Source organism: Pseudomonas sp. H3_D04 (genome assembly GCF_054669175.1).
In genome coordinates this window covers 4008800-4456175 of sequence record NZ_CP162801.1, presented here as the reverse complement: position 1 = coordinate 4456175, position 447376 = coordinate 4008800, and the positions used below count along the sequence as shown (strand labels likewise).

At 59.6% G+C, this 447376-nt stretch carries 435 protein-coding genes, 4 tRNA genes, 6 pseudogenes and 1 riboswitch (2 of these 446 cut by a window edge); of the genes and pseudogenes, 260 read left to right on the top strand and 185 right to left on the bottom strand.

What is annotated here, in order from left to right:
- The 4 genes in view from AB4N91_RS20645 to AB4N91_RS20630 are tightly spaced (at most 11 nt apart) and all read left to right on the top strand, a layout consistent with a single transcriptional unit that may run on beyond the window.
- Nucleotides 1-108, top strand: the 3' portion of a protein-coding gene (locus tag AB4N91_RS20645; protein WP_458725643.1) for a baseplate J/gp47 family protein. 930 nt of this gene lie to the left of the window's left edge; 108 of the gene's 1038 nt are visible here — the last part of the coding sequence; the start codon falls outside the window, past its left edge; its stop codon occupies nt 106-108.
- Nucleotides 99-698 carry a YmfQ family protein gene (locus AB4N91_RS20640; protein ID WP_460111728.1) on the top strand — a complete coding sequence of 200 codons (600 nt, stop codon included), beginning with the start codon at nt 99-101 and terminating at the stop codon, nt 696-698. Before AB4N91_RS20645 ends, AB4N91_RS20640 begins: the two co-directional genes overlap by 10 nt.
- Nucleotides 699-709: 11 nt before the next feature.
- The gene (locus AB4N91_RS20635; protein ID WP_154912975.1) at nt 710-1858 is read left to right on the top strand and encodes a glycine-rich domain-containing protein; all 1149 of its coding nucleotides are present in this window, start codon (nt 710-712) and stop codon (nt 1856-1858) included.
- Nucleotides 1855-2250, top strand: coding sequence for a tail fiber assembly protein (locus AB4N91_RS20630; protein WP_458725641.1), 396 nt, complete (start codon nt 1855-1857; stop codon nt 2248-2250). Before AB4N91_RS20635 ends, AB4N91_RS20630 begins: the two co-directional genes overlap by 4 nt.
- Before the next feature lie 84 nt (nt 2251-2334).
- Here the strand turns inward: AB4N91_RS20630 and AB4N91_RS20625 are convergent, their stop codons facing one another.
- The gene (locus AB4N91_RS20625) at nt 2335-3546 is read right to left on the bottom strand and encodes a hypothetical protein (RefSeq protein ID WP_460111727.1); all 1212 of its coding nucleotides are present in this window, start codon (nt 3544-3546) and stop codon (nt 2335-2337) included.
- Between the two features lie 285 nt (nt 3547-3831).
- Between AB4N91_RS20625 and AB4N91_RS20620 the strand changes: the two genes are divergently transcribed.
- Both AB4N91_RS20620 and AB4N91_RS20615 read left to right on the top strand, forming a co-directional pair.
- Nucleotides 3832-4257, top strand: a complete 426-nt coding sequence (locus tag AB4N91_RS20620; protein ID WP_458725639.1) for a cell wall hydrolase — start codon at nt 3832-3834, stop codon at nt 4255-4257.
- Complete coding sequence (locus tag AB4N91_RS20615) at nt 4257-4775, top strand: lysis protein (protein WP_460111726.1); 519 nt, start codon at nt 4257-4259, stop codon at nt 4773-4775. The genes AB4N91_RS20620 and AB4N91_RS20615 overlap by 1 nt, the downstream gene beginning before the upstream one ends.
- A gap of 474 nt (nt 4776-5249) precedes the next feature.
- Here the strand turns inward: AB4N91_RS20615 and AB4N91_RS20610 are convergent, their stop codons facing one another.
- Nucleotides 5250-5594, bottom strand: a complete 345-nt coding sequence (locus tag AB4N91_RS20610; RefSeq protein ID WP_458725637.1) for a hypothetical protein — start codon at nt 5592-5594, stop codon at nt 5250-5252.
- 754 nt (nt 5595-6348) lie between these two features.
- Here AB4N91_RS20610 and AB4N91_RS20605 point away from each other — a divergent pair.
- The 25 genes from AB4N91_RS20605 to recX all read left to right on the top strand — a co-directional run bounded on the left by AB4N91_RS20605 (nt 6349) and on the right by recX (nt 24494).
- A complete protein-coding gene (locus AB4N91_RS20605) occupies nt 6349-7083 on the top strand; it encodes a LexA family transcriptional regulator (protein WP_077748338.1) in 735 nt (244 codons plus the stop codon).
- A gap of 597 nt (nt 7084-7680) precedes the next feature.
- Nucleotides 7681-7989 (top strand): tail fiber assembly protein, encoded by a 309-nt coding sequence (locus AB4N91_RS20600; RefSeq protein ID WP_224795545.1) that lies wholly within the window; start codon nt 7681-7683, stop codon nt 7987-7989.
- A gap of 132 nt (nt 7990-8121) precedes the next feature.
- Complete coding sequence (locus AB4N91_RS20595) at nt 8122-8532, top strand: tail fiber assembly protein (RefSeq protein WP_083374908.1); 411 nt, start codon at nt 8122-8124, stop codon at nt 8530-8532.
- Nucleotides 8533-8665: 133 nt separating this feature from the next.
- Entirely contained in the window at nt 8666-9016 is a 351-nt protein-coding gene (locus AB4N91_RS20590) for a phage holin family protein (protein ID WP_102594277.1), read from the top strand.
- A 46-nt stretch (nt 9017-9062) separates the two neighbouring features.
- Complete coding sequence (locus tag AB4N91_RS20585; RefSeq protein WP_102594278.1) at nt 9063-9575, top strand: hypothetical protein; 513 nt, start codon at nt 9063-9065, stop codon at nt 9573-9575.
- Nucleotides 9576-9578: 3 nt separating this feature from the next.
- A complete protein-coding gene (locus tag AB4N91_RS20580; protein ID WP_102594279.1) occupies nt 9579-10190 on the top strand; it encodes a phage baseplate assembly protein V in 612 nt (203 codons plus the stop codon).
- A gap of 10 nt (nt 10191-10200) precedes the next feature.
- The gene (locus AB4N91_RS20575) at nt 10201-10533 is read left to right on the top strand and encodes a phage baseplate protein (protein WP_102594280.1); all 333 of its coding nucleotides are present in this window, start codon (nt 10201-10203) and stop codon (nt 10531-10533) included.
- Nucleotides 10530-11525: a baseplate J/gp47 family protein gene (locus AB4N91_RS20570; RefSeq protein WP_102594281.1), complete on the top strand. Its 996-nt coding sequence runs from the start codon at nt 10530-10532 to the stop codon at nt 11523-11525. Before AB4N91_RS20575 ends, AB4N91_RS20570 begins: the two co-directional genes overlap by 4 nt.
- Nucleotides 11522-12157: a phage tail protein I gene (locus AB4N91_RS20565; RefSeq protein ID WP_102594282.1), complete on the top strand. Its 636-nt coding sequence runs from the start codon at nt 11522-11524 to the stop codon at nt 12155-12157. The genes AB4N91_RS20570 and AB4N91_RS20565 overlap by 4 nt, the downstream gene beginning before the upstream one ends.
- A complete protein-coding gene (locus AB4N91_RS20560; protein WP_102594283.1) occupies nt 12158-14110 on the top strand; it encodes a phage tail protein in 1953 nt (650 codons plus the stop codon).
- A gap of 12 nt (nt 14111-14122) precedes the next feature.
- Complete coding sequence (locus tag AB4N91_RS20555) at nt 14123-14548, top strand: phage tail assembly chaperone (protein ID WP_102594284.1); 426 nt, start codon at nt 14123-14125, stop codon at nt 14546-14548.
- 92 nt (nt 14549-14640) lie between these two features.
- A complete protein-coding gene (locus AB4N91_RS20550; protein ID WP_102594285.1) occupies nt 14641-14826 on the top strand; it encodes a hypothetical protein in 186 nt (61 codons plus the stop codon).
- Nucleotides 14827-14828: 2 nt separating this feature from the next.
- The gene (locus AB4N91_RS20545) at nt 14829-15995 is read left to right on the top strand and encodes a phage tail sheath protein (protein ID WP_102594286.1); all 1167 of its coding nucleotides are present in this window, start codon (nt 14829-14831) and stop codon (nt 15993-15995) included.
- Entirely contained in the window at nt 15995-16501 is a 507-nt protein-coding gene (locus tag AB4N91_RS20540) for a phage major tail tube protein (protein ID WP_102594287.1), read from the top strand. Before AB4N91_RS20545 ends, AB4N91_RS20540 begins: the two co-directional genes overlap by 1 nt.
- A gap of 171 nt (nt 16502-16672) precedes the next feature.
- Nucleotides 16673-17251, top strand: coding sequence for a phage tail assembly protein (locus tag AB4N91_RS20535; protein ID WP_102594288.1), 579 nt, complete (start codon nt 16673-16675; stop codon nt 17249-17251).
- A 128-nt stretch (nt 17252-17379) separates the two neighbouring features.
- Nucleotides 17380-18825 carry a phage tail tape measure protein gene (locus tag AB4N91_RS20530; protein ID WP_460111725.1) on the top strand — a complete coding sequence of 482 codons (1446 nt, stop codon included), beginning with the start codon at nt 17380-17382 and terminating at the stop codon, nt 18823-18825.
- Entirely contained in the window at nt 18794-19531 is a 738-nt protein-coding gene (locus AB4N91_RS20525; RefSeq protein ID WP_460111724.1) for a hypothetical protein, read from the top strand. The genes AB4N91_RS20530 and AB4N91_RS20525 overlap by 32 nt, the downstream gene beginning before the upstream one ends.
- Complete coding sequence (locus tag AB4N91_RS20520; RefSeq protein ID WP_102594290.1) at nt 19531-19914, top strand: phage tail protein; 384 nt, start codon at nt 19531-19533, stop codon at nt 19912-19914. Before AB4N91_RS20525 ends, AB4N91_RS20520 begins: the two co-directional genes overlap by 1 nt.
- On the top strand, nt 19907-20119 hold the full coding sequence (locus tag AB4N91_RS20515) for a tail protein X (RefSeq protein ID WP_154912965.1): 213 nt from the start codon (nt 19907-19909) through the stop codon (nt 20117-20119). The genes AB4N91_RS20520 and AB4N91_RS20515 overlap by 8 nt, the downstream gene beginning before the upstream one ends.
- A gap of 9 nt (nt 20120-20128) precedes the next feature.
- Complete coding sequence (locus AB4N91_RS20510) at nt 20129-21145, top strand: phage late control D family protein (protein ID WP_154912964.1); 1017 nt, start codon at nt 20129-20131, stop codon at nt 21143-21145.
- Nucleotides 21146-21219: 74 nt separating this feature from the next.
- Complete coding sequence (locus AB4N91_RS20505; protein ID WP_154503327.1) at nt 21220-21783, top strand: glycoside hydrolase family 19 protein; 564 nt, start codon at nt 21220-21222, stop codon at nt 21781-21783.
- Nucleotides 21765-22301: a lysis protein gene (locus tag AB4N91_RS20500; protein ID WP_460111723.1), complete on the top strand. Its 537-nt coding sequence runs from the start codon at nt 21765-21767 to the stop codon at nt 22299-22301. Before AB4N91_RS20505 ends, AB4N91_RS20500 begins: the two co-directional genes overlap by 19 nt.
- 80 nt (nt 22302-22381) lie before the next feature.
- Complete coding sequence (locus tag AB4N91_RS20495) at nt 22382-22882, top strand: CinA family protein (RefSeq protein ID WP_010462721.1); 501 nt, start codon at nt 22382-22384, stop codon at nt 22880-22882.
- An 83-nt stretch (nt 22883-22965) separates the two neighbouring features.
- Complete coding sequence (gene recA / locus AB4N91_RS20490) at nt 22966-24018, top strand: recombinase RecA (protein WP_007907270.1); 1053 nt, start codon at nt 22966-22968, stop codon at nt 24016-24018.
- An 8-nt stretch (nt 24019-24026) separates the two neighbouring features.
- Nucleotides 24027-24494, top strand: coding sequence for a recombination regulator RecX (recX, locus tag AB4N91_RS20485; RefSeq protein ID WP_010462714.1), 468 nt, complete (start codon nt 24027-24029; stop codon nt 24492-24494).
- A 56-nt stretch (nt 24495-24550) separates the two neighbouring features.
- On the opposite strand, the gene AB4N91_RS20480 is transcribed toward recX, so the two are convergent.
- On the bottom strand, nt 24551-25669 hold the full coding sequence (locus tag AB4N91_RS20480; RefSeq protein ID WP_458725631.1) for an LOG family protein: 1119 nt from the start codon (nt 25667-25669) through the stop codon (nt 24551-24553).
- Between the two features lie 478 nt (nt 25670-26147).
- Here AB4N91_RS20480 and AB4N91_RS20475 point away from each other — a divergent pair, with 478 nt between their 5' ends.
- Nucleotides 26148-26342 (top strand): hypothetical protein, encoded by a 195-nt coding sequence (locus tag AB4N91_RS20475; RefSeq protein WP_010462709.1) that lies wholly within the window; start codon nt 26148-26150, stop codon nt 26340-26342.
- Here the strand turns inward: AB4N91_RS20475 and AB4N91_RS20470 are convergent, their stop codons facing one another.
- Nucleotides 26343-26768, bottom strand: coding sequence for a PA3611 family quorum-sensing-regulated virulence factor (locus AB4N91_RS20470; protein WP_008153984.1), 426 nt, complete (start codon nt 26766-26768; stop codon nt 26343-26345). It lies immediately after the preceding gene.
- 184 nt (nt 26769-26952) lie between these two features.
- On the opposite strand from AB4N91_RS20470, the gene AB4N91_RS20465 reads away from it, so the two are divergent.
- The 3 genes from AB4N91_RS20465 (at nt 26953) to AB4N91_RS20455 (ending at nt 29008) form a co-directional block, all read left to right on the top strand.
- On the top strand, nt 26953-27711 hold the full coding sequence (locus AB4N91_RS20465; RefSeq protein ID WP_145307539.1) for a tRNA-uridine aminocarboxypropyltransferase: 759 nt from the start codon (nt 26953-26955) through the stop codon (nt 27709-27711).
- Between the two features lie 208 nt (nt 27712-27919).
- Nucleotides 27920-28570 carry a response regulator transcription factor ErdR gene (gene erdR, locus AB4N91_RS20460; RefSeq protein ID WP_010462704.1) on the top strand — a complete coding sequence of 217 codons (651 nt, stop codon included), beginning with the start codon at nt 27920-27922 and terminating at the stop codon, nt 28568-28570.
- Between the two features lie 75 nt (nt 28571-28645).
- Nucleotides 28646-29008, top strand: a complete 363-nt coding sequence (locus tag AB4N91_RS20455) for a diacylglycerol kinase (RefSeq protein WP_010462702.1) — start codon at nt 28646-28648, stop codon at nt 29006-29008.
- Here the strand turns inward: AB4N91_RS20455 and AB4N91_RS20450 are convergent.
- Nucleotides 29005-29931, bottom strand: a complete 927-nt coding sequence (locus AB4N91_RS20450; RefSeq protein WP_010462700.1) for a LysR family transcriptional regulator — start codon at nt 29929-29931, stop codon at nt 29005-29007. The genes AB4N91_RS20455 and AB4N91_RS20450 overlap by 4 nt on opposite strands.
- A 122-nt stretch (nt 29932-30053) precedes the next feature.
- On the opposite strand from AB4N91_RS20450, the gene fpr reads away from it, so the two are divergent.
- Nucleotides 30054-30833: a ferredoxin-NADP reductase gene (fpr, locus tag AB4N91_RS20445; RefSeq protein WP_003443014.1), complete on the top strand. Its 780-nt coding sequence runs from the start codon at nt 30054-30056 to the stop codon at nt 30831-30833.
- Between the two features lie 132 nt (nt 30834-30965).
- On the opposite strand, the gene tsaA is transcribed toward fpr, so the two are convergent.
- The 6 genes from tsaA to rimO all read right to left on the bottom strand — a co-directional run bounded on the left by tsaA (nt 30966) and on the right by rimO (nt 36175).
- Nucleotides 30966-31664, bottom strand: coding sequence for a tRNA (N6-threonylcarbamoyladenosine(37)-N6)-methyltransferase TrmO (gene tsaA / locus AB4N91_RS20440; protein WP_010462693.1), 699 nt, complete (start codon nt 31662-31664; stop codon nt 30966-30968).
- Nucleotides 31665-31848: 184 nt separating this feature from the next.
- On the bottom strand, nt 31849-32619 hold the full coding sequence (locus AB4N91_RS20435) for an SDR family oxidoreductase (RefSeq protein WP_077748351.1): 771 nt from the start codon (nt 32617-32619) through the stop codon (nt 31849-31851).
- 186 nt (nt 32620-32805) lie between these two features.
- Nucleotides 32806-33273, bottom strand: a complete 468-nt coding sequence (locus AB4N91_RS20430) for a YehS family protein (protein ID WP_010462689.1) — start codon at nt 33271-33273, stop codon at nt 32806-32808.
- 75 nt (nt 33274-33348) lie between these two features.
- Nucleotides 33349-34059 carry an rRNA pseudouridine synthase gene (locus AB4N91_RS20425; RefSeq protein ID WP_010462687.1) on the bottom strand — a complete coding sequence of 237 codons (711 nt, stop codon included), beginning with the start codon at nt 34057-34059 and terminating at the stop codon, nt 33349-33351.
- A 191-nt stretch (nt 34060-34250) separates the two neighbouring features.
- A complete protein-coding gene (locus AB4N91_RS20420) occupies nt 34251-34724 on the bottom strand; it encodes an acetyltransferase (RefSeq protein WP_010462685.1) in 474 nt (157 codons plus the stop codon).
- 113 nt (nt 34725-34837) lie between these two features.
- On the bottom strand, nt 34838-36175 hold the full coding sequence (rimO, locus tag AB4N91_RS20415; RefSeq protein ID WP_010462684.1) for a 30S ribosomal protein S12 methylthiotransferase RimO: 1338 nt from the start codon (nt 36173-36175) through the stop codon (nt 34838-34840).
- 289 nt (nt 36176-36464) lie between these two features.
- Here rimO and AB4N91_RS20410 point away from each other — a divergent pair, with 289 nt between their 5' ends.
- Nucleotides 36465-38366: a potassium transporter Kup gene (locus AB4N91_RS20410; RefSeq protein WP_077748352.1), complete on the top strand. Its 1902-nt coding sequence runs from the start codon at nt 36465-36467 to the stop codon at nt 38364-38366.
- Between the two features lie 206 nt (nt 38367-38572).
- Here the strand turns inward: AB4N91_RS20410 and AB4N91_RS20405 are convergent, their stop codons facing one another.
- Nucleotides 38573-38899 carry a DUF3077 domain-containing protein gene (locus AB4N91_RS20405; RefSeq protein WP_010462680.1) on the bottom strand — a complete coding sequence of 109 codons (327 nt, stop codon included), beginning with the start codon at nt 38897-38899 and terminating at the stop codon, nt 38573-38575.
- Between the two features lie 401 nt (nt 38900-39300).
- Between AB4N91_RS20405 and AB4N91_RS20400 the strand changes: the two genes are divergently transcribed.
- On the top strand, nt 39301-39591 hold the full coding sequence (locus AB4N91_RS20400; RefSeq protein ID WP_077748353.1) for a Phd-YefM: 291 nt from the start codon (nt 39301-39303) through the stop codon (nt 39589-39591).
- A 148-nt stretch (nt 39592-39739) separates the two neighbouring features.
- Here the strand turns inward: AB4N91_RS20400 and AB4N91_RS20395 are convergent, their stop codons facing one another.
- The 4 genes from AB4N91_RS20395 to AB4N91_RS20380 all read right to left on the bottom strand — a co-directional run bounded on the left by AB4N91_RS20395 (nt 39740) and on the right by AB4N91_RS20380 (nt 44316).
- Nucleotides 39740-41035: a virulence factor family protein gene (locus AB4N91_RS20395; protein ID WP_460111722.1), complete on the bottom strand. Its 1296-nt coding sequence runs from the start codon at nt 41033-41035 to the stop codon at nt 39740-39742.
- On the bottom strand, nt 41035-43677 hold the full coding sequence (gene mprF / locus AB4N91_RS20390) for a bifunctional lysylphosphatidylglycerol flippase/synthetase MprF (RefSeq protein WP_460111721.1): 2643 nt from the start codon (nt 43675-43677) through the stop codon (nt 41035-41037). The genes AB4N91_RS20395 and mprF overlap by 1 nt, the downstream gene beginning before the upstream one ends.
- A 279-nt stretch (nt 43678-43956) precedes the next feature.
- A tRNA-Met gene (locus AB4N91_RS20385) sits at nt 43957-44033 on the bottom strand.
- 206 nt (nt 44034-44239) lie between these two features.
- Nucleotides 44240-44316 (bottom strand) — tRNA-Met (locus tag AB4N91_RS20380).
- Nucleotides 44317-44617: 301 nt separating this feature from the next.
- Here AB4N91_RS20380 and dinB point away from each other — a divergent pair.
- Nucleotides 44618-45679: a DNA polymerase IV gene (dinB, locus tag AB4N91_RS20375; RefSeq protein ID WP_154503357.1), complete on the top strand. Its 1062-nt coding sequence runs from the start codon at nt 44618-44620 to the stop codon at nt 45677-45679.
- An 83-nt stretch (nt 45680-45762) separates the two neighbouring features.
- Here dinB and AB4N91_RS20370 read toward each other — a convergent pair whose 3' ends face one another.
- The 4 genes from AB4N91_RS20370 to AB4N91_RS20355 form a co-directional block, all read right to left on the bottom strand.
- Nucleotides 45763-46716 (bottom strand): hypothetical protein, encoded by a 954-nt coding sequence (locus AB4N91_RS20370; RefSeq protein ID WP_010462671.1) that lies wholly within the window; start codon nt 46714-46716, stop codon nt 45763-45765.
- A 17-nt stretch (nt 46717-46733) separates the two neighbouring features.
- Nucleotides 46734-48449 (bottom strand): proline--tRNA ligase, encoded by a 1716-nt coding sequence (locus AB4N91_RS20365; protein WP_010462669.1) that lies wholly within the window; start codon nt 48447-48449, stop codon nt 46734-46736.
- Between the two features lie 130 nt (nt 48450-48579).
- Nucleotides 48580-50139: an AmpG family muropeptide MFS transporter gene (locus AB4N91_RS20360; RefSeq protein ID WP_010462667.1), complete on the bottom strand. Its 1560-nt coding sequence runs from the start codon at nt 50137-50139 to the stop codon at nt 48580-48582.
- A 44-nt stretch (nt 50140-50183) separates the two neighbouring features.
- On the bottom strand, nt 50184-50537 hold the full coding sequence (locus AB4N91_RS20355; RefSeq protein WP_077750279.1) for an MGMT family protein: 354 nt from the start codon (nt 50535-50537) through the stop codon (nt 50184-50186).
- Nucleotides 50538-50700: 163 nt separating this feature from the next.
- Between AB4N91_RS20355 and AB4N91_RS20350 the strand changes: the two genes are divergently transcribed.
- A complete protein-coding gene (locus tag AB4N91_RS20350) occupies nt 50701-51708 on the top strand; it encodes a DUF481 domain-containing protein (RefSeq protein ID WP_042932327.1) in 1008 nt (335 codons plus the stop codon).
- 109 nt (nt 51709-51817) lie between these two features.
- Here the strand turns inward: AB4N91_RS20350 and AB4N91_RS20345 are convergent, their stop codons facing one another.
- Nucleotides 51818-52027: a cold-shock protein gene (locus tag AB4N91_RS20345; RefSeq protein WP_002554837.1), complete on the bottom strand. Its 210-nt coding sequence runs from the start codon at nt 52025-52027 to the stop codon at nt 51818-51820.
- Between the two features lie 354 nt (nt 52028-52381).
- Here AB4N91_RS20345 and dcd point away from each other — a divergent pair, with 354 nt between their 5' ends.
- Nucleotides 52382-52948, top strand: a complete 567-nt coding sequence (dcd, locus tag AB4N91_RS20340) for a dCTP deaminase (RefSeq protein WP_010462661.1) — start codon at nt 52382-52384, stop codon at nt 52946-52948.
- Between the two features lie 106 nt (nt 52949-53054).
- On the top strand, nt 53055-53264 hold the full coding sequence (locus tag AB4N91_RS20335; RefSeq protein WP_010462659.1) for a hypothetical protein: 210 nt from the start codon (nt 53055-53057) through the stop codon (nt 53262-53264).
- 112 nt (nt 53265-53376) lie between these two features.
- On the opposite strand, the gene pdeM is transcribed toward AB4N91_RS20335, so the two are convergent.
- From pdeM to AB4N91_RS20285, 10 genes are all read right to left on the bottom strand, one after another.
- On the bottom strand, nt 53377-54036 hold the full coding sequence (gene pdeM / locus AB4N91_RS20330) for a ligase-associated DNA damage response endonuclease PdeM (RefSeq protein ID WP_172792345.1): 660 nt from the start codon (nt 54034-54036) through the stop codon (nt 53377-53379).
- Entirely contained in the window at nt 54036-56522 is a 2487-nt protein-coding gene (locus AB4N91_RS20325) for a ligase-associated DNA damage response DEXH box helicase (protein ID WP_460111720.1), read from the bottom strand. Before AB4N91_RS20325 ends, pdeM begins: the two co-directional genes overlap by 1 nt.
- Before the next feature lie 196 nt (nt 56523-56718).
- Nucleotides 56719-57483 carry an ABC transporter ATP-binding protein gene (locus AB4N91_RS20320; protein ID WP_010462652.1) on the bottom strand — a complete coding sequence of 255 codons (765 nt, stop codon included), beginning with the start codon at nt 57481-57483 and terminating at the stop codon, nt 56719-56721.
- A 13-nt stretch (nt 57484-57496) separates the two neighbouring features.
- Nucleotides 57497-58615, bottom strand: coding sequence for a succinylglutamate desuccinylase/aspartoacylase family protein (locus AB4N91_RS20315; RefSeq protein WP_460111719.1), 1119 nt, complete (start codon nt 58613-58615; stop codon nt 57497-57499).
- A gap of 29 nt (nt 58616-58644) precedes the next feature.
- Nucleotides 58645-59355 carry an ABC transporter permease gene (locus AB4N91_RS20310; protein ID WP_077750283.1) on the bottom strand — a complete coding sequence of 237 codons (711 nt, stop codon included), beginning with the start codon at nt 59353-59355 and terminating at the stop codon, nt 58645-58647.
- The gene (locus AB4N91_RS20305; protein ID WP_077750284.1) at nt 59352-60080 is read right to left on the bottom strand and encodes an ABC transporter permease; all 729 of its coding nucleotides are present in this window, start codon (nt 60078-60080) and stop codon (nt 59352-59354) included. The genes AB4N91_RS20310 and AB4N91_RS20305 overlap by 4 nt, the downstream gene beginning before the upstream one ends.
- A 56-nt stretch (nt 60081-60136) precedes the next feature.
- Complete coding sequence (locus AB4N91_RS20300; protein WP_010462646.1) at nt 60137-60919, bottom strand: transporter substrate-binding domain-containing protein; 783 nt, start codon at nt 60917-60919, stop codon at nt 60137-60139.
- Nucleotides 60920-61238: 319 nt separating this feature from the next.
- Complete coding sequence (locus AB4N91_RS20295; RefSeq protein WP_460111718.1) at nt 61239-62927, bottom strand: ATP-dependent DNA ligase; 1689 nt, start codon at nt 62925-62927, stop codon at nt 61239-61241.
- Nucleotides 62924-63958, bottom strand: coding sequence for a ligase-associated DNA damage response exonuclease (locus AB4N91_RS20290; RefSeq protein ID WP_460111717.1), 1035 nt, complete (start codon nt 63956-63958; stop codon nt 62924-62926). The genes AB4N91_RS20295 and AB4N91_RS20290 overlap by 4 nt, the downstream gene beginning before the upstream one ends.
- A gap of 192 nt (nt 63959-64150) precedes the next feature.
- Nucleotides 64151-66601 (bottom strand): penicillin acylase family protein, encoded by a 2451-nt coding sequence (locus AB4N91_RS20285; RefSeq protein ID WP_460111716.1) that lies wholly within the window; start codon nt 66599-66601, stop codon nt 64151-64153.
- A 178-nt stretch (nt 66602-66779) separates the two neighbouring features.
- Between AB4N91_RS20285 and AB4N91_RS20280 the strand changes: the two genes are divergently transcribed.
- Nucleotides 66780-67337: a cysteine hydrolase family protein gene (locus AB4N91_RS20280; RefSeq protein ID WP_154503375.1), complete on the top strand. Its 558-nt coding sequence runs from the start codon at nt 66780-66782 to the stop codon at nt 67335-67337.
- Nucleotides 67338-67457: 120 nt separating this feature from the next.
- On the opposite strand, the gene AB4N91_RS20275 is transcribed toward AB4N91_RS20280, so the two are convergent.
- From AB4N91_RS20275 to AB4N91_RS20260, 4 genes are read right to left on the bottom strand one after another with little or no spacing between them, the layout of a single operon-like run.
- On the bottom strand, nt 67458-67667 hold the full coding sequence (locus AB4N91_RS20275; protein WP_007906737.1) for an SEC-C metal-binding domain-containing protein: 210 nt from the start codon (nt 67665-67667) through the stop codon (nt 67458-67460).
- Nucleotides 67664-68158, bottom strand: coding sequence for an LEA/WHy family protein (locus AB4N91_RS20270; RefSeq protein WP_083374890.1), 495 nt, complete (start codon nt 68156-68158; stop codon nt 67664-67666). Before AB4N91_RS20270 ends, AB4N91_RS20275 begins: the two co-directional genes overlap by 4 nt.
- A 46-nt stretch (nt 68159-68204) precedes the next feature.
- Entirely contained in the window at nt 68205-68681 is a 477-nt protein-coding gene (locus tag AB4N91_RS20265) for a YchJ family protein (RefSeq protein ID WP_083374889.1), read from the bottom strand.
- A gap of 4 nt (nt 68682-68685) precedes the next feature.
- Nucleotides 68686-69183, bottom strand: a complete 498-nt coding sequence (locus tag AB4N91_RS20260) for a DUF6231 family protein (protein ID WP_010462634.1) — start codon at nt 69181-69183, stop codon at nt 68686-68688.
- A gap of 189 nt (nt 69184-69372) precedes the next feature.
- On the opposite strand from AB4N91_RS20260, the gene AB4N91_RS20255 reads away from it, so the two are divergent.
- The 4 genes from AB4N91_RS20255 to AB4N91_RS20240 all read left to right on the top strand — a co-directional run bounded on the left by AB4N91_RS20255 (nt 69373) and on the right by AB4N91_RS20240 (nt 72049).
- On the top strand, nt 69373-70068 hold the full coding sequence (locus tag AB4N91_RS20255) for an OmpA family protein (protein ID WP_083374888.1): 696 nt from the start codon (nt 69373-69375) through the stop codon (nt 70066-70068).
- 90 nt (nt 70069-70158) lie between these two features.
- Nucleotides 70159-70872 carry an OmpA family protein gene (locus AB4N91_RS20250; RefSeq protein WP_010462630.1) on the top strand — a complete coding sequence of 238 codons (714 nt, stop codon included), beginning with the start codon at nt 70159-70161 and terminating at the stop codon, nt 70870-70872.
- 147 nt (nt 70873-71019) lie between these two features.
- Nucleotides 71020-71298, top strand: coding sequence for a DUF1145 domain-containing protein (locus AB4N91_RS20245; protein ID WP_010462628.1), 279 nt, complete (start codon nt 71020-71022; stop codon nt 71296-71298).
- Entirely contained in the window at nt 71291-72049 is a 759-nt protein-coding gene (locus tag AB4N91_RS20240; protein ID WP_010462626.1) for a collagen-like triple helix repeat-containing protein, read from the top strand. Before AB4N91_RS20245 ends, AB4N91_RS20240 begins: the two co-directional genes overlap by 8 nt.
- 121 nt (nt 72050-72170) lie before the next feature.
- Here AB4N91_RS20240 and AB4N91_RS20235 read toward each other — a convergent pair whose 3' ends face one another.
- Nucleotides 72171-72635, bottom strand: coding sequence for a CopD family protein (locus AB4N91_RS20235; protein ID WP_010462624.1), 465 nt, complete (start codon nt 72633-72635; stop codon nt 72171-72173).
- Between the two features lie 99 nt (nt 72636-72734).
- Between AB4N91_RS20235 and dinG the strand changes: the two genes are divergently transcribed.
- The 5 genes from dinG to pdxH all read left to right on the top strand — a co-directional run bounded on the left by dinG (nt 72735) and on the right by pdxH (nt 80735).
- The gene (gene dinG, locus AB4N91_RS20230; protein WP_077749573.1) at nt 72735-74879 is read left to right on the top strand and encodes an ATP-dependent DNA helicase DinG; all 2145 of its coding nucleotides are present in this window, start codon (nt 72735-72737) and stop codon (nt 74877-74879) included.
- A gap of 96 nt (nt 74880-74975) precedes the next feature.
- Complete coding sequence (locus AB4N91_RS20225; RefSeq protein ID WP_460111714.1) at nt 74976-77495, top strand: beta-galactosidase; 2520 nt, start codon at nt 74976-74978, stop codon at nt 77493-77495.
- A gap of 202 nt (nt 77496-77697) precedes the next feature.
- On the top strand, nt 77698-78843 hold the full coding sequence (locus AB4N91_RS20220; protein ID WP_077749571.1) for a serine hydrolase domain-containing protein: 1146 nt from the start codon (nt 77698-77700) through the stop codon (nt 78841-78843).
- A 113-nt stretch (nt 78844-78956) separates the two neighbouring features.
- A complete protein-coding gene (locus tag AB4N91_RS20215) occupies nt 78957-80063 on the top strand; it encodes an OmpA family protein (protein ID WP_427701157.1) in 1107 nt (368 codons plus the stop codon).
- Between the two features lie 24 nt (nt 80064-80087).
- Nucleotides 80088-80735, top strand: a complete 648-nt coding sequence (pdxH, locus tag AB4N91_RS20210) for a pyridoxamine 5'-phosphate oxidase (RefSeq protein ID WP_010462613.1) — start codon at nt 80088-80090, stop codon at nt 80733-80735.
- A 5-nt stretch (nt 80736-80740) separates the two neighbouring features.
- Here pdxH and AB4N91_RS20205 read toward each other — a convergent pair whose 3' ends face one another.
- Nucleotides 80741-80977, bottom strand: coding sequence for a hypothetical protein (locus AB4N91_RS20205; protein ID WP_221108569.1), 237 nt, complete (start codon nt 80975-80977; stop codon nt 80741-80743).
- Nucleotides 80978-81143: 166 nt separating this feature from the next.
- On the opposite strand from AB4N91_RS20205, the gene AB4N91_RS20200 reads away from it, so the two are divergent.
- On the top strand, nt 81144-81608 hold the full coding sequence (locus AB4N91_RS20200) for an outer membrane lipoprotein (RefSeq protein ID WP_010462609.1): 465 nt from the start codon (nt 81144-81146) through the stop codon (nt 81606-81608).
- Between the two features lie 67 nt (nt 81609-81675).
- Here the strand turns inward: AB4N91_RS20200 and AB4N91_RS20195 are convergent, their stop codons facing one another.
- The 3 genes from AB4N91_RS20195 to nhaA form a co-directional block, all read right to left on the bottom strand.
- Complete coding sequence (locus AB4N91_RS20195) at nt 81676-81927, bottom strand: pyocin S6 family toxin immunity protein (protein WP_077749568.1); 252 nt, start codon at nt 81925-81927, stop codon at nt 81676-81678.
- 11 nt (nt 81928-81938) lie between these two features.
- Nucleotides 81939-83129 carry an S-type pyocin domain-containing protein gene (locus AB4N91_RS20190; protein ID WP_460111711.1) on the bottom strand — a complete coding sequence of 397 codons (1191 nt, stop codon included), beginning with the start codon at nt 83127-83129 and terminating at the stop codon, nt 81939-81941.
- A gap of 120 nt (nt 83130-83249) precedes the next feature.
- Nucleotides 83250-84437 (bottom strand): Na+/H+ antiporter NhaA, encoded by a 1188-nt coding sequence (nhaA, locus tag AB4N91_RS20185; RefSeq protein WP_010462602.1) that lies wholly within the window; start codon nt 84435-84437, stop codon nt 83250-83252.
- Between the two features lie 237 nt (nt 84438-84674).
- On the opposite strand from nhaA, the gene AB4N91_RS20180 reads away from it, so the two are divergent.
- The gene (locus AB4N91_RS20180) at nt 84675-85772 is read left to right on the top strand and encodes a PLP-dependent cysteine synthase family protein (protein WP_191650638.1); all 1098 of its coding nucleotides are present in this window, start codon (nt 84675-84677) and stop codon (nt 85770-85772) included.
- Between the two features lie 113 nt (nt 85773-85885).
- Here AB4N91_RS20180 and AB4N91_RS20175 read toward each other — a convergent pair whose 3' ends face one another.
- The 3 genes from AB4N91_RS20175 to AB4N91_RS20165 all read right to left on the bottom strand — a co-directional run bounded on the left by AB4N91_RS20175 (nt 85886) and on the right by AB4N91_RS20165 (nt 89028).
- Nucleotides 85886-87499, bottom strand: a complete 1614-nt coding sequence (locus AB4N91_RS20175; RefSeq protein ID WP_077749565.1) for an NAD(P)/FAD-dependent oxidoreductase — start codon at nt 87497-87499, stop codon at nt 85886-85888.
- A 94-nt stretch (nt 87500-87593) separates the two neighbouring features.
- Nucleotides 87594-88247, bottom strand: coding sequence for a COG3650 family protein (locus AB4N91_RS20170; RefSeq protein ID WP_010462597.1), 654 nt, complete (start codon nt 88245-88247; stop codon nt 87594-87596).
- Nucleotides 88248-88428: 181 nt separating this feature from the next.
- The gene (locus tag AB4N91_RS20165) at nt 88429-89028 is read right to left on the bottom strand and encodes a short chain dehydrogenase (RefSeq protein ID WP_200667834.1); all 600 of its coding nucleotides are present in this window, start codon (nt 89026-89028) and stop codon (nt 88429-88431) included.
- Between the two features lie 105 nt (nt 89029-89133).
- On the opposite strand from AB4N91_RS20165, the gene AB4N91_RS20160 reads away from it, so the two are divergent.
- Entirely contained in the window at nt 89134-90048 is a 915-nt protein-coding gene (locus tag AB4N91_RS20160) for a LysR family transcriptional regulator (RefSeq protein WP_010462593.1), read from the top strand.
- A 119-nt stretch (nt 90049-90167) separates the two neighbouring features.
- Here AB4N91_RS20160 and AB4N91_RS20155 read toward each other — a convergent pair whose 3' ends face one another.
- From AB4N91_RS20155 to AB4N91_RS20115, 9 genes are all read right to left on the bottom strand, one after another.
- Nucleotides 90168-90662, bottom strand: a complete 495-nt coding sequence (locus tag AB4N91_RS20155; RefSeq protein ID WP_010462590.1) for a DoxX family protein — start codon at nt 90660-90662, stop codon at nt 90168-90170.
- A complete protein-coding gene (locus AB4N91_RS20150; protein WP_200667836.1) occupies nt 90659-91420 on the bottom strand; it encodes an HvfC/BufC N-terminal domain-containing protein in 762 nt (253 codons plus the stop codon). The genes AB4N91_RS20155 and AB4N91_RS20150 overlap by 4 nt, the downstream gene beginning before the upstream one ends.
- Nucleotides 91417-92271 carry an MNIO family bufferin maturase gene (bufB, locus tag AB4N91_RS20145; RefSeq protein WP_200667838.1) on the bottom strand — a complete coding sequence of 285 codons (855 nt, stop codon included), beginning with the start codon at nt 92269-92271 and terminating at the stop codon, nt 91417-91419. The genes AB4N91_RS20150 and bufB overlap by 4 nt, the downstream gene beginning before the upstream one ends.
- 26 nt (nt 92272-92297) lie before the next feature.
- Nucleotides 92298-92606: a BufA1 family periplasmic bufferin-type metallophore gene (locus tag AB4N91_RS20140; RefSeq protein ID WP_010462585.1), complete on the bottom strand. Its 309-nt coding sequence runs from the start codon at nt 92604-92606 to the stop codon at nt 92298-92300.
- A 299-nt stretch (nt 92607-92905) separates the two neighbouring features.
- Nucleotides 92906-93607, bottom strand: a complete 702-nt coding sequence (locus AB4N91_RS20135) for an ABC transporter ATP-binding protein (protein ID WP_010462583.1) — start codon at nt 93605-93607, stop codon at nt 92906-92908.
- A complete protein-coding gene (gene livG, locus AB4N91_RS20130; protein WP_010462581.1) occupies nt 93608-94375 on the bottom strand; it encodes a high-affinity branched-chain amino acid ABC transporter ATP-binding protein LivG in 768 nt (255 codons plus the stop codon).
- Nucleotides 94372-95628, bottom strand: coding sequence for a high-affinity branched-chain amino acid ABC transporter permease LivM (locus AB4N91_RS20125; protein ID WP_010462580.1), 1257 nt, complete (start codon nt 95626-95628; stop codon nt 94372-94374). Before AB4N91_RS20125 ends, livG begins: the two co-directional genes overlap by 4 nt.
- Entirely contained in the window at nt 95625-96548 is a 924-nt protein-coding gene (gene livH, locus AB4N91_RS20120; RefSeq protein ID WP_010462578.1) for a high-affinity branched-chain amino acid ABC transporter permease LivH, read from the bottom strand. Before livH ends, AB4N91_RS20125 begins: the two co-directional genes overlap by 4 nt.
- 232 nt (nt 96549-96780) lie before the next feature.
- Nucleotides 96781-97908 (bottom strand): branched-chain amino acid ABC transporter substrate-binding protein, encoded by a 1128-nt coding sequence (locus AB4N91_RS20115; RefSeq protein ID WP_010462576.1) that lies wholly within the window; start codon nt 97906-97908, stop codon nt 96781-96783.
- A gap of 350 nt (nt 97909-98258) precedes the next feature.
- Between AB4N91_RS20115 and AB4N91_RS20110 the strand changes: the two genes are divergently transcribed.
- A complete protein-coding gene (locus tag AB4N91_RS20110) occupies nt 98259-98564 on the top strand; it encodes a DUF2288 domain-containing protein (RefSeq protein ID WP_010462574.1) in 306 nt (101 codons plus the stop codon).
- Between the two features lie 298 nt (nt 98565-98862).
- On the opposite strand, the gene AB4N91_RS20105 is transcribed toward AB4N91_RS20110, so the two are convergent.
- Nucleotides 98863-101058, bottom strand: a complete 2196-nt coding sequence (locus tag AB4N91_RS20105) for a hypothetical protein (RefSeq protein WP_145307486.1) — start codon at nt 101056-101058, stop codon at nt 98863-98865.
- Between the two features lie 198 nt (nt 101059-101256).
- Between AB4N91_RS20105 and AB4N91_RS20100 the strand changes: the two genes are divergently transcribed.
- Nucleotides 101257-102162 carry an NAD(P)-dependent oxidoreductase gene (locus tag AB4N91_RS20100; protein WP_191650637.1) on the top strand — a complete coding sequence of 302 codons (906 nt, stop codon included), beginning with the start codon at nt 101257-101259 and terminating at the stop codon, nt 102160-102162.
- Here AB4N91_RS20100 and AB4N91_RS20095 read toward each other — a convergent pair.
- Nucleotides 102115-104325, bottom strand: coding sequence for a putative bifunctional diguanylate cyclase/phosphodiesterase (locus AB4N91_RS20095; protein WP_154912948.1), 2211 nt, complete (start codon nt 104323-104325; stop codon nt 102115-102117). The two genes, AB4N91_RS20100 and AB4N91_RS20095, sit on opposite strands and share 48 nt — an antisense overlap.
- Before the next feature lie 131 nt (nt 104326-104456).
- A complete protein-coding gene (locus tag AB4N91_RS20090; protein WP_042932325.1) occupies nt 104457-104822 on the bottom strand; it encodes a YkgJ family cysteine cluster protein in 366 nt (121 codons plus the stop codon).
- A gap of 358 nt (nt 104823-105180) precedes the next feature.
- On the opposite strand from AB4N91_RS20090, the gene AB4N91_RS20085 reads away from it, so the two are divergent.
- Entirely contained in the window at nt 105181-106530 is a 1350-nt protein-coding gene (locus AB4N91_RS20085) for a spinster family MFS transporter (RefSeq protein WP_077749560.1), read from the top strand.
- Nucleotides 106531-106709: 179 nt separating this feature from the next.
- Here the strand turns inward: AB4N91_RS20085 and rapA are convergent, their stop codons facing one another.
- Nucleotides 106710-109556 carry an RNA polymerase-associated protein RapA gene (gene rapA, locus AB4N91_RS20080; protein ID WP_010462562.1) on the bottom strand — a complete coding sequence of 949 codons (2847 nt, stop codon included), beginning with the start codon at nt 109554-109556 and terminating at the stop codon, nt 106710-106712.
- Between the two features lie 218 nt (nt 109557-109774).
- Here rapA and AB4N91_RS20075 point away from each other — a divergent pair, with 218 nt between their 5' ends.
- From AB4N91_RS20075 to ccoM, 3 genes are all read left to right on the top strand, one after another.
- Entirely contained in the window at nt 109775-110116 is a 342-nt protein-coding gene (locus AB4N91_RS20075) for a hypothetical protein (protein WP_010462560.1), read from the top strand.
- Nucleotides 110117-110188: 72 nt separating this feature from the next.
- On the top strand, nt 110189-110350 hold the full coding sequence (locus AB4N91_RS20070) for a hypothetical protein (RefSeq protein ID WP_007935839.1): 162 nt from the start codon (nt 110189-110191) through the stop codon (nt 110348-110350).
- Nucleotides 110351-110494: 144 nt separating this feature from the next.
- A complete protein-coding gene (gene ccoM / locus AB4N91_RS20065) occupies nt 110495-110608 on the top strand; it encodes a cytochrome c oxidase subunit CcoM (RefSeq protein ID WP_010462558.1) in 114 nt (37 codons plus the stop codon).
- Nucleotides 110609-111226: 618 nt separating this feature from the next.
- Here ccoM and AB4N91_RS20060 read toward each other — a convergent pair.
- Both AB4N91_RS20060 and AB4N91_RS20055 read right to left on the bottom strand, forming a co-directional pair.
- Nucleotides 111227-112702 (bottom strand): inorganic phosphate transporter, encoded by a 1476-nt coding sequence (locus tag AB4N91_RS20060; RefSeq protein ID WP_010462556.1) that lies wholly within the window; start codon nt 112700-112702, stop codon nt 111227-111229.
- A 376-nt stretch (nt 112703-113078) separates the two neighbouring features.
- Nucleotides 113079-113279, bottom strand: coding sequence for a hypothetical protein (locus AB4N91_RS20055; protein WP_007935837.1), 201 nt, complete (start codon nt 113277-113279; stop codon nt 113079-113081).
- Between the two features lie 679 nt (nt 113280-113958).
- On the opposite strand from AB4N91_RS20055, the gene pcaR reads away from it, so the two are divergent.
- The 11 genes from pcaR (at nt 113959) to pcaC (ending at nt 124811) form a co-directional block, all read left to right on the top strand.
- Nucleotides 113959-114801 carry a pca regulon transcriptional regulator PcaR gene (pcaR, locus tag AB4N91_RS20050; protein WP_010462552.1) on the top strand — a complete coding sequence of 281 codons (843 nt, stop codon included), beginning with the start codon at nt 113959-113961 and terminating at the stop codon, nt 114799-114801.
- 128 nt (nt 114802-114929) lie between these two features.
- Entirely contained in the window at nt 114930-116276 is a 1347-nt protein-coding gene (locus AB4N91_RS20045; RefSeq protein WP_460111705.1) for an aromatic acid/H+ symport family MFS transporter, read from the top strand.
- A 282-nt stretch (nt 116277-116558) separates the two neighbouring features.
- On the top strand, nt 116559-117416 hold the full coding sequence (locus tag AB4N91_RS20040; protein WP_010462548.1) for a CoA transferase subunit A: 858 nt from the start codon (nt 116559-116561) through the stop codon (nt 117414-117416).
- The gene (locus tag AB4N91_RS20035) at nt 117416-118195 is read left to right on the top strand and encodes a CoA-transferase subunit beta (protein WP_010462546.1); all 780 of its coding nucleotides are present in this window, start codon (nt 117416-117418) and stop codon (nt 118193-118195) included. Before AB4N91_RS20040 ends, AB4N91_RS20035 begins: the two co-directional genes overlap by 1 nt.
- Nucleotides 118192-119397 (top strand): 3-oxoadipyl-CoA thiolase, encoded by a 1206-nt coding sequence (gene pcaF / locus AB4N91_RS20030; protein ID WP_460111704.1) that lies wholly within the window; start codon nt 118192-118194, stop codon nt 119395-119397. The genes AB4N91_RS20035 and pcaF overlap by 4 nt, the downstream gene beginning before the upstream one ends.
- Nucleotides 119398-119432: 35 nt before the next feature.
- Nucleotides 119433-120137 carry a protocatechuate 3,4-dioxygenase subunit beta gene (pcaH, locus tag AB4N91_RS20025; RefSeq protein WP_010462543.1) on the top strand — a complete coding sequence of 235 codons (705 nt, stop codon included), beginning with the start codon at nt 119433-119435 and terminating at the stop codon, nt 120135-120137.
- Between the two features lies 1 nt (nt 120138).
- Nucleotides 120139-120705 (top strand): protocatechuate 3,4-dioxygenase subunit alpha, encoded by a 567-nt coding sequence (gene pcaG, locus AB4N91_RS20020; RefSeq protein ID WP_077749557.1) that lies wholly within the window; start codon nt 120139-120141, stop codon nt 120703-120705.
- A 185-nt stretch (nt 120706-120890) separates the two neighbouring features.
- Nucleotides 120891-122195: an MFS family transporter gene (locus AB4N91_RS20015; protein ID WP_460111702.1), complete on the top strand. Its 1305-nt coding sequence runs from the start codon at nt 120891-120893 to the stop codon at nt 122193-122195.
- 45 nt (nt 122196-122240) lie between these two features.
- Nucleotides 122241-123605 (top strand): 3-carboxy-cis,cis-muconate cycloisomerase, encoded by a 1365-nt coding sequence (locus AB4N91_RS20010; RefSeq protein WP_154503414.1) that lies wholly within the window; start codon nt 122241-122243, stop codon nt 123603-123605.
- Nucleotides 123606-123616: 11 nt separating this feature from the next.
- Nucleotides 123617-124408, top strand: a complete 792-nt coding sequence (pcaD, locus tag AB4N91_RS20005; protein ID WP_326838964.1) for a 3-oxoadipate enol-lactonase — start codon at nt 123617-123619, stop codon at nt 124406-124408.
- A 10-nt stretch (nt 124409-124418) separates the two neighbouring features.
- Entirely contained in the window at nt 124419-124811 is a 393-nt protein-coding gene (gene pcaC / locus AB4N91_RS20000) for a 4-carboxymuconolactone decarboxylase (protein ID WP_010462533.1), read from the top strand.
- 194 nt (nt 124812-125005) lie between these two features.
- Here the strand turns inward: pcaC and AB4N91_RS19995 are convergent, their stop codons facing one another.
- The 7 genes from AB4N91_RS19995 to AB4N91_RS19965 form a co-directional block, all read right to left on the bottom strand.
- Nucleotides 125006-125821: a methyltransferase domain-containing protein gene (locus AB4N91_RS19995; protein ID WP_460111700.1), complete on the bottom strand. Its 816-nt coding sequence runs from the start codon at nt 125819-125821 to the stop codon at nt 125006-125008.
- Between the two features lie 38 nt (nt 125822-125859).
- Nucleotides 125860-126621 carry a DUF3050 domain-containing protein gene (locus AB4N91_RS19990; RefSeq protein WP_200667851.1) on the bottom strand — a complete coding sequence of 254 codons (762 nt, stop codon included), beginning with the start codon at nt 126619-126621 and terminating at the stop codon, nt 125860-125862.
- Between the two features lie 46 nt (nt 126622-126667).
- Nucleotides 126668-127315 carry a hypothetical protein gene (locus tag AB4N91_RS19985; RefSeq protein ID WP_200667853.1) on the bottom strand — a complete coding sequence of 216 codons (648 nt, stop codon included), beginning with the start codon at nt 127313-127315 and terminating at the stop codon, nt 126668-126670.
- A 227-nt stretch (nt 127316-127542) separates the two neighbouring features.
- A complete protein-coding gene (locus AB4N91_RS19980) occupies nt 127543-128802 on the bottom strand; it encodes an OprD family porin (protein ID WP_460111698.1) in 1260 nt (419 codons plus the stop codon).
- Nucleotides 128803-129240: 438 nt separating this feature from the next.
- Complete coding sequence (gene emhC, locus AB4N91_RS19975; RefSeq protein WP_010462522.1) at nt 129241-130701, bottom strand: efflux RND transporter outer membrane subunit EmhC; 1461 nt, start codon at nt 130699-130701, stop codon at nt 129241-129243.
- Nucleotides 130698-133847: an efflux RND transporter permease subunit EmhB gene (gene emhB / locus AB4N91_RS19970; RefSeq protein WP_010462519.1), complete on the bottom strand. Its 3150-nt coding sequence runs from the start codon at nt 133845-133847 to the stop codon at nt 130698-130700. Before emhB ends, emhC begins: the two co-directional genes overlap by 4 nt.
- Nucleotides 133848-133850: 3 nt before the next feature.
- Nucleotides 133851-135008: an efflux RND transporter periplasmic adaptor subunit gene (locus tag AB4N91_RS19965; RefSeq protein WP_010462517.1), complete on the bottom strand. Its 1158-nt coding sequence runs from the start codon at nt 135006-135008 to the stop codon at nt 133851-133853.
- Nucleotides 135009-135273: 265 nt separating this feature from the next.
- Between AB4N91_RS19965 and emhR the strand changes: the two genes are divergently transcribed.
- A complete protein-coding gene (gene emhR / locus AB4N91_RS19960) occupies nt 135274-135906 on the top strand; it encodes an efflux system transcriptional repressor EmhR (protein WP_083374862.1) in 633 nt (210 codons plus the stop codon).
- Between the two features lie 249 nt (nt 135907-136155).
- Here the strand turns inward: emhR and AB4N91_RS19955 are convergent, their stop codons facing one another.
- From AB4N91_RS19955 to AB4N91_RS19945, 3 genes are read right to left on the bottom strand one after another with little or no spacing between them, the layout of a single operon-like run.
- The gene (locus tag AB4N91_RS19955) at nt 136156-137205 is read right to left on the bottom strand and encodes an alkene reductase (protein ID WP_010462513.1); all 1050 of its coding nucleotides are present in this window, start codon (nt 137203-137205) and stop codon (nt 136156-136158) included.
- Between the two features lie 23 nt (nt 137206-137228).
- A complete protein-coding gene (locus tag AB4N91_RS19950) occupies nt 137229-138395 on the bottom strand; it encodes an MFS transporter (protein WP_077749549.1) in 1167 nt (388 codons plus the stop codon).
- A 3-nt stretch (nt 138396-138398) separates the two neighbouring features.
- Nucleotides 138399-138719 carry an ArsR/SmtB family transcription factor gene (locus tag AB4N91_RS19945; RefSeq protein ID WP_460111695.1) on the bottom strand — a complete coding sequence of 107 codons (321 nt, stop codon included), beginning with the start codon at nt 138717-138719 and terminating at the stop codon, nt 138399-138401.
- A gap of 171 nt (nt 138720-138890) precedes the next feature.
- On the opposite strand from AB4N91_RS19945, the gene AB4N91_RS19940 reads away from it, so the two are divergent.
- Nucleotides 138891-139469: an acyl carrier protein phosphodiesterase gene (locus AB4N91_RS19940; protein WP_010462507.1), complete on the top strand. Its 579-nt coding sequence runs from the start codon at nt 138891-138893 to the stop codon at nt 139467-139469.
- 127 nt (nt 139470-139596) lie between these two features.
- On the opposite strand, the gene AB4N91_RS19935 is transcribed toward AB4N91_RS19940, so the two are convergent.
- Both AB4N91_RS19935 and olsB read right to left on the bottom strand, forming a co-directional pair.
- Nucleotides 139597-140388 (bottom strand): lysophospholipid acyltransferase family protein, encoded by a 792-nt coding sequence (locus AB4N91_RS19935; RefSeq protein WP_077749548.1) that lies wholly within the window; start codon nt 140386-140388, stop codon nt 139597-139599.
- Nucleotides 140388-141143 (bottom strand): L-ornithine N(alpha)-acyltransferase, encoded by a 756-nt coding sequence (gene olsB, locus AB4N91_RS19930; RefSeq protein WP_010462503.1) that lies wholly within the window; start codon nt 141141-141143, stop codon nt 140388-140390. The genes AB4N91_RS19935 and olsB overlap by 1 nt, the downstream gene beginning before the upstream one ends.
- Nucleotides 141144-141297: 154 nt before the next feature.
- Here olsB and AB4N91_RS19925 point away from each other — a divergent pair, with 154 nt between their 5' ends.
- The 5 genes from AB4N91_RS19925 (at nt 141298) to AB4N91_RS19905 (ending at nt 145624) form a co-directional block, all read left to right on the top strand.
- Nucleotides 141298-142176, top strand: coding sequence for an acyl-CoA dehydrogenase middle domain-containing protein (locus tag AB4N91_RS19925; RefSeq protein WP_083374860.1), 879 nt, complete (start codon nt 141298-141300; stop codon nt 142174-142176).
- A gap of 172 nt (nt 142177-142348) precedes the next feature.
- On the top strand, nt 142349-143443 hold the full coding sequence (locus AB4N91_RS19920; protein WP_154913771.1) for a serine hydrolase domain-containing protein: 1095 nt from the start codon (nt 142349-142351) through the stop codon (nt 143441-143443).
- A complete protein-coding gene (locus AB4N91_RS19915) occupies nt 143440-143769 on the top strand; it encodes an amidase (RefSeq protein WP_458369291.1) in 330 nt (109 codons plus the stop codon). The genes AB4N91_RS19920 and AB4N91_RS19915 overlap by 4 nt, the downstream gene beginning before the upstream one ends.
- A gap of 105 nt (nt 143770-143874) precedes the next feature.
- The gene (locus AB4N91_RS19910) at nt 143875-144465 is read left to right on the top strand and encodes a YceI family protein (protein WP_458725612.1); all 591 of its coding nucleotides are present in this window, start codon (nt 143875-143877) and stop codon (nt 144463-144465) included.
- A 1-nt stretch (nt 144466) separates the two neighbouring features.
- Nucleotides 144467-145624: a phospholipase D-like domain-containing protein gene (locus AB4N91_RS19905; protein WP_010462495.1), complete on the top strand. Its 1158-nt coding sequence runs from the start codon at nt 144467-144469 to the stop codon at nt 145622-145624.
- Nucleotides 145625-145756: 132 nt separating this feature from the next.
- On the opposite strand, the gene bglX is transcribed toward AB4N91_RS19905, so the two are convergent.
- Nucleotides 145757-148048, bottom strand: a complete 2292-nt coding sequence (gene bglX / locus AB4N91_RS19900; RefSeq protein WP_077749543.1) for a beta-glucosidase BglX — start codon at nt 148046-148048, stop codon at nt 145757-145759.
- A 236-nt stretch (nt 148049-148284) separates the two neighbouring features.
- Between bglX and AB4N91_RS19895 the strand changes: the two genes are divergently transcribed.
- The 4 genes from AB4N91_RS19895 to AB4N91_RS19880 all read left to right on the top strand — a co-directional run bounded on the left by AB4N91_RS19895 (nt 148285) and on the right by AB4N91_RS19880 (nt 151847).
- Complete coding sequence (locus AB4N91_RS19895) at nt 148285-148893, top strand: LemA family protein (RefSeq protein ID WP_010462493.1); 609 nt, start codon at nt 148285-148287, stop codon at nt 148891-148893.
- Between the two features lie 34 nt (nt 148894-148927).
- On the top strand, nt 148928-149677 hold the full coding sequence (locus AB4N91_RS19890) for a TPM domain-containing protein (RefSeq protein ID WP_424480745.1): 750 nt from the start codon (nt 148928-148930) through the stop codon (nt 149675-149677).
- Nucleotides 149678-149705: 28 nt separating this feature from the next.
- Nucleotides 149706-150323 carry a TPM domain-containing protein gene (locus AB4N91_RS19885; protein ID WP_010462489.1) on the top strand — a complete coding sequence of 206 codons (618 nt, stop codon included), beginning with the start codon at nt 149706-149708 and terminating at the stop codon, nt 150321-150323.
- A 309-nt stretch (nt 150324-150632) separates the two neighbouring features.
- On the top strand, nt 150633-151847 hold the full coding sequence (locus tag AB4N91_RS19880; RefSeq protein WP_102595906.1) for a class I SAM-dependent methyltransferase: 1215 nt from the start codon (nt 150633-150635) through the stop codon (nt 151845-151847).
- Between the two features lie 85 nt (nt 151848-151932).
- On the opposite strand, the gene AB4N91_RS19875 is transcribed toward AB4N91_RS19880, so the two are convergent.
- Nucleotides 151933-152823 (bottom strand): DMT family transporter, encoded by an 891-nt coding sequence (locus AB4N91_RS19875; RefSeq protein ID WP_077749584.1) that lies wholly within the window; start codon nt 152821-152823, stop codon nt 151933-151935.
- A 278-nt stretch (nt 152824-153101) separates the two neighbouring features.
- Here AB4N91_RS19875 and AB4N91_RS19870 point away from each other — a divergent pair, with 278 nt between their 5' ends.
- The 3 genes from AB4N91_RS19870 to AB4N91_RS19860 all read left to right on the top strand — a co-directional run bounded on the left by AB4N91_RS19870 (nt 153102) and on the right by AB4N91_RS19860 (nt 154523).
- Nucleotides 153102-153683: a DJ-1/PfpI family protein gene (locus tag AB4N91_RS19870; protein WP_102595575.1), complete on the top strand. Its 582-nt coding sequence runs from the start codon at nt 153102-153104 to the stop codon at nt 153681-153683.
- A gap of 14 nt (nt 153684-153697) precedes the next feature.
- Nucleotides 153698-154003, top strand: a complete 306-nt coding sequence (locus tag AB4N91_RS19865; protein WP_008025707.1) for a ribbon-helix-helix domain-containing protein — start codon at nt 153698-153700, stop codon at nt 154001-154003.
- A 175-nt stretch (nt 154004-154178) separates the two neighbouring features.
- Complete coding sequence (locus AB4N91_RS19860; RefSeq protein WP_010462476.1) at nt 154179-154523, top strand: YegP family protein; 345 nt, start codon at nt 154179-154181, stop codon at nt 154521-154523.
- A gap of 144 nt (nt 154524-154667) precedes the next feature.
- Here the strand turns inward: AB4N91_RS19860 and AB4N91_RS19855 are convergent, their stop codons facing one another.
- Nucleotides 154668-155555, bottom strand: coding sequence for a dihydrodipicolinate synthase family protein (locus AB4N91_RS19855; RefSeq protein WP_154913779.1), 888 nt, complete (start codon nt 155553-155555; stop codon nt 154668-154670).
- Between the two features lie 29 nt (nt 155556-155584).
- Nucleotides 155585-156367, bottom strand: coding sequence for an aldolase (locus AB4N91_RS19850; protein WP_010462472.1), 783 nt, complete (start codon nt 156365-156367; stop codon nt 155585-155587).
- 108 nt (nt 156368-156475) lie between these two features.
- Between AB4N91_RS19850 and AB4N91_RS19845 the strand changes: the two genes are divergently transcribed.
- Complete coding sequence (locus tag AB4N91_RS19845) at nt 156476-157018, top strand: helix-turn-helix domain-containing protein (protein WP_077749587.1); 543 nt, start codon at nt 156476-156478, stop codon at nt 157016-157018.
- Nucleotides 157019-157168: 150 nt separating this feature from the next.
- On the opposite strand, the gene AB4N91_RS19840 is transcribed toward AB4N91_RS19845, so the two are convergent.
- Complete coding sequence (locus AB4N91_RS19840; RefSeq protein WP_077749588.1) at nt 157169-158188, bottom strand: DUF4917 family protein; 1020 nt, start codon at nt 158186-158188, stop codon at nt 157169-157171.
- 154 nt (nt 158189-158342) lie between these two features.
- Here AB4N91_RS19840 and yiaY point away from each other — a divergent pair, with 154 nt between their 5' ends.
- On the top strand, nt 158343-159491 hold the full coding sequence (gene yiaY, locus AB4N91_RS19835; protein ID WP_010462467.1) for an L-threonine dehydrogenase: 1149 nt from the start codon (nt 158343-158345) through the stop codon (nt 159489-159491).
- Here yiaY and AB4N91_RS19830 read toward each other — a convergent pair.
- Together AB4N91_RS19830 and AB4N91_RS19825 are read right to left on the bottom strand one after the other, a co-directional pair.
- The gene (locus AB4N91_RS19830; RefSeq protein WP_460111688.1) at nt 159488-160654 is read right to left on the bottom strand and encodes a multidrug effflux MFS transporter; all 1167 of its coding nucleotides are present in this window, start codon (nt 160652-160654) and stop codon (nt 159488-159490) included. The genes yiaY and AB4N91_RS19830 overlap by 4 nt on opposite strands.
- A gap of 18 nt (nt 160655-160672) precedes the next feature.
- Nucleotides 160673-161905: an aminotransferase class I/II-fold pyridoxal phosphate-dependent enzyme gene (locus tag AB4N91_RS19825; RefSeq protein WP_083374850.1), complete on the bottom strand. Its 1233-nt coding sequence runs from the start codon at nt 161903-161905 to the stop codon at nt 160673-160675.
- Between the two features lie 136 nt (nt 161906-162041).
- Here AB4N91_RS19825 and AB4N91_RS19820 point away from each other — a divergent pair, with 136 nt between their 5' ends.
- A complete protein-coding gene (locus tag AB4N91_RS19820; RefSeq protein ID WP_083374849.1) occupies nt 162042-162302 on the top strand; it encodes a hypothetical protein in 261 nt (86 codons plus the stop codon).
- On the opposite strand, the gene AB4N91_RS19815 is transcribed toward AB4N91_RS19820, so the two are convergent.
- Nucleotides 162257-162745, bottom strand: a complete 489-nt coding sequence (locus AB4N91_RS19815; RefSeq protein WP_145307430.1) for a DMT family transporter — start codon at nt 162743-162745, stop codon at nt 162257-162259. The two genes, AB4N91_RS19820 and AB4N91_RS19815, sit on opposite strands and share 46 nt — an antisense overlap.
- A 77-nt stretch (nt 162746-162822) precedes the next feature.
- On the opposite strand from AB4N91_RS19815, the gene AB4N91_RS19810 reads away from it, so the two are divergent.
- From AB4N91_RS19810 to AB4N91_RS19785, 6 genes are all read left to right on the top strand, one after another.
- Nucleotides 162823-163764 carry a LysR substrate-binding domain-containing protein gene (locus tag AB4N91_RS19810; protein ID WP_049870737.1) on the top strand — a complete coding sequence of 314 codons (942 nt, stop codon included), beginning with the start codon at nt 162823-162825 and terminating at the stop codon, nt 163762-163764.
- Between the two features lie 10 nt (nt 163765-163774).
- On the top strand, nt 163775-164212 hold the full coding sequence (fos, locus tag AB4N91_RS19805; RefSeq protein ID WP_460111686.1) for a fosfomycin resistance glutathione transferase: 438 nt from the start codon (nt 163775-163777) through the stop codon (nt 164210-164212).
- Nucleotides 164213-164255: 43 nt separating this feature from the next.
- On the top strand, nt 164256-164894 hold the full coding sequence (locus tag AB4N91_RS19800; RefSeq protein WP_010462451.1) for a LysE family translocator: 639 nt from the start codon (nt 164256-164258) through the stop codon (nt 164892-164894).
- Nucleotides 164895-164978: 84 nt separating this feature from the next.
- Nucleotides 164979-166328: a sensor domain-containing protein gene (locus tag AB4N91_RS19795; RefSeq protein ID WP_145307424.1), complete on the top strand. Its 1350-nt coding sequence runs from the start codon at nt 164979-164981 to the stop codon at nt 166326-166328.
- A 116-nt stretch (nt 166329-166444) separates the two neighbouring features.
- Complete coding sequence (locus tag AB4N91_RS19790) at nt 166445-166603, top strand: KGG domain-containing protein (protein WP_010462447.1); 159 nt, start codon at nt 166445-166447, stop codon at nt 166601-166603.
- 73 nt (nt 166604-166676) lie between these two features.
- Nucleotides 166677-167180 carry a DUF4142 domain-containing protein gene (locus AB4N91_RS19785; protein WP_010462446.1) on the top strand — a complete coding sequence of 168 codons (504 nt, stop codon included), beginning with the start codon at nt 166677-166679 and terminating at the stop codon, nt 167178-167180.
- Between the two features lie 67 nt (nt 167181-167247).
- Here AB4N91_RS19785 and AB4N91_RS19780 read toward each other — a convergent pair whose 3' ends face one another.
- Complete coding sequence (locus AB4N91_RS19780; protein WP_010462444.1) at nt 167248-167658, bottom strand: low affinity iron permease family protein; 411 nt, start codon at nt 167656-167658, stop codon at nt 167248-167250.
- A gap of 345 nt (nt 167659-168003) precedes the next feature.
- Here AB4N91_RS19780 and tam point away from each other — a divergent pair, with 345 nt between their 5' ends.
- Nucleotides 168004-168774, top strand: coding sequence for a trans-aconitate 2-methyltransferase (gene tam, locus AB4N91_RS19775; protein ID WP_460111683.1), 771 nt, complete (start codon nt 168004-168006; stop codon nt 168772-168774).
- Between the two features lie 261 nt (nt 168775-169035).
- On the opposite strand, the gene AB4N91_RS19770 is transcribed toward tam, so the two are convergent.
- Together AB4N91_RS19770 and AB4N91_RS19765 are read right to left on the bottom strand one after the other, a co-directional pair.
- Nucleotides 169036-169764, bottom strand: a complete 729-nt coding sequence (locus AB4N91_RS19770) for a class I SAM-dependent methyltransferase (protein WP_460111681.1) — start codon at nt 169762-169764, stop codon at nt 169036-169038.
- Nucleotides 169765-170197: 433 nt separating this feature from the next.
- Nucleotides 170198-170461 (bottom strand): hypothetical protein, encoded by a 264-nt coding sequence (locus AB4N91_RS19765; RefSeq protein ID WP_010462435.1) that lies wholly within the window; start codon nt 170459-170461, stop codon nt 170198-170200.
- A 407-nt stretch (nt 170462-170868) separates the two neighbouring features.
- On the opposite strand from AB4N91_RS19765, the gene AB4N91_RS19760 reads away from it, so the two are divergent.
- Nucleotides 170869-171090 (top strand): DUF6500 family protein, encoded by a 222-nt coding sequence (locus AB4N91_RS19760; protein ID WP_229801735.1) that lies wholly within the window; start codon nt 170869-170871, stop codon nt 171088-171090.
- Nucleotides 171091-171234: 144 nt separating this feature from the next.
- Here AB4N91_RS19760 and AB4N91_RS19755 read toward each other — a convergent pair whose 3' ends face one another.
- The 14 genes and pseudogenes from AB4N91_RS19755 to AB4N91_RS19690 all read right to left on the bottom strand — a co-directional run bounded on the left by AB4N91_RS19755 (nt 171235) and on the right by AB4N91_RS19690 (nt 185915).
- Nucleotides 171235-171594: a helix-turn-helix domain-containing protein gene (locus tag AB4N91_RS19755; RefSeq protein ID WP_077749600.1), complete on the bottom strand. Its 360-nt coding sequence runs from the start codon at nt 171592-171594 to the stop codon at nt 171235-171237.
- Nucleotides 171594-171794: pseudogene (locus AB4N91_RS19750) on the bottom strand (type II toxin-antitoxin system HigB family toxin); the annotation flags it as partial. The gene AB4N91_RS19755 and the pseudogene AB4N91_RS19750, both read right to left, overlap by 1 nt.
- Before the next feature lie 226 nt (nt 171795-172020).
- Nucleotides 172021-172094: transfer RNA gene (locus tag AB4N91_RS19745), tRNA-Gly, on the bottom strand.
- A 181-nt stretch (nt 172095-172275) separates the two neighbouring features.
- Nucleotides 172276-173160, bottom strand: a complete 885-nt coding sequence (locus tag AB4N91_RS19740; RefSeq protein ID WP_077749602.1) for an alpha/beta fold hydrolase — start codon at nt 173158-173160, stop codon at nt 172276-172278.
- 313 nt (nt 173161-173473) lie between these two features.
- On the bottom strand, nt 173474-174166 hold the full coding sequence (locus tag AB4N91_RS19735; protein ID WP_010462322.1) for a pseudouridine synthase: 693 nt from the start codon (nt 174164-174166) through the stop codon (nt 173474-173476).
- Between the two features lie 57 nt (nt 174167-174223).
- Nucleotides 174224-174418: a cysteine-rich CWC family protein gene (locus AB4N91_RS19730; protein WP_010462319.1), complete on the bottom strand. Its 195-nt coding sequence runs from the start codon at nt 174416-174418 to the stop codon at nt 174224-174226.
- Between the two features lie 6 nt (nt 174419-174424).
- Complete coding sequence (locus AB4N91_RS19725) at nt 174425-175912, bottom strand: sensor domain-containing diguanylate cyclase (protein ID WP_460111678.1); 1488 nt, start codon at nt 175910-175912, stop codon at nt 174425-174427.
- A 210-nt stretch (nt 175913-176122) separates the two neighbouring features.
- Nucleotides 176123-177889 (bottom strand): allophanate hydrolase, encoded by a 1767-nt coding sequence (gene atzF / locus AB4N91_RS19720; RefSeq protein WP_460111676.1) that lies wholly within the window; start codon nt 177887-177889, stop codon nt 176123-176125.
- A gap of 26 nt (nt 177890-177915) precedes the next feature.
- Nucleotides 177916-181557 (bottom strand): urea carboxylase, encoded by a 3642-nt coding sequence (uca, locus tag AB4N91_RS19715; protein ID WP_460111674.1) that lies wholly within the window; start codon nt 181555-181557, stop codon nt 177916-177918.
- A 283-nt stretch (nt 181558-181840) separates the two neighbouring features.
- A complete protein-coding gene (locus tag AB4N91_RS19710; protein WP_010462310.1) occupies nt 181841-182482 on the bottom strand; it encodes an urea amidolyase associated protein UAAP2 in 642 nt (213 codons plus the stop codon).
- Nucleotides 182483-182493: 11 nt separating this feature from the next.
- Nucleotides 182494-183219, bottom strand: a complete 726-nt coding sequence (locus AB4N91_RS19705) for an urea amidolyase associated protein UAAP1 (protein ID WP_010462307.1) — start codon at nt 183217-183219, stop codon at nt 182494-182496.
- 12 nt (nt 183220-183231) lie between these two features.
- Nucleotides 183232-184020: an ABC transporter ATP-binding protein gene (locus AB4N91_RS19700; protein WP_221108636.1), complete on the bottom strand. Its 789-nt coding sequence runs from the start codon at nt 184018-184020 to the stop codon at nt 183232-183234.
- A complete protein-coding gene (locus AB4N91_RS19695; protein WP_010462303.1) occupies nt 184017-184832 on the bottom strand; it encodes an ABC transporter permease in 816 nt (271 codons plus the stop codon). Before AB4N91_RS19695 ends, AB4N91_RS19700 begins: the two co-directional genes overlap by 4 nt.
- 15 nt (nt 184833-184847) lie before the next feature.
- A complete protein-coding gene (locus tag AB4N91_RS19690; protein ID WP_304872681.1) occupies nt 184848-185915 on the bottom strand; it encodes a putative urea ABC transporter substrate-binding protein in 1068 nt (355 codons plus the stop codon).
- A gap of 62 nt (nt 185916-185977) precedes the next feature.
- A riboswitch (guanidine-I (ykkC/yxkD leader) is annotated at nt 185978-186078 on the bottom strand.
- Between the two features lie 278 nt (nt 186079-186356).
- Here AB4N91_RS19690 and AB4N91_RS19685 point away from each other — a divergent pair.
- The gene (locus AB4N91_RS19685) at nt 186357-186599 is read left to right on the top strand and encodes a hypothetical protein (protein WP_083374831.1); all 243 of its coding nucleotides are present in this window, start codon (nt 186357-186359) and stop codon (nt 186597-186599) included.
- Nucleotides 186600-186766: 167 nt separating this feature from the next.
- Nucleotides 186767-187210 carry a hypothetical protein gene (locus tag AB4N91_RS19680; protein WP_083374830.1) on the top strand — a complete coding sequence of 148 codons (444 nt, stop codon included), beginning with the start codon at nt 186767-186769 and terminating at the stop codon, nt 187208-187210.
- 117 nt (nt 187211-187327) lie between these two features.
- Here AB4N91_RS19680 and AB4N91_RS19675 read toward each other — a convergent pair whose 3' ends face one another.
- Nucleotides 187328-188440, bottom strand: coding sequence for an enoyl-CoA hydratase/isomerase family protein (locus tag AB4N91_RS19675; protein ID WP_010462294.1), 1113 nt, complete (start codon nt 188438-188440; stop codon nt 187328-187330).
- A 132-nt stretch (nt 188441-188572) separates the two neighbouring features.
- On the opposite strand from AB4N91_RS19675, the gene ung reads away from it, so the two are divergent.
- Nucleotides 188573-189265: a uracil-DNA glycosylase gene (ung, locus tag AB4N91_RS19670; protein WP_010462292.1), complete on the top strand. Its 693-nt coding sequence runs from the start codon at nt 188573-188575 to the stop codon at nt 189263-189265.
- An 87-nt stretch (nt 189266-189352) separates the two neighbouring features.
- Here ung and AB4N91_RS19665 read toward each other — a convergent pair whose 3' ends face one another.
- The 4 genes from AB4N91_RS19665 to AB4N91_RS19650 are packed head-to-tail and all read right to left on the bottom strand — an operon-like array spanning nt 189353 to nt 193396.
- The gene (locus AB4N91_RS19665; RefSeq protein ID WP_083374829.1) at nt 189353-190393 is read right to left on the bottom strand and encodes an AbrB family transcriptional regulator; all 1041 of its coding nucleotides are present in this window, start codon (nt 190391-190393) and stop codon (nt 189353-189355) included.
- Entirely contained in the window at nt 190386-191900 is a 1515-nt protein-coding gene (locus tag AB4N91_RS19660; protein ID WP_154503474.1) for a tripartite tricarboxylate transporter permease, read from the bottom strand. The genes AB4N91_RS19665 and AB4N91_RS19660 overlap by 8 nt, the downstream gene beginning before the upstream one ends.
- Nucleotide 191901: 1 nt before the next feature.
- Complete coding sequence (locus AB4N91_RS19655) at nt 191902-192360, bottom strand: tripartite tricarboxylate transporter TctB family protein (RefSeq protein ID WP_010462287.1); 459 nt, start codon at nt 192358-192360, stop codon at nt 191902-191904.
- 58 nt (nt 192361-192418) lie between these two features.
- Nucleotides 192419-193396, bottom strand: a complete 978-nt coding sequence (locus AB4N91_RS19650; protein ID WP_010462285.1) for a Bug family tripartite tricarboxylate transporter substrate binding protein — start codon at nt 193394-193396, stop codon at nt 192419-192421.
- A gap of 391 nt (nt 193397-193787) precedes the next feature.
- On the opposite strand from AB4N91_RS19650, the gene AB4N91_RS19645 reads away from it, so the two are divergent.
- Together AB4N91_RS19645 and AB4N91_RS19640 are read left to right on the top strand one after the other, a co-directional pair.
- A complete protein-coding gene (locus AB4N91_RS19645) occupies nt 193788-194459 on the top strand; it encodes a response regulator (RefSeq protein ID WP_007898613.1) in 672 nt (223 codons plus the stop codon).
- The gene (locus tag AB4N91_RS19640; RefSeq protein ID WP_010462282.1) at nt 194452-195840 is read left to right on the top strand and encodes a sensor histidine kinase; all 1389 of its coding nucleotides are present in this window, start codon (nt 194452-194454) and stop codon (nt 195838-195840) included. Before AB4N91_RS19645 ends, AB4N91_RS19640 begins: the two co-directional genes overlap by 8 nt.
- 44 nt (nt 195841-195884) lie before the next feature.
- On the opposite strand, the gene AB4N91_RS19635 is transcribed toward AB4N91_RS19640, so the two are convergent.
- On the bottom strand, nt 195885-196706 hold the full coding sequence (locus tag AB4N91_RS19635; RefSeq protein ID WP_010462279.1) for an HDOD domain-containing protein: 822 nt from the start codon (nt 196704-196706) through the stop codon (nt 195885-195887).
- 35 nt (nt 196707-196741) lie between these two features.
- A complete protein-coding gene (gene ygfZ, locus AB4N91_RS19630; protein ID WP_460111668.1) occupies nt 196742-197683 on the bottom strand; it encodes a CAF17-like 4Fe-4S cluster assembly/insertion protein YgfZ in 942 nt (313 codons plus the stop codon).
- Nucleotides 197684-197831: 148 nt separating this feature from the next.
- Here ygfZ and AB4N91_RS19625 point away from each other — a divergent pair, with 148 nt between their 5' ends.
- Both AB4N91_RS19625 and AB4N91_RS19620 read left to right on the top strand, forming a co-directional pair.
- Nucleotides 197832-198086: an FAD assembly factor SdhE gene (locus AB4N91_RS19625; protein ID WP_010462275.1), complete on the top strand. Its 255-nt coding sequence runs from the start codon at nt 197832-197834 to the stop codon at nt 198084-198086.
- Nucleotides 198070-198522, top strand: coding sequence for a protein YgfX (locus AB4N91_RS19620; RefSeq protein ID WP_077749614.1), 453 nt, complete (start codon nt 198070-198072; stop codon nt 198520-198522). Before AB4N91_RS19625 ends, AB4N91_RS19620 begins: the two co-directional genes overlap by 17 nt.
- Here the strand turns inward: AB4N91_RS19620 and nadB are convergent.
- Entirely contained in the window at nt 198491-200107 is a 1617-nt protein-coding gene (gene nadB, locus AB4N91_RS19615) for an L-aspartate oxidase (RefSeq protein WP_010462271.1), read from the bottom strand. The two genes, AB4N91_RS19620 and nadB, sit on opposite strands and share 32 nt — an antisense overlap.
- Before the next feature lie 558 nt (nt 200108-200665).
- Between nadB and rpoE the strand changes: the two genes are divergently transcribed.
- The 4 genes from rpoE to AB4N91_RS19595 all read left to right on the top strand — a co-directional run bounded on the left by rpoE (nt 200666) and on the right by AB4N91_RS19595 (nt 204437).
- Entirely contained in the window at nt 200666-201247 is a 582-nt protein-coding gene (gene rpoE / locus AB4N91_RS19610; protein ID WP_007944079.1) for an RNA polymerase sigma factor RpoE, read from the top strand.
- Between the two features lie 30 nt (nt 201248-201277).
- Entirely contained in the window at nt 201278-201865 is a 588-nt protein-coding gene (locus tag AB4N91_RS19605; RefSeq protein WP_077749615.1) for a sigma-E factor negative regulatory protein, read from the top strand.
- A gap of 8 nt (nt 201866-201873) precedes the next feature.
- Nucleotides 201874-202830 (top strand): MucB/RseB C-terminal domain-containing protein, encoded by a 957-nt coding sequence (locus AB4N91_RS19600; protein ID WP_010462266.1) that lies wholly within the window; start codon nt 201874-201876, stop codon nt 202828-202830.
- Between the two features lie 182 nt (nt 202831-203012).
- The gene (locus AB4N91_RS19595; protein WP_010462264.1) at nt 203013-204437 is read left to right on the top strand and encodes a DegQ family serine endoprotease; all 1425 of its coding nucleotides are present in this window, start codon (nt 203013-203015) and stop codon (nt 204435-204437) included.
- A gap of 78 nt (nt 204438-204515) precedes the next feature.
- Here the strand turns inward: AB4N91_RS19595 and AB4N91_RS19590 are convergent, their stop codons facing one another.
- Nucleotides 204516-205949, bottom strand: a complete 1434-nt coding sequence (locus tag AB4N91_RS19590; protein WP_154913807.1) for a M48 family metalloprotease — start codon at nt 205947-205949, stop codon at nt 204516-204518.
- Nucleotides 205950-206047: 98 nt separating this feature from the next.
- On the opposite strand from AB4N91_RS19590, the gene AB4N91_RS19585 reads away from it, so the two are divergent.
- A complete protein-coding gene (locus AB4N91_RS19585; protein ID WP_007898654.1) occupies nt 206048-206287 on the top strand; it encodes a sulfurtransferase TusA family protein in 240 nt (79 codons plus the stop codon).
- Nucleotides 206288-206318: 31 nt separating this feature from the next.
- Nucleotides 206319-207389 (top strand): AI-2E family transporter, encoded by a 1071-nt coding sequence (locus tag AB4N91_RS19580; protein WP_010462259.1) that lies wholly within the window; start codon nt 206319-206321, stop codon nt 207387-207389.
- A gap of 143 nt (nt 207390-207532) precedes the next feature.
- Here AB4N91_RS19580 and AB4N91_RS19575 read toward each other — a convergent pair whose 3' ends face one another.
- Nucleotides 207533-208006 (bottom strand): peroxiredoxin, encoded by a 474-nt coding sequence (locus tag AB4N91_RS19575; protein ID WP_010462257.1) that lies wholly within the window; start codon nt 208004-208006, stop codon nt 207533-207535.
- A gap of 10 nt (nt 208007-208016) precedes the next feature.
- Nucleotides 208017-208577 carry a glycine cleavage system transcriptional repressor gene (locus AB4N91_RS19570; protein ID WP_010462255.1) on the bottom strand — a complete coding sequence of 187 codons (561 nt, stop codon included), beginning with the start codon at nt 208575-208577 and terminating at the stop codon, nt 208017-208019.
- A gap of 328 nt (nt 208578-208905) precedes the next feature.
- Between AB4N91_RS19570 and dapA the strand changes: the two genes are divergently transcribed.
- From dapA to AB4N91_RS19545, 5 genes are all read left to right on the top strand, one after another.
- Nucleotides 208906-209784, top strand: coding sequence for a 4-hydroxy-tetrahydrodipicolinate synthase (gene dapA / locus AB4N91_RS19565; RefSeq protein ID WP_010462253.1), 879 nt, complete (start codon nt 208906-208908; stop codon nt 209782-209784).
- 17 nt (nt 209785-209801) lie between these two features.
- Nucleotides 209802-210917, top strand: coding sequence for an outer membrane protein assembly factor BamC (bamC, locus tag AB4N91_RS19560; protein WP_077749619.1), 1116 nt, complete (start codon nt 209802-209804; stop codon nt 210915-210917).
- Nucleotides 210918-210921: 4 nt separating this feature from the next.
- Nucleotides 210922-211680, top strand: a complete 759-nt coding sequence (locus AB4N91_RS19555; protein WP_102594115.1) for an MBL fold metallo-hydrolase — start codon at nt 210922-210924, stop codon at nt 211678-211680.
- Nucleotides 211681-211708: 28 nt separating this feature from the next.
- Nucleotides 211709-212422 carry a phosphoribosylaminoimidazolesuccinocarboxamide synthase gene (gene purC, locus AB4N91_RS19550; RefSeq protein WP_008034929.1) on the top strand — a complete coding sequence of 238 codons (714 nt, stop codon included), beginning with the start codon at nt 211709-211711 and terminating at the stop codon, nt 212420-212422.
- Between the two features lie 83 nt (nt 212423-212505).
- Nucleotides 212506-212595 (top strand) — tRNA-Ser (locus AB4N91_RS19545).
- An 85-nt stretch (nt 212596-212680) separates the two neighbouring features.
- On the opposite strand, the gene AB4N91_RS19540 is transcribed toward AB4N91_RS19545, so the two are convergent.
- Nucleotides 212681-212872, bottom strand: a complete 192-nt coding sequence (locus tag AB4N91_RS19540) for a DUF1508 domain-containing protein (RefSeq protein ID WP_200667875.1) — start codon at nt 212870-212872, stop codon at nt 212681-212683.
- 219 nt (nt 212873-213091) lie between these two features.
- Between AB4N91_RS19540 and AB4N91_RS19535 the strand changes: the two genes are divergently transcribed.
- Nucleotides 213092-213961 carry a hypothetical protein gene (locus tag AB4N91_RS19535; protein WP_200667876.1) on the top strand — a complete coding sequence of 290 codons (870 nt, stop codon included), beginning with the start codon at nt 213092-213094 and terminating at the stop codon, nt 213959-213961.
- A gap of 128 nt (nt 213962-214089) precedes the next feature.
- Nucleotides 214090-214464 carry a Rap1a/Tai family immunity protein gene (locus AB4N91_RS19530; RefSeq protein ID WP_460111656.1) on the top strand — a complete coding sequence of 125 codons (375 nt, stop codon included), beginning with the start codon at nt 214090-214092 and terminating at the stop codon, nt 214462-214464.
- Nucleotides 214465-214580: 116 nt separating this feature from the next.
- On the opposite strand, the gene AB4N91_RS19525 is transcribed toward AB4N91_RS19530, so the two are convergent.
- From AB4N91_RS19525 to AB4N91_RS19510, 4 genes are all read right to left on the bottom strand, one after another.
- Nucleotides 214581-215021: a hypothetical protein gene (locus AB4N91_RS19525; protein WP_460111653.1), complete on the bottom strand. Its 441-nt coding sequence runs from the start codon at nt 215019-215021 to the stop codon at nt 214581-214583.
- A gap of 149 nt (nt 215022-215170) precedes the next feature.
- On the bottom strand, nt 215171-215584 hold the full coding sequence (locus AB4N91_RS19520) for a hypothetical protein (RefSeq protein ID WP_102594116.1): 414 nt from the start codon (nt 215582-215584) through the stop codon (nt 215171-215173).
- Between the two features lie 3 nt (nt 215585-215587).
- Nucleotides 215588-215869 (bottom strand): hypothetical protein, encoded by a 282-nt coding sequence (locus AB4N91_RS19515; RefSeq protein ID WP_460111651.1) that lies wholly within the window; start codon nt 215867-215869, stop codon nt 215588-215590.
- A 233-nt stretch (nt 215870-216102) separates the two neighbouring features.
- Nucleotides 216103-216393, bottom strand: a complete 291-nt coding sequence (locus AB4N91_RS19510) for a DUF3077 domain-containing protein (RefSeq protein WP_102594117.1) — start codon at nt 216391-216393, stop codon at nt 216103-216105.
- Nucleotides 216394-216971: 578 nt separating this feature from the next.
- Here AB4N91_RS19510 and AB4N91_RS19505 point away from each other — a divergent pair.
- The 3 genes from AB4N91_RS19505 (at nt 216972) to AB4N91_RS19495 (ending at nt 218242) form a co-directional block, all read left to right on the top strand.
- Nucleotides 216972-217295, top strand: coding sequence for a hypothetical protein (locus AB4N91_RS19505; protein ID WP_460111649.1), 324 nt, complete (start codon nt 216972-216974; stop codon nt 217293-217295).
- Nucleotides 217296-217539: 244 nt separating this feature from the next.
- Nucleotides 217540-217905 (top strand): hypothetical protein, encoded by a 366-nt coding sequence (locus AB4N91_RS19500; protein WP_460111647.1) that lies wholly within the window; start codon nt 217540-217542, stop codon nt 217903-217905.
- Nucleotides 217898-218242: a hypothetical protein gene (locus tag AB4N91_RS19495; RefSeq protein WP_197678981.1), complete on the top strand. Its 345-nt coding sequence runs from the start codon at nt 217898-217900 to the stop codon at nt 218240-218242. The genes AB4N91_RS19500 and AB4N91_RS19495 overlap by 8 nt, the downstream gene beginning before the upstream one ends.
- Before the next feature lie 95 nt (nt 218243-218337).
- On the opposite strand, the gene AB4N91_RS19490 is transcribed toward AB4N91_RS19495, so the two are convergent.
- Together AB4N91_RS19490 and AB4N91_RS19485 are read right to left on the bottom strand one after the other, a co-directional pair.
- Nucleotides 218338-218937 carry a cupin domain-containing protein gene (locus tag AB4N91_RS19490; RefSeq protein ID WP_042932918.1) on the bottom strand — a complete coding sequence of 200 codons (600 nt, stop codon included), beginning with the start codon at nt 218935-218937 and terminating at the stop codon, nt 218338-218340.
- 67 nt (nt 218938-219004) lie between these two features.
- Nucleotides 219005-220966, bottom strand: a complete 1962-nt coding sequence (locus tag AB4N91_RS19485) for an oxidoreductase (RefSeq protein WP_460111643.1) — start codon at nt 220964-220966, stop codon at nt 219005-219007.
- 217 nt (nt 220967-221183) lie between these two features.
- Between AB4N91_RS19485 and AB4N91_RS19480 the strand changes: the two genes are divergently transcribed.
- The 14 genes from AB4N91_RS19480 to AB4N91_RS19415 all read left to right on the top strand — a co-directional run bounded on the left by AB4N91_RS19480 (nt 221184) and on the right by AB4N91_RS19415 (nt 238722).
- On the top strand, nt 221184-222233 hold the full coding sequence (locus AB4N91_RS19480) for an ABC transporter substrate-binding protein (protein ID WP_077750049.1): 1050 nt from the start codon (nt 221184-221186) through the stop codon (nt 222231-222233).
- 75 nt (nt 222234-222308) lie between these two features.
- Nucleotides 222309-223088: a class II aldolase/adducin family protein gene (locus tag AB4N91_RS19475; protein ID WP_083374819.1), complete on the top strand. Its 780-nt coding sequence runs from the start codon at nt 222309-222311 to the stop codon at nt 223086-223088.
- Nucleotides 223089-223179: 91 nt separating this feature from the next.
- On the top strand, nt 223180-223827 hold the full coding sequence (locus AB4N91_RS19470; protein ID WP_010462200.1) for a TetR family transcriptional regulator C-terminal domain-containing protein: 648 nt from the start codon (nt 223180-223182) through the stop codon (nt 223825-223827).
- 92 nt (nt 223828-223919) lie between these two features.
- Nucleotides 223920-224636, top strand: a complete 717-nt coding sequence (locus tag AB4N91_RS19465) for a response regulator (RefSeq protein WP_010462198.1) — start codon at nt 223920-223922, stop codon at nt 224634-224636.
- A gap of 5 nt (nt 224637-224641) precedes the next feature.
- Nucleotides 224642-225415, top strand: a complete 774-nt coding sequence (locus AB4N91_RS19460) for a substrate-binding periplasmic protein (protein ID WP_458369303.1) — start codon at nt 224642-224644, stop codon at nt 225413-225415.
- The gene (locus AB4N91_RS19455; protein ID WP_460111636.1) at nt 225412-227673 is read left to right on the top strand and encodes an ATP-binding protein; all 2262 of its coding nucleotides are present in this window, start codon (nt 225412-225414) and stop codon (nt 227671-227673) included. The genes AB4N91_RS19460 and AB4N91_RS19455 overlap by 4 nt, the downstream gene beginning before the upstream one ends.
- Before the next feature lie 186 nt (nt 227674-227859).
- The gene (locus AB4N91_RS19450) at nt 227860-229272 is read left to right on the top strand and encodes an amino acid permease (RefSeq protein WP_010462192.1); all 1413 of its coding nucleotides are present in this window, start codon (nt 227860-227862) and stop codon (nt 229270-229272) included.
- Between the two features lie 304 nt (nt 229273-229576).
- Complete coding sequence (locus tag AB4N91_RS19445; protein WP_460111633.1) at nt 229577-230368, top strand: enoyl-CoA hydratase/isomerase family protein; 792 nt, start codon at nt 229577-229579, stop codon at nt 230366-230368.
- 53 nt (nt 230369-230421) lie between these two features.
- Nucleotides 230422-231582, top strand: a complete 1161-nt coding sequence (locus AB4N91_RS19440; RefSeq protein ID WP_460111630.1) for an acyl-CoA dehydrogenase family protein — start codon at nt 230422-230424, stop codon at nt 231580-231582.
- An 18-nt stretch (nt 231583-231600) separates the two neighbouring features.
- On the top strand, nt 231601-233700 hold the full coding sequence (locus tag AB4N91_RS19435) for an acetate--CoA ligase family protein (protein ID WP_460111627.1): 2100 nt from the start codon (nt 231601-231603) through the stop codon (nt 233698-233700).
- A 10-nt stretch (nt 233701-233710) separates the two neighbouring features.
- Nucleotides 233711-235318, top strand: a complete 1608-nt coding sequence (locus tag AB4N91_RS19430; RefSeq protein WP_145307367.1) for a 5-guanidino-2-oxopentanoate decarboxylase — start codon at nt 233711-233713, stop codon at nt 235316-235318.
- A 27-nt stretch (nt 235319-235345) separates the two neighbouring features.
- Nucleotides 235346-236536, top strand: coding sequence for a pyridoxal phosphate-dependent aminotransferase (locus AB4N91_RS19425; RefSeq protein WP_010462180.1), 1191 nt, complete (start codon nt 235346-235348; stop codon nt 236534-236536).
- The gene (locus AB4N91_RS19420) at nt 236529-237944 is read left to right on the top strand and encodes an aldehyde dehydrogenase family protein (protein ID WP_010462179.1); all 1416 of its coding nucleotides are present in this window, start codon (nt 236529-236531) and stop codon (nt 237942-237944) included. Before AB4N91_RS19425 ends, AB4N91_RS19420 begins: the two co-directional genes overlap by 8 nt.
- Nucleotides 237945-238017: 73 nt before the next feature.
- Nucleotides 238018-238722: an NAD(P)H-dependent oxidoreductase gene (locus AB4N91_RS19415; protein ID WP_460111623.1), complete on the top strand. Its 705-nt coding sequence runs from the start codon at nt 238018-238020 to the stop codon at nt 238720-238722.
- Nucleotides 238723-238924: 202 nt separating this feature from the next.
- Here the strand turns inward: AB4N91_RS19415 and AB4N91_RS19410 are convergent, their stop codons facing one another.
- Nucleotides 238925-239116, bottom strand: a complete 192-nt coding sequence (locus tag AB4N91_RS19410; protein WP_010462174.1) for a YegP family protein — start codon at nt 239114-239116, stop codon at nt 238925-238927.
- Nucleotides 239117-239393: 277 nt separating this feature from the next.
- On the opposite strand from AB4N91_RS19410, the gene AB4N91_RS19405 reads away from it, so the two are divergent.
- From AB4N91_RS19405 to AB4N91_RS19380, 6 genes are all read left to right on the top strand, one after another.
- The gene (locus tag AB4N91_RS19405) at nt 239394-240362 is read left to right on the top strand and encodes a glycosyltransferase family 2 protein (protein ID WP_460111620.1); all 969 of its coding nucleotides are present in this window, start codon (nt 239394-239396) and stop codon (nt 240360-240362) included.
- A 3-nt stretch (nt 240363-240365) separates the two neighbouring features.
- Complete coding sequence (locus tag AB4N91_RS19400; protein WP_460111617.1) at nt 240366-241076, top strand: class I SAM-dependent methyltransferase; 711 nt, start codon at nt 240366-240368, stop codon at nt 241074-241076.
- The gene (locus AB4N91_RS19395) at nt 241073-241459 is read left to right on the top strand and encodes a GtrA family protein (protein ID WP_010462169.1); all 387 of its coding nucleotides are present in this window, start codon (nt 241073-241075) and stop codon (nt 241457-241459) included. The genes AB4N91_RS19400 and AB4N91_RS19395 overlap by 4 nt, the downstream gene beginning before the upstream one ends.
- Nucleotides 241456-243570 (top strand): DUF6311 domain-containing protein, encoded by a 2115-nt coding sequence (locus AB4N91_RS19390; RefSeq protein ID WP_460111614.1) that lies wholly within the window; start codon nt 241456-241458, stop codon nt 243568-243570. The genes AB4N91_RS19395 and AB4N91_RS19390 overlap by 4 nt, the downstream gene beginning before the upstream one ends.
- 72 nt (nt 243571-243642) lie before the next feature.
- The gene (locus AB4N91_RS19385) at nt 243643-244569 is read left to right on the top strand and encodes a LysR substrate-binding domain-containing protein (protein WP_460111612.1); all 927 of its coding nucleotides are present in this window, start codon (nt 243643-243645) and stop codon (nt 244567-244569) included.
- 57 nt (nt 244570-244626) lie between these two features.
- Entirely contained in the window at nt 244627-244992 is a 366-nt protein-coding gene (locus tag AB4N91_RS19380; protein ID WP_010462163.1) for a 5-carboxymethyl-2-hydroxymuconate Delta-isomerase, read from the top strand.
- Nucleotides 244993-244995: 3 nt separating this feature from the next.
- Here AB4N91_RS19380 and AB4N91_RS19375 read toward each other — a convergent pair whose 3' ends face one another.
- Together AB4N91_RS19375 and AB4N91_RS19370 are read right to left on the bottom strand one after the other, a co-directional pair.
- On the bottom strand, nt 244996-245931 hold the full coding sequence (locus tag AB4N91_RS19375) for a LysR family transcriptional regulator (protein WP_042932312.1): 936 nt from the start codon (nt 245929-245931) through the stop codon (nt 244996-244998).
- 227 nt (nt 245932-246158) lie between these two features.
- On the bottom strand, nt 246159-247352 hold the full coding sequence (locus AB4N91_RS19370; RefSeq protein ID WP_102594125.1) for a cyanate transporter: 1194 nt from the start codon (nt 247350-247352) through the stop codon (nt 246159-246161).
- Nucleotides 247353-247867: 515 nt separating this feature from the next.
- Here AB4N91_RS19370 and AB4N91_RS19365 point away from each other — a divergent pair.
- From AB4N91_RS19365 to AB4N91_RS19340, 6 genes are all read left to right on the top strand, one after another.
- Nucleotides 247868-249250, top strand: a complete 1383-nt coding sequence (locus AB4N91_RS19365; protein WP_077750027.1) for a glutamine synthetase family protein — start codon at nt 247868-247870, stop codon at nt 249248-249250.
- Nucleotides 249251-249428: 178 nt separating this feature from the next.
- A complete protein-coding gene (locus AB4N91_RS19360) occupies nt 249429-251078 on the top strand; it encodes a phosphoethanolamine transferase (protein ID WP_083374808.1) in 1650 nt (549 codons plus the stop codon).
- A 73-nt stretch (nt 251079-251151) separates the two neighbouring features.
- The gene (locus tag AB4N91_RS19355) at nt 251152-251814 is read left to right on the top strand and encodes a class I SAM-dependent methyltransferase (RefSeq protein ID WP_460111605.1); all 663 of its coding nucleotides are present in this window, start codon (nt 251152-251154) and stop codon (nt 251812-251814) included.
- Between the two features lie 123 nt (nt 251815-251937).
- The gene (rnd, locus tag AB4N91_RS19350) at nt 251938-253071 is read left to right on the top strand and encodes a ribonuclease D (protein WP_010462151.1); all 1134 of its coding nucleotides are present in this window, start codon (nt 251938-251940) and stop codon (nt 253069-253071) included.
- Complete coding sequence (locus AB4N91_RS19345; RefSeq protein ID WP_007898694.1) at nt 253068-253361, top strand: YcgL domain-containing protein; 294 nt, start codon at nt 253068-253070, stop codon at nt 253359-253361. The genes rnd and AB4N91_RS19345 overlap by 4 nt, the downstream gene beginning before the upstream one ends.
- Before the next feature lie 120 nt (nt 253362-253481).
- Complete coding sequence (locus tag AB4N91_RS19340; protein ID WP_077750022.1) at nt 253482-254414, top strand: D-2-hydroxyacid dehydrogenase; 933 nt, start codon at nt 253482-253484, stop codon at nt 254412-254414.
- Nucleotides 254415-255909: 1495 nt separating this feature from the next.
- On the opposite strand, the gene AB4N91_RS19335 is transcribed toward AB4N91_RS19340, so the two are convergent.
- Nucleotides 255910-256503 (bottom strand): nitroreductase family protein, encoded by a 594-nt coding sequence (locus AB4N91_RS19335; RefSeq protein ID WP_154913913.1) that lies wholly within the window; start codon nt 256501-256503, stop codon nt 255910-255912.
- Nucleotides 256504-256744: 241 nt separating this feature from the next.
- Here AB4N91_RS19335 and AB4N91_RS19330 point away from each other — a divergent pair, with 241 nt between their 5' ends.
- Nucleotides 256745-257194 (top strand): YcgN family cysteine cluster protein, encoded by a 450-nt coding sequence (locus tag AB4N91_RS19330; protein ID WP_010462140.1) that lies wholly within the window; start codon nt 256745-256747, stop codon nt 257192-257194.
- A gap of 103 nt (nt 257195-257297) precedes the next feature.
- Complete coding sequence (locus AB4N91_RS19325; protein WP_154913915.1) at nt 257298-258527, top strand: hypothetical protein; 1230 nt, start codon at nt 257298-257300, stop codon at nt 258525-258527.
- Between the two features lie 111 nt (nt 258528-258638).
- Here the strand turns inward: AB4N91_RS19325 and AB4N91_RS19320 are convergent, their stop codons facing one another.
- The 4 genes from AB4N91_RS19320 to AB4N91_RS19305 form a co-directional block, all read right to left on the bottom strand.
- The gene (locus tag AB4N91_RS19320; protein ID WP_102595901.1) at nt 258639-259016 is read right to left on the bottom strand and encodes a YgaP family membrane protein; all 378 of its coding nucleotides are present in this window, start codon (nt 259014-259016) and stop codon (nt 258639-258641) included.
- 92 nt (nt 259017-259108) lie between these two features.
- Nucleotides 259109-259579, bottom strand: coding sequence for an RNA methyltransferase (locus AB4N91_RS19315; protein WP_010462134.1), 471 nt, complete (start codon nt 259577-259579; stop codon nt 259109-259111).
- Between the two features lie 207 nt (nt 259580-259786).
- Nucleotides 259787-260158, bottom strand: a complete 372-nt coding sequence (locus AB4N91_RS19310; RefSeq protein WP_010462132.1) for a YajD family HNH nuclease — start codon at nt 260156-260158, stop codon at nt 259787-259789.
- Between the two features lie 48 nt (nt 260159-260206).
- Entirely contained in the window at nt 260207-260893 is a 687-nt protein-coding gene (locus tag AB4N91_RS19305; RefSeq protein ID WP_010462130.1) for a spermidine synthase, read from the bottom strand.
- Nucleotides 260894-260973: 80 nt separating this feature from the next.
- Between AB4N91_RS19305 and AB4N91_RS19300 the strand changes: the two genes are divergently transcribed.
- Nucleotides 260974-261264 (top strand): hypothetical protein, encoded by a 291-nt coding sequence (locus tag AB4N91_RS19300; protein WP_010462128.1) that lies wholly within the window; start codon nt 260974-260976, stop codon nt 261262-261264.
- Here the strand turns inward: AB4N91_RS19300 and AB4N91_RS19295 are convergent.
- Both AB4N91_RS19295 and AB4N91_RS19290 read right to left on the bottom strand, forming a co-directional pair.
- The gene (locus AB4N91_RS19295) at nt 261261-261734 is read right to left on the bottom strand and encodes a cyclic nucleotide-binding domain-containing protein (protein ID WP_077749165.1); all 474 of its coding nucleotides are present in this window, start codon (nt 261732-261734) and stop codon (nt 261261-261263) included. The genes AB4N91_RS19300 and AB4N91_RS19295 overlap by 4 nt on opposite strands.
- Before the next feature lie 209 nt (nt 261735-261943).
- On the bottom strand, nt 261944-263998 hold the full coding sequence (locus AB4N91_RS19290) for a S9 family peptidase (RefSeq protein WP_460111593.1): 2055 nt from the start codon (nt 263996-263998) through the stop codon (nt 261944-261946).
- Nucleotides 263999-264255: 257 nt separating this feature from the next.
- Here AB4N91_RS19290 and AB4N91_RS19285 point away from each other — a divergent pair, with 257 nt between their 5' ends.
- Genes AB4N91_RS19285 through AB4N91_RS19275 form a run of 3 tightly spaced genes read left to right on the top strand, consistent with a single transcriptional unit; the run spans nt 264256 to nt 266111 of the window.
- A complete protein-coding gene (locus tag AB4N91_RS19285) occupies nt 264256-264753 on the top strand; it encodes a hypothetical protein (RefSeq protein WP_010462122.1) in 498 nt (165 codons plus the stop codon).
- 26 nt (nt 264754-264779) lie between these two features.
- Complete coding sequence (locus AB4N91_RS19280) at nt 264780-265556, top strand: class II glutamine amidotransferase (protein ID WP_102595474.1); 777 nt, start codon at nt 264780-264782, stop codon at nt 265554-265556.
- Nucleotides 265557-265568: 12 nt separating this feature from the next.
- On the top strand, nt 265569-266111 hold the full coding sequence (locus AB4N91_RS19275; protein ID WP_102595475.1) for a DUF2937 family protein: 543 nt from the start codon (nt 265569-265571) through the stop codon (nt 266109-266111).
- 49 nt (nt 266112-266160) lie between these two features.
- Here the strand turns inward: AB4N91_RS19275 and AB4N91_RS19270 are convergent, their stop codons facing one another.
- Nucleotides 266161-267075 (bottom strand): LysR family transcriptional regulator, encoded by a 915-nt coding sequence (locus tag AB4N91_RS19270; RefSeq protein WP_460111589.1) that lies wholly within the window; start codon nt 267073-267075, stop codon nt 266161-266163.
- Between the two features lie 147 nt (nt 267076-267222).
- Between AB4N91_RS19270 and AB4N91_RS19265 the strand changes: the two genes are divergently transcribed.
- The 4 genes from AB4N91_RS19265 to AB4N91_RS19250 all read left to right on the top strand — a co-directional run bounded on the left by AB4N91_RS19265 (nt 267223) and on the right by AB4N91_RS19250 (nt 270948).
- Nucleotides 267223-268509, top strand: coding sequence for an MFS transporter (locus AB4N91_RS19265; protein WP_010462114.1), 1287 nt, complete (start codon nt 267223-267225; stop codon nt 268507-268509).
- A 62-nt stretch (nt 268510-268571) separates the two neighbouring features.
- Complete coding sequence (locus tag AB4N91_RS19260) at nt 268572-269324, top strand: 5-oxoprolinase subunit PxpA (protein WP_282411730.1); 753 nt, start codon at nt 268572-268574, stop codon at nt 269322-269324.
- Nucleotides 269321-270025: a 5-oxoprolinase subunit PxpB gene (gene pxpB, locus AB4N91_RS19255; RefSeq protein WP_010462110.1), complete on the top strand. Its 705-nt coding sequence runs from the start codon at nt 269321-269323 to the stop codon at nt 270023-270025. The genes AB4N91_RS19260 and pxpB overlap by 4 nt, the downstream gene beginning before the upstream one ends.
- The gene (locus AB4N91_RS19250; protein WP_460111584.1) at nt 270022-270948 is read left to right on the top strand and encodes a 5-oxoprolinase subunit C family protein; all 927 of its coding nucleotides are present in this window, start codon (nt 270022-270024) and stop codon (nt 270946-270948) included. The genes pxpB and AB4N91_RS19250 overlap by 4 nt, the downstream gene beginning before the upstream one ends.
- Before the next feature lie 112 nt (nt 270949-271060).
- On the opposite strand, the gene AB4N91_RS19245 is transcribed toward AB4N91_RS19250, so the two are convergent.
- From AB4N91_RS19245 to AB4N91_RS19235, 3 genes are all read right to left on the bottom strand, one after another.
- Nucleotides 271061-272239: a vWA domain-containing protein gene (locus tag AB4N91_RS19245; protein WP_077749161.1), complete on the bottom strand. Its 1179-nt coding sequence runs from the start codon at nt 272237-272239 to the stop codon at nt 271061-271063.
- Nucleotides 272240-272252: 13 nt separating this feature from the next.
- On the bottom strand, nt 272253-273098 hold the full coding sequence (locus AB4N91_RS19240) for an AAA family ATPase (RefSeq protein ID WP_010462104.1): 846 nt from the start codon (nt 273096-273098) through the stop codon (nt 272253-272255).
- Between the two features lie 142 nt (nt 273099-273240).
- The gene (locus tag AB4N91_RS19235) at nt 273241-274317 is read right to left on the bottom strand and encodes a DUF748 domain-containing protein (protein WP_010462103.1); all 1077 of its coding nucleotides are present in this window, start codon (nt 274315-274317) and stop codon (nt 273241-273243) included.
- 127 nt (nt 274318-274444) lie between these two features.
- Between AB4N91_RS19235 and cysK the strand changes: the two genes are divergently transcribed.
- The 3 genes from cysK to AB4N91_RS19220 all read left to right on the top strand — a co-directional run bounded on the left by cysK (nt 274445) and on the right by AB4N91_RS19220 (nt 277885).
- Nucleotides 274445-275419 carry a cysteine synthase A gene (gene cysK, locus AB4N91_RS19230; RefSeq protein ID WP_460111580.1) on the top strand — a complete coding sequence of 325 codons (975 nt, stop codon included), beginning with the start codon at nt 274445-274447 and terminating at the stop codon, nt 275417-275419.
- 215 nt (nt 275420-275634) lie between these two features.
- A complete protein-coding gene (locus AB4N91_RS19225) occupies nt 275635-276573 on the top strand; it encodes an aspartyl/asparaginyl beta-hydroxylase domain-containing protein (protein ID WP_010462099.1) in 939 nt (312 codons plus the stop codon).
- Nucleotides 276574-277021: 448 nt separating this feature from the next.
- On the top strand, nt 277022-277885 hold the full coding sequence (locus AB4N91_RS19220) for a DMT family transporter (protein WP_077749160.1): 864 nt from the start codon (nt 277022-277024) through the stop codon (nt 277883-277885).
- Nucleotides 277886-277931: 46 nt separating this feature from the next.
- On the opposite strand, the gene AB4N91_RS19215 is transcribed toward AB4N91_RS19220, so the two are convergent.
- The 4 genes from AB4N91_RS19215 to AB4N91_RS19200 form a co-directional block, all read right to left on the bottom strand.
- A complete protein-coding gene (locus AB4N91_RS19215; protein ID WP_077749159.1) occupies nt 277932-278873 on the bottom strand; it encodes a LysR family transcriptional regulator in 942 nt (313 codons plus the stop codon).
- Between the two features lie 69 nt (nt 278874-278942).
- A complete protein-coding gene (locus tag AB4N91_RS19210; RefSeq protein WP_010462093.1) occupies nt 278943-280472 on the bottom strand; it encodes a tripartite tricarboxylate transporter permease in 1530 nt (509 codons plus the stop codon).
- Complete coding sequence (locus tag AB4N91_RS19205; RefSeq protein ID WP_010462091.1) at nt 280469-281002, bottom strand: tripartite tricarboxylate transporter TctB family protein; 534 nt, start codon at nt 281000-281002, stop codon at nt 280469-280471. Before AB4N91_RS19205 ends, AB4N91_RS19210 begins: the two co-directional genes overlap by 4 nt.
- A gap of 52 nt (nt 281003-281054) precedes the next feature.
- A complete protein-coding gene (locus AB4N91_RS19200) occupies nt 281055-282071 on the bottom strand; it encodes a Bug family tripartite tricarboxylate transporter substrate binding protein (protein ID WP_077749158.1) in 1017 nt (338 codons plus the stop codon).
- 377 nt (nt 282072-282448) lie between these two features.
- Here AB4N91_RS19200 and AB4N91_RS19195 point away from each other — a divergent pair, with 377 nt between their 5' ends.
- The 6 genes from AB4N91_RS19195 (at nt 282449) to AB4N91_RS19170 (ending at nt 289933) form a co-directional block, all read left to right on the top strand.
- Nucleotides 282449-283789, top strand: a complete 1341-nt coding sequence (locus AB4N91_RS19195; protein ID WP_154503548.1) for an MFS transporter — start codon at nt 282449-282451, stop codon at nt 283787-283789.
- Nucleotides 283782-284753: an amidohydrolase family protein gene (locus AB4N91_RS19190; RefSeq protein WP_010462085.1), complete on the top strand. Its 972-nt coding sequence runs from the start codon at nt 283782-283784 to the stop codon at nt 284751-284753. The genes AB4N91_RS19195 and AB4N91_RS19190 overlap by 8 nt, the downstream gene beginning before the upstream one ends.
- The gene (locus tag AB4N91_RS19185; protein ID WP_010462082.1) at nt 284750-285754 is read left to right on the top strand and encodes a 4-hydroxythreonine-4-phosphate dehydrogenase PdxA; all 1005 of its coding nucleotides are present in this window, start codon (nt 284750-284752) and stop codon (nt 285752-285754) included. The genes AB4N91_RS19190 and AB4N91_RS19185 overlap by 4 nt, the downstream gene beginning before the upstream one ends.
- Nucleotides 285755-286067: 313 nt before the next feature.
- Nucleotides 286068-287243 (top strand): L-rhamnonate dehydratase, encoded by a 1176-nt coding sequence (locus tag AB4N91_RS19180; protein WP_010462080.1) that lies wholly within the window; start codon nt 286068-286070, stop codon nt 287241-287243.
- 71 nt (nt 287244-287314) lie between these two features.
- Nucleotides 287315-288310, top strand: a complete 996-nt coding sequence (gene araD1, locus AB4N91_RS19175; protein ID WP_154913977.1) for an AraD1 family protein — start codon at nt 287315-287317, stop codon at nt 288308-288310.
- A 42-nt stretch (nt 288311-288352) separates the two neighbouring features.
- Nucleotides 288353-289933, top strand: coding sequence for an aldehyde dehydrogenase (NADP(+)) (locus AB4N91_RS19170; protein ID WP_154913975.1), 1581 nt, complete (start codon nt 288353-288355; stop codon nt 289931-289933).
- 109 nt (nt 289934-290042) lie between these two features.
- Here the strand turns inward: AB4N91_RS19170 and AB4N91_RS19165 are convergent, their stop codons facing one another.
- Nucleotides 290043-290951 carry a DMT family transporter gene (locus AB4N91_RS19165; RefSeq protein ID WP_010462074.1) on the bottom strand — a complete coding sequence of 303 codons (909 nt, stop codon included), beginning with the start codon at nt 290949-290951 and terminating at the stop codon, nt 290043-290045.
- A 158-nt stretch (nt 290952-291109) separates the two neighbouring features.
- Here AB4N91_RS19165 and aceK point away from each other — a divergent pair, with 158 nt between their 5' ends.
- From aceK to AB4N91_RS19140, 5 genes are all read left to right on the top strand, one after another.
- Entirely contained in the window at nt 291110-292828 is a 1719-nt protein-coding gene (gene aceK / locus AB4N91_RS19160) for a bifunctional isocitrate dehydrogenase kinase/phosphatase (protein WP_010462072.1), read from the top strand.
- 231 nt (nt 292829-293059) lie between these two features.
- Nucleotides 293060-296971 carry an ATP-dependent RNA helicase HrpA gene (gene hrpA / locus AB4N91_RS19155; protein WP_154913971.1) on the top strand — a complete coding sequence of 1304 codons (3912 nt, stop codon included), beginning with the start codon at nt 293060-293062 and terminating at the stop codon, nt 296969-296971.
- 344 nt (nt 296972-297315) lie between these two features.
- Nucleotides 297316-298437 (top strand): beta-ketoacyl-ACP synthase III, encoded by a 1122-nt coding sequence (locus tag AB4N91_RS19150; RefSeq protein ID WP_154913968.1) that lies wholly within the window; start codon nt 297316-297318, stop codon nt 298435-298437.
- A gap of 153 nt (nt 298438-298590) precedes the next feature.
- Nucleotides 298591-299202: an RNA polymerase sigma factor gene (locus tag AB4N91_RS19145; protein ID WP_010462067.1), complete on the top strand. Its 612-nt coding sequence runs from the start codon at nt 298591-298593 to the stop codon at nt 299200-299202.
- A complete protein-coding gene (locus tag AB4N91_RS19140; protein WP_010462064.1) occupies nt 299196-299432 on the top strand; it encodes an anti-sigma factor family protein in 237 nt (78 codons plus the stop codon). Before AB4N91_RS19145 ends, AB4N91_RS19140 begins: the two co-directional genes overlap by 7 nt.
- A gap of 133 nt (nt 299433-299565) precedes the next feature.
- Here AB4N91_RS19140 and AB4N91_RS19135 read toward each other — a convergent pair.
- Nucleotides 299566-300883 (bottom strand): annotated as a pseudogene (locus AB4N91_RS19135) (putative porin).
- A 284-nt stretch (nt 300884-301167) separates the two neighbouring features.
- On the opposite strand from AB4N91_RS19135, the gene AB4N91_RS19130 reads away from it, so the two are divergent.
- Complete coding sequence (locus AB4N91_RS19130; RefSeq protein ID WP_154913966.1) at nt 301168-302292, top strand: GNAT family N-acetyltransferase; 1125 nt, start codon at nt 301168-301170, stop codon at nt 302290-302292.
- Between the two features lie 15 nt (nt 302293-302307).
- Here AB4N91_RS19130 and aqpZ read toward each other — a convergent pair whose 3' ends face one another.
- The 5 genes and pseudogenes from aqpZ to AB4N91_RS19105 form a co-directional block, all read right to left on the bottom strand.
- Nucleotides 302308-303003: an aquaporin Z gene (gene aqpZ, locus AB4N91_RS19125; RefSeq protein ID WP_010462058.1), complete on the bottom strand. Its 696-nt coding sequence runs from the start codon at nt 303001-303003 to the stop codon at nt 302308-302310.
- Between the two features lie 362 nt (nt 303004-303365).
- Entirely contained in the window at nt 303366-305198 is a 1833-nt protein-coding gene (locus AB4N91_RS19120; protein ID WP_460111566.1) for an ABC transporter ATP-binding protein, read from the bottom strand.
- 85 nt (nt 305199-305283) lie between these two features.
- Nucleotides 305284-305844, bottom strand: coding sequence for a peptidylprolyl isomerase A (locus AB4N91_RS19115; RefSeq protein ID WP_010462054.1), 561 nt, complete (start codon nt 305842-305844; stop codon nt 305284-305286).
- A 3-nt stretch (nt 305845-305847) separates the two neighbouring features.
- Nucleotides 305848-306653, bottom strand: a pseudogene (locus AB4N91_RS19110) (alpha/beta fold hydrolase).
- A 14-nt stretch (nt 306654-306667) separates the two neighbouring features.
- Complete coding sequence (locus AB4N91_RS19105) at nt 306668-307591, bottom strand: LysR family transcriptional regulator (RefSeq protein WP_010462050.1); 924 nt, start codon at nt 307589-307591, stop codon at nt 306668-306670.
- Between the two features lie 49 nt (nt 307592-307640).
- On the opposite strand from AB4N91_RS19105, the gene AB4N91_RS19100 reads away from it, so the two are divergent.
- The 3 genes from AB4N91_RS19100 to AB4N91_RS19090 all read left to right on the top strand — a co-directional run bounded on the left by AB4N91_RS19100 (nt 307641) and on the right by AB4N91_RS19090 (nt 309991).
- Nucleotides 307641-307955 (top strand): hypothetical protein, encoded by a 315-nt coding sequence (locus AB4N91_RS19100; RefSeq protein WP_010462048.1) that lies wholly within the window; start codon nt 307641-307643, stop codon nt 307953-307955.
- Between the two features lie 237 nt (nt 307956-308192).
- Nucleotides 308193-308792, top strand: coding sequence for an FMN-dependent NADH-azoreductase (locus AB4N91_RS19095; protein WP_154913964.1), 600 nt, complete (start codon nt 308193-308195; stop codon nt 308790-308792).
- A gap of 335 nt (nt 308793-309127) precedes the next feature.
- Nucleotides 309128-309991, top strand: a complete 864-nt coding sequence (locus tag AB4N91_RS19090) for a carboxylate/amino acid/amine transporter (protein WP_010462042.1) — start codon at nt 309128-309130, stop codon at nt 309989-309991.
- Between the two features lie 40 nt (nt 309992-310031).
- Here AB4N91_RS19090 and AB4N91_RS19085 read toward each other — a convergent pair whose 3' ends face one another.
- On the bottom strand, nt 310032-311330 hold the full coding sequence (locus tag AB4N91_RS19085; protein WP_102594235.1) for a mechanosensitive ion channel family protein: 1299 nt from the start codon (nt 311328-311330) through the stop codon (nt 310032-310034).
- 193 nt (nt 311331-311523) lie between these two features.
- On the opposite strand from AB4N91_RS19085, the gene AB4N91_RS19080 reads away from it, so the two are divergent.
- Nucleotides 311524-312870 (top strand): DEAD/DEAH box helicase, encoded by a 1347-nt coding sequence (locus tag AB4N91_RS19080; protein WP_008153197.1) that lies wholly within the window; start codon nt 311524-311526, stop codon nt 312868-312870.
- A 231-nt stretch (nt 312871-313101) separates the two neighbouring features.
- On the opposite strand, the gene AB4N91_RS19075 is transcribed toward AB4N91_RS19080, so the two are convergent.
- From AB4N91_RS19075 to AB4N91_RS19065, 3 genes are all read right to left on the bottom strand, one after another.
- Nucleotides 313102-313701, bottom strand: a complete 600-nt coding sequence (locus AB4N91_RS19075; RefSeq protein ID WP_145308088.1) for a hypothetical protein — start codon at nt 313699-313701, stop codon at nt 313102-313104.
- Between the two features lie 12 nt (nt 313702-313713).
- A complete protein-coding gene (locus AB4N91_RS19070) occupies nt 313714-314298 on the bottom strand; it encodes a papain-like cysteine protease family protein (RefSeq protein WP_010462038.1) in 585 nt (194 codons plus the stop codon).
- Between the two features lie 259 nt (nt 314299-314557).
- Nucleotides 314558-314833 carry a hypothetical protein gene (locus AB4N91_RS19065; protein ID WP_010462036.1) on the bottom strand — a complete coding sequence of 92 codons (276 nt, stop codon included), beginning with the start codon at nt 314831-314833 and terminating at the stop codon, nt 314558-314560.
- A 201-nt stretch (nt 314834-315034) separates the two neighbouring features.
- Between AB4N91_RS19065 and AB4N91_RS19060 the strand changes: the two are divergent.
- The 17 genes and pseudogenes from AB4N91_RS19060 to AB4N91_RS18980 form a co-directional block, all read left to right on the top strand.
- A pseudogene (locus AB4N91_RS19060) lies at nt 315035-315886 on the top strand (ShlB/FhaC/HecB family hemolysin secretion/activation protein); the annotation flags it as partial.
- Between the two features lie 309 nt (nt 315887-316195).
- Nucleotides 316196-316438, top strand: a complete 243-nt coding sequence (locus AB4N91_RS19055) for a hypothetical protein (protein ID WP_102594236.1) — start codon at nt 316196-316198, stop codon at nt 316436-316438.
- Nucleotides 316439-316649: 211 nt separating this feature from the next.
- A complete protein-coding gene (locus AB4N91_RS19050; RefSeq protein WP_102594237.1) occupies nt 316650-316958 on the top strand; it encodes a hypothetical protein in 309 nt (102 codons plus the stop codon).
- A 354-nt stretch (nt 316959-317312) separates the two neighbouring features.
- The gene (locus tag AB4N91_RS19045) at nt 317313-317738 is read left to right on the top strand and encodes a hypothetical protein (protein WP_146020190.1); all 426 of its coding nucleotides are present in this window, start codon (nt 317313-317315) and stop codon (nt 317736-317738) included.
- 230 nt (nt 317739-317968) lie between these two features.
- Nucleotides 317969-318319 (top strand): hypothetical protein, encoded by a 351-nt coding sequence (locus tag AB4N91_RS19040; protein ID WP_102594238.1) that lies wholly within the window; start codon nt 317969-317971, stop codon nt 318317-318319.
- A gap of 390 nt (nt 318320-318709) precedes the next feature.
- On the top strand, nt 318710-319156 hold the full coding sequence (locus AB4N91_RS19035; protein WP_222935827.1) for a hypothetical protein: 447 nt from the start codon (nt 318710-318712) through the stop codon (nt 319154-319156).
- Between the two features lie 3 nt (nt 319157-319159).
- Complete coding sequence (gene imm40 / locus AB4N91_RS19030) at nt 319160-319489, top strand: Imm40 family immunity protein (protein ID WP_154913960.1); 330 nt, start codon at nt 319160-319162, stop codon at nt 319487-319489.
- Between the two features lie 186 nt (nt 319490-319675).
- Nucleotides 319676-319954 (top strand): hypothetical protein, encoded by a 279-nt coding sequence (locus tag AB4N91_RS19025; RefSeq protein WP_154913958.1) that lies wholly within the window; start codon nt 319676-319678, stop codon nt 319952-319954.
- 8 nt (nt 319955-319962) lie between these two features.
- Nucleotides 319963-320370 (top strand): hypothetical protein, encoded by a 408-nt coding sequence (locus AB4N91_RS19020; protein ID WP_154913956.1) that lies wholly within the window; start codon nt 319963-319965, stop codon nt 320368-320370.
- A 585-nt stretch (nt 320371-320955) separates the two neighbouring features.
- The gene (locus tag AB4N91_RS19015) at nt 320956-321309 is read left to right on the top strand and encodes a DUF596 domain-containing protein (RefSeq protein WP_102594239.1); all 354 of its coding nucleotides are present in this window, start codon (nt 320956-320958) and stop codon (nt 321307-321309) included.
- A 79-nt stretch (nt 321310-321388) separates the two neighbouring features.
- Nucleotides 321389-321751, top strand: coding sequence for a ribonuclease domain-containing protein (locus tag AB4N91_RS19010; protein WP_102594240.1), 363 nt, complete (start codon nt 321389-321391; stop codon nt 321749-321751).
- 10 nt (nt 321752-321761) lie between these two features.
- A complete protein-coding gene (locus AB4N91_RS19005; protein ID WP_102594259.1) occupies nt 321762-322049 on the top strand; it encodes a barstar family protein in 288 nt (95 codons plus the stop codon).
- Nucleotides 322050-322365: 316 nt separating this feature from the next.
- Nucleotides 322366-322938: pseudogene (locus AB4N91_RS19000) on the top strand (hypothetical protein); the annotation flags it as partial.
- A gap of 87 nt (nt 322939-323025) precedes the next feature.
- Nucleotides 323026-323262: a hypothetical protein gene (locus tag AB4N91_RS18995; protein ID WP_102594242.1), complete on the top strand. Its 237-nt coding sequence runs from the start codon at nt 323026-323028 to the stop codon at nt 323260-323262.
- Nucleotides 323263-323624: 362 nt separating this feature from the next.
- The gene (locus AB4N91_RS18990) at nt 323625-324182 is read left to right on the top strand and encodes a hypothetical protein (RefSeq protein WP_154913954.1); all 558 of its coding nucleotides are present in this window, start codon (nt 323625-323627) and stop codon (nt 324180-324182) included.
- 107 nt (nt 324183-324289) lie between these two features.
- Complete coding sequence (locus tag AB4N91_RS18985; protein WP_256577996.1) at nt 324290-324418, top strand: hypothetical protein; 129 nt, start codon at nt 324290-324292, stop codon at nt 324416-324418.
- A gap of 110 nt (nt 324419-324528) precedes the next feature.
- On the top strand, nt 324529-324858 hold the full coding sequence (locus AB4N91_RS18980; protein WP_077749142.1) for a hypothetical protein: 330 nt from the start codon (nt 324529-324531) through the stop codon (nt 324856-324858).
- On the opposite strand, the gene AB4N91_RS18975 is transcribed toward AB4N91_RS18980, so the two are convergent.
- Complete coding sequence (locus tag AB4N91_RS18975) at nt 324855-325598, bottom strand: DUF899 domain-containing protein (RefSeq protein ID WP_154913952.1); 744 nt, start codon at nt 325596-325598, stop codon at nt 324855-324857. The two genes, AB4N91_RS18980 and AB4N91_RS18975, sit on opposite strands and share 4 nt — an antisense overlap.
- Nucleotides 325599-325774: 176 nt before the next feature.
- On the opposite strand from AB4N91_RS18975, the gene AB4N91_RS18970 reads away from it, so the two are divergent.
- Nucleotides 325775-326164, top strand: a complete 390-nt coding sequence (locus tag AB4N91_RS18970; protein ID WP_154503572.1) for a transcriptional regulator — start codon at nt 325775-325777, stop codon at nt 326162-326164.
- A 125-nt stretch (nt 326165-326289) separates the two neighbouring features.
- On the opposite strand, the gene AB4N91_RS18965 is transcribed toward AB4N91_RS18970, so the two are convergent.
- From AB4N91_RS18965 to AB4N91_RS18955, 3 genes are all read right to left on the bottom strand, one after another.
- Nucleotides 326290-327159: a DUF6279 family lipoprotein gene (locus AB4N91_RS18965; RefSeq protein ID WP_010462030.1), complete on the bottom strand. Its 870-nt coding sequence runs from the start codon at nt 327157-327159 to the stop codon at nt 326290-326292.
- Between the two features lie 77 nt (nt 327160-327236).
- A complete protein-coding gene (locus tag AB4N91_RS18960; RefSeq protein WP_010462029.1) occupies nt 327237-327953 on the bottom strand; it encodes a TorF family putative porin in 717 nt (238 codons plus the stop codon).
- A 220-nt stretch (nt 327954-328173) separates the two neighbouring features.
- Nucleotides 328174-328362: a hypothetical protein gene (locus tag AB4N91_RS18955; RefSeq protein WP_017337097.1), complete on the bottom strand. Its 189-nt coding sequence runs from the start codon at nt 328360-328362 to the stop codon at nt 328174-328176.
- Nucleotides 328363-328714: 352 nt separating this feature from the next.
- Between AB4N91_RS18955 and AB4N91_RS18950 the strand changes: the two genes are divergently transcribed.
- The 3 genes from AB4N91_RS18950 (at nt 328715) to AB4N91_RS18940 (ending at nt 331104) form a co-directional block, all read left to right on the top strand.
- On the top strand, nt 328715-329551 hold the full coding sequence (locus AB4N91_RS18950) for a CvfB family protein (protein ID WP_102594246.1): 837 nt from the start codon (nt 328715-328717) through the stop codon (nt 329549-329551).
- A 43-nt stretch (nt 329552-329594) separates the two neighbouring features.
- Nucleotides 329595-329987, top strand: a complete 393-nt coding sequence (locus AB4N91_RS18945) for a DUF2177 family protein (protein ID WP_010462023.1) — start codon at nt 329595-329597, stop codon at nt 329985-329987.
- Between the two features lie 184 nt (nt 329988-330171).
- The gene (locus tag AB4N91_RS18940; RefSeq protein WP_154913950.1) at nt 330172-331104 is read left to right on the top strand and encodes a DMT family transporter; all 933 of its coding nucleotides are present in this window, start codon (nt 330172-330174) and stop codon (nt 331102-331104) included.
- Here AB4N91_RS18940 and AB4N91_RS18935 read toward each other — a convergent pair.
- Nucleotides 331049-332230, bottom strand: coding sequence for an MFS transporter (locus AB4N91_RS18935; RefSeq protein ID WP_102594248.1), 1182 nt, complete (start codon nt 332228-332230; stop codon nt 331049-331051). The genes AB4N91_RS18940 and AB4N91_RS18935 overlap by 56 nt on opposite strands.
- A gap of 103 nt (nt 332231-332333) precedes the next feature.
- Here AB4N91_RS18935 and ptrR point away from each other — a divergent pair, with 103 nt between their 5' ends.
- Nucleotides 332334-333227: a putrescine utilization regulator PtrR gene (gene ptrR / locus AB4N91_RS18930; RefSeq protein WP_154913949.1), complete on the top strand. Its 894-nt coding sequence runs from the start codon at nt 332334-332336 to the stop codon at nt 333225-333227.
- Nucleotides 333228-333366: 139 nt separating this feature from the next.
- Complete coding sequence (locus tag AB4N91_RS18925) at nt 333367-333495, top strand: PA1414 family protein (protein ID WP_003184145.1); 129 nt, start codon at nt 333367-333369, stop codon at nt 333493-333495.
- Nucleotides 333496-333689: 194 nt separating this feature from the next.
- On the opposite strand, the gene AB4N91_RS18920 is transcribed toward AB4N91_RS18925, so the two are convergent.
- From AB4N91_RS18920 to speB, 6 genes are all read right to left on the bottom strand, one after another.
- Nucleotides 333690-333941 carry an acyl carrier protein gene (locus tag AB4N91_RS18920; protein WP_154913947.1) on the bottom strand — a complete coding sequence of 84 codons (252 nt, stop codon included), beginning with the start codon at nt 333939-333941 and terminating at the stop codon, nt 333690-333692.
- Between the two features lie 52 nt (nt 333942-333993).
- Nucleotides 333994-334719 carry an MBL fold metallo-hydrolase gene (locus AB4N91_RS18915; RefSeq protein WP_010462010.1) on the bottom strand — a complete coding sequence of 242 codons (726 nt, stop codon included), beginning with the start codon at nt 334717-334719 and terminating at the stop codon, nt 333994-333996.
- Between the two features lie 85 nt (nt 334720-334804).
- The gene (locus AB4N91_RS18910) at nt 334805-336184 is read right to left on the bottom strand and encodes a sodium:solute symporter family protein (RefSeq protein ID WP_200667908.1); all 1380 of its coding nucleotides are present in this window, start codon (nt 336182-336184) and stop codon (nt 334805-334807) included.
- 230 nt (nt 336185-336414) lie between these two features.
- Nucleotides 336415-337926: a purine-cytosine permease family protein gene (locus tag AB4N91_RS18905; RefSeq protein WP_145308080.1), complete on the bottom strand. Its 1512-nt coding sequence runs from the start codon at nt 337924-337926 to the stop codon at nt 336415-336417.
- Between the two features lie 54 nt (nt 337927-337980).
- Nucleotides 337981-338388 carry a YybH family protein gene (locus AB4N91_RS18900; protein ID WP_154503584.1) on the bottom strand — a complete coding sequence of 136 codons (408 nt, stop codon included), beginning with the start codon at nt 338386-338388 and terminating at the stop codon, nt 337981-337983.
- 9 nt (nt 338389-338397) lie between these two features.
- Nucleotides 338398-339348: an agmatinase gene (gene speB / locus AB4N91_RS18895; RefSeq protein WP_010462004.1), complete on the bottom strand. Its 951-nt coding sequence runs from the start codon at nt 339346-339348 to the stop codon at nt 338398-338400.
- Nucleotides 339349-339707: 359 nt separating this feature from the next.
- Here speB and AB4N91_RS18890 point away from each other — a divergent pair, with 359 nt between their 5' ends.
- Together AB4N91_RS18890 and AB4N91_RS18885 are read left to right on the top strand one after the other, a co-directional pair.
- Entirely contained in the window at nt 339708-340601 is an 894-nt protein-coding gene (locus AB4N91_RS18890; protein ID WP_007945995.1) for a LysR family transcriptional regulator, read from the top strand.
- A 4-nt stretch (nt 340602-340605) separates the two neighbouring features.
- On the top strand, nt 340606-341199 hold the full coding sequence (locus tag AB4N91_RS18885; RefSeq protein WP_154913941.1) for a tRNA-uridine aminocarboxypropyltransferase: 594 nt from the start codon (nt 340606-340608) through the stop codon (nt 341197-341199).
- Nucleotides 341200-341350: 151 nt separating this feature from the next.
- Here AB4N91_RS18885 and AB4N91_RS18880 read toward each other — a convergent pair whose 3' ends face one another.
- The 3 genes from AB4N91_RS18880 to AB4N91_RS18870 are packed head-to-tail and all read right to left on the bottom strand — an operon-like array spanning nt 341351 to nt 346265.
- Nucleotides 341351-342718, bottom strand: a complete 1368-nt coding sequence (locus tag AB4N91_RS18880) for an HlyD family type I secretion periplasmic adaptor subunit (protein ID WP_010462001.1) — start codon at nt 342716-342718, stop codon at nt 341351-341353.
- A 9-nt stretch (nt 342719-342727) separates the two neighbouring features.
- Nucleotides 342728-344887 carry a type I secretion system permease/ATPase gene (locus AB4N91_RS18875; RefSeq protein WP_083374772.1) on the bottom strand — a complete coding sequence of 720 codons (2160 nt, stop codon included), beginning with the start codon at nt 344885-344887 and terminating at the stop codon, nt 342728-342730.
- A gap of 19 nt (nt 344888-344906) precedes the next feature.
- Nucleotides 344907-346265, bottom strand: a complete 1359-nt coding sequence (locus AB4N91_RS18870) for a TolC family outer membrane protein (protein WP_010461997.1) — start codon at nt 346263-346265, stop codon at nt 344907-344909.
- A gap of 590 nt (nt 346266-346855) precedes the next feature.
- Between AB4N91_RS18870 and AB4N91_RS18865 the strand changes: the two genes are divergently transcribed.
- Nucleotides 346856-354028: a retention module-containing protein gene (locus AB4N91_RS18865; protein ID WP_460111551.1), complete on the top strand. Its 7173-nt coding sequence runs from the start codon at nt 346856-346858 to the stop codon at nt 354026-354028.
- Nucleotides 354029-354422: 394 nt separating this feature from the next.
- On the opposite strand, the gene AB4N91_RS18860 is transcribed toward AB4N91_RS18865, so the two are convergent.
- The gene (locus tag AB4N91_RS18860; protein WP_010461993.1) at nt 354423-354782 is read right to left on the bottom strand and encodes a DUF6124 family protein; all 360 of its coding nucleotides are present in this window, start codon (nt 354780-354782) and stop codon (nt 354423-354425) included.
- A gap of 557 nt (nt 354783-355339) precedes the next feature.
- Here AB4N91_RS18860 and AB4N91_RS18855 point away from each other — a divergent pair.
- The 3 genes from AB4N91_RS18855 to AB4N91_RS18845 all read left to right on the top strand — a co-directional run bounded on the left by AB4N91_RS18855 (nt 355340) and on the right by AB4N91_RS18845 (nt 361847).
- Nucleotides 355340-357289, top strand: coding sequence for a hypothetical protein (locus AB4N91_RS18855; protein ID WP_460111550.1), 1950 nt, complete (start codon nt 355340-355342; stop codon nt 357287-357289).
- A 146-nt stretch (nt 357290-357435) separates the two neighbouring features.
- Nucleotides 357436-359361, top strand: a complete 1926-nt coding sequence (locus AB4N91_RS18850; RefSeq protein ID WP_460111549.1) for a hypothetical protein — start codon at nt 357436-357438, stop codon at nt 359359-359361.
- Nucleotides 359362-359549: 188 nt separating this feature from the next.
- Nucleotides 359550-361847 (top strand): autotransporter outer membrane beta-barrel domain-containing protein, encoded by a 2298-nt coding sequence (locus AB4N91_RS18845; RefSeq protein WP_077749126.1) that lies wholly within the window; start codon nt 359550-359552, stop codon nt 361845-361847.
- A gap of 495 nt (nt 361848-362342) precedes the next feature.
- Here the strand turns inward: AB4N91_RS18845 and AB4N91_RS18840 are convergent, their stop codons facing one another.
- The 7 genes and pseudogenes from AB4N91_RS18840 to AB4N91_RS18810 all read right to left on the bottom strand — a co-directional run bounded on the left by AB4N91_RS18840 (nt 362343) and on the right by AB4N91_RS18810 (nt 375236).
- Nucleotides 362343-367592, bottom strand: coding sequence for an Ig-like domain-containing protein (locus AB4N91_RS18840; RefSeq protein ID WP_460111547.1), 5250 nt, complete (start codon nt 367590-367592; stop codon nt 362343-362345).
- Nucleotides 367593-367844: 252 nt separating this feature from the next.
- Nucleotides 367845-367931, bottom strand: a pseudogene (locus AB4N91_RS18835) (DUF6124 family protein); the annotation flags it as partial.
- A 21-nt stretch (nt 367932-367952) separates the two neighbouring features.
- The gene (locus AB4N91_RS18830; RefSeq protein ID WP_460111546.1) at nt 367953-371210 is read right to left on the bottom strand and encodes an RCC1 domain-containing protein; all 3258 of its coding nucleotides are present in this window, start codon (nt 371208-371210) and stop codon (nt 367953-367955) included.
- 140 nt (nt 371211-371350) lie between these two features.
- On the bottom strand, nt 371351-373291 hold the full coding sequence (gene lapD / locus AB4N91_RS18825; protein WP_460111545.1) for a cyclic di-GMP receptor LapD: 1941 nt from the start codon (nt 373289-373291) through the stop codon (nt 371351-371353).
- A 22-nt stretch (nt 373292-373313) separates the two neighbouring features.
- The gene (gene lapG / locus AB4N91_RS18820) at nt 373314-374021 is read right to left on the bottom strand and encodes a cysteine protease LapG (RefSeq protein ID WP_010461977.1); all 708 of its coding nucleotides are present in this window, start codon (nt 374019-374021) and stop codon (nt 373314-373316) included.
- Between the two features lie 221 nt (nt 374022-374242).
- A complete protein-coding gene (locus AB4N91_RS18815) occupies nt 374243-374638 on the bottom strand; it encodes a YbaN family protein (RefSeq protein ID WP_042932301.1) in 396 nt (131 codons plus the stop codon).
- 10 nt (nt 374639-374648) lie between these two features.
- On the bottom strand, nt 374649-375236 hold the full coding sequence (locus AB4N91_RS18810; protein ID WP_010461974.1) for a UPF0149 family protein: 588 nt from the start codon (nt 375234-375236) through the stop codon (nt 374649-374651).
- Nucleotides 375237-375640: 404 nt separating this feature from the next.
- Here AB4N91_RS18810 and recQ point away from each other — a divergent pair, with 404 nt between their 5' ends.
- The 4 genes from recQ to AB4N91_RS18790 all read left to right on the top strand — a co-directional run bounded on the left by recQ (nt 375641) and on the right by AB4N91_RS18790 (nt 380583).
- Nucleotides 375641-377767 (top strand): DNA helicase RecQ, encoded by a 2127-nt coding sequence (gene recQ / locus AB4N91_RS18805; protein WP_010461973.1) that lies wholly within the window; start codon nt 375641-375643, stop codon nt 377765-377767.
- Nucleotides 377768-377887: 120 nt separating this feature from the next.
- Entirely contained in the window at nt 377888-378322 is a 435-nt protein-coding gene (locus tag AB4N91_RS18800; protein ID WP_010461972.1) for a MarR family transcriptional regulator, read from the top strand.
- A 128-nt stretch (nt 378323-378450) separates the two neighbouring features.
- Nucleotides 378451-380250 carry a FimV/HubP family polar landmark protein gene (locus AB4N91_RS18795; RefSeq protein ID WP_460111543.1) on the top strand — a complete coding sequence of 600 codons (1800 nt, stop codon included), beginning with the start codon at nt 378451-378453 and terminating at the stop codon, nt 380248-380250.
- A 45-nt stretch (nt 380251-380295) separates the two neighbouring features.
- Nucleotides 380296-380583 carry an Rdx family protein gene (locus AB4N91_RS18790; protein ID WP_010461968.1) on the top strand — a complete coding sequence of 96 codons (288 nt, stop codon included), beginning with the start codon at nt 380296-380298 and terminating at the stop codon, nt 380581-380583.
- On the opposite strand, the gene AB4N91_RS18785 is transcribed toward AB4N91_RS18790, so the two are convergent.
- Both AB4N91_RS18785 and AB4N91_RS18780 read right to left on the bottom strand, forming a co-directional pair.
- Nucleotides 380577-381467 carry a DMT family transporter gene (locus AB4N91_RS18785; RefSeq protein ID WP_460111541.1) on the bottom strand — a complete coding sequence of 297 codons (891 nt, stop codon included), beginning with the start codon at nt 381465-381467 and terminating at the stop codon, nt 380577-380579. The two genes, AB4N91_RS18790 and AB4N91_RS18785, sit on opposite strands and share 7 nt — an antisense overlap.
- A gap of 72 nt (nt 381468-381539) precedes the next feature.
- Complete coding sequence (locus tag AB4N91_RS18780; RefSeq protein WP_460111539.1) at nt 381540-382304, bottom strand: helix-turn-helix transcriptional regulator; 765 nt, start codon at nt 382302-382304, stop codon at nt 381540-381542.
- A gap of 129 nt (nt 382305-382433) precedes the next feature.
- On the opposite strand from AB4N91_RS18780, the gene AB4N91_RS18775 reads away from it, so the two are divergent.
- The gene (locus tag AB4N91_RS18775) at nt 382434-383249 is read left to right on the top strand and encodes a UDP-2,3-diacylglucosamine diphosphatase (RefSeq protein WP_010461962.1); all 816 of its coding nucleotides are present in this window, start codon (nt 382434-382436) and stop codon (nt 383247-383249) included.
- Nucleotides 383250-383386: 137 nt separating this feature from the next.
- Here the strand turns inward: AB4N91_RS18775 and AB4N91_RS18770 are convergent, their stop codons facing one another.
- Nucleotides 383387-383977, bottom strand: coding sequence for an HD domain-containing protein (locus AB4N91_RS18770; RefSeq protein ID WP_460111536.1), 591 nt, complete (start codon nt 383975-383977; stop codon nt 383387-383389).
- Nucleotides 383978-384076: 99 nt separating this feature from the next.
- Entirely contained in the window at nt 384077-384388 is a 312-nt protein-coding gene (locus AB4N91_RS18765) for an Mpo1-like protein (RefSeq protein WP_010461958.1), read from the bottom strand.
- A gap of 163 nt (nt 384389-384551) precedes the next feature.
- On the opposite strand from AB4N91_RS18765, the gene AB4N91_RS18760 reads away from it, so the two are divergent.
- Nucleotides 384552-385613 carry an AraC family transcriptional regulator gene (locus AB4N91_RS18760; protein WP_200667930.1) on the top strand — a complete coding sequence of 354 codons (1062 nt, stop codon included), beginning with the start codon at nt 384552-384554 and terminating at the stop codon, nt 385611-385613.
- On the opposite strand, the gene AB4N91_RS18755 is transcribed toward AB4N91_RS18760, so the two are convergent.
- Nucleotides 385570-387024 carry a TrkH family potassium uptake protein gene (locus AB4N91_RS18755; RefSeq protein ID WP_010461954.1) on the bottom strand — a complete coding sequence of 485 codons (1455 nt, stop codon included), beginning with the start codon at nt 387022-387024 and terminating at the stop codon, nt 385570-385572. The genes AB4N91_RS18760 and AB4N91_RS18755 overlap by 44 nt on opposite strands.
- A gap of 122 nt (nt 387025-387146) precedes the next feature.
- Between AB4N91_RS18755 and AB4N91_RS18750 the strand changes: the two genes are divergently transcribed.
- Nucleotides 387147-387710 (top strand): NAD(P)H nitroreductase, encoded by a 564-nt coding sequence (locus AB4N91_RS18750; RefSeq protein ID WP_083374762.1) that lies wholly within the window; start codon nt 387147-387149, stop codon nt 387708-387710.
- 89 nt (nt 387711-387799) lie between these two features.
- Here the strand turns inward: AB4N91_RS18750 and AB4N91_RS18745 are convergent, their stop codons facing one another.
- From AB4N91_RS18745 to AB4N91_RS18720, 6 genes are all read right to left on the bottom strand, one after another.
- Nucleotides 387800-389140: a sensor histidine kinase gene (locus AB4N91_RS18745; protein WP_010461950.1), complete on the bottom strand. Its 1341-nt coding sequence runs from the start codon at nt 389138-389140 to the stop codon at nt 387800-387802.
- A gap of 148 nt (nt 389141-389288) precedes the next feature.
- Nucleotides 389289-389738, bottom strand: coding sequence for a Spy/CpxP family protein refolding chaperone (locus AB4N91_RS18740; RefSeq protein ID WP_077748019.1), 450 nt, complete (start codon nt 389736-389738; stop codon nt 389289-389291).
- A 262-nt stretch (nt 389739-390000) separates the two neighbouring features.
- Entirely contained in the window at nt 390001-390678 is a 678-nt protein-coding gene (locus tag AB4N91_RS18735) for a response regulator transcription factor (RefSeq protein WP_010461945.1), read from the bottom strand.
- A gap of 7 nt (nt 390679-390685) precedes the next feature.
- A complete protein-coding gene (locus tag AB4N91_RS18730; protein WP_010461943.1) occupies nt 390686-391099 on the bottom strand; it encodes a translation initiation factor 2 in 414 nt (137 codons plus the stop codon).
- 109 nt (nt 391100-391208) lie between these two features.
- Nucleotides 391209-391508: a YciI family protein gene (locus tag AB4N91_RS18725; protein ID WP_008156126.1), complete on the bottom strand. Its 300-nt coding sequence runs from the start codon at nt 391506-391508 to the stop codon at nt 391209-391211.
- A gap of 1 nt (nt 391509) precedes the next feature.
- Nucleotides 391510-392106: a septation protein A gene (locus AB4N91_RS18720; RefSeq protein WP_077748018.1), complete on the bottom strand. Its 597-nt coding sequence runs from the start codon at nt 392104-392106 to the stop codon at nt 391510-391512.
- Nucleotides 392107-392193: 87 nt separating this feature from the next.
- Between AB4N91_RS18720 and AB4N91_RS18715 the strand changes: the two genes are divergently transcribed.
- The 6 genes from AB4N91_RS18715 to rluB all read left to right on the top strand — a co-directional run bounded on the left by AB4N91_RS18715 (nt 392194) and on the right by rluB (nt 397303).
- Nucleotides 392194-393057: a PHP domain-containing protein gene (locus AB4N91_RS18715; protein ID WP_010461935.1), complete on the top strand. Its 864-nt coding sequence runs from the start codon at nt 392194-392196 to the stop codon at nt 393055-393057.
- Nucleotides 393058-393070: 13 nt separating this feature from the next.
- Entirely contained in the window at nt 393071-393700 is a 630-nt protein-coding gene (locus AB4N91_RS18710; RefSeq protein ID WP_010461933.1) for an L-threonylcarbamoyladenylate synthase, read from the top strand.
- A complete protein-coding gene (locus tag AB4N91_RS18705) occupies nt 393701-394522 on the top strand; it encodes a segregation and condensation protein A (protein WP_010461931.1) in 822 nt (273 codons plus the stop codon).
- Between the two features lie 11 nt (nt 394523-394533).
- Nucleotides 394534-395520, top strand: a complete 987-nt coding sequence (gene scpB, locus AB4N91_RS18700; protein ID WP_077748017.1) for an SMC-Scp complex subunit ScpB — start codon at nt 394534-394536, stop codon at nt 395518-395520.
- A gap of 135 nt (nt 395521-395655) precedes the next feature.
- Nucleotides 395656-395847, top strand: coding sequence for a DUF1289 domain-containing protein (locus AB4N91_RS18695; protein ID WP_145308058.1), 192 nt, complete (start codon nt 395656-395658; stop codon nt 395845-395847).
- A gap of 157 nt (nt 395848-396004) precedes the next feature.
- Nucleotides 396005-397303, top strand: coding sequence for a 23S rRNA pseudouridine(2605) synthase RluB (gene rluB, locus AB4N91_RS18690; RefSeq protein WP_010461925.1), 1299 nt, complete (start codon nt 396005-396007; stop codon nt 397301-397303).
- A 233-nt stretch (nt 397304-397536) separates the two neighbouring features.
- Here the strand turns inward: rluB and AB4N91_RS18685 are convergent, their stop codons facing one another.
- Nucleotides 397537-398502, bottom strand: a complete 966-nt coding sequence (locus tag AB4N91_RS18685; protein WP_010461923.1) for a M29 family metallopeptidase — start codon at nt 398500-398502, stop codon at nt 397537-397539.
- A 70-nt stretch (nt 398503-398572) separates the two neighbouring features.
- Nucleotides 398573-398710, bottom strand: coding sequence for a hypothetical protein (locus tag AB4N91_RS18680; protein WP_010461921.1), 138 nt, complete (start codon nt 398708-398710; stop codon nt 398573-398575).
- A gap of 931 nt (nt 398711-399641) precedes the next feature.
- Here AB4N91_RS18680 and AB4N91_RS18675 point away from each other — a divergent pair.
- Both AB4N91_RS18675 and arfB read left to right on the top strand, forming a co-directional pair.
- Nucleotides 399642-401057 (top strand): amino acid permease, encoded by a 1416-nt coding sequence (locus tag AB4N91_RS18675; RefSeq protein ID WP_083374760.1) that lies wholly within the window; start codon nt 399642-399644, stop codon nt 401055-401057.
- A 225-nt stretch (nt 401058-401282) separates the two neighbouring features.
- The gene (gene arfB / locus AB4N91_RS18670) at nt 401283-401696 is read left to right on the top strand and encodes an alternative ribosome rescue aminoacyl-tRNA hydrolase ArfB (protein WP_010461917.1); all 414 of its coding nucleotides are present in this window, start codon (nt 401283-401285) and stop codon (nt 401694-401696) included.
- On the opposite strand, the gene AB4N91_RS18665 is transcribed toward arfB, so the two are convergent.
- The 5 genes from AB4N91_RS18665 to AB4N91_RS18645 all read right to left on the bottom strand — a co-directional run bounded on the left by AB4N91_RS18665 (nt 401693) and on the right by AB4N91_RS18645 (nt 406596).
- Entirely contained in the window at nt 401693-402907 is a 1215-nt protein-coding gene (locus tag AB4N91_RS18665; RefSeq protein WP_010461916.1) for an MFS transporter, read from the bottom strand. The two genes, arfB and AB4N91_RS18665, sit on opposite strands and share 4 nt — an antisense overlap.
- A 105-nt stretch (nt 402908-403012) precedes the next feature.
- Complete coding sequence (locus tag AB4N91_RS18660; protein WP_010461914.1) at nt 403013-403195, bottom strand: hypothetical protein; 183 nt, start codon at nt 403193-403195, stop codon at nt 403013-403015.
- Nucleotides 403196-403272: 77 nt separating this feature from the next.
- Complete coding sequence (locus AB4N91_RS18655) at nt 403273-403404, bottom strand: hypothetical protein (RefSeq protein WP_010461912.1); 132 nt, start codon at nt 403402-403404, stop codon at nt 403273-403275.
- Between the two features lie 271 nt (nt 403405-403675).
- Nucleotides 403676-404083, bottom strand: a complete 408-nt coding sequence (locus AB4N91_RS18650) for a PA2817 family protein (protein ID WP_154912831.1) — start codon at nt 404081-404083, stop codon at nt 403676-403678.
- Between the two features lie 65 nt (nt 404084-404148).
- Nucleotides 404149-406596 (bottom strand): acyl-CoA dehydrogenase, encoded by a 2448-nt coding sequence (locus tag AB4N91_RS18645; protein WP_154912832.1) that lies wholly within the window; start codon nt 406594-406596, stop codon nt 404149-404151.
- Between the two features lie 248 nt (nt 406597-406844).
- On the opposite strand from AB4N91_RS18645, the gene AB4N91_RS18640 reads away from it, so the two are divergent.
- From AB4N91_RS18640 to AB4N91_RS18625, 4 genes are all read left to right on the top strand, one after another.
- Nucleotides 406845-407504, top strand: a complete 660-nt coding sequence (locus AB4N91_RS18640) for a transglutaminase-like domain-containing protein (protein WP_083374759.1) — start codon at nt 406845-406847, stop codon at nt 407502-407504.
- 43 nt (nt 407505-407547) lie between these two features.
- Nucleotides 407548-408171, top strand: coding sequence for a glutathione S-transferase family protein (locus tag AB4N91_RS18635; protein WP_083374758.1), 624 nt, complete (start codon nt 407548-407550; stop codon nt 408169-408171).
- A 133-nt stretch (nt 408172-408304) separates the two neighbouring features.
- Nucleotides 408305-409237, top strand: coding sequence for an ABC transporter ATP-binding protein (locus tag AB4N91_RS18630; RefSeq protein ID WP_010461902.1), 933 nt, complete (start codon nt 408305-408307; stop codon nt 409235-409237).
- Nucleotides 409234-410013 (top strand): ABC transporter permease, encoded by a 780-nt coding sequence (locus tag AB4N91_RS18625; protein WP_010461900.1) that lies wholly within the window; start codon nt 409234-409236, stop codon nt 410011-410013. The genes AB4N91_RS18630 and AB4N91_RS18625 overlap by 4 nt, the downstream gene beginning before the upstream one ends.
- 141 nt (nt 410014-410154) lie before the next feature.
- Here AB4N91_RS18625 and AB4N91_RS18620 read toward each other — a convergent pair whose 3' ends face one another.
- Nucleotides 410155-410673 (bottom strand): DUF2062 domain-containing protein, encoded by a 519-nt coding sequence (locus AB4N91_RS18620; RefSeq protein ID WP_010461897.1) that lies wholly within the window; start codon nt 410671-410673, stop codon nt 410155-410157.
- A gap of 135 nt (nt 410674-410808) precedes the next feature.
- On the opposite strand from AB4N91_RS18620, the gene AB4N91_RS18615 reads away from it, so the two are divergent.
- The 12 genes from AB4N91_RS18615 to AB4N91_RS18560 all read left to right on the top strand — a co-directional run bounded on the left by AB4N91_RS18615 (nt 410809) and on the right by AB4N91_RS18560 (nt 422271).
- Nucleotides 410809-413043, top strand: coding sequence for a DNA internalization-related competence protein ComEC/Rec2 (locus AB4N91_RS18615; RefSeq protein WP_460111525.1), 2235 nt, complete (start codon nt 410809-410811; stop codon nt 413041-413043).
- A 98-nt stretch (nt 413044-413141) separates the two neighbouring features.
- Nucleotides 413142-413777: a MotA/TolQ/ExbB proton channel family protein gene (locus AB4N91_RS18610; protein WP_010461893.1), complete on the top strand. Its 636-nt coding sequence runs from the start codon at nt 413142-413144 to the stop codon at nt 413775-413777.
- The gene (locus AB4N91_RS18605) at nt 413774-414205 is read left to right on the top strand and encodes an ExbD/TolR family protein (protein ID WP_010461891.1); all 432 of its coding nucleotides are present in this window, start codon (nt 413774-413776) and stop codon (nt 414203-414205) included. The genes AB4N91_RS18610 and AB4N91_RS18605 overlap by 4 nt, the downstream gene beginning before the upstream one ends.
- On the top strand, nt 414205-415215 hold the full coding sequence (gene lpxK, locus AB4N91_RS18600) for a tetraacyldisaccharide 4'-kinase (RefSeq protein WP_010461890.1): 1011 nt from the start codon (nt 414205-414207) through the stop codon (nt 415213-415215). The genes AB4N91_RS18605 and lpxK overlap by 1 nt, the downstream gene beginning before the upstream one ends.
- Before the next feature lie 25 nt (nt 415216-415240).
- Entirely contained in the window at nt 415241-415426 is a 186-nt protein-coding gene (locus AB4N91_RS18595) for a Trm112 family protein (RefSeq protein WP_010461887.1), read from the top strand.
- Nucleotides 415423-416187, top strand: coding sequence for a 3-deoxy-manno-octulosonate cytidylyltransferase (gene kdsB, locus AB4N91_RS18590; RefSeq protein ID WP_282410788.1), 765 nt, complete (start codon nt 415423-415425; stop codon nt 416185-416187). The genes AB4N91_RS18595 and kdsB overlap by 4 nt, the downstream gene beginning before the upstream one ends.
- Entirely contained in the window at nt 416187-416651 is a 465-nt protein-coding gene (locus AB4N91_RS18585; protein ID WP_460111521.1) for a low molecular weight protein-tyrosine-phosphatase, read from the top strand. The genes kdsB and AB4N91_RS18585 overlap by 1 nt, the downstream gene beginning before the upstream one ends.
- The gene (gene murB, locus AB4N91_RS18580) at nt 416648-417667 is read left to right on the top strand and encodes a UDP-N-acetylmuramate dehydrogenase (RefSeq protein WP_460111519.1); all 1020 of its coding nucleotides are present in this window, start codon (nt 416648-416650) and stop codon (nt 417665-417667) included. The genes AB4N91_RS18585 and murB overlap by 4 nt, the downstream gene beginning before the upstream one ends.
- Before the next feature lie 245 nt (nt 417668-417912).
- Nucleotides 417913-418383 (top strand): (2Fe-2S)-binding protein, encoded by a 471-nt coding sequence (locus AB4N91_RS18575; RefSeq protein WP_010461879.1) that lies wholly within the window; start codon nt 417913-417915, stop codon nt 418381-418383.
- Nucleotides 418380-420701, top strand: coding sequence for a xanthine dehydrogenase family protein molybdopterin-binding subunit (locus AB4N91_RS18570; RefSeq protein WP_077748001.1), 2322 nt, complete (start codon nt 418380-418382; stop codon nt 420699-420701). Before AB4N91_RS18575 ends, AB4N91_RS18570 begins: the two co-directional genes overlap by 4 nt.
- A complete protein-coding gene (locus AB4N91_RS18565) occupies nt 420701-421684 on the top strand; it encodes an XdhC family protein (RefSeq protein WP_460111517.1) in 984 nt (327 codons plus the stop codon). Before AB4N91_RS18570 ends, AB4N91_RS18565 begins: the two co-directional genes overlap by 1 nt.
- Nucleotides 421681-422271 carry a nucleotidyltransferase family protein gene (locus AB4N91_RS18560; protein WP_460111516.1) on the top strand — a complete coding sequence of 197 codons (591 nt, stop codon included), beginning with the start codon at nt 421681-421683 and terminating at the stop codon, nt 422269-422271. The genes AB4N91_RS18565 and AB4N91_RS18560 overlap by 4 nt, the downstream gene beginning before the upstream one ends.
- Nucleotides 422272-422380: 109 nt before the next feature.
- Here the strand turns inward: AB4N91_RS18560 and rne are convergent, their stop codons facing one another.
- The gene (gene rne / locus AB4N91_RS18555) at nt 422381-425617 is read right to left on the bottom strand and encodes a ribonuclease E (RefSeq protein ID WP_460111514.1); all 3237 of its coding nucleotides are present in this window, start codon (nt 425615-425617) and stop codon (nt 422381-422383) included.
- Nucleotides 425618-426317: 700 nt separating this feature from the next.
- Here rne and rluC point away from each other — a divergent pair.
- Genes rluC through sppA form a run of 3 tightly spaced genes read left to right on the top strand, consistent with a single transcriptional unit; the run spans nt 426318 to nt 428943 of the window.
- Complete coding sequence (rluC, locus tag AB4N91_RS18550) at nt 426318-427280, top strand: 23S rRNA pseudouridine(955/2504/2580) synthase RluC (RefSeq protein WP_010461871.1); 963 nt, start codon at nt 426318-426320, stop codon at nt 427278-427280.
- The gene (locus tag AB4N91_RS18545) at nt 427267-427929 is read left to right on the top strand and encodes an HAD-IA family hydrolase (RefSeq protein ID WP_083374753.1); all 663 of its coding nucleotides are present in this window, start codon (nt 427267-427269) and stop codon (nt 427927-427929) included. The genes rluC and AB4N91_RS18545 overlap by 14 nt, the downstream gene beginning before the upstream one ends.
- Nucleotides 427930-427953: 24 nt before the next feature.
- Entirely contained in the window at nt 427954-428943 is a 990-nt protein-coding gene (gene sppA / locus AB4N91_RS18540) for a signal peptide peptidase SppA (RefSeq protein ID WP_460111512.1), read from the top strand.
- Nucleotides 428944-428991: 48 nt separating this feature from the next.
- On the opposite strand, the gene AB4N91_RS18535 is transcribed toward sppA, so the two are convergent.
- Nucleotides 428992-429570 carry a Maf family protein gene (locus AB4N91_RS18535; RefSeq protein WP_172792426.1) on the bottom strand — a complete coding sequence of 193 codons (579 nt, stop codon included), beginning with the start codon at nt 429568-429570 and terminating at the stop codon, nt 428992-428994.
- Between the two features lie 105 nt (nt 429571-429675).
- Here AB4N91_RS18535 and AB4N91_RS18530 point away from each other — a divergent pair, with 105 nt between their 5' ends.
- The 22 genes from AB4N91_RS18530 to araG all read left to right on the top strand — a co-directional run.
- Nucleotides 429676-430203: a YceD family protein gene (locus tag AB4N91_RS18530; RefSeq protein WP_004371317.1), complete on the top strand. Its 528-nt coding sequence runs from the start codon at nt 429676-429678 to the stop codon at nt 430201-430203.
- Nucleotides 430204-430216: 13 nt separating this feature from the next.
- Complete coding sequence (gene rpmF / locus AB4N91_RS18525; protein WP_008152339.1) at nt 430217-430399, top strand: 50S ribosomal protein L32; 183 nt, start codon at nt 430217-430219, stop codon at nt 430397-430399.
- A 4-nt stretch (nt 430400-430403) separates the two neighbouring features.
- Nucleotides 430404-431414, top strand: a complete 1011-nt coding sequence (gene plsX, locus AB4N91_RS18520; protein ID WP_077747995.1) for a phosphate acyltransferase PlsX — start codon at nt 430404-430406, stop codon at nt 431412-431414.
- A gap of 126 nt (nt 431415-431540) precedes the next feature.
- The gene (gene fabD / locus AB4N91_RS18515) at nt 431541-432479 is read left to right on the top strand and encodes an ACP S-malonyltransferase (RefSeq protein ID WP_460111508.1); all 939 of its coding nucleotides are present in this window, start codon (nt 431541-431543) and stop codon (nt 432477-432479) included.
- 16 nt (nt 432480-432495) lie between these two features.
- Entirely contained in the window at nt 432496-433239 is a 744-nt protein-coding gene (fabG, locus tag AB4N91_RS18510) for a 3-oxoacyl-ACP reductase FabG (RefSeq protein ID WP_010461854.1), read from the top strand.
- 191 nt (nt 433240-433430) lie between these two features.
- Nucleotides 433431-433667, top strand: coding sequence for an acyl carrier protein (gene acpP / locus AB4N91_RS18505; protein ID WP_003442511.1), 237 nt, complete (start codon nt 433431-433433; stop codon nt 433665-433667).
- A gap of 108 nt (nt 433668-433775) precedes the next feature.
- Entirely contained in the window at nt 433776-435020 is a 1245-nt protein-coding gene (gene fabF, locus AB4N91_RS18500; RefSeq protein ID WP_008152330.1) for a beta-ketoacyl-ACP synthase II, read from the top strand.
- Nucleotides 435020-435835, top strand: a complete 816-nt coding sequence (gene pabC / locus AB4N91_RS18495) for an aminodeoxychorismate lyase (protein ID WP_460111504.1) — start codon at nt 435020-435022, stop codon at nt 435833-435835. The genes fabF and pabC overlap by 1 nt, the downstream gene beginning before the upstream one ends.
- 3 nt (nt 435836-435838) lie before the next feature.
- Nucleotides 435839-437056, top strand: a complete 1218-nt coding sequence (gene mltG, locus AB4N91_RS18490; RefSeq protein ID WP_042932290.1) for an endolytic transglycosylase MltG — start codon at nt 435839-435841, stop codon at nt 437054-437056.
- Nucleotides 437057-437075: 19 nt separating this feature from the next.
- Complete coding sequence (gene tmk / locus AB4N91_RS18485) at nt 437076-437708, top strand: dTMP kinase (RefSeq protein WP_010461848.1); 633 nt, start codon at nt 437076-437078, stop codon at nt 437706-437708.
- Entirely contained in the window at nt 437701-438687 is a 987-nt protein-coding gene (locus tag AB4N91_RS18480; protein WP_102594305.1) for a DNA polymerase III subunit delta', read from the top strand. Before tmk ends, AB4N91_RS18480 begins: the two co-directional genes overlap by 8 nt.
- 42 nt (nt 438688-438729) lie before the next feature.
- Entirely contained in the window at nt 438730-439086 is a 357-nt protein-coding gene (locus tag AB4N91_RS18475; protein ID WP_077747994.1) for a PilZ domain-containing protein, read from the top strand.
- Nucleotides 439087-439100: 14 nt separating this feature from the next.
- On the top strand, nt 439101-439886 hold the full coding sequence (locus tag AB4N91_RS18470) for a TatD family hydrolase (protein ID WP_077747993.1): 786 nt from the start codon (nt 439101-439103) through the stop codon (nt 439884-439886).
- A gap of 342 nt (nt 439887-440228) precedes the next feature.
- On the top strand, nt 440229-440867 hold the full coding sequence (locus AB4N91_RS18465; RefSeq protein WP_008152317.1) for a TetR/AcrR family transcriptional regulator: 639 nt from the start codon (nt 440229-440231) through the stop codon (nt 440865-440867).
- A 138-nt stretch (nt 440868-441005) separates the two neighbouring features.
- On the top strand, nt 441006-441974 hold the full coding sequence (locus AB4N91_RS18460) for a GTP 3',8-cyclase MoaA (RefSeq protein WP_460111498.1): 969 nt from the start codon (nt 441006-441008) through the stop codon (nt 441972-441974).
- 138 nt (nt 441975-442112) lie between these two features.
- Nucleotides 442113-442718 (top strand): DUF4823 domain-containing protein, encoded by a 606-nt coding sequence (locus AB4N91_RS18455; protein ID WP_010461840.1) that lies wholly within the window; start codon nt 442113-442115, stop codon nt 442716-442718.
- A 15-nt stretch (nt 442719-442733) separates the two neighbouring features.
- On the top strand, nt 442734-443294 hold the full coding sequence (locus AB4N91_RS18450) for a DUF1285 domain-containing protein (protein WP_154503787.1): 561 nt from the start codon (nt 442734-442736) through the stop codon (nt 443292-443294).
- Nucleotides 443295-443500: 206 nt separating this feature from the next.
- Entirely contained in the window at nt 443501-444217 is a 717-nt protein-coding gene (locus AB4N91_RS18445) for a FadR/GntR family transcriptional regulator (RefSeq protein ID WP_102594304.1), read from the top strand.
- Nucleotides 444218-444253: 36 nt separating this feature from the next.
- Nucleotides 444254-445129, top strand: coding sequence for an SMP-30/gluconolactonase/LRE family protein (locus tag AB4N91_RS18440; RefSeq protein ID WP_077747992.1), 876 nt, complete (start codon nt 444254-444256; stop codon nt 445127-445129).
- Between the two features lie 197 nt (nt 445130-445326).
- Nucleotides 445327-446145 (top strand): SDR family oxidoreductase, encoded by an 819-nt coding sequence (locus AB4N91_RS18435; protein WP_102594682.1) that lies wholly within the window; start codon nt 445327-445329, stop codon nt 446143-446145.
- 114 nt (nt 446146-446259) lie between these two features.
- Complete coding sequence (locus tag AB4N91_RS18430; protein WP_010461828.1) at nt 446260-447264, top strand: substrate-binding domain-containing protein; 1005 nt, start codon at nt 446260-446262, stop codon at nt 447262-447264.
- A gap of 66 nt (nt 447265-447330) precedes the next feature.
- Nucleotides 447331-447376, top strand: the beginning of a protein-coding gene (gene araG / locus AB4N91_RS18425) for an L-arabinose ABC transporter ATP-binding protein AraG (protein WP_154912849.1). It continues 1499 nt past the right edge of the window; only the first 46 of its 1545 coding nucleotides appear in the window; it begins with the start codon at nt 447331-447333; its stop codon lies beyond the right edge, outside the window.

Sequence of the window (447376 nt, the reverse complement as noted above, 5' to 3'; positions counted from 1 at the left end):
ATCAGCGGATCGTCAGGCGAGACCGATCACCAGTTGATAGCGCCTGTGGCCAATGTCGTGCCCGCCACCAACCAACTGCTGACATTTGGGGGTATCACATGGCTGTAGCGAGAACTGCCGATCAATACCGACAGCAGCTTCGCGGGCTCCTGCCCGCCGGCCCCGCATGGGATCCGGAGTTGGTGCCTGAGATTGATCTCGTCTTGACTGGCGTTTCATTGGAGTTCTCACGGTTGGACGCCCGGGCGGTCGACCTGCTGAACGAGATGGACCCCTCGGGCGTGAGCGAGCTGGTGCCGGACTGGGAGGCTGTAATGGGGTTGCCCGATGTCTGTCTCGGGCCTAACCCAGCGTTTGAAGACAGGCGTTTGGCAGTGAGGCGCAGACTGGTGGAAGTGGGAGGGCAGAGCAGGGCCTACTTCCTTGAAATCGCAGTGAGTCAGGGCTACCCGAATCCCACTATCACCGAACATCGAGCGCCCCGTATGGGGCGTTCTCGTTTTGGGGCAGCGCATTTTGGGACCTGGCATGCGCAGTTCATGTGGACGCTCAACACCGGAGGTCGTCAGCGGCAAGGCCGTCGCTTTGGCGTCAGCTATTGGGGCGAACGCTTTGGGGTAAACCCGGGAAACGCCATCGAATGCTTGATCCGCCGGCCGGCTCCGGCGCACACCGTTGTGCACATCAATTATGACTGAGAGGTAGAAACGTGGATTATCCGATTAGTGTGCCTAGCATTGGGTTGGTAGGCGGCAAGTTTGTAGATGAGGATCCTCTGGCAGGTACGCCGGGTTCACTGATCCCATCAGCGTGGGGAAATGCTGTCACTGATGAAGTTCTAAATGTTGTGCGCGCCGCGGCCCTTGTACCCTCCGAAGGTGACCTGAGTCAGTTGTTGAAGGCGATTCGGATCATTGGCCAGGCCGCCGCCGCAAGTTACGCCGTAGACGAAGGCGTAGTGAATTCGTATGTTGCACTCTACACGCCCGCCCTAACCACGCGTATCAATGGTCGTGTCCTTCGCTTCAAGGCGGCTCACACCAACACGGACACCTGTACTTTCAACGAAGGGCTGGGTTTGGCCAACCTAATTGGCTTGGGCGGGGCAAGCTTGCAAGGGGGCGAAATCGTTGCCGGTGGCATCTGCACCGTGGTCTGGAACAGTACTGCATTTGGTGCTGGCGCTTATGTCTTGCTGTCCTGCGACAGCGGAGCTCAGCAACTGACACCAGGGACCAAAAGCAGGCACGGTGTGACCCTCGCCCAATTGCAAAATCAAGGGAGTCAGATGTTCACCGCGAACGGCAGTTTCGTCGTTCCTGCCGGAATTACTAAATGCTTTATCACCTTGTGCGGTGGCGGTGGCGGAGGAGCTGCGTACTTCGATACAACTGGCGGCGGTGGTGGCGGTGGCGGTGCAGGCGCTGGTTTGAAAATTCCAGTCGCAGTGACGCCCGGCGCGACTATTGCTGTAACCGTGGGTTCGGGGGGCGCTGGAGGGCCTAGCGTAGGGGCTCCCGGTGCTGCGGGTGGTGCAAGTTCTTTTGGTGGGTTGGCTTCTGCTGCGGGTGGTGGCGGCGGTACCTCCGCAGGCAGTGGCGGTGGCGGGGGAGCTGGTTCAGCCGTTAACGGCGCGCCGGGCGGTATAGGCCAGGCGTATAACGCCCCTTCTATCACCAGTGAACAAGGGGGTATGGGTGGCGCCAGCCTGTTTGGGGGTGGTGGCTTTGGTGGTATTCGTCAAGGGGCTACAGGTGCCACCGTCGGCAGTGGATTTGGTACTGGTGGGGGTGGCGGTTGCCGCAACGTTGGTGCCTTGGGCCGCCCTGGCTTTGTACTTGTGGAGTGGATGCAATGAGAACTTTTGCGCAGATTCAAGACGAAAAATTGCACTGGAAGTTTGAGCAGGAAGACGCCCCAGATTTTGCCGAAAACTTAGTTATCGTTGAAATCACTGATCTTGCTCCTATGCCAGAAGAGGGGTGGTCGTACGAAGGCGGAGATTTTATGCCGCCGCCACCACCTACTGCGGAAGAGATCATGGCGCGGATTCAGGCCAAAATTGCCGTAGAACGTCAACAGGCGGATGACGCTATTGCTCCCCTCCAAGATGCAGTAGACATCGACGATGCCACCGACACGGAGATATTGCTGCTGAAAAACTGGAAGAAGTTCAGGGTCGCACTCAACCGTCTCGCTGACCAGCCTGGCTACCCGACATCCATTGAATGGCCTCCAGTCCCCACCTGATGGCAGTGGGTATTTTTGTACTCGTGGAAATCAGAGAACACCCTGATGATGCTCGGCGATTTGTAAACGTGCTGAGTAACACATCTACGGTGAAGTAGTTAAGCCTTTGCTGAGGTGCTTTGGTCTAGCCGTTGCGGGGGCTGATAAAGCCCGTGCAGCAAGCCCCCAAGCTAGCGCCGGCACCGGCCAAAAAATTGACTTTGTGGTCAAAACTCCAACAAGGCTGATCAGCGAAAGATAAATCAGCACCTCGGTTTGTGGAGTAATTACTCCTCTTCGATAGCAACTCCAGCCTATCAAGGCTGATACGACTATCAAATAAATGTAGAGCGCAAAGCCAAGCAAACCGAACTGCTGCCACATTGACAGAGCATTGTGGATATAAAACCCTATCGAGCCGAATTCGCGTATCTGCCCAAGATAATCACCAAGAAGCGGCGAGCTTTCTATGCCAGCCAATCCACTTTCCAACAGGATTGACCGTTCATTTAACGAAGCATCAGAACTTGTATAAGCACTGATCCATCCAACAATATCGAATCCACTTATCATCATCGCTGCCGCGGCCACTACTACCGCAATCAATGCAAGCTTAAAACCTTCTTGTCGGTAGTGGATGAAAACGAAAGCAGGAATTGTTAAAAGGAACAATGCCAGTTCGGTTCTCGATCCAATCAGATATAGAGTCGCTGCCGTAATTGACATCAAGAGGATTCTGTACCAATTGGCTTTTATGAATGGGAATAAGACGATTGCAGTGCACATGACTGAACGTGCCATGCCCTGGTAATTGGCGGCCTCATGCTCATCGCCAGCAAGCAAAGGCATGTACATGACACCTGCATTCGGATTGAAGAAGAGCGCCGCGCATAGTGCGAATCCGGCAGTTATCAAACCAGCCGCAATAGTGAAGCTTGAAGTCGACTTTACATTGATGTGTCGACCTATTTGAAAAAGTGCAATCATCCAAATAGCGACCATCACCAATGCTAACGAGCCGTCAGCTGTTATGTAATCCGCTTCATCAGTGAATGTGTTTGTGGCGATGGTAGCAAGCATAAAAAGAATCATCACCCAAAAAGGTGCCGTCACCTTAGGGGTGATTGAAATGTAGGAGGCAGTTGCCAGCGTGATCAAAGACCGAGCCCCCCAAGTAACAGCGCACAAAATCAAGATCGCACTGAACCATCCAATATAGGGGATGTGAATCGTGCTCTTCAGTACGTGATAAAAAAAATAGCCGGGGAAGGCGGCCAAGAAAAACGCGTATGCAGTGGAGCCTTTCAAAGCAGTCACCGAGTGAAATTATTTAAGTTGGAGCAGTAGCGAGGCGAATCCAATACAAATGAGGGATCCCCAGAAAAGACTGAACATGAACATCTGGTTGCGTGTGAGAGGCGGACTTGTGTCTGGTATGCCCTCGTTTTCCTTGGTATGCATTTGCCGATTCCTTTTTAACTGATGTGATGGCGATGTGCATCTTAACTGTTACATTGCCGATACAGAAGCCATCCCGTAACAAGATTTACCCCAACGATTGAACCCGCCCTTTAGCGGGTATTTTTTTGCCCGGAGAAACGTATGACTGTTTCTGAGAAAGACCGCGACATCCTTGCCCGAACACTCTGGGGCGAGGCTCGCGGCGAAACATCGGATGGCCAGGTGGCCGTGGTTTGGACGATCCGCAATCGCGTGTTCGATGGAAAAGAAAGGTCCTGGTGGGGTGAGGGGTATGCCGGTGTGTGCCAGAAGCCGTACCAGTTCAGCTGCTGGAACAAGACTGACCCGAACTATCAGTTTCTGATCGGGCTGAAGCAGATCCCGTTCCGAGAACTAGCGCAGTGTCGAGTCGTGGCTGACCAGGTGATCGACGGCAAGGTGCCCGATCCCACTGACGGGGCCACGCACTATTACGCTATCAGCATGAAGACTCCTCCAGCCTGGGCGGCGAAAGCGAAACAAACCTACAGGCTCGGCGGTCACGTGTTTTTCAAGGATGTGCCGTGATGAGGTCGGTGCAGAAGCTGATAGCACTGCTGGTGCTGATCGCGGCGCTAATGGGTGGTGCCGTGGCTGGCACTTGGAAGGTTCAAGATTGGCGCTACGGTAAGAGGCTCGCTGAACAGGCCGGACTGCATCAGGACGATCTGACTGCCATCAGCAACGCGGCCGCCGCCCAGGTGCGCGCCGATCAGGACAAGCGCCTGGCGCTCGAGCAGCGGCTGGCGGCCAACGACCAAACTCATCACAGAGAACTGACCGATGCTCAAACCCATCAGGCTCGCCTGCGCGATCGCCTTGCCACTTCTGATTTGCGCTTGTCAGTCCTCCTCGACACAGCAGATACAGCCAGTGGCTGCGCAGTGCCATCCGGCGCCCCCGCCGGCAGCGTGGTTCATGGAAGAGCGCGTGCCCGACTTGACCCAGCGCATGCTCAACGAATTGTCGCCATCACCGACGCCGGCGATCAAGGATTGATCGCGCTGCATGCGTGCCAAACCTACGTGCGAGAGTTGGCACGATGATGATCGGGATAAGACAGGGGCATTTTACTGTGAAGCGGTGAGCGTGCTTGTTGTGTCCTTGCATGCCTCAGACAACAGGGTAGGAGACACGAAGGCATCACTCACTCTCGAAAAATATTTATCCTGCAGCCCTGCGTCGAAACCGTTAGGACTAGCGCTAGATCCAAGGTAACGAACGGTGGAATCAGTGCAATTGAATTCAAGCTTTACGTAAGTCTTGTAACTGCCGAAGTCCCTTTCCGTGATGACGGTTCGGGTTTGATCGGTTTGGCTGATTGAAACGGTCGTATCTTGGCTAAGTGAATGCGAGGGCAAGACAGTCGAGTCGGCACCATGGGCAGCCGAGCAGGAAAATATGACGCAGGCGATAAGAAAGCGACTCATTGAAAACCTTCCGTGGAAAATATGACCGAGTGGAGGATGATAGCCAATAGTGAGACGTGCGTTCTAATAATTTCGGAAAATTTTGCGAACTTAAATGATCGTTTTGGGTCGTGGCGCCAGACCCTCCAGCATTCCCTTGAGCCGATCAGCCTCGCGCTTGTGGCCTTTGGCCGAAATTTCGAGGTCGTACAATTCCTTTCGAGCGCTTGCCAATTGAGCTGATCTCTCGCGTAGATTGCTCATTGCGTCGTCGCGCTGAGTGATCGCTTGGTCATACATCTGCACCAGGCCGAAGATATCCTCTCGCGCCTTTCGAAGGTGCAGGTTTAGTTCTTGGACCTCGTTTTCCAGCATGCGCAAATAGTGGGTGCACGTCTCAAGCTCAGTCGGGCAGCCGAGCCAGTCGCTTGTGTTTTCTATTTCGTAAGGATCCATGGTGTTGCCTTGCTGTACTGTTTGTATATACAGTATTCCACCGAGCCTATTACTGGCTACAGTGAGGCGACGACCTGTATTCGCATTCAGTCCGGAGGGTTCGCCGTGGGTAAGTATTCAGTGTACCGAGAATCCAAGATTAGGGATCGAGCCCAAGTGCTTGCCGATGAGCAGGGCATTTCGTTCGAGGATGCATTGATCGTTGTGAAGGAGAGGAGGGTGGCAACTATGAGAGCGTTGAAGCGATCGGCAAAAACCTCTCAGGTGCTGCCAGATGACGGGTCGGCGACACCGTTCACAAAGCTGAAAGAGAATTGCCATGGTGGTAGCCGACCATTGCAGGGAGGGCTGCCAGGTCAGGGAAGGAGATCTTGATGGGGCAAAAATGGGGCAAACCGTATGCCATTCAATGCCCTTTAATGCCAATCCAATGTTATTCCGTACTTGTCAAATAAGCCCTACACCCCTTGTAATTCGAGGGTGTAGGGCTTTTTTGCGTTAGTACTCCAGCACAATCGGCGTGTGGGAGGACAGATCGGACAGTGCTTTATTCATCGGATATCAGGCAAATTCGTTGAAAGGTGTAGGGCAAAGGAGGGACATCAGCCCGGCTTTTCCGCGATGGGCGCAAGGTTAACATGAGCGGTCTGCCGGACGCAGGCATGAAAGCCCTGCCGCACATTTCCAATGTTTATGCATGATTTATGCGAATCAGCATTTGTCTTCCGAAAAAAGTTCAAGCACTATGCCCGTTATGCAAAAACGCAATGTTTCTACCGTCTTAAGAGCGCTGCTCGATCAGCACGGGATCTCCCCCACGGAGCTTCACCGTCGCACCGGCGTGCCTCAATCCACTCTCTCGCGAATCCTCAGCGGGAAGATCGTCGACCCTTCGGATAAACACATTTCGAAGATCGCCGAGTACTTCGCTGTGAGCACCGATCAGTTGCGCGGGCGCGCGGATGTCGCTGCCATCGCCAATACCGGGCGCGATCAATTGCATTCCGAACTCAAGGACATAAGTCTGTGGGACGACGACACGCCCGTCGATGATGACGAGGTGTCGGTCCCCTTTCTTCGCGAGGTTGAATTGGCTGCTGGATCAGGAAGATTCGTCATCGAAGAAAGCGAGCGGTCTAGCCTGCGCTTCGGCAAGCGCAGCTTGCGCCATAACGGTGTGCAATTCGATCAGGCCAAATGCGTGACGGTGCGCGGCAACAGTATGCTGCCGGTGCTGCGCGATGGCGCCACCGTTGGCGTGAATGCGGGCAAGTGCGGGATTGGCGACATCATTGATGGCGACTTGTATGCCATCAATCACAATGGCCAATTGCGGGTGAAACAGCTTTATCGCTTGCCGACCGGTATTCGCCTGCGCAGCTTCAATCGGGATGAACACCCGGACGAGGACTACACCTTTCAGGAAGTCCAGGAAGAGCAAATCGTCATCCTCGGTCACGTCTTCTGGTGGGGCATGTACGCCCGTTAACCTCACCGCCCTGCAATAAAACCCGCCACCGAGCGGGTTTTTTTTCGCCTGCCACAAACCGTCAGCGCCTTTGTTTGCAGGGCTTTCATGCGCCAGTGCATTTATAACGCATAAATAAATGCATTTACGCATTGACTGTATATGCATCCATGCATATTCTTTGTCTCAAGCCGCTCAACAAAGCAGCTCGAAACGAAGCTCTTTAGTTCCACCACAAAAGGCAGCGATGAACCGGCCTCAACGGTTCAGAGGGTTGGCAACTGACCCGGGTGTGCAGCGTAAAGCACCAGAAGCAGTTATCCGGCGGGCAGGGACCGCGGTCGGAAAAACAATCTGAATGGACTCGTACCGCGCCAGTAGCGCCGAAAAGTCAACGCGAAGGACCGCATTACTGAAAAGCCCGGCAAGCGCCGGGCTTTTTGGAATGCCTACCTCGGGGTAGGAGTCGAAACACCGGGATGCCGGTGATCAATAAGGACATAAACATGAAAAAAGTGCGCACGCATTGTCGGCGGCAAAGTCGACAACATCTACCAGACCGTAAACCCCATCGCTGACGAGTTTCCGTCCGACCAGCTCTGGGTCGAGGTCTCCGGGTTGTCCAGCAACCAGGTCGACTACTCCTACAACGCCGTGAACACCGACGGTGTATGGCGCTTCAACTCGGGCTTCCCTTATCCAAGCTCGCCGCACGGTGAGCAACTGCGCAATGAAAAGGTCCGGCGACTCGACAATGTCACGGCCAGCGTTGAGTCCCTGGCCTTGCAATTCAAAGTCGACGTGGGCGTGGCCACTACCGCGGAGCAGACTTACCTGCTGGCTTTCAAGGAGTACTGCATCGCTTTCAATCAGGTCAATAAACAGCCTGGCTTTCCGCTGACCATTGTCTGGCCCGAGTTGCCTTGAACACGATCTGAAATCGCAGCAAAACAAAGACCGCATGACCCGTCCGCAGCGCGTGCAATGGCTGTCGCTGCGCGACCCGGCATGCAGAAATGAAAAGCAGCGTCCGCTGCAAACTTTACAAGGAGTTGGAAGATGAACCGATATGCATGCGCAGACGGGATGAATGGCAAGGTCACCGCACTGGTGGATGCCGAGCAAGCGCCGACTCCCATCGCACCGTGGATTTTCTGGGTTGATGTAACGGGTAACACGGAAATTCGGGTGGGATGGAAGGCAGAGCAAATCGACGATGTCTGGACGTTTACGGAGCCTCCCTACGAAGAGCTGCTCAATCAGGCGCTTGGTCGCACACAGCAATTTCTGGAAGAGGCAGGCCGTTGGCTGATGTTCAATCCTTTGCCATACAAGATTGATCTCGGCATCGCCTCACCGTCGGACGAAGCTTTGCTGTTGGCCTACAAGCAATACGTCGTCGCCGTGAGTGAAGTGAAAAATCAACCGAGCTATCCGCGAAACATCAATTGGCCCGTCGTTCCCTGGTAATCCAACAGTTCGTTCAAGCCATCGCAACGGATAGCAATGCATCACCGAAGAACCCGGCGCTCGCCGGTTTTTTTTCAATGCCTTTTCACGTCGTGCCATTCAAGCACACATCAATCACCCCGGGAGGCGTGACATGACAAACGAGCAACAAGCGTTGCTGGACATGCCGATCTGGCTCGTCATCGTGCTCGCGCTGGTGGGCGGGGTGTCCGGCGAAATGTGGCGCGCCGACAAGGACGGCGCCCGCGGCTGGTCACTGCTGCGGCGTCTGGCCTTGCGCTCCGGGGCCTGCGTGATCTGCGGGGTCTCGGCCATCATGCTGCTGTATGCCGCCGGCGTGTCGATCTGGGCCGCTTGCGCATTTGGCTGCCTGACGGCGATGGCCGGGGCGGACGTGGCCATTGGTCTCTATGAGCGCTGGGCGGCCAAGCGGATTGGTGTTTGCGAAGTGCCGCCGCGCGATTCTCGCCCTGATCAACAGTGAGGCGACATCGCCGACCTTCACATTGAAATCTGACAGGAGGCCCTTAATGCCAGTTGTCATCGAAAAACCTTCACAGCTGTTTACCGCGATTGCCGAGGCATTGCGCGGCGCCTTTCCCGAATTGAATGTCGGGAGTCATCAAGATTTCGACAGTACAGGCAATCTGACCTGGGTTCTGATTGCACTCGAACACGATGCGTCGGGAAGCCGTGCCCATGACGGGCGTATCGCTCATGTCATGACGGTTTCGTTGCAAGCCGTGTCGCCCAGTTCCGGCCTGGCCGCCTGCGATCTGGGCTGCCAGCTGAAAAGCCTGATCACTGACAGTCGCTGGAAACTGCCCGCCGATCAATGCGATCTGCCGGTGAGCATCGATGGCGTTGCATCCACATTCATCAGCGGCGCCCGGGAATACGACACCTGGACCGTTTCCTTCACCCAGACCTTGTACCTCGGGCCATTGCTGCTGGACGACCCGTTGGGCACTCCGAAATTCGCCCGTACCTGGGAGGTGTCGGACATCGACGATCCAGACCAGTACCAGCCACTCGAGGAGTAATCCATGTTCGACGCACTGTTCAACCAGCAACTGGGCCCGATCATCGAGCGCCTGGCCGAAATGGAAACCGAGATCGAAGACCTGCATCGACGTACCGACAGCCTCTGCCGCATCGGCGTGTGCGAGGAAGTCGATGCGGCCAGTAATACGTGCAAGGTCCGCCACGGTGAGTTGCTGACGCCGGCCATCCGCTTTTTTAACCCGAGCGCCGGGGCGCAAAGCGAGTCGCGTATTCCCTCCATCGGTGAACAGTGCGTGTTGCTGAACCATGGCGGCGGCGACAGCGGCGGTCAGTCCGTTGCGTTGTTCGGCCTCAATGGTGGCCAGTTTCCTCCGGTCTCAACGCAGGCTTCGCTGACGCGTCGCTGTTATCAGGACGGCACCGAAAGTGGCTATGACGACGCCAGTCACACCCTCCACTGGCAAAACGGCCCGGCCACATTCACCGGCACTCGCGAATCGCTCGAGCTGAGCATCGGCCCGGCCCGGTGGGTCATGACGCCTGAGGCGATCCAACTGCAACTGGGCGCGACCGGCTTACTGCTCGACGCATCCGGTGTGCACCTGAGCGGCCCCTTGGTGGATCACCAGGGGCGAGTCATTAGCACTGCATAAAGAGATTTCCATGATCGGAATCGATAGAAACACCGGCGTAACGGTCGACGACTGGCCGCAGTTTGTACAGCGTGCGACCCGGGCGCTGACCACGCCTTTGGGCACCCGTCAGAAGCGTCCTTTGTATGGTTCTCTGATCCCGAATCTCTTGGGACAAAACCTCGGCGACGACCTGCTGATGCTTGCCCAGAGCCATGCGGCGCAGGCGTTTTACAACGAGCAGAACGGCATTGGTGATTTCCAGCCGCAGGTCATTGTTGCCAGCCGCCTCGGGGCAGGGCTGTTGTTGCGTTTCGCCGGTCTCTGGAAAAACCGTAATCAGACATTCGAGGTCGTGACATGAGCATGTTGATACCCGGCCAGAACCAGTTGGCCGAACCTTCGATCGTCACTGTCGAAGCGTTCGAGGACCTGCTCGCGGAGTTCAAGACGTTTGTCGTCGAGTACGTCGGCGCCCGTTCTCCCGAGCGTGCGGAAAAACTCAAAGTCAGCCTCGACAACGAAAGCGAGTTGCTGACCCTCGCCCTCGAAGCCTTTTGTGTGCGCTTGCAAATCCATGAGCGTAAATACAACGCCCGGATCAAGCAGATGCTGGCGTGGTGGGCGACGGGGAGCAACCTCGATGCGCGACTGGCGGACATGGGCCTTGAGCGTCAATTACTCGATCCGGGCGATCCGGCGGCATTCCCGCCAGTGGCCCCGGTTTATGAAAGTGATGATGACGCCCGGTTGCGTTACTACCTGGCGCCCCATGCACCGGCGGCCGGGTCGCGCATGCAATACCGTCGTGAGGTGTTCACCCTAGGTGAGCGACCCGCTGTGAAGGTGGAAACCGCTGCTGCGGGCGTGGTGACGGTCACCTACACATTCGACCCTGACGGCTACGCGGCTCAGGTCAAAGATGGCAACGGACGCCGCACCGCTCCCGGCGAGGTGATGGTCACGGTGCTTGCCCGGGAAGGCGATGGAGCGCCATCCGAAACACTTCTTGAAGGCGTTCGCCAGCATTTCGCCCGGCCTGATGTACGCCCCGAAACGGACCTGGTCACGGTGCAGGGGGCACACATCAAAACCTACAAAATCCGGGTCGTGGCAAAGATCAACGCCGGGCCTGACTCCGGGTTGACCAAGGTGGCTGCGCAGCAGCAGTTGCAGGCGTATGCCGACAGCTGCCATCGACTGGAGGGACGCGTTGATCCGAGCTGGATCGACTACACGTTGCACAGTGCCGGCGCGGTTCAGTTGCAGATTCTTGAGCCGCTGGTGCCAATCGTGGCAACGGCTTTCCAGGCCCCGTATTGCACGGGTGTCGAGGTCGAGGTGGATACGTTATGAGTGACGACAAGCCTCGTCCGAGCCTGTTGCCGGCCAACAGTTCGCCACTGGAAAGGGCGCTTGATCTCGGTTTCGGCCTATTGCTTGATCGGATTGCGCCGCCGTTTCCGGCGTTGATGAATCCGGCTGAAACGCCGTTGGCGTTCTTGCCTTATCTCGGCGCGGATCGCGGTGTTAGCGAGTGGAGTTCCACGGCGGGCGAAACCGAAAAGCGTTTGACGGTAGAACTCGCCTGGCCCACCGCTCGCCAAGCCGGGACACGCATGGCCTTGGAAAACGCTGCCAAGGGTTTGCAATTGCGACCCGACGTGCGCGCCTGGTACGAGCAAACACCGCCAGGCCCGCCTTACAGCTTTTCTGTTCGGGCCTTTACCGAACAGCCCTACAGCGAAGACATCGATGCCCGTCTTGATCGACGTCTTGCGGACGCCAAAAGCGAACGCGACACCTTGACGATCTCCGTCGGCTTGAGCGCCTTCGGCAATCACGTCATCGGCGCGGCCACCGTGTGCGGCGAACTGACCACGGTGTACCCGATTGTCATCGCGGGGCTTGAAACCTCGGGCCAGGCCTTTATGGCTGCAGGGCTCTACACCGTCGAAACCTCCACTATTTATCCTCAGGGGTCCTAAATGGCCGACTATTACACCCTGCTTACCAATGCGGGGATCGCCTACGAAACTGCCTGCAAGGCGGCGGGCTTGCCGATCAAGTTGTCTCAGCTTTCCGTCGGTGACGGCGGTGGCGCGGTTTACAACCCTGCGGCAAACGACACCGCGCTCAAGCGCGAAGTCTGGCGCGGGCCGCTCAATGCACTGTTCCAGGATGAGAAAAATCCGAGCTGGTTGCTGGCTGAAGTGACCATCCCGCCGGATGTGGGCGGCTGGTATGTGCGTGAGGCGGGGATCTGGACCGATACTGGGATTCTGTACGCCATCGTGAAGTATCCGGAGTCGTTCAAACCGGTATTGGCGACGTCGGGATCGGGCAAAGAGTTTTACATTCGCTCGATTTTCGAAACGAGCAATGCCTCACTCGTGACGCTGCTGATCGACGACACCGTGGTTAAAGCGACCCGTGCGTGGGTGGCTTCCTATATCACTGACGAACTTGCCAAACTCGACAGCAAGCAATCGGTGCGCGTAGCGACTATCGCCAACATCGCGTTAGCCGGTCCTCAAGCAATCGATGGCGTGGCCGTTGTCGCTGGCGATCGAGTTCTCGTTAAAAACCAGACGGCCGCGAAAGATAACGGCCTCTATATTGCCGCGGTTGCTGACTGGGTTCGGGCGAAAGACGCGGACGTCAGTACAGAGGTGACGTCGGGTCTGATCGTCTCCGTAGAGCAAGGAGCGACGCTGGCCGATACTCGTTGGCAGTTGGTCACTGACGGGGCGATTGTCCTGGGCACCACGGCACTGACGTTCCAGAACGTGACGCAAGGCTTTGCGCCGCTCAACTCGCCGGCGCTGATCAGCCCAACAGCAACTACGCCTGTGCTGTTCGACGACTCTAAAGCAATCGCCACGACGGAGTTTACCCGGCGCAGCCAAGGCAACTATCGCGGTGTGACCAGCGTGACCGGTGCGACCACGTTAACGACGACAGCAGCCGGCACCCTCGTGAGCATGATTGGAACGTTCTCGGTCACCTTACCGACTGCCGGCAGTCTGCCGTCTGGAGGGGCGATCAATTTCCGCAATATTGGCAGTGGCAACATTACAGTTGTTTGTGCCGGGGCTGACACGATCAACGCCGGCGCCGGTCAAGCGTCGGCTACCAGTCTGGTAATGGTGCCAGGGGCTACTTTGGAGTTGGCCAGTGCTGGTGGCTCCGGCTGGTGGGCTTCGGGTTCCGCTCAGTTGCAATATGCTGCGGTGCTCGGCAACACACCTCCCCGATTTGATAACACCAAAAAGCTTGCAACGACTGAATGGATCAAGGCCAGAGGGTTCGAACTGGGTGGTTTTTACTCGTTTGTTGCCCCGTTGACCGGTATCGCGGCGCACGTGGGCAGTATGGTTCACTGTTACGGTAGCGGGCCCGTTTCCTACAGTATTCCTGACTCGGTGGCTAATGGCATTCAGGCAGGCGCAACCATTCGATTGCAGAACTGGTCAATTGCAACCCTGATTTTGTCCACTCAGGGGGCGGACAAAATGCAGGAAAGTCTCTCTATTCCGCCTTCCGCTGCGAGCAGGTCGGTTCCACCAGATACCTATCTGGATATGATCTGCGTTGGCGACGGGGCCTGGGTTTTGCTGGGTACCGGTGTCGTTGGCAAGACTGCACCGTTTGGTGCACTTATGTCGGCGAACGGCTATCAGAAACTCCCTTCCGGTTTGATCATTCAGTGGATGACGGCGCTGTTTTCAAGCGCGGCGCTGAGCACTCCTTTTAATTTGCCCATTGCTTTTCCGAGCAAGAACTTCGGCTGCAACGTTTCAATGACAGACAGCACTATTTATGGCTCCACCGGTTCTCCGTTTGTGGCGGGTATGGCCAACGGCTTGGGCCAGGTCGTTGTGCAGTCCAACTACACCGCCAGCCAATCGGCAGTCCGCGTACTTGCCTTCGGCATGTAAAGGGGAAATCAGATGATTTACAGCAGTAAGACAACCGGTCTTTTTCACGATTCAGATTTGGGCGGAGAGCTTCCCGCGGACGCTGTCGAAATATCGCTCGAACTGCACGCCGAGCTTTTGAACGGCCAGTCGCAGTTAATCAAGATCAACTTTGATACGTATCCACCCTCTTTGATTGAACGTCCGCCGATGGCTCCTGAGCAATTGGCTGACCTCGAGCGCACCTGGCGTGATGGGCAGTTGGCGAAAACCGATGGCATCGTGGCACGTCAGCGCGACGAACTGGATGGTGGCGGCGCAACGACCCTGACAACCGAGCAATACGCCGAGCTGCAAGCCTACCGTCGCGAGTTGCGCGACTGGCCGCAAGGGGCCGAGTTTCCCCAGGCAGATCACCGCCCGGTTGCACCCACCTGGCTGTCTGGCCAGCTCAAATAAACGCCCCGCACCGTCGGGGCGTTTTCTTATCCGCTAATCAACACCCGACAGCCCCTTCATTCAGGGGCTTTTTCACATCTGGAGAAACCCAAATGGCTGAACGCCAAACCTACACCGTCCTCGTCCCGTTCCCCACCGGACGCGGCCACTGGTCGACCGCCGGCCAGGAACTCGACCTGCTCGAAGTCGAAGCCAACGCACTGCTCAGCGCCGGTCGCCTGGAGCTGAAATCCACATCCACCAAGGCCGTGAAGGCCGCTGCCAAGAAGGCTGAATAACCATGGCTGAGGTTCTTAACTTCGAGCACAACGGCATTACCGTCAATGCCACCGAATCCCCCGAGGCCATGGGAGGCCTCGGTGACAACGTCATCGGTTTGATCGGCACGGCGCCGAAGGCCGATCCGCTGATTCCGCGCAATGCGCCGTTTCGCATCAACAGCTTCACCACCCAGGCGCTGCTCGATCCGACCGGCACTGAATCGGGCACGTTGTTCCACGCGGTGTTCCAGATCCTGAAAGTGGTCAAGGTGCCGGTCTACGTGGTCATCGTCGAAGAGGGCGCAACCCCGGCGGACACGGTGAATAACGTGATCGGCGGCGTTGAGCCCCTGACCGGTCGCAAACTGGGCCTGGCCGCGTTGAGCGGTGTGCCCGAAGACCTGACCATCATCGGTGCGCCAGGCTTCACCGGCACCAAAGCCGTGGCCAGCGAGTTCGCCTCGTTTGGCAAGCGTATCAAGGCGCGGGTGGTACTCGACGGCAAGGACGCCGCGGTGGCCGATCAAGTGACCTACAGCCAGGAACTGGGCGGCGCGGACCTCGGTTTCGACCGTTGCCTGGTCGTGCACAACATGCCGGCCGTTTACTCCAAAGCGGCGAAGAAGAACGTGTTCCTGTCGCCATCGAGTCTTGCCATCGCCGCCTTGGCCAAGGTCAAGCAATGGGAGAGCCCGGGCAACCAGGTGACCTACGCCGAAGACGTTTCGCGGGTTGTGGAATACAACATCCTCGACACCTCCACCGAAGGCGATCTGCTGAACCGCTACGGCATCAGCTACTACGCCCGGACCATCCTCGGCGGCTTCTCGCTGCTGGGTAACCGCTCCATCACCGGCAAGTTCATCAGCTACGTCGGCCTCGAAGATGCGATCAGCCGCAAGCTGGTCAAGGCCGGTCAGAAAGCGATGGCCAAGAACCTGACCAAGTCGTTCATGGATCAGGAGGTCAAGCGCATCAACGACTGGCTGCAAACCCTGGTCGCCGACGAAACCATCCCCGGCGGCAGCGTGTACCTGCACCCGGAATTGAACAGCGTCGAGAAGTACAAGAACGGCACCTGGTTCATCGTCATCGACTACGGCCGCTACGCGCCGAACGAACACATGGTTTATCAACTCAACGCCCGCGATGAAATCATCGAGCAGTTCCTGGAGGATGTTCTCTAATGTTTACCAACCGCGTAAGACAGGCCATCGCGGCCACTCTGCAAGGCTTGCCATTGTCGGCGACCGTGGAGAGTTTCGAACCGCCGAAGATCGATTTCGTAATGGAAACGATGACGGGCGGGCGCTTCATCACCGAGTCAATGGCAAAAAGTGCCACCGCGCTATCAGCCAAACTGGTTCTGCAGGGTATGGGGTCGGAAATCATGCTCTCCTTGGGCGTGAGGCTGGGAGAAGACATTCTGCTCAACGTGCGCGAGGCGGGTCAGGATCAGGACGGCAATACCTGGTTCACGTACCACACCGTTGGCGGTCAGCTTAAGTCTTTGACTGAAGCCACACTCAAGATGAACGATAAACCCACCACCACGCTCGAACTTTCCTGCCGCACCTACAACCGCCTCGAAAATGGCATTCCGGTGATCGACATCGACGTGCGCACGCAAAAGTTCGTGCTCAATGGCGTGGACATTCTCGGTGATGCCCGCCGCGCGGTATTGATTCCGTAGCCCCTCGCACTACCCCAATGCAACTCCGTTAAACGCAATCCCTGTGGGAGCGAGCCTGCTCGCGATAGCGGTGTGCCTGACACATTGATGTCGGGTGTACCGCCGCCATCGTCGGAACGCCGGCCGGAGCAGGCTCACTCCCACAGGTTGCACAACCAAGGAATTCATTTCATGTCCTGGACGCCTCCCGTTCACGTCCTGTTGTCGCCGATCACCGCCGACGACCAATCGACACTCGAGCAGATACAGCTCAAACCGTTGTTTTACGCCGCACAGAAAGAAGCCCTGGCCCGTGCCGGCGATGACGAAGACGATCAGTTCTTCGAACTGGCGAAACTGGCCACGGGCCTGTCGGTCAAGGAGCTCGACCAGCTCAAACGCCCGGACTACGTGAGCATCGCGCAGTACGTGCATGAGATGTCGACCCGTCCGGCGTCGTTTTTTCTACAGCAGGACACTGATGCTGCATCGGACGATCCCGATCAAGTGCAACTGCTGCAACCACTCAGCGCTGCGGGCCGCAGCCTGACCTCGCTCACCCTGGAAATGCCGGTGCTGCGCGCCACCAAGGCGATGAAAAAACTGAAAACTGCCAAGGAACGCGCCGAGTTCATCACCTCCCATTGCACCGGGCTGATGCTTCCCGATCTGGATCTGTTGACCGTGCCCGACTGGACACAGCTTCAGGTACGCATCGACGATTTTTTAAACAAACCGGCGGACTTCTTTCGGAGCGCGACATCGAAGTAATCCTCGATGTGGTACCGCTCATTTACTCGGTAAGTGAGGCGGACATTCTGGAATGGGACGCCGGCAAGGCATTGCGCCGATACGACATCGCGATCACTCGCCTTGGCGTGAAACAGGAGTAGAGCGGGATGGCAGAGAGTAAATATTCGCCGCCCGGTGCGGAGATCAAGAGCATTGAGCTGCCGCCACTCGGCAGTGCATCAGAAACACCGGGACTTGCCGGTATCACGAATCCTTTGTCGGGGCTGAATCTGGCACTCACAACAGCCAGCAACGACATCCGTCTGTTGGTGGAGGCGCAGGAAAAGCTGCGCGAAACCCTGGTGTCGTTGAACGGCACCCTGGCTTCGCAGCAGTCGCTGCTCAAGACAAATGCGTCGGCACCTGCGCCAGCCGGTGAGGCAAAGTCAAAGCTCAAGGCCGAGGTTGACCAGCGTGCACCACCGGAGGAGTTGACGCCGGCGATGGCAATGCAGACGGCCTTGGTCGATCTCAATCAAAAGTTGCAGCTGGACCCGGAAGCTCTTCAGGTGGTGGCGAATGAAGCCTCGAGAATAGCCACTGAAAAACGTACCTCCGCCAGTGGTACGACGGGTGTGCAGTTGGTGCAGGTGCAACTGGCAGCGGTCAATGAGGGGCTGGTCAAAAACGTCAACTCGGATGACGTTCCGCAAGTGCTGACGGATTTCGCTCGCGACATCGGCATCATGGCATCTGCGTACAAGATTGACGCCAAGGAGGCCGGCGAGTTGATGGCCGGTTGGCATAGCTCGTTGAAACTTGATCGGGCAAAAAGCCTCGACCTGGGCGACGCGGCCAACCGCCTTGGTGCCAGGGTCGATTTGAAGGCCACGGCAGCAGACATCGGTTCGGTGGTGAAAAACGGCGGCGAGACGAGTCTGGCGGCGGGCATGAAGCCCGAGCATGTGGCTGCAATCGCAGCGGCCCTGCTGAGCGCTTCGGTGAGCAAGGACGGCGCCGGGGCATCGCTGAAGACGCTGGGCACGGCGTTCGGCAAGGGCGACACGGCTACACCTGAGCAACGGGCTGCCTGGGCCGAGCTCGATATCGAGCCGGGGGCACTGACCAGCAGGATGCGCACGGACGCATCGGGAGCGATCAAGGAAGTGCTGGCGGTGCTGAGTAGCAAGCCAGCCGAGCAACAGAGTGCATTGATCAAGACGCTGTTTGAGGGCGATGTCGGCATCCGCGAGTTGCTGAAGAGCCCCCAGGACCTGAACACCGCGTTTACGGTGGCGTCCGATAAGAGCAAAGGCTCAATGGCAGAGACTGCCGACGCCCGTGGCAATACCTCGCAAGCACGCTGGAGTGCGCTGGACGCAAGCTGGACCCGTCTCAATACGGGGCTCGGTAACGCAGTGGCGCCTATTACGGATCTCGCGATGGTCAGCGCCGATCTAGTGGTCAGCGGCCTCAGTTCGGTGGTTGAGACATTCCCGAAAGTCATCGCCGGATTGTCCTTGCTGGGTGCAGCGCTTGCGACCCCGTTTCGCGGGGCGATCATGAACAAGCTCACGTCAATTGTTTCTTCCTGCAAAAACAGAACTGCTTAAACCGGACGCTGCGATCAAGCCGCCGAGAAGTGATGAGGTCGTTGGTCAAGACCAGAGAAAGACAGGCGACGGTACGCCAGACAACAACGGTAAACAGAAACCACAGGGTGCTGCTGACATCAAAGCCCCACGTCCTGCGATGCGCAGTCGACTGGTCACTTCCATGGCCAGAGCCAAGACCTTCACCGGTCGGCTGGGCGCTCCCATGGCGGTCGCCAGTACGAGTTACGACGGCATTAAAGCGCTGCTGGCGGGTGATTACAAAGCCGCGTCCGGTGCTCTCGGATCGGGTGTCGGCGGTTTGGCCGGCGGTTATGCGGGCGCTGCTGCCGGCGCGGTGATCGGCAGTTTCATCCCGGTCCCGGTTGTGGGCACTGCAATTGGAGCGTTGGTGGGCGGCCTGATCGGGTCCTACGTCGGCAGTGAGGGCGGGGAAATGCTTGGTGAGTCCCTCTACACCGAGGTTGACCGGCTTCGGTCTCCGGACCAGGTCAGCAAGGACCTGACCAGCAACCCCATGGACAACCGGCAGTTCAACTACTCGCCCGTCATCCAGATCACCGGTGCCGATCCGACGGACTCTGATCGACTGACTCAGAAAATCATGGCGAATCTGCGTATGCAGTTCAACGGCGAGTTTATGCCGATGATGATCAATCCGCTCTCTGTGCGAAGTGACGCGGCCCTGACCGACGGAGGTACGTAATGCGCCAGCAAATGGTCCTGGGCAGTTTCATTTTTGGCCTGTCCAGAAACTTCGCCTACAGCGCCCTGGTGCACAAGTCGAGCGGTGGCTGGACGAACATCGACATTCTCACCAGCAAACCCAAGTCCAGCCAGATCGGCCAAGGCCTGCAAACCCTGACGATTTCGGGCAAATCAATGTACGCGACCGCCATGAATCGGCTCGATGAACTGCGTGCCTTGCAGGCGCTGCGCATCCCTTTGCCATTGGTTGACGGCATTGGTCGTAACTGGGGCTTGTGGCGGATCAACGATGTGTCCGAAACCCAAAACAACATCATCGATGACGGTACCGCGATGGTGGTCGACTGGACGATCGAGCTGATGGAGGTCGCCAATGCATAGGGTTCGAAGTATTGCCGGTGATTCGGTGAATCTGTTGCTCTACCGCGAGCTCGGGCGTTGTGACGACGCCGTCGAGGAAGCGCTCTGGCGGCTCAATCCGGGGCTGGCCGAATACGCTGCAGTGTTGCCGGCGGGGGTGTGGGTGGTCCTGCCGGAACTGGATGTAAAACCCGTTGCACCCACGCCGGTTTCGGCCTGGGATTAAGGAGGCAACATGTCACTGGGATTCACCCCCGCGGTGGAAATTTATGGCGCCAACGCTGCGCTGCTTAACGAACGATTGCTCTCCTGGCAGCACGTCGATGCGGCGGGAATCGAGTCCGATAGTTTGACGCTGATCCTCAGTCTGGACGGGATTGAAGGCTTGCCGGACCTGGGCGGGAAGATCGGCCTGCGGGTCGGTTATCGGGAGTCGGGACTGGTGGACAAAGGCGAGTTCGTCGTTACACGACGTACACCGACGCTGTTCCCGTTGCGTCTGACGCTGGTGGCCACGGCGGCGCCGTTCAGTGCGGCGGACCTGACCGGTTTCAAGCAGCGTCGATCGGTCAGCCATGGTCCGACGACGTTGGGTGCGCTGTTTCGCCAATTGACGTCCAGGCACGGGTTTTCGCCTCGCGTCGCACCCGAGCTGGCGCTGATCCGAATCGAACACATTGATCAGTCCAACGAAACGGACATGGGTTTTCTGACCCGGCTGGCTCACCTTCATGACGCCGTCGCCAAGCCGATCAACGAACTGTATGTGTTGGCGCGGCGCGGTCAGGTGAAATCTTTGTCGGGCAAAGTTCTACCGAACATAAAGCTGTCGGTGACGACCAACAATCACCCGGGCGATAACGCCTTTATCTCTGCAGTGTTGGTGGAAACTGCCCGGGCGAAATATCAGGGTTGCAAAACCGGTTGGTGGGACGCGGCCGCCGGCAAAGTGCAGGAGGTAGAGAGCGGCATCGCGCCGTTCAAGACGATGCGCCAGCGCTACCAGAGTGCAGGCGATGCCCGGGCTGCCGGAGAGGGCGAGGTCCGCCGGATGCTGCGTGAAGCCCTCAAGGTGACGATCGAGTGCCCGGGCAATCCCGGATTGTCCGCCGAAGGCGTCGTACTGCTGGATCCCACCTGGCCGGATTTCATGCGCGGTCGCTGGTCGATCGACAAGGTGACCGCCAGCGGCAGTCGGGAGAAAAGTTATCGCTGCTCGATCGAGGCAACCTGCCTGGACGCCAAGGCCTGACGACCTTGCTCGATTCGTGAATGCGCCAACCCAATCACATCAACGCTGTTTTCCATTCTCTCTCTGGGGGGATCATGTCGGTTACTCAACACATGTTGCAAAGCATCCTGCCCAACGCCCGCCAGCAAGCGGGCGTTTTTATTTCCAGTCTCAACATCGCCATGGGGCGATTCAACATCAATACACCCAAACGTATCGCCGCGTTTCTGGCACAAGTCGGGCACGAGTCGGGACAATTGCAATACGTACGAGAGTTGGGCAGTAATCAATACCTCAGCAAGTACGACACCGGCACGTTGGCCGCACGTTTGGGAAATACGCCTGCGCTCGACGGCGACGGCCAAAAATACCGCGGCCGAGGCCTGATCCAGATCACCGGTCGTGACAACTACCTCCAATGCAGCCTCGGACTGTTCGGCGATGATCGCTTGGTGTTTGTTCCGCAGCTATTGGAACAACCCCAATGGGCCGCCGAATCAGCCGCGTGGTTCTGGGAGCAAAACGGCCTCAATGAACTGGCCGACCGCGATCAGTTCAACAGCATCACCCGGCGCATAAACGGTGGGCTTAACGGTCTGCAAGATCGTCTGCAGCTGTGGGCGCGGGCGAGGGCGGTGCTATGTCAGCCTTCGGTCTGATCCCGATTTCTTACCGGGCAATAGGCCTTGTTGTGTTACTGGCAGTGCTGGCCGGCGGATCGGCGGCGCTGGCCTGGCACTTTCAGGATTGGCGCTATGGCCGTCAACTCGCGGAACAGGCCCGGCTGCACGCTGAGGCGCTGAACCGGCTGACGCTGGCCGCCGCCACGCAGCAACAGGCCGAGCAGGACAAGCGTCTGGCGCTGGAGCAGCGTCTGTCGGCCAGCGAACAAACCCATTACCGAGCGCTTAGCGATGCCCAACGTGATCAAGGTCGCCTGCGCGATCGTCTTGCCACTGCTGATGTGCGCTTGTCAGTCCTCCTCGATGCCGGCGACGTTGCCTCAGGCAATTCAGTGCCAGACTCCGCCAGCACCCGCAGCCTGGATAATGGCGCCCCGCGAGCCCGACTTGACCCGGCGCATGCTCAACGAATTATCGCCATCACCGATGCCGGCGACAGCGGACTGATTGCCTTGCAGGCTTGCCAGGCCTATGTCAGAGCCATCGCTCGATAACATTTTGACCGATCCTGTGCCTTGCAAGCGCAATCTGCTCGTGTACGGTAGTGCTCATTCCGCTCGCTCAGGAGATGACCGTGAAAGAAATCACTCAACTGGCCGCTGAACTTGGCAGGCGCTTGCAGGTTCTGAATGCCCACGTCGCCGCAGCCGAGTCGTGTACCGGCGGCGGCATCTCAGAGGCGATCACTCGCATTCCGGGGAGTTCGGCGTGGTTCGAGGCCGGTTATGTGACGTATTCCAACCGACAGAAAACGGAGCAGTTGAACGTGCCTCCCGAATTATTCGAAACGGTCGGCGCCGTCAGTCGCGAGGTGGTCGAGGCGATGGTTCGCGGCGCTCAGGAAAAAAGTCAGGCGCATTTTGCCGTGGCGGTCAGCGGTGTTGCCGGCCCCGATGGCGGTTCGCCGAACAAACCGGTCGGCACGGTCTGGCTGGCCTGGGGCGTCGGTGAGCAGGTGTTCAGCGAGGTGCAGCACTTCGCCGGTAACCGCGATGAGGTCCGCCGACAAACGGTTAAGGCCGCGCTAGAGGGGCTGCTGCGTCATGCCGCTGGAGAAATCTCAAATCAGGGGTAGGCGATCCTGAAACGCTGTGGAATAATACTGGCTACTTATACAGGTGTTGGCCGTCAGGCCTTATTGATTACGTGAGGACTTTAATGGACGACAACAAGAAGAAAGCCTTGGCTGCGGCCCTGGGTCAGATCGAACGTCAATTCGGCAAGGGTGCCGTAATGCGTATGGGCGATCAGGACCGTCAGGCGATCCCGGCTATCTCCACTGGCTCTCTGGGTCTGGACATCGCGCTCGGCATTGGCGGTCTGCCAAAAGGTCGTATCGTTGAAATCTACGGTCCTGAATCCTCCGGTAAAACCACGCTGACGCTGTCGGTGATCGCCCAGGCTCAAAAAGCCGGCGCGACCTGCGCATTCGTCGACGCCGAACACGCCCTCGACCCTGAGTACGCCGGCAAACTGGGCGTCAACGTCGACGACCTGCTGGTTTCCCAGCCGGACACCGGCGAGCAAGCCCTGGAAATCACCGACATGCTGGTGCGTTCCAACGCGGTTGACGTGATCATCGTCGACTCCGTGGCCGCGCTGGTTCCGAAGGCTGAAATCGAAGGCGAAATGGGTGACATGCACGTGGGCCTGCAAGCCCGTCTGATGTCCCAGGCGCTGCGTAAAATCACCGGTAACATCAAGAACGCCAACTGCCTGGTAATCTTCATCAACCAGATCCGTATGAAAATCGGCGTGATGTTTGGCAGCCCGGAAACCACCACCGGTGGTAACGCGTTGAAGTTCTACGCCTCGGTTCGTCTGGACATCCGTCGTACCGGCGCGGTGAAAGAAGGTGATGAAGTCGTCGGTAGCGAAACCCGCGTCAAAGTCGTGAAGAACAAGGTGGCTTCGCCGTTCCGTCAGGCCGAGTTCCAGATTCTTTACGGCAAGGGCATCTACCTCAACGGCGAGATGATCGACCTGGGCGTGCTGCACGGTTTCGTTGAGAAGTCCGGCGCCTGGTATGCCTATGAAGGCACCAAGATCGGTCAGGGCAAGGCCAACTCGGCCAAGTTCCTGGCAGACAATCCGGAAATTGCCGCCAAGCTCGAGAAGCAACTGCGTGACAAGTTGCTGACCCCGGCGCCGGACGTCAAAGCATCGCCAGTCAAAGAGACGGCTGATGACCTGGCTGACGCTGATATCTGATTGATCCGATGACCGCCGTACTCGATACACTCGTCGCAGTGCGGCGAACCGCCATGGACCTGCTCGCACGACGCGAGCACGGTCGAGTCGAGCTGACGCGTAAACTGCGTCAGCGCGGTGCTCTCCCTGAAATGATTGACACAGCACTCGACCGTTTGACGGAAGAGGGCCTGCTGTCCGAAGCCCGTTACCTCGAAAGCTTCGTTTCCTACCGTGCTCGCTCCGGCTACGGCCCTTTGCGTATTCGTGAAGAACTGAGTCAGCGCGGCCTGCAACGTAACGACATCGAACTCGCCTTGCGCGAGAGCGGTATCAATTGGCAGGAGCAACTGGAAGATACCTGGCGGCGCAAATTTGCCGGGCATCTGCCGATAGACGTTCGGGAACGTGCCAAGCAAGGGCGTTTCCTGAGTTATCGGGGATATTCCATGGAAATGATCGGCCGCTTGTTCAGCGGTCGGGGAATGGATGATTGAGTAAAAACGGCCCGCTATTTCGATAGCGGGCCGTTTTTTTTTGCCTCGATTTTGCCTCACGTCACCTTGGACGGCTCTCGCGTGCGCTGTTGCGCCTGGGGTTTGGAGTCGGCCCAGTTTTCCGGCAGGTTGATATAGTCCACCAATTCCCGCAGGCGGCCATGATCCCTGGCGTTGAAGTTGAAGGCCAGTCGCGCCAGATGACTGAACTGCGCTTCATCGTGCTCCTCGCCGCTATAGGCGTGCTGATGAAAGTGATCGCTCAGGCACAGGTCGGCGAACGCTTCCTGCATGTGTTCGAGCGCCTGGTCGCTGAGTTTGTGGTTCATGCGGACCACGAACTGATGCTTGAGCCAGCGACTGGAGTGGAAGTTGCCGTAGAACTGATTGATCTGCTCTACCGCTTCTTCGGCGCTGTAGACCAGGCTCACGAGCTTCATGTCGGTGGGCAGGATATAGCGATTTTCCTCCAGTTGATGATGAATGAAGTCCAGCGCGCCTTGCCAGAACTTGCCGCCCGGCGCATCCAGCAGCACTACCGGCACCAATGGGCTTTTGCCGGTCTGAATCAACGTCAACACCTCGAGTGCTTCATCCAGGGTGCCGAAACCACCTGGACACAGGACCAGCGCATCGGCTTCCTTGACGAAGAACAGCTTGCGGGTAAAAAAGAAGTGGAAGGGCAGCAGGTTGGCGGTGCCCTGAACCGTGGGGTTGGCATGCTGCTCGAAGGGCAGGGTGATATTGAACCCCAGGCTGTGTTCCAGGCCGGCACCTTCATGGGCCGCCGCCATGATGCCGCCACCGGCACCGGTGATGACCATCAGGTCCGAGCGGGCCAGCGCCGCGCCGAGTTCCCGGGCCAGGCCATACAGCGGGTGTTCGATCGGTGTGCGCGCCGAGCCGAAAACCGTGACCTTGCGTCGCCCCCTGAACTGTTCGAGCACGCGAAAGGCATGCTCCAGTTCGCGCAGGGTTTGCAGGGTGATCTTGGCGTTCCAGCGGTTGTGGTCTTCCTGGGCCATGCGCAGCACGGTCAGGATCATGTCGCGGTAAATCGGAGTGTTGGGGCTGTTGGGTGAAACCAGGTTGAGTTGCTCTTCGACCTTGCTGATGAGGTCGTGGCCGCTTTCTTCGAAATGACGGCTCAGGAGGTCATTCGGTTGGTAAGGCATTCAACTTCTCCTTCTGCACAGAACCCTTGGCACCGACAAAACAGTCGTCAGCGCCGCGACACTTCATGTGTCGCTGTCTGCCCAAGCCCATGCCTGGGCGCTCCACTCGACTCGGTTCGAGTCGTCCATACAGGCTCTGTTTTTCCCTTGGATGAAAGAAACGTTCGCACAACAAGACACGCGATGGGCAGCCCCTTTCCTGCCCTGAAAAGTGATCGTGAACACTCTGAATCTAGACCCTTGCAGAGATTCTCGCTGCCTTGATCATTGCGCCGCAAAGTCTTTCCTGGCAACCGCTTATTGACGATTTGCAAGGTGAATTCACCGTTCGTCCGAACGCAAGCCGCAGGCCTCGCGCTCTGATTTACTAAGTTACAGGCATGACACGACAACTTTGCGTCAAAGGCAGGGCGCACGGTTCAAGCGGTTTAAGGATTTTTCGCTCAAAAAGGGGCGAGGTGCAGGGAGGCTGGAAGCTATGGCCAGAGTCATTCTGGAAATCGATACGCATCTGTATCGATTACTGAAGTCATCCGCCGAGACCAATCATTTGAGTCTTGAGGAGGAGTGTTGCCGGCGTCTGGAAGGCGCCGAGCGGCGTTCGCGATACTTGCAGGCGTTGGTGGCAGAACTGCGCGCCGAGGATGAACAGCGGCGCGCCAATTCCCGATGATTACTTCTTCTTGGCCGGTGCTGCTTTCGGGCAATCCGATTCCTGATAGCTGGCGGAACCGACCGAGCGATTGGTCTTCACTTCAGTGAAGTCGTAGCGCATGACTGCGCCCTTGGCCATCAGTTTACGGAACGATGGGTTGTTGCACACAGAGGCGCCCAGCTGGAAATACACGGCTTTGGGGTCGGCGCGCATCTTGTTGGCGTGGCTGCTTTGTACACTCAGGTGGTTGATCAGCGTGTTGCCTTCAACGGTGTAGCCCTGATCAAGAATGTCTTCGTTGATCGCCCGTGGAGTACCGACACTGCTTTGTGTGGCGACGTTTCGCAGTTCTCTGTTGAGATTCTGCTCACTCAAGGACGCAGCCTGAGCGCTGAAGGACGACGCCAGCAAAATGGCAGCGGTGGGAACGATAAGGCGCAGCATGAAACTCTCCTGGTTCAGTGACTGATGGTTCGACCCGTCACATGACTGTGCGTTCAGTGGCGGCGAATTATAGGGGACGAGGCCTGGACGGTACAGGCTTGCGCCGGCCGCTCTGATAAACTGCCGCCACTTTCTGACTTGCCGAGCGTTATTCGTGTCGATTTCCCCTCCGGTGCTGCCTGCGATGAGCCCTGTAACCCCAACCTTTGCTGCAAACGCCGTCGCCCGCTTGCGCGACGAGCGAGAGGAGGAGGGCATCAAGCCGATCCAGGCCCGTGGCTGGAGGGCGCCGCGTTGCCGTGCCTGCCGCGTGATCGAGAGTCACTGCCTGTGCGCCTGGCGTCCGCAGGTTGAGGCCCGCTCCGGCGTGTGCCTGATCATGACTAACAAAGAAGTGTTCAAGCCGAGCAACACCGGTTGGCTGATCGCCGATGTGGTGCGCGACAACCATGCCTTTATCTGGTCACGCACGGAAACGGATCCGCAGTTGCTGGCATTGCTGGCCGACCCGCAATGGCAACCGTATCTGGTCTTTCCGGGTGAGTACGTCGAGCCTGAGCGAGTGACGAACACGGTCGAAGCCGATAGCACCAAGCGGCCATTGTTTATTCTGCTCGATGCGACCTGGACCGAAGCCCGGAAGATTTTCCGCAAAAGCCCTTACTTTGATCGGTTGCCGATTCTGAGCCTGTTGCCCGAGAAGCTGTCACGGTACCGGTTGCGCCGCTCGACCCGCAGCGAGCACTTGTGCACCGCCGAAGTGGCGGCACTGTGCCTTGATCTGGCGGGCGATACCGAGGCGGCCTCGGCGCTGGACGCTTATTTCGACGTGTTCAGCCAGCATTACCTTGATGCGAAACATCAGCTGGACATGAACGTGGCAACGCCGGCCCACACCGAACTGATGCCTTTCGTGCAGAACGCGGCGCCGGTGGCCTGCTGATTGTCGCCCATACTGCAAAGAACTGTACCGGCCATGCACCTTGACCACCCCGGTTTCGCTGGGCATGCTTGGCGCCGATTAGGGCGCGGCCAAAGTTTGATACGCCGTATTCTTTGCGTGATAGCCACGTAATTGGCGTTGAACGTGCCCTGCTGGTGCAGCTCCGTGGCTGTGCCTTGAGTTGTTTGAAAACAGGATCATTAGAAAAATGGCCACATACGAAATCCTGATTGCCGATGACCACCCTCTTTTTCGTAGCGCCCTGCATCAAGCGTTGACCCTGGGCCTGGGTCCGGATGTCCGTCTGGTGGAAGTGGCAAGCATTGCCGAACTGGAAACCCGGCTGGACGAAAAGTCTGACTGGGACCTGGTACTGCTCGACCTCAACATGCCGGGGGCCTACGGTTTTTCCGGGCTGGTGCTGCTTCGCGGTCAATACCCGCAGATCCCGGTGGTGATGGTGTCGGCTCAGGAAGAGGCCTCGATCATGGTGAAGTCCCGTGAATTCGGCGCCAGCGGCTTCATTCCCAAATCCAGTGACCTGAGCGTCATCCAGAAAGCCGTGCGAGCGGTGCTCGATGGCGATGTGTTCTGGCCGCCTCAGGCGTTCGAAGCCGTGAGTGTTTCCGCTGAAGCCAAGGCAGCCAGTGAAGGCCTTGCCAGCCTGACACCTCAACAGTTCCGGGTGCTGACCATGGTCTGTGAAGGGCTGCTGAACAAGCAGATTGCTTATGAGTTGAGCGTTTCCGAAGCGACGATCAAGGCGCATGTTACGGCTATATTCCGCAAGCTGAATGTGCGCACTCGCACCCAGGCGGCGTTGCTTCTGCAACAACTTGAGTCAATTTCAAGCCACTAAGCGTTGGCATCTTCACGCTTTTTTGACTTTGGTTGATCTAGCTTTCCCACTCCTTTTTGGTCAGTTGCCCACTCTATGTCACCTTTCAAAGGCCAAACCGGCCTCAAACGCATTCTCAACGCTTCCGGTTACTCGCTGGATGGCCTGCGCGCAGCCTTCACCGGTGAAGCGGCTTTTCGGCAGCTGGTGTTGCTCAATGTCATCCTGATCCCGCTTTCGTTCTTTCTGAACGTCAGTCGTGTCGAGCAGGCATTGCTGATCGCGGTCTGCCTGTTGGCGTTGATCGTCGAGCTGCTGAATTCGGCAGTGGAAGCGGCCATCGACCGCATTTCCCTTGAGTTGCACCCGCTGTCCAAGAACGCCAAGGACATGGGCAGCGCCGCTCAATTCGTGGCGTTGAGCATGATCGGGCTGGTGTGGGCGGTGATTCTGCTTTAAGCGATGCTGGGCAGCACGATCTCGTCGCTGCGCTGAACCCCGGCGGTGAACGCGCGGCACAGGTCGAGGAATTCGCGCATCGCCGAGGTCTGATATTTCTGTTTGTGCCAGATGAAATAGAACTGCCGCGCCAAGTCCAGATCCGGTGTCTCCACCGGCACCAGACTGCCGCGGCGGAATGCATCGCGCAGCGCCAGACGCGAAATACAGCCAATCCCCAGGCCTGATTCCACCGCGCGCTTGATCGCTTCGGTGTGTTCCAGCTCCAGTCGGATATTCAGCGCGCTGCGATGATGACGCATGGCCTGGTCAAAGGTCAGCCGCGTGCCAGAGCCTTGTTCCCGCAGAATCCAGGCCTCGTGGGTCAGTTCTTCCATGCTCGCGCTGCCACGCTGGGCCAGCGGATGCTGCGGCGCGCAGAACACCACCAGCTCATCCTCGACCCAGCTCTGCACCTCGATGTCTGGATGACTGCAATCGCCTTCGATTAGACCCAGATCAATTTCATAGTGCGCGACTTGCTGCACGATGTTGGCAGTGTTCTGCACGTGCAGCTTCACCTGACTTTCCGGATGGCGCTGCATGAAGCTGCCGATCAGCAGGGTGGCCAGGTAATTGCCGATGGTCAGGGTCGCGCCGACGGCCAGGGAGCCGAAACCGGACTTGCCGTTGAGCAGGTCTTCGATTTCCTTGGCCTGGTCGAGCAGCGCCACAGCTTGTGGCAATAGCTGTTTGCCGAGGGCGTTAAGGCTCAGCCGTTTGCCGGCGCGGTCGAACAGCTGGCAGCTGCACTGACGCTCTAGCTCGGTGATCGAGGTGCTCGCCGCCGATTGCGAAAGGTTGAGCGTCAGGGCAGCACGGGATACGCTTTCCTGCTGGGCGACGGCGACGAATACTTGAAGTTGACGGAGAGTAAATCGCATATCTATATAACCGATAACCCTTATCTTAATAATCCATTTAACAGATATTGTCGCTGCCATTAGAATGCGATGCAATTGCGCACATCAGCGGCGCAGGCAAAATCTCCAGGAGTCCCACGTACATGAGCAACATGAACCACGAGCGTGTCCTCAGTGTTCATCACTGGAACGACACTCTGTTCAGCTTCAAGTGCACCCGCGATCCGGGCCTGCGCTTCGAGAACGGTCAGTTCGTGATGATCGGCCTGCAACAGCCCAACGGCCGGCCGCTCATGCGCGCTTACTCGATTGCCAGCCCGAACTGGGAAGAGCATCTCGAGTTCTTCAGCATCAAGGTGCCTGATGGCCCGCTGACTTCCCAGTTGCAGCATCTGAAGGAAGGCGACGAGATCATCATCAGCAAAAAGCCTACCGGCACCCTGGTGCTGGATGACTTGAAGCCTGGCAAACATTTGTACCTGCTCAGCACCGGTACTGGCCTGGCGCCGTTCATGAGCGTCATCCAGGACCCGGAAACCTACGAGCGTTTCGAAAAAGTGATCCTGTGCCACGGCGTGCGTTACGTCAACGAAGTCGCTTACCGCGAGTTCATCACCGAACATCTGCCGCAGAACGAGTTCTTCGGCGAGGCGTTGCGTGACAAGTTGATCTACTACCCGACCGTGACCCGCGAGCCGTTCGAGAACGAAGGTCGCCTGACCGATCTGATGCGCAGTGGCAAGCTGTTCAGCGACATCGGCCTGCCACCGATCAACCCGCAGGACGACCGCGCCATGCTGTGCGGCAGCCCGAGCATGCTCGACGAGACCAGCGAAGTGTTGAACAGCTTCGGCCTGAAAGTTTCGCCGCGGATGCGCGAGCCGGGTGATTACCTGATCGAGCGTGCGTTCGTCGAGAAGTAAGCACAACGCCTGACGGCTTTGCTTTCCCTGTGGGAGCGAGCCTGCTCGCGATAGCGGTGTATCAGTCAGCATTATTGCCGACTGCCACACCGCTATCGCGAGCAGGCTCGCTCCCACAGTGGTTTCTGGCGTTCAGGTTTTTGCGGGAATGACTTCCAGGACGCGGATGACGCCCGCCTCGGGATAATGCCAGCGCACATCCAGATCCCAGAACTGCGCTCCATATTCCCGCTCAGGTGTCGGCGTCTGGTACGCCGGACGTGGGTCTTGTGCCAGGCATTGATCAATCAGGGCAACCAACGGCTCGCCGAGGCGCTGAGCGTGCTCGTGAGCTTGTTGCAGCGCTGTCTCCGTCCACCGCACAGGAATCAACTGCGGCGCGGCGCTGGCGATGCTGTTGGAGGCGCTGTCGATGATGTCGGCGTAAGGCACGTAGGGTTTGATGTCGAGAACCGGCGTGCCGTCCAAGAGGTCGATACCGGAGATAAACAACCGATTGGCTTCGACCTTGTCCAGTTTCACCACGGATTGGCCGATGCCATTGGGCCGATGTGTCGCACGGGTGGCGAACACGCCCATGGATTTGTTGCCGCCCAGGCGAGGGGGGCGGACTTTCAGGCGTGGCTTCTCTTCCAGGGCCTGATGAAACAGGAACAGCAGCCAGACGTGGCTGACCTGCTCGAGACCTTGCACCGCATCGCCCTGATCGAACGGCGCCACCAGTTCCAGCACGCCACGAGCGGCCGGGGCCAGCTGAGGCTGGCGCGGGATGGCGAACTTCTCCTTGAAGCAGGAGCGCACGAAGCCGATGGGGGAAACGCTGTAGGTCATGGTCTGGGTCGAGGCGGGATGGGGCGGGCATGATAACCCGGCGGGCCTCAAGGCGGGGGGTGACTGAGCGGGCCTCTTCGCGGGCAAGCCTCGCGCCTACTGGGTTATCGAGCGAACACGGCGTTTGTGTACGCCAAAGAACCTGTAGGAGCGAGGCTTGCCCGCGAAGGCCGCACCGCCAATCTCAGAGACTGAACCCACCATCCAGCGGAATAACATTCCCGGTCATATAAGCCCCCGCCGTACTTGCCAGACTGATTGCCAGCGCCGCCATCTCTTCCTCCCGGCCCCAGCGCTTCATCGGAATCAGCGCCGTATCCTCCGCCAGCGCTTGCTCATCGTTACCAATGTGCTGCGTCATCTTGCTCGGGAAGCGCCCCGGCGCAATCACGTTGACGTTGATGTGCTGGCTCACCAGCTCCCGCGCCAGAATCCGCGACAGTTGATGGAGGGCAGCCTTGCTCGGCCCGTAGGCATACGCCTGTTCGCCAAAGGACGAAATCCCCGCCACCGAACCGATGTTGATGATCCGCGCCGGATTCGCCTCTGAACCCGCCTTGCGCAGCAAAGGCAAAAACTGCTGGATGCAGTTGAACACCGAGGTCACGTTAAGCTGCATGACCTTCTCCCAGCCCTTGACCGGATAGCTTTCCAGCGGAGCGCCCCATGTGGTGCCGGCGTTGTTCACCAGAATGTCCAGATGACTGATTTGCTCGCCCAGCCGCATGGCCAAGTGCTGCACGCCTTCTTCGGTCGCCAGATTGGCGGCCACGGCATGGCAGGTTCCCAGGGCGCTCAACTCGTCAGCCGTTTGCTGACACGCTTCGGCATCCCGGGCACAGACGTACACGGTGGCGCCGGCCTCGACATACGCCTTGGCGATCATTTTGCCGATACCACGGGTGCCACCGGTCACCAGAGCGGTGCGGCCTTGCAGGGAAAAGTACGGGTGCATGGCGAATCCTGAGAGCTGAGGGTCAATACACCCTAGTCGTCAGCCGCCAGAAGCGGAGCCACTATTTTTGCGAGGAATGAGGGGCCATACGGCCCAGCTGCAAGTTTCAAGCTACAAGCTACAAGCTACAAGCTACAAGCTACAAGCTAGACACCATCCGCTTGCGGCTTGTAGCTTGCAGCTGCTTTACGCTCTCACTCGAAGAGTGAGGCCCTTGAGGAAGTTGCGCAGCAACTGGTCGCCGCACGGGCGATAGTTGGTGTGGCCGAACTTGCGGAACAGTGCGCTCAGCTCAGGCTTGGACACCGGGAACTCGGACGCCTTGAGGATCGCGTGCATGTCGTCTTCTTTGAGTTCGAAGGCCACGCGCAGTTTCTTCAGGATGATGTTGTTGGTCACCGGCACTTCGATCGGCTGCGGCGGACGGCTTTCGTCCTTGCCGCGCTTGAAGATCACCAGGCCGTCGAGGAAGTGCGCCATGACTTCGTCCGGGCAGCGCACGAAGCCTTCCTCGTCTTCCTCTTTCTTGTCGAGGTAGGTCAGCAGGTCTTCCAGGGACACGTCCATGCCGCCGATCTTGATGATCTCGATGACTTTCTTGTCGCTGATGTCGAGCATGTAGCGCACGCTGCGCAGTACGTCGTTATGAATCATGGTGTGCAATCCTGATATTCAGCAGTGGGCGCCGCGTAAACAGCGGCGCCGGAATGTGTGGCGGCGTGAAAAGTCTCAGAACTTCTCTTTGCCGGACAGGTAGCGCCATTGCCCCAACGGCACTTTGCCGATGGACACGCCGCCAATGCGGATGCGGCGGATGGCGACGACCTTCAGGCCAACGGCCTGGCAAAACAGGGCGATCACGCCCGGTTGCGGGTTCTTCATCGCGAAACGCAGGCGGTTTTCGTTCTGCCAGCTGGCTTTGACCGGCGGCAGTTCCTTACCTTTGTAGGTCAGGCCGTGGTTCAGGCGGTTGAGGCCGTGAGCCACCATGTCGCCTTCTACCTCGACGACATATTCTTGTTCGATCTTGGCGGAGTCGGCGGTGAGCTTGCGCAGGATCTTCCAGTCCTGGGTGAACACCAGCAGACCGCTGGCGTTGGCCTGCAAGTCGGTGCTGGCGGTCAGGCGCAGGAAGTGACCCTTGAGCGGACGTTTGCTGAAGCGGTGTTCTTCGCTCAGGGTCTCGGCGCTGATGGTCGCCATTGCAGTTTCCGCGTCCATGCCCACGGGCACGTTCAGCAGGATGGTCACCGGTTCCGGCGCAGTGGCCTTGGCCTCGGGGTCGAGCTCGACTTTCTGGGTGTCGACCTTGAATTGCGGCTCGTCGATGACTTCACCGTCCACGGTGACCCAGCCGCCCTCGATGAACAGCTCAGCCTCCCGACGGGAACAGCCGACGAGTTCGATGAGGCGTTTGGAGAGACGAATCGGGTCAGTCATGACAGGGCCGTAACAAAAAAGGGGTGGGCATTGTACCTGCTGGGCGCTGGTTAATCCCGGCTCCATTTGCCGCAGGTGCTTTTAATGTGGGGGCGAGCCTGCTCGCGAAAGCGTCTTCAGCTTCAACATCAATGTCGATTGATAGACCGCTTTCGCGAGCAGGCTCGCTCCCACAAGGGTTTCATGTTGTGTCAGCCGTTGCGCGTCTTTTGTTGCGCCTGGCGCAAACGCATGTGCAGCAACGGATAAGGCTGACCCATGCCATCGACCTCCGAACGACCAATCACTTCGAACCCCTGCTTGAAGTAAAACCCCAAGGCCTGCGGATTCTGCTCGTTGACGTCCAGCTCGTTGGCGTTCAGGTGTTCCATGGCGTAACGCAGCAACTGCTTGCCCAAACCCTGACCACGGTGGGCCGGGTCGATGAAGAGCATCTCGATCTTGCCCGCCGCCACCCCGGCAAACCCGGTGATGCGCTGGCGCGAGTCCTTGGTGCAGATCAGCATCACCGCGTCGAGGTAGCGGGTCAGCACCAGGTTCTTCAGCAATTCAATGTAGCTGTCCGGCAGAAAGTCATGGGTGGCGCGCACCGAAGCTTCCCAGACTTGTGTGAGTTCTTCGTAGTCGCTCTGTTTCGGCGTGTGGATGACCGAATGTTGGCGCATGGCCGGTTGCCCCTTTTACCGTGGAGTGTGCGAGTCCTTTCTTCCACAAAACGATAGACCTAAAAAAGCCCCGCATCTCGTCAAGAGAGCAGGGCTTTTCGTATTTTTTGCGTTTAGATCTGTTCAGCCCACAGGTCGTACTCGTCGGCGTCGGTCACTTTGCACCAGACCTTGTCGCCTGGCTTGAGGTTGCTGCCGTTGTCGATGAACACGTTGCCGTCGATTTCCGGGGCATCGAAGAAGCAGCGGCCAACGGCGCCTTGCTCGTCGACTTCGTCTACCAGCACTTCGATTTCACGGCCGACGCGCATTTGCAGGCGCGCCGAGCTGATGGCCTGCTGGTGCGCCATGAAGCGGTCCCAACGGTCTTGCTTGACGTCGTCCGGCACGATGGCCGCGTCCAGCAGGTTGGCCGGTGCGCCTTCGACTGGCGAGTACTGGAAGCAGCCGACGCGGTCGAGTTGCGCTTCGGTCAGCCAGTTCAGCAGGTACTGGAAGTCTTCTTCGGTTTCGCCGGGGAAGCCAACGATGAAGGTCGAACGGATGATCAGGTCCGGGCAGATCTCCCGCCAGTTCTTGATGCGCGCCAGGGTCTTGTCTTCGAAGGCCGGGCGTTTCATGGCTTTCAGGACTTTCGGGCTGGCGTGCTGGAACGGGATGTCCAGGTACGGCAGGATTTTCCCGGCGGCCATCAGCGGGATCAGCTCGTCGACGTGCGGGTACGGGTAAACGTAGTGCAAGCGGACCCAGACGCCGAGGGTGCTCAGGGCTTCGCAGAGTTCGGTCATGCGGGTTTTCACCGGCGCGCCGTTCCAGAAACCTGTGCGGTATTTCACGTCGACGCCGTAGGCGCTGGTGTCTTGCGAGATCACCAGCAGCTCCTTGACGCCGGCCTTGACCAGGCGCTGGGCTTCGTCGAGCACGTCACCGACCGGACGGCTGACCAGCTTGCCGCGCATCGACGGGATGATGCAGAAGCTGCAACTGTGGTTGCAGCCTTCGGAAATCTTCAGGTAGGCGTAGTGGCGCGGGGTCAGCTTGATGCCTTGCGGCGGCACCAGGTCGATCAGCGGGTTGTGATCCTGGCGCGGTGGCACGGCGTCGTGCACGGCGTTGACCACTTGCTCGTACTGCTGCGGACCGGTCACGGCCAGCACGCTCGGGTGCACCTTGCGGATGTTGCCTTCTTCGACGCCCATGCAGCCGGTCACGATGACCTTGCCGTTTTCCTTGATGGCTTCGCCGATCACTTCCAGGGACTCAGCCTTGGCCGAGTCGATGAAACCGCAAGTGTTGACCACCACGACATCGGCGTCCTCGTAAGTGGACACGACGTCATAGCCTTCCATGCGCAGCTGGGTAAGGATGCGCTCGGAGTCGACCAGTGCTTTGGGGCAACCCAGGGATACGAAGCCAACTTTTGGATTGGCCGGCGCAGGAGTGGTGGACATGTCTAACCTCGGTATTTGGGACGCCTCCAGCCGAAGACGGCAAGGCGACAGACGGGCGCTATGTTGCGCCTCTGGTCAAAAAGTGCGCAATTCTAGCGATGAGACGCGCACTTGACCAGCTTTATGCAGGGAAATACGACGAGTGCTGCGCTATGCTTCGCGCCTTTACGCTTTACCGATTTTTTACAGTCAATGAAACGTCTGTAACGTCATGTAAAACAGCGCATGCTGCACGGCAAAGCATAGTGCTTCTTATAAGAAGTCCGGGTCTGAGTAGTAGGAGTTTTGGATGGGGCAGGCAAGTAGTCAGGCAGCGGGTGCCGAGCATTCGGCGGCAAAGCCGATCGGCATGCTGGTCGCGGCGGTCGGGGTGGTTTATGGCGATATCGGCACGAGCCCGCTGTACACCCTCAAAGAAGTGTTTTCCGGTGGCTATGGCGTACCGGTCAACCATGACGGCGTGTTGGGCATCCTGGCGCTGATCTTCTGGTCGCTGATCTGGGTCGTCTCGATCAAATACATGATGTTCGTGCTGCGTGCCGACAACCAGGGCGAAGGCGGGATCATGGCCTTGACCGCGCTGGCCCGGCGAGCAGCAGCGGGGCATCCGAAGTTGCGGGCGTTGCTGGTGGTGTGTGGGTTGATCGGTGCGGCGCTGTTCTATGGCGACAGCATGATCACCCCGGCGATTTCCGTGCTCTCGGCGATTGAAGGCCTGGGGCTGGCGTTCGAAGGCATCGACCATTGGGTGGTGCCGCTGTCCTTGGTCGTGCTGGTGGCGCTGTTCCTGATTCAGAGCCACGGCACCGCGCGCATCGGCATTCTGTTCGGGCCGATCATGGTCACCTGGTTTGTGGCGCTCGGTGCACTGGGTGTCCACGGCATCTTGCAGCACCCGGAAGTGTTGCAAGCGCTGAACCCGGTCTGGGGCGTGCGTTTCTTCACCCAGCATCCGGGCATGGGCGTGGCGATCCTCGGCGCGGTGGTGCTGGCGTTGACCGGTGCCGAAGCGCTGTACGCCGACATGGGCCACTTCGGGCGCAAGCCGATTGCCCGTGCGTGGTTCATCCTCGTGCTGCCGGCGCTGGTGCTGAACTACTTCGGCCAGGGAGCGCTGTTGCTGGGTGATCCGGAAGCCGCTCGCAACCCGTTCTACCTGTTGGCGCCAAGCTGGGCGTTGCTTCCATTGGTGGGATTGTCGACGATGGCCACGGTGATTGCCTCGCAAGCGGTCATCTCCGGCGCGTTCTCCCTGACCCGTCAGGCGATCCAGCTCGGCTACATTCCGCGCATGCACATCCGCCACACCTCCAGCGCCGAGCAGGGCCAGATCTACATCGGTGCGGTGAACTGGGCATTGATGGTCGGCGTGATCCTGTTGGTGCTGGGCTTCGAGTCCTCAGGCGCCCTGGCCTCGGCCTACGGCGTGGCGGTAACCGGCACAATGCTGATGACCACCATCCTGGTGTCGGCGGTGATATTGCTGTTGTGGAAATGGCCGCCGGTGCTCGCTGTTCCGCTGTTGCTCGGCTTCTTGTTGGTGGACGGTCTGTACTTTGCCGCCAACGTGCCGAAAATCATTCAGGGCGGGGCGTTCCCGGTAATTGCCGGTATCGCGCTGTTCGTGCTGATGACCACCTGGAAACGCGGCAAACAACTGCTGGTGGAGCGCATGGACGAAGGCGGTCTGCCCCTGCCGATTTTCATCAGCAGTATCGCCGTGCAACCGCCGCATCGCGTGCAGGGTACCGCCGTGTTCCTGACCGCACGCCCGGATGCCGTGCCCCACGCGCTGTTGCACAACCTGCTGCATAACCAGGTACTGCACGAGCAAGTGGTGCTGTTGACCGTGGTCTACGAAGACATCCCGCGGGTACCGTCGAGCCGACGCTTCGAAGTCGATTCCTACGGCGAAGGGTTCTTCCGGGTGATCCTGCACTTCGGCTTCGTCGACGAGCCGGACGTGCCGCAAGCACTGAAACTGTGCCATCTCGATGACCTCGACTTCAGCCCGATGCGCACCACCTACTTCCTCAGCCGCGAGACGGTGATCGCCTCCAAACTCGAAGGCATGGCCCGTTGGCGCGAGGCGCTGTTCGCCTTCATGTTGAGGAATGCCAATGGCAATTTGCGCTTCTTCAATCTGCCGCTGAACCGGGTGATTGAGCTGGGTACTCAGGTCGAGATGTAAGCTCCTATTGAAACGCCCCCGTTGCCAGTGCGGCAGCGGGGGCTTTTTTGTGCCTGGAATCTCGCCCTGAAGGCCAAGAAGGTCCCTTGTGGGAGCGAGCCTGCTCGCGAAAGCGGTGTATCAGCCAACCTTGATAGTGGCTGACACGACGCCTTCGCGAGCAGGCTCGCTCCCACAAGGGGCGGCGGTGTTTCATGTCTGTGCGCTTACTGGCACTCAGGCAGCCCTTCTTCTGATTCGGTCTTCGTCCGGGCCGGTCGCGGCGTCAGCACCTTCACAACATCATCAATCACGGCTTTGCCCATCGCCGTCAGATAGTGAGCGGCCCAGGCGTGGCGGTCGGTGTCTCTTGCGTAGGCAGCATCCTCGGCAAATGATTTGCCGAGGAACAGCAGGTCAGAGGCTTGTGACAAGGCATCAACGATGGGGACGCCGGCGCGGACGTTGAATAGCGCCTGATCCGGGCAGTAGATGAGTGGGGTGTAGCCTATGGTTTTTAATTCTGAGATCGCGGTTGAATCAATTTTTGTCATGGTCATTCTCCAGCATTAGAGGAGTCGCCACGTTCGTTTCCAAGCGAATGGGTGGCGGCTGTACGCAGGTTGGAAACCGGGGACCATAGAACCGGCACGCCCGAAGGCGTCCCACGCACAGCCGCCATAACACCAAGTTCGCAGTCGTTAAAACGTCTGGAATCGAGGTGGAGGTGCTGTTGCGCTGTGATCCGACGGGTTTCCAAGCCCGATCGCTGAATGGTCAGCGACGTCCGGAGAGTATCCCGTCGAAGAAAAACGCAACAAGGCGGCAAAGTGCCCAAACACGAGATTCGGAGTTTGCCTACAAGGTCCGCGGGCGTCTTCCGATATTGCGACACGTTAAGTAAACGGTACGTTGAGCTGCGCGTTCAGATTTGCAGTATTTGAGAGAGGTGAGTATGGCGGCATCATCAGTGCGTGCTGTCCAAGCAGTATCGACAACTGCAATGGTCAGGGGCTTCAGTACGAAACTCAAGGAGATCTCTAGCCGTGCCATTGAGTGCATGGTCATTGTCCAAAATAATCAGCCAGCAGCGGTCATTATCAATGTCGATGCCTATCAGGAAATGCTCGACGAGATTAATGATCTTTGCGTTGAAGCAGCAGCTGCGGAGCGCTTGGCCGGTTTTGATCAGGCCAGTGTAATTTGTCACGACGATATGAGAACACGGTTCGCCAGGAAAGACTAAGTGCCAGTATCGAGGGTGGTAGACGCATCCGCACAGGCGGCACGTGGATCCTGTGGGAGCGGGCTGTGGTGTTCAGTTGAATCAGTAACTATAAAAAAGCCCCTGCAGCCTTTCGGCTGCGGGGGCTTTTTCGTGGGCGCGCCTCAGATCACTCCTGAGCCGTCTCACCCTTGGCCTGACGCTTCTCGATGATGTCCACCAAGCGCTTTGCCAGCGCCGGGTAGTTCTCGTCGAAGTGGTGGCCGCCCGGTAGCTTCATCGCTTCGCCCACGGCGGTCTTGTCGGTGCAGCCGCTTTCGTCGACTTCTTGTTCGCCGTAGATGCACACCACTTTCTCCGGTGGCAGCTTGGCCATTTCCGGGCCGGTGGCGGCTTCTTTGCCGGCGTTGCCGAGCCAGCCTTCGACTTCGATTTCGAAGCTGCCGGTGCGGGCGAAGGCGAGCAGGATGATGGCGTCGACGCGTTGTTGTTCTGCGGGTTCCAGGCGGTTGTAGATCGCTGGCAGGACATCGGCGCCGAACGAGTAGCCGGTCAGGATGAAGCGCTTGGTGCCCCATTTCTGCCGGTAGTGTTGCATCAGCTCGGCCAGGTCCAGGGCGCTTTGCTCCGGGCTCTTGTGCTGCCAGTAGTAGCGCAGAGTGTCGATACCGACCACCGGGTAGCCGATCTTGGCCATCTCGCCCGCGACGTCGCGGTCCAGGTCACGCCAGCCGCCGTCACCGGACAGGAACAGGGTCACGGTGTCCTTGGCTTGGCCGGCCGGGACTTCGACCACGGGGATTTGCAGGCCGCCAGCGGCTTTGTCGCCGCCGACCAGGAGTTTACGCAGTTCGTTGTTCAGCACTTGCGGCAGGTTGATGTCGTAGTCGCTGATGCTGGTTTCGGCGTTGGCTTGATCGCGCACGAAGCCGGCGCTGGTGTCGTCCGGGTTGTCGTTCCAGGCCACCAGCCAGTGACCGTGAGCGGCACTTTTTGGCAGCAAGTGGGTGCAGCCGGGTTTTTCCAGTGCCAGGTCGACGGAGACAGCCTGGGCCTTGTCGTCCTTCTGCTCGGACAACCAGCGCCACGCCAGCACCGCGCCAGGGCCGATACCGCTGACCAGGGTCGCCGGGCCTTTGAGTTCTCGCAGGCCTGATTGCAGGGCACGACTTTGCAGCAGGCAGTCCTTGGGCAGGATCACCTGAACAATCTGCGCCGAGCCGGTGCGGCTCAGGGTCATCAACTGTTTGTCGCTGAGTTTCTGGTCTTCATTGACCGCCACCAGCACCTGGGCGCGTGGCGTGTTGCCGGGAATGACGCGCGTCATCGCCGTGCCATCAGCCGGCTTCAGCTGTTCGAGGGTCGGTTCGGGGGCCGGGCGCTTCAGGTACCAGTAGCCGCCACCGATAATCAGGGCCAACACGACCAGTGTGCCCAGTACGTACCGCAAGGAGCGTTGAATCATCAGCGTTTCACCAATCCAGTCAAGCCGCCCGCAATCAGGGCAGCAGTATCGGCCAGGGCAACCAGCGGATCGAGTCCGGCGGGCACGGCCATATAACGGGGTTCCCAGTCAGGCTGGAATTTGTCTTTGAAGCGGCGCAAGCCTTGGAAGTTGTAGAGCTGCTCACCACGGCGGAAAACCATCGAGCCCAGGCGCTGGGTCAGCGGTGCACCACGCCGGGGTTGCAACCCCGACAGCGGCACCATGCCCAGGCTGAAACGCGCGTATCCATGATTTTTATAATGTTGAATCAGGCCGACCATCATGAACTCCATGGTCAGCTTGGGCGCGTCCGGGTGCGCGCGCATCAGGTCGAGGCTGGCCAGGTCATGGCCGTAAGTCTCGAGCAGGTTGGCAAATGCCACCGGGCGCCCTTCGAAACGAATCACCGCGACGCGGAAATGCTTGATGTAATCGTCACTGAAACGCCCGAGCGAGAAGCCTTTCTCGCGCACGTTCTTGCCGGTCAGCCAGGCATCGGAAATCACCTTGAGCTCATCCATCGGCGCATGGCCCGGTTCAAAGATCTCCAGCGACAACCCATCACGGGTCCCGCGATTCCAGGTGTAACGCAGGTCCTTCATCTCTTTGCCCTTGGCTTCGAGATCAAAACGCTTCAGGTCGACCCGGGCTTCTTCGCCGAGCTTGATCGCGGTCAGGCCGATGTCCATGTAGTACGGCAGGTTTTCGGCGCGCACTTGATAGAACACGGGGCGGGCGTGGTGGATGTCGCAGAGGTCGCGGAACTGCCAGATCATTTCCGCCCGTTGCTGGGTCGGGCCGATCGGGTCGTACAAGGCCACCAGGCTGCGGCCACGGCGGGCGTACATCAGGAACGCCTCGTCGTTGGGATGAAACAGCAGCGCCTTGTCACCGGTCAGGGCGAGGCCGCCGTCCGGTTGGGAGGAGGCCATCAGGATCTTTATGGCGCGATCCAGCTCGTCAGGTGTCGGCAAGTGAATCACCGGGCGCGCGGTGCGCAGCAACCAGGTCAGCGACACGACCACCAGCAGGACGGCGGCCCCCAACAATGAGCGCAAGCCACGCGGGGCGTCGGCGTCGAGGGTGAATTGCCACCAGAGTTGATGGCTGTACGGGACGTCCTGGTACGCAAACAGCAGCAACCAGATCGAGGCGCCGAGCACGCACAGGCTGGAGACCAGATAGAGCGGCGAGAACGGCAATTCAGTCAGGCGACTCGGGCGGTAGAACGAGCGGCGAAATACGCCCAGCAGGCTCGCCGTCAGGGTCATCAGGCAAGCTTCTTCCCAGTCAAAGCCTTTGAGCAGGGAGAGCAGGGCGCCGACCAGCAATAGAATGGTGGTCAACATCCAGGCGGCGGACAGTCGACGACGCAGGCCTTGAGCCAGCAACAGGCACAGCACGCCGACCAGACTGGCACCGAAGTGCGAGGCGTCGACCAGGCGGTGCGGGATCAGAAAGCCGATGTGTTCCAGCCGGGTGTCGATTTCCGGGGTGACGCCGGAGAACAGCAGCACCACGCCGGACAGGAACACCAGCACCGCCAGGATCGGCGCCGCCAGACCGGACGCGGCCCTCAGGGATTGGCGCGACTGAAACAGACGCTGGCCTTCGTTGATCAACAGGAGCACACACGCCACCAGCAGCGGCAGCACGACGTAGATCAGGCGATAGAGCAGCAACGCAGCGGCCAGTGGTGCGGCGCCGAGTGTGTCGGCGAAGGCGGCCAACAGAATGGCTTCAAATACGCCGACCCCGCCGGGCACATGGCTGAGCACACCGGCGGCCAGGGCTAGCAGGTACACCAGCAGGAACGCACCGAAGGACGGCGCTTCGGGCAGCAACAAATAGAGCACGGTCGCGGCGGCGGCCACGTCCAGTGCGGTGATGATCAGTTGCAGGAAAGTCAGGCGGCGACCGGGGAGGCGTAAGGTGCGGCGTCCGACCTTGACCAGCAGGTTATCCGGGGAAGGTTGTTCCGGCAGGCGACGGCGGTAGATGCCGATGGCCAATACGCCGAACAGCAGCAAAACCGCCGCGGCAACGCCCCCCAGCAAACCTTCGGACAATCCCAGGGCCGCCGAGGCGGCAGGCAGGTTGCTGAGGGTCGCCAGGGCGGCCAGAGGTGGCAGGGCGCACCCAAGCGAGAGGCTGGCGAATAACGTCATGTGAGCGACATCTGACGCCCCCAGACCGTGCCGTGCATATAAACGGTAGCGGACCGAGCCCCCCGAGAGCATCGAAAGACCGATGGCGTTGCCGATGGCAAATGCCGTGAAGCCCCCCAGTGCAAGAATTCGCGGCGCCAGCGTCACGCCCGCGTAGCGACTGGCGGACCATTCATACCCCAGCAGAATGATGAAGCCGACCACGGTCGCCGCCAATGCGCCCAGCAGTGCCGGTTTAGGGACTTCAAGAATCGAGTCGTGCAAAGCGTACAGATCGAGTTCGCTCAGCAGATGACGACAGGCAATCAGCGCGATAGCGAACAACAGCAGCGTCACCGCCAGGCCGATGGGCTGGCGATATTTGCTGGCCAGATCCAGCAAGCGCAGGCGCTCGGCCTTGATCGGTTGGGTCGCTGTGACGGTGTCTTGTGGATCAGACGAGTTGGCGCGCATCAATCACCTCTTGGATTGTGCGCGACAGGATGGGGGTATCCAGCCAAGTTACCAATCCCTGTAGAAAAAAATAATCACAAATATTAACGCCTCTCACCGGTTGACGGCGATGGCATGTCATTGGGCGTCGGGGGGATCTGTCTGCGAATCAGCATAGTCTGAACTCATCGCATTGGAGATCCCGAACGCTTCGCTACACAGTGACAGGTCATTGTTGCGAAAGGACTTTTTCAACAGATACAAAAAAGGCCACTCTTTCGAGTAGCCTTTTTTGATGTTTGGTTGCGGGAGCCGGATTTGAACCGACGACCTTCGGGTTATGAGCCCGACGAGCTACCAGACTGCTCCATCCCGCGTCTGTGTGGCGGCATTCTATAGAGATACGCCTGTGTGTCAACCGTTAATCTGCAACCGGGTCAAATAAGCGTAAAAAAGCGGCGAACGGTCGCGGAGCAGACTTAAGTTTCGGAATCAGAACGATTTCTCGCATCTGTTCATGAAGAGGGCACAAAACAGGCGCGCACAAAAAAGGCCACTCTTTCGAGTAGCCTTTTTTGATGTTTGGTTGCGGGAGCCGGATTTGAACCGACGACCTTCGGGTTATGAGCCCGACGAGCTACCAGACTGCTCCATCCCGCGTCTGTGTGTCGGCATTCTACAGAGGATCGCTGGGCTGTCAACCTTCAATCCAGATAAAACCTGTTCTGGTTCAATCGCTTAGCGGCAAGGAAGGGCTGGGCGATCGTCTGCGAGGCAGGCATGGCAAGGCTTGCAGCTCTATCGAGTGACGCTTTTCGATTGAGAAAATAAATTCATCGGTTACTTTTCCTACCGGTGGGGAAGAAGATTCAGACTACTGGTGCTATATACAGGTGTCAGTGAGATACTGCCGATCCGGCACGCCATGACCCCATTTCTTCACCATGAACACCGCTTTTATATGAGCCAGCGAAAAATCATCCACGTCGATTGCGACTGCTTCTACGCTGCCATCGAGATGCGTGACGACCCGCGCCTGGCGGGTAAACCGCTGGCTGTGGGTGGCTCGGCAGACCGGCGCGGGGTGATCGCCACTTGCAACTATGAGGCGCGGGCCTACGGCGTGCGCTCGGCCATGTCTTCCGGGCAAGCCCTGAAGCTGTGTCCGGACCTGACTATCGTCAAGCCGCGCATGGACGCCTATAGAGAAGCGTCGAAGGAAATTCATACGATCTTTCGCGATTACACCGACCTGATCGAGCCGCTTTCCCTCGACGAGGCGTACCTCGACGTGTCGGACTGTGCGCATTTCGGTGGCAGCGCCACGCGCATCGCCCAGGACATTCGCCGCCGCGTCTCCAATCAGTTGCACATCACGGTCTCGGCTGGCGTGGCACCGAACAAGTTTCTGGCCAAGATCGCCAGTGACTGGAAGAAGCCCAACGGTTTGTTTGTGATCACGCCTGATCAGGTTGAAGACTTTGTCAGTGGTTTGCCCGTCAGCAAGCTGCATGGCGTTGGCAAAGTGACCGCCGACAAGCTGGGCAGGCTCGGCATTGTCGATTGCTCGCATTTGCGCGAGTGGGGCAAGTTGGCGCTGGTGCGTGAATTTGGCAGCTTCGGCGAGCGACTCTGGAGCCTGGCCCGGGGGATTGATGACCGTCAGGTGCACAACGACAGCCGCCGGCAATCGATCAGTGTTGAAAACACCTATGACGTGGACCTGCCGGATCTGGTCAGCTGCCTGGATAAACTACCCGAGCTGCTGGAAACCCTGGCGGGGCGCATGGCGCGGATCGACAACAGCTACCGGCCGGGCAAGCCGTTCGTCAAAGTGAAGTTCCATGACTTTACCCAGACGACGCTGGAACAGGCCGGGGCAGGGCGGGATTTGGGCAGTTATCAGTTGTTGCTGACCCAGGCGTTCAATCGCGGCGGGAAACCGGTGCGGTTGTTGGGGATTGGCGTGCGGTTGGAGGATTTGCGGGGTGGGTTTGAGCAGATGGAGTTGTTTGAGCGGTAGTTTTGCGGTGAATGTGAGGGCCTCTTCGCGGGCAAGCCTCGCTCCTACAGGTATCGCATCTTGTAGGGGCGAAGCTTTTGCTTTTAATTCGGTCCAGGATCCGCCACCAGTCGCCCGGCATCCTTGGTCAATGACTTGAGGAATTCGGTCTGCAACTCTGGATCGTTGCGGGTCAGTTCGATCAGGCTTTGTTCCAGCTCGCTGGCTTCTTCTTCAAGACCCAGTTCCGACAAGCGCTTGACCCGGTGTACCCACTGGCTCACTTCGTCGTCTTCGAGGTCGTCATAAATCAGGCCATGGGCTTCGAGCAGTTTGCCGCGCAATGAACTGCTGACTGCCAGGGACGAATCGCTGTGTACATCGTCCTGGCCGTCTTCGACGCTGATCAGCAGTCGGCTCAGATGATTGATGTCATGTTCGGCGAATGGGCTGTCCAGCAGGTTCAGGCGCAGAACACCGTTTTTGTCGGTGCTCAGATCAAACGTTTCCTTGCCGGCTTTCACCACCACCGGGCGCTCGCTCCAGGGCAGGCTCGAGTATTCGGTGCGCTTGTCGAGCTGGATCTCATCGATCCCGGCCAGGTTTTGTTGCGCCCGACCGTTGGACTGCACGTTCATGAGCGGGTTGAGCCCGGCAAAACCGTAGCTCAGCCAATCCTTGGTCACGCTGTCCGGCAGACTGCCGAGGGTGAATACGTTGACCACATTCGCCCCGACACCGCCCACCACCGCGACCGCGCCCAGCGGGATCTCGTAGACCTCCCGCCAGGGTTGGTAAGGCGTGTAGCGATCATAGTGACGCGTGACTTCGAATTCGGTGACTTCGAACGTTTTCTGCTCGTGGATTTTCACCCGACGTTGCGGCAACTCAAGCACCTTGGGCTCGCCGACATCGATCTGCAGGCTGTGATCGAGCAATTTGCGCTCGACACGCTCCTCGTGCTCGCTGCGTTGCGACATGTGATTGGCACAGCCGCTGACCAGCAGGGTGACGCACAGGGCGGCACCACCGAGGCCTAAGGTGTTTCGCTTGAACATGACTTCTCTATCTGGTGTCAGCGGCGGATACGGGCCTGGAGGAAAGACAGCACGTCAGCAACCGGCAGCGCTTGCGCTTCAGGTTCGGTACGGCTCTTGTATTCCAGATTGCCTTCGGCGAGGCCGCGGTCACTGACCACGATCCGGTGAGGAATGCCGATCAGCTCCATGTCCGCGAACTTGATGCCCGGGCTGGTTTTCTTGTCGCGATCGTCCAGCAGCACTTCGAAGCCGGCTGCAGTCAGTTCTGCATACAGCTTGTCGGTGGCTTCACGAACCTGTTCGGTTTCGTAGCGCAATGGCACCAAAGCGACCTGGAATGGAGCCAGTGTGTCGCTCCAGATGATCCCGTTGGCGTCGTTGTTCTGCTCGATGGCCGCAGCCACCACGCGGGAAACGCCGATGCCGTAGCAACCCATTTCCAGGGTAACCGGCTTGCCGTTCTCGCCCAGCACTTCGCACTTCATCGCCTTGCTGTACTTGTTGCCCAGCTGGAAGATGTGCCCGACTTCGATGCCGCGCTTGATTTCCAGGGTGCCCTTGCCATCCGGGCTTGGGTCGCCGGCGACAACGTTACGCAGGTCGGCAACGGTCGGAACCGGCAGATCACGCTCCCAGTTCACGCCGAAGTAGTGCTTGTCGTCGATGTTGGCACCGATGCCGAAGTCGCTCATCAGCTCGACGGAACGGTCGATGATGATCGGCAATGGCAGGTTCAACGGGCCGAGGGAACCGGCGCCGGCGCCAATGGCGTCGCGCAATTCGCTTTCGGAAGCCATGACCAGCGGGCTGGCAACGCCTGGCTGGTTGCCGGCCTTGATTTCGTTCAGCTCGTGGTCGCCACGGATGATCAGGGCAATCAGCTTGCCTTGCTCTTCAGCGTGAACCACGAGGGTCTTGATGGTCTTTTCAATCGGCAGGTTGAAGCCTTCGACCAGTTGCGCAATGGTCTTGGCGTTCGGCGTGTCGACCAGGCGCAGTTCTTCAGTCGGTGCGGCGCGGGAGGTTTCACGCGGCACGGCTTCGGCTTTCTCGATGTTCGCGGCGTAGTCGGAACCGTTGCTGAAGACGATATCGTCTTCGCCGGACTCGGCCAGTACATGGAACTCGTGGGAGCCGGCACCGCCGATGGAGCCGTTGTCGGCTTCTACAGGGCGGAACTTCAGGCCCAGACGGGTAAACACGTTGCAGTACGCCTGGTGCATGCGGTCGTAGGTGATCTGCAGCGAAGGCTGATCAGCGTGGAACGAATAGGCGTCCTTCATGATGAACTCGCGGCCGCGCATCAAACCGAAGCGTGGGCGGATTTCGTCACGGAATTTGGTCTGGATCTGATACAGGTTGATCGGCAGCTGTTTGTAGCTGCTCAATTCGTTGCGCATCAGGTCGGTGATCACTTCTTCGTGGGTCGGGCCGGCGCAGAAGTCGCGACCGTGGCGATCCTTGAAGCGCAGCAATTCAGGGCCGTATTCTTCCCAGCGACCGGATTCCTGCCACAGCTCAGCCGGTTGGGTGCTCGGCATCAACACTTCGAGAGAGCCTGCGGCGTTCATTTCTTCACGAACGATGGCTTCGACCTTGCGCATCACTCGCAAGCCCATCGGCAGCCAGGTGTAGAGGCCCGAGGCGAGTTTGCGGATCATGCCGGCGCGCAGCATCAGCTGATGGCTGATGACGACCGCGTCGGAAGGCGTTTCTTTCTGTGTGGCGAGCAAAAATTGACTGGTGCGCATGGTTGGCCGTTGTCGGTTGCTGATGACGAGAAATGACGGAGCATTGTACGGGCGAGATCCGCTGGCGTACAGGCGTGCGGTCGGCGGTGTGGCACGAGGGCGGGAATCGTCGCGCCCTCTGCGAAATGTCCTACGATTCTTCCGCGACCTGGGTCGGCACCGGTTCGGGTGTCGGCGTCGGACCTGCGCGACGGCTCTCCTGGTACCAGTGCAGGGCGATCAACAGCAGGGTCGGAACACCCAGCAGCGCCGTGATCAGGAAGAAGTTGTGGTAACCGAATTTCTCCACCATGACCCCTGAATAACCGCCGATCAAGCGTGGCAGCAGGAGCATGATCGAGCTGAGCAGGGCGTACTGGGTGGCCGAGAATTTCAGGTTTGTCAGGCTCGACAGGTAAGCGACGAACGCTGACGTCGCCAGGCCCGAGCTGAAGTTGTCCAGGGAAATGGTCAGGATCAGCATGTTCAGGTTGGCGCCCATGTCGGCGAGCATCAGGAACAGCAGGTTGGTGCCGGCCGATGTGATGCCGCCGATGAGCAGGATCGGCAGGATGCCGAAACGCACGATCAGCAGGCCTCCCATGCCGGCGCCGACCAGGGTCATGATCAGGCCGAAGATTTTGCTGACACTGGCGATCTGGTCCTTGGTGAAGCCCTGGTCGATGTAGAACACGTTGGCCATCACGCCCATGACCGTATCGGACATGCGGTAGGTGGCGATCAGTCCGAGCAGCAGGAACGCTTGCCAGCGGTAACGCAGAATGAAGTCGTTGATCGGCGTCAGCACCGGTGCCAGGCCGCGACGGCCCATGGCCGACAGGCACATAAACGTGAGCGTGGTGTAGAGGATGGCCCGCAGGAAGGCGCGGTCTTCGAGCAGCAGGTCGAGCGGGCTCGCGCCTTCGAACAGCACGCTGGCGAAGTCGGTGTTGTAGAGCTGGGTAAACATGGCCGGCACGGACACCAGCAGCACGATCAGCACGAACACCGACATCAGTTGATGCATAAAGCTGTAGCGGCCAGCTTGAAGTTGGGTGCGCAGGGGCACAGGCGGTTCGCGCATGAACAGCGTCGTCAGCAGCGCCGGGACCATCAGGGCGCCAAACAACACGTAGGTGCCGGCCCAGGCCGAATGCTGATAATTGAAACCCGTGGAGCCAAAGCCTTCAGCGAAAAACAGCGCGCCGGCCGTCGCCAGCAACGCGGCGATCCGATAGCCGGACATGTAGCTGGCAGCGAGCGCTGCCTGGCGAGTGTCGTCGGCGATTTCCAGGCGATAGGCGTCAACCGCAATGTCTTGCGTCGCCGAGGCGAAGGCGACGACCACGGCGATGGCGATCAGCCAGGACAAGTGCTTTTGCGGGTCGCAGAAACCCATCCCGATCAGACCGAGGATCACCAGTGCCTGGGAGAGCACCAGCCAGGAACGTCGTCGACCGAGTTTGCCGAGAAAGGGCAGGCGCCATTGGTCGAGCAGCGGGGACCAGACCCATTTAAAGGCATAGGCCAAGCCGATCAGACTTGCATAACCGATGGTTTCGCGGGCCACACCGGCCTCACGCAGCCAAACGGAGAGCGTCGAAAACACCAGCATGTAGGGCAGGCCGGCGGCGAAACCAAGCAACAACAACACAAGCGTCGAGGGGCTGGCATAGGCGGCGAGCGCGGCGCGCCAGGTTTTACGGGGCATGGGCTGGAGTCTGCCTCAAGAGTTACGGAAACAAAGCGCGCACTCTAACCGCTGTGCTCTACCGGGCGCCAGCCATGGCGCTGAATATCAACACGATTGTTCAGGATACTGACGCCTTCGGAGCGCAATCGCGCGCGCTGCTCATCCCCTGAAGGGCTGCCCACGGGCAGGCTGATCCGACCGCCGGCACCCAGCACGCGGTGCCATGGCAGCTTGGTGTCGCCGGGCAGCTGGCTCAATGTGCGTCCCACCCAGCGCGCGGCTCGGCCCAGTCCGGCCAGTTCGGCGAGTTGACCATAGCTGACCACTTTGCCTTCGGGCACCTGCGCGAGGGTCAAGTAGAGCGCCGTGCGTCGGATTTGCGCTGCACTTTCGGTTTCAGTGGTTGGGTCGGTCACGTCCGTGGTTCCTGAAAAAATTCGCCTTACCGTCCGTAGAGTAAGTCCTGGATGCGCAATTGAGAAATGAACTCAATAGAAATAGTCGGGTCAGTCCTTGCTAGGGTCTTATTCCCAGGGATAATGCCGACTTTTTTTCGCAAACTTGAGCCTGTATTTGCTTATGGTATCCAGAACCCTGCTGTGCCTTGCTGTCATGAGTGCCTCCACGCCGTTGCTCGCTGATACCGTCTGGTTGAAGAACGGTGACAAACTGAGCGGCAAGATCACGCTGTTCGATGGCGGTAAATTGCTGATACAGACCGAATATGCCGGTGCGGTTCCGATCGACTGGAAGCAGGTCAAGACCCTGGAAAGTGATCAGGAGTTGCTGGTCAAGCAAGATGCTTACACCGGCGAGAAGGCCAAGTCGCTGCATGCAGCGGACGACGGCAAGGTGACGCTGGAAAACGGCGAAGCGCCGAAGACGGTCGAGCTGGCGAGTATCCAGCAGATTCTCAAGCCCAAGCCAGTGGTTGAAGATCTGGTGTGGAAAGGCAATGTCGACGCGGCGCTGGATTACCAGCGGGCGGAAAAAGACACCGATGACTACGACATCGACTTCAAGACCACGGCGCGCCATGGCAAATGGCGGCACACGGCGGAAGGCGAGTACAACCGCGAATTCCAGGATGACGTGGTCACTACCGACAACTGGCGGGGCGAATACTCGCTCGACCGTTTCCTGACCGAGAAGTGGTTCTGGCAAGGCCGCGCGGTTTATAAGCGCGACAAGGTAGAAGACCTCTCCCGTCAGCGCACTGTCGGTACCGGTCCGGGTTACCAGTTCTGGGATAACGAGCTCGGCGCATTCTCCCTGGGCTCGCTGGTCAACCGCACGGACTATGAGTTCTCCGACGGCAGCAAGGAAAACTTCTATTCCCTGGCGATGAAGTGGGACTACAACCGTTACCTGATCGGCAAGAAAGTGGAGTTCTTCACCAATGGCGAAGTGGGCAAGCCGTTGTCGGGCGTAGCGGATTACGCGCTCGATGCCGAAATGGGCTTGCGCTACAAGGTCACCGAGTGGGCTTCGCTTAACCTCAAGGCCGAGCGAGACATCATCAGCGGTACCGACGATGCTGATCTGGACAAGACGCGTTACACCGCAGGGTTTGGTGTGGCCTGGTAAGACGCAAAAAATCGCAGCCGTGGGCTGCGATTTTTTTTGCCTGCAAAACACACAGGCACAAAAAAGCCCCGCTTTTGAGGGCGGGGCCTTTTACTAAAGCAAGTACAAGTTAGATAACTTGAACTTCTTCAGCTTGCATGCCTTTCTGACCGCGGGTAGCGATGAAAGAAACCTGTTGGCCTTCTTTCAGGCTTTTGAAGCCGTCGGATTGGATAGCTTTGAAGTGAACGAACAGGTCGTCACCGGATTGTGGAGTGATGAAGCCGAAGCCTTTTTCATCGTTGAACCACTTAACGGTACCAGTTTGGCGATTAGACATGGTGTAACTCCTTGAACAAAGATAACTGCGACGCAGGAAGAACCCTGGCCGAGACTGAGTGCAAAGAGCAGGAAAAATTCTTGTAGATGGTTGGATCGAAATTCAACATATCGTGTAGAGATTCTCAGTGACACAAGCAGCACAGTGGCGCCACCTTAACCCTTTTTCCGGAACGTGCCAATGCTTCCGGTGAAGGTTTCTCTGATTTCATGACTGACGGTCCGCCAATTTACGGCGAAGGCCCAGATATCACAGGGGATCGGCGAGAATTATGCCCCGGACTTTGAACCCGGAGCGCGCGCCCGGTAAGATGCCGGACAGAATTTTTCCACCTCGCTATTCAGGACACCCGCCATGAGCATCAAATCGGACAAGTGGATTCGCCGCATGGCGCAGGAACACGGCATGATCGAGCCGTTCGTCGAACGCCAGGTGCGCGGCAGCGACGATAACCGTGTGATCTCCTACGGCGTGTCGAGTTACGGCTACGACGTTCGTTGCACTAGTCATTTCAAGGTGTTCACCAATATTAATTCGGCCATTGTCGACCCGAAAAATTTCGATGCCGGCAGCTTCGTCGACATCCATAGCGACGTCTGCATCATCCCGCCGAACTCTTTCGCCTTGGCCAGCACCGTCGAATACTTCCGTATTCCGCGCAACGTATTGACCATCTGCCTGGGCAAAAGCACCTACGCCCGCTGCGGCATCATCGTCAACGTCACCCCGCTTGAGCCTGAGTGGGAGGGGCACGTGACCCTGGAATTCTCGAACACAACCAACCTGCCTGCGAAAATCTATGCCAACGAAGGCGTGGCGCAGATGCTGTTCCTTGAATCCGACGAAGAGTGCGAAGTGTCCTATAAGGACCGTGGCGGCAAGTATCAGGGCCAACGCGGCGTCACCTTGCCACGCACCTGATCCATTCATCTGGCAGGTCGCGGGAATTCTTGAGCGGGTAGACACTCTATTGGGTGTACTGCCCGGTTCGCGTACAGCGGACGGGGCCATCGCTCAGGAGTGCTTTATGAAGATCGATCCGCGAATAAGTGCCGAACTGGCAAGGCTTGAGCCCAATCAGATTGGCGTCCTGGCCTGGTCCTTGTTGGCACATCCAGCCATCAGCATGGCAGGGGGCATCCCCGGCCAGCCTGATCCTGATACCCCGAACGAGCAGCCTACCGAGCCCGGCGAGCCTACCCTGCCGGATGAGCCACCTCCCGCGCCCGTAGCCTGATTGCTATTACCTGCAGGGGCGAAGCTTGATTTGGACGGAGTTCCGACGAAGGCGGTGTGTCAGACAACATCATCCTTATCTGACACACCGCCTTCGCGAGCAAGCTTCGCTCCTACGCGCTGACTGGCCATATTTCGTTGTCGCCGATGACAAAGATCCTGCAGCTGTCGTCCCGTTCTATCTGATAGCCGCCGGTAAACGCGCCGAAGGCCGGGAGCAGGCTGATGTCCTCGCCCAATCTGAAACACGCCAGGCGCAAACGTTGCCGACCTTTGCCGTTCAGCCGATAAACCGGATGCACATGCCCGGCGAGCACATGCCGGTGCGGATGCGGATCGGGCTCATGCTGCAAGGCGAACGGTCCGAGCAACAACGGTTCGGGCACTACGCGTATGTTTAACGAAGCCGGCGGGTCCCCGGCGCGTTTGTCGTGGTTGCCGCGGATCAGCGTCATTGGCAGATCCGGGTGCCGCGCTCGCCACTCAGCCAGGGCGCTTAACGTGCCGCAAGCATGGGAGCCGGGCCCGTGCAGAAAATCCCCGAGGAAAATCAGCTGACGGCAAGGTAGGGCGGCCAACATCCCGTCCAGCACCGCGACATTGCTGGCGGTGGTGCCATGGGGCACCGGCTGGCCAAGGCTACGATACGCCGCCGCTTTGCCAAAATGCACATCGGCGATCAGCAGGGCTTGTTGCGCCGGCCAGTAAATGGCTTTTTCCGGCAGCAGCCACAGTTCTTCACCGGCCAGACTCACGGGATAGGGCGTACTCATCAGGTTTTCCCGGTTTCGGCGGTTTTCTCAAGGTCGGTGACCATGCGACGGATACGGTCCGCGAGTTTTTCCGAGCTCATGCTTTCCCGCATGCGTTCAACCAACAGGGGAAACCCCAGCGGCGTAGGACGTTTGATCTGATGCAGGTCCAGTTTCAGGCGATTGATACGCGCCAACGTCTGTTCCAGACGATGAATATCCAGTTCTTCCCGTAGGACTTCTTCCCCGGCCTGCGCCAGCAATAGATTCCCCGCGTCGTACTGCTTGAACACCTCGAAGAACAGTCCGCTGGAGGCTTGAACCTGCCGTGTGCTTTTCGGTGCGCCGGGGTAGCCGGCAAACACCAGTCCGGCAATTCGGGCGATTTCCCGAAAGCGGCGAAGCGCGAGTTCGCCGGCATTCAAGCTCGCGAGGACATCGTTCAACAAGTGCTCGGCGCTCAACAGGCCTGGGTTCAACACCTGCGACCAATCCACAGAGGTGGCGCTGAGTAACTCCAGCCCGTAATCATTGACCGCGATGGAAAACGTCACCGCCTGCTGCTGGCTGACCCGCCACGCCAGCAAACTCGCCAGGCCCAGATGCACCTGACGCCCGGCAAAGGGGTACAGGAACAGGTGCCAGCCTTCGCGGGATTTCAGTGCTTCGGCCAGCAACGAGTTCGAGGTCGGCAACCCGGACCAGCGTCGCTGCACCTCCAGCAGCGGCCGCAGAGCCCGCATCTCCGGGCCGATGAACTCGCCTTGCTCCGCTGCACTGAAACGCGCGACCACCGCCTGCGCCAGTTCGTTGGAAAGGGGCATCCGCCCGCCATTCCAGCGCGGCACCGCGGCTTTTTTCGCGGTGCTGCGTTTGACATAAGCGGTCATGTTTTCCACCCGCACCAACTCCAGCAAGCGCCCCGCGAACAGGAAACCGTCGCCCGGCTTCAGTCGCGCAATAAAACCTTCCTCGACACTGCCCAACTGCTTGCCGCCGCCGCCCTTGCTCCAGAACTTCAGCTGAATGCTCGCATCGCTGACGATGGTGCCGATGCTCATGCGATGTCGCCGCGCCAGCCGCGCATCCGGTACACGCCAGACGCCAAACTCGTCAGGCTCGACCCGGCGATAATCCGGATAGGCTGTCAGGGAAAGCCCGCCATGGCGTACAAACGCCAGCGCCCAGGTCCAATCCGCCGCCGTCAGGTCTCGATAAGCCCAGGTTCTACGGACTTCTTCATACAATTCGTCGGGAACAAACCCACCGCCCAGCGCCATGCTGACCAGGTGTTGAACCAGCACATCCAGCGGTTTGTGCGGCGACTCTCGGGGCTCGATGCTGCGTTGCGCGACGGCATCTTGAGCCGCCGCCGCTTCGATCAGTTCCAGGCTGTGGGTCGGCACCAACGTCACCCGTGACACTCGCCCCGGCGCATGACCGGAACGCCCGGCCCGCTGCATCAGGCGCGCCACACCTTTGGCCGAGCCGATTTGCAGCACCCGTTCCACCGGCAGGAAATCCACCCCCAGGTCCAGGCTTGAAGTACAGACCACCGCTTTGAGCTGGCCTTCCTTCAGCGCTCGCTCGACCCAGTCGCGGGTGTCTCGCGACAGTGAGCTGTGGTGCAAGGCGATCAGCCCGGCCCAATCGGGGCGCGCCTCCAGCAACGCCTGATACCAGATCTCGGATTGCGCTCGAGTATTGGTGAACACCAGGCTGCTGGGGCTTGAGTCTATTTCAGCGACGACTTGCGGCAACATCTTCAAGCCAATGTGGCCGGCCCAGGGAAATCGCTCGATGGCTGGCGGTAGCAGCGTGTCGACCCGCAGTTCCTTGGACGTCTGGCCTTGAACGCTGATGCCGCCACCTTGTGGGATCAACACCTGTTCGGCGTGGGCCTGATTACCCAGCGTCGCGGAAACGCCCCACACGATCAGGTCCGTATTCCATCGACGCAAACGGGCGAGGGCCAGTTGCAGCTGCACGCCGCGTTTGTTGCCGAGCAGTTCGTGCCATTCGTCGACCACCACCATGCGCAAGGTCGATAGCGCTGCTAGCGCATCGGCACGGGCGAGCATCAGCGTCAGGCTTTCAGGGGTGGTGATCAGCGTGGTGGGCAGGCGTCGGCTCTGACGCGCACGTTCGCTGCTGCTCGTGTCGCCGGTGCGCAGGCCGACGCTCCAGGGGATCTGCAGGTCGTGCAGCGGTGCTTCAAGGGCGCGAGCGGTGTCGGCGGCCAAGGCGCGCATGGGGGTTATCCACAGCACCGTCAGCGGTTCGGCCAGCGGTTTTCGTTTGCGAGGTTTTTCAACAGGGGCAATGGACTTGGCGTAGCGATTGAGCGCGGCAAACCAGACTGCATAGGTTTTACCGGCACCCGTGCTGGCATGCAGTAATCCGGACTCACCGCGCTTGACGGCCGTCCACACTTGCTTCTGAAAGGCGAATGGCTTCCAGTCGCGGGCGCTGAACCATTGTGATGCGTAGTCGGTGGACGATCCCATGCCGGCGGTGTGCGCTCTGAAAGTCTTCTTTCAGTGACCGCGGCGTGGGTGAACAAGTTTAATCGCAGTACTGCTGATCGGAATCTGAACCCAGTAGGAGCGAAGCTGGCTCGCGAAGGCGGAGTGTCAGGCAACGATGATGTCGGCTGATACTCCGCCTTCGCGAGCCAGCTTCGCTCCTACAGGCTTTGCAGTGTTACTTGAGGTTGCCGCTCAGGAACTGCTGCAACCGCTCGCTCTTCGGGTTGCCCAGCACGTCTTCCGGCGCGCCTTCTTCCTCGACCAGGCCCTGATGCAGAAACAGCACCTGGCTCGACACCTTGCGGGCGAAGCTCATTTCGTGAGTCACCATGATCATGGTCCGGCCTTCTTCGGCCAGGCCTTGAATCACTCGCAGCACCTCTCCCACCAGTTCCGGGTCGAGTGCCGAGGTCGGTTCGTCGAACAGCATGACTTCCGGTTCCATGGCCAATGCCCGCGCAATCGCCACGCGTTGCTGCTGGCCACCGGAAAGAAACGCCGGGTATTGATCCGCCACGCGCGCCGCCAGCCCGACCTTGTCGAGGTAACGCCGCGCGCGGTCTTCGGCTTCCTCCTTGCTGCAACCCAGCACCCGGCGCGGGGCCATGGTGATGTTTTCCAGCACCGTCATGTGGCTCCACAAGTTGAAGTGCTGGAACACCATGGCCAGGCGGGTGCGGATTTTTTGCAGTTCATCGGGGTCAGCCACGTGCATGCCGTGGCGGTCCTTGATCATGCGGATGTTCTGGCCGTCCAGGGTCATGGCGCCGTCATTGGGCTGTTCGAGAAAGTTGATGCAGCGCAGAAAGGTGCTTTTGCCCGAGCCGCTGGCGCCGATCAGGCTGATGACGTCGCCGGTGTTGGCCTTGAGTGAAACGCCTTTCAGCACATGATGATCGCCATAGCTTTTATGCAGGCCTTCGATGGTCAGTTTGTACATGGGGCATGCATCCTCAAGGCGAAAGTAGGTAGCCGCTGCGATAGGCCTCGGTGCCCGCGACGTGCGCGATCACCATGCCGGCAGTGGCCATGCGCCGCAGCGAGCGGGCGTACATCAGTCCGGCGGCGGTGCAATGAACGGGTGTGACGCGATCGTTGATCGGGTCGATGATTTCGGCGATCAGTTGCCCGGCTTCGAGGTATTCCCCCGGCAGTGCGGTGAACACCAGCAGACCGCCCACCGGTGTCGACACCGGCTCGACGCCGGCCAACGGGGTGGCGGGGTAGGGCAGCTCGGGCAATGGCGCCACTTCGCCGGCAATGGCGCCGAAGTGAATCAGGTAGTCGATCAGCGCCTGGCAGTCGAGACTGGCCAGAGGATGATTGACGTCGCCCTGGCCGCGCAACTCGACGGTGACCGAGAAACTCCCCAACGGGATGTTGAACTGTTCGCCGAAGCGTTCTTTCAACTGCCACCAGAGCAGGGTGAAACATTCATCGAACGACTGACCGCCGGAATCGGTGGCCAGCAGGCTCGCTTCGGCGCCGATGTAACGGGCCAGCGGCTCGACCTGCGGCCAGGCTTCGGGTGTGGTGTAAAGGTGGGCGACTGCTTCGAAATCGCAATGCAGGTCCAGCACCACGTCCGCATCGCAGGCCAGCCGTTGCAGGGTCAGGCGTTGGGATTGCAGCTGAGTACTGGCGGTTTGCCGAGCGAGGGCGTTGCGCAGGCTTTCACGGATCAACTCGAGGTTGCGCTGCGGCTCATCGCCAAGCTGGCCTTCGATTTCGTTGCCCACCGCTTCGCTCAAGTCGACGAACCAGCGATTGAAGTTCTGCCCGCTTTCCAGCTCGTAGCGGCCCAGCGGCACATCCATCAGCACCTGTTCCAGGCCGACCGGGTTCGCCACCGGCACCAGCACGATTTCGCTGCGCAGGCGGCCGGCGGCTTCAAGTTCCGCCAGGCGCCGCTTGAGGTGCCAGGCCACCAGCATGCCGGGCATTTCATCGGCATGCAGGGACGACTGGATGTAGATCTTGCCTTTGGCCGACGTTGGGCCGAAGTGGAAACTGTGAATCTGTCGAGCGGTCCCCGGCAGCGGGGCCAGCAAGTCATGTATCTGGTGGCGCATGTTTGTCTCTTTATTCCTGAAAGCGGGTCCTAGTGGGTCGGCCCGAGGAACGCCAGCCATCGGCGTTCGGCGAGGCGGAACAGGCCGACCAGCGCGAAGGTAACGGTCAGGTAGATCAGCGCAGCGATGCCGAACGACTGGAAGGTGAGGAAGGTCGCCGAGTTGGCGTCCCGCGCGACTTTCAGGATGTCCGGGATGGTCGCGGTGAACGCCACGGTGGTCGAGTGCAGCATCAGAATCACTTCGTTGCTGTAATAAGGCAACGAGCGACGCAGGGCCGACGGCATGATCACGTAGGCATACAGCTTCCAGCCTGTCAGGCCGTAGGCCTTGGCCGCTTCGACTTCACCGTGGGCCATGCTGCGGATCGCCCCGGCGAAAATCTCCGTGGTGTAGGCGCAGGTGTTCAGGGCGAACGCCAGGATCGTGCAGTTCATCGCATCGCGAAAGAACGCATCCAGTACCGGTTGGGCGCGCACGGCGGCCAGGCTGTAGATGCCGGTGTAGCAAATCAGCAACTGGATATACAGCGGCGTGCCGCGGAACAGGTAGGTGTAGAACTGCACCGGCCAGCGAATGTAGAAGTGCGGCGAGACCCGGGCGATGGACAGCGGGATCGACACCAGGAAACCGATGACGATCGAGGCGGTCAGCAGCCACAGGGTCATGGCCAGGCCCGTGATGTTGTAGCCGTCGGTATAAAGGAAGGGTTTCCAGTATTCCTGCAAGAGTTCGATCATCGTACGGCCTCCCGGGAACCGGCGGCGTAGCGCCGTTCGAGCCAGCGCAGGACGAAGTTGGAAGCGCTTGTGATGAGCAGGTAAATCAGAGCGGCAAGCACCAGGAAGTAAAACAGTTGATAGGTGCTCTTACCGGCGTCCTGCGCTGCTTTGACCAAATCGGCGAGGCCGATGATCGACACCAGCGCGGTGGCCTTGAGCATCACCATCCAGTTGTTGCCGATACCCGGCAGGGCAAAGCGCATCATCTGCGGGAACACCACGATTCGAAAGCGCTGGCCACGTTTGAGGCCATACGCGGTAGCCGCTTCGACCTGGCCCCGAGGCACGGCGAGAATCGCCCCGCGGAAGGTTTCGGTGAAATACGCGCCATAGATGAAGCCCAGGGTGATGACCCCGGCGCTGAACGGGTTGATCTCGATGTATTCCCATTCCATGAAATCGGTGAACGACGTCAGCCAGGTTTGCAGGCTGTAGAAAATCAGCAGCATCAGCACCAGGTCCGGCACGCCGCGAATCAGCGTGGTGTAGATCTGGGCCGGAACCCGCACCAGTTTGACTTTTGACAGTTTGGCGGTGGCGCCGAGCAGGCCGAGCAATACGGCCACCAGCAGCGACAATGCCGATAATTTGATGGTCATCCAGGTGCCTTCCATCAGCAACGGACCGAAGCCCTTGAGGCTGAAGGCTGAGAGCCCCAGGTTTTGTAATAGGTTTTCGAACATAAATCAGCAACCTGATCGGGTGAAAAAAGCGCCCATCGCGAGATGGGCGCCGGGCATTATTTGCCGCTGTACAGATTCAGATCGCCAAAGTGTTTCTTCTGAATGGTGGCGTAGGTGCCATCGTCGTGTAACGCTTTGATACCTTTATTCAAAAGCTCTTTGAGGTCTTTGTTACCTTTAGAGATACCGATAGCTGTTTTGGCCGGCAGCAATTCGCTGTCAACCGGCTTGCTGACTTCGTAGCCTTCGCCCTTTGGCGACTTCAAGAAGCCCAGTTCGGCTTGCAGCATGTCCTGGATCGCAGCGTCGAGACGACCCGACATCAGGTCGGAATACACCTGATCCTGGTTCTGATAGGCCTGGGTCTTCACGCCGGCCTTGTCCAGCACTGCCTTGGCGTACGCTTCCTGGATGGTGCCTTGCTCGTAACCGACAGTCTTGCCTTTCAGAGAAGCGACGTCTTCGCTCAGGCCGGAACCCTTCTTGAATACATAGGCGGTTGGGCCGGAGAAGAGTTCGTTGGAGAAGTCGATGACTTTTTCGCGGGCCGGGGTGACGGTCATCGAAGAGATCACACCGTCGAATTTATTGGCCTTGAGGCCCGGAATCATGCCGTCGAAATCGCTTTCGACCCATTTGCACTTGACCTTCAGCTCGGCGCAGATCGCGTTCCCCAGATCGATGTCAAAGCCCACCAGGCTGCCGTCGGCCGCTTTCGATTCGAACGGAGCATAGGAAGGGTCAACGCCAAAACGCAGTTCTTTGTATTCCTTTGCCATGGCGGAGCCAGCAGCCATGCACAACGCCAGCGCAGAAAGGGTCAGCAATGCTTTTTTCATTATTCAATCCCTAAGAACCAATATGAGCGCTTGTGGCGCAGAATTATTGTTACTGGAAAGCGTAAGACCCATTGAAAGTAGCAATTTCCGAACCAGAGTCCCGAACAAGCGTTTTAAAAGGTGATACAAGAAATGGCAATAGGGGATTTGTGCACGGAATCGGGCATCGGAAAATAGCCGCACCAAATCAGGTCATGGAGGCGCAAGTCCTGTGGCGAGGGAGCTTGCTCCCGCCGGAGCGCGAAGCGGTCCCGCTGTAGAAAATTTGCGACGGCTTCGCAGCCGAACGGGAGCAAGTTCCCTCGCCACAAAGTTTCTTTCAGCCCAACAAATCTTGCAGCGTTGCGAGGTTGTCGGCTTCTTCCACTGACTTGTCCTGCCGCCACCTCAACATTCGCGGAAACCGCACGGCAATCCCGCTCTTGTGGCGTTTCGACAGGGCAATGCCCTCGAACCCCAGCTCAAACACCAGGCTCGGTTTCACACTGCTCACCGGCCCGAATTTCTCCACCGTGGTTTTGCGCACGATGCTGTCGACCTGGCGCATTTCCTCGTCGGTCAGCCCTGAATAGGCTTTGGCGAAAGGCACCAGGGTGCGTTCGCTGGCGTCCGGCGGGCCATCCCAGACCGCGAAGGTGTAATCGCTGTAGAGATTCGCCCGGCGACCATGGCCGCGCTGCGCATAAATCAGCACCGCATCGACGCTGAAGGGGTCGACTTTCCATTTCCACCAGACGCCCATGTCCTTGGTCCGGCCGACGCCATACAGCGCATCCCGGGCCTTGAGCATCATGCCCTCGACACCGAGGCTGCGGGAGGCCTCGCGTTGTCTGGCGAGGTCGAACCAGTCTTCGCCGGCCAGCACTGGTGAGGCGAGTAATACCGGGTTGTTGCAGGTGGCGATCAGTTGATCCAGCTGATCGCGGCGCCTGGCCTGAGGCTGGCTGCGCCAGTCCTCGCCTTGCCATTCCAGCAAATCGTAGGCGAGGACCACCACCGGCACTTCTTCGAGAATTTTCCTGTCCAGGGTTTTGCGGCCGATCCGCTGTTGCAACAGGGCGAAGGGCAGCACCGCCGGAGCGGACGGCGATTGTGGATTGAAGGCATCGTCAGTGTTGGGGCGAGGGGCTTTCCAGGCGACGATTTCACCGTCGATCACTGTACCGTCAGGCAGTCCGTGCAACAGGCTGTCGAGTTCGGGGAAACGCTCGGTTACCAGTTCTTCGCCGCGTGACCAGACCCACAGGCGCCCGTCACGCTTGATCACTTGGGCGCGGATGCCGTCCCACTTCCATTCCACCTGCCACTGGCTGGCCGGGCCGAGCACGGCGTCGAACTGCTCGACCGGTTGTGACAGGGCATGGGCCAGGAAAAACGGGTAAGGCTGACCACCTCGCTGGGCATGTTCGTCGGGCGATTCGGCCGCGACCAATTTCAGGTAACTGACGGCGTTCGGGCGATTGGACAGGTCGGTGTACCCGACCAGCCGCTGGGCCACGCGTTTGCTGTCGAGTCCGGCCATGGCTGCCAGGGCTCGCGTCACCAGCAGTTTGGAGACGCCGACGCGGAAACTGCCGGTAATGAGTTTGATGCAAAGCATCAGGCTGTGACGGTCCAGTTGTGCCCAGAGTGCGGGCAACCGTGCGGCGAGGACTTCCGGGGATTCGCCACGCAGGGGCAGCAGCTTGTCTTCAATCCACACCGCCAGCCCGTCGGTGGAGCTGTGCAGGGTTTCAGGCAGGACCAGCGAAATGGTTTCCGCCAGATCGCCAACCGCCTGATAACTTTCTTCAAACAGCCAGGGCTCAAGGCCGGAAAACTCGACGGCCAGCTCACGCAGCACGCGCACCGGCACCAGCTGCCGAGGTCGCCCTCCGGACAAAAAGTACACCGCCCACGCCGCATCTTCGGGGGCAGCCTGGGCGAAGTAAGCCTGCATCGCGGCCAGTTTGGCATTGCTTGACGTGGTGGCGTCGAGTTCGGCATACAGCTCGGCGAAGGCCTTCATGTCGCCACCTCGGCGTGCTCGGTTTCGACGGCCGCGTTGTCTTCCTCATCGTCGCCGTATTCGGTGCTGAAACCCATGGCATCAAGGCCCTGTTCGCGCAGATGCCGCACCAGCACCGCCACCGAACCGTGGGTGACCATGACCCGTTCGGCGCCGGTTTGTTCGATGGCCCAGAGCAGGCCGGGCCAGTCGGCGTGGTCGGACAATACAAAGCCACGGTCCACGCCGCGTCTGCGCCGCGTGCCGCGTAATCGCATCCAGCCGCTGGCGAAGCCGTCGCTGTAGTCGCCAAACCGGCGCATCCAGTTGCTGGCGCCAGCCGATGGCGGGGCGATGACCAGCGCCTTGCGCATCATCGGATCGCTCTTTTGCACGGCGCCGGCGTAGATCGTCGGCGGTATATAAACGCCGCTCTCACGGTACACCCGGTTCAGCGGGTCCACCGCGCCATGCACCAGAATGGGGCCGAGGCTGGCGTCAATGCCATGGAGAATGCGCTGGGCCTTGCCGAAGGAATAGCAGAACAGCACGCTGGTTTTGTCGGCGGCGGCATTGGCCTGCCACCACTGATTGATCTCGCCAAAGATCTGCGCCTGGGGTTGCCAGCGATAGATTGGCAGGCCGAAGGTCGACTCGGTGATGAAGGTGTGGCAGCGCACCGGCTCGAAGGGTGCGCAGGTGCCGTCGGGCTCGATCTTGTAATCCCCCGAGGCGACCCAGACTTCGCCGCCGTATTCAAGGCGCACCTGGGCTGAGCCGAGGACGTGGCCGGCAGGGTGAAAACTCAGGGTGACACCGTGGTGCCGCAAGCGCTCGCCATAGGGCAGGGTTTGCAGGCTGATGTCCTGGCCCAGTCGCGCACGCAAAATCCCTTCACCGGGCGCGGCCGCCAGGTAATGCTGGTTGCCGGTGCGGGCATGGTCGCCATGGGCGTGCGTGATGACCGAACGCTCGACCGGCCGCCACGGGTCAATATAGAAATCGCCGGCGGGGCAGTACAAACCTTCAGGGCGCGCGATAACAAGATCCATGTTGTTACCAAAATGGGGGGGCTTGTTAGCTATGAGGTTGGCGCGAAGCGAGAAGTTCTATCGATTTTCGCGCGCTGATCGTTCCCATGCGACCCGTGGGAATGCAGCCCGTGACGCTCCGCGCCACTGGACGCGGAGCGTCCCTAGAGGCATACCCACGCAGAGCGTGGGAACGATCAGTGGCGAAAGGGGTTACTTGCCGGGTGTCAGGGTCAACCGTGTCTTGCCGTACACCTTGTCAAAGTTCTGCGGTTGCATCGGCAGGCTCATGTATTGCCCCTTCAGCCACGGATCAATGCTGTCGAGGTAGTGCGGGCTCGCCGGGTTGCCGGACTGACCGGTGCTGTTCTGCCCCATCAGCGGTTCTGCCTGGCTGAAGTCCACGATAAAGCGCATGGCTGGCGCCAGCGTCGTGTTGAAGTCCTGACCCCAGGTGAAGGCCGCCGTGTTCAGCGTCGTGTGATCGCCGCCGGCCGCGAGCGGACCGCGCACGGTCTGGCCGCTGGCATTCCTCCACTCATAGCGGTGCAACTTGCCCCACTGCCAGGCTTTGTGATCGCCGCCCAATTGACTGTCACCGGCGCTGATCGCCGCCGCCAGACTGCGAGCGAGGATTGCCGGCTTGTCTTCTTTCTGCGGCGTGCGTGCGTCATCCCAGAACGGACTGTCTTCACGGCCCAGCAAGTGATCGGCCTGAGCCGCGTAGGACAACTTGCCGTTGGCGATAAAGGCTTTCCACGCCGGGCTGCTTTCCGGGCCCAGTTCGTCGAGGAAGATCTGTTTGGTGCTTTCCTGCAGGAACAGCTCGTAGATCGCCGCATCCGCAGAGGTCGGGCTGAGTTTGCCGTCGAAGGCCATCAAGCGGGTGTACGCCTCGCGAGCCTTGCCGCGATCGGCAACCGGCAGGGCTTCGATGGCTTGTTTGAGCGGCTGGGCCATGCCCGGCGCTTCAAACATTTTTTTCAGTTTGGCGGCGAACGTCGTGGTCTGGTCGTATTGCATCGCGATCACGCTGCGCGTGTCGTGTTTGCCCACACCCGCCAGTTCGGCCAGGCGTTCGCCACGTTCCGGAGCCGACCAGGAATTGGACAGCTGCATGCCGTAGCCATGGGGAATGACCCGCTGGTTGGCGGTGCCGAGCCAGCCTTGGGACGGGTCCTGGTCATACGGGTGGAGCATCGGGTCGGCGTAGCCGTCCCAATCGTAGCGACCTTCCCAGCCCGGCGACGGCAGCAGGCCTTCGCCTTCGCGACGGTTCGGGTAACGCCCGGTGACTTGCCAGCCGATGTTGCTGGCGTCGGCGAACACCAGGTTCAAGGCGATGGCGCGGATTTCACGGCTGGCGTCCGAGGCTTTCTCGACGGTCTGTGCCCGGGACAGGTCGAAAAACGCGTCCAGGGTTTTATCGTCGGTGAAATTCGGCGTCTGCAAAGCCAGGCCGAAACCATTGGCCAGCGTCATGCCCTGGGCGCTGTTGAGCAAAGGACCGTGGCGGGTTTCGTACACCACTTCGCGAATCGGCCGCTGGCCTTTGACGAAGTAGGTTTCGTTGCGCACGATCGCCGGCTGCCATTTGCCGCCGACTTCATAGGTGAGGCCGTTGCCCTGGCGTTTGATTTTTTCCAGGAACAGGTCCTGGTTGTCGCCCATGACCGAGGTCATGCTCCACGCCACTTTGCCGTTGAAACCGCCGAGCACCATGGGCAAACCGGCAATCGTCACACCAGAGGCCTGGTACTTCGGTGCACGAATCTGCACGTAGCTGAACAACGAAGGCACACCCAAAGGCCCATGGCTGTCGCTGGCCAGCAGGCTTTTGCCACTGCGGCTGCGTTGCGGGCCGATGGTCCAGTTGTTCGACGAGGTGGCGCCCAGCAGATTCAGGTCGGACAGTTGCCCGGTGGCTTTGCTGATTTGCGTCAGGCCCGGGATGGCGCCATTGAGTTTGATGCCCTGCAGTTTTTCAGCTTCGCCCAGCGGCAGTTTTTCGTCGGGGGCGGACGGCGTCAGCCACCCGAGTTTGTCCGTGGTGACGGTCTGGGCCAGCATCAGTGCGTTGATTTCTTCTGGCAGGTTGGCCGACTGACTGAAGTTCAGCAGGCAGAAAATCAGCGCCGAGTCTTCCGGTTGCCAGTATTCAGGCTTGTAACCGCTGGCGGCGAGGTCGGCCGGCAGCTTGTCGCGGAAACGGAACAGGTAGGCGTTGACGCCGCGCGCATAGACTTCGAAGAAGCGTTTGAGGCGCGGCGACGATGCCTTGTACAACTCGCCCGCGCTTTTCTTCAGATTGACGGCGCGCATGTAGCGGTCGGCGTCCAGCAGGTCCGAACCGGACATCTCTGACAAACGGCCCTGGGCCAACAGGCGCAAGGTGACCATTTGCGTGATGCGGTCGCTGGCGTGGACATAACCGAGGGCGAACAGGGCGTCGTGGAAGCTGTTGCTCTCGATCAGCGGCATGCCCATGGCATTGCGGCGCACCGAAACGTTCTGCGCCAGGCCCTTGAGCGGCTGTACGCCGGTGGTCGGCGGGAGGGTGTCCTGGGTGTTCCAGGTCTGACAACCGGTCAGGCTCAAAACACCGGCCACTGCTGCGGCAACGCCGAACCGGGGAAGAAAATGTGTAAGGGCTGGCGAGGCCATGGCAAAGCTCCTGCGGGGGGTAGCGTCATTAAAGGCGCTACGTTAGTGAGCAGGAGGAGGGCGCGCAAGCAGGGTGTCAGGTTATTTCAGGATTTGTCCGATAAACACAATCTTGCCTGTAAGCGGAAGTGATGCTGAAGTGCCTGAAATTCAATGACCTGTTGTGAGAAAAGTCGGCATGGAGCTTAAGACCAACGCAGCACTGATCATCATCGACCAACAAAAAGGTATTTTGCAGCCCCGGCTCGGGCGCCGAAATAATCCTCAGGCCGAGGAACGAATTGTCGATTTGCTGGCGTATTGGCGGCGAACCGGACGGCCGGTGATTCATGTGCAGCACCTGTCCCGTTCACCGGAATCGGTGTTCTGGCCGCAGCAAGCAGGCGTTGAGTTTCAGGAACGCTTCATGCCCCAGGCCGGCGAACAACTGATTCAGAAACAGGTACCGGATGCATTTTGTGCGACCGGGCTGGAGGCGATTTTGCGCGAGGCGGGGATCGAGCAGTTGATCATCGTGGGCGTTGCGACCCATAACTCGGTGGAGTCCACGGCGCGAACGGCCGGGAACCTGGGATTTGACGCGTGGGTGGCGGAGGATGCGTGCTTTACGTTCGACAAGGCCGATTATTTTGGCCATGCGCACTCAGCCGAGGAAGTGCATGCGATGTCGCTGGGGAATTTGCACGGGGAATATGCGACGGTCGTGAGTACTGCACAGATATTGAAGGCTGGCTGAATTCCCTGCGGGAGCGACGCACCGTCGCTCCCGCAGGGGGATGCGTGCACAGAACCAATGTGGGAGCGGGCTTGCTCGCGAAGTCGATTCAAGCGGCGAAGACGTTCTTCGCCCGAAGCATCAAGCGCCGTGGCACTTCTTGAATTTCTTGCCGTTGCCGCATGGGCAAGGGTCGTTGCGGCCGACATCTTTCAGGGCGTTGCGCACCGGTTCCTGGTGGGCGTGGCCGCAGTTCGGGCCGTGGACATGGCCGTGGTCGTGATCATGGTGGTCGTGATGGTCATGATCGTGGTTGCAGTCAGGGCCATGGACATGGGGTTGCTGGGTCATCGGTTTTGCTCCGGAATTAAATCGGCGGGGATTATCACGCCATTGCGCGCCAGGTGCACGTAGTGCGCGATGAATAAACCGGTTTCCATTTCACCTTCCAGACGATAGGGGATGGGCTGATCGGGTTTTTTCAGCATTTTCACCAGGTCCCGCACCTTGGGCCACAGGTTGGTGCGAATCGGCACCTTGAAATAGGCGCTGCGTTTGGGGCCGACGGTGAACCAGTGTTCATGCTCGCCTTCGGCCAGCAGCATGTCGCCCAAGTGAATACGGTACTCGAGGCCGCGCACCGTCAGGTCGCTGTCATTGGGATTGTCGACGCGAAAGTGCAGGATGAATTTCTGCTCCAGCAGTTTGGCGCGGACCACTTCAACCTTCACCAGGTGCACCTGCGGGTCCGGCAGATCGTCTCCGAACCAGGACGCGCAGCCGCCGAGCCCCAGAAAGAGGAGCGAGGAGAAGAGAAAAAGTGCAAGGCGCCGGGTGATCATGGTCGTGTTTCTCCCTAGAACGCCAGTCTAGCCCTTTGGAATCACCTCACGCGCCGAAATACCCCGCGCAACACTTCTTGAATTTCTGCCCGCTGGCGCACGGGCAGGCATCGTTGCGTCCGGCCTTGAGTGGCACGGTGGGGTCGATGAAGTACCAGTGCCCGCCGTTCTGCACGAACGAGGAGCGCTCGCGGTGGCTGTGTTCACCACCACCGTCATGCCAGCGTGCGGTGAACGTGACGAATGCGTGTTCCGGTTGACCGCCCAATACCTCGGAGCTTTCCACCTCCAGACCCAGCCAGGTGCTTTGCGCGCTCCAGTCGCTGATGGACTGACGATCCAGGCCGGCCTGTTGCGCGGGCAGGGTGGTTGCCACCAGATAGTCGATCAAACCCAGCACATAGGCGCTGTAGCGCGAGCGCATCAAGGCTTCGGCGCACGGCGCCGGATGCCCGGCATGGTAATGGCCGCAGCAGGCATCGAGCAGGGTGCCGCTGCCGCAAGGGCAAATGGATGTACTCATTGCGTTACCACCAATATTTCCCGAAGTTTTCCGGATTGGCCCAGAACCGCGAGTTGAGCCAGTCGGGCACCTGTTTATAGTCAAGCAGATCGTAGGTGAACAGCGTCAGCACTTGTTCATCGCGCTGGAAGCGTTCACTGGCTTGCAAGGCCAGGGAAAAGAAATCCGTCTCCTGCCAGCCGCTGGCCGGCAAATCCGCCAGCACCGCAATGCGGCTGGCGTTCAGATTACGGATCCCGCCTAAAAGATTCAGACCGTCACGCTTTGGCAGGTGTTCAAGGCAATCGACCACCAGCGCCAGATCAAAGCGGCGCGCCGCCAGTTCGGCCGGCAGTGCACCCGGTGCCGCATGCGCCACGCAGCTGTCCGGGTGCGCGAGCTTGAACGCCTCAAGTGCGGGGAATTCGCTGGCGCCGATCAACAACAGGCGCGCGGGGGCGTATCGATCAAGCAAAGCGGCCAACGCCTGCTGGGGCGTGCGCGAAGAAATACCTGCAATCATCAGAGTTCCTCAAAAAGAGCACCAAGACTAGCCTGCCCAAACGTGCGGGCCTAGAGCGGGTTTGCACCAAAATCGGCGAACGGCCGTGAATACGTGACTAAACAGCGGTGGCCTATTGCTGGCGGAGATTAAAACTCCGGTCTTTACTCCCTGAATCGGTTTCAAGCCGATCCCTCAGGAGAAAACTAGATGAGCATAGTTCGGACAGCATTACCCTTGGTTCTGCTAACCAGTGTGTTGACTGGTTGCGCAGGTTTGCAGAAAACCGACTGGCCGACCTGTGCAGGGGTCGGTGGTGTCATCGGTGCGGGTCTCGGTGCGACCGAGAGTACGGCATGGGCGGGGTATGGCGCGCTGGCCGTCGGCAGTTTCGCCGCGGCTTATTGCTGGGTGCATGGCGATGGCGACGAAGACGGCGATGGTGTGCCGGACAGTCGCGACAAGTGTCCGGGTACGCCTCGAGGCGTGAAGGTCGATGCCGACGGCTGCCCTCCACCGGTACCTGCGCCAGTGGTCGAAGAAGTCGTGGTGGTCAAGGAAGAAGTCATTGTCATCCGCGATGTCCACTTCCAGTTCGACAAAGCCACACTCACGCCTGCCGATAAAGATGTACTCAACACAATCGCCACGCGCCTGAAACAGGAAGCCTCCACCGCTCAATTGACCGTGACCGGCCATACCGACAGCGTGGGCAGTGATACCTACAACCAGAAACTGTCGGATAAGCGTGCTCACTCGGTGGTTGAATACCTCATCCAGCAAGGCGTCCCACGCAGCAGCTTCGTGTCTGTGACCGGTGCCGGTGAAAGCCAGCCGGTGGCCGATAACAAAACCGCTGACGGCCGTGCGCAGAACCGTCGCACGGAAATCAAAATCAACCGCTAAGTCCCATCCGCTCCGCGGCTTGTGCAGTCGCGGATGCGGGTCTTTACTCCTGTGTAACCGGTATGGGCCGGTAACACAGGAGCTTTCACAATGAGCGTTCTCACAAGGACCGTCTTGCCGGTTCTGCTGCTAGGCAGCCTGTTGACCGGTTGCGCCACTCACAGCGATGGCACCGCCCCTCTCAATCAACGTACCTGGCCGATCTGCAGCCTCATCGGCGGACTGGTCGGCGGCGGTCTGGGCGCGATTGAAAGTGCCGGCTGGGCAGGCGGTGGCGCAGCACTCGGTATCTTGACCGGTGGCTTGATCTGTTACGCCCAGGATGGCGATGAGGACGAAGACGGCGTTTTCGATCGGCGTGATCGTTGCCCCGATACCCCGGCCAATACGCCTGTCGAACACCATGGTTGTCCGCTGCCGCAGTACCCGGCCAGCGTGAAACCTGTCGAAGTTGTTGAGCCCGAAGTCATCACGCTGCCCAGCGACGTGCTGTTTGCCTTCAACAAGTCTGACCTGAGTCCCGCCGCGCAGAGTCAATTGGATTCGCTGATGTCCAAACTGCAATTCGCCGATGTGGTGAGCATCAAGGTGATCGGTCATACCGACAGCGTCGGTTCGGATGAATACAACCAGGCACTTTCGGAGCGTCGCGCCAGCAGTGTGGCGGCTTATCTGTTGAGCCAGGGCATTGCGCCGAGCAAACTCACCAGCGAAGGCAAAGGCGAAAGCCAGCCGTTGGCCGACAACGAAACGGATGAAGGACGCGCGAAAAACCGTAGGGTGGAATTGCACATTAATCGCTAAGCCCCGAAATAGAGCCGTCGGACAACAGTGGCTGTTGATTCGACGGCCATTCGGCGGCCTTCATGAAGAATTTTCTGTTGCCCTCTGGCTTATCCCTCGCGGAAGCCGTTACTTTGCGCGCAAAGAATAATTCTCAACGGGGGGCGTATGAAGGTGTTTTGGGGGCTGGGGAAGTTGTTGACCCTGCTGTTTTGGCTGGTGGTGCTGGTCAATCTGCTGATGCCGTTTGTCAATCCGTTGCACCTGCTGGTCAATCTGGCTGGCGGCGTGTTGGCGTCTCTTCATCTGCTTGAGGCGGTGTTCTGTTTCCGCAGCCTCAGAGGTCGCGCCCACCCTTGGCGTGATCGCTTGAAGATCCTGTTTTTCGGCGTATTCCACCTGCAAACCCTCCCGGCTCCGACCGTATCGAAGGCTTCCCATGCGTAAACTCTGTCTGCTCGCCGCACTCATCAGCCCATTGGCCTGCGCCCAGGTGGTCAGTGTCGAAACCAATTCATTGATGCGCCTGCCCAACACCGCCAGCACCTTGCAGCTTGAACGCCTGGAAGTCGCCGATTACGGCACTTTGTTGATTCCTTCGAACGTGACCGAAGTCACCGTCGGCGAATTGCATCTGGGGCGTGAGGCGCGGATCGCCATCGTGCCAAGTGAGCAGGTACTGGAGTTGAAAGTCAGTCGTGCCGAATTGTCTGAAGGCAGCCAGATCACGGCTCGCGGGGCGCCGGGAACTTACCTCAAGGCCGCTCGCTCCGGACGCAACCTGAATTTGCAGATCAAGGCACTGAATGCACCGCTGTTGTCGGTAGACGCTCGCGGTGGCGCGGGCGCGCCAGGTTTTGTCGGCCTTGATGGGGCCAACGGTCAGGCGCCGGGTTGCACATGGGGCCAGGCCGGCCGCGGTGCCGATGGCAGCAATGGCAGTGATGGTCAGCCGGGGGCGCCGGGGGCGCTGGTCAGGCTGGAAGTGCCACGGGATTATCCGGCTGAACAGATCAAGGTTCAGGTGGCGGGTGGTGCCGGTGGCATCGCGGGGCCTGGCGGCAAGCCGGGCGCGGGCGGCAAGGCGAAGGGTTGCCTCGTTTACGAGGCCGATGGCGGCAAAAGCGGTCGTCCTGGGATTGATGGACAGCCGGGGCCTGCGGGTGCGGCGGGTTCGGTGACCGTTCAAAGGTTGTAAGAACGACCGAGATCCTGTGGCGAGGGAGCTTGCTCCCGCTGGACTGCGCAGCAGTCCTATTTTGGGGCCGCTTCGCAACCCAGCGGGAGCAAGCTCCCTCGCCACAGTTGTACTGTTTGCTTTAGAACATCGGTCTGGCCGCAGCAATCGCCACCAGCACCAACCCGACAATCAAATTGATCCCCACCAACTTGCGAATCTTCCCAAGCACCGCAGCCCCGGTCGGCCAATCCTGTGCGCCCACCGCCGTGCGCAACTCTGGAAGCAGCAACGCTTGAATCCGGATAAACAGCGCGGTCATCACCACATACAAGCCCATCATCACCTGCACATACCGCGGCGCCGCCTCAAACCCGGCGTATTGCAGATGAATCATGCCCACGCCACTGATCGGCAATAGCACCACCGCGACCCAGACCCAGCGGAAAAAACCTTGAAACACTTCCACCCACAGCTTCAAACGGGCAGGCCCCTCCAGCGCCTTCATCGCTGCAGGCCGCAAGACCATCCAGGCGAAAAACATACCGCCGACCCACACCAGGGCGGACAGGACGTGCAGGGTGTAAACGATGCCAAAAGGTGTCATTGAGGTACTCCGTTCTGCGCGGGATTAATTAGCGGGGTATGATAGCGGCCCATACGAACCACTGAAAATTTATCCAGCGTTTTTTGCGCCCGACAATCCATGATCAGCACCGAACTCAAAACCACGATCCAGGGCGCCTACTCGCGTTTTCTTGAAGCCAAGAGCCTCAAACCGCGCTACGGCCAACGCCTGATGATCGCCGAAATTGCCAAAGTCCTCGGTGACATCGACACCGACGACGAAGGCCGGCGCAGTGGCGACCCCGCGATTGTCGCGGTGGAAGCCGGCACCGGTACCGGTAAAACCGTGGCCTACAGCCTGGCGGCGATACCCACCGCCAAGGCCGCTGGCAAACGCCTGGTCATCGCCACGGCCACCGTGGCCCTGCAAGAGCAGATCGTCTACAAGGATTTGCCCGACCTGATGCGCAACAGCGGTCTGAATTTCAGCTTCGCCCTGGCCAAGGGGCGTGGGCGCTACATGTGCCTGTCCAAGCTCGACATGTTGCTCCAGGAAGGTCACGCGCAAACCGCCACGGCTCAGCTGTTCGAAGAAGAAGGTTTCAAGATCGAGGTCGATGAGGCCAGCCAGAAGCTCTTCACCAGCATGATCGAGAAGCTCGCCGGCAATAAATGGGACGGCGACCGCGACAGTTGGTCCACTGCCCTGGAAGACGCCGACTGGGCGCGCCTGACGACCGATCACAGCCAGTGTACTAACCGTCATTGCCCCAACTTCGGCCAGTGCGCCTTCTACAAGGCCCGCGAAGGCATGGGCAAGGTTGACGTGATTGTCACCAACCACGACATGGTCCTGGCAGACCTGGCGTTGGGCGGCGGCGCCGTGCTGCCGGACCCGCGCGATACCATTTACGTATTCGACGAAGGCCACCACCTGCCGGACAAGGCCATCGGCCATTTCGCCCACTACACGCGCCTGCGTTCCACCGCCGACTGGCTGGAAACTACCGCCAAGAACCTCACCAAACTACTGGCCCAGCATCCGCTGCCGGGTGACCTGGGCAAGTTGATCGAGCAGGTGCCGGAGCTGGCTCGCGAGATCAAGACCCAGCAGCAGTTCATGTTCACCGCGTGCGAGCAAGTGGCCGATTTCAAGCCCGGCGAAGACGTCGAAGGCCGCGAACGGCCGCGACACCGTTTCGTCGGCGGGGTGATTCCCGAGCACATGCGCGAAATGGGCGTCGAGCTGAAGAAGGGCTATGCCCGTCTGACCGACCTGTTCACCCGGCTCACCGAACTGCTCAAGGAAGGCATGGACGGCGAGGTCAATATCGGCATCGCCAGCAACCAGGCCGAAGAGTGGTATCCGCTGTTCGGCAGCCTGTTGTCCCGTTCTTCGGGCAACTGGGAATTGTGGGTCGCGTTCACCGCTGAAGACCCGGAAGACAACCCGCCCATGGCCCGCTGGCTGACCCTGGCCGAAAGCGGTTCGCTGTTCGACATCGAGGTCAATGCCAGCCCGATCCTCGCCGCGGAAATGCTCCGGCGCAACCTGTGGAACGTCGCTTATGGCGCACTGGTGACTTCGGCGACCCTGACCGCTCTCGGCACCTTCGACCGTTTCCGCATGCGTGCCGGCCTGCCAAAAAAAGCCGTGACTGCCGTGGTCCCGAGCCCGTTCCATCACGCCGACGCCGGTGTGTTGCGGGTGCCGGACCTGAAAGCCGACCCGCGTGACGCACCGGCCCACACCGCCGCGATCATCCGTGACTTGCCAGCCTTGGTGGAAGGTTCGCGCGGCACCCTGGTGCTGTTCTCCTCGCGCAAACAGATGCAGGACGTGTTCGACGGCCTGGACCGCGACTGGCGCAAGCAAGTGTTCATTCAAGGCAACCTGTCGAAACAGGAAACCCTGAACAAGCACAAGGCGCGTGTTGATGGCGGAGACTCCAGCGTGCTGTTCGGCCTGGCGAGTTTTGCCGAAGGGGTCGACTTGCCCGGTGCGTATTGCGAACACGTGGTGATCGCGAAGATTCCGTTCTCGGTGCCCGACGACCCGGTCGAAGCGGCCCTGGCCGAATGGATTGAAGCCCGTGGCGGCAATCCGTTCATGGAAATCTCCGTGCCCGACGCCTCGCTGAAACTGGTCCAGGCCTGCGGCCGCTTGCTGCGTACCGAGGAAGACCGCGGCACCATCACCCTGCTGGATCGACGCCTGGTCACCCAGCGTTATGGCAAAGCAATCCTCAACGCATTGCCGCCATTCCGTCGCGAAATTTCCTGAAACACCGGTGGGCTTTTTTGCCCACCGCGTTGTCTATCGTTCAGCCACCACCTTTCCATTGGCCCATTGAGGGTCGTTCGGGAGAAACACGTTCCTATGATTCGCTGTTCGTTGCCTGCTGTTTTCGCCCTGATGTTCGCAGCCCCTTTGCTGGCAGCCCCTGCCGGCCAACAGACGCTGTTCAACTTTGTGCGCCCCGCCGATGTGGTCCAGGTGGCAACTCAGGATGCCAGCCTGCCGCAATCCAATGCGGAGCAAACGGCCGAAGGTGAAGTGCTGCGTCGGGTGACGTTCAACCCGGTGGCGCAACCGACCTTGCGTCTGACCCCGCAAACCGGCGCCTGGGACTGGTCCCAGTCAGGTGTCATGAGCTTGCGCATTCAGAGCGCGATGGACTGGGCCGTGACCCTGTACGTGAAAATCCAGAGCAACGATGGCAAGACCCTGATCAGTCGTGTCGACTTGCCCGCCGGACCGGCGCAGACCCTGTTGGTGCCGCTGCAACCGAGTTCGCCGCTGAGCCAGGGCATGAAGGCCGGGCCGCCGATGCCGATGACGTTTGACGGCCAACGGGTATTGCTGGCCAGCAGCGCCGGTGAGCTGGATCGCAGCCAGGTGGTGTCGGTGACGTTGTCGATGGATCAGCCGAAAGTAGCCCAAAGTATCTTGCTTGAGCGCTTTGGCGTGCAGGACGGTGAAGCGGTGACCAAGGCGGCATACGGCGGCCTGGTGGACGCTTACGGTCAATCGACCCGGGCCAAATGGCCGGAGAAGGTCGGTAGCGATGAGCAACTGAAAAGCGCCGCCGCCAAAGAACGGCAACAAACCAGAACCTGGCTCGCCGAGCGCCAGAAGTTGTCCCTGGACAAGTTCGGCGGCTGGAACAAAGGCCCGACGTTCAAGGCCAGCGGTTTTTTCCGCACGGAAAAACGTGACGGTCGCTGGTACCTGGTGACCCCGGAAGGGCATCCGTTCTATTCGCTGGGGGTCAATACCGTTACCCCGAACGTCAACCAGACCTACATCGCCGGCCGCGAGTGGATGTTTGAATCCCTGCCAAAACCGGAAGAATCCTTGGCCAGTCATTATGGCGAAGGCGACAACCGTGGCGGCAACGGCGCCGATCAGGGCCGTGGTTATAACGCCGGTCGCTGGTACGATTTCTATGGCGCTAACTTGCAGCGCCTGTACGGCGAACCGTGCGCGCTGGGCAGCGACACCAAGGCCGGTGTCGCCGAAGCGGCCAAGGCTGATGCCGTCGAGGCCACGGCCGACAAGGCCGACAAGGCCGCCGAGCAACCTGTCGCACCTACGACTGCCGAATCCGGCGTCGCCGAAGCCGCCAAGACCGGCGCGGAGGAAGCGACCGTCGCCAAAGCCGTCGAGCAAAAACCTGCTGAACCCTGCAAAGCCGTGGTTGATGAACAACGCTGGGCCAGCCATACCCTGGACCGCCTGCAAGCCTGGGGTTTCAACACGGTCGGCAACTGGAGCGCTCCGGCGCTGGCCAATGCTGACCGTGTGCCGTACACCTTGCCGCTGTCGATCGTCGGCGATTACGCCAGCATCAGCACCGGCACCGATTGGTGGGGCGGCATGCCCGACCCGTTCGACCCACGCTTCGCCATGGCCACCGAACGCGCCGTGGCCATCGCCGCCCGTGACCATCGCGACGATCCCTGGCTGATCGGTTACTTCGCCGACAACGAACTGGCCTGGGCCGGCCCCGGCGACGATCCGAAAGCCCGTTACGCACTGGCCTACGGCACCTTGAAAATGACCACCGACGTGCCGGCCAAACGGGCGTTTCTCAAGCAGTTGCGCGACAAGTACCGCAATCAGGCCGGCCTTTCCAAGGCCTGGGGCATCGACTTGCCGGCCTGGGAATTGATGGAAGACCCGGGTTTCGTGCCGCCGCTGCCGAGCGCCGAACACCCGGAAATCGAGGCTGATTTCAAATACTTCCAGAAGGTCTTCGCCGATACCTACTTCAAGACCCTTTCCGATTCGCTCAAGTGGCACGCACCGAACCAGTTGCTGCTGGGCGGTCGCTTCGCCACCAGCACCCCGGAAGCCGTTGAGTCCTGCGCCCAGTACTGCGACGTACTGAGCTTCAACATGTACACCCTGCAACCGCAAGACGGCTATGACTTCGCCAAATTGCGCAGCCTGGACAAACCGGTGCTGATCACCGAGTTCAACTTCGGCTCCGCTGATCGCGGTCCTTTCTGGGGCGGCGTGACGCAGTTGGCCAAGGAAGAAGACCGTGGCCCGGCTTATGCCAACTTCCTCAAACAGGCGTTGAGCGAACCGTCGATTGTCGGCGTGCACTGGTTCCAGTACCTCGATCAACCGGTGACCGGACGTCTGCTGGATGGCGAGAACGGTCACTTTGGCCTGGTGGGCATTACCGATCTGCCGTTCCAGGGCTTTGTCGACAGCGTGCGCAAGAGCAACCTGGCGACCGTTGACCAGTTGGGCAAGGAGGCTGAGAAGGCCAAGGCTGAAGCGGATAAAGCCAGCCATGAAGGCGAGGGCGGTAAAAAAGGTGATGCGGGCAAAGGCGTGGGGCAAGGTGTGGGCCATGCCGGCGGCCATTCGGCCAACGGTCACTGAGTCCTGCTCGACCGCGTTATCGTTCTTCGCGAGCAGGCTCGCTCCCACCATGGTCCTGCGTGATCCTTGGGGAGCGAGCCTGACGACAATTTCTGATCCAATCCATGGGCAACCGACCGCCCGGCTCACGCCTGTTCCCAAAACCTTCAATGGCTGGAACAATGCGGGCCACTTTGTAGAACGATAGTCCGGGGAGTTGCGGGTGCAGATTCAGGGTCATTACGAGCTTAAGTTCGAAGCAGTGCGTGAAGCGTTCGCGGCGCTGTTCGACGATCCTCAGGAACGTGGTGCGGCGTTGTGCATCCAGGTCGGTGGCGAAACCGTCCTCGACCTCTGGGCCGGTACCGCCGACAAGGATGGCCTTGAAGCCTGGCACAGCGACACTATCGCCAACCTGTTCTCCTGCACCAAGACCTTCACTGCCGTCACCGCCCTGCAATTGGTGGCCGAAGGCAAGTTGCAACTGGATGCCCCGGTGGCGCGCTACTGGCCCGAATTCGCCGCTGCCGGCAAAGACTCCGTCACCTTGCGTCAGTTGCTCTGCCATCAGGCCGGTCTGCCGGCACTGCGCGAGTTGCTGGCACCCGAAGCGCTCTACGACTGGTACACCATGGTCGATGCCCTTGCTGCCGAAACGCCGTGGTGGACACCGGGCGAAGGCCACGGTTACGCGGCAATCACCTATGGCTGGCTGGTGGGCGAGTTGCTGCGCCGTGCCGACGGTCGTGGGCCGGGCTCATCGATTGTGGCGCGGGTCGCCAAGCCGTTAGGGCTGGATTTCCATGTGGGCCTGGCGGACGAAGAGTTCCATCGCGTGGCGCACATCGCCCGCGGCAAGGGCAACGTTGGCGATGCGGCGGCCCAGCGCTTGCTGCAAGTGACTATGCGCGAGCCGACCGCAATGACCACCCGGGCCTTCACTAACCCGCCGTCGATCATGACCAGCACCAACAAACCCGAATGGCGCCGGATGCAACAACCCGCCGCCAATGGCCACGGTAACGCCCGTAGCCTTGCTGGTTTCTACGCCGGCCTGCTTGATGGCAGCCTGCTGGAAAGCGAAATGCTCGAGGAGCTGACCCGCGAACACAGCCTTGGCGAAGACAAGACTTTATTGACCCGGACCCGCTTTGGCCTGGGTTGCATGCTCGATCAACCGGACGTTCCCAATGCGACCTACGGCCTCGGCCCGCGTGCATTCGGCCATCCTGGCGCTGGCGGCTCCATCGGTTTTGCTGACCCGGAACATGATGTGGCCTTCGGATTTGTGACAAATACACTGGGGCCTTACGTCTTGATGGATCCGCGCGCGCAGAAGCTTGCGCGGGTACTGGCCACTTGTCTGTAATACGCACTCTCGGGCTCCAGGGCCGGAACCCGAAGGCCATTATGGTTTCCAACCGTCTGTTTATCCGGTCACGCCGGCCTGATTTTTTATGATTTCATTTTTGTGGATATCCAATGTCATTCAATAAAACCACCCTTGCCTTGGCCCTGTGTGTCGCGATCACCGGTTGTGCACAGACCCCACAAAATGATTCGGATGGCAGCAGCTGGTGGCCGTTCGGCTCCTCCGACAAAGTCGCGGCGAAAGAGCCGGCTCCGGCCCCGACCCCAGCCCCTTTGAAAACGGCCGCCGCGGCTCCAGTGACCAAAGCTGAAAGTTCCAACCCTTGGTACTGGCCGTTCGGCTCCGATGAAGCGCTCGACAAAAAGCCCGAAGTAAAACCCGAAGCCAAGCCTGTCGAAGTGGCCAAGGCTGAAGCTGAAGCCGGTGGAAAGTGGTGGTGGCCGTTCGGGGGTAAAGATCAACCCACCGCCAAAGCCGTGCCGATGCCGGATCCTAAAGTCACTCAAGCCTGGCTCGACGACTACGAGCCGCGCCTGCGTGAAGCGATCAAGGACAGCAATCTGCAACTTGAGCGTCGTGAAAACGTATTGGTCGTGACCGCGCCGGTAGAAGGCTCGTTCAACCCGGACCGTCCGGCCATGTTGCTGCCCGTGACCCTAGGCCCGTTCACTCGCGTCGCGAAAATCCTGGAAGTCGATCCTAAGACCGCCGTCCTGGTACTGGGTCACAGTGACACCTCGGGCGCCGCACCGGCCAACGTCAAACTGAGCCAGGAGCGTGCGCAAGCCGTCGCTGCGATCTTCCGCCTCAGCGGTTTGCAGCGTGATCGCCTGATGCTGCGCGGCATGGGCGGTGAAGCCCCTCGTGCAGCCAACGACAGCAACGAAGGTCGCGCCTTGAACCGTCGTGTGGAATTGCTGGTGACTCCGCAAAACACCATGGTCGCGTTGCTGAGCAAGTACAACATGCCGGCTCCGGCGCCCGTTCGCCTGGTCGCTGCCCAGGACGTCAAGCCAGTGGTCAAGCCTGTCACGCCTGCACCTGCGGCGAAAAAAGCGGCTGTGCCTGCTGCGAAAAAAGCCCCGGCCAAGAAAGCCGCCAAGGCTCCAGCCAAGAAGACACCGGCTAAAACCGCGACCCCGGCGAAAAAGACTACCCCAGCAAAAGCCGCAGCGGCTGACAAGAAAGTCGCCGCTGCCGATGCTGCAAAGAAGTGATTCGTTAACCAAAAGGAATGCGCCATGACCCAGGGCCTGGCTGATATGCGTCGCGACTACACCCGTGACGGTCTGACCGAGGCGCAAGCCCCGGCCGAGCCGTTCGGACTGTTCCATCAGTGGTTTGCGGACGCGGTGAAAACCGAGCAACCGCCGGTGGAGGCCAATGCCATGACCCTGGCCACCGTCGATCAGGACGGTCGGCCGCATTGCCGCATTCTGCTGCTCAAGGGCCTGGACGAAGAGGGTTTCACCTTCTTCACCAACTACGACAGCGCCAAAGGCCAGCATCTGGCGGCAAACCCGTTCGCCGCCATGACGTTTTTCTGGCCGACCCTGGAGCGCCAGGTGCGCATCGAAGGGCGGGTGGTGAAGGTTACGGCTGAAGAGTCCGACGCCTATTTCCAGGTCCGTCCGCTGGGCAGTCGTCTCGGTGCCTGGGCTTCGCCCCAGAGCCGGGTGATCGCCGATCGTGCTGAACTGGAAGCGCTGCTCAAGAACACCGAGCAACGTTTCAGCGACACTCAACCGCACTGCCCGGAACATTGGGGCGGTTACCGCTTGCTACCCGAGCGCATCGAGTTCTGGCAAGGCCGTCCGAGCCGCCTGCACGATCGCCTCAACTACCGTTTGCAAGGCGCCGACTGGATTCTTGAACGTCTGGCACCTTAAGCAGTCTACCGATCGGGATAGCCTGCCGCAGCGGCTTCAAGCCACTGGGGCAGGTCCCGGCGCTTGATCTTCTGCGCCTGAGCGCTTGCCAGTTGCTCGAGCATGAACGCTTTTTTCTGCTCGTCTTTACCCGCCAGCGACAACGCCAGATCGCGGTCCATCCAGCGCTTGATCCGCACGTACAGCCACCAGTGGAAGTACAAACCGGCGACCGTGGTGACAACAATGATGAAATAATCCATGAAAATCCTTGGGTCAGTGGGGCAGGTTTTTCGGTTTGCCGCTACTGTGTGGTGAGTTCCGAGGCGCCTGTACCGAGCCTGAATGAAACCAACTTTATCCGGGCGATGCCGTGACAGACGTCAAGCTGCGGAGTTTAATGAATACTTGTCCTTTGGAGTTGATGCTATGCGTAAGTCTGTTCTGCTGGTTGCTTCCTTTTCCACGATGGCGATGTTGCTCACCGGCTGCCAATCGAGCCTGACCGGTGACTCCTATTCCCGTGACGAAGCGCGTCGTGTGCAGACCGTTCGCATGGGCACCATCGAATCCTTGCGTCCGGTGAAAATCGAAGGCACCAAGACCCCGATCGGCGGCGCAGCGGGCGCAGTGGTCGGCGGTGTCGGCGGTAGCGCCATCGGCGGCGGTAAAGGCAGCATCGTCGCTGCGGTCATCGGCGCCGTGGCGGGCGGCCTGCTCGGTTCAGCCACTGAAGAAGGCCTGACCCGCACCCAAGGCGTGGAAATCACCGTCCGTGAAGACGACGGCAGCATGCGCGCCTATGTGCAGCAGGTTCAGGAGAATGAAGTGTTCCGCGTGGGCGAGCGGGTGCGGATTGCGACTGTTGACGGTACGAGCCGCGTTACGCACTAAGCGGGAACGAGCGGTAAAAGAAAACCCCGGCCGGGTGACTGGTTGGGGTTTTGTTTGTTAAGGATTCTCACGGCGCGGCGCGGGGGCCTATGAAATATTCCAACCCCTCGGGTAAGTCGATTTCTAATAGTTCTGCAACCTGTAGGACTTGAGTGCCTGTCAGTTCCAGCTCCCCAGGCTCTATTTCTTCCAGTTTTTTTGACTCGGTCAATTGAGCCAATGCCTGGTTCATTTCATAGTCTTTGATGGTCAGTTGGAACTGCAATGAATCATCTTGTTTTTCATCAGGGTAAAAACCGGTGATGGATAAATAGCGCATAATTTTTCTCTTCAGTTTCTTGAGGTTCTTCTACCAGGCTTTGCCTTTTTGGTTCGCTCGCCGGTTACGTGATTGAATTCGCCCAAATGCACTCCGGATTTATCGTAAAGCTCTACAGCACCGCTTTTGGAGTCCCACTCATATATACGGCCTTTGCGGTCTAGCCATCGGGCTCGTTTTTTCCCTCCACCTCGAACTGAAACCTTCGGTTTTACGGGAAATGCATCAGGGAAGCCTGGGAGGGTTTCCGGATCATCGTAGTACTTATGATCCCCCGGCATGCTCATCACTACATAAACCGGATTTACCCCCGACCCCACCGGAAAAACAAGAATGAAATCCTTGTAATCAGGCGGATACACCGGATTCACAATAATCCCGTCAGCCGCTTTCGTCGGCGGATACACCCAAATATGCGGCGCTTGCGGAGCAGCCTCCAGCGCCGGAATCCCGAGAATGTCCGAACCCTCCACTGCCGGTGTCCAGATCAGCTCAACCCCATCCCCTAGATCCGCCACCTGCTGACTGTCGCGCAAGGTGAACTGCACAACATCAACCATTTCCCAACCGCGGTTCTTGCCGGTGTAGAAGCCATAACCCTTGAGACGGCCATCCGCCTGTTGCTCGACCTGCAAGCGAACGCGGGTCCTGGCCTGTTTCAGAGCGCGCAACTGATCTTCGGTATACAGCGCGCTGTCGTCCAAGCTTGGCGTCCAGAACAGCGCGACCACCGTAGCCAGCGCGGTGGCCCCGGCGGCGCCGATTGCGGCCACCGGAGCCGCGAGCGTCGGAGCACTCAGGGCGAGTCGGCCAATGCCGAGCGAGAGGGTACTGCCGCTGATGGTTTCGAGATTCAGCTGCCCGGCATCGTCCGCTTCGCGGGCACCCAGCCAGGCGATTTCCCCGTAATCCTTGATGCTGTCGGTGGGTACCATGCCCGAAGGATTCGAGTAGTCGATGATGGCGTCCGGCAGTTTGCAGGACTTGGCGAAGACGCACCCGGCACGAACATATTCGTCCCTTTTGGGGGCGATCTCATGACTGAGCTCGAAGGCCTCTTGCCTGGCGAGCATGGCGTCGTAAGCGTTTTGTCGGGTGTCCCGCTCGGCCAGTTCGGAGGCCGTCATGAAGCGGTGAGTGACGTGGTGTCCGTCGCCGGACGGTGGGTTTTTAACCCGGGGGATATCCTTGTTTCCAGCCATTGATCTTCCTTGCGCTCGCACATCGACAGCCCCGGACAAGGGGCTGTGCGACGTTAACGAACGAGGTCAAACGTGGCTGTAGGACGAATCCTGATTGTCGTTAAGAGGGGTCTCTTTCGCTCAGGATGGCAGTGCGGTGCGCTTGCGGCTCGCTGCCGCTGTCACCGCGTAACCGATCAATGCCGCCAGAATCGAACCGGTCAAAATACCCATCCGGTCCATTCCGGCGTATTCACTGACACCCGGCTCGAAGGCCAGGGAGCCGACAAACAGGCTCATGGTGAAGCCGATACCACAGAGGATCGCGACACCCAGCACCTGGCCCCAGTTGGCGCCTTGGGGCAGGGCGGCGATGCCGATTTTCACGGCCAGCCAGGTCAGGCCGAACACACCGACGGTTTTGCCCAGCAGCAGGCCCACCGCAATGCCCATCGGCACGTGGTGAGTGAAGCTTTCCATGGTCACGCCGCTGAGCGACAGGCCGGCGTTGGCGAAGGCGAACAGCGGCAGAATGCCGTAGGCCACCCAGGGATGCAGGGCGTGTTCGAGGGTCAGCAGCGGTGACGGTTCGGCATTTTTTGTGCGCAAGGGAATGCAGAACGCCAGGGTCACACCAGCCAGCGTCGCGTGGACGCCGCTCTTGAGCACGCAGACCCAGAGGATCAAACCGATGATCATGTACGGCCCGAGCTTGACCACGCCGAGCCGGTTCATCGCGATCAAGGCGACGATGCACGACGCAGCCAATGCCAGCGAAAGTGTCGACAGTGTGCCGGAGTAGAAGATCGCAATGACGATAATGGCGCCGAGGTCGTCAATGATCGCGAGGGTCATCAGGAACAGTTTCAGCGACACCGGCACGCGCTTGCCTAGCAGGGCGAGAACGCCGAGGGCGAAGGCGATGTCGGTGGCCATCGGGATGGCCCAGCCACTCAGGGCTGCCGGGTTGTCACGATTGAGGAACCAGTAGAGGAGTGCCGGAACGACCATGCCGCCAATCGCTGCCGCGCCGGGCAGGACGATCTGCGAAGGTTTCGACAGCTGGCCGTCGAGGACTTCGCGCTTCACTTCCAGGCCGATCAGCAGGAAAAACAGGGCCATCAGGCCGTCGTTGATCCACAGCAGCGCCGGTTTGGCGATTTGCAGCGCACCGATCTGCGCCACCACCGGCGTGTCGAGGAAACTGCTGTACAGCCACGACAACGGGGAGTTGTTGATGATCAAAGCCAGGGCTGCCGCGGCGATCAATAACAGACCGCTGGCAGCTTCCAACTGAAAGAAACGCGTGAAAGTGCTACGCAGAGGCAAGGTCGCTCTCCATCGAAAAATCAAAAAGGTGGCACACCCTAACCCGTACCGTTGGTTGTTAAAACAAAAGTTATATTCTTTTTTGTTATATACCGTTACAACGCGAGGGGTTGGCACGGAGATGAGCCTAGCAGTTGCCAAACGTATTGGGCCTCAGCTGTATCTGTGCGTGGCGTGGGATTTTTCCTAAGCTTATGGGCTGAGCCTTGCACGAAGGCCGACTCAACGAGAAAAACCATCATGAGCGACAACCGACAGTGGGCCCGCGAAGCCATCCGGATCATCGAAGCCGACTTCCAGCGCAGCGCCGACACCCACCTGATCCCTTTGCCGCTCCCGGGGTTTGCGGGCATCGAGCTGTACTTCAAGGACGAGTCCAGCCATCCCACCGGCAGCCTCAAGCACCGGCTGGCGCGCTCGTTGTTCCTCTATGCCTTGTGCAACGGCTGGCTCAAACCCGGCGCGCCGGTGATTGAAGCGTCCAGCGGTTCGACGGCGATTTCCGAGGCTTACTTCGCCAGGTTGCTGGGCTTGCCGTTCATTGCGGTGATGCCGGCGACCACGTCCAAAGAGAAGATCGCGCAGATCGCGTTCTACGGCGGCAAGAGTCATCTGGTCGACGATCCGACGCAGATTTACGCCGAGTCCGAGCGCCTGGCCCGCGAACATGACGGGCATTTCATCGACCAGTTCACCTACGCCGAACGCGCCACTGACTGGCGGGCGAACAACAACATCGCCGAGTCGATCTTCCAGCAAATGCGTTTTGAACGGCACCCGGAGCCGAGCTGGCTGATTTCCAGCCCCGGCACCGGCGGCACCACCGCGACGCTGGGTCGATACGTGCGTTATCGCCAGCATTGCACCCGCGTGTTGTGCGCCGATGCCGAGCGTTCGGTGTTCTTCGATTTCTACCAGACGGGGGATGCCAGCCTGCGACTGGACCATGGTTCTCGGATTGAAGGCATTGGCCGGCCACGGGTCGAGGCGTCGTTTCTGCCCAAGGTGATCGATGCGATGGTCAAGGTGCCGGACGCGTTGTCGCTGGCAGCCATGCATTACCTGGCGCAACGTTTGGGACGGCGTGTCGGCGGGTCGAGCGGGACCAACCTGATCGGTGCCTTGATGGCGGCCGGGCAGATGGCAGCGGCGGGGGAGTCGGGGTCGATCGTGGCGATTCTGTGCGACGGCGGCGAGCGGTATGAGACCAGCTATTACGACCAGGATTGGCTCAAGGCCCAAGGGTATGAGTTGAGTGGGTTGATGGAGGTTGTCGCGGGGAGTGTCGAGCGCGGTGAACCGCTTCCCGCCAACGTTTTACGCGCGAATATCTGATACCCCCCCTGTAGGAGCGAGGCTTGCCCGCGAAGAAGTTGACGCGGTCTTCCTAAAAGACCGCATTATCGTTCTTCGCGAGCAAGCCTCGCTCCGACAAGCGGGGTGTTGCTTCAGGCTTCCAGGCCGAGGATGTCGCGGGCCACGGCTTCGGCGATCCGAATCCCGTCGACACCCGCCGACAGAATCCCGCCCGCATAACCCGCGCCTTCACCCGCCGGGAACAGACCTTTCACGTTCAGGCTCTGCATCGACTCGTTGCGGGTAATGCGCAGCGGCGACGAGGTGCGCGTCTCGATCCCGGTCAACACCGCGTCATGCAGCGAGTAACCGCGAATCTGCTTTTCGAACGCCGGCAGAGCTTCACGAATGGCTTCAATGGCAAACGCAGGCAGAGCCAGCGCCAGATCACCCAAGGCAACACCCGGTTTATAGGACGGTTCTACGCTGCCCAACTCGGTGGACGGCTTGCCGGCAATGAAGTCACCGACCAACTGCGCCGGGGCTTCGTAGTTGCTGCCGCCCAACACGTAAGCGTGGGATTCCAGGCGTTCCTGCAACTCGATACCCGCCAGCGGGCCGCCCGGGTAATCGACTTCCGGGGTGATCCCGACGACGATCCCGGAGTTGGCGTTACGCTCGTTACGCGAGTATTGGCTCATGCCGTTAGTGACCACGCGGCCCGGCTCGGATGTCGCCGCTACCACGGTGCCGCCCGGACACATGCAGAAGCTGTACACCGAGCGACCGTTCTTGGCGTGGTGCACCAGTTTGTAGTCGGCCGCCCCGAGTTTCGGGTGGCCGGCGTACTTGCCCAGGCGTGCGCGGTCGATCAGCGACTGCGGGTGCTCGATGCGGAAGCCCACCGAGAACGGCTTGGCTTCCATGAACACGCCACGGCTGTGAAGCATGCGGAAGGTGTCCCGGGCGCTGTGGCCCAAGGCAAGAATCACGTGTTTCGAATGAATCTGTTCGCCACCATTGAGCTCGACGCCGACCAGTTGGCCGTCCTCGATCAACACGTCGGTGACCCGCTGCTGGAAGCGCACTTCGCCGCCCAGCGCGCGAATCTGCTCGCGCATGTTTTCCACGACGCCGGTCAGTCGGAACGTACCGATGTGCGGTTTGCTGACGTAGAGGATTTCTTCCGGGGCGCCGGCCTTGACGAACTCGTGCAGGACTTTGCGACCGATGAATTTCGGGTCCTTGATCTGGCTATAGAGCTTGCCGTCGGAGAATGTCCCCGCGCCGCCCTCGCCAAACTGCACGTTGGATTCAGGGTTGAGTACGCTTTTGCGCCACAGGCCCCAGGTGTCTTTGGTGCGCTGACGCACTTCGGTGCCGCGTTCGAGGATGATCGGCTTGAAGCCCATTTGCGCCAGCAGCAGCCCGGCGAAAATCCCGCACGGACCAAAACCCACGACGACAGGACGTTGTTCAAGATCCGCCGGCGCCTGGCCGACCACTTTGTAGCTGACATCCGGTGCCACGTTGACGTTACGGTCATCGGCGAACTTGTGCAGCAACGCGGCCTCATCCCTGGCGGTGAGGTCGATGGTGTAGATGAAGCACAGTTCAGAGGACTTTTTGCGCGCGTCGTAGCTGCGCTTGAACAAGGTGAAATCGAGCAGGTCATCGCTGGCGATGCCCAGGCGCTGCACGATGGCAGGGCGCAGGTCTTCATCGGGATGGTCGATCGGCAACTTGAGTTCGGTGATTCGTAACATGACAGGATCCGGTTCGCGGGGCGCACAACTGCGCCAAGGCGTTTGAAGGCGGCGATTATAAGCCCCAAACGCCGGTCCCGTGAGGCAAAAACGATCAGTCGTTACGCGAGCCGCCGAAATACCCGCAACCGCGTTGCACCTGACCATCGATGCGCAGCTCGGCGCTCATGTGCTGGACGCTGCCGGTGGTGCTGTCGACGCAACGTTGCGGCGCGACCCACAGTTCGATGTGCTGGTTATTGGCTTCGGTGCTGAGATTGAAACGGCCATCGCCCAGCTGTTCTTCAACATAGGGCACGGCCAGGGGCGGCTGGCCGGCACGGTCGATAACCATGCCTTTGCCGCTGACCTTGACGTTCCACTCTGGCGAGTGGCCGGCGGCGCGCAGGATCAGCAATTTGAAATTGGGATCGTCGCAGGCGGCGCCGGAGCGTTCGACGCGGTACAGCTGTTCAAGATCAAGGCGACTGTCGACGATTTGCCCACGCACGTCGGCGAACAGCTTGCCCTGGGCATCGGCGAGGGCCGCGGCCTCTTGCAAGACGCTGGTGCCACCGCTGTCATTGACCACATAACTGCGCTGTTCATTGCACGGCTGGAACAGCAACTTGCCGTCCGCTGCCGTCAACTGACCCTGCAGGCGGGTCTGGCCCACGTGGGAGGCGCTTTCACGCGGGCCATCAAACAATTGGCAGGCGGCAAACAGCGGAAGCAGGGCGACAAGGACTAAGGAACGGGCAACACGCATCTTTGGCTCTCCAGACAAGTGCCGCCACGTTACGCAGCCTGACCGTTCATCACAACCCCAGCGATGTTCGATCTCCTGTAGGAGCGAAGCTTGCTCGCGAAGGGGCCAGTGCATCCAGCATCGTCATGAATGACAGAACGCTTTCGCGAGCAAGCTTCGCTCCTACAGTGAGGGTGGTGTGTCAGCCGACGTGAAAGGTCTGGCCGGTCTGTAGGCCCTCTACGCTTTTGGCGTAGGCCAATGCCACATCCGCTGCGGGAACCGGCTTGTAGCCCCGGAAGTACGGCGCGTAACTGCCCATGGCTTCGAGCAGAACGGTCGGGCTGATCGAGTTCACCCGCAAGCCGCGGGGCAGTTCGATGGCCGCCGCACGCACAAAGCTGTCCAGCGCGCCGTTGACCAATGCCGCCGAGGCGCCGCTGCGAATCGGGTCGTGGCTGAGCACGCCAGTGGTCAAGGTGAACGAGGCGCCGTCATTGGCGAATTCACGGCCGATCAGCAGCAGGTTGACCTGGCCCATCAGCTTGTCTTTCAAGCCCAGCGCAAAGCTTTCTTCGCTCATTTCATCCAGCGGTGCAAAGGTCACGTTGCCGGCAGCGCAGACCAGCGCATCGAATTTACCGGTTTGCTCGAACAGTTTGCGGATCGAGGCGCTGTCGCTGATATCCACATTGAAGTCGCCGCTGTGACGGCCGATGCGGATGATGTCATGGCGCTGGGACAGTTCCTTGTCGACCGCTGAACCGATGGTGCCACCTGCGCCTATCAAAAGAATTTTCATCGTGCTGTTCCTCGAAGTGGTTGAACGAGGTTGCAGTCTAGAGTGGTTTTTTCCATTGATAAGCGCGCTAATAGGCAACCTTTGGTTTTCAAATGGAAACAATCCATGAGCGAGATGGATGATCTGGCGGCGTTCGCGGTGTTGATCGAAGCGGGCAGTTTCACCTTGGCGGCGCAGCAATTGGGCTGCAGCAAGGGGCAGTTGTCCAAGCGCATCAGCTTGCTGGAAACACGGTTCTCCGTTGTCTTGCTGCAACGCACCACCCGCCGTTTGAGTTTGACGGCGGCGGGCGCGGCGCTGTTGCCTCAAGCCCAGGCGCTGGTGGTTCAAGTCGAAAAGGCGCGTCAGGCGTTGGCGCGGTTGAAGGACGACATGGCCGGGCCGGTGCGCATGACGGTTCCGGTCTCGCTGGGGGAAACCTTCTTCGATGGCTTGTTGCTGGAATTTTCCCGCCAATATCCCGAGGTGCAGATCGAGTTGGACCTCAACAACAGCTTTCACGATTTGTCCCGAGACGGTTTTGACCTGGCCATCCGCTCCGAAGTGGCCAATGACCAACGCTTGGTCGCGCGTCCTCTGCTGGCCTGGCACGAAATGACCTGCGCCAGCCCGGCCTATCTCGAACAGTACGGTGAGCCGCAGACGCCCCAGGCGTTGGCCGACCATCGCTGTCTGCTCAACAGCCATTACAGCGGTCGCGAAGAATGGCTGTATCACCAGCAGCACGAGTTGCTGCGGGTGCGGGTGTCGGGTCCGTTTGCCAGCAATCACTACAGCCTGTTGAAAAAAGCAGCGCTGGCAGGGGCCGGCATTGCGCGGTTGCCTTCCTACCTGCTGCAAACGGAATTGGCTGACGGGCGATTGCGCTGGCTCCTGCGTGATTATCAGACGCGGAGCATGCCGATGTACCTGGTGCATCCGTATCAGGGCGGACTGCCCAAACGCACGCAGGTGTTGGCGGACTACTTGATTGATTGGTTTAAACGCAGCGGCGAGGCATTGGCGCGTCTTCAGCAATAGACGCCCACATCCAACCCCTTGTAGGGGGAGCCTGCTCGCGATAGCGGTGTGACATTCAGCATTGATGTTGACTGACACAGCGCTATCGCGAGCAGGCTCACTCCCACAGGGGAAGGTGTTTACCGGGCGAAATGGCGGGCGATCAGATGATCGATCGACAATTTCCCCGGCCCGGTCGCCATCAGGTACAGCAACACCGCCGCCCAAGTGCCATGGGTCGGGTAGGCGTCGGGGTACACGAACAGTTGAATGGTCAGGGTCATGCCCAGCAAGGCCAGCGCCGAAAATCGCGTGGCTAAGCCGATCAGGATCAGCATCGGGAAGACATGCTCGGCGAAGGCGGCCAGGTGCGCCGCCAGTTCCGGGGACAGCAATGGCACGTGGTACTCGCTCTGGAACAGCGGGATGGTCGAGTCCGCCAGATGCGGCACGCCAAGCTGGAAGGAGCCGTCAAACAGGTCGATGGCCAGGCCTTCGACCTTGGTTTGCCCGGACTTCCAGAACACCGCCGCAATCGAGAAGCGCGCGATAAAGGCGATCAGACTGCGGGGAATCATCTCCAGTAACGCGATGGCGCGAACGATGGGGTTCTGTGATTCGGTCCGGATGTTCATGGCGATACCTTGTTGTTATGCAAGTGAGTGATGGCGTTGCGGCTGATCAGCAGCGCCAGGGTTTGGCTGAGGTCGAAGGCGGGGGCGGCTTCCAGCGCCTGCACCAGTGACTGGCCGTTTTGCAGATTCTGGATGAACGCGCTGGCACCTTGATCAATGGCGAATACTTCAACGTCCAGGCCATTGCGCAACACCAGCGCGTGTTGTCCCTGGCTCAGGTCAATCCCCGCCAGCGTTGTTTCCTGTTGATGCGCCGCCCAGATCGCCACCACCGCGAAGGCAGAACTCAACAGGTTGAGAGAGGGATGAAGTTCGACGGTGAGCTCGCTCAGGGCTTGCGGGTCGACCAGTGCTGCGGCGATCTGCTCATGCTCCAGGGGCTGCGCATCGGCCGCGTGATACGCGATGATGCGCAGGCGCTCCAATCGGGCGACATCGGCCAGATAAGGCACGCTGGCGGCGGGCGCAAAGCCTTCGATGAAGGCTGCGAAATCATGCCCGTAGTCATTCAACAACGGGCTGCGGGGCGGGGAGCCGTGCACATGAACACCGGCCATGGCCCGGAAGAATTCATCGCCGACCAATTGCACAATCACGGGGTAACTGTCCGCCAACGCGTTGATCAGCGAGGCCTGCACATTGTTGCGATACACCGCGAAACGGCTGGCCGGATCGGCGCCATTGACGCTGAATAATCCGTCAGGGCAGGGCCGCTCCGGATCAAGCAGGGCGGCGGCGAAATCGGCGTGATTGCTCATGACCGGGCCTCGGCGCATCGCAACAACTCATCGGCCTGACGCGCTTCGGCGTGTAATACGCCGAAGGCTGGCACCTGATTGTCGCGTTCGATCAGCGTTGCTACTGGCCCGACACGCTCCAGCACTTGCACGTACAGCGCCCACACGGCGTTGTCGATGGGCGCGCCGTGATCGTCGATCAACAGACGGTCACCGAGGCTGTCGGTGTCTTCGGCAAATCCGGCCAGATGAATCTCGCCGACGGCATGAAGGGGCAGGGCATCGATGTAGGCCACAGGATCGCGTTGATGATTGATGCTCGACACGTAAACGTTGTTCACGTCCAGCAACAGCCCGCAGCCTGTGCGGCGAATGACTTCGCTGATGAAGTCGGCCTCATCGATCGTCGAGCGTTGGAACGCCAGGTACGTCGCCGGGTTCTCCAGCAGCATTGGGCGTTTGAGTGTGGTTTGCACCTGATCGATGTGTTCGCAGACGCGGTTCAACGTCGCGTTGTCGTAGGCCAGTGGCAGCAAGTCGTTGAGGAACACCGGGCCATGGCTGGACCAGGCCAGGTGTTCGGAAAAGGAGTGGGGTTGGTAGCGCTCGATCAGTTCGGCAAGGCGTTGCAGGTGTTGAACATCCAGCGGACCTTCGGCACCGATGGACAGGCCAACGCCATGCAGCGACAGCGGATACTGCTCGCGGATCAACCCCAGGTAATGATGAAAAGGGCCGCCGGCCACCATGTAGTTTTCGGCGTGGACTTCGAAGAAGCCGATGTCCGGCTTTGAACCGAGCACTTCACGCAAGTGCCCGGTCTTGAGCCCCAGCCCGGCGCGGGGCGGGAGCCCGAACAGTGAATTGTTCATGGTCGACACTCAGGCTGGGAGGCGGATCAGGCTTTGGCTTTGAAGGCTTCCATCTGACCGAAACCGGTCGGCGAGGTTTTGCTTTCGGTGGTGGCGCACGTGCCTTTCGGAACGAGTTTCCAGGCGTTTGCCTGGTGGTCCATCTTGGCAGTACCGGCGCAGGTGGTGCCTGCACCTGCGGCGCAATCGTTATGACCTTTCATGGCCACGCCGAAGCATTTTTCCATGTTGCTGTTGTCGGCGGCCTGGACGGTGGAGACAGCGGCCATGCTCAGCGCAGAACCAAGGGCCAGAACGAGGGCGGTGGCGGACAGGGTGCGGGTGGTAGCAGTCATGATGTTTCTCCGTTGTTTGAGTTTTGGTAAGCCGCATGTGTGCTGGCTTACCCCTCTAGAGAGAGGTCATCGCGATGCGTTACAGCCCAGTGCAAAACTTTTTAAAAAACCTCAAAACACCACCGAGCCCTTGTGGGAGTGAGCCTGCTCGCGATAGCTGTTTCGCATTCAACGGTTTTGTTGACTGACACTCCGCTATCGCGAGCAGGTTCGCTCCCACAGGGGGGCTTTATTGCCGTGAAGGTTTATGGCGGGCACAAAAAAACGGCCCGAAGGCCGTTTTTGTTTACCGCAATTGCTTAGCCGCCGAGATACGCTTCGCGCACTTTCGGATCAGTCAGCAGTGCTTCCCCCGTGCCGGTCATCACCACCCGGCCGTTCTCCAGAACGTAGGCACGGTCGGCAATTTTCAGCGCCTGGTTGGCGTTCTGCTCTACCAGAAACACCGTCACGCCATCCTTGCGCAGCTGTTCGATGATGTCGAAGATCTGCTGGATGATGATCGGTGCCAGGCCCAACGATGGCTCGTCGAGCAGCAGCAGTTTGGGTTTGCTCATCAGCGCACGGCCGATGGCGAGCATTTGCTGTTCGCCGCCGGACATGGTGCCGCCGCGTTGGGCAAAGCGTTCTTTCAGGCGTGGGAAAAGTCCGAGAACCTTGTCCATCTGTTCCTGATAATCGCCCTTGCTGGTAAAGAATCCGCCCATGGACAGGTTCTCTTCCACGGTCAGGCGGGCGAACACTCGACGACCTTCCGGCACGACCGCAATGCTTTTACGCATGATCTGCGACGAGTCCTGGCCGACGAGCTCTTCACCCATGTAGCGGATGCTGCCGCTGTGGGCTTGCGGCGAACCGCAGAGGGTCATCAGCAAGGTCGACTTGCCGGCACCGTTGGCGCCGATCAGGGTCACGATCTCGCCCTGGCGGACTTCGACGTTGACGCTGTGCAGCGCCTGGATCTTGCCGTAGAAGGTGGAAACGTTTTCAAATTGCAGCATTTACGCTTCCCCCAGGTAGGCTTTGATCACTTCAGGATTGTCGCGGATCTGTTCCGGCGTGCCGTCGGCCAGAGGCGTGCCCTGGTTGATCACGACGATGTGGTCGGAAATGCTCATGACCAGTTTCATGTCGTGTTCGATCAGCAGCACGGTGACGTTATGCTCTTCACGCAGCATGCTGATCAGCGCCTTGAGGTCCTCGGTTTCCTTCGGGTTCAGGCCGGCGGCCGGTTCGTCGAGCATGAGGATCCGCGGGCGGGTCATCATGCAGCGAGCGATTTCCAGACGGCGTTGCTGACCGTAGGCCAGGGTGCCGGCCGGGCGGTTGGCGAACTGCGTGAGGTTGACCTTGTCCAGCCAGAACTCGGCAAACTCCATGGCCTCGCGTTCGCTTTTGCGGAATGCCGGGGTCTTGAACAGACCAGACAGGAAGTTGGTGTTCAGATGACGGTGCTGCGCGATCAAGAGGTTCTCGACCGCGGTCATGTCCTTGAACAACCGCACGTTCTGGAAGGTGCGCACCACGCCTTTGAGGGCGATCTTGTGGCCTGGCAGGCCTTCGATCGGCTCGCCGTCCAGCAGGATGCTGCCGCCACTCGGCTTGTAAAAACCGGTCAGGCAGTTGAACACCGTGGTTTTGCCGGCGCCGTTAGGGCCGATCAGTGCAACCACCTGTTTTTCCTTCACGGTCAGGGCCACGCCGTTGACCGCCAGCAAGCCGCCGAAGCGCATGCTCAGATTTTCGACTTTAAGGATCTCGCGGCTCATTTGCGCAGCTCCATGTGAGGACGTTGCATGGGCAGCAGGCCTTGAGGACGCCAGATCATCATCAGCACCATCAAGGCGCCGAACATCAACATGCGGTACTCACTGAACTCACGCATCATTTCCGGCAGCAGGATCATCACCACGGCGGCCAGGATCACGCCCAACTGCGAGCCCATGCCACCCAATACGACGATGGCGAGGATGATCGCCGACTCGATGAAGGTGAACGACTCCGGTGTCACCAGGCCCTGACGGGCAGCGAAGAAACTGCCGGCGAAACCTGCGAAGGCGGCGCCCAGGGTGAAGGCGGAAAGCTTGATGACCGTAGGATTCAGACCCAGCGCACGGCAGGCGATCTCGTCTTCACGCAACGCTTCCCACGCACGGCCGATCGGCATGCGCAGCAAACGGTTGATCACGAACAGCGCAGCCAGGGCCAGCAACAGTGCAACCAGGTACAGGAAAATCACCTTGTTGATCGAGTTATAGGCCAGGCCGAAGTACTCGTGGAACGTCTGCATGCCCTCTGCCGCTTTGCGCTCGAAGGTGAGTCCGAAGAACGTCGGCTTCTCGATGTTGCTGATGCCGTTCGGGCCACCAGTGATATCGGTGAGGTTACGCAGGAACAGACGGATGATTTCACCAAAGCCCAGGGTCACGATCGCCAGGTAGTCGCCGCGCAGACGCAGTACCGGGAAGCCGAGCAGGAAACCGAAAGTGGCCGCCATCAGGCCGGCGATCGGCAGACAGATCCAGAAGCCCAGACCCAGATAGTGCGACAGCAATGCATAGCTGTACGCCCCGACGGCATAGAAGCCGACGTAACCCAGGTCGAGCAGGCCGGCCAGGCCGACCACGATGTTCAGGCCGAGGCCGAGCATCACGTAGATCAGCACCAGCGTGGCGATATCCACCGCACCACGAGAGCCGAAGAACGGCCAGACCAGGGCACCGGCGATCAGCGCAATGATGATCCAGCGTTGGGTGGTCGGCAGGGTCAGGAAGTTACTGGCCTTGGCCGGAATCAGCGGCATGTTTGGCGACGAGCGCCAGGCCGAGCTGATCTGTTGATCGAACAGCACCCGCAGGAACATCAGCACCGAGCACACCGCGATAGTGATCAGTGTGGCGCTGCTGGTGCCGTGCACTTCGAGGTGGATGCCGACGATGGTCAGTTTCAGACCCAGTACCGGGTAGGCCACGGCCCACACCAGCAAAGCACTGAACAGTGCCTGTTTAAGATTCCTAGTCATACTTTTTCAACCTCCGGACGGCCAAGGATGCCGGTCGGCCGGAACAACAGAACCAGAACCAACAAGCCGAAAGCCACGACGTCCTTGTACTGGTCGCCGAAGATATCGGCACCAAAGGCTTCCGCCACCCCTAATACCAGCCCGCCGAGCATGGCTCCCGGGATGCTGCCGATACCGCCCAGTACCGCTGCGGTGAACGCCTTGAGTCCAACGAGGAACCCGGCGTTCGGGTTGATCACACCGTATTGCATGCTCAACAAGACGGCCGCGATGGCCGCCAATGCGGCACCGATGACGAAGGTCAGGGCGATGATGTTGTTGGTATTGATGCCCAGCAAGTTGGCCATCTTGATGTCTTCGGCACAGGCGCGGCAGGCACGTCCGAGACGAGAGCGGGAGATGAACATTGTCAAGCCGAGCATGGCGACGAAGGTCACCACGAATACCACGATTTGCATGTAGGAAATCAGCACTTCATGTGCGCCACCTGGCCCGAAGGTGAAGCTGCCGGGGATCAGGTTGGCTATGGATTTGTCCTTGGAGTCTTGCGCCAGCAGAACCGTGTTCTGCAGGAAGATCGACATGCCGATGGCGGAAATCAGCGGGATCAGACGGTTGCTGCCGCGCAAAGGGCGGTAGGCGACGCGTTCGATGCTGTAACCGTAGGCACTGGTCACGACGATGGTCGCGATGAAAGCAGCGGTAATCAACAGCGGAACGCTGTCGAGTCCCAGCATGGCCAACCCGGCGATGGCGATGAACGCCACGTAGGAGCCGATCATGTACACCTCGCCGTGGGCGAAGTTGATCATTCCAATGATGCCGTAAACCATCGTATAGCCGATGGCGATCAGGGCATACGTACTGCCAATGGTCAGGCCATTAACCAGCTGTTGGAGGAAGTGATAGATGTCAGGCATTACAGCGCTCCTAAAAACCTGATACGCATTTCACTGGTGGAGTCATTTTCCCGCTCGAGCCCCGTGGATCTGCATCCACTTCGAACGCGAGGTTTGCCAGCGAACCGCTGATGACGGTTTTGAGATTTTCAGGTGGGGAGACTGGCGGATCACGCCAGCGCGGCCCAATACATTCGTAAAACAAAGCCCACGGCACGCCGTGGGCTTTATTGGCAGTCAGTCAGGCAACGCCTTACTGAGGCTTGGCTTCAGTTTTTGGTTTGCCGAAGTGCCACTCGTAAACCACAAATTTGAAGTCTTTCAGGTCGCCCTTGTCGTCGAAGCTCAGGTCGCCGGTAGGCGTCTTGAAGGTGCCTGCGTGGATGGCAGCAGCCACTTTGGCAGTGTCTTCGGACTTGGCGGCCTTGATGCCTTCGGCAATCACTTCCACAGCCGAGTAGGCCGGGAACACGAACGGACCGCTCGGGTCTTCTTTCTTCGCTTTGAACGCATCAGCCAGGGCGATGTTGGCCGGATCCTGGTCGAAGGATTTCGGCAGCGTCACCAGCAGACCTTCCGAAGCTTTCTGAGCGATCTGCGAGATCGAGTCGTTACCCACGCCTTCCGGACCCATGAACTTGGCTTTCAGGCCTTTTTCATCCGCCTGGCGCAGGATCAGACCCAGCTCAGGGTGGTAGCCACCGTAGTAAACGAAGTCGACGTTGGCTTGCTTGAGTTTCTGGATGATCGACGAGAAGTCCTTGTCGCCGGCGTTGATGCCTTCGAACACGGCAACCTTGGTGCCTTTTTTCTCGAGGGTTTGTTTAACGGCGGTGGCGATGCCTTCACCGTATTGCTGTTTGTCGTGCAGGACAGCAACGATCTTCGGTTTTACGAAGTCGGCGATGTAGTTACCGGCGGCAGGGCCTTGGGCGCTGTCCAGACCGATGGTGCGGAACACCATTTTGTAACCACGGGCGGTGATGTCCGGGCTGGTGGCAGCCGGGGTGATCATGATCACGCCTTCGTCTTCGTAAATGTCCGAAGCCGGTTGGGTGGAGCTGGAGCACAGGTGACCGACTACGAACTTGACGCCGTCGTTGACGACTTTGTTCGCGACCGCTACCGCTTGTTTTGGATCACAGGCGTCATCGTATTCAACGGCTTCGAGTTTCTTGCCGTCTACGCCGCCTTTGGCGTTGATCTGTTCGATGGCCATTTTGGCGCCACTGAACTGCATGTCGCCGTATTGGGCTACAGGGCCGGTTTTAGGGCCGGCGATGCCGATCTTGATGGTGTCAGCTGCGAACGAATGGCTGGCAACCCCGGCCAGAACCATAGCGGCAAACAGTTTGGAAATCTGCTTAGTAGCCTTAGTCATAGTGCTCCACTCTTACTGTTGTAGTTTTTATAGTCCTGGCGCCGTAGCAGCAGAACCGGGTCAGATATCTTCGATATCCTCCGGAAAATGCCCCCGACAACTGTACCGGTACAGTGTAGAGCGCCAATTGTTAGCCTGGGAAGCTGGCGCCGGGGGGCAAAACCTGAGGGTGTCGCTTAATTGAAAGAAAAAGACAGAATAGCGGCGGGATGTTAGCTGGCTAATTGCTTGATTCAGCAGCATTCCCTGGCTTTCCTGCTCTTTTCTTTCGGTGACTCAATTGCATCCGGGTTTTTCTGCCAGACCACCGACGTTATCATTCGCGTCGATTTCTTTTCCGGACAGTGCCCATGAATGAAGAACCTAGCACCCTCTATGCCAAGCTGCTTGGTGAAACCGCATCTATTACGTGGAAAGAGTTGGAGCCCTTCTTTGCCAAGGGTGCCCTATTGTGGGTCGATCCCGGCCTGGATTTGATCGCTGCTGCCCAAGCTGTTGCGACGGATGAAGGTGAGAAAGTGGCTGCCTGGCTGGCTGCCGACAAGGTCGCCAAGCTGTCTGAAACGCGGGCGCTGGATCTTTTTGAACGCGACCCGCAGCTGTGGGCTGTGGTGGTTTCACCGTGGATTCTGATCCAGGAAAGGGCGACGAGCTGACTGTCCGCACTTTATTGGTGCGCCTGGCGGGCGACCAAAAGTGTGTAGGTGAGTAGCGTGATGGCATGTTGCCGTAGAGAAAGGCCACAGAAGGGTCTTGGCGAGGGTGACGTAAACGTAACGGGAACAGTTTATTGAGCAGCCTTCGGGCTGCTTAATTGTTTCTGGATGTTGGGTTTTTCGGTGAATCCGATGCCGCCATCGCGAGCAGGCTCGCTCCCACATTTAACCGCGTTTCTTCAGAAGAAATGCGGTCCTTGTGGGAGCGAGCCTGCTCGCGATTGGGCGCGACGCGGTTTTAGAAGGTTTTACCGGTATGGTTATTCAGCGAAATAACCTTGGTCTTGCCAATCCGGTGACGGTAGATCTCACGCAGGTACTTGATCGCCTTCTTCACGCAGTCGCGCGACAGGCGAATGTCGTTGATCGAGACGAATTTGTCCTTGTCGTTGATCAGCTCGCGGTACTTCTTCTCGTACATCGGTTTGATCGCGTACCAGTTGGTGTCGAGGATCTTCGCCGGGTTCTCGAACTCGTTCAGCAGATCGTCGATCAGGTCTTCGTCGAAGTCTTCATTGATGATGAAGTCGAGGATCGAGTTATCCAGGGTGTCGTCGAAGCGGTACGGGTTCTTCGCGAAGCAGCGCTTGATGAAGGCCACGATCAGCGTCAGGAAATCGTCCGACAGGCACGGGCTCTTGGCGATCAGGGTGGTCAGCGACAAGTTGGCCGAAGCGCCGATCACCAGGGCATAACGCTTGAGCGTAGTGTTGGGGAACAGGCTGTTGAGGTGGGTCTTCAACCGGTTCAAGTCCATGTAGGACAGCTTGTAGTCTTTCGGCAGCGAGACAATCGACACCACCGACGAGCAGTTCTTGAAGAAGTGCAGGTCGTGCAACGCGGCCGCGTCATAACCGGAATTCTTGTACTGCTCCAGCGAGGCCCGATAGCGCTTGGACTCGATCGGCAACAGGCTGATGCCTTCGATTGCCTGGGTCACTTTGTTGAAGTGCGGCAGGTCGATGGAACGGAAGAACAGGTCGTCGATGTTCAGACGCTGTGGCTCTTTCTCGAACACCTTGAACTTGTCGCTGCTCGGCGGCGGGGTTTCCGGCACCACGGACTCGGCGTAGGCAATCGCCACCGGGCCGGCCAGGCTCATGAACAGGTCGTTGGCGTCGAGGCGAATGGTTTCGCCGATGTCGATGCCAGCGCGACGGAAATAGTTCTGGTCGTAGTCAGTCGTGACCGCCTGCGCCGTCAGAATGTTGAAGATCTGCTGCGAGATGTATTGGTTGGCGTGCTTTTCCATCGCGTTGACGTCGATGTTCTGAATGTTGCCGTCATCGCTTTCTTCGGCATACCGCATGATGTCGTTGGAGATCAGCATCATGGCGTTCCATGGGCGGATCCGGCCCATGACGCTGGCTTCGCTGCTGTCTTCGTTGGCGAAGTTATAGGAGAAGTCCCACTCTTCCGACAGGTATTTGCACAGCAGGCGACCGGCGTTGATGTGCAGCGCCTCGGACATTTCGCTGCGGTGATCGGAAATGTTCGGCAGCACGCAGATGCCGCTGGTGAAGATCGGCTCGAAGACGAAGGAGTGACCGCTCTTGCCGTCGTGCTCATCCATCGGCTTGGTGTCGAACGTCTTGTTCATGTACGAGTGTTGCTGGGCCAGGCCGAATTCCGAGGCCATGCCCGAACCGGTACCGCCGCCAGCACTGAAGATCGAGAAATACAGGCGCGACTGGTTGGCCTTGATCCCACAGCTGTCGATCAGGTACGAGTGAATCATTTTCCAGTCCGGGCTGGAGAAACGCTGGGTGTCCTTGTTCAGGATGATCTTGGCCAGGTACTGACCGAGGATCGGCGCGTTACCGGCGCCCCCGGCGTGGACTTCCGACAAGTCCATGATCTTCATTTTGCTGTAGTCGCGCAGGAAGCCACTCTTTTCGCCCTTGCGCGAGAAACGGATGCGACCGGCGATGTCTTTGTCCAGGTCGCCAAGCATCACCAGCGGCTCGACCAGGAACACCGGTTTGGTGGCCTTGTTCGTTCCCAGGCGCAAGTTGTTGCGGATCCACTGCGCCGGGCTGTAGCCCTTTTCGGCGTAACGTTTGTCCGGCGACAGGCGGTCTTCGTTGTTGAATTCGTTGAGGTAGAACTTGCGGGCGTTGTACACCAGCTCCGCGACGTCCAGCGCAATGTTCGATCCGCAACGTCCCAGGCCGATCAGGCACACCGACGGGAATTCCTGATCGCTGTGCTGTTCGTTGTCGCCTTCCAGGTGCGGTGGGCGCGGGAACACCATGTCGCGCAGGCCATCGAGGTTATCGAGGATGCGGTCGGTGTTGGTTTCGGTGAAATACAGGTATTGCTGACTGGCCAGAGGACGTGACGGGATCAATGGCTTCGACGATGAGGGGCTGTTCGCCGCGGGGCTCAGTGTCAGGTCGGAAACCGTAGTGGCCGGATTATTTTTAGAGGTCATTGGGCGCCATGTACCTGGGCTGGTTGGCTCGGCGACACGGTGTCGTCGAACCTTCACGGAATAGGAACTCGCGACTTTTTTAGCGCGTATTTTGCCCAAGCGTCAGGGACTAAGCCTGAGCGTCGCTCGGGGGAATCCTTTCCTTAGTCATGATGAATCGGCCAATATTCTGCGATCTTTAATCAAAAAGAAGGCTAAATGATGTCAACGCTACCTTCGTTGAGTTTTGCCGGAATCGGCCTGATGGGCTTGCCCATGTGCCGCCGCCTGTTGGCGGCGGGGTATCCGCTGACGGTGTGGAATCGCAACCCGGCCAAGTGCGCAGCGCTGGTCGAGGCCGGCGCCCGGCAAGTGGCGACAGCGGCCGAATTGGCTCGGCACGCCGAAGTTGTGATGCTGTGCCTGGCGGACACGGCGGTGGTGCGCGAGGTGGTTTTCGGTCCGGCAGGGATTGCCGAGGGGGCTAAAAGCGGTCAGTTGCTGGTGGACTTTTCCAGTCTGGAACCGACGGCGACGCGGGACATGGCATCGGCGCTTGTCGACCAATGCGGCATGCGTTGGCTGGACGCGCCGGTGTCCGGCGGGGTCGTCGGTGCCGAGGCCGGTAGCCTGGCCATTATGGTCGGCGGCGAAGCGGCAGACCTTGAGCGAGTCAAGCCGGTGCTGTTGAACCTCGGTCAGCGGGTGACTCACATGGGCGGTGTCGGCGCCGGGCAGGTGACCAAGGCCTGCAATCAGATGATCGTTGCCTGCAATGCACTGGTGATTGCTGAAGTGGTGGCACTGGCCGAGCGCTCCGGGGTTGACGCCAGCCTGATCGCCGAGGCGCTGGCGGGAGGGTTCGCCGATTCAAAACCCCTGCAGATACTCGCCCCGCAAATGGCCGAGAGTCGTTTCGAGCCGGTGAAGTGGCACGTGCGTACGCTGCTCAAAGACCTCGACACCGCGGTGAAATTCTCCCGCGAACAGGGCTCGGCCACGCCGATCAGCGGCTTGGCCGCACAACTGATGCGCCTGCATGGGGGGCAGGGCTTTTTGGAAAAGGATCCGTCGACGTTAGTGCAGTTGTACCGTAGCCAGGCTCAGAGAACTGACATTGCGTGAATGTTTGCGCTGATTGATTTCGGCCAGCACCGCAGGCAGCTCGGCCAGCGGTACCGGGCGGCTGAGCAGGTGGCCTTGAACCAGGTCGCAGCCCTGGCGTTCGAGAAAGTCATGTTGCTCGGACGTTTCGACGCCCTCGCTGACGACCTGTAAATGCAGGGTGTGGGCCATGATGATAATGGCGTGGACGATTTCCATGTCCTGGGTGGCCTTGGGGATGTCCTGAATGAACGAGCGGTCGATTTTCAGTGTGTTCAGCGGCAGGCGCTTGAGGTAGGCCAGGGATGAATAGCCCGTGCCGAAGTCGTCGATCGAGAGCGAGACGCCGAGAGAACGGATCTGCTTCAACAACGCCAGGGTGTTGGCGAGATTGCCCATCAGCGCGTTTTCGGTGACTTCGAGTTCCAGCCGTTGTGGTGACACTCCGGCGATGCGCAGGGCGTTTTCGATTTCATCGGCCAACTCTTCCCGGGCGAGGTTCAGCGGCGAGCAGTTCACGGCGATCTTGAGTTCTTCGCGCCCCTGGCGAGACAGCACTCCAAGATCCTCACAGGCCTTGTGCAATACCCAGTTATCCAGTTCGTTGATCAGGCCGTTGGCCTCGGCAATGGCAATGAACCGATCCGGTGCCAGCAACCCGTGAACCGGGTGTTGCCAGCGAATCAGCGCTTCGAGTTTGGTGACCTGGCCGCTTTTCAGGTCGTAGATCGGTTGGTAGTAGAGGATCAGACCGGCGTCGTTGCGCAGGGCGTACCGCAGTTCTTCTTCGAGTTGCAGCTCCAGCGTGGCACGGTTTTTCATGTGTGGACTGAAAAAATGCAGCCCGTTGCGCCCGCTGCCCTTGGACTGGTAAAGCGCCAGGTCGGCGTTTTTCAGCAGCTCCTCGCAGGTCGTTCCATCTTGCGGAAAAACGCTGATGCCGATGCTGGTGGTCATGACCATGCTGCGGCCGGACAGCTCGATGGGCTCCTTCATCTTCAGCATGATGCGTTGGGCCATGCTCCGGGCTTCTTCAAGCTCATGCAGCCCGATGAGGATGCAGAACTCGTCCCCGCCAAAGCGCGCCACCACATCGTCATGGCTGCGTACCGAATCCTTGATATGGCTGGCCAGGACCTTGAGCAATTCATCGCCGGCGTCATGGCCCAGGCTGTCGTTGATCCGCTTGAAGTGGTCGATGTCGAGGAACATCACGGCAAGCATCCCGCCTTCGTTGGTCTTTTCGAGCAGTTTTTCGGCGAAAATCTGATTGAAGCCACGGCGGTTGATCAGGTTGGTCAGCGCGTCGTAGTGCGCCACCTGTTGCAGCGACAAGCGCGCCTGATCCAGTTGGCTGAGCAGGATGTTGACCCGCTTCAGGTCGGATTCCTTGTGTTGCAGCTTCTTGTCGGCCAATGCCGCGCTGATGCTGCTGCCGATGATCAGCAAGGTCATTACCGCCACTGTCAGCCCCAGTTGCAGGTGGGTGTTGTCGTCGGGCAGTGGCTGGGGGCTATCGATGGGAAGTACCAGGTTGAGCGCCGCCATGCCAGTGAAATGCATGCTGACGATGCCGGCTCCGAGCACCAGGCTGGCGGTGTATTTGAGCAGTTGATGAACCACGCCGCTGCCCTCGCACAGGTGACGGGAAATCAACAGGGCCGCCAAGCTGGCGCCAATTGCGATCACGATTGAGAGAGCGAACAGGGCAGGGTTGTAATAGGCCGTCGCGTAGGAGCGCATCGCGGCCATACCCACGTAATGCATGGTCGCGATACCCAGGCCGATCCATACCGCGGCCCGCAGTGTTTTCCAGAAAGTCAGATGAGGATGGCTGAGGGTATGCATCGCCAGCCACGAAGCTGTCAGTGCAAACAGCAACGAGATCAGGGTGACGGGTAACTGATAATGGATTTCGATCGGGGCCTGGAAGGCCAGCATGCTGACAAAGTGCATGGCCCAGATACCGCCCGCCAGACACCCGGCACCAACCCAGCGCCACAGACGTTGGGACGCCGCTTTTTCGGCGTGGCCGATCCGTTCGGTGATGTCCAGTGTGGCGAAGCCGGTCGCACAGGCGACCACATAGGCCAGCAACACCAGAAAGGGGTTATGGGTGCAATTGAGGATGACCTGGCCAGTCTCAGGCAGTTGAGTCGTGAAATATAAAGCTGGCCACTCCATCGGACGCCTCGTATTTATCCAGCCGACACCATGAACCCTGGCGAATGTCTTGGAGTATAGAGGTCACACAAAGAGTGCAAACGGTAGTGGCACATTGCATTCGAACATTTTGTAATTACAGGCGCCGGTGTTCAGGCGATCTGCTCATAAGGGAACTCGAATTCCGGTTGCAGGGCCGGCAATCCGAACGCTGCCCGTGCCGCATCGCAATCCACATTTGCCTCGCCGTTGGCCCAGGAGGCGTCGAACTCCCGACAGGTGCTGGAGCGTTGGTCGTAAATCGAGCATTGCACGGTGCTGCCGACTTCGCCGACCAGCCCGACGCAGCGAGTGGGTTTGCAGTCCGTGCCCAGCATGGCCACCCGGCTGGGGCTGATGGGTGCGACTAGCTCGTCAGGCACCGTTCCCCCGGCCGAGGTGCATTCACCCCAGAAAAAAGACACGCGAAAATGAGAACAGCAGGCACCGCAATTCAGACACGGACTGGCTTCGGACATGGGCGATAATCAAAGAGGGATAGGGGATTGGTGGGGCAGGCAAGGCCGCTATTCTAGGCTTCGCTTTGAACTTGGGAAGGGGGCGAAAAAGTATTTTTTCATGTGACCAATGGCGAGAAATACTTGCCTTGCAGAATCCCTTGTGGGAGCGAGCCTGCTCGCGAAAGCGGCGGATCAGTCACCCTCTGTATTGAATGTGCCGGCCTCTTCGCTATCAGCTCGCTCCCACAGGTTTGGATTTGGCTCCATGGGTTGATATCAGCATTACGAATAATTACAGACAGCTCCGGCGGGCCTGTCTAGATTGGAGGTTCCGGGGACAGCGAAGCCCCAATAACAATAAAAGAGACGGACCCCCATGCAGAACTCGACCCAAGCGGCGAATGCCTGGCGCATTCTGTTCCTGCTGTTCCTGGCCAATCTGTTCAACTTCTTCGATCGCACCATCCCGGCCATCATCATCGAACCCATCCGCATGGAATGGCACCTCAGCGACTTTCAGCTGGGGATCATCGGTACTGCATTCACCATCGTCTACGCCATTGCCGGCTTGCCCCTGGGGCGCATGGCCGATACCGGTTCGCGCAGCAAGCTGATGGGCTGGGGCCTGGCAGCGTGGAGCGGTCTGACGGCGGTCAATGGTCTGGTGGGCAATTTCTGGGCGTTCCTGATCGTGCGCATGGGCGTCGGCGTCGGCGAAGCCAGTTACGCGCCGGCCGCCAACTCGCTGATCGGCGACCTGTTCCCGGCGCATCGTCGCGCGCGGGCCATGGGCATTTTCATGCTCGGTCTGCCACTGGGCCTGCTGCTGGCGTTCTTCACCATTGGCGCAATGGTCAAAGCGTTCGACAGCTGGCGTGCACCGTTCTTCATCGCGGCGGTGCCGGGGCTGATCCTCGCTATCTTCATGTTCTTCATCAAAGAGCCGAAGCGTGGCGCGGCAGAAACCGTGCAGGTCTCGCAAGAGAAAGTCGACAAGCCGATCCGGCGAATTCTGGCAGTGCCGACCTTTCTTTGGCTGGTCATGGCCGGGTTGTGCTTCAACTTCGCTACTTATGCCTGCAACTCGTTTCTGGTGCCGATGTTGCAGCGTTACTTCCTGATGCCGTTGCAGGAAGCGGCGGTGGCGACCGGCGTGATCGTCGGCGTGACCGGTTTGTTCGGATTGACGCTCGGTGGCTGGGTCGCCGACAAGATTCACCAGCGAGTGGCCAATGGGCGCCTGCTGTTTGCGGCATTCAGCCTGATCATCTCGACGGTGTGTACCGCGTGGGCGCTGCATGCCGGGCGGATCGAGATCGGGGTGTTCGTGGCGGTGTTCAGCGTGGGTTGGCTGTTTGCTTACAACTTCTATACCTGCGTTTACACGGCGATTCAGGACGTGGTCGAACCGCGCTTGCGGGCCACGGCGATGGCGCTGTTCTTCGCCGGGTTGTACTTGCTGGGCGGTGGTTTGGGGCCGGTGGTGGTGGGTGGTTTGTCCGACCACTTCGCGCACACGGCGATGGCCGCGGCAGGCACCGAGCAAATGACCGAGGCGTTCAAGGCGGTCGGCTTGCATGACGCGATGTACTTGATCCCGGTGGCGCTGTTTTTCACCATGGTGTTTCTGTTTTTGGCTTCGCGGTGTTTTGTTCGGGATTCGAAGCGGATGAAGGAAGGATTGGTCGCTGTGGGTGAATCTGATGTTGCAGTGGCGACTGCATAATCGCTATCGCCAGCAGGCTGGCCCCCACATTGGATCTACAGCGTTAACAAATCCCCGGTGGGCGCTAGTCTGCTCCTGCCAGCGATGCGGCCATCAGCATCACTGCATCAAATTTCAGGCAATAAAAAAGGCCCGCATCACTGCGGGCCTTCTTGTTTTCAGCGGTGGAGCAGGGCGGTTTAACCCGCCACCAACACCCGAATCGCTTCCAGCCGCAACGCGGCTTTATCCAGCATCGCCAGACCCTGCTCGCGTTGTTTGCGCAGGGCAACCAGTTCGCTGTCGCGCACGGTCGGGTTGACCGCTTGCAGTGCGGTCAAACGTGCCAGCTCTTCGTCGGTATCGGCCGCCAGACGACGTTGCGCTTCGGCAACCCGTTCGGCGTGACGCGGGAAGATCTTTTCTTCGCCGGCGTTGATCCGTGGCGTCAGTTGATCGCGCTGAGCCTGGATGAACTTGTTGGCACTGGCGCGGGGCACGCTTTCCAGTTGATCGTTCAAGGTTTCGAACGACACCCGTGCCGACAGGTCGTTGCCATTGGCATCGAGCAGGCAGCGCAGGGCGGCCGGCGGCAGGTAACGGCCCAGTTGCAGCGAGCGCGGCGCAACCACTTCGCTGACGTAGAGCAGTTCCAGCAACACGGTGCCCGGTTTCAGCGCCTTGTTCTTGATCAGCGCCACGGCGGTGTTGCCCATTGAACCGGACAAGACCAGGTCCATGCCGCCTTGCACCATCGGGTGTTCCCAGGTGATGAACTGCATGTCTTCGCGAGACAGCGCCTGGTTACGGTCGTAAGTGATGGTCACGCCTTCGTCGTCGCCCAGCGGGAAACTGGCGTCGAGCATTTTTTCGCTCGGCTTGAGGATCAGGGCGTTTTCCGAATGGTCTTCGCTGTCGATGCCGAATGCGTCGAACAGGGTTTCCATGTAGATCGGCAGGGCGAACTGATCGTCTTGTTCGAGAATGTCCTCGACCAGCGCATCACCTTCGCCAGCGCCGCCGGAGTTGAGTTCCAGCAAGCGGTCACGGCCGGTGTGCAGCTCGGCTTCCAGGCGCTCACGCTCGGCGCGGGCTTCGTCGATCAGCGCTTGCCACTCGCCATCGTCGGCATTTTCCAGCAGCGGCAGCAGGCGCGGGCCGAACTGATGCTGCAAGGCGTTGCCGGTCGGGCAGGTGTTGAGGAACGCGTTCAGCGCCTCGTGGTACCACTGGAACAGCCGTTCTTGAGGGCTGGTTTCCAGATACGGCACGTGCAGTTCGATGATGTGCTTCTGGCCGATCCGGTCCAGACGACCGATACGCTGCTCGAGCAAGTCCGGGTGGGATGGCAGATCGAACAGCACCAGGTGGTGCGAGAACTGGAAGTTACGACCTTCACTGCCGATTTCCGAGCAGATCAGCACCTGTGCGCCAAATTCTTCGTCGGCGAAGTAGGCCGCGGCGCGGTCACGCTCAAGGATGTTCATACCTTCGTGGAAGACCGTGGCCGGAATACCGGAGCGCACACGCAGGGCGTCTTCCAGGTCCATGGCGGTTTCAGCGTGGGCGCAGATCACCAGCACTTTGGTGCGTTTGAGCATCTTCAGCTGATCGATCAGCCACTCGACGCGCGGGTCGAATTTCCACCAGCGTTCTTCTTCGTTGGCGTCCGGCTGGGCCTGGAAGCTGACTTCCGGGTACAGCTCGGCGTGATCGCCCAGCGGCAGTTCGAGGTATTCGTCCGGGCACGGCAGCGGGTACGGATGCAGTTTGCGCTCCGGGAAACCCTGCACGGCGGCGCGGGTGTTGCGAAACAGCACGCGGCCGGTGCCGTGGCGGTCCAGCAGTTCGCGGACCAGGCGGGCGCTGGCTTCGATGTCGCCATCGTTGACGGCGGTCAGCAACGCTTCGCCTTCGTTGCCGAGGAAACCGTGAATGGTCTTGTGCGCTTCCGGCGACAGGCGCCCCTTGTCCAGCAGCTCCTGAACGGCTTCGGCCACCGGGCGATAGTTTTCGCTCTCGGCGCGGAAGGCGTGCAGGTCATGGAAACGGTTCGGGTCAAGCAGGCGCAGGCGCGCAAAATGGCTGTCCTGACCCAGTTGTTCCGGGGTCGCGGTCAGCAACAGGACGCCGGGAATGACCTCGGCCAGTTGCTCGACCAAGGTGTATTCAGGGCTGGCCTTGTCTTCGTGCCACACCAGATGGTGCGCTTCGTCGACCACCAACAGGTCCCAACCGGCGGCGAACAGCGCGTCCTGGGCCTTTTCGTCGTCCACCAGCCACTCGAGTGCAACCAGCGCGAGCTGGGTGTCTTCAAATGGGTTGGCGGCATCGCTTTCGATGAAGCGTTCTTCGTCGAACAGCGCGACTTGCAGGTTAAAGCGGCGGCGCATCTCGACCAGCCACTGGTGCTGCAGGTTCTCCGGCACCAGGATCAGCACGCGGTTGGCGCGGCCCGAGAGCAGTTGGCGATGGATCACCAGGCCGGCTTCGATGGTTTTGCCCAGGCCCACTTCATCGGCCAGCAGAACCCGCGGCGCAATGCGGTCGGCGACTTCGCGGGCGATGTGCAACTGGTGCGCGATCGGTTGCGCGCGTACGCCACCGAGGCCCCAAAGCGCGGACTGCAATTGGCGGCTGGTGTGTTCCAGGGTGTTGTAGCGCAGGGAGAACCAGGCCAGCGGGTCGATCTGCCCGGCGAACAACCGGTCGCTGGCCAGGCGGAACTGAATGAAGTTCGACAGTTGGGTTTCCGGCAGGGTAACCACTTCGTTCTGCGCGTTGAGGCCGTGGTAGACCAGCAGGCCATCGACGTCGTCGACTTCCTGGACGGTCAGCTTCCAGCCTTCGAAGTGAGTGATGGAGTCGCCCGGCGAAAACCGCACGCGGGTGAGGGGCGCATTCCGTAGCGCGTACTGGCGAGTCTCGCCAGTGGCCGGATAGAGCACGGTCAACAAGCGGCCGTCCTGTGCCAGAACGGTGCCTAAACCCAGCTCGGCTTCGCTGTCACTGATCCAGCGTTGCCCCGGTTGATACTGCTGCGCCATGCTGCCTGACTCCCACCTTGAAAAAGCGGGCTATCTTAACGGAATGAGGGCTTCAGGGCCAAAGGACTCTCATAAAAACTCGCACTCTTACGTTAGCCCAGCGACGCGATGCTTGCAGGTCGGGGCACCAATTGGTGCCAAACCGGTCACAGTTTGCGACCGATGGCTCAAGTCGCCATCCCCGCAGCCGACAGCCTGCTGACAGGAGACTAATAATTATGCTGCCACCGATGCTCCCTTTGAGTGCCGTGCCGATCACGTCACAGCAGGACCCGATCCGCCAGCGCCCGGATATTCCGCCTGTCGTGCCGGTGCAGGAAAGCTCCAACGAAAATACCATCGACCTGCAACAGCGAGATCCCGAAGAAGCAGCTTTTCAGCTGCGCGAGGAACAGCGGCGCAAGCAGGAGCGGGAACGGCGTCGTCGTGAGGCTGATGAAGATCCGGAAGAGCATCTGGCGATTCCCGGTAACGAGCTCAATGCCGACAATACCGTGCCGGTGGCGCCGTTGATGGAAGATCAGCCGCGCCAGGGGTTGTGGGTCGATATCCAGATTTGAGGTTGTGGCTGGTCAGCGCTGCCGTGAGAACGCATTATTGTGACAACCCTGCCATACGATGTACTGAGCACCATGAGCCAAGACGACAAGCTGATTGATCTCAATTCCGAACGCGCCAAGCGGGTTCATGACCTTAATGAAAAGCGTCTGAATGAAGTGCGTCAGGCGTTTGAGCAGGCGATGCCGTTGGGTAAAGCCAAGAAGAAACCGAAGAACAAGCCGAAAAAGCGCTGAAACACCCTGCATCCGTTGATGCAGGTCAGTTATTTCCCCTCCTTTACGCCCTGTCTTGGGCGACATTGATCCTGGTCAATTTTCTCTTCTGCCTGATTGGTTAACTTAGCCCTATCGCAACAGGGCAAGTGCAGGAGAGCCGTCATGTTTTTCGACAACGTGGTGATCGCCGGGGTGCTGACAGTCGGCCTCATGGTTCTGTTTTTCGCAGGGTTCGGATTTTTTATCTGGAAGGATTCGCATAAGCGTAAGCCGTAGTTCTTTCTGGATGTAATGAGCACGCAAGGCATTTTGGGCAACTTCGGTTGCCCTTTTTTTCGCCTGCGATTTGGGGATGGGGGGCTGTGGAGCCTGTTTGCGAAGGCGGCCTGATAGCCGACCTGTCTCTGCGTGGTGTACATATCCATTCCTGCGGTAATGGCCGCTTATGGTTTCGCCCTTACGGCGACTCACTTTTTTTTCAAACGCCAAAAAAAAGTAAGCAAAAAAAGGCTCGCCCCGAACGTCCGGCCCCTCGCCTGGGCTCGGCGTTCCTTCGCTCCGGCATTCATCTGGGGGCATCGCCTCCGGTCGGCTTCGCTTCGACCTCCTCTCGATGTGTGCGGCTTCGCCGCACGGCGCTACGCGCCCCCCCAGATGAACGCCTCCACTCAGCCTCCCGAAGGGGCGGGCAGATCAAGAGCAGGCGAGCTAACGCTCGGCCTAATGAGTGGTGAGAAGCGTTCGGTGGGCACCGTCCCACTGTAGGAGCGAGGCTTGCCCGCGAAGGCGTCCTCACGGCCAACCATCTCTTTCAACAGACCCGGCAATGCCGGACTGCAGGCCATAAAAAAGGCGCGAACCTTGCGGAACGCGCCTCTTTGTCGCAGCCATGTATCAGCTGCCCAGTGCCTTCGATGCCAGCCAGAACAGGCCGGCCGACAAGGCCACTGTCGCGGGCAGGGTCAGGACCCAGGCCAGCAGGATGGTTCTCACGGTGCCGCCTTGCAGGCCGCTTTTATTGGCGACCATGGTGCCCGCCACACCCGAGGACAGGACGTGGGTGGTGGAGACCGGCAGGCTGAAGATGTTGGCCATGCCGATCAGGCTCGCGGTGGTGATCTGTGCCGACATGCCTTGGGAGTAAGTCATGCCCTGCTTGCCGATCTTCTCGCCGATGGTCAGCACCACGCGTTTCCAGCCGACCATGGTCCCCAGGCCCAGGGCCAGGGCGACCGCCAGAATCACCCAGAACGGGGCGTATTCGGTGGTGGTGGTCAGGTCTTTGCGCAGTTTGTCCAGGTCAGCCTTTTCACGGGCAGCGAGGCCAGGCAGCTTGCCGACTTTCTTCGCCGTGTCATCCAGGCAGAGCAGATAGCGACGCACTTCGATGCGGCTTTCCGGCGACAGCGAGTGGTAATCCGCTACACCTTTAAGGGTGTCGAGGAGGGCGGTGATGGTCGGTTCGGTCTGTTGCGGGTTGCAACGGAATTTCTCCGGCAGATCGCCTTCCACGCTTTTGCCCAGGGCCAGGTACTCGCCCAAGGTGTCGGCGTTACGCTTGTAGAACTGGCTCAGGTGCAACGTCGCATCGCGGGTCCGTTCGATCTGGTAGGTCGTGCTGCCCAGGTCGAGAACGAACTGCGCCGGCACGATACCGATCAGCACCAGCATGATCAGGCCGATACCTTTCTGGCCATCGTTGGAACCGTGCACGAAGCTCACGGCCATGGCCGAGATCACCAGCACCAGGCGATTCCAGAACGGCGGGTGTTTCTTGTCGTCGATCTTGCGGCGCTGTTCCGGTGTCTTGTGCATCTTCGACAGAGGACGCCACCATTTAAGACCGATCAATATCAGCGCTGCGACCAGGAAACCCGCCATCGGCGAGAACACCAGGGACGCCCCGATGTCGATCGCTTTCTGCCAGTTCACGCCATCGGCCAACGCAATGTCGTTGATCAACGCGTTGGCCAGGCCGACACCGAGGATCGAACCGATCAGCGTGTGGGAGCTGGAGGCCGGGATACCGAAGTACCAGGTGCCCAGGTTCCAGGTGATGGCGGCGGCGAGCAGTGAGAACACCATGGCCAGCCCGTGACCGGTGTTCACATTGATCAGCAGCTCTACCGGCAGCAGGTGGACGATGGCATACGCCACGCCGACACCGCCCAGCAGTACGCCGAGAAAGTTGAACACACCGGAAAAGAACACCGCCAGATGAGGCGGCATGGCTTTGGTGTAGATAACGGTGGCCACCGCGTTAGCGGTGTCATGAAAGCCGTTGATGAACTCGAAGGCGAGGACAAAGGCCAGGGCGAGCAAGAGGCTCACAAGCACCCAAGCATCAAGTCCGCTGAATAAATCGATCATGAAGGTTTTCTGACCCGGTCATAAGGGGGCGCGATTATGCCAGAAAAGACTGCAAATCGATGCACTAGGTGCTCATCGGTAACATTCTTCAACGAATTAATTTGTGACGATGGCCTATCGCCGAGGTTTTTACCGGGGTTTGCAAGTCATTGAATTCAGATGAAAAGGCCGCAGCCACAAGGGTTTCTCTCGTGAGACCGAGAGGCTTGAACACTTGTGTGAAATATCTGAGAAGAGGGTCAGGCAAGTGCCATTTGCCTCATCCGTAGGGTGAGGTGACCGCTGCCCGCGTGTAGCGGGCGCGAAAGGCATCATCAGAACACCCCGCTTTTAACGGGTGCCGATGCAGACCCTTGAAGGATTCAGGCCGAGGTATTCAGGGTTCTTCGGCTTTGAGTTCCTTTTCCATCTTCTGTAATTCCTGGGTGAATGCCTGATCCTGAACGGTGGCGCGTTTACGCCAGGGTTTGCGTTCGGGTTCGGGCTGAGCGGCGTAGGTGGTGACTTCCCCGCCGTAAACTTCCTTGTAACGTTGTTCCTGGCGCTCAAGTTCCGCGCGCAGTTCGTCTTTCGTCACAGTGCTACCTGTATGAGTTGAGATAAATTCTGGTGAAACGCGCTGCATGGAACCTATTGACCACACCCGTCGAAAGGCCAATACCCGATAAAGGCATCGTTTCTACGGCGTGCGAAAAATACTTCCATGTTGCAGGCGGCCACGGCACCAGAGAAAAACAGCTGACGTAGCATCAGTTACCTGTTTCAGCGAGCGCGTTGGCGGAGCATATGAAATGAGCGTCAAGCGCTTGCTGCAGGCAGCGACGATAGAATACCGGGCTGCCGGGTAGCGGGATCGGCACGTAAAAACCGCTTCGCCACTGAGGTGCATTATAGCGGTCGATCCGAAGAACACTATCGCTTGAGAGTTAAAAGTAGTTCTACCTGTGTGATTGTTTTGTTACTCACAACTTTCAGAGGTAACTAGGGTGTGGGTGATGTCACAGTGCAACGATGTCTTTCTGACGCCATAAAGTCGAACAAGTTAATCCCACTACATCAGCCCTTAATCAGTAAAGAATAAAAGCATGTTGCGGGCGCTGCGCAAATCAGCGCGCGCAGGTAGCCATCGCCTGCGAGGTCGATTGCGATTATCGGTCGATGGTTCGATAATCGCCCAATCTTGCAGCCTGTGGCTTGTGTGCCGGACCCGAAGCCGCTTGTAATAGCCGCTGATCCGTGTGGGAAAAGGACCTGATATGAACGATCAAATGCGCAATTCCTTCGCTTCAGTGGCGCCGCCGATCGTGGCCTCGCCCGCCAAGCGAATCCAGGCCCTGACCGGCGATCCGGATTTCATGACGTCCCTGGCCCGGGGATTGGCGGTGGTTCAAGCGTTCCAGGAGCGCAAACGGCACCTGACCATTGCCCAGATCAGCCACCGCACGGAAATTCCCCGCGCCGCTGTGCGACGTTGCCTGCACACCCTGATCAAACTCGGCTACGCCACCACCGACGGTCGCACCTATTCGCTGCTGCCCAAAGTGCTGACGCTGGGCCATGCCTATTTGTCCTCAACGCCTTTGGCGGTGTCCGCCCAGCCGTATCTGGACCGTATGAGTGAGCAACTTCACGAGGCCTGCAACATGGCCACGCTGGAGGGCGACGACATTTTGTACATCGCCCGCTCGGCGACCACCCAGCGCCTGATTTCCGTCGACCTGTCGGTGGGCGGGCGGTTGCCAGCCTATTGCACGTCGATGGGCCGGATCCTTCTTGCGGCACTGGACGACACCTCGCTGCGCGAATACCTCGACCATGCGGAGTTCCAGGCCAAGACCAGCCGAACCTTGCACACACCCGAGGCGTTGCTCGAATGTCTGCAGGAAGTGCGGCAACAAGGCTGGTGCATCGTCGATCAGGAACTGGAGCAGGGCCTGCGTTCGATTGCCGTTCCGGTGTACGACGCTTCGGGCCAGGTGGTGGCCGCGCTCAACGTCAGTACCCACGCCGGACGAGTCAGCCGCAACGAGCTGGAGCAGCGTTTCTTGCCCGGTTTGTTAAGTGCCAGCCGTGACCTCAGCGCCCAGTTGTTTGCCTAAGCTGTTCGATAAACGCACAGACTCGCGTTTATCGAATTGACGCTGTTTCCCCGGGATCATTACTGTCGCGGCAGCGCCAGCCCTGAGCTGGCACCTGTCCGACTGCGTTCTTGCGTGGAATAAAAATAATGAACCAGCCTCAGTCTGCTGTAGGAAACTGCCTCGACGTGCAGTCCTTCATCAATGCTCAACCCATCTCGCGCTACCAGTGGCGAGTGGTGATCCTGTGTTTCCTGATTGTCTTCCTTGATGGCCTCGATACCGCGGCCATGGGCTTCATCGCGCCGGCCCTGTCCCAGGACTGGGTCATTGATCGCGCCAGTCTCGGCCCGGTAATGAGTGCCGCGCTGATCGGCATGGTCTTCGGCGCACTGGGCTCCGGTCCCTTGGCTGACCGCTTTGGGCGAAAAGTCGTACTGGTCGGCGCGGTATTGTTGTTCGGGGCTTTCAGCCTGGCCTCGGCGTACAGCACCAACGTCGACCAACTGCTGGTGCTGCGCTTCCTCACCGGCCTGGGCCTTGGCGCCGGGATGCCGAACGCCACCACGCTGTTGTCGGAATACACCCCGGAGCGCAAAAAATCCCTGCTGGTGACCAGCATGTTCTGCGGCTTCAACCTCGGCATGGCCGGTGGCGGGTTTATCTCGGCCAAGCTGATTCCGGCCTTCGGCTGGCACAGTCTGCTGCTGATCGGCGGGATTCTGCCGTTGATCCTGACCGTCGTCTTGCTGTTCTGGCTGCCCGAATCGGCGCGTTACCTGGTCGTGCGCAACCGTGGCACCGACAAAGTGCGCAAGGCTCTCGCACCGATCGATCCCACTGTCGTCGCTCAGGCGTCGAGCTTCAGCGTACCGGAGCAGAAAACCGTGAAGGCGCGCAACGTGTTCGCGGTGATCTTCTCTGGCACCTATAGCACCGGCACCTTGCTGTTGTGGCTGACCTACTTCATGGGGCTGGTGATTGTTTACCTGCTGACCAGTTGGTTGCCGACGCTGATGCGTGACAGTGGCGCGAGCATGGAACAAGCGGCATTCATTGGTGCCCTGTTCCAGTTTGGCGGGGTGTTGAGCGCAGTGGGCGTGGGCTGGGCGATGGACCGGTTTAATCCGCACAAGGTCATCGGCATTTTCTACCTGCTGGCCGGGGTGTTTGCCTACGCGGTAGGGCAGAGCCTGGGCAATATCACGATTTTGGCGACATTGGTGCTGGTGGCCGGGATGTGCGTCAACGGTGCGCAATCGGCGATGCCGTCGCTGGCAGCGCGGTTTTATCCGACGCAAGGGCGAGCGACCGGGGTGTCGTGGATGCTCGGGATTGGCCGTTTCGGCGCGATTCTCGGGGCCTGGATGGGTGCGACATTGCTGGGCCTGGGCTGGAACTTTGAACAAGTGCTGACGGCGCTGGTGATTCCGGCGGCGGTGGCAACCATGGCGGTGGTGATCAAGGGCATGGTCAGTCATGCGGATGCGACCTGAGTTCAGGCTCCGGAATCTTCAGCGGGTTTGATGGCCTCTTCGCGAGCAGGCTCGGTCCTACAGTCAATCGCGTTCTCCTGTAGGAGTGAGCCGGCTCCGGGCGGCGTTCCGGCGATGCTTTTTGGGATCGATAGCGAGACAACAATATGTTCGATAAACGAACACTTAGTCGATTATCGGATTGTTTGGTGTTTTGCACAGGCTTAACCTTCAGTCATTCCGGCGCTGCGCATCGCGCCTTTTTCTACCACTGTCGGTTCATCACAAACGGGAGCCTGCCCCATGGCTGAAATCCTTTCGCTGCACGACGCGGTGAAGCAATTCGTCAACGACGGCGATACCGTCGCGCTCGAAGGCTTCACTCACCTGATCCCTACGGCGGCCGGTCACGAAATCATTCGCCAGGGCAAGAAAGATCTGACGCTGGTGCGGATGACGCCTGACCTGATCTACGACCAGTTGATCGGCGCCGGTTGTGCTCGCAAGCTGATTTTCTCCTGGGGCGGCAACCCGGGTGTCGGTTCGCTGCATCGTCTGCGTGACGCGGTCGAGAAGCAGTGGCCGCACGCGCTGGAAATCGAAGAGCATAGCCACGCCGACCTGGCCAATGCCTACGTCGCTGGCGCCTCCGGCCTACCGTTCGCGGTACTGCGTGCCTACGCCGGTTCCGACTTGCCGAAGGTCAACCCGCTGATCAAAACCGTCACCTGCCCGTTCACCGGCGAAGTGTTGGCCGCCGTGCCTTCGGTACGCCCGGACATCACCGTGATTCACGCGCAGAAAGCCGACCGCAAAGGCAACGTGCTGCTGTGGGGCATTCTCGGCGTTCAAAAAGAAGCCGCGCTGGCGGCCAAGCGTTGCATCGTCACCGTCGAGGAAATCGTCGACGACCTCAATGCACCAATGAATTCTTGCGTGCTGCCGACCTGGGCCTTGAGCGCGGTCTGCCATGTGCCTGGCGGCGCGCATCCGTCCTACGCCCACGGTTACAACGAGCGCGACAACCGCTTCTACCAGGCTTGGGACCCGATTGCCCGCGACCGTGAAACCTTCACCGCGTGGATCGACGAATACATCCACGGCTGCGCTGACTTCAGCGAGTTCCAGGCCAAACTGGCCGCTGCATCGGAGGCCAAGTAATGACTTACACCACCAACGAAATGATGACCGTCGCCGCTGCCCGCCGCCTGAAGAACGGTTCGGTGTGCTTCGTCGGCATCGGCCTGCCGTCGAAAGCTGCCAACCTGGCGCGCCTGACGTCGTCGCCGGATGTGGTCCTGATCTACGAATCGGGTCCGATCGGTGCCAAGCCAAGCGTATTGCCGCTGTCGATCGGTGACGGCGAACTGGCGGAAACCGCCGACACTGTCGTCCCGACCGGTGAGATTTTTCGCTACTGGTTGCAGGGCGGGCGCATCGACGTCGGTTTTCTCGGCGCCGCGCAGGTCGACCGCTTCGGCAACATCAACACCACCGTGGTCGGTGATTACCACGCACCGAAAGTCCGCCTGCCCGGTGCCGGTGGCGCGCCGGAAATTGCTGGCTCGGCGAAAAGCGTACTCATCATTCTCAAGCAATCGGCGCGCTCCTTCGTCGACAAACTCGACTTCATCACCTCGGTCGGTCATGGCGAGGGCGGTGATTCGCGCAAGCGTCTCGGCCTTCCGGGCGCCGGGCCAGTCGGCATCATTACCGACCTGTGCATCATGGAGCCCGAAGCGGACACCCATGAATTCGTGGTCACCGCGCTGCACCCGGGCGTGACTCGCGAGCAAGTGATTGCCGCCACCGGCTGGGCAATTCGCTTCGCAGGAAATGTCGAAAATACGGCTGAGCCAACGGATGTTGAGCTTAAGGCGCTCAGGGACCTGGAAGCCCGCACCGCCGCCGCCCACGGTCAGACACCGGGAGAAGCGTGATGCGCGACGTTTATATCTGCGATGCGATTCGCACCCCCATCGGCCGTTTCGGCGGCGGCTTGTCAGCGGTGCGTGCAGACGACCTCGCCGCCGTGCCGATAAAGGCCTTGATGGAACGCAACCCGTCGGTGGACTGGAACGCAGTGGACGAGGTGTTCCTCGGCTGCGCCAACCAGGCCGGCGAAGACAACCGCAACGTCGCCCGCATGGCGCTGTTGCTGGCCGGGCTGCCGGAAAGCATTCCCGGCGTCACGCTCAATCGCCTCTGCGCCTCGGGTATGGATGCGATCGGCACCGCCTTCCGCGCAATCGCCAGTGGCGAAATGGAGCTGGCAATTGCCGGCGGCGTCGAGTCTATGTCCCGCGCACCCTTCGTGATGGGCAAGGCCGATGCGGCGTTCTCGCGCAACATGAAGCTGGAAGACACCACCATCGGCTGGCGCTTCATCAACCCGTTGATGAAAGCGCAATACGGCGTCGATGCGATGCCGCAGACCGCCGACAACGTGGCCGACGATTACGAAGTGTCTCGCGAGGATCAGGACGCTTTCGCCCTGCGCAGCCAGCAGCGCACAGCCGCCGCGCAAGCTGCAGGATTTTTCGCTGAAGAAATCGTCGAAGTGCGGGTTGCCCACAAGAAAGGCGAAACCGTCGTCAGCCAGGATGAGCATCCTCGTGCCGACACCACGCTGGAAACCCTGGCCAAGCTGAAGCCCGTCAACGGTCCAGGCAAAACCGTCACCGCCGGCAACGCTTCCGGTGTGAACGACGGCGCAGCGGCGTTGATTCTGGCCTCCGCTGAAGCAGTGAAGAAACACGGCCTGACTGCCCGCGCCAAAGTGCTGGGTATGGCGAGCGCCGGTGTCGCGCCACGGGTAATGGGCATCGGCCCGGTGCCGGCGGTGCGCAAATTGACCGAGCGCCTCAGGCTGGCCGTCAGCGATTTCGATGTGATCGAACTCAATGAAGCCTTTGCCAGCCAAGGGTTAGCGGTACTGCGTGAGCTGGGCTTGGCGGACGACGCGGCCCAGGTCAACCCGAACGGTGGCGCCATTGCCTTGGGCCATCCGTTGGGCATGAGCGGTGCGCGCCTGGTCCTGACCGCGTTGCATCAGCTTGAAAAAACGGGCGGCAACAAAGGCCTGGCGACCATGTGCGTCGGTGTCGGCCAGGGTCTGGCCTTGGCCATCGAACGCGTCTGACGCCCGGCAGACTAATAAGAACAGAGGAAAGCGAAATGACTGACAAGCCTGGTTACCGTCGCCCGCAGGAAGGCACCCAGCCGGACTACCTGCACCCGACTTATCAATCCACCAACCTTCGTGCGCCGTCCAAGCCGTTGGTGTTTTTGCCGCATTCGTTGTCGGAAATTACCGGCCCGACCATCGGCGCCGAGCGTATCAACGAGAAGGACAACGACCTGACGGTGCAGCACGCGGGCGAACCGTTGGGCGAGCGCATCATCATCCACGGCCGCGTGCTGGATGAAGACGGCTTGCCGGTGCCGGGGATTCTGGTGGAGATCTGGCAGGCCAATGCCGCCGGGCGCTACAACCATGCCCGCGACCTGCACGACGCGCCGCTGGACCCGAACTTCACCGGTACCGGTCGCACCGTGACCGACGCCGATGGTTGGTATCAATTCCAGACCATCAAGCCCGGCGCTTACCCGTGGGGCAACCACCACAACGCCTGGCGTCCGGCGCACATTCATTTCTCGCTGTTTGGGCCGAGCATCCTGACGCGGCTGGTCACGCAGATGTATTTCCCCGGCGACCCGCTGCTGGCTTATGACCCGATCTACAACTGCGTACCGGACACCAGCGCCAAAGAGCGTTTGATCGCCAGTTTCGACCTGGAAAAAACCATCCCTTCCTATGCCCTCGGTTATCGCTGGGACATCGTCTTGCGCGGCCGTGAAGCCACGCCGATGGAGAAATAAGATGACGCTGAACGCGACCACATCCCACACCGTCGGGCCGTATTACCACATTGGTTTGACCTGGCTGAACCGCGAAGACCTGACGGTCGAACAAACCCTGGGCGAGCGCGTGGCGATCACCGGGCAAGTCGTCGATGGCAATGGCGATTTCGTTAACGACGCGATGCTGGAAGTCTGGCAGGCCAACGCCGCCGGCAAGTACGACCACCCCGAAGACGACCAGGCCAAACCCCTGGACCCGAATTTCGAAGGCTTCGGCCGGGTGCCGGTGGACGCCGAAGGGCGCTTTCGTTTCACCACGATCAAACCCGGAACGGTGGAAGGCCTGAAGGGCTCGACCCAGGCGCCGCACCTGGTGGTGCTGGTGTTCGCTCGCGGGTTGGTGAAGCACTTGCTGACGCGGATTTACTTTGAGGGCGAACCGGCGAACGTCGACGACCCGTTGCTGGAGTGTGTGCCGGCCGAGCGCCGGGGTACGTTGCTGGCGAAGCAGGATGCGTCCGGTGTGTACCAGTGGAATGTGATCCTGCAAGGCACCGATGCCGAGACGGTGTTCTTCGACTACTGAAACACCGCAGATCCCTGTAGGAGTGAGCCTGCTCGCGATGGCGGTGTATCAGTGCCTTCAATGCTGAATGACACTCGGCCGTCGCGAGCAGGCTCACTCTTTACAGAGGACAGCATTGCCAACTGTGGAACGGGACTGTTGCAAAGTGTGTCTAGAATGTCATGGTCCCCAAAGAGTGAAAAACAATGACAACCCCTACCGCTATTTCAGCGCACTACACCGGCGAAGAGCGCAGCAAACGGATCTTCGCCATTGTCGGCGCCTCGTCCGGCAACCTCGTTGAATGGTTCGACTTCTACGTCTACGCCTTTTGCGCGATCTACTTTGCGCCGGCCTTTTTCCCGTCCGATAACCCGACTGTGCAGCTGGTGAATACCGCCGGCGTGTTTGCGGCCGGGTTCCTGATGCGGCCGATTGGCGGCTGGATTTTCGGCCGTGTCGCGGACAAGCACGGGCGCAAGAATTCGATGCTGATCTCGATTCTGATGATGTGTTTCGGCTCGTTACTCATCGCCTGCCTGCCGACCTACAAGGACATCGGCGTCTGGGCGCCGATCATGCTGTTGTTCGCCCGTTTGCTGCAGGGCTTGTCGGTGGGCGGTGAGTACGGCACCACCGCAACCTACATGAGCGAAGTCGCCCTCAAGGGCCAGCGCGGTTTCTTCGCCTCGTTCCAGTACGTGACGCTGATTGGCGGGCAGTTGCTGGCGGTGTCGCTGGTGGTGGTCCTGCAACAGTTCCTCACTGAAGATGACCTGCGTGCCTACGGCTGGCGGATCCCGTTTGTGGTCGGCGCAGTGGCTGCATTGATCTCGCTGTTCCTGCGTCGTTCGCTCAAGGAAACCACCAGCAAGGAAATGCGCGAAAACAAGGACGCCGGCAGCATTCGCGCGTTGTTCCGCGACCATAAAGCGGCCTTTATTACCGTGCTCGGTTACACCGCCGGTGGCTCGCTGATTTTCTACACGTTCACCACGTACATGCAGAAGTACCTGGTGAACACCGCCGGCATGCACGCCAAGACCGCCAGTTACATCATGACCGGCGCGCTGTTCCTTTATATGTGCATGCAGCCGCTGTTCGGCATGCTCGCGGACAAGATCGGCCGCCGTAACTCGATGCTGTGGTTCGGTGCATTGGGTACGTTGTGTACTGTGCCGATTCTGCTGAGCCTGAAAAGTGTCAGCAGTCCGTTCCTGGCCTTTGTGCTGATTACCGTGGCGCTGGCGATCGTCAGTTTCTACACCTCCATCAGTGGCCTGGTAAAAGCCGAGATGTTCCCGCCGGAAGTGCGCGCACTCGGTGTCGGCCTGGCGTATGCGGTGGCCAACGCGATCTTCGGTGGTTCGGCGGAATACGTCGCCCTGAGCCTTAAAGCCGCGGGCATTGAAAACTCCTTCTACTGGTACGTGACGGTGATGATGGCGGTGGCGTTCCTGTTCAGCCTGCGCCTGCCGAAACAGGCCAAGTATTTGCACCACGACCTTTGATCCAACCGCGTGGGCCCGACCGGCCCACGCCTTCAGGGACTGTCTATGAATCAGCGACCGGGCAATCAATTGTTCGATGCCTATTTCACGGCACGCGATATGCGTGAGGTGTTTTGTGATCAAGGCCGGGTGCAGGCCATGCTTGATTTCGAAGCGGCACTGGCCCGGGCCGAGGCGAGCGCGGGTTTGATTCCGCTGTCGGCTGCCGCCTCGATCGCAGCGGCTTGTCAGGCTGGGCATTACGACTTTTCAGCACTCGGCGAGGCGATTGCCACGGCGGGCAATTCGGCGATTCCGTTGGTCAAGGCGTTGGGTAAACAGATCGCCGCCAACGATGCCGAAGCAGAACGCTACGTGCATCTGGGCGCCACCAGTCAGGACGTAATGGACACGGGCCTGGTGCTGCAACTGCGCCGCGCGCTGGCGCTGATCGAAAGCGATCTGGCGCAACTGGGCGAAACCTTGGCGACCCAGGCGTTACGCTTCGTCGCCACGCCGCTGGCCGGGCGCACCTGGTTGCAGCACGCCACGCCCGTCACCCTCGGCATGAAAATCGCCGGTTGGCTGGGCGCCGTCACTCGCAGCCGCCAACGTCTGCAAGAACTTAAACCTCGGTTGCTGGTGCTGCAATTTGGCGGCGCCTCCGGAACCCTGGCAGCCCTCGGCGAGCAAGCGATGCCGATTGCCGAAGCCTTGGCCGGTGAGCTGCAACTGACCCTGCCGGACCAACCCTGGCACACCCAGCGAGACCGCTTGGTGGAGTTCGGCGCGGTACTCGGTTTGATCGCCGGCAGCCTCGGCAAACTCGGCCGCGACATCAGTCTGTTGATGCAGACCGAAGCCGGCGAAGTGTTCGAGCCGTCGGCACCGGGCAAGGGCGGTTCCTCGACCATGCCGCACAAACGTAACCCCGTAGGCGCCGCGGTGCTGATCGGTGCGGCGACCCGCGTTCCCGGTTTGCTCTCGACCCTGTTCAGCGCCATGCCTCAGGAACACGAGCGCAGCCTGGGCCTGTGGCATGCCGAATGGGAAACCCTGCCGGAGATTTGCTGCCTGGTGTCCGGCAGCCTCAAGCAAGCGCTGCTGGTGGCGGACGGGCTGGAAGTGGACGCCGACCGCATGGCCCGCAACCTCGACCTGACCCAAGGCCTGGTGCTGGCCGAGGCGGTTAGCATCGTCCTCGCCCAACGGGTTGGCCGCGACACTGCGCACCATCTGCTGGAGCGCTGCTGCAAACGTGCGGTGGCCGAGCAACGTCATCTGCGAGCGGTGCTCGGCGAAGAGCCGCAAGTGACCGCCGAGTTGTCGGCCCTGGAACTCGATCGTCTGCTGGACCCCGCCCATTACCTTGGTCAGGCCCATACCTGGGTCGAGCGGGCGGTGGCTGAACATTCTGCGTTGACTGCCTGAAGGAGGTTGCTGTGGCTTTTGTACAACTCGCCGAGGGCGAACTGCATTACCAACTTGATGGCCCGGCGGATGCACCGGTGCTGGTGCTGTCCAACTCGCTGGGCACCGACCTGCACATGTGGGACGCGCAGGTCGCCGCGTTCTCCGAGCATTTCCGGGTGCTGCGTTTCGACACCCGTGGCCACGGAAAATCGCTGGTCACGCCGGGGCCATACAGCATCGAGCAACTGGGCCACGACGTGCTGGCGTTGCTGGATGCGCTGCACATCGAACGCGCGCATTTTTGCGGTCTGTCCATGGGTGGCCTGATCGGCCAATGGCTGGGCATCAATGCCGGTGATCGATTGAATAAGTTGGTAGTGTGCAACACCGCCGCGAAAATCGGCGATCCATCGGTGTGGAATCCACGGATCGAAACCGTGCTGCGTGACGGTCAGGCGGCCATGGTCGCCTTGCGCGATGCGTCGATTGCGCGCTGGTTTACCCCCGACTTTGCCGAGGCCAACCCGGCCGCCGCGAAGCGGATTACCGACATGCTCGCGGCCACTTCGCCAGAGGGTTATGCCGCCAACTGCGCCGCCGTGCGCGACGCCGACTTCCGTGATCAGCTGTCCGCGATCAAGGTGCCGCTGCTGGTCATTGCCGGCACCGAAGACGCGGTCACGCCACCGTCCGGAGGGCACTTTATTCAGGAGCATGTGCCGGGCGCCGAATACGCCGAGTTCTACGCCGCGCATTTGTCCAACGTTCAGGCCGGTGCTGCGTTCAGTGACCGGGTCCTGACGTTTTTGTCAGCTGATTAAGGGGATTGTTGTGGACGAGAAACAACGTTACGACGAAGGCCTGGAGGTCCGTCGCGCGGTGCTCGGCGACGCCCATGTCGACCGCAGCCTGAATGCCCTGACCGAGTTCAACTCGGAGTTCCAGGAAATGATCACCCGCCACGCGTGGGGCGACATCTGGACCCGGCCGGGCCTGCCACGCCATACCCGCAGCCTGATCACCATCGCCATGCTGATCGGCATGAACCGCAACGAAGAACTCAAACTGCACCTGCGCGCCGCCGCCAACAACGGCGTGACCCGCGGCGAGATCAAGGAAGTGATCATGCAGAGCGCGATCTACTGCGGCATCCCGGCGGCCAATGCGACGTTCCATTTGGCGGAGTCGGTGTGGGATGAGCTTGGGGTTGAATCGCGGGAGTGATCCTGGCGATTTGCGGTGTCTGAGCTGACGCCATCGCGAGCCGGCTCGCTCCTGCAGGGGATGTCCGGTGAGTACATGACTTGTGTTCACACAGGACCCGTGTGGGAGCGAGCCTGCTCGCGATCGCGGTGGGTCAGCTTGCATCGATGGTGAATGACACACCGCCATCGCGGGCACGCGCGGCGACCACAGGGTCAAACGGTGGCGACAATGAAGATCCGCTTGAACGGAAACAGCGTGCGCCCATCGTATTCTCGCGGGTAATGCGCATGCACCCGCATCATGAAGTGATAAATGAACCGCGCCTGTTCGTCATCCTTCAAGCCTTGCATCACCGCCCGCAAGGCCGAGACCTTGATCCAGTCATAAATCGGCGACTTGCCGTCCACGACCTGCAACTGCTCGGTTTCCCAGATGTCCAGCGTCCGGGTAATCGGTGCGAGCAACCGGTGGTAATTTTCCAGTGACAGCAACGGCCGCGCCGCCATCCTCTCGCGCACTTGCGGGGAGCCGAGCGGTTTGCCGTCGGAGCCTCCATCGTTGAGGGTGTCGAGCACCAGCTGATACCACACCGCATCCCGCCAGTCGGGCATGTGCGCCGCCAGACAACCACCCGGGTTGAGATAATCGAGCAAGCGCGGCAGCAACTGTTCGTGACTGTCGATGAAGTGCAGCACGGCGGCGGCAAAGAGCAGGTCGGCGGGTTGCTCCGGCTGCCAGTTCTGTAGATCGCACTGCTTCCACAGCGCCTTGATCGGCAAGCCTCTGGCCTCCTGAAGCATTTGCTCCGAACTGTCGATGCCCATCAGGTGTGCGCGGGGCCAGCGTTTGGCCAAAGCTTGAGTCGCAATGCCGGTGCCACAGCCGAGGTCGTAGATGCGTTTGGGGTTTTCAAGGTTGACGCGGTCGAGTAGCTCGTTCACCGGCCGTTGTCGAAGACGTGAGAATTGTTGATAGGCCTTGGCGTCCCAGTCGGGCTTGACGGGAGCCGATTTGATTGGGGGGGGCATGAGGTTGTCCTCTCTGTCCATGAGTGGTCGGCGAGTGACTAGGCGCCTGCATCCACCTTTTTTATTTCGCCATAGATACCGTTCCACAACTGGATTCTGTGTTCGATAGCGTCAATGGCCGCCTGTAATGCTTTTTCCCGCAGGTCTGACGTGGTGATCAATCGAGATAATATTTTTTGTGCACCAGGACCATGATCGCCACTGTCTACTTCGATGTGTCGGTTCAGGTAGTACGTCAACTTCGGGGCCTGATGAATAGTTAGCCCCCAACGCTCTAACAGAATCTGGAACATTGCGGGTATCGGGTCTTCGCGGCCAAAAAGAAAGCTGCTGGCCACTTCGGCAGTCGAGGCTTTGCGTGCTGTCCTGATCGTGTGTTTGACGAACGTTTGTACGTATGCCGGAACCCGGGCTTGTTTGAGCGCCTTCCCTAGGGCAAAGGAGTGTGCCAAATGATTGATGAATGCCTCGATTTTTTCAGTGGGCGCACTGACTTCGGCCATTGCGTCGAGGTACAAGCGGAAATGACTGACCGGGCGGCCATCATGGCCAATATCCGATTCTTCGCCGGTGATGATTTCATTGATCAGGCGGGCGCTATCTTCATTCTGCACCGGCATCCAGGGTAGTTCGACACAAGTGAAGTCGCGTTGCAGACGTTTGGCCAGGCTCATGAAGTCCCACACTGCAAACACATGGTGACTCATAAACAATCTGGCATGCTCGATCGATTGAATAGCCTCATAAATGGGGTGTTGGGCCAATCGATACTGATAGGGGCCAAGTTCTTTTTCAAACATGGATTGCATCCTTGCAAAGACGTTTCAAGGTGGGGCAACGTCTGTATCAGACGACGTTACCCGGCTGGCGTAGATCTGAAAAAAGTCGTGACCATGCTTTAGGTGAGGGCAGCATTAATCCGGTCACTTTCTTGTAAACTAGCCATTCTTCACCAAATATTGATTCAAGGCGTTTGTCCATGTGCCATGTGCCGATATACATATAGATTGTGGCGCCGACCGAAAAAAGTAGCGTGTCGTAAGTCATGATCGGGTGGGCCCAGAAAAACAACATTAGAAAAGTATGGTGGGGGAAACGTATGTATCGCTTGATGCCTTGTACTTGCATTCGATAGGGCGCGGGGATTTTATGTCCTCTCAATTTGGCAATTAATTGGTGAGCGCCGAGCCATTGCCAAAACGTAGAGGTGTAACGAAAGCAGTAAATGGTAAGGCCCAATAGAGTGACCATCGATAACGCCGCAAAGTGAAACAGTGGGCTTCCCGGTATCAAGACGTAGATGTAATGCCCTGAGGGCTGCCAGTAATAAATACCAAGCGCCAGTGTGGCGGCGGAAAAGACGCACATCCCAATATTCCAGCTCCACTCTGGAAAGAATATTTCGTAAAGTTTCATCGCCGGTCGGGTTGTGAGGCAGGAGTGGACGATGCCATAAGAAACCATAATCAATGTATCGATCTGCCACCAGTTCATAGTGTTTTCCCTTCCATGGTTTAAACTGCTGAATGTTGTTTCAGGCAGATTCTAGAAGTCCGACAGAAAGGAGGCTACTGTTAGAACTAACAGGTTTTAAGTTTTTTTAATAATAGCGCGGCAGTCAATTTGTTATAACTTCATAGAACTACGATATTCATGTGCTCGCAGTTTTTTTGAATAGGCCACTTCCGATGTGGCCTGTGTCCCGGCACTGTGGAATGCGGTTACAACAAACTGATCGGATAGCTGACGATCAACCGGTTCTCATCGAACTCGTTGTTGCTGAAGTCCCGACGAATGGTCGAGTTGCGCCATTTGACGTTGAGGTCTTTGAGCGCGCCGCTTTGCACGGTGTAGCCCAATTCGCTTTCCCGGCCCCATTCCTTGCCGTCGGTGATTGTGCCGGTGTGCACGTTGTCGCCGCTGATGTAGCGGTTCATCAGGGTCAGGCCGGGAATGCCAAAGGCGACGAAGTTGTAGTCATGCCGTACCTGCCAGGATTTTTCTTTCGCATTGTCATAACTGGCGTTGTAACTGTCGTTGGCCAGGGTGCCGCCGCTGGTGCCGTTGACCCGCATCCACCCGCTGTCGCCGGTGAGTTTTTGCAGGCCGACGTAGAAGGTGTGGCCGCCGTATTTGGCCGAGAACAGGCCCGACCAGGTCTTGTTGTCCAGATCGCCGGCCCGGGCGCTGCCGTCTTCCTTGCCATAGAAGAAACCCAGGTTGGCGCCGAGGGTCCAGTCGCCGAGGGGCTGGCTGTGAATCAGGTTCACGTATTGCTGGCTGTAGATGTCCTTGAGTTCGGCGTTCCACAGGCCGATCTGGGTGCGCTTGTCGTTGAAGGCGTATTCGCCGCCCTGGAAGTTGAAGCGGTCGGAGGTAAACGCCGGTTTTCCGGTCATCGACATATCGCTCATGCTGCTGTCGTCACGGGGGCTGTTGGCGCGGAACTGGCCGCCGTAGAGCGTCAGGCCGGCGATTTCTTTCGAGGTGATCTGGCCGCCACGAAAGGTTTGCGGCAGGGAGCGACCGTTGTCCGAGCGCAGGATCGGCAGCACCGGCATCCATTCACCGACCTTGATTTCGGTCTGCGACAGCCTGGCCTTGAACGCCACGTTGGTGCGACCAAAGCTGTCCGCCGGGCGACCGTCGTGATCCAGCGGCAGCAACTGAGTCCCCCCCGTGCCTTTGCCGCCGTCGAGCTTCACCGAATACAAGCCCAGCACATCCATGCCGAAGCCGACGGTGCCTTGGGTGAAGCCGGATTTGGCGTCGAGAATGAAACTTTGTGTCCATTCTTCAGCCTTGCCCTGGGCCTTGGTCGGGTTGGTGAAGTTGCGGTTGATGTAGAAATTGCGCAGGTTCAGGTTGACCTTGGCACCTTCGACAAAACCCGACTCCTCGGCCATGGCAGGCAGGGCCGCGCAGGCCAGGGCGATGGCTATCAGGCTTGGGAAGTAGTACGGCGTGGTGGAAGGCGTCATGGGCTCGGGTCTCTCTAATTGTTAGGGATGAAACGGGGCGCTGCCGCAACGTGGCCGTTGCAGACAAGGGATTCGATATCGTGAAAAAAGGGGTGGGATCAGCCGGACAGGGCAGGGCGCGGGGGCATGGTGTCGAACCTGATGTTATTGGTCTTGTGCGACGAATGGTGCGGGGGATGGACAGGAGGGTTCAATCGGGGAAAGCGGGTTTTGGGCGGTTATCGAACGCATGTTGGCTTGAGGTTTTTGTGTTTATGGGCTGGCCTCTTCGCGGGCAAGCCTCGCTCCTACGGGGTGTGGGGGGTTCATGGAATATGATTCGGCGCGGACACTGCAGGAGCGAGGCTTGCCCGCGACGAGGGCATTACTGACACCACACCTTTTCCCGCAGCCAACAAAAAGCCCACCAAAAGGTGGGCCTCTTGTCTTACAGCGCTATCAGAACAACTTCATCTTCGGCGCTTCTTCTTTCAGCGGTTCGACTTTCGCCGTCTGCTCGTTCCAGCCACCACCCAGTGCCTTGTACAGATTGACCGCACTGATCAGCTGCGCCAGACGATCAGTGATCAGCACCTGCTGGGCGCTGAACAACTGACGCTGGGCGTCGAGGAAGGTCAGGTTGCTGTCGACACCGATACGGTAGCGACGCTCGGCCAGACGGTAGTAGTCCTGGTTGGCGGTGACGAAATCACGCTGCGCCTGCAACTGATCGGTGTAGGTCTGGCGGGCGGCCAGGCCGTCGGCGACTTCCTGGAAGGCCGTTTGAATGGACTTCTCGTAGTTCGCCACGCCGATGTCTTTCTGGATTTTCGAGTAATCCAGGCTGGCGCGCAGGCTGCCGGCATTGAAGATCGGCAGGTTGATCTGCGGCGAGAACAACCAGGTGCCCGAGCCGCCCTTGAACAGACCGGACAAGTCCGGGCTCAGGGTCCCGGCATTGGCCGTCAGGCTGATGCTCGGGAAGAACGCCGCCCGTGCCGCGCCGATGTTGGCGTTGGCAGCTTTCAGGTTGTACTCGGCCTGGAGAATATCCGGACGACGTTGCAGCAAGTCCGATGGCAGACCGGGCGGTACGTCGCTCAGCAGGTTGTCAGATAGCGGTTTGGCTTCTCGCAGATTGGCCGGGATGCCGGTGCCGAGCAGCAGCACCAGGCTGTTTTCGTCCTGCGCCACCTGACGGGTGTACTTGGCCAGTTGCGCCCGGGCGTTTTCCACCGAGGTACGCGACTGGGCCAGGTCCAGGGCCGAGGCCACACCGACTTCGTTGCTGCGCGCGGTGAGCTTGTAGCTCTCCTCGAACGCACCGAGGGTGTCCTGGGTGAGTTTCAGCAGTTCCTTGTCGGCCTGCCAGGTCAGGTAGGCATTGGCCACGCTGGCCACCAGACTGATCTGCGTGCTGCGACGGCCTTCTTCTGTCGCGAAGTACTTCTGAAGGGCTTCTTCGCTGAGGCTGCGAACCCGACCGAACAGGTCGAGTTCATAAGCACTGATACCGACCGTAGCGGAGTAGGAACTGCTGATGCCCGCTTGACCGGTCTGCGACGCGTCAGCCGGAAGACGCTGACGGCTGCCGGTGCCATTGGCCGAAACGGCCGGGAACAGATCGGCGCGCTGGATGCGGTATTGAGCCGCGAACGCGTCGATGTTCAGGGCGGCGACACGCAGGTCACGGTTGTTTTCCAGCGACACCTGAATCAGCTGTTGCAGTGCCGGGTCATGGAAAAACTGCTTCCAGCCCTGTTCCGCAGCGGCCTGATTCGGCGCCTGGGCCGACGAGTACGCCGGACCTTGCGGGTATTGGCCCGCCACTGGTGCCTCAGGTTGCTGATAGTCGGGAATCAGCGAGCAGCCGCTCAGCACGAAGGCGGCAACTGCGATGGAGAGTAGCGACTTGCTCATTGGCCAGCCTCTTTAGAAGGTTCAATTGCGTCATCCTGGTCGGCTTTTTTGCGCTGGCCAATGGACGACACGGTAACGAAGAACAGTGGGACCCAGAAGATCGCCAGGACGGTGGCGGTGATCATACCGCCAATAACGCCCGTGCCGATTGCGTGCTGGCTACCTGAACCGGCGCCCGTGGAAATCGCCAGCGGTACCACACCGAGCACGAAGGCCAGCGAGGTCATGATGATCGGTCGCAAACGCATTCGGCACGCTTCAATCGCCGCTTCGCGAAGGCTACGCCCTTGCTCATGCAGTTCCTTGGCGAACTCGACGATCAGAATGGCGTTTTTCGCTGCCAGACCGATGGTTGTCAACAGGCCCACCTGGAAGTAAACGTCATTGGAGAGTCCCCGCAGACTGGTGGCCAACAGTGCCCCGATGATCCCCAGCGGCACCACCAGCATCACCGCGATCGGAATCGACCAGCTTTCGTACAGCGCCGCCAGGCACAGGAACACCATCAGCAGCGACAACGCATACAGCGCCGGCGCCTGTGAGCCCGATAGCCGTTCTTCGTATGACAGACCGGTCCAGGAAATACCGACACCGGCCGGCAGTTTCTTGGCCAGGGCTTCGACTTCAGCCATGGCTTCACCGGTGGAATAGCCCGGGGCCGGGGCACCGAGAATTTCCATCGCTTCTACGCCGTTGTAACGCGAGAGCTTCGGTGCACCGTAAATCCACTCGCCCTTGGCGAAGGCGGAGAAGGGCACCATGGTTCCGGCGGCGTTGCGCACATACCATTTCTTGATGTCTTCCGGGCTCATCCGCGAACCGGGTTGACCTTGCACGTAGACCTTCTTCACCCGACCACGGTCGATGAAGTCGTTGACGTAGCTACTACCCAAGGCAATCGACAGGGTGCTGTTGATGTCGGTGAGGGTCAGGCCCAATGCACTGGCTTTCTCGTCATCGATTTCCAGCTGGTATTGCGGCTCGTCGTTCAGGCCGTTCGGACGCACCTGATAAAGCACCTTGCTCTGTGCCGCCATGCCGAGGAACTGGTTGCGAGCCTCCATCAACTTGTCGTGACCGATGCCGGCGCGGTCTTGCAGGAATACGTCGAAACCGGTGGCGTTACCCAGCTCCAATACCGCCGGTGGCGCAAAGGCGAACACCATCGCATCGCGGAAGGTGAAGAAGTGCTGCTGGGCGCGGGCGGCGAGTTTGAACACGCTGTTTTCCGCATCCCGCTGATCCCACGGCTTGAGCATGATGAACGCCAGGCCCGAGCTTTGGCCGCGACCGGCGAAGTTGAAGCCGTTGACGGTAAACACCGAGGCCACGGCGCTCGATTCCTTGTCCAGCAGGTAGGAGCGCATCTCATCGATCACCACCTGCGTGCGTTCGGCGCTGGAGCCGGCCGGGGTCTGCACCTGGGCAAACAGCACGCCTTGGTCTTCTTCCGGGAGGAACGCCGTTGGAATGCGGGTGAACAGCCAGATCATGCCGACGACAATGATCAAGTAGGCCAGCAGGTACGGCGCCTTGTGCGTCAGCATGTTGCCCACGCCACGCTCGTAGCTTTTGACGCCACGGTCAAAGCTGCGGTTGAACCAGCCGAAGAAGCCGCGTTTCGGCGTGCCGTGCTCGCCTTTCGGAATTGCCTTGAGCATGGTGGCGCACAGTGCCGGGGTGAAGATCAGCGCAACCAGTACCGACAGGGCCATGGCCGAGACGATGGTGATCGAGAATTGCTTGTAGATCACACCGGTAGAGCCACTGAAGAACGCCATCGGCAGCAATACCGCCGACAGCACCAGGGCGATACCGACCAGTGCACCCTGGATCTGCCCCATGGATTTCTTGGTGGCCTCCTTGGGTGACAGACCTTCTTCGCTCATGACCCGTTCGACGTTTTCCACCACGACAATGGCATCGTCCACCAGCAAGCCGATGGCCAGCACCATGCCGAACATGGTCAGGGTGTTGATGCTGAAACCGAACGCCGCGAGGATCCCGAATGTCCCCAGCAACACCACCGGCACGGTCATCGTGGTGATGACAGTGGCGCGGAAATTCTGCAGGAACAGGAACATCACCAGGAACACCAGCACGATCGCTTCGACCAGGGTTTCAACCACACCCTTGATCGACTCGGTCACCACCGGGGTGGTGTCGTACGGGAACACCACTTCCATGCCTTGCGGGAAGAACGGCTTGAGCGTGTTGATGGTGTTGCGCAGCGCTTTCGCGGTGTCGAGGGCGTTGGCACCGTTGGCCAGTTTCACCGCCAGACCGGAAGCCGGTGCGCCGTTGAACTGGGCGTTGATGCTGTAGTTTTCACCGCCCAGGCCTACATCGGCCACATCGGACAGGCGTACTTGCGAGCCGTCCTTGTTGACTTTGAGCAGGATCTTGTTGAACTGCTCGGCAGTCTGCAGACGTGTCTTGCCGATGATGGTGGCGTTCAACTGCTGGCCGGGCGCAGCAGGCAGGCCGCCCAGTTGACCGGAGGACACCTGGATGTTCTGCGCCGCGATGGCCGCTTTCACGTCCACTGGCGTCAGGTTGAAGTTGTTCAGCTTGGCAGGGTCGAGCCAGACACGCATCGCGTACTGGGAACCGAAGACCTGGAAGTCACCGACACCGGCGGTCCGCGAGATCGGGTCCTGCATGTTCGACACGATGTAGTTGGACAGGTCGTCCTTGGTCATGCTGCCGTCGCGAGATACCACGCCGATCACCAACAGGAAGTTTTTCACTGCCTTGGTCACGCGGATACCCTGTTGCTGCACTTCTTGCGGCAGCAGCGGGGTGGCCAGGTTCAGTTTGTTCTGGACCTGAACCTGCGCGGTATCGGAGTTGGTGCCCTGCTCGAAGGTCGCGGTAATGGTCATGCTGCCGTCGGAGTTACTTTCCGAGGAGACATAACGCAGGTTATCGATACCATTGAGCTGTTGTTCGATGACCTGCACCACGGTGTCCTGCACGGTTTGTGCGGACGCGCCTGGGTAGGTGACCTGGATCGCAATGGCCGGAGGCGCAATGCTCGGGTATTGGTTGATCGGAAGTTTGAGAATCGAGAGTGCCCCGACCAGCATGATCACCAGGGCAATTACCCAAGCGAAAATCGGACGGTCGATAAAAAATTTCGACATGGTTTACTCCCCTTTGCCGCTGGAAGCCTTGTCAGCTGCCTGTGCGGGGGCCGGGTTCTTTGCGCCAACGTTAGTCGCTTCACTGGCTTTGACTTCGACGCCAGGTTTGACGAATTGCAGTCCTTCGGTGATCAGACGATCGCCGGCCTTCAGGCCGTCTTCGATCAGCCATTGGTTGCCGACGGTGCGGCTGGCCTTGAGCTGACGCAGTTCGACCTTGTTGTCCGCACCGACGACCAGTGCGGTCGGCGAGCCTTTGAGGTCGCGGGTTACGCCTTGTTGCGGCGCCAGAATGGCAGCGGCGTTCACACCGGATTTGAGCTGAGCGTGTACGAACATGCCCGGAAGCAGCGTGTGATCCGGGTTCGGGAACACTGCACGCAAGGTCACGGAGCCGGTGGTCTGGTCAACCGAAACTTCGGAGAATTCGAGCTTGCCTTCCTGTTTGTACTGGCTGCCGTCTTCGAGCGTCAGCTTGACCGCCGCTGCCGTGTCGCCAGCCTTTTGCAGGCGACCGCTTTCCAGTTCGCGACGCAGCTCAAGCAGCTCGACCGAAGACTGGGTGACGTCGACGTAAATCGGATCGAGTTGCTGGATCACCGCCATGGCATCGACCTGGCCGTTGCTGACCAGCGCACCCTCGGTCACGTTCGAGCGGCCGATGCGGCCGGAAATCGGCGCGTAGACCTTGGTGTACCGCACATTGATCTGAGCGGTTTGCAGCGCGGCTTCCGATTGCATGCGGTTGGCCACCGCCGTGTCGTATTCCTGACGGCTGACGGCCTGTTCGTTGACCAACTGCTTGTAGCGATCCGAGATCGACTTCGTCTGTTGCAGGTTGGCTTGGGCGCTTTTCAGCGTAGCGTCATAGACCGACGGATCGATCTGATACAGCTGCTGGCCGGCCTTGACGTCACCGCCTTCCTTGAACAGACGTTTGAGAATGATGCCATTGACCTGTGGGCGAACTTCGGCGATGCGGAACGCACTGGTGCGCCCCGGCAGTTCGGATGTCAGGGTAAAGGCTTGAGGTTGCAGGGTGACCACGCCGACCTGAGGAGGCGGTGCGGCGGGTGCCGCTTCTTCCTTTTTGCATCCGCTGAGCAGTGATGCCAGGGCGACGGCGGCGACCAGAGCGGTAACAGCTGGCTTGAATTGCATGAAAATCCTCGGGTCAGGCGCGCAAGAAACGCACTAGAAATGTGAAAGGGTAAAAAATGAGTGCTGAGTGGATAAGTAGCTTGCTAAGGAATATACTTACGTTCATGGTTGTTTGTAAACACCTTGACTGCGTATCCACCCCGTTACCAACGCCCGTCAAAGGTTCGAATTGTAAGCCGGGGACGAGTCCCAAGAGCGCTCGCCCCACTTTTGTTCAGCGGCTGTTCAGACATCGCTGAAGCATCCCGATTGAGGTTTTACTGCCATGGTCCGTCGTACCAAAGAGGAAGCTCAAGAAACCCGCAGCCAGATACTGGAAGCGGCAGAGAAAGCCTTTTATGAAAGAGGCGTGGCGCGCACTACGCTGGCGGACATCGCGACTCTGGCCGGCGTGACTCGCGGCGCCATCTACTGGCATTTCAGCAACAAGGCGGATCTGGTGCAGGCCATGCTCGATAGCTTGAAAGAGCCGCTGGATGAAATGGCCAGGGCCAGTGAAAGCGAAGATGAGCTCGATCCGCTGGGCTGCATGCGCAAACTGCTGATTCATTTGTTTCATCAAGTTGCCCTGGATCCGAAGACCCGACGCATCAATGAGATTTTGTTTCATAAGTGCGAATTCACCGATGAAATGTGCGATCTGCGTCAGCAGCGTCGTGAAGTCAGCCTCGACTGCAATGTGCGAATCGCCCTGGCCCTGAGTAATGCGGTGAATCGGGGGCAAATGCCCGAGGACCTCGACACGGCCCGCGCGGCCATCAGCCTGCACGCCTACATCGATGGCATGCTGTACCAGTGGCTATTGGCCCCGGACAGTTTTCAACTGCACACCGAAGCCGAGCGATGGGTCAATACAGGATTGGACATGCTGCGCCTGAGCCCCAGCCTGCGCAAATAAAACAAAATGCGTAATTGGATCCGTTTATGTCAACCATTAAGGCGAGCGTTGATCCCTTCAATGTTCGCCTTAATGCACCGGGATGCTTTTATATACGCACGCTCGTCAGGTTGAAAGGTAGCGAGCTACGTATTTTGTAGTGATTTTGTGTCGTGCGTGTGAATCGGTGTGAAGCCCTGTGAATAAACATGGCGCAACAAAAAGCCCCGGCTCTTTCGAGTCGGGGCTTTTGCATTTCAAGGGAGATGCTTACATCACGGGATAGTCGATGTAACCCACGGGCCCCTTGGCGTAGAACAGCTCGGGACGCGCTTCGTTAAGCGGCGCATCCGCCTTCAAGCGTGCCGGCAGGTCCGGGTTGGCAATGAACGGAACGCCGAAGGCGACTGCATCTGCCTTGCCGCTGGCCAGCCAAGCGTTGGCGCTGTCCTTGGTGAAGCGTTCGTTGACGATGTACGGGCCGCCGAACGCTTCTTTCAATTGTGGACCCAGGCTGTCGCCGGCTTCTTTCTCGCGGGAGCAAATGAACGCGATGCCACGCTTGCCCAGTTCGCGAGCGACGTAGGTGAACGTCTCGGCCAGGTTGTCATCGCCCATGTCGTGGGAATCGGCACGCGGAGACAAGTGCACGCCGACGCGGCCAGCGCCCCAGACTTCGATTGCGGCGTCGGTTACTTCCAGCAACAGGCGCGCACGGTTTTCCAGGGAACCACCGTAGTTATCGGTGCGCTGGTTGGTGCTGCTTTGCAGGAACTGATCGAGCAGGTAACCATTGGCACCGTGGATTTCCACACCGTCAAAACCGGCAGCCTTGGCGTTCTCGGCACCGGTGCGGTAGGCGTCGACGATGTCGGCGATTTCGGCGGTTTCCAGTGCGCGCGGGGTTGGGTAGTCGGACAATGGGCGAACCAGGCTGACGTGACCCTTCGGCTGGATGGCGCTCGGTGCGACTGGCGCTTCACCGTTCAGGTACGACTCGTGGGAAACCCGGCCGACGTGCCACAGTTGCAGGAAAATCTTGCCGCCCGCACCGTGGATCGCTTTGGTCACGTTCGCCCAGCCACGCACCTGATCGTTGGACCAGATACCCGGAGTGTCCGGGTAGCCGACGCCCATCGGCGTGACCGACGTGGCTTCGCTGAGGATCAGGCCGGCCGAGGCGCGTTGTACGTAGTATTCGGCCATCAGGGCGTTTGGCACCCGGCCTTCGTCGGCGCGGCAGCGGGTCAGCGGCGCCATGATGATGCGGTTGGCCAGCTCGATGTCGCCCAGTTTGATCGGATCGAAAATAGTCGTCATTTAAGTACAACCCTCGTGAAGTATCAGTTGATAGCAGGGGCCAGTTCGGGATTACCGCGCTGACGGAAAGTAATCAGGGTTACCAGCAGGGCGAGTACCGCCAGTGCTGCTGCCGCGAGTGGCACGCTGGTCAGGCCGAAACCGTGGGCGATGACGCTGCCGCCGACCCAGGCGCCCAAGGCGTTGCCGATGTTGAAAGCGCCGATGTTCAGGGTCGACACCAGGTTCGGCGCGGCCTTGCCGTAGGTCACCACGTTCACTTGCAGGGCGGGGACGGCGGCGAAGCACGCGGTGGCCCAGAGGAACAGGGTGATTTCGGCCGGGATCAGCGCGACGCTGGTCCAGGTCAGTACGGTCGAGATCACGGCCATCGAGATGAAGACGCCGATCAGCGTTGCGGCCAGGCCTTTGTCAGCCAGCTTGCCGCCGATGATGTTGCCGACCGTCAGGCCCAGACCGATGAGCATCAGGGTCCAGGTCACGCCTTTGGGCGAGACGCCGGTGACATCACCGAGCAGCGGGGCGACATAAGTGAACAGGGTGAATACCGACGCCGCGAACAGCGCCGTCATGCTCAGCGACAGCCAGATCCCGGCGCCTTTGAGGGCGCGCAGTTCGGCGCGCATGTCGAGTTTCTCTTCATCGCGCTTGGCCGGCAGGAAGCGGATCAGGCCAATCAACGCGATCACACCAATCACGGTCACTGCCCAGAAGGTCGAGCGCCAGCCGGCTTCCTGACCGAGCGCGGTGCCCAACGGAACGCCGAGCACGTTGGCCAGGGTCAGGCCGGTGAACATCAAGGCCACGGCGGAGGCGCGTTTGTTCGCCGGAACCAGACCTGCCGCCACCACCGAACCGATACCGAAGAACGCACCGTGGCAGAGGGCCGTGACCACACGGGCAAACATCAGCACGTTGTAATCGGTCGCCATGGCACAGAGCAGGTTGCCGATGATGAAAATGCCCATCAACGCTACCAGTGCAGCCTTGCGCGGTAATCGGGAGGTGGCCAGTGCCATGAACGGCGCACCGATGGCCACGCCCAGGGCGTAACCGGTCACCAGCCAGCCAGCGCCCGGGATCGACACGCCGAGGTCAGCCGCCACATCGGGCAACAAGCCCATGATGACGAACTCGGTGGTGCCGATGGCGAAGGCGCTCAAGGCCAGAATGAGAAGCGAGAGGGGCATTGGTTAATTCCTTGTCGGAGCGCTGAGCTCCTTGACGATGGCCGCGAGGAACGCCTGGATCACGTCCTCGTTGCGCTTGAAGAAGTGCCATTGACCGGCTTTCTGACTGCTGATCAGTCGCGCACGTTGCAAGGTCGCCAAATGGGCGGACACGGTCGACTGCGACAGGCCGCAGCGTTGATCGATCTGTCCGGCGCAAATGCCGTACTCGTGGTTGTGGATCTGTTCCGGGAACTGGGTCTTGGGGTCTTTCAGCCAGATGAGGATGTCTCGGCGGACTGGGTGTGCCAGGGCTTTTATTATTTCGTCGAGGTCGATGGTCATGGGTTTGGGCTCGTGATGAGTAAAACGCTATATCGCGATGTGGCGAACTTTAAATCGGTAGATCGCGATATACAAATATGATTTTGGTCTGATGAGCGCATAAATCGCTATATCGGGTTATAACGATACGGTGAGTGTCAACATTCGAAGGCGCAATGCTAAGCTGCGCCCATGAACTATCTCGCCCATCTTCACCTCGGTGGCCAGCGCCCCGGTCAATTGCTCGGCAGTCTGTATGGCGATTTCGTCAAGGGACGGCTGCAAGGGCAGTTCAACCCGGAGATTGAAGCGGCCATCCAGCTACATCGCAGCATCGACGTCTTCACCGACCGCCATCCGTTGGTGGATGCCTCGCTGTCGCGATTTTCCACCACACGCCGGCGTTACGCCGGGATCGTGCTCGACGTGTTTTTCGACCACTGCCTGGCGCGGGACTGGACCCTCTACTCGGACCAGCCGCTGGAGCGGTTCACCTCGGATGTGTATCGGGTGCTGTCGACTGAGCCTCAATTGCCGGAGCGGTTGGCGAGGATCGCGCCGCACATGGTGGCGAATGACTGGTTGGGGTCTTATCAGGAGTTTGATGTGCTGGACCAAGTGCTGCGGGGGATTTCGCGGCGGTTGACCCGGCCTGAGGAATTGGCGGGGGCGATGCAGGAATTGCGTCGGCTGTACGAACCGCTCAGTGAGGATTTCCGGTTGTTCTATCCGCAGCTTCAGGATTTCGCCCAAAACTACCCAGCACCCTAAACCCCTTGTAGGAGTGAGCCTGCTCGCGATAGCGGTGTGTCATTCAGCATCATTGTTGAATGTAAAACCGCTATCGCGAGCAGGCTCGCTCCCACAAGGTTTTTGGTGTTTCTTCAGGGAATTTGTTTCACGCCGCGATCGCGGGGCGCAGCGGTTCCGATTGCGCCTGAGGGATGGCCCCAAACAACGATTTCTGCACCGCCTGCTGTGCCTCGAACGCCAGCGCCGCACGCTCCCGGCCTTCGCAAGCGATCGGCTTGAGCACTTTGATTTCCACTTCCCCGCGATCATTGGCGAACAACCGCATCAAGTGCGACAGCAAATCATCATCGCCAATGAACGGCGCCAGTGAGTCGAGTTCACCGTCACGTAGATAACGAATCGCCACCGGCTGCAGCTTCACTTCAGAATCAATCGCTGCTGACAACAAGCGACCATGAAAGGTACGCAACGAACGTCCATTGGTGGTGGTGCCTTCAGGGAACATCAGCAGTGGGTGTGCCTGCGCCAGGTGGCGCGTCATCTGTTTGCGAATCAGCTGGCTGTCACCCGAGCCGCGACGGATAAACAGGCTGCCGGCCTTGGCCGCCAACCAACCGGCCACCGGCCAGGTGCGCACTTCGGCCTTGGACAGAAACGACATTGGCGTGAGCATGCCCAGCAACGGAATGTCGGTCCACGACACGTGATTGCTGACCCAAAGCATCGGCTCCTTCGGCAGTTCACCGTGAACTGTCACGCGAAAGGGCAGGGCGTTGCTCAACCGCGCCATGAAAAACCGCGACCAGCGTTGGCGGCGGACCATCGAATGGGCAATGCCCAGCCGCTCGAAAAGCCCGAACACGCTGGCCATGCTCAACCCCAGCGCGACCACCACCAGCACTCGCGCAATCCGCGCGTACACCCGCAACCGGCTCATCAGACTGCCGCCTTGAAGTGCTTGGCATAACGTGGGCAGAGTTCGTCGCGCTTGAGCAGGATGAACACGTCGGCGACCTGGAAGTCTTCGTCCCAGCACGGCTCACCGCAGATCTTCGCGCCCAGACGCATGTAGGCCTTGAGCAGCGGCGGCATTTCGGCAATCACGTTGGACGGGAGGTCCAGGACCGGCAGCGGTTTTTTCGGCTCGGCCCGCAGGTGTTCGGTGCACAGATAACGTTCCCGCAGACGCTGCATGATCGCGTGGGCCTGAATCCCGCCGTCTTGCATCGGAATGCTCGCGCAACCCATCAAATAGCTGTAGCCGCCCTGATTCAGCACTTCGGCCAGTTCGCCCCAGAGCACCGCGATGGTGCCGCCGTTGCGATAAGCCGGGTCGACGCAGGTGCGGCCGATTTCCAGGATCGGGCCTTTCAAGTGGACCAGACCATGGAGGCTGAACTCTTCTTCGCTGTAGAACTTGCCCAGGCTGCTCGCGGCCGTGTGATCGAGCAAACGGGTGGTCGCCACCAGGCGCCCGGTGTTCAAGTCACGCACGCCAATGTGGGCGCAGTGAACATCATAGTCGTCCATGTCCAGACCCAACTCCGCGCCTTTGAGCTTGGCGTTGAACTCGCCGCTGAAGACGTTGAAGCGCAAAGCCTGGGCTTCCTGCAAGGCCTCGGCGCCCACCAGGCGTTCGGCTTGCAGGCGGCGTTCATTGCCGGTGTCGCTGATGCGGGCGATCTGAGTCATGGGAATCTCCGTGCGGGCTGGTCAACCCGTCTTGGGTTAAAGCCGATCGACTTTCTTTATGCAGCCGTGTTGTGCAAAGTCAGGCTATGTAGCCCCGGTGTCATCGCCATGAAGCTTTGGTGATGCTTACATGACAGCCCACAAGGAGCCTCTTATGCCCTGGCAAAACCTGTTGAATCGCCGCGATCGCCTGCCCGTCAACCCGGACCTGGCGGAGGGGTTCGCGACCTTGTTGCACGCGTTGGGCACGGTCACGCCATTGGAACTGGCGGTGGTCGGCGGGCGTTTGATGTCGACGCCGGGGCTGGCGTTTCTGGTGGGCTATCAGGCGGCGCTGCGCATGCTCTGGCCGAGCGCGCCGCTGAGCCTCGGCGCGTTGTGTGCCACCGAACAGCGCAGTCTGCGGGTGGCAGACATGCAGACGCGTCTGAGCGATTTACGCGTGAGTGGGCGCAAGGATTTCGTCACCGCTGGCGATGCGGCCGACTGGCTGCTGGTTGCCGCGCGCAGTGAAGCGTCCGGCGAAACGCCGCGCTTGAGTCTGGCGGTGGTCTATCCCGATGAACCGGGCGTGCGCCTGGAAAAACTCCCGGCCATCGCGCTGATGCCGGACATCAGCCACGGTCGGTTGTTTCTGGACAACGCCCAGTGCGAACTACTCGCGGGGGATGGCTGGGATGCCTACGTCAAACCGTTCCGCACGCTGGAAGACATCTATGTATTGAGCGCGATGACCGCGTGGCTGTATGGGGTGGGGCAGGACAGTGACTGGCCGCAGGCCCTGCAATTGCGGTTGCTGGCGCTGCTGGCCGGGTGCGCGGAAGTCAGCCGGCAGGCGCCGAACAATCTGGCCGGGCATGTGCTGCTGGGGGGATTGTTTGCGCAATTCGAGGGGCTCAAGGCTGAGCTGAACGAGGCTCTGGCTGATGGCCCGCAGCACTGGGCGGCGATGTGGCAGCGTGATCAGAGTGTGATGGATCTGGCGGCGGGGGCCAGAGGCAAGCGATTGGCCAAGGCGTTGGCGGCGATCTGACAGGCCTCTTCGCGGGCAAGTCGGATCGCCGCACCGCTCGCTCCTATATTGGATCGCGAACTCCTGCAGGAGCGAGGCTTGCCAGCGAAGGCGGCCGCATAGGCGACACACATTCCAAAACTGTCATCAACCTCGACTAGGCTCAGCAAGCCCACCCCGCCGAGCCCCCGCCATGTTCAAAGGCTTGCCCCTGATTTTCACGCTGCTGCTCTGCCTCACGGCCCACGCCGAAACCTGGCCCGCCGAGCAATGGTCGACCGGCCCGAACGTCTCCGGCCCCGCACTTCAAGCCCTGGAGACTTACGCCTTTGCGCCTCGCGATGACACCACTCGAAAAGGCATCCGCACCGATGCCTTGCTGGTAATCCGCGACGGCCAACTGATCTACGAACGCTACGCCGGCCCGACCACGGCCGACACCGCGCACCTGACCTGGTCCATCAGCAAAAGCCTGATGGCCACGGTCCTGGGTGTGGCCTATGGCGAGGGCCTTTTCAAACTTGAGGACCCTGCGGTGCGGTTTTACCCGCCGTTGGCGAAACACCCGGCAATGACCCTGGCCGACCTGTTGCACTGGGCTTCAGGCCTGGACTGGCAGGAAGACTACGAATACGCGCCGTTGAAGTCCTCGGTGGTCGCCATGCTCTACACCCTGGGTCATCACGACATGGCGGCGTTCACCGCTGATCACGCTGAGTACGCCAAACCAGGCCAGGCCTTTCGGTACTCCAGTGGCGACAGCAATCTGCTGGCCGCCGCGCTGAAAACCATCGTCGGCCCGGCCCGTTACCCAGACTATCCGTGGACAGCATTGTTCGAGCCGCTTGGAATTCGCCATGCCGTCTGGGAAACCGATGCCACGGGCACTTTCGTCGCGTCCTCTTATGCCTACCTCACCGCCCGGGACCTGGCGCGCGTCGGCCTGCTGATGGCGCGTGACGGTCGTTGGGGTGATCGACAGCTGCTGCCCAAAGACTGGGTCGCCTTCAACCGCGAACCCTTCGCCCGCTATCAAGCCAATCAGGATGATGCGGTCCCGGGCGGCCATTGGTGGCTCAATCGAGCGGTGGAGGGCGCTGCCCGACCCTGGCCGGATGCTCCGGCCGACACCTTCGCCGCTTTGGGCCATTGGGGGCAGGCGATGTACGTGATTCCCGGCGAACAGCTGGTGATCGTGCGCTATGGCGATGACCGCGACGAGATCTACCAGCACAACGAATTGCTCAAGCTCGCGCTCAAGGCCTTTGCCGGGAAGGTGCAGCCATGAACCGCCATTGTTTTGTTCGTCGCCGACCGTTTAGCGCGCTGATGTTAGTAGCGCTGATAGCCTTGCTCGGCTGGATCTGGCAGGAACGAGTGGCGTTGTGGGCGTTCCCCGACATCATCAGTGGCTACACCGCCAAGGAATATTGCTCGTGCCGGTACGTGATGAATAACGACGCCGAGTATTGCCACCGCTACGTGAAGCAGTGGTTGCCCACCAGCGGTTTCACCGATGACCCCGCCAGCCAGCGCGTGACCGTCAGCGGCATGGGCCGCAGCAACAGCGCGCAATGGATCGGCGAACACCAAGGCTGCCGCCTGCAACCCTGAACACGCTGGAATTACTTGTGGTGCAGGGCTGTTGTGGCATTAGAGTTTGCAACCTGCCTCAGGGCGGTTAAGGTTCGCTCAGGTTTATTTGCCCCATGAGTCCCTATGTTCAAGCGGTCCCTTTCCAAAACCCTCGCCTTCCTGCTTCTGGCCGGCGCTTCGTTGTCGGCCGAGGCCAATTGGTATCTCGATGGCGAGTCCTCTCGGCTGTCCTTCATCAGCACCAAAAACGCCAACATTTCCGAAGTGCAGCGCTTCCTGGTGTTGCACGGCAAAGTCAGCCCCAAGGGCCTGGCCGAGGTGGAAGTCGAGATGGAGTCGGTGAACAGCGGCATCCCGCTGCGCGACGAACGCATGCGCAAGGAACTGTTTGAGATCCAGACCTTCCCCGAAGCGCTGATCACCGCGCAGATCGATCTGCGCCCGATCAGCGATCTCGCGCCCGGTGCCCAACTGGAGTTGCGCTTGCCGCTGACCGTCAACCTTCACGGTAAAACCCACGAATACAGCGCCGAACTGCTGGCGACCCGTCTCGATGACCGGCGCTTCCAGGTGGTGACCCTTGAGCCGATTATCATCAATGCCGAAGACTTCGATCTGGCACCGGGCCTGGAAAGTTTGCGCAAGGTCGCTGGATTGTCGGCCATCAGCCTGTCGGTGCCGGTGGGTGCGGTACTGATTTTCACGGCGCGCTGACATGGCCGGTGCAATCTTTCCCTGGCGGGCAGGCAACCACTTTGAACTGCTGATCGACGGCCCGGAGTTTTTCCCGCGCATGTTGGTCGCGATTGCCCGCGCCGAAGAACAGGTCGAGCTGGAGTTGTATCTGGTGGAAGCGGGCGCCTGTGCCGAGGCCATGGTGCAGGCGTTGGTGCAGGCCGCCGAGCGCGGCGTGCGTGTGCGCTGTCTGTTCGATGACTACGGCAGCCTCGCATTCACCCTGACCTTGCGTCAGCGCCTGATGGCGGCGGGTGTGGAACTGCGTTTCTACAATCGCCTGAGCTGGCGACGCTGGGTCGGCAACTTTTACCGCGATCACCGAAAGCTGTTGCTGGTCGATCAGAGTCTGGCGGTGGTCGGCGGCACGGGCGTCACTGACGAGTTCTGGACGCCGGGCGAAGACACCAGCGAATGGCATGAAGTGATGGTGGAAATCACCGGCCCCTTGGTCATCGACTGGCAGCTGCTGTTCGACCGGCAATGGATCGCCAACCGCCATCGCCGCGCCTGGAGACCTGCGGCGCACTTCGGCCTGCCGCGTCTGCCACGGGTGCCGTCCATGGGCGAAGGGATGGGGCGGGTGGCCTATGCCGACGCCCGCCAGCACCGCGACATCCTGCAATCGCTGATTCGAGCGCTGAACAGCGGTCAGCGGCGGGTCTGGCTGGCCACGCCGTACTTTCTGCCGACCTGGAAAGTCCGCCGTTCATTGCGCAGGGCTGCCGGCCGAGGCGTCGATGTGCGTCTGCTGCTGACCGGGCCACGCACCGATCACCCATCGGTGCGCTACGCCGGGCATCGTTATTACCCGCGATTGCTCAAGTCCGGGGTGAAGATCTTCGAATACCAGCCGTGTTTCCTGCACCTGAAAATGGTCTTGATTGATGACTGGGTGAGCATCGGCTCATGCAATTTCGATCACTGGAATCTGCGCTTCAATCTGGAAGCCAACCTTGAAGCGTTGGACCCAGGGTTGACGCGTGCGGTAGTGGCGAGTTTCGAGAAGGACTTTGCGCAGAGCCAGGAAGTGAGCCTGGAGGCATGGCAACGCCGGCCACTGTGGCGGCGGGTCAAGCAAAGGGTTTGGGGATGGGTGGATCGGCTGGTGGTGAATCTGCTGGATCGACGCGGATAGTCGTCACACCCAAAATCACTGTGGGAGCGAGCCTGCTCGCGATGGCGGTGTAACAGCCAACAAAGATGTTGAATGTTATGCCCTCATCGCGAGCAGGCTCGCTCCCACAGGTTTATTGCGGTGTGTCAGGGGTTACAGCAATTCAAAGCTCTGCTGCGTCACGTCCTGGGAATCCAGGCCGATCTGCACGTTGAACTTGCCTGGCTCCGCTGCGTATTTGAGCTGGGCATTGAAGAACTTCAGGTCGTCTTCGGTGATGGTGAAGTGCACGACTTTCTGTTCGCCGGCCTTCAGCGTGATTTTCTGGAAGTTCTTCAGTTCCTTGACGGGGCGGATCATCGAGCCGGTCACGTCCTGGATGTACAGCTGCACCACGGTTTCGCCGTCGCGCTTGCCGGTGTTTTTCACCATGACGCTGGCGTCGAGCTTGCCGGTCTTGTTCAGCGTGGTCGACGACAAGGCCATGTCGCTCAGGCTGAAATCGGTGTAGCTCAGGCCGAAACCGAACGGAAACAGCGGGCCGGTGGTGTCATCGAAATACTGCGAGGTGTAGTTGCCCGGTTTGCCCGGCGTGAACGGCCGGCCAATGCTCAGGTGGTTGTAGTAGGTCGGAATCTGGCCCACCGAACGCGGGAAGGTGATCGGCAGTTTGCCCGATGGGTTGTAGTCGCCGAACAGCACGTCCGCGATGGCGTTGCCGCCTTCGGTGCCGCTGAACCAGGTTTCCAGAATCGCGTCAGCCTGTTCCTTCTCTTCGAGAATCGACAGCGGGCGGCCGTTCATCAACACCAGCACCAGCGGTTTGCCGGTGGCTTTCAGCGCCTTGATCAGGTCGCGCTGGTTGGCCGGGATGTTCAGGTCGGTGCGGCTCGACGATTCGTGGGACATGCCACGGGACTCGCCGACAGCGGCAACCACGACATCAGCGTCTTTGGCGGCCTTCACCGCTTCGTCGATCAGCACTTGGGCGGAGCGCGGATCATCCACCACTTCCGGGGCATCGAAGTTGAGGAAGTTCAGGTAATCCAGCACTTTCTTGTCGCTGGTGATATTGGCGCCACGGGCGTAGATCAGCTTCGATTTGTCTGAAACAGCGGCGTTCATGCCGTCGAACAAGGTGACCGATTGAGCCGGACGGCCAGCGGCGGCCCAGCTGCCCATCATGTCGATTGGCGCCTTGGCCAGCGGACCGACCAGCACGATCTTCGCGGTTTTCTTCAGCGGCAGGGTCTCGCCCTGGTTCTTCAGCAACACCAGGCTGCGGCGCGCGACGTCACGGGCCTCGGCGCGGTGCAGACGGCTTTCGGCGTAGGTGTCGGCCGGATCGTCTTCAGCCTTGCCGATGCGCAGGTACGGGTCCTTGAACAGGCCCATGTCGTACTTGGCGGCGAGCACTTCTCGGACAGCGTTATCGATGTCTTTCTGTTCGATCTCGCCGGCCTTCAACAGCCCCGGCAGCTCTTTGCCGTACAGGGTGTCGTTCATGCTCATGTCGATGCCGGCCTTGATCGCCAGCTTCGCGGCTTCGCGACCGTCACGAGCGACGCCATGCTTGATCAGCTCGAAAATCGCCCCGTGGTCACTGACCGCCAGGCCCTTGAAGCCCCAATCCTTGCGCAGCAGGTCGTTCATCAGCCAGGTGTTGGCGGTGGCCGGCACGCCGTTGATCGAGTTCAGCGCAACCATCACGCCACCCGCGCCCGCATCGATGGCGGCGCGGTACGGTGGCAGGTAGTCCTGGTACATTTTGACCGGGCTCATGTCGACGACGTTGTAGTCGCGACCGCCCTCGACCGCACCGTACAAGGCAAAGTGCTTGACGCTGGCCATGATGCTATCGGCCGCGTTCGCGCCGGTGCCCTGGAATGCCCGGACCATGACGCCGGCAATGCGCGACACCAGGTACGTGTCTTCGCCGAAGCCTTCGGACGTGCGGCCCCAACGCGGGTCGCGGGAAATGTCGACCATCGGCGCGAACGTGATGTCGAGGCTGTCTGCCGCGGCTTCCTTGGCGGCGATGCGCCCGGACAGACCGATGGCGTCCATGTCCCAGCTCGAGGCCAGGGCAATCGGGATCGGGAAAATCGTGCGGTGACCGTGGATCACGTCATAGGCGAAGAACATCGGGATCTTCAACCGGCTGCGCATGGCCGCGTCCTGCATCGGACGGTTTTCCGCGCGCGTGATCGAATTGAAGGTGCCGCCGATGTTGCCGGCGGCGATTTCCTTGCGGATCATCTCCCGAGGCATCTCAGGGCCGATGCTGATCAGGCGCAACTGGCCGATCTTTTCATCGAGGGTCATTTGTTTCATCAGGTCAGTGATGAAAGCGTCCTTGTTCTCCAAAGGTGCGGGCGTCGTGGCGGCCAATACGGTATGACTGGCCAGGCTGACGAACAGGCCCAGCAAACACAGCTTCTTCATGAATAGTTTTCTCAAAGGCCTAAACGGCAGTGAATACGCGCCGATCAGCCAAAATTTAGGGAGCGACTATTGTTGTTCAGGTAAATGCAGCACACTTCTGCAGCGTTTGGCGCTGGGGCATCTTTTAGCCCATTGGCTCGATGCAATCCAGTGGCGGGGGCAGATTATGCCCCAAGAGACCGCTCAGAAGGTCGCTGGTTGTTTTTCAACGGAAGGTGCAAGGGAGCGTCAACCAGATGAATGTACGACACCACACTCGGTCGAGCCTGCAGGTTGCAGCCTTGATGTTGCTCACCACGCTGCTGGCGGGCTGCGGCATCAACAACATTCCTACCCTCGACGAACAGGCCAAGGCTGCCTGGGGCCAGGTGCAGAACCAGTACCAGCGCCGCGCCGACCTGATCCCCAACCTGGTGGAAACCGTCAAGGGCTACGCCAAACATGAGGAAGAAACCCTGACCGCGGTGATCGAAGCCCGAGCCAAGGCGACCTCGATCCAGGTGGATGCCAGCACCCTGGACAACCCGGAAAAACTCAAGCAGTTCCAGCAGGCGCAGGATCAGCTGACCGGCGCCTTGAGCCGTTTGATGGTGGTGTCCGAACGTTACCCGGACCTCAAGGCCAACCAGAATTTCCTTGCGTTGCAATCGCAGCTCGAGGGCACCGAGAATCGCATCGCCGTGGCGCGTCGCGACTTTATCCTCGCGGTGCAGAAGTACAACACCGAAATCCGCACCTTCCCGGGTCGCCTGTGGCACACGGTGATGTACAGCGATTTGCCGATCCGCGAAACCTTCGAGGCCACCAGCCCCGATGCCGAAAAAGCGCCAGAAGTGAAGTTCTGATCGGCTTGACGCATCACCACGGATGAGGTTGCCAATGCGCGTGTTGAAAGTGGGCCTGGTGCTGGTGCTGTGGGTGTTTGCCCTGACAGCCCAGGCCGAGTTGAAGTTTCCGCAGCTGACCGGACGGGTGGTGGATAACGCCCAGATGATCGAGCCGTCGGTTCGTGAGCAACTGACGCAGCAGCTCCAGGCCCATGAAAAAGCCACGGGCGAGCAGTTGGTCGTGGTGACGTTGCCGGACTTGCAGGGCACCGACATTGCCGATTTCGGCTATCAGCTGGGGCGCTACTGGGGCATCGGCCAGAAGGATAAAAACACCGGCGCGTTGCTGATCGTTGCGCGCGATGATCGTAAATTGCGCATCGAAGTCGGTTACGGCCTGGAAGATCGCCTGACCGATGCGCAGAGTTCGGTGATCATCAACCAGGTGATCACGCCAGCGTTCAAGACCGGCAACTTCAGCAAGGGCATCAGCGACGGCGTCGCCGCGATGCTGGTGGTGCTGGGCGGCAATCCGCTGGATGAACCGTCGACGGTCTATGAGCCGAGAGGGGATGAGGGCGACGATTTCGTATCCCGCCATCCGGGCGTGTTCGTGTTCCTGGTGTTGCTGTTCATCCTGACGATTTTCGTCTGCCAGATGCTCGGTATCCTGCCCAGCGGTGGCGGTGGTCGAGGCAGTTCAGGGGGCGGTTTCGGCGGTGGAGGTTTCGGCGGCGGTGGCGGGGGCTTCAGCGGGGGTGGCGGCAGTTTCGGGGGCGGCGGTTCGTCGGGCGGCTGGTGAGCATAATAATGAATGGGCACTTTTAGACATGGCATTACTGACTGAACACGAACAACGCAAAGTCGCCGAGGCGATTGCCCGGGTCGAGCGCGACACCGACGCCGAACTGGTGACGGTGCTCGCGGCCCGCGCCGACGACTACGCGTACATCCCGCTGCTCTGGGCCAGCCTGCTGGCGCTGGTGGTGCCGGGTATCGTGCATTACCTGACAGGCTGGCTGACCCTGCACAGTTTGCTGCTGGTGCAATGGATCACGTTCATCGTGCTGTGCCTGGTGTTCCGGATTCCGAAAGTCACCACCCACCTGATCCCGCGCTCGGTGCGGCATTGGCGAGCGTCAAATCTGGCGCGCCGGCAGTTTCTGGAGCAGAACCTGCACCACACGGTGGGTAGCACCGGGATGCTGATTTTTGTCTGCGAGGCTGAGCGGTACGTGGAAATTCTGGTGGATGAAGGGATTTCCAAGCGGCTGGACAACAAGAACTGGGACGCGATCGTTGCGGCGTTTACTCAACAGGTGAAGCAGGGCCAGACGTTGCAGGGGTTTGTGACGTGCGTCGAGGCGTGCGGCGAGCTGCTCAAGGTGCATGTGCCGGTGACGCACGTGCGCAATGAGTTGCCGAATCGGTTGGTGGTGTTGGGCTGATTTCACTTCTGGAATTGATACACCTTCTGTGGGGAGAGGGCTTTTGTGGCGAGGGAGCTTGCCCCCGCTGGGGCGCGAAGCGGCCCCCCAAATCAGCCAATGCGGTCATTCAGATAAACACGGTTGCAGGGGGTAGGGCTGCTTCGCAGCCCAGCGGGGGCAAGCTCCCTCGCCACACAATCCCACTCAATCCAGTAGCGTTTTTGCTTCGGGTTTCGCACCGTTCGGGAAATTACCCGTGCCCTCGTATGCCATCCCCCCTAAAATACCCGCCATTCCCGATCCGCTCCGCCCGAGGCCGTTTTTTCCATGTCTGTCACCGCCACTCCCGCCAGCCTCGCGCCGGATCACCACGCCCAGTTCATCGACCTGCTGCAAACCAGCCTCGACCAGAATGCCTTCATCAAACTGGTCCTGGCCAAGTACGTCGGCACCGAAGCCGATTTGCAGCGGTTGATCATCAAGCAACTGACGGTCAAGGATCAGGCCTGCCTGTCCTTCGTCTACCGCTACAAGACCCGCGACATCACCAAGAACCTGCCGCTTGCCGAGGGCGTCGCGACCATCGGCGCGCTGTTGCCGGCCTCGTTCAAAAATGCGCATTTACTGTCGCTGACTGACGAAGCCCAGCTCGAATACAGCAAAAAGGGCAAGTCTTCGCTGTTCAAGAGCAAACCTCAGCAATTGCGTGAAGTGCCGTCCGCCGAGCATAACCGCGAGAAGAACCGTTTCCTCGACCTGAACCGGCCGTTCCTCGCTGACCTCGGCGTGACAAACAGCAAGCACGAGCTGATCCCGGCGATGTCGCGCAAGTGGAAGCAGATCAACAAGTTCATCGAAGTCTTCAGCCATGCGCTGACCACCTCGCCCTTGGCCCTGGATAAGCCGGTACAGGTGGCGGATTTCGGTTCGGGCAAGGGATACCTGACCTTTGCGATCCACGACTATCTGCGCAACACCTTGAAGGCCGAAGCCGTGGTGACCGGCGTCGAGTTGCGCGAAGAAATGGTCAACCTGTGCAATGCCGCTGCCGCCAAGCTTGAGCATCCGGGGCTGGTGTTCAAGTGCGGTGACGTGCGAAGCGTCGCGCCGAGCGAGCTGGACGTGATGATCGCGCTGCACGCCTGTGACATCGCCACCGACTACGCGATTCACACCGGCATCCGCTCCGGCGCCTCGATCATCATGTGCTCGCCGTGCTGCCACAAACAGATCCGCCTGCAAATCCAGAGCCCGGCGCTGCTCAAGCCGATGCTGCAATACGGTCTGCACCTGGGCCAGCAAGCGGAAATGGTCACCGACAGCCTGCGAGCGCTGTTCCTGGAAGCCTGTGGTTATGAAACCAAGGTGTTCGAGTTCATCTCACTGGACCACACCAACAAGAACAAGATGATTTTGGCGGTCAAACGCGCCGAGCCGGTCGACCCGGCCCAGCTGTTGGTGAAGATCCAGGAGCTGAAGGATTTCTACCACATCAGCGAACATTGCCTGGAAACCCTGCTGCGCGCCGACGGCTACCTCTAAAACACCGCATGACCCTGTAGGAGCCAGGCTTGCCGGCGAAGGCGATAGTGCCGACGCCTTCGCCGGCAAGCCTGGCTCCTACAGGTCACGTAGTGGCAATGCGGGCGGGTTTGATGGCGGTCTTGCGTCCGAGCATCACCGTCACGATCACCCCGGCGGCAAACAGCCAGGTGATCGGCTCGATATGTTCACCAAAGAACAGCGCCGAAAACGCGATGGTGAAGAAGATCTGCAACAGCTGGATCTGACTGACTCGGGCAATGCCGCCCATCGCCAACCCGGCGTACCAGGCAAAGAACCCGATGAACTGCGAGAACAGCGAAACATAACCAAACGCCCACCAAGTCTTGGCGGATATTTCGCCCTGGTGTTGCAGCGCCAAATAGACCACCGGTCCGATCAGCAGCGGCGTCGATAACACCAGCGCCCAGCAGATCACCTGCCAGCCGCCCATCTCCTTGGCCAACCGGCCGCCCTCGGCATAACCCAGGCCGCCCACGGCAATCGCCCCGAGCATCAGCAAATCACCGGCCTGAATACTGCCGGCCCCGCTGATCAGCGCATAACCCAACACCAGCGCACTGCCCAACGCCGCGCAGGCCCAGAAGGCTTTCGACGGTCGTTCGTGGGACAACCACGCGGCGTAAAGCGCGACGCACAGCGGCTGCAAACCGTTGACCAGTGCGCCGTGGGAGGCCGGCAAGGTTTGCATGGCCCAGGCCGACAACACCGGAAAACCGAGGATCACGCCTGCGATCACCAGTGTCAGGCCTTTGACCTGTTTCCAGGTTGGCCATTTTTCCCGGCGCCACAGCAACAACATCGCCGCCGGCACCGCCGCAAACAACGCCCGGCCCAGGCCGTTGAGCAGCGGATGAAGTTCCTGCACGACGATCCGCGTGAAGGGCAAGGTGAGGCTGAAGATCACAACGCCGAGCAGGCCGAGGGCCATGCCGGTGTTTTCGCGCGAGGACATGATGGGGGACCAGAATGTTAGGTGGCGGGAAGAGACTTCATCTAGCCATAAACCACGGGGATCGCGCTGTTACAGATAGGCGCAGAGTTATCCGTACAGTTGAAGGGCGCCTTCGCGGGCAAGCCTCGCTCCTACAGGTATGGTGGTGCCTTTGTAGGAGCGAGGCTTGCCCGCGAAGAACGATAACGCGGTTTTCAGGTAGTAGCTGGTTATTACCCGACCCGCTGGATAAGGACTACCTTGAATACTCCTATGCATTTCCCAGAGGAGTCCTCCCCATGGCTGCCAAGAAAATTCTGATGCTGGTCGGCGATTACGTCGAAGACTACGAAGTGATGGTGCCTTTCCAGGCGCTGCTGATGGTCGGCCACACGGTGCACGCCGTTTGCCCGGACAAATCCGACGGCCAGACTGTGCGCACGGCGATTCACGACTTCGAAGGCGACCAGACCTACAGCGAAAAACCCGGTCACTTGTTTGCCCTGAACTTCGATTTCGCCAAAGTCGCTGAATCCGACTACGACGCGCTGCTGATCCCCGGCGGTCGTGCGCCGGAATACCTGCGCCTGAACGAAAAAGTCCTGGAGCTGGTGCGCGCATTCGACAAGGCCGGCAAACCGATCGCTGCCGTGTGTCACGGTGCGCAACTGCTCGCGGCAGCTGGAGTTCTCGAAGGTCGCGAGTGCAGCGCTTACCCGGCCTGCGCGCCGGAAGTGCGCCTGGCGGGCGGTACGTTCATCGATATCCCGGTGACGGAAGGCCACGTACAAGGCAATCTGGCCACTGCGCCCGCCTGGCCGGCGCACCCAAGCTGGCTCGCCGGTTTCCTTGGGTTGCTGGGCACCAAAATCACGCTGTAACGAGGGGCTTTTCCATGTGCGAGCTGTACGTCAAAGCTGATCCGATTCTCTACGAATCGCGCTCCCGCTCGCTGCGCATCTGCGGGGTGGTCACCACCCTGCGCCTGGAAAATCAGTTCTGGGACATCCTCAGCGAAATCGCCGAGGTCGACGGCATGACCACCAACCAGTTGATCGCCAAGCTGTATGAAGAGGTGATGGACTACCGCGGCGAAGTGGTGAATTTCGCCTCGTTCTTGCGGGTGAGTTGTACGCGGTATCTGAGTCAGCGACGGGTACAGGCGCCGGAGTTGTCGGTGGTGCGGGCGGTGGTGAAATAGGGTTGGTTTTGCGCTGGCCTTACCGGCCCCATCGCGAGCAGGCTCGCTCCCTCGGGGGAACGCATTCCAATGTGCAAGCGAGCCTGCTCGCGATGGCGGTGTTACAGGCGACAGATGTCCCGGGCTGGTCTTTACTCTGAAGCGCGAGACCACTCAATCGCCAAGGAGAAAGAGCATGTCCGGATGGTACGAAGTGAGCAAAAGCAGCAACGGTCAGTTCAAGTTTGTACTGAAGGCCGCCAACGCCGAAACCATTCTGACCAGCGAGCTGTACACCACTCGCGGTGCTGCCGACAACGGCATTGCTTCGGTGCAGAAGAACAGCCCGCTGGATGAGCGCTACGAAAAGAAAACCACCAAGGATGGCCATCCTTACTTCAATCTCAAGGCCGGTAACCACGAGATCATCGGCAGCAGCGAGACCTACTCTTCCGCTGGCGCGATGGATAAAGGCATCGCCAGCGTCAAGGCCAACGGGCCGACCACCGTGATCAAGGACAAGACCTTGCCGGTGCTTTGATCGCTCCCTTCAGGACCAACACAATTCCCCCCGTAGGAGCGAACCTGCTCGCGATAGCGGCTTAACATTCGACGAAGATGTTGAATGTCAGTCCGCCATCGCGAGCAGGCTCACTCCCACATGGGTTTTGTGTGCGGCTTGAGATCAGCGCAAGGCTTTCAGCAATTCTTGCAACTGGCTGATCCCGGCCTCGCCGAGTGGAAACACCGGCAACCGCGGATCGCCCACTTCCAGCCCGGTCGTACGCAGCCCCGCCTTGATCGTCGCCGGCAAGCCACCCTTGAGGATGAAGTCCAGCAGCGGCAACTGGCGATAGAACAGTTCACGCGCCTTGCCCAGGTCATTCGCCAGCACCGCGTCATACAGATCCAGATTGAGCTGCGGAATCAGGTTCGGCGCCGCTGTGCACCAACCTTTCGCACCCGCCGCAAACGCTTCCAGCGCCAGCGGGTTGCAGCCGTTGTAGAACGGCACCCGGCCTTCGCCGAGCAGTTGCAGCTTGTGCATGCGCTGGATGTCGCCGGTGCTCTCCTTGACCATGGTCACGTTCTCCACGGCGTTGACGATCCGCAGGATCAGGTCCACCGACATGTCGGTGCCGCTGGTGGCCGGGTTGTTATAGAGCATGATCGGGACGCCGATGCTGTCGCCGATGGCGCGGTAGTGGGCGAGGATTTCCGCTTCGCTGAGTTTCCAGTAGGACGTCGGCAGAACCATCACCACATCGGCGCCATGGGCTTCGGCGAAACGGGCGCGGCGCACGGCTTTGGCGGTCGTCAGGTCGGACACACTGACGATGGTCGGCACGCGCTTGGCCACATGCTTGATGCTGAATTCACTGACCTGATCCCACTCCGCGTCGCTCAGGTAAGCGCCTTCGCCGGTGCTGCCCAGTGGCGCGATGGCGTGGACGCCGCCGTCGATCAAGCGGTCGATGGAACGCCCGAGCGCGTCGAGATCGACGCCTTCGCCATTGGCGGTGAACGGGGTGATGGTGTAGCCGATGATGCCGTGAATGGTGGGGGTCGACATGTTGTGTCTCCTTCAGGAAATGGGTGGGTTCAGTTCAGGCAATCGGCGTGTTGACGCAGGTGCTGCCGGGCGTAGTAGTTGAACGCGGCGCCGTGGCGCTTGGGTTTCGAGATCCAGTCATGGGCTTCGCGGCCCAGGTCCGGCAGGATTGGTTTGATGGTCCCGGCACTCATCGCCAGCAGTTGCAGCTTTGCGGCACGCTCGATCAGCTGAGCAATGACACAGGCTTCTTCGATGGTCGTGCCGGTGGACAACTGGCCGTGGTGCGACAGCAGGATGGCCCGTTTGTCGCCCAGTGCGCCGGCGATCAAATCACCTTCTTCGTTGCCCACCGGTACGCCCGGCCAGCCTTCAAGAAACGCGCAATCGTCGTAGAGCGGGCAGAGGTCCATGTGGGAAATCTGCAGCGGCACTTCGAGCATCGACAGCGCCGCGACGTGGGTCGGGTGCGTGTGAATGATGCAGTTCACGTCGGGCCGGGCGCGGTACACCCAACTGTGGAAACGGTTGGCCGGGTTGGGCATGCCGTGGCCTTCGAGCACTTCCAGGTCTTCGTTGACCAGCAGCAGATTGCTCGCGGTGATCTCGTCGAAACCCAGGCCCAGTTGTTGAGTGTAATAGGTGCCAGGCTGAGGGCCACGGGCGGTGATTTGCCCGGCCAGGCCGGAGTCGTGACCATTTTCAAATAGAATCCGGCAGGTCAGGGCCAGCTTTTGCCGGTCGGTCCACGTATTATCCGCCAGGGTGTTTTGCATCTGGGTCAACGCTTGCTTGACCAATTGCTCTTTGGGTAATGCTAAGGTCTTGGCCATCTCGGTGTCCTTGGGTGGTTCATGCAAATGACACAGCAAAGGCTATATGACACTTTGTGTCATAGGCAAGGGCAAATCGTCGCCTCCTTGATGGATTAATCGTTCTTCATGTCTATCCGTTTGAAATTACTTAGAAAAAAACTTGGCGTGACGCTGGAGGCCCTGGCCGAAAAATCCGGCATGACCAAGAGCTATCTGTCGAAAGTCGAGCGCGGGCTGAATACGCCGTCGATCGCGGCTGCCCTGAAACTGGCCAAGGCGCTGAACGTGAAGGTCGAGGAGTTGTTCTCCGAAGACAACATCAGCCTCGACAGCTACAGCCTGGTGCGCAGCGACGAGCGCCAGTCCCTGGCGGCCAACGATGAAAGCCCCGGCTACGCGGTGCTGGCCCACCAGGTCAGCGAGCGCAGCCTGCTGCCGTTCATGATTTATCCCCCGACAGAATTCGCGGATAAAACCTTCAAGGAACACGTGGGGGAAGAGTTTCTGTTCGTCCACGAAGGGCAGGTGGAAGTGGACTTCATGAACGAGCGCGTGCTGCTCAATCGCGGGGATGCGCTGCACTTCAATGCGCAGAAACCGCACCGGATTCGCTCAGTGGGGGAGGCTCAGGCGCAGTTGCTGGTGGTGGTGCATAGCGCTGAGGAATGAAGTTGCGGTGCTGTTGTGGCGAGGGAGCTTGCTCCCGCTCGGCTGCGAAGCAGTCGTAAAACCTGACAATGCGTTTTCTCTGAAAGAATGCAGGGGCCGCTTCGCAGCCCAGCGGGAGCAAGCTCCCTCGCCACAGGTTCGGTGTTCGCTTCAGACCTCGACGGGAACTGTGAGCTTCGGGCTGCCGAGCGCATGGGTCTTCGAATCAAAAAACCGCAGTTCTGACCCCGTTCCCTCAAACACCTTCGTGTAATGCCGCTTCTGATGCTGGATAAACGCCTTGCTGCGCGGGTAAATCGAGATTGCCACTACCTTGGGTTTCGCCTGGCGCAACGCATGGATGATGTGGCTGTCCTGTTCGCCCAAGGCATGCCCGAACAGGCATAACCCCTCACCATGGCTCAGCAACTGGTCATAGCAAAACGACAGATAATCCGAGCTGCGAATGGTCTTGAGCTTGTCCTGCGCCGGCCCTTCGTTGACGAACAGCGGCACATCGTCCAGCGTCTTGATGGTGTTGTTGATGGCGAAACTGCCCAGCAATGTGCCCTCCGTCGACATCAGCTTGCGTGCCGTGCCGTCCTGATTGCGCACCAGGTGCAGGCCACCGTGCAGGTACAACAAACGGGTTTTATCGGTCGCCGTGGCGCTCAAATCAAAACCCGGTTCGGCACCCTGGAACAGATCGGTGATGGCATCCGGCTGATGCTGGATCGCCCAGTAGTTGAGCAAGTCGTAATTGGTGGTGAACACCGTTCGATAGCGGCCCAGTTCCTGACTGATCGTCGCCAGGGTCGAGGGCACCACAAGCCGCCACGGGATGTGCACCGCGTGGACTGTGTTGATCAGCGCTTCCTTGATCGCGTAGTAACGATTGCGCGGCGCAGCGGAGCTGACGGCCAGGGCCTTGTTGACCCGGCTGGTGATTTTCAGCGCGCTCAGCACCTGTTCGAAACTGCGGGTCTGCATGGCGTCGAACACGCTCAGCTCGGACTGGCTCAGGGGTTTTTCTTCGACGGTGCGGGCATTTTCGAACAACGAGTCGTAGCCGAAGTCGTCCCACACCGCACGGCTGGCGCCGTTGCCGACCAGCAAACCGCTGAACGAGGCGGTGGCGCGCAAGGCGTTCCAGTCTTCAAGTTGGGCATCAACATCCTGGAAATCGGTCATTGCGGTCAAAGTCTCAAAGCAAAAGGTCTGATGGGCGGCGACTTTATCACGACCGGGACTTGAGCCAGATCAAGTTACTGCCTGCCCGAAGCGTCGATCCTGTGCGCACCCGCCGGATCGGCACTACCGATCGGTTTAGCCAGGAGAATCGCTCATGAGCAGCACGTTTTTCATTCCCGCCGTTAACATCATGGGCAATGACTGCCTGGACGAAGCCATGGTTGCCATTGGCAAATACGGCTTTCGAAAGGCGCTGATCGTCACCGACGCCGGGCTGGCCAAGGCCGGTGTGGCGAAGATGATTGCTGAAAAACTGGCAATGCAGGACATCGACTCGGTGATCTTCGACGGCGCCAAACCGAATCCGAGCATGGCCAACGTCGAGCGCGGCCTGGGCCTGCTCAAGGAAAGTCGCTGTGATTTTGTGGTGTCGCTCGGCGGCGGTTCGCCCCATGACTGCGCCAAGGGCATCGCGTTGTGCGCGACCAACGGCGGGGAGATCCGCGACTACGAAGGCGTCGACCGATCGACCCAACCGCAATTGCCGCTGATCGCGATCAATACCACCGCCGGCACGGCCAGCGAAATGACCCGTTTTTGTATCATCACCGACGAATCGCGCCACGTGAAAATGGCCATCGTCGACCGCAACGTCACGCCGTTGCTGTCGGTCAACGACCCGGCGCTGATGGTCGCCATGCCCAAGGGATTGACCGCCGCCACCGGCATGGACGCGCTGACTCATGCCATCGAAGCCTACGTGTCCACCGCCGCCAATCCGATTACCGATGCCTGCGCACTGAAAGCCATAACCTTGATCAGCAGCAACCTGCGTCTGGCCGTGCGCAATGGCAGCGACATGGCGGCACGGGAAAACATGGCTTACGCACAGTTTCTCGCCGGCATGGCGTTCAACAACGCCTCCCTGGGATTTGTCCACGCCATGGCTCACCAGTTGGGCGGGTTCTATGACTTGCCGCATGGCGTATGCAACGCGGTGCTGCTGCCCCACGTGCAGAGTTTCAATGCGCTGGTCTGCGCCCCGCGCCTGACCGATGTGGCCCACGCGATGGGCGCCGATATCCGTGGCTTAAGCCCGGAAGAGGGTGCTCAAGCGGCCATCACGGCGATCCGCAGCCTGTCCAGCGACATTGAGATTCCCGCCGGTTTGCGTGAACTCGGCGCCAAGCTCAACGACATCCCGACGCTCGCGACCAACGCGCTGAAAGACGCGTGCGGCCTGACTAATCCACGGGCGGCGGATCAGCGCCAGATCGAGGAGATTTTCCGCAGCGCGTTCTAGTCGGTTTGCCGGCCGGGCGTGAGCCTCACGCACACCATCGCGCCCAAGGCCAGCAAGGTGCAAAACAGGGACAGTGGCCATGCTTGCTGGCTTGCGATCAGACTGGCAATCGCGCCGATGATGGCGGCCATCAGCTGGTGGATGAAACCACTCAACGCCATCGCATAAGCCCCGCCGACCGGCGAGCCGTCGTTGGCCAGGGACAGGCTGATCGGGTAGTTCAAAGACTGCCCGAACACGGCAAAGCAGTATGGCAACCAGAGCAGCAGCGCAACGGAAGTGCCCGCGATGCTCCCCAGCAACATCACCGCGCTACCGCCCAATACCAGGCCCACGCCCGCCGTCATCAGCCAGCGTTGACCGGTGCGAAGCACAAAGGCATTGACCCCCAAAGCCCCCAGGAAATACGCCGCGCTGATCGGCCAGCCCAACAGCCCGTATTCCACGGCCGACCAGTTGAAGGGGCCTTGCAGAATCAGCGGCGCTGCGGTGTTGAACGCAATGATCACCCCATAACCGAGGCCGCCGGCGAGTGCCGGCAGCAGGAAGGCGCGATCACGCAAAATGCGCCCGTAACTCGGCCAGGCGGACGACTGGACAGGCTCCTCGTTCAGCAACGGGAACGTGACCCGCGCCACCGCCATCGCCATCAACAGACTCGCGCCACCCAACAGATAGAAAATCGCCGGCCAGCCCAGCGCCACCTGAATGATCGACCCCAGGTACTGGCCGATCCCCAGCGCCACTACAAACGAAATCGAGAGCCAGGACAGCGCCTTGGCCAGCAGGTCACCGCGGAAACTGTCGCGGATCAATACCCGCGCCATGACCGAAATCCCGCTGGCACCCATCCCCTGGACCAGACGCCAGAACAGGAACGTTTCAAGCGACTGGCTCAAGGGCAGGGCAAGGTTACCCAGCCCGTAGATACCGAGTGCGGCGAGCAACACCGGCTTTCGGCCAATGCGCTGCCCCAGACTGCCCCAGAACAACATCGGCAGCGCCATGCCGATCAGGTACACGGCCAACCCCCAGGACACCTGCGAGGCGTCGGCTGACAGACCCCGGGCAATGTCCGGCAACGCCGGCAGGTAAATGCTCATGCCCAGTTGGGCGAGAAACACCGTGCTGCAGGTGACGAGGAGGGTGGTGCTGCTCTTCATGGGGTCTTCCTTGGGTTTCTAGCTGAGGTCCCGGGTGTGTGCGGGTAAAAGCTCGGTGACGAGTTCACAGAAATGGCGGATCAGCATCGGCTCCATGTCGGCGCGCAAGGTGATTCTGATCGCAGCCTTGCCTTGTTCGACCACGGGGAAAAAGACTGTCGAGGTAAAGAAACCGAGATTGGCCAATTCGATGGCAATACGGTTGGCCAGCGTCGCTTCACCGCAGTGGATCAAGCGGATGGCCATGTTACTGCCCTGTTGTGCGGTTCGTATCAGGCTGTCAAAGAGCCGGATATTAGCCTGAAGTTTTTCCTGTAGCGCGACGAATGCCGGCGTGCGATGCAACTGGATGGAGGCCCTTCCCGCACCGATGGCCGCGCTGTTCAGACTTTGCGACCAATTGCTGGGGCCGCCATAACGTTGAATCAGCTTTTTCTGCCGTTCATTGCCCAGCATCACCAGCCCGCCGCTGGCGCCAAATGACTTGGCCAATGAGGCGACGATCAAGGCGTCATCGTCCAGAGCCTGCAACCTTGGGCGTACCAGACCGGCCCCGCAAGTGCCAACGGCGGACAGTGCGTGGGAGTCGTCGAGATAGAGAAAAAGGCCATAGCGATCCCTCAAGTACAACAGACCGTCCATGTCGGCGACTCCGCCCATGCTGTACGCGCCGTCGGCAACATACGCGACCCTGTTGTGGTGCTGGCACTGCGTTTCGAGGAAGTCCATGTCGTTGTGCGGACTGGTCACGACCTTGGTTTCGTCGGCGCAGGCGGCTTTGAGGTGATTCATCGAGTAGTGTGCCAACCGGTCAAATACCATCACCGGTGGCTGGTTCTCGGTAAATACGCCACTGGCCAGCAGCGGCAGGATGCCGGCACTCGCCGCGCTGCACGATAAGGTGCTTAGGCACGTGGCGCCGAACAGTGCCGAGAGCTCGGTTTCGTACAGCTCCAGGATCGCCAGTTTGCAGCGGTTTTTCGAGTTGGCGACGCGCAAGGTACCGGTTTCCCACAAAGTGGTCATGGCACCGTCGAGCAAATCGGGATGGTGATCCAGGCCCAGGTAGGAGGTGGTGCAGAAGTGATGAAAGGCGCGCCCATGTTGGTCAACCATGCGGTTGCTGCTTCTGATGTCGACGTTCAATCCCGCGACTTTCCCTGCTTCCGCAGTGTCCCAGCTGTGGTCCGCCAACGAGATCAGTTTTCTATAGTTGGTGAAAGTGTTTGTAGTGTGTGTTGTCGGGTCCATTTGAGGTGTCTGTCCTTGAGTGATGAAATCGTCCGTGTGTTTCCAGACTTTACAGAGAGCGGCGGGGGCATTGAATCGGCCGTTTCCTGTTCGGTTGAGTGTTACAAGAGATTTATGTGTAGGGCGACGCCCTGCGATGCTGTGGGCCAAAACCGGGCTATCCCGCCGACTCAGCCGAACTGAAGTCATCGAGCTGGTCAAGCAACTGGCGACCAGCGCCGACGTGCTGATCGAAAACCTGCGCCCCGGCGCCCTGGCAATGATCACTGATGTCCTGCGGGAGCGATCCGCGCCACGCCGCCGATCGGGTGGGAGCGAGCCTGCTCGCGAAAGCGGCCTGACAGTCCCCGCTCAACCCGCCGCCACCAACCCCTTCCCTGGCGCCGCACTGAACTGAATCAACGCGACCCCGGCGATCAACAACACTGCCCCCAACACCCGCGGCAAGGTCATCTGTCGTTCCACCAACCCAAACCACCCGAAGTGATCCAGCACCAGCGAAGCCACCACCTGTCCCGCCAGCGCCAACGCAATAAACCCCGACGCCCCCAGCTTGGGCAGCAGCATCAGCGCCAACGAAATAAAACACACCCCAAACGCACCCCCCGCCCACATCCACAACGGCGCCTTGCTGATGAACGCCAGTGACGGCAACGGCAAGCGCATTGCCAACATGATCGGCAACAACACGACGATACTCACCAGCAACGACGCAAGCGTTGCCCACAACGGATGGCCCAACCCACGCGTGAGGTTGGCGTTGATCGCGCTCTGAAACGGCACCACCGCCCCGGCAACCACGGCCAGCAGCAACAGCCCGGCCCAATGCAATGTACTCATGATCATTCTCCAACAGGTTTTGCTGGACTCTAGAGTATTCGTCGTGCAGATTTAAATTCCGAATTGCTATCCAGAACATGCACCAGATGAATGATCTGCGGCGTATCGACCTCAACTTGCTGGTGATCCTCGACGCCTTGCTCAGCGAGCAGCACGTCACGCGCGCGGCGCAGCGCTTACACCTGAGTCAGCCGGCGGTCAGTCATGCCCTGGCGCGGTTACGCGACTTGCTGGGAGACCCTTTGCTGGTGCGCGCGGGTGCCACGCTCGTACCCACGCCGCGAGCCATGGAATTGATCGCACCCTTGGCCGAAGCACTCGCTCAGGTGCAATCCCTGCTGGCCCCGAACGCTTTCGACCCAGCCACGGCCAAGCGCACGTTTCGTCTGGCAATGTCCGACTATGGCGCCGCCATCGTCCTGCCAGGGCTGATTCGCACCTTGCGCCGGGAAGCGCCGGGCATCGACCTGCAAATCAGCCACGCCAGCCGCGAAGGCATGCTCGACGCAGTACTTAATGGCGACATCGACCTGGCAGCAGGTGTCTTCCCTGAACTGCCAAACGAGCTGCGCAGCACGCCACTCTTCGAAGAGCACTACGCCTGCCTGGTCGATCGCAACAGCCTGCCTGCCAATGGCGTACTCGACCTGCCTACCTACCTCGCACGGCCACACGTCCTGCTGGAAATGCGCGGCAGCGGCACGCCTGAAATCGAGCGGGCGCTGACGGCGTTACGTGAACGCCGTCGCGTCGCGATCAGCCTGCCGCACTGGAGCGTCGCTCCGGAATTCATCAGTGGCACAGACCTGATTCTTACCGTGGCTTCACGTGGGCTGCGCGAGATTGATGAGCGCTCGCTGGTCGTAGTTGCGCCGCCGTTTCATATTCCGTCATTTACGTTTGTGTTGGTCTGGCACACACGGCGGGGCGGGGATCAGGCGTTGAACTGGTTGAATGGGCGGATTGGGGAGGGGATAGTGCATAGCGACCTGACTACCGGCCCATCAAATAACCGTTGAGGTAAACAAATTGCTCACCGGCCTCAACCACTTGACCCTCGCCGTCACCGACCTGAACCGCAGCGTGGCGTTCTATCAAGACCTGCTGCAACTGCGCCTCGAAGCCACTTGGGACACCGGCGCCTATCTGTCACTGCCGGGTTTGTGGCTGTGCCTGTCCGTTGATCCGCTGCGCAACTCGGGACCCGCCGCCGATTACACCCATTACGCCTTCACCATCAGCGCAATCGATTTCCCCGTGTTCGTCGAACGCCTGCGATCCGCCAGCGTACAAGAATGGCGCGACAACCACAGCGAAGGCGCGTCCTTCTATTTCCTTGACCCGGACGGCCAAAAGCTCGAAGCCCACGTTGGCGATCTGGCGTCTCGGCTGGCCGCCTGTCGCGTGCGGCCGTATGCGGGAATGAAGTTCTTCGACGATCAGTCAGTCGATATACCCGGGACCTGATATAGACTTGCGCCCATTCACCAAATAGTAAAAGGGACTTTCAATGACCCCATCGCTGCTAATGGCCGTTCTCGCCTCGGGTTTCATTTATGGCATCACACCGGGGCCGGGCGTATTGGCGGTGTTCGGGATTGGCGCCGCGCGCGGACGACGGGCCGGGGCGGGGTTTCTCTGTGGGCATTTGTTGGGGGACGTGGTCTGGTGCAGTACGGCGCTGATCGCGATTGTCGGTGCCCGTGAAATCGGCAGCACGGCGTTTGATGTGCTGGGCGTACTCAGCGGGCTGTACCTGTTTTGGCTCGGTTTGCGCGCCATACGGGCGAAGCGCAGCAGCGCCGATGCCCCTCAAGGCCCGGCTCGCCAGCCCTTTTGGCACGGCATTCTGTTTGGCCTCACCAATCCCAAGGCCTACCCCGTGGCGGTGGCGACGTTCACTGCGCTGCTGTCCAGCCGGGCGGAGTTGCTGCACTGGTCAATGTTGCCTTGGTTGATTGTCCTGAGCTTCGTCGGCGGTCTCATGGCCTACGCTATCCTCATTGGCATTGTTGGTGCACGGCAAGTTCGCACCTTGTATCAGCGCCATGAACTGGCGATCACACGGTTATGCGGGGTGATGTTTATCGGTTTCGCCATCAACGCCCTCGCTCATGCACTGCCGGGGCTGGTGACGAACAAGGCTTGAGGTTGAGCGCACGGATGCGTCAATGCCCGATGGGTCATGGAGGGGCTTTTTATTGCTGCATTGTCCGGAAACGCTTATCGCACCATGGCAACCAGAAATTCCGCGCCGTTGGCGAGCTACATCGATCTCTTGCTGGACGCCGTCTGCGCGGTGGATAAACAAGGTCGCTTCGTATTTGTCAGCGCGGCCTGCGAGCGTATTTTCGGCTACACCCCTGACGAGCTGATCGGCCAGCCGATGATTGACATGGTGCACCCCGCCGATCGCCAGCGCACCCTCGACGCCGCGCGCGAGATCATGGGCGGTGATCCCAAACTCAACTTCGAGAACCGCTACCTGCGCAAGGACGGCGCGGTGGTGCATATTCTGTGGTCGGCGCGCTGGTCTGAAGTCGATCAGTTGCGCATCGCTGTGGCCCGGGACATCACCGAGCGCAAGCAGGCCGAATCCCGGCAAGCGGCGTTATACGCGATCTCCGAGGCGGCCCACGCCGCGGAAGATTTGCTGGCGTTGTTCAAGCGCATCCACTTGATCATCGGCGAATGGCTGCCGGCACTGAATTTCTCCGTGGCGTTGTATGACGAGCACTGTGCGCAGCTGAACTTTCCGTATCACGTCGACGACCATGAACTGCAGCCCGAGCAGCCCGGAACCATGACCGGGCGCCTCTGTGCCGAAGTGATTCGCAGCGGTCAGCCGATTTTGCTGACCCTGGACCAGGACACTCTGCCAGAAGGCTTTGAGGCATCGGTCTCCGGACAGGACTCGCCTTGCTGGCTGGGTGTCCCGTTGAACTCGCAAAACGGCATCATTGGCGCGCTGATCGTCAAAAGCGTACCGGGTGGCGAGCGCTACACCGAGCAGGACAAGGAGCTGCTGCAATACGTCTGCGCCCAGGTCGCCACCGCGATCGAGCGCAAGCAGTTACATGCCCGGTTACAACGCATGGCCCAATACGACCAACTGACTCAACTACCCAACCGGGCGTTGCTGCGCGACCGGCTTCAAAATTCGCTGGCGCAGGCTCGCACGGACTCCGGGCGGATGGCATTGCTGTACGTCGACCTCGACCGCTTCAAGGAAGTCAACGACACCCATGGCCACGCAGTCGGCGACATGCTGTTGCAAGCGGTCGCCAATCGGCTCAAGGGCTGCGTGCGTGAGACCGACACGGTGGCGCGTATCGGTGGGGATGAGTTTGTGGTGTTGTTGCACAGCATCCACGCGTCGGAAGACGCTGACAACGTTGCGGGGAAAATCCGTCAGGTGCTGGCGCAACCCCTGCGCCTGGACGGGCAAAGCGTGAACATCCGGCCGAGTATCGGCGTCGCGCATTATCCCGAGCATGGCACCGAAGAACAGCAACTGTTCCGGCATGCCGATGAGGCCATGTATGCGGCCAAGCGCCAACATCATCAGCGCCTAGGGGCCTGAAAAATCGGCCACCGTTCGTCGCGGCGACTCCAACTTTTCTAAACCTTTGCGGTGATCGAAATTCAGATTTTATGCGGCTCCTGCTCGCCGCGATCATCACCAAGAGGTAGAGAATCATGCCTAACTCAAGAAACTCGAACTCGGGAAACTTCGCCAACGATCGAACGAAGGCGTCAGAAGCCGGTCGCAAAGGTGGGAAAACTACCACTACGACCGTCGATAAAGACCCTGCGAAACCCGATATGGGCCGCAAAGGTGGTCAGAAGTCGAAGTAGTCGCAAGGTAGTTTTGATTGAGAGGCGGGGGCGAAAGCTCCCGCTTGAATTTTTATAGAAGGAGGGCGCGACCATGAGCCGGATGGCCACCCGATTACGCACTGCCAGTCTTGTCACGTTGCTGGGCCTGTTTGCCAACAGTGCCTTCGCCCAGTCGCCCGCCGAGTTCATCAACGATGCGTCGGCCAAAGGCATGGCCGACATCGAAGCCAGTCGCCTGGCGCACCAGAAAAGCGAATCCAAAGAGGTCAAGGACTACACCATCGTGGTCATCAATGACCGCACGACCGCCAACCAGCACTTGGCGAAAATCGCCAAACAGCTGGATTTGCCGGTTGCCCCTCGCGAAGAAGTGGTCGACAAGGCCAAAGCCTTGATGCCGGAAGTGAAGGACGGCGCATCCTTTGATCAGGCTTATACCGCCAGTCAGGTGAAGACGACCCAGGAAGCCATCGAGCAGCTTCAACAAGTCGCTCAGACCACCGACGTGCCGCAAATCAAAGCCTTCGCTGAGGAAACCTTGCCCAAACTGCAGAACCACCTGGAAATGGCCAGAGCGTTGCAAGCCAGTCGCTAGACCAGGCGATTAACGGTGTTGAACGCAAACGGCGCGTGATTCACATCACGCGCCGTTTTGTTTGTGCTCAGCACTCATTCAAGTCCTGTTTGCGCTTGCTCGTAGTGGCCAGCCCCGCCAGGTCATGCACGTCTTTTTCGCCCATGGCGCGATAGTGTCTGCGTAACGCTTCCAGTTGCTTGAGGTCCAGCAATTCCAGCCCCAGCATCGCGTTCTGCGCCTCTTTGTTCACCCGCAGCAACTCATCGATTTTCAAGTGCAGGATGTCGGTGTCGCGGTTCTGCGTGTTCTGGATCAGAAACACCATCAGGAACGTGATGATCGTGGTTGAGGTGTTGATGATCAGTTGCCAGGTGTCGTTGTAATCAAATATCGGCCCGCTCAACCCCCACAGACCAATCAGTATCAACGCCCCCATAAACGTCTTCGGACTGCCGGCCCACAGGGCGAGTTTCTGCGAGATTTTTGCGAATTTCATTGCCGTGTTCCTTATAGGGATGCGCCTGATTTTTCAGACAGCGACGGCGGGTTGAAAATTCTACTTACATTTCTGTGCTCATAAAAAATGACTCACTCATCACCTATTCGCCGCGCCGACTTCAAGTGAGGCGAGTTCTGGGGGGCAACATGGCTGGAAACGGGGGGGCATTTTGGTGGTCATTCGATGAGGCGGACGCTTGAGGCGGCGGCCTTTGGTTACACATGGCATTCGGTCAACTGACATGTCGCCATAGGTCGGATAGGGCAGGGCGCGCCAGTCGAGGTATCGTGGCGAACCGGTTGTGCGCCGCTGGCCACAACAACGTATCGACAGGAGAACGCAATGAGTTGGTCCGCCAGACAATACGTCGCTTTTGAAGATGAACGCACCCGCCCGGCCCGCGATTTGCTGGCGGCGGTCCCGCCCGTGGACGCGCGATCGGCCATCGACATCGGTTGCGGCCCCGGCAATTCGACCGAGTTGCTGGTGGAGCGCTTCGCCAATGCCACGGTGCGTGGCCTGGACAGTTCGACCGATATGATCGACGCCGCCCGCAAGCGCTTACCCCAGCTGCAATTCGACACGGCTGACATTGATACCTGGAACGAGCCGGGGCCGTTCGATGTGATTTTCGCCAACGCGGTGTTGCAGTGGGTGCCCGACCACGCGACGTTACTGCCTTCTCTGGCCGCCCGACTGAGCGATGGCGGCAGCCTGGCCATTCAAATGCCCGACAACCTCAACGAGCCGTCCCATCGCCTGATGCGCGAAGTCGCTGCCGATGGACCGTGGGCCAGCAAGTTGGTGGACGCCGCCGGGCAACGCACGGACATGGCGAGTGCCAGCGAGTACTACTCGATGCTGCGACCGCATTGTGCGCGAGTCGATGTGTGGCGCACCACGTACCATCACCCGCTCGCGGGCGGCGCGTCGGGGGTGGTCGAGTGGTTCAAGGGCAGCGGCTTGCGGCCGTTTCTCGAGCCGCTGAATGACGCGGAAAAAGCGCAATACCTCAAGCAGTATCAAGCTGCGATCGAGCAGGCCTATCCGGCGCTGAGCGATGGTTCGGTGCTGTTGCCATTCCCGCGGTTGTTTATCGTCGCGACGCGCTAGGGCAAAAAGGGACGGATAACGCCGAACGTTATCGGTCCCTTTGCCTGGCACTCAGGTATTCAAAAATAAACGAAGCAAAGCCGAACAACCCGATCATCGAAATGATCATGATCCCCAACTCTGAATTGTCCATGTTGATCTCTAGGTGAAAGGTGAGCCGGCACAATAAGGTATCTGTAGACAGGTTCGACGCAGCGATACGTTGTCTTTACCGGGTATCGGAAATTCATATGCAAAAATTACGATGACCCGGCGTGGCCCTCAGCGCTGAACGCTGACCAGCATCATCATCGGCCGCTCTCGCTCTTCGGCCAGGGCCGGTTGCGCCGCCACCTCGGCATCGCTCGGGCCCCATTCGTTGACCTGGCGGATGCTGAAACCTGCGCCAATCAGCGTATTCAGCAACGTGCCTATCGTGCGGTGCTGTTTGATCACGCCTTCGGCCAACCAGTTGGTCACCCGCTCGCCTTCCCGTTGATAACTGTCCAGCGGCCAGCGCTTGTTCCCTTCGCTATCAATCAGCCAGCCCGGATTGCGCGGTGCCATGAAGATTGGGTGTTCGATGGAAAATACGAAACGTGATCCGGGTTTCAGGGCCTCATGGATTTTGGCGAACAGACCCGGGAGATCCTTGATGTAGTGCAGCGCCAGGGAGCTGTAGGCGAGGTCGAAACTGGCTACAGGCAGGTCGAGTTGTTCCAGATCAGCGCGGGCATATTGGATGTTGTCTGCTGACGTGGTTTTGCGCGCCTGCTCCAGCATTTTTTCCGAGACGTCCAGACCGAGCACGCTGTCGGCGCCGTGTTCACTGGCCCAGCGGCAGAACCAGCCGTAACCGCAGCCGAGGTCTACGGCCTTCAGGCCTTTTATGGGCGGCAGCATTGCTTTGAGCGCAGGCCATTCGGGCGCTGCGTCGAGACCGCTGATGGAGCGCGCCATCTGGCTGTAGCCCTGGAAAAACTCCGGGTCGTCGTAGATGTTTTGAGTCATGTTTGGATTGCTCTGTTGAGATCGTTCACGGGCGGCACCTGATGTGCGGCCGATTGGGTTCCCTCGGAGAGTGATGGCGCGTGTTCGTCGATGGCCGCGCAGGGGAGAGGGTGGTTGAAGATAGGGGAGATGCTAGCGGGTTGGGCGGGGAGGGGAAACCGATTGAGCGTTATGGATTTGTAAGCTCGATTTAATGACAAATCGGCGATCCAGAACAATGCCAGGCAGTTAAGCGTGACACCGAACCTGTGGCGAGGGAGCTTGCTCCCGTCGGACTGCGCAGCAGTCCCTTTTTGGGGGCCGCTTCGCGACCCGGCGGGAGCAAGCTCCCTCGCCACAGTGATAGAGCGTTCGTGCGATCTCTTGGTGACCAATGACAGCCGGTCATGACACGCAAAGGGCGCCTCGAAAGGCGCCCGCTCTAACGTCAGAACTATTCCGCATCCATGCGTCGAGCGATCACGTCCAGCACATCGCAACCGTCGCGCAAGGGCACGCAGCAGAGCAATGCAAAGTCGCTGAGGATTACCGCGTCAGACGTGATGTCGCCTCGCATCGCGAGGTTTTCAAGCAGCTGCGTCACGGCCCGAATTCTGTAACTGGCGGTGCTGAGCAGTGAATGCAGCGGTTGGGTGGTGTTGACGTAGAGCGAGGGAAGGTCGTCGGCGTTGCTGGTTAAAGCCATGTATTCGTTCATGAGTGATTACCATGTTAGAGGAAGATCTACCACTCAATCGTCGCCAAACAATAGGGTGGTAGCTGTACGCGGGTTGGCGAACCGGACCATGGTAAAACCGGCAGACCCGAAGGTCTCCCACGCACAGCCACCAAAAAAAGAGGCAGCCGAGTGCGTTCAAAAGCACTCCGAGAATACTCGGAGGCTTCTGTACCATGGCATCGAGTCGCCAAACCCGATACGCCAGTTTTGGCGCGGGTCGACTATAGACTTCATGGTAAAAACACTGCAATGCGCAAGTCTACGGACAATTCCCACCGTAGTGTAGGACCTTGCCTTTTTGAAAGTCGGCTTCGCTCGAAGCCCCGGCAGATGGGCAATCGGTACTGAATTTGGCCGCTACCGAGACCATTAATGGATTGAGAGAAATGATGCGAGAAAGCTTGAGGCAAAAGATGATCGAGGTCTGCAACAAGAAAATGGAGCAGAAGGGGCCGACTGTCGGACTCTCGTTCTACGCTTTCTTTGCAAACAAAAATGATGATCCCGTGCTTTTAATGGAAGCCGCCCAATGGTGGATCGCTGAGCACAAACTCGACCATTTTGAAAAGGCCGCAAAAATAAAGCAGATGGTAGAGCGGAAAGACTAGGAGCACTGGCGCAGTCTGTCCCGTCCTGGCAATGATTTACGCCTGTACGCAGATTTCTGCCACATCCTCAGCAGGAAAAATCACCTGAATCCCACCCAGAAAAAAACCGGCTATCAAGGACCGGTTTTTTGTCAGGGCTGCACGTCAGGCAACACCCGCAAGCAAACTTTCGTAAGGTATCCGCAACCCGTCGTGTAGACGTTTGATCATCGACAAGCTCAGTTTGCGCTTGCGGTTCAGCACTTCGGATACGCGCCCGCTCGTCCCAATGAAGGGTTCCAGGTCGCGAGGGGTCAGCCCTTGCTGTTCCATACGAAATTTAATGGCCTCAATCGGATCGGAGGGCGGCATTGGGTAATGCTCGTCTTCGTACTTTTCGATGAGCAGCGCCAGAATTTCCAGCTCATCACCTTCAGGCGAACCAATGTCTGCCCCCCACAGTTGCTCTATACGAGTAAATGCAGCGGTCAGATCTTCCTGGCTGCGAATCGGTTTAATGTCCATTACACGGTCTCCGCGTTGATCTGATCATATTGGGCGTGGGTGCCGACGAATCGTATGAAACCAAGCTGTCGCAGATAGTCGATTGCCAGAATCACTCGATATTTGTTGCCGTCGATGTTGAATACAACCCTGCCACCCTTGAGGATGTTCGCCGTTCTCAGCTCCGCCTTGACCTCTTGCGGCGTGCGATAAATGGCTTTTCACCGTGCCATGCCGCAATGCTTCGCAAGGGGTTTGAAACCGACTTGCAATGATGAAATCTGTTAATGAGGCAAGAAAAACGCTAACAAAACATCACTTTTGCGCGAAAACGCTAATTTCCGCCCTGAAACACAAAACCCCACCCACAAAAAAACCGGCCATCAAGGCCGGTTTTTTCTTTACCTGCATCCCCCGTCAAAAAACAACGTGAGACAAAAATTCGATTGGAGCGGGTGAAGGGAATCGAACCCTCGTTATCAGCTTGGGAAGCTGGAGTAATGCCATTATACGACACCCGCTCAGAGCGGCTGACTTTGTACCAGATGTGCGCGTGGAAATGAAGTTTTTCTTTGCGCAGGATAGCTTTGGCGCAGGTGACACAAGACATCAGACCGCGTGACGGTCGTTCGCGGGCAAGCCTCGCGCCTACAGGAATGCGTTCAACACTGTAGGGCGAAGCTTGCTCGCGATGACGCTGTTTCAGATGGCCAATGCATGTTGGTCCTGGACGTAGTGGTAACGCGGTCGGCTGGTGTGTTGTGCCGGTTTCAGGAAGCCCATCAGTGCATCGCGGCTGTCTCGGCAGGCGGCTTTGTGTTCCATGTCGAGAAAGTGGCCGGTGGCCTGCAGGGTGCTGAAGGTGGCGTCTTGCACGTGGTTGGCGAACAACCGGGCGCCATCGGCGGCGGTGTATTCGTCCCATTCGCCGTTCATGAACAGCACTGGCACGTTGATTTTCTCTGCCGCTTTGAGAAAGCACTGGCGGTCGCTATGTAGCAGGTCGCTGATGTGGAAGTGCATCTGCCCGTATTCATGCTCGGCGAGCGAGCTGACGTGGCGATAGTTGAAACGCTTGAACAACGTCGGCAGGTGTTTGCCGATAGTGCTGTTCACCAGGTTGCCGACCCGATCTCCATCCCGACTGCCGAGGTAATCAATGCCGCGCTCGAGGTAATCGAGCATGTGCGCGTTTATCTCCGGGGAGAACGAGCTGATCACGGCTTTTTCGATGCGCCGTGGCTGTTGGGCCAGGGCGACCAGGGTCGCGGCGCCACCCCAGGAAAACGACAGCACGTGTTCGGCGGCGAAGTGGTCGATCAGCTCCAGGAGGATCTGCCCTTCGACTTCCTTGGTCAGCAATTTCTCATGCAGGTTGTGGGCTTTTGACTTGCCCGCGTAGGGCTGGTCGTAGCAGACCACATTGAACTGCGGGTGAAGGTTTTTCACGGTTTGTGCAAACGACGCAGTCGTGGCCATCGAGCCGTTGACCAGAATTATGGTCTTCTCTGCGGCGTCTGCGCGATAGAACTCCGTGTAAACCCGATACTGACCCTGTATATCCAGCACAGCGATTTCTGGCCTCATGTCATAAGACTCCAAGCAAGCGGGTATGCGCGCAAATGAGATTGCACGAGCTTTGTGACAGGTAGGCATACGCCTTGAATTTGGAGGCCCATGTCGATCCAGTGCAGTCCGGTCGACGGGTATTGTTATTGGCGGGCAGTCTGCCGGTCTGAGGCGGAACCTGAGGGTTCTCTAACCGGCAAAAAGTTTCTTAGAAGTATGTTTTGACTCGTCGGTCACATTTCGGCCGACGTCCTGATTCAAGCAGGGGTCACGTCATCGCGCAAGTGTCATTCGTAAATTGTTCGACAACTTCTGCTGAGCGGTAGGCTGCTTAGATCAAATGGATCTCTTCGGTGCGCAGTGCTCGGTACTCGCCCGGTTTCAGCGCATTATCGAGCACCAGCGGGCCCATGCTTTCGCGGTGCAGGCGCAGCACTTTGTTGTCGAAGTGGCCGAACATCCGCTTCACCTGATGGTACCGGCCCTCGACGATGCTCAGTCGCGCCGCTTTCGGCCCGAGTACGATCAGCTCGGCCGGTTGCGTGGTGAGGTCCTCGAACGCGAAGTACAGACCCTCGGCAAATTTCAATGCGTATTGCGGGCCAATCTCCTGCTCGGTCTCGACGTAATAGACCTTCGGCAGTTTGGTCTGCGGCTGAGTCAGGCGCCGCGACCAGCTGCCGTCGTTGGTGATCAGCATCAGGCCGGTGGTGTTGAAATCCAGGCGACCGGCGATGTGCAGGTCATCGCTGTCCGGCTCATGGATCAGGTCGAGTACGGTCGGATGCTCCGGGTCGCGGGTGGCGCTGACGCAGCCGGGCGGTTTGTGCAGCATGAAGTAGCGTGCGGGCTTGCCGACTTGCAGGACTTCCCCGTCGACCTCGACACGGCTGAACTCGAGCACTTCGGCATGCGGGTCGCTGACGATTTTTCCGTCAACCTGAACGCGCTTTTCTACCAGCAACAGGCGTACCTGCTTACGGTTGAAGCGCGGCAGGTTGCTGAGGAAACGGTCAACGCGCATGGCTGGGGATCGGTTGGAAAGGGGCCGCGTATCTTACGTGATCGGCCGGGCGGCTGCTTACAACTGCGCCTCGACCTCGGCGCAGCGCGGGCACAGGCAGGATTTGTCGCGCAGTTCGGCTGGCAGCGCTTCAAGCACAGCGGGGTCGATACTGACGCCAAAGCACCAGCACGCCTGATCGACGGTGCGCGGGTCGGCCAGGGTGCAGGCGTTGGCGGCGCCGCAGGCGGGGCATTGGTCTGGCTTGTTCATGCAGGACTATTCATAGCTGGAGTGAGGCATTTCCACGCAGGTTCGGTTACGGCCGGCCTGTTTGGCCCGGTACATCGCATGATCGGCCCGGGAGAGCAGGGTGTGCAAGGTTTCATCGACTTGCAAGGTGGTGAGGCCGATGCTGACGGTCAGCTGCAGTTCCTTGCCGTCGTAGGCATAACGCTGTTGTTCGACATGTTGACGAATTTTCTCGGCGATCATCAGACCGGTCTCACCGTCGGTGTCCTTGAGCAGCACGATGAACTCTTCGCCCCCCCAGCGGCAGACGATGTCGGAGTGCCGCAGGCAACTCTCCAGATCCCGCGCGAAGCCGATCAGCACCTGATCGCCGGCCAGGTGGCCGTAGGTGTCGTTCAAAACCTTGAAATGATCCAGATCCAACAACATCGCAGTCAGCGGCTTGGGCTCGCGCCGGGCTTCGAGCATGGCCTGCGCCGCCAGCAGGTCGAAGCCACGACGATTCGGCAGTTCGGTCAGGCTGTCGAGCGTCGCTTGTGCCTGGATCTTGCCTTGGTAGCGCTTGATCACGCGGTTGAGCAGCAACAGCACGATCAGCGTGACGAACAGACAAATCAGCAGATTGAGGTACAGCGACTGGCGGATTTCACTGAGGGCGCCGTCCTCGCGCTTGTCGACAAACAGATACCAGTTCAGCTCGGGAATGAACCGCACGTTGAGGAAATGGCCCTGGCCCTGGACGGAATATTCATAGCTGCCGCTGTGGGGTTTTGGCAGCTGACTGACCAGGTCCTTCATGTAATCGAGGTCGCCGAGCTTCTGGCCGATGTGCGCGCCTTGCGGGCCGCCCTCGGCGCCCGTCAGCACCAGGCGGCCGAAGTTGTCGACGAAGTACACGCTGCGCTGGTAACGCTGTTGGTATTTGTCGATCAGCTTGATCACCGCATCGACCGTCAGGCCAACGCCGGCAGCGCCGATGAAACGGTTGTGGTAGTCATAAACCTTGTAGTTGATGAAGAAGGTCAGGTTGTCTTTGTTGGCGAGGTCCGGGTCGACATTGATCTCGTAGGGATCGGCCATGTCGCGGACACGGAAATACCAGGCATCGCGAGGTTCCGTGGACTTGACCTGTTTGAGCACGCCTTTGGCGTGGTAGTAGGTGAGGCTGGTGTTGGAGACAAAAAATGCCGTGTAGGCGCCGTAGTGGGTCATGACCTCGTTGAGGTAGCGAGTCATTTTCTCGGCGTCTTGCTCGCCGTTGACCACCCAGTCACGCATGAAGGTGTCGCGGGACATCATCGAGGAAATCAGGATCGGTCTGACAAGGTCTTTCTGGATTTCCGAGTAGACCGTGTCCGAGGTCAGCGGCAGCTCGGTGTTGACGATGCTGTCACGGATGGACGCTCGCGAGGCGTAGTAACTGAGGAAAGAGGTCGCGAGAAAGCCTGCGCCCAACAACGCGATGAGCGTCAGGACCAACGAACGTTGCGAATACAGCGGCGAGTGAAGCGGCATGGCGATTCCGTCGGCAGTGACCCAATGGCAGGCATTCTAATGGCACTGCGGGGAAAATAACTGCTCTATGTGCAGCGCGAATGATTGTCCACACACGCCTCCTGCGGGAGCTTGATCATTCCCACGCTCCGCGTGGAAATGCATCCTGTGACGCTTGCGATGGGACGCGGAGCGTCCCGGGCAGCATTCCCACGCAGAGCGTGGGAACGATCATTTGGCGAGGTAAGCACGCCATCCGCCTAAATGGCTGATATTGGCGGCCCCCTCCAACCCATACGCTTCACAGATAAACCCGCTCTCCCAACGCCCGTCCGCCAGTTGCACCTTGCCCAACCCCAGCGGCGCCGGAATCGCCGTCAGAAAAGAGCCCAGTTCACTGCTCGGCAATTCCCAAACCTCCACCGCAATCGCCACGCCGCCATCCTTCACCCGCACCATCCCCGGACGAAACGGCGGACCGCCGGCCAACGCATACAGCTGATAATCCGGCGAACTGTAAGTCGTCTCAACCAACCGAGCCCCGCGTCGCTTCAGTTGCCAATTCAACGCCAACCCATCCAGATGCGCGCCACAGACCACCAGTCGTGCGCGATCATGGCGGGCGACAGTCGTCGGTGCAGGCTCAGCCGAGCGGCGCTGCAAAGCATCCGCCACCCCCAACAAATACTGATCGGTAAACGCCCGGCCAAACACGGTCACACCCCAGGGCAAACCATTGCCCATGAAGCCGCTGGGCACGGCGACGGCCGCGTAATCGAGCAGGTTCATGAAGTTGGTGTAGTAGCCCAGTTCCGAATTGCGCAGGACCGGTTCGGCGTCCAGTTCCGCCGATGTGACGGGGCGGCCGATGGTGGGCGTAACGACACAATCAAGATTTTCCAGCGCCTTGTCGCACAACGCCTTCAAGGCTTGCAGCCGATATTGGGCACGGAACGCCTGCACGCCCGTCACCGCCGGCGCCTTGGCCAGCACCGCGCGAATCACCGGCAAAACGGCTTCAGGATTCTGCTCCATCAACTCGCCGGCCACGCTGTAACGCTCGGCCACCCAAGGGCCTTCATAGAGCAAACGCGCCGCTTCGAGGAAAGGCGACAGATCCAGTTCAACAGCTGTACCGCCCAGTGCCTTGAGCCGATCGACGGCATCACCGAACAACAACGGGCCTTCGGGGCAGCCGAAGAATTCCAGGTCCTGCGCACGCGGGACGCCGAAACGGAACGGACGCGGCGTACCGAACGCCGACCCGTCATTCCACATCGGGTTGCTGCGGCTGTATTCATCTCGCGGATCGAGGTGCGCGGTCAGCGCCAGCAACTGGCTGGCCTCCCGAGCCGTTGCGGTGAACGTCGTCACGCAATCGAGCGTGCGACAGGCCGGCACCACACCCGCCGTGGAGATAAGCCCTTTGGTGGCTTTCAATCCCACCAGATTGTTCAACGCCGCCGGCACACGTCCCGATCCTGCCGTGTCCGTACCCAACGAAAAACTCGCCACGCCCAGCGCCACCGCCAGCGACGAGCCGGCGCTGGAACCGCCCGCCGGATACTCCGGCAATACGCTGTTCGGGCACGCGCCATACGGCGAGCGGCTGCCGTTCAACCCGGTCGCGAACTGATCCAGATTGGTCTTGCCCAGCGGAATCGCGCCCAGCGCCAGCAACTGCTCGACGATGGTCGCCGAACGCTGCGGCACATAGGCAAACGCCGGGCACGCGGCGGTGGTGGGAATGCCCGCCAGGTCGATGTTGTCCTTGATCGCGAAGGGCACGCCGTACAGCGGCAGGCTGTCGAGGTCGCCACCGTCGAGGGCGGCGAGGTACGGTTCCAGTTCCTCGACACTGAGCAAGTGGATGAACAGGTGATAATCCGGGTTCAGCGCTGCGGCTTTGTCACGCAGGCCCAGCAGCAATTGACGGGGCGTGATGTTGCCGACGCGATAAGCGCTACGCAGGGCGTCGAGTTGCAGATTGATATTCATGGCGTCATTCCTTTTTCAAAATGGGTTCAGTCGAGTTCCAGCACCACGACGCGCTGTCCGGCGCGCACCGCCGAACCCGGTTGCACGCGGACCTCGCGCACCACGCCGGCCATGGGCGCGAGCAGCGGAATTTCCATCTTCATCGACTCCAGAATCACCAGCACATCACCGGCGGCGACCCGGCTTCCGGTCTGGACCTGAACCTGCCAGAGGTTGCCGGCGATGTGGCTGTCGACGCTCATTTCATTGCTGGCGAGTGGTGCGTCTTCGGTGGCTTCGGGGGCTGGTTCCTCGCTGTCGAAATGCGCCTGGCCGCTGGCGATCCAGCGCTCGCGTTCGGCGTTGAACGCGCCTTTTTGCTGATCGCGAAACGCCGCGATGGTATCGGCCTCTTTCGTCAGGAAGGCCTGGTAATCCGCGAGGTTCAACTGACTGTGTTCGATGTTCAAATCGAAGCGCCCGAGCGGGAAGTCCCGACGGATGCGCAGCAGTTCTTCGGCGCTCACTGGGTAGAAACGGATCTGATCGAAAAAGCGTAGCAGCCACGGTTTACCGTCGAACGCGGCGACTTCGCGATAACGGTTCCACATCTGCAACGTGCGACCGACAAACTGATAACCGCCGGGGCCTTCCATGCCGTACACGCACATGTAGGCGCCACCGATGCCCACCGAGTTTTCCGCCGTCCAGGTGCGCGCGGGGTTGTATTTGGTGGTGACCAGGCGATGGCGCGGGTCGAGTGGGGTGGCGACCGGTGCGCCGAGGTAAACGTCGCCCAGGCCCATTACCAGATAGCTGGCGTCGAACACCGTGCGCTGCACTTCGTCTAGGTTCGGCAGGTCGTTGATGCGACGGATGAACTCCAGATTACTTGGGCACCATGGGGCGTCTTTGCGCACGGTGGTCATGTATTTTTCGATCGCCAACTGACAGGCCGGGTCGTCCCAGGACAGCGGCAGATGCACGATGCGCGACGGCACTTGCAGGTCCCGGGCGGCGCACACGGCGTCCCATTCACCGGCGACAATGCCGAGCAGGTCGGCCAGCGGCAGCTGTTCGGGTTGGTAGTGGATTTGCAGCGAGCGAATGCCCGGTGTGAGGTCGATGACACCGTGCAGGGTTTTGCTTTCCAGGGCTTGCATGAGGGCGTGGGCGCGGAAGCGCAGGACGAGGTCGAGTTCAGGTGCGCCGATCTCAAGGAGCAGGTGCGTATCCCCCGACAACCTCGCAACCAACCGCGTATCCCCCTGACCCAAAGCCAACACCACAGGCGACACAATCCCTTGTAGGAGTGAGCCTGCTCGCGATAGCGGTGTGTCAGTCACATCAACGTTGGCTGTACCGCCGCCATCGCGAGCAGGCTCACTCCTGCAGGGGGTACTCCATTTCAGGGCGAGGTTGCGGGCGGTTTTTAGATCGACCGGGAGGAACTGGACTTTGTCCCCGGCCTTCAGTTGCCCAAGCTGCCAAAGGTCCGCCTCAATCACCGTCACCGGGCAGACAAACCCGCCCAGGCTCGGACCATCCGGCCCCAAAATCACCGGCATGTCCCCGGTGAAATCCACCGCACCAATGGCATACGGATTGTCATGGATGTTCGATGGATGCAGCCCCGCTTCACCCCCATCGGGCCGAACCCATTCAGGCTTCGGCCCGATCAATCGCACGCCGGTGCGGCTGGAGTTGAAGTGCACTTCCCACTGGGTCGCGAAAAAGGTGCCGATGTAGTGCTCAGTGAAATATTCCGGGGCACCGTGAGGGCCATAGATCACCCGGATCTGCCGCACGGCAGGTAACTCGGTGACGTGGTCCAGTTGTTGACCGACGCGGCTGTCGATCAAGGCAGGCACATGCAACACATCGCCCGCCCGCAACGCACGACCACCATGTCCACCAAACTGTCCGAGGGTGAAGGTGCTTTTGCTGCCCAGATAATCCGGCACTTGCAGGCCACCGCGCAGGCTCAGATAGCTGCGAGCGCCGGCCCCGGCAATCGTGCCGAGGCTCAGCGTAGCGCCCGCTGGAATCAGCAACGCCGTGTTCATCGCGACGGTTTCACCGTTCAACGTCAGCGGGATGACGGCCCCGGTCACCGCCACCACGGCCTCGCAGTTGAAGCGCAGCAACGGCCCGCTCATGGTGATTTCCAGCGCCGCGGCGCCTTCGTCATTACCCAGCAGAAGATTGCCCAGACGCAACGCGCGGCTGTCCATCGGCCCCGACGGCGGTACGCCTACCGCCCAATAACCGAGACGGCCGGGATAGTCCTGAACGCTGGTCTGAGTCCCGGCGCTGAGCACATCAAAGGTGTTGGCCTGATACACCAGGCCTTCCAGGCAACGGGTCCAGGGCTGGCCGCTGGCGAACGGCGCATCGAGCAGAATTTGCCGCAGGTAATCGCGGTTGGTTTCCACGCCGTACAGCAGACTATCGCCCAGCGCCTGATGCAGATCCGCAGCGGCCTCTTCGCGGGTCGGCGCCCAGCAGATGACCTTTGCGATCATCGGGTCGAAGTACGGCGGGATCTCGCAGCCGGCTTCGACCCAGGTGTCGATGCGCAGGTGTTTGCCGTCGGCAGCAGGGAAGTTCACGGCGGTCAGCAAACCTGGGCTCGGCTGGAAATCACGGCCCGGATCTTCGGCATACAGCCGTGCCTGAATCGCATGGCCGTCGGCTTTCAAGCCTTGGCTCAAATCGCTCAATGGCGGCAAATCACCGGCTGCCAGTTCCACCATCCAGCGCACCAGGTCCACGCCCCACACTTGTTCGGTGACGCCGTGCTCCACCTGCAAGCGGGTGTTCACTTCCAAGAAGTAGAAACGCTGATCTTCGCTGTCGAAGACAAATTCCACGGTGCCGGCGCTGCGGTAACTCACCGCTTTCGCCAGTTTGATCGCCGCCGCGCAGAGTTCTTCAGCCATGCCTTCGGGCAAGTTCGGCGCGGGAGTCTCTTCGAGGACTTTTTGATTGCGGCGCTGCACCGAGCAGTCGCGCACGCCGAGGGCAATCACGTCGCCGCGACCGTCGCCGAACACCTGGACTTCCAGGTGGCGGGCGCGCTGGATGTACTTCTCGATGAACACGCCGGCGTCGCTGAAATTGTTCTGGCCGAGGCGTTTGACCGCTTCGAAGGATTCACTCAACTCGGCCGCGCTGCGGCACACGCGCATGCCGATGCCGCCACCGCCCGCCGTGCTCTTGAGCATCACCGGGTAGCCGACCTGTTCCCCGGCAATCAGCGCCGCGTCGAGGCTGTCGAGCAGTTCGGTGCCTTCGAGCATCGGCACGCCGTGTTGCTTGGCCAGGGCGCGCGCGGTGTGCTTGAGGCCAAACACGCGCAGTTGCTCCGGCGTCGGGCCGATGAAGGCGATGTCGGCGGCTTCGCAGGCTTCGGCGAACGCAGCGTTTTCCGAGAGAAAACCGTAGCCGGGGTGGATCGCCGTGGCGCCCGAGGCTTTGGCGATGGCGAGAATTTTATCGACGGCCAGATAGGTGCCGGCGGCGGCGCCTTCCCCGAGGCTGTGGGCTTCATCGGCCTGCAGGATGTGCAGGCTCGCGGCATCCGCTTCGGAGTAAACGGCAACGCCCTTGACCTGCACGTCACGCAGGGTGCGCAGGATGCGGCAGGCAATGGCGCCACGGTTGGCAATCAGGACTTTTTCGAACATGGCATAGACCCCGGAGGGGATGCGGGCCGTCCCGCAGTTTTTCGATGAGCGCCGGGGTCGTCCCCGACGGCAGAATCACTAACCTTGAAAACACCACTGAACCCCTGTGGGAGCGAGCCTGCTCGCGATAGCGGTGTGTCAGTCAACATCGATGTTGAATGTGCTGACGCCATCGCGAGCAGGCTCGCTCCCACATTTGGATTGAGGTGTTCTTACTTTTTGAGGCACTGCCCGGAACGGGCCTGGCACAGGGCGAACAACCACCGCCGCAACCGCGCGAATTTCAGTTCCATACCAAAAGCTCCGCAGGGGTAGGGTTGTAGGCGTTGCACGGGTTGTTCAGTTGCGGGCAGTTGGAGATCAGTACGATCACGTCCATTTCGGCGCGCAGGTCGACGTATTTGCCCGGTGCCGAAATGCCGTCTTCAAAGGTCAGCCCGCCGTCGGCGGTGACCGGCACGTTCATGAAGAAGTTGATGTTCGGTCCGATGTCCCCTTTGCCCAGTCGCCCGTCATGCACGCAGGCGCGCAGGTAGTTGTCGCGGCAACTGTGCATGTAGCGTTTCTCCAAGGCGTAGCGCACGGTGTTGCTCTCTTGCGCGCAGGCGCCGCCGAGGGTGTCGTGACGCCCGCAGGTGTCGGCGACGATGGTCAGCATCGGATTGCCGAGGTTGGAATAAAGCACGCTGCCGGTGCTCAGGTAGACGCTGTTCTGCCGGCGCAACGTGCGTTGCACGTCATAGCGTTCCTTCGGGTTGGCCACGCTGTAGAACAAGGTGTCGACGGCCTGATTACCTTCCAGGTCGAGGATGCGCAAAGTCTGGCCGGCCTTGACCTCCATCAGCCACGGTTCGCCGGCCGGAATGGTGGCGCGGTAGACCGCGGTTTCAGGCGACTGTTGAGCGGTAGCGATTGCAAGTGACATGGCAGCGATCCTCAGGCGAACAAACGGTCGGTGTTGATGAAGCCGCGCTCGTTTTCCGGGCGCGAGGTGCGGCAATGTTCGGCGACGCTGGCGTCGGCGTTCATCCAGCTGAGCTTCAGGGGTTTGGGGGCGTAGTCCGGCGACGGGTCCATCGGATGCTGCAACGCGGTAAGCACCACCAGGGTGTCCATCGGCGCGTACAACTCGATGTAATCGCCGGCCTTCGAGTTGCCTTCGACAAAGTGGAAACGCCCGGTCTCATCGACGTTGACGCGGCTGAACAGGTTGAGAGTCATCAGCAGATCCGATAGGCCCAACCCCCACTTGCCCAGTTCCACCAACAGGTTGTCGGTGCCGTTGCGAAAAAAGCCGTTGCGCAGTTCCTGATAACGGCCGGCGCCGTATTTTTCCGCGACTTCTTCAGCGCAGAGCACGCCGCCGAGGCTGTCGCTCCAGCCACAGGTGTCGGCGGTGATCGCGGCGAGCACGCGGCCCATGTCCGAGTAGAGGCAATGGCCGCGGGTGAGCTTGGCGGTGTGTTGGCATTTGAGGCTGTCGGGCAGGTTCAGGCGTTCGGTTTTTTCATTGGCATTGAGCAGCGTCAGGCTGACGTTGGCGCCGCCACGCAGGTCGGTCAGGCGCAGCAACTGGCCGCGTTTCAACACGAACGAACGATGGCCGCCGCCAGGGAGCATTTCTTCGGCGAAGGGCGGGAACAGTTGGGTCGAATCAGTCATTTCAAAATTCCTCTAAGCGATACGAAGCGTGCCCGCCAGCGCAGCCGGCAAGGCATCGACGGCGGCGCGGTTGACGCGGCGGTCGCTGTTCAAAGGGATGTCGTAAGTGATGCGCGCGCCATAGGCACCGGGGGCGTGCGGGTCGACGCGGACCTTGTCGAACACCAGTAAACGAGTGCCGAGGCTGAAACCTTCGGACAGGTCATGGGTGACCATGAACACCGTCAGTTGCGTCTCGCGCCACAGCTCCAGCAGCAAGGCGTGCATGTCTTTGCGGATGCCCGGATCGAGCGCGCCGAACGGTTCGTCGAGCAGCAACACGCGGGGTTTCATGATCAGCGCCTGGGCGATGGCCAGCCGTTGTTGCATGCCGCCGGACAGCTGCGCCGGGTACTTGTCCAGCGAATGGCCGAGGCCGACCTTGTGCAGCAGCGCCGAGGCCTGTTCGCGGGCGTCTTTTTTTGCACTGCCGAACAAGCGCCCGAGCACGGGCGAGCGCGGCAGTTCGAGGCCGAGGGCGACGTTATCGAGCACGGTCAGGTGCGGGAACACCGAGTAACGCTGGAACACCACGCCACGGCTGGAATCCGGTTCGCCAGCCAGCGCCTGACCGTCCAGCAGAATCTCGCCGCGACTGGCGCGTTCCTGGCCGAGTAACAGGCGCAGGAAGGTCGACTTGCCGCAACCCGACGCGCCGACCAAGGTGCAGAATTCACCTTCGTTGACGTTCAGGTTCAGGCCTTCGAGCACGACTTGGTCGGCGTATTGCTGCCAGACGTTTTTTACCGTGATGAAGCTCATGCGCGGGCTCCTTCATACCAAGGGAACGCGCGTTGGGTCAGGTGTTTGAGGCCCCAATCCATCAACCATGCGAGCAGGGTGATCCACACCACGTAAGGCAGAATCACGTCCATCGCCAGGTAGCGGCGCACCAGAAAAATCCGATAGCCAAGGCCGTCGGTGGAGGCGATGGCTTCAGCGGCGATCAGAAACAGCCACGCCGAGCCGAGCATCAACCGCAGCGAGATCAGCAGCCGTGGCAACAGTTGTGGCAGCACCACGCGCAGCATCAATGTCCAGGTCGACGCGCCGAGGGTCTGGGCCTTGATCAGCAACTCGACCGGAATTTCCCGGGCGCGCTGTTCCAGATCACGGGCCAGGCACGGGGTGATGCCGATCACGATCAGCATCACTTTCGACAATTCCCCCAGCCCGAAGACGATGAACAGAATCGGCAGGATTGCCAGTGGCGGCACCATCGACAACACCGTCAGCAACGGCGACAACGGCGCGCCGAACAGCGGCAACGTTCCGGCGGCGATGCCCAGGCACAGCCCGGCCAGCGCACTGATGCCCAGGCCGATGGCCAGGCGGCGCAGGCTGGACGCGGTGTCTTGCCACAACAGGTATTCACCGGTGCGGGTGTCGGCAGTGAACGCCAGGCGTTTCACCGCGTCGGTCATCTGCACGGCGCTCGGCAATAGCTTGTCATTGGGGTTATCCGTCAGCCGCTCGGCCGAGCCCATGAAGTAGGCGAACAGCACCAGGGCGAACGGCAGGATCACCAACAGCAGACGACTCGGGCGATCCGGGTGGCGATTGATCAGGCGCATGGCCAGTCCTCCGGTTTACAGCTTGGCGTCAGCGGCCATCTGCACGTAGGTCGGGTCGAAGCGGAGCTTGAGGTTGGTCTTGTCGCCGCTGGTCACGCCATTGGCGAAGGCCATGCCGACGGCGCTGGTGTCTTTGGCGCCTTCACCCAGCAAGCCGTGCTGGAACGAAAACTCGGCGACCTTGCGCATGGTTTCCGGCAATTGCTTGCTGGTGGAGAAGTCCAGGGCTTCCTTGGGCGTGGCGAACAATTTGGTGGTGTCGAGTTGCGACTGGAAACCGGCCAGGTCGGTGCCCGAAGCTTTGGCCATGTGTTCGAGTGCGACCTTGCTGGCGCCGTTTTTCGCGTTCATCAACGCGACCACTTCGAACCAGGCGCCAGTCAGGGCTTTGCCCAGGGCCGGGTTGTCTTTGAGGGTGGCGCTGTTGACCACCATCATGTCCATGATTTCGCCGGGGATCTGGCTGGAGTTGAAGACTTCGGTCACCCCGGGCTTGGCCTTGATGTCCGACAGCATCGGGTTCCAGGTGGTGACGGCGTTGACCTGATCGGTGTTGAAGGCGGCCGAGATATCGGCGTCCGAGGTGTTGACCACTTTCAGGTCTTTCTCGGTGAGGTCGACCGAATCCAGCGCCCGGGCCAGCAGGTAGTGCGACACCGAGAGTTCGACCAGATTGACGTCCATGCCCTTGAGGTCGGCGACCTTCTTGCCATCGCCCTTGAGCACGATGCCATCGTTGCCGTTGGAGAAGTCGCTGACGATCAGCGCGGTGCTGTCGACGCCACCGGCCGCCGGAATGGTCAGCGCATCCATGTTGGTCATGGTGCAACCGTCGAACTGGCCGGCGGTGTATTGGTTGATGGATTCAACGTAGTCATTGAGCTGCACCACATCGATTTTGATGCCGTACTTCTTCGCCCATTTGTCGACGATGCCTTGGCTGCCGGCGTATTCCCAGGGCATCCAGCCGGCGTAGATGGTCCAGCAGACGCTGAAGTGGTCTTTTTGAGCGGCGTGGGACGGGAGGCTTACGAGGGCTGCGAAGGCAGCGGCGAGCAGGGCGGGTAAACGAAGCTTGAGCATGGGTGGTTCTCCAGTTGATCAAGGGCGGGCAGGAGTCAACGCGGCACCGCGAACGGTGGCTTGTCTCCCGGGCTTTTGTCCCGCCGTGTAACCTCAACTGGAGGTCGCCAACTCTCGGACCAGCCACTCGCCTTAGCGAGCCGGAACCCTAGTCAGCCATTGCAAATTGTGGTGCCGCGAACCTTGTGATGACTCCTGCACGGGTTTGCTAAAGCGAGAGCCGTGCCAAGTTGGCTTGAGGGCTCTAGGGTAGGGGATTGCGCGATGAGCGCTTGGGGCAGGCGAGGCGGTGTTGCCTTGTGATGGTGCGCGGGTGCACCGCTATGGGACGTTCGTGGCCGCTGATCTGAAGGTCCGGATCCTTCGGCACTCGCCCCGGCATTGCCAGTCAAATGGGTGTCAGCCGGCCTGTTGCGGCTGTGGGTCTTTCAGGAGGCCGCCATGTTTCGTCGACTGTTGTTCGGTATGGTTCTCGGTCTTGGGCTATCCGGCTGCTATTACTACGCCGGTGGTTACGATGTGTATTCAGCGCCTTATTACTACCCCGGCTATTCTCCCTATTCCTACTATTACGGCCCACGTTATTACTACGGCCCGCGCTTCTATGGGGGCTATCGCTACTACTATTGGGGCGGGCACGGGCCACGTCATTACGGCGGTGGATACCGCGGTGGCCACCATTAATCAGCGGGTGAATAGATGAAAAACCTTTCATCGGCTACTTGTTTCAATCTGTTTCAGGGACGCACCAGATTTGGAAAACGATGTCTGATCTTTCGACAGTCACCGAATAATTGACTGTCGCCTGCCAGCGTCGCTGGTATGGCTCACTCGCGGTCCAGGAGGCCGCCATGCTCTGTCGAAAACAGCTCCACCGAATTCTTCTGATTGCAGTATTGGGATTGTCTCTTGGTGCGTGCGTGCCCTATTCCGATGGAGGAGGCAGCTACTACCGTTCCGATGTCTATACCTCGCCAGCGCCCACCTATTATTCCGGTGGCGGACCTTACTATTCAGGTGGCGGCGGTTACTACACGCAGCCGCGCCGCTACTACGCGCCACCGGCGCGGTATTACCAGCCAACGCCGCGGTATTACCACCAGCCGCGGGTTTATCAACCGGCCCCTCGTTATTACCAGTCGCAACGGGGCGACTACCGGGCCCATGGTTGGGACGGCCGTAACCGCGGCGGTTGGAGCAACGATAACCGTGGCCATGGCGGACGCAACAATCACGGCGGACGAGGCGACCATAACGGTCGCGGCGATCACGATGGCCGGGGTGGCCGTCGTTAACCTCATCAACTAAACGCAATACCTGTGGGAGCGAGCCTGCTCGCGAAGGTGGTAGGTCAGGCGACATCAATGTCGACTGACACGCCCCCTTCGCGAGCAGGCTCGCTCCCACATTTTTTAGTATTCCGACAGATCGGCCAACGGATGCCGACCTTCCCAGACTTTATGAAAGTGCGCCTCTACCACCGCATCCGGCACGTTATTGATGTCAGGCCAGTGCCAGTGCGGCTTCTGGTCCTTATCAATCAACCGCGCCCGAACCCCCTCGCTGAACTCCGGATGACGGCAGCAGTTGAGGCTGATCGTGTATTCCATCTGAAAGACCTGCGCCAATGACATGTGCCGGGCGCGGGCGATCTGTTCCCACACCAGATGAGCGGTCAGGGGCGAACCTTCGGTCATGGTCTTCGCTGCTCGACTTAATAGCAGATCCGAATGGTCGCGCAGAGCGCTGATGGCTTTCCAGGCGCAGCGCACATCGCTGATATCCAGCAGTTCATCGATTTGCTGGCGTCGAGGCAGCCACTGCGCGGCGGGCATTTGCGCGACGGCTTCCTGCTGCAAGGCCTTGAGCAGACTGTTGAGCTGCATTGGCGTCTGTTCCTGCCAGTTCAGTTGCAGCAAGCCTTCGATCAGCTCTTCTTGCTGTTCATCGAGCAGGAAACGGTCAGCCAGGCCCAGGTCGATCGCATCACGACCGTTCATGTGTGCACCGGTCAGCCCCAGAAACAGCCCGAGCTTGCCGGGCAGGCGTGACAGAAACCAACTGGCGCCAACGTCCGGATACAGACCGATACTGATCTCCGGCATTGCCAGGCGGCTGCTCGGCGTGACAATCCGGATGCTTGCGCCTTGCAGCAACCCCATGCCACCGCCCAGCACATAACCATGGCCCCAGCAGATCAGCGGTTTGGGGTAGGTATGCAGATTGAAGTCCAGGCGATATTCCGCAGCAAAGAAGTGCGCGGCCAACGGCGGCACTTCACCGGGGTGAGCGCGGCAGGCTTCGACCAGACTGCGCACTTCGCCGCCGGCGCAAAAAGCCTTGGCGCCGTTACCGCGCAGCAGAACGCAGACGATTTGCGGATCCTTGGCCCACGCGTCCATCTGATCGCGCAGGGCATTGATCATCGGCAAGGAGAGGGCGTTGAGCGACTTTTCGGCATCCAGGCTGGCGATGCCAATGCGCGCACCGTCGGTGCCGGTGAGTTCTTCGAAGTGCAGATTCATCGTGACCTCGATAGTGAAATTGAGCGTTCAGTATGATCGCTGTACAGGAAAGTGCCGGATCTGCGTCAGATCAATTGACAAGTGTGGTGGGCTTTCCTAGGGTTCGCCCCATTGTTTTTGCCGGATGTAACCATGACTGCTGATGACCGTATCAAACTCGAACCGGGCTGGAAGGAGGCACTACGTGCCGAATTCGACCAGCCCTACATGGCAGAGTTGCGTAATTTCCTGCAGCAGGAGCGCGCGGCGGGCAAGGAGATTTATCCTCCGGGCCCAATGATTTTCAACGCCCTTAACTCCACGCCGCTGGACAAGGTCAAGGTCGTCATCCTCGGTCAGGACCCGTATCACGGCCCGGGACAGGCCCACGGGCTGTGCTTCTCGGTGCAACCGGGTGTGCCGGCGCCACCGTCGCTGGTAAACATCTATAAAGAGCTGAAACGCGACCTGAACATCGACATCCCCAACCACGGCTATCTGCAGAGCTGGGCTGATCAAGGCGTGTTGATGCTCAACACCACCATGACGGTCGAGCGCGCCAACGCCAATGCGCACAAGGACAAGGGCTGGCAGTTTTTCACGGATCGAATTATTGAAGTGGTCAGTCAACAGCAACCACATCTGGTGTTCATGCTGTGGGGCGCGCATGCCCAAAGCAAACAGAAACTCATCGATGCCACCAAGCACCTGGTGCTGACGTCGGTGCACCCGTCACCGCTGTCCGCTTATCGCGGTTTTCTGGGGTGCGGGCATTTCAGCCGGACCAACAAGTTTCTTGAACAGAATGGCGAAACGCCGATTGAGTGGCGGTTGCCGCCAGTCTAAAAAAGCTTCGCGGGCAAGCCTCGCTCCTACAGGTCCTGCGCGAATCTGTAGGAGCGAGGCTTGCCCGCGAAGAAGGCGACTCGGTCCTCAGTCTGACTCAGGCTCGCGATTCCAATACCTGAACAACGGCTCCGCCAGAAACAACACAAACAACAACCGCATCACCTGCATCGCCGTCACCAGCGGGACGGACAGTTGCAAGGTCTCCGCCGTCAGGCTCATCTCCGCAATGCCGCCAGGCATCATGCCCAGCGTCAGCGAACGCAGATCCAGATGCGTCAGCGCACTCAAGCCCAGTGCCGCCGCCGTAGCGATCAGCATGGTCAAAATCGTGCCGACCAAGGTCCGTCCCATAAAAGAGGGCGCCCGGCGGAAAAACTGCCGATTGAAATGACAGCCCAGGCCGCTGCCGATCAGCCATTGGCCGATCTGGCTCCCGCCATGGGGCAAGCCGATGTGCAAATCCCAACCGATGCTCACCGTTGCACTGACCAGCAACGGCCCGAACAGCCACGGATTGGGTTGACGAAGACGTTCCCAGAGCCAGGCCGCCAAGGCGCCCGCCGGGAAGAGAAGCGCCAGCCACCACCAATTGACGGCGGAGGGATGAAAAATCGGTGTGCCGCTTCCCAGCAAATACTTGAAGGCTGCCGGCACGCAAAGCACGACGACCAGCACTCGCAGACTTTGCCCAGCCGCCACGCGACTGAGCACCGCGCCATTACGCGCGCCGAGGTTGACCATCTCCCCGGAGCCACCCGGCATGCTGGAAAAGAACGCGGTGGCGCGATCCTCCCCGGTGCGCCGCATCAACCAGACCCCGACCACGGCGGACAGGCTGGTGATCAACGCACCGAAGAAAATCAGGCCGAAGTGACTCAACACCTGCTCCATCACCACTGGGGTGAAATGCAGGCCGATGCCGATCCCGACGATCCATTGGCCGCACTTGCGGCCACCAGGGATTTCCGCCAATTGCCAGGGTGTCAGGCAGCGCACCAGGATGATCGCCAGCAACGAGCCAACCATCCACGGCAGCGGCCAGCCGACCAGACTGGCCAGGTAACCGCCCAGCGCGCCGACCAGCGGCGTACCCCACCAGGCGTTGAAAGGTGGTCGATCAGACATCGGCGATGGCGCGTTGAGCAGCCGAACGTTTGCGCCAGATCCGCAGGATCGGCATCAGCAGCATGATCGCGGTCAGTACCCAGACACCGAAAGTGATCGGGCTCGACCAGAGGATCTCCAGCGCACCGTTGGAGATCGACAGCGCACGGCGCAGGTTTTGCTCCATCAAGCCACCGAGGATGAAGCCCAGCAGCACGGGCGACAACGGGAAGTCCAGCTTGCGCAGGATGTAACCGAAGATGCCGATGCCGATCATCAGGAACAGGTCGAAGGTGGTGGCGTGCACCGCGTAGACGCCGATCCCGGTAATGATCGCGATCACCGGCACCAGCGCCCAGTTCGGCACGGCGAGGATGCGGGTGAAGATGCGTATCATCGGGATATTGAGGATCACCAGCATGACGTTGGCGACGAACAACGAGGCGATCAGGCCCCAGACGATGTCAGGTTGTTGCTGGAACAACAGCGGGCCGGGCGTGATGTTGTACAGCGACAGCGCGCCGATCATCACTGCTGTGGTCCCCGAACCTGGAACGCCGAGGGTCAGCATGGGCACCAGCGCACCGCAGGCTGCACCGCCGATGGCGGTTTCCGGGGCGGCGAGGCCGCGCATGTCACCTTGGCCGAAGGTGCCCTTGGCGCCGGCGATACGCTTCTCGGTCATGTAGGCCACGGCGCTGGCGAGGGTCGCGCCCGCACCTGGCAACACGCCCATGATGAAACCCAGCAAGCCGCAACGGATGTTCACCATGAACACCGCCGAAGCTTCCTTGACGTTGAACATCATTCGGCCGGTCGCTTTCACCGCTTCCTGACCGCGATGGGTCTTCTCCAGCAGCAGGAGGATTTCGCTGATGGAGAACAGGCCCAGCACCAGCACCACGAACTGAATGCCGTCAGTCAGATGGATGTTGTCTCCCGTGAAACGATACACGCCGCTGTTGGCATCGATCCCGACGCACGACAGAAACAGACCGATGAGCGCGGCAATGAACGTTTTCAGCGGACGATCACCGGCCATGCCGCCGAGACAGACGATCGCAAACACCATCAGCACGAAATATTCTGCCGGACCGAAGGCAATCGCCCATTTCGCCAGCAACGGCGCGAACAGCACCATGCCGCACGTGGCGATGAACGCACCGATGAACGAACTCCATGCCGACAACGACAGGGCCACACCGGCCATGCCTTTGCGGGCCATCGGATAACCGTCGAGGGTGGTCATGACAGTGGACGCTTCGCCCGGAATGTTCAGCAGAATCGAGCTGATCCGGCCGCCGTATTCGCAGCCCAGGTAAACCGCCGCCAACAGGATCAAAGCCGACTCTGGTGGCAGGCCCAGGGCGAATGCGATCGGGATCAACAACGCCACGCCATTGATCGGGCCCAGGCCGGGCAACAGGCCGACCACGGTACCGATCAGGGTGCCGCAGAGTGCGGTCACCAGGTTATACGGGGTCAGCGCGACGCCGAAGCCCTGACCCAAATAGCCAAGAGTATCCATATCAGTTCTCCAGAACGTCGAGTACGCCCAAAGGCAGTGGCACGTCCATCAACTTGTCGAACAGCAGGTAAAGACCGATGGCCATCAGGCTGATGATCACCGCGCTCGGTAGCCAGCGGCCGCCATACAGGCGAGCCATGGGGACGCCGATCAGGATGCTGGCGACGATGAAACCCAGGGGTTCGAAGGTGCCGGCGAACACCAGCAACAACACCACACAGATGCCGATCTTGATCAGCGTTTCGCGGTCCAGTTTCGGGTCATCGTCGCTGTGGATGATCGGCGTCGGCCGAAACACCATGTACAGCAGGCCGAGCCCCATCAAACCGAGCATCAGTAGCGGAAACGCGCGAGGGCCCACCGGTTCGTAGGAAAAAGCCGCCTGGTACGGCCAGGCCATCAGTGCCAGGCCAACACAGGCCAGCAACAGCACCGAAGCAAAAATGCGTTGTAAGAGCATGGGAAACTCCTGTGCCACGGCCCCGCAAATCGGGGCCGCAGCCGCTAGACAGAGGCGATCACTGGATCAGGCCGAACTCTTTGGCCAGCACTTTGTAGTCCGCAACCTGCTTCTTCACGTAGGTGTCCAGCTCCGGGCCGGTCATGGCGAACGGGAAGAGCTCACGCTGATCGCGCAGCTTGGCGAAGTCTTCGGACGCCAGCAGTTTGTCGAAGGCGTCTTTCCACCAGGCGTAGTCTTCGTCGCTGACCTTTGGCCCGAGGTAGAAACCGCGAACCACTGGCCAGACGATGTCGTAGCCTTGCTCCTTGGCGGTCGGGATGTCTTTCATTTCCGGCTCGTCCAGGCGCTTCTCGGAGAACACGGCGAGCAAGCGCATGTCACCGCTCTGGATGTGCGGCATGGAGTCGGAGATGTCGGTGCTGCCGACCTGGATGTGGCCGCCGAGCAGGGCGGTGGCGATTTCACCGCCGCCTTCAAGGGCGACGTAACGCAGGTCACGCGGGTTGATCCCGGCGGCCTTGGCAATCAGCGCGGTTTGCATCCAGTCCTGGCTGCCGACGGTGCCGCCGGAGCCGATCACCACTTTGCTTGGATCTTTCTTCAGTGCTTGCACGAGATCATCGAGGGTCTTGTAAGGCGAATCGCTTTTTACCGCGATGGCGCCATAGCTGGTGCCGACGGCGGCGAGCCAGCGAACGTTGGTTTCATCGAACCGACCGAACTTGCCCTGGGCCAGGTTCAGCAGAGAACCGCTGGACCACGCCACCAGCGTGCCGGCGTCGGCCGGACGTTGAGCAACTACCGCGTTGTACGCCACCGCGCCGACACCGCCGGGCATGTAGGTCACGCGCATCGGTTTGGTCAGCAGTTTTTCGTTCACCAGCGCGCTTTGCGCCAGTTTGCAGGTCAGGTCGAAACCGCCGCCTGGCGAGGCCGGGGCGATGCATTCAGGGCGTTTTGGCTCGGCCATCAGTTGGCCGGCGAACAGCATGCAGCTGGCGGCGAGGGCGAAACGGCGCAGTGATCGATTCATTGTTGTCTCCACGGGAGTTTTTGTTTTTGGGGATGTTTCAGGTGCGGCGGATTCGCGTCGTGCAGCCGGTAGGAGCGCTGACAAACGTGAACGAGAGGGATTGAAAAAACGGGTGGGACGGGCAAACCTGAAGCTGTCTGGCCAGCATGGTGCAGTACCTCGTTATTGTTCTTATTGGCGAAAACGCATCGAGGCGTTTTTCGGGAGCTACATTTCAAAGCACGATCGGGTGGCCTGCAGTCGAAACCATCCGTGGGGCGACTCTAACGGGCTAACCTTTCGCTAACCTTTCAGTTGGCTTTCACAGTTTTCAGGCTTCACAGCGGCGGATGCGGCTGTAAACTCCGCGCCAAAGAATGGCGTCGACCATCCCTGAATGAGGTAAAGATCCATGCGTGTCCTGCTCGTCGAAGACCATCTGCAGCTCGCCGAAAGTGTCGCCCAGGCGCTCAAGAGCACCGGGCTGACCGTGGATGTGCTGCACGACGGCGTGGCGGCCGACCTGGCCTTGAGCAGCGAGGAATACGCGGTGGCGATCCTCGATGTCGGTCTGCCGCGCATGGATGGTTTCGAAGTGCTGGCGCGCCTGCGGGCCCGGGGCAAGAACCTGCCGGTGCTGATGCTGACCGCACGCAGCGACGTCAAGGACCGGGTGCACGGGCTCAACCTGGGCGCCGACGATTACCTGGCCAAACCTTTTGAACTGACCGAACTCGAGGCCCGGGTCAAAGCCTTGTTGCGGCGCAGCGTGCTGGGCGGTGAGCGTCAGCAGCGCTGCGGCGTGCTGGCCTATGACCTGGACACTCGGCGCTTCACCCTCGGTGAAGAATTGCTGACCCTGACCTCTCGCGAGCAGGCGGTCCTCGAGGCATTGATCGCCCGGCCCGGTCGGGTGATGAGCAAAGAGCAACTGGCCGCTCAGGTGTTTGGCCTCGATGAAGAAGCGAGCCCGGATGCCATCGAAATCTACGTCCACCGCCTGCGCAAGAAACTGGATGGCCAACCGGTCGCTATCGTGACCTTCCGCGGCCTCGGCTATTTGCTGGAAAGCCGCGATGCATAAGCCCAGCAGCCTGCGCTGGCGATTGTTGTGGAACCTGGCGCTGTTGTTGGTGGTGTTAATGTTGGCCAGTGGTTTGAGCGCGTACTGGAATGGTCGCGAAGCCGCTGACACCGCCTATGACCGGACCCTGCTGGCGTCGGCGCGGACCATCGCCGCCGGCGTGTCCCAGCGCGATGGCAGCCTCAGCGCCGACGTGCCCTACGTGGCCCTCGATACCTTCGCCTACGACAGCGCCGGGCGGATTTTTTACCTGGTCAACGACATCAATCAGAAACTGATTTCCGGTTACGAAAACCTCCCGCCGCCGCCCCCGGGAACGCCGCGTACCGATGACTATCCGGCGCTGGCGAGCTTCTATAACGCTAAATACCGAGGGCAGAATGTGCGCGTGGTGAGCCTGCTCAAGCCGGTGAGCGAGCCGAACATGAACGGCATGGCGGAAATCCGCGTGGCAGAAACCGACGAGGCGCGGGTCGCGATGGCTCGCAGTCTGGCGGCGGACACGTTGCTGCGTTTGGGCATGTTGGCCATCGGCGCGTTGCTGATGGTGTGGTTTGCGGTCAGCGCGGCGTTGCGTCCGCTGGAGCGCTTGCGCACGGCGGTGGAAGAGCGTCAGTCGGATGATTTGCGGCCATTGCCACTGGTGGAAGTGCAGCATGAGTTGTGGCCGCTGGTGCGCGCACTCAATCACTTTACCGAGCGACTGCGCGGGCAGTTCGAGCGGCAGGCGCAGTTTATTGCCGATGCCGCCCATGAGCTGCGCACGCCGTTGGCGGCGCTCAAGGCGCGACTCGAACTGGGCCTGCGTTCAAACGAACCGCAAACCTGGCGCAGCACCCTGGAAACCGCTGCCCAAGGCACGGATCGCCTGACTCACCTGGCCAATCAATTGCTTTCGCTGGCGCGGGTAGAGAACGGGGCCCGGGCGATTGCCGAGGGCGGCGCGCAGTTGTTGGACCTGAGTCAGTTGGCGCGCGAGCTGGGCATGGCCATGGCGCCGTTGGCACATGCCCGCGGCGTCGCCCTGGCGCTGGAGGCTGACGAGCCAGTGTGGCTGCGCGGCGAACCGACGTTGCTGAATGAACTGCTGAGCAACCTGGTGGACAACGCCCTCGCTCACACGCCGCCGGGGGGCAATGTGATTCTGCGGGTCACGGCGCCGGCGGTGCTGGAGGTCGAGGATGACGGGCCGGGAATTCCCGTTGATGAGCGGGATCGGGTGTTCGAGCGCTTTTACCGGCGCAACCAGCAAGTGGCCGGGTCCGGGCTGGGGTTGGCGATTGTCGGTGAGATTTGTCGCGCGCACCTGGCGCAGATCAGCCTGCACGATGGTGAGTCGGCGGGGTTGAAGGTGCGGGTGAGTTTTATTGCGGGGGAGTGAACACTTTACCTGTGGCGAGGGGGCAAGCCCCCTCGCCACAAAGATCAGTAAAACATCGACCGCGACTCTTCCAGATCCCGGCACATCGCCTCATTCTCCGGGTCGATCCCCAGTTTCTTGAACGCCGGCACGCTGAACGCATCGATACGGGCCAGCGGGTGGTCGGTGTCCTTGTGGCAATACAGGCTGGCCACCTGAACCAGATCGACATAATCGACCCGCTCGGACTGGCGCTTGAAGTCCAGGTACAACCCCGGCAACTGCACCAGCATTTCCGGGAATTCCCAGACCCTGAGCAGTTTGTCGCCGATCAAGGGATGAATGCGATCGATGACATGGTTGAGGCTGACCGCATCAGACAGCAATTCGTAGTGGTCTTCGGCGTAGGTCAGGATAGGCAGTACGCCAATCTGATGCACCAGCCCGCCAAGGGCTGCCTGATCCGGTTTGAGTTGTGTGTAACTGCGGCACAGCGCGTAGCTGACGCCGGCGATTTCCAGGCTTTTACGCCAGACATCGCGCATTTTCTGCGCCACCACTTCAGAGCGGGCGTGGAAAATTTGCTCCATCACCAAGCCGATCGCCAGATTACTGCTGTAGTTGACGCCCAACCGCGTGATCGCCGTGTGCAGGTCAGTCACTTCCTGGGTCGCGCGCAGCAGCGGGCTATTGACCACTTTGATCAGACGCGCCGACAACGCCGTGTCACGGCCGATCACTTTACTCAGGGTGCTGACACTGACTTCCGGGTCTTCAGCGGCCTTGCGAATCTGCAGGGCCACTTCCGGTAACGTTGGCAGAACCAGGTCATCGTTATCGATGGCCTCAACCAAATCCTGTTGGACCTTATCCGCCAGCTCGCTCATTTCTTTTCTCTAGGGTGTTACAACAAGTGCTGCGGTTAACGCTGGATTTCGCGATCGCGATCCAGTTGATAAGGCAGGTCGAGCAGGTGCAGGGCCGGCCCTTCGAGGGTGCCCAGATGAATGTCACCACCTTCTGCTGCTTCGGCTTGCAGCACGGCCAGGAGTTCAATGTTTTTCCCGGCGCTGGCGGCCAGCACCACTTCGCCGATAGAACTGCCGTGTGACGGGGAAAACAGTGGCGTGCCGGGCTCGGGCAATTCGCTGGCATCCAACGTCAAGCAATACAAGCGACGCTTGAGTTTGCCCAGGTACTGCATGCGCGCGACGATTTCCTGGCCGGTGTAGCAACCCTTTTTGAAACTCACGCCACCGACGGCTTGCAGGTTGAGCATCTGCGGGATGAACAGCTCGCGGGTGCTCGGCATGACCTGGCCGATCCCTGCGCGGATCTGGCCCAGCAGCCATTGATTCAGAGTGCCTTCGGACAGCAGGGCGGACAGCTTGCTTTTGATGAGGTCGGCCTGATCGGCGGCGACCCACAGTTCGGCGCGGTCCGGCGAGACACGAATGGCGATCAGACTTTCATGACGCACGACGCTGTCGGTGTCTGCTGGCAACTCAAGACCCAGGCTGCTCAGTGCAGCATCGCCATGATCGAGTCCGAAGCGGACCCAGGCGGCGCTTTCATCGGTCAGTTTGGATTTGGAGAACACGGCGTACTTTTTCAGGTCCGCCAACTGCGGCTCAAGCAGCTCGCTGGCCATCGCCAGCAGCACGCCGTCACCTTCCAGCACGATGCGGAAACTCGATTGCATCCGGCCTTTCTGCGTGCAGCGTGCGCCGAGGCTGGCCTGGGTATCGCTCAGGTAATTGAGGTTGCAGGTCAATTGGCCTTGCAGGAATTTGCTGGCGTCCGCACCGCGGACTGCAAGAACGCCTTCATGGGACAGGGTGCAGAAAAAAGCAGAATCGGCCATGGGTCATCGCAGGGTAAAGAGTCTGGGGGACATCATAAGGGGGCGCTCTCGAAATGGGTAGTTCACAAAGGTCGATGGCGCCCGACCAAAGCCGAGTGTTCGACCGGGGCCGGGGCTGTATACTTGCCGCCTATTTGAGGAGCGCTCCATGGTCGAAGATGTTGAACTGAATCGCCTCTACTGGCACAGCCGCCGCGGCATGCTTGAGCTTGACGTGTTGCTGGTGCCGTTCGTTAAGGAGGTCTACCCGCACCTCAACCAGAAAGATCGCGAGTGCTACCGCAATCTGCTTGAATGCGAAGACCAGGACATGTTCGGCTGGTTCATGGAACGCGCCGAATCGGAAGATCCGGAGCTTCAGCGCATGGTTCGCATGATCCTGGATCGTGTCCAGCCCAAGTAATGCGTTCGAATGCCGCTGGCATGCCTCACGGCAGTTGCTGGCGGCGTATCTTATGGCCCAGCTGTTCGCGCTGGGTTCTTTGTTTCTGCTCTCCTTACCGCTCTGGGCCAGTCTGCTCGGCATGACGCTGTGTGTGGTTCACGGAATCTGGCTGCTGCCACGCCTGATTTTGCTTACGCATCCACAGGCATTTCGCGGTTTGCGGCGCGATGCCGACGGCTGGCAGTTGTGGAATCAGGCCTCAGGTTGGCAGCCCGTGCAGCTAAGGCCGGACAGCCTGGCGTTACCGCTGATGGTGGTGCTGCGTTTTCGACTGCGAGGCGAGCGGCGAGTCAGATCAATCTGCGTTCCCCACGACTCGCAGGCGGCGGATGTGCACCGGCGCCTGCGGGTCAGGCTTACATTCAGTCGACGTAGGTGGGCGGCACCAGAATAGTGTCCAGCGCAACGGGTAGCATGTTCGGGTAGTCGAGGGTGTAATGCAGGCCGCGACTTTCCTTGCGCTCCATGGCTGACCGAATCATCAGCTCCGCCACCTGGGCCAGGTTGCGCAACTCGATCAAATCGCGACTGACCTTGTAGTTGCTGTAGAACTCGTCGATCTCGTCCAGCAACAGCCGCACGCGGTGCTGCGCGCGTTGCAAGCGCTTGTTGGTGCGCACGATGCCTACGTAGTCCCACATGAATCGCCGCAGTTCATCCCAGTTGTGCGCAATGATCACGTCTTCGTCGGAGTCGGTGACCTGACTGGCATCCCAGACGGGCAGGGCGATCGGAACCGACACCTGCGGCAGCTGTTCCAGAATGTCCGCCGCGGCCGAACGGGCATAGACAAAACACTCCAGCAGCGAGTTGCTGGCCATGCGGTTGGCACCGTGCAGGCCGGTGAAACTGGTTTCGCCAATGGCATACAGCCCCGGCACGTCGGTGCGACCGTGCTGATCGACCATCACACCGCCGCACGTGTAGTGCGCCGCCGGAACCACCGGGATCGGTTGTTTGGTGATGTCGATGGAAAACTCGAGGCAGCGTTCATACACCGTCGGGAAGTGAGTCTTGATGAACGCTTCTGGCTTGTGGCTGATGTCCAGATAGACGCAGTCGACACCCAGGCGCTTCATCTCATGGTCGATGGCACGGGCGACGATGTCCCGGGGCGCGAGTTCGGCACGCGGGTCGAAACGCTGCATGAAGCGTTCGCCGTTGGGCAGCTTCAGGTGTGCGCCTTCGCCGCGCAGGGCTTCAGTGATCAGGAAACTCTTGGCTTGCGGGTGATAAAGGCAGGTCGGGTGGAACTGATTGAACTCCAGGTTGGCCACCCGGCAGCCGGAACGCCATGCCATGGCAATGCCGTCACCGCAGGCGCCGTCGGGGTTGCTGGTGTAGAGGTAGACCTTGGCTGCGCCGCCGGATGCCAGGATGACGAATCGTGCACCGTACGTGTCGACTTCGCCGGTGCTGCGATTCAGCACGTAAGCACCCAGGCAGCGATCGCCTTCCAGGCCCAGGCGTTTTTCGGTGATCAGGTCGATGGCGACCCGCTGTTCCATCAGTTCGATATTCGGTCTGAGTCTGGCCTGGGCGAGCAGGGTTTTGAAGATCGCCGCGCCGGTGGCATCGGCCGCATGAATAATGCGCCGATGGCTGTGACCGCCTTCCCGGGTCAGGTGAAACTCGAATCCACCGTCTTCAGTGCCGGATTGTTCATCGCGGGTAAACGGTACGCCTTGATCGATCAGCCACTGGATGGCTTCTTTACTGTGCTCGACGGTAAAGCGCACGGCGTCTTCGTGGCAGAGGCCACCGCCGGCATTGAGGGTGTCATCGACGTGGGATTCGACAGTATCGGTGTCGTCCAGAACGGCAGCAACGCCGCCCTGGGCCCAGAAAGTCGAGCCGTTGGCGAGGTCGCCTTTACTCAGTACGGCAATGCGCAAATGACCGGGCAAGGTCAGCGCAAGGCTCAAACCGGCAGCGCCGCTGCCAATGACCAGAACATCGTGTTGAAACTGTTGGCTCATTTCAGGATTCCGCTCAAAGCGACCCGGGTCGGGGTTGGCGCAAGACTCGTGGAACGGCGAGTCAAGGCAGCCACACAGCCCACTAGTATATAGAGGGGGGAGCGGCACAATACCCGAGCGCATATGGCATTGTGAAACTACTGTGACGGAAAATACCTGACGCTTCGTCGGATGATTTTTCGGCCGGTTCGGCGACAAGGTGACTGTATCAACGATTTAACAGTCTTTTTCTGTCCAGGGTTGCACAATGTCGCTTTCGCCCGGCTATAAATATTTGGAACTTTTGCCAAAGGCCCAAGATCAATAGACGGTGCCTGAAAAGAAGGACAGTGTCGGTTTCAGGAGGGGGACTTGCGTTTTGGTCCTGGCCAGTGAATCCGATGACAAGATTATTCGCGCAGCCGGGTCATGCCGAGCTGCGCTTTTCGTGCGTGCCAAAACAGAGCCCGCAGGAAACTTGCTTGGAGGGGGAGAACTTTTGCGAAAAGCCCGAGTCTATGTTTGCAAGTCTGGTCGTTTAGTTATGCAAGCCTCCTCCGAGCTTATCGAGGAGTGTTCATGCTAACCCAGGAAGAGGATCAGCAGCTCGTCGAGCGCGTTCAACGCGGCGACAAGCGGGCTTTCGATCTGCTAGTGCTGAAATACCAGCACAAAATTCTCGGGTTGATCGTGCGTTTCGTGCACGACACCCATGAAGCCCAGGATGTGGCACAGGAAGCCTTTATCAAGGCCTACCGCGCACTTGGAAACTTTCGCGGAGATAGCGCGTTTTATACGTGGCTTTACCGCATCGCCATCAACACGGCGAAGAATTATCTGGTTTCACGCGGCCGCCGGCCGCCGGATAGCGATGTCAGTTCCGAAGATGCAGAGTTCTACGATGGCGATCATGGCCTCAAGGATCTCGAGTCGCCAGAGCGTGCATTGCTGCGGGATGAGATCGAAGGCACCGTCCATCGAACCATTCAGCAACTGCCAGAAGATTTGCGTACAGCTTTAACTTTACGTGAATTCGATGGTCTGAGTTACGAGGACATTGCGGCAGTCATGCAATGTCCGGTGGGTACCGTGCGCTCCCGGATATTCCGCGCTCGGGAGGCCATCGATAAAGCCCTGCAGCCGTTGTTGCAGGAAAACTGAGACAGCGGCGATAGCCAAGAGAGGAACGCCATGAGTCGTGAAGCCCTGCAGGAATCGCTGTCCGCAGTGATGGATAACGAAGCGGACGAACTGGAATTGCGTCGGGTATTAAATGCCTTTGACGATGTAGAAACCCGTGAAACCTGGGCTCGTTATCAAATCGCTCGGGCAGTTATGCACAAGGATCTGCTGCTTCCTCGTCTGGACATCGCCGCGGCAGTTTCTGCTGCTTTGGCCGACGAAGCCGTACCGGCAAAAGCCTCCCGTGGTCCATGGCGCAGCCTGGGTCGACTGGCTGTCGCTGCTTCGGTGACCGTTGCCGTACTGGCAGGTGTGCGTTTGTACAACCAGGACGAGATCGCGGGTGTCGAACTTGCCCAGCAATCCAGTCAACCGGGTCTGGCCGTTCCTCAGGTCAAGGGTCCAGCTGTATTGGCAGGCTACAATGAGAGTTCGGAAGCCACTGGCCCTATGGCCAACGGCGTATTGCAAGGTCAACCAGGCTGGCACGATCAGCGTCTGCCAGGCTACTTGCGCCAACATGCTCAACAGGCTGCACTGAAAGGTACTGAGAGCGCTCTGCCTTACGCTCGTGCAGCAAGCCTGGAAAACCGTTAAGGAGGATCATGCGCGCCATACCTCTACTTTCGCTTCTGCTCGGTGGCTGGTTCATTGTTCCAGCCCACGCCGATGAAGCCCAGGACTGGTTGACCCGTCTTGGTCAGGCCGAGCAACAGCAAAGCTTTTACGGCACTTTCGTTTACGAGCGTAACGGTAGCTTTTCTACCCATAACATCTGGCACCGTGTCCAGGATGGCAAGGTCCGTGAGCGTTTACTGCAGCTCGACGGCTCAGCACAGGAAGTCGTTCGCATTGATGGGCATACTCAATGCGTCAGCGGCGTCCTGATAGCAGGGCTTGGGGACTCTCCCAACTCCGCTGCTCGTGCACTCGATCCACAAAAGTTGAAGAATTGGTATGAGCTTGCCGTCATTGGCAAGTCGCGTGTGGCTGGGCGTGCGGCAGTGATTATTTCATTGAAGCCACGTGACCAGCATCGCTACGGTTTTGAGCTGCACCTTGATAAGGAAACCGGCTTGCCGTTGAAGTCATTGCTACTGAATGACAAAGGGCAGTTGCTTGAGCGTTTCCAGTTCACCCAGCTGAATACCGACAACGTGCCGTCTGACCGCGACTTGCAGGCAGGCGAGGATTGCAAGGTGGTCAAACTCGACAGCGACAAGGCTTCCGCCGTCAAGGCCGCCCAAGTCTGGCATTCGGACTGGCTCCCGCCCGGTTTCGAGCTGACCAGCAGCAGCACCCATAAAGATACGGAGACCAAAACCCAGGTCACCAGTCTGATGTACGACGATGGTCTGGCGCGGTTTTCGGTGTTCCTTGAGCCGTTGAATGGTGCCACCGTTACCGACACCCGCACCCAGTTAGGCCCAACCGTTGCTGTTTCTCGGCGCTTGACGACCCCTCAAGGCGAGATGATGGTGACCGTGGTCGGTGAGATTCCAATAGGTACTGCTGAACGGATTGCGCTGTCCATGCGCTCCGATGCCACTGCAACCAAGTAGTGAGCTGATATCGAAATGTTTGGTGAGCATTTCAATTTGCAAAAAAACCTGAATTTTTCTATAGGTCAGAGCCTCACGGCTCTGGCCTTGTTTTGTTGTTCCCGGAACAAAAATACCGGCGTATCTTTCCCGGTGTTCCTTGCTCCATATCGCTTAACCATGCTCGTCGTAACGGGAGCCGTATGTCGATACCACGCTTGAAGTCTTATCTGTCCATTTTCGCCACCGTGCTGGTGCTCGGTCAGGCGGTCACTGCTCAAGCAGTTGAATTGCCTGACTTTACCCAGTTGGTCGAGCAGGCCTCGCCCGCGGTGGTGAACATCAGTACCACGCAAAAGCTGCCGGACCGCAGAGTGTCTGACCAGATGCCCGACCTTGAAGGCCTGCCACCCGCGCTGCGCGATTTTTTCGAACGGGGCATGCCGCAACCGCGCTCGCCTCGCGGTGATCGCCAGCGTGAAGCGCAGTCCCTGGGCTCGGGCTTTATCATCTCGCCGGACGGCTACATCCTGACCAACAACCACGTGATCGCCGATGCCGACGAAATTCTCGTTCGTCTCTCCGACCGCAGTGAGTTGAAAGCCAAGCTGATAGGCACCGACCCACGTTCCGATGTGGCGCTGCTGAAAATCGAAGGCAAGGACCTGCCAGTCCTGAAACTGGGTAAATCCCAGGACCTGAAGGCCGGCCAATGGGTCGTAGCGATCGGCTCGCCGTTCGGCTTCGACCATACCGTGACCCAAGGCATCGTCAGCGCTGTCGGTCGTAGCCTGCCGAACGAAAATTATGTGCCGTTCATCCAGACCGACGTGCCCATCAACCCGGGTAACTCGGGTGGTCCGCTGTTCAACCTGGCCGGTGAAGTGGTCGGGATCAACTCGCAGATCTACACCCGCTCCGGTGGCTTCATGGGCGTATCGTTCGCGATCCCTATCGACGTGGCCCTGGACGTATCCAACCAGCTGAAAAGTGGCGGTAAAGTCAGCCGTGGCTGGTTGGGTGTGGTGATCCAGGAAGTGAGCAAGGATCTGGCCGAGTCGTTCGGTCTTGAGAAGCCGGCCGGTGCGCTGGTGGCTCAGATCCAGGAAGATGGCCCGGCTGCCAAGGGTGATCTGCAAGTCGGCGACGTGATCCTGAGCATGAACGGTCAGCCAATCGTTATGTCTGCCGATCTGCCGCACCTGGTGGGCGCACTCAAGGAAGGCGCGAAGGCCAACCTTGAAGTGATCCGCGACGGCAAGCGCAAGAATGTCGAACTGACGGTCGGCGCGATCCCTGACGAAGGTAAAGAGCTGGACTCGAAACTCAAGTCCGGTGTTGAAACCAACAGCAATCGTCTGGGCGTCGCCGTCGCCGATCTGACTGCTGAGCAGAAGAAAGCCTACGACCTCAAAGGTGGTGTGGTGATCAAGGAAGTTCAGGACGGTCCTGCATCGCTCATCGGCTTGCAGCCAAATGATGTGATCACTCACCTGAACAACCAGGCAATCAACGATAGCAAGGAGTTCGCTGAAATCGCCAAGGCACTGCCGAAGAATCGATCGGTGTCCATGCGAGTTCTGCGTCAAGGTCGTGCCAGCTTCATCACCTTCAAACTGGCTGAATAAACCGGTTGTCGGCTGAATGAAAAACCGCCTCGAAAGAGGCGGTTTTTTTGTGTCTGCGTTTTATGTTCCGCAAGCAGGTCAGCCCATCATGTCCTTGACCATCCGTTCCTGCTCCATCAACTCACGTTGCCGGGCGTCGATACGCGACGACAACGGGAAGTTGGTGCCGGCCTTGCGCTTGGCGAAGTCCAGTTGCTGAATGGCCTGGCGATAGTCGCCAACCAGGGCGAAGTACTCCGCGCGAGCCTGATGCAGACCGATGATGTTGCCTGACAGGCCGCGAGTCTCGGCCACCTGATACCACACGTCCGGATCGTCCGGGCGCGATTTCAGCAGGCCTTCGAGCGCCTTTTCCGCATCGGCGGCGCGGTTTTGTTTCAACAACAGATCGACACGCACCTGGTTCAATGGATAGTTGCCAGGGTACTGGGTGAGCATCCGGTCAACCCGTGCTTGAGCATCGGGCAGGCGATTGTTGGTGATATCCAGGTCGACCTGCGCCAGGTTGTAGATGATCTCGTTCGGTGATTTGGCCAGCAGCAGCTTGAGGTTCTCACGAGCTTCATTCAACTGGCCGCCCTTGATCTGGGCGATTGCCAGGCCATAACGAGCGACGTCATTTTTCGGGTTCTCGTCGAGCTGCGCGCGAAAGCGCTTGGCGCCCAAGCCTGGGGTTTCTTCATAGACCAGCTGAACGCGTGCACGAATCAGCTGATAGCGCATGGTGTCTTCGACGCCGCCCGCTTTGGCCTGTTCGGCGCGGTTGCGGGTGTCGGCGATCCGCGATTCGGTCACCGGGTGAGTCAGCAGGAATTCTGGTGGCTTGGCGTCAAAGCGGTATTGACGCATCAACCGCTCGAACATGGTCGGCATCGACCGCGGGTCATAACCGGCCTTTTCCAGATTGAGGATGCCGATACGGTCGGCTTCCTGTTCGTTCTGGCGCGAGAAACGTCGTTGCTCCTGAATCGCCGCCGCCTGAGTGCCCGCAATCGCCGCGATCCCGGCATCACCGGCACCGGCAGCAGCAATGACGATCCCGGCCAACAGAGCCGCCATCATCGGCACTTGCATGCGCTGCTGGGCTTCCACGCCTCGGGCAAAGTGGCGTTGCGACAAGTGAGCCAATTCGTGCGCCAGTACCGAAGCGTATTCGCCCTCGGTCTGCGCATTGAGGAACAGACCGCCGTTGACCCCGACAATCCCGCCCGGCGCCGCAAAGGCGTTGAGCTGCGGGCTGTTGATCAGGATGAACTCCAGGCGCCGGTCATTGACCTGGCTGGTTTCCACCAGGCGGTAAACGCTGGATTCGACGTAATCCTTGAGCTGCGGATCGTTGAGCTGCGAGACCTGGCTGCGCAACAGCGCGAGCCACGCACGGCCCAGTTGATATTCCTGTTGCGGCGAGACAATGGCAGAACTGGCGTCGCCGAGTGACGGCAAGTCGTCGGCGAAGCCCGGTGAGGCGAGCAGGCAAGCGAGCGTCAGCAGGGTAGGGCGCAAAAAAGTCATGCACAAAGCCTTAGTCGACAAAGACCTTACTGTAGCCGGACACTTGGCCTGGGACCAGATATTCTAGGCAACTCCACCACCTGACCCGGAGCGATGCAATGACCGATGCTGTAACCCATGACGCCGAACTGGATGCCAGTGGCCTGAATTGCCCGCTGCCATTGCTCAAGGCCAAGCTGGAGCTGAATCGACTGGCCAGTGGCGCGGTGCTCAAGGTCATCGCCACCGATGCGGGTTCCCAGCGCGACTTTCGCACCTTTGCCCGATTGGCCGGTCATACGCTGCTTCGCGAAGAAGATGAGGCGGGTGTTTACCGCTACTGGTTGAAAAAAGCCTGAAACCTGCTGCGTTCATTTCTAAGGATTATTGATGTTCAAGGTGTTACGCGACTGGATTCAGCGCTACTTTTCCGATGAAGAAGCCGTGGTGCTGGCGGTGCTGCTGTTTCTGGCCTTTACCGCCGTACTGACGTTGGGCGGCATGCTCGCGCCAGTGCTGGCCGGGATGGTGCTGGCGTATCTGATGCAGGGCCTGGTCGTTACCCTCGAACGCCTGCGCATGCCCGGTGGGGTCGCGGTGGGGTTGGTCTTCGCCTTGTTCATGGGCGTTTTGCTGGTGTTCATTATTGTCGTGGTGCCGTTGCTCTGGCATCAGTTGATCACGCTGTTCAACGAACTGCCCGGGATGCTGGCCAAGTGGCAATCGCTGCTGTTGCTGCTGCCCGAACGCTATCCGCACCTGGTGTCGGACGAGCAGGTGTTGCAGGCCATCGAAGTGGCGCGGGGCGAGATCGGAAAGTTCGGTCAGTGGGCACTGACGTTCTCGCTGTCGAGTCTGCCTCTGCTGGTGAACATCATGATCTACCTGGTGCTGGTGCCGATCCTGGTGTTCTTCTTTCTCAAGGACCGCGAGATGATCGGTCAGTGGGTGCGCGGCTACCTGCCGCGTGAACGGGCATTGATCACCCGTGTAGCCCATGAAATGAACCGACAGATCGCCAATTACATCCGCGGCAAAGTCATCGAGATTTTCATCTGCGGCGGTGTGACCTACATCGGGTTCGTCGTACTGGGGCTCAACTACGCGGCGTTGCTGGCATTGCTGGTGGGGGTGTCGGTGGTGGTGCCTTACGTCGGCGCAGTGGTGGTGACGGTCCCGGTCATGCTGATCGCGCTGTTCCAATGGGGCTGGAGCGATCAGTTCATTTACCTGATGGCGGTCTACGGGATTATCCAGACGCTGGACGGGAATGTGCTGGTGCCGCTGCTGTTTTCGGAGGCGGTGAATTTGCATCCGGTGGCGATTATCTGTGCGGTGCTGTTGTTTGGCGGGTTGTGGGGATTCTGGGGGGTGTTCTTTGCGATTCCGCTGGCGACGCTGTTCAAGGCTGTGCTGGATGCCTGGCCGCGCAAGGAGCCGGTGGTGGCGCCGTTGCTTTAGCAGTCAGCCGGGATGAGGCAGTGGGGCAGGTGGCGGCTCCCGAGCAGGCCCGGTCCCACATCGGATCGCGTCAGGCTGGCCAACTCGGTCAACCGTGGGAGCGAGCCTGCTCGCGATAGCGTCCGAACAGACGACGATAAAACTCAGGCCTTGTTCAACGCCTGTGCAGCCGCCAACACCGCATCCACATGCCCCGGCACCTTCACACCGCGCCATTCCTGACGCAGCACTCCGTCCTTATCAATCAGGAATGTGCTGCGATCAACGCCCATGTATTCCTTGCCATACAGCTTCTTCAGCTTGATCACATCAAACAGCTGGCAGAGCGCTTCTTCCTTGTCGCTGATCAGCTCGAAAGTGAACGCTTGCTTGGCCTTGAAGTTCTCGTGGGATTTCAGACTGTCACGCGAAACACCGAAGACTTCGGTGTTTGCCGCTTTAAAGGCGTCAAGCTGATCGCGAAAGCCCTGGCCCTGAGTGGTGCAGCCCGGCGTGCTGTCCTTCGGATAGAAGTAGATCACCACTTGCTTGCCTTTAAGGCCCGCGAGGCTGACGGTCTGTCCATTGGTGGCGGGTGCTTCGAAGTCGGCAACCGGTTGGTCGATGGCAACGGCCATGAAAGCTTCCTTACATTGGGTTTTGTGGGCGCCACGGTTCGATCAGTGCGTCCAGGTTCAGCGCGTCGGCGAAATCCAGGAACTGATCGCGCAACCAGCTGATCTGCACGCCGGCCGGCAAGGTCACGGTAAACGTGGCGTTGAGCATGGTGCCGCCGGTTTGCGGCGCCTGATACGTGTCGCAGGTCAGGTTTTCCAGCTCGACGTTGTGGTCCATGAAGAACTGGCACAGCTCGTTGATGATGTCCGAGCGATAGGCCGAGCTGACATAAGCGACGTAAGGCAAAGCCTGAGGACGATTCTCCAGCGCCGCGCTGCGCACCACGTTAACGGTGAATGCATGCTTCTTGGCAAGGCCTGGCAGACTGCCTTCAAGGCGCGCCAAGGCGTCCCAGCTGCCGGAGATTTCGAGGATCAACGCGCTGCACTCGCCATGACGGGTCAGGCGAGAAGTGACCACGGCGCAGCGGTTTTCATGGCTGGCGCGGCACAGGACGTTAGTCAGCTCCATGGGGTTGGCGCCGAGGGCACTGATGACAAGGAATTGTTCGCGAACTGTGGGGGTGGACATGCAGCATTCCTAAAGCGATGAGCGGTCGATACTTTTACGGGCTTTTACTACCGGGGGCGAGCCTGCGGATGCGAATTCAAAAAACCCGGGCCGAAGGTTGCAACGTGCTCCATCAAGGCAGGAGCGAGGGGTGGCAACGCTGGATCGGGGCTTGTGATGCCGAAAATGGAGGCTCAAACCCGACGTGCGAGCTTATCAGTACCGATCAAAGCCTGAAGGGTAGCGAAAAGCAGCGCCAAGGGGAATGGCAGCAGCGCAGTACTTTGCTTGTACAAGCATCTTGGCGCCAGTACCATTACCGCTCTCTTTTTCCGGCAGGAGCGGTTGCATGATTGCGGGCAGTATGGTGGCACTGGTCACACCCATGGATGCACAAGGTCGTCTCGACTGGGACAGCCTGAGCAAACTGGTGGACTTTCACCTGCAGAACGGCACCCACGCGATCGTGGCCGTCGGCACTACAGGTGAATCGGCCACCCTTGACGTGAACGAGCACATCGAAGTGATTCGTTACGTGGTGAAGCAGGTGGCAGGGCGCATTCCGGTGATCGCCGGTACCGGCGCCAATTCGACGCGCGAAGCCATCGAGCTGACCACCAATGCGAAGACCGCCGGCGCCGATGCTTGCCTGCTGGTGACGCCGTACTACAACAAGCCGACCCAGGAAGGCTTGTACCAGCACTTCAAGGCCATCGCCGAAGCCGTCGACATCCCGCAGATCCTGTACAACGTGCCGGGCCGTACCGCCTGCGACATGCTGACCGAAACCGTGATCCGCCTGTCGACCGTGAAAAACATCATCGGCATCAAGGAAGCCACCGGCGACCTGGCCCGCGCCAAAGCCATCATCGACGGCGTCAGCAAAGACTTCCTGGTGCTGTCCGGTGACGACGCCACCGCAGTCGAGCTGATCCTGCTCGGCGGCAAAGGCAACATCTCGGTCACCGCCAACGTCGCCCCACGCGACATGAGCGACCTGTGCAACGCTGCCCTGAAAGGCGACGCCGTCACGGCCCGCGCAATTCACGAAAAGCTGATGCCGCTCAATAAAACCCTGTTTATCGAATCCAACCCTATCCCCGTGAAATGGGCGCTGCATGAAATGGGCCTGATGCCGGACGGTATCCGTCTGCCGCTCACTTGGCTCAGCGCTGCCTGTCACGAACCGCTGCGGCAGGCCATGCGCCAGTCCGGCGTACTGGTTTAATTGAGGAAGCACTACGCATGAAGCGATTGGCCGGACTTTCCGCACTTGCCTTGATTATCTCCAGCACCAGTGGCTGTGGATGGGTCTGGGGCCCGGAAGGTTATTTCCGTGACCGTGGTAGCGATTACCTGGAAGCGCAACAGACTGCACCTATGCAACTGCCAACGGATGTCAGCACCGCCAAGCGTCTGGATCCGCTGCTGCCGATCCCGCGCAACGTGGCTGATGACACCGCCAAAGGCGAATACATCGTGCCGCGTCCGCAGCCACTGACGGCATCGGCTGACGCCAGCGCCTACTCGCTGCAGAAGAGCGGTGATTCGCGCTCGATCCTGGCCCAGAATCCACCTGCCGAAGCCTGGCCAGTGGCGATACAGTTCTTCCAGGACAACGGTTTCCGTCTGGACGAACAGAAGCCGCAAACCGGTGAATTCACCACCACCTGGCAGCGTTCCGACGAACTGTCGGCAGCGATGGCCAAGCGCCTGAGTTCCGCTGGCGTCAGCACCGACAGCGAAACCCGCGTTCGAGTGCGTATCGAGCCGGGCGTTCAGCGCAACACCAGCGAAATCTACGTGGTCAGCGCCGAGCGTCCTGCCGGCAGCACCGCCGACGTGGCCTTCACCAACCGTTCGGTCAACACTGGCCTGGACGCGGCACTGGTCGACGACATGCTCGCGAGCATGAGCCGCATCTCGGAAAAGGGCGGTTCGGTTTCCATGCTGGCTTCGCGTGATTTCGATACGCCGAGTCGTGTCAGCCTGAGCGAAGACGGCAGCGGCAACCCGGTTCTGAACGTCGGCAATGACCTGGATCGTGCCTGGTCGAGCGTTGGTCGTGCGCTGGAACAGGGCGAATGGCGCGTTGAAGACATCAACCGCAGCCTGGGCCTGTACTACATCAATCTCTCCGAAAAAGCCGAGAAGAAAGACGAGAAGCCTGGCTTCTTCAGCAGCCTGTTCGGCAGCGCGCCGAGCAAGGAAGAAGTTGAAGCCCGTGCCGAGCGTTATCAGGTTCGCCTGAGCAAGGTAGGCGAGAACGTCCAGGTCACCGTCGAGAAAAACATCAACACCGTGGCGCCGGCAGAAGTGGCGCGCAAAGTGTTGAGCGTGATTCAGGACAACCTGGGCTGATCACATGCGTTTTGCCGTTCTCGGCAGCGGTAGCCAAGGGAACGGCACGCTGATAGCCAGCGCTGATACGTATGTGCTGGTGGATTGTGGTTTCTCCCTGCGGGAAACCGAAAAACGCCTGCTGCGCCTGGGTGTGAACCCTGCGCAGTTGAGCGCGATACTCGTGACCCACGAACATGCCGACCACGTGCATGGCGTGGGTTTGCTGTCTCGGCGCTACAATCTGCCTGTCTACCTCAGTCGCGGGACCCAGCGCGGGATGCGCAAACCGATTGAACCGGCTGGCCTTCTGGCTGGCGGCGAGCAACTGCAGATCGGCGCACTGAGCATCGACGTCATTGCCGTGGCCCACGATGCACAGGAACCGACGCAGTACGTTTTCAGCGACGGTGAGCGGCGCTTCGGCCTGTTGACCGACCTGGGCTCATACTGCAACAAGGTGCTGGACGGCTATCGGGACCTCGATGCGCTGATGATCGAGTCCAACCATTGCCGTGACATGCTCGCTCGCGGTCACTACCCGTACTTCCTGAAGCAGCGGGTGGGCGGTGAACTGGGACATCTGAACAACCACCAGGCGGCATTCCTGGTGTCTGAGTTGGGCTGGCAAGGCCTGCAACACCTGGTCCTGGCCCATCTGAGCAGCAAGAACAACCTGCCGCAGCTGGCCCGGCAATGTTTTGTCGACACCCTCGGGTGCGACCCGGACTGGCTGCAACTGGCCGATCAAGATTCAGGGCTCGACTGGCGACACATCGCCTAGCCCACCTACTTAGCAAGCGGAGCCCATCATGGAAAAACGTGAAGAACTCTACCGCGGCAAAGCCAAATCGGTTTTCAAGACCGACGACGCTGACCGCTTGATCCTGCTGTTTCGCAACGACACCTCGGCGTTCGACGGCAAGCGCATCGAGCAGCTCGACCGCAAAGGCATGGTGAACAACAAGTTCAACGCCTTCATCATGCAGAAACTCGAAGCCGCCGGCGTGCCGACCCAGTTCGACAAACTGCTGGGCGATAACGAATGCCTGGTGAAGAAGCTCGACATGATCCCGGTCGAGTGCGTCGTGCGTAACTACGCCGCCGGCAGCCTGGTCAAGCGCCTGGGCGTCGAAGAAGGCATGAAGCTCAACCCTTACACCTTCGAACTGTTCCTGAAGGACGACGCCAAGGGCGACCCGTTCATCAACGAATCCCACGTCGTGGCCTTCGGTTGGGGCACCGCCGAGCAACTGGTTCGCATGAAAGAACTGTCGCTCAAGGTCAACGAAGTCCTGAGCAAGCTGTTCGACGACGCCGGCCTGCTGCTGGTCGACTTCAAACTCGAATTCGGCGTGTTCTCCGACGGTTCTATCGTCCTGGGCGACGAATTCAGCCCGGACGGCTGCCGCCTGTGGGACAAGGCCACCGGCAAGAAAATGGACAAAGACCGCTTCCGCCAGGGCCTCGGTGATGTCATCGAAGCCTACGAAGAAGTCGCCAATCGTCTGGGCGTACCGCTTTAATCGACGCAAGCATCTGATAGCACGGAAAAATTTCGCTTAGGGGGTTCGCTTCCGGCGAAAGTGTTGTTATGATGCGCGCCGTTGGAGAGATGCCAGAGTGGCCGAATGGGACGGATTCGAAATCCGTTGTACCTTCACCGGTACCTAGGGTTCGAATCCCTATCTCTCCGCCATACAAATGAAAGCCCCGTAGATCAAGGTCTACGGGGCTTTTTTTGTTTTCCGATTGTACTACTCTGTTGTACTACTGCCTGCTCGTTACTCAGTGTAGAAAATCGGCGAGGCAGTCGAGCCCTGCATGATCTGGATTGAGTGAGTGCAGTCGCTGCGAGCCACGTAACTCTCGCTGCTTCGGGCGATAGCCTTGGCGTTACTGGCGTAGTAAATCCAGTACCACTGCCCCGAATTGTCTTTCTTCTCCCAATAGCATGGATATGTAACGTCTGCCATGTTGGTGTTTCCCTTCGCCCATTATTTAAGTCCGTAAGGTTAGCTGGGGTCGGGGGAATGGCAAGGTGCTACCACCATTCCTACATGGACGCGTTCAGCTTTCAATGTGGATGCACGTCACAGCGGGTCACTCGCCAGCAGCATCCCTATCACCCTGCCGTGGCACCCGAATCTCGGCCAGCGTAAGCTCCTACTAACGGTAAGGGTGGATATGAAGCGATGATCAAAGACTACTTGAGGGAAGAATTCGACAGGTTTGTTTCGAAGGTGGCGCAGCTGCATCAGCACAAGGCTCAAGTCAACAAGATATACACCGAGCAACACCAGTCGATCCAGAAGTTTCACGACCAGCTTCCAGACTGGGCGCTTGAATCTCAATACGGGATCAAGCACTACTTTCATTTCAGGTCGCCATCCACCGGCGAAGATCTCTCGCATGATTCCCCGCCATTATCTCTGGAGGATCGGCTTGAGTTAAACGTGCTTCAGAAATTGAAAACTTATCAGTGGCTGCTTGTGGAAGCATACGAAGCCTTTGAAGACTTCCTTGAAAGGGCATATGCATACTGTGGCCTTGCTGGGATTAGCATATGGGTGCGTCCAGTCAATTGGAGTCACGAGGGTTCCAATGACATCAAGCACTACCACCAACTTCCTACACCCAAGGACCGGAAACCGTATGCACAGCTTCAGGCATTCCGGCGGGCATCGAAGCATTTCGAGCGTTATGAATCCGAGAACCCAACAGGGGCGAATTACCGGGTGATACTTGTGCTGATCGAGAAGTTGAGGCACTTCATCGTGCACGATGGAGGTTACTACAGCGACGCCGGTACTCTCGCAGGCAAGGTACAGCGAGAGTTGCCGGGCATGGACATAAAAAGCGTGATGGGGTTCGTGAACTCATTCTTCATACCACACGCCCACAGCCAGATTGTGGACTTGCTGGAATACCCAGCAGAGCCTAAATCGGATAAGCCGTTAGGTACGTTCCATGACCCGATGCTTGGGTTCTTCAGGAACCTCATTGAGTATGGCCTTCTGATTTTCGAAACGATCCAAATGCAGCGTGAAGCCGAAAAGCGATAAGAAGGTGACTTTATGGCGAAAACCACCGCCGCCCGGAGAGACCTTGCATCCGAACTACTCCGAATCTCGCTAGCAGAAATAATGGCCGGGGCGGAAGTCGGCCTGAACACGCCTCAAGGACGCGCAGCTTGAAAACACTATTAGTGGTGGCATGGGTTGGGATTTTCTGTAGCGGATCGGTCGTCGCTGGCTTCACTGGCGGGAATGCTCTGCTCGCACAGTGCCAAGGCGTGCTTCCTTATGTTACTGGCGGCGAAATCAAGGGTGGCCCAACTGTCGCTGAAGGAATGTGCGTAGGGCTCGTTGAAGGGGTTCTGAAAACAATGCAGAGCTTGAATGGCCACCTTCCGAACGAGTTTAAAACATGCTTTCCTGAAAGGTCTGTAACACTAGGCGAGGCAGTACAGGCAGTAGTCGATTACTTGCAGACTACCGAACTCAGGGACACTGATGGCGCCACTTTAGCGATGTTTGCCATCCAAGATGCTTACCCGTGCAAGTGACATGGCATTCTCCAGACGAAATCGCAAACCCCGCGTCAGCACTTCCAGCAATTCAATTTCGAAGATCAGGTTCAACGGCGTGATCTTGCCCATAATGCCCAGGTCGCAATCTTTTTCTAAATCCGTCCATAAGGCTGCGGCTGAAACACCGGCAAAAATGGCAACAGAGGCGGTGAGTAATCTGGATCAAGAACGTATGCACGGCCAGCAGCACTCAAGGAAACGAATTTCCCGGAACTTGCGTAGTAGTTCGAGATTAGCTTTCTCTGCTCAAGCACATCAATTGCTCCGTTTACCTGCAAAAGCGTAACGCCTGTAGGGTGCGGAAGCTCATTGACGTTGCAGTCGTTGCCAGCGGTATCGTATTGAGCGATAGCTGTAAGGACCAATTCTTGATGGTCATTAAGGGGGGGCATTGAGGGGGTTTGCAGCTCCACAACCTTCGTTTCAGCAGCTATCAATTTCCTTCCAGCCGAATTCAGCGACCACACCAAAATCGCCATCAAGAAGAGCGTCAGCAACGGAACGATGATGACTACCCAATGCGGGAGCGCCACATGTTGACCGTTGCGATCAGCTATAAGAAACCCGGCCAGCGCCGGGTTTTTGTATGAAGTATTGTGAGTTCGAACATGACTATTGTGAAAAATAAAGCGCGACAGAATTAAAAAAGTCGGCCTGACTTCGGCTTGTTAAACACTCAATATTACTTTTTTATGCGCTTGGCTTTCGCTTCCGCTGCCTTCTGTACGACAGGATAATACTCAATGTCTAATCGCCCCATTTTGGGCAGAGGCGTGGAGGCATAGACGCTTTGATTCGGAGCAAACCAATCGGAATCAAAATAGACTTGGACTTCGTTGTTCAAGTCGAACTTCGTGCGCTGGGCCAGACCGCTCAATGCAAAGCCAGCGTCCGAAGGGTCTAAAACAAATTCGCCTGGGTACAGTTTTTCTGTTTTTCGCGTAGTGCCATAGGCAATTCTTACCGCATGGTCATCTTCGAAAACAGCGACTACCAATGCGGGGCGAGCTTTGGGGCCTGGGTTCCCGATGACTTCAGGGAAATGACACCAGACAAAGTCGCCTGGTGCAGGCAGTGGGCGAAAAGGTGTGGTCATTTTTCAATAGAGCCTTTTAGTAACGCGCTCCTCCGGAAGGTCCGTAGCAGGGCTAGCTGCACGAATTGCGGAGACTTGAGCCGGGGTTAGAGGTCCATCGTCTAGCTCGTACTTGGGCAAATAGCGGTCAGCAAATTGCCTCAAGGCGAGGTGGGCGACTTCGGTTTTACTCAAACCGGTCTGATTCATAAGCAACTCGATTGTCGAGATGCTTACCCCTGTTGGCGTGTCCTGTTTGCGTAATCGCAGCAGAAAGCTTTCAGATTTTTCAGTGGTGAGGGTCATGGGGTACTCCAAAGCGTATGTTTCTTGGTAGAGCGTCCGAGCTCTGACTATCCTTCAATCTAGAAGGTGATATAGATTCTATATCTCTCCAGTGAAAAAGCAATCACCCCAAGCCGTGGTACTCAGTCAGCGAGTGGGTGGCATCATAGGCGCCATGGGAAAGTGACTAACATCACCCCCCATGGCGGTCTGATACCCCGAATGTCCAGGGCACCTATCAGAAAGGCTGGCCGTTATTTTGCGGCTTTCTTGTCCTTCCGAGCCGGTCTGGGTGTTACCGCCTTCACCACATCATCAAGCAGCGCTTTACCCATCGCCGTTAAATAGTGCGCGGCCCAGGCATGACGGTCGGTGTCTCTTACGTAGGCGGCGTCTTCCGTGAACGCCTTGGCCAGGAACAGAAAATCAGAGGCCTGTGCCAATGCATCACTCACAGGCACTCCAGCGCTGACGTGGAACATCGCTTTTCCTGAGCAGTAGATGGGGGTGAAGCCGATGGTTTTTGCTTCTGTTGGTTCGCTCATTGATCACCTCCATAGACGCAAAGGTGAATAGGTGACGAACAGCACCGCGCAGAAGGCAGGTGCGTGAGAGGCTTTATTTCGAATGGATTTAGCTTGTTCATTATCAGTTCCCTTGATTAGAAGAACTGCCACTTCGCTGTCTCAAAAGCGGGGTGGCAGCCGTGCGTGGTGTGAGACCCGGCAATCAAGGTAACCGGTAGGCCCGAAAGCCTCCCACGCACAGCCGCCATAAAACCGATTCGCTGACGAAAAAAAACGCCGCATAGGTTCTGTGGCGCTTTGCGCCTTGATTGTCCCCGGGGTCTCACGCCCGATCGCTGAATGTGCAGCGACGTCTGGAGAGTATCCCGACAAAGATAGGGGCAACAAGGCGGTAGCTTGCTGAAATGCACAGTAACGCGCTTCCTTACGCAACTCTCGGAGTTTGCCTACAACTTCAGCGAGAGTCACCCGGATATTCTGGTACCGACCCCACTCTGACAAAGAAGCGAAGCCCTACCAAGCGAGAAAAAAAGGCGCATCCCGCGCATTAGCTATCATGCAATAAAGAGCGAAATCACCGGATAGCGGGGAAGAGCATGAACAGATGGCGGCGGCTTTGGTTGATTATCAAGCTGATTGCAGCCTCGGCGGCCTGTGTGGCCGTCGCTGTTCAGGCTTTTCTCTACATGCTGGACAGCTCCGACGCCGTGCAAATTCATCCATTGAGCATTTTGGTTGTCGGGCTGATTTTTGGCTTCATTGCTTTTGGACTTCTCTCATTGATTGAGAGGGGTGTGTTGCGACTGGTGGCCCCGATCATTTCCAGACCTCAAGCAGAACCTGAAGACGATGCCGGTGCAATGCCGGAACGGCCACTGACCTTTTCAACCGAAGACCCCACTCATCAGAGAAACCTGTGACCTTGCGCTGGCAGCTTTCGCAAGAGCCCGTGGACGGATCTCACAGGCGTAATTCCGGGCTGACACAAACGAGAGAATCGTCCTACTTCGCACGCGGATACGTCCGAGATTGATCGAAGGTATATTCGTTTTTCAGCGAAGGCATCCGTAATGACTTCGCGGTCGAGCAGGTGGCTGGACGTTACGCACCATCTTCTGGTTGATCGGTTAATCGATGATTTATTCCCTCAAGGAGGAGGTAGCGATGTACAGCAGCAGTGAAGATGGTTTTCAGAGTAATGATCAGACCGAGGTGTCACGAGGCAAGCCAATGCCTGGGGATCTTCATCTGGATACCGGGCGGTTGGCCAACATTTTCAAAGCGCGAATAAAGAATACCGGGTGCCCGTTCTGTGAGCATGATGAGTGGGAGTTACCACTCCAGGCCGGGGCGACGGGTGTAGGGTTGCCTTGGGCGTGTGGCAAAGAGTATTTCCGCTCCGGCACGCCGGCGGTGATGCTTAATTGCAAGTACTGCGGATTTATTCGCCTGCATTCGCTCAATGTGCTGGCAGATATCGTCGTCGAAGACAGCAGCAAAACCGTAGCGCTGGAGGTCTGCGATGAGTGAACCTTTTGTGCTGGTAAACCTTGATGAGCATTACCCCGACCGCTTCCCGAGCAACAAAAGAAGTGGCACTGACGAGAATGGACGAAGACCATCAGGTCCTCCAGGAGAAAACCCATTGGAACCGCGAGTATCTAAACTTGAGACGCATATCGAATACGTCCGACGTGACATTGGTGACCTTCGCGTGGAGTTTCGTGAGCACCGTCAAGAGGCTCGAACGGATTTTCGGGAGCACCGCAAAGACGCTCGAACGGATTTTCGTTTACTGTTCGGCGCGTTGATCACCACGGCGCTGGGCTTGGCAGCCATGATGGGAAAAGGGTTCGGTTGGTTGTAAATGAGCGAGTAAAAAGAAAAACCGGCTAAACGCCGGTTTTTTCGTGCAATTTGCCGACACCCTGATTTTGTCTGCGCTCTGAGGTCGCCAGCCCCTCAAAACGAAGGCGGCGTAATCACCCAGATCACCACGGCGTCCACCTCACCAGGATTGCCATACCGATGCGGCTCCTGGCTCGAAAAGCTGAAACTGTCCCCTTCATTCAGCTGGAAATAACGCTCGCCCACCCACAGCTCAAAACTCCCCGACAGCAAATACCCAGCCTCTTCCCCTTCATGGCTGTAACTCTGCTGACTGTAAGTCCCGGGTGGAAACCGTGAGTGCAGCATTTCCAACTGCCGATTTGGCTGCGGCGTCAGCAGCTGATCCACAATCCCGTCCTCATAATGCACGCTCATCCGAGTGTTCTTGCGCACCACAACGCCGTTATCTTCAGGCGCTGTAGTGCCCTCGCTGGCAAAGAACCACTGAATGGTCACACCCAAACTGCGGGCGATATTGAACAGCGCAGGAATCGACGGATAAGCCAGATTCCGTTCCAGCTGGCTGATATACCCCGCCGTCAGCTCGCTCATCTGCGCCAGTTCCGCCAGGGTCATGCCCCGACGTTTACGCAACCCACGAATCCGTGTGCCGAGAAAATGCGGTTCTGCCGTGGCGCTGTCCTGTGTGGGCGCGCTGCTGGCAGGCGGCATCTTGCTGCTGTTGCTCATGGCGTGCTCCAAACCGGGGTGTGTAAAAGCCCCGGAGTATAAAACAGCCTCAAAGCGCCCAGGCGACTTTCAAACCTTCGTAGATGGCTTCTTCGGCAGTGCGCGGGGCGAGGCAGTCGCCGATGCGACGAAATTCCACCAGGCCTTGCAGTTCGGCGCCGAGGGTATCGACGGGTTGATGGCCCTGGCAGAGCACCAGTGTGTCGATGTTTTCGAAGAGCATCGGTTCGCCGCTGGCGGTGTGTTGCAGGTAGACGGTGTTGTCGTCGCAGCCGTAGAGGCGGGCGTAGGGGGTGATCGGGATGCCGAGTTTGTGCAGTTCGCCGGCCAGTTGATCGCGCACGTACAGCGGCAGGTTTTCTCCGCAATGGGTGCCGTTGACGGCGAGTTGCACCTGGTGCCCGGCGCGTACCAGACGTTCGGCGATGCCGGGTCCGATCCAGTCGGCGCGCCAATCGACGACCACCACGGAACGACCGATTTGCACCTCCTCGCGCAGCACTTGCCAGGCGTCTACGACCTGCAATTCGCCGCCTCGCTCGAAGTCCGGCCAATACGGTTCGGCGCCGGTAGCAACGATTACCATGTCCGGCCGCTCGCGTTCGACCAGCGTCCGGTCCACGCGGGTATTGCGCACAACGCGCACCCCGGCCAGTTCCATTTCGCGTTGCAGGTTGGTGCTGGCGCCGCCGAATTCGGCACGCCGGGGCAGCAGTTGCGCCAGCAAGACCTGGCCGCCGAGTTGCGAGCTGGCTTCGTAGAGGGTCACGTCATGGCCGCGCTGGGCGGCCACGGCGGCGGCTTTCATCCCGGCCGGTCCGCCGCCGGCGATCATGATGCGCTTGCGTTGGGCGGCTGGTTGTCGCTGGCCGAAGATCAGTTCACGCCCGGTTTCCGGGTGCTGGATGCAGGAAATCGGCAGGCCTTTGTGGAAGTGGCCGATGCAGGCCTGGTTGCAGGCGATGCAGGCGCGCACGTCTTCGACATGGCCAGTGTCAGTTTTGTTGGGCATTTGCGGGTCGCAGATCAGGGCGCGGGTCATGCCGCAGACGTCGGCTTGGCCGCGGGCCAGAATCAATTCGGCTTCTTGCGGCTGGTTGATGCGCCCGGTGACGAACAGTGGAATCGACAACCCGGACTTGAACGTTCCGGCTTCCTTGGCCAGGTACGCGGCTTCGATCGCCATCGGCGGCACGATGTGCACGGCGCCGCCTAAAGACGCCGAGGTGCCGGCGACGATGTGCACGTAGTCCAGAATCGGTTGCAGGGATTGCACGGCGGCCAGGGATTCGTCCTCGGTCAGCCCCTCGGGATCGCGTTCATCGGCGGAAATGCGCAGGCCGACGATGAAGTGTTCATCGGTGTTGGCGCGCACCGCCGCGATCACTTCACGCAGGAAACGCAACCGCTGTTCCAGCTCGCCGTTATAGCCATCGGTGCGACGGTTGACCCTGGGGTTGAGGAATTGCGCCGGCAGGTAGCCATGGCTGGCGACCACTTCCACACCGTCGATTCCGGCCTGGTACAGACGTCGGGCAGCGGCACCGTAACCGGCGACGATCTCGTCGATCATCGCTTGATCCAGCGCACGCGGCATCACCCGGAAACGCTCGTTGGGCACCGCTGACGGCGAGTAGGCGACGGCCAGCAAGCCATCGCTGGACTCCATGATTTCCCGACCTGGATGGAAGATCTGCGACAGCACCACGGTGCCGTGCGCATGGCAACGTTCAGCGATCGTCCGATAGCCCTCGATGCAAGCGTCGTCAGTGGCCATCAGCACATGGGAGGTGTACCGCGCGCTGTCATGCACCCCGGCCACTTGCAACACGATCAGCCCGACGCCACCTTCGGCCCGAGCGGTGTGGTAAGCGATCAGTTGCTCGTTGACCAGGTTGTCGGTGGGCATCGAGGTGTCGTGACCGCTGGACATGATGCGGTTTTTCAGGCGTTTGCCACGCAGCTGCAAGGGTTCGAACAGGTGTGCAAAAGCGGGGGACGAGGTCGGCATGGGACGGTTACTCCAGGCAGGCTGCAGCCGAAAGGCCGGCTTTTCGGTGTTGTTATTATTTGCCTATAGAAATTTACCTGTAGTAAAAAATCAACTTGTTTTTTTACTGTGCCTCGCAGTAGATTCGTTTGGCGCCCGCACCTGGGGCGAACCTCACAACAATAAAAAAGGGTCACGTCGACGTTGAGTCGAGTGGCACCGGCAAGAGGAACCACTGATGAAATCGAATACGCTCAAGCACGGTTTTTATCCCTTGATGCTGTCCTTGGCCGTCAGCCTTGGCAGCGCTCAGGCAGCACCGGACATGGTGGTGGTGGGTTACGGCGGCGCCGGCCAGAAAGCCCAGGATGTGGCGTTCTTCCAGCCGTTCAGCATTGCGGATCGCAGCAAGCTGATTCAAAGCGAATACAACGGTGAGATGGCCCGGATCAAAGTGATGGTCGACACCGGCAACGCCGATTGGGACGTGGTGCAGATAGAAGGCCCCGACCTGATGCGCGGTTGCGATGAAGGAATGTATGAAAAACTCGACTGGAAAACCCTCGGTCGCGTCGAACAATTGATTCCCGACGCCGCGCAGCCGTGCGGTTCGGCAGCGCTGGTGTGGAGCGTGGCGATTGCCTACGACACGCAGAAGCTGGCGCAGGCTCCGACGTCGTGGGCCGACTTCTGGGATGTGCAGAAAACCCCCGGCAAACGCGGGCTGCGCAAGCGTGCTGTGTACAACCTGGAGTTCGCGTTGCTGGCCGACGGCGTGAAAGTCGAAGACGTTTATTCAGTGTTGAACACGCCGCAAGGTGTCGACCGGGCCTTCGCCAAGCTCACCGAGCTCAAACCCTACATCCAGTGGTGGGAAGCCGGCGCGCAACCGGCGCAATGGCTGACGGCCGGGGATGTGGTGATGACCTCGACGTACAGCGGACGTGTGGCCGCAGCCGCGCAAAACGGCAGTCACCTGGGGCTGGTGTGGCCGGGCAGTCTGTATGGCATGGATTACTGGGCGATCATCAAAGGCTCGAAACATGTCGATCAGGCCAAGCGCTTTATCGCGTTCGCCAATCAGCCGGACGCGCAGGTCAAGTATGTCGAGCAGATCCCTTACGGCCCGACCAATACGCAAGCGGCAGCCAGACTCGACGGCAAACTCGCGCAATGGGTACCCACGGCGCCGCAAAACCTGAAAGGCGCGCTGTCGATGGACGTGGCGTTCTGGGTCGATCACGGCGAAGAACTCGAAGAGCGTTTTAATGCCTGGGCCAGCAAGTAGCCGCTGGCGGCTGGACGTTTCACCGCGTCCGGCCTTACTGTTTTGCGCAGTCGATTACCCTGGAGAACCGCAACAATGAACGAGATCGCCCACCCGCTGCGCAGCACGACGGAACAGCATCTGCGCGAGGAACTGGCCGCCTGTTATCGATTGATCGCGCACTTTCGCATGACCGATCTGATTTTTACCCACATCTCGGTGCGACTGCCGGGGCCTGAGCATCACTTCCTGATCAATCCATACGGGCTGATGTTCGATGAGATCACCGCGTCGAATCTGGTGAAGATCGGCCTTGATGGCCGGGCCGTGGAGCCGTCGCCGTATCCCGTGAATCCGGCAGGTTTTGTGATTCACAGCGCCATTCATGGTGCCCGTGACGATGCGCAGTGCGTGCTGCACACCCACACCCGATCCGGCTGCGCGGTCGCGGCGTTGAAGTGCGGGTTGTTGCCGGTGAATCAGATCTCCATGGAGTTCTACGGGCGGGTGGCCTATCACGACTATGAAGGCGTGGCGCTGGACATGAGCGAGCAGCAGCGTCTGGTGCAGGACCTTGGCGACAAGCCGGTGCTGATGTTGCGTAATCACGGTTTGTTGACCGTTGGCCAGACCGTGGGGCAGGCCTTCTTGCGCATGTACTACCTGGAAAAAGCCTGTGAAATCCAGCTCGCTGCGCAAGCTGCCGGTGAGTTGGTCTTGCCGCCGAGCGAGGTGTGCGAACACACCGAACGTCAGTTCAATGATCCTGGCCGGCCGCTGGACGAAGGGGAGTTGAGCGACCCGGATGCCATGCAGTTGGCCTGGGCCGCGCTGTTGCGATTGCTTGAGCGGGTGGCGCCGGGTTATCGCGACTGACTGGAGACTTGCCACGCTCTTGCTGTACAGTCGTTCAGCCCGCGGCTTTCACCGCCGCGCCCTAATGATTGATCCACGGAGAGTGTCGCGCATGAGTCAGGAAGCCCGTTTTTCCCGCATGGAGCCGGAGTTGCGCAAGGCCAACCTGATCGAAGCCACGCTGGTTTGCCTCAAGCGCCACGGCTTTCAGGGCGCATCGATCCGCAAGATTTCCGCCGAGGCCGGCGTCTCGGTCGGGTTGATCAGCCATCATTATTCCGGCAAGGACGAATTGGTGGCCGAGGCCTACCGGGCGATTACTGGCAGGGTCATGGGGTTGCTGCGCGACGCCATGGAACACGCGGCACCCAGCGCTCGGGAACGCTTGTCGGCGTTTTTTCGCGGCTCGTTTTCAGCCGAATTGCTCGACCCGCAATTGATTGATGCCTGGCTGGCATTCTGGGGGGCTGTACGCACGGCGGAATCAATCAACCTCGCGCACGAGCATTCCTACGGCGAGTATCGCGGCATCTTGCGTAAAGTCCTGACCGAATTGGCGCAGGAGGAGGGCTGGGAACACTTCGATGCCGACCTGGCCGCCATCAGCCTTAGCGCGTTGCTTGATGGTTTGTGGCTGGAGTCGGGACTCAACCCGGGCACCTTTACCCCGGAGCAAGGCATTCAGATTTGCGAAGCCTGGGTCGACGGCTTGCAGGCCGGCGGTCGTCAACGGTTTTGCGTTCAGACGACGGGCTGTTGATCGGTCGTTCAGCTGCCGATACTCTCTGGCGCCAAGGCAACAAAACACTCTAATAAGAAACACGCCTTCGGGCATACGCGGGACACCTAGCGATGACTCCTCGGGTACTGATCGTCGATGACGATCCGCTGATTCGCGAACTGCTGCATGCCTACCTGTCCCAGGAAGGTTATGACGTGCATTGCGCCGCCACCGCGGAGCTGGCCGAAACCTTTCTGGCGAGCCAGACGGTGGATCTGGTGATGCTCGATATCCGCTTGCCGGGCAAGGACGGGCTGACCCTGACCCGGGAGCTGCGGGTCCGTTCGGAAGTCGGGATCATTCTGATCACCGGGCGCAACGATGAAATCGATCGCATCGTCGGCCTCGAATGCGGCGCCGACGACTACGTGATCAAACCCCTCAACCCACGCGAGCTGGTGTCCCGGGCGAAAAACCTGATACGCCGGGTTCGCCACGCGCAGGCGCCCCAGCCGGTGGCGGCCATTGCAAAACCGGTCAAGCAATTCGCCGACTGGGCGCTGGACACCGATCGCCGACGGCTGATCGACGCCACTGGCAGCGAAACCCTGCTGACCCACGGCGAATACCAGCTGCTCAGCGTGTTCCTGCGCAACAGCGGCCATACCTTGAGCCGCGATCAGTTGATGGACCAGATCCGCAACCGCGAGTGGGTGCCCAATGATCGTTCCATCGACGTGCTGGTCGGACGTTTGCGGCGCAAGTTGCACGACGACCCGGCCGAGCCGCAGTTGATCATTACCATCCACGGTGCCGGTTACCTGTTCACCGCCAGCGTAGCGGCCTGACTCTTATGTGGCGGCTGTTTGCGCTGCTGCTGGGGGTGGTCGCCCACAGCACAATGGCGGCGGAAAAGATTCGCTATTGCGACTATCCGGTCTACCCGCCGATCTCCTGGAGTGACGGCAAGCAGGTGCGCGGCCTGGCCCCGAGCGTGGTGAAAAACCTCTTCGAGAAACTCGGCTATGAAGTCGACATCATCGTGCTCGGCAACTGGAAGCGCTGCTTGCTCGACGCCGCTGAAGGCCGGGTCGATGTGGTGTTGGCCTACAGCACCGCACAACGCGAGCAGAGCATGATGTTTTCCACGGTGCCGGTGTTGCGTGAAGAGGTCGCACTGTTCATCAACCGCCAGCGTCCGGTGAAATTCGAGCGTCTGGAGGACCTGGCCCATTACCGTGGCGGGCTGCTGTTCGGTGAAAGTTATGGCGTGGAATTCGACCGCTTGGTCGCACAGCACCAAAACATCGAGTGGGTCTCTGACAGCCACCAGAACTTCGGAAAACTGATTCGCGGGCGCATCGACTTCATCACCTCGGAGCGACGCACCGGCGAGCTTTACGTCGAGAACCTGCCGGGCGCACAAGACATCGTCGCCTTGCCGACCTCCTTGAGCGTTGACTACCTGCGGATTGCGGTATCACGCCGTTCACCACTGGCCAGCCGCATGCCGGACATCGATGCGCAACTCAAACGCATGGTCGATGCCGGGGAGGTCGAGCGTTTGCTTGACGAAAGCGAAGTCACGTACCGTGACATGATCAACCTGCCGGCGAATTCGAAATGATCGGCGCACGGCCCGGGGGGCTGTTGCGGCGTCTGCTGTTGTTCATTCTGTTGTTCAGCCTGTGCTTCACCGTCCTGGCGAGCACCGTGCAGTTGTACTTCGAATACCGCCGCGAGATGCGCGAGATCGATTCGCGCATGGAGCTGATTCGCGCCGGGTATCTGGCCAGTCTGGAGCGCAGTCTCTGGGACTTGAACCAGGAACAATTGAATGTGCAGTTACGCGGCCTGGTGGATTTTTCCGACGTGGCACGGGTGCATCTGATCAGCCCTGATTTCGATCTGCTGCATGGCAACGCGGAGCCGATAGGGCCGTTGCGCATTGAGCGTTTTCAATTGGACTATCAACCGCCGTCCGGGCCGTTGCGGCATCTGGGCCAGTTGGAGGTCAGCACCGATCTGGGCGCCGTGCACCAGCGTTTGTATGCCACCGGTTTGACCAGCCTGTTATGGATGAGCATGTTCTTATGCGGGCTGGCGGTGGCGCTATCGGGGCTGTTTTACCGCTTGGTCACGCGGCACCTGCAAGTCATGGCCGAGTTCGCCAGGCGCGTTGCCGCCGGTGACTGGCACGACCCCTTGCAGCTGGACAAGCGCCGTGGCGCCGACGAGGACGAAATCGACACCGTGGCCCATGCGCTGGACGACATGCGCCGGGCAATCCTCAGTGACATTGACCGCCGGGAAACCGATCGACTGGCCCTGCAAGACAACCGCGATGAACTGCTGCGAAGGGTCGAGCGCCGCACCGCCAGCCTGATGCGTGCCAAGGATGAAGCCGAAGCGGCCAACCTTGCGAAATCACGGTTCCTGGCGACCATGAGCCACGAACTGCGCACGCCGCTCAACGGCATCCTTGGCATGGCCGAATTGCTGCGTGACGCCCACTTGGATGAGCGCAACGGCAAACGTCTGGATGCGTTGTACAAGGCGGGCGAAGGGTTGTTGTCGATTCTCAATGAAGTGCTGTATTTCGCTCGATTGGAGGAGGGCGTCAGCCACCCGGAACCGGTCGACTTTTCCCTCCGGCGGTTGCTCGACGAGGTGCTGACGCTGCTGGAACCGCGCGCGCTGAGCAACGACACGACGCTGCACTGCCGGATGGATCCGCAGGTCGCCGACCGGCACCATGGCGCCGAACAATTCTTGCGTCAGGTATTGAGCAACTTGCTGGCCAACGCGATCAAGTTCACCGAAGGTGGAGAGGTCAGAGTCGAGGTCGTGCTGCTGGCTCCCAACCCGCAACAGACCGGGCAACGGCTGCGCCTGAGCGTGACGGACAACGGCATCGGCATTGCGCCGGCGGTGCAGGATAAGATTTTCGAGCGCTTCACGCAGGCCAGCGAGGAGGTGGCGCAACGCTTCGGCGGAACCGGTCTCGGATTGGCCATTTGCAAACATCTGGTGGAGCAGTTGGGCGGGCAGATCGGTGTTGAAAGCCAGGTCGGGCAGGGCAGCTGTTTCTGGTTTGAAGTGACGTTGCAACCGTCGACCGGCACCACCGAGGTGGCGTCAAGCAGCGAACCCGGCAGGTCGCTGAAGATTCTGGTGGTCGAGGACGTGGCGCTGAACCGTGAAGTGGTCAGCGGCTTGCTGCAACGGGACGGGCATCAGGTCTGGCTCGCCGAAGACGGCGAGCAGGCGCTGATGCAATGCGCCGGGCAGACGTTCGATTTGATCCTGCTCGACGTGCACCTGCCGGGCATCAGTGGCGTCGAGTTGTGCACATTGATTCGCGGCACCGAAGGCCCGAACCGCCAATGCCGAATCTTCGCCCTGACCGCCAGTGTGCAACCGGCGCTGGTGCGCGGTTATCTGGATGCCGGGATGGACGGCATTCTCGCCAAACCTCTGAAACTCGACAATCTGCGTCAGGCCCTGGCCGGGCATTCACCAATACCCACGCCGCAGCCTGTTGACGAGGCAATGGATTGGCCGCTGCTGGACACCCACCGCACCTTGCTCGGTGAACAGAAACTCCAGGGATTGCTGGCGGTGTTGCGCGATTCGATCAGCCTGCATCGCGAAGCGCTCACGGAAGCGATCGAGGCCGACGATTGCACCGAAGTCGCTCACCTGGCGCATCGCCTGGCCGGCAGCAGCGATTCATTGGGCTTTCGTGCATTGGCCACTGTGCTGCGCGCGCTGGAAGAGGCTGCGCTGGTCAACGACGAATCAAGGTTGCGGATATTGGCACCGCAGGTTCACGCGCACTTGCAGCATTCGCAACAGACGCTGACCGACCTGCTACACCCCTGACATACAAGTTCGTTACGACTTTTTACAACTTCGAGCGTTAAGGTCAACGGGAGCTTACATGGCCTTCCAATAATCGAGATAACCGCCACAGCGCGGTCTTCGAAGCTTATTGGAGATAATAATAATGAACCGCCGTAAAGCTGATCCCTCCTCGCGCCACGCGCACCTTGCTGATGGGGTGCGGACATGAGCGAATCTATCGAACGTAATGGCATCCACCTGACCCGCGCTTTAAAAAGCCGACACATTTTCATGTTGTCACTGGGGGGCGTGATCGGCACGGGGTTGTTTATGGGCTCCGGAGTGACGATCAATCAGGGCGGGCCGGTGGGGGCAATTCTCGCTTACCTCGTCGCCGGTTTCCTGATGTACCTGGTGATGGTTTGCCTGGGCGAATTGTCCGTGCAAATGCCGGTGTCCGGGTCGTTTCAAACCCACGCGACCAAGTTCATCGGGCCGGCTACCGGCTTCATGATCGGCTGGGTGTACTGGATGAGTTGGGCGACCACCGTGGGCCTGGAGTTCACGGCGGCAGGCATGCTGATGGAACGCTGGTTTCCAACCATTCCGATCTGGTACTGGTCGGCGCTGTTCGTGGTGGTGCTGTTCGGCCTGAATGCGTTGGCCACACGCGCTTTTGGTGAAGCGGAATACTGGTTTTCCGGGATCAAGGTCGCGGCGATCCTCGGGTTTATTGTGGTCGGCGTGCTGGTGATTTTCGGCGCGATCCCACTGACCAGCGGCGCACCGGCACCGATGATGACCAACCTGATCGGCGACTCGCTGTTCCCCAACGGTTTGTCGGCGGTGTTCGCAGTGATGATGACTGTGGTCTACGCCTTCCAGGGCTGCGAGATCATGGGCGTGGCCGCCGGCGAAACCGATCAGCCGGAAAAAAGCATCCCGCGTGCTGTGCGCAACGTGGTGTTTCGCGTGTTGATTTTCTATGTGCTGGCGATCGTGGTGCTGTCGGCAATCGTGCCGTGGCAGCAGGCCGGGTTGATGGAAAGTCCGTTCGTGCAAGTGTTCGACATGGTCGGCATTCCTTATGCGGCTGACTTGATGAACTTTGTGATTCTTACGGCGATTCTGTCGGTGGGTAACTCGGGCCTGTATGCCTCTACGCGCATTCTGTGGGCGATGTCCAAGACCGGCATGGCGCCGAAAAGCCTGTCGCCGTTGAGCAAGCGCGGCGTGCCGTTGCGGGCGCTGAGCATCACCTTGTGCTTCGCGCTGGTGTCGTTGATGACCAGCTTCGTCGCGGCGGACACGCTGTTCATGGTGTTGATGGCGGTGAGCGGCATGTCGGGCACGGTGACCTGGATCGTGATCGCGCTGGCGCAGTACAAATTCCGCAAGGCTTATCTGCGCGATGGCGGCAAGCTCAGCGACTTGAAATACCGCGCGCCGTGGTTCCCGCTGTTGCCGCTGACATGCATTGCGTTGTGCTGTTCGCTGTTCGTGTTCCTGGCATTGGATGAAACGCAGCGCCCTTCGCTGTATTGGGGCTTCGGGTTTATCGCGGTGTGCTACGCCGCGTACTTCCTGACTCAACGCAAGCGCCAGGCGGTGCTGGCACCGAGCTTGCCGACGGCGTAACCGCACACACCAAGACAAAACCCCATGGGAGCAAGCCGTGGCGAGAGGATCAATCCCCTCGCCACAGCTCGCTCCCATCGTTGTTTTTGGCGGGTTACGCGCTGTAGGCAGTTGTTCAAAGTTGTAACAGCGCAGTCGTTGCATGGCTGGATGTCAGAACTTAAACCAACAAAATCAACTACTTACTAAGTAAGCGCAGCTGTTACAGACCATTTTTCAGCCAATTGCCGTCTTGCTGAACACTCGTTTAGTATGGCCCTAGGTCGCACCACCTCACGCCAAACACAATAATTCGAGGATTCGCATGACTACTCACATTTCTCTGCTGTGCCAAGTAAAAGCCGGCGTGGCCTGGATCACCCTCGATCGCCCCGATCAGCGTAATGCGCTGGACATTCCGACCCTGAAAAACCTGCACGCCGTGCTCGATGAGTTCAACGCCGATCCCTCCGTTCGGGTCGTGGTGCTGACCGGCAGCGGCCGCAGTTTCTGCTCCGGCGCAGATCTCGCCGAATGGGCCGAAGCCGAAGCCCGTGGCGCCCTCGAAAGCTACGGCTGGACCGAAACCGCCCATGCATTGATGAGCCGTTTGTACAGCCTGGAAAAACCGACCATCGCCGCCATCAACGGCACCGCCGTCGGCGCCGGGATGGACCTGACGCTGTGCTGCGACCTGCGCATCGCCGCGCAATCGGCGCGCTTCAAGGCCGGCTACACCAGCATGGCCTACTCGCCGGACGCCGGTGCCAGCTGGCATCTGCCGCGCCTGATCGGCACTGAACAAGCCAAGCGCCTGTTGTTCCTCGACGAGTTGTGGGGCGCCGACCGTGCCTTGGCCGCCGGTCTCGTCGGCGAAGTCTGCGCCGATGAACAACTGCACGACGTGACCACCGAATTGACCACGCGCCTGGCCAACGGTCCGACATTCGCTTTCGCCCAGACCAAAAAACTCATGCGCGAAGGCGCCCAGCGCAGCCTGCCGGAGCAACTGCAAGCCGAGCTCGCCGCCGGCCTGCTTTGCGGTCGCAGCAAAGACGGCGCCGAAGCCTTGCGCGCCGCCATCGAAAAACGCCCGGCACACTTCAGCGGCCAATAGGCCCGATGACTGGCCTCGTACACCTACTCAGCACATGAACAACAGGTAGCCCCATGAATTTCCAACTGACCCAAGAACAAGACATGTTGGTGGACGCGGTACGCAGCTTTGTCGCCAAGGAACTGCTGCCTCATGAGGAAGCGGTCGACCGCGCCGACGAAGTCTCCCCGGAGCTGGCGGCACAGATCCGTGGCAAGGCGATTGCGGCAGGTTTCTATGCCTTCAACATGCCGGAAGAAGTGGGCGGTGGCGGCCTCGATTACCTGTCCCAGGCGCTGATCGAGCGTGAACTGTCCAAGGTTTCGTGGGCGCTGCATGTGTTTGTCGCGCGGCCGTCGAAAATCCTCATGGCCTGCACCGGCGAGCAGATCAACGACTACCTGCTGCCGTGCATCCAGGGCAAGAAAATCGATTGCTTCGCGCTGACCGAGCCGGGTGCCGGTTCCGACGCCAACGCGATCAAGACCCGTGCCGTGCGCGACGGCGATGACTTCATTCTCAACGGCAGCAAGCACTTCATCAGCCACGCCGGTCACGCCGATTTCGCCATCGTTTTCGCGGTCACCGACACCTACGAACACAACGGCAAACAGCGCAACGCCGTGACGTCGTTCCTGGTCGACCGCGACACGCCGGGCATGACCATTCGCCGGGGTCCCAAGTGCGTGAGCAACCGCGGTTATCACACCTTTGAAATGTTCTTCGACGACTGCCGCGTCCCCGCCAATAAAGTGCTGGGGGAAGTGGGCAAGGGCTGGGACGTGGCCAACGCCTGGCTCACGGCCGGACGGGTGATGGTCGCCGCCAACTGCGTCGGCCAGGCGCAACGCGCGCTCGACGTGTCGCTGCAATGGGCCGCCGACCGCAAGCAGTTCGGCCAGCCGATCGGCACCTACCAGGGCATCTCGTTCAAGCTCGCCGACATGGTCACGCAGATCCGCGCCGCTGAACTGCTGACCTTGCACACCGCCTGGAAAATGGACCAGGGCACCATGACCGACGGCGAGGCCGGCATGGCCAAGTTGTTTGCCAGTGAAGTGCTCGGCAAGGTCGCCGATGAGGCGGTGCAGATTTTTGGCGGCATGGGCCTGATGGACGAATGCCCGGTGGAACGCATCTGGCGCAACGCGCGGATCGAGCGCGTCTGGGAAGGCACCTCGGAGATCCAGCGCCACATCATTTCCCGCGAATTGCTGCGGCCACTGTTGCGCTGACCGGTCGGGAGAATGGCTATGTCGCAAACGATTCGTGACAACCTAAAACGCATGCTCGCACCGCGCCACCTGGCGTTTATCGGTGGCCGCAGCATGGCCCGCGCGCTCAAGCGCTGCGCCGACGGCGGTTACCTTGGCGAGATGTGGCTGGTCAATCCGCAGCACGACAGCCTTGAAGGCGTGCCGTGTGTGCGCCGTATTGCCGATCTGCCGTGCGGCCCGGACGCGGTGTTCATCGCGACCAACCGCGAGCTGACCCTGACCTGCGTTGCCGAACTGGCCGCCAAGGGCGCAGGCGGGGCGATCTGCTACGCCTCCGGGTTCGCCGAAACCGGTGCCGAGGGCCAGGCCTTGCAGCAACAATTGCTCAAAGCCGCCGGCCACATGGCCTTGCTTGGCCCCAACTGTTACGGCCTGCTCGACTATTTGCACAGCTCCGCGCTGTGGCCGGTGGCCCATGGCGGAAAACCGGTGGAGAAGGGCGTCGCCGTCCTGACCCAAAGCGGTAACTTTGCCTACAACCTGTCCATGAGTGACCGCTCGCTACCAGTGGCCTACATGGCGTCGGTCGGCAATCAGGCGCAACTGGGCATCGCCGAATTGATGGACGTGTTGCTCGATGAGCCGCGCGTCACCGCCATCGGCTTGCACCTCGAAGGCCTGAAAAACGTCCCGGGTTTCGCCCGCGCGGCGCACAAGGCATTGGAGAAGGGCATTCCGATCATCGCCTTGAAAACCGGCGTGTCGCAGATCGGTGCCGAGCTGGCGCTGAGTCACACAAGCTCGCTGTCCGGTTCCGATGCGCTGTACGACAGTCTGTTTGCGCGCCTCGGCGTGATCCGCGTCAGCGGCCCGGTGAGTTTCGTCGAAACCTTGAAAGCGGCGGCGTGCGGCAAGTTGCCGGCGGGCAACAGCCTGATCGCACTGGCCTGTTCGGGAGGCGACGCCGGGCTGATTGCCGACTACGCCGAGCGCAACGAGCTGAGCTTGCCGAAACTCGACGAAGGTCAGCGCGATGAGCTGGCGCAAGTGCTGCCGAGCTACGCCAATCTGGTCAATCCGCTGGATTTCACCACGGCGATCTGGGGCGACGGCGAAGCCTTGAACCACATGCTCGACAGCGCCCTGCGCACCGAAGCCGATGCGGCGATGCTGGTGCTCGATTACCCGGCCGAATTTACCGGCGAACGCAAGGAATGCGACCTGCTGCTGGAGCTGTTCTGTGCAGCGCTGATCCGCCATGGCAAGACCGGTTTTGTCACCTCGGCTTTCCCGGAATTGCTGCCGGCCCACGCTCGCGAACGTCTGCATACCCAAGGCGTGGCGGCGTTGCAAGGCGTCGAAGACGGGCTGGCCGCGTGGGGGCGGATTGCTGGCTATCAACGCAACCGTCAGGCGCTGCTGGCGCTCGGTGAATCAGTGCTGGTGCCGCACTGCCCTCAGGCGCTGGAAGGCGAAGGTCGCTTGCTCAATGAATGGGATTCGAAAAAAGCGTTGCGCGCCTTCGGCCTGCAGACGCCCAACGGCGTGTTGAGCTCACCGGACAAGGCGTTGAGCGACGCCAACGCGCTGGGTTATCCGTTGGTATTGAAAGCGGTCAGCTCCCAACTGCCGCACAAAACCGAAGCCGGCGCCGTGGCGTTGAACCTCAAGGACGGCGCCGCTCTGAACGCTGCCCTGGAAAAAATGCGCGCCAGCCTCGTCGATTACGCGCCGCACGTGCCGTTCGATCAGGTGCTGCTGGAGCCCATGGCCAAGCCGCCGTTAGCCGAGCTGATCGTCGGCATCAAACGCGAAAACGACTTCGGCCTGGCCCTGGTCATCGGCGCGGGCGGAGTTCTGGTGGAGTTGCTCAAGGACAGTCGCAGCTTGTTGCTGCCCACCACCGATGGCGCCATTCGCCAAGCGTTGCTCGGCCTGCGCAGTGCCGCGTTGCTGCAAGGTTTTCGCGGTCGCCAAGTGGCGGATCTGGACGCGCTGGTGGCGGCGATTCGAGCGGTGGCCGATTACGCCTGCGAGAACGCCGGGCAGTTGCTGGAACTTGATGTGAACCCATTGTTGGTCGGTGCCGATGGCACGACTGCGGTCGATGCGTTGATTCGCCTCGGCCACGAGTGAGGACGTGAATATGCAAAGCACAACATTGACCGGCGGCCAGGCCCTGGTCCGCCTGCTGGCCAACTACGGCGTCGACACCGTGTTCGGCATCCCCGGCGTACACACGCTGGAGTTGTACCGTGGCCTGCCCGGCAGCGGCATTCGCCATGTGCTGACGCGCCATGAGCAAGGCGCCAGTTTCATGGCCGACGGCTACGCCCGAGTCAGCGGAAAACCGGGTGTGTGCTTCATCATCACCGGGCCGGGCGTGACCAATGCCGCGACCGGCATCGGCCAGGCCTATGCCGACTCGATTCCGATGCTGGTGATATCCAGCGTCAACCACACCGCCAGCCTCGGCAAAGGCTGGGGGTGCCTGCACGAAACCCAGGACCAGCGCGCAATTACCGCGCCGATCACGGCGTTTTCGGCGGTAGCCCTTAGCGCCGAGGACCTGCCTGAACTGATCGCCCGTGCCTACGCGGTGTTTGACAGTGAACGTCCGCGCCCGGTGCACATTTCCGTGCCGCTCGACGTGCTGTCGGCAAAGGTCAGCCGCGACTGGAGCAATGAAGTGGTGCGTCGCCCGAGCCGTGGCGTGCCGGCCGCTACGGCGCTGGATCAGGCCGTGGCCAAACTGCAAAGCGCCAAACGGCCGATGATCATCGCCGGCGGTGGCGCATTGAATGCGCAGCAGCAAGTGCATGAACTCAGCACCCGACTCGCCGCGCCGCTGTTTACCAGCGTGGCCGGCAAAGGCCTGTTGCCGCCGGATGCACCCCTCAATGCCGGCTCGACCCTGTGCGTCGAGCCGGGCTGGCAACTCATCGTCGAGGCGGACGTGGTGCTGGCCGTTGGCACCGAAATGGCCGACACCGATTTCTGGCGCGAGCGTCTGCCGCTGAATGCCGAGCTGCTGCGCGTGGACATCGACCCGCGCAAGTTCAACGATTTCTACCCGTGCGCGGTGGCGCTGCAAGGCGATGCGCAACACACCCTCGCCGCGTTGCTGGAACGTCTGCCGCCCGCCAACCGCGATGCCAGTGCAGCGATCGCGTCCGTCGCAGCGCTGCGTGAAGCGGTGCAAAACAACCACGGCCCCTTGCAGTCGATCCATCAAGCGATACTCGAACGTATCGCTGCGGAGCTGCCGGACGATGCCTTCATCAGCACCGACATGACCCAACTGGCCTACACCGGCAACTACGCCTTCAACAGCCTGGCACCACGCAGCTGGTTGCATCCGACCGGCTACGGCACGCTGGGTTATGGTTTGCCGGCGGGCATCGGCGCCAAGTTCGGCGCACCGCAGCGGCCGGGTCTGGTGCTGGTTGGCGACGGCGGTTTTCTCTACACCGCGCAGGAACTGGCCACCGCCGTCGAAGAGCTGGACAGTCCGCTGGTGGTGTTGCTCTGGAACAACGACGCGCTGGGACAGATCCGCGACGACATGATCGGGCTGGATATCGAGCCGATTGGCGTGCTGCCGCGCAACCCGGACTTTGCCGCCCTTGCCCGTGCGTTCGGTTGCACGGTGAGCGAGCCGCAAAGCCTGGCCGAGTTGCAAACCGACTTGCGCCACGGCTTCAAGCGCAACGGCGTGACCCTGATCGAACTCAAGCACGCGTGCGCGCAGTGACTCCAATTTTGTAAAAAGGATACCGCCATGCGCTTTTCCGATCTGACTCAACGCATCGCCGGTGACGGCGCTGCCGCCTGGGACATTCACTACCGCGCTTTGGCGCTGAAAGAGCAGGGCGAAGACATTCTGCTGCTGTCAGTTGGCGACCCGGATTTCGACACCCCGGTGCCGATTGTGCAGGCGGCCATCGACAGCCTGTTGTCCGGCAACACCCACTACGCCGACGTGCGTGGCAAACGCGCACTGCGTGAAAGCATCGCCCGGCATTACGCCAAACGCAGTGGCCAGCACGTTTCGGCGGAGCAGGTCACCGTGCTCGCCGGGGCGCAATGCGCGTTGTTCTGCGTGGCGCAGTGCGTACTGAATCCGGGCGACGAAGTGCTCGTCGCCGAGCCGATGTACGTCACTTATGAAGCCGTGTTCGGTGCCTGCGGTGCGGTGGTGATTCCGGTGCCGGTGCGTTCCGAAAACGGGTTTCGGGTGTTGCCCGAAGACGTCGCCACCCGCATCACGCCGCGTACCCGCGCGCTGGCACTGAACAGTCCACACAACCCGTCCGGCGCCAGTTTGTCGCGCAGCACCTGGCAGGCGCTTGCAGATTTATGCATCACCCACGACCTGTGGCTGATTTCCGATGAGGTCTACAGCGAGTTGCTGTTCGACGGCGAACACATCAGTCCGGCGAGTTTGCCGGGCATGGCCGAGCGCACCGCGACACTCAATAGCCTGTCGAAATCCCACGCCATGACCGGCTGGCGCATCGGCTGGTCAATCGCGCCACCGGCGCTGGCCGAGCACCTGGAAAACCTCGCGCTGTGCATGCTCTACGGTTTGCCGGACTTCGTGCAGGACGCCGCCGTCGTCGCGCTGGAAAGCAACTTGCCGGAACTGGACACGATGCGCGAAGCCTATCGCCAACGCCGCGATCTGGTCTGCGAATGCCTGGCCGACTGCCCCGGCGTGCGGGCCTTGAAACCCGATGGCGGAATGTTCGTGATGGTCGATATCCGCGACACCGGGCTCAGCGCCCAAGCGTTTGCCGACCGCTTGCTCGACCGTCATGGCGTGTCGGTGCTGGCCGGTGAAGCCTTCGGTCCGAGCGCAGCCGGGCATATTCGCCTTGGCCTGGTGCTGGGCGCAGAACCCTTGCGTGACGCCTGCCAGCGAATCACCCGTTGCGCCACTGAACTGATGGAAGCCCATGTCTATGCATAACCACAAGACGCTGTTTATCGATGGCCGCTGGCAGACCCCGTCGGGGCAGGGCATCGCCGAGGTCATCAATCCGGCCACTGAAGAGGTCGCAGGTTCGGTGCCGCTGGGCGATGAGCGCGATGTCGACAACGCGGTGGCTGCGGCGCGCCGGGCCTTCGGTCCATGGTCGCGGACGCCGTCGAGTGTTCGCGCCGGTTACCTGCGTGCCCTCGCCGACCAGTTAAGTGCCCGGGCCGATGAAATGGCTGCGGTCATCACCACCGAGTTGGGGATGCCGGTGCAATGGTGCCGTTCGGTGCAGGTCGACGGGCCCATCATCGGCCTGGAGCAATACGTCGAACTCGCCGGCTTGATGGATGAAGTGCGCGAGGTCGGTAATTCGCTGGTCATCCGCGAGGCGGTCGGTGTGTGCGCCTTCATCAATCCGTGGAACTACCCGCTGCATCAACTGATCGGCAAGCTCGCCCCGGCGCTGGCCGCCGGTTGCACTGTGGTGGTCAAGCCGAGTCAGGAAACGCCGTTGCATGCCTTTTTGCTGGCGCAGATGATCGAAGCGATCGGCTTGCCGGCCGGCGTATTCAATCTGGTCAGCGGACCAGGATCGAAAGTCGGCGAAGCGCTGGCCAAGCACCCGGACGTGGACATGGTGTCGTTCACCGGCTCCACCGGCGCCGGGGTTCGCGTGGCACAAGCGGCGGCGCCTTCGGTGAAGCGCGTGTGCCTGGAACTGGGCGGCAAGTCGCCGCTGTTGATTGCCGAGGATGCCGATCTGGCTGCCGCCGTGCGCTACGGCGTGCAGGACGTGATGATCAACTCGGGGCAGACCTGCACTGCGTTGACCCGAATGTTGCTGCCGGCCAGTCGTTACGCCGAGGCCGTGGAACTGGCGATTGCCGAAACCCAAAGCCTGCGCATGGGCGATCCGCTGGACCCGCAGAGTTTCCTCGGGCCGATGTGCTCGGCGGCGCAGCGTCGCACCGTGCATGACTACATTCAGGCCGGACAACAAGAAGGCGCGCGGCTGGTTTTCGGCGGCGAAACAGCGCAAGCGTTTGAACGCGGTTACTACGTCAGTCCAACGCTGTTCGCCGATGTCGATAACCGCATGCGCATCGCCCAGGAAGAAATCTTCGGGCCGGTGCTGTGCCTGATTCCCTACACCGATGAAGCGCAAGGGATTCAGATCGCCAACGATTCGCCGTTTGGCTTGTCCAGCGGTGTCTGGGCCGGCAGCACCGAACGCGCCTTGCAACTCGGGCGTCAGTTGCGTGCCGGGCAATGCTTTCTCAACGGCGCGGCGTTCAATTATCAGGCGCCGTTCGGCGGCTACAAACAGTCAGGCAATGGCCGGGAATGGGGAGAAGAAGGGCTCAATGAATTTGTGGAAGTGAAGGCGATCCAGGTGTGACCGTTGACGGTTCAAACGATCTGCGCACGGTTATCGCCCACCCATAAAACCTGTAAACGTTTAGGAAATTGCCATGAAAGTCTTGATTGTCCACGCTCACCCGGAGCCGAAATCCTTTACCGCCGCCCTGCGTGACCAGGCGGTGTCGACGCTTGAGGCTCAGGGGCATGAGGTCCGGGTCAGCGACCTGTACGCGATGAACTGGAACCCGGTGGCCAGTGCCGATGACTTTTCCTCGCGGGAGAACCCCGAGTATCTGGTGTACGCGCTGGAGCAACGGCTGGGGGTGAAGAGCCAGTCGCTGGCGCCGGACATTCAGCAAGAACTCGACAAACTGCTGTGGGCTGACTTGCTGATCCTGAACTTCCCGATTTTCTGGTTCTCCGCCCCGGCGATGCTCAAGGGCTGGATTGATCGGGTGTTGGTGTCGGGTATTTGCTACGGCGGCAAACGTTTTTACGACCAGGGCGGATTGAGCGGCAAGAAGGCGCTGGTTACCGTCACCCTGGGCGGCCGTGAGCATATGTTCGGTGATGGCGCGATTCATGGTCCGCTGGAGGATATGTTGCGGCCGATCCTGCGCGGCACGCTGGCCTATGTCGGGTTTGACGTGCTCGAGCCGTTCGTGGCCTGGCATGTGCCGTACATCAGTGACGAAGCACGCAAAGATTTCCTGCAGGGTTATCAGCAGCGTCTGGAGCATCTGAGTGATGACCGGCCGATGCAGTTTCCGCGCTTGTCGCAGTTTGATGAGGCGTTGTATCCGTTGCCTGGTTGAAAGGGGCTTTTGGCGGGGGCTTGAGGGTGTGTTTTCCGGCCCCATCGCGAGCAGGCTCGCTCTTACAGAGGGTTTGTGTACGCCACAGATCTCCTGTGGGAGCGAGCCTGCTCGCGAAGGGGCCAGCGAGTTCAACCCCGAAAAACGAAATATGCCGAAGCTGTTCCCGATTACTGAACAGGTTCGGCAGAGGTGATCGGGTTTAAATCTCCTTCACCGGCGTTTCACCCTCAACCCCTTTGATCAACCCGATGGCATGCAGGCAATCCGCCTTGTTCACATACGACTCGCCACTGGCGATCGTCTCGTGGTTCCCCGCCCTCAAGCGCCAGCGCCATTGTCCTTTGCCGGTGCTCGGCGTGCCTTTGGATTGCCTGTAAATCTCGAAATACATTCTGCTCGCTCCATGCGATGGGTCATCGCGACAACCTGCGTGTCGCATCGGGGGCAAGCCTAGCGGAGCTGGGTTTTTTGGCCATCAGGCATTTGTTTCCAGGCATTTGAAAATATTTCAGCCCGCGCTGCCGGGTCGGTGTGGATGGCCAAAACCCCCGCAGTTTCGCCCTTGCATCACCTCCCTCGGTCCTGCTTAATACGACACGGCTCATGGCGTCGAGCAGCTGTCGACGACCTCGGATTGTAGAAAAATCACTATAAAAAAGAGCAATCAATTGACTCATCAGCACGGAACGCAACTGACCGGGCGTGTGCAGCTTTCGCTCGTGATCCCGGTTTTCAATGAGGCGGCGACCATTGATTTGTTCATCGCGCGGATCACTGACGTCTTCAAGGATGAAACGCTGATCGGTCTGGAAATGGTGTTCGTCAACGACGGCAGCACCGACACCACGCTCGACCTGCTGCTGGAGCGCCAACAGACCGATTCGCGCCTGCGCATCGTCGATCTGAGCCGCAATTTCGGCAAGGAAGCGGCCCTGACTGCCGGCTTGCAGACCGCCACCGGCCAGGTGGTGGTGCCAATCGACGTCGATTTGCAGGACCCGCCTGAAGTGATCCTCGAGATGATCGCCCTTTGGCGTGAAGGCTATGAAGTGGTGCTGGGTCATCGTGTGAGTCGCAAGACCGACTCCTGGGCCAAGCAAACCTCGGCCAACTGGTTTTATCGCCTGCACAACAAAATCGCTGAGCAACATCTGCCGGAAAACGTCGGCGATTTTCGGCTGATGGACCGTTGTGTGGTGGATGCCCTGCAAACCCTGCCCGAGTCCCGGCGCTTCATGAAAGGCCTGTTTGCCTGGGTCGGGTTTCGCACTACGCATGTGAACTACGAGCGCCTTGAACGGGTGGCGGGGGCGAGCAAGTTCAACGGCTGGCGGTTGTGGAACTTCGCGCTGGAAGGCATCACCAGTTTCAGCACCGAACCGCTGCGCATCTGGACGTATCTGGGGCTGTTCGTCTCGCTGATCTCGTTCTCGTTTGCCATTTTCATCATCTTGCGAACCTTGATCTCCGGTGTCGATTTGCCGGGTTATGCGTCGCTGATGGTCGCCGTCACGTTTCTGGGCGGCCTGCAATTGATCGGCATCGGCGTGCTGGGTGAATACCTGGGCCGCACGTATATCGAGTCAAAACGCCGCCCGGTGTATCTGGTGCGGCGCGTCTACGACCCCAAGGACTGAACCATGGATCTCAAGGAAACCGACATCCTCGGTTCGAGCATCGACCAGCACTGGTATTACGCCTCCAAAGCGGCGGCCACCACGCGAATGCTGGGTAACACGCCGGTCACAAGGATTCTCGACGTAGGCGCGGGCTCCGGATTCTTTTCCCACCATTTGCTGAGGCATTCGGCGGCCCGTGAAGCCTGGTGCGTCGACATCAGTTACGACCAGGATTCGGACGCCACCACCGCCGGTAAACCGGTGCATTACCGTCGCGGCATCGACTCGGTGGATGCCGATCTGGTGCTGCTGATGGATGTGCTGGAACATGTCGATGACGACGTCGGGTTGCTCAAGGCTTACGTCGATAAAGTCCCCTCCGGCAGCCGTTTCCTGATGACGGTGCCAGCGTTCCAGTTTCTCTGGAGCGGGCACGATGACTTCCTGGAACACAAGCGCCGCTACACCTTGGCGCAGCTGGAAACGGTGGCCCGGGACGCCGGTTTGAACGTGAAACAGGGGACTTACTACTTCGGCCTGGTGTTCCCGATTGCCGCGACCCTGCGCTTGTTGCCCAAGGGCGCACAACCGTCGCCACCACGCTCGCAACTCAAGCAGCACCACCCACTGGTGAATACGGTTTTGAAGACGCTGTGCAGCGTCGAACTGCCCTTCATGGGCGCGAATCGTCTGGCCGGATTGACCGTGTTTGTCCTGGCGCAGAAGCCGTGACGTCAGCCGAAAAATCCGCCCTGATCCAGCGTGGCCTGCGTTTTGCCGTGACCGGGTTGTTCGTCACGGCCCTGCATGCGCTGGTCGCCGTGTTGTTCATCCATTACGTGCTGCCTCTACCGCCCTTGGCCAACGGCGCGGCGTTTGCCGTGGCGACCGTGGTGTCTTACCTGATCAATACCACGTGGAGCTTTTCCGCCCGTTTGCACGGCAAAACGCTGCTGCGCTTCATGATGGTTTCCGCTGCCGGATTCCTGCTGGCGATGCTGGTGGCCTGGGCTGCGCAAATGGCCGGGCTGCATTATTTGCTGGGGATTGGCGCAGTAGCGCTGACCCTTCCTGCCTTCACCTTTGTATTGCATAACTTCTGGACGTATCGATGAAGGATTTCGCTAGACGCCTGCCACTCAACCTCTTGCCGCTGTTGATCGGTGTTGTGGCCTTTTTCCTCATCATCGGGCCACGGGCGCTGAACCCGCAAAACATCGCGTGGCTGGGCAATGGCGATCCGGCGACCCATTACCTGGGATGGGCTTTTTTCCGGCAGTCGCCGTGGACTTTTCCCATAGGGCTCAATCCTTCCTATGGAATGGAACTGGGCAATGGCATCATTTTTTCTGATTCCAACCCGCTGCTGGCATTTTTGTTCAAACCCTTTGCTGCGCTGTTGCCGACACCTTTTCAGTATTTCGGCCTCTGGTTACTGACCTGCTTCGTCCTGCAGGCGTGGTTTGCCTGGAAGGTAGTGGGGCTGATGTCGTCGCATGTGGGTGTGCGTGCCGTGAGTACGGCGTTGTTGCTCTTTGTTCCGCCAATGCTCATGCGCATGCCCTTTCATTTGTCCCTGGGCGGGCATTTTCTGCTGCTGGCTTCGTTTTACCTGGCCCTGCATCCGCAACTGCGTCGTCGACGCCTGGCCTGGGGCGCATTGCTGGCGACGGTCGCACTGGTCCACGCGTACTTTCTGGCGATGGTTGCACTGATCTGGATCGCCGATCTGGCGGCCGGGTATTTCAAGAAGAAACTGACGCTGCGCTCTGCCTTGATCGAGTTTCTTGCACTGTTTTCACTGGTCAGCTTTTGCTGCTGGCAAGCCGGGTATTTTTCGGTCGGCACCGAAGGCGCGATCTCAGGCGGTTTTGGCATCTACGGCATGAACCTGCTGTCACTGATCGATTCGGGGAACTGGTCCTATGTGCTGAAGGATCTGCCCGGTGTCCAAGGGTTCGGTGACGGCGAAGGGTTTGTCTTTCTGGGACTTGGCCTGATCACGCTGGGCCTCTATGCCTTGGTCGGTTTACTGCAAGGCAATACCGGCTTCGGGCAACAGGTGCGGCGGCGACCCTTTTTGCTGTTGGCGCTGATTGGGCTGACGGTGTTCGCCATTTCAAATCATGTGGCGTTGGGCTTGCTCGAGTTCACCTATCCGCTGCCGCCCGTGGTGATTTCCATCGCCAACATCTTCCGCGCCTCGGGGCGAATGTTCTGGCCGGTGTACTACGCGATCATCTTCGCCATCATTTTCCTGGTCATTCGCGCCAACACGCCGCGCACGGCCGTTTGCCTGCTGTCGCTGGCGTTGCTGATACAAATGGTGGACACCCACGCCGGCTGGGCAGGGGTGCGCAAGCAATTGATGATGGAACCGGCGTCGAAGTGGGCGTCGCCCATGGTCGATCCGTTCTGGGAAAGCGCGGCAGCCCATTACAAGAACATTCGCTGGATCGTTCCGCAGAATCTGTCCCCGAAGTGGATGTCGGTGGCTGATTTTGCCGGCGCCCACGGTCTGGCGACCAATGCCGTTTACCTGGGGCGGATGGACACGGCCAACTGGATCGAATCCGAGCAGCAGACGGCCCGGGAAATGGCGTCGGGTAAATATGACGCCGACTCGTTGTACCTGCTCGATGAGCGTGCGTTGATCCAGTCGGTGAGAAACATTAATACCCAAACGGATCTCTTCGCCCGGATTGACGGCTTCACAGTGCTGGCTCCGGGCTGGAAGCAGTGCGGCACTTGCTTGCAGGCGACCTCGCAAATCAATCCGCTGGACCTGGTACCCGCCCTCGAACCCGGACAAAAGACGCTGTTCACTTACGGCAATAAGGGCGGCGCGTTGCTGGCCAAGGGCTGGTCCGAGACTGAACCCTGGGGTGTCTGGTCCAAAGGCCCGGACGCTGAAGTCATGTTCCGGCCCCTGGCGCCCGTGCATTCCTTGCGCCTGGAGACCACGGCGTTTCTACCTCCCGGCCATGGGCGTCAACGTGTCGGCATCAGCATCAACGGCCTGCCGGCAACGAATACCCAACTTGAACAGGCCGATGGCAATGTGATCGATATTCCCCTTACGGCCGAGATGCAACAACGGGTGTCGAGTCAGGGTGTCGTCAGGTTGCAACTGCAGTTTGCCGACGCGGTCAGCCCGAAACAGTTCGGGCTCGGCCAGGACGTTCGCCAACTTGCGCTCGGATTGAAGACCTTGACGGTCAATTGAAAGCCAACGCACGTAGACGCCCCCGTCGCGCCTTTCTAAACTGCCCGCAGTGTTGGGGAACGGGGGCAAGGAATGAATCGCAACGAACTGCGCAAGGCTGACATCAACCTGATGGTGGTGTTCGAAACGTTGATGCTGGAGCGCAACGTCACGCGTGTGGCGGAGAAGCTGTTTCTCGGCCAGCCGACCATCAGTGCCGCGCTTAACCGCTTGCGGACGATGTTCAACGATCCACTGTTCATTCGCGTCGGCCATCGCATGGAGCCGACCGCGCGGGCCGAGGAAATCATCCTGCACCTGTCGCCAGCGCTGGACTCGTTGTCAGTGGCCCTTAGCCTGACCCATGATTTTGGTCCGGCCAGCAGCACCATGACCTTTCGCATCGGGCTGTCGGATGACGTCGAGTTCGGCCTGTTGCCGCCGCTGCTGCGCGCCTTGCGCCAGGAAGCGCCGAAGGTGGTGTTCGTGGTTCAGCATGTCGATTACTGGCGCATTCCCGACTTGCTGGCCTCCGGTGATATCACGGTCGGCATCAGCCAGACCCGCGGCCTGCCAGCCAATGCCAAACGCAAGTTGTTGCGGCACATCCAGCCGAGCATTTTGCGCGCCGATGCCTCGGACACCCCGCTGACCCTCGATGAATATTGCTCACGACCGCACGTGCTGGTGTCGCACACCGCCAACGTCAGTGGCTACGCTGATGAATGGCTGGCGGAGATCGGCCGCACGCGCCAAGTCGTGCTGTCGGTGCCGCAGTACAGTTCGTTGCCGGCCTTGCTCGCCGGCACCGACCTGATCGCCAGCCTGCCGGATTACGCCGCCGAGGCGATGGCCGCCTCGGGTCAGTTATTCAAGGAAGCCTTTCCGTTCAAGACCCCGACACTGGACTTGTCCATGGTCTGGCTCAGCCATGTCGATACCGATCCGGCCGAACGCTGGTTGCGCGCGCGGCTGGAGGCGTTCATGAGTGAGCGTCTTGAATCGCCGCTGTCCAAATGAGTCGGACGACGCTGTGTTATATGTAGGTCCTTTCTGCACACTACCAGGAGCCAGACCATGCCCCACCTGCACATGGAATACACCGCCAACCTGCCTGAGCTTAACGCTGACGTGGCGTTGATTCGGCTCAATAATGCCTTGGTGGCTTCCGGTCAGTTTGCTGCGGAGTTCGATATCAAGAGCCGTGCGGTGAAGGTCGAGACGTTCAAGATCGGCACGGCGATGGGGGAGCGGGCGTTTGTGCATGTGAAGCTGGCGCTGCTGAGCGGTCGCTCGCCGCAGATCAAAAAACAGTTATCCGAGAGCCTGCTGACCGTGGTGCAGGAGCTGTGTGAATGGCCGTCGGGGGTTGAAGTCCAGTTGTGCGTGGAGATCCTCGACATCGACCGGGAGTCCTACACCAAGACGGCCATCGGCCACTGAGTTTCAGGCCATATCCTGCTCGGCGCAGGCTTTGATCACCTGCTCGCGCAGCCACGTGTTGGCGCTGTCCTGATCGACACTTTGACTCCACTGCATGTCCAGGGTGAAACCCGGCAAGCCGTTGGGCGCTTCGCAGTGATTGAAGATCGCCTCGTTGGCCAGCAATTGCTGGATACGGCGGGGCAACGTCAGGATGAAGTCAGTGCCGGTGATCATTTTCAGCGCCGCGCTGTAGCTGTTGGAGCGCGCGATAATCTGCCGTTTATGCGCCTGTCGCGCCAGCCAGCCATCGACCATGTTGGTGGTGGAGGTCCACGGTGTCGGAAACACATGCCGGCGTTCGACAAACGCCTTCAGGCTTAAACGGGGTTCCAGTGGCGTGGCGCGTTTGTCGAAGACGCAGACCAGATCATCTTCGAGCAACAACCGGGATTTGAGGTCGCTGTGGCTGCGATGAAGATGGGGGCCAAAACAAATCACCAGGTCGAGGCTGCCATCGCGCAGGTCTTCGGCGGGGATGTCGGTTTCGAACTTGTGCATGTTGACCATCACCGGCAGGTCGGCGAAATCAAAGCTTTTCAACAGGCGCGGCAGGATCAACTGCTCGAAGTATTCCGGTGCGCAGATGTTGAACGTGACCGGTTGCAAGGTCGGGTCGAACGCCTGGGCGCCGGCATGGCAGAGGTTGATGCTTTCGAGGATCTTCAGCACGTGGGTGTACATGGTGCTGGCTTTGTAAGTGGGGCGCATACCCGTGCGGGTATTAATGAATAACTCGTCTTCAAAACTGGTGCGCAGTTTCTTCAGGCAGTAACTCACGGTGGACTGGCTGACGCACAGCGCCTCCGACACACCGGTGACGCTGCTTTGCTCATACACGGCGACAAACACCATGAGGTCTTGCATATCGAGCTTTCTAAGCAAGTTACTGTTCAGCATCCGTTCTGTCTCGCTGTGCTCCTTGCGCTGACTGTGCGCAAACGTGTGCGAACGATCCTAACGGAACGATGGTGCCAGGAGAATGCCCTGTAAGACGTTTCACAGTCAGTTGTGGGACAGAAAATGTAACGAACACGACTTATGAATTTAATCCCATAAAACATGGCCGAAGGCCTTTACCCATGAGCGGTGGCAGGCACCGTGCGACAAGGTGTTGGACAACGTGCTCAGGTAGCGCCAGGAAATTGCCGGGCGTAATGCCGCGGATTGAAACGCAGGGCGATCAGGATCATCAGCGCCATGACACCGGTCAGGCACCACCAGGCCGATTCGAAGCTGCCCGACCGATCTCGGACCATCCCGGCCATCAGCGGCGAAAGACCGGCGATCAGGTAGCCGATGCCTTGTACGAAGGCCGTCAGCCCGCCGGCGCGTTGCGGGTTGTCGAGATGATCCAGCGACACAATCAGGCTCATCGGGAACAGACCGCCGATGCCCAGCCCCAACAGGCACGGCCACAGCAGGCTGAAGTGTTGCGGGCTGAGGATCAGCCCACAGAAACCGGCCATGATCAGCGCCAGCAACACCACCAGCACCAGGCGTCGGTCACGGCTGCGGTTGGCGATGGCGGGGGTCACCAGCCCGGACAGCACTTCCATGGCCGTCAAGAAGCCCAGCAGCAAACCGGCGTTTTGTTCGCTCCAGCCCTTTTCCACGTAGTACGGCGCCAGCCAGGCCAGCACACAGGTGTAGGACGCAGTGCCCAAACCGAAGAAGACGGCGAGTAACCAGGCGCGGGAATGAGTGAGGAACGATGTGTTGCGTGGTGCGAGTACCGTTGGCGCCGATGTCCCCGCACGCCCCAGGCCCCAGAACAGCAATGCCACCAGGGCCAGCGCGGCCCAGATTGCCAGGCCCGCGCGCCAACTGCCGGTACGGGCCATCACCAGGGGCGCAAACGAGGCCGCTATCGCCGCACCGCCCATGATCGACGTCACGTAGAGCCCCATGCACACGGCAACGTTGTCGCTGAACCTGGATTTGATCAGCGCCGGCGTCAATGCCTGGATCAGCGCAATACCGATGCCGGCCAGCATGGCGCTGAGGATCAGTTCGGCGGCCGAGTCCACGAACAGCCGCGAGACCGTGGCCAGACCAATGATCGACAGTGAAATCACCACCGTGCGTTGTTCGCCAAGGCGTTGGCTGACGCTCAAGCCGAAGAACATCGCCAGCCCCATGGCCATGACCGGCAGCATGGTCAGCAGCGAGGCCAGGCTGAAACTCAACGGGATGTCCCCGCGAATGGCCGACAGCAAAGGCCCGACGGCCGCCATCGACGGACGCAGGTTCAGGGCGACGAGAAGGATGCTGACCATCAGCCAGAGGGCAGGGCGGGAAGTTGCGCGAACGTTTTCCATCAATCGGGCCTTGAAAAATCAGGAGCCGATTAGGCGCGCGAGGGCGGGAGGCCGCAAATCAGATAGTGCGCAGCGGTATTTAAAAATTAAATACCGGTGCCACACCGTGGATCCCCTGTTGGAGCGAGCCTGCTCGTGATAGCGGTGTTTCAATCGATGCATGTGCTGACTGACACACCGCTATCGCGAGCAGGCTCGCTCCCACAGGGATCGGCGGTGTTTGGGAGAATGATTGTTTAGCCAGCCCACACCCAAAGTTCTTCAAATCCCGATTTAACGACCTGAGCGCCCGTGTGACGCTGCTGCTCATCTGTTTTCTGCGGTTATCTCTATGGACGGTTGTCCCGTCGCACTTCCCTCTGAATTAGCCTTCTGGGCGTTATGGCACTGCCGTCACGCACGCCCACCGGATGCCTGCCTTTCCCGTTGATTCTTCTGACAGGTCCCGCGCTGTGCGCCGGGATCAAACCGGCAGCGCCTGCGCGTTTGCCTGACGCGGAAACAAGAGAATTCCCATGAGTTGTGCCACGACCTCCTTCGCCACGAAGCAAGAAGCTTTGACCTTTCTCGAACAGAACCCGGATATCGAGATGTTCGAACTGTTCATCCTCGACAACAACGGCGTGCCACGGGGCAAGTTGCTGCATCGTGATGAACTGCTGGCGGTGTACGAAAGCGGAAGGCCGTTGCCGAGCACCATTCTCGGCCTGACCATCAACGGCGATGACGTGGAAAACTCAGGCCTGGTCTGGGACGTCGGCGACATCGATTGCCGGGCGTACCCGATCAGCGGCAGTTTGACGCGCATGCCGTGGCGGTTGATTCCGACGGCGGCGGTGCAGGTCAGCATGCACCCCAAAGAAGGCATGCCGGCGACGATTGCTGATCCACGGCATCTGCTGGCGAAGGTGATCGAAGGCTTGCAGGCCGACGGTTATTACCCGGTGATGGCGGCGGAGCTGGAGTTCTATTTGCTCGATCAGCAGCGCGACAGCAACGGTCGGCCGCAACCGGCGCGGGACGTCGATGGCGGGCGTCCGCGCTCGACGCAGGTCTACGGTTTGCGGGAGCTGGAGCAGATCGAGCCGTTTCTGGCGGATCTCTACAGTGCCTGCAAATTGCAGGGCATTCCGGCGCGCACGGCGATTTCCGAATACGCGCCGGGGCAAGTGGAAATCACCCTCGAACACCGCACCGATGCCCTACAGGCGATGGACGAAGCGGTGCGTTACAAGCGACTGGTCAAGGGTGTTGCGCATAAACACGGGATGGCCGCCTGCTTTATGGCCAAACCGTTCGATGACCTGGCGGGCACCGGCATGCACATGCACGTCAGCCTGGCGGACAAGGACGGCAACAACCTGTTCGCCAGCGAGTCCGCGGACGGCACGCCGCTGCTCAAACAAGCGGTCGGCGGCATGCTCAGTACCTTGCTCGATTCGCTGCTGCTGTTCTGCCCGAACGCCAACTCCTACCGTCGATTCCAGACCAACAGCTATGCGCCGCTGGCAGCGACTTGGGGAGTGGACAACCGCACCGTGAGTTTGCGCGTACCCGGTGGCCCGGCGTTCTCGCGGCACATCGAGCACCGCATCTGCGGCGCTGACGCCAACCCGTATCTGGCCGCCGCAGCAATTCTGGCCGGCATCCATCGCGGCATTCGTGAACAGCTCGACCCGGGCGCGCCCGTGGAAGGCAATGGTTACGCCCAGGCCACGGAGTTGTTGCCAACCGATTGGCTGACCACCTTGCGGGCGCTGGAAGGTTCGACCTGGGCGCGTGAAGCGTTCGGCGCAGAATTCCTCGGCGTGTACCTGGCGGTGAAGCGCGCCGAGTATCGGCAATTCATGGGCGAAGTTGGCGAGCAGGACTGGCGTTGGTATTTGCATCAGGCCTGAACAAAAGCTGAACCATTCTCAAATAAGTAAAAGTACCGAGTGGATAACAGGAGCCAACTAATCGTTGGCTTCTTTTTCACAAAAAATTGATGGTTGGCTGCCTAAAGTTAGTGCTGTCACGGTAAATGAAATTTTCACATTTGCCATGAACACTTCTTTTCAGGAATAGCCCATCACTATGTTGAAGTTCAAACCCGTGCGCCCGGAGTGGGTGACACTGATTGCCAGCGCCTTTCTGCTGATTGGCTTTAATCCAGTGCTCTGGCAGCGCTTGTTTGACATCACCGCCGCGGACGGTAAAGGCATCGTCATGCTTGTCGCCTTTGGCGTGATGATTCTGGCGGCCTTCAATATTGTGCTGACCTTTCTGGCGTTCCGCTACGTAATGAAGCCGGTCCTGATGCTGATGTTTATGGTCAGCGCGGGCGTGGCGTACTTCATGAGTCAATACGGTGTGCTGATTGACACCGGCATGTTGCGCAACTTCGCGCAAACCAACGCGACGGAAGTGCGTGACTTACTCTCACTGAAGTTGCTGGTCTATATTCTTCTGCTCGGTGTTTTGCCTTCATGGTTGTTGTGGAAAGTTCCGGTTGATTACCGCCGCTGGCACCGTGAGTTGGTAAGTAAGGCGCTGGTGAGTGTTGCTTCAGTTGCGGTGATCGGTGGTGTCGCGCTGGTGAACTATCAAGGGCTGTCTTCGTTGTTTCGCAATCACCATGAATTGCGCCTGATGGTGGTGCCGAGTAACTACATCGGTGCTTCGTTCGGCTTTCTGCGCGAGCAAGTAGTCTCTGCCCGGCAACCCTTCGTCAAGGTCGGTGAAGATGCCCAGCGAAATCCCGCCTGGCAAACCCACGGCCGTAAATCCCTGACAGTGCTGGTTGTCGGCGAAAGTGCCCGGGCCGAGAACTTCGGCATCCTCGGTTACGACCGCGACACCACCCCCAAACTGGACAAGGAACCCGGCCTGATCGCTTTCACCGACGTGCATTCCTGCGGCACGGAAACAGCCGTGTCCGTGCCGTGCATGTTCTCGAACATGGGCCGCAAGAATTACAACGCCAGCACCGCGAAGAATGAAGAGGGCTTGCTGGACGTGCTCAAGCGCGCCGGTCTCGACGTGATCTGGCGTGACAATCAATCGGGCTGTAAAGGCACGTGCGATCGGGTCACCCTCGATGACGTCAGCAACCTCAAGGACCCGGTGTTGTGCGCCAACAGTGAATGCCGCGACGAAATTCTCCTGCAAGGTCTGCAGCACTTCATCGATACGCTGGACAAGGACACCGTGCTGGTCCTGCACCAGATGGGCAGCCATGGCCCGGAATACTTCAAGCGTTACCCGAAAGAGTACGAACGCTTCACGCCCGTCTGTGAAAGCAACGCACTGAACAATTGCAGCCGCGAAAGTATCGTCAATGGCTACGACAACACGCTGGTGTACACCGACCACGTGCTGTCGACGTTGATTGATACGTTGCGCAGCAACCAGGACAAAGTCGATACCGCGATGGTTTACCTGTCGGACCACGGCGAGTCGCTGGGCGAGTACAACTTGTTCCTCCATGGCACGCCTTACATGCTGGCGCCGGAACAGCAGAAACGCGTGGCCATGCTGGCGTGGTTCTCCGACAGCTACCAAAAGTCGTTCTCGGTGGACACCCATTGCCTGCAACTGAGCCGGGACAAGCCGCTGAGCCAGGACAACTTGTTCCATTCGATGCTTGGTCTGCTGGAGGTCAACAGCAAGGTCTACAACCAGGATCTGGACATGTTTGCCGGTTGCCGCGGCGCTGTGATCGACGGAGTGTTGGCCAAAGAGTAAGTGTTTCGACCTTTTTTTCACGCATCGGTCGCTAATCTGCTACCGGTACATATTCCGACAAGAGTCATTGCACATGTCCGCGCAGCCCCCTTCCGCCATCGAGCTTGAGTTCGCCCGGCGCTACGATCAGGAACACGCCCGCATCTGCCTTCAGCCGCGACCGCGTGGCCTGGCGGGGCGCATGGCGTTCTGGCGCGACGAGCAACTGGTGCGCAACGCGCTCAAGGTCGCCGGCGAACCGGGCCTGATGCTGGATGTGGCGTGCGGTGCCGGGCGTTACTGGCCGGTGTTGGCCGAGCACGCGAACCGGGTGATCCTCGCGTCCGACCCGTCGCAGGACATGCTCAACCACGCCCAGACACATCATTCGCAGAGTCTGCTCAAGCGAATCAAAACGTTCCAGAGTTCAGCCTTCACCCTCGGCTTGTCGGCGAACGCGGTCGACAGCATTTTTTGCATGCAACTGTTTCAGCATATCGACAGCCCGGAGCATCGGTTGGCCCTGCTGGCGGAGTTCCATCGTGTGAGTCGCGATACGGTGATTGTGGCGGTACGAGTCGATGCACATTTCAAGCTGCGCCGCCCAGGCACAACGAGCGCTCCCCCCCGGCAGCTGGCCGGCAAGGCCGAAGTCGAAGCCGAATTCAGGCTGGCGGGTTTCAGTTTGCTCAGTCATCAGGACTTCTTGCCCGGTTGTGCTCGGATGCGGGTCTATGTGCTGCGTAAGGTCGGTTAACCTCCGCTTGTCAGACATTTCTTGCCGTCTGGCAGGCATTTTCGCTAAAGCTCTTGTTCAGTGGATGCGCGGAAATCGCCGGGGGCGATATATACTGCGCGCCATTCTTCAAGGGAGAGCCGTGTGGCCATCGATATTCACTGGATTCGCGACAACGATAGCCTCGGTCAGTTTTGCGCCGAGTGGCAGCAGCTGCCATTCGTTGCCCTCGACACCGAATTCATGCGGGTCGACACCTTTTACCCGATCGCAGGCTTGCTGCAGATCGGTGATGGCGTACGCGCTTACCTGATTGACCCACTGACCATCGACAACTGGCAGCCTCTGGCCGCGTTGCTGGAAAACCCGGCCGTGGTCAAAGTCGTCCATGCGTGCAGTGAAGACCTCGAAGTATTGCTGCGTCTGACCGGCAGCCTGCCGGCGCCGCTGTTCGATACGCAACTGGCCGCCGCTTACCTGAACCTCGGCTTCTCGATGGGTTATTCGCGGTTGGTGCAGGAAGTGCTCGGCATTGACCTGCCCAAGGGCGAAACCCGTTCCGACTGGCTGCAACGTCCGCTGTCCGACACCCAGATCAGCTACGCCGCCGAAGATGCCTTGCACCTGGCGGAAGTTTTCATACAGCTGCGTCCGAAGCTGTCCGACGACAAGTACGCCTGGGTCCTGGAAGACGGCGCCGAACTGGTGGCCAACCTGCGCCGCGAGATCGATCCCTACGAGGTCTATCGCGAAGCCAAGCTGGCCTGGAAGCTCTCCCGCGCCCAACTCGCCGTGTTGCGTGAACTCTGCGCCTGGCGTGAGCGTGAAGCCCGCGCCCGCGACCTGCCGCGCAATCGCATCGTCCGTGAGCACTCGCTGTGGCCGTTGGCACGCACGCAACCGGACAACCTCGGCGCGCTGGCGAAAATCGAAGACATGCACCCGCGTACCGTGCGTCAGGACGGCGAATTTCTGCTTGATCTGATCAAGCGCTCTGGCAGTGTGTCGCCAGATCAATGGCCGCCCGCCGTGCCGGAGCCATTGCCGGTGGACGCCGCCAATCTGGTCAAACAGCTGCGTGCGATCGGCCAGGCCGAAGCCGAGCGCCTGAACATTGCGCCGGAACTGATGCTGCGCAAGAAAACCCTGGAAGCGCTGCTCAAGAGCGGCTACCCCAACGGTCCTTACCAATTGCCTGATTCGCTGCGTGGCTGGCGCCGCGAATTGATGGGCCAGGCGCTGCTCGACAGCCTGGCCACCGCCGGAGAACAGCCTTGAAACGTATTTGCTCCATCTATCGAAGCCTGAAGAAAAACGAGATGTACCTCTATGTGCTCAAAAGCGATGCACTGGAGCGTGTCCCGGAAAGTCTGATGGCCGCCTTCGGCAAACCTCATCACGCTTTCGATCTGGTGCTGACCCCCGAGCGCAAACTGTCGCGCGAGGACATCACCGTGGTCCTGGAAAACCTTGAGAAGCAGGGCTACCACCTGCAAATGCCACCGGCCGAAGACGAATACATCGAACACTTGCCGGAAGAATTGCTGCGACGCAACGACCCGATGTGATCGGCAGACAGGCTCTGTTCAGAGTCTGTGTGAAACACTGGAATGATTTTGGCGATGGCCAGGGCGACGGAGCGAAACTCCGTCGGCGGCCGTTTGCTCTGTTTTCGAAAGGTTTGAACCATGCGCGTTCTGATTGCTGAACACGACCACCCTGTGTACGCCCAACTGTTGCGCCAGGCTGCGCCTGATCTGGAAGTGCTGACCAGCGGCGACTCCGCCGAACTGGCCAGCCAGGCGGCCGACTGCCCGATCTGGCTGGGTCAGCCGGACCTGTTGGCGAACCTGTTGCGCCAGGGCCACCAGCCACAATGGCTGCAATCGACCTGGGCCGGCATCACGCCGCTGCTGGCCGACGGTTTGCGCCGCGATTACCGGCTGACGCGTGCGGTGGGGATTTTTGGTCAGGTCATGGCCGAATACGTCCTGACCTACATGCTTGGCCACGAGCGCGAAGTGCTGGCGCGGTTGGTCAGCCAGGTCGAGCGCAAGTGGGACAGTCGTCAGGGCCAGAGCCTGGCGGGACGCAAGGTGTTGATCGTCGGCACCGGTGACATCGGTCAGACCGTGGCAAAGTTCCTCGTGCCATTTGGTGTTGAGCTGTACGGTATCGCCAGCGAAGCCCGCGAGCAGGCGCCGTTTGTTGAAGTCGGCGTGCTGGCGGACTTGCCACGGCTGGTCGGTGAAGTGGATTTCGTCATCAATCTGCTGCCCAACACCCCCAATACCCACGACTTGTACGACGCGGCGCTGTTCAAGCAGTTCAAGCCGACCGGGTTGTTCATCAATGTCGGGCGCGGCGTGGCCGTGGTCGACGCGGATCTGGTGGAAGCCTTGAAAGAAGGGCATCTGGCGGGCGCGGTCATCGACGTTTGCCGTCAGGAGCCGCTGCCGCAGCGTCATCCATTCTGGACCGCCTGGGGCCTGCTGCTGACCGGCCACAGCTCGGCACCGACCTCGCCATCAATGATGGTCAAGCTGTTTGTCGAAAACTTGCGGGCGTATCAGGCGGGCGAGGCGTTGCGCGGGGAAGTCGACTTCAACCGCGGCTACTGAACCCACCGCTCACTCGAACAGTGTGCAAAACCTGTGGGAGCGAGCTGCTCGCGATGGCGGTGTGACAGTCAACGTTGATGTTGAATGTGACGGCCTCATCGCGAGCAGGCTCGCTCCCACATGGGTTCGGCTGTGAATCCACTATTTTGTGAACACCAGGAATCAACTGTGGGAGCGAGCCTGCTCGCGATGGCGGTGTATCAGTCAACGTTGATGTTGAACGTGACGGCCTCATCGCGAGCGGGCTCGCTCCCACATGGGTTCTGCTGTGAATGCACTATTTTGTGAACACCAGGAATCAACTGTGGGAGCGAGCTGCTCGCGATGGCGGTGTGACAGTCAACGTTGATGTTGAATGTGACGGCCTCATCGCGAGCAAGCTCGCTCCCACATGGGTTCGGCTGTGAATCCACTATTTTGTGAACACCAGGAATCAACTGTGGGAGCGAGCCTGCTCGCGATGGCGGTGTATCAGTCAACGTTGATGTTGAATGTGACGGCCTCATCGCGAGCAGGCTCGCTCCCACATGGGTTCTGCTGTGAATCCACTATTTTGTGAACACCAGGAATCAACTGTGGGAGCGAGCCTGCTCGCGATAGCGGTGTGACAGTCAACGTTGATGTTGAATGTGACGGCCTCATCGCGAGCAGGCTCGCTCCCACATGGTTTCTGCTGTGAATCCACTATTTTGTGAACACCAGGAATCAACTGTGGGAGCGAGCCTGCTCGCGATGGCGGTGTGACAGTCAACGTTGATGTTGAATGTGACGGCCTCATCGCGAGCAGGCTCGCTTCCACATGCGTTCTGCTGTGAATCCACTATTTTGTCAACACCAGGAATCAACTGGGGAGCGAGCCTGCTCGCGATGGCGGTGTGGCTGTCAACGTTGATGTTGAATGTGACGGCCTCATCGGGAGCAGGCTCGCTCCCACATGGGTTGTGCTGTGAATCCACTATTTTGTGAACACCAGGAATCAACTGTGGGAGCGAGCCTGCTCGCGATGGCGGTGTGACAGTCAACGTTGATGTTGAATGTGACGGCCTCATCGCGAGCGGGCTCGCTCCCACATGGGTTCTGCTGTGAATCCACTACTTTGTGAACGCCAGAAATCAACTGTGGGAGCGAGCTGCTCGCGATGGCGGTGTATCAGTCAACGTTGATGTTGAACGTGCCGGCCTCATCGCGAGCAGGCTCGCTCCCACATGGGTTGTGCTGTGAATCCACTATTTTGTGAACACCAGGAATCAACTGTGGGAGCGAGCCTGCTCGCGATGGCGGTGTATCAGTCAACGTTGATGTTGAACGTGACGGCCTCATCGCGAGCAGGCTCGCTCCCACATGGGGTCTGCTGTGAATCCACTATTTTGTGAACACCAGGAATCAACTGTGGGAGCGAGCCTGCTCGCGATAGCGGTCTGTCAGTCAATATTGACGGAGACTGATACACCGCCATCGCAAGAGACTCGCTCCCGAATTTCTTTTGCGCTGTGGCTTAGAGGGTGAAATCGCCTTCGGCCGCCAGTTCGCTCAGTGGGCGACGCGGGCTTGGTTCTTCGCGCGCTTGCAGGTAATCGGCCAGCGTCGCTTTATCGCCCAGTTTGCCCACGGCTACTGCCGCGTGCAGTGCGTAACCTTCAGGAATGTTCAGCTCTTTGCGGGTCAGGTCCTGGTCGAAACCGGCCATGCCGTGGGTGTGCCAGCCGCTGATGCTCGCTTGCAGCGCCAGATGGCCCCAGGCCGAACCGGTGTCGAAGGTGTGCCACAGGGCCGGGGTCTCTTCGGTGGCGCCGGGTGCCGCGAAGGTGGTTTTAGAGATCACGATCACCAATGCCGAGGCGTGTTGCGCCCAGCCGCGGTTGAATTCATTCAGCAGGCCCAGAAAACGCTCCCAGTTCGGCGTATCGCGACGCGCGTAGAGAAACCGCCAAGGCTGGGAGTTGTAGGCCGATGGCGCCCAGCGTGCGGCTTCGAAGAAGCTCAGCAGGGTTTCTTCGGGAATGGTTTCGCCGGTGAAGGCGCGGGGCGACCAGCGATCGGTGAACTGAGGGTGGATTGCATACTCGGCAACGCGTGGGTTTGCACTCATCAAGAGATTCCTTGCTTCGTTTGAAAGTGAGGGGCGTCTAGAACCCGCAGGCGCAGTTCACCTGAATGCAACGCGGTTGAGCGTTAATGGCATTTGGGCATGGCTCCTTGCGACTGGCAAAACTACGTGGCGGCGCAAAAACTGACAAGCCCGATCTACCGGCAGTCGCCAATGCTTGGCCCGCAAGGGCCTTGGCACTAGACTGGCGGCCTTTTCACCACCTGATGTTGATGCTCGAACCATGGCCGCCAAAGTCGAACCGTTCTGGATACGCAAAACCCTCGATCAACTCGATCCGCAGGAGTGGGAATCGCTGTGCGACGGGTGCGGTCTGTGCTGCCTGCAAAAGCTCGAAGATGAAGAGGACAACTCGGTCTATTACACGCGCATCGCCTGCAAACTGCTGGACCTGAAAACCTGCCAGTGCACCGACTACCCGAACCGTCGTGACTTTGTGCCGGACTGCATCCAGCTCACGCCGGGCAAGGCCGAAGAATTCCGCTGGTTGCCGCCGACCTGCGGCTATCGATTGGTCAGTGAAGGCAAGGACTTGCCCCTGTGGCATCACCTGGTGTGCGGTGATCGCGATGCGGTGCACCATGAACGCATTTCCCAGTCCGGGCGCATGCTCGCCGAAGGCAGCGTGTCCGAGGATGACTGGGAAGACCATCTGATCTTTCGCGCGGGCTAAATGCCTCACTGCATGTGTGGCCACCAACAGGCAGTAACGACAAAAAAAGGGGCCGCTTCGCAGCCCGGCGCGAGCAAGCTCGCTCGCCACAACAGGAGTGTGTATGGCTGTGCGATTGCGGCGGGCGCTGGCCGTCGGGCTACTGGCCCTGAGTTCGTCCGTGTGGGCGGCGAAAAAAGTCGATCTGGATTATCACGTGCGCCTGATGCCGCACAGCGATCAGGCCGAAGTGCGGCTGACGCTGGCCCAAGGCTCGGCGGTGCGCAGTCTGGATTTCGATCTGGGCGACGGCAGCCACTACAGCGACTTCAAGGCCGACGGCCAATGGCAGCTCACGGCGGGCAAGCAGACGCGCGGCGTTTGGCGTCCGGCCACTGACAAGGCCAGCCTGACTTACCGCGTGCGCATCAGCCATGGACGCAAGAGCGGCAGCTTCGATACGCGCATGACGCCAACCTGGGCACTGATGCGCGGCGACGACCTGGTGCCGCCGGCCAGACTCGATCAGCAGGACGGCATCGAGCTGATTTCACGCCTTGAATTCGAACTGCCCAGTGGCTGGAAAAGCGTCGAGACCGCCTGGCCGCGCATCGGCAAGAACAAATTCCGCATCGATAACGTCTCTCGACTGTTCGACCGGCCCACGGGCTGGATGCTCGCCGGCCACCTCGGCAGCCGTCGCACCAGGCTTGGGGAAACCGAAGTCACCGTCGCCTCGCCCCAAGGCCAGGGCATGCGCCGCATGGACGTGCTGACGCTGCTGACCTTTGTCTGGCCGCAGGTTCAAGCCGTGTTTCCCCGTCATCCCGTCAAACTGCTGATCGTCGGCGCCAACGACCCGATGTGGCGTGGCAGCCTGGCTGCGCGTGAATCGATCTATCTCAACACGCGCCTGCCGTTGGTCAGTGAAAGCGGCACCAGCGCGGTGGTGCGTGAATTGGCGCAGGTGTTCGGGCGGATCAACGATAAACAGCGCAGTGACTGGATCAGTGAAGGGTTTGCCGAGTATTACGCCATCGAACTGGTGCGCCGTGCGGGTGGCATGAGTGATGAGCGGTATGAGAGTTTGCACCGCCGGTTGGTCAAGGACAGCCAGAAAGTCACCACGTTGCGTGGCGAACAGGCGAACCCGGCGCAGGTCTCCAAAGCGGTGTTGTTGCTACAGGAACTGGATCGCGAGATTCGTTTGAAAACGCGCAACAAGCGCTCGCTTGATGATGTGTTGCGCGGGGCGATGCATCTGGGGAGTGTGGATACCAAAGAGTTTGTTCAGCTCGCGGAAAGCGTGATTGGCGAGTCTTCCAAGGTCCTTGATACCGAGTTGCTTCAGTAAAACCGTCTTCGCGGGCAAGCCTCGCTCCTACAGGGTTCATGTGATCACACCAATTCTGTAGGAGCGAGGCTTGCCCGCGAAGAGGCCGTCAGCCTCAGCGAAAATCCCGGATCAAACCCCGGTCTTGGGCGATTTCAACGAATCATTCCCGGTCACCGTAGCGGTTTGCGTCGCCGCCTCGGCATTCGCCTTCAACTTGCCCAACTCTTCCCCGGCCCGCTCGATCTTCGCCCGAACGTTGTTCATGTCCTGGCGGCTTTTCTCCAGCAGGCTTTTCGCCGAGCTGTGCCCGGTAATCCCGCGAGCCAGGGCGACGCCGCCGATGGCCACCTGGATCAACCCGAAAAACCCGCCGCGACGCAGGCCCTTGCCCATCATCAGCACGCCGCCGGCCAGGGAGCCGACACGTTCCCAGCCGTGAACGTTCTGCTCGGAATGAGTCTGGAACGGGGTGGATTCGATGCGTTCTACGCGCTTGAGTTCGCTCATGATCTGTCTCCTGGCAGGCAAGGCTGCTTCAACAATAGATAGATAAGCTGACTGCCGGGGCGGTCGGCTTGTTCCATCGAATGTGCGGTGATTCAGCGGAATTTTGCCCCGGAGCGGGTGTTGAGCCCCTTGGCCATGCGGTCGTAGAGCACGACGTTGACCGTGGCGGCCAGGTTCATGCAGCCGGTGGTCGGGATGTAGACCACGTCTTCGCACCAGTCGCGAATCTCTTTATCCAGCGAACCGTCTTCCGGGCCGAAGATGTACAGGGCGCGGTCAGGATGTGTGTATTCCGGCAGCGAGCGGGCGCCTTCGACCAGCTCCACCGCGACGGGCACACAGCCCAAGGGCAGGATTTTCTTCAAGTCGTCGATGCCGATCAGCGGGATGTCGTAGTGGACGCGCTTGGTGTCGGTGACGAAGTCGGCGGCGCGTTCATAACGCTTGCCGGTGTAGAACACGGACGCCACACCATAGCAGCCGGCGGCGCGCATCACCGAGCCGACGTTTTCCGGTGATTTGGGGTTATACAAACCAATGCAGCTGTACCGTTTGTCTGCCACGAGCGGGGTGCCTTCGGGGAAAAAACGGCGATTATACGGGGATTGGGGGAGGGGTGTCCGGTTTGGAGATTGGTGGTGACCGGGAGATTGTCTTCGCGGGCAAGCCTCGCTCCTACAGGGACAGAGTCGATCACAATTGGGTGAACGACATATATCCGTAGGAGCGAAGCTTGCCCGCGAAGAGGCCAGTCCAGCCAATGAAAGTCTTCAGTCGTCTTTTTTCATCAGACCGGCCAACGCCGCAAACGGGTTATGCGTCGCCTTGGCGATTTTTGGCGTGCTCAGCGAGCCTTCGTGAAAATACTGCTGGTCGGTATACCGCGAGTGTTCGTTGTCGTGGCAATACAGGCACAACAATTCCCAGTTCGAGCCGTCCTGCGGGTTGTTGTCGTGGTTGTGGTCGCGGTGGTGCACGGTCAGCTCGCTCAGGCGCTTGCCGGAGAACTCGCGGGCGCAGCGGCCGCACACGTGCGGGTACATCTTCAGGGCCTTGTCGCGGTAACCCATTTCCTTGTCGCGCTGGTTGTCGGCGAGGATGCGATCCAGCTTCGAGGTATTGGTCGGCGTTGACGAACTCATGGGTTCACCTTTGTAAAAGACTAATGACGGTTATGGCGTGAGTTTAGCTCAGCCCTTGAGCTTCTCGGCAATCCAGATGGTGTGGCGGGTGCCTTTGTTGCCGTGGGCGAAGACCTGGACTTCTTCGGCCTTGAAACCGGCCTTCTTCAGCTTGTCGGAAAACTGCTTGTCGGCGCTGGCCGACCACACTGCCAGCACGCCTTTGGGCCGCAGGGCCTTGGCGCAGGCGCTCAGGCCACCGGCTGAGTAAAGCCAGCTGTTGGCCCGTTGGGTCAGGCCTTCGGGGCCGTTGTCGACGTCGAGCATGATCGCGTCGAAACCTTGCGGCTCGGCTTGCAGGACTTTGGCCACGTCTTCCAGGCGAATCACGGTGCGCGGGTCGAGCAGCGGATTGCCGGCTTTCTCGCCCAACGGCCCGCGATTCCATTCCACCACGCCAGGCACCAGCTCGGCGACCACCACTTCAGCGGTCTTGCCCAAATGCTTGAGGGCCGAAGCGAGGGTAAAACCCATGCCGAGGCCGCCGATCAGCACTCGCGAGTTCGGCCGGCCGGCCACTTTGCGACACGGGATCTCGGCCAGGGCATCTTCTGAGCCGTGCATGCGGGTGTTCATCAATTGCCCGCCGTCGCCGCCCTGGATCTTGATGACGAAATCCTCGCCATACTCGAACAGGCACAAGGCGCCGCCGTTTTCAGGGATAGGGGCGGTGTCGAGCAGAACGAAACGTTTCATGGAAATCTCAAATTGGGGGAAGGCAAACAGAGGCAGTTGGGAGTAGCCTGCCAATGACAACAAGGCCAACGGAGCCATTGATGAAGCGCACCATTCTAACGGTCATTGCCTTGGCCGCGCTCTCGATAAGTGCAGTGCAGGCCCAGCAGTTGCAAACCATTCCAGCAAGCCCTGCGCCGATGCCCGGTTCGCCCGGCACGGCTACCCCGACGCCGTATCCGCCCATCACCCCGACCACCTTGCCCAAGGCCGGGCCTGGCAGTGGCGGCCCACCGCTGGTGCCGATCGAGATGCCCAGTCCGCCGACCAAGGATCAACCGGTGCCGGGGATTGAGCCGAACAGCACGAAAACCAAAACCCCAGGCGGTTAAACCTGCTGCGAGAGCAGTTGCCCGTCGGCCATGCGCAAGCGTTTGGAAAGGGCGACGGCGAGGGCGCGGATGATCTTGGCGGCGATTTTCGGCGCCTCGTTGATCATTTTTTCCAGAGAGTCTTTACCCAGGTTCAGCAGTTGGCAGTTGCTGGCGGCCACGCAACTGGCCGAGCGGCGCTCGCCATCAAGCACCGCCATTTCGCCGAACGAGCGACCGCTGCGCAGGGTGGCCATGGTCACCAGCTGCCCGTCGCCGTTGGTCTTCTGCACCGACACCTGGCCGGTATGGATGATGCACATGAAACTGCCGGCATCACCCTCATGGAAAATCTCTTCGCCTTCGGCGATGGTGCTGATGCTGAAGTAGCCGGAGGCCGCGGCGAAGTCTGCCGGCAGCAGTTGATCGAACAGGCCGCAGTCCATCAGCCAGTCGCGGATTTCGTTGTTCAGTAAGGTCGGTTCTGACATGTCGGCACGGTCTTTTTCTTGTGTCTGGTTCCGGTTGTTCGGGACATCCCCAATCCCTGTGGGAGCGAGCCTGCTCGCGATTGCAGTGTGTCAGTCACGCAATTATTGACTGAAAGTCCGCTATCGCGAGCAGGCTCGCTCCCACAAGGGAGTTGTGTTGTATTGGGCCCGGTGTCTGGTGTTAAGACCGAAACACCGGGCCAAGTTCCTCAGGCAATCCCCAAAACCTTGAAAACAAATGCGTATTCGAGTGCTACGTCACGCAATCCCTGATAACGACCGCTCATCCCGCCATGCCCGGCGCCCAGTTCAGTCTTGAGCAACAGGGGATTGGTGTCGGTTTTGGTCGCGCGCAATTTCGCCACCCACTTCGCCGCTTCCCAGTACTGCACGCGGCTGTCGTTGTAGCCGGCGATCACCAGGGTCGCCGGATAGGCTTGCGCGGTGACGTTTTCGTAAGGGGCGTAGGCCTTGATCCGCTCATAAACGTCCGGTTCTTCAGGATTGCCCCACTCGTCGTATTCGGTGACGGTCAACGGCAGGTCCGGGTCGAGCATGGTGTTGAGCACGTCGACGAACGGCACTTCGGCAATGGCCGCGCCAAACAGCTCGGGTCGCTGATTGAGCACCGCGCCGATCAGCAAACCGCCGGCACTGCCGCCGCTGATCGCCAATTGTGCTGAGGTGGTGAAGCCGTTGTCGATCAGGTGCTCGGCACAGGCGATAAAGTCGCTGAAGGTGTTGTGCTTGTGTTCCTGCTTGCCGGCGCGATACCAGGCCTCGCCCAGTTCACCGCCGCCCCGTACGTGGGCAATCGCAAACGCCACGCCGCGATCCAGCAAGCTCAAGCGGGCATGAGAGAACCACGGGTCAAGGCTTTCGCCATAAGCGCCATAGCCGTACAGGTATAGCGGCGTCGGCTGACCGAGGGCTTCGCGCTTGACCACCAGGCTGATCGGTACTTGCGTGCCATCGGGTGCCGTCGCCCACAGGCGCTGGCTGACGTAGGCGTCGGCGTCGAACGGGCCGAGCACCGGGGTTTCCTTGAGTACTTTCTGCTCGCCACTGTCCAGCTCCAGCTGGCGAATTTGCGCCGGACGGTTCAGGGCTTCGTAACGCAGACGGATCCGCTCGCTGACAAACTCCAGGCTGTTCTGCACATGCAGGCTGTACGCCGCATCCGGCAGTTGCACACGGTAGCTCGGCAAATCCTGCGGGTGGACTTCAATCACCGGCAAGCCACCGACCCGCAGGCTCAACGTCATCGCGCCGACGTTCAGGCTCATGCCCTCGATCATCGTGCTGTCGCTGTGGGGGATCAGGTTCTGCCAGTCGGCCTCGGTGGGCGCAACACCGGTATCGACGGCGGTGTACAGGGCAAAGTTGATGCCGTCGCGATTGGTGCGGATGAACCAGGCCCACTCGCCGTTCAGCGTGCCGTGGTCAACGTCGTATTCATGGTCTTCAACCCGTGGCGCCAGGCAAGTAAAGGCCTGCTGCGGCTGCGAGGCGTCGAGGGCCCAGACTTCGCTGGTGGTCTTGCTGCCCAGCGACAGCAGCAATTGCTGTTCGGAACTGGAGCGATAGCAATGCAGGAAGAATCGGCCGTCCGGCTCGTTGAACACTTCCTCGGCCGCCGTGCCGTCCAGTCGATAGCGCAGCAGTTTGTGCGGACGGTGGGTGTCGTCCAGTTCGCCGAAAAACAGCGTCAGGCTGTCATTGGCCCAGGTCATGCTGCCGTCGCAATCCTGGAACTCAAGTTCGCTGACACGGCCGTTGGACAATTCCTTCACGAACAGCGTGTAGATCTCATCGCCCGTGGAATCGATGCTGTAGGCCAGGCGCTGGTGATCCGGGCTGACGCTGAAGGCGCCGAGGGAAAAGAAGCCGCCATTGGCCAGTTCGTTCGGGTCCAGCAGCAGCTGTTCCTGGCTTTCGTCGAGTTGCAGGCTGTCATCAGCCGGGCGTGGGCAGCGGTAGTGGCGGGCGTATTCGTCACCGGCGGTGGTGCGCGTGTAATACAGGTACGGGCCCCAAGGGGAGGGCAGCGACAGGTCGGTTTCGAGAATCCGGCCCTTGATCTCCTCGAACAGGGTTTCGCGCAGCCTGGCCTGATCGGCGGTCTGCGCCTCTTGGTAGCTGTTTTCAGCCTTGAGGTAGTCGAGCACCGCGTCGGTGTCGCGCTCCTGCAGCCAGGCATACGGGTCAGGGCCGTCGGCCTTGTGGGCAATCGGGGCGCTGGTGACGTTGGCGGATAAGGGCATGAAGGACTCTCGGACGTTGTACGAAAAATAGGGTTTTGCAGGCGCAATGCAAATATTGATGCCTGTGCAGACCCTGTAGGAGTGAGCCTGTGTGGCCAAGGAGCTTGCTCCCGCTGGGTTGCGAAGCGACCCCAAAAGCGCTGCGACTGCTTCGCAGCCGAACGGGAGCAAGCTCCCTCGCCACAGTTCGCTCCCACATGGATTACGCCTGACGGGCGAAAAGTCGTTACTATAAGCGCCTCTTTGCCTGCCTTGCCATGGACACCATGACCGAGAACGACTATCTGATCGCTTGGGGCCTCTACGCCTTTGCCGCTTTAGGCTGCCTGTTGGTGTGGATGCGCATCACCCGCTGGATGTGGCGTTGGCTGCGTGAACCGCTGCGGCTGCTGGTCGCCGTACTGCTATTCAGCCCGACCATCATCGACCCGGTGAAGGAAAAAGTGGCCCCGGCCATCGCCATCACTGCGCTCGATCTGCTGTTCAAGGTGGGCAACAACGCTTGGCGGGCGGTTTCCGACCTGTTCATGTACGGCATGATCGCTTTTGGCATTTATCTGGTGTTCGTGGCGATCCGGTTCCCTATTGAACGGGCTTCCAACGCTCGCAAGGAACAGGCCGCCGCCGCCAAGGCCGCCGCCCGGGCCGACGATCCTGACGACGATCATCCGTTCGGCGGTGCCGGCGATGATCGTTACGGTCGTCCGCCAGTGCCGAGCAACCCTCAGCGATTGCGGGTCGAACCGCGTTTGTAATCCGGCCTTGAAGCGAGAGTCCGAGCATGTGTGAGTTATTGGGCATGAGCGCCAATGTGCCGACCGATATCGTGTTCAGCTTCACCGGGCTGATGCAGCGCGGCGGCCGCACAGGTCCGCACCGTGACGGTTGGGGCATCGCTTTCTATGAGGGGCGCGGTCTGCGGTTGTTTCAGGACCCGGCGGCCAGCAGCGAGTCAGAGGTGGCGAACCTGGTGCAGCGCTATCCGATCAAAAGCGAAGTGGTGATCGGGCATATCCGTCAGGCCAACGTGGGCAAGGTCTGCCTGTCCAACACGCACCCTTTCGTGCGTGAGCTGTGGGGCCGCAACTGGTGTTTCGCCCATAACGGTCAGCTGGCGGATTTTCAGCCGATCAAAAGCTTTTATCGCCCCGTCGGTGACACCGACAGCGAAGCGGCGTTCTGTGACCTGCTCAACCGTGTGCGCGCAGCGTTTCCAGAACCGGTCGAGATCGAAGCGCTGCTGCCGGACCTGGTCGCCGCTTGCGCCGAATACCGCAGCAAAGGCGTGTTCAACTGCCTGTTGAGCGACGGCGACTGGCTGTTCTGCTATTGCTCGACCAAATTGGTCCAGATCACCCGTCGCGCGCCATTCGGCCCGGCGCGGTTGAAGGATGTCGATGTGATCGTCGACTTCCAGGCCGAAACCACGCCCAACGATGTGGTCACGGTGATCGCCACCGAACCCCTGACCGAAAACGAAACCTGGACCCGCTACGAACCGGGCCAATGGAGCCTCTGGCGACGCGGCGAATGCGTCAGTCAGGGCAAGACCGAATAAGGATCTCACCCGATGTTGCTCAGTTATCTACGGCTGGTGTTGTTTGCGGCGGGCCTGTTGATCGGTGTCCAGGTGCCCGGATTCATCAGCGATTACGCGAAACGGGTCGAAGCGCATCTGATTGAGGCGCAAACCAGCCTGAGCGGTTTCCAGGGCACCGCCAATCAGTTCTTCAAGGGCGATATGCAGGCGCTGGTCGCCCATTACCGCGCCAGTGAAGACCCGATTTTCCGCAGCGACGCCGAGAGCCTGAGCACCTTGCTCACCCGTCAGGTGGCGCTCGATAAACAGTTCCACGCCATGCAGGGCCCGTGGTACATCCGTGTCTTGCAGGTCGCATTGGCGGCCGATCCGGATATTCGCAAGGAAACCTGGAATGGCTACAGCTACCAGATCCTGCTGACACCGGAAGCGATGATCTGGGGCATGAGCGGTGCGTTGCTGCTGTCCTTCGGCATTGAATGCCTGTTCCGTCTGATCGACTGGGTAGTGCTGGGCGGCAAACGCCTGCGCCAGAGCCGGCCGATCGAAGACCGGGATGTGCGCGGCCTGTAACACTGATCGCTCCCACGCAGAGCGTGGGAGCGATCATCATCAGCGCCGATCAGTGTGCGAGGACGATGTAGTCTTCACCCACCTTGCGCGCATACCCCTCCAGCACCTGCTGACACAACGCAACAATCTCCTCGACCCACTCCACACCCACCCGCCACGACACCACGACCTGCAAATTAGGCAGCTGTTGATCGATGGCCAGCAAGGTCAATTCCCCCCGCGCCAGTTCCTCGGCCACCAGAACCGGCGGCAACGCACCAATGCCGAATCCGTCGCGCAGCAATCGGGTAATCGCCGACACCGAGTTCACGCAGTTCAGCCGCGGCGTCATGACCCCGTTCGCCTGCATCAGACTCAGAATGTCCTGATGCGGATGTGAGTTTTTCGAGTAGGTAATGATCCGCTCGCGCGCCAGATCGGCAATGCCGGTGTACCCACGGTTGTAGATCGAATTGCTGGCGACAATCCAGCCCATCGGATGGCTCGCCAGTTCAAGGCTGCGCACGCTTTCCTGACGCACCAGATCGGTTTGCAGGATCAGATCGAGAAAGCCTTTTTGCAGCTGATCGCAGAGGTTGAGCGCCGTATCGGCCACCAGCTCGATTTCCACCCGCGGATAGTGATCCATCATCTGTGCCACCAACGGGCTCAGCCACGTGTGAATCACCGTGTCCATCACGCCGATCCGCACGCGCCCGACCTTGCTTGAGCGCGTCTCGATCGACTGCTTGAGGGCTTGCATGGTGTCCATCATCTGCTCGGCGTACTCGAGCACTTTCAAGCCTTCGGGCGTCAGGCTCACCCCCCGCGAGTCGCGCAGAAACAACTTCACCCCGAGCTCGCCTTCGAGTACCGCGATGCGGCTGGAAATCGATGCCTGGGTGGTGAAGAGCTTGTCAGCCGTCAGGCGGAAACTCTTGAGTCGGGCGACCCAGACAAAGGTCTCGAGAAATTTCAGGTTCATGGCGTTAAGTTTTTCTTATGCCTAGGGCGGGTTTTTATTAGTTGGACGCAGCAGGGCCGGACAACCAAAAATCAGGCCATCCGGTTCCCACGATAGGCGTCGTCGGGGCTCAGAACAATACCAATAAAATTTGCACGGAGAGTTGCCATGAGTGCGCCCGACACGCTCGACATCCCCAAAGCCACGTCTCGGCCGGGACCTTTCGACTGGTACCGCAACATCAATCAGCAGGAACGCCGCACCTTCTGGAGCTGCAAGATCGGCTATGGCCTGGACGGCATGGACACCCAGATGCTCAGCTTCGTGGTGCCGACCCTGATTGCCATGTGGGGCATCACGACTGGCGAGGCCGGGCTGATCCATACCAGCACGCTCATTGCGTCGGCCATCGGTGGTTGGGTGGCGGGGATTCTGTCGGACCGCATCGGCCGTGTGCGCACCTTGCAACTGACGGTGCTGTGGTTCGCCTTCTTCACCTTCCTCTGCGGCTTCGCGCAAAACTACGAGCAACTATTGATCAGCCGTACCTTGATGGGCTTCGGTTTTGGCGGTGAGTGGACCGCCGGCGCAGTGCTGATGGGCGAGGTGATTCGCGCCAAAGACCGCGGCAAGGCCGTGGGCATGGTGCAATCGGGCTGGGCGCTGGGTTGGGGGCTGACGGCGATTCTCTATGCGCTGCTGTTCTCGGTATTGCCGCCGGAAGATGCCTGGCGTGCGCTGTTCATCCTCGGCATCGTGCCGGCGATTTTCGTGATCTTCGTCCGTCGACTGGTCAAGGACCCGGAAATCTACCGCGAAGCCAAGGCCAAGCAGGAGCCGGGCAACGCCGCGAAGTTCTACGAGATCTTCGCCCCCGGTATCCTCTTCACCACGATTCGCGCTTCGGTGCTGACCACGGGCGCACTGGGCGGTTACTACGCGATCACGTCCTGGCTGCCGACGTTTCTGAAAAACGAACGCGGTTTAAGCGTACTCGGCACGGGCGGTTATCTGGCGATGGTGATCGTCGGTTCCTACGTCGGCTACGTCATCAGTGCCTATTTGACGGACATCCTCGGCCGCAAACGAAACTTCATCCTGTTCGCCGTCGGCTCGTTCACCATCGTGTTGCTCTACACCCAGTTGCCGGTCAGTAACGGCGTGATGCTGTGGCTGGGCTTCCCGCTGGGCTTCTTCGCCTCGGGGATTTTCAGTGGCATGGGCGCGTTTTTGACCGAGCTGTTTCCGACACGGATTCGCGGTTCGGGGCAGGGCTTTTGCTACAACATCGGCCGGGCCCTGGCGGCGTTGTTTCCGTTGCTGATCGGTTTGATGAGCCAGAAGGTGCCATTGAGCGTAGGCATCGGGGCTTTTGCGGCGGTGTCCTACGGTGTGGTGATCCTTGCTGCGTTGAGCTTGCCGGAAACCCGTGGCAAACAACTTGAAGCCGAGTAGCTGATAATCTGCGGGCATCTGCCCGACAGCAAAAAAAGAAAATGCCTACAGGAGTGTTCACCGTGAGCCGCCTGCTATTGAATTGCGACATCGGCGAGAGTTTCGGCAACTGGACCATGGGTCTGGACGCCGAGGTCATGCCCTTCATCGATTGCGCCAACATCGCCTGCGGCTTCCATGCCGGCGACCCGAGCATCATGCGCAAGACCGTCGGCCTGGCCCTGAGTAACGGCGTGCAGATCGGCGCGCACCCGGCCTATCAGGACCTGGTGGGTTTCGGCCGCCGCTCCATGGCCTACACCGCCCAGGAACTTCAGGACATTTTGCATTACCAGATCGGCGCCCTCGACGGCATCTGCCGGGCCCAAGGCGGGCGCGTCAGTTACGTCAAACCCCACGGCGCAATGTACAACGACATGATGGCCAACCCGGCGCAATTGCGCGCGGTGCTTCAGGCCGTGGCGGCGTATGACCGGACCTTGCCGCTGATGCTCATGGCCACGCGCAACAACAGCGCCGCCCAGCAACTGGGTGATGAATACGGCGTGACCTTGTGGTTCGAAGCCTTCGCCGACCGTGCCTACGACAGTGCCGGCATGCTGGTTTCACGGCAACTGCCGGGGGCGGTGCACCACGATCCCGAAACCATTATCGAGCAAGCGCTGACCATCGCCCGTGGCGACAACCTCACCGCCAGCGACGGCAGCGCCTTGCACTTGCAGGCCAACACCTTGTGCGTCCACGGTGACAACGCCAGTTCGGTGGCCGCGGTGCGGCGGATTCGCGAAGCCCTTGATCAGCAGAGCGCACCATGAAACCGCGGGTTGAGGTGGTGGCGCTGGATTGCTTGATGGTGCGTCTGTTCGATGAAATTGCCGAAGCCAACATGCCGTGGATGCTGGCGGCCAGCGAAAACCTGCGCGCTGCGTTTGCCGGGCATCTGATCGATCTGGTGCCGTCTTACACGACGTTGATGGTGCATTACGACCTGACGGCGTTGAGTCCGACTCAAGCCCGGGAATTGATCGCCCAAGCGCTGATCGACCTGTCGCCCAACGCGAGCACTCGCGGTAAATGCCATGTGCTGCCGGTCTGGTATGACTTGAGCGTCGGTCCGGAGTTGAGCTTGTTGTCTCAGCGCAGCGGGCTGTCGGTGGACGAGGTGATCCGCCGCCACAGTGAGCGCGAGTATCAAGTGTTCGCGCTGGGTTTCGCGCCGGGGTTCGCTTTCATGGGGCTGGTGGAAGAAGTGCTTGCCGCGCCGCGTCTGAATACGCCGCGTAAAAAGGTGGCGGCCGGCAGTGTCGGCATCGCCGAGCGGCAAACCGCCGCCTACCCGGTGGTGTCCCCCGGCGGCTGGAACCTGATCGGCCGCACGCCCGCCAAATTGTTCGACCGCGAACGCGATGGTTACAGCCTGATGCAACCGGGTGACACCGTGCGCTTTGAAGCGGTCGACCATGCGCAGTTCATCAACCTGGGCGGTGACGACACGCCATTGGAGGCCCAGGCATGAGCCGTCTATTGATTGAGGCGAGTACGCCGCTGTGCCTGTTGCAGGACGCGGGTCGTTTCGGCGTGCGGCATCTGGGTGTGACCCAGGGCGGCGGGCTGGATTGGCGTTCGATGTCGTGGGCCAATTGGTTGTTGGGCAATGGCCTTGATGCGCCGGTGATTGAAATCACCCTCGGCGGTTTCAGCGTCGTAGCCGAGGAAGACTGCGTGTTGGCGCTGGCCGGTGCGGACCTGGGCGCGCAAGTGGATGGCGAGGCATTGGCGCCGTGGCGCAGTTTCCGGCTGAACAAGGGCCAGCGATTGCAATTCACTCAACCGCTGCTCGGGGCGCGAGCTTATCTGGCGGCACCGGGCGGGTTTGACGCGCCAAAGGTGTTGGGCAGCAGCGCGACGGTGGTCCGTGAAGAACTCGGCGGCCTGGATGGTATGGGCCGGCCATTGGCCAAAGGCGCGCCGTTGAGCTATCGCGGGAGTGCGCTGTTATTGCTGCGGGAGTTACCGGCAGAACACCGGCCTAACTTCAAAGCCGATTCGCCACTGGATGTGGTCCTCGGCGCGCAGATCGGTGAGTTCAGCGGGCAAAGTCTGTTCGATGCGTTCAACAGCGTCTGGACCCTCGACAGCCGTGCCGATCGCATGGGCATTCGCTTGCTGGGAACGCCGTTGCAGTATCAGGGCCAGCCGATGATTTCCGAAGGCATCCCGCTAGGCGCGGTCCAGGTCCCGCCGGACGGGCAGCCGATTGTGTTGCTCAATGATCGGCAGACCATTGGCGGTTATCCGCGATTGGGGGCGTTGACGCCGTTGGCACTCGCGCGGCTGGCGCAGTGCTTGCCGGGGGTGAAAGTGCGGTTGCGGCCGGTGGTGCAGGAGGTGGCGCATCGCGAACAGGTCGAGTATTTGCAGCGATTTTCAAACCGCTAAAAGCTTCGCGGGCAAGCCTCGCTCCTACAGGGTTGGTGCACGATGCACGAACACAGAAACCTGTAGGAGCGAGGCTTGCCCGCGAAGACGTTTTCACAGACAACAAAAATCTCTATTTGGAAAGAAACCTCATCCCTTCCTCCAACCCCCGCAACGTCAACGGGTACATCTGGTCGTCAATCAAGTCCCGCACAATATTGGTCGACGACGTATACCCCCACGTATCTTTCGGATAGGGGTTGATCCAGATGACCTTCTTGTACTTCTCCATGAACCGCTGCATCCACACATAACCGGCTTCTTCGTTCCAGTGCTCGACGCTGCCGCCGGCCTGGGTGATTTCATACGGTGCCATCGCAGCGTCACCAATGAAGATCACTTTGTAGTCGGCGCCGTACTTGTGCAGCAGGTCCTGGGTCGACGTGCGCTCGGAAGTGCGGCGCATGTTGTTCTTCCACACAGACTCATAAATGAAGTTGTGGAAGTAGAAGTACTCCAGGTGCTTGAACTCGGTCTTGCAGGCCGAGAACAGTTCCTCGCAGATCTTCACATGGGCGTCCATCGAGCCGCCGATGTCGAATAGCAGCAACAGCTTGACGGTGTTACGCCGCTCCGGCCGCATCTGGATATTCAGCAGGCCGGCATCGCGCGCGGTGTGGTCGATAGTGCCGTCGATGTCCAGCTCTTCCGCCGCACCCTGACGGGCAAATTTGCGCAAGCGGCGCAGGGCGACCTTGATGTTGCGCGTGCCCAGTTCCACCGAATCGTCGAGGTTCTTGTACTCGCGCTGATCCCACACCTTGACCGCTTTGCCCTGGCGCTTGCCGGCATCGCCGACGCGAATGCCTTCCGGGTTGAAGCCGCCGGAGCCAAACGGACTGGTGCCGCCGGTGCCGATCCATTTGTTACCGCCGGCATGGCGTTCTTTCTGTTCTTCGAGGCGTTTCTTGAATTCTTCGATCAGCTTGTCCAGACCGCCGAGGGACTGGATCGCGGCCCGCTCTTCTTCGGTCAGGGAGCGTTCGAACTCCTTGCGTAACCAGTCTTCAGGAATCAACGCCTGAAGGTGATCGTCGAGTTTCTCCAGGCCATTGAAGTAGGCGCCGAACGCGCGGTCGAACTTGTCGAAATGCCGTTCGTCCTTCACCAGAATCGCCCGGGACAGGTAATAGAACTCGTCCATGTCGGCGAAGGTCACGCGTTGTTTCAGCGCATTGATCAGGTCCAGAAGCTCACGCACCGAGACCGGCACCTTGGCTGCGCGCATTTCATTGAACAGGTTGAGCAGCATGGCGATCAGCCTCTTAGCGGGTGCCGCGACGGCTCATGAACGCCAGGCGCTCAAGCAATTGAACATCCTGTTCGTTCTTCACCAGGGCGCCTGCCAAGGGTGGGATCGCTTTGGTCGGATCGCGTTCGCGCAGTACGGCTTCGCCGATGTTGTCGGCCATCAGCAGCTTCAGCCAGTCCACCAGTTCCGAGGTCGAAGGCTTCTTCTTCAGGCCCGGCACCTTGCGCACGTCGAAGAACACGTCCAGCGCTTCGCTGACCAGGTCTTTCTTGATGTTCGGGTAGTGCACGTCGACGATTTTCTGCAGCGTCACGCGATCCGGGAACGCGATGTAGTGGAAGAAGCAGCGGCGCAGGAAGGCGTCCGGCAGCTCTTTCTCGTTGTTGGAGGTAATGATGATGATCGGGCGTTTCTTGGCCTTGATGGTCTCGTCGATCTCGTAAACGTAGAACTCCATCTTGTCGAGTTCTTGCAGCAGGTCGTTCGGGAACTCGATGTCGGCCTTGTCGATTTCGTCGATTAGCAGAATCACTCGCTCTTCCGACTCGAACGCTTCCCAGAGCTTGCCCTTTTTCAGGTAGTTGCGAACGTCGTGGACTTTTTCCGTGCCCAGTTGCGAGTCACGCAGGCGACTGACCGCGTCGTACTCGTACAGGCCCTGATGCGCCTTGGTGGTGGACTTGATGTGCCAGGTGATCAATTTCGCACCGAAGGACTCGGCCAATTGCTCGGCGAGCATGGTTTTGCCGGTGCCTGGCTCGCCCTTGACCAGCAGTGGACGCTCCAGGGTAATGGCGGCGTTGACCGCCAGCTTCAGGTCATCGGTGGCGACGTAGGCCTGGGTGCCTTCGAACTTCATCTGCTAATCCTCGAACGGTAAGCCGACCTGAATCAGGCAGGGCGGGGCGCAATAAGTGTAGTGCCCGACTATAACGCGCAGGCCGGTCGACTGTGAACGCAGACGGCTTATTCAGTCTCTGAATGGGGCGTCACTTGGTGACTTAACCCTGATCCGGTTTCGGCCGCTCATACCTGGCATTGAATGCCTGAACGAAACCATTGCGTAAAATCTGCAAAAACGCCTGGAACGCGCTGATATCTTGTCGATGCACGTTGCCGCTCAGTTCTACGCGAGTGGCAAACTGGTTCTTGCCCTGGTTTTTCAGCACGGTTTCGGAGCCGCCGACAATGGCTTCCCAGATGGACCGGAACAGCCCTTTGTCCTTGTTTTCCACGTCCTGCTGCCAGTTGAACACGTCCACGTCTTTGAGCAGCGGCTTGATATAGCCGGTCAATTGGGCTTTTTTGGCCTGCGCTTCAATGACTACATCGCCGTGACCGGCGTTGAAGTCGAATTTGCCATAGGCCGAGGCGAAGTCGTTCATGCGCTTGAGCTCGATATCCTTGGCGCGCAGACGGAATTCGAAGTCTTCGAAATTGCTCAAGGGGTCGAAGGTGGCCGTGGTTTCCAGTGGGGCGTGGCCCAGCAACAGGGCCTTGCCTTCAAAGCGCGCGTCGCGCTTGCCTTCGGTGTCGACCACGTTGGTCAGGTTATAGAGGCTGGCGTTGACCTGAGTGGCGTTCATGTTGACGGGGGGCTTGGAATTGAAGTTTCGAAAGTTGATCTTGCCGTCGTAGATGCGTATTTCGTTAAAGGTGAACGGCGCCAGTTTGCTCAACTGTGCGCGCCAGTCGGTGCCTTGACCGGTCTGGGAGTTTTGTTTGTTGGCGCCGCCGTCGACGAAGTTCACCTCAGGGTTGAAGAACTGCACTTCGGCCACCACAGCGCGGTCGGACCAGAGTGAGTGCCAACTGACAGACAGGTCGATTAGCGGTGCATTGACGAAAGGCACCGGGACCTTGCCGTCGACCTTGACGATTTTCAGCCCGTTGATCTTGTAGGCGCCGCGCCACAGCGCGAGGTCGACGTCGGTGACCTGGCCCCGGTAATCGCCCATGTCCGCCAGTTTCTCGTTCAAGTAATCGCGCACCAGGTAGGGCAGGGCGAAGTGCAGGGCAATCAGTAGCACAACGAGACCGGCGAGGGTCCACAGGGGCCAACGGTATCGACGTTTCATGGCGGCAAATCTCTGACGATGTAAAGCCATTGACTGCGGTGTTTACCGGACGTTCGACCTGACTGGACGACCACTGGCAACAGGCATACCTTTGGGGGCTTATTCAACGCTGTACAAGGACCCAGCCATGAGCCGTATATACGCTGACAACGCCCATTCCATTGGCAATACGCCGCTGGTGCAGATCAACCGCATTGCCCCGCGCGGTGTGACCATCCTGGCCAAGATCGAAGGGCGCAACCCGGGTTACTCGGTCAAGTGCCGGATCGGCGCGAGCATGATCTGGGACGCCGAAAGCTCCGGCAAACTCAAGCCTGGCATGACCATCGTCGAACCGACGTCGGGCAATACCGGCATTGGCCTGGCCTTTGTTGCCGCGGCCCGTGGTTACAAGTTGATGCTGACCATGCCGGCGTCGATGAGCATCGAGCGACGCAAAGTCCTCAAGGCACTGGGCGCCGAACTGGTGCTGACCGAACCGGCCAAAGGCATGAAGGGCGCCATTGAGAAGGCTGCCGAGATCCTGGCCAGCGATCCGCCCAAATACTTCATGCCGTCGCAGTTCGACAACCCGGCCAACCCGGCCATTCACGAGAAAACCACCGGTCCGGAAATCTGGAACGATACTGACGGCGCAGTCGATGTGCTGGTCGCGGGCGTTGGAACCGGCGGAACCATTACCGGTGTTTCGCGGTATATCAAGAATACCCAAGGCAAACCGATTATCTCGGTAGCCGTGGAACCGGTGGTGTCGCCGGTGATTACCCAGGCGATAGCCGGTGAAGAGATCAAGCCGAGCCCGCACAAGATCCAGGGGATCGGTGCCGGTTTTGTCCCGAAGAATCTGGACTTGTCGATCGTCGATCGGGTTGAGTTGGTCACCGATGACGAATCGAAGGCCATGGCGCTGCGCCTGATGCAGGAAGAAGGGATTTTGTGCGGTATTTCCTGTGGCGCCGCGATGGCGGTGGCGGTGCGTCTGGCCGAAACACCGGAAATGCAGGGCAAGACCATCGTGGTGATCCTGCCGGACTCCGGTGAGCGCTACTTGTCGAGCATGTTGTTCAGCGACCTGTTTACCGAGCAGGAAAATCAGCAGTAGGCGCTGCCTGCGATGGTTTGATCTTTTGGTGAGAGGGCTGATTCAGGTCAGCCCCCGTTCAGGAACCTTATGTTAATAAGTGCTTTATTGCACAAACCTTAATACTGAATGTCGATTTTTGCGGGTTTTTCCCGAGGCCGGTAGTGTTTATCATGGCCGGCTGCCACGTCGGGTAAATGGCGTTGTGCGAAGAGCCTAACCTCAAGGAGCCGTAGATGACCTTTTCCTTTGCCGCGAAAGCGTCAGTGTTGCTGCTATTTCTGGGCAGCACCCTCTATGTGCATTTGCGCGGGAAGGCGCGATTGCCGGTTCTGCGTCAATTCGTCAATCACTCGGCCTTGTTTGCGCCTTACAACGCCTTGATGTACCTGTTCTCCGGGGTGCCGTCCAAACCCTATCTGGACCGCAGCAAGTTTCCGGAACTGGACGTGCTCAAAGACAACTGGGAAGTCATCCGCGACGAAGCCATGCACCTGTTCGACGAGGGTTACATCCGCGCCGCCGAAAGACACAACGATGCGGGGTTTGGTTCGTTTTTCAAGAAAGGCTGGAAACGTTTCTACCTCAAGTGGTACGACAAACCCCTGCCATCCGCTGAAGCCTTGTGCCCGAAAACCGTGGCGCTGGTGAGCAGTATTCCCAACGTAAAGGGTGCAATGTTCGCGTTGCTGCCGGGTGGCAGCCACCTCAACCCGCACCGCGACCCGTTTGCCGGTTCGCTGCGCTATCACCTGGGGCTGTCCACGCCGAACTCCGACGATTGCCGTATCTTTGTCGACGGCCAGGTGTATGCCTGGCGTGATGGTGAAGATGTGATGTTTGATGAGACCTACGTGCATTGGGTCAAGAACGAATCCGAGAAAACCCGCGTCATTCTGTTCTGCGACATCGAACGACCGCTGAGCAACCGCGTCATGACCTTCATCAACCGCTGGCTCAGCGGCTTGCTCGGTCGCGCCACCGCACCTCAGAACCTTGATGATGAACGTGTCGGCGGGATTAACCAGGCGTATGCCTGGAGCAAGAATTCCAGCGACAAGGTCAGTGGTGTGGTCAAACGCTGGAAGCGTCGTAATCCCAAGGCGTACCGCGTGCTGCGGCCGGTGTTGGCGGTGGTGGTGCTGACGTTGTTGGGGTATTGGTTGTTTGCGTGACTGGATTCAAAAGAAAACCGCTCCTTGGGAGCGGTTTTTTTATGAGCAGAATTTAAATGGCGCGCCCGCGACGAGGTGTCGTGATTGGCCCTTTGTCCAAGTCATTGCAATCCATGTCCGCCGCTGGTTATAGTCGGCGCTCGGTGGTTCTGTTACCCACCGCCCACCCCATCAAAAAGATCAGCCCATGCCAGCTTCCCTCATCAATGCGGTAGTCGATTCAGCGGTCAACGCTGGCGTCGTGCCGTGCGGGAATAAGCAGCCTGCGCAGATCAGTCATTACCCCCCACCTGTCAGTAGCACGCCGGTGTACGCAGTCGTATCACCGCCGGGCGTTGGCGTTTCGGGCTGATCAGCGTTCTTTGCTGTTCTGCGCGCCCGCCTGAAAAAAACTACTGAATTTCAGCTTCGGCTGAGTTGGCTTCTTGCCTGACTACAGGTGGTATTCATGTTTGTCCTGTCGAAAAAATCCGCGCTCGCGGCGGCGTCCACGAGCCTGTTCGTTCTGCTGTGGAGCAGCGGTGCGATCTTCTCCAAATGGGGCCTGGCCCACGCATCGCCCTTTGCCTTTCTGCTGATTCGCTTTGCCATCGCCTTGTGCGGATTGATGCTGCTGGTGCCGTTGCTCAAGCTGAAATTGCCCAAGGGTGGCAAAGCGATGTTGTATGCGATGGCCACGGGCGTGGTGTTGCTGGGGGCTTATCAGATTTTTTATCTGCTGGCCCTGGACCTCAAAGTCACACCGGGCGTTATGGCAACCATCATGGGTGTGCAGCCGATTCTCACGGTGGTGATCATGGAGCGTCAGCGCTCGGCCAGCCGGATGTTCGGTCTGGCGCTGGGCCTGGTCGGGTTGATCATGGTGGTTTACCAGGGCATCGGTCTGGCCGGCATGTCTTTGGCCGGGATGCTTTTTGGTTTGCTGGCGTTGGCGAGCATGACCTTTGGCTCGATCATGCAGAAGCGCATCACCGACAATCCCCTCGGCACACTGCCGGTGCAGTACCTCGCGGGGCTGCTGCTCTGCGGGATCTTCGTGCCGTTCCAGCCGTTTCATTTCGAACACGGCAGCGGGTTTATCGTGCCGGTGCTGTGGATGGGATTGGTGGTGTCGGTGCTGGCAACGTTGCTGCTGTACCGCTTGATCGCCCGGGGCAATCTGGTGAATGTCACCAGTCTGTTTTACCTGGTGCCGGCCGTGACGGCGGTGATGGACTACCTGATTTTCGGTAATCGGCTGGCGGTATTGAGCATGCTCGGCATGCTGCTGATCATCGTCGGGCTGGTATTTGTGTTCCGTAAAGCAGCGTAAAGCAGCGTGAAAATGAAAGGCCCGGAGCATTGGCTCCGGGCCTTTTTTATTTGGTCAGCGCGTGCTCGGCCCGCACCGAATTCATGAACGCCTGCATCGCTGACGATTGAATGCGGTGACGGCGGGTAATCAGCCCGTACGGCGGCAGCCGTGCTTCAAACTTGATCGGCAACACCGCCAGCAAATCACGGCCCGGGTAATCCTCCACCACCGACACCGGTGTGACGCCCAGCATGTCGGTCTGCTGGATCAAGGACAGCAAGGTCATGATCGAGGTGGTCTCAACGATGCTGCTGGGGATGTCGACCCGCGCATTGTGGAATACCTGATTGATGATCGCACGCATCGGACTCGGTTGCTGTTGCAGCACCCAAGTCATGTTCTGCAACTCGGCCCAGCTCAGGTTTTTCTCTTTCGCCAACGGGTTCTGCGCGCCGGAGATGACGCACAAGGCTTCTTCGCCGAGGCTGTCGAACAGCAACTCTTCGGCCCGTGCGCCCGCCGGAATCCGGCCCAATACGATATCCAGCTGGTCCTGCAACAGCGCCTGCACCAGCACGTCGCTGGTGTCGACCTGAATGCTCATCGACAAGCGTGGATGGCTTTGCTTCAAGGTCGCGATGGTGCGGGTCAACAGCCCCGAGGCCAGCGCCGGAATCGCACCGACCGCAACCCGGCCAAGGTTGCCGGATTCGAGCGCGACCAGTTCTTCACGCATGCCGCTCAGTTCAGCAAACACCATGCGCGCGTAGTAGATGACGGTTTCCCCGAACGGGGTCGAGCGCATGCCCCGGGGCAGACGCTCGAAGAGTTCGACGCCGAGCAAGTCCTCGGCTTCGTGCAACATCTTGGTGGCTGCCGGCTGGGTCATGCCGATGTGGTCGGCGGCGCGGCGCAACGAGCCGAATTCCTGCAACGCCAGCATCAGCCGCAGTTGGCGCAGACGCAGTCGACTGTGGATCACATTGGCAGCAGGAATTCGGGTCATGGGCCGTGCTCGCAATTAGGACTGCGGCAAGCCTGACAACAAATGCCAGGCGTTGCCAGCATTGCCGTGTTACAGCACCGATTTAGGCTTGGCGACCTGGGGTTTGCGCAGCCCCGTCAGGGTGCCCAGCGCCTTGGAAATCAACGGCCAGAACAGCATCAGCAACGCCGCCGTGGTCAGGCAGCCCACTAACGGGTTGGACCAGAAAATCCCCACGTGGCCGTCGGAGAACAGCATCGACTGACGGAACGCATCTTCCGCCTTGTCGCCCAGTACCGCCGCCAGCACCAGCGGCGCAATCGGGTAACCGAGTTTCTTGAACAGATAACCCAGCGCGCCGAAGCCCAGCATCAACACCACGTCGACGAACGAGTTGTGCACCGAGTAGGCACCGATGGCACAGACCATGATGATGATCGGCGCAATGATCGAGAACGGAATGCGCAGGATCGAGGCGAACAGCGGCACCGTGGCCAGCACCACGATCAGGCTGACCACGTTCCCGAGGTACATGCTGGCGATCAGGCCCCAGACGAAATCGTGCTGCTCGACGAACAACGTCGGGCCAGGATGCAGGCCCCAGATCATCAACCCGCCGAGCATGACCGCCGCAGTGGCCGAGCCGGGAATGCCGAGGGTCAGCATGGGCAGCAGGGCGCTGGTGCCGGCGGCGTGGTCGGCGGTTTCCGGGGCGATCACGCCTTCGAGTTCACCCTTGCCGAAGTTCTCGCGGTTCTTCGAAAAGCGCCGCGCCAGGCTGTAGCTCATGAACGAGGCCGCCGTCGGGCCACCCGGTGTGATGCCCATCCAGCAACCGACCAGGGTGCTGCGCAGGATCGTCCACCAGTAACGCGGCAACTTGGCCCAGGTGCGCAGGATGACCATCGGCGTGATGCGCGCATGCTCGCCGCGAAACACCAGGCCTTCCTCGACGGTGCAGAGAATTTCGCCGATCCCGAACAAGCCGATCACGGCCACCTCGAAGCTGATGCCCGTCATCAACGCGGGCTGGTCGAAGGTCAGGCGCAGGTTGCCGGAGACAGTGTCCATGCCCACGGCGGCCATGGCGAAACCAATCATCATCGCCACCACGGTTTTCAGCGGCGGATTCTTGCTCATGCCGATGAAGGTGCAAAACGCCAACAGATACACCGCGAAGAACTCCGGCGAACTGAAAGACATGGCGAATGCGGCAATCTTGGTCGACAGGAAGGTCAGCAGCAACACCCCGGCCAGCGCGCCGATCAGCGCCGAACTGAATGCGGCCGTCAACGCTTCGGCAGCGCGACCTTCGCGGGCCATCGGGTAACCGTCGAACGTGGTCGCCACCGATGAGGGCTCACCGGGGATGTTGAACAGAATCGAGGTGATCGAACCGCCGAACAGCGCGCCCCAATACATGCACGACAGCAAAATGATCGCCGACACCGGCGACATGGTGAAGGTCAGCGGCAGCAACAACGCCACGCCATTGGGGGCGCCGAGGCCGGGCAATACGCCGACCAGAATGCCCAGCAGCACGCCGATCACCATCAGGCCGATGTGGCCCGGGGTGAGGATCAGGTTCATGCCTTGCAGCAGGGAATCGAATTCGCTCATTTGAAACTTCTCCCGGCCAGTGCAATCCAGTCGCCCATCGGGCCGGCATCCAGCGGGACCTTGAACCACAACGCGAAAATCAGGTAGCTGGCCAGCACCGCGCCGAGGGACACGGTGCCGATCATCCATTTGCCGTAAGGCTTGGCGCGCACCTTGTCACGCCACATGAACCAGGCGATGAAGCAGGCCGAGGCCACGTAAATGCCGGTGAACGGCATGGCGCCGACGAACAGCGCAATCGGGATGAACACCGACAGCACTTGCTTGAATGCACTGCGGCTGACGAATGCAATGCTCAGGGCGTGCCAGCGCACCACGGTCAACACGCCGTTGCCCACGCTCGCGGCGCTCAACAGCAATCCGATGTAGAAGGGGAAGTAACCCGGCTCGGGGCCTGAATCGCCCCAGCCGATACCTTGTTCGAGACTGCCGAACATCACCACCGCGCCGATCAGCGTGGTGAAGAGTGTCAGGCCGAGTTCGACCCAGCGGGTACCGACCAGCGCCGGTGAATCCGAAGAATGGGACATGAAAGCACCTCCAGAGGTGACGGCCGTGCGCACGCGCACGGCCGTGAACAACTCAGTTTTTCAGCCAGCCGGCTTCTTTGAACACCGGGGTGACGCGGGCGGTGTCTTTCTCAATGTAGGCAGTCAGCGGCTCGCCTTCGAGGAACGTCGGCACCAGCGCGTTCTGCTTCACGTAGGCCTTGAACTCTGGAGTCTCGGTGACTTTGCGCATCAGCTCGACATAGAACGCCCGCTGTTCGGCGGTGACGTCGCCGGGCATGAACACGGTGCGCGGGAAGCGGTATTGATCGATACCCAGGCCTTGTTCGTGGCAGGTCGGAACGTCGGCCCAGGATTTATCACCCGCGACTTTCTCGGTGTAGCTCATGCGTTCCTTGCTGAACACGCAGAGCGGTTCGACCTGGTCGCCGCGCCATTGGCTGATGCTTTCGCTGGGGTTGTTGACGTTGGCGGCGATGTGTTTGCCGGCCAGTTGGGTCGCGGCTTCACTGCCGCTCTTGAACGGGATGTACACCAGTTTGCTGTTGTTGGTCTGGTTCAGCAGCAGGGTCAGGGTCTGGTCGACATCCTTGGACTGACTGCCGCCCATGCGCAGTTTCGACGGATCAGTCTTGGCCGCTTCGTAGAAGCCTTTGGCGTCTTTCCAGGGGGCATCCTTGTAGCTCCAGAGAATGAAGTCGTCCTCTGCAACGGCCGCCACGGGAGTCAGCTCCTGCCATTGATAGCCAAGCTTGGAAACCAGCGGCAACAGGTAGATGTTGTTGGTGCCGATCACCAGTTTTTCCGGGTCGCCCTTGTTCATTTTCAGGTCAAGGAACGCTTCGGCACCGTTGCCGCCGCCCTTGTTGAGGACGATGGTATTCACGTCGAGGAACTTGTGTGTGGTGATGATCGACTGGATCAGCCGACCGAGCTGGTCAGTACCGCCGCCGGGGCCGCCGGCAACGAGGATTTCGACGTTCTTGTCCGGCTGCCAGGCAGCGTTGGCGAGTGCGGGGAGGGCGCCGGCGGCGACCAGTGTGCAGCCAAGAAACAGACGGGATGTGCGACGGACGAATGCATTTCGCATGGAAGGGCCTCGTTTTTTGTAATTGTTATGAATGACTTGTCGGTGCTCAAAAGCTGCAAGCCTGGACTGAGTGTGGGAAGCCTCCGCTTCGGCGTCTAGTCAAAACAATACATACACCGATAGCCTGCGGTTATAGGTCATCAGGGGCAAATACGTGACGAGGGCTGGAAACTGTGTGCCAGAGCGTTTTGAGAGGAAAGTCAGTCATGGTGGCCGGCGATGAAAGCCCCCTGAAAGCGCGGTATGCCATAACCCGAGGCTATCGCCGTATCTCAATCATTGATTAGACGGTTATCACCGAGCCTTCGATAGTGCTCATCAGCGCGGCGAACCGACCACGCACGGCATTCACAACAATAAGAAACGAGGTACGCACCATGGCTCGTCCCAGTGCTTCCCTGCATCTGCCTGGCGCAGCTGCCCAACCGATCAACGCGGCCACACCCCTGGCCGGCACCACCAAAGCCAGCAACGTGCGCTGGCGGATCTTTGCGATCGTCTTCGCGCTGACCATGGTCAACCTGATCGACCGGGTCTCGCTGTCGATCGCCATGCCGACCATTGCCCATGAATTTTCCCTGTCGCCAAGCATGCAAGGGCTGATCCTCAGCAGTTTCTTCTGGGCGTATGCGCTGTTGCAGATTCCCGGCGGCTGGCTGATCGATCGCTTCGGCCCGCATCGGGTCATCAGTTGGTCCACCGGGTTGTGGGGCACCTTTCAAGTGTTGGCGGCGTTTGCGACCGGCGGCTTGTCATTGCTGTTCGCCCGCGTTGCACTCGGGGCCGCCGAAGCGCCGTTGTTCCCGTCCGGTGGCAAGCTGATTTCCCTGTGGCTGGCGCCGAGCGAACGCAGTCGCGGCGCGGTGCTGATGGACAGCGGCAGCCCGTTGGGCGTGGCGCTGGGCGGGTTGATCATTGCTTACCTGATTGCATCCCTGGATTCGTGGCGCCTGGCCTTCGTGATTGCCGGTATCGCGACCCTGGTGCTGGCCTGGCTGGCCAGGCGTTATCTGCGCGATGACCCGGCCACTCACCCGCAAGTGAATGCCGAAGAACTGGAGAAGATCAACGCCGGGCGCGCGACGCCGGCTGCCGAAGCCGCCCGTGTGCCGGTCAAAGGCCTGGGCATCGCGGCCCGTTCCCTGAGCGGCTTGCTGATCGGCCGTGCCAGTTGGGCGATGGTGTATTTCGGTTTGCTGACCTGGGGCCCGAGCTATCTGGCCCAGGCTCGCGGCTTCGATATCAAAGGCATCGGCGCGGCCACCTTCGTGATTTTCGTGTGCGGGGCCCTGGGTTCGTTGACCGGTGGTTTTCTCTGCGACGGGCTGATCCGCAAGGGTGTCAGCCGTGGCGTGGCGGTCAAGAGCCTGCTGGCGTTTTCCGGTGTGGTCGCCCTCGGCGCCTTTCTGTTGTTGCCGACGCTGAGCAATCCGTTTGCCGCCGTGGCGTTGTTGGCCATGACCGCGTTTTTCCTGATGTGGGGCAGCCTCTACTGGAGCTTCCCGGCATTGCTGGCGGCACCGGCGCGGGTCGGGTTGATCGGCGGCGTAATGAACATGGCCGGCAGCACCGGCGGGATCGCGGTGCCGATCCTGGTGGGCATCATTGTGCAAATGACCGGAGGTTTTGCGCCGGTGCTGGGGTTCTTTGCCGTGTGCTCGGCAGTCTTTGTGCTGGCGACGTTGTTCATCAGTCTCGACGAGGTGCGCCATGGCTGAACACTTATCTGGCGAAGCATGGAACGGTCCGATCATCGATGCCCATCATCACTTCTGGGACCCAACGATCAATGACCATCCGTGGCTGGCGCCCGAAGCCAATATCCCGTTCCGCTACGGCGACTACAGTGCGATTAAACGGCGCTATTTTCCTGAGGACTATTTCGCTGACGCCGGCCCGCACCGTGTGGTGCAAACGGTGTACGTCGAGACCGAATGGGACCCGCAAGACCCGATTGGCGAAACCGTTTTTATCGAAAGTCTAACGGCCCGTTACGGCGTACCCAATGCGGTCGTGGCGCAGGCCTGGCTCGACCACCCGGACGCCCTCGCGGTACTGACCGAACAAGCGAGTTTCAAATGCGTGCGCAGCGTGCGTCACAAACCGGGTGGAGCGACTTCACCGGCGCAGGTTGGTCATGTGCGCAGCCTGATGAGCGACGAACACTGGCGGCGCAGTTTTGCCGCCCTCGAAGGGCTGGGGTTGCACTTCGATTTGCAGACCCCCTGGTGGAACCTGCACGAAGCCGAACGGCTGGCTCGGGACTTTCCCGGCACTACGCTGATTCTCAACCACGCAGGGTTGCCCAATGACCGCAGCGCCGAAGGCCTGGCCGGTTGGCGCCTGGCGATGGCTCGGCTGGCCAAATGGCCAAATGTGCAGGTGAAGATTTCCGGCCTTGGCCAGAGGGGCCAGGCATGGCGCGCCAAGGACAACGCCTGGATCGTGCGTGAAGTGATCGCCATGTTCGGCACTGACCGGGCAATGTTCGCCAGCAACTTCCCGGTGGACAGCCTGTGCGGCTCGTTCGACGACATCTACAGCGGTTTCAAATCCATCGTTGCTGATCTGCCGAGCGCCGATCAGGAGCGACTGTTCTACAGCAACGCGCAGCGGGTTTATCGCTGCGAGCCTTGCGCCGTTGATCGCCAATGGCCTGAACCCTTGAGGAGTGAAGCATGAACAAAACAACCATCGCGATGGTGCTGGGGGACCCGGCAGGCATCGGCCCGGAACTGATCGCACGCCTGCTTGCGGAGCCTGAAGTGCGCAGCCAGGCCAATGTGATCTTGATCGCCGACGAGGCCGAAATGCGTCGCGGCATGCGCATCGCCGGGACGGAGTTTCCTTACCGTCGCGTCGAGTCGCTGGATCAGTTGGAGTTTCATGATGACACGCCGCTGTTCTATGACTTTCGCGGAGACACCGTCGGTGAATTTCCACGCAGTGAAGCCAGTGTCATCGGCGGTCGCTACAGCCTCGACACGCTGGAACAAGCCCTGCGCCTGACCGAGGCCGGGACCACCGACGCGGTGTTGTTCGGGCCGTTGAACAAGACCTCGCTGCACATGGCCGGCATGGCCCACAGCGATGAGCTGCACTGGTTCGCCGAGCTGCTGGATTTTCACGGGCCGTTCTGTGAATTCAACGTGCTCGACAACCTCTGGACCTCCCGCGTGACCTCCCACGTGGCATTAGCGCAAGTGCCAGGCATGCTGACCCAGACGCGGGTAGTGGAAGCGATCCAGTTGATCGACACCGCGCTCAAGCGCAACGGCCTGGAAAAACCGCGCATTGGCGTGTGTGGGCTGAACCCGCACAACGGCGACAACGGCTCGTTCGGACGCGAAGAACTGGACATCATCGGCCCGGCGGTTCGTTCGGCCCAGGCGCTGGGGATTGCGGCCGAAGGGCCATACCCGGCGGACACGATTTTCCTCAAGGTCCAGGGCGATGCCAGTGCCTTTGACGCGGTGGTGACGATGTATCACGACCAGGGGCAGATCGCGATCAAGTTGATGGGCTTCTCCCGAGGCGTGACGGTGCAGGGTGGCTTGCCGATCCCGATTACCACGCCGGCCCATGGCACCGCCTTCGACATCGCGGGGCAGGGCAAGGCCAACGTCGGCGCGATTCGCCAGGCCTTCGAAATCGCCTGCCGAATGGGCACCAACAACTACTGACACAACACTGATCCCCTGTGGGAGCGAGCTTGCTCGCGATAGCGGTCTGACAGTCACTAAAAAGGTGGCTGCACTACCGCTTTCGCGAGCAGGCTCGCTCCCACATTTGTTTTGTGTGTGGCTGATAACCCTATCCACTCACTATTCGGTTTTTCCTATCACCGCAGGTTATCGCCGGATACGCATAAGTGATTATCCGCACCCCCGAGCGCTGGCTAAAGTCGCTCCATCGAATGCCGGAACCCGCCCCCCGCGCGGTTTTGTGCAGCGACCCGACAACTACAAAAAGCCGGCAGCGCAAGGAACTGTATTCATGAAAATCAAAGCCATCCGTACCCGCGTTTTTGAGTGGAAAGGCAAAGTCGTTCCGCCTCAAGCACACTTCTGCACCAACGCCAGCGACATCCTGTTCGAACGTGGCGACGCCATGGGCTCGTTCCGTTTCCATGGCTGGCTGGTGGTGGAAGTCGAGACCGATACCGGCCTCGTCGGCATCGGTAACTGCGCCCTGGCGCCGCGTGTGGCCAAGGAAATCATCGACACCTACCTGGCGCCGATTGCCATTGGCGAAGACCCGTTCGACAACGAATACATCTGGCAGAAGATGTACCGCCAGAGCCACGCCTGGGGCCGCAAAGGCATCGGCATGGCGGCGATCTCGGCGATCGACATCGCGATCTGGGACATCATGGGCAAAGCCGTGAACAAACCGGTGTTCAAACTGCTCGGCGGCCGGACCAAGGAAAAGATCTGGACCTACGCCTCCAAGCTCTACGCCAATGACAACCTCGACCTGTTCCTCGAAGAGGCCCAGGGCTATCTGAACCAGGGTTTCACCGCGCTGAAAATGCGTTTCGGCTACGGCCCGAAAGACGGCCCGGCGGGCATGCGCAAGAACATCGAGCAAGTGCGTGCCCTGCGTAACCTGGCCGGTCCCGACATCGACATCATGCTCGAGTGCTACATGGGCTGGACCCTGGAATACGCCCGCCGCATGCTGCCCAAACTTGCTGAATTCGAACCACGCTGGCTGGAAGAGCCGGTGATTGCCGACGACATCGAAGGCTACATCGAGCTGAAGAAGATGGGGATCATGCCGATCTCCGGCGGCGAGCATGAGTTCACCTCCTACGGCTTCAAAGACCTGCTGGAACGCCGCGCCGTCGACGTGATCCAGTACGACACCAACCGCGTGGGCGGTATCACCGCAGCGCGGAAGATCAACGCCATGGCCGAAGCCTGGTCGGTGCCGGTGATCCCGCACGCCGGGCAGATGCACAACTACCACCTGACCATGTCCACCACCGCCTCGCCGATGGCCGAGTTCTTCCCGGTATTTGACGTCGAGGTCGGCAACGAACTCTTCTACTACGTGTTCAAGGGCGAGCCGCAACCGGTCAACGGCTACATCCAGCTCGACGATGACAAGCCCGGCCTGGGCCTGGAAATCTCCGATGAGTACTTGAGCGACTTCAACATCATCGAGTGATCCGGTGGTGAAGGGCGGTGCGACGTTTCGCTAATCCCCTCCCACACATCCACGACTTTCTGGAGGCCGTCATGCGCCTGATTCAATTTGAAAACACTGCCGGTGAACGCCAGGTGGGTCTCGTCGAGGGCTCGCAGATCCAGATGCTGCAAGGCACCCGTAGTACCCGTGAACTGGCCCTCGCGGCGATTCGTGCCCAACGCAGCCTGCAAGAAGAAGTCGCACTGCGCGGCACCGAACCGGGACCGGATTACGCCCAGCTGTTGCAGCAGGGCAAAGTCCTGCCACCGCTGGACCACGAAGACCCGGCCCATTGCCTGATCAGCGGCACCGGACTGACCCATTTGGGCAGCGCCTCGGCGCGGGACAAAATGCACCAGCAGGAGGGCGCGGTCGAAGCCGGCATGACCGACACCATGCGCATTTTCAAATGGGGCCTGGAGGGTGGTAAACCGGCGGCCGGGCAGGTCGGCGCGCAACCGGAATGGTTCTACAAAGGTGATGGCAGCATCGTCGTGCGCCCCGGCGCGGATTTCCCTGTGCCGCCGTTTGCCGAAGACGCCGGCGAGGAACCCGAGCTGACCGGCCTCTACGTGATCGGCGACGACGGCCAGCCGTACCGCGTCGGTTATGCCTTGGGCAACGAGTTCTCCGACCACGTGATGGAGCGGCGCAATTACCTGTATCTCGCCCATTCGAAACTGCGTTTCTGCGCCTACGGTCCGGAGCTGCGCGTCGGCGAGTTGCCCAAGCACCTTGCAGGCACCAGTCGGATCAAGCGCAACGGCGAAACGATCTGGGAAAAGGAGTTTCTCAGCGGCGAAGACAACATGTGCCACAGCCTCGCCAACCTCGAATTCCACCACTTCAAATACGCGCAGTTTTTGCGTCCCGGCGATGTCCACGTGCATTACTTCGGCACCGCAACGTTGTCGTTTGCCGACGGGATAAAAACCCAGCCGGGCGATCGCTTCCAGATCAGCCTCGATGAGTTTGGCGCGCCCCTGGAAAACGGCATCGGCGAAAGTGCCCAGCCGTTGGCCATCGGCCAGGTGCGCACGCTTTAAGTCTTCAATCACCGGCGTTGTCGGCCGGTCAAGGGATCACTCATGACCACGCTACTCGGACACAACTACATCGGCGGTCGCCGCAGCGCCAACGGTACGCAACAGCTGCAAAGCCTCGATGCCACGACGGGCGAAGCGCTGCCGGGCCGTTTTTTCCAGGCCACTGAAGCGGAAGTGGACGCCGCAGCCAGCGCTGCGGCCGCTGCCTACCCGGTTTACCGCAACCTCAGCGCGGAGAAACGCGCTCAGTTCCTCGACGCCATCGCCGATGAAATCGATGCTCTGGGCGATGACTTCGTCGCCACTGTGTGCCGCGAAACCGCATTGCCGTCCGGGCGTATCCAGGGTGAGCGCGGACGCACCAGCGGCCAGATGCGCTTGTTTGCCAAGGTCCTGCGTCGCGGCGATTTCTACGGCGCGCGCATTGATCGGGCACTGCCGGATCGCCAGCCGTTGCCACGTCCGGACCTGCGTCAGTACCGCATCGGCCTGGGGCCTGTCGCCGTGTTCGGTGCCAGCAACTTTCCGTTGGCATTTTCAACCGCCGGTGGCGATACCGCTTCGGCGCTGGCCGCCGGCTGCCCGGTGGTGTTCAAGGCGCACAGCGGGCACATGGCGACGGCCGAGTGGGTCGCGGACGCGATCATCCGCGCCGCCGAGCGCACCGAAATGCCGCCCGGCGTCTTCAACATGATCTACGGCGGGGGTGTCGGTGAATGGCTGGTCAAGCATCCGGCGATTCAGGCGGTGGGCTTCACCGGTTCGCTCAAGGGCGGCAATGCCTTGAGCCACATGGCCGCGACCCGACCACAGCCGATTCCGGTGTTTGCCGAAATGTCGAGCATCAACCCGGTGTTCCTGCTGCCCGAAGCGCTCAAGGTTCGCGGTGAGCAAATCGCTGCGCAACTGGCCGGGTCGGTGACCCTGGGCTGCGGGCAGTTCTGCACCAACCCGGGCCTGGTCATCGGTTTGCGTTCGCCGCAGTTCAGCCAGTTCCTGGAAACGTTTTGCGCCAGCATGAACCAGCAACCGGCCCAGACCATGCTCAATGCCGGCGCGCTGGTCAGTTACAGCCGAGGCCTTGGCGAGTTGCACGAACATCCGGGGCTGACGCACTTGGCGGGCAAGCCGCAACAGGGCAATCAGGCACAACCGCAGGTGTTCAAGGCTGACGTCAGTCTGTTGCTCAAGGGCGATGAGCTGCTTCAGGAAGAGGTGTTCGGACCGACCACCATCATCATCGAGCTTGAGGACCGGGCGCAGCTGGCGGCAGCGTTGCACGGTCTGCGCGGGCAATTGACGGCGACGCTGATTGGCGAGACGGACGAGTTGCTGGAGTACCGTTGGCTGGCGGAGTTGCTGCAGGAAAAGGTCGGGCGGATTCTGCTCAATGGCTACCCGACCGGGGTCGAGGTGTGTGAGGCGATGGTGCATGGCGGGCCGTATCCGGCGACGTCTGATTCGCGCGGCACATCGGTTGGCACCTTGGCGATTGACCGGTTCCTGCGGCCGGTGTGCTTCCAGAATTACCCGGATGCGTTGTTGCCCGAGGCGTTGCAGAACGCCAATCCGCTGGGGATTCGACGGTTGGTGGATGGGGAGGTGAGTCAGGCAGCGTTGTAGTCTCTACCGCCTTCACGAGCAGGCTCGCTCCCACATTGGATTTGCGGTGAACACAAAATCCTGTGGGAGCGAGCCTGCTCGCGAAGGCGTCATCAGCCACACCGCCAAACTACTTGGCAGTCACCTCAGCCACTTTCACCACCGCCGGCTTCAACACCAGCCACAACGCCGCCGCAATCAACACCCCGCCATAGATATGCGCCATCGACAACGGCTCATCCAGCAACAGCGCCCCCCACAACACCCCGAACGGCGGGATCAGGAAGGTCGTGGTCATCGACCTCACCGGCCCGATCGAGCTGAGCAGGCGGAAGTAAATGATGTACGCCAGGGCGGTACACATCAGTCCCAATCCAAGCAACGACAACCAGACGTTCCAGCCGCCCCAGCTTGCCGGTGGCTGGCTGATCACGCTGTAGCCGAACAACGGCAACAGGAACAGCGTCGCCCCGAGCATGCTGCCCAGCGCTGAAAGACGGCTGTCGAGACCGCCGGCGTGGTCAAGCCAGCGGCGGGCCAGGAACCCGGCAAAGCCATAGCAGGTGGTGGCGAGCAGGCAGGCGGCGGCGCCCATCAACAATTCCATGTCGAACGCCACCGGACCGGCACGGGTCAGGACGCCTACGCCAAACAGCCCGAGGAACACCCCGCCAAGCTTGGCCGCGGTGAGTTTTTCATGGAAGAACAGGCCGCCGATCAACACGCCCATCAGCGGCGTGGTGGCGTTGAAGATCGCTGAGTAACCGGCCGGCAGCACTTGGGCGGCCACGGAATAGAGGGTCGCCGGAATCCCGGAGTTGATCACCCCGAGCAGCATCACCGTCTTGAGTTTGCCTTTGAAGTCCCAGCTGATGCGCATCAGGCCGAGAATCACCAGCAAGCCGACGGCGGCAATCGACACGCGGAAAAAGGCCGTGGGGATTGTGCCAATCACGGGGGCGATGATGCGCATGAACAGAAAGCTCGCGCCCCAGATCGCGGCCAGCGACAGCAATCGGAAAATATCGACAGGACTCACGGTGCACTCCTTCCTTGATGGGGACGAGAGTGTTGCCGAGCGCCTTATCCATGGCAACCGAAAAACGAGCATTTAACTCGAGCCGAAAATTACGCTTCTCCTGCACCCGGTTCACTGGCTAAGCTCAGGGCTCACGAATTCCCGCAGAGGTCTCACCCATGCCGCAGCAATGGCCAGCCGCCGACATCGCCCGAATGATCCTCGATGGCTTTGACGATTACCGCGAGCATTTCCGCCAGATCACCGACGGCGCTCGGGCCCGCTTCGAGCAGGCCCAGTGGCAGGAAGCGCAAATCGCCTCGGCCGCGCGGATCAATCTGTACGAAGAAAAAGTCAGCGAAACCGTGGAACGGCTGCGCGTCGCATTTGACAGCGACACGCTGGACGTCAGTTGCTGGCCTCTGGTCAAAAGCGCTTACATCACGCTGATCGACCTGCGTTTCGATGATGAACTGTCCGAGACCTGGTACAACTCGATTTTCTGCGGGCTGTTCAGCCATGACCTGATCAGCGACGGCTGCATGTTTATCCACACCACCCGGCCCAGCCTGCGCCGGGCCCGCGCCGCGCAAACCCGAACCTATAAGCCCCAGGGCCAGTTGTCCGGCATGCTCGCGAGCATTTTTGCCGATTACAGCTTCAGCGAGGATTACGCCGACCTGGCCGGCGACCTGCACCGCCTCGAAGCCCAACTGCGTGAGAACCTGCCGGATTGGGTGTGCAAGGACCCGGAACTGAGCGTCGAGCTGTTTTCCTCGGTGCTCTACCGCAACAAAGGCGCGTACCTGGTGGGGCGCATCTATACCCGGGACGAACAATGGCCGCTGGTGATTCCGCTGCTGCACCGTGAAGGCCGCGGGATTCAGATCGATGCGCTGATTACCGACGAAGCCGATGTGTCGATCATTTTCTCGTTCACCCGTTCGTATTTCATGGTGGATGTGCCGGTGCCGGCGGAGTTCATCGGCTTCCTCAAGCGCATCCTGCCGGGCAAGCACGTCGCCGAGTTGTACACCTCCATCGGCTTCTACAAACACGGCAAGTCCGAGTTCTACCGGGCGCTGATCAATCACCTGGCCAACACCGACGACCAATTCATCATGGCCCCCGGCGTGCGCGGCATGGTGATGAGCGTGTTTACCCTGCCGGGTTTCAACACCGTGTTCAAAATCATCAAGGACCGTTTCTCGCCGTCGAAAAACGTCGACCGTGCCACGGTGATCGAAAAATACCGTTTGGTGAAAAGCGTCGATCGCGTCGGACGCATGGCCGATACCCAGGAGTTCGCCGATTTTCGCTTCCCGTTGAGCAAGTTCGACCCGGCGTGCCTGGAAGAGCTGCTTGAGGTGGCGGCGTCCACGGTGTCGGTGGAAGGCGACACCGTGCTGATCCGTCACTGCTGGACCGAGCGGCGGATGACGCCGCTGAACCTGTACCTGGAAAACGCCAACGAGGCGCAGGTCCACGAGGCCCTGGAAGATTACGGGCTGGCGATCAAGCAACTGGCGGCGGCGAACATCTTTCCCGGCGACATGCTGTTGAAGAACTTCGGCGTCACCCGGCACGGTCGCGTGGTGTTTTATGACTATGACGAGATTTGTTTCCTGACCGAAGCCAACTTCCGTCACATCCCGCAACCGCGTACGCCGGAAGACGAAATGGCCTCCGAGCCGTGGTATTCGATCGGGCCGCTGGATGTGTTTCCCGAGGAGTTTCCGCCGTTCCTGTTTGCCGATTCCGGGCAAAGGAAGCTGTTTGACCAGTTGCATGGCGAGCTATACAACGCCGATTACTGGAAAAGCCTGCAGGAAGCCATTCGTGCCGGCAAAATCATCGACGTATTCCCGTATCGCCGCAAAGGCCTGGATAACGAATAAACCCCTGAGTGAACCCCCTGTGGCGAGGGAGCTTGCTCCCGCTGGGTCGCGAAGCGACCCCAAAACCATCCACCGTCGTGTTTCAGATACACCGCGATGACCGGATTACGACTGCCGCGCAGCCGAGCGGGAGCAAGCTCCCTCACCACAAAGGCAGGTTGAATTCGTCGCCGAGCCCCCAAATCTGCGACAATCCGGCCCCTGCGCCACTAGACGACTTTTGCGTACCTGATGACTGACGAATCGCCTTCCATCGACAAACTGCTGAAAAACCTCGATCACGCCATGCTCGCCGACCGCCACCGGCTGCGGCGGCAGTTGCTTGAGCTGCGCAAGAAACCTGATGAGGCCAAGCTGGCCCAGTGGGTGACGCGCATGCAGGCGTCCTGTGACCAGGTGCTGGCGCGGCGTGCCAGCCTGCCGGTGATTCGTTACGACGACAGTTTGCCGATCGCCGCCAAGCGCGACGAAATCAAGGAAGCGCTGCTCAAGCATCAGGTGCTGATCATCGCCGGCGAAACCGGCTCGGGTAAAACCACCCAGTTGCCGAAGATCTGCCTGGAAATCGGCCGCGGCCAGCATGGCTTGATCGGCCACACCCAACCGCGTCGAATCGCTGCGCGCAGCGTGGCCAGCCGGGTTGCCGAAGAACTGGCGACGCCATTGGGCGCGCTGGTCGGCTATCAGGTGCGGTTCGAGGACCAGAGCGACTCCAACACCCTGATCAAATTGATGACCGACGGCATCCTGCTGGCGGAAACCCAGAACGACCGTTACCTCGAACGCTACGACACGATCATCGTCGACGAAGCCCACGAACGCAGCCTCAACATCGACTTCCTGCTCGGTTACCTGAAAACCCTGCTGCCGCGTCGCCCGGACCTGAAAGTCATCATCACCTCGGCGACCATCGATCTGGAACGCTTCTCCAAGCATTTCGATGACGCACCCATCGTTGAAGTTTCGGGCCGGACTTTCCCGGTTGAAACCTGGTATCGCCCGCTGACGCTTGAGCAGGACGAGGAGGGCAACCGCGTCGAGGACGACTTGACCGTGGATCAGGCGATCCTCGCCACCCTCGACGAAATTGCCGCGTTCGAACGTAGCGAGCGCAAGAGCCCCGGCGACGTGTTGGTGTTCCTGCCCGGCGAGCGCGAGATTCGCGACGCCGCCGACATGCTGCGCAAGGCCCAGCTCAAGCACACCGAGATTCTGCCGCTGTACGCGCGCTTGTCGCCGGCCGAACAGCAGCGGATTTTCCAGTCGCACCCTGGCCGTCGCGTGGTGCTGGCGACCAACGTCGCGGAAACTTCGCTGACGGTGCCGGGCATCCGTTACGTGATCGACAGCGGCACCGCGCGCATCAGCCGTTACAGCTATCGCGCCAAGGTTCAGCGTCTGCCCATCGAAGCCATTTCCCAGGCCAGCGCCAACCAGCGTAAAGGTCGATGCGGTCGGGTCGAGCCGGGTATTTGCATTCGACTTTATGGCGAAGACGACTTCATCGGTCGCCCTGAATTTACCGACCCGGAAATTCTGCGCACCAACCTCGCCGCCGTGATTTTGCAGATGCTGCACTTGCGTCTCGGCGAGATCACCGACTTCCCGTTTATCGAACCGCCGGATGGCAAGGCGATCAGCGACGGGTTCAACCTGCTGCAAGAACTCTCGGCCGTGGACCGCAACAGCCAGCTGACCCCGCTCGGCCGCCAGTTGGCGCGCCTGCCGGTGGACCCGCGCATGGGCCGCATGCTGCTGGAAGCGGCGAAACTCGGCAGCTTGCAGGAAGTGTTGATCGTCGCCAGCGCCATGTCGATTCAAGACCCGCGCGAGCGTCCGCCGGAGCGCCAGCAAGCGGCGGATCAGGCCCACGCACAGTGGAAGGACGTGGACTCGGATTTCGCCGGGCTGGTCAATCTGTGGCGTGGTTTTGAAGAACAGCGTCAGGCCCTGACCGCCAGCCCGCTGCGCAATTGGTGCCGCAAGAACTTCCTGAATTACCTGCGTCTGCGCGAATGGCGCGACTCGCACCGTCAGTTGAGCCTGATCTGCCGCGACATGCAGTTGAGCCTGAACAAAGAGCCGGCGGATTACCCGAAGCTGCACAAAGCCGTGCTCTCGGGCCTGCTCAGCCAGATCGGCCAGAAAACCGATGAGGGCGATTACCTCGGCGCCCGTCAGCGGCGTTTCTGGATTCACCCGTCCTCCGGGTTGGGCAAGAAGCGCCCGCAATGGCTGATGACCGCCGAACTGGTGGAAACCACCAAGCTCTATGCGCGGATGGTGGCCAAGATCGACTCGGACTGGATCGAGCCGCTGGCCGGGCACCTGATCAAGAAAAACCACTTCGAACCGCACTGGGAGAAAAAGCGCGGCCAGGTCGTGGCCTTCGAGCAGATCACGCTGTTCGGGCTGATCGTGGTGGGTCGTCGGCCGGTGCATTACGGGCCGATCGATCCCGTCGTTTCTCGTGAGTTCTTCATTCGCGAAGGCCTGGTACGCGGCGAGATTCAATCCAAGGCCAAGTGCCTGACGGCCAATGCGCAACTGCTGGAACAACTCGACGAACTGGAAGCCAAGGCTCGGCGTCGCGACATTCTCGCTGACGAAGAAACCCTGTTCGCTTTCTACGATGCGCGATTGCCGGCGGAGATCCACCAGACCGCAACGTTCGACAGCTGGTACCGGGTCAACAGCCAGAAAGACCCGCAGCTGCTGATCATGCGCGAAGAAGACGTTCTGGCCCGTGAGGCCAGCGAAGTCACCGCCCTGCATTACCCGGACACCTTGCACATCGGCGATCTGGAACTGGCCCTGAGTTACCACTTCGAACCGAACCACCCCCGCGATGGCGTGACCCTGCGTGTGCCGGCGCCGCTGTTGCCGATGTTGCCGCCGGAACGTCTGGAATGGCTGGTGCCGGGCGTGATCGAGGCCAAGTGCATCGCGCTGGTGCGCAACCTGCCCAAGGCCCTGCGCAAGAATTTCGTGCCGGTGCCGGACTTCGTCAAAGCCGCGTTACAGCGCATGACCTTCGCCGAGGGCTCGTTGCCGCAGGCGTTGGGCCGCGAGCTGCTGCGCATGACGGGCGCGCGGGTCAGCGATGAGGCGTGGGCGGAAGCTTCACAGCAAGTCGACAGTCATCTGCGGATGAACCTGGAAATCGTCGACGGCCAGGGCAAGTTCCTCGGCGAAGGGCGAGATCTGGCCGAGTTGACCGCACGCTTTGCCGAAGCCAGCCAAGCCGCGTTGGCCGTGCCGCAAACCGCGAAAAACCAACAGCCGGTGGAGCCGAAAGTCTTTGCCGCCGTCGCCGAGAAAACCCAGCAGAAGATCGCCGGGTTGTCGATGACGGTGTATCCGGCGCTGGTGGAAGAGAGCGGGACAGTCAAGGAAGGGCGTTTTTCGACCCCCGCCGAGGCCGAGTTCCAGCATCGCCGCGCGTTGCAGCGATTGCTGATGCAGCAGTTGGCCGAGCCGGCGAAGTTCCTGCGCGGCAAGCTGCCGGGGCTGACCGAGCTGGGGCTGATGTACCGTGAACTGGGGCGTATTGATGCGCTGGTGGAAGACATTCTGCTGGCCAGCCTCGACAGTTGCATTCTCGAGGGCGAAGACCCGTTGCCACGGGATGGCGCCGGGCTGGCCTCGTTGGCCGAGCGCAAGCGCGGTGGCTGGACTGAGCACGCCGAGCGCCTGGCCAAGTTGACGCTGGAGATTCTCAAGCACTGGCACGGCCTGCAAAAACGCTTCAAGGGCAAGATTGATCTGGCGCAAGCCGTGGCCCTGAACGACATCAAGCAACAGCTCAGTCATCTGGTGTATCCGGGGTTTGTCCGGGAGACGCCGATGCAGTGGCTCAAGGAATTGCCGCGTTACCTGAAGGCTGTCGAGCAACGCTTCGAGAAGATTGGTGCACAGGTGCAGAGGGATCGGGTCTGGAGTGGCGAACTGTCCGGTCTCTGGGCCCAATACCAGACCCGCGCCAACAAACACGCCCAGGAAGGCAAGCGCGATCCGCAACTGGAGCTCTATCGCTGGTGGCTGGAGGAATACCGGGTTTCGCTGTTCGCCCAGCAACTGGGGACCAAAGTGCCAATCTCCGACAAGCGCCTGAACAAGCAATGGACCCAGGTCGAACCCTGACCCCGAGACTTGTGCAATACCTGTGGGAGCGAGCCTGCTCGCGCTGGCGGCATCACAGTCGACATGGATGTTGGAGGTGATGGCCCCATCACGAGCAGGCTCGCTCCCACAGGTTTTTGTATTGCCTGGCAGGTGGGAGTCATCGAGCAAAATGGCGCCAAAACCCAATGTTTATGGCAAACTTCGCGCCTATAAACGCCGGTCCCGCAGTTTTGAGCCTCTCAAGGTTCGGGCGGTACGGAATAAAGCGATGCCAGGTGTGCTTTCCGTGACGGGAACAGACCCTTTGTGTGTTGGTACGTCGGTGCCAACGCTTTCTGCCTGAACAGATTAGAGAAACGACCATGCATAACGTCGTCATCAGCGGCACCGGCCTGTACACCCCGGCCAACAGCATCTCCAATGAAGAGCTGGTGCAGTCTTTCAACGCTTACGTTGCGCAATTCAACGCCGATAACGTCGACGCCATCGCCCGTGGCGAAGTCGAAGCGTTGACCGAATCCAGCGCTGCGTTTATCGAAAAAGCTTCCGGTATCAAAAGCCGCTTTGTGATGGACAAGGATGGCATCCTCGACCCGCAACGCATGGCGCCGCGTCTGCCTGAGCGTTCCAACGACGAATGGTCAGTGCTTTGCCAGATGGCCATCGGCGCGGCCGAACAAGCCTTGCTGCGTGCCGGCAAGACCGCCGCCGACATCGACGGCGTCATTGTGGCGTGCTCCAACCTGCAGCGCGCCTACCCGGCCATCGCCATCGAAGTCCAGGAAGCGCTGGGTATCCAGGGCTTTGGTTTCGACATGAACGTGGCTTGCTCCTCGGCGACCTTCGGCATCCAGGCGGCCGCCAACAGCGTGCAACTGGGCCAGGCCCGGGCAATCCTGATGGTCAACCCGGAAGTTTGCACCGGTCACTTGAACTTCCGCGACCGTGACAGCCACTTCATTTTTGGCGACGCGGCGACGGCGGTGATCATCGAGCGTGCCGACCTGGCGACCTCCCCGTACCAGTTCGACATCGTCAGCACCAAACTGCTGACCAAGTTCTCCAACAATATTCGCAACAATTTCGGCTTCCTCAACCGCGCGGCGGAAGAGGGCATCGGAGCCAAGGACAAACTGTTCGTGCAGGAAGGCCGCAAGGTGTTCCGCGACGTCTGCCCGATGGTGGCCGAGCTGATCGCTACGCACCTGGAAGAGAACAAGCTCAACGTCAGTGACGTGAAACGTTTCTGGTTGCACCAGGCCAACCTCAGCATGAACCACCTGATCGTGAAGAAGCTGCTGGGCCGTGAAGCCACCGAAGAAGAAGCCCCGGTGATTCTCGACACCTACGCCAACACCAGCTCCGCCGGGTCGGTGATTTCCTTTCACAAGCATCAGGATGATCTGCCCGCCGGTTCCCTGGCCGTGCTCAGCTCGTTCGGCGCGGGTTACTCGATTGGTAGCGTGCTGTTACGCAAGCGTTGAGGGGAAGGCTGTCGCTATTTCCGTTGATTTGCGGTGGTTTTTCCTACAGCCGAAGCAATCGGGACGCTGTAGTTTTCGGAAATGACAGCAGGACGTTGCCGACGGCGACGCCCTGCTGACTCATTTTTCGAGGTCAGGACAAGGGGTTTGTGAATGGCGGCTGACGACGCGCAACTGCTGCAACGATTGCTGGCAGGTGAACAACAAGCCTTCAAAGAGTTGGTCAGCACTTACCAGAGCCCGATGCGTGCAGTCGCTTATGCGATCGTCGGCAACCGGCATGCTGACGAAGTGGTGCAGGATGCGTGGCTGTCGGTCGTGCGCAACCTGAGCAAGTTCGAGGCGCGTTCGAGCCTCAAGACCTGGTTGCTGACCATCACCGCCAATGCGGCGAAGGGCCGTTACAAGCAGAACCGTCGCGAGGTGCTGCTTGATGACCTTCCATCGCCCCATGGCACGATTGATGATGATCGTTTTTCGTCCGCTGATGGCCACTGGCTGGTGGCACCGTTCGCCTGGCACCAGGACACCCCGGAGGCGTTGCTCACCGAACGCGAGTTGCGCGAATGCCTCGAACACACGTTGCTCAGCCTGTCGGAACTGCAACGCAGCGTCTTGCTGTTGCGCGAGCGTCAGGGCCTGGAACTGGAAGACATCTGTAATCTTCTGGACATATCGCTCTCCAATGTTCGCGTGCTGCTGCATCGGGCACGGTTGAAGGTCTTTGCGACCGTGGAGCATTTTGAGGAAACCGGCGAATGCTGACCTGTAAGGAGCAAGTGGCACGCGCCAGTGATTATCTCGATGGCCAGTTGAGCTTTCGGGAGAAGTTGCTGGTGCGGCATCATTTAATGTTCTGCCCCAATTGCCGGCGGTTCATTCGTCAGATGCGTTTGATGCAGCAGACGCTGCGCGTCTTGCCGGAAGAGGCTGTGCCGGAGGTCGATGCACTCGCCGAACGTCTCGCTGCGGAGCGTCGCAAGGACATTCCGTAAAGTCGTGGCGTTATCGCAGGGGACAGAAGCAGGCCGGCGTGGATGCATCGAACGGATGATGGGGATCGATCCATCCACGCCAGACTGTAAAGCGCCTCAAGCGTCCATGACCTGAGGCGTGGAGCGGTACTGCTTAGAACTTGGCTTCGGCGTCCAGTTGCAGAGTGTTGATGTCCGAATCCTTGAGGTTGGCGTTGGTGTAGTCAGAGTTAGCCATGAAGTACGTCGCGCCCAGGGCGAAGTTCTTGTCCAGCTCGTAACTCACTTTCAACTTGCTGCCACGCGAACCGGTGAAACCGTTGGCGAAGTCGGAGTCGGTGAAGGCGCCGACCACGGCGTTACGCTGCACGTCGCGGTAGTTGTAGTCCACGGCGAAGCCATAGAACTTGGTCTTTACACCGGCCAGCCAGGCAGAATCCTGATCGTTGCTGGCGTCTTTGTTGTTGACGTACTGACCGTACAGCGAGAGCGGCAGTGGCAGGCCGGTGATGTCGATCTGACCAAAGCCTTCGTACAGTTTGAATTGCTCGTTCGGGGTGTTGCCGTTGGTGGCCAGTACGGACGGGATGCTGGTGCCGCCGGCGGTGATGTCGTCGTCGTTGTCGTAGCCGTAGACGCTGCCACCCAGAGTCAGTTTCAGGTTGTCGGTGAGGGCGAAGCGCGCGCCCAACTGGCCGGCGTACAGACGCAAGTCGTGCTTGAACTGCACGCCGTCGCCGTCGACGTTGTCCTTGAGGGTGTAGTGGCCGGCGCTACCGAACACCTCGGTGCTGGCGCCCAGCGGGTATTTATACGACACGGACAGACCTTCAGGGCTGATGTCGCTATCCCAGATGATGTCGCCCATGCTCACCCATTGCTGTGGCATCTTGCCGCCAACGATGTGCAGGTTCTTGATCGCGTCCGGGTGGTAGTCGACGTAACCCTGGTCCAGCCAGATCGACTTCTTGTCGAAGTAGTTGTCCAGGCTCTGGTTGGTGGAACGCGCGTCGTCGTTGTTGCCGGTGGCGATACGGATACCGGTGTCGACTTGCGGGTTGATTTCGGTATAGGCACCCAGACGGGCACGAACGCGCTGACGGTCCTGGTCCCGGTTGTTCGAGACACCATCGTTCTTGACCGTTTCCTGACGGAAACGCACGTCGCCCTTGAATTGGGTCTTGGCAGCCCAGGCCAGTTTCTGGTCGAAGGTGCTCAGCTCATTGGTTTTCTTCGCGGTGGCCGCGATCTGCTCGTTGGTCTCTTGCTGAGCCTGACGGGCGATTTGCTGATCTTTTTGATCCCTGGCCAGCTCGGCTTGCAGTTCGCTGTATTGCGCATTGGTAATCGAGCCGTTTGCCTTAAGCATGTCGAGCAGTTTGGCGTCGACTGCGGCACTGGCCGGAACACTCATGGCCAGCAGCAGACCGCCACACAGGGCCGCCGCAGTTTTCGTGGGAAGCAAGACGCATATCAATCTCCGAAGATGTAAGGGGATGACTGAGCCATCCGGGACACAACCGACCGTTGAGGGACGGAAACAGTGGCCGGGTAGAACCCGACGCTCTAAAAACTGGCGCCAGTATCGCGATGGTTTATTACAGAGCGGTGGCAAAGTGATGGCGTCTCGATGACGATACAAATACCGTATGAACTTTTGATCCAGAACCCTGTCAGGCGGTTTTGACGGATGTGTAATGACGGGCGATAGGCGATACTCGCCGGGCTGTTACGCGAAGAAGTCGAGAGGGTGTCAATGCCGCTGCAACGTCTGGAAAGCCTGTCCGATATTGGTCCGCACACGTGGGATGCCCTGGTGCCGGAGAATCAGCCGTTTCTACGCCATGCCTTTCTCAGTGCACTGGAAGACAGCGGCAGCCTCGGCCCCCATTCCGGTTGGCAGCCCGAGCATCTGTTGCACCTCGAAGAAGGGCGTCTGATCGCCGCGTTACCCAGTTACCGCAAGTGGCATTCCTACGGCGAGTACGTGTTCGATCACGCCTGGGCCGATGCCTGCGAGCGTGCCGGCATCGACTATTACCCGAAGCTGTTGACCGCCGTGCCGTTCAGCCCGGTCAGTGGGCCACGGTTGCTGGCGCGTAATGTCGAGGACGGTTTTGAACTACTGAAGAGCCTGCCGGGCTACCTTGAAATCGAAGAACTCTCCAGCGCCCACATCAACTTCACAGACCCTTTCACCGATGCGGCATTGGCCGAACAACCCGGCTGGTTGCAGCGGATCGGCTGTCAGTACCACTGGCAGAATCGCGGATATCGGGACTTTCAAGACTTCCTCGACGTCCTCAGTTCGCGCAAACGCAAACAGATGCGCAAAGAGCGCGAGCAAGTGGCGGGGCAGGGTATTGAGTTCGAATGGCTGGAAGGCAAGCAACTGGATCAGGCGCAGTGGGATTTTGTCTATGCCTGCTACGCCAATACCTACGCAGTGCGTAGGCAACGGCCCTATTTGACGCGGGAATTTTTCAGTCTGTTGGCCGAGCGCATGCCCGAAGCCATTCGCGTGGTGTTGGCCAAGCAAGGTTCACGACCCGTGGCCATGGCCTTCAGTCTGGTGGGCGGCGACAGTTTTTACGGGCGTTACTGGGGCTGCCTGGCGGAGTTCGACCGCCTGCATTTCGAGACCTGCTTCTACCAGGGCATGGACTACGCGATTGCCAATGGCTTCCAGCGTTTTGACGCCGGCGCCCAGGGCGAACACAAGCTGATTCGCGGGTTCGAACCGGTGATCACCCATTCCTGGCACTATCTGCGTCATCCGGGACTGAAAGCCGCGGTCAAAGACTTCCTTCACCAGGAGCGTCTTGGGGTGTTGGCCTATGCCGAGGAAGCGAGGACCGCGTTGCCTTATCGGCAAGCATGATCCTCGCCCGTGGCCTCAAGTGCCTTCCTTGCCTAGCCAGCGATAGGTCACGCCGCCGATCACCGCGCCCAACAGCGGTGCCACCCAGAACATCCACAATTGCGCGATGGCCCAGCCACCGACCATCAGCGCCGGACCGGTGCTGCGGGCCGGATTGACCGAAGTGTTGGTGACGGGAATCGAGATCAAGTGAATCAGCGTCAAGGCCAGGCCGATGGCAATCGGTGCAAGCCCGGCGGGCGCACGTTTGTCGGTGGCACCGAGGATGATCAGCACGAACATCGCAGTCATCACCAGTTCACAGACAAAGCCCGCGGCCATCGAGTACTTGCCCGGGGAGTGTTCGCCGTAGCCGTTGGACGCCAGGCCGGCGGAGAGGTCGAAGCCTTCCTTGCCGCTGGCGATGTAGTAGATCAGAGCGGCGGCGATAATGGCGCCAATCACCTGGGCGATGATGTACGCGGGCAATTCCCGCGCCGGGAACCGACCGCCGACGCACAGGCCGACGGAGACGGCAGGGTTGAGGTGGCAACCGGAGATATGGCCGATGGCGAAGGCCATGGTCAACACGGTGAGGCCAAACGCGATGGCCACACCCAGCACCCCGATTCCGAGAGGCGAAGACGCAGCAAGCACCGCACTGCCGCAACCCCCCAATACCAGCCAGAACGTACCTAACAACTCAGTGACAGAACGTTTGAACAGCGACATGAGAGCGTCCTTGATAGGCGACCTATCGAGACTGTATCGCGTGATGCATCCTGCAGACTTACGACAGGCTCATCTCCAGAACCTTGGCTGAGTACAGCAGGGTTTCTGCGGATTTCCAGCGGCCACAAAAAACCGCCAGGGCCTGTGGTTAGCAGGCTGTGGCGGTTTTTTGGTGGATTTAGAGGGCGCTTGTGGCGAGGGAGCTTGCTCCCGCTGGACAGCGAAGCTGTCCCCATGGCAAAAACTCCACAGTGTCAGAAAAACCAGGCCGCCTGAAATTACGACTGCTGCGCAGCCGAACGGGAGCAAGCTCCCTCGCCACAAAAGCTCACTCTGACAGGTTCGGTGGTGATCTCACGATATCAATCGATACCGACAAACCCACCCGTCTGGTGCTGCCACAGCCGCGCATACAACCCGCCATGCGCCAGCAGTTCGGCGTGGGTGCCGGTTTCGGCGATCTTGCCTTTTTCCAGCACCACCAGCCGGTCCATCCGGGCGATGGTCGAGAGTCGGTGGGCGATGGCGATCACGGTTTTGCCCTGCATCAGGGTTTCCAGGCTTTCCTGGATCGCCGCTTCGACTTCCGAGTCCAGCGCCGAGGTCGCCTCGTCCATGATCAGGATGGGTGCGTCCTTGAGCAGCACACGAGCAATCGCAATCCGCTGACGCTGACCGCCGGAGAGTTTCACCCCGCGCTCACCCACGTGCGCATCGAAACCGGTACGGCCTTCGGCGTCCGACAGCAACGGAATGAACTCATCGGCGCGCGCCTTGTGCACCGCTTCCCACAGCTCGGCGTCGGTGGCATCGGGTCTGCCGTAAAGCAGGTTGTCGCGAATCGAACGGTGCAGCAACGAGGTGTCCTGGGTGATCATGCCGATGCGCTCGCGCAGGCTTTCCTGGCCGACTTCGGCGATGTTCTGCCCATCGATGAGGATTCGCCCGCCCTGCACGTCATAGAGGCGTAGCAGCAGGTTGACCAGGGTCGATTTGCCGGCACCGGATGGCCCGATCAAGCCGATTTTCTCACCGGGCTTGATCGTCAGGTTAAGGTCGCCAATGATTCCGCTCTTCTTGCCGTAGTGAAAATCCACGTGCTCGAAACGCACTTCGCCTCGGGGCACGGCCAGCGGTTTGGCCTGATCGCGGTCAGTGATGCTGACCGGTTGGGCGATGGTCCGCAAACCGTCCTGGACCATGCCAATGTTTTCGAAGATGCCGGTGACCACCCACATGATCCAGCCGGACATGTTGACGATGCGGATCACCAGGCCTGTCGCCAGCGCAATCGCGCCCACCGAGATCAGCGACTGCGTCCACAGCCACAGGGCCAGGCCGGTGGTGGTGACGATCAGCAGGCCGTTCATGCTGGTGATGGCCACGTCCATGCTGGTGACCACGCGCCCGGCCAGTTGGGCTTTTTCGGTTTGCTCCTTGATGGCTTCCTTGGAGTATTGCTGTTCATGGTTGGTATGGGCGAACAACTTCAAGGTGGTGATGTTGGTGTAGCCGTCGACGATCCGTCCCATGAGTTTGGAGCGCGCATCGGAGGATTGCACCGAGCGGTCCTTGACCCGCGGCACGAAGTAATAAAGCGCGCCGATGAACCCGGCGATCCAGGTCGTCAGCGGGATCATCAGGCGCCAGTCTGCTTCGGCAAACAGCACCAGCGCGCTGATGGCGTAGATCAGCACATGCCACAGGGCATCCACCGCTTGCACGGCGGAATCGCGCAGGGCGTTGCCGGTCTGCATGATGCGCTGGGCGATGCGCCCGGCGAAGTCGTTCTGGAAGAAGTTCAGACTCTGTTTGAGGACATAGCGGTGGTTCTGCCAGAGAATCAGGCTGGTCATGCCAGGGTTCAGCGTCTGGTGCACCAGCAGGTCGTGCAGGCCGAAGAAAATCGGTCGCAGAACCAGGGTCACTACCACCATCCAGGTCAGTTCAAGTGCGTGGTCCTGGAAGAAATCGGGGTTCGGCGTGCCTTGGGCCAGGTCGATGATGCGGCTCAGGTAGTTGAACAGCGCGACTTCGATCAAGGAGGCGAACAGGCCGACAATCAGCAGGGCGGCGAAACTCGGCCAGACCTGCTTCAAGTAATAGGTATAGAAGGGGAGAACCCGATCTGGCGGAGCCGCCGTCGGAGCGTCGCGGAATATGTCGATCAGTTTCTCGAAACGGCGATAAAGCATCAGTTCTCCGCCCGCGCGCGGGCTCTCCTTTAAACGATATGAGCGGCGCCGGATGCCGGCAGCCGCTCAAGCACTCCTGTGCAGATTAGTTGATCACTTTGGCCGACTTGATGAAAACAGAGTCGGCCGGCACATCTTTCATGCCGCCTTTGGTGGTGGTCGGGGAATTGACGATGATGTCCACCACATCCATGCCTTTGACGACTTTACCGAACACGGCATAGCCATCGCCCTGGTCGAGGAAATCGTTGTCCTTGACGTTGATAAAGAACTGGCTGGTGGCCGAATCCGGGTTCGAGGTGCGGGCCATGGACAGCGTGCCACGCACGTTATGCAAGCCGTTCTTGGACTCGTTCTTGATCGGCGCCTTGGTTTCTTTTTGCTGCATCTGTTGAGTGAAACCACCGCCCTGAACCATGAAGCCAGGAATCACGCGGTGGAAAATCGTGTTGTTGTAAAAGCCGCTGTTGACGTAATCAAGGAAGTTTTTGGTACTGATCGGTGCCTTGACCGGGTCCAGTTCGATTTCGATCTGGCCGTTGGTGGTTTCCAGCAATACGTGCGGCGCCTTGGCGGCGGGCGTTGCGGCCATCAGGTTGGCGGCAAACAGAACGGAGCCGGCGACGAGGGCAATTTTTTTCAGCATGGGTCAGTGATCCTGAGTGAGGGGGTGTCGACTGCGGTGAGAAACTCGAGCAGGGTTTGGTTGAAGCGTTCGGGTTGGTCCAGCGGGGTGGCGTGGCGGGAATCGGCGATCACCACCAGCCGCGCATCGGGCAGCAGTTTTACGTAGGTTTCCTTCAGCGAGACCGGCGTGTAATCGCGGTCGGCGGTGACGATCAGGGTTGGACAGGCGACTTTGGAAAGTCGTTCCTGAACACCCCAGCCAACAATGGCATCGAAGCTGGCGAGATAAGCATGTTTGTCGTTTTTTGCCCAGCGCTCGGCCATTTTCTGGCGCAAATCAGCTTGTTCGGGTTTGGGGAACAGCTTGGCACCCAAGGCCTTGCCGATGGCGCCCAGACTGAGGGCACGCATCAGGCTCCAGCGTTTGAACCACTGCCAGTAATCGTCGCGGGTGCGCAGCTTGACCTCCGGCGCACTGTTGACGATGCACAGGCTTTTAAGCATGTGCGACTGATCCACGGCCAGTTGAAAACCGATCATGCCGCCCATGGACAAGCCCACGTAATGCGTGGGGCCGAGGTTCAGGTGTTCCATCAGGGCGACCAGGTCGGCGCTGAACCCGGCAATGCTGTAACGCTCCCGGGGTTTGTCGGAGCGGCCGTGACCGCGCACATCCGGAACGATTACACGGTAATGGGCTGACAGCGCCGGGATCTGCTTTTCCCAATCCAGGGTACTGGAACCCAGCCCGTGGACCAGCAGCAACGGCGTGCCGTGACCGTATTCCTCATAGTGCAGGTTGCAACCTTCATGTTCGAAATAGGCCATGCGGATACTCCGTGTCAGGCTTGTTCAGGGGCGGCGAACGGCGCATCCAGCGGCGCGGTGTCGAAGGTGCGCAGCAGTTCGATCAGGATTTGTGTCGCCGGGCCCAAGGGTTTGTCCTTGTTCGAATACAGATAAAAACTCGGGTTGCGGCTGCCGCCCTGGTCCAACGGTAGCAGCTTGAGCGTGCCTTCCTTGAGTTCGCGTTCGATCATGTGCCGGGGCAGCCAGGCGAAACCCAGGCCACTGCTGACAAACGTCGCCGCGGTGGCCAGGCTGCCGACGGTCCAGCGCTGTTCGGCGCCGAGCCAGCCGACGTCTCGTGGCTGCTGGCGACCGGAGTCGCGGATGACCACTTGCAGCTGGCTTTCAAGGTCCTGGAAATTAAGTTCGCGGTTGAGGCGATGCAAGGCATGTTCGGGGTGGGCGACCGCGACAAACTCGACGTCGCTCAACTCCGCGCCCAGGTAGCCCGGAATGCTGAAACCACTGATGGCCAGGTCGGCCACGCCTTCGAGCAGTACTTCTTCAACGCCCGACAACACTTCTTCGCGCAGACGCACCCGGCAACCACGGCTCTGCGGCATGAACGCGGTCAATGCGCGGACGAGGCGGGCGCTCGGGTAAGCCGCATCGACCACCAGCCGCACTTCCGCTTCCCAGCCTTGCTCCATGTGGTGGGCCAGGTCTTCCAGCTGACTGGCCTGTTTCACCAGTTGCCGCGAGCGGCGCAACAACACGCCGCCGGCTTCGGTCAGCACCGCTTTGCGGCCGTCGATGCGCAGCAGCGGCACGCCGAGCTGGTCCTGCATACGCGCCACGGTGTAGCTCACCGACGATTGCGAGCGGTGCAGCGCTTCGGCGGCCTGGGCGAAACCGCCGTGGTCGACCACGGCTTGTAATGTTCGCCATTGATCAAGGGTCACGCGGGGCGCTTTCATGAATAGCTCCTCTTGTCCTAAGCTGGCAGTCCTTATTGGAGACTGCTGAATGAAAAAATTCTGTTGTTTGGTGCTGGCGCTGCTGCCGCTGACTGCGTTTGCTTACCCGATCGATGTGGAGAAAAACCTCAACGGCATGAAGATCGACTACAACGCCCACGACACGGATAACGACATCGCATCCATTCAGGTCAACAACTACGGCGATACCGATGCGATCTGCAAGGTGGTTTTCAACAATGGCCCGGAAGCGCCGCGCACCCGCTCTATCGAAGTGGCCGCTGGCAAACACAAAAATGCCACCGCCAAGTTCACCCGCACCATCATCAAGATGCGCATCAACCTGAGCTGCACCCCCAAATGACATAAAACCCTGTAGAGGCGAGGCTTGCCCGCGAAGACGGTGTGCCAGTCGACATGGATGTTGAATGACACCGGCCCCTTCGCGGGCAAGCCTTGCTCCTGCAGGTGCAGGGCATGATCAGCTTATAAACGAATTTATTGATGGGTTATAGCAGTTATTTGCGCTTTTTCATCGATATGACTCTGTTTAACCTTCACTCCATCGCCTTACAGCATTCTCAGATGGAGCCTACATCCCATGTCACGCGTTCTGATCATCGAAAGCAGCGCACGTCAGCAAGACTCGGTTTCCCGTCAGTTGACCCAGACGTTCGTCAGCCAGTGGAAAGCCGCTCACCCGAACGACCAGATCACCGTGCGTGACCTCGCCGTCAACCCGGTGCCGCACCTGGACATCAATCTGCTGGGCGGCTGGATGAAACCCGCCGAACAGCGCAGCGACATTGAACAGGTCTCCCTGGAACGCTCCAACGAGTTGACCGACGAACTGTTGGCCGCTGACGTACTGGTCATGGCCGCGCCGATGTACAACTTCGCCATCCCCAGCACTCTCAAAGCCTGGCTCGACCATGTGCTGCGTGCCGGCGTGACTTTCAAGTACACCGAGACCGGCCCGCAAGGTTTGCTCAGCGGCAAGCGCGCCTACGTGCTGACCGCTCGCGGCGGGATCTACGCCGGTAGCACCGCCGATCACCAGGAACCGTACCTGCGTCAGGTGATGGGTTTCATCGGGATTCACGACGTGACCTTCATTCACGCCGAAGGCATGAACCTGGGCGGTGACTTCCAGGAGAAAGGCCTGAACCAGGCCAACGCCAAGCTTTCCCAGGTGGCCTGAGGCTTTAATCGCCAGATAATCCCTTGATGTTCAAGTGGCCTGGCGCAACCCCTTCAAGGCTTTACGCGCATCGAACCTCCCTTTGCACTTGTTGCTCCTGAGTGCTGTCGCCCGATTGAACGCTTTAGCGAGATCGGGCTTTTTTTTGCCTGGGATTTTTGGGGTTGAACACGAACCTGGAGCGAAGCTTGCTCGCGAAGACGGTGTCAGATCCAACATAGATAGCGGCTGACACAGCGTCTTCGCGAGCAAGCTTCGCTCCTACAGGAATCGATGTGTTCTCGTGATCGCCTGCAAAACCCGCTATCGTCGCCGCCATTCGAAACGAGGCGAGCATGGGCTATCTACTTTTTGTCACGCTGATCCAGGCGTTTTCCTTCAGTCTGATCGGCGAATACCTGGCCGGTCATGTCGACAGTTACTTCGCGGTGCTGGTGCGGGTTTTGTTGGCCGGGCTGGTATTTATCCCGTTGACGCGCTGGCGTTCGGTCGAGCCGGCGTTCATGCGCGGCATGCTGTTGATCGGCGCGTTGCAGTTCGGCGTGACCTACGTCTGCCTGTACCTGAGCTTCCGGGTGCTGACCGTGCCGGAAGTGTTGCTGTTCACCATCCTCACGCCGCTGCACGTGACCCTGATCGAAGATGCCTTGAATCGGCGCTTCAATCCGTGGGCGCTGGTGGCCGCACTGGTGGCGGTGCTCGGTGCGGCGGTGATTCGTTACGACCGGATCAACCCGGATTTCTTCATGGGCTTCCTGCTGCTGCAACTGGCCAACTTCACCTACGCCGCCGGGCAAGTGCTTTATAAACATCTGGTGGCGCGCCATCCGAGCGATCTGCCGCATTACCGACGCTTCGGCTACTTTTACCTGGGCGCGCTGGCGGTGGCATTACCGGCATTCCTGATGTTCGGCAAACAGAATTTCCTGCCGGAGGCGCCGCTGCAATGGGGTGTGCTGGTGTTCCTCGGCCTGGTCTCGACCGCGTTGGGGTTGTACTGGTGGAACAAGGGCGCCTGTATGGTGAACGGTGGAACATTGGCGGTGATGAACAACCTGCATGTGCCGGTGGGGTTGCTGATCAATCTGTTGATCTGGAATCAGCATGAAGAGCTGGGGCGGTTGTTCTTTGGTGGATCGGTGATTTTGATGGCGGTGTGGATCAGTCGGTTGGGTGTACGCAGGCCAGCTATCGCATGATCATTCCCACGCGGAGCGTGGGAGCGATCAGTTCGGTGGGCTACATGATGTGTTTTTCGGGCTCGGGTATATGGCCCGCGCCTAAAACCGCCGGAAGTAACCCGCTCCGCAAGTCCCCACCACTCGGCTGCTGATACAGGCTCAATCCGAACTCCGGCAGCACCGCCAGCAGGTAATCGAAAATATCCCCCTGAATCCGCTCGTAATCCGCCCACGCCGTAGTGCGGGTGAAACAGTAGATTTCCAGCGGAATACCCTGCGCGGTGGTTTGCATCTGGCGGACCATGCAGGTCATGCTCGGCTGGACCTCCGGATGACTCTTCAGATAGGCCAGCGCATAGGCGCGGAACGTCCCGATGTTGGTCATCCGCCGACGGTTGGCCGACATCGCTGCGACATTGCCCTGCGCCTCGTTCCAGGCCTTGAGCTCCGCCTGTTTGCGGCCGATGTAGTCGGTGAGCAGATGCACCTGGCTCAGTTTCAACTCTTCGTCATCACGGATGAATCGCACGCCGCTGGCATCGATGAACAGGCTGCGCTTGATCCGTCGTCCGCCGGACTGCTGCATGCCGCGCCAGTTCTTGAACGACTCGGACATCAGGCGCCAGGTCGGTATCGAAACGATGGTCTTGTCGAAGTTCTGCACTTTCACCGTGTGCAGCGTGATATCCACCACGTCACCGTCGGCACCGACTTGCGGCATCTCGATCCAGTCGCCGACCCGCAGCATGTCGTTGCTGGTCAGTTGCACGCTGGCGACGAACGACAGCAGCGTGTCCTTGTAGACCAACAGAATCACTGCCGACATGGCGCCCAGGCCGGACAGCAGCAACAGGGGCGAACGGTCGATCAGCGTGGCGACGATGATGATCGCGCCAAACACGTACAGGACCATTTTCGTCAGTTGCACGTAGCCTTTGATCGACCGGGTACGGGCATGTTCGGTGCGCGCGTAGATGTCCAGCAGGGCACTGAGCAGGGCGCTGACCGACAGCATCAGGAACAGAATGGTGAACGCCAGCGCGACGTTACCGAGGAATATCAGGCTGGTCTTGCTCAGCCCCGGCACCAGGTGCAGGCCGAACTGGATCACCAGCGACGGCGTCATCTGTGCCAGGCGATGAAAGACCTTGTTATGCCGAAAGTCGTTGACCCAGTGCAAGGCCGGTTGCCGGCCAAGCATTTTGGTCGCATGAATAATGAGGTAGCGCGCCACTCGTCCGAGGACCAGCGCCACCACCAGCAGCAGGATCAGTGCCAGGCTGGAATGCAGGAGCGGGTGCTGATCGAGGGCACCCCAGAGGTCTTGGGCGTTGAGCCAGAGCTGTTTGATATCCATGGGTAAAACCGGTTCTTCTGTAGGACGCGACGGGGCGATTAGAGCATCTAAGACGCTTTGCATGACGTTTTGAGACAAATCAGGCAACAAAAAAGCCACTGTTTACCGCCGTTTGCATAAAGAAACTCGGCCTCGGCGCTCGAAACCGTTACCCTATGCAGCTGTTTTTTTGTATTTCTTCGAGGTAGCACCCGTGTTTTCCCAATTCGCCCTGCACGAACGCCTGCTCAAAGCCGTGGCCGAGCTTAAATTTGTCGAGCCAACGCCTGTGCAAGCAGCGGCTATTCCGCTGGCGCTCCAAGGGCGTGACCTGCGGGTGACAGCGCAAACCGGTAGCGGCAAGACCGCTGCATTCGTTTTGCCGATCCTCAACCGTCTGATCGGCCCGGCCAAAGTCCGCGTCAGCATCAAGACCCTGATCCTGTTGCCGACCCGCGAGCTGGCCCAGCAGACCATCAAGGAAGTCGAGCGCTTCGCGCAGTTCACGTTCATCAAGTCCGGTTTGATCACCGGTGGTGAAGACTTCAAGGTCCAGGCCGCCATGCTGCGCAAAGTGCCGGACATCCTGATCGGTACGCCGGGCCGGATGATCGAGCAACTGAACGCCGGCAACCTCGACTTGAAAGAAGTTGAAGTGCTGGTCCTCGACGAAGCCGACCGCATGCTCGACATGGGCTTTGCCGAAGACGTGCAGCGTCTGGTGGAAGAATGCACCAACCGTCAGCAGACCATGCTGTTCTCCGCCACCACCGGCGGTTCGGGCTTGCGCGAGATGGTCGCCAAGGTCCTGAACAACCCGGAACACTTGCAGCTGAACAACGTCAGCGATCTGAACGCGACCACCCGTCAGCAGATCATCACCGCTGACCACAACCAGCACAAAGAACAGATCGTCAACTGGCTGCTGGCCAACGAGACCTATCAGAAGGCTATCGTGTTCACCAACACCCGGGCCATGGCTGACCGCATCTACGGCCGCCTGGTGGCGCAGGAATACAAAGCGTTCGTGCTGCACGGTGACAAAGACCAGAAAGACCGCAAGCTGGCCATCGACCGCCTGAAGCAGGGCGGTGTGAAAATCCTCGTCGCCACCGACGTCGCCGCTCGCGGCCTCGACGTGGAAGGCCTGGACCTGGTGATCAACTTCGACATGCCGCGCAGCGGCGACGAATACGTTCACCGTATCGGTCGTACCGGCCGCGCCGGCAACGATGGCCTGGCCATCTCGCTGATCTGCCACGGCGACTGGAACCTGATGTCGAGCGTCGAGCGCTACCTCAAGCAGAGCTTCGAGCGCCGCACCATCAAGGAAGTCAAAGGCACCTACGGCGGACCGAAAAAGGTCAAGGCCTCGGGCAAAGCCGTTGGCGTGAAGAAGAAAAAGGTCGACGCCAAGGGCGACAAGAAGAAAACCGGCGCCAAGGCCCCGACCAAGCGCAAGATCGCCAACCGCCCGAAGACCGACGCCCTGTCGCTGGTCAGCAAGGACGGCATGGCGCCGCTCAAGCGCCGCAAGCCGGAAGCACCGGCTGCTGAATAAGGCGTTGTCAGGTCAGTTAGGGTAGGTATGGCGAACACAAAACCTTGTGGCGAGGGAGCTTGCTCCCGCTGAGGCGCGAAGCGGCCCTGAAAAGAAGGGACTGCTGCGCAGTCCAGCGGGAGCAAGCTCCCTCGCCACAGGATCCGTGTTGCTTCTGACTGACTGGTTTTAGCCGTAGCGATCCAATAAAAACCCGGACAAGTGTCCGGGTTTTTTTATCTCCAGCGTTTGTCAGCTCCCCAACAGCCCACTGGTGTCCGCATCAAAGCGTTGTTTGGCTTGATCAGCCTTCGGTTTGAGTAGCGTGAGCAGCTCGGCCTCGCCGTACAACCGTGTGACCGCCAGTTCCTTTGGCGTCGGCTCAATCGGGATCAGCACGTCTTCAGTGTCGGCATGCAGCCAGATCGCCACCAAGTGCAGCGCCGAAACAAACAGCACCCGCAGCTCAACGGTTTTACCCTGCAGTTGCGGCGACTGTTCCGCCAGTTTCAACGCCCCGACCGTCGCAGCGGCGATGGCCCCGTGGTTCAGCGAGGCGAACTCGACATGGCCGCGGACGTCGGCCAATTGAGCATCGGCAATCGTCACGCCATTGGAAAACACCAAGTAATGCCAATCGCCGACTTTGGCGTCTTTCAGGCCTTTGCCTTGGCTCACGTCCTCCAGGCTGAGCGAGTAACCACGGTAGGCCTCGCTCAGGCTGATGTTGCCGGGCGTGGCGTTGGCAAACTGGCGATTGACGCCGAAGCCTTGGGTTTGCAGGGCGGCTTGCAGCGCCGGACGCAATGTCTGTACGCCGTTGGAAGGCGCCTTTGGATAAGTCAGTTGCATGATGTCGCCCTCCTAGTTTTTAACGGTGAAGTAAGTGTTGGTCCAGTTGCCGCCGCCGTTGTAAGAACCGGGGAAGGAGTTCAACGCTCGGGTCGAGTAGCCGTAGATCGAGTCTGCGACCAGCACGTAGTTGCCGTTGGTGCCATAGATCGTCAGGAAGTGCGCACCGCCACCGAACCAGGCACAGCGCAAACCGATCGGTCGGCCCATGTTGATCTGATTCTGGATGGCCGACATCTGCAGCGAACCCTGATTCATGCCGTTGAAACTGCGGGTGATTCTCAGGGCTGTATCCAGATAGCCATACACGTTACACGGCCCCGGTTGATTACAGCAGTTGCGGTCCAGCGCAGTGGTGGCCACGCCGCATTGGGTCCAGGACCCGGTGCCGTAATAGTTGCCGACCGAGGCGGAAACCGCCGCCCAGCACCAGTTGGTCTGGGTTTGCTTCTGCATTGTGAAGTTGAGGCTGGCAGCAGCCAGTGCGCTGAGGGGGGCAGCCGATTCGACATCGGACAGTTGCGGGTTGAGCAGATGACCGGTCAGGCACCTTGGCAGGGTTTCGCCGGTGAATGACGTGGCTTCAGTGGTTAACATTTTCAATCCTCCATGAGTGAAAACTAGCGTCCAGCTAGTGGGTATGTAGCGGTGTGGCTGAGCGATCGGCGTATGCGGTTTGCCATGTTGGATGGCCGGCTCCGATCCGGGCTCGGGGTAACCTTAGGCAGATATATGCGTCTGTGCAAATAATTAAATGCACTAGTGCAAATTCCGGATCGAAAGGACGGCGCCTTTGGCAGCGCCGGAAGAAGCGTCATTTTTGCGTAGGAGTGACCGAAGGCTGCAATCCCTGGTTTCAGCTCTCGGCCTTTTTGTCCGCCGTCTTCAGCTCTTTCAGCCGCTGATCAATCAGCTGGCATTTGTCGGGAAGATCCGCGCTGGCGGTGCCCAAATCCATCTTCTGCAGCTCGGCGTTAATTTCTTTGGCCTTGGCCGGGTTCTGCTCGGTGAGTTTGGTCACTTCCTTGGCCAGTTGTTCGCGCTTGGCTGTGGCTTCTTCGGGAGTGCAGGCCCAGGCAGGGAGGGCGCAGGCGAGAGTGGTGACGAGGGTGAGTTTCAGCAGGGTTTTCATTGTGAGCCTCGGTTCCGTTTCGGGCGGTTAAACGGTTGAGGCTGTTGGACTATGAAAGTTCACTCATCATCCTTTAGTCGGGTAGACGTTACCGTTCGTCGATTTTTTATTTCCTCTGGATCCAAGAATTGACGTCAGAATGATGGCACTCTAGTATCGCGCCACTATTGTGCTATCAGTCTCCATTTCGAGGGATCGAACATGTACCCACCCGCCCTCGTGGCGAGGTTGTGCCTGGCTTTGCTGTGCCTTTCTCCGTTGAATCTTGCTCATGCCGCCCCGACTCCCGGGGAAACCGACCTCATCCGTGAACGCCAGGACCGCCTGCTCGAAGAGCAGCGTCGGCGTCTCGAAGAGCTCAAGGAATTACCCGGCAAAGAAGTCAAACCCGCCGCCCCGACGGCGCCCGCCGATACCCGTTGCTTTCCGATCAAGGACATAGAGCTCAAAGGCGCCGACAGTCTTTCGGACAGCGATAAAAATCGCCTGCTCAAGCCTTACATCGGCCAATGCCTGGGCGTCACGCAGCTCAACGAACTGCTGAAAGTCATCACCGACCACTACATCGAGAAAGGCCTGGTCACCAGCCGCGCCTACTTGCCGCAGCAGGATTTGTCCGGCGGGCATCTGAAGGTGTTGGTGGTCGAAGGCAGGCTCGAAGGGTTGAAAGGTGCCGACGGCAGTAAGCTGTCGGACCGCGAACTGGGCATGGCTTTTCCCGGCAAGTCCGGCGAGCTGGTCAATCTGCGAGAAATCGAGCAACTGGTCGATCAGCTCAACCGTTTGCCATCGAATCAGGCGCAGATGGAATTGGCGCCGGGCAAGAACGTCGGCGGCAGCGAAGTGCTGGTCAAGAACACTCCACAGAAGCCGTGGCGTGCCGGTTTGTCGCGCAGCAACGACGGCCAGCGCAGCACTGGTGAGCAGCAGTGGGGCACCACGTTTGATTGGGACAGTCCGCTGGGCCTGGCCGATCAGTTGAATCTGCGCGGCGGTCACGATGCGATGACCGATCACCAGCACACCTCCAACAACGCGCTGCTCAATTACAACGATAAATGCCACGATGCAGCCATTCAAGGCAGGTCAGGTTATTTCCAACGCCGGCCGGGCGGTTACAAAGCATCCGGAGTATTTTGGCTTTGAGGATACGGCAGCACTGCGCAAGGTTTACAAGAGTGATGCTCAATTGAATGAACTTGCAGAAAATTCGATTAGAGATGTTCTACGAGGCGGGGTCAAAATCACTGGTGTAAGTGGGAGGTATCCAGCTGGTTGGGTGACCTACACATTGCCAAACGGCAGGGCGGCGAGTTGGGGAATGGATGGAAAATTTATCGGCTTCCGTGGAGTCAAGAACTGATGAAACAGCTAGAATTTGAGAAAGTAGGGGATATAAATAGTTTTTTTCCTTACTTGTGTGTTTATTTTAAAGGCGAAAGAGAGCCTTTTATGGATATTGGGATTTCTGAGAAAGAAGTCATTGAATTTACCTTTTACCCTAACAAAAAAAATGTGGTGCTAAGCATTTCTCTATGGCATGAGTTATCTGCCCGCGCCCAAGTTTTTCTAATGGCTGAATTAAAAAATAAAGAGTTCGAATAGAGATACAGCAGATAAATGGGGGCAGACCACGTGTTTCTTGAAAGTGGGGTAGTGCTCCTTCAACTTAAACGTGGTCTGTCCCCGAGAAACCATGTGCAGTTTCAGCGCTCTGATACCGGCTCTGCCAGACCTGACTCAATTGTTGTAAAGTACACAATTGACGGTGAAGCGAAAACCAAGCGCTTTCTAAACCAGAAGGGCGGATAATGTAATGAAAGAACAGTTAGGTATTTTAAATTCCTTGGCCGCTCTCATTTATGACGAGGCGCCGAAAGCCTGTGAAGAAATTGTTTATAAAGCTGAGCTGGATTTAGATGAGGGTTGGGTTGAGTCCAGTTTTTCATATTGTAAAGATGGAGTCCGGCATTCGGATTTTTTGTCCGATTCGTGTGAGGTGGAGGTTTCGGCGTTAGTTTCGAAGTTGAACGAGCTTATGTGTAAGCATACGGGCGGTAGATGGCGTTGCTTTGTTATGAAGTTTGACCGCAATTTTGAGGTGTCTACCGATTTTGAGTATTGAACAGGGATAAACGGGGGCAGACCACGTTTTCTGTGTCGCACTTTGGCGATCTGGAGTAAAGGGGAGTGTGAGGGGGTGGATTTATTTGTTTGGCTATGCGATGGCCAGAAAATAAATCTATAGCGTTTTTTCACAGCGGGTTTTTGGCGACGACTTCTGGGGAAGTAAAATCGTAATAGATGTCGCACTTGTCACCAAATACTTAATGTTTTTTCTCCTAAGAAAAGGGGACAGGTTTATTTTTCTGGCACCCGATGAGCAGGCCAGAAAATAAATCTTTCCCCTTTTTTTGTCCCCTTTTTTTTAAGCATCTACTTAAATAGGTCAGTTATGTGCGATAAGCAAGTATACGATTTGACTGCGCAGGATATTGAGAAGCATGGGGTTTGGTATTTTCCTATGGATGAAACTGTCAAGGATGAACTAACGGTGCGTCCTGTGCACTCCAAAGAAGCGATTGATGCCGGTTTTCAAATAATCGTCAGAGCGTGGTTTAAAACTAAAGAGCGTGCGAGCTATGCGGGTTATATTTACTGGAGCTACAGTTCTTCTGTTGAAAATTTGAAGCCAGTGGTGTTTGTTGGGGGCGCCGGATGTATTAGCTTCTGGAGTGGAATGGTCGAGCCGAACTGGTCTGATTACTCTCCGGAATTGCAAGTTGTTCGTTCGGTTCTTCCTGTTTCGTTCTCTTCTGAAGTTCTTTTTGATCTGGGCTGTCTCTCTGGAGTCCTAGAGGGGTTGTATAGCTTTAAAGAAGGGCGAGTTACTGCTTTTGCATAAGTGAAGACTTAGGGTGTAGGAAAAAGGGGACGCCCATTAGCCGGTCTCGTAAGTAAAGGGGACAGTAAAGGGGACAGATTTATTTTTCTGGCACCCGATGAGCAGGCCAGAAAATAAATCTGTCCCCTTTTTTTGAGTAATAAAGCGGTGATGTTTTTCTCAACCTATGAAGTGCTTCCTGATGGGTCCAGACGTTTTATTACTACCATTCCGAAAGGCATGACTAAACAATGAGTAATCTGAATAGCTATCCTGACGCCAGTGAGTTGTTTGAGTTTTTTTGTACGGAACCATCGTTTTTTGACGGAGAGAAAGGACATTTCGCCTATGAAATCTCTGTGGGTTCAGAGGGCGTGTTGATTTTTTCTTTTTCCGTCGTTGAGGGATGGGTTCAGACCGTTTTAAAGTTTAAAGATAATGTGGTGACAAAGTTTCTTTCCGAAGGGATTAGTGAAGTATGGATTTCGACGGGTACTGATAATGCTCTTTGTGCGCAAGGAGGTTTTAACGGTTCAACGGTGGCGTTGCGTTTAAGGGTCTATCCAGATCTTTGTATTGATTGGTCCATTCTTGAGGATTAAGGGCTAGAAGAGAAAAGGAGGCGGGATAAACAGGGGTAGTCCACGTTTTTCTTGAAGAAAGAGCAGTGCTCCTTTCGATTTAAATGTGGTCTGTCCCCGTTTTTCTCCGATTTTCTATCTGTACTTGGCGGTTCGCGATTTGCTGCCGAAATTGAAGCTTTGATTGGGCGACGAGCTCGGCGGGGATGCCCGGGCAGACCGAAAAAAAATTCTATTTCTTAGAAAAGGGGACAGATTTATTTTTCTGGCACCCGATGAGCAGGCCAGAAAATAAATCTGTCCCCTTTTTTTGTTGGCACGCTGCGCATCAATCAGAACTATCAGGCGCTTGCTGATGTAGGCACCCCCGCGCTGTACGTAATGAGCGGTAGCTTGGGGCTGGGTATACGCTTGGTTGCTGCCGAAAGCGGAGCGCTTCAGATCGTGTACGGTGGGGTGCAAGCCTACAATGGTGACACGTGGGCTGCGGCCGGCAACATAGTGATGGGCGCTCTGAACATTGCGGGTTCAGGGGTGAATGGGGTTTTGAAGGGGGGTGGGGTTGGTAGTGGTGCAAAAGGCGGAAGCGCGGTAGCGGATGATTTCTTTGCAGGTACGAAATACACAGATAAAGTGTTAGGTCAGATCAAGACTGGCGATCTTCATGGATTCCCGGAAAGTGTCACAACTTTCCAAGGGGCCGGACAGGTGACGAAGATCACAGGGGGAGATGGTGTGGTAAGAGACATGCTGAAAATTCCAGGTGAGTATCGTGGGAAACAAGGCATTTTCGAGTTCATAAAGGAGTCGGACGGGTCAATCAATCATCGACTGTTCAAACCGACCTCGGCGGAGTGATCTATGAGTATTATATGGTCGGAGCAAATTGATCCTATTCTAAGTAGAGGTATATATCTAGACCATTTGGGGGTGCGGAACTGGGCCCTAGGTCGTGATGACGCTTTACATGCTATTTATGAACTCGAGGCTTTCGGAGTTGCTATTCTTGGAGGGGATGTATATCAATTGGTTGGCGAGAAAGCTGAGCAGACGTACGATAGTTGGTACTGCGACCAAGGCCCCGATGAGTCTGATTCTGTTTTTTCTAAGCGCAGTTCAGATAAGGCAAAGAGTTATATTCTTAGCTACTTAATGCCGGAGGGGCTCTTTGCGATAGTGCCTAAAATTTGATGGTGCAAAAGGCGCAGGCACTGCGCTGGAAACAACCAATCCCATTGCTGTGAGTGGCAGTCGGGCAATCGACAAGGCGCAGAGTTACGAAAGTGGTGTGCGTGGGATGTATGGGGATACTCCATTTGCTGAACGTCAATACACGGCGCTTGTCGATGGGCAACGTGTCAACGGTGTCGCTGATAAGTGGCAGTGATCGGCGGGAAACCCACAGCTATTGAAGCCAAATTTGTCGATGACTGGGCTAGTTCTATTCGGAACCCAGAAAGCCCGGCTGGCTCGAAGCCATGGTCAGTAGCTGAACAGACGAAAATGGTAGATCAGGCGAAGAAATACTCCTCTGGTTTCGATGGCGGTGCTATTTATCATACGAACAGCCCAGAACTAGCTAGTTACTATTCGAAGGTGTTTACCGATGCGGGCGTCACAAACTTTAAGTTTGTAATTACCCCGGCAACAAAGTGAGGTGTGAAATGAGTAGTGATCGGGAGACGTTAGAAAAAATTCTGGGTGGAAAAATCGAGCAGTCGAACTCTCGAAATGTACCTGGTGTTACGGTTGTGGATGGGCAGCAAGTTGTTTATTTTTCGGACGATGGGAAAAACAAATTCCGAAAACAATTTAATAACATTACGTGCTTTTCTGAGCCTCCGAATGCTGTTCGTGGAGGGGTAAATGATCGCGGGTGCAAAGTCACCCCGCCCTCGGGGCCTCTTTTTTATGCGATTTCCTATCATGGTGATCTTGACTGTTGGAGAAAAGATATTGAGGCAGGGGCAATTGGCCTTGGTCTGTTACTCGCCCAAATCAAAGGTGATCAATTGGTTATTTCCGATGGCCGCTCGATCCCTCTGTCAGATTGCAAAATAGAGTTTTCTTGATCATTACTAATCCTCAACACCGGCCTTGCGCCGGTGTTGTTTTATCTGCGTTAGCCTTTCTTCTTAACTGCTCGCTTGGTTGTTACTGCTGGTTCCCATAATCCGCGATGCCTGATACTTTAGAAAAGGGGACAGATCTATTTGTCTACCTTGTCCCGTCCTGAAATAGGTTTACACCCGTTTCAGGACTAGACAGCTGTGTGACCGGAAAATAAATCTGTCCCCTTTAGTCCAGTACAATAATTCAAGTCTTCAACCAAAGGATTTTCAATTGAGTATAGGAGGAAAGACGCTCCAAGCTGACCCTTATCTCAGTGTTGGTGCGCCTGTTTATTCTGGCACTACGACATCAGATGTAATGAGCTATTTTAGACAGTTGACAGGAACTGAATATATGCCAGTCGTAAAGTCGATTCCCGGGAAAGGGGATGTTTATGCTGCAACGATTACTTCTGGAGCTAACGCAGGTAGCAAAATTACGTTGAGGAATTTCTCGAACTCAACTCAACAGTCAGGCGCAACTTGGACCATAGACGTAATAAATCCGTCTATTAATGCTGGAAAACGAATCGAGATTAAATTTAAATGAATATAGATTTTTTGTACTCAGCTATTCTAAGTAGCTCCTTCGGCCTATCAATTGGATCGATTTGGCAGCACTTAAGTGTGGAAATTTCGCACTTGAAAATAAGTGATGAAGAAAGAGCGGAAATTTTTTTCGAATTACTGAGGCGTCTAATGCTCGAAGGGCATTTAAAGCTGGCGTCAGATGGAAATTATCTCTCTGGTAGTATTGATGAGCAAATTAGTATCATTGCACTCGCGTGGCCTGTTCACCCTGAGGAAGATGAACTTGATGGTTTTGGATTTTGGTTTTTAACTACCGTTCCGGTTGGAGTAGTATGGTTCACCTCCGCTGGCCAGGAGATATGGACATAATTTATCTAGGTTAGTTGGTGCAAAAGCTACAGGTGAGGCTGTAGACAATGCAGCGCATAATGCCGCCAGCTATGCTGGATTGAAGCTAGATCTCAAGACAACGGAGGCAGCAAATAGCATTGTCGACAGTCTGCGAACGACGGGGCAGCTTCCGAGTAATTACGTTACTAAGGCACAGGCTGCTCAACAAGGATGGCAGCCCGGAAAAGCACTGAACAACAGTGTTCCAAGTGGGCAGTTGGGTGGTGACGTTTTTGCTAACAGTACGAACATTCTCCCGTCATCTGCAGGTAGGACATGGTTTGAGGCGGATGTTGGGCTTACTAGTACTATGTCCCGTAGTAATCAGCCAGGAACAAGGTTGTTATATTCCAGTGATGGCCTACTATACATAACGACTGATCACTATAAGACTGTGGCACCTATTGGGAGTTGGAAGTGAGGTGGCGTTCGTGGATGTTGTAATTTGTGGTGAAAAAATAATGAGTGAAATGGACTTTCATCAGCAATTGGCGACAGCACTAGGTGTGCAGGAGTTTTATGGTTTCAATCGAGACGCATTATGGGACTTGCTCAGTGCAGGCGTGGAGAGACCCGTGGTCTTGGTGTGGAGGAGTGCTCAAGTATCTAAGATGAATTTGGGTACTTCTTTTGTGGAAATCGTAGAAGTCTTGGAACGGGTCAAGCAGCAGGATGAAGGTTTCGGGTGGAGGGATAAATTTACGTACGAACTTGATTAGTTTGTGCAAAAGATCTCACAACGAGTCTTTCAGAAGTCTGGGGTCTTAAGCCAGCTCAGCGGGGTGTAGACATTGTACCGTAAGAGGACGGAATTATTTGTTCGGCTATCGATGAAGAAGTCAGAAAATAAATCTGTCCTGAATGGCACTTACTTAGCAGCTAACCAGTTGAGCTAAAAGCAAAAAATGAAATAGAAAAGAGGACAGATCTATTTGTCTATTTGTCTATTTGTCTATTTTGTCCCTTCCTGAAATAGGTTTACACCCGTTTCAGGACTAGACAGCTGTGTGACCGGAAAATAAATCTGTCCCCTTTAGTCGTAATGGCGTGCTCGAGACCGCCAACACCGACCTGAACTTGGCCGTTGGCAGCTTTCTGAATGCCGGTGGTCAACTCAATCACGTCGGTCTTGGTCGGTTTGATATCTCCACCGCCAACGTCATTGGTGCTGGGGGCAGCATCATCACCGGCGGCACGCTGGATCTGAATGCCGATAGCTGGACCAACTCCAGCGTCATCCAGGCCGGGTGCTTGAACGTTAATGTCGGTAATTTCAGTCAGACCGCCAGCGGTCAGCTGCTGGCTTCTGACTACTTGCAAGCGCGTGGCGGTAACTGGACCAACGATGGCCTGATCGCCAGCGATGGTGTCGTGGATATGCAGTTGGGCGGCAGTTACAGCGGCAACGGGCGGATGTCGAGTCTGGGTGGTCTTTCTCTGACAGCAGCGCAACTGAACATTGGTGCCGCTGGCAGTATCGCCAGTGGTACCTACTCGACGGTCAAAGTTGGTGGACAACTCGGCAATTCGGGCCGTATCACTTCCAACGGTGAAATGTTGGTTCGCGCCGGCAGAGTGAGAAAAGGGGACGGATTTATTTTTTCTGGCACCCGATGAGCAGACCAGAAAATAAATCTGTCCCCTTTTGTCCCCAGATTAGATACCCAAGTCCATTAGGTAACTGAGAAGGGTTGTATGGCATTTTATATAGAGATGGATAAGGTCGCAGAAACTGAAGAGTATGTTGTGTGCACGTTCGGCCGGAATTTGGAAGTTGGGTTGATACAGCTAGAGAAAAATGGTGAAGCTATTCGCGTGTTGAGAGAATGTCCTCTGGATGTTAATGGGGTATGGTCGAAAAGAGCGGGTATGAAGTTGGCCCGCCTTTGGAAAAATGGAAGCTTCCCTGATAAAACGCAATGGACTTCCTGAGGATTTGGAAACAAAAAATGGACGTTCTTTTCAGTTTGTCGAGTTGGATAGCTTGGCCCTGCGCCTTATCTGGCATTGGCGGGAGGCAGAAAAAACTGAAGGAATAAGTGACGAATCACTAAACGCTGAGCTGTTAGCGATGTTGAAGTAGGCAGGCTATTTGTAGCGGTAAGGCGGAGCGATTTACTTGTTCGGGCATGCAATAAAATGGGTGGATTGGGTTGTTGCTCAATATTAGAAAATGATGAATATGCTCCGTCAGGGGATTTTTTGGATGAAGAGTGATAAGCACCAAAATGGACGCATATTGGAATCTTGTATGCTCACACTCGATATTTAATGGAAATAAAAGGACATTCTACGTGAACAAAACCGCATTGCTGCTGACCCTGATTTCCACATTGTCAGGCTGCCATTCCAACGTCAGAGACTCGTCCCCCAGTCTGTTGAAGGACGGAATCCAGTTGCACCAAAACACGGTAGCTGTCGATGCGCAGCACGCCAAGGTCATCATGAAAGCGTCGGGCAACACATTTCCAGTCGAGTTTTCGGTCCGCCGTGCAGCCGACACTGACCAGAGAATGGAAGTGCTAGGGACCGTGGTGGATTCCGGCCAGGGCAAGGTGTTCGGCTGGATCGCCAAACTTAACGAAGTAGCCAATAGCGCCACGGTTAAACGCTTCCCGCAGTTGGAAGTACAGGCTGATGCCGACAAGCCTTTTGAGGTGTCGGGATATTCGAATGGCAGGGGCGCCGGCGGCAATTATAGTTGCGGCCCGCTGAAGAACACTTTTACGCCAGAGCGAAGTAAGGTCTATTTGGTGGAGTTCCAGTTTGTCGGGCAGGGCTGTGAACAGCATGTTTACGATGTGACCCTGCCTCAGCAGCGTGTTCCCGTGATGAGTGCACCGGCTGTGTGAAAAGGATATCTATTGCTCGCTACATAAAACGGGCGACCCAAAAGGTTTTCATTCAGCCCGCAACCGCCGACCAGCTCTCGCGCACTCGTTAGACCTCCGACGAGAGCATGTTCAAGTACCTGATGAACAACGCGGTCGCCAGCAAACAGGAACTCAACCTGTCGCTCCGCGTCAGCCTGACCTCCGAACAAGTCGCGGCCCTGACCCACGCCTCAGTCCGGGTTAAGACGGGTTAACCGGTTGAGGGCCGAAGTACGGCAAAAGTTCAGCGGCGCAGTGGTGGATCGACCGGGATTTCGTGGATGCTTAGCCTTCCTCCCCTTTTTCCTGTGCCCAAGGATCGAACATGCTTCCAAAAGTAGTGTTGATGGTACTTTTCCTGTCGCTATCAGCTTGCGGACCTTCTCGTTCAGCATGGATCGACAGCGCCAACAGCCTGGTCGGGCAGCCGATGCCCGATCTCGAAAACAAACCTTGCGATGCTCGCTGTCAGCTCATGCTGTGGTCCCCAAACAATCACGAACACCGCTATGAACGAGTGGTCGAGGGCGATGGCAATCGTTACTACTTCAACTGGCTATTCGATTGCAGTTACTCGGTGTACACCACGGCCGATGGTGTGATCCGGTCGTGGCGGTTCGAGACATCGCGGCCTGAAAGTTGTTATGTGTTTTAACGCGCATTATTCCCGTGGCAGCAGCTGGATGACGTCTTGTCTTCGTATTTGTCGTGATGCTGCACCCATTCCATGATTTCCTCTTCGTTGCGGCCCTTGGGCGTCAGGTCAAGGTAGTTGTAGGCACCCACCAACATGTCGAGACCACGGGCATAAGTGGAGTAGGTGTGAAAGATTTCGCCCGCTTCATTGCGATAAAACACGCTAAGGCCAGGGAGTTCTTCCTCGGCACCGTCGGATTTTTCGTAGTTGTAGGTGGCTCTGCCGGCAGCGACATCTTCGGCCTGGGCAGAGACGCCGAAGTCGTAGTTGAAATCGCAACCTTCTGACGACACCCAATCAAATTTCCAGCCCATGCGTCGTTTGAAGGCTTGGAACTCGGCGAACGGTGCGTGGGAAACTGCGACCACGGCGACATCGTGATGAGCCAAATGCTGGTTGGCGCCGTCGATGTGGTCGGACAGGAACGAGCAGCCGGGGCAGCCTTCGTCCCATCCAGCGGCGAACATGAAGTGGTAGATGACCAGTTGGCTGCGGCCACCGAACAGGTCCGCGAGTTTCAGTTCGCCTTGTGGGCCCTGGAAGTGGTAATCCTTGTCGATTTTCACCCAGGGCAGGGCGCGGCGTTCGGCGCTGAGCTTGTCCCGTTCTTTGGTGAAGGCTTTTTCGTGGGCCAGGTGTTGTTTGCGGGCGGCGAGCCATTCTTCGCGGGACACGACGGGATGATTCTGAACGTTCATCAGGTTTTCTCCTTCGCAAGGCTGGGAGGTGACTTACACAGCCTAGTCGTTTGACCTGCGTCCAATTCGACATGCCGTCGGTCGGCAGCCGCAAAAAACTCGGCTGAACGGCTGCGCAGCGTGTAGGTCACAACTTAAGAAGGCCCTCTCTCACAGGCTTTGGAGGTTGAATCAGGATGACCACTTACAACTGGGATTTGATTGAACGCTTGCTGCACGAAGTGCAACGCGGTGAGGCCAGTTTCACGCCGCGCCCGTATGCCGAGCAGCATGCGGCGGAGAAAGCGTCGGAAGGCGAACAGACTGAAAATCTGGATCACCTGAAAGCGGTGGCCGGCGAGTATGAAAAATTACTGCTGGAGCGCGGCTATATCGAGTCTCGACCCGAAGAGCAGGGCGGCACCGGCTCCAATTACATTTTGACGCCGCGTGGCTCGAGCTTGTTGAGCCTGATCGACAGCAGCATTCCGGGTAATGACCACCCGCGGCAGGTGTTGGATGAGCAGGAAGATGCGCTGGATGAGCTGACGTTTGATGAGGTGGCGTCGAAGGCGCAGATTGCCTGAAGACCACCTGAAACCCATGTGGGAGTGAGCCTGCTCGCGATTGCGGAGTGTCAGTCGACATCGTCGTTGTCTGATACTCCATCATCGCGAGCAGGCTCACTCCCACATTTTGACCTGTGTTGGGCTTAGCCTTGTTGCGCGGCTTTCAGGCATTTCAAATCGTTGAAGTCCTTGCGCACCCCTCCAATTTTTTTCAACAGCCGCTGACGTTGAGGCGGCGTACTCTCGGCCATCAAATCCACGAACAATCCTCGTGCTTGCGCTTCAGTGTTGGCGTAGGCCTGACGGTACGCCGGCGTCCATAAACTCTCGCGATTCACCAGAAGCGTCTCGATTCTCTGTGGGAATTCCGGACTCTGACGCTGCGCAACGGCCGCACTGAATTGCTTCTGCCAATGCGCTCGGTTGGCGATCCATTGCGTGTTCTGGTCACCCAAGGCGTTCGACCATGTCACCACCCGTTGTCTCTGAGTCGGGCTGAGCGGGCCCAGCCAGTCATTCAGGCGTTTTTGCATGCGCTCGCTACGTTCCTTGATCTGCTGATCGAGCGTCGGTTTGACGTAATCGTCTTGGCGCTTGCGCTGATCCTTGGCGAAGGCGTCGTTCATTTCAGCGACTTGCTTGTCATCCAGCCCCTGTAACAATTCGATGGCCGAAGGGGTGATTTCCCGGGCGGTCTGTGCGATGGCGTCCTTGGCTTCCTGAGTTCGGGTTTGCAGCGCGTCGTCGGTGACCTGGTTGGTCTCGACCATCGCCTGCAAGCGGTCCAGCCAGTCAAGGTAGCCCGGCAGTTGCGTGGTGCAGTGCCAGCTCAGGTGTTCCTTGAGGCGCTCGTTGAACCAGCCTTTTTGTTCGCCGTTCATGTCCAGGTAATCGCTGAGCGTCCACGGAATGATCACGTCGAGGTTGCGATAGGCCAGGCCCACGCGGCTACAGGCGCCAAGGGCCAGGCTGAGCGTGATGATGAGGGCGAGATACTTTAACCAGCGCGACATGGGCGAATCCTTGCGAAGATCTGGCTTCTTTAATGGATTCTTATGTGAACGCAGAATGGGCCCGGCAGTTCAGCCGATCAATAGAAGGGGCGCTCGGCCTTGAGGGTGACCAACCCGTCGCACTGGCTGTTGTGCCCGGAGTAGGCGGAACAGTCGCTGCCGCTGAGGCTTGAGTCGCTGTAGATCAGGTTGAGGTCGACACCCATGAACGGCCGGGAAAGTTGCACCGACCAATCGGTAAAACTGCCGATATAGCCGCCGTCGACGGACGCTGGCGTGTTGAGTTGGTGGGTGGTGTATTTCATGCTGATCCCGATGCCGAACGGCTGATTGCCGCCCAGGTCGGCGAAGACGGTGCTGTTCTGTTTGTCCGGGTCGTTGCTGAAGGCTGCGCCGAAACGGCTGCCGAGAAAGGTCAGGCCGCCGAAAAACTCCTGGCTGTCGAGGGTGTCCACTTTCGGGTAGCTGTAATGGATCATGCCGACTTCGTACCCGAGGGTATTATCGAAAGGCTGTTTAAAGCCCAGGTAGGAGTCGACTTCAAGGTTGGCCCCAGGGGATAAACCCATGCTCGGCGCCCATTGCCCCGCGTAAAAGCCACTGTCATGGCTCAGGTCGAGACCACCGTGGAACGAACCGGTGCTGGCGGGCTTGACCAGCCCTTGGGCCATGCTGCGGCTGGGGGTGGTGCCGAGTTTGAGATCGAAATCGCCCAATTCACGCTGGAAGATTTGCGCGTTGGCGACCGAACACGACAGCAGGGTGCCGAGCAATAAATGGGAGGGTTTGAGCATGCGTCACTCCATGACCGCGAGGAGCAGGAACAAAAACCTACTGAAACGCTTGATCTAGACGTGTGCAAGCATACCGGCGAATGCTCGGCATTGAAGGCCGTTCGTCGATTTTTGAAATATTGATGTGTTTGGCGGGGTGTTGCGGGGAGGTTCCAGTCCAAGCGCTTCGAAGCTCAAAGCGCTTACGGACCAGGTGACGCGGCGGATCTTTGGGGGAGTGTTACTTCTTGCCCAAAGTGATCTGCTTGGACGGGCCGAACGTCTGGCCGCTCACGCCTTTGGCAATTTGCTGGATCTCGCCGCCGGACTTGAGGAACGCAGCGATCTGGTTGTTGATCGATTCGCTGGTTTCAACGGCTGGAGCTGGCTTTGCTTTGCTGTTGGATGCTTTTACACGCATGGCGGCCATTAACCTGTAGAAAATTAACTTGGCCAGGCATCGTACAGGAAATACTTGACAATTGCTTGGCTAATATCCCCTCAAAATACACATTGCAGGGGCGGCATTAATCACAAGCTATTATTCGAAATACGTTCCTAAGCTGCTGTTTTAAATAAGAACGACGGTAGAAAAACACAGGTTTTAGATCCGCGGGCGAGGGTGACGATCGCCCGTTCGGCCTGACGAGCGGCCAAACACTCAAGGCAAAACCCAGGAAAATTAAGGCCTTCAGAAGAATTTCTGGTGTCACCGGGCTGGCCACGGGAACGCCGCACGGAAAAACGGGTAGAATGCCGCCCACGCAATGAGGGTATTGGAAATGGCTTTAGTCGGGCGCTACAACAGTTTGCAAGTGGTTAAACACACTAACTTCGGTTTATATCTTGACGGTGGCGCGGATGGCGAAATCCTCCTGCCTAATCGTTATATTCCCAAAGATATTCCCAGCGAAGATGAAGATTGGCTCAACGTTTTTGTTTATCTGGACAGCGATGACAAACTCATCGCAACTACCGAAAAGCCGAAAGTTCAGGTCGGTGAATTCGCCAGTTTGAAAGTCGTTGAAGTCAACAGCATCGGTGTTTTCCTGGATTGGGGCCTGCCGAAGGATTTGCTGCTGCCGTACTCCGAAGAAAAACGTCAGATGACCGCCGGTGAATATGTCGTGGTGCACGTCTACCTCGACAAGCACACCCGCCGCATCACCGCGACGGCGCGCCTGGACCGCTACCTCGACAAGACCCCCGCCAGCTACACGCCTGGCCAGGAAGTTGATTTGCTGGTGGCCGAAGCGACCGACATGGGCTTCAAGGCAATCATCAACAACAAGCACTGGGGCCTGATTCACAAGAACGAAATCTTCAAGTTCATGCGCGCCGGCAAGGAAGAGAAGGGCTTTATCAAAGAAGTCCGTACCGACGGCAAGATCAGCCTGAGCCTGCAACCGGTGGGCGAAGAAGCCGCCACCAGCCTCAACTCGAAGATCCTCGCCAAGTTACGTGAAAACAACGGCACCCTGCCGGTCAGCGACAAGAGCGACCCGACCGTGATCACCAGCCTGTTTGGTGTGAGCAAAGGCAACTTCAAGAAGGCTATCGGTGCGCTGTACAAAAATGGCCAGATCGTCATTCATGCGGATCGCATTGAACTAAGCTGACCTCGCTCCGGCCCCATATAGAACGATTACAGAGGGGCGGGTTATGAAAAAAGGGCTGTTTGCCTACGCGGGCACCTTGCTCGCGTTTCTCGTGCTCGACGGCCTATGGCTGGGCGTGCTGATGGCGCCGACTTATCGGGCGCTGCTCGGTCCGCTGATGCTCGACCAACCGCTGCTGGCCCCGGCAGCGGTGTTCTATCTTCTTTATGTCTTGGGTTGCGTGGTGTTCGTGGTGTTGCCGGCGAAGACCTGGCGACGAGCTTCGGCGCTGGGCGCGCTATTGGGTCTGGTGGCTTACGGCACGTATGACCTGAGTAACTGGGCAACCTTGAACGGATGGTCGGCGCAGTTGGCGTTGATGGACATGGCCTGGGGCACGTTGGCCACCTGCATTGCCTGCACGGTCGGGTATTGGGTTGCGCGAAAAGTGCAGTGATCCTCGTTGCCTGCAATGACGCAATCGGGAATTTAAACGTCCCGTCCAGGCGGCATTTTCTGGCCGTTTGGTTAATAATCGACAGCATAACTTTTCGCCCCGACACCGTTTGTTCAGCAAGCAGGCCGGGGCTTTGTTTTTACTGTCGAGTCACTGCCATGTTTGTTGTTGTCGAGGTGTTCCGGTGAGCGCCAGCCGGCGTAGCGCCGATGGGGTTGCCCTGCAAGTGATGGTCGGGTTGTGCCTGATCTGGGGCGTGCAGCAGGTGATGATCAAATGGGCGGCGCCCGACATCGCTCCGGTCATGCAAGCGGCGGGGCGGTCGGGTATTTCCGCGTTGCTTGTAGGACTGTTGATCTGCTGGAAGGGTGGCTGGGATCAGGTCGGCAGCACGTGGCGTGGCGGCTTGTTGGCCGGTGCGCTGTTTGGTCTGGAGTTCTTTTTCATTTCCGAAGGTTTGCAACTGACCACGGCAGCGCATATGTCGGTGTTCCTTTACACCGCGCCGATTTTTACCGCGTTGGGCGTGCACTGGCTGCTGCCGAGCGAACGTCTGAGGCCGGTGCAATGGCTGGGGATTTTCCTCGCCTTCGTCGGGATCGCCATCGCGTTTGCTGGCGGCGTGTCCTGGGACAACCTCGACCACCGCATGTTGATGGGCGATGCGTTGGGCGTACTGGCCGGGGCTTCCTGGGGCGCGACCACGGTGGTGGTGCGTGCCTCGCGACTGTCGGAAGCCCCGGTCACGCTGACCCTGTTTTACCAACTGATCGTCGGTTTCGTTGGGCTGCTGCTGATCGCGATCCTCAGCGGCCAGGTAACCCATGTCAGCCTGACCACCGTCGCGGTGGCCAGCGTGCTGTTCCAGGGATTGGTCGTGTCGTTCTTCAGCTACCTGACGTGGTTCTGGCTGTTGCGCCGTTATCTGGCGGCGAACCTGGCGGTGTTTTCGTTCATGACGCCGCTGTTCGGTGTCACATTCGGCGTGGTGTTGCTGGGTGAAGAGTTGAGCCTGAACTTCGTCATCGGTGCCGTGCTGGTGTTGTTGGGCATCACGTTTGTCAGCGCTGAGCAGTGGGTGCGCCGTCGTTTGCGCAAAGCCCTGGGGCAGCAGTGACCGGACGCAACAGCAGGCCGCCAGCGACAAGCAAGCCGCTGCCGGCAACCACCAGCGCTGGCTGCAAACCGCCGCTGAAATGGCTGCTCAGCGCCGCCAGCAACGGCCCGGCGAGTTGACCCACCGCAAAGCAGGCCGTTAGCATCCCGGCGTTGCGTTGAGTAGCGTGGGGCGCCAGTTCCCGGGAGCGTTGCATCACCAATTGCATGCAGGCCAGGAACGGCGTGCCGCAAAGAATCACCCCCAGCGCCAAGCCCGGCCCGCTGCCCAACAGGCAGGCAAAGACACCAGCGGCTTGCAGCCACAACGTCACCATCAGCCAGTGGCGGGTGCCATTCGGGGTTTGTCGACGCAGACTGACCAGCACCACTCCGATGGCCGACGCCAGGCCGAAGCACGGCCAGAACAGGTCGGCCTGCCATTGGCCATGGAACTGTGCGCTGGCCATTTGCGAAAGGAACGTGGCGGGGATGATGTAGCCCAAGCCGTACAACCCGTAGATCACACCTAGGCGGCCAATGCCTCGCTGGTTCGAAGTGGCTGTGCTCGGTGCGGCAACCGCAGTCGCGGTCGATTGCGGCAAAAACGGCAGAATCCCCAGCAGCATTGCCAATGCGACACCGGCATACACCAGCCACAGGGTTGCAGACGTCTGCCCCAGCAGGTGCGAGCCCAACGCCAACATTCCTGTGAGAAAAATCCCCAAACCAGGTCCGGCAAATACCTGGGCGCCCAGTCGTGGGCGGCCGGCTGCCGCTGCCAGTGGCTGGCTCAACGCCGTGATCATCACCAGCACCCAGGCGCTGGCCACGCCGGTACCGAATCGCAGCACCAGGTGCGACCAGAACCCGTTGGCCCAGAACGACGCCAGCGTCAGCAGCACACACAGCCACAACCCACCGAGCAGTCGCCGACGAACTTGTTCGGGACGGCGAGAGAACATGGCATCCACGGCACCGACGAAGTAGCCGAGGTAGTTGGCGGCCGCAATCAGACCGGCGGCAGTCAGGTCGATCTGACCTTCGCTGAGCAAGTGCGGCATTTGCGGTGTGAGGGCGAAACGCCCGATCCCCATGGCCATCATCAGGGCGATAAAACTGGCGAGTAAGCGAATCAAGGGAGACATGGTCTGAATTCCGGTAAAGGCTCAATGACCGTCAGGCTAGGACTGATTGACTTTCTTTAAAAATGAATAATAGTGAGTAACTTGTTCTGATTTGGAGAAGATCGTGGAGTTCAGCCAGTTACGAATCTTCCAGGCCGTGGCGCAAGAGGGCTCGATCACCCGTGCTGCCGAACGATTGCACCGGGTGCCATCGAACCTGTCAACGCGGCTCAAGCAACTTGAAGAGCAGCTCGGTGTAGAGCTTTTCGTCCGCGAGCGTCAGCGTTTGCAACTATCACCTGCGGGAAAAGTCCTGCTGGACTACACCGCCAAACTCTTCAGCTTGCGCGACGAAGCCCAGGCAGCAGTGCAGGGCGGGCAACCGGCCGGGGACTTCGTGTTGGGCACCATGTACAGCACGGCGGCGATTCATTTGCCAGGGTTGTTGGCGCGTTATCACCGCACGTATCCGGCGGTGAACCTGCAAGTGCAGTCCGGGCCCAGCGGCGAATTGCTTGAGGGTTTGCTCACCGGTCGTCTCGATGCGGCCTTGGTGGATGGCCCGCTGGAGCTGGCCGGTCTGGACGGTGTGCCGTTGTGCGACGAGCGGCTGGTGCTGATCAGCGAGGCCGATCACCCGCCGGTCCGCAGCGCCATGGATGTGGAAGGGCGCTCGGTGTTTACCTTTCGTCAGGGCTGCTCCTACCGCATGCGTCTTGAAGCCTGGTTTGCCCATGACCACGCGGCCATGGGCCGGGCGATGGAGATCGAGTCTTACCCGGGCATGCTGGCGTGTGTGATTGCTGGCTCGGGCGTGGCGCTGATGTCGGAGTCGATGCTGGCAAGCCTGCCGGGCCGTGAAAGCGTGGCGGTGCACCCGCTGGCGGAGCCGTTTGCCCACGCGACGACCTGGTTGATGTGGCGCAAAGGCATGGTCGGGGCCAACCTGAACGCGTGGATTGAACAGCAACAAGCGGTCTATCCATCGGCGCCGATGCAGGCTTCGGCGATTGCTTGAACTATCGGTCAGGTATTTTGATCAATTCAGTAACAGATCATTGCGGATTTGGCCGAGCATTGCGTAGGACTTCAGACTATTATCAGTGCGAAGGGGCTACAGAATTTCAGCCGCTCGGCACTACCCTGAAGGGGGCACCATGAAAGAGAAAATTCAAAACTGGCTGCACGATCTGGGTGTTGCACTCGGTTTGATCGAACCGCCTCTGCAACCTGTTCCTATTCGCACCGACGACGAACAGCGTCGACGCCAGCCGCGCCGTCGGTAAGTCTGACCCGCACTGGCTCAAACCTGGCAAATCCTCTGTGGCGAGGGAGCTTGCTCCGCTGGGGCGCGTAGCGCCCCTTGGTAGCCTCAGAGTTGTCAGGGAATACTCGGACAGGATTGGCGACTGCTGCGCAGCCGAACGGGAGCAAGCTCCCTCGCCACAGTTCACCACGAGCGTGCGTTTGGCATTCGGACTCAATGCCGTCCAATCTCCACCAAAAACAGACTCAAATCATTCGCCGTCCTGGCATCCTTGAGCATACGGTCTTCTTCCGCCGTAAACGCCGTCAACCCCAGCTCATCCTCCAGATGGAAGATCAGCTCTTCGATATCCTGTTTATCCAATCCCAACTGCGCCAGGCTGGCGTTGTCGTCGAAGTCATCCTGACCCTCCAGCAGGCGGCTGATGAAACGATGCACGGCGGCACGAACGGCAGCTCTTTTCATGGCGGTTCTTCGAGGGCGTTATTGTTGTTCCTGAGCTTGAGTACAGCAGGCTTCAGGTGTGTGAGCGCTGCCACTCGTCAATCATCGTGCGCAAATGCTCCCCGGAAAAACTCCCGAAATGCCCGCCGTGCACCGTACGGATCGGCAACGTGCGCAAGCGCTGCAGGCTGCGAGCGTAGTCGTCGAGATTGGAGTGGTAGGCGTCTTCGATCAGCGGGCCGTCGTAGATGATGTCGCCGCTGAACAGCGTCTCGGTTGCCGCTTCGTACAGGCTGATGCCGCCCGGTGAATGCCCCGGCGTATGCAGAACCTGCAGCACGCGATTGCCCAGATCCAGCACGTCGCCTTCTTCAATCATCCCCGTGGCCGGCGCGGCTTTGACTCGATATTCGGCATAGCACAACGGGCAGTCCGGGTGCGCCTCGAACATCTCGTCGCCGACAAACGCCCGGCTCAAATCGTTTTCGCCGTCGGGTGCCGCCAGGATGTCGGCCTCGGCCGGATGCACCAGGCGCTCGGGAAATTCGTGATGACCGGCAATGTGGTCGAAATGGCAATGACTGGCCACTGCCACCAGCGGCCGCTCGGTGATCCACGGCAACTGCTCGCGCAGGCTCACCAACCCGGAACCGCTGTCCAGCAGCAAGTCCTTGTCGCGGCCCTGAATGTGCCAGAGGTTGCAGCGATAGAAGGGCCGGATGTAAGGCTCGTGAATCAGCCGTATGCCGTCACTGAGCTGTTTGACCTCGAACCACTGATCGCGCGAAACAATCTTCATCAAAGGTTTTCTCCAGACGAAAAAAAACGGGTGTGGCAACCGACGCCACACCCGTCGAAGAAAGCATCAAGTCGTTAGGTTCAGCTTAGGCGGCGCTGGCCATCGTTGCCGGACGAGGGGACAGCAAGCTGACCACCACGAAGCTCACCAGGCCCACGCCGAGGCTGTAGTAGATCGGAGTGTTGGCGTCCATACCGTCCTTGAACATGAACAGCAGCGCAGTGGCAAAGCCCATGCCCATGCTGGCGATAGCGCCGGCGGTGGTTGCGCGTTTCCAGAAGATCGCGCCCATCAGCGGAATCAGCATGCCGCCCACCAACAGGTTGTAAGCCAGGGTCAAGGCACTGATCACATCGTTTACCACCAGCGCGATACCCAGCACCACGATGCCGGTCAGCAGGGTGAACAGGCGGTTGATGCCCAGGCTCGACTGTTTGCCGCCGCGCAGTTTCGGCAGCAGGTCTTCGGTCAGTGTGGTGGATGCCGCGAGCAGGCCGGCGCTGGCGGTGGACATCATTGCTGCCAGGGCAGCCGCGATCACCAAGCCACGGATGCCGTCCGGCAGCGAGACTTTGACGATAGCGGCAAATGCGTTATTGACGTTGTCCAGATCCGGGATCAGTACGTGAGCGGCCATGCCGATCAATGCACAGACCAGGCCGTAGATGATGCAGTAGATGCCCGCGGTGGTACCGGCATACTTCGCAACTTTCTCGCTTCGTGCGGTGAACACCCGTTGCCAGATATCCTGGCCTATCAGGATGCCGAAGAAGTAAATCATGAAGTAGGTGATGATGGTGTCCCAGCCAATGCTGGTGAAGCTGAAGCTGGCAGCCGGCAATTGTGCAACCAGTTGATCCCAGCCACCCACTCGGTACAAGCAGATTGGCAGCAGCAGGAACATCAGGCCTACGGTCTGGATACCGAACTGGACGATGTCGGTCAGGGTCAGAGACCACATTCCGCCGATGGCCGAGTAGATCACCACCACGCCACCGCCGAGAATTACCGACATCCAGAACGGAAGGCCGAACAGCACTTGCAGCACGGTGCCGATCGCCAGGATCGAGGTCACGCCGATCATCAGCGCATAGGCCAGCATGATGCTCGCGCTTGCGGTACGAGCCATTGGGTTGTAGCGCTTTTCCAGCACTTGAGTGACGGTGAAAACCTTCAGCTTCAGCAGCGGTTTGGCGAGGAAGAGGTTCAGCGCCACGATCCCGCAACCCAGTGCAGCACAGAGCCAGAAACCGGAGATGCCATGAACGTAGCCCAGGCGCACGGTGCCCACGGTGGACGCGCCGCCCAGAACGGTGGCGGCCATGGTGCCCATGTACAGGCTCGGGCCGAGGTTGCGACCGGCGACCAAGTAGTCTTCGTTGGTCTTGGCCTTGCGCATGCCGAAGTAGCCAAGTATCAGCATCGCGGCGGCGTAGATGAGTACGACGAATAAATCCAAAGCCATGATGGCGTGTCTCCGATTGTCTTTTTTATGGTGAGGCGAAAATCAATGTGGCAATCAGTCCGCTTTTTGTGGCGAGGGAGCTTGCTCCCGCTGGGCTGCGAAGCAGCCCCAAATCCTGCAACCGCGTTTCTTCAGGGGAAACACCATTCGCCTGTTTTGCGACTGCTGCGCAGTCGAGCGGGAGCAAGCTCCCTCGCCACAGAGGTCCGTTGACCATCGTTTGTGTTGAATCAGGCGGCTTGTCGCATCGCCGGTTTACTGAGCGCGTCCGTGCCCTTGCTGCGTGCATCATTCGGCCCGAACACCGCAGCCGGTTCCGGAAACAGGCTCAGCAGCGTCAGGTACACCAGCGAGGCCAGGCCGAGGGTGACCGGCAGGCTGATGTCGATGCCGCCAGCCAGATCGCCCAGCACACCCACAAACTGCCCCGGCAGGTTCACAAAGCACAAACCCACCAGCGCACTCGGGATCCAGGCTCCCAGGCCACGCCAGTTCCAGCCGTGGGTGAACCAGTAGCGGCCACCTTTCTCGCCGCGGGTGAACACTTGCAGGTCATCCGGGCAGTAGAAGCCGCGACGCACCACCAGGCCGATGATCATGATCACCATCCACGGGGTGGTGCAGGTGATGATCAGCACGGCGAAGGTCGACACGCTCTGCACCAGGTTCGCGGCGAAGCGCCCGATAAAGATGAAGGCAATCGACATCACACCGATCAGCAACGTCGCCTTGACCCGCGACAGCACCCGAGGGAACACGCTGGACATGTCCAGCCCGGTGCCATACAGCGAAGTAGTGCCGGTGGACATGCCGCCGATCACCGCGATCAGGCACACCGGCAGGAAGAACCAGCTCGGCGAGACCGCCAGCAAACCGCCGACGTAGTTGTTGGCCGCGATGTAGTCGGGTGCCTTGATCGCTACGATGGTGGCGGTGGCCAGGCCGAACAGGAACGGAATGAACGTCGCGATCTGCGAGATCACCACGGCGGCCATGATCCGGCGCTTGGAGGTCTCACGCGGGATGTAGCGCGACCAGTCGCCGAGGAACGCGCCGAAGGAAATCGGGTTGCTCATCGCCACCAGTGCAGCACCGATGAAGGCCGCCCAGAAACCTGGCTGACCCATATTGACGGTGCCGGCGTAATTCACATCGAACGGCCCGGCGAAGGCGAAGATGCCCAGCAGGAACAACAGGCTGGCGCTCCATACCGCGATTTTGTTGACCCACAGCAGAAAGCGAAAGCCATAGATGCAAACCGTCAGCACCAGGATCGCGAACAGCCCGTAGGCCAGGCCCAGGGTCAGGTCGGTTTCCGGCAGACCGATCAGGCGTTTGGCGCCACCGATCAGCGCATCACCCGAACTCCACACCGAGAGCGAGAAGAAGGCGATGGCGGTCAGCAGCGACAGGAACGAACCGACGATCCGCCCGTGCACGCCGAAATGCGCACCGGAAGACACGGCGTTGTTGGTGCCGTTGATCGGGCCGAACAGGCCCATTGGCGCGAGGATCAGCGAGCCCAGCAGCACGCCCAGCACAATCGCCCAGACACCGGCCTGAAAAGACAGGCCGAACAGCACCGGGAAACTGCCGAGCACGGCGGTGGCAAAAGTGTTGGAACCGCCGAAGATCATCCGGAACAAGTCCGTCGGGCCTGCGGTGCGTTCGTTGTCCGGGATCTGTTCGACCCCGTGGGTTTCAATCTGCGTAAGGCTTTGGTCTTTGTTGTTGTTATTCATGATCAGCTCCGATCATAAAGGCGCGCTCATCGTGTGTGAGCGTCACCTGTTTGGCTAAGGGGGTGGCAGCCCTTCCGGCATCGCGGACAAATGTTCGTGGCAGGCCAGCCATAGGCCTTGTTGTTGTCGGCGAAACACAATCGTCTCGCGCTCCTGGCTGAAGTGTTGCTCCCCTTGCATGCGCAGCTCGGTGGCCACGTCATGGATGAAAATCGCCACGTCACCCTGCAGGCTGACGAAGGCGTTGCTCGACGTGCACGCAAGCACCTCGAAGCCATCCTCGGCGCGCCAGGTGTCCCACAACGCCTGATAGGCATCGCGCGACAGCAGGGGCTGTTCGAGGGTGTAGAACACGAAGCTGGCGTCGGCGCTGAACGCGCCGAAGTAGGCTTCGCGATCGTTGCGGGCAAAAGCCGTCACCAGATCGGCGGCGGCTTTCAACACCTGATCACGTTCGGTCATGACCGATCCTCAGCGGTGGGCCACGCCCGGCAGTACGCAGAGCATTTCGTACAGCAGGTTGGCGGCCAGCAGCGAGGTGTTGCCGGTGGTGTCATAAGCGGGCGAGACTTCTACCAGATCGCAGCCGATCAGGTCGAGGCCTTGGCAGCCGCGAATGATTTCAATTGCCTGAATGGTCGTCAGACCACCGATTTCCGGGGTGCCGGTGCCTGGCGCCCAAGCCGGGTCGATGCCGTCGATGTCGAAAGTCAGGTACACCGGACCGCCGCCGACTTTCTCGCGCACTTCGGCCATCAGCGGTGCCAGGGATTTGTGCCAGCACTCTTCAGCCTGAACCACACGGAAGCCCTGTTTACGGCTCCAGTTGAAGTCTTCGGAGGTGTAGCCCTGAGCGCGCAAGCCGATTTGCACCACGCGATCGCAGTCGATCAGGCCTTCTTCGGCCGCGCGACGGAAGGTGGTGCCGTGGGCGACTTTCTCGCCAAACATGTGATCGTTCACATCGGCGTGAGCGTCGATGTGCACCAGGCCGACCTTGCCGTGCTTCTTGTGAATGGCACGCAGGATTGGCAGGGTGATGGTGTGGTCGCCGCCCAGGGTCAGCGGGATCACATTGTGTTCGAGGATGGCGTCGTAGGATTCTTCGATGATCCGCACCGCGTCCAGCAGGTTGAACGTATTGATCGCCACGTCGCCGATGTCGGCCACCGACAGCGAATCGAACGGTGCAGCGCCGGTCGCCATGTTGTACGGGCGGATCATCACCGATTCAGCGCGGATTTCGCGAGGTCCGAAGCGGGTGCCGGGGCGCAGCGAGGTGCCGATGTCCAGCGGGACGCCAACAAAGGCAGCATCCAGACCGGCAGCGGTAGGCAAATGGGGGAGTCGCATCATGGTGGCGATGCCGCCGAAGCGCGGCATTTCATTGCCGCCCAGTGGTTGGTGAAGAATCTTGTCCACGGGTAAGGCCTCATCGTCGTTGTTTTATTTATGTCGGTTGCGCCGCTCCGGGGAGGTTCGGGCACCGTTAGGGGCCGATTCTGCGAAATGTAGTGGCCGGGAAGAATCGCTACGGGCAAATACTTAGTTCAGATTTTTCTAAACTAATGGTTGGCACGACGATAGACTTGCGGCCATGTGCCGCACTCCTGTGGCGAGGGAGCTTGCTCCCGCTCGGCTGCGCAGCAGTCGTAAAATCGGCTGATGCGGTCCGTCTGACACTACGAGGTGAATGGTTGTAGGGCCGCTTCGCAACCCAGCGGGAGCAAGCTCCCTCGCCACAAAAGCGCAACACGCATGACCTTGCAAACGGAGCCCCCATGGCCAACGCTTTACCCGACCTGAAACTGTTACGCATCTTCGTCAGCGTGGTGCGTCATCAGGGGTTTGCCAACGCGCAGCAAGAGCTCAACCTCTCGACTTCGGCCATCAGCACCTACATGAGCCAGCTCGAAGCCGCCCTAGGCCTGGTGCTCTGCCATCGCGGTCGCGGCGGTTTCAGCCTGACCAGCAAGGGCGAGCTGTTCCATCAGGAAACCCTGCGTCTGTTGGGCGAGCTTGAAGGCTTCGAACAGTACGCGGCGGCGTTGAAGGGCGAACTGCGCGGCACTCTCAACCTCGGCGTCATCGACTCCACCGTCAGCGACAAGGCCTTGCCGTTCGCCGAAGCCATCGGCGCCTACAGCCAGGAACACCCGGCCGTGCATTTGCACCTGTCGGTCATGAGCCCCTACGAATTGCAGCTCGGCGTGCAGGACAACCGTCTCGACCTGGCCATCGGTGCGTTTTCCACGCGCATGAGCGGCCTGGTTTACATGCCGCTGTACCGCGAGCAACACTGGTTGTATTGCAGCAGCCGTCATCCGCTGTTCACCGAGCGGCGCATTCCTGAGCAAGTCATCACTCAGCAACGCATGGTCGGCCGTGGTTACTGGAGCCAGGCCGAACTGGCGCGCCACGGTTTCAAGCACAGCGCCGCCACCGTGGAAAGTATGGAGGCGCAGCTGATTCTGGTGCTGTCGGGTGCCTACATCGGTTACCTGCCGGAGCACTACGCCCAGGCTTGGGCGGACAAGGGCGATTTGCGAGTGCTGCTGCCGGCGACGTTTGGTTATCAGGCGCCGTTTTCGATGATCGTGCGTCGTGGCCGCAGCCGCGAGCCGCTGATCCAGACCTTCCGCGATCTGCTCAAAGCACAACTGAACCAGGCCTGAGAACATGTCCAGAATCCAGTGTCCACGCTGCCTGCGCCCACAAACCCATTGCCTGTGCCCGCTGATCCCGAGCCTCGACAGCCGTACCCGAGTGCTGTTGTTGCAGCATCCCAGCGAAGTGAACCATGCGCTGAACACGGCGCGACTGGCCGCGTTGGGCTTGAAGAATGCCGAGTTGATTGTCGGTGAGGTGTTTGAGGATTTGCCGGTGCTGCTGAATCCTCCGGGGTATCAGGCGCGGTTGTTGTTTCCGGCCGACGATGCGCAGCCATTGCAGGCGTACACCTCGAATGAAGAGCCGCTGTTGCTGGTCGTCCCGGACGGCACCTGGCGCAAGGCGCGCAAGATGTTGCACCTCAATCCGTTACTGGCGGCGTTGCCGAGGGTGACGTTGGTGGATGGCGGGGTGTCTCGATATCGACTGCGCAAGGCACCGGGGCCTGGGGCGCTGTCGACGGTGGAAGCGATTGTCCAGGCGTTGCAGATGCTGGAAGCGCCGAGCTCTTTTGAACCCTTGTTGAAACCGTTCGAGGCGTTGATCGAAGGCCAGATTGCGGCGATGGGGGAGGAGACTTACCAGCGTAACCACGGCAGGTGATTACTTGTGGCGAGGGAGCTTGCTCCCGCTGGAGTGCGAAGCGCTCCCAATTTGTCGACCCAGTACACCTGTTGCGCCTGGTTGAATGATTTTGGGTCTGCTGCGCAGCCCAGCGGGAGCAAGCTCCCTCGCCACAGAGAATGAGTCAAACCTATCGCTCCCGCATCGCCTCGGTCCGCGCTTTCAACACCGGTTTCAACAGGTAATCCAGCACGCTTTTCTCGCCCGTGATGATATCCACCGTCGCCACCATCCCCGGAATAATCAGCAGCGGTTTCACATCGCCGCCCAAGTGATTCTTGTCGGTCCTCACCTGAATCAGATAAAAGCTGTTGCCCTTGTCATCGGTAATGGTGTCCGCACCAATCAGTTCCAGCTTGGCAGTCAACCCGCCATAAATCGTGTAGTCGTAAGCACTGAACTTGACCATCGCTTTCTGCCCCGGATGCAGGAACGCCACGTCCTGTGGCCGCACCTTGGCTTCGATCAGCAAGTTGTCTTCAATGGGGACGATCTCCACCATGTCGCTGCCCGGCTGGACCACGCCGCCGATGGTATTGACCTTCAGCACCTTGATGATTCCGTGCACCGGCGACACCACGGTGGTGCGGGTCACGCGGTCATCGATGGCGATGCTCGACGCTGTGATTTTCGACAGGTCGGTGCGTTTTTCATTCAGCTCTTTCGCCGCGTCCGAGCGGAAGGATTGCTCCGATTCATCGATCTTGCTTTTGATCTCGTTGATCGCCGATTCAGCCCGGGGAATTGCCAGCGTCGTCGCATTCAAAGAACCGCGAATTTCCACCGCGCTGCGTTTGAGCCGCAGGATTTCCACCGGTGAAACCGCCCCGGTGCCCACCAGCGGCGCGGACATGTTCATCTCTTGTTGCAGCAAGGCCAGGCTCGAACTGAACTGCCCCTGCTTGGAGCGAAATTCCGCCAGTTCCTGAGTCTTTTGCCGCAGTTGTTCGGTTAGCGTCCGTTGCTCACTGGCCAGTCGACGCTGGCGTTGTTCGTATAACGAGCGCTCGTCTTCGGCCACTTGCGGAGCCTTGGCGATCACCTCAGGCGACAGCTTGAACGGCCGGCCTTCCGCTTCGGCCGACAGACGTTCGACCTGCGCGGTCAACGCATAACGATCCGCCTCGCTCTCGCCCTTGTTCGACAGAAACCGCGTGTCATCCAGGCGCAGCAAGGTGTCGCCCTTGTTCACCATTTGCCCTTCGCGCACGAAGATCTCGGTGACGATGCCGCCCTCCAGGTTCTGGATCACCTGGACCTTGCTCGACGGGATCGCCTTGCCTTCGCCCATGGTGACTTCTTGCAGCACTGCAAACTTGGCCCAGACCAGCGCGGTAATCAGCAGCGCCGCGGCCAGCCACACGGTAATCCGCGACCAGCGCGGCGAATCCTGTAGCGAAGCGCCGGCGGTTTCCGGCATGAATTCGCTCTCGGCGGTTTTGCCGAAGCTGCCGAAGTAGCCGCGGTCTTGTGGCGTGTCGGATGATGAACGGGCCATGGGTAGCTCCTAGACAGCCGCAGAGCCGACACGGCCCTTGCGCAGTGCATCGATGACCGCTTCTTTCGGACCGTCGGCAACGATCCGCCCGTTATCCAGCACCAGCAGCCGATCCACCAGGCTGAGCATCGAGGTGCGGTGGGTCACCAGCAGCAAGGTCTTGCCCTGCACCCAGCCGTGGAGTTTTTGCCGCAAGACATCTTCGCTGCTGTTGTCCATGGCGCTGGTGGGTTCGTCGAGCAGCATGATCGGCGGATCCAGCAACAAGGCCCGGGCCAGCAGCACTGCCTGGCGTTGACCGCCGGACAGCAACTGCCCGCGTTCGCCCACGGGCCGGTCAAAACCTTGCGGATGCTGACGCGCCAGCTCGGTGACACCGGTCAGTTCGGCGACTTCGAGCATCCGTGAATCGCTGATGTAACGTGCGCCCAGGGTCAGGTTGTCGCGCAGGCTGCCGGCCAGCAGCGGCAGGTCATGGGCGACGTAACCGATTTGCTGGCGCAGGTCGGCGACATCGAGTTGCCGCAGGTCCAGGCCATCGAGCAGCAACTGGCCTTCTTCCGGCGCATAGAACCCCATGACCAATCGCGCCAGGGTGCTTTTACCCGAGCCGCTGCGACCGATGATGCCGATCCGTTCGCCGGGTTTGACGCTGAAACTGATGTTGGCCAGGGCAGGGGCGTTCTGGCCGTTGTAGTGGAAGGTCACGCCACTGACATCCATCGCGCCTTGCAACTGAGTGCGCTCCAGCGGCCGCTGGTGGGCGTCGCGCTCTTGCGGCAAGGACATCAGCGCATCGGTGCTTTTCATGGTCAGTTGCGCTTGCTGGTAGCGGGTGATCAAACCGGCGATCTGCCCCAAGGGTGCGAGTACGCGGCTGCCGAGCATGTAGGTTGCCACCAGCGCCCCAACGCTGAGGTTGCCGGCGATGATGCTGTAGACGCCGGCGACGATGGTCGCCATGCCGGAGAATTGCTGGATGAACAGCGTGCCGTTGGTGGCCAGCGCCGACAGATTGCGCGCATGGCTGTCGAGGCGGGTGAGGGCGCCGTGGGTGCTTTCCCATTTGTGCTGGCGCTCGCTTTCGGCGCTGCACGCTTTCAGGGTTTCCAGGCCGCCAAGGGTTTCGATCAACAGGGCCTGGCGCTCGGCGCCGAGGCTCAGGCTTTTCTGCACGGTGTCGCGCAGGCGCACCTGAATGACCATCGCGAAAATGATCGTAATCGGAAACGCCAACAATGGAATCACCACCAGCCAGCCGCCGAGCAGGCCGATCACCACCAGCATCAACACGGCAAAGGGCAGGTCGATCAGGCTGGTCAGCGTGACGGCAGTGAGGAATTCACGCAGGCCCTGGAAGTCATGGATGCTCTGGGCGAAACCGCCGATGGTCGCCGGCCGCGCTTTCATCGCCATGCCAGTGATGCGCTCGAACAAGGTCGCGGAAAGAATCACGTCGGTTTTCTTCCCGGCGGTGTCCAGCAAGTGCGCGCGCACCACCCGCAGCACCAGTTCGAAACCGGTGCCGATCAGCAAGCCGATCGACAGCACCCACAAGGTCGACGTGGCCTGGTTCGGCACCACGCGGTCGTAGGTTTGCATCACGAACAGCGGCACCATCAGCCCCAGGAGGTTGATCAGGAAACTCGCCAGAATCGCATCGCTGTACAGCCATTTCGACAGCTTCAAGGTGTCGCGAAACCACGCTTCCACACGCGGCACCAGCGGCGAGCGCAGGTCTTCGAGTTCATGGCGGGGCCGGGCGAACAAGGCCTGGCCGCTGTAATTTTCAGCCAGTTCTTCACGGCTGACCCATTGTTCGCCACCGTCCGCTTCGCTGGGCAGGATCAGCAACCGGCCGTCATCGCCATAGCGTCGCAGGATGGCGGTGCGGCCGTTGTTCAGGATCAGCATCACAGGCAGGTTGAGCGCGGAAATGTCCGCCAGTTCACGGCGCAGCACCCGCGCCTGCAAGCTGGCCCGGGCTGCTGCACGGGGCAGCAGGTCCAGGCTCAAGCGTTGTTTGTTCAGTGGCAGCCCGGCACTCAGGCTGGCGCGACTGACCGTCGCGCCGTGGAGTTTGCAGAGGATCAACAGACCGTCCAGTAGCGGGTCATCGAAGCTCAGGCGCGGATCGACACCTATGTTGCCGGGTTCCATGCTGGTCAAATTGATCGCCCCCAGTGAGCTACTTCAGTTCAGGCAAACGCGCTTCGTTTTTCACTTCGGCCTGGGCGATCGCATCGGCGGGTAGCACCACCCGTTGTTTGCTCAGCAACTGGCCCATGTTCGCCAGCACGCGGTACATCGAATACTCCTCGGTGTAGCGCACTTCGGTGTAGCGGCGATTGGCGTTGTAGAGCTCGTTTTCACTGTCGAGCAAGTCGAGCAGGGTGCGTTGGCCGAGGCCGAACTGGTCCTGATACGCCAGGCGCACACGACGGCTGGTGTCCGCGTATTCGCGGGCAGTCGGGGTTTGTTTCTTGGCATTGACCATGGCGTTCCAGGCCAGGTGGATGTTCTCGTTGAGTTGGCGCAAGGCGTTGTTGCGGATGTCCATCGCCTGGTTGATCTGATGCGCATTGGAGGCCAGGCGCGCCTTGTCGCTGCCGCCGCGGAACAGGTTGTAGTTCATCACCACGCCCACGCGCCACTCGTTGTCGTGGCCTTCATCGCCCTGCACGTTGTTGTTTGCGCCCACTGCCGCTTCGGCATCGAAACGCGGGTAGAACGGCGACTTTGAGACTTCGTACTGGCTCTCGGCCGATTGCACGTCAGCCTGGGCCGATTTCAGGTACGGGTTGTTTTCCACCATGCTCTGCTGGGCTTCCGGCAGAGAGGCAGGCAGTTCGCCGCGGATAGACGGCGGCGTTTCCAGTTCATCGGGCAGGCGCCCTACGACGGCGGCGAAATTCGACTCGGCATCCGCTAGATCGACCTCGGCGGTGTCGAGGTTGTTTTGCGCCAGTGCCCGGCGGGCGCTGGACTGGTCGGAGTCGGCGTTGCTGCCGACGCCACGCTGGGTGCGCAGGCCGATCTGGTCGTTGACCCGCAAGTGAGCCTGCAGGTTGTTCGTGGCCAGGGTCACCAGTTCACGGCGCTTGAGCACTTCGAGGTAGACCTCGATGGTGCGCAATGCCAGGTCCTGGGCGGTGCCTTGAGCGTAATAGGCCCGGGAGTTGACGACCCCTTTGGTGCGTTCGACTTCGTTCGCGGTGTTGAAACCGTCGAACAGCATCTGCCGCAGGCGCAGCTCCGATTGGGTGTAGGTGAGGATTTCGGTGTTGTGATTGCCGAACGCCCGGGTGTTGGTGTTATCGCTGTACCCGCGCCCGTAGGCGGCGTTCAGATCAACTGATGGATAAAAGCCCCCCTTGGCGACTTTGACTTGCTCATCCGCGGACAGCCGCGAGTCGACGCGCGAGGCCAGTTCCGGGTGGGTTGCGATGGTGCTCTGGATCGCCTCGGTCACTGACATGGCTTGAGCCTGGGATGTGCAGGCCATGGCCAGCAGAATTGCGCTGCAAAGGGGGGTTAAAACGCGCATGGGTACATCTCCCTGATTCCTGATGGTTCTTTATCAGTCGCCAAATATTTGACGACATTTATAGGCAAAACCGTTTCATGCTTGTAACAACGTAGCTAAGAACATTCTAGAGCGTAGCTAAGAAATTTTTTTCATAGGGGTTATTCCAAAAAAAACTTATGCGCTCTGCAAAATCCAGCACATTGTTCACTCTGAAAGCCCTTGTTTTAGAAGCTCTAGGGAGCATTCGAGGGTTTAAGGAAAGTTCCATCCACTTATCGACATAGGGCGGAGAAGTGCTGGAGGGGAGGGAAGCGAAACGGTTTTGAGGCGACAGTTTTTTGTCGCTCTACAGGTTCAAAATCGTTACGCATCGCACAAAAGGCAATGTGGCTGCGATTGGAATCCCAAGGTTGTTGATTGCATTGGGGTTTTGCCAAAAACGGACTCATTGCCCATGAGCGACATGCTTGGCGAGACTATCGCCGGGGCAGCGGTTTACTCGGATAAACGCACCCCGCAGGCGATCCGCCAGGCAACCTGCTTCAACCATGAGCACGTTCTTCGCACAAACAGGGTGCCGACAGCGGTTGGCAGCGGAGGAAATGCACATGGCAACGCTCATCGGTACCGTCAGTAAAATCATTGGTCAGGTGTTCGCGGAAAGCGGTGGTACCCGGCGTGTGCTGGCCGAGGGCGATCGATTGTTCGCCGGCGACCAATTGATCACCGGCGCCGATGGCGCGGTGGCCGTGCATCTGAAAAATGGCCAGGAACTGACCCTCGGGCGTGGCAGCAGCCTGCAAATGAACTCCCAGTTGCTGGCGAATCAAGCGGCCCATGTGGAAACCGCTGAAGCGGTGACGCCGACTCAAGCGCAACTGACCGATGTCGAGCAACTGCAAAAAGCCATCGCGGCCGGCGATGACCCGACTCAAACCGCTGAAGCCACGGCGGCCGGACCTGCTTCGACCGGCGCACCCGGTGGGGCGGCGGGCGGCGGCCACAGTTTCGTCATGCTCGAAGAAGTGGGCGGGCGGGTCGACCCCACCATTGGCTTCCCCACCGCGGGCTTTAACGGCATTCCCGAATTTCCGCTGGAACGCCTGGCCGGTGATCCGGACAACGGCGACAACGGTGCCGGTTCAGGGGGCACGGGTGTCATTCCCGTTCCTGACGCGCCGAACAACCCGGTCACCCTCGCGGGCCTGTCGGTGGCGGGCGGCGAACTGACCCTCAACGAAGCTAACCTCGCGGACGGTTCTGCCAGCAATCCTGGCGCCTTGATCCAGAACGGCACCTTCACCGTGTCTGCGCCCGACGGGCTGACCAGCCTGAGTATCGGCGGGATCAATGTGATCACGGGTGGGGTGCCTGTCGGCTTCCCGCAGTCGATCACCACGCAACTGGGCAACACCCTGACGATCACCGGCTACAACCCGGCCACCGGCGTGGTCAGCTACAGCTACACCCTGGTCGGCAACGACACCCATTCGGCCGGCGAGGGTGTCAACAACCTCAGCGAACAGTTCATCGTCGTCGCTAATGATTCCAACGGCGATACCGCCACCGGCACGTTGGACGTCAACATCACCGACGATGTGCCCAAAGCGGTCGATGACAGCAACGCCAATACCGCCTCGGAATCCCTGCTGACCCTGACCGGCAGTGTGCTGCCCAACGACTCGCAGGGGGCTGACCGCATTCCCACAGGCCCCAACAGCGGGCCGATCATCGGCGGCACCTTCACCGGGACTTACGGCACGCTGGTGCTCAATCCCAACGGCAGTTACACCTACACGCTGAACACCAGCGACGCCAATTTCAAAGCGCTGCACGGCGGCGGCAGCGGCACCGAAACCTTCACCTACACCCTGACGGATGCCGACGGCGACACCAGCACCGCCAACCTGGTGCTGCAAATCCAAAACAACGATGACCCGGTCACGATCGGCGGCCTCAACGTCGAAGGCGGCGAACTCGTCGTCTACGAGAAAAACCTCAGCGACGGCAGCAGCCCCGACGCGCCAGCGCTGACACAGAACGGCACCTTCACCATCACCGCGCTCGACGGTGTGCAAACCCTCAGCGTCGGTGGCATCAACGTGGTGGTCGGCGGCGTGTCCGCAGGCTTCCCGCAATCGATCGTCACACCACTCGGCAGCACGTTGACCATCACCGGGTTCGACAGCGCGACCGGCGTAGTCAGTTACAGCTACACCCTGGCCGATAACGAAGCGCATCCGACGGCCAACGGTGCCAACGGGATCTCCGAGCAATTCGCCGTCACCGTGGTCGATGACAACGGCACCACCACCAACGGCAATCTCGACGTCAACATCGTCGATGACCTACCTCAGGCCGTGGATGACAGCAACGCCGGCACCGCTTCGGAAACCCTGCTGACCCTCAACGGCAATGTGCTGACCAACGACACCCAAGGCGCCGACCGCGTGACCGTCGGCGAAAATGCCGGCCCGATCACCCCCGGCACTTTCATCGGGACTTACGGCACGTTGGTGCTGAACGCCAACGGCACGTACACCTACACCCTGAACACCAGCGACGCTGACTTCAAAGCGTTGCACGGCAATGGCAGCGGCACGGAAACCTTCACCTACACCCTCACGGATGCCGATGGCGACACCAGCACCGCCAATCTGGTGCTGAACATCCAAAACAACGATGACCCGGTGACCCTCAACGGCCTCGACGTGGCCGGTGGTGAACTGACTGTCTACGAGAAAAACCTCAGCGACGGCACCAGCCCGAACGCGCCCGCGCTGACCCAGAGCGGCACCTTCACCGTGACCGCCCTCGATGGCCTGCAAACCCTGACGGTCGGCGGCATTTCGGTGGTCAGCGGTGGCGTGGCCGCAGGCTTCCCGCAATCGATCGTCACACCGCTCGGCAGCACGCTGACCATCACCGGCTACAACCCGGCCACCGGCGTCATCAGCTACAGCTACACCCTGGCGGACAACGAAACTCATCCGAATGCCAACGGTGCCAACAGCCTCACCGAGAATTTCAACGTGGTGGCGACGGACACCGACGGCAGCACAGCGTCGGGCCAGATCAACGTCAACATCGTCGACGACCTGCCCACCGCCAACCCTGATTACGCTTCGGTAGACGAGGGCGCGACCGTCTCGGGCAACGTGCTGGATAACGACATCGGCGGTGCCGATGGCCCGGCGCTCAGCGGCGCCGTGATTGGCGTGCGCGCAGGCTCGGACACCTCGACCTCGGCCATCGGTGGACTGGGCACCAACATCAACGGCACCTACGGTTACCTGACGCTGGATGCCAACGGCAATGCGACCTACCACAGCAATCCCAACGCGGTGAACGGCCCCGGCGCGACCGATGTGTTCACCTATACCGTGCGTGATGCCGATGGTGACGAAAGCACCACCACCATCACCATCGATGTGTCCAACAGCTGCATCGTCGCGTCCACCGATGCCGACGTGACCGTTTACGAAAATGCCCTCGACCTGACCAAGGACGGGCAAGACCTGGCGGCCGGCACGGTCATCGGCAGCGACCCGACCAGCACCGGCGAAACAGCCAAGGGCACGCTGGTCGGCTCGGTCACCGGTGCGATCGGCGCGATCACTTACACGCTGGTGGGCAGCGCCACGGGCAACTATGGCCAGATCCAGCTCAACCCCAACGGCACGTACACCTACACCCTGACCTCGCCTGCGACCACCACGCCGCCTGCCAACGATGGCGCGAATTCGCTGACCGAAAGTTTCACCTACCAGGCCACCGATTCCCTGGGTAACAGCACCACCAGCACCATCGTGGTGAAGATCGTCGATGACGTGCCAAAAGCCTTCAACGACAGCAACACCGGCACAGCGTCGGAGGCCGTGCTGACGCTCAATGGCAATGTCCTGAGCAACGACGTCCAGGGCGCGGACCGTGTCGCCACCGGCCCGAACGCCGGGCCTGTGACCCCAGGCACCTTCACCGGGACTTACGGCACCCTGGTGCTCAACGCCAATGGCACGTACACCTACACACTGAACACCAATGATGCCGACTTCAAAAACCTGCACGGCGGCGGCACGGGCACCGAAACTTTCGCCTACACCATTACCGATGCCGACGGCGATACCAGCACCGCCAACCTGGTGCTGAACATCCAGAACAACAACGACCCGGTCACGCTCAATGGCCTCGACGTGTACGGCGGTGAACTGACCGTCTACGAGAAAAACCTCAGCGACGGCACCACCCCGAACGCGCCCGCCCTGACCCAGAGCGGCACCTTCACCGTGACCGCGCTGGACGGGCTGCAAACCCTGACCGTCGGCGGCATTGCTCTGGTCACTGGCGGTGTGGCGGCAGGCTTCCCGCAATCGATCGTCACACCGCTGGGCAGCACGCTGACCATCACCGGCTACAACCCGGCCACCGGCGTGGTCAGTTACAGCTACACCCTGGCGGACAACGAAACTCATCCGAACGCCAACGGCGCCAACAGCATCACCGAGAACTTCAACGTGGTGGCGACGGACACCGACGGCAGCACCGCGACGGGTCAGATCAACGTCAACATCGTCGATGATTTGCCGACGGCCAAAGCGGACACGGCGAGCGTGGTCGAAGGCGGCACGGTCAGCGGCAACGTGCTGGACAACGACATCGGCGGTGCAGATGGCCCGGCACTCAGCGGCGCAGTGATTGGCGTGCGCGCAGGCTCGGACACTTCGTCCTCGGCCATCGGCGGCCTGGGCACGAACATCAATGGCACCTACGGTTACCTGACGCTGGATGCCAACGGCAACGCGGTTTACCACAGCAATCCCAACGCCGTGAGCGGTGCCGGTGCCACCGACACGTTTACCTACACCGTGCGCGATGCCGACGGCGATGAAAGCACCACCACCATCACTATCGACGTCTACAACAGCTGCATCAAAGCGGTCAGCGACACCGATGTCACCGTCTACGAGAAAGCCCTGGACCTGACCAAGGACGGGCTGGACCTGGCGGCCGGTACTGTCACGGGCAGCGAGCCCGGCAACACCGGCGAAACGGCCACCGGCACCCTGGTCGGCTCCGTCACCGGCGCGAGTGGCGCCATCACCTACACCCTGGTCGGCAGCGCCACCGGGGCCTACGGGCAAATGCTGCTCAACCCCAACGGTACCTACACCTACACCCTGACGTCGGCGCCGAAAACCTCGCCGAACACCAACGACGGCCCGAATACCCTGATCGAAAGCTTCACCTACAAAGCCACCGATGCGCTGGGCAACAGCACCACCAGCACCATCGTGGTCAACATCGTCGATGACGTGCCCAAGGTCCTCGGCGCGGAGCGTTCGGTGGCGGCTGTGGAGATCGATTCCAACCTGCTGCTGGTGATCGACGTCTCCGGCAGCATGGTCGACCCCTCCGGTGTACCGGGGCTATCGCGCCTCGAACTGGCCAAGCAGGCGATCAGTGCCTTGCTCGACAAATACGACGACCTGGGCGATGTGAAAGTGCAGATCGTCATCTTCAGCAGCAACGCCACCGACAAGACATCGATCTGGGTGGATGTGGCGACCGCCAAGTCGATCATCTCCGGCCTGACTGCCGGCGGTGGCACCAACTACGACGCCGCTGTCGCGACGATGCAAACGGCGTTCAACACCTCGGGCAAACTGACCGGGGCGCAGAATGTCGGCTACTTCTTCTCCGACGGCAAACCCAACGAAGGCGACATCGGCAGCGCAGATGAGGCCGCACTCAAAGCCTTCCTCGACGCCAACAGCATCAAGAACTACGCGATCGGCCTGGGCAGCGGCGTGAGCAACGCCTACCTCGATCCGCTGTCTTATGACGGCAGCACCCACACCAACACCAACGCGGTGGTGGTGACCGATCTCAACCAGCTCAACTCGGTGCTTTCGGGTACGGTGGTCGGCGCGCCGGTGACGGGCACCTTGCTGGAGGGCGGCACCTTCGGCGCCGATGGCGGCTTCATCAAAACCCTCGTGGTCGACGGCACCACCTACACCTATGACCCTAAAGGCAACAGCAATCAGGGTTCGTTGAACTTCAGTGGCGGCGCCAACCACGGCACCTTCAACACGGTGAACAACAGCATCAGCATCGCCACCAACAATGGCGGCACCCTGGTGGTGAACCTCGACACTGGCGAGTACACCTACACCTCGCAAAAAACCACGGCAGTGGTGATTACCGAAAACATCGGCTTCACCGCCAGCGACAACGACGGCGACCTGGCCAGCTCCACGCTGACGGTCAAAGTCATCCCGAACGCGGCGCCGGTGGCGGTCGATGACCACATCATCACCAACGTGCTCTCGGGCAACATCGTGGTGCCGGGCGAGTTGCTGCTGGCCAACGACACCGATGCCGATGGCGATCCGCTGACGGCTTCACCCACCAACTTCAACACCGGCTGGATTTCCAAAGGCGCCGACTTCACCGGCACCGGGGCGATCAGCTTCTCCTCGACCGGCAACAACAACGCCAACCAGGTCCTGGCGAACGTGCGCAACGCCTTTGCGGCGAACGCGACGACCATGACGGCGGTGCTGGTGGTCAGTGGATATCTGGGCGGGGTCACCGCCGGTAACGCCAATGATGAGGACCGGATCACCGTCAACCTCAAACAAGGCGAAACCCTCAACCTGGACCACAACCTGGCGGGCGGTCACATCGCCATGGAGTATTCGCTCAACGGTGGGGCATGGATCGCCCTCGCGGACGGGCAAACCCTCACTGCGGCGGCGGACGGGACCTATCAGATCCACGTCACCAACATCACCAACACCAGCGGCAGCGGCGTGAACAACGCGGAATACTACAAGCTGACCATGACCCTCGATTACGCCGGGGGCCACGACATCGCCCCGGATGCCCACGGCACCTACACCGCCAACGACAACCACGGCGGCAGCGACAGCGCGGGCGTGACCATCAGCTATCAGGACGGACATACCCTCACCGGCACGGCCGGCGACGATGTGCTGGTGGCGGGCACCGGCAATAACGTCCTCAATGCCGGCGACGGCAACGATGTGCTCACTGCTGGCTCCGGCAACAACGAACTGCATGGCGGCGCCGGCAATGATTTGCTGTTCAGCGGCACCGGCAACGACCTGCTCGACGGCGGCACCGGCACCGACACCGTGAGTTACGCCCACGCCACCGCCGGGGTCACGGTCGACCTGAGCGTGGCCACCGCGCAAAACACTGGCGGCGCCGGCACCGACACCCTGACCGCGATCGAAAACCTCACCGGCTCCAACTTCAACGACTCGCTGACGGGCGACAACCTGAGCAATGTCATCACCGGCGGTTTGGGCGATGACATCCTCAAGGGCGGCGGCGGTGACGACTTCCTGATCGGCGGCCTGGGCAACAACACCCTGACCGGCGGGGCAGGGGCCGACACCTTCCAGTGGCTCAAAGGCAACAGCGGCCACGACCTCGTCACCGACTTCACCCCAGGCACCGACAAACTCGATTTGTCGCAACTGCTGCAAGGCGAAAACGGCACCGCGGCATCACTGGATGACTACCTGCACTTCAAAGTCATCGGCAGCGGCGCCTCGGTCCTGACCAGCATCGACGTCAGCGCCATGGCCGGCGCGGCACCGAACCAGACCATCGACCTGGCCGGCGTCAACCTGGCCAGCCACTACGGCGTCACGCCCGGAGCGGGCGGCGTGGTGGCGGGCGGGCACGATACCGCGACCATCATCAATGGCATGTTGAATGACCATTCGTTGAAGGTGGATACCGTGTGATCTGAAGGCTGACCTCTGAAACGACAAAACCCGCCATTCCTGGGTAAGGAATGGCGGGTTTTTGTTGTCTGTAAGATCGCTTTCGTCGGATCGCCGCCCGGAACAAGCCCGCTCCGACACTTTGATCTTCAGTGAACACAAAACAGGCGAACAACCCAGATCAACTGTAGGAGCGAGGCTGCTCGCGAAGAGGCCCAAAAGACCGCCACAAAACTCACAGCCTGACACGCTGTTGTGGCGAGGGAGCTTGCTCCCGCTGGCTTGCGAAGCAGCCCCAAAACCATTCGCCGCGATTGTGTCTGATAAACAGCGTTTCGCTGGTTTTACGACTGCTGCGCAGCCGAGCGGGAGCAAGCTCCCTCGCCACAGGAAAGTGTTCGCACCAGGATTTTCGCTAACCCTGCGGAACGAAGTTATCCAGCATCCGATTCACCGCCAATTCCCCCAGCATCACCACCTGCTGAATCCCCAACACCGTGTTGCGATGCGAACCTTCCATCAACCCCGCGAAATTACTCAGCATCACACTTGCCGACGCCAGGGTTTCGCAGGCGTTGACCAGCAGCGTTTCGTCATTGGTGTCGGGAGCGATGGAATAGATGGTGCTCGGTTTACGCGGAGTGTCTGCGGGGATGACCGGTTTGAGGTAGTAGTCGAGGGCGCGGTCGGCGGCTTCGTTGAGTTTTTTGGAATCGGTGGATTCGTAGGGGGAAACGTCGTCGGTTTCGGGTGGGTTGGGTGTGATCTTGAACATGGTGAAACTCCTACAAGAAATGGAGCCACCAAGACCTGTCGCTAAACAAGTAAGGGTGGCGGCTGCACGCAGGTTAGCGAACCGGGTGTAGGCGCCCGGCAGACCCGAAAGTCTCCCGCGCACAGCCGCCATTACATCAATCGCAGGCATGAACAATCTGCAAGAGAGTTGGGAGCGCTGTTGCGCCTACATAGGTTCGGGTCGCTAAACCCGATCGCTGATTTGTCAGCGACCGGGAAACGATAGAGCCCCGGCCCAAGGCACACAAGCCGGCGGATTCTGGCGCAGTCGTAGGCAGCTACGCAAGGATGTGTAGGCAGAGTGAGTGTCTTGAAATGTCTTTTAAACACCGCCGTTTATTTCCTCCTCCAAATAAATAGCGGCGCCCCCCCTACGATGTGTCAATCGCCGACGAACGGTAGCGAAACCTGTTATTTCTGACAGTAGCCAGTCTGTGCGCAGTGCCGTTAAATCACTTCAGAGCAACAAATACCTGACACGCTGAATACGTACTGAGCGTGAGAGAACGTCGACAAAGTCTTGAGAGGAAGTCAGCAATGCCGATTTCTCAAAACCGGGCTGATCCAACGGATCCAACCCTGGAACAACCGAGGGTGCCTGCCATCCTCAAGGACGAGAACGGCGAAGAGAGTCCGGACGGGCTGTTGCCGAGAAGTGCAGTGAGTGATGACCTGGTCGTCATCGTTCCGAACTGGAGAACGGCACTCGTCGATCCGTTTCCCTACATCATCTCTATCAGTTGGGTAAAGGAAGGCAGTTCGTTCACCGAAGTGTACAGGGAGGAGTTCACCGGCCCAGGGGAGAAGACCTTGAAAGTCCCTCGGGACAAGCTGGATCACGGTATTTATTCCCTGTCGTACCAACTCAGTTACGGCGGGAACGCAGAACTGTCCTTCTCCAAGCGCGTCACGGTCGATAGAGTGCCACCGGATGATGGTCAGGAGCCAAAGCCGCTGGTGATGCTGGATGTTCCCGGCGATATCACCGATGACTACCTCACACGATTTGGAGAGGTCAGATTACAAGTCCCGCTCTATGTCGATTTAAAGGCCCGGGATCGCGCAATCTATTATTTGACGGACAACCCCAATCCTCTGGATACCGAACCTGACATTCGTGAGCAGGAGTTCAGTCAACAGGACATTGACCAGCGTCGTCTCATCATTACCGTGTACGCGGCGGATATTCGTGGTCGTGGGCACGGTCAACGCTACTTTTATTACCGGCTACGTGATTGGGCCGGCAACCGTGGGCCACGCTCGACCCTGTTACCGGTTTTTGTCGACTTGACGCCGGCCCCTGGCAATCTCGATCCAGCTCGGGTGCCATTGTCGGTGCGAGGGTTGATCGACCGCGAACACGCTCGCGAAGGGGCGGTCGATCAGAAAGCGGTCACCGTCGAAATCGATGCCTATGACAATCCGGACGCCTCCGACAAAGTTCTGATCCAGTGGAATAGTCATGCTCTCGCCCCCCTGGACGTTGACCCAACCCAATTTCCGCTCAGCCAAACTGTACCGTGGTCGACACTGACGGCTGACGGGCTCGGGCCGATGGATGCGCGTGTTGACTACCGCATCAGTCGTGGCGGGACACCGACGCCGCCTGCTCCAGAAACGCAGGTGCCGGTCAATTTGACGGTCGCCGGTCCAGATCACGCTGACGCTCCCGCTATGTTGAACCTCACGCTGGCGAATCTGGAGATCTATGGCGCTGTTTCGAAACAACTGAACACGCTGCAGACGATAGATCATGGTCAGCCCGCCGACGGGTACTTGCGCTTGTACGACAATCCAAAGCCTGGAGAAAAGATCTTCCTGTACTGGGGCGCCATCAGCACGCCAGTCGCTGAATACGAGGTCAAGGATGGCGACAGCGCCGGGCAAAATATTGAGTTCAGTATTCCTTGGACGGCTATCGAGCAAGACATGGAAAATCCGGCGTTACCGGTGTGGTACACCACCGACAACCAGGTAAACGTGCAGTTGGCCCGAGCGACTCCGGTAAACGTGGCAATCATCATCATCAGGAATTTGCCGGAGCCGACGTTCCCTGATGGCGGGCTAAAAGGCCTGCTTGATTGCTGTGCCAGACCTCGATTGTGGGAGCAGGTGCGGGTGCATATCGAGGGTAACGACGCGTTCGACAAAGACGATATTGTCGAGCTTCATTGGCAAGGGTGTTACGGCCCCAATGGCACATCCCCCATCCCGGGGGTCACTGAGTCATTTGAAACAACACTCAGTCTTGAGCAGGCACGCAATGGTTTTGATATATCGGTGACAGACTATGAAAGGTTAGTTGCGCCGATGGTTGATCGCGGATCAGCACTTTGCCGATATTTTTTGAGAAAGAGCAACGGCGGACAAGGTGAGTCGAAGTCTGAGTTTGTGATTATCAATAGAACGATGCCCAGTGGTCAATTGTGCGGGCCGAATAATGATATTTGCGAAGAATCATTCGTGAGTGACGTGCCTAAACATTGATCGATTAAAAGAGCGCAATACTGTCCGCTGTTTAAGTCGGATTATCAGAATTAAAGTCCGCGCGTGGGTGGTCAGTTTCCAAGTGTCCTGACGGGGGCTGGTAGTGTCCTTTGTCAGATAATCAAGCAATTGAAAGGAAGATACAGATGACCAGTTTCAAACCATTGGATCCCGCACAGAATCGCGCGCGTTATCTTGTCGTTCGGCAGAGTATGCCTACAGAGGACGCAGCGCCCCCCTACCTGCACGCTGATAATCCCCTGTTGCCCGATACCGCGGACGATTTGCCAAATCAGTTGCATTCCAGTCTTCAAGGCGCACAGCTAAAAGTGCTGATCCCCCGATTTGCTCAGGCGGGCGATGAAAACGCTATACCAGGGTTTTTGAACTTGACCTGGAATGGCAGTCGTGTTGGTACCCGATATAATTATACGACTCCAATTGATCCCGCCATCACTGAGTTTGAATTGCTGTTGCCAGCAGGTCTCACTAATGCATCGGGATCGCATGAGTTAAGTTATATACTGAGTCATGGTGGCAATCCTGATGAAGTTGCGCACGAGGTAATTAATATCGATACGCAGGCTCCCTTGCCGAACGGTGAGGTGACCCTTCCTGCAGAAGTTGAGCGAGACGGCATTACCAAACCTTACCTGGATGCCAACGGTTTTGTTCTTGTTACCGTCCCTCAATACGCCACAAAAAAAATCGGGGATGTAATCGAAGCTTTCTTTGGCATATCTTTGCCAGGAGCTATTTCGATAGGGAATGTGACTGTTACAGATACCGCCGTGCCGGTTACTTTCAACTTGACTGCTGCCCAGGTTGGCACCGAAGAGGGTGAAAAAGAACTCTGGTATACGTTGATGGATCGGAAAGGTAATAAGAGTCTCCCCTCAGCGTACAAGAAAACGAACGTATCACTGACGGATCCGCCAGAGGGATTATTGCCACCCAACATTCCGCTGTTTGATGATGATACGCTACCTAAACTGGTGGATCTGGCCGATGCGTGGATGCCTTTGGGCATCGGGATATTGGCTGAGTACGATAATTACATCGCGGATCGTGATGAGATCGAAGTGACGGTAGATGGCATTCTATTGCCCGCACAGCGGATCAACGGCTTTCCCTTCTACGTGAATGTTCCCTATAGCGCGCTGGCTAAAGATAGCCTTGGCGAAAAAACAATAACAACCAGTTATCAGATAAAGCGCGGCACGGTTCGTCACCCATTAACGCCACTTACAAAAAATATTGTTGTCGACCTCCGCAGACCGGGGCCCGGTGAAGGGGAGGAGAATCCCAATCCGGACCTTGATCTGGTGACTGTTCAAGGACAAGGAGGTAATGGCCCGAATGTACTGACAGAAGACGACAAAGATCAGACGGTTTCAGTCACTGCGCAGGTTTTTGATGGCGTCAAGGACGGAGACGTTGCGACACTGATCTGGAAGGGTGTTGAGGTGACAGCAGCACAGGGGGGCGTCATTGAACTGGATGGAACGGAAACGGATGATTTGGAATGGACTGTTGAGTGGGAAGTTGTGGATGAAGGAGGAAATGGCAATCCGCTTCCGGTAAGTTACAAACTAACCAATCCGGACCTTAACGAAAATGAGGAGTTTTCGTTGCCTCAGGACGTTGATGTTTATATTCGTCCGGGTGTTGCGCCCGAAGTAAGGTTTCAACATATGGATCCAGATTTGACTCTACTCAATTGCCAATCTTTGCGAGCCGATGCAGTGCTTGGCAAATGTGCTGAAGCACTGGTCGCAGGTGGAGAGCCGGAATTGAAGGGGAAAACATTGGCCTGTACTTATCAAGGGTATAGCGATTCTGCGGGGACTACAGTAAAGCCGGGTACCAAGTACGAATTTAACTATTCTCCGAGCGATCAGGAGGTTGACGACGGTTTTATTATAAAAGTCCGCTACCAGGAGCTTCTTGCAACACAGAGCGCATGGGGGGAAATCAGTTACGTCGTCAAGATCGATGGGCGGGACGTAACTTCCAGTCACTTCGTTAGAGTGCATATGGTAGGGGGGACTGGAACGCCTTGTCCGATTTAAGTGAAAAAGCCCGGAAGGTGTAAAAACCTTCCGGTTTTTTTTAGTGAGGGAAGTTATGGAAATATTCGCTATGTGATTTCGGATATTTCCTACATTTTTTTAGGGGGCGTTCCTTTACCTTCCGCGCTCAATTTTTTCACGCAAATGTATTTGCGCACTTTTTATTATGAGTTGGAGGTGGATAAATTATGAAAGTATTTGGCGAGCTCCCCGTCAGGGTTATTCGAAAACGCGCGCTGGGCGTACTGGTGTTCATGCCGGTCTTTTCTTTGTCCGGCACGGGTGCACAGGCGGCAACCATCGTCGACGGAACGACACTGGATATCGACTCATCGACAACGTCGATCGACTATCTGGTGCGTAACAATGGCGTGTTGAACGTCAATGGCGCCAGTACCCGATCGATCACTGTGCAATCTGGCTCAACGTTGAATATCAACGGCGCGAGCATTGTCGGCAGTAGCGGCGCTGAAGGCGTTGTAGTCACCAGCAGTCGAGGCACTATCGATCGGGCCAATGTGACCAGCGAAGACATCGGGCTGGCCGTAAACCGTTCCAGTGTCGCGGCCGGCGGATCGGACGTGACCGTTTCCAATAGCCAGATCAAGGGTGAAGTAGCTGGTGCCCAGGTCACGGGGCTGAGCAAATTGTCGTTGATCAATACGCAAGTCACCGGCTCGGCAGGCGACGGCATTGGTGTGAACATTCTGGGCGGTGAAGTGGATGCCTCTGCCGGGACGCATATCACCGGGCAGGCGACAGGTGTGCGGATGGTCAACGATTCCGCCAATGTAGGTGCTCGTGCCCTTACACTGGATAATGCCATCGTACAGGGTGTCAACGGCTCCGCGGTTCTGGTCGAGAGAGGCACAAATGCCACTATCCGTCTCTCGAACGGTGCCAGTCTGCTTGCCGGAAACAACATCCTGCTTGATGTGCAAGGCGCCTCTACCGCCGCCATGACCGTCGCCAACAGTGCGCTTCAAGGCAACGTGAATATAGATGGCAGCAGCGTAGCGAACCTCACCTTCGATCAGGGCCATTTCACCGGTGATGTCGTGCTCGTCGATGACGCCTCCTCGGCCACGGTCAACCTGCAAAACAATTCACGGTTCACCGGCAGCCTGGATAAGGTCGACGGTGTGACCATCAACAGCGGCTCCAACTGGACCCTGACCCGCAACGACACCGTCGGCGCATTGGCCATGAATGGCGGTACAGTCAGCTTCGGTTCGCCCGATGCCCCGGACACGTTCTACCAGTTGAACGTCGGAACACTTGCGGCCTCAGGCACCGGCGCCAATGTATTTGCGATGAAAGGCAACTTTGCCACCGGCCATCACGATTTCCTGAACGTGACCGGTGTGGCCACTGGGCAGTTCGGTCTGTTGGTTGCGGCCTCTGGGCTGGATGCCGTGTCTCCCGGGCAATTGAACCTCGTGCATACGGCGGCGGGTGATGCGCAATTCTCGCTGATCAGTGGCAGGGCGGACCTGGGAACCTGGTCCTATTCGCTGAAAAGCACGATGGACGAAAGCGGGGCTACCGACTGGTATCTGGACCCTGCTACCGAAACCGTCAGCCCGGGCGCGCGTTCGGTATTGGCCCTGTTCAATACAGCGATCACTGTGGCCACCGGCGAAGACGCATCCCTACGCAGTCGCATGGGTGAGCTTCGATTCAACGGCGGCAAGTCGGGTGCCTGGGTGCGTACTTACGGCAGCCAATACAATGTGGCTGACGGCTCGGGTGTGGCTTATCAGCAAACCCAGCAAGGTTTTTCCCTGGGCGCTGATGCGAGACTGGGTGAGAGCCAATGGTTTATGGGGGTGATGGCGGGGTACAGCAATTCCAGGCTGAATCTTGATTACGGCACTTCCGGCACCGTCGACAGCTACTACGTCGGGCCTTACGCAACTTGGCTCGATGCCGATTCCGGTTACTACTTCGATGCCGCGCTCAAGTTCAACCACTTCCGCAACGAGTCAAAAGTCGGCCTGAGCGACGGTTCCCGTGCCAAAGGCGACTACGACAACTCCGGCCTCGGCGGCTGGGCCGAATTCGGCCGACACATCAAGTTCGGCGATGGCTACTTCATCGAACCGTTTACCCGATTCTCGTCTGTCGTGATCCAGGGCAAGCATTACAACCTGGACAACGGCATGGACGCCAACGGTGATCGGGCCCGCTCGATGCTGGGCAAGGTCGGCAGCACCTTCGGGCGCAATTTCGACTTCGGCAACGGCAAGGTGGTACAGCCTTATATCAGTGCCGCGGCGGGTTACGAGTTCGCCAAAAATAACAAAGTGCAAGTGAACAGCAATGTGTTTAACAACGACCTGTCGGGCTACCGTACCGATTTCGGGGCGGGGTTGGCAGTGGCTTTCTCCGAGGGGATGCAGGCGCACGTTGATTTTGATTATGAAAAGGGCGAGCACATTGAGAAGCCGTGGGGGGTTAACTTTGGGGTGAGGGTTAACTGGTAAGGGAATAGTAGTCTTGCAAGACTGAAACGCCGCTTCTCCTATTGGGTAAGCGGCGTTTTTTATTGACCCGTCTGACCGGCAATCACCTGTCTCGGCAACCACGAATCTCCATCCTCAATCCGCTTCACCTTCAGCAACAACGGTAGCGCCAGGGTAATCGACTGCCCGCCCCGCACCAGCTTCCATCGTAACTGCGCACCTTGTCATGCCACACCCCGAGAAGCGCCGCCCGATGGTTCGAGTCGAGTGGTGACTCCGGAAACGGCGGTGACCCGACACAGCGTTCATCAGGACCAGTCGCGCCTGATCCTGGTTAAGTTCACATCAGTCATGCAGGTGAAGGCGCGTAAATAGATTCGGCGCTTTAACTAGTCTTTAATCACGATTGTGGAAATAAATATTTCCCCTTCGCTTATCACATTCAAAACCTTATTCGCTCTCCCATGATGGAAGAAGTTAATGAGGTGCGCTTTTGTACTCGTCAGGTTTATAAGACTATAAAGGTTGAATACACCATGCCCCGAATCGCCAGCGTTGGTCGACGTCGGATGCGCAACGTTGATCCATATGATCTATATTGTAGAAAGCGTATGTTTGATAACCCTGAACCGGAAGGCATCCACCCACTTCACAAAGCCAATAATTTCGGGCGGTAGGTAATTTTTGGCCATACACTCGTTGCATGTCATTGAGGGCTTGGCCAGCCGGCAATGCATTGCCGAAGGAGCTCATCCAGGAAACGGCCTGAGCGTGCGTTAAATATGAATCATTAGATCGCAGTTGATATATGTTTCTCACTGATATTGGATAACTTACCAATTGAAGCGATGCGTCTCGAACGAAAATTGTGGCATTGCCGATACTGTTGCCAGTGACTTTGCCCGTTTGTGTCACGGAGGCAACGGCCTCATTACTTGAATAATAATAATAGGGAGTCTTTCCACCTTGAGCCAGGCGAACATCAGTATTGCCAACAGAATCTTGTCCAGTTTTCGGCCAATTTGGGATTTTTACTGAGAGCCCATTTAGGTTCATCTGACTAGTATTAATTGTTAATGGTGTTGCTACTGTGAGGCTACGCGCTGGCGTGGAGGACTGTCCACTGCCATACAACGCTTTAGCGGTGAAGCTGTGAGACGCCACACTCAACCCTGTCACCAGCAAGTACCAGATTCCCGTCGTTGTACTGGCGGTGGGCTCCCCCTTCGATATGGTGCCGTCGAGTACCTGGACCTTCTGACCTTTGCTGGCCGTGCCGGTCAGCGACACACTGGTCTCCAATGTTGTACCGCCATTGGGAATTTCGACCCCGCTTGGCGAGCCTTTGACTGAATCAATGGTCGGTTTGACCTCCACCGCCACGGTAAACGTGAACGGTGGAGCGGACTCTTCGCCTTCGCCATACAGCGCCAGCGCCTTGAGGCTGTAAGCCTTGACGGTCAATGCACTTACCACCTGAGTCCAGACACCCGAACCATTGGCGGTAGGTTCCCCCAGTGACGTGGTGCCATCAAGCAAGCGGACTTTCTGGTTGGGACTGGCCTTGCCAGTGACGGTCACCGACCGGTCGAAGGTGATGCCACCCTGGGCGACCGGGCCTTTGGAATCGGTGACCGAGTCAATGGCCGGTTTGAGCGCCGCCGTCACGGTAAACGTGAACGGTGGAGCGGACTCTTCGCCTTCTCCATACAGCGCCAGCGCCTTGAGGCTGTAAGCCTTGACGGTCAATGCACTTACCACCTGAGTCCAGATGCCGCTGCCATTGGCGGTAGGTTCCCCCAGTGAAGTAGTGCCATCGAGCAAGCGGACTTTCTGGTTGGGACTGGCCTTGCCAGTGACGGTCACCGACCGGTCAAAGGTGATGCCGCCCTGGGCGACCGGACCTTTGGAATCGGTGACCGAGTCAATGGCCGGTTTGAGCGCCGCCGCCACGGTAAACGTGAACGGTGGAGCGGACTCTTCGCCTTCGCCATACAGCGCCAAAGCCTTGAGGCTGTAAGCCTTGACGGTCATTGCATTCACGACCTGAGTCCAGATGCCCGAACCATTGGTGGTAGGCTCCCCCAGTGAAGTGGTGCCATCAAGCAAGCGGACTTTCTGATTGGGACTGGCCTTGCCAGTGACGGTTACTGATCGGTCAAAGGTGATGCCGCCCTGGGCGACCGGGCCTTTGGAATCGGTGACCGAGTCAATGGTTGGCTTGACCGCCACCGCCACGGTAAACGTGCGCAACGGGGTGGATGCTTCGCCCTCGCCATACAGCGCCAGCGCCTTGAGGCTGTAAGCCTTGACGGTCAATGCACTTACCACCTGAGTCCAGGTGCCGCTGCCATTGGCGGTAGGTTCCCCCAGTGAAGTGGTGCCATCAAGCAAGCGGACTTTCTGATTGGGACTGGCCGTGCCAGTGACGGTTACTGATCGGTCAAAGGTGATGCCACCCTGGGCGACCGGGCCTTTGGAATCGGTGACCGAGTCAATGGTTGGCTTGACCGCCACCGCCACGGTAAACGTGCGCAACGGGGTGGATGCTTCGCCCTCGCCATACAGCGCCAGCGCCTTGAGGCTGTAAGCCTTGACGGTCAATGCACTTACCACCTGAGTCCAGGTGCCGCTGCCATTGGCGGTAGGTTCCCCCAGTGAAGTGGTGCCATCAAGCAAGCGGACTTTCTGATTGGGACTGGCCGTGCCAGTGACGGTTACTGATCGGTCAAAGGTGATGCCACCCTGGGCGACCGGGCCTTTGGAATCGGTGACCGAGTCAATGGTTGGCTTGACCGCCACCGCCACGGTAAACGTGCGCAACGGGGTGGATGCTTCGCCCTCGCCATACAGCGCCAAAGCCTTGAGGCTGTAAGCCTTGACGGTCAATGCATTTACCACCTGAGTCCAGGTGCCGCTGCCATTGGCGGTGGGTTCACCCAACGCGGTGGTGCCATCGAGCAAGCGGACTTTCTGATTTGGGCTGGCCTTGCCAGTGACGGTTACTGATCGGTCAAAGGTGATGCCACCCTGGGCGACCGGGCCTTTGGAATCGGTGACCGAGTCAATGGTTGGCTTGACCGCCACCGCCACGGTAAACGTGCGCAACGGGGTGGATGCTTCGCCCTCGCCATACAGCGCCAGTGCCTTGAGGCTGTAAGCCTTGACGGTCAATGCACTTACCACCTGAGTCCAGGTGCCGCTGCCATTGGCGGTAGGTTCCCCCAGTGAAGTAGTGCCATCGAGCAAGCGGACTTTCTGATTGGGACTGGCCTTGCCAGTGACGGTTACTGATCGGTCAAAGGTGATGCCGCCCTGGGGGACCGGGCCTTTGGAATCGGTGACCGAGTCAATGGTTGGTTTGACCGCCACCGCCACGGTAAACGTGCGCAACGGGGTGGATGCTTCGCCCTCGCCATACAGCGCCAGTGCCTTGAGGCTGTAAGCCTTGACGGTCAATGCACTTACCACCTGAGTCCAGACGCCCGAACCATTGGCGGTAGGTTCCCCCAGAGAAGCGGTGCCATCGAGCAAGCGGACTTTCTGGTTGGGGCTGGCCTTGCCAGTGACGGTTACTGATCGGTCAAAGGTGATGCCGCCCTGGGCGACCGGGCCTTTGGAATCGGTGACCGAGTCAATGGTTGGCTTGACCGCCACCGCCACGGTAAACGTGCGCAACGGGGTGGATGCTTCGCCCTCGCCATACAGCGCCAGTGCCTTGAGGCTGTAAGCCTTGACGGTCAATGCACTTACCACCTGAGTCCAGGTTCCCGAACCATTGGCGGTGGGTTCACCCAGCGCGGTGGTGCCATCGAGCAAGCGCACTTTCTGATTGGGGCTGGCCGTGCCAGTGACGGTTACTGATCGGTCAAAGGTGATGCCGCCCTGGGGGACCGGGCCTTTGGAGTCGGTGACTGTGTCCAGTGTCGGTGCAATCCATGCTGCGACCAGCAAATTCAACGTAACCGAATAACTCCACAACCCCGTAGTCGCATGCTTCACCGTGTAACGTACCTTGACGTACTTGCCGATGTTGGCCGCGACGAACTCCTCCGCCACTCTGAACGTCACGGGTTTTCCGGCGGTCACGGTGGTGATCGGCACCCAGTTGGTTGTGCTGCCAAAAGGACCGTTGCCGCTCCAGTGACAGGTCAGAATGTCGCCCGGGAGCGTGCCGAGGTAGTTGACCCTGACATTCACGTTATGGAAAACCTTCGAGGGGTCGAGCACATCCGGTGGGTCGGCTTCCAGCACCACGGGCACCGGCAGTGTGGTGCGCAATTGTTCGACCTTGAGCAGCAAGCGTTCCGATTCACTGATGCCATACAGCGCTACGGCGTCGTTGGTGATGCGGTAGGACAGGTCCAGCGAACCCTTGTCCAGCACGACAATGTGCTGACTGTCGATGTGGAAGGTCACTAGCTTGTCGGCGGCCTCTCCGGCGCTGACAGTGTGTGGCTCTTCGTGCAAATACGACTGACCGTTGGCTTGGGTACCCAGCCAGATCAGGTTGAGGGAATCGCCGCTGGCCATGCCGGGATAGCTGACACGCACCGTTGCATATTCGTTGTCCGGTTCAAGCGTGCCGCCCACCGCTTGCTCAACGATGGGCGCCGGGATGATTGCCACATCCCCAACGACATCGGCGAATGCGCGCTTGGACGACAGGGGCGGCGAGTTATCCAGTTTGGTCAACACATACGAGGCGTCGGCCGACCCCATGGCGATTGCGCGGACCTCGGCGTAGGGCACCTTGAATTCGAGGTGGTGCGGGATGTTGTCCACGGTTCGCGATTGCGTATGGATCAACGGTTTGCCGACAGCAGGCGTGCCGATCCAGGTCAGCTTCACCGTATCGCCGATCGCAAAATCGTCGCCAGCAATCTTGACCAGAACGGTGACGTCTTCGTTGTTCAGATCCTTGAGGGTGATGATCCCGTTCACGGCTTCATTGATGATCGGTGATTCCAGGCGCCAGGCACCGGCATCGACCAGAACCGTCGTGCTTATGGAGTGCTTCTCGGCCCAGTTCCACACCGGGTCGTGCGGAAAGTAGCGAACCGGCAACGCCGCGCTGTCACCGCCGGCGAGAATGGCGTCCTGATCCACCGTGATGATGATGGGGGTTTCGCGATTGGCCTGATCGGGGGTGACGGTATGAGGGATTCGAACGCTGCCCCAGTGCAGATTCACCACGTCGTAAGGGAAAATTCCAAGGTAGAAGGGGATCGTGACAGGGACACCGCTGGCGGCCCACTCCGCATCGATACCATTGTCAATGACGTCTTGGGGGAGTTGCGGTTTATGCAGTTCGGAATGGCCTGGCAGATGAGGTTCCTTGTCGCGCCCCCCCGGCCTGTCGAGCTTCACCAGCACCCGCAACCCAGCTGACGGGTCGTCCGGCACTGTTTCGTCCTTGCGCGTGAGCACGTAGTAAACCGTTTCCACCCAACCGGGAACCATGGGGGCGACGGGCAGGAAAAAGAACAGGAAATCACCGTCGACTTCTTCTGGCTGGAGTTCCTTGTGGAAGATCTTGTCACCGTCCCAATACACATCAATCTGATCGCCCGCCAGCACTGGAGGGCTGTATTTATTGATAGCGCACAACACCCCCTCCGGATGGCTCTCCACCACACTGATGTTGATACCCGCGTCACCGTCGACAATCGGCTCGACCGCGCCGGCAATCATCAATGGCCGGTGCTGCAGCGGGGCGACGACCAACCTTGAAGGGCGAAACAGGAATAAACCAGAAGCGGCCATCAAAAACTCCTTGGCGAAGGTACGCCACTGTGGGGGAGGGGATATTGACGGGTAGATTGGGCACGATGAAAGGCGCGCTGACTACTGTCAGAACTAACAGGTGGGCGGGGGTTTTAGACAAACGGTAGGCGAAAAAAAACGGCCTGGGTAGGCCGTTTCTTGTTCCATGCACCTCCGTGATCGACCCAGACCCAATGTGGGAGCGGGCCTGCTCGCGAAGAACGATGACACGGTATGACTGACCAGTGATGACTTCGGATCAAGGTTATCCAGCATCCGATTCACTGCCAGCTCGCCCAGCATCACCACTGGCTCAATCCCCAGTTCAGTGTTGCGATGCGTAGTCAATCGATCCGTCCCTTAAACACTCACCCCACGCGAAACTGCACTTACCTGATAGGAAACCTGACCGACCAACTGGTCTTGCACTGCACTGCTGTCGCCTCCTTTTCCCCGGTTACCCCAGGTTACAACGCGACCATCGGAGGTCAGGGCGGCGAACGCCTCGTAGCTGGCGTATAGGGCTTGTACATTGATCAGTTGGTCCTCAACCGCTGACGTATCCCCACCCATACGCTGGTTGCCCCAAGCTACGACGGTACCATTCTTACGCAAGGCTGCGAACGCTTCCCCCGTGCCGGCCACCTGCACAATGTCGTTCAGCAGCGCGATGTCGGCAGGCACCACGCCGCCCATTATCGGGCTTCCCCACGCCACTACATGGCCGTTGGCACGACGAGCAGCGAATGCTGCCGATGTGGAGCTCACGTCGACAATATCCTTCAATTCCGCGAACTCTGGGCTGATAGTGCCACCAGCAAATTGTTGGCCCCAAGCCACCCATTGGCCTGTAGCGCGCTTCGCTATAAACGCGTCAGAATTACAACGCAGCTCGATGATATCGTTCAATGCAGCAATCGGTGCTGGCAGGTCTCCACCAGCCTCGCCCCTGCCCCAAGCGACGAGACGGCCGTTGGCGCGAAGGGCTGCAAAGGCCTGCTGGGCACCGAGGATCATTTTGATATCGGTGAGCAGGGCAATGTCCGTCGGCAGATTTCCCCCTAGACGGGGATCCCCCCAAGCCACCACCTGCCCGGTGGCCCGTTGCGCGGCAAATGCGAAGCCACTGACAACGATCCGCACAATGTCCCTGAGTTCCGCGATTGCAGTAGGCACAGTGCCGCCCCCAATCTCATGCCCCCAGGCAACCACCTGACTCGCATTCTTTAGACCGGCAAACGTCGCCATGTTACCAACAACCCGAACAAAGTCCGAAGGAACAACACTGCCCATGTCCCCACCACTATACGCGGCCCCCCACACCACCACCGCGCCATGGGTTCGGCGGGCAGCGTAAGCGGTGTAAGTGCTACTGACTTCAACGATGTCTTTCAGGGGGATAATGGCCGGAGGAATCTTCCCACCGTTATCAGCGTTGCCCCAAGCGATCACGTCACCCCCGTCACGATGCGCGACGAAGGAGTGTCCGTTGCCGATAATATTTGCCGGATTGAGGGTGATCTGTTTGTCGGAGGAACGAACCTGTAAAGATTCCTGTGGCGTTGTATCGGTCCAGGTGGTGGCAGTTGTCCACTCAGTGTCTGTGGCATATTTCCACTGCGCCTCTATGGGTTGCTCGGTCGTGGCATCGAACGCGCTCAATACACGAGAAGCGCCGATATGCCCATACGTATGGCAATTGAAGCGCGCCCCCATGACTTTCAGGTTGCCTGAGCCAATCGCCTGGCCAACCCCAAATTCCAGCACATTCGAATAACTCGTCTCGTTCGTCGCCGCCCGCCAGATCCGGTAACTCACCGTCACCTTCTTGCCGCGATTCGGCTCGATGTGTTCGGCGACAAACGTGGCGTTGAGGGTGAAATTCACATCCTTGTCCTTGGACAGCCCGTTGAGGGTGACGGAGTCTTCCGTGGTACCCGTGACTTCACCCGTCCAGGTGTAGGTCACGATGTCGCCCGACTCGGTCGGCTTGACGGTCGGCCTTGGTGCGGTCAGTTTGCCGATGCCGCCGGGCAGGTCCCCGGGCTCCAGCGCTCCGTCCTGTTCACCGAGGACGATGGGTTTGACCAGTTCGAGTTGCGGCTCGCCCACCCGCAGCAGCGCCGCATGCAAGGATTCGCGGCGGACTCGGTCGCCGTTCTGGTCTTCGCTGAGCAGGTGGTACCACAGCTCCAGCGTGCCGCCTTCCAGGGTTTTCAGGTGCTGGCTCTCCACCGTGATGAAAAAATCGTTCTCGGCCTCGATCTCGTCCCTACTTGGAAAATACCAATCCAGCTCCGGGGTATAACTGCTGCTATCCGGGCGGGTGCCGAACCAGATCAGCTCGATGGCCATGCCCTGCTGCATGATCGGATCGAACGGAATCCGCACGCGAGGGTGAGGCAGGTCCGGATCAATCGCGCCGTTTTGTTCATCTTCGGCCTTGGGCGCGGCCAGGTGTTTCGGTTCGCCGATGAAGGTGACAAATTGCCCCTTGGACGGCAGGGGGTCGGTCACGCCCGGGCGCTCTACGCGATAGGAAAAAGTCACCTGGGTTTTGGCCAGTTGACGCACGTCGGCGTTGGACAGTTCGAATTCATAGGTATGCGGCAGGTTGTTGACCGTCTGGGCCGGCGTGTTGACTTCCACGGCCTCGTTGTCCACGGTGGTGCCGCGCATCTTCAGGATGATGCGGTCGTCCTGCTCGAACGCCGGCCCTTTGGCCCAGACCTGAGCCGTGATGTTTTTGTCCTCCAGCGCATCAAGGTCAAGGATGTTGTTCTTCGCCTCCTTGACGATCGGCGCATCGAGCAGATCGGTGCCGGTCATGACCACCAGCCGCGTGGCCTTGCACCAGTCTTCCGAAAAATTGTGCACCACATCGCGCACGCGGAAGGTGACCGCCAGCCCGGAGATGTCGGTGTCGCCCGCGGCCAGGATGGTGGCTTCGTCGACGTGGATCACGATCGGGTGAGTGGCCGGGTCGCTGATCTGCTCGGCAGTCAGCGGCGCGGATTCCACGAGCACACCGCCCCAGCTCAGCACCATGACATCGCCCACCGCCGCATCCGGATAAGGCACGCCGGTCCCGGACTCGGCCCGAACGATGATGTCCACCCCGGCCGCGGCGATCTCCTTGTCGACGATGTTCTCGACGATGGCCGGATCGATGAACAGGTACAGGTTCGAGTGGCTGCCTTCTTCCGGGTTAAGGTCCTGGCCCGCAGGAATCTCCAGCTTGGCGTAGAGCTTGAGCGCCGGCGTAAACGTCTCGGCGCCCTGATTGAAACGGGTCACCCGGTACGCCAGCGTGTGCGCCCCGGTCAGCCAATGCCTGGGCTCGACCCACAAGGTCACTCGCTGACCGACTTCGGCGTCGTCGGTGATGATGTGCTGATTGACCACCTGGCCGTTGAACAGCAGCTCGACCTTGTCGCCTTTGCCCATGCTTGACCAGGCCGGGACGTAGACTTTGAGCCCGTTGATGGGGAAGTTGTCCAGGGCCGCGGCGCGGTTGATTGCCCAGACGTCAGTGGAAGAGTCCAGTAGACGGGCGCCGGGGATTTCTGGTTCACGCAGCAGCCTGGAAACGGGGTGACGGACGGGTTGCACGAGCATGGGGAGACTCCTGTCGAGGGGGGCTGGGCGACGGAGTTATTTAAGGTGTTAGACCGTGCGGTTGGCTACTGTCAGAAATAACAGGTAAGTCCCTGTTTCCGATAAGCGGTAATGCATTAGCAGGATTGGTGTTCACCGGCCTACATCGGCTCCGGCGGCCCGATCAACCGTCCCATGACCCCGAACAACCCCAACGCCCGAATCACCTCGAGCTCGCCTTTGGTCTCGACCATCTCCGCAATCAACGGCAAATCAATGCTGTTGGTCGCCCGGTAGATCGCATCAATAAACAGCCGCTTGTCACTCTGCTCATCGATGTGGCGGATGTACGCCCCATCGATTTTCAAGTACGCCAACCCAAGCTGCGTCAGGTTGCCGATCTGGCTGAAGCTGCCGCCAAAGTGCTGTAAGCCGATGCGATAACCGGTGTCGAGCAGGCTGTGGCTCAGGCGTTGCAGTTCATCGGGGGGCGGCAGTTGGCGTTCGTCGATTTCCAGGGTCAGCAGAGGTGCCAGATCGGGCAGTGACTCGAGCATGTCGATGATTTGTCGCAGTTGCGCCGGGTCGCGCAAGGTGCTGCCGGAGAGGCTCAACGCCAAGGGCCAGCGGTTGACGATGAGGTAGTCGAGGGTGGCTTCGAGCATCGCCAGGTCGAACCGCGCGGTCCAGCCGAGACGCTCGATCCACGGCAGGAAATGCCCGGCGGCGATGGCCTCGCCTTGCGGGTCGAGCAGGCGCGCGAGGACTTTGTGGTGCAGCACCTGGCTGGTGTCGGCGCATTGCACCACGGGTTGGAAATACAGCTGCATTTTGCCCTCGGTGAGGGCGTCGTCGATCCAGGTGCGCCAGTCGTGTTGGGTGTGGTTCGTCGCGGTATCGGAGCGGGCCAGATGCACCCACGGCCGTTCGGGATGTTGCTGGGCCTGGGCCAGCGCTTGATCGAGGCGCAGCAGGACGTCGCTGGCCGGTTCGCCGGGCTGATAAGCGACCACGCCCAAATGCGCCACGGGCATGCAATCGCTGGCACCGGTCAGGCGCAGATTTTCCAGGGTGGCGCTGATTTCCGAGGCGAGTCGGGCGGCTTCGGTACTGTCCAGGCCGGGGGTCAGCAGGCTGAACTCACCACCACGATTGCGCGCCGCCAGCCAGGTACGGCGTTCAGGCAGCTGCGTCAGACGCTTGAGCAATTCGCCGACGGCGCTGATCAGCCCGTCGGTGCGCAGTCCGCCCAGGCGCTGGTTGAGGCCGATCAGGTCGTTGATCCGCAGCATCAGTAAATGGCCGTCACTGCTTTGCTCGGAAACCAATAAATGGTCGGCCAGTTGTTCATCCAGCAAGCGTCGATTGGCCAGGCCGGTGAGGCTGTCCTGATAAGACTCGGCGCGCAGTTTTTCGCTGCGCGTGGCTTCTTCGGAAAACAGCGCCTTGAGCTTTTCGACCATCTGGTTCATGGCCAGCACCACACGCCTCAGTTCAGGTGTGCGTGGCAATTTGGGCAGGCTGAGGAACTCGCGTTTGCTGATGGCTTCGGCCTGCCTGACCATTTTGTCGAGCGGGCGCAATTGCCGGCGTAACAACCATCCACCGAATACGGCGCTGAGCAATCCGCAGACCAACAGCCAGATCAGGCTGCCGAGGGTGCTGTCCCAGAGTTTGGCCAGGGCGAACTGCGGATTGCTCAGCACTTCGACCCGCGCCACCTGTTCCCAGCCACGCATGACTAGGGCATCGCCACCTTCCGGGCGCAGGTTGACCAGGCTCACAAACCAGCCGGGCACGCCTTCGATCTGCGCCGGTGCGCTGCGCTCCACCAGCACTTGTCCATCGACGATATTGACGACGCGGATGCTGCGGAAATAGCCGCTGTCGAAAATCGAGCTGACCATCAATTCGGTCATCGCCGGGTCGTCGATCTGCGCGGTCAACGATAAACCCAAGGCGGTGGCAGCGTCCTGGGCGTGGGAGCGCAACTGGCCGATCATCTGTTCGCGGGAGCTTTCCAGGCTGACAAAAAAACTGCCACTGAAGGCCACCAGCAAGAACAGGCAAATGGCGAGAAACAACTGTTTGCGCAGCGACATAAAACGCTCCTTGCGATGGCGGCTAGCCTTCGCCCACGGCGAACCCTTCGGCTTGCATCTTTTTCAACACGTCTTGCCAACGCGACAACTTCTTCGAGTCGCTGCTGCGTTTGCCGCCATTGGCCCCCGGCAAGTACAGGCCTTCGGCATTGAAGGCGTACACCGGCAACAGGTCTTTGCGTTGGGAGGCGGGGCGGATCTCGCCGATCAGGTTGTCGAGCACCAGCGGCTCGGCCGTGGGGCTGCTGTAGAAGGTCAGCACCATGTGCGCCTGGTTTTGGGACAGTGCCTTGACGTAGGTAATGCGCAGTTTCTCGCTGGGAATCCCGAGTTGGCGCAGGCTGAAATATTTCGCCAGGGCGTAGTCTTCGCAGTCGGCGGCGCCCTTGATCAAGGATTCTTCCGGCGTGGCCCAGTAATCGGTCTGGCGCCAGATGCGCGTGTCGTCCTGAAAATTCAGCTGTTGATTGAAGAAGCGATTGACCGCGTCCAGTTGTTCGCGCTCGGGTTGGTTGAGTTCGCTTTTGAGCATTTGACTCCAAGCCTCGATTCTTCCTTGGGCGGGGCCGAGCGGACCGTAGCGCTTTTCGGCGATTTGCAGGATCTGCGTAAAGTTCCAGTTGGCCCACACGCTGCCGAGCCCGGTCAGCAGAAAACTGGCCAGCAGCAGCCATCCGCCGAGCCGAAGTCGGAGCGTTGACCTTCCTGGACTACGCCATCGACGGGACATGTCTGGCTGCTCGGGTGCAGATGACTGAAGTCTAGGCGGTGTTCTTTAAAAGACAGGACTAATCGTCGGGTCGGCAGATGGACCCTGTGGCGAGGGCGCTTGCTCCCGTTCGGCTGCGAAGCAGTCGCCAAATCAATCAATGAGGTCTGTCAGGAGAATTGGGGGGAGGTTCTGGGGATGCTTCGCAACCCAGCGGGAGCAAGCTCCCTTGCCACAGAAGCTCAGGGCTTTTGCAGGGTTTTCTGTTTGAGGATGTAGATCGTCACCAGCACCGCGCTGGTCAGCATGGCCCCTCGCGCCCACGGCAGGGGAACCAGGTAGCAGGAGAACAGGATGCTCACCCACATCAGGCCGATGGCGTAGACCTTGCCCTTGAGCGGGATGCCGTTGCCGTCAAGGTAGTCGCGAATCCACGGGCCAAGCCGTGGATGCCCCACCAGCCATTGATAGAAACGTGGCGAACTGCGGGCGAAACAGGCGGCCGCCAGCAGCAGGAAGGGCGTGGTGGGCAACACCGGCAGGAAAATCCCGATCACCCCCAGCGCTACGCTCAGCCAGCCGATGGCTAGCAGCACGTAACGCAACATCAGGGAGCGGTTGCCTATGGGGTTGTCCATAGGCAAAACCTTAGTGGTGACGTGGCTTGAGGATCGCCGGTTTTTCGTCTGGCGCCTGGCACAGCAGGTACAGCGCGGTCAGGGCTTCCGGGATCTGCACGATCATGTCGTCCATCAGATTGGCGTCTTTGGCGATGTCTTCGAACTCAGGCTGTTCGTCGAACAGACCCGAACCGACCATGATCGGAAGCAGCATTTCGCTGACTTCGTCTTCGGCGGTTTCGAACCAGGCCGCTTCGCGCAGGAACACGCCTTCCATGAAACCGATGCACCAGCCGCGCAGGTCGGAATCGTCCGGCTCTTCGCCCAGGTCCAGGTCGCAAGGCAGCTCGAACTCTTCATCGGAGGCCAGTTGGCGCGCGATGTGAGCCTTGAGGGCCAGCAGGGTGGATTCGATCGCTTCACGCTCGGTGTCGTCAGCGTAATGCGGCTCTTCGGCGAAGAGGGCGTCGATCCATTCACGATCCGGAACCTCTTCGGAACAGATCGACAGCGCAGTGAGGTAGCCGTGGGCGGCCACGTAGTCCAGCGCCTCGTCGTGCAGTTCGTCGGCGTCGAGGAAGACTTGCAAACGGGTTAGTTGCTCAGCGAAGGACATTAAAGGGCTACCTTGGGGAATTAACAGATGCGGGAATTCTAGGCCTTCTTGAGCGCTCAGGCCAGCCGCGCGGGATATTTGCAGCCCGTTGACCCCGCAGACCACCGCAATACCTGTAGGAGTGAGCCTGCTCGCGATGGCGGTGGTTCAGTCAACATTGATATTGAATGTGACGCCGCCTTCGCGAGCAGGCTCGCTCCTACAGGGAATTGCGTTGTGTTCCTCTTCTCAGCGGTGCCCTTTGCAAGGGAGGCCTCGGGTATACTCGCGCGTTTTGTGATGCCCTGCTGGCGTCGCGGCTGAAATGTGAAGCGTCATGCAATGCGCACTTACGATTTGTCAGTGCAGCCTGCGTGGTTCTGAACCAGCCTTGCAGGGATGTTTCGGTGATTTTTGGAGTTTTTATGCTCGAACAGGCTCAACGCGTCCTCAAGGACATCTTCGGCTACGACAGTTTCCGTGGCCGCCAGGGTGCAATCATTGAGCGCGTGGCCAGTGGCGGTGACGCCTTGGTGCTGATGCCTACCGGTGGCGGCAAATCCTTGTGCTTCCAGGTGCCGGCGCTGCTGCGCGAAGGCCTGGCCGTGGTGGTATCGCCGTTGATCGCACTGATGGACGATCAGGTCGCGACCCTCGAAGAGCTCGGCGTCGCCGCCGCTGCATTGAACTCCACCCTGAGCGCCGAGCAGCAGCGTGATCTCGCCGCGCGGATCAAGCGCGGCGAAGTGAAGATGCTGTACCTGGCGCCCGAGCGTCTGGTCCAGCCACGCATGCTGGCTTTCCTGCAAAGCCTTGAAATCGCCCTGTTCGCCATCGACGAAGCACACTGCGTGTCCCAATGGGGCCATGACTTCCGTCGCGAATACCTGCAACTGGGCCAGTTGGCGGAGCTGTTCCCCAACGTCCCGCGTATTGCCCTGACGGCCACGGCCGACAAGCGCACCCGCGAAGAAATCGTCGACCGTTTGCATCTGCAGAACGCCGAGCGCTTTCTCTCGAGCTTCGACCGTCCGAACATTTTCTACCGCATCGTACCCAAGGAGCAGCCGCGCAAGCAGTTGCTGGCGTTCCTTGCCGAGCGCCGCAGCGATGCCGGTATCGTCTATTGCCTGTCGCGCAAGAAAGTCGACGAAGTCGCAGTGTTCCTCAGCGAGCAAGGTTTTCCGGCGCTGCCGTACCACGCCGGTTTGCCCAACGACACCCGGGCCCATCACCAGAAGCGTTTCCTCAACGAAGAAGGGCTGATCATGGTCGCCACCGTGGCGTTCGGCATGGGCATCGACAAGCCCAACGTGCGCTTTGTCGCCCACCTCGATTTGCCGAAATCCCTTGAGGCGTACTACCAGGAAACCGGTCGCGGCGGCCGTGATGGTCTGCCGGCGGATGCCTGGATGGCTTACGGCCTGCAAGATGTGGTGATGCTCAAGCAGATGCTGCAAAACTCCGAAGGCGACGAGCGCCACAAGCGTCTGGAGCAACACAAGCTCGACGCCATGCTCTCGCTCTGCGAAGAAACCCGCTGCCGTCGGCAAACCTTGCTGGCCTACTTCGACGAAGACATGCCCGAGCCGTGCGGCCATTGCGACAACTGCGTCGATGGCGTGCAGACTTGGGACGCCACCGAGCCGGCCCGTCAGGCGCTCTCGGCAATCTACCGCACCGGCCAGCGTTATGGCGTCGGGCATCTGGTGGACGTGCTGCTGGGCAAGGACAACGAAAAGATCCGCAGCTTCGGCCATCAACACCTGTCGGTGTATGGCGTTGGCAAGGCCATGGGCGAGAGCGAATGGCGCTCCCTGTTCCGCCAGCTGGTGGCCCGTGGCCTGGCAGACATTGACCTCGAAGGCTACGGCGGCCTGCGCCTGAGCGATACGTGCCGGCCGCTGCTCAAGGGCGAAGTGACCCTGGAACTGCGCCGCGACCTCAAGCCGCAGACCACCGCCAAAAGCAGCAAGAGCCAGGCGAGTCAGCTGGTTCGTGGCGAAGAACGCGAACAGTGGGAAGCCTTGCGTGCCTTGCGTCGCAAGCTCGCCGAGGAACATGGCGTGCCGCCTTATGTCATCTTCCCCGACTCGACACTGTTGGAAATGCTCCGCAGCCAGCCAACCTCTCTGGCGGAAATGGCCACGGTCAGCGGCGTCGGCGCACGCAAGCTCGAGCGTTACGGCGAAGCCTTCCTCGAAGTGCTGGGCGGTCAGGTCGAGGCACCGAAAGTCGTTGCCGACGTGCGCCACGAGTTGATCACCCTCGCTCGCGCAGGCATGACGCCGCTGCAGATCGCCGGCCAACTGCAATGCTCGGAAAAGAATGTCTACACCATGCTTGCCGAGGCCATCGGCAAGCAGCAGTTGTCGCTGGAACAAGCGCTGGACCTGCCCGAAGAATTGATGGGCGAAGTTCAGGATGCCTTCCTCGATGGCGAGGGCGAGTTGCCGCCAGTGTCGGAGATTGCCGCGCTGTTCGCCGGGCGAGTGCCGGAAGGTGTCTTGTACTGCGTTCGGGCGGCGCTGCAATCCGAATTCGAGGTTTAAATGACCTGTTACAGTGATGTAACGATTCACTACAGACCAGACCTTGCCTCAAGCCAACGGTCATGCTTAGCTGACTAATAATTAGTTTTTCTCTATTTTCAGTCTAATCATGAGTTTTTTATGCCGTTAACCGATCAACACCGTTTTGGCATGCAACTGGCCCAGATGTCGCGCGGCTGGCGTGCCGAACTGGATCGCCGTCTGGCTGGCCTGGGTCTGTCCCAGGCGCGCTGGCTGGTGCTGCTGCACCTGGCGCGCTTCGAAGAAGCACCGACCCAGCGTGAACTGGCGCAAAGCGTCGGCGTTGAAGGGCCGACCCTGGCCCGGTTGCTCGACAGCCTGGAAACCCAGGGTCTGGTCCAGCGCCAATCCGTGCTGGAAGACCGCCGGGCGAAAAAAATCGTCCTCTGTGCTCCGGCCCGTCCTCTGATCGAACAAATTGAAACCATTGCCACTCAACTGCGCCGCGAACTGTTCGACGGCGTCGATGAGGCGGATTTGAAGGTGTGCATGCGGGTCCACGGGCACATTCTGGCCAACCTGGAAAAATCTTGAGGCATAACCACGCGCCAGCTTTTTGAGATACCCCGTTGGGCAGACTATAAAGAACTACTAGGCAATATCGTGTTCGTACCGGATGTGCGAACGCGTACAGGTTGGTTCTGGTTATCTAAGGGATGCTCATGCTCGAGAGTTGGCACGTTGTATTGAAGTGTTGCGCCAGGCTGCTTCTGGTCGGTGGTGCTGTCACTTACTCGGCATTGGCCCCTGCGCTGGGATTGGGCGACATTACCCTTCATTCCGCGTTGAATCAGCCGTTGCGCGCTGACATTGGCCTGGTCGATGTCGGCGGGCTGGAGGAGGGCGAACTCTCGATCAGCCTAGCGACAGCGGAGGAATTCACCCGCGCTGGCGTCGATCGGGTGTTCTTCCTCAACGACCTGAAGTTCACGCCGGTCCTGCGGGGCAATCGCAGCCTGATCCGGGTGACCTCCAACAAACCGGTCAACGAACCTTTCCTGAATTTCCTGGTGCAGCTCAATCAGCCCAATGGGCGCTTGCTGCGCGAGTACACGGTGCTGATCGATCCGCCGGGTTCACCGGGGATCGTGCCGGCAGAAGACGAACCTGCCGCCAGCCCACAGAACTCTCCATTCCCGAGCGTCAAACCGGCCACTGCGCCGGCACCGGCGGCGAAGAAGTCCGCACCGGCGCCGGCCGTCGTGCAACCTGCCACCGATCCTGCCGCCGAACAACTGGCCGCCAGCGTGTTGCAAAACCAGCAGCTGCAAAAAACCATCGATGAGTTGAATGCAAAGCTTCAGGCTCAGGATGAACAGATCGCCGGCCAGAAGAAACAGGTGAGCGAACTGCAAACCCGTCTGTCGGAGGTCAATCAGGCGCCGCCGGTGACTCCGGTAGCGGTGGCACCTGCCCCCGTCGTTGTTGAAGAGCCCGAAGCCAGCCATTGGCCGCTGATTATCGGCTTGCTGGCGCTGATCGCGCTGGTATTGCTGGGGCTGTTTGTTCGACGTCAACGCCAGCAGGTTCAGGCGTTACCCGAGCCTTCGCCCGTTTTGCCCGTTTTGCCCGTTTCACCCTTGAAACAGGAGCCGGGGCTTGAGCGTGCGGCGCACCCGTCGGTGCAACAGCCCATGCTGAAACCCGCTCCGGATCATCGTGAAGAGACGCCGACAGGCGATGTGCTCGAAGGGGTCGGCATCTACCTGGCGTATGGCCGTTTTTCCGAAGCCGCAGGGTTGTTGCGAGAAGCATTGGTCAAGGAACCGCAGCGCACGGATCTGGGCGTGCAACTGCTGGAAATCCTCGGCAAACAGGGGGATGTTCCCGCCTATGACGCACAGGAAAAAAACCTGCGTGACGGCGGGTTCGACGAAAAAAAGCTTGAGGACATCCGCGCCCGCCACCCGAAACTGAGCAATGCGGCACCAGCGGCACCAGCGGCACCAGCGGCACCAGCGGCACCAGCGGCAGCCGTGGCAGGCATCACTTCCGCGCAAGCGGCACCTGCCGACGAGTTCCAGTTGAATCTGGATGACCTGTCCATGGATTCCAGCTGGGACCTGATCAGCCCTTTCGACAACGCTAAACCTTCAGGCGAATCACCCAAGGCCGTAGAGCCGGCGTTCACCTCGAATCTGCACGTGTTGCCCGAGGTATTCGAGATGCCTGAAGAGCCGACGCTGGATGAGCCAGAGCTTGAGTGGGTCGCCGAACCGGACTCACAGGCGCTGAGCGACGATTTTCTCGACGAGTTCAGCGATCCCGGTCAGTCCTTGGAGCTTGACTCCCTGACCTTGGAGCCTGTCGAGCCGACCAATGCCGGTAAACTGGAACAAGCCCAGACCTGCATCGATGATGGCGACCTGGACAGCGCCATCGAACTGCTCAACGAGCTGCTCAAGGAGGGCGATGAGCCGCTCAAGCAAACCGCCCGGAGCCTGTTGGCCGGGATCCGCTGAGCCACTACTATAGCGGCGCCCTCTGGCTCAGGAGTCTTGTCCGTCATGACCACGCATAAACCGGAAATCATCATCACCTACTGCACGCAATGCCAATGGCTGTTGCGTGCGGCCTGGCTGGCCCAGGAGCTGCTGAGCACCTTCGGCGACGACTTGGGCAAAGTGTCGCTGGTGCCCGGCACTGGTGGGGTTTTCCATATTTTTTGTGACGAGGTGCAGCTCTGGGAGCGCAAGGCCGACGGCGGTTTCCCGGAAGCCAAGGTGCTAAAGCAGCGGGTCCGCGATCAGATCGACCCGGACCGCGACCTCGGCCACAACGACCGCACTCAGTGAGATGCGGCTTCGGCTGCCACGGTCTTTTTGCTTGAACCGGACAGTCTGCTGGAGACCACAATCGCGACGATGATCAAGGCGCCACCAAGCAGCATGCGCAACGTCGGGTTTTCATCGAACAACAACCAGGCCACGGTGATGCCATACACCGGTTCCAGTGCGAACACCACGGCGGCGGTGCGCGCCTTGATCACCGCCAGGCTGGCGACGAACAGACTGTGAGCGACGCCGGTGCAGAACACCCCGAGCAAACCGATCCACAGCCAGTCGATGGCGCGGACGTCGCTCAACTGCGGCACCGCCACCGGCAGAAGGCACAGCGCGACCACCACGTTCTGACACAGCGCGGCCTGCACCGGCGGGATTCTGCCGGAGCTGGCGCGGTTGGTCAGCGACAGCAGGGCGAACAGCAAGCCTGAACCGATCGCCCAGAGCAGGCCCGTGGTGGCGCCACTTGCCAGATCGAAGTCCGGCGTGACCAGCACCAGCCCGACACTCACCAGTACCACCAACAGAATTTCATTGGCGCGGATCCGCTCCCGGAATATGACCCCTTCGAGGATCACGGTAAACGCCGGGAAGCTGGCGAAACCCAGGGTCGCTATCGCCACTCCGGCGACTTTAACCGCAATGAAAAAACTCACCCAATGCCCGGCCAGCAGCAAGCCACTGAGAAGCAGACGGCGCCAGTCCTGCGCTTCGAGTTTGTACCAGCGCGTCCTGCTGGCAAACCGCGCGAACACCGCCAGGGCGAGTACCGCAAATGCCGCGCGACCAAACACGATGACCGCGGGCGAGGCGGCAGCGAGTTTGCCGAACACACCGGTCAGGCCGAACATCAATGCGCCGATATGCAGGGCGCCAAGGGCGGTACGGGGAGTCATTGCGATCCTTAACAACAAGACAAACAGAGGGGGACATTGAACCGCGCCATACTCGCTGAGTCTGTCGGCAGACTATCGACTTTTGTCGCCAGCCTCGCGCCGCAGTTCGCCCGGAGTCTTACTAAACTCGCGCAACACCGCTGCGGCAAAGGCACTCTGAGAACTGTAACCGACCCGACTGGCAATCTCGCCGATGGGCAATGGCGAATCGCGCAGCAGTCTTACCGCACTATGCAGCCGCCGGCTGCGGATGTAATCCATCGGCGTCTGCCCGCACTCAGCGACAAACCGCGCATGCAATCGGGCGCTGGACAGCCCGGCAACGCGCGCCAGGTCGGCGACCTGCAATGGATACGCCGCGTACTGATCGATATGCGCATTCAACGCCGCATATGGCAGACGGCGACCGCCCACGATTTCAGGCTTGGCGTTATTGAGGCTGGCCAATAACAGCACCGCGCCTTGCTGGGCAATCAACGGGTCACTGACCTGGCTGCCCGCCAGCCAACTCACCAAATGGCTTTGCCCGGCATCCAGCGGCAGGCGCCCAGCGTTGTCGAGTAAACGGCGGCTGGCATCGGCGTGATCGCCAAGGGACTGCGAAACCCATTGGTCACTCGGTATATCCAGCACCAGGCAGCGGCTGCCATTGCTGCTGCCGCAGGCGTGATGAAAGCCCGACGGCACCACCACGAAACTCTGCTGAACCACCTGGCTACCATGCCCGTCGACCTCGAAGTCCAGCGCACCCGACAACCCGAACACCAGTTGTGCGTGGTCGTGGCTGTGGACGATCAGGTCCTTGGTGTATTGGCGCAGCGTGAGGATCGGTCTCATCGCAGGTCTCCCGGTCAAGATGCGGCCAGTCTACACCGGCCGGGTGTTGTCACAGGATTGACTCGCGGCTGTCATGGGCCATTAACCCGAACCGCGCAAGCTTGCCAAAACTTGTCCTGAGGGTTGCCAATGACCAGCGCCGAGCTCGCCAAACCCAGCCGTAAGCAACGTGTGCGGACCTTGTGGATTTCCGACGTGCATCTGGGCACCCGGGACTGCCAGGCCGAACACCTGTCGCAGTTTCTCAAGGGCTACCACGCGGACAAGATCTACCTGGTCGGCGACATCATCGATGGCTGGAAACTGCGCGGCGGCATGTACTGGCCTCAGGCGCACACCAACGTGATTCGCCGCCTGCTGACCATGAGTAAGCGCGGCACCGAGGTGATCTATGTCACCGGCAATCACGACGAATTCCTGCGCCGCTATTCGAAGCTTATCCTGGGCAACATCCAACTGGTGGACGAAGCGGTGCATGTGACCGCCGATGGCCGCCATCTTCTGGTGATCCACGGCGACCAGTTTGACGTGATTACCCGGTATCACCGCTGGCTGGCCTTTCTCGGCGACTCGGCCTACGAATTCACCCTGACCCTCAACCGTTGGCTGAATCACTGGCGCGCGCGTTATGGCTACGGCTACTGGTCGCTGTCGGCCTACCTCAAACACAAGGTGAAAACGGCAGTCAGTTTTATCAGCGACTTTGAAGAAGCCATCGCCCACGAGTGCGTCAAACGCGAGTTGCATGGGGTGGTGTGCGGGCACATTCACCATGCCGAGATTCGCAAGGTCGGCGGGGTGGATTACCTCAATTGCGGGGATTGGGTGGAGTCGTGCACGGCGTTGATCGAGCATTGGGACGGGTCGATCGAGTTGTACCGGTTGGCGGATGCCCAGGCGCGGGAGGCCGAATTGAAAGCCTTGAAGATCGCAGAGCCGGCATAAAAGTCAGCGTGCCTGGACTGGCCCCATCGCGAACAGGCACGCGCCCACAATTTTGACCGTATTGACCTGAACGGACTCTGACACCTGTGGGAGCGAGCCTGCTCGCGATGGACCGCGCAGCGGTCCCCCCGGATCTGTCAGGCTGGCGAATATTCTTCCATCGCCGCCTTGTAGATCGAATGCTTCGGTTGCGCAAACAAGCGCTCCATCATTGGCTCAAAGAAGCTCAGCGGTAACGTCTCGTAAGCCGGATCAAACGCCGCCGCGTCATATTTGGCGCAGAACTCGATGGTCGCCTGATACTGCGGATGCCCGCTGAATTGTTCGCGCAGATGCCGATCCATTCCCAGGTGATGGAAGAAGTAATACCCCTGGAATATCCCATGCTCCTCCACCATCCACAGGTTTTCGGCACTGACGAACGGCTTGAGGATCGCCGCGGCGATGTCCGGATGGTTGTAGGAACCGAGCGTGTCGCCGATGTCGTGAAGCAGCGCGCAGACCACGTATTCTTCATCCCGGCCATCGCGCCAGGCACGGCTGGCGGTCTGCAGGGAATGGGTCAGCCGATCCACCGGGAAGCCGCCAGAATCACCCTCCAGCAATTTCAGGTGCGCCACAATCCGTGACGGCAACTGCCTGGCGTAGGCACTGAAGTCGGCGGCGATGATCGCCCAGTCTTCCTGCGTGCCATCCTGCATGTGGGTGAATCGTGCATTGGCGTTCATCAGCTATCCTCTTGTTCTAATCGAAAGGGATGTCTTGAGTGTAGGACTTGGATCCAGCATCGCACTGGCTGCGCAGGACGCTTTGATGGCCAGTGGAGCCTAGAAGGGCACGCGACCCAGAATCATGTCGCGGTACATGACAAAGTCGCCGAGCAGGCTATAAAGAGGATGCTGAAACGTGGCGGGACGGTTCTTCTCGAAAAAGAAATGCCCGACCCAGGCGAAGCTGTAACCCGCCAGCGGCAAGGCGAGCAACATCAACCAGGCACCTTTGCCGATGGTCAGCGCCAGAATGAAGATGACCAGGCTGGTGCCGATAAAATGCAATCGTCGACAGGTGCTGTTGCTGTGTTCACTGAGGTAGTACGGGTAAAACTCAGCGAAACTGTTGAAACGTTTGACGTTTTCCACGACTGCGATCTCTGTGGTTGTTGTTCTGATTGCAAGTTGTTCTGCGGGTAGCTTATTTGAGTCTAGAGTGATCATTGGCATCAGCCAGTGACAATGGGCGCCACTTTAGTATCCTTCGAAAACTTGCCGCGGTAGACGGCTCACAAAACAGTAAGAAAACGCCATGAGCGAACGAACGACTTCTGCAAGCTGGGCGATGGGGATTGTCAAAGCACTGGAGATGGACGGCCTGGATTGCCGGGTTCTGTTCAAGCAGCTGGGGCTCGACTACGCGTCTCTGGATGATCCGGATGCGCGCTTCCCGCAAGACTCCATGACACGCCTGTGGCAGCGCGCGGTCGAGCTGTCCGGCAACCCGGCGATTGGCCTGAACATGGGCAAGGTGGTGCGACCGGCGTCCTTCCATGTGGCTGGCTACGCACTGATGTCCAGTCAGACCCTGGCCGAAGGCTTTCAGCGGCTGGTGCGTTATCAGCGGATCATCGCCGAAAGTGCCGACCTGAGTTTCCGACTGCTGGATGAAGGTTATGCGCTGATTCTGACGGTGCATGGCGATCACTTGCCGCCGACCCGACAGAGCGCCGAAGCGTCGCTGGCCTGCGCGCTGGCGCTGTGTGGCTGGTTGACCGGGCGCACGTTGCAACCGCGCAAGGTGTTGATCCAGGGCGATCAGCCTGTCGATCTCGAACCCTATAAACAAGCGTTCCATGCGCCGTTGGTGTTCAACGCGCCCTATGACGCCTTGATCTTCGAACGCGCCGACATGGAGGCGCCGCTGCCGACGGCCAACGAGGCGATGGCACTGTTGCACGACCGGTTTGCCGGCGAGTACCTGGCGCGGTTTTCCGAGAGCCGCGTGACCCACAAGGCGCGCCAGGTGCTGTGCCGTTTGCTGCCCCAGGGCGAACCCAAGCGCGATACGGTGGCGCAGACGCTGCACCTGTCGCAACGCACCTTGCAACGCCGTTTGCAGGAAGAAGGCACGAGTTTTCAAACCTTGCTCGACGACACGCGACGTGAACTGGCCGAGCAGTACCTGGCGCAACCCACCATGACCCTGCTGGAAATTGCCTACCTGTTGGGGTTTGCCGATCCGAGCAACTTCTTCCGCGCCTTTCGACGCTGGTTCGACGCCACGCCCGGCGAGTACCGGGCGCGGCTGATGGAAACGCCGGCGCTGGTCAGTGCCGCCAGAACGCAGGAATACACAGAACAAACACCGTAATGATCTCCAGTCGGCCCAGCAGCATGCCGAACGAGAGAATCCACTTGGCAGCGTCCGGCAAGGTGGCGAAGTTGCCCGCCGGGCCAATGGTCTCGCCCAGGCCAGGACCGACACCGGACACGGTGCTGGCGGCGCCGGTCAGGGCGGTCATCCAGTCGACGCCGAGCAGCGACAGCAGCAAGGCAATCACGCAGATGGTGATGGCGAAGAAGAACGAGAAGGTCAGGATCGAACGCACGATCTCTTCGTCGAGACGATGGCCGTTGTACTTCTGCTTGATCACCGCGCGCGGATGAATCAATTGGTTAAGGTTGGCCTTGAGCAGGATGTAGGCGACCTGGAAACGGAAAATCTTGATCCCGCCAGCCGTCGAGCCTGAGCAACCGCCGACAAACCCCAGATAGAAGAACAGCATCAGCGAGAAGTTGCCCCAGAGGCTGTAGTCCCCCAGTGCAAATCCTGTCGTGGTGACGATCGAAGTCACGTTCAGCGCTACATGTCGCAACGCTTCAAGCCAATGCAGCTGGGTGGTCCACCAGTACCAGGTGCCGAGCACCAGCCAGGTCACCAGCAACATGCCGAGCAAGCCTTGCACCTGCTGATCCTTGATCAACGCTCGACGGTTACCGCGCAAGGTCGCCACGTACAGGGTGAATGGCAGGCTGCCGAGAATCATGATGACAATCGCCACCCAGTGCACCGCCGGTTGTGTCCACTTGGCCAGGGACTGGTCGGACGTTGAGAAACCTCCGGTGGAAATCGCTGACATCGCGTGGTTGATCGCATCGAACGGGCTCATTCCGGCCCACCAGAACGCCAGGCTGCCGAGAATAGTGATGCCCACATAAGCCGCGACGATCAAACGCGCCACCATGTGCGAACGGGGCATGACCTTTTCGGAACGGTCCGACGACTCGGTCTGGAACAGCCGCATGCCACCGATGCGCAGCAGCGGCAGAATGGCCACCGCCATGCCGATAAAGCCGATCCCGCCGATCCAGTGCAACAACGAGCGCCACATCAGGATGCCGGGGGACATGTCGTCGAGGTGGTTGAGTACGGTTGAGCCGGTGGCCGTGATACCGGACATGCTTTCGAAGAACGAGTCGGTGTAGCTGATGTGCTGGGTCAGCAAGAACGGCAGCGCGGCAAAGACGCAGACCACCAGCCAGCTGCTGACGGTCAGCAAGTACATGTCCCGCGGGCGCAAGTGTATGTGTTCGGGCCGGCCGGGGATGACCAGGGCCAAACCCGCGACGAAGGTAATCATGCTCGCCCAGAGGAACGACGGCAGATCGCTCGTGCGCTCGAAAATCACCAGGGTGGCCATGGGCACGACCATGGCGATGGCCAGCGTGATCAGGAAGATGCCGATGATGAAACCAATAATCCGTAAGGTCGGCAACGCCATGAAGTCCGCTCGGGCTGAAGAAGGGAAGGCCGCTATTCTACCTGCGAGGCAGGGCATGTAAACCGGCATCCCCGCGCCAGATACCGCTAGAATAGCCGCACATATTTTTCAGGAGGTGGCCGATGCAGGCTCTCGACGCTTTGCTCAACCGTGTTTCCGTTCCACGACTGCTCGAACCGGCACCCACCGCAGAACAGCGCGAAGTGCTGTTTTCTGCCGCGATGCGTGCGCCGGACCACGGCCACCTGCAGCCTTGGCGCTTCCTGACAGTCGAAGGTGCGGCGCGCGAGCAAATGGGCGAGTTGCTGGCCGAAGCGGCGAAGCTGCAAGACAGCGAAGTGTCCGAGGCGGCGCTGGACAAGGCACGTAACGGTCCGTTGCGCGCACCGCTGGTGGTTGTGGTGATCGCGCGGTTGCAGGACCACGTCAAATACCCGAAATCCGAGCAATTGCTGGCGGCAGGATGTGCCGCTCACGGGATTCTGCTGGCCGCTTACGCGCAAGGCATTGGCGCGGTGTGGCGCACAGGGGATCTGGCCTATTCGGCGCATGTAGCCAAGGGGCTGGGGTTGGCGGAAGGAGAAGAGGTGATCGCCTTCCTGTACCTGGGCACACCGCAGAAAGAACCGCGCGTGGCCGAGAAGGTTGACCTGGCCGAGTTCGTCAGCGCCTGGCCCGGTCAGTAAGGATCGTTCCCACGCGCGTGGGAACGATCAGTGCCTCGATAGTGTGTTCGGCATAGGACCTGTAGGAGCGAGGCTTGCCCGCGAAGCTTTCAAGGCTGGACGACGGCACCGGGCACCAACGGTAATTCCAGGCTGGCGATGAACCCGCCTTGCGGGTGATTGGCCAGCACCAGGCTCCCGCCATGCCGTTCTGCCGCGCGTCGCGCAATCGCCAATCCCAAGCCATGTCCGGCTGCCGTCTGCCCCGGCGCCCGATAGAACGGCTCACCCAGCAGGTTCAAATGCTCGGCATCGACACCGGGCCCATGGTCCCTGACGCTGACCACAATCCGCTCGCCCTGGCGCACCGCCTGCATTTCAATCGGCTGCCCTGCGGGATTGAAGCGCTGGGCATTGCGCAGCAGGTTATCGACGGCACGCTCGATCATCGTCGGCCAGCCTTTGAGGTTCAGCTGCGGTTCGGCGTCGAGGTGAACGGTCTGCTCCGGTGAAGCCAATTGCGCATCTTTTTGCAGCGTATTGAGCAGCGCGTTCAGATCCACTTCTTCAGCGCTGGCGTTGTCGGCATCGACCCGTGCCAGTACCAGGATTTCACTGATCAAGGCCTCTAGTCGATCGCACTCACGGGTCAAGCGTGGCGCGAGCTTCTCCCGTTCTTCGGGGGTGGCCCGTTCGGCCAGTGCCAAGGCAATGCGCAGTCGCGCCAGCGGTGAACGCAGTTCATGGGATACGTCGCGCAGTAACTGTCGCTGGCTGCCGATCAGACTTTGCAGGCGCGCACCCATGCGGTTGAAGTCGTTGGCCAATACACCAAATTCGTCGCGCCGGTTGGCCAGTTTCACCAGGCTGTTCTGCTGATAGGTGGTTTGCCCAAGGTCATGCACCGCGCCGCGCAAGCGGTTCAGCGGGCGAGTGATGGACAAGGTCACGAACAGGCTGAAGAGGGTCAGCACCACCAGCGCAATGCCCAGCGCACTTAGCGGCCAGAGCAGGCTTTCGCGGTGCCAGGCGTCCAGTTCCGGGTGCGGGATGCGGTAGATAAGCAGGTAGGTGTCGCCGGTCTTGGCGCTGGTGTATTCGTCGGTCAGGCGTCGCCACGGCAGGCGGCGATCGTCGTTGTTCTGCCGTGCTTCGAAAGCCGCCGCACGCCGGGGAAAGGTACCGCGCACCACCGGGTCGCCGCTCTCGTTGAGCACCTGAACGTCAATGTGATACTGGCGCTTGCGCTGTTCCAGAATGTCCTGGGCCGCTTCCTCACCTTGGGCTTCGTAGGTTTGCGTCCACTGTTCGGCCAGGGTGTTGAGGCCCGGGTGGCGGCTGAGAATCCACGCGTCCTGGTTGAGCATGTGCCCCAACAGAATGGAAAGCCCTGCAACCAGAGTGATGGCCAGCCAGAAGCTGGCCAGGATACGCCAGAACAATGAGCGCACAGAAAATCCTCAAACGATCACAAATCCCATGTGGGAGCGGGCCGACCTGTAGGGGCGAGCGGTACGGCGATCCAACTTGCCCGCACCGCCAGGTCCTACAATGGCAAAAGACCCGACGGGGTTAGCCGTCGGGTCCGGGGTCAGTGCATTATTGCGCTTTTTGCGGTTGTTGCGCTTTCCACGCCTTGAATTCGGCCCATTCGGCGCGGCGCTCAGCCTTCTTCTTCTGGATCTCGTCGAATTTCTTCTGTTGATCCGGTTTCAGCAGGCCACGGACATCGGCTTCGGCTTTTTTGTGGTTGGCGGCCATTTCATCTTTCATGGCTTTCTGGTCGGCCGGCGAGAGTTTCTCCAGGTACTTCTCGACCACTTGCTTACGCTCGTGCATCTGCTCGCCCATGATTTTGCGGATCTGCTCACGCTGTTCGCGGCTCAGGTCCAGCTGGCTGTACGGGCCTTTACCGTGCATGCCGTGCATCTGACCGCCGTGGCGCGGGCCGTCCATCGGGCCATCCATCGGGCCGGAACCTTCAGGCATGGCCATGGCAACGGTCGGCAGGGCGGCAGCGAACATCAGAGCGATAAGAGTCTTGCGCATGGTGAATCTCCTTGTCTCGTTCCCGGTACGTTCCGGATGAGTTCAGAATACGCAGATCAAGGTCAGCGGCGGTCAGCGGAGCGTAAAGCTTGGGTAAAGACGATTTCGTGGCGTCCTTACAAACTTTGCTGGCAGTGACCTGTGGCGAGGGAGCTTGCTCCCGTCGGGCTGCGAAGCGGCCCCAAAAGAAGGCCTGCTGCGCAGTCCAGCGGGAGCAAGCTCCCTCGCCACAGGTTTGCTCCCATCCGGTTCTTCCAGGTGTTCAGAGGCTGTAGTAGTAACCGCGGCTACGCAGGGCAACGATGCGTGGGCGGCCGTCGGGGTGTGGGCCGATTTTTTTGCGCAGGTTGCTGACGTGCATGTCCAGGCTGCGGTCGTACAGGGTCAGCTTGCGGCCGAGGGCGATTTGCGCCAGGTCCTGTTTGTCCAGCGGCTCGCCGGGTTGCTTGAGCAGGGCTTCGAGCAGACGGCTTTCGGAGACGGTGAGGGTGAATTCCTGTTCGTCGATGCTGACCACGCCACGCACCGGGCTGAAGCACAGGTCGCCCAGTTCGAGCTGGCTGGACACCGCCGTCGGATGACTGCGGCGCAGTACGGCGCGCAGACGGGCTGTCAGTTCCCTCGGGTCGCACGGCTTGGCCAGGTAATCGTCGGCGCCGAGTTCCAGGCCGAGGATGCGATCCAGTGGTTCGCCACGCGCAGACAGCATCAGCACCGGCAGGTCCGGATGGTCGCTGCGCAATTGCTTGAGCAATTCCAGACCGCTGCCATCCGGCAGCATCACGTCCAGCACCACGGCGGCAGGGGAGGTTTCGGCCAGCGCACGGCGAGCACTCTGGCCGTCGTGGCAGGCACGGACCTGAAAGCCTTCCTGGCTCAGCCAACTGCTCAGGAGCTCGCACAGCTCCTGGTCATCATCAATTAATAACAGCTCGCTCATTACTCACTCAATTTAGCCATTGCCGACGTTTTCTGGTGGCACCACTGGCGAAGATACCGCAGAGCAGGGCCAATAGCGCAACTCCACCACCGATAACGAACCATTGCTGCTGATCAGTCAGCAGACGTGGCAGCGGATTGCTCGCCTGGGCTTCCTTGAGTTGCAGCTTGAGGCGCTGGTTCTCTTGGCGCAACCGGCCCAGCTGAGCGCTTTCGCGTTCACTGTCGGTATTTTGCAGTTGTTTGCTCAGTTCTTCCCGTTGCTGCTCGCTTACCTTCAAGCGCTGCTGCAACTCGGTGATCTGGCTGCCGGCGCTCAGCGACAGCGGCGTCGTACTGCCGCCCTCGGCGCTTTCTTCACCATGGGCCGGCGCTACCATCGACAACGTCACCAACATCAGACACAACGGACCTTTGCGCATCGCCACTCCTGATTCCAATACGAGTATTGGGCAGGTTGTCGGCCGGCGAACGAGAATAATGAGCGTTGAGCGCGCGATGAACCGGCAAGGTTCATCGCGCGGGCGCGATTTACGGCAGGACTTGCTTGAACGGCTTGACCGAAACGTTGGCGTAGACGCCCGCAGCGATGTACGGATCCGCATCTGCCCAGGCCTGGGCGGCGCTCAGGGAATCGAACTCGGCGACGATCAGGCTGCCGGTGAAACCCGCCGCGCCCGGATCATTGCTGTCGACCGCCGGGTGCGGGCCGGCCAATACGATACGACCTTCGCCCTTGAGCACTTGCAGGCGCTCAAGGTGGGCAGGCCGAGCGGCCAGGCGGGCTTCCAGGGAGTTGGCGACGTCTGTGGCAATGATTGCGTAAAGCATGTCAGTCCTCGGTTTTTGGCGTGGTGGTATCGGCGTCGTGCAGGTGACGGGACAAGTAAATGCCCTGTGCGACCAGGAACAGCAACGTCATGCCCAGGCTGCCGAAGACTTTGAAGTCGACCCAGTAGCTCTGGAACGTGAACGCGACGAACAGGTTGGCAGCACCGCAAAACAGGAAAAAGCCGATCCAGGCGATGTTCAGTCGCGTCCAGACCTGGTCCGGCAGGGTCAGTGCGTGGCCCATGATGCGCTTGATCAGCAGTTGCTCGCCGATGAAGTGGCTGCCAATGAACGCCAGGGCGAACAGCCAGTTGACCACCGGCGCTTTCCACTTCAGGAAGGTTTCGCTGTGGAACGCCAGGGTCAGGCTACCGAAGACCAGGCAGGCGATGAGGGTCAGCCATTGGCTCTTTTCCAGCTTGCGCTGCTTGATGAACAGCGCACCGTAAACCACCAGGGAGCTGATGATCAGCATCGCGGTGGCGCTGTAAATACCGCCTACAGTCAGTTGATGACCGCCGATGTCGACGACCCGTGGATCAATTTTGAAAACGATGAAAAACAGCAGGAGCGGGATGAAATCGATGAATTGTTTCACAGTGGCAGCCAGAAGCAGGATGTGGCGGCATAATAACAAACATATGGGCGCGCGATAGCGCCAGCTGATTTGAGGTAACACATCCCCGTGAATGTTGATTTGCACTGCCATAGCACCGCCTCCGATGGCGCTCTCGCGCCTGCTGTCCTGGTGGCACGTGCGTTCGAGAAAGGCGTGCGAGTCCTGGCCTTGACCGATCACGACACCCTCGAGGGCCTCGATGAGGCCCGCAGTGCGGCGACCTCGCTGGGGATGCAACTGGTCAACGGCGTCGAATTGTCCTGCACCTGGGGCGGCGCGACCATTCATGTGCTCGGCTACGGATTTGATGTCAATGCCGAACCGTTGGTCGAGGCGATCGCTAAATTGCACGATGGCCGCTGGCTAAGGTCCGAAGAAATAAGCCGCAAGCTGGCATTGAAAGGCATGCCCGGCGCGCTGGAAGGTGCCCGGGCGATCCAGCAGGAACTGGGCGACAGCGGCAATGCGCCGGCCCGTCCGCATTTCGCCGACTGGATGGTGCGTGAAGGTTTCGTCAAGGATCGCGCTGAAGCGTTCCGTAAATGGCTGGGCGCCGGCAAGCTGGGCGACGTCAAGCAGCATTGGCCGACCCTGGAAGACACGGTCGAAACGCTACGAGCCGCGAAAGCCTGGGTCAGCCTGGCGCATCCGTGGCACTACGATTTCACTCGCAGCAAGCGTCGCCGCCTGATTTCTGACTATATTCAAGCCGGGGGCCACGCAATTGAAGTGGTCAATGGCCATCAGCCCGCCGAGCAAGTGGGCAGCCTGGCGATTCTTGCCCGCGAGTTCGGTCTGCTGGTCAGCGCCGGCAGTGATTTTCATGGCCCTGGAGGCTGGTCCGAGATCGGCGAGTACCGCCCGCTCCCGGAGGATCTGCCACCACTGTGGTGTCGATTCAAACATGACCCAATTATTGCCGCCGTCTGAACAGGTAGAGAATGTGAGTCAATTTTTCCAGATTCATCCGGAAAACCCGCAAGCGCGCCTGATCAAACAGGCTGTCGAAATCATCCGTGGCGGCGGGGTGGTGATTTATCCCACAGACTCGTCCTACGCCATTGGTTGCCAGATCGGCGACAAGAATGCCGTGGATCGCGTGCGCCGTTTGCGTGGGCTGGATGAAAAGCACAACTTCGCGCTGATTTGCAGCGACCTGTCGCAACTGGGGGTGTTCGCCAAGATCGACACGGGCACCTTCCGCTTGCTCAAGGCGCACCTGCCGGGGCCTTACACCTTCATTCTCAACGCCACCCGCGAAGTCCCGCGGCTGTTGTTGCACCCGAAAAAACGCACCATCGGCCTGCGGGTGCCGAGCCATCCGATTGCCCTGGCGCTGCTGGAAGAACTCGGCGAGCCCTTGATGAGCGTGACCCTGATCATGCCCGGCGACACCGATCCGATGAGCGATCCTTACGAAATGCGCCAATTGCTTGAGCATCAGGTCGACCTGATCATCGATGGCGGTTTCGGCGGGATCAAGGCGTCCACCGTGATCAACCTCGCCGACGGCGAGCCGGAAGTGATCCGCGTCGGTTGCGGCGACCCTACGCCGTTCATGGCCGAGGCGTAGATGTCTGCAGTAGAACCCGTTGTCGACAGTCAGGCCGGCGCCCAGCAAGAGCTGCCCTTCGCCATGGTCTATGGCCAGGCGGTCATGGAAATGCCGCTGGACCTGTACATCCCGCCGGATGCGCTCGAAGTGTTTCTCGAAGCCTTCGAGGGGCCCCTCGACCTGCTGCTGTACCTGATCCGCAAGCAGAACATCAACATCCTCGACATTCCCGTGGCGGAAATCACTCGCCAGTACATGGGCTATGTCGAGCTGATGCAGTCGGTGCGCCTGGAACTGGCCGCCGAGTACCTGGTGATGGCCGCGATGCTGGCCGAGATCAAGTCGCGGATGCTGTTGCCGCGGGCCGAAACCATCGAAGACGAAGAAGATGACCCGCGCGCCGAACTGATCCGTCGCTTGCAGGAATACGAACGCTTCAAGGCGGCGGCCGAAGGCATCGATGGCCTGACTCGCGTCGGGCGTGACGTGGTGGTGCCTAAACTGGATGCCCCGGAAGCGCGGGCGCGCAAGCTGTTGCCGGACGTGCGTTTGTCAGAGCTGCTGCTGTCCATGGCCGAGGTCCTGCGCCGTGGCGACATGTTCGAAAGTCACCAGGTCAGTCGCGAGGCATTGTCCACCCGCGAACGCATGAGCGATGTGCTGGACCGGCTCAAGGGCGGCGGTTTCGTGCCCTTTGTCGAGCTGTTCACCGCTGAAGAAGGACGTCTGGGGGTGGTGGTGACCTTTATGGCGATCCTCGAACTGGTCAAGGAATCTTTGGTCGAGCTGGTGCAGAATGAGCCGTTCGCGGCGATCCACGTGCGAGCCCGAGCCGAATAACGAGTTGAATCATGAACCTGACTGAACCCCGCGAGCTGGCGCCATTGCTTGAAGCCTTTCTGTTGGCCTCGGGAAAACCGCAATCGCTTGAACGCCTGTTCGAACTCTTCGAAGAGGGCGAGCGCCCTGAGCCGCCAGTCTTCAAGAAAGCCCTGACGATTCTGGCCAAGTCCTGCGACGGACGCGCCTTCGAGCTGAAGGAAGTGGCCTCCGGGTATCGCCTGCAGATCCGCGAAAAGTTCTCGCCGTGGGTAGGCCGTTTGTGGGAAGAACGCCCGCAGCGTTATTCCCGCGCCATGCTCGAAACCATCGCCTTGATCGCCTATCGCCAGCCGATCACCCGTGGCGAGATCGAAGACGTGCGGGGCGTGGCGGTCAACAGTCACATCGTCAAGACCCTGCTGGAACGCGAGTGGATTCGTATCGTCGGGTACCGCGACGTGCCTGGCAAACCGGCGATGTTCGCCACCACCAAGGCGTTTCTCGACCACTTCAACCTGAAGAACCTCGACGATTTGCCGCCACTGGCTGAGTTGCGAGAGCTGGAGCCTGATCCGGTGCTCGATTTTGACGACGCGCCGGTACCGGCAGGCTTGCAGGAACTGGCGGATGCCAGTGCCGAACCGGAAGAACCCAAGGAGGAGACCAGTTTCCATACGCTGTTGCTGGAACTGGACACCATGGAAGAGGGGCTCAAGACCGACTTCGATGACATCCTGCGTGATAGTGCGGTGACGGATTCCGAAGAGGTGCTGGATCAGCCTGAGCCTGAAATCGAAGTTGAACTTCAGGTCGAGCCTGAAGCCACAGTCGAAGAAGAACCGGAAGAAGAGTTGGAAGATGACGTGCTGGGTGTCGCCGAAGCGCGGGAGAAACTTCTGGCTGCTGTGGCTGCCCTCGAACAGCACAAACCCGAACCCGAATTGAGCGACGAAGAGGCCGAAGCCCGGGCTCTGGCCGAAGCCATCGAAGCCGAACGCCGCGAATTCGACGACTGACCCGGACGCCGATTCCCCCTGAGGGAGTGAGCCTGTTCGCGATAGCGGTGGGTCAGGCAAAACGATGTCGATTGACACTCCCTCATCACGAGCAGGCTCGCTCCTACAGGGGTTCTGTGTTGCCTAGAGAATTTGATGAGCTCAACCAAAGACCCCTGCATCAGCGTCTGCAAATTCACCGATGACATCTGCCTCGGCTGCGGCCGCAGCAAGCGCGAGATCAGGGCCTGGAAGAAACTCGACAAGTCCGACAAGCGCACGGTGCTGGCCGAAGCGTCGCTGCGGTTGATCAAACTTGGCGCCGCCGGTCGGCGGAAAGGCAAGTAAGTCTCCATTCATCAGCTAGTCTCTGATGCGCGAACGCTTCCATGAGCGTATGATTCGCGACCCTTTGGCGATCCCTTTGCCAAAGTACCCAGTTTTACATCGCTTCAGGACGCTCAATTCAGGGCCGCCTGAACAGACCACACCGGGAGGTGCCCAGATGAGTATCAACGACCAGAAAGACGACCAGGAAATCGGCCCAGCAGGCGAAAAACTGCAGAAAGTCCTCGCCCGTATCGGCGTCGGCTCGCGCCGTGACGTGGAAGCCTGGATCAGCCACGGCCGCATCAAGGTCAATGGCAAAGACGCCACCCTTGGGCAGCGCGTCGACATGCACGACGCCATCACCATTGATGGCAAGGTGATCAAGCGCGAAGAAGCCGCCGAGTCGGTACGCCGCGTGATCATGTACAACAAGCCCGACGGTGAAATCTGCACTCGCCTTGATCCGGAAGGCCGTCCGACCGTTTTCGACAAGATGCCGCGCCCGAAAGAAGGTCGCTGGATCAACATCGGTCGCCTGGACATCAACACCACCGGCCTGCTGATGTTCACCACCGACGGTGAGCTGGCCAACCGCCTGATGCACCCGTCCTACGAAATGGACCGTGAATACGCGGTACGTGTCCGTGGTGAAGTCGATGACGAAATGATCGAGCGTCTAAAGGCAGGCGTCGTCCTCGAAGACGGCCCGGCCAAGTTCACCGACATCAAGCAAGCACCTGGTGGCGAAGGTTTCAACCATTGGTACCACTGCGTGGTGATGGAAGGTCGCAACCGCGAAGTTCGTCGTCTGTGGGAATCCCAGGGCCTGGTGGTCAGCCGTCTGAAGCGCGTGCGTTTCGGTCCGGTGTTCCTCAACTCCGACCTGCCGATGGGCCGCTGGCGCGAAATGAGCCAGTACGAAGTCGACATTCTGAGTGCTGAAGTCGGCCTGACCCCAGTGGCCATGCCGCAAATGAACGCCAAGAGCAAAGACAAGCTCGACCGCATGCAGCGTAAATCGTCGCGTCCAATGGGCAAGACCGAGCGCGTGCGTTCGTTGCGTCCAGCCATCGGCAACCAGACCGCTGCTACGCCGCGTGACTCCCGTGAACCGCAAATCGAAGGCGAGCGTCCAGCCCGCAAACCAGCAGCGCCACGCGCTGATGGCGAGCGCGGTCCACGCACGCCGCGTCCGGCCAACGGTCGCACTGAACGTGGCGAAGGCCGTGGTGCTCCAAGTGGTGGTCGCAGTGATCGCGGTGCTCCAGCCGGTCGTGGCGAGTCTCGTGGTGAGTCGGGTCGCGGTACGCCAGTGGCAGACCGTCCTTCCGACACCAAGCGCCCGGCCAAGGCACCGGCGAAGAAGCGCCCAGGCATCGTTCTGGTCGACAAGGATGCGCCATCAGGCAAACGCCGTGGTGCGCCAGCCGGTTCGGGCCAGCGTCCGGGCTTTGGTCGTCGCAAGCCTGAGTAATCGGTAAGCACCGAATAAAAAACGCCAACCCTCGGGTTGGCGTTTTTTTTGGTCTGGCAAAAGCCGGTCTTCAGAATGCAGATAAACCTGTGGCGAGGAAGCTTGCTCCCGTTGGGTCGCGAAGCGGCCCCAAACCCTCTACCCCGGTGTGTCAGGCAAATCGTGGCGGCAGGTTTTGCGACTGCTGCGCAGTCGAACGGGAGCAAGCTCCCTCGCCACAGGGTTCATGTTGCTTAGAAAACAAACCGCCCATCAAACACCGGCTCATCATCCAGCGCCAACACGCCGCTGGAGAAGATCAGGTCCAGATGATGGCTGCCCTTGGCCCCACCACCCAACCCCAGATGCAGCCCGCAATGGCGCTCCTCGAACCCGGCATTTCGGGCATACAGCGCCTTCACGCCTTCATTGGTGCCGATTCCCAATTCCTCAATGCGCCGGTTCGACGGATTGGCCTCCAGGTACTTGTTGAAATCATGTTCCAGTCCCGGCACTTCCGTGGCGATCTTGTGGATGGTCGAGTTCTCGATCCACAACTCCAGCGGCGAATCCAGCACCCCGTACTTGCGGGCAAACGGAATGGTGCTGAGGAAGGTCCCCATGAACTTCACCCGGCCGTTGATCGCTTCGCTGTGCGTGGCAATTTCACCGGGGGCCAAATCAAAGTTGCCGATGCCGTTGATGTCGGTCCACTTCTTGATGCTGTTCAGCGGTGTTTCAAACCACGAGCCGTGATCATCTTTGAAACTCAACGTTGTCGCGTGAGACATGCGCTGGATCAAGTGGCTGTTCAAGCCCGCTATGCGCTGCGGAGTGACGCTGAAAGTGTCGTAGAAGTAATCGCCGTAATCCTTGAACAGCAGCGACTTCTTCCAGTTCTCGGCCATTACACCTTGCAGCGCACGGACAAACTCCGGGCCGTCGGGGCGAGGATTGGGCAGGGTGGAAGAGTCGTAGAAGAAAATGTACAGATCGCTTTCGGCAATCGCCTGGGCCAGCTTTTCTGTCGGCTCGATGTCCAGGCGCAGGGTGCTGAAACGGAAGGGCTGGCTGTCACTGGCCTGTTCGGCGATGGCGCCGGTCAGTGCCTCGTAATCAGCGGTGTGGCCGAGCAAGACCTTTGCCGGGTTGATGCCGGCAACGGCAGGGTGGTGTTCGAGGTAGTAAAGGAAATGCGATATGGCGCGTTGCTTATCCATGTAGTCCTCCCTGACAAACCGAGAAAAAGTGGCAGGCACAACCGGCCGGATCGTGCCTGCCGGGTGGGCCTTACAGAGGCCACATCGCCGTGCCGAACGGAACAACCGCATCGGCTTGCATCATTTCAACGGCGGCTTCATGGGTCGGTGCTTCAAACCAATCGTCCAGTTGCAGTTCAGTTTCCAAGTCTTTTTCAAGTGCTTGCATTGTGAATCTCCTAGATGACTTTTTCGGTAAGTGCAGCGGCGCGTTTTTCAGTCATTGAATAACGTGCCAACTTGCCGGTCGATGCGTCTCGGCAAGTCGCTGAAAACCTAGTCCAGAGCTTTTTAAATTGCAAAAAAATAATCAAATTAGATTTGTTTGAACTTTTTATTCTGTTTTCTGAGGGCCTGTTTATCGATTAAAAACAAAAAACTAACTCGACCTTTTCCTTAGGAAGCTTCCTAACGTCAATTTGCAGTCGTCCTACGGATTGATCTGATTTGGAAAGTGTGCGTTACGGCTTGTAAAGAAAAGCTGACGGATTATCGCCTCTGAGCCCTTGGATTGACGTCCACGGAAGGTGTGTAAGGAAATCCTTCCGCAAACACGTCGTTCAACCACCCTGCAAGGCTCTGGCTCGCTTGTTTCAACGGCGCTGGCAGGGTGAGATGCGCTCCATGCCTGTCGTGCAGGTGCATAACAAGAAGGAGGCGCAATGAACGCCGTGACTCATCTCCACTTCTCCCCCGAGGGCGATTTGTTCGTCGTCCCCGTCGAAGACCCGCAAAGGTCTGACCCAGTTTTTGCAGCCGCCCGAGACCCTCGGGGCGGACACAGGCAATCCCGGCAAACGACGCGCTGATCCAGCGGTGTCTGGCAGCAGGGGGTTACAGGTGTACAATGCGCCGCGTTTTAACTGTGACCTCCTGCGCATCTGCGCAAACCTCAAGGCTATCCGCCTTGTTCACTCCGCCGCGCCACAAGCGTGTCGGGTTCGATTTCGTCACAGATAAAAACAAACAGGTGACGCATGACCGTTGTAAAAACGCTGAACTCCTTTTGCCTTCGCTGGGGTTTGATCGGCGCTGCTTGAAATCGCAACCGAGCAGCAACGTCTAACGAACATCATCAAACCTTGCGTGAGACCCTTTTCATGAGTGGACAAAACTCGCATTCAGGCGAGCTGAAACGCGGCCTGAAAAATCGCCATATTCAACTGATCGCCCTCGGTGGCGCGATCGGTACCGGGCTGTTCCTGGGCTCGGCCGGTGTACTGAAATCTGCCGGCCCGTCGATGATCCTCGGCTACGCCATCTGCGGCTTCATTGCCTTCATGATCATGCGCCAGCTCGGCGAAATGATTGTCGAAGAGCCTGTGGCGGGTTCCTTCAGCCACTTCGCCCATAAATACTGGGGCGGGTTCGCCGGCTTCCTGTCGGGCTGGAACTGCTGGATCCTGTACATCCTGGTGGGCATGTCGGAGCTGACTGCGGTCGGCAAATACATCCACTACTGGGCGCCACACATTCCGACCTGGGTCTCGGCCGCCGGCTTCTTCGTCCTGATCAACCTGATCAACCTGGCCAACGTCAAAGTCTTTGGCGAGGCCGAGTTCTGGTTCGCGATCATCAAGGTCGTGGCGATTGTCGGCATGATCGCGCTCGGCAGCTACCTGCTGGTCAGCGGCCACGGCGGCCCGCAAGCCTCGGTGACCAACCTGTGGGCCCACGGCGGTTTCTTCCCGAACGGGGTTAGCGGCCTGGTGATGGCCATGGCGATCATCATGTTCTCCTTCGGCGGCCTGGAAATGCTCGGTTTCACCGCAGCAGAAGCCGACAAGCCGAAAACCGTGATCCCGAAAGCCATCAACCAGGTGATCTACCGGATCCTGATTTTCTACATCGGTGCGCTGGTCATCCTGCTGTCGCTGACGCCATGGGACAGCCTGTTGGCGACCCTGAATGCGTCGGGTGATTCCTACAGCGGCAGCCCGTTCGTGCAAGTGTTCTCGATGCTTGGCAGCGACACCGCCGCACACATCCTCAACTTCGTAGTCCTGACGGCGGCGCTGTCGGTGTACAACAGCGGCACTTACTGCAACAGCCGGATGCTGCTGGGCATGGCCGAGCAGGGCGATGCGCCGAAAGCCTTGGCGAAAATCGACAAGCGCGGCGTGCCGGTGCGTTCGATCCTCGCTTCGGCGGCGGTGACGTTGATTGCGGTGTTGCTGAACTACCTGATCCCGCAAAACGCGCTGGAACTGCTGATGTCGCTGGTGGTTGCCACCCTGGTGATCAACTGGGCGATGATCAGCTTCTCGCATTTCAAGTTCCGCCAGCACATGGACAAGACCAAGCAGACGCCGCTATTCAAAGCCCTGTGGTACCCATACGGGAACTACGTCTGCCTGGCGTTCGTGGTGTTCATTCTCGGCGTAATGCTGTTGATCCCGGGCATCCAGATCTCGGTGTATGCGATTCCGGTTTGGGTCGCGTTCATGTGGGTGTGCTACGGGATCAAGAACAAGCGCAGCGCTCAGCATGCGTTGCAGGCTGCAAACGCGAAGTAAGCGCAGCTCGCAGAAACAACAAACCCGGCCATGTGCCGGGTTTGTCATTTTCAGGCTTCACACAACCCCCGTGTAGGAGTGAGCCTGCTCGCGATGGGGTCGTGTCAGGCAACAAAGATGTCGACTGACAACACTGCTATCGCGGGCAAGCCTCGCTCCTACAGGGACCGCATGCTTTCAGTTCATTCGCGGTATCCTGCGCGTTCTGAATACGGACGCTTTTCCATGCTGGTGATTTCCAACAATGTGCATCTGCCGGATGCCGAGATCGAGTTGACCGCCATCCGCGCGCAAGGCGCCGGTGGGCAGAACGTCAATAAGGTCTCCAGCGCCATGCACCTGCGCTTCGACATTCCGGCCTCGTCCTTGCCCGAGTTCTACAAGGAACGGCTGCTGGCGCTGCGTGACAGTCGCATCACCAGCGATGGCGTGTTGATTATCAAGGCCCAGCAATACCGCACGCAGGAAGCCAATCGCGCCGATGCGCTGGAGCGGCTGGTCGAGTTGATCCTCAGCGCCACCAAAGTCGAGAAGAAACGCCGCCCGACCAAGCCGACCCTCGGTTCGAAGAAGCGTCGGCTGGAATCCAAGACCAAGCGCGGCAGCATCAAGGCCGGGCGCGGCAAGATCGATTTCTAGCGAGCGTCGCGCCCTTCGCGGTACTTTTCACTCAAGTGCTTCGGCGCCTGCCGGTACAAATAAACGCTCAGCGCCAAACCGCTCAATGCAGCAATCGCGGCGAACAGGAAGATCGAGGCAAAGCCAAACCCTGCAGCAATCGCACCGGCCAGCGGCCCGGTAATCCCCAGCGACAAATCGATGAACAGCGAGTAAGCCCCGACCGCAGCACCGCGACTGGAGGCCGGCACCAGGTTGACCGCTTCCACGCCCAGCGCCGGGAACACCAGCGAGAAGCCGAAACCGCTCAATGCCGCACCGGCCAGTGCCCAATGTGCATCCGGCGCCAGCCACAGCAGCAGCAGCCCCAGGGTTTCCACCGACAGGCAGGCAATCGCCACGCGAAAGCCGCCGAGGCGGTTGATCAGGTTGCCGAACAGCAATCGCGCGCCGATGAAACTGGCGCCGAACAGGCTCAGGCACAGCACCGCGTTGTCCCAGTGCTGTGTGGCGTAATACAGCGTGATGAAGGTGGCGATGGTGCCGAATCCGATCGAGCCCAGGGCCAGGCCGCAACCATGGGGCAGCACCCGTCCCAGCACATGCATGAACGGCAGCCGTTCACCGACCACAATCGGCGCGGCGGTTTTTGGCCAGGCCAGTGCCAGGCCAAGGACGGCCAGCAGCACGATGCTCACGCCCATGCTCCACAAGCCCAGTTGACTGACCAGCAACACACCCAACGGCGCGCCGACTGCCAGTGCGCCGTAACTCGCTATGCCGTTCCAGGAGATGACTTTGGCGGTGTTCGCCGCGCCGACCCGGCCGATGCCCCAACCAATCGAGCCGGAGCCCACCAGGCTTTCCGCGCTGCCGAGCACCAGGCGGCCGATCAGCAGGCTGATCAGGCTCAGCATCGGCAGGCTTTGGGTCCAGGCTGAAATCAGCATGAACACGCCGCTCAAACCGCAACCGGCGAGACCATACATCACCGCGAGTTTGCTGCCCTTATTGTCGATGATTTTCCCGGCATAAGGGCGGCTGAGCAGGGTGGCCAGGTATTGCACGCTGATCACCAGCCCCGCGATTACTGCGCCGAAGCCGAGATCGCTGTGGACGTAGCCGGGCAATACGGCGAGGGGAATGCCGATGTTCAGGTAGCCGATGAAGGTAAAGAGAACGATGGAAACGACTTGCAGCGTGACCGCCAGGGGGCGCTGGTTTTCAGACATGGGTAAAGGTCCACGGGAAAGCAGGATAGATAGGCTGCTTATGATAGCGGCGCGAGCGTCCGTGGGGCGTGGAAAAGTAAAACTATTTGCCGTGCGGGGGGTTAATCAGGGTTTTGCGGGGGCGACCAGTTGCGTCGTGACCAGGGCGGCCAGGGCGTTTTCTTCGGTGCCGAAACGGGCGAGCAACGCGGCTTGTTTCTCGGGGGAGAGGCGATTCCAGATCTCGATCATCTTCTCGGCGGTGCCGATCAGGACGCTGGCCTGGGTCTCTGTGAAGTCGTCGGTCATGGTGGGCAGCTCAAGGGTTCAGGCGGTGTGGAAAGCGCATGTTAGCGCTTTCCACACGGTCTGGCATTGCGGGTGTTTCAGTCTTCGCTGTCGGCCTGGCGGCGTTCAGTGGCTTCTTTCGGCTCGGGCTGTTGGGCACCGGCTTGTTGCGTGGTTGTCTGCTCAGTTTCGTGCAGGCTTGGGAAGGGGAGATTAGGGATCTCGTGCATGGTTCGCGCTCCTCGCAAAGTCTGTTGATAGATCTGGTAGATCCGCGCTTTTAAAAAGCTTGGGCAGGATACAGCAGGAGAAATGACAAACAGACTTTTATATCCATTTGTTTCGACGGATGGAGTTGTCTAGACAGGTCAATAGCAGTGACACAAAACAGAGGGGCGAGCCTGTTCGCGAAGGGCCCGGCCAGACATCACAGTATTCGGCAATGCCATAAAAAAGGCCCGCATGAATAACCATGCGGGCCCTTTGCATTCCAGTCGGTGATCAGTGCTTCGGCTCGTCGTTCGACATTGCCAGCAGCTGTTTTTCCTGATTCCAGTCGAAAGGTTCGTCGTTCTGTTCGGCTTCGAAACGACGCTCTTCCAGTGCCTGGTACAAATCGATTTCATCATCGGGCATGAAATGCAGGCAGTCACCGGCGAAGTACCACAACAGGTCGCGCGGGACCAGGTGGGCGATTTGCGGGTAACGGGTGATCACCTGGCACAGAATGTCCTGGCCCAGGTATTGGCTTTCGATCGGGTCGACCGGCAGCAACGCACGCAATTCGTCGAAGCGCTCCAGGAACAAGGCATGGCTTTCTTCGGGAACCTGTTCGGCCTCACCTACCGCGACCAGGATGCTGCGCAAGTGGTCGAGCAAGACAAGATGATCGGCAACGACGTTGGACACGAGATAAGTCCTCAAGAGCAAAACGGGCGCAGGAGTATAAAGCTCCTGCGCCCGTTTTTACAGGATCAGCGGACCTTTCCGTCGGCCAGTGCCAGTTCGTCTTTGTCGAAATCATCGACGTCGATGACCTTGCGCCGCGCTGCTTCGGCATCACGCAGGGACTGCGCCTCACCCGCTTGCAACACTCCAGCCTCCAGCGCTGCATCGATGACATGTTCCCCAGCCGCCGGTTTGACCTGACCGCTCTTGAGCGCCACGTGCAGTTTTTTCTGTAACGGCTGCGCTGCGTTCAACAGGTTGCAGGCGTGTTGCAGGGCACCGACCGCGTCGTCTGCCGATTGCGGGCGGTAGCAACCGCCGAGCAATTCTTCGAGGGTTGGATCGCCTTTGGCGCGCCCGATCACTGCGGCGACTTCGGCGCCGAGTTTGTCCGATGGACCTTTGTGGCGACGGCCGAACGGGAACACGATCACCCGCAACAGGCAACCCAGCACCTTGTTCGGGAAGTTGCTGAGCAATTCATCCAGCGCACGCTCCGACTGGCCAAGGCTTTCTTCCATGGCCCACTTGAACAGCGGCGCCATGTGCTCCGGCGAATCGAGGTCGTGGTAACGCTTGAGCGCGGCGGAGGCGAGGTACATGTTGCTGAGCACATCCCCAAGACGCGCCGACAGGCGTTCGCGACGTTTCAGTTCACCGCCCAGCAACATCATGCTGAGGTCGGCAAGCATGGCAAACGCAGCCGCCTGTCGATTAAGCGCACGGAAGTAACCCTGACTGAGCTTGTCACCCGGCGAATGTTCCAGGTGCCCGAAGCCGAGGTTCAACACCAGCGTGCTGGCGGCGTTGCTCACGGCGAAACCGATGTGCTTGAGCAGCAGGCCATCGAATTCGGTGAGTGCCTGATCCTTGTCTTCACGGCCGGCGAGAGCCATTTCTTTCAGCACGAACGGATGGCAGCGAATGGCACCCTGACCAAAGATCATCAGGTTGCGCGAGAGGATGTTCGCGCCTTCCACGGTGATGAAAATGGGCGCGCCATTCCAGCTGCGACCGAGGTAGTTGTTCGGCCCCATGATGATCGCCTTGCCGCCGTGAACATCCATGGCGTGGCTGATGCACTCGCGGCCGCGTTCGGTGAGGTGGTACTTGAGAATCGCCGACAGCACCGACGGTTTCTCGCCCAGGTCCACCGCGTTGGCGGTCAGCATTCGGGCGGCGTCCATCATCCAGGCGTTGCCGCCGATGCGTGCCATGGCTTCCTGAATACCTTCGAACGCCGACAGTGGAACGTTGAACTGCTCACGAACCTGTGCGTACTGACCGGTGACCAGGCTGGTGAACTTGGCCGCACCGGTGCCGACCGCCGGCAGGGAAATCGAACGCCCGACTGACAGGCAGTTCATCAGCATCATCCAGCCCTTGCCGAGCATTTCCTGGCCGCCGATGAGAAAGTCCAGCGGCACGAAGACGTCCTTGCCGGAGTTCGGGCCATTCATGAAGGCGGCACCCAGCGGCAGATGGCGGCGGCCGATCTCGACACCGGCGGTGTCGGTCGGGATCAGCGCCAGGCTGATGCCCAGGTCTTCCTTGTCACCCAACAAATGGTCCGGGTCATAGGCCTTGAAGGCCAGGCCGAGGAGGGTGGCGACCGGGCCCAGCGTGATGTAGCGCTTTTCCCAGTTGAGGCGCAGGCCGAGGGTTTCCTTGCCTTCCCATTCACCTTTGCAGATGACCCCGGTGTCGGGCATGGCGCCAGCGTCGGAGCCGGCCAGTGGGCCGGTCAATGCGAAGCACGGGATATCGTCACCCCGTGCCAGCCTTGGCAGGTAATGGTTGCGTTGTTCGTCGGTGCCGTAATGCAGCAGCAGTTCGGCCGGGCCCAGCGAGTTAGGGACCATTACGGTCGACGCGAGGTCGCCACTGCGGGTTGCCAGTTTCATCGCCACCTGGGAGTGGGCATAGGCCGAGAAGCCCTTGCCGCCAAACTCTTTGGGGATGATCAGCGCGAAGAAGCCGTTCTCCTTGATGTGGGTCCAGGCTTCGGGCGGCAGGTCCATGTCTTGCCCGATCTGCCAGTCGGTGACCATGGCGCAGAGCTCTTCGGTCGGGCCGTCGATAAAGGCCTGTTCCTCTTCACTGAGCTGCACTTTTGGATAGGACAGCAACTTGTTCCAGTCCGGGCGACCGCTGAACAGTTCGCCATCCCACCACACGGTCCCGGCGTCGATCGCATCGCGCTCGGTTTGCGACATTGGCGGCAGGGTTTTCTGGAACCAGCTGAACAGCGGCGCGCTGAAGAATTTGCGACGCAGGTCGGGCAGCAACAACGGCGCCGCGACGGCTGCAATCAACACCCAGAAAACCAGCAGCAGCCAGCCTGGCGCGCGACTGAAGGCACCCATCGCGACGATATAGGCAGCGACGATGCACAGGGCGGGCAGGGGGGCGATGCGACGGTGGGCTAAATAAGCTATCCCGACAACCAGAACCAGTATCCACAACAGCAGCATATTTAATCCTCCGTGAACCAGGGCAAAACCAACCTTCAGAGCTTAGACGGCATCCGCAAAACAGGGTGGTCGGAGCGAGGTGATTGAATTCGTGGGAAACCATCGATGAGTTTTGTAGGTTGGGTTGGCAACACGCCCGGGAAATCGTTCGTTTCCTACGCGGCAATACGCCCATGTTTGGCCGAAACGTCGTTATCTCTGTGCTGAAGGTGTCGCTAGACTCGTGGCTTCCCCAGGAGATTGTTCTCATGCACGAGTATCTGAGTCCCGGCCGCTTCATCGATAGTGACCACCCCTCGGTGGTGGAGTTCGCCGAAAAACACCGGGGCGCCAGTCGCGATCCGCTTGAGCAGGCGATCAATCTCTATTACGCGGTGCGCGAGGCCGTGCGCTACAACCCCTACACGTTCAGTCGCGACCCGGATACGTTGCGCGGCAGTTATGCCTTGGCGGCCGGGGAAAGTTATTGCGTGCCCAAGGCCACGCTTCTGGCCGGTGCCGCGCGACATTGCGGGATCCCTGCGCGGATCGGTCTGGCGGACGTGCGCAATCACCTGTCGACGCCGCGGTTGCTCGAATTGCTCAGGAGCGACGTGTTTGCCATGCACGGCTATACGGAGTTGTTTCTGAACGGGCGCTGGGTCAAGGCGACGCCGGCCTTCAACCAGCAACTCTGCGAACTGTTCAATATCGCGCCGCTGGAGTTCGACGGCATCAACGACAGTGTTTTCCATCCCTTCAACCGCGACGGCGAGCAGTTGATGGAGTACCTGGTCGACCACGGCCAGTTCACCGACGTGCCTGAGACGTTCTTTTTCGAGCACCTGGAAAAGTGCTACCCACATTTGTTCAGCGACACATTGCCGGCGTTGCTGGGTGACATGCAGAGTGATTTGAGCCGCGCCTGATCCGGCGTATGCTGCCTGCGCATTCATCCATAAAGAGGCGGTCATGCTGAAGATCTGGGGTCGGAAAAATTCGTCGAATGTCAGAAAGCCATTGTGGGCCGCCGAGGAGTTGGGCCTGGCCTATGAAGCCATCGATGCGGGTGGCGCCTTCGGTGTAGTCGATACGCCGCAGTATCGTGCGATGAATCCCAACGGTCGCGTGCCGGTGATCGAAGATGACGGCTTCGTGCTCTGGGAATCGAACGCCATCGTGCGCTACCTGATGGCTCAGCACGCCAACGGCACGGCCTGGTACCCGACGGATCTGAAGGCTCGCGCCGCTGCCGACAAGTGGATGGACTGGACCACCTCCAGTTTTGCCGGCCCGTTCCGCACGGTGTTCTGGGGCGTGTTACGCACACCTGAAGACAAGCAGGACTGGACCGCCATCAACGCCGCAATCAAGGAGTGCGATGATCTGTTGGCGATGGCGAACCAGGCGTTGGCGGCCGCGCCGTATCTGTCCGGCGACGAAATCGGCATGGGCGACATTCCCCTTGGCAGTTTCATTTATGCCTGGTTCGAGATGCCGATCGAGCGTGCACCGCAGCCGCATCTTGAAGCCTGGTATGCACGACTGAAACAGCGTCCGGCGTATAAAAAAGCCGTTATGACCGCGTTGACTTAATACTCACTATCGACACACTTGACTGTACTTGTTTGGCGGCGACAAGCACCATTGCGCTCGTGCGCCGCGGTTGCATTGCTCGCCGCCCGCCCATAGTTATCCCTTTCTTCCCTTCTTGGTGCGTAAATCCGATATGAGTTCCGCTCTGTCCATCCGGCAGCTAACCAAAACCTACGGCAACGGTTTCCAGGCCTTGAGTGGTATCGATCTGGACGTCGCCGAAGGTGACTTTTTCGCCTTGCTCGGCCCTAACGGTGCCGGCAAATCCACGACCATCGGCATTCTCTCGACCCTGGTGAACAAGACCAGCGGCACGGTGAATATCTTCGGTCACGACCTGGACAAGGAGCCGGCGGCGCTCAAGCGTTGCATCGGCGTGGTGCCCCAGGAATTCAACTTCAACCAGTTCGAAAAAACCTTCGACATCGTCGTGACCCAGGCCGGTTACTACGGCATCCCGCCGAAGATCGCCAAGGAACGCGCCGAGCAGTATCTGACCCAGCTCGGGCTGTGGGACAAACGCGATGTGCCATCGCGTTCGCTGTCCGGTGGCATGAAGCGTCGCCTGATGATCGCCCGCGCACTGGTTCACGAACCGCGCCTGCTGATCCTCGATGAACCGACTGCGGGTGTGGACATCGAACTGCGTCGCTCGATGTGGACCTTTCTCACCGAGCTGAACCAGAAAGGCATCACCATCATCCTCACCACTCATTACCTGGAAGAGGCTGAGCAGTTGTGCCGCAACATCGGCATCATCGACCACGGCACGATTGTCGAGAACACCAGCATGAAACAGCTGCTCGGCCAGCTGCATGTGGAAACCTTTCTGCTTGATCTCAAGAACACGCTGAACGTCGCGCCGCAGTTGCTCGGTTATCCGACCAAGCTGCTCGACAGCCACACACTCGAAGTCCAGGTCGACAAGGCCATGGGCATCACCGCGCTGTTCACCCAGTTGGCGCAGCAGAACATCGAAGTGCTGAGCCTGCGTAACAAAACCAATCGCCTCGAGGAGTTGTTCGTGTCTCTGGTGGAGAAAAATCTGTCGAAGGTGGCGGTATGAGTTCCGAGCTGCAACCCAACCTCGTTGCCCTCAACACCATCGTTTACCGCGAGGTGAAGCGCTTTACCCGGATCTGGCCGCAGACCCTGCTGCCGCCGGCCATCACCATGGTCCTGTACTTCGTGATCTTCGGTAACCTGATCGGTCGACAGATTGGTGATATGGGTGGCTTCACCTATATGGAATACATCGTGCCGGGCCTGATCATGATGTCGGTGATCACCAACTCCTACGGCAACGTGGTGTCGAGTTTCTTCGGCAGCAAGTTCCAGCGCTCCATCGAAGAATTGATGGTGTCGCCGGTATCGCCGCATACGATTCTGATTGGCTACACCCTGGGCGGCGTGCTGCGGGGCTTGATGGTCGGGCTGATCGTGACGCTGTTGTCGCTGTTCTTCACCGAATTGCAGGTGCATCACCTGGGCGTGACCATTCTGGTGGTGGTGCTGACGGCGACGATCTTCTCGCTGCTGGGCTTCATCAACGCCGTGTTTGCACGTAACTTCGATGATATTTCGATCATCCCGACCTTCGTGCTGACACCCCTGACATACCTGGGCGGGGTGTTCTACTCGATCAGCTTGCTGCCGCCGTTCTGGCAGACCGTGTCCCTGGCCAACCCGGTACTGCACATGGTCAACGCCTTCCGTTACGGCATTCTTGGCGTTTCGGACATCAGGATCAGCGTGGCGATTACTTTCATGTTGGTGGCGACCGTCGTTCTATACATCGGTTGTGCGCGGCTGCTGGTCAGTGGGCGCGGGATGCGTACCTGAGAAAGACCGCGTCGCCTGCTTCGCGGGCAAGCCTAGCTCCTACAGTTCACCATCAGACCTGTAGGAGCGAGGCTTGCCCGCGAAGGCGTCAGCCCAGACGCCATAAAAAAACGGCCTCCAACAATGGAGGCCGTTTTGCATTTACTGCATCCGGTTTCTCTTGCGCCGCTTCCACTGCCGCCCAACCCACCAGCGCCAATACATCATCACCAGGCAATAGGCAAGGGCGCCCAGCACCAGTCCCGTCACCACTGAACCCAGCAAAAACGGCTGCCACAAGGTGGAAAGCTCGCCACTGATCCATTCCCAGGTCAGCTCGTCCGGCAAATGCCTGGCCGGCACGTCCATCAACCACGCTCCCGTCTGATAGGTGCAGAAGAACACCGCTGGCATGGTAATCGGGTTGGTCAGCCAGACCAGGCTGACGGCAATGGGCATGTTGCCCCGCACGACGATCGCCAGAATGGCAGCGACCAGCATCTGCAACGGAATGGGCAGGAAGGCCGCGAACAGGCCCACCGCCATGGCCCGTGCGACGGAATGACGATTGAGGTGCCAGAGGTTCGGGTCATGCAGCAGGGTGCCGAGAAAGCGTAAGGATTTGTGTTCCCTGATGCTGGTCGGGTCTGGCATGTAACGTTTGAATAAGCGCCGGGGCATAAGGCTTCTCGGTCGGTTAAGGCGGCAAGTATGTCTGGATTCTATGAACCGCCCATTCAGACTTTGTGACAATTAATAACCGTGTGCGTGCAGTCGGGCAGCTATGCCTAGGGTGGGACTCTCAAGGACGGGCGTATGCGCACAGGGATGATGGCGCTGGCGTTGGGTTTGCTGGCCCTGCGTTTTTTACCGGTTTTACCGCCGGTCTGGTTATGGATGTTGCTGCCGGTCGTGGGTTTGATGCTGTTGCCGTTTCGGACTCACCCGGTGGCGTTTTTTCTGTTCGGCTTCAGTTGGGCGTGCGCGAGTGCGCAGTGGGCGCTGGATGATCGCCTGTCGCTGAAGCTTGATGGCGAGACTCGTTGGGTCGAAGGTCGGGTGACGGGCCTGCCGCAGAATGCCGAAGGGGTGGTGCGCTTCGAGTTGACCGACAGTCAGTCCCGAAGCACCCGGCTGCCCCGGCATCTGCGCCTCGCCTGGTATGACGGACTGCCCGTCAACAGCGGCGAACGGTGGCGGCTGGCGGTCAAGTTGAAGCGTCCTGCCGGGCTGCTCAATCCGCATGCCTTTGACTACGACGCCTGGTTGCTGGCACAACGCATCGGCGCTACCGGTACGGTCAAGGATGGCCATAGGCTGGCCGCCGCCCAATGGGCCTGGCGTGACAGCATTCGGCAGCAATTGCAGGCCGTCGATGCCCAAGGCCGGACGGGGGCGCTGATCGCATTGGTGTTGGGCGACGGCGGCGGGCTGAGTCGCGAGGACTGGCAAGTGTTGCAAGACACCGGCACCGTGCATCTGCTGGTGATTTCCGGGCAGCACATCGGGTTGCTGGCGGGGCTGGTGTATCTGCTGATCGCCGGGCTGGCGCGCTATGGTCTGTGGCCGAGCCGTTTGCCCTGGCTGCCATGGGCCTGCGGACTGGCGTTTGCCGCTGCGCTGGGTTACGGGTTGCTGGCCGGTTTTGAGGTGCCGGTGCGCCGGGCCTGCGTGATGATCGGTCTGGTGTTGTTGTGGCGGCTAAGGTTTCGGCACCTTGGCGCCTGGTGGCCGCTGTTGCTGGCGCTCAATGGCGTTTTACTGCTCGACCCGCTGGCGAGCCTGCAACCGGGGTTCTGGTTGTCCTTCGCAGCGGTGGCGGTGTTGATCTTCACTTTCGGTGGGCGTCTGGGGCCGTGGCGTTGGTGGCAAACGTGGACCCGTGCGCAATGGCTGATCGCGATCGGACTGTGCCCATTGCTATTGATACTTGGCTTGCCGATCAGCGTCAGCGGACCAGTGGCCAATTTGCTGGCGGTGCCCTGGGTCAGTCTGGTGGTATTGCCGCCAGCCTTGCTCGGGACGTTGTTACTGCCCGTCCCTTATGTGGGCGAGGGGTTGCTGTGGCTGGCGGGCGGTCTGGTCGACCTGTTGTTCAAGGGGCTGGCATTGATGGCAGGGCGATTCCCCGCCTGGGTGCCGGTCGCGGTGCCGGTGTGGATTTGGGCGCTCGGTACGCTGGGGGCCTTTCTTCTATTACTGCCTGAGGGGGTGCCGTTGCGCCAGTTGGGTTGGCCGCTGCTGCTGTTACTGGTTTTTCCACCTCGCCCGATGCTTGCCGAAGGCGTCGCCGAAGTCTGGCAACTGGACGTCGGCCAGGGCCTGGCCATCCTGGTGCGCACCCGCCATCACACCTTGTTGTATGACGCCGGGCCGCGTTTTGGCGAATTCGACCTCGGCGAGCGAGTGGTGCTGCCGTCATTGCGCAAACTGGGCGTGTCCGGGATCGACCTGATGCTGCTCAGTCACGCCGACGCCGATCACGCCGGCGGTGCACGCGCGATTGCCAACGGATTGCCGGTGGCGCGGGTCCTGAGCGGTGATCCCGAGGCGCTGCCAGCCGAATTGCGCGCCGAAGGCTGTGAAAGCGGCCGGCAATGGACCTGGGACGGTGTGGACTTCCGTCTCTGGCAATGGACATCCGCCGCCGACAGCAATCAAAAATCCTGTGTCTTGCAGATCGAAGCCAGTGGCGAGCGATTGCTGCTGACCGGTGATATTGATGCGGCAGCCGAGCGGGCATTGCTCGACAGTCCGCTTGCCGTGCCGACCGATTGGCTGCAATCGCCTCACCACGGCAGCCGCAGTTCCTCTTCGATGGCGCTGCTCGCCGCGTTGCAACCCAGGGCTGTGCTGATTTCCCGGGGCCAGGGCAATTCCTTTGGCCACCCGCATCCCACGGTCATGGCGCGCTATCAAAAACGAGGCATGGCGATCTACGACAGCGCCACCCACGGCGCCATTCGTCTGCAACTGGGACGGTTCAAGCCGCCATGGACGATGCGTCTGGATCGGCGTTTCTGGCGCGATCCGCCACCGTTGGGCCCATAACCGCTAGTTATGAAAGCCCGACCGGATGCGGCATCACGGTCTTCGGTGCATCCGGCCCCTATGTTAGAGTGGCGCACTTTTTCGAGGGGGCTGTCACTGTGTGGGAATTGGTCAAATCCGGCGGCTGGATGATGCTGCCGATCATTCTGAGTTCCATCGCGGCAATGGCGATCGTCGCCGAGCGTCTCTGGACCCTGCGAGCCAGCCGTGTGACCCCTGAGCATTTGCTCGGGCAGGTCTGGGTGTGGATCAAGGACAAACAGCTCAATAAAGAAAAACTCAAGGAACTGCGCGCCAACTCACCGTTGGGCGAGATCCTGGCGGCGGGCCTCGCCAACTCCAAACATGGTCGCGAGATCATGAAAGAGTGCATCGAAGAGGCCGCCGCACGGGTGGTTCATGAACTCGAACGCTATATCAATGCGCTGGGCACCATCGCCGCCATGGCCCCATTGCTGGGCCTGTTGGGTACGGTGCTGGGCATGATCGACATTTTCAGCGCGTTCATGGGCACGGGCATGGGCACCAATGCCGCGGTGCTGGCGGGCGGTATCTCCAAGGCGCTGATCACTACGGCCGCTGGCCTGATGGTCGGTATCCCGGCAGTATTCTTTCACCGATTCCTGCAACGCCGGATCGATGAGCTGGTGGTGGGCATGGAGCAGGAAGCGATCAAACTGGTCGAAGTGGTTCAGGGCGACCGTGATGTGGACCTGGCCGAGGGCAAAGCGTGAAATTCCGCCGCAAACCGCGGGAAACGGTCGACATCAACCTCGCGTCGCTGATCGACGTGGTGTTTATCTTGCTGCTGTTTTTCGTGGTCACCACTACGTTTACCCGTGAAACCCAGTTGCGCGTCGATCTGCCGGAAGCGGTCAGCGGTTCGCCTGCCGAAGACCAGCAGGTCAAGCACCTGGACGTTGCCATCAGTGCCGAAGGCGCGTTCTCGGTGAACAATCAGCTATTGCCGAAGAACGACCTCGCGACGCTGATGGAGGCGCTGCAAAAAGAATCCAATGGCGACACCAACCTGCCGCTGTCCATCAGCGCGGATGGCAAGACTCAGCATCAGTCGGTCATCACCGCCATGGACGCCGCCGGCAAGCTGGGTTTCAGCCACTTGCGCATGACCACGGTCGAAGCGGCACCGCCCGCGCCCTGATGGCCATGTCCGATCGCTTGCTCGCCGCGTGGTACCAAGGTCATCCGGCCCTGAAACTGTTGCAGCCACTGGAGTGGCTGTACCGGCGCATCGTCATGAACAAGCGCAAGCGCTTTCTGGCGGGCGAGGGCGAGATCTATCAGCCGCCCGTGCCGCTGATCGTGGTCGGCAATATCACCGTCGGTGGCACTGGCAAGACACCGCTGATTCTGTGGATGATCCAGCATTGCCAGCGCAGTGGTTTGCGGGTCGGGGTGGTCAGCCGGGGTTACGGCGCCAAACCGCCGCAATTGCCGTGGCGCGTCGAGGCCGATCAAAGCGCGGACATTGCCGGCGACGAACCGCTGTTGATCGTCCAGCGCACGGGCGTGCCATTGATGATCGACCCGGATCGCAGCAGCGCCGTCAAAGCGCTGCTGGCGAGTGAGCCGCTGGATCTGATCCTCTCCGATGACGGCATGCAGCATTACCGGCTGGCCCGGGACCTGGAACTGGTGTTGATCGACGCCGCCCGCGGCCTGGGCAACAAACGCTGCCTGCCGGCCGGTCCCTTGCGTGAACCGGTCGAACGCCTTCAGAGCGTCGATGCCGTGCTGTACAACGGCGCCGCCAATGATCGCGAAAACGGTTTTGCCTTCCAGCTGCAACCTACCGAACTGGTCAACCTGCAAAGTGGTGAGCGTCGCCCCCTCGACTACTTCCCCGCAGGTCAGGCACTGCACGCCGTGGCCGGGATCGGCAATCCGCAGCGTTTCTTCACGACCCTCGAAACGCTACACTGGCAGCCAGTGCCGCATGCGTTTGCCGACCACGCCGAATACAGCGTGCAGGCCTTGAATTTCACACCGTCATTGCCGTTGGTGATGACCGAAAAGGACGCGGTGAAGTGCCGTGCCTTCGCCGCCGCCGATTGGTGGTACCTGGCGGTCGATGCTGCGCCATCGCCGGCTTTCGTGGCCTGGTTCGATACGCAGCTGATGCGCCTGTTGCCGGCTCGTCTTTTGCCTTAACTCCGTTTTTATCCAGGGAATGCTCATGGACACCAAATTGCTCGACATCCTCGCTTGCCCGGTCACCAAAGGCCCCCTCAAACTCAGCGCCGACAAGACCGAGCTGATCAGCAAGGGCGCCGGCCTGGCTTACCCGATTCGCGATGGCATCCCGGTGATGCTCGAAACCGAAGCCCGCACCCTGACCACCGACGAGCGCCTGGATAAATGACCACAGCCTTTACCGTTGTCATTCCATCGCGTTATGCCTCCACCCGTCTGCCGGGCAAACCGCTGCTGCTGATCGCCGGCAAGCCGATGATCCAGCACGTCTGGGAGCAGGCGAGCAAAAGCAGTGCCGAGCGTGTCGTGGTCGCCACTGACGACGTGCGCATTGTCGAGGCGTGCAAGGCGTTTGGCGCCGATGTGGTGCTGACCCGCGAAGATCACAATTCCGGTACCGATCGCCTGGCCGAAGTCGCCGCGAAACTCGGCCTGGCCGCCGACGCCATCGTGGTCAACGTCCAGGGTGACGAACCGTTGATTCCGCCGAGTGTGATCGATCAGGTGGCTGCCAACCTGGCCGCCCACGCCGAAGCGCGCATGGCCACCCTGGCCGAGCCGATCGAAGACGTGGAAACCCTGTTCAATCCCAACGTGGTCAAGGTTGTCAGCGACCTTAATGGCTTGGCGCTGACCTTCAGTCGTGCCACGTTGCCGTGGGCCCGCGACGCGTTCGCCAAAAGCCGCGAGCAATTGCCGGAAGGCGTGCCGTACCGCCGCCACATCGGCATCTATGCCTACCGCGCCGGTTTCCTGCACGACTTCGTCAGCTGGGGCCCGTGCTGGCTGGAAAACACTGAATCCCTGGAACAGCTGCGTGCCCTGTGGCACGGCGTGCGGATTCACGTCGCTGACGCACTGATCGCACCGCCCACTGGTGTCGATACCGTCGAAGACCTCGAGCGCGTCCGTCGCCTGCTGGAGGCCTGATGCGCGTTCTGTTCGTGTGCCTGGGCAACATCTGTCGCTCCCCGACGGCCGAAGGCGTGCTGCGGCATAAATTGCGCGAGGCGGGGCTGGCCGATCACATCGAAGTCGCCTCCGCCGGCACCGGTGACTGGCACGTCGGCAAGGCGCCGGACAAACGCAGCCAGGCCGCCGCCAGACTGCGCGGTTACGACCTGTCCGCCCAGCGTGCCCAGCAAGTGACCCGCGCCGATTTTTCCGCCTACGACCTGATACTGGCGATGGACAACAGCAACCTGCGCAACCTCAAGGCCCTGCAACCGGCCAAGGGCAAAGCCGAGCTGGACCTGTTCCTGCGTCGCTACGAGTCAGACCTCGATGAAGTGCCGGATCCGTACTACGACGGGGACCAAGGCTTCGAGCAGGTGCTGGACCTGATCGAACGCGCCAGTGATCGACTGGTGATCGAATTGAAGGGGCGGTTATGAGTTTGCAAGTTCAACCCCGGGTTTCGCTCAAGTCGTTCAATACGTTTGGTGTCGACGTTCAGGCCCGGTTGTTCGCCGAGGCCCACAGCGACGCCGATGTGCGTGAAGCCCTGGCGTATGCGTCGGCCCATGACGTGCCGTTGCTGGTGATCGGTGGCGGCAGCAACTTGCTGCTGACGGCTGATGTCCAGGCGCTGGTGCTGCGCATGGCTACGCGCGGGATTCGGATCCTGAGCGATAACGGCAGCAAGGTCGTGATCGAAGCCGAGGCGGGCGAGCCTTGGCATCCGTTCGTGCAGCACACCCTGGCGCAGGGGTTGTCGGGGCTGGAGAACCTCAGCCTGATCCCCGGCACCGTGGGCGCTGCGCCGATGCAGAACATCGGTGCCTATGGCGTCGAGATCAAGGACGTGTTCGCCGGCCTGACCGCGCTGGATCGCCAGACCGGCGAGCTGCGGGATTTCTCCCTGGAAGAATGCAACTTCGCCTACCGTGACAGCCTGTTCAAACAGGAACCGGGGCGTTGGTTGATCCTGCGCGTGCGTTTCACCCTAAACCGCGCCGCGCTCCTGCACCTGGAATACGGCCCGGTTCGCCAGCGCCTGACCGAGCAAGGCATCGATCAGCCGACTGCCACCGACGTCAGCCAGGCGATCTGCAGTATTCGTAATGAAAAGCTCCCGGACCCGGCAGTACTCGGCAATGCCGGCAGCTTCTTCAAGAACCCTCTGGTGCCGACCGCGCTGGTCGCGCAGCTGAAAAGCCAATACCCGGACCTGGTGGCCTACGCGCAACCCGATGGGCAGATGAAACTGGCGGCGGGCTGGTTGATCGAGCGGGCCGGCTGGAAAGGCTTTCGCGATGGCGATGCCGGCGTGCATAAGTTGCAGGCGCTGGTGCTGGTCAACTACGGCAGCGCCACCGGCCTGCAATTGCTGCACCTGGCGCAGCAGATTCAGAAAGACATTTCCCAGCGTTTCAACGTCGAACTGGAAATGGAGCCGAATCAGTATTGAGGCTACGCTTTAATGGCTGATCTCAAAGCCCTGCACACCTTCAACTGTGCAGGGCTTTTTTGTTAATGCTGGGTTAACTTAGCCACCTAACGATGCAAGCATTTGCTCCACCAAAGGCCCGATGCAGACGTTGCCGTCCGCGTAAGAGAGCCTCTTAGCCTGAGCCGATCTGCATGATGCCAACCGCCAAGTCTCGGCGGCAGATTGCTCGACCCCATAACCTCCAGAAATATGCGGGCGTGCCCATGATTACCCTGAAGCTCAATGGTCAAGACCATCAACTCGACGTCACCGAGGATATGCCGCTGCTCTGGGCAATCCGCGACGTGGCCGGTTACAACGGCACCAAATTTGGCTGCGGCATGGGCCTGTGTGGTGCCTGCACCATTCATATCGAAGGCGCTCCGGCGCGCAGTTGCATCACGCCTATCGGTTCAGTGGTCGGCCAGAACGTCACCACCATCGATAACCTGCACGTCGACCCGGTCGGGCAAGTCGTGCAGCAAGCCTGGCTCGACAGCGCCGTGGCTCAGTGCGGTTTCTGCCAGGGCGGGCAGATCATGTCAGCGACGGCGCTGCTCAAGACCAACCCGAACCCCAGCGACGCACAGATCGAAGAGGCGATGGTCGGCAATATTTGCCGTTGCGGCACCTATAACCGCATCAAGACCGCCATCCGCCAGGCATCCACTCACCTGAAGGAGGCCAAGGCATGAGCCAGTTACCGAATGATTTTGCGCTGAGCAACCTCAGCCGCCGTGGCTTCCTTAAAGGCGTCGGTGCGACCAGTGCGTTAGTTCTGGTAGCGAGCTGGGGCTGGCAAGACGCTTTTGCCGAAGAAAAAGAGAAAAAATTCGGCGCCGACGGCATGCCCAATGGCTGGATCGATGATCCCAAGGTTTACATCAGCATTGCCGCTGACGGCATGGTGACCGTGGTCTGCAACCGTTCGGAAATGGGCCAGGGTGTGCGCACCAGCTTGACCATGGTAGTGGCCGATGAACTGGACGCCGACTGGGCCATGATGAAAGTGCAGCAGGCGCCGGGTGACGAGGTTCGCTTCGGTAACCAGGACACAGACGGTTCGCGCAGCATGCGTCACTGGTACGAGCCGATGCGTCGTTGCGGTGCCGCCGCGCGAACCATGCTGGAACAAGCGGCGGCTGAGCAGTGGAAAGTGCCGGTCAGCGAGTGCCATGCGCAGCTGCATAAAGTGGTGCACCAACCGAGCGGTCGTGAACTGGGCTACGGCGCTCTGGCCGCCGCTGCGGGTGCGCTGGCAGTGCCGGCCCGTGACAGCCTGCGGCTCAAGCAACCGTCGGAGTTTCGCTACATCGGCAAGGAAGGCACCAAGGCGATCGACGGTGCCGACATCGTCAACGGCCGCGCCATTTACGGGGCCGATGTGCATTTCGACGGCATGCTCTACGCCGTGATTGCGCGTCCGGCGGTTTATGGCGGCACGGTCAAATCCGTCGACTCCAGCGCGGCGATGAAAGTCCCGGGCGTGATCAAGGTCATTCAGATCGAAGGCCGTCCGCTGCCATCCGAGTTCCAGCCATTGGGTGGCGTGGCCGTGGTGGCCAGCAACACCTGGGCCGCGATCAAGGGCCGCGAAGCGCTGAAGATCGAGTGGGATGACGGCCCCAATGCCAGTTACGACTCGATCGCCTACCGCAAAGAACTGGAAGCCGCGTCCCTCAAACCCGGCAAAGTGGTGCGCAATACCGGCAACATCGACGACGCCATGAAAGGCGCCAACAGCACCCTCGAAGCCTCGTATTACCTGCCGCACCTGGCGCAGGCGCCGATGGAACCGATGGTCGCCATCGCCCGCTTCAAAGACGGTGTGTGCGAGGCCTGGGCCCCGAGTCAGGCGCCACAGGTCACCCGGGAACGGATTGGCGAACGCCTTGGTATTCCGTTCGATAAGGTCACGTTCAATGTCACCTTGCTTGGCGGCGGTTTCGGTCGCAAGTCCAAGCCGGACTTCGTCATCGAAGCGGCGATCCTCGCCAAGGAATTCCCCGGTAAAGCGGTGCGGGTGCAATGGACCCGTGAAGACGACATCCACTGCTCCTACTTCCACACCGTGTCCGCCGAGTACCTGAAGGCCAGCCTGGACAAGGATGGGCTGCCCTCTGGCTGGTTGCACCGCACCGTGGCCCCGAGCATTACCGCGCTGTTCGCCCCGGGCATGAACCACGAGGCGGCTTTCGAGCTGGGCATGGGCTTTACCAACATGGCCTACGCCATCCCCAACGTGCGCCTGGAAAACCCCGAAGCGGCGATTCATACCCGGGTCGGCTGGTATCGCTCGGTGTCGAACATTCCCCACGGGTTTGCGATCCAGAGCTTTGTCGATGAGCTGGCGCACAAGGCCAAGCAGGATCCACTCAAGTACCAGATCAAACTGCTGGGCCCGGATCGTCAGATCGATCCGCGCACCTTGAGTGAAGAGTGGAACTACGGCGAATCCCCCGAGCGTTATCCGATCGACACCGGGCGGATGCGCACGGTACTGGAAACAGCCGCCAAGGCCGCCGGTTGGGGGCGCGAGCTGCCCAAGGGCCGAGGCCTGGGCCTGGCGGTGCATTACAGCTTCGTCAGCTATGTGGCGGCGGTGATCGAAGTCGAAGTCAAAGACGACGGCACGTTGATCGTGCACAAGGCCGACATCGCGGTGGATTGTGGTCCGCAGATCAACCCCGAACGGATTCGCGCTCAGTTCGAAGGCGCGTGCGTCATGGGCCTGGGCAATGCCGTGGTCGGGGAAATCAGCTTCAAGGACGGCAAGGTGCAGCAGGACAACTTCCACATGTACGAAGTGGCGCGCATGTCGCTGGCACCGAAGGAAGTGGCGGTGCATCTGGTGACGCCTCCGGGCAATGTGCCGTTGGGCGGAGTCGGTGAGCCAGGCGTACCGCCGATTGCGCCTGCTCTATGCAACGCGATCTTCGCTGCCACTGGCCAGCGTATCCGCAACTTGCCGGTTCGCTTCCAGCTGCAAGGTTGGCAGAAGGCGCAGGCCTGATGGACAGCGCGGATCTGAACGTCCTGCGCAGCGTGCTGGAATGGCGTCGCGCCGGTCGGCGGGTGGTGTTGTACAGCGTGGTCCAGACCTGGGGCACTGCGCCCCGGGCACCTGGCGCGATGCTGGCGTTGCGTGAAGATGGCGTGGTGATCGGCTCGGTGTCCGGCGGCTGTGTCGAGGATGATCTGATTGCCCGGCTGCACGATGGGCGGATTCCACCTGACGGGCCGCCGGTGCAATTGATCACCTACGGCGTCACCCGTGAGGAGGCCGCACGGTTTGGTTTGCCCTGCGGTGGCACCTTGCGCCTGACCGAGGAGCGGGTCGGCGATCCAGGTTGGGTCGCCGAGTTGCTGGAACGCTGCGAGGCCCATGAAATAGTGGCTCGTTCGCTGGATATTGCAACCGGTGAAGTAATTTTGCAGGCGGCGAACAAAAGCGATGTGCTGAGCTTTGACGGCCACACCCTGCGCGCCATCTACGGTCCGCGTTGGCGGCTATTGCTGATCGGTGCGGGGCAATTGTCCCGGTATGTCGCCGAAATGGCGCGACTGCTGGATTTCGAAGTGCTGATCTGCGATCCGCGCAGCGAGTTTGTCTTCGGTTGGGAAGAGCAGCACGGCCGTTTCGTCTCGGGCATGCCGGATGAAGCGGTGCTGACCATCGAGACCGACGAACGCACGGCCATTGTCGCCCTGACCCATGATCCGCGCCTGGATGATATGGCGTTGCTGACCGCTCTGGATTCCAGGGCTTTTTATGTCGGTGCCCTGGGGTCGCGGGTCAACAGCCTGAAGCGGCGGGAAAACCTGGCTCAGCTAGGCTTGTCATCACAGGCCATCGAGCGGCTGCACGGCCCGATCGGTTTGCATATTGGCAGCCACAGCCCTGCGGAAATCGCCTTGTCGCTGCTGGCCGAGATCGTGGCGATCAAGAACGGCGTCGAATTGAAGCAGAAGAAGCCGTTGCAGGAGGTTGTATGAGTGAACCCATCGGCGTCATCGTGCTGGCGGCGGGGCAGGGCAGACGCTTCAGGGAGGTGGCGGGAGCGGACAAGGACAAGCTGCTGGCCGACTGCACAGGGCGAGATGGCGCGGTTCGGTCGGTGATCGAGCACGTGCTGCTGAGTGTGCCGGCCAACCTTGGGAAGCGTGTGCTGGTGACGACCGAAGATCGCCCACAAGTGATGCGCATGGCTCAGGCGTACGGTTTCGAGAGTGTGAAGATTGGGCCTGCCGGGATGGGCGATAGCATTGCCGCCGGGGTGGCGGCGTGTCCAGAGCTCAGTGGCTGGTTGATTGTGCTGGGAGATATGCCGTTTATCTTGCCGTCGAGTATCGAGCGGGTGGTGGCGGGGATTGCGGATGATTGCGTCAGTGTGCCGGTGCATGCGGGGAAGTACGGACACCCCGTCGGGTTCGGTCGCAGTTTTGGGCCGGGGTTGATGGCGTTATCGGGTGATCATGGGGCCAAGCCGTTGTTTGCGCAGGGCAGGGTGGTTGAAGTGGCGGTGGATGATGCCGGGGTGTTGTGGGATGTGGATGTGCCTGCAGCATTAGTATTTTCCTGACACACCGTCTTGCCCACGAAGAACGATAACGCGGTCTACTTGCTTTATCTCAGATGTAAAAAAAGCCCCGCCTGGATCACCAGGCGGGGCTTTTTAGTGGCCGATGGAATCAGACGAGGGGTTTAGGCTCGTGTTCTTTTTCCAGGGCTTGTTCGTGTTGCTCGACCGCTTCCTGTACGGAGCGCGGTGCTTCTTCGATGACCGATTCGGCAACAGGTGCCGCTTCGATCACTTCAGCCACAACCGGTGCAGGCTCGTCAGCGACAATCGCTTCAACCGGAGCAGCAGCGGCAGCCAGTTCGGCTTCCTTCTGCAGACGCTCTTCTTCACGCTTGCGACGACGCACTTCACGTGGATCGTTCGGTGCACGGCCGCTTGGCGTCAGGGCGCTGACAGGGGCGGCTTCGACGTGCGGTGCAGCCACTTCGGCAACGACCGGCGCCGGTGCTTCAACGACTGGAGCAGGCTCGGCAGCCACAATCACTGGCTCGGACACCATGGCTTCAGCAACCTGAGCTTCAGCAACCGGAGCAGGCGCTTCAACCGCAGCCGGCTCGGCAACCCAGTTGAACGCGGTTTGTTCTTCACGAACTTCGCGGACAGCTTCGGTTACGGTTTCGCTGGAGGTTTCGGCAGCTGGCTCGGCAGCAAACACTGGCTCGGGGGCCGCTTCAACTTCAGGCTGTGCTTCACGAACCGGTGCCACTTCGATTTCCGGAGCCGCAGTGGCTTCTACCGGAGTCGTTGCTTCCACTACTGGCGCTTCGACCGAAGCCGTTTCCAGGGTGGCGGCCGTTGCGCGTTCGGCTTGCTCGTTGGCTTGGGCTTCAGCAGGCGCGCTGATCACGGTGCTGGCAACGGCTGCGGTAACAGCCAGGCCGGCGGCCAGATCGGAAGTGCTTGGCGCTTCGTTGCTTTCGCCCGCTTCGCTGCCTTCGGCGGATTCGGATTCTTCCGAACCTTCGATCACGTTGCCGTTGGCATCGCGTTGACGCTCGCGACGGTTGCTGCGACGACGCTGGCCACGGGAGCGGCGGCGTGGACGATCGCCTTCGGCGCCTTCCTGACCGTCTTCCTGCAGTTGCTCTTCGTTGGTTACCAGTTCTTCTTCGGCAACCGCGGCAGCGGCTTGCTCTGCACGTGGCTGACGTTCTTCACGCGGTGGGCGCGGAGCGCGTTCTTCACGTGGCTGGCGAGCTGGACGCTCTTCAGCGGTCGCAGCAGCGGCTGGAGCGGTGGCATCCAGAGGTTCGCGCAGTTCACGCACGCGTTCTTCACGCTCGCCACGTGGCTTGCGGTCTTCGCGAGGCGCGCGCGGTGCACGTTCTTCACGAGGGGCGCGAGGTGCGCGCTCTTCACGTGGAGCACGTTCTTCGCGGGCGACTACCGGGGTTTCTTCCCGGGCTTCGCGTGGTTGACGCTCTTCGCGTGGCTCACGTGGTGCGCGTTCTTCACGCGGTGCACGTTCTTCACGCGGTGCACGTTCCTCACGAGGCTTGCGCTCTTCATCGCGGCGACCGTTACGGTTGCGGCTCTGCTGACGACCGTTGCGACGCTCTTCGTTACGGGCCGGGCGCTCGGTGGTCGCTGGTTTTTCAACCACAACCGGAGCAGCAGGCTCTTCCTTGGTAGCAAACAGGCTGACCAGCGACTTCACCAGGCCTTTGAACAGGCTTGGCTCTGGCACGGCGATCGGTGCAGCAACAGGTGCGGCAGCGACGACTTCGGTCGGAACCGGAGCGTTGGCGCGGGCCGGCGCGGTCTTGACTGCGGCTTCCTGACGAACCAGGGTGCGGGTCGCGGCGGCTGGCTGGACTTCTTCGACTTCGGCAGCGGCTGCTGCGATTTCGTAGCTGGACTGGCCGACTGCGGCTTCCGGGCTGTCATCACGCAGACGCTGAACTTCGAAGTGCGGCGTTTCGAGGTGATCGTTCGGCAGAATGACGATGCGGGCACGGGTGCGCAGTTCGATCTTGGTGATCGAGTTGCGTTTTTCGTTGAGCAGGAAGGCTGCGACCGGAATCGGCACTTGGGCGCGAACTTCGGCGGTGCGGTCTTTCAGGGCTTCTTCTTCGATCAGGCGCAGGATCGCCAGGGACAGCGATTCAACGTCACGGATGATGCCGGTGCCGTTGCAACGTGGGCAAACGATGCCGCTGCTTTCGCCCAGGGATGGACGCAGGCGCTGACGGGACATTTCCAGCAGGCCGAAGCGCGAGATGCGACCGACTTGCACGCGAGCGCGGTCGGCTTCCAGGCATTCGCGGACTTTTTCTTCCACGGCGCGCTGGTTCTTGGCAGGGGTCATGTCGATGAAGTCGATGACGATCAGGCCGCCGATGTCGCGCAAGCGCAACTGACGGGCGATTTCTTCGGCGGCTTCAAGGTTGGTCTGCAGGGCGGTTTCTTCGATGTCGCTGCCTTTGGTGGCGCGTGCCGAGTTGATGTCGATGGACACCAGGGCTTCGGTCGGATCGATAACGATGGAGCCGCCGGAAGGCAGTTCAACGACGCGCTGGAAAGCGGTCTCGATCTGGCTTTCGATCTGGAAACGGTTGAACAGCGGAACGCTGTCTTCGTACAGCTTGATCTTGCTGGCGTACTGCGGCATCACCTGGCGAATGAAGGTCAGGGCTTCGTCCTGGGCTTCAACGCTGTCGATCAGCACTTCGCCGATGTCCTGGCGCAGGTAATCGCGGATGGCGCGGATGATCACGTTGCTTTCCTGGTAGATCAGGAACGGCGCGGAGCGATCCAACGAAGCTTCTTTGATGGCGGTCCAGAGTTGCAGCAGGTAGTCGAGGTCCCACTGCATTTCTTCGCTGCTGCGGCCCAGGCCGGCAGTACGAACGATCAGACCCATGTCGGCTGGTGCAACCAGGCCGTTCAGGGCTTCACGCAGTTCGTTGCGCTCTTCACCTTCGATGCGACGGGAGATACCGCCGGCACGCGGGTTGTTCGGCATCAGCACCAGGTAACGACCGGCCAGGCTGATGAAGGTGGTCAGGGCAGCGCCCTTGTTGCCACGTTCTTCTTTTTCGACCTGAACGATGACTTCCTGGCCTTCGCTCAGGACGTCCTTGATGTTGACGCGGCCTTCAGGGGCTTTCTTGAAGTATTCGCGGGAGATTTCTTTGAGGGGCAGGAAGCCGTGGCGCTCAGAGCCGAAATCGACAAAGGCAGCCTCAAGGCTTGGTTCGATGCGAGTAATCCGGCCTTTATAGATGTTGGCCTTCTTCTGCTCGCGTGCACCGGATTCGATGTCCAGGTCGTAGAGGCGTTGGCCATCTACCAGTGCAACACGCAACTCTTCGGGTTGAGTTGCGTTAATCAGCATTCTTTTCATGTAGTACCGTCGGTTTCCGGGCTGCCGGAAACGGCGTTCGGCACACACGACTTCTCATGGTCGGTGTCAGGTGCGTCGGGAGTGGTTGGCCATTCCCGTGTCCAGCGATGTCTGGCCAATTGGGCCGTTATCGCGACTTACGCGTCCTGCTTGCTGTGGCTACTTAAGCACTCAGTCAGGAGGAGGAATCAACCAGCGGCTGTGGACGAGATGAAGCGTCTTGATAAAGCCTATTGCTACACAGTCCAGCGGTTGTGCATCTCCACCCTACACGTATCCCTGATAATTCGGGTGCTGCCGCGCGCAGAATCCGCAGCGGGTTGGCATTTACCGTGAGCTCCGAAGGGGGAGGTCACGCATCATGGCTAATTTAGGCGTTGTTTCCGAAGCGTTCGCTCGGGGTCGTCCTTAGCTGACTGCACTTTGTGAACTGGCCATGAATATTGGCTCGCAAGGGGAGTGAAAACTCTGCTTTGCGGCTTGATTCAGGCCTCATGTCACCTGCGCTTGTTACAGCTGAAAACTCCACCGTTACGTAGCGAAAGCCCCGTAGGACGGCCTCGCGTCCTGGTGAATTGCGTTGGTCAGGGCCGGTTTTTGACCGTTAGTCCGCTGTCCAGGCCGCTTTTGGCGGCGTTCGCGACTATAGCAGCAATGATTAAGTGCTTCAATTCCATAAAAAATTGTTATCATCCGCGGCATGACGACTACTGCCCCTTCGACCCCAGCCGTACAACTGCTGGAGGTCTCGCCGGAATATGCCGGCCAACGTATTGATAACTTCCTTCTCGCTCGGCTCAAAGGCGTGCCCAAGACCTTGATTTACCGCATTTTGCGCAAGGGCGAAGTGCGAGTGAACAAAGGTCGGATCAAGCCCGAATACAAGCTGCAGGCGGGCGATATCGTGCGCGTGCCGCCGGTTCGCGTGCCTGAGCGCGACGAGCCGGTGCCGCTGGCCCAGGGCCTGCTGCAACGCCTGGAAGCCTCGATTGTGTTCGAGGACAAAGCGCTGATCGTGATCAACAAGCCTTGCGGCATTGCGGTTCATGGCGGCAGCGGCCTGACTTATGGGGTGATCGAAGCCTTTCGTCAGTTGCGTCCCGATTGCAAGGAACTCGAACTGGTTCACCGTCTCGACCGTGATACTTCCGGCCTGTTGATGATCGCCAAGAAACGCAGCATGTTGCGCCACTTGCACACGGCCTTGCGCGGCGATGGCGTCGACAAGCGCTATATGGCGCTGGTCCGTGGTAACTGGGCGGCTTCGATCAAGCAGGTCCGCGCGTCGCTGGGCAAGAGCAATCTGCGTTCCGGCGAGCGTATGGTCGAGGTCGACGAGGAGGAGGGCAAGGAGTCTGTGACCGTGTTCAAGGTCCTGCGCCGCTTCGGCGACTTTGCCACCCTGATCGAGGCCAGGCCGATTACCGGCCGGACCCACCAGATTCGCGTCCATACCTTGCATGCCGGGCATTGCATCGCTGGTGACACCAAGTATGGCGACGAAGGTTTCAGCAAGGAAATTCGCGATTTGGGCGGCAAACGCCTGTTTCTGCACGCCTACCTGCTGACTGTGCCGCTGCCCGATGGTGGCGAGCTGAAATTGCAGGCGCCGGTGGATGAAATGTGGGCCAAGACCGTGGAGCGCCTGAGTGCACCCCTCTGATTACAAACTGCTGATTTTCGATTGGGACGGCACGCTTGCTGACTCCATTGGTCGGATTGTCGAGGCGATGCATGTCGCGTCCGAACGGTCCGGGTTTCAGCTGCGCGATGATTTTGCCGTCAAAGGCATTATCGGTCTGGGTCTGCCTGAGGCCATTCGCACGTTGTACCCCGAAATTGGCGATGCCGAGCTGGTTGCGTTCCGCCAACACTATGCGGATCACTACATCGCCGCAGAGGCTGTGCCTTCACCGCTGTTCGAGGGTGTGCTCGAGTCGATGGAGGCGTTTCGCGCCGAGGGTTATCATCTGGCTGTGGCCACGGGCAAGGCGCGTCGCGGGCTGGATCGGGTGCTGAAAGCCCATGGCTGGGAAGATTATTTCGATATCACCCGCGCCGCCGACGAAACCGCCAGCAAGCCCCATCCGCTGATGCTTGAGCAGATTCTCGCGCATTGCGAGGTTCGCCCGGAGCAGGCGCTGATGGTGGGCGATTCGTCCTTCGACCTGCAGATGGCGCGTAACGCCGGTATGGATTCGGTGGCAGTCAGTTATGGCGCGCAATCGATCGACGCGCTGAAGCTGTTCGAGCCGCGACTGGCCATTGATCGTTTTTCAGAATTGCATGCCTGGCTGGGTCAGCGGGCTTAACGGGTTTTTGCTGGGGTAGATGTCATGACCGACGAATGGAAAGCGCCCGCCAAGGCGAGCGCAGAGAGCGGTGACGAAAAAAGCTGGAAGCTGCTGGAAACGACCCTGCTGGCCAGTGTCCAGGAGCAGCGCCGGTCTCGTCGCTGGGGTATTTTCTTTAAATTGCTGACCTTTGTGTACCTGTTTGGCGCGTTGATTCTGTTCACGCCGCTCATGGACATGGAAAAAAGCGCGACCCGCGGTTCCCACTACACGGCGTTGATCGATGTAACCGGCGTGATCGCCGACAAGGAGCCGGCCAGCGCCGACAACATCGTTGGCAGTCTGCGTGCTGCCTTCGAGGATGAGAAGGTCAAGGGTGTGGTTCTGCGCATCAACAGCCCGGGCGGCAGTCCGGTGCAGTCGGGTTATGTGTATGACGAGATCGTCCGTCTGCGCGGCTTGCACCCGGATACCAAGGTGTACGCGGTGATCTCTGACCTGGGCGCTTCCGGTGCTTACTACATCGCCAGCGCGGCGGATCAGATTTACGCCGACAAGGCGAGTCTGGTCGGTTCCATTGGTGTGACGGCGGCCGGTTATGGTTTCGTCGGCACCATGGAGAAGCTTGGCGTCGAGCGTCGGACCTACACGTCCGGCGAGCACAAGTCGTTCCTCGACCCGTTCCAGCCGCAGAAGCCTGAGGAAACTCAGTTCTGGCAGGGCGTTCTGGATACCACGCACCAGCAGTTCATCAACAGCGTGAAGAAGGGCCGTGGCGACCGTCTCAAGGATAAAGAGCATCCAGAGTTATTCTCCGGGCTGGTCTGGAGCGGTGAGCAGGCGTTGCCGCTGGGTCTGATCGATGGCCTGGGGAGTGCCAGTTCGGTGGCGCGCGATGTAATTGGCGAGAAGGAACTGGTGGATTTCACCGTTCAGGAATCGCCATTTGATCGTTTCTCGAAAAAGCTCGGTGCCAGCGTGGCTGAGCAGTTGGCGATGTGGATGGGCTTCCAGGGGCCTTCGTTGCGTTGATTCTTTGGTTGCACCAGAAAACCGGCCGCAGTGGCCGGTTTTTTGTGTTCAGGGAATTTGCACGCCCTCGGCCAGTAGCATGTCGATCAGGCGAATCAGCGGCAGGCCGATCAGGCTGGTGGCGTCAGGGCCTTCGGTGCTTTGAAACAGGCTCACCCCCAAGCCTTCGGCCTTGAAGCTGCCAGCGCAGTCGTAGGGCTGTTCGGCGTGCAGGTAGCGCTCGATGCGTGCCGGGTCGAGGGTGCGCATGTGCACGGTGAAAGGCACGCAGTCGACCTGGCAGTCGCCGGTCTGGCTGTTGAACAGTGCCAAGCCCGTCAGGAAGGTCACGCTGGCACCGCTGGATGCCAGTAGTTGTTCGCGGGCCTTCTCGAAGGTGTGGGGTTTGCCGATGATTCGATCGCCGAGGACGGCAACCTGGTCGGAGCCGATAATCAGATGAGCAGGATGGCTGCCGGCCAGTGCCCGGGCTTTTTCTTCGGCAAGGCGTTTTACCAGTTCGATGGCCGTCTCGTCGGAGCGATGGCTTTCATCGATATCCGGCGAGCTGCAGGTGAATGGCAGCTGCAAGCGGGCCAGCAATTGCCGGCGATAAACCGAGCTTGAAGCGAGTAATAAAGGCAGCATGCGTATCTCCGGAAGACAGGCGCGAATTCTACCGAGGCTTCCAAGTGACGGACAGGGCTGAATTTCCTTTGACATGGCTGGGTGCATCCCTATAATGCTGCGCCTATGTTGAATGACCCGATTCCACCTCACGTTGACCCGCGCAAATTGGCTGACCGTGGCACCACCCTTCAAGGTGAACTGCTGCTGGCCGATTTGGAGAGACTCTGCGACCCGCTTTCCGATACTGTCGGTACGGTGCAGGCTAAATTCGTTTTTGAACGAGATGAACGTAAGTCTGTGGTAATCCACAGTTTTATCGACACCGAAGTCAAAATGGTTTGCCAGCGTTGTCTTGAGCTGGTCACCCTGCCGATCCATAGCGAATGCAGTTATGCTGTGGTGAAGGAGGGTGCGAATACCCAGTCGTTGCCGAAAGGTTATGACGTGCTGGAACTGGGCGAAGATCCATTGGATCTGCAGTCACTGATCGAGGAGGAGCTTCTGCTCGCCTTGCCCATTGTGCCTGCTCATCATCCGGAAGAATGCCAGCAGCCGGCGGGTCTCGATGAGCCCGAACCGAGCGAGGACGAGGTAACGCGGTCCAACCCGTTCAGTGTATTGGCGCAGTTAAAGCGTGACCCAAACGTTTAGGAGTTAATCAATTATGGCTGTTCAGCAGAACAAAAAATCCCGCTCTGCCCGTGACATGCGTCGTTCGCACGACGCCCTGACGGCAAGCACTCTGTCTGTAGAAAAAACCACCGGTGAAATTCACCTGCGTCACCACGTATCGCCAGAAGGCGTATACCGTGGCCGTAAAGTGATCGACAAGGGCGCTGACGAGTAATCACTTGTCTGCTCAAGTCATCGCGATTGACGCAATGGGCGGGGACTTCGGTCCCCGCAGCATTGTTCAGGCCAGCCTTGCTTGTCTGTCTGCTACGCCCTCGCTGCACCTGACCCTCGTCGGTCAACCCTCTCTTCTTGAAGAATTGCTCTCTGGCCAATCGGCTGTGGATCGCTCGCGCCTGTCGATTGCTCCGGCGTCCGAAGTCATCGCCATGGACGAAAAGCCTGCCCAGGCCTTGCGTGGCAAGCCTGACTCGTCGATGCGCGTGGCGCTAGAGTTGTTGCGTGATGGCAAGGTTCAGGCCTGTGTCAGTGCCGGCAATACCGGTGCGCTGATGGCGTTGTCGCGGTTTGTGCTCAAGACGTTGCCCGGCATCGATCGGCCGGCGATGGTGGCGGCGATTCCAACGCAGAAGGGTTATTGCCAGTTGCTCGACCTCGGCGCCAACGTTGATTGCAGTGCCGAGCATTTATTGCAATTTGCGGTGATGGGCTCGGTGGCGGCAGAAACCCTCGGCATTGTTCGCCCGCGGGTGGCCTTGCTGAACATCGGCACCGAAGACATCAAGGGTAATCAGCAGGTCAAGCTGGCGGCGACCTTGTTGCAAAGTGCTCGCGGCATCAACTACATCGGCTTTGTCGAAGGTGACGGTTTGTACCGGGGCGAGGCGGACGTGGTGGTGTGTGACGGCTTTGTCGGCAATATCCTGCTCAAGTCCAGCGAAGGCCTGGCGACCATGATTGCCGGGCGCATCGAAGCCTTGTTCAAGAAAAACCTCGCCTCGAAAATGATCGGCGCGCTGGCGCTACCCCTGATGAAGCGTTTGCAGGCCGATCTGGCGCCTGCGCGACATAACGGCGCAAGCTTCCTGGGTTTGCAGGGGATTGTGGTGAAAAGCCACGGTTCGGCCGGAGTTCAGGGTTTTCAGAGTGCCATTTCCCGTGCGCTGATCGAGATCCAGGAAAACCTTCCGGAACGCATTCACGGTCGTCTGGAGGATTTGTTGCTTTAGGCGTTTTCGTCGGACAATGCTTAAATGTGACCGCTCAGTTCAATTGGCCATCCAACTGTCAGTTTCTTGCGTCCCCCAAGCGGGACGTCAAATTCTCCGACGACAAGATCATTAGGGGCTTGTTACATGTCTGCTTCCCTCGTATTCGTCTTTCCAGGACAGGGTTCGCAGTCCCTCGGCATGCTGGCCGAGTTGGGCGCACAACATCCGGTTGTCCTCGAAACATTCAAAGAAGCTTCCGATGCTCTGGGTTACGACCTGTGGGCACTGACCCAGCAAGGGCCGGAAGAGCAACTCAATCAAACCGATAAAACCCAGCCGGCCATTCTGACTGCCTCGATCGCCTTGTGGCGTCTGTGGCTGGCGGAAGGCGGCGCACGTCCGGCTTACGTTGCCGGTCACAGCCTGGGCGAGTACAGCGCACTGGTCGCGGCGGGTAGCCTGAGCCTGGGCGCCGCCGTCAAGCTGGTGGAGCGCCGTGGTCAGTTGATGCAGGAAGCGGTTCCGGCCGGGCAGGGCGGCATGGCCGCAATCCTGGGTCTGGAAGATGCTGACGTGTTGGCCGCCTGTGCCGAAGCGGCGCAAGGCGAAGTGGTTAGCGCGGTCAACTTCAACTCCCCGGGCCAGGTCGTGATCGCCGGTGCCAAGGCTGCGGTCGAACGCGCCATCGAAGGCTGCAAGGCTCGTGGTGCCAAGCGTGCCATGCCGTTGCCGGTCAGCGTGCCGTCCCACTGCGAATTGATGCGTCCGGCAGCCGAGCGTTTCGCTGAGTCGATCGCTGCCATTGACTGGCAGGCTCCGCAGATCCCTGTGGTGCAGAACGTCAGCGCCAATGTGCCGGCCGATCTGGAAACCCTCAAGCGCGACCTGCTTGAGCAGCTCTACAAGCCTGTACGCTGGGTTGAGTCGGTCCAGGCGCTGGCCGCCAAGGGCGCGACCCAACTGGTCGAATGCGGCCCTGGCAAAGTACTCGCCGGCCTGAACAAGCGTTGCGCCGAAGGCGTGTCGACATCCAACCTCAATACCCCAGACGCTTTCGCTGCCGCCCGTGCAGCGCTGGCCTGAATCAGGAGAAACTTGCATGAGTCTGCAAGGTAAAGTTGCACTGGTCACCGGTGCGAGCCGCGGTATCGGCCAGGCCATCGCCCTGGAACTGGGTCGTCAGGGCGCTATTGTTGTCGGTACCGCGACGTCCGCTTCCGGCGCCGAGCGTATTGCCGCTACCCTGAAAGAAAATGGTATTCAAGGCACTGGCCTGGAACTCAATGTCACCAGCGACGAATCCGTTGCTGCGGTGTTGGCGAGCATCACAGCACAGTTCGGTGCGCCGGCGATCCTGGTCAACAATGCCGGTATCACCCGCGATAATCTGATGATGCGCATGAAAGATGACGAATGGCATGACGTCGTCGATACCAACCTGAACAGTCTGTTCCGCCTGTCCAAGGGCGTTTTGCGCGGTATGACCAAAGCCCGTTGGGGACGAATTATCAGTATTGGCTCGGTTGTGGGTGCCATGGGCAACGCAGGCCAAGTAAACTACGCAGCCGCCAAGGCCGGTCTGGAAGGTTTCAGCCGTGCACTGGCGCGTGAAGTCGGTTCGCGTTCGATTACGGTAAACTCGGTGGCCCCTGGGTTCATCGACACCGATATGACCCGCGAACTGCCTGAGGCACAGCGTGAAGCCTTGCAGACGCAGATTCCGCTGGGCCGTCTGGGGCAAGCTCAAGAGATCGCGTCTGTGGTCGCTTTTCTTGCATCCGACGGTGCGGCTTACGTTACTGGGGCTACAATCCCGGTGAACGGCGGGATGTACATGAGTTAAATGTGACGGATTGCTTCAAAAAAATGTCATACGAGCTGTCTAAAATCCGTTATAAAGCTGCAATCTATTTATAGGCAGAGGGTCGTCGGGTTTGAGGAGTGAAGCTTTCAGTTGAAAAACTGAAAAGTCTTTCTATACACTTACCCACTGGCCAGCTGCCTGAATTTGTCCATTAGGAGTGAAAACAAGGTATGAGCACCATCGAAGAGCGCGTCAAGAAAATCGTTGCTGAGCAACTGGGCGTTAAAGAAGAAGAAGTGGTCAACACTGCTTCCTTCGTTGAAGACCTGGGTGCCGACTCCCTTGACACCGTTGAGCTGGTGATGGCTCTGGAAGAGGAATTCGAGACCGAAATCCCTGACGAAGAAGCTGAGAAGATCACTACTGTACAAGCCGCAATCGATTACGTTACTAACCACCAGGCTTAATAGCTTGTAATCGTTGCTTGCTGTCATGGAAAAACCGCACTGCCATCACGGCGTGCGGTTTTTTCTTTAGGCCTGATGCAAAGTCGTCATTTGAAAAAGGAGAGTGCTGTGTCGCGTAGACGCGTCGTAGTCACCGGTATGGGTATGTTGTCGCCACTGGGCACGGATGTGCCAAGCAGTTGGCAGGGCATTCTGGCTGGCCGCAGTGGCATTGGTCTGATCGAACACACCGACCTTTCTGCCTATTCCACCCGTTTTGGCGGCTCGGTAAAGGGCTTCAATGTCGAGGAATACCTGTCGGTCAAGGAAGCTCGAAAGCTCGATCTGTTCATTCAGTACGGTCTGGCCGCAGGTTTTCAGGCTGTACGTAACGCAGGCCTTGAAGTCACCGACGCCAACCGTGAACGCATCGGCGTGGCCATGGGGTCGGGTATTGGCGGTCTGACCAATATCGAAGAAACCAGCCGCACCCTGCATGATTCCGGGCCACGACGGATTTCTCCGTTTTTCGTGCCTGGCTCGATCATCAATATGATTTCCGGTTTTCTGTCCATCCACTTGGGTGCACAGGGACCTAACTACGCCATCGCCACCGCGTGTACCACCGGTACGCACTGCATTGGCATGGCTGCGCGCAACATCATGTACGACGAAGCCGACGTGATGATTGCCGGCGGCGCCGAGATGGCGGCTTGCGGTCTGGGCATGGGTGGCTTCGGTGCTTCCCGTGCGCTGTCGACCCGCAACGACGAGCCAACCCGTGCCAGCCGTCCATGGGACAAGGGCCGTGATGGCTTCGTTTTGTCCGACGGTGCCGGCGCCCTGGTTCTCGAAGAGCTGGAGCACGCCAAGGCGCGCGGCGCGACCATCTATGCCGAGCTGATCGGTTTCGGCACCAGCGGCGATGCCTACCACATGACTTCGCCTCCCGCCGATGGCGCCGGTGCTGCCCGTTGCATCACTAATGCCTTGCGCGACGCCAGGATCAATGGCGATCAGGTCCAGTACATCAACGCCCACGGCACCTCGACCTCGGCCGGCGACCTCGCCGAAGCCTGTGCGATCAAGTCGGTGTTCGGCGATCACGCCTACAAACTGGCCGTCAGTTCGACCAAGTCCATGACCGGTCACTTGCTGGGTGCAGCAGGCGCAGTCGAGGCGATCTTCAGCGTGCTGGCGATCAACAGCCAGGTAGCGCCACCGACCATCAACCTCGATGAACCGGACGAAGGCTGCGATCTCGATTTCGTGCCGCACACCGCGCGCAATATGGATATCGATGTGGTGCTCTCCAACTCCTTCGGATTTGGCGGTACCAACGGCTCGCTGGTGTTCCGCCGGTTCGCTGACTGATGGACAGCTGGGTCGACGGTCAGCCGGCTGACGCTTTGTCGCTGAAGGATCGCGGCCTGGCTTACGGTGATGGTCTGTTCGAGACCATCGCCGTGCGTGGTGGGCAACCCTTGTTGCTGGACCGACATCTGTCGCGTCTGGCCGATGGCTGTTCACGGCTGGCGATCACTGCCGATCACGAGTTGATCCGCAGTGAGCTGCTGGCCTATGCCGCCGCACTGGGTCAAGGTATGCTCAAGCTCATCCTCACCCGCGGCGACAGTCTGCGTGGTTACGCTCCCGATCCTTCGGCTCAGGCCCGACGTATTCTGCAAGGAAATCCACCCGCTGCTTATCCTGCCGTTCATGGCGAGCAGGGCGTTCGCCTGTTCCCGTGTGCGACGCGACTGTCCAGGCAACCACTGCTTGCCGGCCTCAAACACCTGAACCGCCTGGAGCAGGTCATAGCCCGTTCCGAATGGCAGGACACCGAGCATGCCGAAGGCTTGATGCTCGACAGGACAGGACGGGTGATCGAAGGCGTATTCAGTAATCTTTTCCTGGTGCGCGATGGCGTGTTGATCACAGCCGATTTGAAGCGCTGCGGCGTGGCGGGTGTGATGCGTGCCGAATTATTGTTTCAAGCCGAGTCATTGGGGATCCCCACGCAAATCACCGACATTAGCCTCGATCAGCTGCAATGGGCCGATGAAGTCTTTGTCTGCAACAGCGTGTATGGCGTTTGGCCGGTGCGCGCCTATGCTGCGCTGAGCTGGCCGGTTGGGCCGCTCACCCGTAAACTCCAAACCATTGCCCATGCGCTACTGGATGCTTGATACGTGAGACGTAAATTGTTGCTGCTGCTGGAAACCGGATTGGTTCTGGCAGGGCTGTGTCTGGGCGCCTCCGCCTGGAAGATTCATACGGCGCTGAATCAGCCGCTGAACATCACCCAGGAAGAACTGCTGGAAGTGCCTAAAGGCACGACACCCACCCGCACCTTCTATCGACTCGAAGCCGATGGCGTCATCAAGGACGCTTTCTGGTTGCGCGTGTATTGGCGATTCAATCTGGCCGGACAACCCTTGCACAAGGGCGAATACCGCATGCAGCCCGGCATGACCGTCGAAGGGCTGATCGACCTGTGGAAACGTGGGGACATCGTTCAGTACAGTCTGACTCTGGTCGAAGGCTGGAATTTTCATCAGGTCCGGGCGGCATTGGCCAAGGATGAAAAACTCGAGCAGACCCTCAACGGCTTGAGCGATAGCGAAGTGATGACCAAGCTGGGCCATACCGGGATCTTTCCCGAGGGCCGGTTCTTCCCCGACACTTACCGCTTCGTGCGGGGCATGACCGACGTCGATCTGCTGAAAAAAGCCTACGATCGCCTCGACGAAGTCCTGGCCAGGGAATGGGAGCAGCGCGCTGCTGATTTGCCGTACACCGAACCCTATCAGGCGCTGATCATGGCCTCGCTGGTTGAAAAGGAAACCGGTGTGCCCCAGGAGCGCGGGCAGATTGCAGGCGTGTTCGTGCGACGCATGGCGATGGGCATGCTGCTGCAGACCGATCCGACGGTGATCTACGGCCTGGGTGATCGCTACAGCGGCAAGTTGACCCGCGCCCACCTCAAGGAGGCCACGCCGTACAACACCTATATGATTTCGGGCCTGCCACCCACCCCGATTGCCATGGTCGGCCGCGAAGCGATCCATGCCGCGTTGAACCCGGTGGCAGGCAACAGCCTCTACTTTGTGGCTCGCGGTGACGGCAGCCACGTGTTCTCCGATGATCTGGACGCCCACAATAATGCGGTGCGCGAGTTCCAGCTCAAGCGTCGTGCCGATTATCGGTCCAGTCCGGCACCGGTCTCCGCGCCAGAAACTCCGAGTGCCGACACACCGGGTGCCGAAGCGCCGATTCCGGCCGCTTCGCCCAATCCCGATCCCGAAGCTTTGCCAGAAGTAGCGCCACAAGACGCGCCGCAAGAACCCGCTCCGGCGCCCGAACCCGTGCCCGAGCCGGACACACCGGCTCCGCAAAGCCCGCAATGACTCTGATTAAGGACTGCCCGTGACTGGCTTGTTTATTACCCTGGAAGGCCCGGAAGGCGCCGGCAAGAGCACCAACCGCGAATACCTGGCCGAGCGCCTGCGCGCCGCCGGTATCGAGGTGGTGTTGACCCGCGAGCCGGGTGGTACGCCCTTGGCCGAGCGGATCCGCGAGGTGCTGTTGGCGCCGGTTGATGAAGTCATGAACCCTGACACCGAGCTGCTGCTGGTGTTCGCCGCGCGCGCCCAGCATCTGGCCGAGGTGATTCGCCCGGCGCTGGCCCGCGGCGCGGTGGTCTTGTGTGATCGCTTTACCGATTCGACCTACGCCTATCAGGGCGGCGGTCGTGGTCTGTCGCTGGAGCGTATCGCGGCCCTCGAAACCTTTGTGCAGGGCGATTTGCGCCCGGATCTGACGCTGATCTTCGATCTGCCGGTGGAAGTGGGTCTGGCCCGCGCCAGCGCTCGCGGTCGCCTGGATCGTTTTGAACTCGAAGGCCGAACCTTTTTTGATGCCGTGCGCAGTGCGTTCCTCAAGCGCGCTGAAGCTGACCCGGCGCGTTATGTGCGGGTCGATGCCGCTCAGCCGCTGGCACAGGTTCAGCAGTCGCTGGACGCCTTGCTGCCACGCCTGCTGGAGTTGGCCCGTGGCTGAAGCGTATCCGTGGCAGGACAGCCTCTGGCAGCAGTTGGCCGGTCGCAAGCAACATGCGCACGCCTATCTGCTGCATGGCCCGGCCGGGATCGGCAAGCGGGCGCTGGCGGAACGGTTGATGGCCAGTTTGCTGTGCCAGCGTCCGACCGCGCAGGATGCCTGCGGTGAATGCAAGTCCTGCCTGCTGCTCAAGGCCGGCAGCCACCCCGACAACTACATCCTGGAACCCGAAGAGGCCGACAAGGCGATCAAGGTCGATCAGGTGCGCGATCTGGTCAGTTTCGTGGTCCAGACCGCTCAAATGGGCGGGCGCAAAGTGGTGTTGATCGAGCCGGTCGAGTCGATGAACATCAACGCCGCGAACGCCTTGCTCAAAAGTCTTGAGGAGCCGTCCGGCGACACCGTTTTGCTGTTGGTCAGCCACCAGACCAGTCGTCTGCTGCCGACCATCAAGAGCCGCTGCGTACAGCAGGCTTGTCCGCTGCCGAGCGAAGCGATGAGTCTTGCCTGGCTGGCCAAGGCCCTGCCGGACAGCTCGGAAGAAGAGCGTATCGAACTGCTGACCCTGGCGGCCGGCTCCCCGCTGGCGGCGGTCAAGTTGCAGGCCCAAGGCGTGCGCGAACAGCGAGCTCTGGTGGTCGAAGGCGTGAAGAAGCTGCTCAAGCAGCAGCAATCGCCGACGCAATTGGCCGAAGAATGGAAAACCGTCCCGCAGTTGCTGTTGTTCGACTGGTTCTGCGACTGGTCGAGTCTGATCCTGCGCTATCAATTGACCCAGGATGAGCAGGGGCTGGGGTTGGCGGACATGCGCAAGGTCATTCAATACCTGGCGCAGAAAACCGCTCAGGATAAAGTCTTGAATATCCAGGACTGGATTCTCGCCCAGCGTCAAAAGGTCATGAGCAAAGCTAACCTCAATCCGGCCTTGTTGCTGGAGGCACTGCTGGTGCAATGGGCATCCTTGCCTACCCAGAAGTGATCGTCTGTGCCTAGACTCTGATCATCAGCAATGGAGGTCAGCATGAATGAAGCCGTCAATCCGGGGCCGCGCAACGGCATTTTGTCCCTGACTATCAAGGACAAGTCCGTGCTTTACGCGGCCTACATGCCGTTCATCAAGAACGGTGGCCTGTTTATTCCGACCAACAAGAGCTACAAGTTGGGCGACGAGGTGTTCATGCTGCTGAACCTGATGGATGAGGTCGATAAGATTCCAGTAGCCGGCAAGGTTGCCTGGATTACGCCCAACGGTGCGCAGGGCAATCGGGCTGCCGGGGTCGGCGTACAATTCAACGACGGCGACAACACCGCGCGCAGTCGAATCGAAACCCATCTGGCCGGAGCCCTGAAGTCCGACCGTCCCACTCATACGATGTAAGTTGCAGCCCTTTTATGCTCGTAGATTCCCATTGTCACCTCGATCGTCTTGACCTCGCCGCCCACGACGGCTCCCTGGATGCCGCGCTTGATGCGGCCCGGCAGCGCGGGGTAGGGCACTTTTTATGTATCGGCGTCAGCGTTGAAAATGCCGCGGATGTCAAAGCCCTGGCCGAACGTTATGGCGACGTCGACTGTTCAGTGGGCGTGCATCCTCTGGATGTACAGCCGGGTGCCGCTCCGGCGCTGGATTGGTTGTTGCGTGAGCTCAATCACCCCCGTGTCGTGGCCATCGGTGAAACCGGCCTGGATTATCACTACGAGCCGGAAGCGGCAGAGTTGCAGCAGGCATCGTTTCGCTTGCACCTGCAGGCGGCCCAGCAAACAGGCAAACCGGTGATCATCCACACCCGTGGCGCCCGTGCCGATACGTTGAGTTTGCTGCGCGAGGCTGCGTTGCCTCAGGCGGGCGTGTTGCATTGCTTCACGGAAGACTGGGACATGGCCAAGGCTGCGCTGGACATGGGCTATTACATTTCCCTGTCTGGCATTGTCACTTTTCGCAATGCCGATGCGCTGCGTGACGTCGCCAGCAAAGTGCCGGCTGATCGATTGCTGGTAGAAACCGACTCGCCGTACCTGGCGCCGATCCCTTATCGCGGCAAACCCAACCTGCCGCAGTACGTGCGCGAGGTGGCGGAGTTTCTGGCAATGTTGCGGGGTGAGGCTTACGAGCGATTTGCCGAGCAGACCACTGAAAACTTCAAGCGCCTGTTTCCGCTGGCGCATGTGAAGGGCTGAATCGCAGGCAAAAAAAACCCGGGTTCTGGGGGGTGAATCCGGGTTAAGACCATTAGGAGTAAAACAAAGGCACGCGGTCCGTTGGTACCTATATCGACGCGACACTTGGGGGAGATGCCCCGCCGACAGTTCAAGTATTGATCAGTATTGCGCCGAGTCCAGTTTACCGGTCCCGGTTTTTAAACAATTTTGGAATACGGGCGCTTCGGAAGTGTTCTCATCAACAGGCGACCCTGTGTGAAATCATCAAGAAACACAGGTATGGTCGGATGATCCGTGCATTTTGGCGCAAGTTAGGCATAATACGCGGCTTCGAATTTTGACCCCTACAGACCTTTTCTTATGCATAAAGAACCTCGTAAGGTCCGTGAGTTTCGTCGCCGCGAGCAAGAAATTCTCGATACCGCGCTCAAGCTGTTCCTCGACCAAGGTGAAGACAGTGTCACCGTCGAGATGATTGCTGATGCCGTCGGTATCGGCAAAGGCACGATCTACAAGCATTTCAAATCCAAGGCGGAGATCTATCTGCGCCTGATGCTCGACTACGAGCGTGATCTGAACGAGCTGTTGCATTCGGCTGATGTCGACAAGGACAAGGAAGCCCTGTCCCGGGCCTACTTCGAATTCCGCATGCGCGATCCGCAACGCTATCGCTTGTTCGATCGGCTGGAAGAGAAGGTGGTCAAGGGCAACCAGGTGCCGGAGATGGTCGAGGAACTGCACAAGATCCGCGCCTCGAACTTCGAACGCCTGACCTTGCTGATCAAGGGCCGGATCAGCGAAGGCAAGCTTGAAGACGTGCCGCCTTACTTCCATTACTGCGCGTCCTGGGCGCTGGTGCACGGTGCCGTGGCGCTGTATCACTCGCCGTTCTGGAGCAATGTGCTGGAAGATCAGGAAGGTTTCTTCCAGTTCCTGATGGATATCGGCGTGCGTATGGGCAACAAGCGCAAGCGCGATACCGACACTCCGAGTAGCTGAACCATTCAGTTGCCTTATTGCGCCATGATTTCTCTATATGGCGCAGTACCTCAGGAATATACTCAGGCATGGGACTTGCTAAAACTTGATTTGTGAGTCAAGTTTTACGCGTTCAAATTCCTTTCGCCGGAGTGCTCCATGATCGTTGACCGTCAAGGCAGGCGTTTCCGCAATCTGCGGATCAGCCTGACCTCAGCCTGCAATTACGCGTGTACCTACTGCGTGCCCAACGGCAAGCGGCTGGTGGCTGCACAGGACGAATTGTCGGCCGACGCCATGGCGCGCGGCGTGGCGTACCTGATCGAAGCGGCGGGCATCGAGCGCTTGCGCATCACCGGTGGCGAGCCGCTGGTCAGCCCCAAGCTCGAAGCCTTCATGACGGCCGTCGGCAAGATGGGCCTGGAAGACATCAGCCTGACTACCAATGGTCAGCTGCTGGCGAAAAAGCTGCCGTTGCTGGTAGACGCCGGCATCCGTCGCATCAACGTTTCCCTCGATACCCTGCATGCCAGCGCGTTCCGCAGCATTGCCCGTGGCGGCGACCTGGCGACCGTGCTCGACGGGATGGATCAGGCCAAGGCCGCCGGCCTTAAAATCAAGGTCAACATGGTGCCCCTGCGCGGCCAGAACCTTGATCAAGTGATGCCGCTGCTCGATTACTGCCTGGAGCGTGGCTATGAATTGCGCTTCATCGAGCTGATGCGCATGGGGCATCTGGCCAGCGACAACAACGCTTTCCTGCAACAGTTCGTCAGCCTTCAGCAGTTGCTGAGCCTGATTGGCGAGCGTTACGAGTATTTGCAGGCCGATGCACCCGTAGACGCCACTGCCGTGCGTTATCAAATACCGGGGCTTGGGCACTTCGGCGTGATCGCCAATGAAAGCGTTCCCTTCTGCCGGACTTGTTCGCGCCTGCGTCTGTCGTCCACCGGCTGGCTGCATGGCTGTTTATCGTCGAGCAATCGCCACTATGTCGGCGATCTGCTCGACAAGCCGCGCCATCAGGCATTGCCGGCGTTGCAGCGACTCCTGGTGAAAGCCTTGGGGGACAAGCAGGAAGTGGCGTTCTCGGGGGGGGCGACCATCATGAAGATTATTGGCGGCTGATCGGGCCTCATTGTACGAACGCCGCTCCGAGCCTGCTCGCGATTGCTATCTATAAGGCCACAACATCCTTGAGCTGGCGCGGAAGCTGCATCCAATGGCCATTCGCCGGTTTTCCGTCACCGGCCTCTGGAGGGTAGGATGCGTAGCCTGGTTTTGCTGCTGGCCGTTTTGGCGCTTGGTGGCTGCATGAATGTCAGCGATATGGCTGAAGGAACTCGCTACCACATGAGCGATGCAGGGCTGCTGGATCACAGCGACAGTCGTCGGGTGAATAACCTGCGCATTCAGCCGGACTCATTCATCTACATCGCCCAAGGTGCCTTCGCGCCGCCGGGCAGTGCTTATCCGCGACCTAACGTGGTCGCTGAAGAAGCCTTCAACGGTTTTATCGAATATTTCCCGATGGTCCGCCGCGCGCGCGCGCCCGAAGGTCTCGACCAGGCCATGGGTGAAGCCCGCGCCGCCGGTGCCCATTACCTGCTTTACACACGGTTCGCCAAGGCGGATGACCGAATCGGTAACTCGGACGAATGGCTCGATCAGGAATACGTGGATCGCCTGGGCATCGACAGCGGCGTGATTCAGATCATGTTGATCGAGACCAGCACCCAGTATTTGATTGATACTGCACGTATCAAGAGTCGTGGCGGTTTACTGACGTTCCACGATAACAAGCCACAAGACCTGATCGGCCCGCCGCTTGAGCAATACGCGCGCAGCCTGATTGGTCTCAGCGACCAGTAATCCAAGGAGAACGCCATGAGTGGCCCGCAAAAAGCCAACGACTTGTTGGGGCAAATCCCCAAAACCAAAGGCTTGCCGCCGGTCCACCTGTGGAACCCTGATTTCTGTGGCGACATCGACATGCGCATCGCCCGCGACGGCACCTGGTATTACCTGGGGACGCCGATCGGGCGCAAGCCGATGGTCAAATTGTTTTCCACCATCATTCGCCGCGATGGCGATGACTATTTTCTGATCACTCCGGTCGAGAAAGTGGGCATCAAGGTCGATGATGCGCCGTTTGTGGCGATTGCCGTGGACGTGGAAGGCGAGGGCGAAGCCCAGCTTCTGCGCTTCACCACCAACGTCGACGAGACCACGGACGCCGGCACCGAACACCCGATTCGCGTGGTGATCGACCCGGTCACGCAAGAGCCAGCACCCTACGTGCATGTGCGCACCAACCTCGAAGCCCTGATCCATCGCAATGTGTTTTACCAACTGGTGGAGTTGGCAGTGACCCGTGAGATCGACGGGCAACGTTGGCTGGGTGTATGGAGCGGCGGAAAATTCTTCCCCATCGGCCTTGAGCCTTAACGCATAGCACTGTGGGGGCGGGCGTGCTCGCGATGAGGCCATAACATCAACCTAGATGTTACCTGTTACGCCGCCATCGCGAGCAGGCTCGCTCCCACATTGGATGTGTGAGTCATCCAAAAAATCAAATTGACACCCAATCATATGATGATTAGCGTGGACACCCATCGCGAACGGCTTTGTGCCGCTCCTGCATCGAGGTGTCCATGTCCAGCAGTTTTCATGCGTCGACCGTCGATTGGCTGGGTTGCTGGATAACCGCCGGCCAGGTCAAGCCGGGTGAAACCATCAAGGTCGAAGCCGACCTGGGTGAGCAGTTGGGTGTCAGTCGCACGGTCATCCGCGAAGCCATCAAAACCCTGGTCGCCAAAGGCATGCTCGAAGTCGGGCCAAAGGTCGGTACACGGGTATTGCCGGTGCGACGCTGGAACCTCTTCGACCCGCAAGTAGTGGGTTGGCTTTCGCGCAGCGGCTTGCCGGAAAATTTCGTCGACGACTTGCTCGATCTGCGCCGCACCATCGAACCGATGGCCGTGCGCTGGGCCTGTGAGCGCGCGACGGTCGAACAGGTCCAGGCAATCCAGCAGGCCTATAACGCGTTGGAACGGGCGGTGGACAGCGGCGTCGATTACAACCGCGCCGACCAGGTCTTCCACGAGTGCATACTCGCCGCCAGCCACAACCAGTTCATCGAACAAATGGTCCCGGCCCTTGGCGCGTTGTTGGCGGTGTCGTTCGAAGTGTCCGCCGCCGACCCGGACGAATTGCGCCGCACGCTGCCGATTCACAAAGACATGGCCGACGCCATCGCCGCACGGGATGCCGCGCGGGGTGTCTGGGCCTGCATGACCCTGATCGATAACGCGGACCTGGCGATCAAACGCTTTTATCCAAAAGTCATGGCCGACAAAAAAGCCGGCTGAGAGGCTTGCGCCACATAAAAAACAACAGGAGGTTTCATGACGTGGAATGCGGTTACCGGACACCGTGCGCAACTCGGTGAAGGTCCGTTCTGGGATGTGCCGACCCAGGCGCTGTATTGGGTGGACATCGCCGGCAAGCAAGCCCTGCGGCTGATCGGCGCCAACGTGCAAATCTGGAAAATGCCGGAACACGTGTCCGCGTTTATCCCCTGTGAAAGCGGCGATGCGCTCGTGACGTTGAGCAGCGGCGTCTATCGGCTGGACCTTGATTCACCAGGGCTTGAACCGCGCCTGACCTTGCTCTGCGTCGCCGACCCGCAACCCGGCAACCGCGCCAACGAAGCCCGCTGCGATGCACAGGGTCGGCTCTGGCTTGGCACCATGCAGAACAACATCGGTGAAAATGGCGAAGACCTGCCCATTGTGCGTCGCTCCGGCGGCCTGTTTCGCATCGACCGCGACGCCCGGGTCACGCCGCTGCTTCGCGGGCTGGGCATTCCCAACACGTTGCTGTGGAGCGAGGACGAGACCACGCTGTTTTTCGCCGACAGCATGGACAAAACCTTGTACCGCCATTTCGTCCACACCGATGGCAACCTGGACACCGCGTATGTCTGGTTCGGTCCCCACGATCGGGGCGGCCCCGATGGCTCGGCGATGGATGCCGAGGGTTTCATCTGGAACGCCCGCTGGGACGGTAGCTGCCTGATCAGGCTAACCCCGGATGGCTATGTCGACCGCGTGATCGAATTGCCGGTCAGCCGCCCCACCAGTTGCGTGTTCGGCGGCGAAGACTTGAAAACCCTGTACGTCACCAGCGCCGCGAGTCCGCTCAACCACCCGCTGGACGGCGCGCTGCTGTCGATTCGCGTCGATGTACCCGGAAAAACCTGCACCCGCTTTGCTGGATGAAATCCCAAAATATGGGATGTAAAATTATATATTGAGATTATTTGGTGGTCGGGTTTATAGTCGGCCATCAGTTACACGCACTCACACTTAAAAAAACAAAACAGGTGAAGTGATGCAGCGATTTTCCAAAAGGACTTTTGACCGGACATCGACAGATGCCCGGCTTTTGTCGTCCCTGAAAAAAGGGGGCTTGATCCATGGCTGAGCCTCTTTCCTTGCCAGCCGTGCCCGAACCGCCCAAAGGCGAGCGCCTGAAAAACAAGGTCGTGCTGCTGACCGGCGCTGCGCAGGGAATCGGCGAGGCCATCGTCGCCACGTTCGCGTCGCAACAGGCCAAACTGATCATCAGTGATATTCAGGCCGAAAAAGTCGAGAAAGTCGCGGCGCACTGGCGGGACAAAGGCTTCGATGTCCAGGCCATCAAGGCCGACGTCTCCCGGCAGCAAGATCTGCACGCGATGGCCAGGTTGGCCGTCGAGCGTCACGGCCGGATCGACGTATTGGTCAACTGCGCTGGGGTCAACGTATTCCGCGATCCACTGGAAATGACCGAAGAAGACTGGCATCGCTGCTTCGCCATCGACCTCGACGGCGCGTGGTATGGCTGCAAAGCCGTGCTGCCGCAAATGATCGAGCAGGGCATCGGCAGCATCATCAACATCGCTTCGACCCATTCCACCCACATCATCCCGGGCTGCTTTCCGTACCCGGTGGCCAAGCACGGCTTGCTCGGGCTGACCCGCGCGCTGGGCATCGAATACGCGCCAAAGGGCATTCGCGTGAATGCGATCGCGCCGGGCTACATCGAAACCCAATTGAACGTCGATTACTGGAACGGTTTTGCCGACCCCCAGGCCGAACGTCAGAGGGCATTCGACCTGCATCCGCCGCGTCGTATCGGGCAACCGATGGAAGTGGCCATGACGGCCGTCTTCCTGGCCAGCGATGAAGCACCGTTCATCAATGCTTCATGCATCACCATCGATGGTGGACGCTCGGTTATGTATCACGACTGAGCAAAACGGCTTTCAGACGCGGAGTTCCGTCTGAAATCCAATCATCATACGATATGACTATTTGCAGTACCGGCTTTCAAAATAACGCTCAAAAAAAATAACAAGGAGTCAGCTATGAATCGTCGTCGTGGGATCCGTTCCCTGTGCTGTGCCGCTTTGGCGGTCACTGCGGTCAGCTTGAGCAGCACGCTGCTGGCGGCCGAGGAAGTGAAAATCGGCTTCCTGGTCAAGCAGGCGGAAGAGCCCTGGTTCCAGACCGAATGGGCATTCGCCGAAAAGGCCGGGAAAGACAAGGGCTTCACTGTCATCAAGATCGCCGTGCCTGACGGCGAGAAAACCCTCTCGGCCATCGATAGCCTTGCAGCCAATGGTGCCAAGGGCTTCGTGATCTGCCCGCCGGACGTCTCCCTTGGTCCGGCCATCATGGCCAAGGCCAAGCTCAATGGTATGAAAGTCATCGCTGTCGATGACCGTTTCGTCGATGCCAATGGCAAGTTCATGGAAGACGTTCCTTACCTCGGCATGGCCGCATTCGAAGTCGGCCAGAAGCAGGGCGCGGCAATGGCCACCGAAGCGAAAAAACGCGGCTGGGACTGGAAAGAAACCTATGCGGTGATCAACACCTTCAATGAACTCGACACCGGCAAGAAGCGCACCGACGGTTCGGTCAAAGCCCTGGAAGATGCCGGAATGCCGAAAGACCACATCCTGTTCTCGGCGCTGAAAACCCTCGACGTACCGGGCAGCATGGACGCCACCAACTCGGCTCTGGTGAAACTGCCGGGCGCGGCGAAAAACCTGATCATCGGCGGCATGAACGACAACACCGTATTGGGCGGCGTGCGCGCCACCGAAAGCGCCGGTTTCGCTGCTGCCAACGTGATCGGCATCGGCATCAACGGTACCGACGCCATCGGCGAACTGAAGAAAGCCAACAGCGGTTTCTTCGGCTCGATGCTGCCGAGCCCTCACATCGAAGGCTACAACACCGCGAGCATGATGTTCGAGTGGGTCACCACCGGCAAAGAACCACCGAAGTACACCGCGATGGACGACGTGACGCTGATCACTCGCGAGAACTTCAAGCAGGAACTGGAAAAGATCGGCCTGTGGAACTGAGGGCTGGTTGATTTCATCGGCGGCCCTGGCGACGGGGCCGCCTGATCTGTGTGATGAGGTGGTTTTATGCACGCGCAAGTACAGACACATGAGCACAGCGTCGGCGGCAGCC

What these genes read in the sequence shown, in the direction of transcription:
- AB4N91_RS20640 (WP_460111728.1), top strand. Translation starts at nt 99, where the DNA reads ATGGCTGTAGCGAGAACTGCCGATCAATACCGACAGCAGCTTCGCGGG.
- AB4N91_RS20630 (WP_458725641.1), top strand. Translation starts at nt 1,855, where the DNA reads ATGAGAACTTTTGCGCAGATTCAAGACGAAAAATTGCACTGGAAGTTT.
- AB4N91_RS20620 (WP_458725639.1), top strand. Translation starts at nt 3,832, where the DNA reads ATGACTGTTTCTGAGAAAGACCGCGACATCCTTGCCCGAACACTCTGG.
- AB4N91_RS20615 (WP_460111726.1), top strand. Translation starts at nt 4,257, where the DNA reads ATGAGGTCGGTGCAGAAGCTGATAGCACTGCTGGTGCTGATCGCGGCG.
- AB4N91_RS20610 (WP_458725637.1), bottom strand. Translation starts at nt 5,594, where the DNA reads ATGGATCCTTACGAAATAGAAAACACAAGCGACTGGCTCGGCTGCCCG.
- AB4N91_RS20605 (WP_077748338.1), top strand. Translation starts at nt 6,349, where the DNA reads ATGCAAAAACGCAATGTTTCTACCGTCTTAAGAGCGCTGCTCGATCAG.
- AB4N91_RS20595 (WP_083374908.1), top strand. Translation starts at nt 8,122, where the DNA reads ATGAACCGATATGCATGCGCAGACGGGATGAATGGCAAGGTCACCGCA.
- AB4N91_RS20590 (WP_102594277.1), top strand. Translation starts at nt 8,666, where the DNA reads ATGACAAACGAGCAACAAGCGTTGCTGGACATGCCGATCTGGCTCGTC.
- AB4N91_RS20585 (WP_102594278.1), top strand. Translation starts at nt 9,063, where the DNA reads ATGCCAGTTGTCATCGAAAAACCTTCACAGCTGTTTACCGCGATTGCC.
- AB4N91_RS20580 (WP_102594279.1), top strand. Translation starts at nt 9,579, where the DNA reads ATGTTCGACGCACTGTTCAACCAGCAACTGGGCCCGATCATCGAGCGC.
- AB4N91_RS20575 (WP_102594280.1), top strand. Translation starts at nt 10,201, where the DNA reads ATGATCGGAATCGATAGAAACACCGGCGTAACGGTCGACGACTGGCCG.
- AB4N91_RS20570 (WP_102594281.1), top strand. Translation starts at nt 10,530, where the DNA reads ATGAGCATGTTGATACCCGGCCAGAACCAGTTGGCCGAACCTTCGATC.
- AB4N91_RS20565 (WP_102594282.1), top strand. Translation starts at nt 11,522, where the DNA reads ATGAGTGACGACAAGCCTCGTCCGAGCCTGTTGCCGGCCAACAGTTCG.
- AB4N91_RS20560 (WP_102594283.1), top strand. Translation starts at nt 12,158, where the DNA reads ATGGCCGACTATTACACCCTGCTTACCAATGCGGGGATCGCCTACGAA.
- AB4N91_RS20555 (WP_102594284.1), top strand. Translation starts at nt 14,123, where the DNA reads ATGATTTACAGCAGTAAGACAACCGGTCTTTTTCACGATTCAGATTTG.
- AB4N91_RS20550 (WP_102594285.1), top strand. Translation starts at nt 14,641, where the DNA reads ATGGCTGAACGCCAAACCTACACCGTCCTCGTCCCGTTCCCCACCGGA.
- AB4N91_RS20545 (WP_102594286.1), top strand. Translation starts at nt 14,829, where the DNA reads ATGGCTGAGGTTCTTAACTTCGAGCACAACGGCATTACCGTCAATGCC.
- AB4N91_RS20540 (WP_102594287.1), top strand. Translation starts at nt 15,995, where the DNA reads ATGTTTACCAACCGCGTAAGACAGGCCATCGCGGCCACTCTGCAAGGC.
- AB4N91_RS20535 (WP_102594288.1), top strand. Translation starts at nt 16,673, where the DNA reads ATGTCCTGGACGCCTCCCGTTCACGTCCTGTTGTCGCCGATCACCGCC.
- AB4N91_RS20530 (WP_460111725.1), top strand. Translation starts at nt 17,380, where the DNA reads ATGGCAGAGAGTAAATATTCGCCGCCCGGTGCGGAGATCAAGAGCATT.
- AB4N91_RS20520 (WP_102594290.1), top strand. Translation starts at nt 19,531, where the DNA reads ATGCGCCAGCAAATGGTCCTGGGCAGTTTCATTTTTGGCCTGTCCAGA.
- AB4N91_RS20515 (WP_154912965.1), top strand. Translation starts at nt 19,907, where the DNA reads ATGCATAGGGTTCGAAGTATTGCCGGTGATTCGGTGAATCTGTTGCTC.
- AB4N91_RS20510 (WP_154912964.1), top strand. Translation starts at nt 20,129, where the DNA reads ATGTCACTGGGATTCACCCCCGCGGTGGAAATTTATGGCGCCAACGCT.
- AB4N91_RS20505 (WP_154503327.1), top strand. Translation starts at nt 21,220, where the DNA reads ATGTCGGTTACTCAACACATGTTGCAAAGCATCCTGCCCAACGCCCGC.
- AB4N91_RS20500 (WP_460111723.1), top strand. Translation starts at nt 21,765, where the DNA reads ATGTCAGCCTTCGGTCTGATCCCGATTTCTTACCGGGCAATAGGCCTT.
- recA (WP_007907270.1), top strand. Translation starts at nt 22,966, where the DNA reads ATGGACGACAACAAGAAGAAAGCCTTGGCTGCGGCCCTGGGTCAGATC.
- recX (WP_010462714.1), top strand. Translation starts at nt 24,027, where the DNA reads ATGACCGCCGTACTCGATACACTCGTCGCAGTGCGGCGAACCGCCATG.
- AB4N91_RS20480 (WP_458725631.1), bottom strand. Translation starts at nt 25,669, where the DNA reads ATGCCTTACCAACCGAATGACCTCCTGAGCCGTCATTTCGAAGAAAGC.
- AB4N91_RS20475 (WP_010462709.1), top strand. Translation starts at nt 26,148, where the DNA reads ATGGCCAGAGTCATTCTGGAAATCGATACGCATCTGTATCGATTACTG.
- AB4N91_RS20470 (WP_008153984.1), bottom strand. Translation starts at nt 26,768, where the DNA reads ATGCTGCGCCTTATCGTTCCCACCGCTGCCATTTTGCTGGCGTCGTCC.
- AB4N91_RS20465 (WP_145307539.1), top strand. Translation starts at nt 26,953, where the DNA reads ATGAGCCCTGTAACCCCAACCTTTGCTGCAAACGCCGTCGCCCGCTTG.
- erdR (WP_010462704.1), top strand. Translation starts at nt 27,920, where the DNA reads ATGGCCACATACGAAATCCTGATTGCCGATGACCACCCTCTTTTTCGT.
- AB4N91_RS20455 (WP_010462702.1), top strand. Translation starts at nt 28,646, where the DNA reads ATGTCACCTTTCAAAGGCCAAACCGGCCTCAAACGCATTCTCAACGCT.
- AB4N91_RS20450 (WP_010462700.1), bottom strand. Translation starts at nt 29,931, where the DNA reads ATGCGATTTACTCTCCGTCAACTTCAAGTATTCGTCGCCGTCGCCCAG.
- fpr (WP_003443014.1), top strand. Translation starts at nt 30,054, where the DNA reads ATGAGCAACATGAACCACGAGCGTGTCCTCAGTGTTCATCACTGGAAC.
- tsaA (WP_010462693.1), bottom strand. Translation starts at nt 31,664, where the DNA reads ATGACCTACAGCGTTTCCCCCATCGGCTTCGTGCGCTCCTGCTTCAAG.
- AB4N91_RS20435 (WP_077748351.1), bottom strand. Translation starts at nt 32,619, where the DNA reads ATGCACCCGTACTTTTCCCTGCAAGGCCGCACCGCTCTGGTGACCGGT.
- AB4N91_RS20430 (WP_010462689.1), bottom strand. Translation starts at nt 33,273, where the DNA reads ATGATTCATAACGACGTACTGCGCAGCGTGCGCTACATGCTCGACATC.
- AB4N91_RS20425 (WP_010462687.1), bottom strand. Translation starts at nt 34,059, where the DNA reads ATGACTGACCCGATTCGTCTCTCCAAACGCCTCATCGAACTCGTCGGC.
- AB4N91_RS20420 (WP_010462685.1), bottom strand. Translation starts at nt 34,724, where the DNA reads ATGCGCCAACATTCGGTCATCCACACGCCGAAACAGAGCGACTACGAA.
- rimO (WP_010462684.1), bottom strand. Translation starts at nt 36,175, where the DNA reads ATGTCCACCACTCCTGCGCCGGCCAATCCAAAAGTTGGCTTCGTATCC.
- AB4N91_RS20410 (WP_077748352.1), top strand. Translation starts at nt 36,465, where the DNA reads ATGGGGCAGGCAAGTAGTCAGGCAGCGGGTGCCGAGCATTCGGCGGCA.
- AB4N91_RS20405 (WP_010462680.1), bottom strand. Translation starts at nt 38,899, where the DNA reads ATGACAAAAATTGATTCAACCGCGATCTCAGAATTAAAAACCATAGGC.
- AB4N91_RS20400 (WP_077748353.1), top strand. Translation starts at nt 39,301, where the DNA reads ATGGCGGCATCATCAGTGCGTGCTGTCCAAGCAGTATCGACAACTGCA.
- AB4N91_RS20395 (WP_460111722.1), bottom strand. Translation starts at nt 41,035, where the DNA reads ATGATTCAACGCTCCTTGCGGTACGTACTGGGCACACTGGTCGTGTTG.
- mprF (WP_460111721.1), bottom strand. Translation starts at nt 43,677, where the DNA reads ATGCGCGCCAACTCGTCTGATCCACAAGACACCGTCACAGCGACCCAA.
- dinB (WP_154503357.1), top strand. Translation starts at nt 44,618, where the DNA reads ATGAGCCAGCGAAAAATCATCCACGTCGATTGCGACTGCTTCTACGCT.
- AB4N91_RS20370 (WP_010462671.1), bottom strand. Translation starts at nt 46,716, where the DNA reads ATGTTCAAGCGAAACACCTTAGGCCTCGGTGGTGCCGCCCTGTGCGTC.
- AB4N91_RS20365 (WP_010462669.1), bottom strand. Translation starts at nt 48,449, where the DNA reads ATGCGCACCAGTCAATTTTTGCTCGCCACACAGAAAGAAACGCCTTCC.
- AB4N91_RS20360 (WP_010462667.1), bottom strand. Translation starts at nt 50,139, where the DNA reads ATGCCCCGTAAAACCTGGCGCGCCGCGCTCGCCGCCTATGCCAGCCCC.
- AB4N91_RS20350 (WP_042932327.1), top strand. Translation starts at nt 50,701, where the DNA reads ATGGTATCCAGAACCCTGCTGTGCCTTGCTGTCATGAGTGCCTCCACG.
- AB4N91_RS20345 (WP_002554837.1), bottom strand. Translation starts at nt 52,027, where the DNA reads ATGTCTAATCGCCAAACTGGTACCGTTAAGTGGTTCAACGATGAAAAA.
- dcd (WP_010462661.1), top strand. Translation starts at nt 52,382, where the DNA reads ATGAGCATCAAATCGGACAAGTGGATTCGCCGCATGGCGCAGGAACAC.
- AB4N91_RS20335 (WP_010462659.1), top strand. Translation starts at nt 53,055, where the DNA reads ATGAAGATCGATCCGCGAATAAGTGCCGAACTGGCAAGGCTTGAGCCC.
- pdeM (WP_172792345.1), bottom strand. Translation starts at nt 54,036, where the DNA reads ATGAGTACGCCCTATCCCGTGAGTCTGGCCGGTGAAGAACTGTGGCTG.
- AB4N91_RS20325 (WP_460111720.1), bottom strand. Translation starts at nt 56,522, where the DNA reads ATGGGATCGTCCACCGACTACGCATCACAATGGTTCAGCGCCCGCGAC.
- AB4N91_RS20320 (WP_010462652.1), bottom strand. Translation starts at nt 57,483, where the DNA reads ATGTACAAACTGACCATCGAAGGCCTGCATAAAAGCTATGGCGATCAT.
- AB4N91_RS20315 (WP_460111719.1), bottom strand. Translation starts at nt 58,615, where the DNA reads ATGCGCCACCAGATACATGACTTGCTGGCCCCGCTGCCGGGGACCGCT.
- AB4N91_RS20310 (WP_077750283.1), bottom strand. Translation starts at nt 59,355, where the DNA reads ATGATCGAACTCTTGCAGGAATACTGGAAACCCTTCCTTTATACCGAC.
- AB4N91_RS20305 (WP_077750284.1), bottom strand. Translation starts at nt 60,080, where the DNA reads ATGTTCGAAAACCTATTACAAAACCTGGGGCTCTCAGCCTTCAGCCTC.
- AB4N91_RS20300 (WP_010462646.1), bottom strand. Translation starts at nt 60,919, where the DNA reads ATGAAAAAAGCATTGCTGACCCTTTCTGCGCTGGCGTTGTGCATGGCT.
- AB4N91_RS20295 (WP_460111718.1), bottom strand. Translation starts at nt 62,927, where the DNA reads ATGAAGGCCTTCGCCGAGCTGTATGCCGAACTCGACGCCACCACGTCA.
- AB4N91_RS20290 (WP_460111717.1), bottom strand. Translation starts at nt 63,958, where the DNA reads ATGGATCTTGTTATCGCGCGCCCTGAAGGTTTGTACTGCCCCGCCGGC.
- AB4N91_RS20285 (WP_460111716.1), bottom strand. Translation starts at nt 66,601, where the DNA reads ATGGCCTCGCCAGCCCTTACACATTTTCTTCCCCGGTTCGGCGTTGCC.
- AB4N91_RS20280 (WP_154503375.1), top strand. Translation starts at nt 66,780, where the DNA reads ATGGAGCTTAAGACCAACGCAGCACTGATCATCATCGACCAACAAAAA.
- AB4N91_RS20275 (WP_007906737.1), bottom strand. Translation starts at nt 67,667, where the DNA reads ATGACCCAGCAACCCCATGTCCATGGCCCTGACTGCAACCACGATCAT.
- AB4N91_RS20270 (WP_083374890.1), bottom strand. Translation starts at nt 68,158, where the DNA reads ATGATCACCCGGCGCCTTGCACTTTTTCTCTTCTCCTCGCTCCTCTTT.
- AB4N91_RS20265 (WP_083374889.1), bottom strand. Translation starts at nt 68,681, where the DNA reads ATGAGTACATCCATTTGCCCTTGCGGCAGCGGCACCCTGCTCGATGCC.
- AB4N91_RS20260 (WP_010462634.1), bottom strand. Translation starts at nt 69,183, where the DNA reads ATGATTGCAGGTATTTCTTCGCGCACGCCCCAGCAGGCGTTGGCCGCT.
- AB4N91_RS20255 (WP_083374888.1), top strand. Translation starts at nt 69,373, where the DNA reads ATGAGCATAGTTCGGACAGCATTACCCTTGGTTCTGCTAACCAGTGTG.
- AB4N91_RS20250 (WP_010462630.1), top strand. Translation starts at nt 70,159, where the DNA reads ATGAGCGTTCTCACAAGGACCGTCTTGCCGGTTCTGCTGCTAGGCAGC.
- AB4N91_RS20245 (WP_010462628.1), top strand. Translation starts at nt 71,020, where the DNA reads ATGAAGGTGTTTTGGGGGCTGGGGAAGTTGTTGACCCTGCTGTTTTGG.
- AB4N91_RS20240 (WP_010462626.1), top strand. Translation starts at nt 71,291, where the DNA reads ATGCGTAAACTCTGTCTGCTCGCCGCACTCATCAGCCCATTGGCCTGC.
- AB4N91_RS20235 (WP_010462624.1), bottom strand. Translation starts at nt 72,635, where the DNA reads ATGACACCTTTTGGCATCGTTTACACCCTGCACGTCCTGTCCGCCCTG.
- dinG (WP_077749573.1), top strand. Translation starts at nt 72,735, where the DNA reads ATGATCAGCACCGAACTCAAAACCACGATCCAGGGCGCCTACTCGCGT.
- AB4N91_RS20225 (WP_460111714.1), top strand. Translation starts at nt 74,976, where the DNA reads ATGATTCGCTGTTCGTTGCCTGCTGTTTTCGCCCTGATGTTCGCAGCC.
- AB4N91_RS20215 (WP_427701157.1), top strand. Translation starts at nt 78,957, where the DNA reads ATGTCATTCAATAAAACCACCCTTGCCTTGGCCCTGTGTGTCGCGATC.
- pdxH (WP_010462613.1), top strand. Translation starts at nt 80,088, where the DNA reads ATGACCCAGGGCCTGGCTGATATGCGTCGCGACTACACCCGTGACGGT.
- AB4N91_RS20205 (WP_221108569.1), bottom strand. Translation starts at nt 80,977, where the DNA reads ATGGATTATTTCATCATTGTTGTCACCACGGTCGCCGGTTTGTACTTC.
- AB4N91_RS20200 (WP_010462609.1), top strand. Translation starts at nt 81,144, where the DNA reads ATGCGTAAGTCTGTTCTGCTGGTTGCTTCCTTTTCCACGATGGCGATG.
- AB4N91_RS20195 (WP_077749568.1), bottom strand. Translation starts at nt 81,927, where the DNA reads ATGCGCTATTTATCCATCACCGGTTTTTACCCTGATGAAAAACAAGAT.
- AB4N91_RS20190 (WP_460111711.1), bottom strand. Translation starts at nt 83,129, where the DNA reads ATGGCTGGAAACAAGGATATCCCCCGGGTTAAAAACCCACCGTCCGGC.
- AB4N91_RS20175 (WP_077749565.1), bottom strand. Translation starts at nt 87,499, where the DNA reads ATGTTACGAATCACCGAACTCAAGTTGCCGATCGACCATCCCGATGAA.
- AB4N91_RS20170 (WP_010462597.1), bottom strand. Translation starts at nt 88,247, where the DNA reads ATGCGTGTTGCCCGTTCCTTAGTCCTTGTCGCCCTGCTTCCGCTGTTT.
- AB4N91_RS20165 (WP_200667834.1), bottom strand. Translation starts at nt 89,028, where the DNA reads ATGAAAATTCTTTTGATAGGCGCAGGTGGCACCATCGGTTCAGCGGTC.
- AB4N91_RS20160 (WP_010462593.1), top strand. Translation starts at nt 89,134, where the DNA reads ATGAGCGAGATGGATGATCTGGCGGCGTTCGCGGTGTTGATCGAAGCG.
- AB4N91_RS20155 (WP_010462590.1), bottom strand. Translation starts at nt 90,662, where the DNA reads ATGAACATCCGGACCGAATCACAGAACCCCATCGTTCGCGCCATCGCG.
- AB4N91_RS20150 (WP_200667836.1), bottom strand. Translation starts at nt 91,420, where the DNA reads ATGAGCAATCACGCCGATTTCGCCGCCGCCCTGCTTGATCCGGAGCGG.
- bufB (WP_200667838.1), bottom strand. Translation starts at nt 92,271, where the DNA reads ATGAACAATTCACTGTTCGGGCTCCCGCCCCGCGCCGGGCTGGGGCTC.
- AB4N91_RS20140 (WP_010462585.1), bottom strand. Translation starts at nt 92,606, where the DNA reads ATGACTGCTACCACCCGCACCCTGTCCGCCACCGCCCTCGTTCTGGCC.
- AB4N91_RS20135 (WP_010462583.1), bottom strand. Translation starts at nt 93,607, where the DNA reads ATGCTGCAATTTGAAAACGTTTCCACCTTCTACGGCAAGATCCAGGCG.
- livG (WP_010462581.1), bottom strand. Translation starts at nt 94,375, where the DNA reads ATGAGCCGCGAGATCCTTAAAGTCGAAAATCTGAGCATGCGCTTCGGC.
- AB4N91_RS20125 (WP_010462580.1), bottom strand. Translation starts at nt 95,628, where the DNA reads ATGACTAGGAATCTTAAACAGGCACTGTTCAGTGCTTTGCTGGTGTGG.
- livH (WP_010462578.1), bottom strand. Translation starts at nt 96,548, where the DNA reads ATGCCTGACATCTATCACTTCCTCCAACAGCTGGTTAATGGCCTGACC.
- AB4N91_RS20115 (WP_010462576.1), bottom strand. Translation starts at nt 97,908, where the DNA reads ATGACTAAGGCTACTAAGCAGATTTCCAAACTGTTTGCCGCTATGGTT.
- AB4N91_RS20110 (WP_010462574.1), top strand. Translation starts at nt 98,259, where the DNA reads ATGAATGAAGAACCTAGCACCCTCTATGCCAAGCTGCTTGGTGAAACC.
- AB4N91_RS20105 (WP_145307486.1), bottom strand. Translation starts at nt 101,058, where the DNA reads ATGACCTCTAAAAATAATCCGGCCACTACGGTTTCCGACCTGACACTG.
- AB4N91_RS20100 (WP_191650637.1), top strand. Translation starts at nt 101,257, where the DNA reads ATGATGTCAACGCTACCTTCGTTGAGTTTTGCCGGAATCGGCCTGATG.
- AB4N91_RS20095 (WP_154912948.1), bottom strand. Translation starts at nt 104,325, where the DNA reads ATGGAGTGGCCAGCTTTATATTTCACGACTCAACTGCCTGAGACTGGC.
- AB4N91_RS20090 (WP_042932325.1), bottom strand. Translation starts at nt 104,822, where the DNA reads ATGTCCGAAGCCAGTCCGTGTCTGAATTGCGGTGCCTGCTGTTCTCAT.
- AB4N91_RS20085 (WP_077749560.1), top strand. Translation starts at nt 105,181, where the DNA reads ATGCAGAACTCGACCCAAGCGGCGAATGCCTGGCGCATTCTGTTCCTG.
- rapA (WP_010462562.1), bottom strand. Translation starts at nt 109,556, where the DNA reads ATGGCGCAGCAGTATCAACCGGGGCAACGCTGGATCAGTGACAGCGAA.
- AB4N91_RS20075 (WP_010462560.1), top strand. Translation starts at nt 109,775, where the DNA reads ATGCTGCCACCGATGCTCCCTTTGAGTGCCGTGCCGATCACGTCACAG.
- AB4N91_RS20070 (WP_007935839.1), top strand. Translation starts at nt 110,189, where the DNA reads ATGAGCCAAGACGACAAGCTGATTGATCTCAATTCCGAACGCGCCAAG.
- ccoM (WP_010462558.1), top strand. Translation starts at nt 110,495, where the DNA reads ATGTTTTTCGACAACGTGGTGATCGCCGGGGTGCTGACAGTCGGCCTC.
- AB4N91_RS20060 (WP_010462556.1), bottom strand. Translation starts at nt 112,702, where the DNA reads ATGATCGATTTATTCAGCGGACTTGATGCTTGGGTGCTTGTGAGCCTC.
- pcaR (WP_010462552.1), top strand. Translation starts at nt 113,959, where the DNA reads ATGAACGATCAAATGCGCAATTCCTTCGCTTCAGTGGCGCCGCCGATC.
- AB4N91_RS20045 (WP_460111705.1), top strand. Translation starts at nt 114,930, where the DNA reads ATGAACCAGCCTCAGTCTGCTGTAGGAAACTGCCTCGACGTGCAGTCC.
- AB4N91_RS20040 (WP_010462548.1), top strand. Translation starts at nt 116,559, where the DNA reads ATGGCTGAAATCCTTTCGCTGCACGACGCGGTGAAGCAATTCGTCAAC.
- AB4N91_RS20035 (WP_010462546.1), top strand. Translation starts at nt 117,416, where the DNA reads ATGACTTACACCACCAACGAAATGATGACCGTCGCCGCTGCCCGCCGC.
- pcaH (WP_010462543.1), top strand. Translation starts at nt 119,433, where the DNA reads ATGACTGACAAGCCTGGTTACCGTCGCCCGCAGGAAGGCACCCAGCCG.
- pcaG (WP_077749557.1), top strand. Translation starts at nt 120,139, where the DNA reads ATGACGCTGAACGCGACCACATCCCACACCGTCGGGCCGTATTACCAC.
- AB4N91_RS20015 (WP_460111702.1), top strand. Translation starts at nt 120,891, where the DNA reads ATGACAACCCCTACCGCTATTTCAGCGCACTACACCGGCGAAGAGCGC.
- AB4N91_RS20010 (WP_154503414.1), top strand. Translation starts at nt 122,241, where the DNA reads ATGAATCAGCGACCGGGCAATCAATTGTTCGATGCCTATTTCACGGCA.
- AB4N91_RS19995 (WP_460111700.1), bottom strand. Translation starts at nt 125,821, where the DNA reads ATGCCCCCCCCAATCAAATCGGCTCCCGTCAAGCCCGACTGGGACGCC.
- AB4N91_RS19990 (WP_200667851.1), bottom strand. Translation starts at nt 126,621, where the DNA reads ATGTTTGAAAAAGAACTTGGCCCCTATCAGTATCGATTGGCCCAACAC.
- AB4N91_RS19985 (WP_200667853.1), bottom strand. Translation starts at nt 127,315, where the DNA reads ATGAACTGGTGGCAGATCGATACATTGATTATGGTTTCTTATGGCATC.
- AB4N91_RS19980 (WP_460111698.1), bottom strand. Translation starts at nt 128,802, where the DNA reads ATGACGCCTTCCACCACGCCGTACTACTTCCCAAGCCTGATAGCCATC.
- emhC (WP_010462522.1), bottom strand. Translation starts at nt 130,701, where the DNA reads ATGAGCAAGTCGCTACTCTCCATCGCAGTTGCCGCCTTCGTGCTGAGC.
- emhB (WP_010462519.1), bottom strand. Translation starts at nt 133,847, where the DNA reads ATGTCGAAATTTTTTATCGACCGTCCGATTTTCGCTTGGGTAATTGCC.
- AB4N91_RS19965 (WP_010462517.1), bottom strand. Translation starts at nt 135,008, where the DNA reads ATGCAATTCAAGCCAGCTGTTACCGCTCTGGTCGCCGCCGTCGCCCTG.
- emhR (WP_083374862.1), top strand. Translation starts at nt 135,274, where the DNA reads ATGGTCCGTCGTACCAAAGAGGAAGCTCAAGAAACCCGCAGCCAGATA.
- AB4N91_RS19955 (WP_010462513.1), bottom strand. Translation starts at nt 137,205, where the DNA reads ATGACGACTATTTTCGATCCGATCAAACTGGGCGACATCGAGCTGGCC.
- AB4N91_RS19950 (WP_077749549.1), bottom strand. Translation starts at nt 138,395, where the DNA reads ATGCCCCTCTCGCTTCTCATTCTGGCCTTGAGCGCCTTCGCCATCGGC.
- AB4N91_RS19945 (WP_460111695.1), bottom strand. Translation starts at nt 138,719, where the DNA reads ATGACCATCGACCTCGACGAAATAATAAAAGCCCTGGCACACCCAGTC.
- AB4N91_RS19940 (WP_010462507.1), top strand. Translation starts at nt 138,891, where the DNA reads ATGAACTATCTCGCCCATCTTCACCTCGGTGGCCAGCGCCCCGGTCAA.
- AB4N91_RS19935 (WP_077749548.1), bottom strand. Translation starts at nt 140,388, where the DNA reads ATGAGCCGGTTGCGGGTGTACGCGCGGATTGCGCGAGTGCTGGTGGTG.
- olsB (WP_010462503.1), bottom strand. Translation starts at nt 141,143, where the DNA reads ATGACTCAGATCGCCCGCATCAGCGACACCGGCAATGAACGCCGCCTG.
- AB4N91_RS19925 (WP_083374860.1), top strand. Translation starts at nt 141,298, where the DNA reads ATGCCCTGGCAAAACCTGTTGAATCGCCGCGATCGCCTGCCCGTCAAC.
- AB4N91_RS19920 (WP_154913771.1), top strand. Translation starts at nt 142,349, where the DNA reads ATGTTCAAAGGCTTGCCCCTGATTTTCACGCTGCTGCTCTGCCTCACG.
- AB4N91_RS19915 (WP_458369291.1), top strand. Translation starts at nt 143,440, where the DNA reads ATGAACCGCCATTGTTTTGTTCGTCGCCGACCGTTTAGCGCGCTGATG.
- AB4N91_RS19910 (WP_458725612.1), top strand. Translation starts at nt 143,875, where the DNA reads ATGTTCAAGCGGTCCCTTTCCAAAACCCTCGCCTTCCTGCTTCTGGCC.
- AB4N91_RS19905 (WP_010462495.1), top strand. Translation starts at nt 144,467, where the DNA reads ATGGCCGGTGCAATCTTTCCCTGGCGGGCAGGCAACCACTTTGAACTG.
- bglX (WP_077749543.1), bottom strand. Translation starts at nt 148,048, where the DNA reads ATGAAGAAGCTGTGTTTGCTGGGCCTGTTCGTCAGCCTGGCCAGTCAT.
- AB4N91_RS19895 (WP_010462493.1), top strand. Translation starts at nt 148,285, where the DNA reads ATGAATGTACGACACCACACTCGGTCGAGCCTGCAGGTTGCAGCCTTG.
- AB4N91_RS19890 (WP_424480745.1), top strand. Translation starts at nt 148,928, where the DNA reads ATGCGCGTGTTGAAAGTGGGCCTGGTGCTGGTGCTGTGGGTGTTTGCC.
- AB4N91_RS19885 (WP_010462489.1), top strand. Translation starts at nt 149,706, where the DNA reads ATGGCATTACTGACTGAACACGAACAACGCAAAGTCGCCGAGGCGATT.
- AB4N91_RS19880 (WP_102595906.1), top strand. Translation starts at nt 150,633, where the DNA reads ATGTCTGTCACCGCCACTCCCGCCAGCCTCGCGCCGGATCACCACGCC.
- AB4N91_RS19875 (WP_077749584.1), bottom strand. Translation starts at nt 152,823, where the DNA reads ATGTCCTCGCGCGAAAACACCGGCATGGCCCTCGGCCTGCTCGGCGTT.
- AB4N91_RS19870 (WP_102595575.1), top strand. Translation starts at nt 153,102, where the DNA reads ATGGCTGCCAAGAAAATTCTGATGCTGGTCGGCGATTACGTCGAAGAC.
- AB4N91_RS19865 (WP_008025707.1), top strand. Translation starts at nt 153,698, where the DNA reads ATGTGCGAGCTGTACGTCAAAGCTGATCCGATTCTCTACGAATCGCGC.
- AB4N91_RS19860 (WP_010462476.1), top strand. Translation starts at nt 154,179, where the DNA reads ATGTCCGGATGGTACGAAGTGAGCAAAAGCAGCAACGGTCAGTTCAAG.
- AB4N91_RS19855 (WP_154913779.1), bottom strand. Translation starts at nt 155,555, where the DNA reads ATGTCGACCCCCACCATTCACGGCATCATCGGCTACACCATCACCCCG.
- AB4N91_RS19850 (WP_010462472.1), bottom strand. Translation starts at nt 156,367, where the DNA reads ATGGCCAAGACCTTAGCATTACCCAAAGAGCAATTGGTCAAGCAAGCG.
- AB4N91_RS19845 (WP_077749587.1), top strand. Translation starts at nt 156,476, where the DNA reads ATGTCTATCCGTTTGAAATTACTTAGAAAAAAACTTGGCGTGACGCTG.
- AB4N91_RS19840 (WP_077749588.1), bottom strand. Translation starts at nt 158,188, where the DNA reads ATGACCGATTTCCAGGATGTTGATGCCCAACTTGAAGACTGGAACGCC.
- yiaY (WP_010462467.1), top strand. Translation starts at nt 158,343, where the DNA reads ATGAGCAGCACGTTTTTCATTCCCGCCGTTAACATCATGGGCAATGAC.
- AB4N91_RS19830 (WP_460111688.1), bottom strand. Translation starts at nt 160,654, where the DNA reads ATGAAGAGCAGCACCACCCTCCTCGTCACCTGCAGCACGGTGTTTCTC.
- AB4N91_RS19825 (WP_083374850.1), bottom strand. Translation starts at nt 161,905, where the DNA reads ATGGACCCGACAACACACACTACAAACACTTTCACCAACTATAGAAAA.
- AB4N91_RS19820 (WP_083374849.1), top strand. Translation starts at nt 162,042, where the DNA reads ATGCTGTGGGCCAAAACCGGGCTATCCCGCCGACTCAGCCGAACTGAA.
- AB4N91_RS19815 (WP_145307430.1), bottom strand. Translation starts at nt 162,745, where the DNA reads ATGAGTACATTGCATTGGGCCGGGCTGTTGCTGCTGGCCGTGGTTGCC.
- AB4N91_RS19810 (WP_049870737.1), top strand. Translation starts at nt 162,823, where the DNA reads ATGCACCAGATGAATGATCTGCGGCGTATCGACCTCAACTTGCTGGTG.
- AB4N91_RS19800 (WP_010462451.1), top strand. Translation starts at nt 164,256, where the DNA reads ATGACCCCATCGCTGCTAATGGCCGTTCTCGCCTCGGGTTTCATTTAT.
- AB4N91_RS19795 (WP_145307424.1), top strand. Translation starts at nt 164,979, where the DNA reads ATGGCAACCAGAAATTCCGCGCCGTTGGCGAGCTACATCGATCTCTTG.
- AB4N91_RS19790 (WP_010462447.1), top strand. Translation starts at nt 166,445, where the DNA reads ATGCCTAACTCAAGAAACTCGAACTCGGGAAACTTCGCCAACGATCGA.
- AB4N91_RS19785 (WP_010462446.1), top strand. Translation starts at nt 166,677, where the DNA reads ATGAGCCGGATGGCCACCCGATTACGCACTGCCAGTCTTGTCACGTTG.
- AB4N91_RS19780 (WP_010462444.1), bottom strand. Translation starts at nt 167,658, where the DNA reads ATGAAATTCGCAAAAATCTCGCAGAAACTCGCCCTGTGGGCCGGCAGT.
- tam (WP_460111683.1), top strand. Translation starts at nt 168,004, where the DNA reads ATGAGTTGGTCCGCCAGACAATACGTCGCTTTTGAAGATGAACGCACC.
- AB4N91_RS19770 (WP_460111681.1), bottom strand. Translation starts at nt 169,764, where the DNA reads ATGACTCAAAACATCTACGACGACCCGGAGTTTTTCCAGGGCTACAGC.
- AB4N91_RS19765 (WP_010462435.1), bottom strand. Translation starts at nt 170,461, where the DNA reads ATGAACGAATACATGGCTTTAACCAGCAACGCCGACGACCTTCCCTCG.
- AB4N91_RS19760 (WP_229801735.1), top strand. Translation starts at nt 170,869, where the DNA reads ATGATGCGAGAAAGCTTGAGGCAAAAGATGATCGAGGTCTGCAACAAG.
- AB4N91_RS19755 (WP_077749600.1), bottom strand. Translation starts at nt 171,594, where the DNA reads ATGGACATTAAACCGATTCGCAGCCAGGAAGATCTGACCGCTGCATTT.
- AB4N91_RS19740 (WP_077749602.1), bottom strand. Translation starts at nt 173,160, where the DNA reads ATGAGGCCAGAAATCGCTGTGCTGGATATACAGGGTCAGTATCGGGTT.
- AB4N91_RS19735 (WP_010462322.1), bottom strand. Translation starts at nt 174,166, where the DNA reads ATGCGCGTTGACCGTTTCCTCAGCAACCTGCCGCGCTTCAACCGTAAG.
- AB4N91_RS19730 (WP_010462319.1), bottom strand. Translation starts at nt 174,418, where the DNA reads ATGAACAAGCCAGACCAATGCCCCGCCTGCGGCGCCGCCAACGCCTGC.
- AB4N91_RS19725 (WP_460111678.1), bottom strand. Translation starts at nt 175,912, where the DNA reads ATGCCGCTTCACTCGCCGCTGTATTCGCAACGTTCGTTGGTCCTGACG.
- atzF (WP_460111676.1), bottom strand. Translation starts at nt 177,889, where the DNA reads ATGAATATCAATCTGCAACTCGACGCCCTGCGTAGCGCTTATCGCGTC.
- uca (WP_460111674.1), bottom strand. Translation starts at nt 181,557, where the DNA reads ATGTTCGAAAAAGTCCTGATTGCCAACCGTGGCGCCATTGCCTGCCGC.
- AB4N91_RS19710 (WP_010462310.1), bottom strand. Translation starts at nt 182,482, where the DNA reads ATGTCACTTGCAATCGCTACCGCTCAACAGTCGCCTGAAACCGCGGTC.
- AB4N91_RS19705 (WP_010462307.1), bottom strand. Translation starts at nt 183,219, where the DNA reads ATGACTGATTCGACCCAACTGTTCCCGCCCTTCGCCGAAGAAATGCTC.
- AB4N91_RS19700 (WP_221108636.1), bottom strand. Translation starts at nt 184,020, where the DNA reads ATGAGCTTCATCACGGTAAAAAACGTCTGGCAGCAATACGCCGACCAA.
- AB4N91_RS19695 (WP_010462303.1), bottom strand. Translation starts at nt 184,832, where the DNA reads ATGCGCCTGATCAATCGCCACCCGGATCGCCCGAGTCGTCTGCTGTTG.
- AB4N91_RS19690 (WP_304872681.1), bottom strand. Translation starts at nt 185,915, where the DNA reads ATGCTCAAGCTTCGTTTACCCGCCCTGCTCGCCGCTGCCTTCGCAGCC.
- AB4N91_RS19685 (WP_083374831.1), top strand. Translation starts at nt 186,357, where the DNA reads ATGTTTCGTCGACTGTTGTTCGGTATGGTTCTCGGTCTTGGGCTATCC.
- AB4N91_RS19680 (WP_083374830.1), top strand. Translation starts at nt 186,767, where the DNA reads ATGCTCTGTCGAAAACAGCTCCACCGAATTCTTCTGATTGCAGTATTG.
- AB4N91_RS19675 (WP_010462294.1), bottom strand. Translation starts at nt 188,440, where the DNA reads ATGAATCTGCACTTCGAAGAACTCACCGGCACCGACGGTGCGCGCATT.
- ung (WP_010462292.1), top strand. Translation starts at nt 188,573, where the DNA reads ATGACTGCTGATGACCGTATCAAACTCGAACCGGGCTGGAAGGAGGCA.
- AB4N91_RS19665 (WP_083374829.1), bottom strand. Translation starts at nt 190,393, where the DNA reads ATGTCTGATCGACCACCTTTCAACGCCTGGTGGGGTACGCCGCTGGTC.
- AB4N91_RS19660 (WP_154503474.1), bottom strand. Translation starts at nt 191,900, where the DNA reads ATGGATACTCTTGGCTATTTGGGTCAGGGCTTCGGCGTCGCGCTGACC.
- AB4N91_RS19655 (WP_010462287.1), bottom strand. Translation starts at nt 192,360, where the DNA reads ATGCTCTTACAACGCATTTTTGCTTCGGTGCTGTTGCTGGCCTGTGTT.
- AB4N91_RS19650 (WP_010462285.1), bottom strand. Translation starts at nt 193,396, where the DNA reads ATGAATCGATCACTGCGCCGTTTCGCCCTCGCCGCCAGCTGCATGCTG.
- AB4N91_RS19645 (WP_007898613.1), top strand. Translation starts at nt 193,788, where the DNA reads ATGCGTGTCCTGCTCGTCGAAGACCATCTGCAGCTCGCCGAAAGTGTC.
- AB4N91_RS19640 (WP_010462282.1), top strand. Translation starts at nt 194,452, where the DNA reads ATGCATAAGCCCAGCAGCCTGCGCTGGCGATTGTTGTGGAACCTGGCG.
- AB4N91_RS19635 (WP_010462279.1), bottom strand. Translation starts at nt 196,706, where the DNA reads ATGAGCGAGCTGGCGGATAAGGTCCAACAGGATTTGGTTGAGGCCATC.
- ygfZ (WP_460111668.1), bottom strand. Translation starts at nt 197,683, where the DNA reads ATGGCCGATTCTGCTTTTTTCTGCACCCTGTCCCATGAAGGCGTTCTT.
- AB4N91_RS19625 (WP_010462275.1), top strand. Translation starts at nt 197,832, where the DNA reads ATGGTCGAAGATGTTGAACTGAATCGCCTCTACTGGCACAGCCGCCGC.
- nadB (WP_010462271.1), bottom strand. Translation starts at nt 200,107, where the DNA reads ATGAGCCAACAGTTTCAACACGATGTTCTGGTCATTGGCAGCGGCGCT.
- rpoE (WP_007944079.1), top strand. Translation starts at nt 200,666, where the DNA reads ATGCTAACCCAGGAAGAGGATCAGCAGCTCGTCGAGCGCGTTCAACGC.
- AB4N91_RS19605 (WP_077749615.1), top strand. Translation starts at nt 201,278, where the DNA reads ATGAGTCGTGAAGCCCTGCAGGAATCGCTGTCCGCAGTGATGGATAAC.
- AB4N91_RS19600 (WP_010462266.1), top strand. Translation starts at nt 201,874, where the DNA reads ATGCGCGCCATACCTCTACTTTCGCTTCTGCTCGGTGGCTGGTTCATT.
- AB4N91_RS19595 (WP_010462264.1), top strand. Translation starts at nt 203,013, where the DNA reads ATGTCGATACCACGCTTGAAGTCTTATCTGTCCATTTTCGCCACCGTG.
- AB4N91_RS19590 (WP_154913807.1), bottom strand. Translation starts at nt 205,949, where the DNA reads ATGACTTTTTTGCGCCCTACCCTGCTGACGCTCGCTTGCCTGCTCGCC.
- AB4N91_RS19585 (WP_007898654.1), top strand. Translation starts at nt 206,048, where the DNA reads ATGACCGATGCTGTAACCCATGACGCCGAACTGGATGCCAGTGGCCTG.
- AB4N91_RS19580 (WP_010462259.1), top strand. Translation starts at nt 206,319, where the DNA reads ATGTTCAAGGTGTTACGCGACTGGATTCAGCGCTACTTTTCCGATGAA.
- AB4N91_RS19575 (WP_010462257.1), bottom strand. Translation starts at nt 208,006, where the DNA reads ATGGCCGTTGCCATCGACCAACCGGTTGCCGACTTCGAAGCACCCGCC.
- AB4N91_RS19570 (WP_010462255.1), bottom strand. Translation starts at nt 208,577, where the DNA reads ATGTCCACCCCCACAGTTCGCGAACAATTCCTTGTCATCAGTGCCCTC.
- dapA (WP_010462253.1), top strand. Translation starts at nt 208,906, where the DNA reads ATGATTGCGGGCAGTATGGTGGCACTGGTCACACCCATGGATGCACAA.
- bamC (WP_077749619.1), top strand. Translation starts at nt 209,802, where the DNA reads ATGAAGCGATTGGCCGGACTTTCCGCACTTGCCTTGATTATCTCCAGC.
- AB4N91_RS19555 (WP_102594115.1), top strand. Translation starts at nt 210,922, where the DNA reads ATGCGTTTTGCCGTTCTCGGCAGCGGTAGCCAAGGGAACGGCACGCTG.
- purC (WP_008034929.1), top strand. Translation starts at nt 211,709, where the DNA reads ATGGAAAAACGTGAAGAACTCTACCGCGGCAAAGCCAAATCGGTTTTC.
- AB4N91_RS19540 (WP_200667875.1), bottom strand. Translation starts at nt 212,872, where the DNA reads ATGGCAGACGTTACATATCCATGCTATTGGGAGAAGAAAGACAATTCG.
- AB4N91_RS19535 (WP_200667876.1), top strand. Translation starts at nt 213,092, where the DNA reads ATGATCAAAGACTACTTGAGGGAAGAATTCGACAGGTTTGTTTCGAAG.
- AB4N91_RS19520 (WP_102594116.1), bottom strand. Translation starts at nt 215,584, where the DNA reads ATGACCACACCTTTTCGCCCACTGCCTGCACCAGGCGACTTTGTCTGG.
- AB4N91_RS19515 (WP_460111651.1), bottom strand. Translation starts at nt 215,869, where the DNA reads ATGACCCTCACCACTGAAAAATCTGAAAGCTTTCTGCTGCGATTACGC.
- AB4N91_RS19510 (WP_102594117.1), bottom strand. Translation starts at nt 216,393, where the DNA reads ATGAGCGAACCAACAGAAGCAAAAACCATCGGCTTCACCCCCATCTAC.
- AB4N91_RS19505 (WP_460111649.1), top strand. Translation starts at nt 216,972, where the DNA reads ATGAACAGATGGCGGCGGCTTTGGTTGATTATCAAGCTGATTGCAGCC.
- AB4N91_RS19500 (WP_460111647.1), top strand. Translation starts at nt 217,540, where the DNA reads ATGTACAGCAGCAGTGAAGATGGTTTTCAGAGTAATGATCAGACCGAG.
- AB4N91_RS19495 (WP_197678981.1), top strand. Translation starts at nt 217,898, where the DNA reads ATGAGTGAACCTTTTGTGCTGGTAAACCTTGATGAGCATTACCCCGAC.
- AB4N91_RS19490 (WP_042932918.1), bottom strand. Translation starts at nt 218,937, where the DNA reads ATGCCGCCTGCCAGCAGCGCGCCCACACAGGACAGCGCCACGGCAGAA.
- AB4N91_RS19485 (WP_460111643.1), bottom strand. Translation starts at nt 220,966, where the DNA reads ATGCCGACCTCGTCCCCCGCTTTTGCACACCTGTTCGAACCCTTGCAG.
- AB4N91_RS19480 (WP_077750049.1), top strand. Translation starts at nt 221,184, where the DNA reads ATGAAATCGAATACGCTCAAGCACGGTTTTTATCCCTTGATGCTGTCC.
- AB4N91_RS19475 (WP_083374819.1), top strand. Translation starts at nt 222,309, where the DNA reads ATGAACGAGATCGCCCACCCGCTGCGCAGCACGACGGAACAGCATCTG.
- AB4N91_RS19470 (WP_010462200.1), top strand. Translation starts at nt 223,180, where the DNA reads ATGAGTCAGGAAGCCCGTTTTTCCCGCATGGAGCCGGAGTTGCGCAAG.
- AB4N91_RS19465 (WP_010462198.1), top strand. Translation starts at nt 223,920, where the DNA reads ATGACTCCTCGGGTACTGATCGTCGATGACGATCCGCTGATTCGCGAA.
- AB4N91_RS19460 (WP_458369303.1), top strand. Translation starts at nt 224,642, where the DNA reads ATGTGGCGGCTGTTTGCGCTGCTGCTGGGGGTGGTCGCCCACAGCACA.
- AB4N91_RS19455 (WP_460111636.1), top strand. Translation starts at nt 225,412, where the DNA reads ATGATCGGCGCACGGCCCGGGGGGCTGTTGCGGCGTCTGCTGTTGTTC.
- AB4N91_RS19450 (WP_010462192.1), top strand. Translation starts at nt 227,860, where the DNA reads ATGAGCGAATCTATCGAACGTAATGGCATCCACCTGACCCGCGCTTTA.
- AB4N91_RS19445 (WP_460111633.1), top strand. Translation starts at nt 229,577, where the DNA reads ATGACTACTCACATTTCTCTGCTGTGCCAAGTAAAAGCCGGCGTGGCC.
- AB4N91_RS19440 (WP_460111630.1), top strand. Translation starts at nt 230,422, where the DNA reads ATGAATTTCCAACTGACCCAAGAACAAGACATGTTGGTGGACGCGGTA.
- AB4N91_RS19435 (WP_460111627.1), top strand. Translation starts at nt 231,601, where the DNA reads ATGTCGCAAACGATTCGTGACAACCTAAAACGCATGCTCGCACCGCGC.
- AB4N91_RS19430 (WP_145307367.1), top strand. Translation starts at nt 233,711, where the DNA reads ATGCAAAGCACAACATTGACCGGCGGCCAGGCCCTGGTCCGCCTGCTG.
- AB4N91_RS19425 (WP_010462180.1), top strand. Translation starts at nt 235,346, where the DNA reads ATGCGCTTTTCCGATCTGACTCAACGCATCGCCGGTGACGGCGCTGCC.
- AB4N91_RS19420 (WP_010462179.1), top strand. Translation starts at nt 236,529, where the DNA reads ATGCATAACCACAAGACGCTGTTTATCGATGGCCGCTGGCAGACCCCG.
- AB4N91_RS19415 (WP_460111623.1), top strand. Translation starts at nt 238,018, where the DNA reads ATGAAAGTCTTGATTGTCCACGCTCACCCGGAGCCGAAATCCTTTACC.
- AB4N91_RS19410 (WP_010462174.1), bottom strand. Translation starts at nt 239,116, where the DNA reads ATGTATTTCGAGATTTACAGGCAATCCAAAGGCACGCCGAGCACCGGC.
- AB4N91_RS19400 (WP_460111617.1), top strand. Translation starts at nt 240,366, where the DNA reads ATGGATCTCAAGGAAACCGACATCCTCGGTTCGAGCATCGACCAGCAC.
- AB4N91_RS19390 (WP_460111614.1), top strand. Translation starts at nt 241,456, where the DNA reads ATGAAGGATTTCGCTAGACGCCTGCCACTCAACCTCTTGCCGCTGTTG.
- AB4N91_RS19385 (WP_460111612.1), top strand. Translation starts at nt 243,643, where the DNA reads ATGAATCGCAACGAACTGCGCAAGGCTGACATCAACCTGATGGTGGTG.
- AB4N91_RS19380 (WP_010462163.1), top strand. Translation starts at nt 244,627, where the DNA reads ATGCCCCACCTGCACATGGAATACACCGCCAACCTGCCTGAGCTTAAC.
- AB4N91_RS19375 (WP_042932312.1), bottom strand. Translation starts at nt 245,931, where the DNA reads ATGCTGAACAGTAACTTGCTTAGAAAGCTCGATATGCAAGACCTCATG.
- AB4N91_RS19370 (WP_102594125.1), bottom strand. Translation starts at nt 247,352, where the DNA reads ATGGAAAACGTTCGCGCAACTTCCCGCCCTGCCCTCTGGCTGATGGTC.
- AB4N91_RS19365 (WP_077750027.1), top strand. Translation starts at nt 247,868, where the DNA reads ATGAGTTGTGCCACGACCTCCTTCGCCACGAAGCAAGAAGCTTTGACC.
- AB4N91_RS19360 (WP_083374808.1), top strand. Translation starts at nt 249,429, where the DNA reads ATGTTGAAGTTCAAACCCGTGCGCCCGGAGTGGGTGACACTGATTGCC.
- AB4N91_RS19355 (WP_460111605.1), top strand. Translation starts at nt 251,152, where the DNA reads ATGTCCGCGCAGCCCCCTTCCGCCATCGAGCTTGAGTTCGCCCGGCGC.
- AB4N91_RS19340 (WP_077750022.1), top strand. Translation starts at nt 253,482, where the DNA reads ATGCGCGTTCTGATTGCTGAACACGACCACCCTGTGTACGCCCAACTG.
- AB4N91_RS19335 (WP_154913913.1), bottom strand. Translation starts at nt 256,503, where the DNA reads ATGAGTGCAAACCCACGCGTTGCCGAGTATGCAATCCACCCTCAGTTC.
- AB4N91_RS19330 (WP_010462140.1), top strand. Translation starts at nt 256,745, where the DNA reads ATGGCCGCCAAAGTCGAACCGTTCTGGATACGCAAAACCCTCGATCAA.
- AB4N91_RS19325 (WP_154913915.1), top strand. Translation starts at nt 257,298, where the DNA reads ATGGCTGTGCGATTGCGGCGGGCGCTGGCCGTCGGGCTACTGGCCCTG.
- AB4N91_RS19320 (WP_102595901.1), bottom strand. Translation starts at nt 259,016, where the DNA reads ATGAGCGAACTCAAGCGCGTAGAACGCATCGAATCCACCCCGTTCCAG.
- AB4N91_RS19310 (WP_010462132.1), bottom strand. Translation starts at nt 260,158, where the DNA reads ATGAGTTCGTCAACGCCGACCAATACCTCGAAGCTGGATCGCATCCTC.
- AB4N91_RS19305 (WP_010462130.1), bottom strand. Translation starts at nt 260,893, where the DNA reads ATGAAACGTTTCGTTCTGCTCGACACCGCCCCTATCCCTGAAAACGGC.
- AB4N91_RS19300 (WP_010462128.1), top strand. Translation starts at nt 260,974, where the DNA reads ATGAAGCGCACCATTCTAACGGTCATTGCCTTGGCCGCGCTCTCGATA.
- AB4N91_RS19295 (WP_077749165.1), bottom strand. Translation starts at nt 261,734, where the DNA reads ATGTCAGAACCGACCTTACTGAACAACGAAATCCGCGACTGGCTGATG.
- AB4N91_RS19290 (WP_460111593.1), bottom strand. Translation starts at nt 263,998, where the DNA reads ATGCCCTTATCCGCCAACGTCACCAGCGCCCCGATTGCCCACAAGGCC.
- AB4N91_RS19285 (WP_010462122.1), top strand. Translation starts at nt 264,256, where the DNA reads ATGGACACCATGACCGAGAACGACTATCTGATCGCTTGGGGCCTCTAC.
- AB4N91_RS19280 (WP_102595474.1), top strand. Translation starts at nt 264,780, where the DNA reads ATGTGTGAGTTATTGGGCATGAGCGCCAATGTGCCGACCGATATCGTG.
- AB4N91_RS19275 (WP_102595475.1), top strand. Translation starts at nt 265,569, where the DNA reads ATGTTGCTCAGTTATCTACGGCTGGTGTTGTTTGCGGCGGGCCTGTTG.
- AB4N91_RS19270 (WP_460111589.1), bottom strand. Translation starts at nt 267,075, where the DNA reads ATGAACCTGAAATTTCTCGAGACCTTTGTCTGGGTCGCCCGACTCAAG.
- AB4N91_RS19265 (WP_010462114.1), top strand. Translation starts at nt 267,223, where the DNA reads ATGAGTGCGCCCGACACGCTCGACATCCCCAAAGCCACGTCTCGGCCG.
- pxpB (WP_010462110.1), top strand. Translation starts at nt 269,321, where the DNA reads ATGAAACCGCGGGTTGAGGTGGTGGCGCTGGATTGCTTGATGGTGCGT.
- AB4N91_RS19250 (WP_460111584.1), top strand. Translation starts at nt 270,022, where the DNA reads ATGAGCCGTCTATTGATTGAGGCGAGTACGCCGCTGTGCCTGTTGCAG.
- AB4N91_RS19245 (WP_077749161.1), bottom strand. Translation starts at nt 272,239, where the DNA reads ATGCTGCTCAACCTGTTCAATGAAATGCGCGCAGCCAAGGTGCCGGTC.
- AB4N91_RS19240 (WP_010462104.1), bottom strand. Translation starts at nt 273,098, where the DNA reads ATGAAGTTCGAAGGCACCCAGGCCTACGTCGCCACCGATGACCTGAAG.
- AB4N91_RS19235 (WP_010462103.1), bottom strand. Translation starts at nt 274,317, where the DNA reads ATGAAACGTCGATACCGTTGGCCCCTGTGGACCCTCGCCGGTCTCGTT.
- cysK (WP_460111580.1), top strand. Translation starts at nt 274,445, where the DNA reads ATGAGCCGTATATACGCTGACAACGCCCATTCCATTGGCAATACGCCG.
- AB4N91_RS19225 (WP_010462099.1), top strand. Translation starts at nt 275,635, where the DNA reads ATGACCTTTTCCTTTGCCGCGAAAGCGTCAGTGTTGCTGCTATTTCTG.
- AB4N91_RS19220 (WP_077749160.1), top strand. Translation starts at nt 277,022, where the DNA reads ATGTTTGTCCTGTCGAAAAAATCCGCGCTCGCGGCGGCGTCCACGAGC.
- AB4N91_RS19215 (WP_077749159.1), bottom strand. Translation starts at nt 278,873, where the DNA reads ATGACCCGAATTCCTGCTGCCAATGTGATCCACAGTCGACTGCGTCTG.
- AB4N91_RS19210 (WP_010462093.1), bottom strand. Translation starts at nt 280,472, where the DNA reads ATGAGCGAATTCGATTCCCTGCTGCAAGGCATGAACCTGATCCTCACC.
- AB4N91_RS19205 (WP_010462091.1), bottom strand. Translation starts at nt 281,002, where the DNA reads ATGTCCCATTCTTCGGATTCACCGGCGCTGGTCGGTACCCGCTGGGTC.
- AB4N91_RS19200 (WP_077749158.1), bottom strand. Translation starts at nt 282,071, where the DNA reads ATGCGAAATGCATTCGTCCGTCGCACATCCCGTCTGTTTCTTGGCTGC.
- AB4N91_RS19195 (WP_154503548.1), top strand. Translation starts at nt 282,449, where the DNA reads ATGGCTCGTCCCAGTGCTTCCCTGCATCTGCCTGGCGCAGCTGCCCAA.
- AB4N91_RS19190 (WP_010462085.1), top strand. Translation starts at nt 283,782, where the DNA reads ATGGCTGAACACTTATCTGGCGAAGCATGGAACGGTCCGATCATCGAT.
- AB4N91_RS19185 (WP_010462082.1), top strand. Translation starts at nt 284,750, where the DNA reads ATGAACAAAACAACCATCGCGATGGTGCTGGGGGACCCGGCAGGCATC.
- AB4N91_RS19180 (WP_010462080.1), top strand. Translation starts at nt 286,068, where the DNA reads ATGAAAATCAAAGCCATCCGTACCCGCGTTTTTGAGTGGAAAGGCAAA.
- araD1 (WP_154913977.1), top strand. Translation starts at nt 287,315, where the DNA reads ATGCGCCTGATTCAATTTGAAAACACTGCCGGTGAACGCCAGGTGGGT.
- AB4N91_RS19170 (WP_154913975.1), top strand. Translation starts at nt 288,353, where the DNA reads ATGACCACGCTACTCGGACACAACTACATCGGCGGTCGCCGCAGCGCC.
- aceK (WP_010462072.1), top strand. Translation starts at nt 291,110, where the DNA reads ATGCCGCAGCAATGGCCAGCCGCCGACATCGCCCGAATGATCCTCGAT.
- hrpA (WP_154913971.1), top strand. Translation starts at nt 293,060, where the DNA reads ATGACTGACGAATCGCCTTCCATCGACAAACTGCTGAAAAACCTCGAT.
- AB4N91_RS19150 (WP_154913968.1), top strand. Translation starts at nt 297,316, where the DNA reads ATGCATAACGTCGTCATCAGCGGCACCGGCCTGTACACCCCGGCCAAC.
- AB4N91_RS19145 (WP_010462067.1), top strand. Translation starts at nt 298,591, where the DNA reads ATGGCGGCTGACGACGCGCAACTGCTGCAACGATTGCTGGCAGGTGAA.
- AB4N91_RS19140 (WP_010462064.1), top strand. Translation starts at nt 299,196, where the DNA reads ATGCTGACCTGTAAGGAGCAAGTGGCACGCGCCAGTGATTATCTCGAT.
- AB4N91_RS19130 (WP_154913966.1), top strand. Translation starts at nt 301,168, where the DNA reads ATGCCGCTGCAACGTCTGGAAAGCCTGTCCGATATTGGTCCGCACACG.
- aqpZ (WP_010462058.1), bottom strand. Translation starts at nt 303,003, where the DNA reads ATGTCGCTGTTCAAACGTTCTGTCACTGAGTTGTTAGGTACGTTCTGG.
- AB4N91_RS19120 (WP_460111566.1), bottom strand. Translation starts at nt 305,198, where the DNA reads ATGCTTTATCGCCGTTTCGAGAAACTGATCGACATATTCCGCGACGCT.
- AB4N91_RS19115 (WP_010462054.1), bottom strand. Translation starts at nt 305,844, where the DNA reads ATGCTGAAAAAAATTGCCCTCGTCGCCGGCTCCGTTCTGTTTGCCGCC.
- AB4N91_RS19105 (WP_010462050.1), bottom strand. Translation starts at nt 307,591, where the DNA reads ATGAAAGCGCCCCGCGTGACCCTTGATCAATGGCGAACATTACAAGCC.
- AB4N91_RS19100 (WP_010462048.1), top strand. Translation starts at nt 307,641, where the DNA reads ATGAAAAAATTCTGTTGTTTGGTGCTGGCGCTGCTGCCGCTGACTGCG.
- AB4N91_RS19095 (WP_154913964.1), top strand. Translation starts at nt 308,193, where the DNA reads ATGTCACGCGTTCTGATCATCGAAAGCAGCGCACGTCAGCAAGACTCG.
- AB4N91_RS19090 (WP_010462042.1), top strand. Translation starts at nt 309,128, where the DNA reads ATGGGCTATCTACTTTTTGTCACGCTGATCCAGGCGTTTTCCTTCAGT.
- AB4N91_RS19085 (WP_102594235.1), bottom strand. Translation starts at nt 311,330, where the DNA reads ATGGATATCAAACAGCTCTGGCTCAACGCCCAAGACCTCTGGGGTGCC.
- AB4N91_RS19075 (WP_145308088.1), bottom strand. Translation starts at nt 313,701, where the DNA reads ATGCAACTGACTTATCCAAAGGCGCCTTCCAACGGCGTACAGACATTG.
- AB4N91_RS19070 (WP_010462038.1), bottom strand. Translation starts at nt 314,298, where the DNA reads ATGTTAACCACTGAAGCCACGTCATTCACCGGCGAAACCCTGCCAAGG.
- AB4N91_RS19065 (WP_010462036.1), bottom strand. Translation starts at nt 314,833, where the DNA reads ATGAAAACCCTGCTGAAACTCACCCTCGTCACCACTCTCGCCTGCGCC.
- AB4N91_RS19055 (WP_102594236.1), top strand. Translation starts at nt 316,196, where the DNA reads ATGAAACAGCTAGAATTTGAGAAAGTAGGGGATATAAATAGTTTTTTT.
- AB4N91_RS19050 (WP_102594237.1), top strand. Translation starts at nt 316,650, where the DNA reads ATGAAAGAACAGTTAGGTATTTTAAATTCCTTGGCCGCTCTCATTTAT.
- AB4N91_RS19040 (WP_102594238.1), top strand. Translation starts at nt 317,969, where the DNA reads ATGAGTAATCTGAATAGCTATCCTGACGCCAGTGAGTTGTTTGAGTTT.
- imm40 (WP_154913960.1), top strand. Translation starts at nt 319,160, where the DNA reads ATGAGTATTATATGGTCGGAGCAAATTGATCCTATTCTAAGTAGAGGT.
- AB4N91_RS19020 (WP_154913956.1), top strand. Translation starts at nt 319,963, where the DNA reads ATGAGTAGTGATCGGGAGACGTTAGAAAAAATTCTGGGTGGAAAAATC.
- AB4N91_RS19015 (WP_102594239.1), top strand. Translation starts at nt 320,956, where the DNA reads ATGAATATAGATTTTTTGTACTCAGCTATTCTAAGTAGCTCCTTCGGC.
- AB4N91_RS18995 (WP_102594242.1), top strand. Translation starts at nt 323,026, where the DNA reads ATGGCATTTTATATAGAGATGGATAAGGTCGCAGAAACTGAAGAGTAT.
- AB4N91_RS18985 (WP_256577996.1), top strand. Translation starts at nt 324,290, where the DNA reads ATGTTCAAGTACCTGATGAACAACGCGGTCGCCAGCAAACAGGAACTC.
- AB4N91_RS18980 (WP_077749142.1), top strand. Translation starts at nt 324,529, where the DNA reads ATGCTTCCAAAAGTAGTGTTGATGGTACTTTTCCTGTCGCTATCAGCT.
- AB4N91_RS18975 (WP_154913952.1), bottom strand. Translation starts at nt 325,598, where the DNA reads ATGAACGTTCAGAATCATCCCGTCGTGTCCCGCGAAGAATGGCTCGCC.
- AB4N91_RS18970 (WP_154503572.1), top strand. Translation starts at nt 325,775, where the DNA reads ATGACCACTTACAACTGGGATTTGATTGAACGCTTGCTGCACGAAGTG.
- AB4N91_RS18965 (WP_010462030.1), bottom strand. Translation starts at nt 327,159, where the DNA reads ATGTCGCGCTGGTTAAAGTATCTCGCCCTCATCATCACGCTCAGCCTG.
- AB4N91_RS18960 (WP_010462029.1), bottom strand. Translation starts at nt 327,953, where the DNA reads ATGCTCAAACCCTCCCATTTATTGCTCGGCACCCTGCTGTCGTGTTCG.
- AB4N91_RS18955 (WP_017337097.1), bottom strand. Translation starts at nt 328,362, where the DNA reads ATGGCCGCCATGCGTGTAAAAGCATCCAACAGCAAAGCAAAGCCAGCT.
- AB4N91_RS18950 (WP_102594246.1), top strand. Translation starts at nt 328,715, where the DNA reads ATGGCTTTAGTCGGGCGCTACAACAGTTTGCAAGTGGTTAAACACACT.
- AB4N91_RS18945 (WP_010462023.1), top strand. Translation starts at nt 329,595, where the DNA reads ATGAAAAAAGGGCTGTTTGCCTACGCGGGCACCTTGCTCGCGTTTCTC.
- AB4N91_RS18935 (WP_102594248.1), bottom strand. Translation starts at nt 332,230, where the DNA reads ATGTCTCCCTTGATTCGCTTACTCGCCAGTTTTATCGCCCTGATGATG.
- AB4N91_RS18925 (WP_003184145.1), top strand. Translation starts at nt 333,367, where the DNA reads ATGAAAGAGAAAATTCAAAACTGGCTGCACGATCTGGGTGTTGCACTC.
- AB4N91_RS18920 (WP_154913947.1), bottom strand. Translation starts at nt 333,941, where the DNA reads ATGAAAAGAGCTGCCGTTCGTGCCGCCGTGCATCGTTTCATCAGCCGC.
- AB4N91_RS18915 (WP_010462010.1), bottom strand. Translation starts at nt 334,719, where the DNA reads ATGAAGATTGTTTCGCGCGATCAGTGGTTCGAGGTCAAACAGCTCAGT.
- AB4N91_RS18910 (WP_200667908.1), bottom strand. Translation starts at nt 336,184, where the DNA reads ATGGCTTTGGATTTATTCGTCGTACTCATCTACGCCGCCGCGATGCTG.
- AB4N91_RS18905 (WP_145308080.1), bottom strand. Translation starts at nt 337,926, where the DNA reads ATGAATAACAACAACAAAGACCAAAGCCTTACGCAGATTGAAACCCAC.
- AB4N91_RS18900 (WP_154503584.1), bottom strand. Translation starts at nt 338,388, where the DNA reads ATGACCGAACGTGATCAGGTGTTGAAAGCCGCCGCCGATCTGGTGACG.
- AB4N91_RS18890 (WP_007945995.1), top strand. Translation starts at nt 339,708, where the DNA reads ATGGCCAACGCTTTACCCGACCTGAAACTGTTACGCATCTTCGTCAGC.
- AB4N91_RS18885 (WP_154913941.1), top strand. Translation starts at nt 340,606, where the DNA reads ATGTCCAGAATCCAGTGTCCACGCTGCCTGCGCCCACAAACCCATTGC.
- AB4N91_RS18880 (WP_010462001.1), bottom strand. Translation starts at nt 342,718, where the DNA reads ATGGCCCGTTCATCATCCGACACGCCACAAGACCGCGGCTACTTCGGC.
- AB4N91_RS18870 (WP_010461997.1), bottom strand. Translation starts at nt 346,265, where the DNA reads ATGCGCGTTTTAACCCCCCTTTGCAGCGCAATTCTGCTGGCCATGGCC.
- AB4N91_RS18865 (WP_460111551.1), top strand. Translation starts at nt 346,856, where the DNA reads ATGGCAACGCTCATCGGTACCGTCAGTAAAATCATTGGTCAGGTGTTC.
- AB4N91_RS18860 (WP_010461993.1), bottom strand. Translation starts at nt 354,782, where the DNA reads ATGTTCAAGATCACACCCAACCCACCCGAAACCGACGACGTTTCCCCC.
- AB4N91_RS18855 (WP_460111550.1), top strand. Translation starts at nt 355,340, where the DNA reads ATGCCGATTTCTCAAAACCGGGCTGATCCAACGGATCCAACCCTGGAA.
- AB4N91_RS18850 (WP_460111549.1), top strand. Translation starts at nt 357,436, where the DNA reads ATGACCAGTTTCAAACCATTGGATCCCGCACAGAATCGCGCGCGTTAT.
- AB4N91_RS18845 (WP_077749126.1), top strand. Translation starts at nt 359,550, where the DNA reads ATGAAAGTATTTGGCGAGCTCCCCGTCAGGGTTATTCGAAAACGCGCG.
- AB4N91_RS18840 (WP_460111547.1), bottom strand. Translation starts at nt 367,592, where the DNA reads ATGGCCGCTTCTGGTTTATTCCTGTTTCGCCCTTCAAGGTTGGTCGTC.
- AB4N91_RS18830 (WP_460111546.1), bottom strand. Translation starts at nt 371,210, where the DNA reads ATGCTCGTGCAACCCGTCCGTCACCCCGTTTCCAGGCTGCTGCGTGAA.
- lapD (WP_460111545.1), bottom strand. Translation starts at nt 373,291, where the DNA reads ATGTCGCTGCGCAAACAGTTGTTTCTCGCCATTTGCCTGTTCTTGCTG.
- lapG (WP_010461977.1), bottom strand. Translation starts at nt 374,021, where the DNA reads ATGTCCCGTCGATGGCGTAGTCCAGGAAGGTCAACGCTCCGACTTCGG.
- AB4N91_RS18815 (WP_042932301.1), bottom strand. Translation starts at nt 374,638, where the DNA reads ATGGACAACCCCATAGGCAACCGCTCCCTGATGTTGCGTTACGTGCTG.
- AB4N91_RS18810 (WP_010461974.1), bottom strand. Translation starts at nt 375,236, where the DNA reads ATGTCCTTCGCTGAGCAACTAACCCGTTTGCAAGTCTTCCTCGACGCC.
- recQ (WP_010461973.1), top strand. Translation starts at nt 375,641, where the DNA reads ATGCTCGAACAGGCTCAACGCGTCCTCAAGGACATCTTCGGCTACGAC.
- AB4N91_RS18800 (WP_010461972.1), top strand. Translation starts at nt 377,888, where the DNA reads ATGCCGTTAACCGATCAACACCGTTTTGGCATGCAACTGGCCCAGATG.
- AB4N91_RS18795 (WP_460111543.1), top strand. Translation starts at nt 378,451, where the DNA reads ATGCTCGAGAGTTGGCACGTTGTATTGAAGTGTTGCGCCAGGCTGCTT.
- AB4N91_RS18790 (WP_010461968.1), top strand. Translation starts at nt 380,296, where the DNA reads ATGACCACGCATAAACCGGAAATCATCATCACCTACTGCACGCAATGC.
- AB4N91_RS18785 (WP_460111541.1), bottom strand. Translation starts at nt 381,467, where the DNA reads ATGACTCCCCGTACCGCCCTTGGCGCCCTGCATATCGGCGCATTGATG.
- AB4N91_RS18780 (WP_460111539.1), bottom strand. Translation starts at nt 382,304, where the DNA reads ATGAGACCGATCCTCACGCTGCGCCAATACACCAAGGACCTGATCGTC.
- AB4N91_RS18775 (WP_010461962.1), top strand. Translation starts at nt 382,434, where the DNA reads ATGACCAGCGCCGAGCTCGCCAAACCCAGCCGTAAGCAACGTGTGCGG.
- AB4N91_RS18770 (WP_460111536.1), bottom strand. Translation starts at nt 383,977, where the DNA reads ATGAACGCCAATGCACGATTCACCCACATGCAGGATGGCACGCAGGAA.
- AB4N91_RS18760 (WP_200667930.1), top strand. Translation starts at nt 384,552, where the DNA reads ATGAGCGAACGAACGACTTCTGCAAGCTGGGCGATGGGGATTGTCAAA.
- AB4N91_RS18755 (WP_010461954.1), bottom strand. Translation starts at nt 387,024, where the DNA reads ATGGCGTTGCCGACCTTACGGATTATTGGTTTCATCATCGGCATCTTC.
- AB4N91_RS18750 (WP_083374762.1), top strand. Translation starts at nt 387,147, where the DNA reads ATGCAGGCTCTCGACGCTTTGCTCAACCGTGTTTCCGTTCCACGACTG.
- AB4N91_RS18740 (WP_077748019.1), bottom strand. Translation starts at nt 389,738, where the DNA reads ATGCGCAAGACTCTTATCGCTCTGATGTTCGCTGCCGCCCTGCCGACC.
- AB4N91_RS18735 (WP_010461945.1), bottom strand. Translation starts at nt 390,678, where the DNA reads ATGAGCGAGCTGTTATTAATTGATGATGACCAGGAGCTGTGCGAGCTC.
- AB4N91_RS18730 (WP_010461943.1), bottom strand. Translation starts at nt 391,099, where the DNA reads ATGCGCAAAGGTCCGTTGTGTCTGATGTTGGTGACGTTGTCGATGGTA.
- AB4N91_RS18725 (WP_008156126.1), bottom strand. Translation starts at nt 391,508, where the DNA reads ATGCTTTACGCAATCATTGCCACAGACGTCGCCAACTCCCTGGAAGCC.
- AB4N91_RS18705 (WP_010461931.1), top strand. Translation starts at nt 393,701, where the DNA reads ATGTCTGCAGTAGAACCCGTTGTCGACAGTCAGGCCGGCGCCCAGCAA.
- scpB (WP_077748017.1), top strand. Translation starts at nt 394,534, where the DNA reads ATGAACCTGACTGAACCCCGCGAGCTGGCGCCATTGCTTGAAGCCTTT.
- AB4N91_RS18695 (WP_145308058.1), top strand. Translation starts at nt 395,656, where the DNA reads ATGAGCTCAACCAAAGACCCCTGCATCAGCGTCTGCAAATTCACCGAT.
- rluB (WP_010461925.1), top strand. Translation starts at nt 396,005, where the DNA reads ATGAGTATCAACGACCAGAAAGACGACCAGGAAATCGGCCCAGCAGGC.
- AB4N91_RS18685 (WP_010461923.1), bottom strand. Translation starts at nt 398,502, where the DNA reads ATGGATAAGCAACGCGCCATATCGCATTTCCTTTACTACCTCGAACAC.
- AB4N91_RS18680 (WP_010461921.1), bottom strand. Translation starts at nt 398,710, where the DNA reads ATGCAAGCACTTGAAAAAGACTTGGAAACTGAACTGCAACTGGACGAT.
- AB4N91_RS18675 (WP_083374760.1), top strand. Translation starts at nt 399,642, where the DNA reads ATGAGTGGACAAAACTCGCATTCAGGCGAGCTGAAACGCGGCCTGAAA.
- arfB (WP_010461917.1), top strand. Translation starts at nt 401,283, where the DNA reads ATGCTGGTGATTTCCAACAATGTGCATCTGCCGGATGCCGAGATCGAG.
- AB4N91_RS18665 (WP_010461916.1), bottom strand. Translation starts at nt 402,907, where the DNA reads ATGTCTGAAAACCAGCGCCCCCTGGCGGTCACGCTGCAAGTCGTTTCC.
- AB4N91_RS18660 (WP_010461914.1), bottom strand. Translation starts at nt 403,195, where the DNA reads ATGACCGACGACTTCACAGAGACCCAGGCCAGCGTCCTGATCGGCACC.
- AB4N91_RS18655 (WP_010461912.1), bottom strand. Translation starts at nt 403,404, where the DNA reads ATGCACGAGATCCCTAATCTCCCCTTCCCAAGCCTGCACGAAACTGAG.
- AB4N91_RS18645 (WP_154912832.1), bottom strand. Translation starts at nt 406,596, where the DNA reads ATGCTGCTGTTGTGGATACTGGTTCTGGTTGTCGGGATAGCTTATTTA.
- AB4N91_RS18640 (WP_083374759.1), top strand. Translation starts at nt 406,845, where the DNA reads ATGCACGAGTATCTGAGTCCCGGCCGCTTCATCGATAGTGACCACCCC.
- AB4N91_RS18635 (WP_083374758.1), top strand. Translation starts at nt 407,548, where the DNA reads ATGCTGAAGATCTGGGGTCGGAAAAATTCGTCGAATGTCAGAAAGCCA.
- AB4N91_RS18630 (WP_010461902.1), top strand. Translation starts at nt 408,305, where the DNA reads ATGAGTTCCGCTCTGTCCATCCGGCAGCTAACCAAAACCTACGGCAAC.
- AB4N91_RS18625 (WP_010461900.1), top strand. Translation starts at nt 409,234, where the DNA reads ATGAGTTCCGAGCTGCAACCCAACCTCGTTGCCCTCAACACCATCGTT.
- AB4N91_RS18620 (WP_010461897.1), bottom strand. Translation starts at nt 410,673, where the DNA reads ATGCCCCGGCGCTTATTCAAACGTTACATGCCAGACCCGACCAGCATC.
- AB4N91_RS18615 (WP_460111525.1), top strand. Translation starts at nt 410,809, where the DNA reads ATGCGCACAGGGATGATGGCGCTGGCGTTGGGTTTGCTGGCCCTGCGT.
- lpxK (WP_010461890.1), top strand. Translation starts at nt 414,205, where the DNA reads ATGGCCATGTCCGATCGCTTGCTCGCCGCGTGGTACCAAGGTCATCCG.
- AB4N91_RS18595 (WP_010461887.1), top strand. Translation starts at nt 415,241, where the DNA reads ATGGACACCAAATTGCTCGACATCCTCGCTTGCCCGGTCACCAAAGGC.
- kdsB (WP_282410788.1), top strand. Translation starts at nt 415,423, where the DNA reads ATGACCACAGCCTTTACCGTTGTCATTCCATCGCGTTATGCCTCCACC.
- AB4N91_RS18585 (WP_460111521.1), top strand. Translation starts at nt 416,187, where the DNA reads ATGCGCGTTCTGTTCGTGTGCCTGGGCAACATCTGTCGCTCCCCGACG.
- murB (WP_460111519.1), top strand. Translation starts at nt 416,648, where the DNA reads ATGAGTTTGCAAGTTCAACCCCGGGTTTCGCTCAAGTCGTTCAATACG.
- AB4N91_RS18575 (WP_010461879.1), top strand. Translation starts at nt 417,913, where the DNA reads ATGATTACCCTGAAGCTCAATGGTCAAGACCATCAACTCGACGTCACC.
- AB4N91_RS18570 (WP_077748001.1), top strand. Translation starts at nt 418,380, where the DNA reads ATGAGCCAGTTACCGAATGATTTTGCGCTGAGCAACCTCAGCCGCCGT.
- AB4N91_RS18565 (WP_460111517.1), top strand. Translation starts at nt 420,701, where the DNA reads ATGGACAGCGCGGATCTGAACGTCCTGCGCAGCGTGCTGGAATGGCGT.
- AB4N91_RS18560 (WP_460111516.1), top strand. Translation starts at nt 421,681, where the DNA reads ATGAGTGAACCCATCGGCGTCATCGTGCTGGCGGCGGGGCAGGGCAGA.
- rne (WP_460111514.1), bottom strand. Translation starts at nt 425,617, where the DNA reads ATGAAAAGAATGCTGATTAACGCAACTCAACCCGAAGAGTTGCGTGTT.
- rluC (WP_010461871.1), top strand. Translation starts at nt 426,318, where the DNA reads ATGACGACTACTGCCCCTTCGACCCCAGCCGTACAACTGCTGGAGGTC.
- sppA (WP_460111512.1), top strand. Translation starts at nt 427,954, where the DNA reads ATGACCGACGAATGGAAAGCGCCCGCCAAGGCGAGCGCAGAGAGCGGT.
- AB4N91_RS18535 (WP_172792426.1), bottom strand. Translation starts at nt 429,570, where the DNA reads ATGCTGCCTTTATTACTCGCTTCAAGCTCGGTTTATCGCCGGCAATTG.
- AB4N91_RS18530 (WP_004371317.1), top strand. Translation starts at nt 429,676, where the DNA reads ATGTTGAATGACCCGATTCCACCTCACGTTGACCCGCGCAAATTGGCT.
- rpmF (WP_008152339.1), top strand. Translation starts at nt 430,217, where the DNA reads ATGGCTGTTCAGCAGAACAAAAAATCCCGCTCTGCCCGTGACATGCGT.
- fabD (WP_460111508.1), top strand. Translation starts at nt 431,541, where the DNA reads ATGTCTGCTTCCCTCGTATTCGTCTTTCCAGGACAGGGTTCGCAGTCC.
- fabG (WP_010461854.1), top strand. Translation starts at nt 432,496, where the DNA reads ATGAGTCTGCAAGGTAAAGTTGCACTGGTCACCGGTGCGAGCCGCGGT.
- acpP (WP_003442511.1), top strand. Translation starts at nt 433,431, where the DNA reads ATGAGCACCATCGAAGAGCGCGTCAAGAAAATCGTTGCTGAGCAACTG.
- pabC (WP_460111504.1), top strand. Translation starts at nt 435,020, where the DNA reads ATGGACAGCTGGGTCGACGGTCAGCCGGCTGACGCTTTGTCGCTGAAG.
- AB4N91_RS18475 (WP_077747994.1), top strand. Translation starts at nt 438,730, where the DNA reads ATGAATGAAGCCGTCAATCCGGGGCCGCGCAACGGCATTTTGTCCCTG.
- AB4N91_RS18470 (WP_077747993.1), top strand. Translation starts at nt 439,101, where the DNA reads ATGCTCGTAGATTCCCATTGTCACCTCGATCGTCTTGACCTCGCCGCC.
- AB4N91_RS18465 (WP_008152317.1), top strand. Translation starts at nt 440,229, where the DNA reads ATGCATAAAGAACCTCGTAAGGTCCGTGAGTTTCGTCGCCGCGAGCAA.
- AB4N91_RS18460 (WP_460111498.1), top strand. Translation starts at nt 441,006, where the DNA reads ATGATCGTTGACCGTCAAGGCAGGCGTTTCCGCAATCTGCGGATCAGC.
- AB4N91_RS18455 (WP_010461840.1), top strand. Translation starts at nt 442,113, where the DNA reads ATGCGTAGCCTGGTTTTGCTGCTGGCCGTTTTGGCGCTTGGTGGCTGC.
- AB4N91_RS18450 (WP_154503787.1), top strand. Translation starts at nt 442,734, where the DNA reads ATGAGTGGCCCGCAAAAAGCCAACGACTTGTTGGGGCAAATCCCCAAA.
- AB4N91_RS18445 (WP_102594304.1), top strand. Translation starts at nt 443,501, where the DNA reads ATGTCCAGCAGTTTTCATGCGTCGACCGTCGATTGGCTGGGTTGCTGG.
- AB4N91_RS18440 (WP_077747992.1), top strand. Translation starts at nt 444,254, where the DNA reads ATGACGTGGAATGCGGTTACCGGACACCGTGCGCAACTCGGTGAAGGT.
- AB4N91_RS18435 (WP_102594682.1), top strand. Translation starts at nt 445,327, where the DNA reads ATGGCTGAGCCTCTTTCCTTGCCAGCCGTGCCCGAACCGCCCAAAGGC.
- AB4N91_RS18430 (WP_010461828.1), top strand. Translation starts at nt 446,260, where the DNA reads ATGAATCGTCGTCGTGGGATCCGTTCCCTGTGCTGTGCCGCTTTGGCG.